283 protein-coding genes, 1 tRNA gene, 5 pseudogenes and 1 riboswitch are annotated in these 333,981 nt (G+C 67.5%); of the genes and pseudogenes, 169 read left to right on the forward strand and 120 right to left on the reverse strand.

The window, feature by feature from the left end:
• Positions 1 to 424: 424 nt before the first annotated feature.
• From C1922_RS14760 to C1922_RS14770, 3 genes are all read left to right on the forward strand, one after another.
• On the forward strand, positions 425 to 1,345 hold the full coding sequence (locus tag C1922_RS14760) for a TnsA endonuclease N-terminal domain-containing protein (protein WP_108750442.1): 921 nt from the start codon (positions 425 to 427) through the stop codon (positions 1,343 to 1,345).
• Positions 1,335 to 3,539 (forward strand): hypothetical protein, encoded by a 2,205-nt coding sequence (locus C1922_RS14765; protein WP_159091999.1) that lies wholly within the window; start codon positions 1,335 to 1,337, stop codon positions 3,537 to 3,539. The genes C1922_RS14760 and C1922_RS14765 overlap by 11 nt, the downstream gene beginning before the upstream one ends.
• Before the next feature lie 76 nt (positions 3,540 to 3,615).
• Complete coding sequence (locus C1922_RS14770) at positions 3,616 to 4,923, forward strand: ATP-binding protein (protein WP_159092001.1); 1,308 nt, start codon at positions 3,616 to 3,618, stop codon at positions 4,921 to 4,923.
• An 8-nt stretch (positions 4,924 to 4,931) separates the two neighbouring features.
• Here the strand turns inward: C1922_RS14770 and C1922_RS14775 are convergent, their stop codons facing one another.
• From C1922_RS14775 to C1922_RS14795, 4 genes are all read right to left on the reverse strand, one after another.
• A complete protein-coding gene (locus C1922_RS14775; RefSeq protein ID WP_108750445.1) occupies positions 4,932 to 6,206 on the reverse strand; it encodes a TniQ family protein in 1,275 nt (424 codons plus the stop codon).
• Between the two features lie 1,839 nt (positions 6,207 to 8,045).
• Positions 8,046 to 8,447 carry a hypothetical protein gene (locus C1922_RS14785; protein WP_108751616.1) on the reverse strand — a complete coding sequence of 134 codons (402 nt, stop codon included), beginning with the start codon at positions 8,445 to 8,447 and terminating at the stop codon, positions 8,046 to 8,048.
• 428 nt (positions 8,448 to 8,875) lie between these two features.
• Positions 8,876 to 9,322: a 3-dehydroquinate dehydratase gene (locus tag C1922_RS14790; RefSeq protein WP_108750447.1), complete on the reverse strand. Its 447-nt coding sequence runs from the start codon at positions 9,320 to 9,322 to the stop codon at positions 8,876 to 8,878.
• A gap of 3 nt (positions 9,323 to 9,325) precedes the next feature.
• Positions 9,326 to 9,727, reverse strand: a complete 402-nt coding sequence (locus C1922_RS14795) for a hypothetical protein (protein WP_108750448.1) — start codon at positions 9,725 to 9,727, stop codon at positions 9,326 to 9,328.
• 255 nt (positions 9,728 to 9,982) lie between these two features.
• Here C1922_RS14795 and C1922_RS14800 point away from each other — a divergent pair, with 255 nt between their 5' ends.
• The 6 genes from C1922_RS14800 (at position 9,983) to C1922_RS14825 (ending at position 18,660) form a co-directional block, all read left to right on the forward strand.
• Positions 9,983 to 10,711 carry a TorF family putative porin gene (locus C1922_RS14800; protein ID WP_108750449.1) on the forward strand — a complete coding sequence of 243 codons (729 nt, stop codon included), beginning with the start codon at positions 9,983 to 9,985 and terminating at the stop codon, positions 10,709 to 10,711.
• Between the two features lie 71 nt (positions 10,712 to 10,782).
• Complete coding sequence (kdpA, locus tag C1922_RS14805; RefSeq protein ID WP_108750450.1) at positions 10,783 to 12,516, forward strand: potassium-transporting ATPase subunit KdpA; 1,734 nt, start codon at positions 10,783 to 10,785, stop codon at positions 12,514 to 12,516.
• 25 nt (positions 12,517 to 12,541) lie between these two features.
• Entirely contained in the window at positions 12,542 to 14,590 is a 2,049-nt protein-coding gene (gene kdpB / locus C1922_RS14810) for a potassium-transporting ATPase subunit KdpB (protein WP_234413521.1), read from the forward strand.
• Positions 14,591 to 14,599: 9 nt separating this feature from the next.
• Positions 14,600 to 15,226 (forward strand): potassium-transporting ATPase subunit KdpC, encoded by a 627-nt coding sequence (gene kdpC, locus C1922_RS14815; RefSeq protein WP_108750452.1) that lies wholly within the window; start codon positions 14,600 to 14,602, stop codon positions 15,224 to 15,226.
• A gap of 70 nt (positions 15,227 to 15,296) precedes the next feature.
• Entirely contained in the window at positions 15,297 to 17,939 is a 2,643-nt protein-coding gene (locus C1922_RS14820; RefSeq protein WP_108750453.1) for a sensor histidine kinase KdpD, read from the forward strand.
• Positions 17,940 to 17,949: 10 nt separating this feature from the next.
• Positions 17,950 to 18,660 carry a response regulator transcription factor gene (locus tag C1922_RS14825; protein WP_234413331.1) on the forward strand — a complete coding sequence of 237 codons (711 nt, stop codon included), beginning with the start codon at positions 17,950 to 17,952 and terminating at the stop codon, positions 18,658 to 18,660.
• Between the two features lie 22 nt (positions 18,661 to 18,682).
• On the opposite strand, the gene C1922_RS14830 is transcribed toward C1922_RS14825, so the two are convergent.
• Complete coding sequence (locus C1922_RS14830; protein ID WP_108750455.1) at positions 18,683 to 19,798, reverse strand: NADH:flavin oxidoreductase/NADH oxidase; 1,116 nt, start codon at positions 19,796 to 19,798, stop codon at positions 18,683 to 18,685.
• Between the two features lie 48 nt (positions 19,799 to 19,846).
• Positions 19,847 to 20,371, reverse strand: a complete 525-nt coding sequence (locus C1922_RS14835) for an SRPBCC domain-containing protein (protein ID WP_199912190.1) — start codon at positions 20,369 to 20,371, stop codon at positions 19,847 to 19,849.
• Positions 20,372 to 20,474: 103 nt separating this feature from the next.
• On the opposite strand from C1922_RS14835, the gene C1922_RS14840 reads away from it, so the two are divergent.
• From C1922_RS14840 to C1922_RS14860, 5 genes are all read left to right on the forward strand, one after another.
• Positions 20,475 to 21,365: a LysR family transcriptional regulator gene (locus tag C1922_RS14840; RefSeq protein ID WP_108750457.1), complete on the forward strand. Its 891-nt coding sequence runs from the start codon at positions 20,475 to 20,477 to the stop codon at positions 21,363 to 21,365.
• 212 nt (positions 21,366 to 21,577) lie between these two features.
• Positions 21,578 to 22,570, forward strand: a complete 993-nt coding sequence (gene yddG / locus C1922_RS14845; protein WP_199912191.1) for an aromatic amino acid DMT transporter YddG — start codon at positions 21,578 to 21,580, stop codon at positions 22,568 to 22,570.
• A gap of 138 nt (positions 22,571 to 22,708) precedes the next feature.
• The gene (locus C1922_RS14850; RefSeq protein WP_108750459.1) at positions 22,709 to 25,450 is read left to right on the forward strand and encodes a TonB-dependent receptor; all 2,742 of its coding nucleotides are present in this window, start codon (positions 22,709 to 22,711) and stop codon (positions 25,448 to 25,450) included.
• A gap of 27 nt (positions 25,451 to 25,477) precedes the next feature.
• Positions 25,478 to 26,437, forward strand: coding sequence for a pectinesterase family protein (locus C1922_RS14855; protein WP_108750460.1), 960 nt, complete (start codon positions 25,478 to 25,480; stop codon positions 26,435 to 26,437).
• Positions 26,438 to 26,804: 367 nt separating this feature from the next.
• Positions 26,805 to 27,236, forward strand: a complete 432-nt coding sequence (locus C1922_RS14860; RefSeq protein WP_108750461.1) for a CBS domain-containing protein — start codon at positions 26,805 to 26,807, stop codon at positions 27,234 to 27,236.
• Between the two features lie 43 nt (positions 27,237 to 27,279).
• Here C1922_RS14860 and C1922_RS14865 read toward each other — a convergent pair whose 3' ends face one another.
• The 3 genes from C1922_RS14865 to gloA form a co-directional block, all read right to left on the reverse strand.
• A complete protein-coding gene (locus C1922_RS14865; protein ID WP_108750462.1) occupies positions 27,280 to 28,110 on the reverse strand; it encodes a prolyl oligopeptidase family serine peptidase in 831 nt (276 codons plus the stop codon).
• Between the two features lie 88 nt (positions 28,111 to 28,198).
• Positions 28,199 to 28,627: a VOC family protein gene (locus C1922_RS14870; RefSeq protein WP_108750463.1), complete on the reverse strand. Its 429-nt coding sequence runs from the start codon at positions 28,625 to 28,627 to the stop codon at positions 28,199 to 28,201.
• A gap of 93 nt (positions 28,628 to 28,720) precedes the next feature.
• A complete protein-coding gene (gene gloA, locus C1922_RS14875; RefSeq protein ID WP_108750464.1) occupies positions 28,721 to 29,239 on the reverse strand; it encodes a lactoylglutathione lyase in 519 nt (172 codons plus the stop codon).
• Between the two features lie 124 nt (positions 29,240 to 29,363).
• On the opposite strand from gloA, the gene C1922_RS14880 reads away from it, so the two are divergent.
• Positions 29,364 to 30,476, forward strand: coding sequence for a PLP-dependent cysteine synthase family protein (locus C1922_RS14880; RefSeq protein ID WP_108750465.1), 1,113 nt, complete (start codon positions 29,364 to 29,366; stop codon positions 30,474 to 30,476).
• Between the two features lie 89 nt (positions 30,477 to 30,565).
• Here C1922_RS14880 and C1922_RS14885 read toward each other — a convergent pair whose 3' ends face one another.
• Positions 30,566 to 30,925 (reverse strand): hypothetical protein, encoded by a 360-nt coding sequence (locus tag C1922_RS14885; RefSeq protein ID WP_234413333.1) that lies wholly within the window; start codon positions 30,923 to 30,925, stop codon positions 30,566 to 30,568.
• A 217-nt stretch (positions 30,926 to 31,142) separates the two neighbouring features.
• On the opposite strand from C1922_RS14885, the gene C1922_RS14890 reads away from it, so the two are divergent.
• Entirely contained in the window at positions 31,143 to 33,173 is a 2,031-nt protein-coding gene (locus C1922_RS14890) for a M3 family metallopeptidase (RefSeq protein ID WP_108750467.1), read from the forward strand.
• 138 nt (positions 33,174 to 33,311) lie between these two features.
• Here C1922_RS14890 and C1922_RS14895 read toward each other — a convergent pair whose 3' ends face one another.
• A complete protein-coding gene (locus tag C1922_RS14895) occupies positions 33,312 to 34,115 on the reverse strand; it encodes an SDR family oxidoreductase (protein ID WP_108750468.1) in 804 nt (267 codons plus the stop codon).
• The gene (locus tag C1922_RS14900) at positions 34,112 to 34,678 is read right to left on the reverse strand and encodes a DUF1415 domain-containing protein (protein WP_079223466.1); all 567 of its coding nucleotides are present in this window, start codon (positions 34,676 to 34,678) and stop codon (positions 34,112 to 34,114) included. The genes C1922_RS14895 and C1922_RS14900 overlap by 4 nt, the downstream gene beginning before the upstream one ends.
• 195 nt (positions 34,679 to 34,873) lie before the next feature.
• Here C1922_RS14900 and C1922_RS14905 point away from each other — a divergent pair, with 195 nt between their 5' ends.
• The 3 genes from C1922_RS14905 to C1922_RS14920 all read left to right on the forward strand — a co-directional run bounded on the left by C1922_RS14905 (position 34,874) and on the right by C1922_RS14920 (position 38,909).
• Positions 34,874 to 36,340, forward strand: a complete 1,467-nt coding sequence (locus tag C1922_RS14905; protein ID WP_108750469.1) for a benzaldehyde dehydrogenase — start codon at positions 34,874 to 34,876, stop codon at positions 36,338 to 36,340.
• An 18-nt stretch (positions 36,341 to 36,358) separates the two neighbouring features.
• A complete protein-coding gene (locus C1922_RS14910; RefSeq protein WP_108750470.1) occupies positions 36,359 to 37,486 on the forward strand; it encodes an NAD(P)-dependent alcohol dehydrogenase in 1,128 nt (375 codons plus the stop codon).
• 337 nt (positions 37,487 to 37,823) lie between these two features.
• Positions 37,824 to 38,909 (forward strand): helix-turn-helix domain-containing protein, encoded by a 1,086-nt coding sequence (locus C1922_RS14920; RefSeq protein ID WP_234413335.1) that lies wholly within the window; start codon positions 37,824 to 37,826, stop codon positions 38,907 to 38,909.
• A 28-nt stretch (positions 38,910 to 38,937) separates the two neighbouring features.
• On the opposite strand, the gene C1922_RS14925 is transcribed toward C1922_RS14920, so the two are convergent.
• Positions 38,938 to 39,420 carry a YajQ family cyclic di-GMP-binding protein gene (locus tag C1922_RS14925; protein WP_010481366.1) on the reverse strand — a complete coding sequence of 161 codons (483 nt, stop codon included), beginning with the start codon at positions 39,418 to 39,420 and terminating at the stop codon, positions 38,938 to 38,940.
• 190 nt (positions 39,421 to 39,610) lie between these two features.
• On the opposite strand from C1922_RS14925, the gene C1922_RS14930 reads away from it, so the two are divergent.
• From C1922_RS14930 to C1922_RS14940, 3 genes are all read left to right on the forward strand, one after another.
• Entirely contained in the window at positions 39,611 to 40,507 is an 897-nt protein-coding gene (locus C1922_RS14930) for a DMT family transporter (RefSeq protein WP_108750472.1), read from the forward strand.
• A 204-nt stretch (positions 40,508 to 40,711) separates the two neighbouring features.
• Positions 40,712 to 41,719, forward strand: a complete 1,008-nt coding sequence (locus C1922_RS14935) for a methionine ABC transporter ATP-binding protein (protein ID WP_108750473.1) — start codon at positions 40,712 to 40,714, stop codon at positions 41,717 to 41,719.
• Entirely contained in the window at positions 41,716 to 42,405 is a 690-nt protein-coding gene (locus C1922_RS14940) for a methionine ABC transporter permease (RefSeq protein ID WP_108750474.1), read from the forward strand. Before C1922_RS14935 ends, C1922_RS14940 begins: the two co-directional genes overlap by 4 nt.
• Positions 42,406 to 42,443: 38 nt before the next feature.
• On the opposite strand, the gene C1922_RS14945 is transcribed toward C1922_RS14940, so the two are convergent.
• Complete coding sequence (locus C1922_RS14945) at positions 42,444 to 43,052, reverse strand: lipocalin family protein (protein WP_108750475.1); 609 nt, start codon at positions 43,050 to 43,052, stop codon at positions 42,444 to 42,446.
• Between the two features lie 126 nt (positions 43,053 to 43,178).
• On the opposite strand from C1922_RS14945, the gene C1922_RS14950 reads away from it, so the two are divergent.
• Both C1922_RS14950 and C1922_RS14955 read left to right on the forward strand, forming a co-directional pair.
• Positions 43,179 to 43,502: a hypothetical protein gene (locus tag C1922_RS14950; RefSeq protein ID WP_108750476.1), complete on the forward strand. Its 324-nt coding sequence runs from the start codon at positions 43,179 to 43,181 to the stop codon at positions 43,500 to 43,502.
• 69 nt (positions 43,503 to 43,571) lie between these two features.
• Positions 43,572 to 45,668 carry a prolyl oligopeptidase family serine peptidase gene (locus tag C1922_RS14955; RefSeq protein WP_108750477.1) on the forward strand — a complete coding sequence of 699 codons (2,097 nt, stop codon included), beginning with the start codon at positions 43,572 to 43,574 and terminating at the stop codon, positions 45,666 to 45,668.
• Between the two features lie 77 nt (positions 45,669 to 45,745).
• Here the strand turns inward: C1922_RS14955 and C1922_RS14960 are convergent, their stop codons facing one another.
• Positions 45,746 to 46,930: a pyridoxal phosphate-dependent aminotransferase gene (locus C1922_RS14960; RefSeq protein WP_108750478.1), complete on the reverse strand. Its 1,185-nt coding sequence runs from the start codon at positions 46,928 to 46,930 to the stop codon at positions 45,746 to 45,748.
• Positions 46,931 to 47,109: 179 nt separating this feature from the next.
• Here C1922_RS14960 and C1922_RS14965 point away from each other — a divergent pair, with 179 nt between their 5' ends.
• From C1922_RS14965 to hslU, 8 genes are all read left to right on the forward strand, one after another.
• Complete coding sequence (locus C1922_RS14965) at positions 47,110 to 49,221, forward strand: S9 family peptidase (protein WP_108750479.1); 2,112 nt, start codon at positions 47,110 to 47,112, stop codon at positions 49,219 to 49,221.
• Between the two features lie 54 nt (positions 49,222 to 49,275).
• Entirely contained in the window at positions 49,276 to 49,698 is a 423-nt protein-coding gene (locus tag C1922_RS14970; RefSeq protein ID WP_108750480.1) for a YbaN family protein, read from the forward strand.
• Positions 49,699 to 49,789: 91 nt separating this feature from the next.
• Entirely contained in the window at positions 49,790 to 50,029 is a 240-nt protein-coding gene (locus C1922_RS14975; RefSeq protein ID WP_108750481.1) for a lipoprotein, read from the forward strand.
• Positions 50,022 to 50,873, forward strand: coding sequence for a diaminopimelate epimerase (gene dapF, locus C1922_RS14980; RefSeq protein ID WP_108750482.1), 852 nt, complete (start codon positions 50,022 to 50,024; stop codon positions 50,871 to 50,873). The genes C1922_RS14975 and dapF overlap by 8 nt, the downstream gene beginning before the upstream one ends.
• Positions 50,870 to 51,544, forward strand: a complete 675-nt coding sequence (locus tag C1922_RS14985) for a DUF484 family protein (RefSeq protein ID WP_108750483.1) — start codon at positions 50,870 to 50,872, stop codon at positions 51,542 to 51,544. The genes dapF and C1922_RS14985 overlap by 4 nt, the downstream gene beginning before the upstream one ends.
• A gap of 16 nt (positions 51,545 to 51,560) precedes the next feature.
• Entirely contained in the window at positions 51,561 to 52,433 is an 873-nt protein-coding gene (gene xerC, locus C1922_RS14990; protein ID WP_108750484.1) for a tyrosine recombinase XerC, read from the forward strand.
• Between the two features lie 74 nt (positions 52,434 to 52,507).
• Complete coding sequence (gene hslV / locus C1922_RS14995) at positions 52,508 to 53,059, forward strand: ATP-dependent protease subunit HslV (protein WP_005411093.1); 552 nt, start codon at positions 52,508 to 52,510, stop codon at positions 53,057 to 53,059.
• A gap of 89 nt (positions 53,060 to 53,148) precedes the next feature.
• Positions 53,149 to 54,522 (forward strand): ATP-dependent protease ATPase subunit HslU, encoded by a 1,374-nt coding sequence (gene hslU, locus C1922_RS15000; RefSeq protein ID WP_108750485.1) that lies wholly within the window; start codon positions 53,149 to 53,151, stop codon positions 54,520 to 54,522.
• Between the two features lie 152 nt (positions 54,523 to 54,674).
• Here hslU and C1922_RS15005 read toward each other — a convergent pair whose 3' ends face one another.
• Positions 54,675 to 55,328: a TetR family transcriptional regulator gene (locus C1922_RS15005; RefSeq protein WP_108750486.1), complete on the reverse strand. Its 654-nt coding sequence runs from the start codon at positions 55,326 to 55,328 to the stop codon at positions 54,675 to 54,677.
• A gap of 227 nt (positions 55,329 to 55,555) precedes the next feature.
• Between C1922_RS15005 and smeD the strand changes: the two genes are divergently transcribed.
• The 3 genes from smeD to smeF are packed head-to-tail and all read left to right on the forward strand — an operon-like array spanning position 55,556 to position 61,322.
• Complete coding sequence (gene smeD / locus C1922_RS15010) at positions 55,556 to 56,743, forward strand: multidrug efflux RND transporter periplasmic adaptor subunit SmeD (RefSeq protein ID WP_108750487.1); 1,188 nt, start codon at positions 55,556 to 55,558, stop codon at positions 56,741 to 56,743.
• Positions 56,744 to 56,755: 12 nt separating this feature from the next.
• The gene (gene smeE / locus C1922_RS15015) at positions 56,756 to 59,878 is read left to right on the forward strand and encodes a multidrug efflux RND transporter permease subunit SmeE (protein WP_108750488.1); all 3,123 of its coding nucleotides are present in this window, start codon (positions 56,756 to 56,758) and stop codon (positions 59,876 to 59,878) included.
• Between the two features lie 58 nt (positions 59,879 to 59,936).
• Entirely contained in the window at positions 59,937 to 61,322 is a 1,386-nt protein-coding gene (gene smeF, locus C1922_RS15020) for a multidrug efflux RND transporter outer membrane subunit SmeF (protein ID WP_108750489.1), read from the forward strand.
• A gap of 475 nt (positions 61,323 to 61,797) precedes the next feature.
• On the opposite strand, the gene C1922_RS15025 is transcribed toward smeF, so the two are convergent.
• From C1922_RS15025 to C1922_RS15040, 4 genes are all read right to left on the reverse strand, one after another.
• Positions 61,798 to 62,220 (reverse strand): low affinity iron permease family protein, encoded by a 423-nt coding sequence (locus tag C1922_RS15025; RefSeq protein WP_108750490.1) that lies wholly within the window; start codon positions 62,218 to 62,220, stop codon positions 61,798 to 61,800.
• Between the two features lie 70 nt (positions 62,221 to 62,290).
• The gene (locus C1922_RS15030) at positions 62,291 to 62,617 is read right to left on the reverse strand and encodes a hypothetical protein (RefSeq protein ID WP_108750491.1); all 327 of its coding nucleotides are present in this window, start codon (positions 62,615 to 62,617) and stop codon (positions 62,291 to 62,293) included.
• A gap of 75 nt (positions 62,618 to 62,692) precedes the next feature.
• Entirely contained in the window at positions 62,693 to 62,953 is a 261-nt protein-coding gene (locus tag C1922_RS15035) for a hypothetical protein (protein ID WP_108750492.1), read from the reverse strand.
• 200 nt (positions 62,954 to 63,153) lie between these two features.
• The gene (locus tag C1922_RS15040) at positions 63,154 to 63,606 is read right to left on the reverse strand and encodes a nucleoside deaminase (RefSeq protein ID WP_108750493.1); all 453 of its coding nucleotides are present in this window, start codon (positions 63,604 to 63,606) and stop codon (positions 63,154 to 63,156) included.
• An 81-nt stretch (positions 63,607 to 63,687) separates the two neighbouring features.
• On the opposite strand from C1922_RS15040, the gene ubiE reads away from it, so the two are divergent.
• The 4 genes from ubiE to C1922_RS15060 all read left to right on the forward strand — a co-directional run bounded on the left by ubiE (position 63,688) and on the right by C1922_RS15060 (position 68,105).
• Entirely contained in the window at positions 63,688 to 64,449 is a 762-nt protein-coding gene (gene ubiE / locus C1922_RS15045; RefSeq protein ID WP_108750494.1) for a bifunctional demethylmenaquinone methyltransferase/2-methoxy-6-polyprenyl-1,4-benzoquinol methylase UbiE, read from the forward strand.
• Between the two features lie 259 nt (positions 64,450 to 64,708).
• Positions 64,709 to 66,637 (forward strand): M1 family metallopeptidase, encoded by a 1,929-nt coding sequence (locus C1922_RS15050; protein ID WP_108750495.1) that lies wholly within the window; start codon positions 64,709 to 64,711, stop codon positions 66,635 to 66,637.
• 122 nt (positions 66,638 to 66,759) lie between these two features.
• Positions 66,760 to 67,491, forward strand: a complete 732-nt coding sequence (locus tag C1922_RS15055) for a hypothetical protein (protein WP_108750496.1) — start codon at positions 66,760 to 66,762, stop codon at positions 67,489 to 67,491.
• On the forward strand, positions 67,482 to 68,105 hold the full coding sequence (locus tag C1922_RS15060) for an HAD-IA family hydrolase (RefSeq protein WP_267896401.1): 624 nt from the start codon (positions 67,482 to 67,484) through the stop codon (positions 68,103 to 68,105). Before C1922_RS15055 ends, C1922_RS15060 begins: the two co-directional genes overlap by 10 nt.
• Before the next feature lie 112 nt (positions 68,106 to 68,217).
• Here the strand turns inward: C1922_RS15060 and C1922_RS15065 are convergent, their stop codons facing one another.
• Positions 68,218 to 69,156 (reverse strand): carbohydrate kinase family protein, encoded by a 939-nt coding sequence (locus C1922_RS15065; protein ID WP_108750497.1) that lies wholly within the window; start codon positions 69,154 to 69,156, stop codon positions 68,218 to 68,220.
• Positions 69,157 to 69,439: 283 nt separating this feature from the next.
• Between C1922_RS15065 and C1922_RS15070 the strand changes: the two genes are divergently transcribed.
• From C1922_RS15070 to C1922_RS15105, 8 genes are all read left to right on the forward strand, one after another.
• A complete protein-coding gene (locus C1922_RS15070) occupies positions 69,440 to 70,486 on the forward strand; it encodes a rod shape-determining protein (protein ID WP_005419402.1) in 1,047 nt (348 codons plus the stop codon).
• A 122-nt stretch (positions 70,487 to 70,608) separates the two neighbouring features.
• Positions 70,609 to 71,673, forward strand: coding sequence for a rod shape-determining protein MreC (mreC, locus tag C1922_RS15075; protein WP_108750498.1), 1,065 nt, complete (start codon positions 70,609 to 70,611; stop codon positions 71,671 to 71,673).
• Entirely contained in the window at positions 71,670 to 72,155 is a 486-nt protein-coding gene (mreD, locus tag C1922_RS15080; RefSeq protein ID WP_005419400.1) for a rod shape-determining protein MreD, read from the forward strand. Before mreC ends, mreD begins: the two co-directional genes overlap by 4 nt.
• Positions 72,156 to 72,158: 3 nt before the next feature.
• Positions 72,159 to 74,249, forward strand: a complete 2,091-nt coding sequence (mrdA, locus tag C1922_RS15085) for a penicillin-binding protein 2 (protein WP_108750499.1) — start codon at positions 72,159 to 72,161, stop codon at positions 74,247 to 74,249.
• On the forward strand, positions 74,246 to 75,358 hold the full coding sequence (rodA, locus tag C1922_RS15090; RefSeq protein ID WP_108750500.1) for a rod shape-determining protein RodA: 1,113 nt from the start codon (positions 74,246 to 74,248) through the stop codon (positions 75,356 to 75,358). The genes mrdA and rodA overlap by 4 nt, the downstream gene beginning before the upstream one ends.
• A gap of 780 nt (positions 75,359 to 76,138) precedes the next feature.
• Entirely contained in the window at positions 76,139 to 77,284 is a 1,146-nt protein-coding gene (gene mltB, locus C1922_RS15095; RefSeq protein ID WP_108750501.1) for a lytic murein transglycosylase B, read from the forward strand.
• On the forward strand, positions 77,281 to 78,534 hold the full coding sequence (locus C1922_RS15100; RefSeq protein ID WP_108750502.1) for a septal ring lytic transglycosylase RlpA family protein: 1,254 nt from the start codon (positions 77,281 to 77,283) through the stop codon (positions 78,532 to 78,534). The genes mltB and C1922_RS15100 overlap by 4 nt, the downstream gene beginning before the upstream one ends.
• A 99-nt stretch (positions 78,535 to 78,633) precedes the next feature.
• Positions 78,634 to 79,851 (forward strand): D-alanyl-D-alanine carboxypeptidase family protein, encoded by a 1,218-nt coding sequence (locus tag C1922_RS15105; protein ID WP_108750503.1) that lies wholly within the window; start codon positions 78,634 to 78,636, stop codon positions 79,849 to 79,851.
• 121 nt (positions 79,852 to 79,972) lie between these two features.
• On the opposite strand, the gene C1922_RS15110 is transcribed toward C1922_RS15105, so the two are convergent.
• Positions 79,973 to 81,046: a lipid A deacylase LpxR family protein gene (locus C1922_RS15110; RefSeq protein WP_108750504.1), complete on the reverse strand. Its 1,074-nt coding sequence runs from the start codon at positions 81,044 to 81,046 to the stop codon at positions 79,973 to 79,975.
• Positions 81,047 to 81,387: 341 nt separating this feature from the next.
• Here C1922_RS15110 and C1922_RS15115 point away from each other — a divergent pair, with 341 nt between their 5' ends.
• The 8 genes from C1922_RS15115 (at position 81,388) to gnd (ending at position 89,974) form a co-directional block, all read left to right on the forward strand.
• On the forward strand, positions 81,388 to 82,380 hold the full coding sequence (locus tag C1922_RS15115; RefSeq protein ID WP_108750505.1) for a CsgG/HfaB family protein: 993 nt from the start codon (positions 81,388 to 81,390) through the stop codon (positions 82,378 to 82,380).
• 169 nt (positions 82,381 to 82,549) lie between these two features.
• Positions 82,550 to 82,828, forward strand: coding sequence for a DUF493 family protein (locus tag C1922_RS15120; protein WP_108750506.1), 279 nt, complete (start codon positions 82,550 to 82,552; stop codon positions 82,826 to 82,828).
• The gene (gene lipB, locus C1922_RS15125) at positions 82,816 to 83,526 is read left to right on the forward strand and encodes a lipoyl(octanoyl) transferase LipB (RefSeq protein WP_108750507.1); all 711 of its coding nucleotides are present in this window, start codon (positions 82,816 to 82,818) and stop codon (positions 83,524 to 83,526) included. Before C1922_RS15120 ends, lipB begins: the two co-directional genes overlap by 13 nt.
• Positions 83,527 to 83,544: 18 nt before the next feature.
• Positions 83,545 to 84,555 carry a lipoyl synthase gene (lipA, locus tag C1922_RS15130; RefSeq protein ID WP_108750508.1) on the forward strand — a complete coding sequence of 337 codons (1,011 nt, stop codon included), beginning with the start codon at positions 83,545 to 83,547 and terminating at the stop codon, positions 84,553 to 84,555.
• Positions 84,556 to 84,783: 228 nt separating this feature from the next.
• Complete coding sequence (locus C1922_RS15135) at positions 84,784 to 86,961, forward strand: carboxy terminal-processing peptidase (RefSeq protein ID WP_108750509.1); 2,178 nt, start codon at positions 84,784 to 84,786, stop codon at positions 86,959 to 86,961.
• A 178-nt stretch (positions 86,962 to 87,139) separates the two neighbouring features.
• Positions 87,140 to 87,799, forward strand: coding sequence for a DUF2242 domain-containing protein (locus tag C1922_RS15140; RefSeq protein ID WP_108750510.1), 660 nt, complete (start codon positions 87,140 to 87,142; stop codon positions 87,797 to 87,799).
• 2 nt (positions 87,800 to 87,801) lie between these two features.
• Entirely contained in the window at positions 87,802 to 89,058 is a 1,257-nt protein-coding gene (locus tag C1922_RS15145) for a hypothetical protein (protein WP_234413337.1), read from the forward strand.
• A gap of 10 nt (positions 89,059 to 89,068) precedes the next feature.
• Positions 89,069 to 89,974, forward strand: coding sequence for a phosphogluconate dehydrogenase (NAD(+)-dependent, decarboxylating) (gnd, locus tag C1922_RS15150; RefSeq protein ID WP_108750511.1), 906 nt, complete (start codon positions 89,069 to 89,071; stop codon positions 89,972 to 89,974).
• 365 nt (positions 89,975 to 90,339) lie between these two features.
• Here the strand turns inward: gnd and C1922_RS15155 are convergent, their stop codons facing one another.
• Positions 90,340 to 91,383 carry an oxidoreductase gene (locus C1922_RS15155; protein WP_108750512.1) on the reverse strand — a complete coding sequence of 348 codons (1,044 nt, stop codon included), beginning with the start codon at positions 91,381 to 91,383 and terminating at the stop codon, positions 90,340 to 90,342.
• A gap of 170 nt (positions 91,384 to 91,553) precedes the next feature.
• Here C1922_RS15155 and C1922_RS15160 point away from each other — a divergent pair, with 170 nt between their 5' ends.
• From C1922_RS15160 to C1922_RS15175, 4 genes are all read left to right on the forward strand, one after another.
• Positions 91,554 to 91,940, forward strand: coding sequence for a BON domain-containing protein (locus C1922_RS15160; protein ID WP_108750513.1), 387 nt, complete (start codon positions 91,554 to 91,556; stop codon positions 91,938 to 91,940).
• Between the two features lie 127 nt (positions 91,941 to 92,067).
• Positions 92,068 to 93,885: an ATP-binding protein gene (locus C1922_RS15165; RefSeq protein ID WP_108750514.1), complete on the forward strand. Its 1,818-nt coding sequence runs from the start codon at positions 92,068 to 92,070 to the stop codon at positions 93,883 to 93,885.
• Positions 93,882 to 94,322, forward strand: coding sequence for a response regulator (locus tag C1922_RS15170; RefSeq protein WP_108750515.1), 441 nt, complete (start codon positions 93,882 to 93,884; stop codon positions 94,320 to 94,322). The genes C1922_RS15165 and C1922_RS15170 overlap by 4 nt, the downstream gene beginning before the upstream one ends.
• A 4-nt stretch (positions 94,323 to 94,326) precedes the next feature.
• Positions 94,327 to 95,838 carry an ATP-binding protein gene (locus C1922_RS15175; protein WP_108750516.1) on the forward strand — a complete coding sequence of 504 codons (1,512 nt, stop codon included), beginning with the start codon at positions 94,327 to 94,329 and terminating at the stop codon, positions 95,836 to 95,838.
• 27 nt (positions 95,839 to 95,865) lie between these two features.
• Here C1922_RS15175 and C1922_RS15180 read toward each other — a convergent pair whose 3' ends face one another.
• Positions 95,866 to 96,618 carry a 20S proteasome subunit A/B gene (locus C1922_RS15180; protein WP_108750517.1) on the reverse strand — a complete coding sequence of 251 codons (753 nt, stop codon included), beginning with the start codon at positions 96,616 to 96,618 and terminating at the stop codon, positions 95,866 to 95,868.
• A 93-nt stretch (positions 96,619 to 96,711) separates the two neighbouring features.
• Between C1922_RS15180 and folK the strand changes: the two genes are divergently transcribed.
• A complete protein-coding gene (gene folK, locus C1922_RS15185; RefSeq protein ID WP_108750518.1) occupies positions 96,712 to 97,212 on the forward strand; it encodes a 2-amino-4-hydroxy-6-hydroxymethyldihydropteridine diphosphokinase in 501 nt (166 codons plus the stop codon).
• A gap of 33 nt (positions 97,213 to 97,245) precedes the next feature.
• On the opposite strand, the gene C1922_RS15190 is transcribed toward folK, so the two are convergent.
• Positions 97,246 to 97,983 (reverse strand): pteridine reductase, encoded by a 738-nt coding sequence (locus tag C1922_RS15190; RefSeq protein WP_108750519.1) that lies wholly within the window; start codon positions 97,981 to 97,983, stop codon positions 97,246 to 97,248.
• 58 nt (positions 97,984 to 98,041) lie between these two features.
• On the opposite strand from C1922_RS15190, the gene C1922_RS15195 reads away from it, so the two are divergent.
• Together C1922_RS15195 and C1922_RS15200 are read left to right on the forward strand one after the other, a co-directional pair.
• Complete coding sequence (locus tag C1922_RS15195) at positions 98,042 to 99,226, forward strand: SAM-dependent methyltransferase (RefSeq protein WP_108750520.1); 1,185 nt, start codon at positions 98,042 to 98,044, stop codon at positions 99,224 to 99,226.
• Complete coding sequence (locus tag C1922_RS15200) at positions 99,223 to 99,615, forward strand: VanZ family protein (RefSeq protein WP_108750521.1); 393 nt, start codon at positions 99,223 to 99,225, stop codon at positions 99,613 to 99,615. The genes C1922_RS15195 and C1922_RS15200 overlap by 4 nt, the downstream gene beginning before the upstream one ends.
• A 66-nt stretch (positions 99,616 to 99,681) precedes the next feature.
• Here the strand turns inward: C1922_RS15200 and C1922_RS15205 are convergent, their stop codons facing one another.
• The 3 genes from C1922_RS15205 to C1922_RS15215 form a co-directional block, all read right to left on the reverse strand.
• The gene (locus tag C1922_RS15205; RefSeq protein WP_108750522.1) at positions 99,682 to 102,015 is read right to left on the reverse strand and encodes a family 20 glycosylhydrolase; all 2,334 of its coding nucleotides are present in this window, start codon (positions 102,013 to 102,015) and stop codon (positions 99,682 to 99,684) included.
• 128 nt (positions 102,016 to 102,143) lie between these two features.
• On the reverse strand, positions 102,144 to 104,768 hold the full coding sequence (locus tag C1922_RS15210; RefSeq protein ID WP_108750523.1) for a TonB-dependent receptor: 2,625 nt from the start codon (positions 104,766 to 104,768) through the stop codon (positions 102,144 to 102,146).
• A gap of 135 nt (positions 104,769 to 104,903) precedes the next feature.
• Positions 104,904 to 105,920 carry a glucokinase family protein gene (locus C1922_RS15215; RefSeq protein ID WP_108750524.1) on the reverse strand — a complete coding sequence of 339 codons (1,017 nt, stop codon included), beginning with the start codon at positions 105,918 to 105,920 and terminating at the stop codon, positions 104,904 to 104,906.
• Between the two features lie 375 nt (positions 105,921 to 106,295).
• Here C1922_RS15215 and C1922_RS15220 point away from each other — a divergent pair, with 375 nt between their 5' ends.
• The 6 genes from C1922_RS15220 (at position 106,296) to C1922_RS15245 (ending at position 115,196) form a co-directional block, all read left to right on the forward strand.
• Complete coding sequence (locus C1922_RS15220) at positions 106,296 to 107,585, forward strand: sugar MFS transporter (RefSeq protein WP_108750525.1); 1,290 nt, start codon at positions 106,296 to 106,298, stop codon at positions 107,583 to 107,585.
• A 39-nt stretch (positions 107,586 to 107,624) separates the two neighbouring features.
• Entirely contained in the window at positions 107,625 to 108,692 is a 1,068-nt protein-coding gene (locus C1922_RS15225; RefSeq protein WP_108750526.1) for a LacI family DNA-binding transcriptional regulator, read from the forward strand.
• A 7-nt stretch (positions 108,693 to 108,699) separates the two neighbouring features.
• Complete coding sequence (locus tag C1922_RS15230; protein WP_108750527.1) at positions 108,700 to 109,728, forward strand: SIS domain-containing protein; 1,029 nt, start codon at positions 108,700 to 108,702, stop codon at positions 109,726 to 109,728.
• Positions 109,728 to 110,891, forward strand: a complete 1,164-nt coding sequence (nagA, locus tag C1922_RS15235; RefSeq protein WP_108750528.1) for an N-acetylglucosamine-6-phosphate deacetylase — start codon at positions 109,728 to 109,730, stop codon at positions 110,889 to 110,891. The genes C1922_RS15230 and nagA overlap by 1 nt, the downstream gene beginning before the upstream one ends.
• Positions 110,891 to 111,958: a heparan-alpha-glucosaminide N-acetyltransferase domain-containing protein gene (locus C1922_RS15240; protein WP_108750529.1), complete on the forward strand. Its 1,068-nt coding sequence runs from the start codon at positions 110,891 to 110,893 to the stop codon at positions 111,956 to 111,958. Before nagA ends, C1922_RS15240 begins: the two co-directional genes overlap by 1 nt.
• Positions 111,959 to 112,175: 217 nt before the next feature.
• Positions 112,176 to 115,196, forward strand: coding sequence for an autotransporter outer membrane beta-barrel domain-containing protein (locus C1922_RS15245; RefSeq protein WP_108750530.1), 3,021 nt, complete (start codon positions 112,176 to 112,178; stop codon positions 115,194 to 115,196).
• A 431-nt stretch (positions 115,197 to 115,627) separates the two neighbouring features.
• On the opposite strand, the gene C1922_RS15250 is transcribed toward C1922_RS15245, so the two are convergent.
• Complete coding sequence (locus C1922_RS15250) at positions 115,628 to 116,023, reverse strand: hypothetical protein (protein WP_108750531.1); 396 nt, start codon at positions 116,021 to 116,023, stop codon at positions 115,628 to 115,630.
• A 380-nt stretch (positions 116,024 to 116,403) separates the two neighbouring features.
• Here C1922_RS15250 and C1922_RS15255 point away from each other — a divergent pair, with 380 nt between their 5' ends.
• From C1922_RS15255 to C1922_RS15265, 3 genes are read left to right on the forward strand one after another with little or no spacing between them, the layout of a single operon-like run.
• Entirely contained in the window at positions 116,404 to 117,432 is a 1,029-nt protein-coding gene (locus tag C1922_RS15255; RefSeq protein WP_234413339.1) for a S41 family peptidase, read from the forward strand.
• Positions 117,433 to 117,435: 3 nt separating this feature from the next.
• On the forward strand, positions 117,436 to 117,771 hold the full coding sequence (locus C1922_RS15260; RefSeq protein ID WP_108750533.1) for a hypothetical protein: 336 nt from the start codon (positions 117,436 to 117,438) through the stop codon (positions 117,769 to 117,771).
• A 50-nt stretch (positions 117,772 to 117,821) separates the two neighbouring features.
• Positions 117,822 to 118,256: an SseB family protein gene (locus C1922_RS15265; RefSeq protein ID WP_108750534.1), complete on the forward strand. Its 435-nt coding sequence runs from the start codon at positions 117,822 to 117,824 to the stop codon at positions 118,254 to 118,256.
• Between the two features lie 6 nt (positions 118,257 to 118,262).
• On the opposite strand, the gene C1922_RS15270 is transcribed toward C1922_RS15265, so the two are convergent.
• Both C1922_RS15270 and C1922_RS15275 read right to left on the reverse strand, forming a co-directional pair.
• Complete coding sequence (locus C1922_RS15270) at positions 118,263 to 119,483, reverse strand: multifunctional CCA addition/repair protein (RefSeq protein ID WP_108751619.1); 1,221 nt, start codon at positions 119,481 to 119,483, stop codon at positions 118,263 to 118,265.
• Between the two features lie 78 nt (positions 119,484 to 119,561).
• A complete protein-coding gene (locus C1922_RS15275) occupies positions 119,562 to 121,535 on the reverse strand; it encodes a transglycosylase SLT domain-containing protein (RefSeq protein ID WP_108750535.1) in 1,974 nt (657 codons plus the stop codon).
• A gap of 164 nt (positions 121,536 to 121,699) precedes the next feature.
• On the opposite strand from C1922_RS15275, the gene C1922_RS15280 reads away from it, so the two are divergent.
• Positions 121,700 to 122,107 carry a biopolymer transporter ExbD gene (locus C1922_RS15280; RefSeq protein WP_108750536.1) on the forward strand — a complete coding sequence of 136 codons (408 nt, stop codon included), beginning with the start codon at positions 121,700 to 121,702 and terminating at the stop codon, positions 122,105 to 122,107.
• A 701-nt stretch (positions 122,108 to 122,808) separates the two neighbouring features.
• The gene (locus tag C1922_RS15290) at positions 122,809 to 125,667 is read left to right on the forward strand and encodes a TonB-dependent receptor (RefSeq protein ID WP_108750538.1); all 2,859 of its coding nucleotides are present in this window, start codon (positions 122,809 to 122,811) and stop codon (positions 125,665 to 125,667) included.
• Positions 125,668 to 125,879: 212 nt separating this feature from the next.
• On the opposite strand, the gene fhuE is transcribed toward C1922_RS15290, so the two are convergent.
• The 3 genes from fhuE to C1922_RS15305 all read right to left on the reverse strand — a co-directional run bounded on the left by fhuE (position 125,880) and on the right by C1922_RS15305 (position 129,459).
• Entirely contained in the window at positions 125,880 to 128,048 is a 2,169-nt protein-coding gene (gene fhuE / locus C1922_RS15295; RefSeq protein ID WP_108750539.1) for a ferric-rhodotorulic acid/ferric-coprogen receptor FhuE, read from the reverse strand.
• Positions 128,049 to 128,220: 172 nt separating this feature from the next.
• Positions 128,221 to 128,772: a M23 family metallopeptidase gene (locus C1922_RS15300; protein ID WP_108750540.1), complete on the reverse strand. Its 552-nt coding sequence runs from the start codon at positions 128,770 to 128,772 to the stop codon at positions 128,221 to 128,223.
• Positions 128,773 to 128,976: 204 nt separating this feature from the next.
• A complete protein-coding gene (locus C1922_RS15305; RefSeq protein WP_108750541.1) occupies positions 128,977 to 129,459 on the reverse strand; it encodes an Lrp/AsnC family transcriptional regulator in 483 nt (160 codons plus the stop codon).
• Positions 129,460 to 129,531: 72 nt separating this feature from the next.
• Here C1922_RS15305 and C1922_RS15310 point away from each other — a divergent pair, with 72 nt between their 5' ends.
• Positions 129,532 to 130,407 carry an EamA family transporter gene (locus C1922_RS15310; protein WP_108750542.1) on the forward strand — a complete coding sequence of 292 codons (876 nt, stop codon included), beginning with the start codon at positions 129,532 to 129,534 and terminating at the stop codon, positions 130,405 to 130,407.
• A gap of 26 nt (positions 130,408 to 130,433) precedes the next feature.
• Here the strand turns inward: C1922_RS15310 and C1922_RS15315 are convergent, their stop codons facing one another.
• The 4 genes from C1922_RS15315 to C1922_RS15330 form a co-directional block, all read right to left on the reverse strand.
• Positions 130,434 to 131,171, reverse strand: coding sequence for an endonuclease/exonuclease/phosphatase family protein (locus C1922_RS15315; protein ID WP_234413341.1), 738 nt, complete (start codon positions 131,169 to 131,171; stop codon positions 130,434 to 130,436).
• Positions 131,172 to 131,223: 52 nt separating this feature from the next.
• Positions 131,224 to 132,063, reverse strand: coding sequence for a thiol:disulfide interchange protein DsbA/DsbL (locus tag C1922_RS15320; RefSeq protein WP_108750544.1), 840 nt, complete (start codon positions 132,061 to 132,063; stop codon positions 131,224 to 131,226).
• Between the two features lie 107 nt (positions 132,064 to 132,170).
• Positions 132,171 to 132,821, reverse strand: coding sequence for a thiol:disulfide interchange protein DsbA/DsbL (locus C1922_RS15325; RefSeq protein WP_108750545.1), 651 nt, complete (start codon positions 132,819 to 132,821; stop codon positions 132,171 to 132,173).
• A 106-nt stretch (positions 132,822 to 132,927) separates the two neighbouring features.
• Entirely contained in the window at positions 132,928 to 133,728 is an 801-nt protein-coding gene (locus tag C1922_RS15330) for a c-type cytochrome (RefSeq protein WP_108750546.1), read from the reverse strand.
• Positions 133,729 to 133,885: 157 nt separating this feature from the next.
• Between C1922_RS15330 and yihA the strand changes: the two genes are divergently transcribed.
• A complete protein-coding gene (gene yihA, locus C1922_RS15335) occupies positions 133,886 to 134,488 on the forward strand; it encodes a ribosome biogenesis GTP-binding protein YihA/YsxC (protein WP_108750547.1) in 603 nt (200 codons plus the stop codon).
• A gap of 82 nt (positions 134,489 to 134,570) precedes the next feature.
• Here yihA and C1922_RS15340 read toward each other — a convergent pair whose 3' ends face one another.
• From C1922_RS15340 to C1922_RS20830, 3 genes and pseudogenes are all read right to left on the reverse strand, one after another.
• Positions 134,571 to 135,542: an MBL fold metallo-hydrolase gene (locus C1922_RS15340; RefSeq protein ID WP_108750548.1), complete on the reverse strand. Its 972-nt coding sequence runs from the start codon at positions 135,540 to 135,542 to the stop codon at positions 134,571 to 134,573.
• A 614-nt stretch (positions 135,543 to 136,156) separates the two neighbouring features.
• Positions 136,157 to 136,981, reverse strand: coding sequence for an AraC family transcriptional regulator (locus tag C1922_RS15345; RefSeq protein ID WP_108750549.1), 825 nt, complete (start codon positions 136,979 to 136,981; stop codon positions 136,157 to 136,159).
• Positions 136,982 to 137,016: 35 nt separating this feature from the next.
• Positions 137,017 to 137,091 (reverse strand): annotated as a pseudogene (locus C1922_RS20830) (VIT family protein); the annotation flags it as partial.
• A 153-nt stretch (positions 137,092 to 137,244) separates the two neighbouring features.
• On the opposite strand from C1922_RS20830, the gene C1922_RS15355 reads away from it, so the two are divergent.
• Positions 137,245 to 138,609 carry a glutamate--cysteine ligase gene (locus tag C1922_RS15355; RefSeq protein WP_108750550.1) on the forward strand — a complete coding sequence of 455 codons (1,365 nt, stop codon included), beginning with the start codon at positions 137,245 to 137,247 and terminating at the stop codon, positions 138,607 to 138,609.
• A gap of 93 nt (positions 138,610 to 138,702) precedes the next feature.
• On the opposite strand, the gene C1922_RS15360 is transcribed toward C1922_RS15355, so the two are convergent.
• Positions 138,703 to 139,755 (reverse strand): NAD(P)-dependent alcohol dehydrogenase, encoded by a 1,053-nt coding sequence (locus C1922_RS15360; protein WP_108750551.1) that lies wholly within the window; start codon positions 139,753 to 139,755, stop codon positions 138,703 to 138,705.
• A gap of 107 nt (positions 139,756 to 139,862) precedes the next feature.
• Here C1922_RS15360 and C1922_RS15365 point away from each other — a divergent pair, with 107 nt between their 5' ends.
• Entirely contained in the window at positions 139,863 to 140,747 is an 885-nt protein-coding gene (locus tag C1922_RS15365) for a LysR family transcriptional regulator (protein WP_108750552.1), read from the forward strand.
• Between the two features lie 66 nt (positions 140,748 to 140,813).
• Here C1922_RS15365 and C1922_RS15370 read toward each other — a convergent pair whose 3' ends face one another.
• Together C1922_RS15370 and C1922_RS15375 are read right to left on the reverse strand one after the other, a co-directional pair.
• Positions 140,814 to 141,851, reverse strand: a complete 1,038-nt coding sequence (locus C1922_RS15370) for a hypothetical protein (protein ID WP_108750553.1) — start codon at positions 141,849 to 141,851, stop codon at positions 140,814 to 140,816.
• Positions 141,852 to 142,026: 175 nt separating this feature from the next.
• Positions 142,027 to 142,443, reverse strand: a complete 417-nt coding sequence (locus C1922_RS15375; RefSeq protein WP_108750554.1) for a VOC family protein — start codon at positions 142,441 to 142,443, stop codon at positions 142,027 to 142,029.
• Between the two features lie 124 nt (positions 142,444 to 142,567).
• Between C1922_RS15375 and C1922_RS15380 the strand changes: the two genes are divergently transcribed.
• Complete coding sequence (locus C1922_RS15380) at positions 142,568 to 143,245, forward strand: SMI1/KNR4 family protein (protein ID WP_108750555.1); 678 nt, start codon at positions 142,568 to 142,570, stop codon at positions 143,243 to 143,245.
• A 115-nt stretch (positions 143,246 to 143,360) separates the two neighbouring features.
• On the opposite strand, the gene C1922_RS15385 is transcribed toward C1922_RS15380, so the two are convergent.
• Positions 143,361 to 144,464 carry an alkene reductase gene (locus C1922_RS15385; protein WP_108751620.1) on the reverse strand — a complete coding sequence of 368 codons (1,104 nt, stop codon included), beginning with the start codon at positions 144,462 to 144,464 and terminating at the stop codon, positions 143,361 to 143,363.
• Positions 144,465 to 144,592: 128 nt separating this feature from the next.
• Here C1922_RS15385 and C1922_RS15390 point away from each other — a divergent pair, with 128 nt between their 5' ends.
• Positions 144,593 to 145,501: a LysR family transcriptional regulator gene (locus C1922_RS15390; RefSeq protein ID WP_108750556.1), complete on the forward strand. Its 909-nt coding sequence runs from the start codon at positions 144,593 to 144,595 to the stop codon at positions 145,499 to 145,501.
• Between the two features lie 18 nt (positions 145,502 to 145,519).
• On the opposite strand, the gene C1922_RS15395 is transcribed toward C1922_RS15390, so the two are convergent.
• Positions 145,520 to 145,939, reverse strand: a complete 420-nt coding sequence (locus C1922_RS15395; protein WP_108750557.1) for an Imm70 family immunity protein — start codon at positions 145,937 to 145,939, stop codon at positions 145,520 to 145,522.
• A 188-nt stretch (positions 145,940 to 146,127) separates the two neighbouring features.
• Here C1922_RS15395 and frmR point away from each other — a divergent pair, with 188 nt between their 5' ends.
• The 4 genes from frmR to C1922_RS15415 all read left to right on the forward strand — a co-directional run bounded on the left by frmR (position 146,128) and on the right by C1922_RS15415 (position 149,990).
• Positions 146,128 to 146,403 carry a formaldehyde-responsive transcriptional repressor FrmR gene (gene frmR / locus C1922_RS15400; protein WP_108750558.1) on the forward strand — a complete coding sequence of 92 codons (276 nt, stop codon included), beginning with the start codon at positions 146,128 to 146,130 and terminating at the stop codon, positions 146,401 to 146,403.
• A gap of 59 nt (positions 146,404 to 146,462) precedes the next feature.
• Positions 146,463 to 147,572, forward strand: coding sequence for an S-(hydroxymethyl)glutathione dehydrogenase/class III alcohol dehydrogenase (locus tag C1922_RS15405; protein WP_108750559.1), 1,110 nt, complete (start codon positions 146,463 to 146,465; stop codon positions 147,570 to 147,572).
• Positions 147,573 to 147,620: 48 nt separating this feature from the next.
• Positions 147,621 to 148,451: an S-formylglutathione hydrolase gene (fghA, locus tag C1922_RS15410; protein ID WP_108750560.1), complete on the forward strand. Its 831-nt coding sequence runs from the start codon at positions 147,621 to 147,623 to the stop codon at positions 148,449 to 148,451.
• A gap of 108 nt (positions 148,452 to 148,559) precedes the next feature.
• A complete protein-coding gene (locus C1922_RS15415) occupies positions 148,560 to 149,990 on the forward strand; it encodes a GGDEF domain-containing protein (RefSeq protein WP_108750561.1) in 1,431 nt (476 codons plus the stop codon).
• 118 nt (positions 149,991 to 150,108) lie between these two features.
• Here the strand turns inward: C1922_RS15415 and C1922_RS15420 are convergent, their stop codons facing one another.
• The 5 genes from C1922_RS15420 to C1922_RS15440 form a co-directional block, all read right to left on the reverse strand.
• Complete coding sequence (locus tag C1922_RS15420; RefSeq protein ID WP_108750562.1) at positions 150,109 to 150,447, reverse strand: hypothetical protein; 339 nt, start codon at positions 150,445 to 150,447, stop codon at positions 150,109 to 150,111.
• Positions 150,448 to 150,515: 68 nt separating this feature from the next.
• Entirely contained in the window at positions 150,516 to 151,457 is a 942-nt protein-coding gene (locus C1922_RS15425; RefSeq protein ID WP_108750563.1) for a DegV family protein, read from the reverse strand.
• A gap of 93 nt (positions 151,458 to 151,550) precedes the next feature.
• Positions 151,551 to 152,183 (reverse strand): 2-hydroxychromene-2-carboxylate isomerase, encoded by a 633-nt coding sequence (locus C1922_RS15430; RefSeq protein ID WP_108750564.1) that lies wholly within the window; start codon positions 152,181 to 152,183, stop codon positions 151,551 to 151,553.
• A gap of 18 nt (positions 152,184 to 152,201) precedes the next feature.
• On the reverse strand, positions 152,202 to 153,473 hold the full coding sequence (locus C1922_RS15435) for an amidohydrolase family protein (RefSeq protein WP_108750565.1): 1,272 nt from the start codon (positions 153,471 to 153,473) through the stop codon (positions 152,202 to 152,204).
• Positions 153,473 to 154,882 (reverse strand): amidohydrolase, encoded by a 1,410-nt coding sequence (locus C1922_RS15440; RefSeq protein WP_108750566.1) that lies wholly within the window; start codon positions 154,880 to 154,882, stop codon positions 153,473 to 153,475. Before C1922_RS15440 ends, C1922_RS15435 begins: the two co-directional genes overlap by 1 nt.
• A 265-nt stretch (positions 154,883 to 155,147) precedes the next feature.
• Here C1922_RS15440 and C1922_RS15445 point away from each other — a divergent pair, with 265 nt between their 5' ends.
• The 3 genes from C1922_RS15445 (at position 155,148) to C1922_RS15455 (ending at position 160,014) form a co-directional block, all read left to right on the forward strand.
• Positions 155,148 to 158,534, forward strand: a complete 3,387-nt coding sequence (locus C1922_RS15445) for an autotransporter serine protease (protein ID WP_108750567.1) — start codon at positions 155,148 to 155,150, stop codon at positions 158,532 to 158,534.
• A gap of 119 nt (positions 158,535 to 158,653) precedes the next feature.
• Positions 158,654 to 159,430, forward strand: coding sequence for an AMP nucleosidase (locus C1922_RS15450; protein WP_108750568.1), 777 nt, complete (start codon positions 158,654 to 158,656; stop codon positions 159,428 to 159,430).
• Between the two features lie 44 nt (positions 159,431 to 159,474).
• Complete coding sequence (locus C1922_RS15455) at positions 159,475 to 160,014, forward strand: DUF924 family protein (RefSeq protein WP_108750569.1); 540 nt, start codon at positions 159,475 to 159,477, stop codon at positions 160,012 to 160,014.
• Between the two features lie 74 nt (positions 160,015 to 160,088).
• Here C1922_RS15455 and grxD read toward each other — a convergent pair whose 3' ends face one another.
• Positions 160,089 to 161,015 (reverse strand): Grx4 family monothiol glutaredoxin, encoded by a 927-nt coding sequence (grxD, locus tag C1922_RS15460; RefSeq protein WP_108750570.1) that lies wholly within the window; start codon positions 161,013 to 161,015, stop codon positions 160,089 to 160,091.
• 59 nt (positions 161,016 to 161,074) lie between these two features.
• Between grxD and C1922_RS15465 the strand changes: the two genes are divergently transcribed.
• Positions 161,075 to 161,854, forward strand: a complete 780-nt coding sequence (locus C1922_RS15465; RefSeq protein WP_108750571.1) for a polysaccharide deacetylase family protein — start codon at positions 161,075 to 161,077, stop codon at positions 161,852 to 161,854.
• Positions 161,855 to 161,922: 68 nt separating this feature from the next.
• On the opposite strand, the gene C1922_RS15470 is transcribed toward C1922_RS15465, so the two are convergent.
• Genes C1922_RS15470 through C1922_RS15480 form a run of 3 tightly spaced genes read right to left on the reverse strand, consistent with a single transcriptional unit; the run spans position 161,923 to position 164,533 of the window.
• Positions 161,923 to 162,633 (reverse strand): methyltransferase domain-containing protein, encoded by a 711-nt coding sequence (locus C1922_RS15470; RefSeq protein WP_108750572.1) that lies wholly within the window; start codon positions 162,631 to 162,633, stop codon positions 161,923 to 161,925.
• Between the two features lie 4 nt (positions 162,634 to 162,637).
• A complete protein-coding gene (locus tag C1922_RS15475; RefSeq protein WP_108750573.1) occupies positions 162,638 to 163,255 on the reverse strand; it encodes an SGNH/GDSL hydrolase family protein in 618 nt (205 codons plus the stop codon).
• Between the two features lie 3 nt (positions 163,256 to 163,258).
• Positions 163,259 to 164,533 carry a pyridoxal phosphate-dependent aminotransferase gene (locus tag C1922_RS15480; protein ID WP_108750574.1) on the reverse strand — a complete coding sequence of 425 codons (1,275 nt, stop codon included), beginning with the start codon at positions 164,531 to 164,533 and terminating at the stop codon, positions 163,259 to 163,261.
• Positions 164,534 to 164,644: 111 nt separating this feature from the next.
• Between C1922_RS15480 and rsgA the strand changes: the two genes are divergently transcribed.
• The 4 genes from rsgA (at position 164,645) to C1922_RS15500 (ending at position 171,259) form a co-directional block, all read left to right on the forward strand.
• A complete protein-coding gene (rsgA, locus tag C1922_RS15485; RefSeq protein WP_199912192.1) occupies positions 164,645 to 165,745 on the forward strand; it encodes a ribosome small subunit-dependent GTPase A in 1,101 nt (366 codons plus the stop codon).
• A gap of 273 nt (positions 165,746 to 166,018) precedes the next feature.
• On the forward strand, positions 166,019 to 167,272 hold the full coding sequence (locus tag C1922_RS15490) for a flavohemoglobin expression-modulating QEGLA motif protein (RefSeq protein ID WP_108750576.1): 1,254 nt from the start codon (positions 166,019 to 166,021) through the stop codon (positions 167,270 to 167,272).
• A 548-nt stretch (positions 167,273 to 167,820) separates the two neighbouring features.
• Positions 167,821 to 170,112: a TonB-dependent receptor gene (locus tag C1922_RS15495; protein WP_108750577.1), complete on the forward strand. Its 2,292-nt coding sequence runs from the start codon at positions 167,821 to 167,823 to the stop codon at positions 170,110 to 170,112.
• 151 nt (positions 170,113 to 170,263) lie between these two features.
• Positions 170,264 to 171,259: a DUF4274 domain-containing protein gene (locus tag C1922_RS15500; RefSeq protein WP_108750578.1), complete on the forward strand. Its 996-nt coding sequence runs from the start codon at positions 170,264 to 170,266 to the stop codon at positions 171,257 to 171,259.
• Positions 171,260 to 171,366: 107 nt separating this feature from the next.
• Here C1922_RS15500 and phbB read toward each other — a convergent pair whose 3' ends face one another.
• The 3 genes from phbB to C1922_RS15515 all read right to left on the reverse strand — a co-directional run bounded on the left by phbB (position 171,367) and on the right by C1922_RS15515 (position 174,659).
• On the reverse strand, positions 171,367 to 172,107 hold the full coding sequence (gene phbB, locus C1922_RS15505) for an acetoacetyl-CoA reductase (RefSeq protein ID WP_021204361.1): 741 nt from the start codon (positions 172,105 to 172,107) through the stop codon (positions 171,367 to 171,369).
• 25 nt (positions 172,108 to 172,132) lie between these two features.
• Positions 172,133 to 173,461 (reverse strand): CitMHS family transporter, encoded by a 1,329-nt coding sequence (locus tag C1922_RS15510; protein ID WP_108751621.1) that lies wholly within the window; start codon positions 173,459 to 173,461, stop codon positions 172,133 to 172,135.
• Positions 173,462 to 173,522: 61 nt separating this feature from the next.
• A complete protein-coding gene (locus tag C1922_RS15515; RefSeq protein ID WP_108751622.1) occupies positions 173,523 to 174,659 on the reverse strand; it encodes a porin in 1,137 nt (378 codons plus the stop codon).
• A gap of 272 nt (positions 174,660 to 174,931) precedes the next feature.
• Here C1922_RS15515 and C1922_RS15520 point away from each other — a divergent pair, with 272 nt between their 5' ends.
• Genes C1922_RS15520 through C1922_RS15535 form a run of 4 tightly spaced genes read left to right on the forward strand, consistent with a single transcriptional unit; the run spans position 174,932 to position 178,759 of the window.
• Positions 174,932 to 175,621, forward strand: a complete 690-nt coding sequence (locus C1922_RS15520) for a response regulator transcription factor (RefSeq protein WP_108751623.1) — start codon at positions 174,932 to 174,934, stop codon at positions 175,619 to 175,621.
• A complete protein-coding gene (locus C1922_RS15525; RefSeq protein WP_108750579.1) occupies positions 175,596 to 176,999 on the forward strand; it encodes a sensor histidine kinase in 1,404 nt (467 codons plus the stop codon). The genes C1922_RS15520 and C1922_RS15525 overlap by 26 nt, the downstream gene beginning before the upstream one ends.
• Positions 176,996 to 178,051 carry an ABC transporter substrate-binding protein gene (locus tag C1922_RS15530; protein WP_108750580.1) on the forward strand — a complete coding sequence of 352 codons (1,056 nt, stop codon included), beginning with the start codon at positions 176,996 to 176,998 and terminating at the stop codon, positions 178,049 to 178,051. Before C1922_RS15525 ends, C1922_RS15530 begins: the two co-directional genes overlap by 4 nt.
• A gap of 60 nt (positions 178,052 to 178,111) precedes the next feature.
• Positions 178,112 to 178,759, forward strand: a complete 648-nt coding sequence (locus C1922_RS15535) for a response regulator transcription factor (RefSeq protein ID WP_108750581.1) — start codon at positions 178,112 to 178,114, stop codon at positions 178,757 to 178,759.
• A gap of 111 nt (positions 178,760 to 178,870) precedes the next feature.
• Here the strand turns inward: C1922_RS15535 and C1922_RS15540 are convergent, their stop codons facing one another.
• The 3 genes from C1922_RS15540 to C1922_RS15550 form a co-directional block, all read right to left on the reverse strand.
• Positions 178,871 to 179,707 (reverse strand): ankyrin repeat domain-containing protein, encoded by an 837-nt coding sequence (locus C1922_RS15540; RefSeq protein WP_108750582.1) that lies wholly within the window; start codon positions 179,705 to 179,707, stop codon positions 178,871 to 178,873.
• Between the two features lie 64 nt (positions 179,708 to 179,771).
• The gene (locus tag C1922_RS15545) at positions 179,772 to 182,420 is read right to left on the reverse strand and encodes a PAS-domain containing protein (protein WP_108750583.1); all 2,649 of its coding nucleotides are present in this window, start codon (positions 182,418 to 182,420) and stop codon (positions 179,772 to 179,774) included.
• Positions 182,421 to 182,500: 80 nt separating this feature from the next.
• Positions 182,501 to 183,667, reverse strand: coding sequence for a porin (locus C1922_RS15550; protein ID WP_108750584.1), 1,167 nt, complete (start codon positions 183,665 to 183,667; stop codon positions 182,501 to 182,503).
• Positions 183,668 to 183,988: 321 nt separating this feature from the next.
• Between C1922_RS15550 and C1922_RS15555 the strand changes: the two genes are divergently transcribed.
• Together C1922_RS15555 and C1922_RS15560 are read left to right on the forward strand one after the other, a co-directional pair.
• Positions 183,989 to 185,344 (forward strand): dicarboxylate/amino acid:cation symporter, encoded by a 1,356-nt coding sequence (locus tag C1922_RS15555; protein WP_108750585.1) that lies wholly within the window; start codon positions 183,989 to 183,991, stop codon positions 185,342 to 185,344.
• 228 nt (positions 185,345 to 185,572) lie between these two features.
• Positions 185,573 to 187,864: an NADP-dependent malic enzyme gene (locus C1922_RS15560; RefSeq protein WP_108750586.1), complete on the forward strand. Its 2,292-nt coding sequence runs from the start codon at positions 185,573 to 185,575 to the stop codon at positions 187,862 to 187,864.
• A gap of 158 nt (positions 187,865 to 188,022) precedes the next feature.
• Here C1922_RS15560 and C1922_RS15565 read toward each other — a convergent pair whose 3' ends face one another.
• Together C1922_RS15565 and C1922_RS15570 are read right to left on the reverse strand one after the other, a co-directional pair.
• Entirely contained in the window at positions 188,023 to 188,760 is a 738-nt protein-coding gene (locus tag C1922_RS15565) for a basic secretory protein-like protein (protein ID WP_108750587.1), read from the reverse strand.
• A 4-nt stretch (positions 188,761 to 188,764) separates the two neighbouring features.
• The gene (locus C1922_RS15570) at positions 188,765 to 192,109 is read right to left on the reverse strand and encodes a GH92 family glycosyl hydrolase (RefSeq protein WP_108750588.1); all 3,345 of its coding nucleotides are present in this window, start codon (positions 192,107 to 192,109) and stop codon (positions 188,765 to 188,767) included.
• Between the two features lie 394 nt (positions 192,110 to 192,503).
• Between C1922_RS15570 and C1922_RS15575 the strand changes: the two genes are divergently transcribed.
• The 3 genes from C1922_RS15575 to C1922_RS15585 are packed head-to-tail and all read left to right on the forward strand — an operon-like array spanning position 192,504 to position 195,144.
• Positions 192,504 to 192,701, forward strand: a complete 198-nt coding sequence (locus tag C1922_RS15575; protein ID WP_108750589.1) for a zinc-finger domain-containing protein — start codon at positions 192,504 to 192,506, stop codon at positions 192,699 to 192,701.
• 15 nt (positions 192,702 to 192,716) lie between these two features.
• The gene (locus tag C1922_RS15580; protein ID WP_108750590.1) at positions 192,717 to 193,832 is read left to right on the forward strand and encodes a glycosyltransferase; all 1,116 of its coding nucleotides are present in this window, start codon (positions 192,717 to 192,719) and stop codon (positions 193,830 to 193,832) included.
• Positions 193,813 to 195,144: an O-antigen ligase family protein gene (locus C1922_RS15585; RefSeq protein WP_108750591.1), complete on the forward strand. Its 1,332-nt coding sequence runs from the start codon at positions 193,813 to 193,815 to the stop codon at positions 195,142 to 195,144. Before C1922_RS15580 ends, C1922_RS15585 begins: the two co-directional genes overlap by 20 nt.
• A 39-nt stretch (positions 195,145 to 195,183) precedes the next feature.
• Here the strand turns inward: C1922_RS15585 and C1922_RS15590 are convergent, their stop codons facing one another.
• Positions 195,184 to 196,101 (reverse strand): LpxL/LpxP family Kdo(2)-lipid IV(A) lauroyl/palmitoleoyl acyltransferase, encoded by a 918-nt coding sequence (locus tag C1922_RS15590; RefSeq protein ID WP_108750592.1) that lies wholly within the window; start codon positions 196,099 to 196,101, stop codon positions 195,184 to 195,186.
• Positions 196,102 to 196,161: 60 nt separating this feature from the next.
• Here C1922_RS15590 and waaA point away from each other — a divergent pair, with 60 nt between their 5' ends.
• Both waaA and C1922_RS15600 read left to right on the forward strand, forming a co-directional pair.
• Positions 196,162 to 197,460, forward strand: coding sequence for a lipid IV(A) 3-deoxy-D-manno-octulosonic acid transferase (gene waaA / locus C1922_RS15595; protein WP_108750593.1), 1,299 nt, complete (start codon positions 196,162 to 196,164; stop codon positions 197,458 to 197,460).
• 204 nt (positions 197,461 to 197,664) lie between these two features.
• The gene (locus C1922_RS15600; RefSeq protein WP_108750594.1) at positions 197,665 to 198,876 is read left to right on the forward strand and encodes an amino acid transporter; all 1,212 of its coding nucleotides are present in this window, start codon (positions 197,665 to 197,667) and stop codon (positions 198,874 to 198,876) included.
• A 76-nt stretch (positions 198,877 to 198,952) separates the two neighbouring features.
• On the opposite strand, the gene C1922_RS15605 is transcribed toward C1922_RS15600, so the two are convergent.
• The 3 genes from C1922_RS15605 to C1922_RS15615 all read right to left on the reverse strand — a co-directional run bounded on the left by C1922_RS15605 (position 198,953) and on the right by C1922_RS15615 (position 201,794).
• A complete protein-coding gene (locus tag C1922_RS15605; RefSeq protein ID WP_108750595.1) occupies positions 198,953 to 200,311 on the reverse strand; it encodes a TolC family outer membrane protein in 1,359 nt (452 codons plus the stop codon).
• 16 nt (positions 200,312 to 200,327) lie between these two features.
• Positions 200,328 to 200,975 carry a protein-L-isoaspartate O-methyltransferase gene (locus tag C1922_RS15610; RefSeq protein ID WP_108750596.1) on the reverse strand — a complete coding sequence of 216 codons (648 nt, stop codon included), beginning with the start codon at positions 200,973 to 200,975 and terminating at the stop codon, positions 200,328 to 200,330.
• Positions 200,976 to 201,116: 141 nt separating this feature from the next.
• Complete coding sequence (locus tag C1922_RS15615; protein WP_108750597.1) at positions 201,117 to 201,794, reverse strand: TetR/AcrR family transcriptional regulator; 678 nt, start codon at positions 201,792 to 201,794, stop codon at positions 201,117 to 201,119.
• A 121-nt stretch (positions 201,795 to 201,915) separates the two neighbouring features.
• Between C1922_RS15615 and C1922_RS15620 the strand changes: the two genes are divergently transcribed.
• Positions 201,916 to 203,037 carry an efflux RND transporter periplasmic adaptor subunit gene (locus C1922_RS15620; protein ID WP_108750598.1) on the forward strand — a complete coding sequence of 374 codons (1,122 nt, stop codon included), beginning with the start codon at positions 201,916 to 201,918 and terminating at the stop codon, positions 203,035 to 203,037.
• Positions 203,038 to 203,040: 3 nt separating this feature from the next.
• Entirely contained in the window at positions 203,041 to 206,202 is a 3,162-nt protein-coding gene (locus C1922_RS15625) for an efflux RND transporter permease subunit (protein ID WP_108750599.1), read from the forward strand.
• 211 nt (positions 206,203 to 206,413) lie between these two features.
• Here C1922_RS15625 and leuB read toward each other — a convergent pair whose 3' ends face one another.
• From leuB to ilvC, 9 genes are all read right to left on the reverse strand, one after another.
• A complete protein-coding gene (gene leuB, locus C1922_RS15630) occupies positions 206,414 to 207,475 on the reverse strand; it encodes a 3-isopropylmalate dehydrogenase (protein WP_108750600.1) in 1,062 nt (353 codons plus the stop codon).
• A complete protein-coding gene (gene leuD / locus C1922_RS15635; RefSeq protein WP_108750601.1) occupies positions 207,465 to 208,043 on the reverse strand; it encodes a 3-isopropylmalate dehydratase small subunit in 579 nt (192 codons plus the stop codon). The genes leuB and leuD overlap by 11 nt, the downstream gene beginning before the upstream one ends.
• Complete coding sequence (gene leuC / locus C1922_RS15640; RefSeq protein ID WP_108750602.1) at positions 208,043 to 209,461, reverse strand: 3-isopropylmalate dehydratase large subunit; 1,419 nt, start codon at positions 209,459 to 209,461, stop codon at positions 208,043 to 208,045. The genes leuD and leuC overlap by 1 nt, the downstream gene beginning before the upstream one ends.
• Positions 209,462 to 209,521: 60 nt before the next feature.
• Complete coding sequence (locus C1922_RS15645) at positions 209,522 to 210,295, reverse strand: class I SAM-dependent methyltransferase (protein WP_108750603.1); 774 nt, start codon at positions 210,293 to 210,295, stop codon at positions 209,522 to 209,524.
• 10 nt (positions 210,296 to 210,305) lie between these two features.
• Complete coding sequence (locus tag C1922_RS15650; protein ID WP_108750604.1) at positions 210,306 to 211,889, reverse strand: 2-isopropylmalate synthase; 1,584 nt, start codon at positions 211,887 to 211,889, stop codon at positions 210,306 to 210,308.
• On the reverse strand, positions 211,886 to 212,986 hold the full coding sequence (locus C1922_RS15655; RefSeq protein ID WP_108750605.1) for a threonine dehydratase: 1,101 nt from the start codon (positions 212,984 to 212,986) through the stop codon (positions 211,886 to 211,888). The genes C1922_RS15650 and C1922_RS15655 overlap by 4 nt, the downstream gene beginning before the upstream one ends.
• A 96-nt stretch (positions 212,987 to 213,082) precedes the next feature.
• Positions 213,083 to 213,334: an ACT domain-containing protein gene (locus tag C1922_RS15660; RefSeq protein ID WP_108750606.1), complete on the reverse strand. Its 252-nt coding sequence runs from the start codon at positions 213,332 to 213,334 to the stop codon at positions 213,083 to 213,085.
• Entirely contained in the window at positions 213,318 to 215,054 is a 1,737-nt protein-coding gene (gene ilvG / locus C1922_RS15665) for an acetolactate synthase 2 catalytic subunit (protein WP_108750607.1), read from the reverse strand. The genes C1922_RS15660 and ilvG overlap by 17 nt, the downstream gene beginning before the upstream one ends.
• Before the next feature lie 39 nt (positions 215,055 to 215,093).
• Entirely contained in the window at positions 215,094 to 216,068 is a 975-nt protein-coding gene (ilvC, locus tag C1922_RS15670; protein ID WP_108750608.1) for a ketol-acid reductoisomerase, read from the reverse strand.
• Positions 216,069 to 217,193: 1,125 nt separating this feature from the next.
• On the opposite strand from ilvC, the gene ggt reads away from it, so the two are divergent.
• The 6 genes from ggt (at position 217,194) to C1922_RS15700 (ending at position 228,300) form a co-directional block, all read left to right on the forward strand.
• Positions 217,194 to 218,912 carry a gamma-glutamyltransferase gene (gene ggt, locus C1922_RS15675; RefSeq protein WP_108750609.1) on the forward strand — a complete coding sequence of 573 codons (1,719 nt, stop codon included), beginning with the start codon at positions 217,194 to 217,196 and terminating at the stop codon, positions 218,910 to 218,912.
• Between the two features lie 22 nt (positions 218,913 to 218,934).
• Positions 218,935 to 219,035, forward strand: a riboswitch (TPP riboswitch).
• Positions 219,036 to 219,118: 83 nt separating this feature from the next.
• A complete protein-coding gene (gene thiC / locus C1922_RS15680; RefSeq protein ID WP_108750610.1) occupies positions 219,119 to 220,963 on the forward strand; it encodes a phosphomethylpyrimidine synthase ThiC in 1,845 nt (614 codons plus the stop codon).
• Positions 220,964 to 221,067: 104 nt separating this feature from the next.
• Entirely contained in the window at positions 221,068 to 221,739 is a 672-nt protein-coding gene (locus tag C1922_RS15685; RefSeq protein ID WP_108751624.1) for an ion channel, read from the forward strand.
• Positions 221,740 to 221,998: 259 nt separating this feature from the next.
• On the forward strand, positions 221,999 to 224,302 hold the full coding sequence (locus C1922_RS15690; RefSeq protein ID WP_108750611.1) for a winged helix-turn-helix domain-containing protein: 2,304 nt from the start codon (positions 221,999 to 222,001) through the stop codon (positions 224,300 to 224,302).
• 115 nt (positions 224,303 to 224,417) lie between these two features.
• Positions 224,418 to 225,317, forward strand: coding sequence for a helix-turn-helix transcriptional regulator (locus tag C1922_RS15695; RefSeq protein WP_108750612.1), 900 nt, complete (start codon positions 224,418 to 224,420; stop codon positions 225,315 to 225,317).
• A gap of 49 nt (positions 225,318 to 225,366) precedes the next feature.
• Positions 225,367 to 228,300 carry a TonB-dependent receptor gene (locus C1922_RS15700; RefSeq protein WP_108750613.1) on the forward strand — a complete coding sequence of 978 codons (2,934 nt, stop codon included), beginning with the start codon at positions 225,367 to 225,369 and terminating at the stop codon, positions 228,298 to 228,300.
• 144 nt (positions 228,301 to 228,444) lie between these two features.
• Here the strand turns inward: C1922_RS15700 and C1922_RS15705 are convergent, their stop codons facing one another.
• Together C1922_RS15705 and ppa are read right to left on the reverse strand one after the other, a co-directional pair.
• Positions 228,445 to 229,566, reverse strand: coding sequence for an HDOD domain-containing protein (locus C1922_RS15705; protein ID WP_108750614.1), 1,122 nt, complete (start codon positions 229,564 to 229,566; stop codon positions 228,445 to 228,447).
• 151 nt (positions 229,567 to 229,717) lie between these two features.
• A complete protein-coding gene (gene ppa / locus C1922_RS15710) occupies positions 229,718 to 230,254 on the reverse strand; it encodes an inorganic diphosphatase (RefSeq protein WP_005410935.1) in 537 nt (178 codons plus the stop codon).
• A 184-nt stretch (positions 230,255 to 230,438) separates the two neighbouring features.
• On the opposite strand from ppa, the gene C1922_RS15715 reads away from it, so the two are divergent.
• From C1922_RS15715 to C1922_RS15735, 5 genes are all read left to right on the forward strand, one after another.
• Entirely contained in the window at positions 230,439 to 230,930 is a 492-nt protein-coding gene (locus tag C1922_RS15715) for a hypothetical protein (RefSeq protein ID WP_108750615.1), read from the forward strand.
• A gap of 5 nt (positions 230,931 to 230,935) precedes the next feature.
• Entirely contained in the window at positions 230,936 to 231,406 is a 471-nt protein-coding gene (locus C1922_RS15720; RefSeq protein ID WP_234413343.1) for a hypothetical protein, read from the forward strand.
• 82 nt (positions 231,407 to 231,488) lie between these two features.
• Positions 231,489 to 231,989, forward strand: a complete 501-nt coding sequence (locus tag C1922_RS15725) for an RNA polymerase sigma factor (RefSeq protein WP_108750617.1) — start codon at positions 231,489 to 231,491, stop codon at positions 231,987 to 231,989.
• 103 nt (positions 231,990 to 232,092) lie between these two features.
• Positions 232,093 to 233,034 (forward strand): FecR domain-containing protein, encoded by a 942-nt coding sequence (locus C1922_RS15730; RefSeq protein ID WP_108751625.1) that lies wholly within the window; start codon positions 232,093 to 232,095, stop codon positions 233,032 to 233,034.
• Between the two features lie 155 nt (positions 233,035 to 233,189).
• Positions 233,190 to 236,111, forward strand: a complete 2,922-nt coding sequence (locus tag C1922_RS15735; protein ID WP_108750618.1) for a TonB-dependent receptor — start codon at positions 233,190 to 233,192, stop codon at positions 236,109 to 236,111.
• A gap of 66 nt (positions 236,112 to 236,177) precedes the next feature.
• Here C1922_RS15735 and C1922_RS15740 read toward each other — a convergent pair whose 3' ends face one another.
• Entirely contained in the window at positions 236,178 to 236,435 is a 258-nt protein-coding gene (locus tag C1922_RS15740) for a DUF2789 domain-containing protein (RefSeq protein ID WP_108750619.1), read from the reverse strand.
• A 104-nt stretch (positions 236,436 to 236,539) separates the two neighbouring features.
• On the opposite strand from C1922_RS15740, the gene C1922_RS15745 reads away from it, so the two are divergent.
• Genes C1922_RS15745 through C1922_RS15765 form a run of 5 tightly spaced genes read left to right on the forward strand, consistent with a single transcriptional unit; the run spans position 236,540 to position 239,483 of the window.
• Entirely contained in the window at positions 236,540 to 237,127 is a 588-nt protein-coding gene (locus tag C1922_RS15745; RefSeq protein WP_108750620.1) for a biliverdin-producing heme oxygenase, read from the forward strand.
• 31 nt (positions 237,128 to 237,158) lie between these two features.
• Complete coding sequence (locus tag C1922_RS15750) at positions 237,159 to 237,626, forward strand: YbaN family protein (RefSeq protein ID WP_108750621.1); 468 nt, start codon at positions 237,159 to 237,161, stop codon at positions 237,624 to 237,626.
• On the forward strand, positions 237,613 to 238,341 hold the full coding sequence (gene exbB, locus C1922_RS15755; protein ID WP_234413347.1) for a tonB-system energizer ExbB: 729 nt from the start codon (positions 237,613 to 237,615) through the stop codon (positions 238,339 to 238,341). The genes C1922_RS15750 and exbB overlap by 14 nt, the downstream gene beginning before the upstream one ends.
• Positions 238,342 to 238,767 carry a TonB system transport protein ExbD gene (exbD, locus tag C1922_RS15760; protein WP_108750623.1) on the forward strand — a complete coding sequence of 142 codons (426 nt, stop codon included), beginning with the start codon at positions 238,342 to 238,344 and terminating at the stop codon, positions 238,765 to 238,767.
• Entirely contained in the window at positions 238,764 to 239,483 is a 720-nt protein-coding gene (locus C1922_RS15765; RefSeq protein ID WP_108750624.1) for an energy transducer TonB, read from the forward strand. Before exbD ends, C1922_RS15765 begins: the two co-directional genes overlap by 4 nt.
• Before the next feature lie 61 nt (positions 239,484 to 239,544).
• Here the strand turns inward: C1922_RS15765 and C1922_RS15770 are convergent, their stop codons facing one another.
• On the reverse strand, positions 239,545 to 241,572 hold the full coding sequence (locus C1922_RS15770) for a sodium-translocating pyrophosphatase (protein WP_108750625.1): 2,028 nt from the start codon (positions 241,570 to 241,572) through the stop codon (positions 239,545 to 239,547).
• A gap of 277 nt (positions 241,573 to 241,849) precedes the next feature.
• Here C1922_RS15770 and C1922_RS15775 point away from each other — a divergent pair, with 277 nt between their 5' ends.
• Positions 241,850 to 242,353, forward strand: coding sequence for a hypothetical protein (locus C1922_RS15775; RefSeq protein ID WP_108750626.1), 504 nt, complete (start codon positions 241,850 to 241,852; stop codon positions 242,351 to 242,353).
• A gap of 59 nt (positions 242,354 to 242,412) precedes the next feature.
• Here the strand turns inward: C1922_RS15775 and C1922_RS15780 are convergent, their stop codons facing one another.
• Entirely contained in the window at positions 242,413 to 243,669 is a 1,257-nt protein-coding gene (locus C1922_RS15780; RefSeq protein WP_108750627.1) for a 6-phosphofructokinase, read from the reverse strand.
• A 136-nt stretch (positions 243,670 to 243,805) separates the two neighbouring features.
• On the opposite strand from C1922_RS15780, the gene C1922_RS15785 reads away from it, so the two are divergent.
• From C1922_RS15785 to C1922_RS15820, 7 genes are all read left to right on the forward strand, one after another.
• Positions 243,806 to 244,369 (forward strand): adenylate kinase, encoded by a 564-nt coding sequence (locus C1922_RS15785; protein WP_108750628.1) that lies wholly within the window; start codon positions 243,806 to 243,808, stop codon positions 244,367 to 244,369.
• Positions 244,370 to 244,698: 329 nt separating this feature from the next.
• A complete protein-coding gene (gene mpl, locus C1922_RS15790; RefSeq protein WP_108750629.1) occupies positions 244,699 to 246,063 on the forward strand; it encodes a UDP-N-acetylmuramate:L-alanyl-gamma-D-glutamyl-meso-diaminopimelate ligase in 1,365 nt (454 codons plus the stop codon).
• Complete coding sequence (locus tag C1922_RS15795; protein ID WP_108750630.1) at positions 246,060 to 246,638, forward strand: LON peptidase substrate-binding domain-containing protein; 579 nt, start codon at positions 246,060 to 246,062, stop codon at positions 246,636 to 246,638. Before mpl ends, C1922_RS15795 begins: the two co-directional genes overlap by 4 nt.
• 277 nt (positions 246,639 to 246,915) lie before the next feature.
• A complete protein-coding gene (locus tag C1922_RS15800; protein WP_108750631.1) occupies positions 246,916 to 247,830 on the forward strand; it encodes an IS110 family transposase in 915 nt (304 codons plus the stop codon).
• Between the two features lie 642 nt (positions 247,831 to 248,472).
• Positions 248,473 to 249,759: a tRNA lysidine(34) synthetase TilS gene (tilS, locus tag C1922_RS15810; protein ID WP_108750633.1), complete on the forward strand. Its 1,287-nt coding sequence runs from the start codon at positions 248,473 to 248,475 to the stop codon at positions 249,757 to 249,759.
• Between the two features lie 36 nt (positions 249,760 to 249,795).
• Positions 249,796 to 250,056: an exodeoxyribonuclease VII small subunit gene (locus C1922_RS15815; protein WP_108750634.1), complete on the forward strand. Its 261-nt coding sequence runs from the start codon at positions 249,796 to 249,798 to the stop codon at positions 250,054 to 250,056.
• Complete coding sequence (locus tag C1922_RS15820) at positions 250,046 to 250,924, forward strand: farnesyl diphosphate synthase (protein WP_108750635.1); 879 nt, start codon at positions 250,046 to 250,048, stop codon at positions 250,922 to 250,924. Before C1922_RS15815 ends, C1922_RS15820 begins: the two co-directional genes overlap by 11 nt.
• A 94-nt stretch (positions 250,925 to 251,018) precedes the next feature.
• Here the strand turns inward: C1922_RS15820 and C1922_RS15825 are convergent, their stop codons facing one another.
• Both C1922_RS15825 and pmbA read right to left on the reverse strand, forming a co-directional pair.
• Positions 251,019 to 251,381 carry a DUF4870 domain-containing protein gene (locus tag C1922_RS15825; RefSeq protein WP_108750636.1) on the reverse strand — a complete coding sequence of 121 codons (363 nt, stop codon included), beginning with the start codon at positions 251,379 to 251,381 and terminating at the stop codon, positions 251,019 to 251,021.
• Between the two features lie 87 nt (positions 251,382 to 251,468).
• Entirely contained in the window at positions 251,469 to 252,836 is a 1,368-nt protein-coding gene (gene pmbA / locus C1922_RS15830) for a metalloprotease PmbA (RefSeq protein WP_108750637.1), read from the reverse strand.
• A gap of 68 nt (positions 252,837 to 252,904) precedes the next feature.
• Here pmbA and yjgA point away from each other — a divergent pair, with 68 nt between their 5' ends.
• Positions 252,905 to 253,492, forward strand: a complete 588-nt coding sequence (gene yjgA, locus C1922_RS15835; protein WP_108750638.1) for a ribosome biogenesis factor YjgA — start codon at positions 252,905 to 252,907, stop codon at positions 253,490 to 253,492.
• Positions 253,493 to 253,533: 41 nt separating this feature from the next.
• On the opposite strand, the gene tldD is transcribed toward yjgA, so the two are convergent.
• The 4 genes from tldD to C1922_RS15855 form a co-directional block, all read right to left on the reverse strand.
• Positions 253,534 to 254,979 (reverse strand): metalloprotease TldD, encoded by a 1,446-nt coding sequence (gene tldD / locus C1922_RS15840; RefSeq protein WP_108750639.1) that lies wholly within the window; start codon positions 254,977 to 254,979, stop codon positions 253,534 to 253,536.
• A 61-nt stretch (positions 254,980 to 255,040) separates the two neighbouring features.
• Complete coding sequence (locus tag C1922_RS15845) at positions 255,041 to 258,901, reverse strand: YhdP family protein (protein WP_108750640.1); 3,861 nt, start codon at positions 258,899 to 258,901, stop codon at positions 255,041 to 255,043.
• Between the two features lie 30 nt (positions 258,902 to 258,931).
• Complete coding sequence (gene rng / locus C1922_RS15850) at positions 258,932 to 260,419, reverse strand: ribonuclease G (RefSeq protein WP_108750641.1); 1,488 nt, start codon at positions 260,417 to 260,419, stop codon at positions 258,932 to 258,934.
• Entirely contained in the window at positions 260,412 to 261,020 is a 609-nt protein-coding gene (locus C1922_RS15855) for a Maf family nucleotide pyrophosphatase (protein ID WP_108750642.1), read from the reverse strand. The genes rng and C1922_RS15855 overlap by 8 nt, the downstream gene beginning before the upstream one ends.
• A gap of 130 nt (positions 261,021 to 261,150) precedes the next feature.
• Here C1922_RS15855 and C1922_RS15860 point away from each other — a divergent pair, with 130 nt between their 5' ends.
• The 4 genes from C1922_RS15860 to C1922_RS15875 all read left to right on the forward strand — a co-directional run bounded on the left by C1922_RS15860 (position 261,151) and on the right by C1922_RS15875 (position 267,374).
• On the forward strand, positions 261,151 to 261,888 hold the full coding sequence (locus C1922_RS15860; RefSeq protein WP_108750643.1) for an SIMPL domain-containing protein: 738 nt from the start codon (positions 261,151 to 261,153) through the stop codon (positions 261,886 to 261,888).
• A gap of 268 nt (positions 261,889 to 262,156) precedes the next feature.
• Complete coding sequence (locus C1922_RS15865) at positions 262,157 to 262,816, forward strand: energy transducer TonB (RefSeq protein WP_108750644.1); 660 nt, start codon at positions 262,157 to 262,159, stop codon at positions 262,814 to 262,816.
• A 217-nt stretch (positions 262,817 to 263,033) separates the two neighbouring features.
• Complete coding sequence (locus C1922_RS15870) at positions 263,034 to 265,844, forward strand: TonB-dependent receptor (protein WP_108750645.1); 2,811 nt, start codon at positions 263,034 to 263,036, stop codon at positions 265,842 to 265,844.
• Between the two features lie 108 nt (positions 265,845 to 265,952).
• Positions 265,953 to 267,374: a basic amino acid/polyamine antiporter gene (locus C1922_RS15875; RefSeq protein ID WP_108751626.1), complete on the forward strand. Its 1,422-nt coding sequence runs from the start codon at positions 265,953 to 265,955 to the stop codon at positions 267,372 to 267,374.
• Positions 267,375 to 267,488: 114 nt separating this feature from the next.
• Here the strand turns inward: C1922_RS15875 and C1922_RS15880 are convergent.
• From C1922_RS15880 to C1922_RS15915, 8 genes are all read right to left on the reverse strand, one after another.
• A tRNA-Asn gene (locus C1922_RS15880) sits at positions 267,489 to 267,565 on the reverse strand.
• Positions 267,566 to 267,587: 22 nt separating this feature from the next.
• On the reverse strand, positions 267,588 to 268,058 hold the full coding sequence (rlmH, locus tag C1922_RS15885; RefSeq protein WP_079222687.1) for a 23S rRNA (pseudouridine(1915)-N(3))-methyltransferase RlmH: 471 nt from the start codon (positions 268,056 to 268,058) through the stop codon (positions 267,588 to 267,590).
• A gap of 66 nt (positions 268,059 to 268,124) precedes the next feature.
• On the reverse strand, positions 268,125 to 268,535 hold the full coding sequence (rsfS, locus tag C1922_RS15890; RefSeq protein ID WP_108750646.1) for a ribosome silencing factor: 411 nt from the start codon (positions 268,533 to 268,535) through the stop codon (positions 268,125 to 268,127).
• A gap of 58 nt (positions 268,536 to 268,593) precedes the next feature.
• Entirely contained in the window at positions 268,594 to 269,259 is a 666-nt protein-coding gene (gene nadD, locus C1922_RS15895) for a nicotinate-nucleotide adenylyltransferase (RefSeq protein ID WP_108750647.1), read from the reverse strand.
• 3 nt (positions 269,260 to 269,262) lie between these two features.
• Positions 269,263 to 270,300, reverse strand: a complete 1,038-nt coding sequence (gene holA / locus C1922_RS15900) for a DNA polymerase III subunit delta (RefSeq protein WP_108750648.1) — start codon at positions 270,298 to 270,300, stop codon at positions 269,263 to 269,265.
• A gap of 12 nt (positions 270,301 to 270,312) precedes the next feature.
• Positions 270,313 to 270,894 carry an LPS assembly lipoprotein LptE gene (lptE, locus tag C1922_RS15905; protein ID WP_108750649.1) on the reverse strand — a complete coding sequence of 194 codons (582 nt, stop codon included), beginning with the start codon at positions 270,892 to 270,894 and terminating at the stop codon, positions 270,313 to 270,315.
• 138 nt (positions 270,895 to 271,032) lie between these two features.
• On the reverse strand, positions 271,033 to 273,675 hold the full coding sequence (gene leuS / locus C1922_RS15910) for a leucine--tRNA ligase (RefSeq protein WP_108750650.1): 2,643 nt from the start codon (positions 273,673 to 273,675) through the stop codon (positions 271,033 to 271,035).
• 82 nt (positions 273,676 to 273,757) lie between these two features.
• On the reverse strand, positions 273,758 to 274,357 hold the full coding sequence (locus tag C1922_RS15915) for a DUF998 domain-containing protein (protein ID WP_108750651.1): 600 nt from the start codon (positions 274,355 to 274,357) through the stop codon (positions 273,758 to 273,760).
• 140 nt (positions 274,358 to 274,497) lie between these two features.
• On the opposite strand from C1922_RS15915, the gene trxA reads away from it, so the two are divergent.
• From trxA to C1922_RS15930, 3 genes are all read left to right on the forward strand, one after another.
• A complete protein-coding gene (gene trxA / locus C1922_RS15920) occupies positions 274,498 to 275,355 on the forward strand; it encodes a thioredoxin (RefSeq protein WP_108750652.1) in 858 nt (285 codons plus the stop codon).
• 151 nt (positions 275,356 to 275,506) lie between these two features.
• Positions 275,507 to 277,159: a FecR domain-containing protein gene (locus tag C1922_RS15925; RefSeq protein ID WP_234413348.1), complete on the forward strand. Its 1,653-nt coding sequence runs from the start codon at positions 275,507 to 275,509 to the stop codon at positions 277,157 to 277,159.
• Positions 277,156 to 278,778 (forward strand): CHASE2 domain-containing protein, encoded by a 1,623-nt coding sequence (locus C1922_RS15930; protein WP_108750654.1) that lies wholly within the window; start codon positions 277,156 to 277,158, stop codon positions 278,776 to 278,778. The genes C1922_RS15925 and C1922_RS15930 overlap by 4 nt, the downstream gene beginning before the upstream one ends.
• 181 nt (positions 278,779 to 278,959) lie before the next feature.
• On the opposite strand, the gene C1922_RS15935 is transcribed toward C1922_RS15930, so the two are convergent.
• The gene (locus C1922_RS15935; protein WP_108750655.1) at positions 278,960 to 279,415 is read right to left on the reverse strand and encodes a transposase; all 456 of its coding nucleotides are present in this window, start codon (positions 279,413 to 279,415) and stop codon (positions 278,960 to 278,962) included.
• 312 nt (positions 279,416 to 279,727) lie between these two features.
• Here C1922_RS15935 and C1922_RS15940 point away from each other — a divergent pair, with 312 nt between their 5' ends.
• On the forward strand, positions 279,728 to 280,186 hold the full coding sequence (locus tag C1922_RS15940; protein ID WP_108750656.1) for a DUF4442 domain-containing protein: 459 nt from the start codon (positions 279,728 to 279,730) through the stop codon (positions 280,184 to 280,186).
• A gap of 22 nt (positions 280,187 to 280,208) precedes the next feature.
• Here the strand turns inward: C1922_RS15940 and C1922_RS15945 are convergent, their stop codons facing one another.
• Positions 280,209 to 281,486 carry a hypothetical protein gene (locus C1922_RS15945; protein ID WP_108750657.1) on the reverse strand — a complete coding sequence of 426 codons (1,278 nt, stop codon included), beginning with the start codon at positions 281,484 to 281,486 and terminating at the stop codon, positions 280,209 to 280,211.
• A 74-nt stretch (positions 281,487 to 281,560) separates the two neighbouring features.
• Here C1922_RS15945 and C1922_RS15950 point away from each other — a divergent pair, with 74 nt between their 5' ends.
• The 9 genes and pseudogenes from C1922_RS15950 to C1922_RS15990 all read left to right on the forward strand — a co-directional run.
• The gene (locus tag C1922_RS15950; protein ID WP_108750658.1) at positions 281,561 to 282,244 is read left to right on the forward strand and encodes a DUF502 domain-containing protein; all 684 of its coding nucleotides are present in this window, start codon (positions 281,561 to 281,563) and stop codon (positions 282,242 to 282,244) included.
• Entirely contained in the window at positions 282,241 to 283,038 is a 798-nt protein-coding gene (locus C1922_RS15955; protein WP_108750659.1) for a queuosine precursor transporter, read from the forward strand. The genes C1922_RS15950 and C1922_RS15955 overlap by 4 nt, the downstream gene beginning before the upstream one ends.
• Positions 283,039 to 283,132: 94 nt before the next feature.
• Positions 283,133 to 285,040, forward strand: coding sequence for a DUF885 family protein (locus C1922_RS15960; protein ID WP_108750660.1), 1,908 nt, complete (start codon positions 283,133 to 283,135; stop codon positions 285,038 to 285,040).
• Positions 285,037 to 285,438 carry a VOC family protein gene (locus C1922_RS15965; RefSeq protein ID WP_108750661.1) on the forward strand — a complete coding sequence of 134 codons (402 nt, stop codon included), beginning with the start codon at positions 285,037 to 285,039 and terminating at the stop codon, positions 285,436 to 285,438. The genes C1922_RS15960 and C1922_RS15965 overlap by 4 nt, the downstream gene beginning before the upstream one ends.
• A gap of 526 nt (positions 285,439 to 285,964) precedes the next feature.
• Positions 285,965 to 286,414, forward strand: a complete 450-nt coding sequence (locus tag C1922_RS15970) for a DUF2147 domain-containing protein (RefSeq protein ID WP_108750662.1) — start codon at positions 285,965 to 285,967, stop codon at positions 286,412 to 286,414.
• 102 nt (positions 286,415 to 286,516) lie between these two features.
• Positions 286,517 to 288,598 carry a methionine--tRNA ligase gene (gene metG / locus C1922_RS15975; RefSeq protein WP_108750663.1) on the forward strand — a complete coding sequence of 694 codons (2,082 nt, stop codon included), beginning with the start codon at positions 286,517 to 286,519 and terminating at the stop codon, positions 288,596 to 288,598.
• Positions 288,599 to 288,673: 75 nt separating this feature from the next.
• Entirely contained in the window at positions 288,674 to 289,264 is a 591-nt protein-coding gene (locus C1922_RS15980) for an HAD family hydrolase (protein WP_108750664.1), read from the forward strand.
• Between the two features lie 23 nt (positions 289,265 to 289,287).
• Positions 289,288 to 289,701: an Rnf electron transport complex subunit RnfB gene (rnfB, locus tag C1922_RS15985; protein WP_108750665.1), complete on the forward strand. Its 414-nt coding sequence runs from the start codon at positions 289,288 to 289,290 to the stop codon at positions 289,699 to 289,701.
• A 500-nt stretch (positions 289,702 to 290,201) separates the two neighbouring features.
• Positions 290,202 to 290,453, forward strand: a pseudogene (locus C1922_RS15990) (hypothetical protein); the annotation flags it as partial.
• A gap of 51 nt (positions 290,454 to 290,504) precedes the next feature.
• Here the strand turns inward: C1922_RS15990 and C1922_RS15995 are convergent.
• Entirely contained in the window at positions 290,505 to 290,852 is a 348-nt protein-coding gene (locus tag C1922_RS15995) for a RidA family protein (protein WP_108750666.1), read from the reverse strand.
• 190 nt (positions 290,853 to 291,042) lie between these two features.
• Between C1922_RS15995 and mprF the strand changes: the two genes are divergently transcribed.
• On the forward strand, positions 291,043 to 293,604 hold the full coding sequence (gene mprF, locus C1922_RS16000; RefSeq protein WP_108750667.1) for a bifunctional lysylphosphatidylglycerol flippase/synthetase MprF: 2,562 nt from the start codon (positions 291,043 to 291,045) through the stop codon (positions 293,602 to 293,604).
• A gap of 46 nt (positions 293,605 to 293,650) precedes the next feature.
• On the opposite strand, the gene C1922_RS16005 is transcribed toward mprF, so the two are convergent.
• The 4 genes from C1922_RS16005 to C1922_RS16020 all read right to left on the reverse strand — a co-directional run bounded on the left by C1922_RS16005 (position 293,651) and on the right by C1922_RS16020 (position 296,505).
• The gene (locus C1922_RS16005; protein WP_234413350.1) at positions 293,651 to 294,988 is read right to left on the reverse strand and encodes an AcvB/VirJ family lysyl-phosphatidylglycerol hydrolase; all 1,338 of its coding nucleotides are present in this window, start codon (positions 294,986 to 294,988) and stop codon (positions 293,651 to 293,653) included.
• Positions 294,989 to 295,059: 71 nt separating this feature from the next.
• Positions 295,060 to 295,677: a DUF998 domain-containing protein gene (locus C1922_RS16010; RefSeq protein ID WP_108750669.1), complete on the reverse strand. Its 618-nt coding sequence runs from the start codon at positions 295,675 to 295,677 to the stop codon at positions 295,060 to 295,062.
• The gene (locus C1922_RS16015; RefSeq protein ID WP_108750670.1) at positions 295,674 to 295,853 is read right to left on the reverse strand and encodes an oxidoreductase-like domain-containing protein; all 180 of its coding nucleotides are present in this window, start codon (positions 295,851 to 295,853) and stop codon (positions 295,674 to 295,676) included. The genes C1922_RS16010 and C1922_RS16015 overlap by 4 nt, the downstream gene beginning before the upstream one ends.
• A gap of 49 nt (positions 295,854 to 295,902) precedes the next feature.
• Entirely contained in the window at positions 295,903 to 296,505 is a 603-nt protein-coding gene (locus C1922_RS16020) for a hypothetical protein (protein ID WP_108750671.1), read from the reverse strand.
• A 231-nt stretch (positions 296,506 to 296,736) separates the two neighbouring features.
• On the opposite strand from C1922_RS16020, the gene C1922_RS16025 reads away from it, so the two are divergent.
• Complete coding sequence (locus C1922_RS16025) at positions 296,737 to 297,897, forward strand: transglutaminase-like domain-containing protein (protein ID WP_108750672.1); 1,161 nt, start codon at positions 296,737 to 296,739, stop codon at positions 297,895 to 297,897.
• A 6-nt stretch (positions 297,898 to 297,903) separates the two neighbouring features.
• On the opposite strand, the gene C1922_RS16030 is transcribed toward C1922_RS16025, so the two are convergent.
• Positions 297,904 to 298,239 carry a zinc ribbon domain-containing protein YjdM gene (locus C1922_RS16030; protein ID WP_108751627.1) on the reverse strand — a complete coding sequence of 112 codons (336 nt, stop codon included), beginning with the start codon at positions 298,237 to 298,239 and terminating at the stop codon, positions 297,904 to 297,906.
• Between the two features lie 482 nt (positions 298,240 to 298,721).
• Between C1922_RS16030 and C1922_RS16035 the strand changes: the two are divergent.
• The 4 genes and pseudogenes from C1922_RS16035 to C1922_RS16055 form a co-directional block, all read left to right on the forward strand.
• Positions 298,722 to 298,850: pseudogene (locus C1922_RS16035) on the forward strand (transposase); the annotation flags it as partial.
• 271 nt (positions 298,851 to 299,121) lie between these two features.
• Positions 299,122 to 300,483: an Hsp70 family protein gene (locus tag C1922_RS16045; RefSeq protein ID WP_108750673.1), complete on the forward strand. Its 1,362-nt coding sequence runs from the start codon at positions 299,122 to 299,124 to the stop codon at positions 300,481 to 300,483.
• Between the two features lie 228 nt (positions 300,484 to 300,711).
• A complete protein-coding gene (locus C1922_RS16050) occupies positions 300,712 to 301,005 on the forward strand; it encodes a YkgJ family cysteine cluster protein (protein WP_108751629.1) in 294 nt (97 codons plus the stop codon).
• Between the two features lie 11 nt (positions 301,006 to 301,016).
• Positions 301,017 to 301,199 (forward strand): hypothetical protein, encoded by a 183-nt coding sequence (locus C1922_RS16055; RefSeq protein WP_108750674.1) that lies wholly within the window; start codon positions 301,017 to 301,019, stop codon positions 301,197 to 301,199.
• Positions 301,200 to 301,246: 47 nt separating this feature from the next.
• Here C1922_RS16055 and C1922_RS16060 read toward each other — a convergent pair whose 3' ends face one another.
• From C1922_RS16060 to C1922_RS16070, 3 genes are read right to left on the reverse strand one after another with little or no spacing between them, the layout of a single operon-like run.
• Positions 301,247 to 302,125, reverse strand: coding sequence for a DUF4097 family beta strand repeat-containing protein (locus C1922_RS16060; RefSeq protein ID WP_108750675.1), 879 nt, complete (start codon positions 302,123 to 302,125; stop codon positions 301,247 to 301,249).
• Between the two features lie 11 nt (positions 302,126 to 302,136).
• Positions 302,137 to 302,661 (reverse strand): hypothetical protein, encoded by a 525-nt coding sequence (locus tag C1922_RS16065; protein ID WP_108750676.1) that lies wholly within the window; start codon positions 302,659 to 302,661, stop codon positions 302,137 to 302,139.
• Positions 302,658 to 303,236, reverse strand: a complete 579-nt coding sequence (locus tag C1922_RS16070; protein ID WP_108750677.1) for a sigma-70 family RNA polymerase sigma factor — start codon at positions 303,234 to 303,236, stop codon at positions 302,658 to 302,660. The genes C1922_RS16065 and C1922_RS16070 overlap by 4 nt, the downstream gene beginning before the upstream one ends.
• 126 nt (positions 303,237 to 303,362) lie before the next feature.
• Between C1922_RS16070 and C1922_RS16075 the strand changes: the two genes are divergently transcribed.
• The 4 genes and pseudogenes from C1922_RS16075 to C1922_RS16090 form a co-directional block, all read left to right on the forward strand.
• Entirely contained in the window at positions 303,363 to 303,542 is a 180-nt protein-coding gene (locus tag C1922_RS16075) for a hypothetical protein (RefSeq protein ID WP_108750678.1), read from the forward strand.
• Positions 303,543 to 303,578: 36 nt separating this feature from the next.
• Entirely contained in the window at positions 303,579 to 304,172 is a 594-nt protein-coding gene (locus tag C1922_RS16080) for a mechanosensitive ion channel family protein (RefSeq protein WP_108750679.1), read from the forward strand.
• A gap of 190 nt (positions 304,173 to 304,362) precedes the next feature.
• A pseudogene (locus C1922_RS16085) lies at positions 304,363 to 304,491 on the forward strand (transposase); the annotation flags it as partial.
• Between the two features lie 20 nt (positions 304,492 to 304,511).
• Positions 304,512 to 304,613, forward strand: a pseudogene (locus C1922_RS16090) (IS3 family transposase); the annotation flags it as partial.
• Positions 304,614 to 305,144: 531 nt separating this feature from the next.
• Here the strand turns inward: C1922_RS16090 and C1922_RS16095 are convergent.
• Positions 305,145 to 305,411 carry a DksA/TraR family C4-type zinc finger protein gene (locus tag C1922_RS16095; RefSeq protein WP_108750680.1) on the reverse strand — a complete coding sequence of 89 codons (267 nt, stop codon included), beginning with the start codon at positions 305,409 to 305,411 and terminating at the stop codon, positions 305,145 to 305,147.
• 111 nt (positions 305,412 to 305,522) lie between these two features.
• Positions 305,523 to 306,080, reverse strand: a complete 558-nt coding sequence (locus tag C1922_RS16100; protein ID WP_108750681.1) for a DUF2058 domain-containing protein — start codon at positions 306,078 to 306,080, stop codon at positions 305,523 to 305,525.
• Positions 306,081 to 306,142: 62 nt separating this feature from the next.
• Between C1922_RS16100 and C1922_RS16105 the strand changes: the two genes are divergently transcribed.
• The 3 genes from C1922_RS16105 (at position 306,143) to C1922_RS16115 (ending at position 309,093) form a co-directional block, all read left to right on the forward strand.
• Positions 306,143 to 306,643, forward strand: coding sequence for a M48 family metallopeptidase (locus C1922_RS16105; RefSeq protein ID WP_108750682.1), 501 nt, complete (start codon positions 306,143 to 306,145; stop codon positions 306,641 to 306,643).
• A gap of 47 nt (positions 306,644 to 306,690) precedes the next feature.
• The gene (locus C1922_RS16110) at positions 306,691 to 307,389 is read left to right on the forward strand and encodes an RNA pseudouridine synthase (RefSeq protein ID WP_108750683.1); all 699 of its coding nucleotides are present in this window, start codon (positions 306,691 to 306,693) and stop codon (positions 307,387 to 307,389) included.
• 159 nt (positions 307,390 to 307,548) lie between these two features.
• A complete protein-coding gene (locus tag C1922_RS16115) occupies positions 307,549 to 309,093 on the forward strand; it encodes a phospholipase D family protein (protein WP_108750684.1) in 1,545 nt (514 codons plus the stop codon).
• Between the two features lie 3 nt (positions 309,094 to 309,096).
• On the opposite strand, the gene C1922_RS16120 is transcribed toward C1922_RS16115, so the two are convergent.
• On the reverse strand, positions 309,097 to 310,167 hold the full coding sequence (locus C1922_RS16120) for an HDOD domain-containing protein (RefSeq protein ID WP_108750685.1): 1,071 nt from the start codon (positions 310,165 to 310,167) through the stop codon (positions 309,097 to 309,099).
• Positions 310,168 to 310,442: 275 nt separating this feature from the next.
• On the opposite strand from C1922_RS16120, the gene C1922_RS16125 reads away from it, so the two are divergent.
• Positions 310,443 to 311,540 (forward strand): Glu/Leu/Phe/Val dehydrogenase dimerization domain-containing protein, encoded by a 1,098-nt coding sequence (locus tag C1922_RS16125; RefSeq protein WP_108750686.1) that lies wholly within the window; start codon positions 310,443 to 310,445, stop codon positions 311,538 to 311,540.
• 52 nt (positions 311,541 to 311,592) lie between these two features.
• Here C1922_RS16125 and C1922_RS16130 read toward each other — a convergent pair whose 3' ends face one another.
• The gene (locus tag C1922_RS16130; protein ID WP_108750687.1) at positions 311,593 to 314,433 is read right to left on the reverse strand and encodes an autotransporter serine protease; all 2,841 of its coding nucleotides are present in this window, start codon (positions 314,431 to 314,433) and stop codon (positions 311,593 to 311,595) included.
• 181 nt (positions 314,434 to 314,614) lie between these two features.
• Between C1922_RS16130 and C1922_RS16135 the strand changes: the two genes are divergently transcribed.
• From C1922_RS16135 to C1922_RS16145, 3 genes are all read left to right on the forward strand, one after another.
• Positions 314,615 to 315,790, forward strand: coding sequence for a thiolase family protein (locus C1922_RS16135; protein ID WP_108750688.1), 1,176 nt, complete (start codon positions 314,615 to 314,617; stop codon positions 315,788 to 315,790).
• Positions 315,791 to 315,912: 122 nt separating this feature from the next.
• Complete coding sequence (locus tag C1922_RS16140; protein WP_108750689.1) at positions 315,913 to 316,254, forward strand: hypothetical protein; 342 nt, start codon at positions 315,913 to 315,915, stop codon at positions 316,252 to 316,254.
• Positions 316,255 to 316,403: 149 nt separating this feature from the next.
• A complete protein-coding gene (locus C1922_RS16145; RefSeq protein ID WP_108750690.1) occupies positions 316,404 to 316,814 on the forward strand; it encodes a hypothetical protein in 411 nt (136 codons plus the stop codon).
• Between the two features lie 39 nt (positions 316,815 to 316,853).
• On the opposite strand, the gene C1922_RS16150 is transcribed toward C1922_RS16145, so the two are convergent.
• Positions 316,854 to 318,491 carry an acyl-CoA dehydrogenase family protein gene (locus tag C1922_RS16150; RefSeq protein ID WP_108750691.1) on the reverse strand — a complete coding sequence of 546 codons (1,638 nt, stop codon included), beginning with the start codon at positions 318,489 to 318,491 and terminating at the stop codon, positions 316,854 to 316,856.
• Positions 318,492 to 318,603: 112 nt separating this feature from the next.
• On the opposite strand from C1922_RS16150, the gene C1922_RS16155 reads away from it, so the two are divergent.
• Genes C1922_RS16155 through pdeM form a run of 4 tightly spaced genes read left to right on the forward strand, consistent with a single transcriptional unit; the run spans position 318,604 to position 324,299 of the window.
• Positions 318,604 to 319,602 carry a ligase-associated DNA damage response exonuclease gene (locus C1922_RS16155; RefSeq protein WP_108750692.1) on the forward strand — a complete coding sequence of 333 codons (999 nt, stop codon included), beginning with the start codon at positions 318,604 to 318,606 and terminating at the stop codon, positions 319,600 to 319,602.
• Positions 319,599 to 321,206 carry an ATP-dependent DNA ligase gene (locus C1922_RS16160; protein ID WP_108750693.1) on the forward strand — a complete coding sequence of 536 codons (1,608 nt, stop codon included), beginning with the start codon at positions 319,599 to 319,601 and terminating at the stop codon, positions 321,204 to 321,206. Before C1922_RS16155 ends, C1922_RS16160 begins: the two co-directional genes overlap by 4 nt.
• Complete coding sequence (locus C1922_RS16165) at positions 321,203 to 323,662, forward strand: ligase-associated DNA damage response DEXH box helicase (RefSeq protein WP_108750694.1); 2,460 nt, start codon at positions 321,203 to 321,205, stop codon at positions 323,660 to 323,662. The genes C1922_RS16160 and C1922_RS16165 overlap by 4 nt, the downstream gene beginning before the upstream one ends.
• Positions 323,652 to 324,299 carry a ligase-associated DNA damage response endonuclease PdeM gene (pdeM, locus tag C1922_RS16170; protein ID WP_108750695.1) on the forward strand — a complete coding sequence of 216 codons (648 nt, stop codon included), beginning with the start codon at positions 323,652 to 323,654 and terminating at the stop codon, positions 324,297 to 324,299. The genes C1922_RS16165 and pdeM overlap by 11 nt, the downstream gene beginning before the upstream one ends.
• On the opposite strand, the gene C1922_RS16175 is transcribed toward pdeM, so the two are convergent.
• The 8 genes from C1922_RS16175 to C1922_RS16210 form a co-directional block, all read right to left on the reverse strand.
• Positions 324,296 to 324,565, reverse strand: coding sequence for a hypothetical protein (locus C1922_RS16175; protein ID WP_108750696.1), 270 nt, complete (start codon positions 324,563 to 324,565; stop codon positions 324,296 to 324,298). The genes pdeM and C1922_RS16175 overlap by 4 nt on opposite strands.
• 176 nt (positions 324,566 to 324,741) lie before the next feature.
• Positions 324,742 to 326,025, reverse strand: a complete 1,284-nt coding sequence (locus C1922_RS16180; RefSeq protein ID WP_108750697.1) for an NAD(P)/FAD-dependent oxidoreductase — start codon at positions 326,023 to 326,025, stop codon at positions 324,742 to 324,744.
• A gap of 213 nt (positions 326,026 to 326,238) precedes the next feature.
• Positions 326,239 to 326,445, reverse strand: coding sequence for a cold-shock protein (locus tag C1922_RS16185; RefSeq protein ID WP_005410590.1), 207 nt, complete (start codon positions 326,443 to 326,445; stop codon positions 326,239 to 326,241).
• Between the two features lie 87 nt (positions 326,446 to 326,532).
• Positions 326,533 to 327,279: an S-methyl-5'-thioinosine phosphorylase gene (locus C1922_RS16190; protein WP_108750698.1), complete on the reverse strand. Its 747-nt coding sequence runs from the start codon at positions 327,277 to 327,279 to the stop codon at positions 326,533 to 326,535.
• An 82-nt stretch (positions 327,280 to 327,361) separates the two neighbouring features.
• A complete protein-coding gene (locus tag C1922_RS16195; protein ID WP_108750699.1) occupies positions 327,362 to 327,916 on the reverse strand; it encodes a hypoxanthine-guanine phosphoribosyltransferase in 555 nt (184 codons plus the stop codon).
• Complete coding sequence (gene nagZ / locus C1922_RS16200) at positions 327,916 to 328,923, reverse strand: beta-N-acetylhexosaminidase (RefSeq protein ID WP_108750700.1); 1,008 nt, start codon at positions 328,921 to 328,923, stop codon at positions 327,916 to 327,918. Before nagZ ends, C1922_RS16195 begins: the two co-directional genes overlap by 1 nt.
• A gap of 173 nt (positions 328,924 to 329,096) precedes the next feature.
• On the reverse strand, positions 329,097 to 329,789 hold the full coding sequence (locus tag C1922_RS16205; protein WP_108750701.1) for a DsbA family oxidoreductase: 693 nt from the start codon (positions 329,787 to 329,789) through the stop codon (positions 329,097 to 329,099).
• A 60-nt stretch (positions 329,790 to 329,849) separates the two neighbouring features.
• Entirely contained in the window at positions 329,850 to 330,335 is a 486-nt protein-coding gene (locus C1922_RS16210; RefSeq protein ID WP_108750702.1) for a CYTH domain-containing protein, read from the reverse strand.
• A gap of 90 nt (positions 330,336 to 330,425) precedes the next feature.
• Between C1922_RS16210 and C1922_RS16215 the strand changes: the two genes are divergently transcribed.
• On the forward strand, positions 330,426 to 331,046 hold the full coding sequence (locus C1922_RS16215) for a hypothetical protein (protein ID WP_108750703.1): 621 nt from the start codon (positions 330,426 to 330,428) through the stop codon (positions 331,044 to 331,046).
• Between the two features lie 51 nt (positions 331,047 to 331,097).
• Here C1922_RS16215 and rlmD read toward each other — a convergent pair whose 3' ends face one another.
• Positions 331,098 to 332,432 (reverse strand): 23S rRNA (uracil(1939)-C(5))-methyltransferase RlmD, encoded by a 1,335-nt coding sequence (rlmD, locus tag C1922_RS16220; protein WP_108750704.1) that lies wholly within the window; start codon positions 332,430 to 332,432, stop codon positions 331,098 to 331,100.
• A gap of 127 nt (positions 332,433 to 332,559) precedes the next feature.
• Here rlmD and C1922_RS16225 point away from each other — a divergent pair, with 127 nt between their 5' ends.
• The gene (locus C1922_RS16225; RefSeq protein WP_108750705.1) at positions 332,560 to 333,282 is read left to right on the forward strand and encodes a response regulator; all 723 of its coding nucleotides are present in this window, start codon (positions 332,560 to 332,562) and stop codon (positions 333,280 to 333,282) included.
• The last annotated feature ends 699 nt before the right edge of the window (positions 333,283 to 333,981 follow it).

Below are 333,981 nucleotides of genomic sequence, written 5' to 3' on the forward strand. Positions count from 1 at the left end.
GGGTGAGAACAGGCCCGGATACCTTTTGCGGAGGGACATCTAAGTGAGCTAGGACCCTTGCTCTGGGGCTAGAAAAAACGAACCCGGCCTGGCAGCCGGGGGCGTTTTGAAGCTTAGCGTTAGTCTCCGCTGAGCCCAATCTACCCCCTCTTTCCCCTTTCAATCAAGCCCTAGGCATCGCGGGAGGCTGGCTCACGCCCGGCTCACCCCGCGCCTGTACGGATTGAGGTGTGAAGATGGTGGACACCATGTGCGTCGCCGCTGCGCGCGCGGGCAGCTGTACCTTGCTGAATAGGCCCCGAGTGCTGTGGATCCGAGATCTGCTGCCGCGAGCCGGTGGGAGCGAGACTTTCGCGAAAGTGGCTGAGGTCCTCTTGCCCAGAACACGGCTCCGAACCCCGCAGCCTGAGAGGCAGCTGGCGGTATGAGCCGTAAATTCTCACTGCCGCAGCTCGAACTTGCCTTCAAGCAGGGGCGAGGCATTGGCGTTGGCGAAGACTATCGGCCCTGGATCCAAATCACCCGCAACCGTTCGTCTCCCCTGTCGAATCTGAGGGTGACGCAGATTCCTTACATGAGGCGAAGCCTGCACTGCCTGTCCAGAGGCGAAGCCCACATGGTCCACTATCTGAGATGGCTGGGCGCTAGTGACATACGGGAGCAGTACCCGATGTGGAACTGGCCCCACGCCCATCCCCTGGCCCAGCTGAGGGAGGACTTGGGATGTGGGGAGATGCACCCGGGGATGGCGGCGGTCGCCGAGAAGGCGCAATTCGTTCTACGGACCTACCCGGGTACAGACATCCGAACTGTCTTGACGATGGACCTCATGGTTACTGTGCCGGCCGAGATAAATAAGGCGCGACTTGTAGCCATCAGCTGCAAGCCTCTCCAGCGTGTGCTTGAGGGTCGTGAGGACGATCGGGAGATTCAGCGCCTGGAGCTCGATCGTCTCTACTGCGAAGCGGGGAAAATCCCTTTTGTACTAGCACACCCCGAGCAGCTGCCGCGCACGCTGATAGTTCAACTGGAGGCGTACGGGCCTGTGGGAGATCCCGATCGATACAGGGTTCTGGCCTCCTCGTCTGAATACGCTGACTTCGTGGATCGCCTTGATAGTTTGGTCTATACGCGTCCTGCCATGCAGGCTGCACGGCGCGCCGCCAAAGGGCTGCCCTGGGATCACGACACAATGGTGTCCGCCCTTCGCACGTCGATCTGGCACCAGCACATAGACGTCGATCTCGCGACGCAGATCTCCCTGGCAAGGCCTCTTCGGCCTGGCGGCAAGGCCTTCCGAGCGGCACAGGCAGCGAAATGGCTTGGGGGACGTCATGAAGCTTGAGGAAGGGATGGTCTTGGGGCCAGGGGTTGGTGACAGCCCGCTGGTAGAGAGCTGCAGGCTGCTGGCGATAGACAAAGACAGCGACTCAGCGATCTTGATCCCACTCCCAGGAACCGTGAACGGGCGGAAAGCTAATGGGTATGTCCTCGGTCCCTTCGTTCTGTCGCTGGAGGTTCTGGAGCAGGGATTTGAGTCGGCCGCAGTCGCCGAGGTGCATTGGAAAAATCCGCCCCATTGGGCGCTCTCTGATACCGACCTTCTCGGGGTGCCGGTCAATGAGAAGGACAGAAACAAGACGGTCAGTCAGATTTCACGGCGGAACGATGCGTGGGCGAGCATTGAAGGACTGATAGGAAAGCTGCCCCTTAGGAAGATCGCCCTTGGCATGAAATCCCTCAGCGCGCTGATCGCTGGTCACGCGCTAGAGCACGGTGTCGATGTGGCGACGATCTATCGCCGGCTGCACCTCTATCTTGCCAGTGGCGGCTACATCAACAGCTTGCTGCCAAGGACTGAAATGCAAGGGGGGAGGGGTCAAGTACGGAACCAAAGAAAGAAAATCGGCCGCACGTCTCGGCTTGAGAAGGCAAAAGATAGGCGAGGCGAGCCGCTCTCTGAGCTCGATAAGACTCGATTAGCCGCGGGCTACCTCTTGATCGGTCCCCGCAAGACAGAGAGGGATGCGTACCTCCTCTGCTGCAGTCGCTTCTGGGCGGACGTGGAATCTGATGGAAAGCCGAAGCTGTGGCCGTCAGAGCTTCGGCCCACGCAGAAGCAGTTTAGATATTGGGGGATAAAGCTAAATTCCGTCGGGGCACGGCAGCAGCGCTTGGGTATCCCCGCATCGCGCATGTCTCCGATACCAGGAACCTCGCAAGACCAGGTGCACGAGTTCGGGCATCTGGCAGAGGTGGACTCCACATCTACGGACGTCTATCTGGTCTCCATGATGTCCCGTACTCACGTGCTCCCTCCAATGACGCGAACGCTCATCAAGGAAGTCCGAACTGGGCTGATCCTTGGCTTCTACGTCGGTTGGGAGTCTCCGAGCAGCTTCACTGCGCTGAATGCTTTGCTGTGCTCGGTCGAGAGTAAGCAGGAAATATGCGATCGCTTCGGTATCGAATATGACGCCGCCTGCTGGCCGGCCATCATGTGCCGAGTCTACTTGGTGGACAACGGTGAGATGAAAACCAAGATGACCATCGACGGTACGGAGCACTTCAACTACTCAGTTGAGTATGCGAGTGCGTATAGCGGGGTTAGCAAGCCGAACGTCGAGACCCAGCACCATCGTGATCACAAGGCGATTGACCACAAACTTCCCGGAACCACGTTTGGCAAGAGACGAGGGCGAGGCGACAAGCACCCAGGAGCAGAAGCGCTATACAACTATGAAGAGTACATGCATGAGCTGATCCTGATGATCATCGAGTGGAACAATCAAGAAGTGCGACACCTCGCACCTACGGCAATGATTCAGCAGGGCATCAGGCCGACGCGAATCAATGTTGCTAATTGGCTGATGGAGCATGGCATGCGCGCCGACGTTCCGCCGAAGCTTGATAGCTTGCGGGCGCAGCTGTTGCCCCGCCGTCAGGCGGTGATCACGGAACGTGGCATCTACCTGTTACGCAACGATACCGGCAAAAAGATTCGGTGGTTCCGGTACATCTCAAAGGACGTTGTCGAGTCTGAGGGCTACAGGGCCGCAGTGAAGACCGGGCGGGAACAGAGAATCGAAGTCCGCTGCAATGATGAGGATCTCACGCGGATCTGGTTCGCGACCCGTATGGGTCTGAACCCGGTGCCTGAAGTGGATGCGATCGATCAGGAGCTGCGGCTGGGCATGACCTATTTCGATCTCCAGCATTACGACGAGCGTGAGGCAACTCAAAGAGTGTTGGCGTCGCATGATCGGGATCAGCAGGCGCTGGATACGGCTGAACGCCGCAGCCGTGTGGAGAAAGCAGCGAAGAAGGAGCGCGGCGATGAGCTAGAGAAGAAGGGGATTCGGAGGTCAAAGAAGCCTAACCCAGAGCACCTCAGAGCCAACAGAAGAGCAGAGATGTCGGCAACCAGAGGCGGGCATGGCCAGCATTTCTCAAGTGAATCCCAGCGGCAGCTCGAACTGACCGCGGCACCAATGGATGGCGCATTCTCCGACGCGATTCAACGACTCTTTGAGGACTGACATGAACAAAGGTAGGTCACCCACAAAGCAACGCGCCAACGTTGCGAATCCGCTAACAGAGCATCTGGTGCCCTACATGGATCCTGCTCAGTTAGCTGCTTCGATGAGATACGAGCCTCTCAGGCAGCCTGGCTTCGTGCTAGGAAGTGGGTTTGAAAGAAAGATTGAGCTTGAACTGAGAGATCAGCACTACTGGCCTACTTCGGTACACCAAGAGCTTGCTGACTCAATCCAGATCATGCTCAGGCACGGTCTAGATAAGCGTAATCCACTTAATCAAGCTGAGAGGGTGCGCATCAACACGATTGCAGGTGCTGGCAACCTCGATCCTGAGTCAAATCAAAGTCTTCGGTGCGAGGTGTCGGGGTGTGTGGTAAGCGGAATAACTGGGGTCGGAAAGAGTGCGACCATCAAACGGATGCTGTCGGTGATGGGTCCCCAAATTGTTATGCATACGCGCAGCGAAGTTGCCGGATGGTCGAGGCTATTGCAGGTAACGTACCTGTTCATTGACTTTCCCGCGCAGCCCACTCGCGGAGGACTGTACGCAGCCATCCTTGGCGAACTGGATAGAGTGCTCGGAACATCCTACGTCAACGAATTGAGACGCCAGCGAGATCTGGAGGCAAAGTCAGCCTTGGTGACTCGGCTGCTGTCGATGCACCGTGTGGGGCTGCTTGTCGTTGATGAGAATCAACAGTCAACACTGGACGCTGCGACTTGGGGTGACGTCTTCGTCAACTACTTCATTCGGCTTATGAACATTGGAATACCTGTTCTCCTGTCAGGTAACCCCTTGGCGTTTACTAACCTTGCGGCAAGCGCTCAGCTTGCTAGGCGATTTGCCAAGGCAGGATGGTACGAGCTTGTCCCGGCTGCAAGCGCGAATGTGTCGTGGTGGTGCTCGGAGTACGTTCCTGGCGCAATGAGATTCTCAGTCTTCAAGGATGTACCCAAAGTGGCTGAAGTTGTTGATGCTACTTTTGGTGGTTGCGCCGGCGTGCCTGCATTCTTTATGGAGTGGTGGGCAGAGGCTCAATCGAGGGCTCTCAAGAGAAGCCCCAATGGCAACCGACTGACAGTCGCGGACATCGTCGATGCCTCAAAGTCCCCTAGGATCAAGCCGCTTCTGAAGATCGCGCAGGCGATCAGTTCGGGCAACTTCGCCGCAGAATATGGGGACTTGCCGCGTGCCCCCAGCCCTGGACGGGGCGATCCAGGGTCGGGTGCGAAGCGGGGACGTCTACATGGGCGATCTGCCGAGTACGAGAAGGAGGCTATGAAGCATAGCAAGCAAGAGTCGCGCGCGAGCCGGGTGAGTGAGCGGTCTGTGCAAAGGATGGTCGAAGAGGCTACGCGCGAAAAGATCATCTCCCGGCCATAAGCGCTAACTCAAGCCTCGATGCCTCCCTCAGCCTCATCCGCCTCCTCGTGAGCATTGCTGGCGAGCGCCCTGAGGAGGCTGCGTTGGGATGTGTACACTCTCCTACGAACAAGCTCTCGTCTCACGCAGGAAGTTCTGGGTGGCGGGAAGTGACGAAGCAGTTGCATGAGTGTTTGGTCAGGCAGCTCATTGATAAATCGCGATACATGATGGCGCGGAATTTTGCATGCATTTCCAATTGCTTGTGCTGTCCCTTGCTGGAGCAATAGTGGAACAAGTAGGCCCGGAAGTCCTCTGCTATAGGCCATTTCCGTAAGAGCATCGACGAACTCACTCTTGGCGTCGTCGCGCTTGTGAAATCTAAAAATCTGCTGGGGTTCTGACGTGCGCATCGCGCCGAGTTCTTCTAGTGCGCCCAGCAGGGCAATTCGCTCCGGCGTGACGAAGTAGCTGGACTGAAGCTGCAGCTGTCTGGAGACAAAGTCTGGGGTGATGTTTGGCGAAATAAGTCGGCCAAAATTCTTTGGGTGGACTCCCCATAGGTCTTTCAATGTGTTGGTAACAGTGGAAATGGCCGCCTTGCTTGAGCCCATTCTCTGAGTGAAGCTTGTTACAAGCCTCGTCCACTCAGCTTCTCTAATCTGAGGGCATTCATTTCTCATCGCAGATGACCAATGGTCTAGATATGTCTTGTACCCAGTGCTGTCCTGGCCCGCGCGACTCTCGCAGCTTGTTCCTTTGCCGGTTGGAAGTCTGTTCGCACGGACTACTCGCAACTGTTCTCTAACGAGCTTGGAGCCATGGTATGGGCAGTGGTCGAAGTAGGGCAGGTAGTGAAGTACCCACCATGAAGGAAACCCCTGATCGGCTATGTCTAGCTCCATGCATGTGGGGCAAGATCTCCGGTGATTTCTTGTGACGCGAGTTCCAGCGTTCTGAATGACAACAATTCTTGGTGTGGATCGGCTCTCGGGTGCAGATCGGAGGTTGTCTGCAAGAACCTTTGTTCGCGATACTTCCAGGTGTCGGGTGTAAATTCCAAAAAGCGTATGGTGCTCAAGCACCTCTTCGGCTCTTGATGGATCGCCAAATACTGTAGAGGCAACTGCGTCGCTTCCTGCTCCGAAGAGGATCGACTGAAACGCTCGACTTGTCCCTCGTAGATCAAGCGTTATCCCGAATCCCCCATCTTTGACCGCGCCTGTGTCCCGACGCTGGATGTTCCATCCACTGATGGTGTCGATATGTGCGCCGTGCTTGAGTAGAGGTAGGTAGCCGATCAATCTAGTGCTTCCTTTGGCTGTAGGTAGTAATGTTTGAACGGCTCGCTATGATTTTTGTTAGCCAGTTTCGATCATTTCTATAAAGCCATGTGTACGGGGAGTTTGGCTTAGAGCGAAATTCTCTGACGGGAGCTGATGGGCTCTTGCGAAGTGAATCAACAAAATCGCGTCTGCAGTCGCTACGCTTTTTCGAGAAGATCGCGACCTTCCTCGCGAGTTTGGTTTCCTTGTTCGCTGCAAGAATTCGACTAATGCTTGCCCGCGATGCGCCGGTCAGAGCACCTATGTCATGAACGGTGTCCCCCCGGCCGAGGCGATCTTCGATGACCCGCCTGGTCGAGGCGCCCAGCCACTTGGGCCTGGTATTGAAAGCAACGCATTGCTGGCGAGCCCATTGAGTGACAGTTGTAGTGGATACGCCCAGGTGAATTGCCGCAGCCGTAAGAGACATGCCCTTCTCCAAAAGCTCTTTGACTGATGGGGTGGGTGGCAGCGAGGCTTCTACTTGCAGTGGAGCCGCTGGTTCAGGCCCGATTGATAGGTCCGAGGTAGAGCACATCGGGCCCTGGAGTAGGCGGCTGAAGTCCTCCCATCGATCCGTCAGGCACTCTACAAGGAGGAGGAACTTGAGAGGGTGCACTCCAATCGAGCACCACCTGCCCAGGTTGACCATGCTCTCGACCATTGCTTGATCCAATCTTGGCCAGAGCAATGGTGCTGAGATCGATTCGATCGGCTTCAGGCGAGCTGCAACGAGGTTAAAGGCTGATCTTTGCCGAACATGACCGCCCAGGCTAAGTAGTCCGTTGCTCTTCAGTGTGCTTCGAAGAGCGGCTACGCAAACGTCTCGCCTCAGACTTCCCATCGGCAAGTTCATGAGGCGTATCGTGTCATCTGCCACTCTTGTCAGAAAAGGCATTGCTTCGGAAGTTCTCGCGCACACGATCCGACAGTCACTCTTTGATGGCTCAAGCCAGTAGTGCAGGGCGGTAGGTGAGCGCGTATTGCTGCAGACATCCAGCAATAAGTGGTGGCGAGGGCAGATCAAAACGCTCGGCAGCTGGTGCTCCCAGTGCCAGTACGATCGACCATAGTCTGATTGGTCAGACTTTCGACACTCGGCGCACGATTTAAGCGGATGGAATGCGCTGATCTTGCTCGCAGGCAGGCCAAATTCCAGCTTCAGGTGGGGGCGTACGTCAGATCGTACAGAGTGGACAATGGCGTCGACTTCGCTCTTCTCGGCCGTTCTAAGAAAGAATCCAAGCAGGGTGCGCCTATCGATGATTTCAGCTGCCGTTCCTAGCCCACCTGCGGTGCGCTCAGTCAGAGTGTCGAGATATGCTGGGAAGTCATGGCGAAACCCGGCTCGGGGCTTCCCGAACAGGTTGCTCGAGGTCAGGGTGCAGCCCAAACCAGAGCTGCGTTGCACCGCATGACACCAACTGTAGAGCGTCTCGTCTGGTAAGGGCAGGGGGAGGTTCGGAAGCATCCGTTGTCCCAGCTTCAACTGGCGTGCTGTCCATTCTTACGGGATTGCTTGTTCTGTTCCACTAGAACGGATTTAGTAAACAATTGTCGGTTTCAATTACATATACGCCTCTCATGGCATACCGTTTTGAGCAAACTTATGTATGCTCGTGACCGGCTGGCTAAGTTGAATCGCTGGCTGCGTGCGGGTGTCAATTGGCCGAACAATTGTCAACAACCAGCCGGGCATGGCCCGGCGCTACCAAGGGCCGGGCATGGCCCGGCGCTACCAAGGGCCGGGCAACACCGGCGCCGCGGGGCACGGCTCGGCCACCACCGGTAGCGCCGGGCCATGCCCGGCGGCGAGCCTCAAGCCGCGTGCACCTGCACATCCACATACTCAGCCAGGCCACGGCAGGCCAGCAGCAGGCCTTCGCGCACATCGTTGCCGACCTGCTGCGCTTCGTCGCCATCCACGCGCACGCGCTCGCTGGCGTGCAGCAGTTCCAGCAGCAGCGTCAGACCTGCGTTGGCGCGGTTGATGCGCGCCAGCGCCATGCACTGGCCGGTGCTGCGCCCCTTGCGCTGCAGCGGCTGGCCATCGGCCGCATCTACGTTACGAATGCGCTGCAGGCTGCCCAGCAGGGTGATGCCCGCATCGGTCTGCTGGGCGGCAAGCGTGGTTTCCAGCGGTTGGGCAAGTTCATCGGGCAGCGTGTTGGCGGCCTCGCCCAGGGTGGCGAACAGGTAGGGGTATCGCGAGGTGCTCATGGCGGCATCCTTCTGCATGCGGCAAAGAAGCCACCCCGCTTAACAGCAAGGGTGGCGGACGGTGCGTGGTTGCAATACCGGTGGCAATCGTGCAAAACGCCGGCGGGCACAGGGCCCCCACGTACCGCCCGCCATAGGTGCGCGGACAGAGTGCCTGCCGACGCCACCCACAGGGAATGAGCGACGCCGACAGGCAAGCGTAACCAACACGACTACCAAACGGGATTGCAAGCCCGTGCCACCCGTTTTCGGTGGCCACATATGTTTCGCATGGGTGGCCTTGGCCGCCAATGAGGAAAGTTGGAAAGATCGAAAAGGTTGCAATACGCCGATACGCTGCAGGCGCGCCATGCGGCGCGCCGATTGCGACACCGATTGCCGACGGTTCGTCGAGCATGGCTCGACGCTACAAATCCGCCGGGTGCGGCTCAGGTCCCCACGTGGAAGCGGTTGCTGTCTTCGGCCAGCCCCAGGTGTTCCAGCGCGATCTCCAGCCCCAACGCATAGCTCTGCGCACCGTAGCCACTGGCCACCGCCAGCCGGCGCCCCGCACCGGCGGGAATGCAGGTCTCGCGCTGTGCGCCATCGTCGTGCACTTCCACATAGGCGTTATGCAGATGCGGCAGCAGGCGCTGCAGGCGGGCGCTGTCGGCGCACGCACCGGGGTCAAGCAGGGTGATCTCGCCGCGGCTGTGGTCGGCCACGCGCAGTGCGTCCAGCAGTTCCTGTTCGGAACCGCACGCGCGGATGGCGATGGTGGTGCCGGCATCGATGGCGCGTTCCACCAGCGCCTTCAATACTGGGCTGGGCAGCGGTGCGGCCGTGCGGATAAGACGGCCACTGGCTTCCGGGCCGCGAATGATGAAGATCGACATGGCTCAGGCCTCCATGGCCAGACGGTGGCGGATGATGCCCAGCGAGAGCGGATAGCCGCCCTGCGCGTTGCGATGGTCGACCACCACGGCGGCCGGCGCGTGCTGCAGGCGCAGCCGCGATTGCAGGTCCAGTTCGCAGGTAGCCTGGACTTCGATGTACTGCGCCGGCAGCTGGTCCAGCGCATGGCCCAGCGCGGCGGCCTGTTCGCACCATTGCTGCTCGTCCACGGCACCCAGTTCCAGCACCACCCAGTCGCGGGGCTGGGCGTCGATCTGGCACAGACACTGGCGAATCTCTTCCACGCCACTGCAGTCTCTGCAGACCACGGGATGGTTGCCCAAGTGCGCAGGCAGGCTCGGCGGCGCACTGCTGGGGGTTGCGTGGCGAATCACGATCACGGTCATGGCGGTTCTGGTTTCACACCCTGCGGTGCGGTAATGCCATGGTCGCGGTGGGCTGCGTAAAATCGCCAGCCGTGTTCTGCCTGCCCGGCATAAAATCAACGTAACGGCGGGCGCGGTGCGCTGCATCGTCGCCAGCGGGGCGTGAAATTTTATGAAGATTTTACGCGGCGTATCAACGCGGGAATGGGCTTTTTACAGGTATCGATTCGACAATTTTCGCATCGGCTGAACAGCCATCCTGTGAGTTGTCATTCCATGTCTCTGCACCTCTTCCCGGGCCAGCGCGTCAGCGCCCAGGTCATTGCCATCCGTAGCCTGGCCGGCCTTGTCCTGTTCGCCGGCGCCGCGCTCAGCAGCCATGCGGCCACCGTGTCCGGCTCGGCCGCCATTGCCAATGATTATGTGTGGCGCGGTTCCAGCCAGACCCAGGGCGATGCGGCCGTGCAGGCCGGCTTCAAGGCCGGCGCCGAATCGGGCTGGTATGCGTCGGTCTGGGGATCCAATGTCGAGTTTGCGCCGGGTACCCATGCCAGCAGCGAGCTGGATTTCATCGCCGGCTGGTCCGGCGGCCTGTCCGATGATTGGGCGCTGGACGTCAACCTGACCCATTACCGGTACCCGTCCACTACGGTGGATCTGAACTGGACCGAGTTGAACAGCACCGTGACCTGGAAGCAGAACTACTGGCTGCAGGTGGCGTATTCGCCCGATGCCCTGGCCACCGATGAGCGCGGCGTGTACGCGCAGCTGGGCGCACGACTGCCGGTCAGCGACAGCGTCCGCTTCGAGGCTGCCGTGGGCCATTACTGGCTGGAAGATGCCTACAACGACAGCTACACGCACGGTCAACTGAGCGGCATCTGGGCCTTCAAGGCGCCGTTCGAACTGCGCGTGACCGCGCACGCCACCGATTCGGCGGCCAAGCGCATCTTCCCCGATCTGGCGGGTTCGCGCGTCGAAGCCGCGCTGCAGGCGTCGTTCTGAACTGAGTCCGGCATCGCTGGCAGGCGCGCCCGCGCGCACGGCGATCCAACCACAACAAGGTGGGACATCCCATGTTCGAGTTCCTTTCCGTAATTGCGCTGGCCCTGTTGCTGGGCTGGCCCATTGGCCGTTATCTGGCGGCGGTGATGCGTGGCCAACCCATGTGGGGTGACCGCGTGTTTGGCCTGATCGAACGGCCGCTGTATCGCATCCTGGGCGTTGCGCCTGGCCAGGGTATGGGCTGGAAGCAGTACGTCAAAGCGTTCCTGGTCAGCAACCTGGTGCTGGCCGTGCTGACCCTGGCCATCTTCATGACCCAGGCCTGGTTGCCGCTGAACCCCAACAATGCGCCGAACATGCGCTGGGACCTGGCGCTGCACACCATGGTCTCGTTCCTGACCAACACCAACCAGCAGCATTATTCCGGCCAGGCGCAGTTGTCCTACTTCGCGCAGATGACCGGCATCGTTGGCCTGCAGGTGATCACCCCGATGATGGGCCTGGCCCTGGTGGTGGCGACGCTGCGCGGCCTGTTCGGCGGGCGCAGGCGCGATGTGCTGGCCGCTACGGGCAACGATCGCGCGCCGTCGGTCGTTGCAACCGATGGCGAACCCGACCTGGGCAACTACTGGGCCGATGTCATCCGCCCGGCCGTGCGCCTGATGCTGCCGCTGTGCCTGCTGTGGTCGCTGCTGCTGACCTGGCAGGGCGTGCCGTCCACGTTCGATGGCGGCCCGGTGGCCACGCCCATCGACGCGTCTGCGGGCATGGCCGAGCAGAAGATTCCGTTGGGGCCGGTGGCCTCGATGGTGGCGGCCAAGCAGCTGGGTACCAATGGCGGTGGCTGGTATGGCCCCAACAGTGCCGTGCCGCTGGAAAACCCGACCGCGCTTTCCAACCTGCTGGAAACCCTGGCCCTGATCCTGATTCCGGTCAGCATCGCCTTCATGGTCAGCGCCTTCACCGGGCGCCGCCGATTCACCGCGCTGGTGGTCGGCACCATGCTGGCCATGTCGCTGGTTTCCACCGGTGTGGCCCTGTGGTCTGAATCGCTGTCGTCCACCAGTACGGACATTGCACTGATGGAGGGCAAGGAAGTGCGCTTCGGCGCCGACGCTTCCGCGCTGTGGGCGGCGTTGACCACGCAGACCTCCAACGGCTCGGTCAACGCGATGCACGATTCGCTGGCGCCGCTTACCGGCCTGGTCACGATCAGCAACATGCTGGTCAATTCCATCTGGGGTGGCATCGGTTGCGGCCTGCAGCAGTTCCTGGTCTACCTGTTGCTGAGCGTGTTCCTGGCCGGCCTGATGACCGGCCGCACCCCGGAACTGTTCGGCCGCAAGATCGAAGCGCCGGAAGTGAAACTGCTGGCCGTGCTGGTGCTGCTGCAGCCGCTGGTGCTGCTGTCCCTTACCGCCATCACCCTGGCCGTGCCCAGCCTGACCGGCAATTCCAATCCGTCCTTCCACGGCATCAGCCAGGTGTTCTATGAATTCACTTCGGCCTTTGCCAACAACGGCTCCGGCTTCGAAGGTCTGGGCGATGCCACCTACTGGTGGAATCTGACCTGTGCGGTGGTGCTGGCGCTGGGTCGCTACCCGGCACTGATCATCCCGCTGGTCATTTCGGCGATGTTGGCGCGCAAGCGTGCCGTTCCGGAAAGCCCGGGCACGCTGCACGTGGAAACGCCCACCTTCGCACTCACCCTGATCGCGGTGGTCGTCATCCTGACCCTGCTTCAGTTCATGCCGGTTCTGGTGCTGGGCCCCATCGCCGATCACCTGGCGCTCAAGGCCTTCTGAGGATTTCCCAATGACTGATACTTCCATGCACACCGGGCATCGCCCCGGTCGCCCGGCGCTGCTGGATGCCGCCGGGTTCAAGGCCGCTGTCATTGCGTCCTTCGCCAAGCTGTCGCCTGGCCATGCCTTCCGCAACCCGGTGATGGCCGTGGTGTGGCTGGGTACCCTGCTCACGGCGGGCCTGACCATCGCCGGCAAGGCCGCCACTGGCCCTGGCTGGGCGGTTACCGCATTGCTGCTGGTCACGGTGCTGTTCGCCAACTTCGCCGAGGCCGTGGCCGAAGCGCGCGGTCGCGGCCAGGCCGCCTCGCTGCGCCGCGCGCGCAAGGACCTGGTGGCGCGCAGGATCAGTGATGCGGCCACGCTGGCCAACGCGGTATCGGTGCCGGCCGCCGAACTGCGCCCGGGCGATCTGGTGGTGGTGTCGGCGGGCGAGATCGTGCCCGCCGACGGCGAGATCATCCGTGGCCTGGCCACCATCAACGAATCGGCGGTGACCGGCGAATCGGCACCGGTGCTGCGTGAGGCCGGCACCGACCGCTCCGGCGTGATCGGTGGCACCAAGGTGCTGTCCGACGAGATCGTGGTGCGGGTGACCGCCGAACCTGGCAACAGTTTCCTGGACCGCATGATCTCGCTGGTGGAAGGTGCCAACCGGCAGAAGACGCCCAACGAGATCGCGCTGGGCCTGCTGCTGGTCACCATGACGCTGACCTTCCTGATCGTGGTGCTGACCCTGCCGTCCATCGCCGGTTTCGTGGGCATTTCGCTGGACCCGCTGCTGCTGGTCGCGTTGCTGGTCTGCCTGATCCCGACCACCATCGGTGGCCTGCTGCCGGCCATCGGCATCGCCGGGATGAACCGCGCGCTGTCGTCCAACGTGCTGGCCAAATCGGGCAAGGCGGTGGAAGTGGCCGGTGACGTGGACGTGCTGTTGCTGGACAAGACCGGCACCATCACCCACGGCGATCGCCAGGCCACGGCGTTCCATCCGCTGGCGGGCGTGGATATGGAGCGCCTGCGCGAAGCGGCCCTGCTGTCCTCGCTGGCAGACCCGACCCCGGAAGGCAAGTCGATCGTCAAGCTGGCCCGCCAGCCGAACACGCCCATCGAGGAACCGGCCAACGCGCACTTCGTGCCGTTCAGTGCGCACACCCGCATGTCCGGAGTCGACCTGAACCTGGCCGATGGCCAGGTGCGTGCCATCCGCAAGGGCGCCATCGACGCCATGGTGAAGTACGCGCAGTCGCTGGGCTCGGAGCCGTCGCCGGAACTGTCGGCGCGCGTGGAGCAGGTGGCCCGTAATGGTGCGACGCCGCTGGTGGTGGCCGATGGTCGCCACCTGCTGGGCGTGATCGAACTGTCCGACGTGGTCAAGCACGGCATCAAGGAGAAGTTCGCGCAGCTGCGTGCGATGGGCATCAAGACGGTGATGATCACCGGCGATAATCCGCTGACCGCCGCGGCCATCGCCGCCGAAGCCGGCGTGGACGACTACATCGCCGAGGCGCGCCCGGAAGACAAGCTGGCCCGCATCCGCCAGGAACAGGCCGCGGGGCGACTGGTGGCGATGGTCGGCGATGGTACCAACGATGCACCGGCGCTGGCGCAGGCCGACGTTGGCCTGGCGATGAATTCGGGTACGCAGGCTGCCAAGGAGGCCGGCAACATGGTCGACCTGGATTCGGACCCGGCCAAGCTGCTGCAGGTGGTGGAAGTGGGCAAGCAGCAGTTGATCACCCGCGGCGCGCTGACCACGTTCTCGCTGGCCAACGACGTGTCCAAGTACTTCGCCATCCTGCCGGCGATGTTCGCCGCTGTTCCCTCGATGGCCGCGCTGAACGTGATGCACCTGTCCAGCCCGACCCATGCGGTGGTGGCCGCGCTGATCTTCAACGCGATCATCATTCCGATCCTGATTCCGCTGGCCCTGCGCGGTGTGCGCTTCCGTGCTGCCAGCGCCACCGCGCTGCTGCGCCGCAATGTGCTGGTGTACGGCCTGGGCGGCGTGCTGCTGCCGTTCCCGGCCATCAAATTGATCGACACGGCGCTGGCCGCCGTGTTCGGTGCCTGAGGACCTGCCATGAACAACATCATTGAACACGCTTCGTCGCACTCCGCTCCCCGTCGCAGCGGCGTCTGGCGCGCTTCCATCGGCCTGGCGATCACCTCGCTGCTGGGCTTTGGTTTCGTCTACTCGTTGGCCGCCACAAACCTGGGAAAACTGATGTTCCCCGCCGCCGCCAGTGGCAGCCTGATCGAGCGCGACGGCAAGGTGGTCGGCTCGTCGCTGGTGGCACAGCCGTTTGCCGATGACCGCTACTTCCAGTCGCGCCCGTCGGCGGCGTCCTACGACGTGATGGCGCTGGCCGGCAGCAACCAGGCCCGCACCAACCCGGAACTGCGCAAGCGGGTGGACGAGGCCCGCGCGGCCGTGGCGGCGCGCGACGGCGTGGCGCCGGAAGCGGTGCCCAGCGATCTGGTCACCCAGTCCGGTGGCGGCATCGATCCGCATATCTCGCCGCAGGCCGCGCAGATCCAGGTGCAGCGGGTGGCCAAAGCGCGCGGCATGCAGGCTGCCGATGTGCAGGCCTTGCTGGCCAGGCACACCGAAGGGATGCGCTTCGGCCTCTATGGTGCGCCGCACGTGAACGTGCTGGAGCTCAACCTGGCGCTGGACCAGGTGGCACCGGCCCCGACCCGGAACTGAGCGCGGCACGCTCGGATCGAGCCGCCCCTGTGCACGCACAGGGGCCTGCGCAGCCTGATGGAACCTGCTCATGAACGATGACCGCAACGCCAAGGCCGATGCGCTGGCGGGCGAACTGCGCCGGCAGAACAGCGGCCACCTGACTGTCTTCCTGGGCGCCGCGCCCGGCGTGGGCAAGACCTACGCCATGCTGTCGCGCGCACGCGAGTTGCGCCGCCAGGGCATCGACCTGGTGGTGGGGATCGTCGAAACCCACGGCCGGTCCGAGACGGCCGCGCTGGTGGACGGGCTGGAGCTGATTCCGCGCAGGCGCATCGAATACCAGAGCCGCAAGCTGCAGGAACTGGATGTCGATGCGATCCTGGCGCGCCGTCCGCAGGTGGCGTTGATCGATGAACTGGCCCATCGCAACGTTCCGGGCAGCCGCCATGAACGGCGCTGGCAGGATGTGATCGATCTGCTGGACGCGGGCATCGATGTCTACACCACGATCAACATCCAGCACCTGGAAAGCCTGAACGACGTCGTCCATCGCATCACCGGCATCCGCGTCAGCGAAACCGTGCCCGATGCGGTGTTCGACCGCCTGCGCGACATCCGCCTGGTCGATCTTCCCGCCCGCGAACTGATCGAACGCCTGAACCAGGGCAAGGTCTATCTGCCCGAGCAGGCGACCCACGCATTGCAGGCGTTCTTTTCGCCGTCCAACCTGGCCGCGCTGCGCGAACTGGCCATGCAGACCGCGGCCGACCACGTGGAAGAAGACCTGCGCGAATCGCAGATCGCACGCGGCCTGCCCGGCATTGCGCTGCGCAACCGGGTGCTGATCGCCATCGATGGCATGGGTGCATCGGAATACATGGTGCGCGCCGGGCGCAGGATCGCCCAGCGCCGTGACGCGCCCTGGACGGTGGTGACCGTGCAGTCCGGCAAGCCGGTGGAGGCCGTGCGGCAGGCCGAGCTGGACCGCGCCTTTGCGCTGGCACGCAGCCTGGGGGCGGACGCCGAGGTGGTGCACGGCACCCACGTGGCCGATGCGTTGCTGGACCACGCCGAACGCTGTGGTGCATCCACGCTGATCGTGGGCCGCACCCGCGAGCGGCCACTGGCCCGCATGATCAACCGCACGCTGACCCAGCAACTGCTGCAGCGCGGAGCGCATTACGAACTGGTCATCATCAGCTCGCCCGAAGCACGTGCGCGCGCGCGCCGCCGCCTGCGCATCCCCGACCGCTCCCTGCTGCGGCACGATCTGACCGCCGCCGTGCTGGCCACGCTGGGCGCGATCGTCGCTTCGTGGATGGCACAGCGATGGCTCGGTATCGACGACATGTCGATGGTCTTCATCGTGGCGGTGATCCTGGTGGCCACCCGCACCAGCATGCTGGGCGTGGTCGGCACTGCGGCGCTGTGCTTCTTCAGCTACAACTTCTTCTTCATCGAACCCACCTTCACCTTCAGCATCGGCGCCAACCGCGGCGTGGCCACGGTGGTGATCTTCCTGGTGGCGGCACTGGTGTGTGGCAGCCTGGCCACGCGGCTGCGCGCGCAGATCCTGGCGCTGCGCGCGGTCAATGCACAGGCCACGATGATGGAACGGCTGGGGCGCGGCCTGAGCAGCGCCGCCGATCTGGGCCAGGTGCTGCATGTGGGGCGCATTGCCATGGAACGCAGCCTGGGGGTGTCGGTATGGATCCAGTCCGCCGATCGCACCGAGCAGTCGCCCGGCACGCTGCTGCACGGCACCGATCGGGCGGCGGCGGACTGGTCATTGGCGCACCGCCAGCAGGCCGGGCGCTTCACCGATACGCTGGCCGCTTCGCCGTGGTGGTTCGTTCCGCTGCTGGCCAACCGCACCGTGGTGGGCGTGATGGGATTGCGCTGGGGCGAGGACACCGCGCGCCTGGCGCCCGAGCAGCGCCGCCTTGCCGAGGCGATGATCGATGATGTGACCCAGGCCATCATGCGCACCCGGCTGGTGGCCGATCTGGAGGGCGCGCGGGTCAGCAATGAAACCGAGCGCCTGCGTTCGGCGCTGCTGTCGTCTGTGTCGCACGACCTGCGCTCGCCGCTGGCGTCGATGATTGGTTCGGCCAGCAGCCTGGTCAGCTATCCCGATGCACTGTCGGCCGAGGACAAGGCCAACCTGCTCGACACCATTCTGGAGGAAGGCGATCGGCTGGACCGTTACATACAGAATCTTCTGGACATGACCCGGCTGGGCCACGACGGGCTGACCCTGAACCGCGATTGGGTAGGCGTGGATGAGTTGATCGGGTCGGCGTCGGGGCGTCTGCGCCGGTACCAGCCGGGGGTCAAGCTCGACGTGGCCATCGCTGCGGACGTGCCGCCGATCTGGGTGCATCCCGCGCTGGTCGAACAGGGGCTGTTCAACGTGCTGGAAAACGCCGCCAGGTTCTCACCGCCGGGCGCGGCGGTGGATGTGTCCGCTCGCCTGCTCGGCGGCAACCTGCAGATCGACGTGCGCGATCGTGGCCCCGGCATTCCCGAGGACGAGCGCAAGCGCATCTTCGACATGTTCTACAGCGTCGAGCGTGGCGACCGGAACCGCAAGGGCACCGGGCTGGGCCTGACCATCGCGCAGGGCATGATCGGCGCGCACGGCGGATCGGTTGAAGCGTTTGCCGGGCCGGATGGCGTGGGCACCGTCATCCGCATCACCCTGCCGATGCTGCGGCCCACGGCGGCGTGAGGAACCGGATGTGACGCAGATTGCCGCCGTGGAATCGGGCATCAACGTGCTGGTCATCGATGATGAGCCGCATATCCGTCGCTTCCTGCAGATCAGCCTGCGTGCGCAGGGCTATACGGTGTTGCTGGCCGAGAACGGGCAGGGCGGGCTGGACGTGGCGCGCAGCTGCCGCGTGGATATCGTGGTGCTGGATGTCGGCCTGCCCGACATGGACGGGCACGCGGTGCTGGCCCAGCTGCGGGCGTTTTCGCCGGCGCCGGTGATCATGCTGACGGCCCGCGCCGGTGAGCGCGAGAAAGTGGCCGCGCTCGATGGCGGTGCACACGACTACGTCATCAAGCCGTTCGGCATCGATGAGCTGATGGCGCGCATCCGGGTGCTGCTGCGCTCGGCCAGCCGCAGCGGCGATGAGCCGTTCCGCTTCGATGACGGCTGCCTGTGCATCGACGAACAGACCCACGCGGTCAGCTTCGAGGGCGCCCCCCTGGCACTGTCGCGCAAGGAGTACGCCCTGCTTCTGCTGCTGGCGCGCAACGCGGGGCGACTGGTGACCCAGCCGGTCATCCTGACCGAGATATGGGGCCCCACCCACAACCGCGATGCGCACTACATCCGCATCCTGCTGGCGCGCCTTCGGCCCAAGATCGGTGACAGTGCCGCGGCACCGCGTTACATCCAGACGCTGCCCGGGGTGGGGCTGCAGTTTCACGGCAGCGGCTGACAACCGCGCCGGTGCTGCGCTGTTACTGCGCGGCGCCCTTGCCGGGGCCGCGGTAGCGCGACAGCCAGTACGCGTAAGGCGGCGGCAGCACGCCGGCCGGGTTCTGTTCGCCCAGTGCCAGCGCCAGCTGGTAGGGGTAGTGCGGGTTGGCCAGGTGCGCACGGGCGATCAACACCAGATCCATGCTGCCCTCGGCTACCGCCTTTTCGGCCATGTGCGGATCGTCGATGCACCAGCTCGCGGCCACCGGCATCTGCACATCGCGCTTCAGGCGTGCGGCCACCGGAACGAAGAAGCCCGGGCCCCACGGCGCGCGACTGGTGGCGGTGGAAAAGCCGATGCTGGCGTCGATCAGGTCCAGCCCGCCATCGCGCATATCCCGCACCAGCTGCGCGGCTTCGTCGTAGAAGCTTTCGTCGTTGCCGTCGTATTCCACGACGCCGAAGCGCGCGGTCAGCGGCAGGTGTTCGGGCCACACGCGGCGCACGGCGGCCAGGGTTTCGCGCAGGAAGCGGCCGCGGTTTTCAGCGCTGCCGCCGTAGGCATCGGTCCGCTGGTTGGCCACAGGTGAGAAGAAGCTCTGCGCCAGGTAGCCATGGGCGAAGTGCAGTTCCAGCCACTGGAAGCCGGCGGCAAGCGCGCGTTGGGCGGCGGCCACGAAATCGGCCTGCACGCGCGCGATGTCGTCCAGCGTCATCGCCTGCGGCACCTTGCCCAGCCCGCCACCGAAGGCCAGCGCGGACGGCGCCAGCGTCGGCCAGCCACGGCGGTCGCCCTCGGCAATGTGGTCGTCGCCTTCCCACGGCAGGTTGGCGCTGGCCTTGCGCCCGGCGTGGCCGATCTGGATGCCCGGCACGGCGCCGGCGGCCTTGATCGCCGCGGCAACCTGCGCCATGCCTTCGATCTGGCCGCCTTCCCACAGCCCGGCACAGCCGGGGGTGATGCGGCCTTCAGCGGAAACGGCGGTGGCTTCGACGATGACCAGACCGGCGCCACCCCGCGCCATGCCGGCGTAATGGGTGGTGTGCCACGGGCTGAGGTAGCCCTCGTGCGCCGAGTACTGGCACATGGGCGGAATGGCGATGCGGTTGCGGAGCGTGATGTCCTTCAGGGTGAAGGGACTGAACAGAGCGGTCATGAAGATCTCGGTAGCGGGGGTGCAGCGAACGGGCGGGCAGGGATGGGATCAGCGCGGCGGAAGGGCGCGGGCAGCGCCGACCAGGCCGTCCAGCCAGTCCTGGTGGCCGTTGATCATCGGGTTGGGCTTGGCCGCCTGCAGCGCCTTGGCCGGTGCGCCGTTCTGGGTTTCCTGGGTGAGGATGCGCACGCGGCCAGCGTCCAGGTCTTCCACCAGCCAGGCATGGTGGACATCCAGACGATCGGCGGCGCCTTCCTCGCCGGCCCAGCCGTGCCACGCCACCCGGCCCGGCGTGTGGGCGGTCGGCGCAACGTATTCGGTGCAGCGGGCTTCGACCGGGAAGCCGAAGGTTTCGAACTGGAAGCGGTCGCCGGCTGCCAGCACCGGGCCACGGCCATCGTGGAAGCGCACGTTGGCCGAGTTGGCGTAGTAGGTCGGCCAGTGCGCCGGGGTGGCCAGCAGCGGCCAGAGGTCGGCAGCGGTCAGGCCGGCGACGATCACTTCATTGGAGACAAAGTTGTCGGTCAGGCCCGGCAGGTAGCCGTCGGGCCAGTGGATGGCGTTCATTTTCATGGGGGAGTCGCGCAGGGGAGGGGGAAAGAGGGCCTTACCAGCGTAGGTCGCCCGTGCCTATAGGTGGTCTAATGGCGACTTATCCCATGGATAAAATCTGGTTATGCATAACCCGCAGTGGCTGCGCTCGTTCGCCGCCATCGTTGCCCAAGGCAGCTTCACCCGTGCGGCCCAGCAGCTCGGCCTGACCCAGGCTGCGGTGAGCCAGCACGTGCGCCACCTGGAAGACGAACTGGGGCCGCTGTTGATCCGCCGGCCGCGGCAGATCGAACTGACCCCGGCGGGCACCGCCTTGCTGGCCTTCATCCAGGACATGGAGCGCGCGCAGGGGCGCTTGCGGGCGAGCCTGTCGCAGACGGTTTCAGACCAGGGTGAGGTCAGCCTGATCAGCCCCGGCAGCGTGGGTCTGGCGCTGTATCCCATCCTGCTGGACTACCAGCGCAATCACCCGGCGCTGGTGATCCGCCACCGTTTCGCGCCCGACCCGGAAGCGCTGCAGGCGGTGGTGAACAAACAGTACGAACTGGGTCTGGTGACGCTGAAACCCGACGACCCACGCGTGGCCGCCTCGGCCTTCACCGAGGAAGTGCTGGAACTGGTGGTGCCTGCCGGCGCGCAGGCCGAAGACTGGGCAGATCTGCAGCGGCTGGGCTTCATCGACCACCCCGATGGGCGGGCAATGGCTACCCGCCTGCTGTCGCGGCGCTTCCCGGGCAACCCCGGGGTGGGCACGCTGCCGGTGCACGGCTTCACCAACCAGGTCGCGCTGATCCTGGAGCCAGTGTCACGCGGCCTGGGCTTCACCGTCATTCCGCGCCATGCACGCGAATCGTTCGCGCAGCCGGCGTTGATCGACACGGTGGAATGTGGCGATCCGGTACGCGATACGCTGTGGCTGATCCATCGCGCGGAGTGGCCGTTGTCGGGCGCGGCGCAGTGGCTGGTGGAGCGCCTGCGCGGGCTGCCACGCTTCCGCCGCGACCGCGCCACGTAGCGCCTGAACAGGGCTCTATTGCGGCGCAACATCGAAGGCGTACAATCCGCTTCGGCCAGTCGGCTGCTGTAACCCGCCTCCCGCCGTATCCCCCTGCAACGCACAGTGCCGGGGCATTCCGGGGACGTCGCTACGGACCAGCGTACTTCCCAGGACTCACCTGTCCCTCTGTTCTGCCTGTCCCGTTGTCGGGGCCGGGCGCAGGCGGGCGCGTGCCTTTCAACCGAACTGCCCTTGTTGTCGTCGCCCCCATGTACGGCTTCCGCGCGCTGCGCGCTTCTGCGTCCCCCCATCTTCCTACCCTGATCGGCGCCAGTGCCGTGCTGCTGTGGAGCCCCACGCTGGGCATGCTGCGCACGATCAGCGAGATCTTCGGTGCCACCGGTGGCGCCGCACTGATCTTTACCGCTGCCGCGTTCTTTTCCGCGTTGATGCTGGGCATGCCGCGGCCTTCGCAGCTGCCGCGCCGCTACCTGCTGCTGGGCGGTGCGTTGTTCATCGGTACCGAGGTGTCGCTGTCGCTGTCCATCGGCCTGGCCCACCACCGTGGGCAGGCGCTGGAACTGGTGATGATCAATTACCTGTGGCCGTGCCTGACCGTGCTGCTGACGGTGCTGACCCGCATGCAGCGCGGCAACTGGCTGCTGCTGCCGGCCACGGTGCTGTGCCTGCTGGGCGTGGTGATGGTGGTGACCGGCGAGGGCGCCTGGTCGCCGGCGGTGCTGTGGGGCAACCTGCGCAGCAACCCGTTGGCCTATGCGCTGGCGCTGGGCGCGGCCTGCATGTGGGCCACCTATTCGCTGGTGACCAAGCGCATCGGCGGCACCCGCAATGCGGTGCCGCTGTTCATGGCCGCCACCGCCGTGGTGCTGTGGCTGAAGTACCTGCTGGGCGATGCGCCGCCGCTGCACCTGCACTGGGGTGGGCTGGCCCAGGTGGCGGTGTTCGGCCTGCTGACCGCCACCGCCTATGGCTGCTGGAACCACGGCCTGCAGCACGGCAACGTCACGTCGATGGCGATCTTTTCCTACTTCGCGCCGGTGCTGTCGGTGCTGTGGAGCAGCCTGTGGCTGTCGCTGCAGCCGGGCATGGGCTTCGTGCGCGGTGTGGCCTGCGTGACCGCCGGTTCCCTGCTGTGCTGGTGGGCCACGCGCCCAGCGCGCGCGTTGCCACCGCCAGCGCCGCCGGCTACCCATACCGCCTGATATCCCCCGGCTGGGTGCGGCGCCGTGCTGCGCCGCACGATGTTTCAGCCGGATGACACTGTTACGTTGCCTGTCCCCCGGTGTCATCGACTGATGCGCACCTACGACCGCCAGTAGCAGTGATTGCAAGGGATTTTCATGACGCACAGGCTGAATTGCAAAAAGACACCGGTTACCTTCGTTGCCAGCGCGCTGGCCAGCGCCGTGCTGCTGGCCCTGGCTGGCCCGGCCGCCGCGCAGGACAGCGGCGCCAACCCCACCGACCTGGATGCGGTGACCGTGACCGGCTATCGGGCCAGCGTGGAAAAAGCGCTGGACATCAAGCGCTCTGAAAAGGGCATGGTCGACGCGATCGTGGCCGAGGACATCGCCAACTTCCCCGACCTGAACCTGGCCGAATCGCTGCAGCGCATTCCTGGGGTGACCATCACCCGAGACGCCGGCGAGGGCCGCAACATTTCCGTGCGCGGCCTGGGCCCGGATTTCACCCGCGTGCGCATCAACGGCCTGGAAGCACTGACCACCGTCGGTGGCTCGGACCAGTCCGGCGGCACCAACCGCAGCCGTGGCTTCGACTTCAACGTGTTCGCCTCGGACCTGTTCTCGCAGCTGATCGTGCGCAAGACCGCCTCGGCCGACGTGGAAGAGGGTTCGCTGGGCGCCACGGTGGACCTGCGCACCGCGCGCCCGTTCGACTACGACGGCTTTACCTTTGCCGCCAGCGGGCAGGGCAGCTTCAACGATCTGTCGAACAAGGCCAGCCCGCGCGCGGCCGCGCTGATTGCCGATACCTGGGCCGATGGCCGCTTCGGTGGCCTGCTGTCGGTGGCCTATTCCGAGCGCCAGGTGCGCGAGGAAGGCAGCAACACCGGGCGCTGGTACAGCGCCAGCAGCAACGGTGGCTTCAATCCGGCGTCGCCGTTCACTGCCGGCCTGGCCGATGGCGTGTGGCACCCGTACTTCCCGCGCTACACCCTGCTGGAGCACGACCAGAAGCGCCTGGGCGTGACCGCCGCGCTGCAGTGGAAGCCGACCGACAACACCGAATTCGCGCTGGATGCGCTGTATTCGAAGATCGATACCGTGCGCAGCGAGAAGTACATCGAGGCCATCTCGTTCGCCTATTCGGCGCAGAAGCAGAACATGCTGCTGCGCGATGGCTACATTGATCCGACCTCCGGCGCGCTGCTGTACGGCGTGTTCGATGGCGCCGGCGTGCGTTCCGAACAGCGCCGCGACGAATGGAGCACCGAGTTCAAGCAGGTCTCGCTCAGTGGAGAACACCGCTTCAGCGATGCGTTCAAGATCAACCTGCTGGCCGGACATTCCAGCTCGAAGCACGCCAACCCGGTGCAGACCACGCTGATCATGGACAAGGCCAACGTGGCCGGCTACAGCTACGATTTCCGCGACAGCGTCACCCACCCGACCTTCAACTACGGCATCGATCCCACCGACGCCACGGGCTGGACCCTGGCCGAAGTGCGCCTGCGCCCGCAGTACGCCACCAATACGTTCGACACCGCCGCGCTGGATTTCAGCTGGAACTTCGGGCCGTCGTTCACCCTGAAGGGCGGTCTGCTGGCCAAGGACTACCAGTTCGACACCAGCGAATACCGCCGGCAGAGCGAGACGGTGGTGCCGACCTTCGCCGATGGCAGCTACACCGTGCCGGCGGCGATGGTGGACATCGCGCGCCTGGGTGGCGTGGCCGGTGCGCCCGACGCCTGGGCCGTGCCGGACCTTGCGGCGCTGTCGCAGCTGCTGGGCATCTACAGCGGGCAGGGCATCTACCAGCTGTACGAACGCAACGCCACGCGGCGCAGCGTGGAAGAGCGCGACCGCGGTGCCTGGCTGATGGGTGAGTTCGGCTTCGATATCGGCAGCGTGCCGGTGTCGGGCAACGTGGGCGTGCGCCGGGTGAAGACCACCCAGTCGTCCACCGGCTATTCCACCGTGGACGGTGCGATGGTGCTGACCCATGTCTCGCGCGACTACACCGACACGCTGCCCTCGCTGAACCTGGTGGCCGAGCTGGGCCCCGACGTGATGCTGCGCTTCGGTGCGGCCAAGGTGATGGCGCGGCCGGGGCTGTCATCGCTCACGCCGGGCACCACGCTGAGCCTGTCCAGCGGCCACCGCTACGTGAACGGTGGCAACCCCAATCTGGACCCGATCCGTGCCCGCACGCTGGACCTGGGCGTGGAGTGGTACTTCCAGGAAGGCGGCCTGCTGGGGCTGGCGCTGTTCCACAAGGACATCGAAAGCTTCGTGCAGGGCACCAGCACGGTGATGCCGTTCACCGCCAGCGGCCTGCCGTCCAGTCTGCTTGATGGCACCGGCGTGTCGCCCAACGAGGACTTCACCTTCACCCGCCCGCTGAACACGCCCGGCGGTGACCTGAAGGGCGCCGAGTTCAACTACGTGCAGCCCTTCAGCTTCCTGCCCGGGCGCTGGAGCAACCTGGGCCTGCAGTTGAACTACACCTGGGTGGATTCGCAGATCCAGTACCTCACCTCCACCGGTGCGGCATCGCTGAAGACCGACCTGACCGGGCTGTCGAAGAATTCGTACAACAGCACGCTGTTCTACGAAGGCGAGAAGCTGGGCGCGCGCGTGTCCTATACCCATCGCGATGGCTACTACACGCAGGTGCCGGCCAGCGTGCAGGGCTTCAGCTTCCACGGCATGGATGCGGTGGACACGGTGGATGCCTCGATCAGCTGGAAGATCGATGACCAGCTGGAAATCAGCCTGGAAGCGATCAACCTGACCAACGAAACCAGCAACGAATGGGTGGGTACGACGGCCTGGAAGCTGCCGCTGACCTACACCCAGACCGGGCGCGAATACCTGGTCGGCCTGCGCTACAAGTTCTGACCGTTGCCACGTCCAGCAGGAGCCAACATGCGTAAACCACGCCGTCGTTTCCTTCCCCTGGCGGTACTGCTGCTGTGTGCCAGCCTGCCGGCCACTGCCCGTGACTGGGTGGTGGCCGCCGATGGCAGCGGCGACTACCGCAGCGTGCAGGCCGCCATTGATGCGGTGCCCGATGGCAACCGCACGCGCCAGGTGATCGTACTGCGCGAAGGCCTGTATCGCGGCGTAGTGAAGGTGCCCAAGGAAAAAAGCCGGGTAACGCTGCGCGGCGCGGGGGCCGGCGCCTCGATCATCAGCTGGAACAACTACGCCGATCTGGTTGACCCGGCCACCGGCAAGGCGATGCGCACCAGTGGCTCGGCCACGGTCTATGTATACGGCGATGAGTTCATCGCCGAAGACCTGACCATCGAGAATACGGCCGGCAACGTCGGCCAAGCCTTGGCACTTTATGCGGCGCCGCCGCGCGGTGGCTTCCGCAACGTGCGCCTGCTCGGCAACCAGGACACGTTGTACACCCACGAAGGCAGCGTGCTGCATTTCAAGGACTGCTATATCGAAGGCACGGTGGACTTCATCTTCGGCGCGGCCACCGCGTTGTTCGATGACTGCACGATCGTGTCCAAGGGCCGGCTGGGCTGGGTGACTGCCGCGTCCACGCCGGAAGGCCAGCGCTTCGGTTACGTGTTCCGGCGTGCGCTGCTGCGTGGCGAAGGTGCCGGCACCACCTACCTGGGCCGGCCGTGGCGGCCGTTCGCGCGCACGGTGTTCCTGCAGTCCAACCTGGGCCCGCACATCGTGCAGGCCGGCTGGCATAACTGGGACAAGCCCGATGCCGAACGTACCACTTACTACGGCGAGTTCGGCAGCACCGGGCCCGGTGCCTCGCCGGAGGAACGTGTGCCGTGGTCGCACCATCTGTCAGGCGATGAAGCGGCGCAGTACAGCACCGAGGCGGTGCTGGGCAGCTGGCGCCCGTTCCCCTGACTTTGCAGGGTCGGGCGGCTGTGCGTGCGTCGGCCGGCGCGGCGGCAACTTTAGCGTTGGCTGGCGTTTGTATTCAGCGCCGGTTTCAGCGCGGGTGCGATTCTCGGAATCGTCGACAGGTTCCACGACGAACTGTCCCACCGGTGCCGGTAGTGGCCGCACAGGGCAGTCGTAGAATCGAATCGACCGGGCCCTTCGCTGCTTCTGCAGCATTCGGTTTCGATCGCGTTGCAGCACGCCCCCTGCCCGTTGATTCCACCGGCAGGGGGCATGCGCCAGACGTGCGCTGAAAGGTCTGTTCCCGGGGAGGGGGCGATTCGGAAGAGCACACTTTTTTGACTTCAGTGACCTGCACCAGGAAACAAGAATGAACGTCCGCGAACTCCTGCAATCGAAGAAAGAAGCTGTCATCACCATCGACGCCGAAGACACGATCGGTGCCGCCGCGCACAAGATGAGCGCGAACCGTATCGCCGCGTTGGTCGTGGTCAAGGACGGTGCCCCGGTGGGCATCATTTCCGAAAAGGACATCGTGCGCGTGCTGGCCGACGACGGCCCGCAGGCCGGCCGCCGGGTCATTTCCACGCTGCCGTCCACCGGCCTGGAAGGCATTGCGCCGGACGCCACGCTGAAGCAGGCCATGTCGCTGATGACGTACTCGCGTCGCCGCCACCTGATGGTGACCGAGGGCAATACGCTGGTCGGCATCCTCAGCCTGGGCGATATCGTGAAGAACCTGCTGGGCGAGCTGGAGCTGGAAAAGGCCGTGCTGCAGGACATCTACATGGCGGCACACTGAGTGCCGCGTGCGCGCCGGGCAGGCCCCGGCGCGCACGGTTGCATTACGGGTGCGCGTCGAACCAGGCCAGCACGCGCGCCGGTGAACTGGCGAACCATTCATGCCCGCCCAGCGGTTCGGTGTACAGCGCCGTTTCCAGGCCCTGGTCCTGCAGGCGGCTGAAGTAGCGGTTGGTGGTCCACCACGGCACCACCGTGTCGACGAAGCCCTGCAGGAACAAGGTGGGCGGATGGTCGGACGGCAGCACCGCCGGCACATCGCACAGCGGCCCGCTGCAGGTGGCGTACGAGCCGGACTGGATGGCCAGCGCACGGAATTCACCCGGGAACGAAACCGCCATGCGGCTGGTGTTGTAGCCGCCACTGGAAATGCCGGTGGCATAGCGCCGCAGCGGGTCGAGCGGGCCGAACTGGCCGGCGGCAATCGCATCGAAGACGTTGCTGAGGAAATCGTAATCGGTGCCCAGCTCGTAGGCCGCACTCAGGCCCGGCACATTGGTCTGCCAGAACAGATCGGCCGGCGCGGCCGGTGCCACCACCGCATAGCCGTGGTCGAGCAGGGTCTGGATCAGCTTGCCTTCGTAATACCCGCCAAACGGCTGGTTGCTGCGGTAGTCGAAACTCTGCAGCGGGAAGAACGAGCCCTGGTAGACCAGCACCACCGGCCAGCCGTGTGCCGGCGGTGTGCCCAGTGGCAGCTGGTAGGTCACCCGGCGCTGGCCGACCACGCCCGAATCGATCCACGCAGTCTGGTGCGTGCAGGTCACCCGCGCGGGGGTCAGCAGAGCGCGTGGTGTATCGGTGCAGCGCGATTGCGCAGCGGCGTTCTGGCCCAGCAGGGCCCACAGCAACAGGCAGGACAACCACATCCTCATTGCACGCTCCTTGCAGACAGGGACGGCGGGGATCCGCTCGCTTCCGTCCCACTGAGGTAGAGCGACGCGATCCCCTTCGTCGCTGGGTTCAGAAGGTGACTTTCACCGAGTCGGCGCTGTAGCGGGCAGGGCCGTGGTAGACCACTTCGATGTTGTTGCCATCGGGGTCGAGCACGAAGGCGCCGTAGTAGCCGGGGTGGTAGGGGCGCTCGCCGGGGGCGCCGTTGTCGGTGCCGCCTGCGGCCAGGGCGGCGCGGTGGAACGCATCGACGGTGGCCGCATCACGGGCCTGGAACGCCAGATGGTGGCGGCCGGTCAGCTGGCCGGCGGCGGCACTGCTGCTGGCGGTGGAAATGAACAGTTCGTCGGCCCAGAAATAGTCCGGGCCTTCGCCGGCCACCGGAATGCCGATCGTATCGAACACCGCCTGGTAGAAGCGGCGGCTGGCGGCCAGGTCGCGTACCACCAGTTGCAGGTGGTCGATCAGGCGGCCGCGGTGCAGCTCCATCGTTTCCATACGCACCTCATCACGGGGGAACGGAGGGGATCAAGACGCTTGCGGCCCGATAGTGCCAGACCGTCCCCTCCGCTTCCGTGATCGGGTTGTGGATCAGGTATTGGCGATGATCTCGACCCAGTAGCCGTCCGGGTCCTTGATGAATGCGATGTTCTTCATGCGGCCGTCGGTCAGGCGCTTCTGGAACGGCACGCCCAGGTCCTCGAAGCGCTGGCAGGCCGCTTCCAGGGCCGGCACCGACACGCACAGGTGGCCGAAGCCGCGCGGGTCGCTGTTGCCGTCGTGGTAGACCGGGCCGTCCTGGGTTTCAGTGCCGTGGTTGTGGGTCAGTTCCAGCACGCCCGGCAGGCCGGCCATCCACACCCGGCGGGTGGCATCGTCTTCGGGCACGGTCACGCCGGCCGGCACGTAGGCCAGGAAGTACAGGCTGAACTGGGCTTCGGCGAAATCGCGCTTGTCGATCAGCTGGTAGCCCAGCACGCGGGTGTAGAAGTCCAGCGAGGCGGTGATGTCCTTCACCCGCAGCATGGTGTGGTTGAACACGAAGCCGTGGGTTTCGGCCGGGGCCTGGGCAGCCACGCCGGGAACGTCGCGCAGGGCGGGAAGGGTCATGGGGGAAGTCCTTCAGACAGGGCCGGGAACGGCCGGATGGACCATTCTAACGGGCGCCCACCGTGCTGATTGCGACATACAATGCACGGATCGCACCGTTCCGTCCTGACAACGACTCTCCGCCATGTCGCAGCGTGAATGGGTGGCCGCCGCCATCCGCAAGATCGAAGCCGATTTCAATCGCTCCGCCGATACCCATCTGATCCCGCTGGCGCTGCCCGGGTTTGCCGGGATCGATGTCTATCTGAAGGACGAGTCGAGCCATCCCACCGGCAGCCTGAAGCACCGGCTGGCGCGCTCGCTGTTCCTGTATGCGCTGGCCAACGGCTGGTTGCGTGAAGGGCGGCCGGTGATCGAGGCCTCCAGCGGCTCCACCGCGGTGTCCGAAGCGTATTTCGCACGCCTGCTGGGGCTGCCGTTCGTGGCGGTCATTCCGGCCAGCACCTCGCCGGAAAAGATCGCGGCCATCGAATTCCATGGCGGGCGCTGTCACCTGGTGGAGCGTGCGTGCGACCTGAACTGCGAATCCGAACGCCTGGCCCGCGAAACCGGCGGCCACTTCATGGACCAGTTCACCTACGCCGAGCGCGCCACCGATTGGCGTGCGAACAACAACATCGCTGAATCCATCTTCAAGCAGATGGCCGAAGAGCCCAGCCCGGTGCCGGACTGGATCGTGTGCAGCCCGGGTACCGGCGGCACCGCCGCCACCCTGGGCCGTTATGTCAGCTACCGCCGCCACGACACGCGCATCCTGTGCGCCGATCCGGAAGTGTCGGTGTTCTACGCCGGCTACCAGGCGGCGGTGGCCGGTGAACAGGACTGGCGCGGGCTGACCTGCAGCGGTGGTTCGCGGGTGGAAGGCATTGGCCGGCCGCGGGTGGAACCGAGCTTCATTCCCACCAGCGTGGATGCCATGGTGAAGGTGCCCGACGCGCTGAGCCTGGCCGCCATGCGCCATGTCAGCCGCCAGCTGGGGCGTCGCGTGGGCGGTTCCACCGGCACCAATTTCATCGGCGTGCTGCAGGCCGCGCAGTGGATGCGCGCAGCCGGGCGCAGCGGCAGCATCGTCAGCATCCTGTGCGATGCCGGCGAGCGCTACGCGCACAGCTATTACAACCCCGAGTGGTACCAGAAGCAGGGCATCGACGTGGACGGCGCCGATGCACAGCTGGCCGCCGCCGTGGCGGGGCAGGGGTTGCCCGAGCTGGCGTGCTGCAGCCTGGAAGCGCTGTAACGCAGCGACCTCATCCGCCGGGCCATGCCTGGCGAGCGAAGCGGTGGTCAAGATAGCGCCCGGCCATGCCCGGCGGTCGCGATGGCGTATCAATACCCCGCCGCCATGAACGCATCCAGCACCGCATCCCGCAGTGCATCGGGCAGCGCCTCGATATCCATCGCGCGGTCCTCCAGGTGCAGGTGCGGGTCCAAGCTGCTGGCCCGGCCCTGGGCCAGTGCCTGCAGCCACAGCAGCACGCAGATCACGAACTCGCGCTCGTGCCCGGGATGCAGGTGGCTGGCGCCGCGTTCGATCACCTCGAACGGGTACCACTCCTGGGTCTCGTTCAGTCGTCCGCCCTGCTGTTGCACGGCCTGCAACTGGGCAAGATGGCGCGGCGCATCGTCGCCGGCGTCGCACAACGCGGCGATCCAGGCCAGTTCGTTTGCGCTGGCCGTCAGGGCCATCGACCGGCCCGGTGCTGCGGTTGGGGCTGTAGCCAGACCTTCCATGTGGGGCCTCGTCGGTACGTACCGCTGCGGTTTCCCCCGCGCGGCCAGCTTCGGCGCGGTGCCGTAAGGCCGGTGTGAATGCCCGGTGCGCCGCCCCCTTGTCTGCCGGCCCTGCCAGCGCCATATCGGGGCTGATGCCCGCGCGCCGGGCCTGTTCCCTTGGAGATCTGCCGTGACCGATGCCAACCCCCTGCTCGATTTTTCCGGCCTGCCACGCTTCGAGGCGATCCGCCCCGAGCACGTGGCACCGGCGCTGGATGTGCTGCTGGCCCAGGCCGAGGCGGCGGTCAGCGCGGCCGAGCAGGTGCAGCCGGTCACCTGGCAGACCTTCGTAACCCCGTTGGACGATGCCACCGAGCGCCTGTGGCGCGCCTGGGGCCTGGTCAGCCATCTGCAGGGCGTGGTGAACACCCCCGAGCTGCGCGAGGCCTACAACAGCAACCTGCCGCGTGTGACCCGCTTCGCCAGCGCGCTGGGCCAGAACCTGGCGCTGTTCCGCCAGTACCAGGCCCTGGCCGCCAGCGCCGAAGCGGCGCACTTCGATGCGGCCCAGCGCAAGGTGCTGGACAACACCCTGCGTGATTTCCGCCTGGGCGGTGCCGAACTGGAGCCGGCCGCGCAGCAGCGCTTCGCCGCCATCAAGGAGGAGCTGTCGGCCCTGTCGGCGAAGTTCTCGCAGAACGTGCTCGATGCCACCGACGCCTGGTCGCTGGTGGTGGACGACGAAGCGCGCCTGGCCGGTGTGCCCGACGACGTGAAGGCCGCTGCGCGTGCGGCCGCGCAGAAGGACGGCCACGATGGCTGGAAGCTGACCCTGCAGATGCCGTGCTACCTGCCGGTGCAGACCTGGGGCGAAGACCGCGACCTGCGCGAGATCCTGTACCGCGCCAGCGCGCAGCGCGCCTCGGAATTCGGCGACGACGCGCTGGACAACAGCGGCAACATCGACCGCATCCTGGCCCTGCGTGGCGAGCTGGCGGCGCTGCTGGGCTTCGCCTCATACGGCGACTATTCGGTGGCCACCAAGATGGCGCAGGACCCGGCCGAAGTGCTGGGCTTCCTGCGTGACCTGGCCGTGCGTGCCAAGCCGTTCGCCGCGCAGGACCGCGCAGAGCTGGAACAGTTCGCCAGCGAACAGCTGGGCATTGCACCGCTGCAGGCCTGGGACCTGGCGTTCGCCGCCGACCGCCTGAAGCAGGCGCGCTACAGCTATTCGGAGCAGCAGGTGAAGCAGTACTTCACCGAACCGAAGGTACTGGCCGGCCTGTTCGCGGTGATCGAGCAGCTGTACGGCCTGCGTGTGCAGGAAGACAGCGCGCCGGTGTGGCACGAGGACGTGCGCTTCTTCCGCCTGGTCGATGCGCAGGGTGCGTTGGTCGGCCAGTTCTACCTGGACCTGTATGCGCGCGAGGGCAAGCGCGGTGGCGCGTGGATGGATGATTGCCGCAACCGTCGCGTGCGCGCCGATGGCAGCGTGCAGACGCCGCTGGTCTACCTGGTGTGCAACTTCGGCCGTGGTGCAGACGGCAAGCCGGCCACCTTCAGCCACAACGAAGTGACCACGCTGTTCCATGAAATGGGCCACGGCCTGCACCAGCTGCTGACCCGCATCGGCGAACTGGGCGTGGCAGGTATCAACGGTGTGGAATGGGACGCGGTGGAGCTGCCCAGCCAGTTCATGGAGAACTTCTGCTGGGAATGGGACCACCTGCAGGCGATGACCGCGCACGTGGACAGTGGCGAGCCGCTGCCGCGCGCGCTGTACGAGCGCATGCTGGCCGCGCGTAACTTCCATAGCGGCATGGCGACCGTGCGCCAGCTTGAATTCGGCCTGTTCGACATGCTGCTGCACAGCCAGTTCGAACCGGCGCAGGACAGTGTGCTGGCGTTGCTGGATCGCGTGCGCGCGGAAGTGGCGGTGAACCATCCCCCGGTGTGGAATCGCTTCCCGCACCAGTTCAGCCATATCTTCGCCGGTGGCTATGCGGCCGGTTACTACAGCTACAAGTGGGCTGAAGTACTGAGTGCCGATGCGTATGCGGCTTTCGAAGAAGCGCCCCAGGCACTGGCCGAAACCGGTGCGCGTTTCCGCGACGAGATTCTGTCGCGGGGCGGCAGCCGTGCCGCAGCGGAAAACTTCAAGGCCTTCCGCGGCCGCGCACCGCAGATTGACGCGCTGCTGCGGCATTCGGGCATGGCGTAACGCGGTGGTGTTGTGGTGGGTGCCAACCTTGGTTGGCACTGTCTGGCATTTGTGCGGACCAAGGTCCGCACCTACCGAGCCGCGGTGCCGCCTGGCATTTGTGCGGACCAAGGTCCGCACCTACCGGGCAGCGGTACTCTACTCGGCGTAGATCATCTTTCGGGTCATGCCGCCGTCGACGATGAAATCCTGGCCGGTGCTGAAGCCGGACAGCGAGGAGAGCAGGTACACCGCCAGGGCACCGATATCTTCGGGCTCGCCGACGCGGCCGACCGGGTGTTGGGCGTGGTCGCTGGGCGAATAGTCTGGCGCGTGGCGGCGCGAAGGCGCCTGCCAGGCACTGGTGCCGATCCAGCCCGGGCTGATGCTGTTGACCCGCACCGCCGGGCCGGCACTGATGGCCAGCGCGTGGGTGAAGGCCACCAGCCCGCCCTTGGCCGCGGCATAGGCCTCGCTGTTGGCTTCCGACTGCCACGCGCGGGTGGAGGCGACGTTGATGATCGAACCGGCCGCGCTGGCCTTCAGCGCCGGCAGCGCATGCTTGCTGCACAGGAACGCGCCATGCAGCGAGGACAGCCGCCGCTGCCACTCGTCCCATTCCATGTTTTCCAGCGTGGTGCCATGCGGGCCGGCAATGCCGGCGTTGTTGACCAGGCCATCGATGCGGCCGAAGCGCTGCTGCGCCACGGCCATGAACTCGCGCACGCTGCCTTCGTCGGCAATGTCCAGGCGCTGGAACGCGGCATCATCGCCGCGCTGCCATTCGTCCAGGCAGGCCTGGCCTGCCTCGCGATCCAGATCGCCGATCAGCACGCGGCCACCGGCGCCCAGCACGGCCTGCGCTACGCCGCGGCCAATGCCGTTTGCCCCGCCGGTCACCAGCACCACCTTGCCCTGCAGCGGTGCTGCCGGCCACGCGGCGATGGGCGGAACCGCGCTCACGACAGGTCTTCCCCGCGCAGGCGGCGGTGCCAGCCGGCCACGCCGATGCGGTCCAGGGTCTGGATGTTGCGCTCGACGATCACGTCCGGGTCCGGGAAGGCGTCCACCGCGCGTTCCACGCTTTCCTCGCGCAGCAGGTGCAGGGTGGGGAAGGGCGCGCGGTTGGTGTAGTTGCTGGCATCGTCGGCGGCCACGCCATCGAACTGGTAATCCGGGTGGAAGCTGGCCACCTGCAGGATGCCCTGCAGGTCCAGTGCCTCGATGGCGGCGTCGGCGTTGTCGAGGAAATCGTTGTAGTCGAGGAAATCGGTCAGCACCTGCGGGTGCACGATCAGGGTGGTGTCGATCTGCTCGGCCGGGGTGTCGCGCAGCAGCACCAGCTCTTCGGCCAGCTGTTCCACCAGCGCTTCGGGCGTGGTGGCATCGCTCAGCACGAAACGCACCTGGTCCTTCACGTACACGGCCTTGGCGAACGGGCACAGGTTCAGACCGATCACGATGCGCTCCAGCCACAGGCGGGTGGCGGCGATCGGGTCGTCGGTGGGCAGGGCGGTATCGGTCATGGCGGGCACATCGGCTGGCGGGGCCGCCATTGTAGGCGCGCGGTCACCGCCGCGCTGTTCACTGTCCACGAACTGGACAGCGGCGATGCTGGAAAGCCGTGTGCATTCAATCACCTGGCCACGAACAGCCAATGGCCGATTGCCGCCCCGGCAGTGAAAGGCGTGCAATGGCCCCACGTAACTGGAGGACCCAACATGACTGCATCTTCCCCGTGGCTGCCGGCCGATCTCTGGTCCGGTGCTTTCTTCGATGGCCAGTGGCGCGCCGCCGCGCAGCAGCAGCCGGTGCTCGAACCGGCCACCGGCCAGACGCTGGGCCAGGTGGGCCTGGCCGATGCCGCGCAGGTGGCACGTTCGGCAGCGGCCGCCGCGCAGGCGCAGCGCGACTGGGCCGCCGCGCCCTACGAACAGCGTGCGCAGGTGCTGCGCCAGGCCGCACGCCTGGCCGAAGACAACATCGACACCCTGGTGGACTGGCTGGTGCGCGAAAGCGGCTCGACCCGCCTGAAGGCCGGCTTCGAGGCCAAGGTGACCATCAAGACGCTGCACGAAGCGGCCGCGCTGCCCTCGCGCAGCACCGGCGAAATCCTGCCGTCTGAACCGGGTCGTCTGAGCCTGGCGCGGCGCCGCCCGCTGGGCGTGGTCGGGGTCATTTCGCCGTTCAATTTCCCGCTGTACCTGGCCATGCGCGCGGTGGCGCCGGCCATCGCGCTGGGCAACGCGGTGGTGCTCAAGCCCGATCCGCGCACGGCAGTCTGCGGTGGCGCGGTCATCGCACGCCTGTTCGAACAGGCCGGGCTGCCCGCCGGCGTGCTGCACATGCTGCCCGGTGATGGTGCCGCCGGTGCCGCGCTGACCAGCGACCCGCACGTGGCGATGATCCAGTTCACCGGTTCCACCGCGGCCGGCCGCAAGGTGGGCGAAGCCGCCGGCAAGCACCTGAAGAAGGTCTCGCTGGAACTGGGTGGCAAGAATTCGCTGATCATCCTCGACGATGCCGATCTGGATCTGGCCGTGGCCAACACCGCCTGGGGCGTCTACCTGCACCAGGGGCAGATCTGCATGGCCACCGGCCGCGTGCTGGTGCATCGGAAGATCCACGCTGCCTTCCTGGAAAAGCTGGTGGCCAAGGCGGAGTCGCTGAAGGTAGGCGACCCGGCACGCGAAGACGTGGCCATCGGGCCGCTGATCAACGCCACCCAGCGCGACCATGCCGCGCGCGTGGTGGCCGATGCGGTGCAGGCCGGTGCCACGCTGGAAGCCGGTGGCACCCATCGGGACCTGTTCTTCGCTCCCACCGTGCTGGGCAACGTGGCCGCCGACAACCCGGCGTTCAATGAAGAAATCTTCGCGCCGGTGGCGGTGGTGGTGCCGTTCGACGATGACGACCATGCAGTGCAGCTGGCCAACGACAGCGAATACGGTCTGTCGATGGCCATCGTGTCCAGCAACGTCGGCCGCGCGCTGAAGCTGGGCGAGCGCCTGCGCACCGGCCTGCTGCACATCAACGACCAGACGGTGAATGACGAAGTCATCAATCCCTTCGGCGGCGTGGGTGCGTCCGGCAACGGCACCAGCATCGGCGGCCCGGCGAACTGGGAAGAGTTCACCCAGTGGCAGTGGATGACCGTCAAGGGCGAAGCGCCCGCCTACCCGATCTGATCCAGGAGGAACATCGCGATGAGCAACACTACTGCAGGCCGTGACATCACCGCGGCCGTCGTGCGCGGCAAGGAACAACCCTTCGTGATCGAGCAGGCGCGCCTGCGCGGTCCGCAGGACGACGAAGTGCTGGTGAAGGTGGTGGCTACCGGCCTGTGCCACACCGACCTGATCGTGCGCGACCAGTACTACCCTGTGCCGTTGCCGGCGGTGCTGGGCCATGAAGGCGCGGGCATCGTCGAAGCCGTGGGCCCGAACGTGCGTGACCTGAAGGTGGGCGACCACGTGGTGCTGACCTACGGTGCCTGCGGCCACTGCAACCCGTGCCGCGGCGGCCATGGCGCCTACTGCAAGGATTTCTTCGGGCTCAACTTCGGTGGCGACGATGGCCACGGCCATACCGCCATCACCGATGCGCAGGGGCAGCCACTGCACGATCACTTCTTCGCGCAGTCCTCGTTCGCCACCTTCGCCATCGCGCGCGAGATCAATGCGATCAAGGTGCCCGACGATGCGCCGCTGGAACTGCTGGGCCCGCTGGGCTGCGGTATCCAGACCGGTGCCGGTGCGGTGCTCAATTCGCTGCAGGTGCGTTCGGGCAGCAGCTTCGCCAGCTATGGTGCCGGCGCGGTCGGCCTGAGTGCGGTGATGGCGGCCAAGGTGGCCGGCGCCACCACCATCATCGCCATCGATGTGGTGCCGTCGCGGTTGGAACTGGCACTGGAACTGGGCGCCACCCACGTGGTGAACAGCCGCGAGACCGATGTGATCGAGGCGGTGCGTGCGATCACCGGCGGCGGTGCGGATTACGCGCTGGAATCCACCGGTCGCCCGGACGTGCTGTCGGCCGGCATCGAGGCGCTGGGTGGGCTGGGCATGATGGGGGTGGTGGGCGCGCCGAAGCTGGGTACCACGGCCAGCTTCGATGTGAACAACCTGCTGCTGGGCGGGCGCAGCATCCGCGGCATCGTGGAAGGTGACAGCGTGCCGCAGGTATTCATTCCGCAACTGGTGACGCTGTACCAGCAGGGCCGGTTCCCATTCGACAAGCTGGTGAAGTTCTATCCGCTTGAGCAGATCAACCAGGCGGCCGAGGACAGCACCAAGGGCATTACGTTGAAGCCGATCCTGCGCATCGCAGCGTAGGGGTGGGGTGGGTTGCAGGGCTGCGCCCTGCACCTGCTGTAGAGTCGAGCCATGCTCGACTGAAGCAACGTCAAAAGCTGGCTACCTGAAGGTTGGCGGGGTAGGTCCGGTTGCGGGGGACGGCGCAAGTACGTCCATGTAGCCTCGGTCGCGCCATCCATGGCGCTCACGCCCCCGCAACCGGACCCACCCCACCTCCGACAGGTTCGTGTGGTCTGTTGGAACACCATGGGGAGGAGCGTGGGGTCGGATCCGTTTTCCAGAGGAAAACGGCTCTGACCCCGCAAACGACCACATAACGCGGGCATGGCACGGGTGGGTGTACCCTGCTTCGATGATGGCCACGACAGTCGGGCAACAACAGTTGGTGGCGGCGCGCGATGCGTTCGTCGAGGGTGATTTGGCGTCGCTGGCCGGGCTGCCGTTGCCCCTGCAGCAGTCGTGGCAGCGTTCGCGGGCGGCCGGGGTGCTGCCCGGGCAGGAGCCGTATTACCCGCCGCTGCAGGGCGATGGCCGGCGCCTGCGCGATGCCGGCGATCGTCGCCTGGCGCGCTGCGTGCAGCCGGAACTGGAACAGCTGTGGGCGGCTTTCGGTGGGCGTGGCTGGACGATGTTCTGTGCCAACCGCCACGGCATGGTGATCGCGCAGCAGGCCCATGGCCTGGAAGATGCTGCCCTGCTGCGGCCGATCCAGGTCGGGCGGCAACTGGGCGAAGCCGAGATCGGCACCACGGCGCCAGCGGTCAGCCTGGCCGATGACGTGCCCGCGCTGGTGCGTGGCAACGAACACTACCTGCAGCGTTTCGCACCGGTGTTCTGCCTGAGCGAGCCGTTGCACGATCTGCAGGGTCAGGTCTGCGGGGCGATCGACATCACCGGGCTGGGCGAGCGTGATCCGGCGCTGCTGCAGGGCTATTTCCGGCAGGCCGCGCTGGCCAGTGAGAACCGCCTGTTCCAGACCCTGGCCGATGTGCATCTGCTGGTCGTGCAGCATGATCCGCGCTGGCTGGCCACGCCGCTGCAGGGGCTGCTGGCGGTGCAGGAGGACGGACAATTGCGTGCGGCCAACCGCGTGGCGCGGCGCCTGCTGGGCCTGCCGCGGCGCGGGGCTTTGCCGCTGCTGTCGATGGAAACCGTGTTTGCTGGCGCCAGCGCGGCGCAGCGTCGCCATCTGCTGCAGCCTGGCCCCGCGCACCGGGTGCGGCTGGGCGAGGGCAGTGCGGTCTATCTGCAGCACCTGCGGGCACCGCGGGCACCGCGCACACGTGCGCCGGCGCCTGCATCGGTGGCTGCCGCGCCACTGCGCGAGCAGCAGCGCGAAGCGGCGCGTCGTGCGGCACACGCCGCCGATGGCAACCTGAGCCTGGCCGCACGCCAGTTGGGCGTCTCGCGCACCACGCTGTACAAGCTGCTGCGCGAGTGACGCCGCCGGGGCATGCCCGGCGAAAGTATCAATCGCGGAAGTTGTTGAACTGCAGCGGCAGTTCGAACTTGCCGGCCTTCAGCACCGCGATCGCATCCTGCAGGTCGTCGCGCTTCTTGCCCTGCACGCGCAGCTTGTCGCCGTTGATCTGGCTTTCCACCTTCAGCTTGGCTTCCTTCAGCGCCGCGGCGATCTTCTTGGCGATCTTCTGCTCGATGCCCTGCTTGACGGTGATCTTCTGCCGGGCCTGGGCCAGGTTGGTTTCGATATCGCCAAATTCCAGGCTCAGCACGTCGATGCCGCGCGCGGCCAGGCGCGCGCGCAGGATGTCGTTCATCTGCTTGAGCTGGAATTCGGTCGGTGCGGTCTGGTTGATCACATCGCCATCGCGCTCGAACTTCGCGTCCACGCCCTTGAAATCGAAGCGGGTGGCGAGTTCGCGGTTGGCCTGGTCGATGGCGTTGGTCAGTTCGTGGGTGTCGACTTCAGACACGACGTCGAAGGAAGGCATGGGCGTGGCTCCGCGGAATTCAGTAGCGGCCATTCTATCGCGTGGGCCGCAGGGTGTTTGTAGAGTGAAAGCCAGTCGAGCATGGCTCGACTCTACCGGGGATGCCAGTCGAGCATGGCTCGACTCTACCGGGGATGCCAGTCGAGCAAGCCCGACTCTACAGACGGCGGTTGCCGGGCGATAATGGGCCATGAACCTGCAACGCTCCCCTTCGCGCGCGGTGGCCTGGATGGTCGCGGCGGTGGCCTGTTTCTCGCTGATGGACGCCGGCATGAAGCAGCTGTCGGCCAGTTACCCCTCGCTGGAAGTCACTTTCCTGCGCGGTGCGGCCTCGCTGCCGTTCGTGCTGGTCTGGGTGCTGGCCAGCGCCGGTCCGCGCTCGCTCATTCCGCGCCGCTGGGGCCTGCATCTGCTGCGTGGCGGCCTGGGCATGGCGATGATCGGCTGCTTCGTGTTCGCCCTGCGCGACCTGCCGCTGTCCACCGCCTACAGCATCTACTTCGTCGCCCCGCTGCTGATTGCCGCGCTGTCGGTGCCGTTGCTGGGCGAGCGGGTGGGCCCGCGCCGCTGGGTGGCCATCGGCGTCGGCCTGCTGGGGGTGATCGTGGTGCTGCGGCCGGGCGTGGACGGCTTCATTTCCATCCCCGGCCTGATGGTGCTGGCTGCGGCCACGGCCTACGCAATCGCCGCCATCACCGTCAGCCTGCTCACCCGCACCGACACATCGCAGTCGATGGTGGTCTGGTTCCTGGTCATCATGGCCATCGGCGCGGGCCTGCTGGCGCTGCCCGACTGGGTGCCGCTGCAGCTGGCCCACGCGCCGTTGATCGCCGGCATGGGCCTGGCCGGCGCACTGGGCCAGATTGCCCTGACCCGCGCCTTCCAGCTGGGCGAGGCGTCGATGATCGCGCCGCTGGAGTACAGCGGCCTGGTCTGGGTGATCGGCTGGGACCTGGCGTTCTGGGGCCAGCTGCCGGACGCCTACACGTGGGTGGGCGCGGCGATCATCGTGGCCTCGGGCCTGTACCTGCTGCACCGGGAACGCCTGAACCGGGTGCAGCCGCCGAAGCCGCTGGACCACCCGTGATCGTGGCGGGTCGGGGGTCGGAGCCCCTTCGGGGATCCGACCCCGGGGTCAGACCCCCGCAGGGGCTCTGACCCCCACCATCATCCCCGGTACACGCGACTTAGAACCAAAAGGAATAACATTCTGGCCCAAGGCGCAGGCGCGGAACCGCCGGCGCTGGTAGGCTGCACGCCCCTTCTTCCGCCCCGCCGGTGAGCCACGCCCGTGATCGAGTTCCAGCGCCTGCACAAATCCTATGCCGTTGCCGGCCGCCAAGTGAGCGCGCTGCAACCGCTGGACCTGACCATCGAGGCCGGCGAAGTGTTCGGCATCATCGGCCATTCCGGCGCGGGCAAGTCGACCCTGATCCGCATGATCAACCGCCTGGAAGAACCCAGCGGTGGCAAGCTGCTGATCGGTGGTGAAGACATCACGGCGCTGGATGCCGACGGCCTGCGCGCGCTGCGCCGTCGCATCGGCATGATCTTCCAGCACTTCAACCTGCTGTCTTCGCGCACGGTGGCCGGCAACGTGGCGTTCCCGCTGGAACTGGCCGGTACCCCGAAGGCCGAGATCGACGCGCGCGTGGCCGAGCTGTTGCTGACCGTTGGCCTGCAGGACCACGCGACGAAGTACCCGGCGCAGCTGTCCGGCGGCCAGAAACAGCGCGTGGGCATTGCGCGCGCACTGGCTACCCGCCCGCAGATCCTGCTGTGCGACGAAGCCACCAGCGCGCTGGATCCGCAGACCACTGCGTCGGTGCTGGCGCTGCTGTCGAAGATCAACCGCGAGCTGGGCCTGACCATCGTGCTGATCACCCACGAAATGGATGTGATCCGCCGCGTCTGCGATCGCGTGGCCGTGCTCGATGGCGGCCACCTGGTGGAAACCGGTCCGGTCACCCAGGTCTTCCTGCACCCGCAGCATGCCACCACGCGGCGCTTCGTCAGCGAATCCGAGCACGTGGACGAAGGCGTGCTGCATCGCGATTTCGACGTGGTGGGCGGGCGCATCGTGCGCCTGACCTTCCTCGGCGGTGACACCTATGAGCCGTTGCTGGGCCGCGTGGCCCGCGAGACCGGCATCGACTACAACATCCTGTCCGGCCGCATCGACCGGATCAAGGACACCCCGTATGGCCAGCTGGTGGTCGCCCTGGTGGGCGGCGACCAGTCCGCCGCGCAGGCCGCGTTCGTGGCTGCCGGCGTGCACGTTGAGGAACTGCGCCGATGATCGTCGCCACTGCTGAAGGTTTCTTCCGCCACCTGGATGCCAACAAATGGGTGGATATCGGCAAGGCCACCATCGAGACGCTGCTGATGATGGCCGGCTCGCTGCCGCTCACCCTGGCCATTGGCCTGCCGATGGGCGTGCTGCTGTATGTGTTCGGTGCGCCGCAGATGAAGCGCCGACCGCTGGCTTACGGCGTGCTGGCGATCGTGGTGAACCTGCTGCGCTCGGTGCCCTTCATCATCCTGATGGTGGTGCTGATTCCGGTGTCGCTGTGGCTGATGGGCCAGTCGATCGGTGTGCTCGGCACGCTGCCGGCGCTGGTGATCGGCGCGGCGCCGTTCTATGCGCGCCTGGTCGAAACCGCCCTGCGTGAAGTGGACCGTGGCGTGGTCGAGGCGGCGCAGTCGATGGGCGCCACCACCTGGCAGCTGGTCACCCGGGTGCTGCTGCCTGAAGCCCGGCCGGGCCTGATCGCGGCCGCCACGGTCACTACGGTCGCCCTGGTCGGCTTCACCGCCATGGGCGGTGCGATCGGCTCCGGTGGCCTGGGCGACCTGGCGCTGCGCGAAGGCTACCAGCGCAACCGCACCGACGTGGCCCTGGTCACCGTAGTGGTGCTGCTGATCCTGGTACAGCTGCTGCAGATGCTGGGCGACCGCCTGGTCGCGCACTACACCCGCAAGTAACTGATGTATCCGCCGGGCCATGCCCGGCGAACGCTCTCTCAGCGCACGTTCGGCACTTCGTAACCCAGCTTGCCCACCTGTTCGGGGTGCTGCGGCACGCGCTTGAGCTTGTCGGTGTTCACGCCATACTCGTCACGCAGGCGCTCGGCCAGCTCCTTGTACAGCGCCTTGTCCATGTCCGGCTGGCGGGCAAAGATCCAGGCCATTTCGCGGCCGGGATAGCCGATCAGCGCCCACGAATAGTCCGGCGCCACTTCCAGCACGCGCGAATGGGTCGGTACCACCCGGTAGAACCAGGTGCGCCACGCGTGGTTGCCACTGTCCGCATCGACGCTGGCGCGCGCCCGCACTTCCTGCAGCGGCTGGCCGAAGCCATCGCGGTAACGGTAGGTGATGGCGACCTTGTGGTCGTCGCGCAGCTCGTACTGGTTGACGCTGGCCACGTGGCCACGTTCGATGAAATTCGGCACGCGGCCGATCACATACCAGGTGCCCATGAAGCGCTGCAGGTCGACCGGGGCATCCGGATCGATGGCCGCACGGTCAGGCAGCGCGCTGCGCGATGCCGGCGGATCTTCGGCAGCCAGCGCGGCGCCTCCCAGTGACAGGGCCAACACCATGGCGCACAACGGGCGGATCGGGGACATGCGGGAGCGGGCTCCAAAAGGCTTGCCCGCGCATGGTCACTGGGTGCAGCCGATCCGTCAATGGTGTCGCAGCCAGTGAGAAGCGTTGCCGCCACGCTGTGCACCATCGACCACGGGAGAACGACCATGAACGCACGCACTACACATCGCCCCTCAGCTGAACGCCTCAGGCAACGCCCGGATCCGCGCGTGCTGCGTCTGGTGCAGCAGTTGGCCCTGGCGGGCATGGCGCTGGTGCTGGTGTGGCCGGCCGCGCGTGGCCACCACGCCTGGCTGGGCTGGTTGCCGCTGTGGCTGGTGGGCATGCCGCTGGCGGCGTGGTGGGCCCTGCTGGGCTGCCCGTTGCCCGTACAGGCCGCCCTGCGGCGGCTGCGCGGCCCGCAGCAGCAGGCACGGCGGCGTCCGCCGCGCAGGCAGCGGCGCGCACGTGGACAGGCGGCCACAGCCTGACCTTCGACACGGGGGCGGCCCGTCCGAACCGTGCTAGCGTTCCACGGCTAATGACTGCCTGGAGCTGCAATGTCGCGATTCGCTTCCGCCTGCCTGTTGGCCGGCATGATGACCGGCGCCTCGGTGGGGACCGCCGTGGCCGCTGAAGACACCGACCGTCACGCCTGGCTGGAGGACGTGACCGGCGACAAGCCGCTGTCCTGGGTGAAGGAGCAGAACGCCAAGTCCGAGGCGCGCCTGGCGCAGACGCCGGCGTTCAAGCAGATGGAAACGAGCATCCGCGAGGTGCTCGATTCGGACGCCAAGATTCCCGGCGTGCAGAAAATCGGCGAGTACTACTACAACTTCTGGAAGGACAAGCAGCACGAGCGCGGCCTGTGGCGCCGCACCACGCTGGCCGAGTACCGCAAGGCCTCGCCGCAGTGGGAAACCGTGCTCGATCTGGACGCGCTGAACAAGGCCGAGGGTGAGAACTGGGTCTGGCACGGCGCCGACTGCCTGCGCCCGGACTACAGCCGCTGCCTGATCGCGCTGTCACGCGGCGGCGCCGACGCCGATGTCACCCGCGAATTCGACCTGGCCAGCAAGACCTGGATCAAGGACGGCTTCTTCCGCCCCGAATCGAAGGGCGGGCTGAACTGGATCGACCGCGACACGGTGTTCGTCTACACCGATTTCGGTGCCGGTTCGATGACCACCTCCGGCTACCCGCGCATTGCCAAGCTGTGGAAGCGTGGCACCCCGATGGCCTCGGCCAGCGTGGTCTACGAAGGCAAGCCGGAAGACATGTACATCGCGGCCATGCACGATGACACCCCCGGTTTCGAGCGCAACCTGGTCAGCCGCACGCTGGCCTTCTACAACAACGAACTGTACCTGCGCGCCGACGATGGCACGCTGAGCAAGATCGATGCGCCGAATTCGGCAGAGAAGGGCCTGCACAAGCAGTGGCTGACCCTGGAACTGCGCGATGCCTGGACCGTGGGTGGCAAGACCTACGCCTCCGGTTCACTGCTGGCGACCAAGCTGGATGATTTCCAGGCCGGTAAGCGCGATTTCGACGTGCTGTTCACGCCCACCGCCACCACCTCGCTGGCCGGCACCGCCTGGACCCGCAACCATCTGGTGCTGAATGTACTGGATGATGTGAAGAATCGTCTGTCGGTGCTGACCCCGGGCGCCAAGGGCTGGCAGAAGAGCGAGTTCGTCGGCGCGCCGTCGTTCGGCACGCTGGCCGTGGGCGCGGTCGACAGCAATGACAGCGACGCGGTCTGGCTGACCGCCACCGATTACCTGACTCCGACCACCCTGGCCCTGGCCGAGATCGGCAAGGCACCGGAAACGCTGAAGACCATGCCGGCCTTCTTCGATGCCGACGGCAAGGTGATCGAACAGCACTTCGCCACCAGCAAGGACGGCACCCGCGTGCCGTACTTCGTGGTGCACGACAAGGCGATGAAGCTGGATGGCTCCAACCCGACCCTGCTGTACGGCTACGGCGGTTTCGAGATCTCGCTCACCCCGAACTATTCCGGCGGCATGGGCCGCGCGTGGCTGGAAAAGGGCGGCGTGTACGTGGTCGCCAACATCCGTGGCGGTGGCGAGTACGGCCCGCGCTGGCACCAGGCGGCGCTGAAGCAGAACCGTCACAAGGCCTATGAAGACATGGCCGCGGTCGCCCAGGATCTGGTCACCCGCAAGATCACCAGTGCCAAGCACCTGGGCGTGCAGGGCGGCAGCAACGGTGGCCTGCTGACCGGCAACATGCTCACCCAGTACCCGGAGCTGTTCGGTGCGGTGGTGGTGCAGGTGCCGCTGCTGGACATGAAGCGCTACAGCCACCTGCTGGCCGGTGCGTCGTGGATGGCCGAGTACGGCAACCCGGACACCAGCGACTGGGAGTTCATCAAGACCTTCTCGCCGTACCACCTGTTCGACGCGAAGAAGAACTACCCGCCGGTGCTGTTCACCACCTCCACCCGCGATGATCGCGTGCACCCGGGCCACGCCCGCAAGATGGCGGCCAAGATGATCGATGCCGGCAAGGACGTGACCTACTACGAGAACATCGAAGGCGGTCACGGCGGTGCAGCCAACAACGCGCAGGCCGCGCATATGTCCGCGCTGGCCTACAGCTTCCTGTGGGAGCGCTTGGGCGGAAAGTGATGGAATGAAAAACGCCGCCTTCGGGCGGCGTTTTTCGTTGGGTATCCGGTTCCTGTAGCGCCGGGCATGGCCCGGCGCTACCGGAACCGCTGCAACCCGCGCGCGATGCGCGCGACCGCTTCCTGCAGCCGCGGCACTTCCTGCGTGTACGCCAACCGCACGTGCTGGTTGGCGCGGTGGAAGCCGAAGTCCAGGCCAGGCGTAAACGCCACGTGCTCGGTTTCCAGGAAGTGCGCGCAGAACGCCTGCGCATCGTCGGTGAACGCGCTGACATCGGCGTACAGATAGAACGCGCCCTGCGGTTCCACCTCGATGCGGAAGCCCAGTTCGCGCAGCGCGGGCAGCAGGAAGTCACGGCGCTGGCGGAACGCCTCGCGGCGCTGCTCGAAGATCGCCATCGATTCCTCGCTGAAACAGGCCAGCGCGGCATGCTGGGCAATGCTCGAGGCGCTGATGTACAGGTTCTGGGCCAGCTTCTCCAGCTCGGGCACCGCGGCCGGCGGTGCCACCAGCCAGCCCAGCCGCCAGCCGGTCATGCCGAAGTACTTGGAGAAGCTGTTCAGCACGAACGCGCTGTCATCCACCTGCAGCACGCTGGGCGCATCCAGGCCGTAGGTGAGGCCGTGGTAGATCTCATCCACCACCAGGTGGCCGCCGCGCGCATGCAGCGATGTCGACAGGGCGGCCAGTTCATCGGCCGACAGCACCGTGCCGGTCGGGTTGGCCGGCGAGGCCACCAGCGCACCGACGCTGTCGCTGTTCCAGTGCTGTTCCACCAGTGCAGGGGTCAACTGGTAGGCGGTGTCCGGGCCGACTGGCACCAGCTGCGCGCCGCCTTCCACCAGGCGCAGGAAGTGGCGGTTGCACGGATAGCCCGGATCGGCCAGCAGCCAGTGCCGGCCCGGATCGACCAGCAGGCTGCTGGCCAGCAACAGCGCGCCCGAACCGCCAGGGGTGACCAGGATGCGCTCGGGATCGATGTCCAGCCCGTAGTGGCGGGCATAGAAACCGCTGATCGCCTGGCGCAGCGCCGGCAGCCCGCGCGCGGCGGTATAGCGGGTATGACCGGCGGCCAGCGCAGCCTGGCCTGCGCGCACGATGGGGTCGGCGGTGGTGAAGTCCGGCTCGCCGATCTCCAGGTGGATCACATCGTGGCCGGCCTGTTCCAGCGCCTGCGCGCGGGCCAGCAGGGACATCACGTGGAACGGGGCGATTTCATGGCTGCGCCGGCTGTAGCCCGGCGTGTGGGGCAGGGTGCTCATGCGCCCATGGTACGCCGCACGCCGCACGCTGGGGTCGGATCCCTTTTGCCCGCAAAAGGGCTCCGACCCCGGCAATGGTAGAGTCGGGCCTGCTCGACTGCTGTTGCGGTCAGCCGAGCAAGCCCGACCCGACCTACGCCACGGACGCCATTGCGTAACCGCACCAGGACCCTTATTTCATGAAACCCACCCTTTGCCTGTTGCTTGCCAGCCTGATGACCAGCACCGCTACCGCCGCCACCCCGCCCGTTCCGCCGGATGCCCAGAAGCGTCCGCACGAGGTCAAGGCGCCGTTCGGCGCGACCCGCAGCGATGACTATTACTGGCTGCGCGACGACACGCGCGAGAACAAGGACATGCTGGCCTACCTGCAGGCCGAGAATGCCTACGCCGACCAGCTGCTGGCGCCGCTGAAGCCGCTGGAAGACACCCTCTACAAGGAAATCGTCGGCCGCATCAAGCAGGACGACGCCAGCGTGCCGGCGCGCGAGCGCGGCTACTGGTACTACAGCCGCTTCGAGACCGGCCAGGACTATCCCATCCATGCGCGCCGCAAGGGCAGCATGGAAGCACCGGAAGAAGTGCTGCTGGATGTGAACACGATGGCCGCCGGCAAGGGCTACTTCAACGTCGGCTCGATGGAAGTGAGCCAGGACAACCAACTGCTGGCCTGGGCCGACGACGATGTGGGCCGCCGCCAGTACACCATCCGCTTCAAGGACCTGCGCACCGGCAAGGTGCTGCCCGATGTGATCACCGGCAGTTCCGGCGACCTGGTCTGGGCCGATGACAACCGCACCGTGCTGTATGTGGAAAACGACCCGGAAACCCTGCTGACCGTGCGGGTGAAGAAGCACGTGCTGGGCACCCCGGCCAGCGCCGATACCGTGGTCTACGAAGAAGAGGACGACAGCTTCTACATGGGCATCGGCCGCACCCGCGACGATCGCTTCATCACCATCGGCGTGCACAGCACGGTGTCGTCGGAAGAGCGCTACGCCCCGGCCAGCGACCCGACGACCTTCACCGTGTTGGCCCCTCGCCAGCGCGACGTGGAATACGACGCCGACCATTACGATGGCCGCTGGGTGATCCGCACCAACGACGGTGCGAAGAACTTCAAGCTGGTCACCGCGCCCACCGATGCCACCTCGCGCGCGCAGTGGAAGGACTGGGTCGCCCACGACGATGCAGTGTTCATCGAAGGCTTCGAGCTGTTCGACAGCTACACCGCCATTGCCGAGCGTTCCGAGGGCCTGGAGCGCGTGCGCCTGCTGTTCAAGGACGGCCGCACCGATTACGTGAAGGCCGACGAGCCGGCGTACTCGATGGGCCTGGGCGACAACACCGAGGCCGACACGCCGTGGCTGCGCTACGTCTATACCTCGATGACCACCCCGACCACGGTGTTCGAACTGAATACCGCCACCGGTGAGCGCCGCCAGCTGAAGGTACAGCCGGTGATCGGCTACGACGCCAGCAAGTATGAAACCGACCGTGTGTGGGTGACCGCGCGCGACGGGGTGAAGGTGCCGGTGTCGCTGGTCTACCGCAAGGGCTACCAGAAAGATGGCAAGGGCGCGCTGTTCCAGTACGCCTACGGCAGCTATGGCATGTCGATGGACCCGTACTTCAACCAGACCGCGGTCAGCCTGCTCGACCGGGGCGTGGTGTATGCCATCGCGCACATCCGCGGTGGCCAGGAAATGGGCCGCGACTGGTACGAGAACGGCAAGCTGCTGCACAAGCAGAACACCTTCAACGACTTCATCGACGTGACCCGCGCGCTGGTGGCGCAGGGCTGGGCGGCCAAGGACCGGGTGGCCGCCTCCGGCGGCAGCGCCGGTGGCCTGCTGATGGGCGCGGTGGCCAACCAGGCGCCGCAGGATTACCGGGTGATGGTGGCGCAGGTGCCGTTCGTGGACGTGGTCACCACCATGCTCGACCCGACCATTCCGCTGACCACCAACGAGTACGACGAGTGGGGCAACCCGGAACAGAAGCCGTACTACGACTACATGCTGTCCTACTCGCCCTACGACAACGTGAAGCGCCAGGCCTACCCGGCGCTGTTCGTGGGTACCGGCCTGTGGGATTCGCAGGTGCAGTACTGGGAGCCGGCCAAGTGGGTGGCCAAGCTGCGCGATGACAACACCGGATCGTTGCCGATCCTGTTCCGCACCAACATGGAAGCCGGCCACGGCGGCAAGTCCGGGCGTTTCCAGCGCTACCGCGAACTGTCCGAGTCGTATGCGTTCGTGCTGCAGCAGCTGGGTATCGCCCAGCCGTAAGCGGGGTGGGGTGCCGGGCACTGCCTGGCACCCTGAACCGGTATTCTTGCTGCCATGACCCTGCCCGAACCGCCCCCGGCCCGCGATCCCGCTCCGCCCCCGCGCGTGGTGCGTTTCCGCTGGGCCTGGTGGCTGCTGGCGTACGTCAGCCTGGGCACCGGCATCGTCGGCATCTTCGTGCCGGGCCTGCCCACCACCGTATTCATCCTGATTTCGGCCTGGGCGGCCTCGCGTGGTTCCGAGCGCCTGCACACCTGGCTGCTGCAGCACCCGCGCTTCGGCCCGGCCATCGCCAACTGGCAGGCCCACGGCGCGGTCAGCCGCTATGGCAAGTGGATGGCCACGATCACCATGGCCGCGTGCGCCGGCATCATGCTCTGGTGCGTGCCCATTGCCTGGGTGAAGTGGTTCTCGATCGGCAGCATGACCGTGGTGGCGATCTGGCTGTGGACGCGGCCGCTGCCGCCGGACGCTTGACGGGCGCCGGTGAAAACCCGCGCTGCGCGCGATGGTCGACCAACGGTCGACTCTACCTACCGCTCAGCCACCAATGGCTATACTCGGGGCCATGAAGATCCCCCATCGCAATGCCATTCTGATTCCGTTGGCAGCGGCCTCGCTGCTGTTCCTGTCCGCCTGCGGCAACAAGGGCCCGCTGGTACTGCCGCAGAAGCCGGTGCCGGTGGAAGAAGTGGTTGAGCCGGCCGCCGATGCCGAGGCCACGCCGCCGGCCACCCAGCCGACCAGCGACGGCAGTCCGTCCACCACCCCCGACCCGATCAAGCCGGTGGACGACGGGAATGAGTAAGGCCGGCAACAACGCGCTGCGCTTCAGCAAGATGCACGGCGCAGGCAACGATTTCGTGGTGATCGACCTGCGCGACGGCACCCCGCCGCCGTCGCCGGAACTGGCCGCGCGCCTGGCCGACCGCCATACCGGCGTAGGCTGCGACCAGATCCTGACCATCGAGCCGCCGCGTGCGGAAGGCTCGGTGGCCTCATACCGCATCTGGAACGCCGACGGTTCCAATTCCGAACAGTGTGGCAATGGCGCGCGCTGCATCGCCGCTTGGCTGGTGCGCGAGGGCAGTGCGCAGGGCGCGCAGTTCGTCATCGACAGCCCGCTGGCCAGCCATGCCGTGCAGGTACTGGGCGATGGCCGTTTCTCGGTGGCCATGGGCGTGCCGGCGTTCGAACCGGCGCAGGTGCCGCTGGTGGGCTTTGCCCACCCGCGTGAGGAATACCTGCTGCCGCTGCAGGGGGAGAGCGTGCGTTTCGCCGCCGTGTCGATGGGCAACCCGCACGCGGTGATCGAAGTGGGCCTGGTCGATGCCGCGCCGGTGGAACGCGTGGGCGGCCTGCTGCAGCAGCACGCCTCGTTCCCCAATTCGGTGAACGTGGGCTTTGCCCAGGTGATGGCGCCGGACCATGCGCGCCTGCGCGTGTTCGAACGCGGCGTGGGCGAAACCCTGGCCTGCGGCAGCGGTGCCTGTGCCGCGGCGGTCACCCTGATGCAGCGCGGCCGCCTGCAGCGCGATGCCCGCATCAGCCTGCCCGGCGGTGAACTGCGTATCCAGTGGCCCGGTGAAGGCCAGCCGGTGGTGATGGCCGGCCCGACCGCATTCGTCTTCGAAGGGGAGTGGAGTGCATGACTGAGACCGCCGACAAGCTCGGGGCCCACGAAGTCGCCAGCTGGCTGCGGCGGCATCCGGGCTTCCTCAAGCAGTTTCCCGACCTGGCCCTGTCCCTGGTGGTGCCGCGCGACGACGGCCCCACCGCGTCGCTGGCCAGCTACCAGCTGGAAGTGCTGCGCGAGAAGAACCGCGAGCTGGCGCGGCGGCTGGCCGACCTGGGCGCCACCGCCCAGGTGAACGAGCGCTTGGCGGTGCGTACCCACCAGCTGACGCTGGCCCTGATGAAGCAGGACAACGCCGCCGATACCCTGCGCGCGATGGCCGCCTCCCTGCAGGAAGACTTCGCCGGCGATCTGGTGCGGTTGGTGGTGCATGCGCCGGTGGCCGGGCTGGAGCAGGCCGACTGGCTGCAGGTGATCGCCGCCGATGACCCGCAGCTGGGCCCGTTCCGCGACTGCCTGAAGGATGGCGAGCCGATCTGCGGCCGCCTGCAGGCCGACAAGAACGCCGTGCTGTACGGCGTGCGCAGCGAGGAAGTGCAGACCACCGCCCTGCTGCCGCTGCCGGGCGTCGGCCTGATTGCCGTGGGCAGCCACGACCCGAATCGTTTCTACCCGGGCATGGGCACGCTGTTCCTGCGCATGATGGGCGATGCCCTTGCCACCGGCCTGAAGCGATTCCACGACTGAACGGAGCGCTGCCTCGATGAGCGCGGTACAGCAGTTCCTGCAGCACCTGCAGGTGGAACGGCGGATGTCTGCGCACACGCTCGACGCCTACCGCCGCGACCTGGATGCGCTGTCGGTCTGGGCCGAACCGCGCGGTGTGGCGGTGGAGGCGCTGGACGTGGATGCCGTGCGCCAGTTCGTGGCCGACGAACACCGACGCGGGCTGTCAGCCAAGAGCCTGCAGCGCCGCCTGTCAGCCTGCCGCAGTTTCTATGCCTGGCTGCTGCGCCATGGCCGCATCGAGGCCAGCCCGGCGGCCACCTTGAGGGCACCGCGTGCACCACGGCGGCTGCCGCAGGTGCTCGACGCCGATGAAGCGGTGCAGCTGGTCGAGCTGGAGCCGGAAGGCGAGCTGGGCCGCCGTGACCGCGCGCTGCTGGAACTGTTCTATTCGTCGGGCCTGCGCCTGAGCGAAGTCTGCGCGCTGACCTGGCGCGACCTGGATTTCGCCAGCGGCCTGGTGAACGTGATGGGCAAGGGCAACCGCCAGCGCCGGGTACCGTTCGGACGGCCGGCGCGCGAGGCGTTGCTGGCCTGGCGCAGTGAAAGTGGCGGACTGCCGGCCCAGCCGGTGTTTCCCGGCCGTAACGGGCCGATCAGCCAGCGCGCGGTGCAGGTGCGCATCCGCCAGCTGGCGCAGCGCCAGGGGCTGTTCAAGCACGTGCATCCGCACATGCTGCGGCACAGTTTCGCCAGCCACATCCTGGAATCGTCGGGCGATCTGCGCGGCGTGCAGGAGCTGCTGGGCCACGCCGACATCGCCACCACTCAGATCTACACCCATCTGGATTTCCAGCACCTGGCCAAGGTCTACGACGCGTCCCACCCGCGCGCCAAGCGGCGCCGCTGAACGGCAGCCATCCACGCAGGCTTGATCACCCCCGCCGCTGTCCCCATGTCCGGTGAACAGCTATCGGAGGCCGCATGGACCCCAGTCAGAATCCCAACGTTTTCCACGCCACCACCATCGTCTGCGTCCGCCGCGGCGAGCACGTGGCCATTGCCGGTGATGGCCAGGTCACGCTGGGCCACACGGTAATGAAGGGCAATGCACGCAAGGTCCGCCGGCTCGGCCGCGACGGCCAGGTGCTGGCCGGTTTCGCCGGCGCCGCCGCCGATGCCTTCACCCTGTTCGAACTGTTCGAAGCCAAGCTGGAAAAGCACGGTCAGTTGCAGCGTGCGGCCGTCGAGCTGGCCAAGGATTGGCGCACCGAGCGCCGCCTGGGCAAGCTGGAAGCCCTGCTGGCCGTGGCCGACAAGGAAACCTCGCTGATCATCAGCGGCACCGGCGATGTGATCGAGCCGGAGGACGGCATCATCGCCATCGGTTCCGGCGGTTCCTACGCCCTGTCGGCCGCACGCGCGCTGATGGCGCACACCGAACTGGATGCACGCACGATTGCCAGCGAAGCCATCGGCATTGCCGGCGACATCTGCATCTACACCAACCGCAACGTGGTGGTCGAGGAGCTGTAAGGCTCCCCGATCCGCCGGGCAGGGCCCGGCGCTACCGGCCGGAGCCGTTCGGTTCCGGCGTCATCGACAACGCATTCGTGAGCACATCCATGTCGAAGATCGAAGTTTCCTCTGCCACCATGACACCGCGCGAAATCGTGCAGGAACTGGACCGGCACATCGTGGGCCAGCACGACGCCAAGCGCGCGGTGGCCATCGCCCTGCGCAACCGCTGGCGCCGCATGCAGCTGCCTGCCGAGCTGCGCAATGAAGTGATGCCGAAGAACATCCTGATGATCGGCCCAACCGGTGTCGGCAAGACCGAGATCGCGCGCCGCCTGGCCACCCTGGCCAACGCGCCGTTCGTGAAGGTCGAAGCGACCCGCTTCACCGAAGTGGGCTACGTCGGCAAGGACGTGGAGCAGATCATCCGCGACCTGGCCGATACCGCGGTCAAGCTTTATCGCGAGCAGGCCAAGGTGCGCGTGCGTACCCAGGCCGAAGAGCGCGCCGAAGACCGCATCCTCGACGCACTGCTGCCGCGCCGCAGCGGCGGCATCGGTTTCGATCCGGAAGCCGCACGCAACGAACCGTCGGCGCAGGACAACGAAACCCGCATCAAGTTCCGCAAGATGCTGCGCAGCGGCGAGCTGGACGAGCGCGAGATCGAACTGGACCTGGCCGCCAACGTCAGCATGGACATCATGACCCCGCCGGGCATGGAGGAAATGGGCCAGCAGCTGAAGTCGATGTTCGCCAACCTGGGCGGTGGCGCCAAGGCACACAAGCGCACGCTGACCATCAAGGCCGCGCGCCCGCTGCTGGTGGAAGAAGAGGCCGGCAAGCTGGTCAACGAAGACGATATCCGCACCGCGGCGATCGAAGCCTGCGAACAGCACGGCATCGTTTTCATCGACGAGATCGACAAGGTCGCCAAGCGCGGAGACAACGTGGGCGGCGGCGATGTGTCGCGCGAGGGCGTGCAGCGCGACCTGCTGCCGCTGGTGGAAGGTTCCAACGTGTCCACCAAGTACGGCACGATCAAGACCGACCACATCCTGTTCATTGCCTCCGGCGCGTTCCACCTGGCCAAGCCCAGCGATCTGATTCCGGAACTGCAGGGTCGTTTCCCGATCCGCGTGGAACTGGGCGCGCTCAGCAAGAACGATTTCGTGCGCATCCTGACCGAGCCCAAGGCCGCGCTGACCAAGCAGTACGAAGCGCTGCTGGCCACCGAAGGCGTCAAGGTCAGTTTCACCGCCGATGCCATCGACCGCCTGGCCGAGATCGCCTTCCAGGTGAACGAGCGCCAGGAGAACATCGGTGCCCGTCGCCTGCACACCGTGCTGGAGCGCCTGCTGGATTCGCTCAGCTACGAAGCGCCGGACCGTGATGGCGAAACCCTGGCCATCGACAGTGCCTACGTCGATGCACATCTGGGTGAGCTGGTGCAGGACCCGGACCTGAGCCGCTACATCCTGTAACGCCAGGCGGGGTCGGATCCCTCGCGCCGCGTGGGCTCCGACCCCGACCCCCGTAACGCATGAGGCCGCCGAAAGGCGGCCTTTTCCATGGGGTCGGATCCCATGCGCGTGCCCATCCACGCATGGCGTGGATCTACCAGGTAGCGCCGACCCTACGGCAGCGGCTCGGGAATCGACCCCGGCACGAACACGCCGTCCTTCACGTAAGCGGCCAAGGTCATGTCCAGCGCCAGCATGCCGTCGCGCTTGAGGTCCATCAGCTCCGGTTCCACCATCGCCCCGTGCAGCACGCCCAGCACGGTGGCGTGCAGCATGCGCGCGGCAATCTTCGGGTCGGCACCGTCGCGCAGCTGGCCCAGGTCCTGCGCCCGGCGCAGCGCACGTTCCATCCGGTCCAGCGCATCGCGGAAACCGGACTGCTGCAGTTCGGCCAGCGCCCGGCTTTCCGACGAGGCATCGCTGCGCAGCATGATCTCCATGGTCTTGCGCAGGCGCTCGTCCTCAGACAGTTCGATGAACGAATAGATCATCACCGCACGCAGGTCGTGGATCGGCGTCTGCCGCTCGTCGCTGGACGTGCGCTCAAGTTCCTGCATGAAGGGCAGGTGCACCCGCTGGATGATCGCGGCCAGCACCTCGGTCTTGTTCTTGAAGTGCCAGTACACCGCGCCGCGGGTATAGCCGGCGCGCGCGCCGATCATCTCCAGCGTGGTCCGGGCCACCCCGTGTTCATGGAAACAGGCCTCGGCCGCATCAAGGATGCCTTCGCGGGTGGCCTGGGTGTCCTCTTTGGTCTTGCGCGCCATGGGTCGGTGAGTGGGTACGAATGCCGGTGAAACCTGGCTGAATTGTACCGCTTTACAAACAAACAAGCATGTATGTATATTTCGCACCCATGCTCCCCGCCATGTATGCGCGCCTGCCCATGCCCCGGGGAGGGCAGCCCCCTCGCGACCACCCAGCCCGTTTCTGGCGCCCGGCAGTCGTATCAGGGCGCCCTGAGAATTTCCTCTACCCGCGAGCCCCCAGCCCCATGCACCTGAACCGAATCCGTCCCTTCCTGCTGTCGCTGGCCATCGCCGCGACCGTGGCCGCCTGCGGTGGCCAACCCGAACAGCCCCAGCAAGGCCCCGGCCAGGTGACCGTGGTGACCCTGAAGTCGGAAAGCGTGGGCCTGACCCGCGAACTACCCGGCCGCACCAACGCCTTCCTGGTCGCCGAAGTACGCCCGCAGGTCAGCGGCATCGTCGCCAAGCGCCTGTTCACCGAAGGCGGCCTGGTGAAGGAAGGGCAGCCGCTGTACCAGATTGAAGACGCCAGCTACCGCGCCCAGGCCAACAGCGCCCGCGCCCAGCTGGCCCGCGCCGAAGCCACCGCCAACGCCGCACGCCTGAGCGCCAAGCGCATTACCGAACTGGCCAAGGTCGATGCGGTCAGCCAGCAGGACCTGGAAAACGCCGTGGCCGCGCAGAAGCAGGCCGAGGCCGATGTCGGTGCCGCCAAGGCTGCGCTGGATGCGGCCAATGTCACCTTGGGCTACGCGCGCATCACCGCGCCGATCAGCGGCCGCATCGGCAAGTCCAGCGTCACCCAGGGCGCGCTGGTCAGCGCCGGCCAGGCCGACGCGCTGGCCACCGTGCAGCAGCTCAGCCCGATCTACGTCGACCTGACCCAGTCCTCGGCCGAACTGCTGCAGCTGCGCCGCGAACTGGCCGCCGGGCGCCTGCAGGACAACCAGACCCTGCCGGTCACCATCCTGCTGGAAGACGGCAGCGAGTTCCCGCACAAGGGCGCGCTGGAGTTCTCCGAAGTCAGCGTGGACCCGACCACCGGCAGCTACGCGCTGCGGGTAAAGGTGGACAACCCCGACGGCCTGCTGATGCCGGGCATGTACGTGCGCGCGGTGATCGGCGGCGGCGTGCGCGCCGATGCTGTGCTGGTGCCGATGCAGGGCATCGCCCGCGACGCCAAGGGCGATACCAGCGCCATGGTGGTGGGCAAGGACAACAAGGTGGAAGTGCGTCCGGTGAAGGTCAGCCGCGCGATCGCCGACAAGTGGCTGGTCGAGGACGGCCTGCAGCCGGGTGACAAGGTCATCGTCGAAGGCCTGCAGAAGATCGGCCCCGGCATGCCCGTGCAGGCCACCGAGAAGGGCGCTGCCCCGGCACAGCCGGACGCCGCCCCGCAGCCTGCCGCGCAGCCGGCCGGCGACGCGAAGTAAGCGGAGAATTCCATGGCACGTTTCTTTATTGATCGACCCATCTTTGCGTGGGTGATCGCGATCATCATCATGCTGGCCGGTGCGCTGGCCGTGCTGAAGCTGCCGGTGTCGATGTACCCCGAAGTGGCCCCGCCGGCCGTCGAGATCAGCGCCACCTACCCGGGTGCATCGGCCAAGGTGGTCGAGGACTCGGTCACGCAGATCATCGAGCAGAACATGAAGGGCCTGGATGGCCTGATCTACTTCTCGTCCAACAGCTCGGCCAACGGCCAGGCCACCATCACCCTCACCTTCGAAGCCGGCACCAACCCGGACATTGCCCAGGTGCAGGTGCAGAACAAGCTGCAGCTGGCCATGCCGCTGCTGCCGCAGGAAGTACAGCGGCAGGGCATCAACGTGGCCAAGTCCAGCAGCGGCTTCCTGCAGGTGCTGGGCTTTGTGTCCAACGATGGCAGCATGGATGCCAACGACATCGCCGACTACGTGGGTTCGAATGTCGTCGACACCCTCAGCCGCGTGCCGGGCGTGGGCAACATCCAGGTGTTCGGCGGCAAGTACGCCATGCGCATCTGGCTGGACCCGAACAAGCTGCACACCTACAAGCTGTCGGTCGATGAAGTGACCGCGGCGATCACCGCGCAGAACGCACAGGTGGCCATCGGCCAGCTGGGCGGTGCGCCGTCGGTGAAGGGGCAGCAGCTCAACGCCACCATCAACGCGCAGGACCGACTGCAGACCCCGGAACAGTTCCGCAACATCCTGGTGCGCGGTGGCACCGATGGCAGCGAACTGCGCCTGGGCGACGTCGCCCGCGTGGAACTGGGCGCGGAAAGCTACGACTTCGTCACCCGCTACAACGGCAAGCCGTCCACCGGTATCGCCATCACCCTGGCCACCGGCGCCAACGCACTGGATACCGCCGAAGGCGTGCGCGCCGCACTGGATGACATGAAGGCCAGCTTCCCGGCCGGCCTGGAAACGGTCATTCCGTACGACACCACCCCGTTCGTGAAGGTGTCGATCAAGGGCGTCATCAAGACCCTGATCGAAGCGATCGTGCTGGTGTTCGTGGTGATGTACCTGTTCCTGCAGAACTTCCGCGCCACCCTCATTCCCACCATCGCGGTGCCGGTGGTGCTGCTGGGTACCTTCGGCGTGCTGGCCGCGCTGGGCTTCTCGGTGAACATGCTGACCATGTTCGCCATGGTGCTGGCCATCGGCCTGCTGGTGGACGATGCCATCGTGGTGGTGGAGAACGTCGAACGCATCATGTCCGAAGAGGGCCTGTCGCCGCTGGAAGCCACCCGCAAGTCGATGAGCCAGATCACCGGCGCGCTGGTGGGCATCGGCCTGGTGCTGTCGGCGGTGTTCGTGCCGATGGCCTTCATGAGCGGCTCCACCGGCATCATCTATCGCCAGTTCTCGGCCACCATTGTTTCGGCCATGGCGCTGTCGGTGCTGGTGGCGATCGTGCTGACCCCGGCGCTGTGCGCCACCATGCTCAAGCCGCTGAAGAAGGGCGAGCACCATGTGGCCCACCGTGGTCTGGTCGGCAGGTTCTTCAACGGCTTCAACCGCGGCTTCGACCGTTCCAGCGAGACCTACCAGCGCGGCGTGAAGGGCATCATCCATCGCCCGTGGCGCTTCATGGGCATCTTCCTGGCGCTGGCCGTGGTGATGGGCGTGCTGTTCGCGCGCCTGCCCAGCTCGTTCCTGCCCAACGAAGACCAGGGCATCATGATGGCGCTGGTGCAGACCCCGGTCGGTGCCACCCAGGAACGTACCCTGGAAGCGATGGCCAAGCTGGAAGACCACTTCCTGAAGAACGAAGCCGACGCCGTCGAGTCGATCTTCGCGGTGCAGGGCTTCAGCTTCGCCGGCATGGGCCAGAACGCGGGCATGGCGTTCGTGAAGCTGAAGGACTGGAGCGAACGTGATGCCGACCAGAGCGTGGGTGCGATCACCGGGCGTGCGATGGGCGCGCTGGGCCAGATCAAGGACGCCTTCATCTTCGCCTTCCCGCCGCCGGCCATGCCGGAGCTGGGCATCGGTTCGGGCTATACGTTCTTCCTGAAGGACACCAGCGGCAAGGGCCATGATGCCCTGCTGGCCGCGCGCAACCAGCTGCTGGGTGCGGCCGGGCAGAGCAAGCTGCTGGCCAACGTGCGCCCCAACGGCCAGGAAGATACGCCGCAGCTGCGCATCGACGTGGACGTGGAAAAGGCCAACGCGCTGGGCCTGTCGATCAGCTCGATCAACAACACCCTGGCCGCGGCCTGGGGCAGCAGCTACATCGATGACTTCATCGACCGTGGCCGCGTCAAGCGCGTGTACGTGATGGCCGATGCACCGTTCCGCATGAACCCGGACGACTTCAACGTCTGGTCGGTGAAGAACGGGCAGGGCGAGATGGTGCCGTTCAGTGCCTTTGCCACCAAGCGCTGGGATTACGGTTCGCCGCGCCTGGAACGCTACAACGGCGTGTCGGCGATGGAAATCCAGGGTGAACCGGCCACCGGCGTTGCCTCGGGTGATGCCATGGCCGAGATCGAGCGCATCGCCAAGGATCTGCCGGCGGGCTTCGAGATCGAATGGACCGCGCTGTCCTACCAGGAACGCCAGGCCGGTTCGCAGACCCCCCTGCTGTACACGCTGTCGCTGCTGATCGTGTTCCTGTGCCTGGCCGCGCTGTATGAAAGCTGGAGCGTGCCGACCTCGGTGCTGCTGGTGGCGCCGCTGGGCATCCTGGGTGCCGTGCTGGCCAACACCTTCCGTGGCATGGAACGCGACATCTACTTCCAGGTGGCGATGCTGACCACGGTGGGCCTGACCAGCAAGAACGCGATCCTGATCGTGGAGTTCGCCAAGGAAAACCTGGAGAAGGGCGTTGGCCTGATCGAAGCGACGATGCACGCCGTGCGTGACCGTCTGCGCCCGATCATCATGACCTCGCTGGCCTTCGGCCTGGGCGTGCTGCCGCTGGCCATCGCCTCCGGCGCAGGCTCCGGTGCGCAGCGTGCCATCGGCACCGGCGTGCTGGGCGGCATGCTGGTCGGCACCGTGCTGGGCGTGTTCTTCATTCCGTTGTTCTTCGTGGTCGTGCAGCGCGTGTTCAAGCGCAAGACCGCGGCGTAACCCTGCCGGCGGCGCCGGGCCCTGTCCGGCGCCGCCATCGTGACCCCAAGGTGTCGCCATGAAATTCCATACCCTTGTTCTTTCTGCCGCCGTGGCCCTTGTGCTGGGCGGCTGTTCCACCCTGGTGCCGAAGAACACCGCCGTCGCCCCGGGCATTCCCGCGCAGTGGCCGGCGGAAGCCACCGAAGGTGAAGTGGCCGATGCGGCCACCGTCGGCTGGCGCGATTTCTTCACCGATGTGCGCCTGCAGGAAGTGATCGGCCAGGCCCTGGCCAACAACCGCGACCTGCGCGTGGCCGTGCTGAACGTGGAAAAGGCGCGCGGCCAGTACCGCGTGCAGCGCGCCGACCGCGTGCCCGCGCTGGCCGCGCAGGGGCAGATGCAGCGCAGCGGCGGTGATGTGCCGGTCAGCGAGCAGTTCAGCGCCAACCTGGGCGTGGCCGAGTTCGAGCTGGATCTGTTCGGCCGCGTGCGCAACCTGAGCGAAGCAGCGCTGCAGCAGTACTTCGCCGTGGCAGCCAACCGCCGCAACGCGCAGCTGAGCCTGGTGGCCGAGACCGCCACCGCATGGCTGACCTACGGCGCCGACCAGCAGCAGCTGAAGATTGCCGAAGCGACCCTGAAGACCTACGAGGATTCGCTGCGCCTGGCCGAAGCACGCCACGAGCGCGGTGGCAGTTCGGGCCTGGAACTGAGCCAGACCCGCACGCTGGTGGAAACCGCGCGCACTGACGCGGCGCGTCTGCGCGGCCAGCTGGCGCAGGACCGCAATGCACTGGCGCTGCTGGCTGGCGGCCAGATCGATCCGGCGCTGCTGCCCGACAGCATCGCACCGCAGGTACTGGCGCTGGCGCCGCCGCCGGCGGGCCTGCCCAGCGACGTGCTGCTGCAGCGCCCGGACATCATGGCCGCCGAACACCAGCTGCTGGCCGCCAATGCCAACATCGGAGCCGCGCGCGCCGCGTTCTTCCCCAGCATCCAGCTGACCGGCAGCGTAGGCAGCAGCTCGGGCGAACTGTCCGGGCTGTTCGACAGTGGCACGCGGGTGTGGAGCTTCCTGCCGACCATCACCCTGCCGATCTTCCAGGGCGGCAAGCTGCGCGCGAACCTGGCCGTGGCCAATGCCGAGCGCGATATCGCACTGGCCGAGTATGAAAAGTCGATCCAGACCGGCTTCCGCGAAACCGCCGACGCGCTGGCGCTGAACGTCAGCCTGGACGAGCAGGTCGCCTCGCAGCAGCGTCTGGTGGAAGCGGCCGAGCTGGCCAATCGCCTGTCGCAGGCACGCTATGACGCCGGCCTGGATAGCTTCGTCACGCTGCTCGACGCGCGCCGTACTGCATACAGCGCACAGCAGACCCAGCTGCAGGCGCAGCTGGCCCAGCAGGCCAACCGCATCACCCTGTACAAAGTGCTGGGCGGCGGCTGGCGCGAGCGCAGCTGAGCCGCGCCCCCGGCACGGCTCAGCGCTCTGGTAGGTGCCAACCTTGGTTGGCACAACGGCGGCACGCGCGGGATGGCCTTGGCTCTGGTAGGTGCCAACCTTGGTTGGCACAACGTTGGCGCGTGCGCTGAAGAGCATGCCAACCAAGGTTGGCATCTACCGAAGCGGGGTTCCAGGCGCGTGCGCTGAAGAGCATGCCAACCAAGGTTGGCATCTACCGAAGCGGGGTTCCAGGCGCGTGCGCTGAAGAGCATGGCGACCAAGGTTGGCATCTACCGAAGCGGGGTTCCAGGCGCGTGCGCTGAAGAGCATGCCGACCAAGGTTGGCATCTACCGAAGCGGGGTTCCAGGCGCGTGCGCTGAAGAGCATGCCGACCAAGGTTGGCATCTACCGAAGCGGGGTTCCAGGCGCGTGCGCTGAAGAGCATGCCAACCAAGGTTGGCATCTACCAAAGCGGGATTGCAGGCGTGGGCATTACACCGCTTCATCATCGCGCGGGGGAACGCGGCATGCGCGTACCCGCGCCAATGCGTCACCCGCCTCGCGGGCCATGCGCTCGTACTCGGCGCGGATTTCCTCCAGGCGCTCCTCGTCCATCTCTTCCAGATCCAGCAATTCGTTGTTGGCATCGGCCGTGGCGCGGATCAGCTCGTCCAGCTTGATCTGCATCGCCGCGGTATCAGCGTTCTGCGTGTGCTGGATCAGGAACACCATCAGGAAGGTGATGATGGTGGTGCCGGTGTTGATGACCAGCTGCCAGGTGTCGTTGAAGCCGAACACCGGGCCGCTGATGCCCCACAGCACCACAATGCTGATCGCCGCCAGGAAGGTCCACGGCGAACCGGCCGCGGCGGAGGCCTTCTTGGCCAGGGTGTTGAACAGGTTGCGTGCGCTCATCGGGGTCGTTCCAGGGGAATGACGCGGATGATCGGCGGCGGCCCGTGCACGGGCCGTGCAGCAGCGCCTGTCAGGCGCGCAGGCGCGGCGCCTGCTGGCTGCGCACCGGGCTGCTCTGGTAGACGTGCTGCCAGCAGCGTTCGACGAACTCGCGGGCCTGCGCCTCGGTCAGGCGCGGCATGATCTGCAGGGCGTACTGGGTCTGGAACATCTCGTCGCGCTGCGCATCGCTGGCACGCGGCTGGGTGATCAGCGAATCGCAGGCGAACTTGACCCACGGCACGTACGAACCGAACGAGTTGTGCGCAAGCGCGCCATCGGCATGCTGGCGGCGCCAGTGGTCCAGTTCGGCGTCGACATTGATGACCGGGGGGATGGTGGGGACTTCAGCGTGCATGACGATCCAATGGGCAGAAGGTGAAAGGGAGTGGGGGGTGATGCCGAGTGTCGTCGGTTGCCGGTGCATGCAGTGTCAGTGCGGCGTGCATCCGGTGTGCGCATCCAGCAATTGCGCATGCTCCACCGCGCCCAGTGCTTCGGCCATGTCGGCCATGGCATTGCACAGCTGCACCTGGTCGCGCGGGTGCGCGTGCATCACTTCCAGCTGCAGTCCCTGGTAGGCAGACCAGAACGGCGCGCCACGGCGGTGCAGCGCGAACTGCTGGCGCAAGCGTTCGCGGATGCCGGCAAGGGCCGGGTGGTCGGGCAGGGAAGGTGCGGCGTGCGCGCTCATCGGCTGGCTCCGCCGGAGCAACGGGCCCCGGTGCATTCCACCGTAGGCCCCTTGCGTGCACGCGATGTTAGTGGCGTGTGTGCGACTGACGTGGCTGACTGTGCGCCAGTGCGCACGCAACGCCGCAGACGCAACCGGCACAAGGCTGCGCCGGCGCTGAAGAATTCATAAAGCGTGCAGCGTCTTCACGGTGCTTCGGCTTATTCGCCGATGTCTTCGTTCCAGATGTCCGGGTGCTGCGCAATGAAACCGCCCAGCAGGTCCACGCACTCCTGGCTGTCCAGATCGATCACGTTCACGCCGTTCTCGCGCAGCCAGTCGATGCCGCCCTGGAAGGTGCGCGACTCGCCCACCACCACGGTGCCGATGTTGAACTGGCGCACCAGCCCGGAGCAGTACCAGCACGGTGCCAGGGTGGTCACCATGATGGTGTCCTGGTAACGGCGCTGGCGGCCGGCCTTGCGGAAGGCATCGGTTTCGCCGTGCACCGACGGGTCGCCTTCCTGCACGCGGCGGTTATGGCCGCAGCCCAGCAGGCGGCCATCGTTGTGGTACAGCGCCGCGCCGATCGGCACGCCGCCTTCGGCCAGGCCCTGGCGGGCTTCGGCAATGGCGGTCTGCAGCAGGGCCTGGTAGTCGGGCGTGGTGATCATGCGGGGCTCCGGTGGGTCATGGCCGGCCATGATACGGCGCCGTTGCCCCGCAGCGGCCCCAGCGGTGCGATAATCGGGGTCATGAGCGAATCCCCCTACAAATCCGGTACCACCCACTTCGGGTTCCGCGACGTCGACGCCAAGGACAAGCAGAAGCTGGTCGGGCAGGTGTTCACTTCGGTTGCGCGCAACTACGACCTGATGAACGACCTGATGAGCCTGGGCGTTCACCGGGCGTGGAAGCGCTACTACGTAGCCACCGCGCAGGTGAAGCCGGGTGACCGCGTGCTCGACCTGGCCGGTGGCACTGGCGATATCGCCGCCCTGCTGAAGGAGCGCGTCGGCGCCGAGGGCTCGGTGGTGCTGGGCGACATCAACGCCGGCATGCTGTCGGTCGGCCGTGACCGCCTGACCAACCGCGGCCTGGTGCTGGGCCTGGACTACGTGCAGTGCAACGCCGAAGCCCTGCCGTTCCCGGACAACAGCTTCGATCTGGTCACCATCGCCTTCGGTCTGCGCAACGTGACCGACAAGGATGCCGGCCTGCGCGAGATGTACCGCGTGCTGAAGGTGGGCGGCCAGGCCCGGGTGCTGGAGTTCTCCGAAGTCACCGCCGACTGGTTCAAGCCGATCTACGACTTCCATTCGTTCAGGATCCTGCCGAAGCTGGGCAAGCTGTTCGCCAACGATTCGGACAGCTACCAGTACCTGGCCGAGAGCATCCGCAAGCACCCGCCGCAGGAAGAGCTGAAGGCGATGATGGGGCAGGCCGGTTTCGAGCGCTGCCACTACAAGAACCTGACCGGCGGCATCGTGTCGATCCATTCCGGTTACAAGCTGTAATTCCTGCTCTGGTAGGTGCCGACCTTGGTCGGCACGGGGCCCGCAGCGGTCATCCGCTCTGGTAGGTGCCGACCTTGGTCGGCACGGGCCCCGCAGCGGCCATCCGCTCTGGTAGGTGCCGACCTTGGTCGGCACGGGCCTGCCGCACGCGTGGATGGATTCGTGCCAACCAAGGTTGGCACCTACCGGGCGCGGGTGGCACCCTCCGGGCCGGGGGAGAGGTACCATTGGGGTTTGATCCCCGTAACGGTCCCGATTCATGCGTAATCCGCTGATGCTCCTTCCGCTGGCCGTGGCCCTGGCCGCCGGCTGCTCCCAGGAGGCGGCCGCGCCCGCCGCCGCCCCGACTGCCGAAAAGGCCCCCGCCGCCCCCGTGAACGCCGAAAACCGCAGCCACGACGAAAGCTCCTATGCCGAGCCGGACAAGGTCGTCATCAAGGACATCGCGCTGGATCTGAAGCTGGATTTCGACCAGAAGCAGATCGGCGGCACCGCCACCTACACCCTGGAATGGAAGCAGAAGGACGCCCAGCAGCTGGTGCTGGACACCCGCGAGCTGAGCGTTTCCAAGGTCGAGGCCATCGCCGCCGACGGCGCGCGCAGCCCGCTGAAGTTCGAACTGGCCCCGGTCGACAAGGTGTTCGGCAGCAAGCTGACCATCGAAGCCCCGGCCCAGCCGGCCAAGGTGGAAGTGAGCTACCACACCGCCCCGACCGCCTCGGGCCTGCAGTGGCTGGAGCCGTCGATGACCGAGGGCAAGAAGCTGCCCTTCATGTTCAGCCAGTCGCAGGCCATCCACGCCCGATCCTGGGTGCCGCTGCAGGACACCCCCAGCGTGCGCTTCACCTACAGCGCGCACGTGGTCTCGCGCCCGGACGTGATGGTGCTGATGAGCGCCGACAACGATCCCAAGGCCGCGCGTGACGGTGACTACACCTTCAAGATGCCGCAGCCGATTCCGTCCTACCTGCTGGCCATCGCCGCCGGTGACCTGGTGTTCGAGCCGATTTCCGGCCGCTCCGGCGTCTGGGCCGAGCCGACCATGGTGAACAAGGCCGCCAAGGAATTCGAAGACACCGAGAAGATGATCGGTGCCGCCGAGAAGCTGTACGGCGAATACCGCTGGGGCCGCTACGACATGCTGGTGCTGCCGCCGTCGTTCCCGTTCGGCGGCATGGAAAACCCGCGCCTGACCTTCGCCACCCCGACCGTGATCGTCGGCGACAAGTCGCTGGTTTCGCTGGTCGCCCACGAACTGGCGCACAGCTGGTCGGGCAACCTGGTCACCAACGCCAGCTGGAAGGACATCTGGTTGAACGAAGGCTTCACCACCTACGTGCAGGGGCGCATTACCGAAGCCCTGTACGGCAAGGAAATGGCCGAAATGGAAAAGCAGATCGACCAGACCGATCTGCTGGCCGAAGTGAAGGACATGAGCCCGGCCGACCAGGCCCTGGCGCTGCCGCCGCTGAACGAGCGTGACCCCGACGAAGCCCTGAGCCAGGTTGCCTACGTGAAGGGTTCCTGGTTCCTGGAGTTCCTGGAACAGCGCTTCGGCCGCGAAACCTTCGATCCGTTCCTGCGTGGCTGGTTCGATGACCATGCCTTCCAGAGCGCCAACACCGACCAGTTCGTCGAGTACCTGAAGAAGAACCTGCTGCCGAAGAACCCGACGGCGGTGAGCGAAGCCGAACTGAAGGCATGGCTGGACGAGCCGGGCATCCCGGCGTTCGCGGCCAAGGCGCAGTCGCGCAACTTCAGCAGCGTCGATGCCGCGCGCATCGCCTTCTCCGGCGCCGGCAGCCTGCCGGGCAGCCAGGTCACCGCTGAATGGGGTACCCAGGAATGGGTGCGCTTCATTGACGGCCTGGGCACCACCCTGCCGCTGGACAAGCTGGCGGCGCTGGACAAGGCCTATCACTTCACCGGTACCCCGAACGGTGAAATCGCCATGCGCTGGTACCCGCTGACCATCCGCAGCGGCTACACCCAGGCCAACGAAGCGGCCGGTGCGTTCATCGAGCGCGTGGGCCGTCGCAAGCTGATCATGCCGATCTACGCCGAACTTGTGAAGACGCCGGAAGGACTGGCGTTCGCCAAGCAGGCCTTCGAGAAGGCCAAGCCGGGTTACCACCCGATCACCACCGCCTCGGTGCAGGACATGCTGGCCAAGGCCGAAGCCAAGTAAGAAAAACGCGCCGGGCATCCCCCGGCGCTTTTTTTGTAGAGTCGAGCCATGCTCGACTGCTGTTGGACGGTCAGTCGAGCATGGCTCGACTCTACAGAAAGGCACCCGCAAAGGATTTCCGCATGAAACGACTGATCCTGCTCACCGCCTGCACCTTGGCGCTGGCCGCCTGCAGCAACCCTGAAGAAGAACGCAAGGCGCAGGAAGCGGCGGCCGCGGCCGCCCAGGCGCAGAAGGAAGCGAAGGCCGACGACGTGGCCAAGCAGTACGACACCGCCGTGGCCGCGCAGGACTGGGAACGCGCGCGCATCCACGGCGGCTCGCTGCTGGACCAGTACAAGGACACCGCCGCCGCCGAGCGCATTGCCGCCGGCTTCGATGAGGTGAAGGCCAAGGCCGATGCCGCGCGCAACCTGCGCCGCATGCAGGCGCTGTGGCAATACAACGAGATTCCGGTCGGCAGCAAGGGCGTGCAGCGTTCGGCGTCGATCTACAGCAAGGAACGCGTGGACGTGGATGGCAGCGGCGCCAAGCCGGTGCAGCTGGTGTTCCGCGACCACCCCGAATGGAAGCGGCACGCCTACCTGGTGCTGCAGGCCGGCGATTTCCGCTGCCCGCAGTGCACGGTGAAGGTGACCGTGGACGACGGCAAGCCGGTATCGATGGCTGCGTGGCGGCCGAAGACCGACGAGGCCATCGCGATGTTCATCACCGACCAGAAGGCACTGTGGAAGCTGGCGCAGAAGGGCCAGTCGATCAGCATCGAGTTCCCGGTGAAGGCCGGCGGCACCCGCACCGCGGTGTTCGAGACCGGCGGCGTGGACAGCAGCCGCATGCCGTCGTGGTGGAAGTAACGCCCCGCGCGACGGCGGCACCGCCCCTGTCGGCCGTGCGCCACTGGGTGTTCGACATGGATGGCACGCTGACCGTGGCCATGCATGATTTCGGCGGCATCAAGCGCGCGCTGGGCATCCCGCCCAGTGCGGACATCCTGGCGCACCTGGCCGGTCTGCCGGCGGCGGAGGCGGCGCAGAAGCACGCCTGGCTGCTGGACCATGAGCGGGCGCTGGCCGCAGACGCACTGCCGGCGCCGGGGGCGGTAGCGCTGCTGCGTGCGCTGGCCGCGGCCGGCTGCCAGGTCGGCATCCTGACCCGCAACGACCATGCACTGGCCAAGCTGACGCTGGATTCGATCAGGGTAGGGGATCTGTTTGACGATGGCGCCATCATCGGCCGCGATGAAGCGGTGCCCAAGCCCTCGCCCGATGGCGTGCAGCAGCATCTGCGGCGCTGGGGTGCCAGTGCCGGCGGGGCGGTGATGGTGGGCGACCACGCCTACGATCTGGACTGTGGCCGCGCCGCCGGTGCGCGCACCGTGCTGGTCAACCTGCCGGACAATCCGTGGCCGGGCCGCGCGGATTGGCATTTCGCCGATTGCCGCGCGTTGCACGCGGCGTGGCAGGGCTGAAACCGGCGTGTCGACCAAGGTCGACACCTACCAAGCGCGTGTCGACCAAGGTCGACACCTACCAAGCGCGTGTCGACCAAGGTCGACACCTACCCAGGGCATTGCCCTTCGGTTACGCGTTCAGCGCGTAGCCGAACTGCTGTTTGAACTGCTCATTGAACTCGTCGAAGGTGAAGCGCTGGTTCTGGGTGCCCGGGTGCTCGACCTTCAGCGCGCCCATCAGGTTGCCCATGCGGCCGATGGTCAGCCAGTCGTAGCCCTTCTGGATGCCGTAGATCAGGCCGGCGCGGAAGGCGTCGCCGCAGCCGGTCGGGTCGACCACGCGGCGCTCGTGCGCCGGCGGAATGTCGTAGCTCTTTTCCGGGGTGTGGATCACCGCGCCCTTCGGGCCGCGGGTAGTGATGTAGGCCTTCACCCGGCTCACGATCTCCTTCTCGTCCCAGCCGGTGCGCTCCTGCAGCAGGTTCGACTCATAGTCGTTCACCACCACGTAGTCGGCCTGCTCGATGAACGCGCGCAGTTCCGGGCCGTTGAACAGCGGCATGGCCTGGCCCGGATCGAAGATGAACGGAATGCCGTCTTCATGGAATTCCTGCGCGTTCTGGATCATGCCCTCGCGGCCGTCCGGGCCGACCAGGCCCAGGGTCACGCCCGGCACGCCGCGCACGTGGTTTTCGTACGAACGCATCATCGCGCCCGGGTGGAAGGCGGTGATCTGGTTGTTGTCGTGGTCGGTGGTGATGAACGCCTGCGGGGTGAACAGCTCATCGATCACGCGCACGCGCGACAGGTCGATGCCCAGGCCTTCGAAGTATTCGCGGTAGGGGCCGAAATCCGAACCCACGGTGCCCATCGGGATCGGCTCGCCGCCCAGCAGGTGCAGGTTGTAGGCGATGTTGCCGGCGCAGCCGCCGAACTCGCGGCGCATGCGCGGCACCAGGAAGGACACGTTCAGGATGTGCACCTTGTCCGGCAGGATGTGATTCTTGAACTGGTCCGGGAACACCATGATGGTGTCGAAGGCAAGAGAACCACAGATCAGAGCGGACATCGATGTAAGCCTATGCGGTGAATTTTGGGGTGGGCCGGCCCGCTTCGGCGGGCAAGCAAACGGCGCCCATGGGCGCCCGACGGCGCAAAGGTTACCCGCTGGTGCCGCTCAGGGCCAGAACCGGGTGATGCCCGATCAGGCCGAAAGCCTGTGAAGACGCGGGTTCAGCTAGTTTTTTCCTTGCTCGGCGGCAGGCGGGTTGCTAGGCTTGTCGGCCTCGATTTCTGCCCATTTTTTCGCCATCCCGCGGCGGGCACGACACCCCTCAGGACTCCTTCCTCAGATGTTCAAGAAACTCCGTGGCATGTTCTCCAACGACCTGTCCATCGACCTGGGCACGGCCAACACCCTCATCTACGTGCGCGGGCAGGGGATCGTGCTGAACGAGCCGTCGGTCGTGGCCGTGCGCCAGGACCGTGCCATTGGTGGCACCCGCTCGGTGGCAGCCGTAGGCGCCGAAGCCAAGCAGATGCTGGGCCGTACCCCGGGCCACATCACCACCATCCGCCCGATGAAGGACGGCGTCATCGCCGACTTCACCTACACCGAGGCGATGCTCAAGCACTTCATCAAGAAAGTGCACAAGTCCCGCGTGCTGCGCCCCAGCCCGCGCGTGCTGGTCTGCGTGCCGGCCGGTTCCACCCAGGTCGAGCGCCGCGCCATCAAGGAATCGGCCGAGGAAGCCGGTGCCCGTGATGTGTTCCTGATCGAAGAGCCGATGGCCGCCGCGATCGGCGCCGGCATGCCGGTCACCGAAGCCCGCGGTTCGATGGTCATCGACATCGGCGGCGGCACCACCGAAGTGGCGGTGATCTCGCTGAACGGCATCGTCTATTCGGCCTCGGTGCGCATCGGTGGCGACCGCTTCGACGAGTCGATCACCAACTACGTGCGCCGCAACCACGGCATGCTGATCGGTGAAGCCACCGCCGAACGCATCAAGGTGGAGCTGGGCTGCGCCTATCCGCAGGCGGAAGTGATCGAGATGGAAATTTCCGGTCGCAACCTGGCCGAGGGCGTGCCGAAGATGATCAAAATCAGCTCCAACGAGGTGCTGGAAGCCCTGCACGAGCCGCTGTCGGGCATCGTCAGCGCGGTCAAGCTGGCGCTGGAACAGACCCCGCCGGAACTGTGCGCCGACGTGGCCGAGCGCGGCATCGTGTTGACCGGTGGTGGTGCCCTGCTGCGCGACCTGGACCGCCTGATTTCCGAGGAAACCGGCCTGCACGTACAGGTGGCCGACGATCCGCTGACCTGCGTGGCCCGCGGTGGCGGTCGTGCGCTGGAGCTGGTGGACATGCACGGCAACGAGTTCTTTGCGCCGGAATAAGCCGACCCGGCTGCTCCCGCCCGCAGCGCCCCTCCGGGGTGCGGTCTGCCCGCATGGGCCGACCCGCACCGGCGGGGCGCCCGCATGTTTCCCTTCCGCCTTCTGCCAGTTGAATCGTTGACGTGCCGCCCTACGCCGGACCCCCCGTCGCTTCCCGTTCCGGTGATGCCGCCAGCCCGCTGCGGCTGCTGGCCTACCTGGCGCTGGCCATCACCCTGATCGTGCTGGATGACCAGGCCGGTTGGCTGGCGCGCCTGCGCGAACAGGCCAACAGCCTGGTGCAGCCGGTGTGGTCGCTGGCCGGCCTGCCCGGCAAGCTGGGCAGCCAGGTGAAGGACAGCGCGGCCAGCCATGGCCAGCTGGTGGCCGACAACCGCGAACTGCGCAACCAGCTGCTGCTGGCCAACGCGCGCCTGACCCGCCTGCAGACCGCCGCGCTGGACAATGCCCAGCTGCGCGAACTGCTGAACGTGGCCGAGCGCAGCGGGCTGGACGTGCAGCTGGCGCCGATCCTGGATATCGACCTGGACCCAGTGAAGCAGCGCCTGGTGCTTGATGCCGGCAGCCGCGAAGGCGTGCACGTGGGCCAGGCGGTGATCGACGCCGGTGGCCTGATGGGGCAGGTGATCAGCACCACCGGTGGCACCTCCACCGTGCTGCTGCTGACCGACCCCGACCATGCCGTGCCGGTCACCGTGGCCCGCAACGGCGTGCGGCTGATCGTCTATGGCCGTGGCGATACCCTGGAACTGCGTGACATTCCGCTCAGCGCGGGCGTGGAAGTGGGCGATGAGATCGTCACCTCCGGCCTGGGCGGGCGTTTCCCGGCCGGCTTCCCGGTCGGCACCATCACCGGCCTGCGCCCGGACGATACCCACGCCTTCCTGGTGGGCGAACTGAAGCCGGCAGCGCAGCTGGATCGCGGTCGCGACGTACTGCTCCTGCGCCCGGGTGCGGCGATCCGGATTCCGCAGGCGCTGCGGCAGAGCCTTCAGATGGGGGCTGCCGACGCTCCCGCCGGCAGCGAACCGCAGCCGGCAGGCAGCGCGCCGGCCGCGGCCACATCGGCCGCCCCGGGCGCCTCCGCTCCGGCACCTGCTCCGTCTTCGGCATCGTCTGCACCGCCGCCGACGGCTTCGCCTGCAGCAACGCCCACCGCGCCCACCACGCAGGAGCCCGCACGATGAGCCGCCTGCGCGACAACCCGTGGGTGCTGCCGGCCAGCCTGGTGGTGGCACTGCTGCTGGGCCTGCTGCCGTTGCCGGCGCTGCTGCAGCCGCTGCGCCCGTACTGGCTGGCGCTGGTGCTGGCGTACTGGGTGATCGAAGCCCCCGAACGCGTGGGCCTGGGCATCGCCTTCGCCAGCGGCGTGGTGGCCGACCTGCTGTACGGCGGGGTGCTGGGCGAACAGGCCCTGCGCCTGGTCATGCTGGCCTTCATCCTGCAGCGCTTCCGCGCCCGCATCCGCTTCTTCCCGATGTCGCAGCAGATGCTGGCCATCGGCGGCCTGCTGTTCAACGACCGCATCGTCAGCGCGCTGGTGCACATCGTGGTGGACGAGCCGACCCTGCCGTGGTCGTACTGGTGGGCACCGCTGCTGGGCATGGGCCTGTGGCCGCTGGTGTTCGTGCTGCTGGATGCGGTGCGCTTCGGCAAGCGTGGGCGCTGAGCCATGATTCCGCGCCGGCAGGTGAAGAACCCGCACGCTGAAGCCGAACAGTTCCGCCGCCGCGCGGCGCTGGGCTTCCTGGGCGTGCTGGTCTGTCTGCTCGGACTGGGCGGCTGGTACTTCAAGCTGCAGGTGCTGGACCACGACATCTACGCCACGCGTTCGGAAGCCAACCGCATCAAACCGCGGCCGGTGGTGCCCGGGCGCGGCATGATCTACGACCGCAATGGCCGCCTGCTGGCCGAGAACGTGCCGGCCTTCCGCCTGGACGTGACCCCGGACAAGGTGAAGGACATGGACGCCACTCTGGAAGGGCTGGCAAAGATCATCAGCATCAGCCCGGAAGAGCTGGAAGCGTTCAACAAATCGCGCAAGGCGCGCCGCAAGTTCCTGCCGGTCACCCTGAAGCTGCGCATGACCGACGAGGAAATGGCCCGGTTCGCAGTGGACCGCTGGCGCTTCCCCGGCGTGGAGCTGGAACCCTACCTGACCCGCCGCTACCCCTATGGCGACCTGTTCGCACACATCATCGGCTACGTCGGCCGGGTGGACGACAAGGATCTGGAAATGCTGGGCGAGGGCAATGCGGCCCTGACCCACATCGGCAAGTCCGGCCTGGAGCGCTATTACGAGCACGAGCTGCGCGGCAAGGTCGGCTACGAGCAGGTGGAAACCAACGTGCAGGGGCGGGCCATCCGCACCATCGGTCGGGTGGCCGCGCAGTCCGGTGCCGATCTGCGCCTGTCCATCGATGCCGACCTGCAGCGCGCCATGGTCGCCGCCTTCGGCGAGCAGGAAGGCTCGGCCGTGGCGATGGACCCGCGTACCGGCGAAGTGCTGGCGATGGTCAGCCTGCCGTCCTACGACCCGAACCTGTTCGTCAACGGCATTTCCCATGCCGACTTCAAGGCGCTGAACGAGAACCCGTCGCGGCCGCAGTTCAACCGCCTGGTGCTGGGCGGCGTGGCCCCCGGTTCCACCCTGAAGCCGTTGATCGGCCTGGCCGGCCTGGATTCGGGCGTGCGCCGTCCTGAAGACAAGGTGCTGTCCACCGGCATGTTCTACCTGCCTGGCACCAGCCGCGGCTGGGGCGATTCGCATCGCGGCGGACATGGCTGGACCGACCTGCGCAAGTCGATCGCGCAGTCGGTGAACACCTACTACTACAAGCTGGCGCTGGACCTGGGCATCGAGCGCTTCGACCATTACATGGAGTACTACGGCTTCGGCGCGCCGACCGGCATCGACCTGACCGGCGAGATCGGCGGCATCCTGCCGTCGCCGGCCTACAAGGCCAAGAGCCGCAAGGAGCGCTGGTACCCCGGCGATACGGTGAACATTAGCATCGGCCAGGGCGACTGGAAGGTCACCCCGCTGCAGCTGGCGCGCGGCGTCAGCGCGTTGGCCGACGGCCAGCTGCGCACCCCGCACCTGGTCATGCAGCAGCGCGCCGGCTTCGATCACGACTGGGTGACCACCGAAGCCGGGCCGAGCAAGCCGGTCAGCCCCAACCCGAACAACGTGCAGGCCGTGCGCGAAGGCATGATGGCCACCATGCAGCCCGGCGGCAGCGCCGCGCGCATGGCCGTCGGCGCGCCGTACAGCATGGCCGGCAAGACCGGTACCGCGCAGGTGATCAGCCGCAAGGGCACCGCGGCGGTGAACCCCAAGAGCCTGCCCATGCACCTGCGCCACCGCGCGCTGTTCGTGGGTTTCGCGCCGGCCGAACAGCCGGTGATCGCCTTGGCCATTGCTGTGGAAGGCGGCGGCTACGGTGGTTCGGCCGCGGCGCCGATCGCGCGCAAGATCTTCGATGCCTGGCTGCTGGGCAAGATGCCCGAAGGCATGCAGCCGCTGGACAGCGAGCGTGGCACCACCGCCATCGGCACCACCGCCTTCGACAACGAAGACGTGAACGCGCGCCCGGCCGGCGATGCTGCCGCCGCGCTGCTGGCCGAACGGCCGGTGCTGGTGGGCGTGCCTGCTCCCGCGCCTGCACCCGAGCCTGCGCCTGCGCCTGCACCGCTGCCACCTGCAGCGGCGGCCGCCGCCCCCAGCGCGCCGCGCCCCCCTGCCGCCGAGGCTTCGCGATGAGAGTGTTCCTGCGCTGGGCCGGCGACATGCTGCGCCGCTTCTTCAGCACCCTGGACTGGGTGCTGTGCCTGGCCCTGGGCGCCTTGATGGCCATTGGCCTGGCCACGTTGAAGAGCGCCGGTGGCGACACCCTGGTGATGGCGCAGGGCGCGCGCTTCGTGGTCGGCCTGGCCGCCCTGTGGGGAATTTCGCGCGTGCCGATCCTGCGCATCCGCTCGGCCACGCCGATGATCTATGCCATCTCGATGATTCCGCTGCTGGCGGTGTTCGTGCTGGGCACCGGCAAGTACGGGCGGCAGTGGCTGGACCTGAAGTTCTTCTACTTGCAGCCGGCCGAACTGCTGAAGGTCAGCCTGCCGATGATGGTGGCCTGGTACCTGCACAAGATGCCGTTGCCGCCGCGCTTCAACACGGTGTTGATGGCGCTGGTGATCATCGGCGTGCCTACCGGCCTGGTGATGCTGCAGCCCGACTTCGGCACCGGCGTGCTGATCGCGGCCAGTGGCGTGTTCGTGCTGCTGCTGGCCGGCCTGCCGTGGTGGTGGGTGGGGCTGGGCGTGGGCGGCGTGGCCGCGGTGGCGCCGGTGGCCTGGTTCTGGCTGCTGCGGCCGTACCAGAAGGACCGCATCATGATGTTTCTGGACCCGGAAATGGACGCCCTGGGCGCCGGCTGGAACATCATCCAGTCGAAGATCGCGATCGGTTCCGGCGGCTTCGATGGCAAGGGCTGGGGCGAAGGCTCGCAGTCGCACCTGAACTTCATTCCCGAGCAGACCACCGACTTCGCGTTCTCGGTACTGAGCGAGGAATTCGGCTGGATCGGCGTGGCCACCGTGCTGGCGCTGTACCTGGTGGTGATCGGGCGCTGCCTGTGGATCGCCAGCCAGTCGCGCGATTCCTATTCGCGCCTGCTGGCCGGGGCTACTGGCCTGGCGTTCTTCGTGTACGTGCTGGTGAACGGCGGCATGATCTCCGGCCTGCTGCCGGTGGTGGGCGTACCGATGCCGCTGATCAGCTACGGCGGCACCTCCGCCGTATCGCTGCTGGCCGGCTTCGGCCTGGTCATGGCCGTGCGCAGCCACAACCCCGTGCACGGCGGCTACGGCTGACAACCCTGGGGTCGGATCCCTCTCCCCGGGAAATGGGATCTGACGCTGATGCATGATGCCGGCGCTCGACTGCGCTTTTGCCCTTGTAGAGTCGGGCTTGCTCGACTCTACGAACAGCCAAACGCGTTGGTCTTACGGGATTGCAAGCCCGTGCCCCCCGTTGTCGGTGGCCCCCGCATGTTTGGCACGCCGCGTCCGCCGCACCAATGAGGAAAGATTGAAGTCGAGTTCGTCAGACGTTCGTAGAGCGATCCGTCCGGAGAGGCAATAGCGACGCGGCGCGCCGCCCGAAACCGCCGCCATTCCCCGGCGTTCGCCACCTGAATCTGCGCAAACCCATTTCTGTAAGCGTTTGCGTAACCCCACGTGAACGCTCAGTCACTGACCAAGTGCCAATAAAAGTGCGGGGAAAGTCACACTTTGACGCGATGTTGATCTTGATCAATAGACTTGTCGCATTCGGCCTGCACAATGGCGGCCCGTTCGGCACGGCGCGCCATCACTGACGCAGCGCGAGGGGCGCCGGGCGGGAAAGCAGTACTGGTCCAACGGGTACAGGGAGCGCGGAGCACTGCCACTGGGGAGCGGCAGCCGCGCAGGTACCGACCGGATCCGGTCGCCGGTTGCGTCTGCGGGGATGGGGACGCAACCGGCCACCTCTGTTTCTGAATGCGGCAGGTCACTCACATCATTTTCACAAAAGCGTCTGCCTGCAGGCAAATCGTTGTGATTCATGGTGTTAGGGGTTTTAATTCATCCATGACCTGCTAACCTGCGGTGATGATTCGACGCACTCTGGCCTGCATGCTCACCCTCGGCCTGGTCGCCTGCGCGACCCAGCCGACGTCCCCACCGTCGTCTCCGCAGGCCAGCAGTTCGCCGCGCCACCCGGCCAGCAAGCCGCAGGGCCCGGCCGAAGCCGCGCCGGAAGTTGCCGCCAGCACCGCGCCGCCGGTGGATCTGACCCCAGTGCCGTTCGAAACCGCGCGCGCCAACTTCATTGCCGATACCGCCAAGCGTTACGGTTTGGCACCGCAGCAGATCAGCGCCGTGCTGGACCAGGCGCAGGTGCGCCAGCCCATCATTGCCGCCATGGCCCGCCCGGCCGAACGGGTGAAGCCGTGGAACGAATACCGGCCGATGTTCATCAGCAAGGCGCGCATCGACGGCGGCCGTGCGTTCCTGGCCGAACACCGAGCCGAACTGGACCGCGTGCAGCAGCGCACCGGCGTGCCGGCCGAAGTGATCGTGGCGATCATCGGCGTGGAAACCAGCTACGGCAAGAACGCCGGCAACCATCGCGTGCTGGATGCGCTGTACACCCTGGCCTTCTATTACCCGCGCAGCGGCGACCCGGCCAAGCTGGAACGCGAAGTGCGCCGCGAACTGTTCTTCCGCGACGAACTGGCCAAGCTGTTCGAGCTGGGCCGCGAAGAAAAGCTGGACATCACCACGCTCAAGGGCAGCTACGCCGGGGCGATGGGCATGGGCCAGTTCATGCCGTCCAGCTATCTGGACTACGCGGTGGACGGCAACGGCGATGGCCGCCGTGATCTGTTCACCAGCTACGACGATGTGTTCTCGTCCATCGCCAATTACTTCGTGAAGAAGGGCGGCTGGGTGCGCGGCGGCCCCGTCGTGGTGCCGGCCACGCTGGCGCCGGGCCGCGAGGAGTTCAATCCCACCGAGTGGATGCCCACCTGGTCGCTGGCCGACCTGGCGCAGCGTGGCTACCAGCCCAGCGCGCCGGTCCCGGCGGGCGCCACCGCAACGCCCATCACTCTGGAAGGCAGCACCGGCAAGCAGTACTGGCTGGGCTTCCAGAACTACTACGCCATTACCCGCTACAACCTTTCGAAGATGTACGCGATGGCCGTGCACCAGTTGTCGCAGGCCATTGCCGGACAGGAGCTGCCCCCGGCATGAACATCAGATGGCTGGTTCCCGCACTGGCAGTACTCGCACTTGCCGCGTGCAGCAGCGCGCCGAACAAGCCCAGCGCCGGCCACGGCGGCAAGGTGCCGGGCACGGTGGTGCAGGGCAAGGGCGGGCGTCCGGCGCACTGCCCGGACGGTTCGCCCTATGCGGCGGCCACCGAAGACCTGAGCACGCGCGGCAACTACACCGCCGGCGGCTTGTACAAGCCCGGTGTGAAAGACAGCACGCCCAGCTACGTGCCCAACGTGGCCTGCATTCCCGAGCCGGAAGTGACCGCGGTCGAACGCTCGACCATCGGCAACAAATCGCCGTATGTGGTGCTGGGCAAGTCGTACAAGGTGCTGGACGACACCCATGACTACGTCGAGCGCGGTACCGCGTCGTACTACGGCGCCAAGTTCCATGGCCGCCTGACCTCCAACCGCGAGGTCTACGACATGTACCAGTTCACCGCCGCACACAAGACGCTGCCGCTGCCCAGCTTCGCCCGCGTGACCAACCTGGACAACGGCGAATCGGTGATCGTGCGCGTCAACGATCGTGGCCCGTTCCATGATGGTCGCGTGGTGGACCTGAGCTATGCCGCCGCCGTGCGCCTGGGCATCACCCAGCGTGGCACCGGCAATGTGGAAGTGCGTGCGCTGCAGCCCGGCGAAGGCAACCTGTTGGCGCAGAAGCCGTCGCGCCGTGAGCGCCGTGCCGCCGAAGCCGCTGCCGCCACGGCGGTGGCCTCGGCACGCCCTACAGCCGTGGCGCGCAGCACGCCGGCCAGCGATATCGACCGCCTGGTGCAGCGCCTGCCTGCCGATGCCATGCCCGCACGTGGCCAGCCGGCCACCACCCAGGCCGCCAGCAGCACCCTGCCGGACGTGGCAGTGAGCGCGCTGCCGCCCAGCGCCCCGGCGCCGCGTGCGCCGGTGGCCGTGGCTGCCGTCGCCCCGCGCGCAGCTGCCGCCCCGGCACGCAGCACGCCGGCCCCCACGCCCACGCTGTCGCAGCAGGTGGTGGGTGCGGTGATGGTGCAGGTGGCCAGCTTTTCCAGCCGCGACAACGCCACCCGTGCCATGGGCCAGCTGAACGCGGCCGGCATCGTCGGCGCCACCATCAGCGACATCGCCGCCGGCGGCCGCACCCTGTTCCGCCTGCGCGTACCCGCCACCGACCATGCCAGCGCCGCGGAACTTGTCGGCCGCATCGCCGGTCTGGGCCTGGGCGCACCGCAGATCGTCAAAGACTGATTCGACCGGGGCCGGTGCTGCCGGCCTCCGCCCCGTCGGCCTTACAATGGCCGCTTCGTACCACCCTCCATCCTGGCCGTCCCTGGAGCCTGCTGTCCCATGAATTTCCGTTCCGCCGCCACTGCCCTGGCCGCCACCCTGGTGGTCGGTCTGGCTTCCGCCCAGACCCCCCTGCCGACCCCGGCCGCCCCGGCACCTGCCGCCGCCGCTGCGCCGGCCACCGTGGCCACGCCGCCGGCCCCGGTGCCGACTGTTTCCAAGGCGTGGGTCCTGATGGATTACGCCACCGGCCAGGTGCTGGCCGGCGAGAACGTGCACGAAGAACTGGCCCCGGCCAGCATCACCAAGGTCATGACCTCCTATGTCATCGCCGCCGAGGTCAAGAACGGCAAGGTGCGTGCGGATGACCAGGTGATGATGAGCGAGCGCGCCTGGCGCGAAGGCGGCGCGGGCACCGACGGCAGCTACAGCGGCTTCCCGGTGAACCAGACCGCGCGCCTGGAAGACATGGAAAAGGGCATGGCGATCCAGTCGGGCAACGACGCCGCCATCGCCCTGGCCGAACACGTGGCCGGCAGCGAGGAAGCCTTTGCTTCGCTGATGAACAGCTACGCCGCCAAGATCGGCATGAAGAACTCGCACTTCGTGAACGCCCACGGCCTGACCGCCGAAGGCCACCACAGCACCGCCTACGACCTGGCCCTGCTGGGCCGGGCGATGGTGCGCGACTACCCGGAAACCTACGCTTACAACAAGATCAAGGAATTCCAGGTCGGCAACATCAAGCAGCCCAACCGCAACCTGCTGTTGTGGCGCGATGGCAGCGTGGACGGCATCAAGACCGGCCACACCTCCGAAGCCGGCTACTGCCTGATGAGCTCGGCGCAGCGCGGCGACCAGCGCCTGATCGCGGTGGTGCTGGGTGGTTCGTCGGAAAAGCAGCGCGCCGATGACAGCCTGGCCCTGCTGAACTGGGGCTTCCGCTTCTTCGAAACCCACCGCCTGTACGAGCCGGGCAAGGCCGTGGCCGAGCACAAGGTCTGGAAGGGCACCACCGACAAGGTGCAGCTGGGCGTGGCCCAGCCGATGCTGGTGAGCGTGCCGCGCGGCCGCTACAACGACCTGAAGCCGAGCATCGACGTGCCCAAGACCCTGGAAGCACCGTTCACCGCTGGCCAGCAGATCGGCACCGTGAAGGTCACCCTGGACGGCAAGGTGGTGGCGGAAGCCCCGCTGGTGGCCGTGGCGGCTGTTGAACAGGCCGGCTTCTTCAAGCGCCTGTGGGACAGCTTCTGGATGTGGTGGGAATCGGAGTGATCCACGCACCTGCGTGGTGAATGAAAAGGCCGGCGAAAGCCGGCCTTTTCATTCTGTAGAGTCGAGCCATGCTCGACTGATGGTGAAGGCAGTCGAGCATGGCTCGACTCTACAACCGCAGTTACAGCGAGCGGCTGATGGTGAAGCTGCCGAACACCGGCGCTTCGCGCTGGCCGTCGAACTCGCGGGTGCTGTGGTAACGGGCCAGGGCGAACTTCCAGCGCCCCTTCATCACCGCCAGGCCGTAGCCGCCCAGCGCCACGAAGTTGCGCTTGTCTACGCTGTGGCTGTTGCGGAAGGTGTTGCCGTCCAGGGTGATATCGCGGATCACCCATGAGGCATCGGTGGTGGCGAACAGGTGCCACGACCAGCCGGCCGGGCGGCCGCCGCGGGTCGGTGCGGTGTTTTCGCCGGCCGGGCGCAGCGGGGTGCTGCCGAAGTCGTCGGGCAGCTTCCAACCAAAGCGCACTTCGGCGCCGGCATTGGCGTGGGTGGCCAGGTTGCCGATCGCACCGCCGTAGTGGGTGATCGCATCCCAGCCCCAGCCGCCGGCATTTTCAGTGGCATCGCCCGGCCAGCGGCGCATGCGCTCGTGGGTCAGCATGAACACCGGTTCGTTGTGCAGCTGGTTGTCCCAGCCCTGGAATTTCTCGTCTCCCAGCAGCTCGTGCACGGCGTTCTGCACCTGCTTGCCCTGTGCCCACGGGCCGACCACGCCCAGCGCCAGCTGGGTGGTCTGCAGACGGTCGCCGCGGCGCGCGTTGTAGCCGAAGCTGGCGATCAGCACGCCGGCATAGGGGCGATCGTCCTCGATCAGGTCCTTCCGGGTGAAATCGGTGGGGGTGAAGATGCCCTGGGCCAGGCTGAAGATCATGTTCTGCTGCTCGAACTCACCGGGGTGCAGCCGTTCCAGGTGCCGGTTTACCCAGCGCGCCAGCTTCGGCAGGCAGGGGTCGTCGGTGTAGTCCACCAGGTTGGGCGAGACCAGGGTGAGCTGGGCGCCGTTGGTGTAGCCCTGGTCCTGGTCCTTGCCACCGAACAGGTCGTTGTCCACGCGGAAGTTCACCTGCGGCGGGTGATCGCGCATGGCATCCGGGCCGCACTGTTCAGCGGCCTGGGCGGCAAGGGGGAGGGTGGCAGCGAGCAGACCCGACAGCCCGAGGGCTGCGAGGCGGTGTTGGGAAGGGGAGCTCATCGGGTGCGGGTTCTTTTGTCGTTTTATGCCGCGACACGGTACATCCAGGCAGCGGCCAACACGACCACATGACGCTCACATGTCTGTTCCGAAAACAACGTTGTCCCACTGGCACAGCCAGGCGTGGCGGGGGCGCGGCGCCGGCGGCGTGCTGGCAGGGGGCGTGGGCCACGTGTGTCGTCATCGGCATTGGCAGTCAGCTGCGGTTGTGGCGTGCGGCGGAGGCATGCCATACCTCCTGCGCCGGCGCCTGAGGGGGGCGTCGCAACGGATCGGGGTCCTGGACCCTTTCTCAACCCATGGAGTGTGCTTCGCCCTCGGCGAGGTGCTGGATGACTCAAATGAAAAAATCGAATTCGCTCCCCCCGGCGTTGGCCTGCGCGCTGCTGGGCGCTGTGCTGGTGGCGGTCAGTGCTCCGGCGTCGGCCGGCCTGCGCGACAGTTTCAAGAACAGCCGTACCTCTGCCCAGCAGCAGAGCAAGAAGGGCCAGGCCGAGATTCCGGTCTGCACCAAGCCGCTCGGTTCCATCTCGGTGATCGAATCGGAATACGCGGTGAACTGGTGGACCGGCCAGCAGCTGCCGGCGCCTTCGAAGCTGATCAAGGTGTTCGTCAACAAGTCCAAGTGCTTCACCCTGGTCGACCGTGGCGCCGGCATGGCCGCGGCCCAGGCCGAGCGCGCGCTGGCCAGCCAAGGCCAGCTGCGCGGGCGCTCCAACATCGGCAAAGGCCAGATCCGTGCCGCCGACTACGTTCTGGTGCCGGACCTGATCTCGCAGAACAGCAACGCTGGCGGCAGTGCCATCGGTGGCCTGGTGGGCGGCCTGATCGGCGGCAAGGCCGGCTCGGTCGTCAGTGGCCTGAACTTCCGCAGGAAGACCGCCGATGTGACCCTGACCCTGACCGATGTGCGTTCCTCCGAGCAGGTCGCCGTCGTTGAAGGGAACTCCAGGAAAACCGACCTGGGCTGGGGCGCCGGTGGCGGCCTGTTCGGCGGTGGCGGCATCGGCGCGATGGGCGTCGGCGGCTATGCCAACACCGAAATCGGCCAGGTGATCACCCTGGCCTACCTGCAGGCCTACAGCGCCATGGTGACCGAGCTGGGCGGGGTGCCGGCCAATGCCTCGGCTGCCAATGCCGGCCAGGCCGTGACCATGCTGAAGCCTGGCCGCCTGCTGGCCAACGCCAGGGGCACCGGTGCGGCGGTGCGCGCGCTGGAGCCGGGCATGCTGCTGTATCCCACCGGTGTGAAGGAAGGCACCATGTGGGAAGTGGAAGACGAAATGGGCAACAGGGGCTGGGTCAATTCCACCCTGATGGAAACCGCCAAATAAGCCACCGGCGTGCCGGCGTCGTGCCGGCACGCGTCGCCTGACGGGGCAGGCCAGGCAGGCTGGCCCCGGCAGGCATATGCGCCCCCTGCAACGCAGCGGCTCGCCGGTGCCGCTTTCGACTTTGATGAATACTCTTGGGTTTGTTGCCTTCCGGCCCGATAATGGGCCCATGGAAATCAAGTCCGACAACCCCGACCACGGCTTCCAGTTCCCCGGTCAGTTCGAGCTCAGTGCCATGGGCGCCGCCAACCGCGGCCTCGAGCACGAGCTTCCGCGCCTGTTGCAGGCCGCGGGCATCACCGTGGTGAACGAGCGCATCAGCTGGAAGCATTCGACCAACGGCAAGTATGTTTCGGTCCGCCTGGTGTTCCAGGCCGAGAACCGCGAACAGTACGACGTGGCCCATGAGGCGCTGCGTGGCCACCCGGAAGTGAAGTGGACGGTGTAGCCGCCAGCTGCCCGGCCGACGCCGCCCCCGAAAACCGCCCGGCGCGCCCGGCGGTGGTCCGTGACCTGGGCCGCCAGGCCTATGAACCGGTCTGGCGCGCCATGCAGCGCTTCACCGACCAGCGTACGGACGACGACGCCGACGAACTGTGGGTGGTCGAACACGATCCGGTGTTCACCCTGGGCCAGGCCGGCAAGGACGAACACGTGCTGGCCCCGGGCGATATTCCGGTGCTGCACGTGGACCGTGGCGGCCAGGTGACCTACCACGGCCCCGGCCAGATCGTGGTCTACCCGCTGCTGCGCCTGCCGCGGCTGGGCATCGGCGTGCGCGACTACGTGTGCCGTATCGAACAGGCCATCATCGACACCCTGGCCGACTGGAACATCGGCGCCGAGCGCCGTGAAGGTGCCCCCGGCGTGTACGTGGGTGCGGCCAAGATCGCCGCGCTGGGCATCCGCGTGCGCCGCGGCTGTACCTTCCACGGCCTGGCCTTCAACGTCTCCATGGATCTGGAACCCTTCCACCGCATCAACCCCTGCGGTTACCAGGGGCTGCAGGTGACCTCGGTGGTAGACTTGGGCGGCCCGTCCGGGATGGACGCCGTCAAGCCGGTGCTGCTGGACCATCTGGCCCGCCAGTTTGGCCTGCTGCTGCAGCCCACGCCCGAACTGCCCGATCTTTCTGCGGCCGCCTGACCGCCCCCCGGAACTGCCATGACTGAGACCACCGCCCGCACCATTCCCCTGCAGATCGTGCAGGCCGACCTGCCGACCGCCGCACCGTTGCAGGTGGGCGTGAAGCAGATGGGCGGGGACAAGATCAACCGTTCGCCGGTGCAGTTCGCCGATGCCCCGGTGCTGCGCAAGCCGTCGTGGATCCGCGTGCGCATTCCTTCGGGCAATGCCGTGCAGAACCTGAAGGCCAAGCTGCGCGAGAACCGTCTGGTGACGGTGTGCGAAGAAGCCAGCTGCCCGAACATCCATGAATGTTTCGGCCACGGCACCGCCACCTTCATGATCCTGGGCGAAGTCTGCACCCGCCGCTGCTCGTTCTGCGACGTGGCCCATGGCCGCCCCAAGCCGCCCGATGCCAACGAACCGGCCAGCCTGGGCCAGACCGTGGCCGACATGGGCCTGAAGTACGTGGTGGTGACCAGCGTCGACCGCGATGACCTGCGCGACGGCGGTGCCCAGCACTTCGTCGACTGCATCACCGCCATCCGCGAGAAGTCGCCGGGCACCCGCATCGAGGTGCTGACCCCGGACTTCCGCGGCAAGGGCCGCATGGAGCGCGCGCTGGAGATCCTGGCGCAGAACCCGCCGGACGTGTTCAACCACAACATCGAAACCGTGCCGGACCTGTACCGCAACGTGCGCCCCGGTGCCGATTACCAGTGGTCGCTGAACCTGCTGAAGAACTTCAAGGCGCAGCACCCGTCGGTGCCGACCAAGAGCGGCATCATGCTGGGCCTGGGCGAGGAATTCGAGCAGATCAAGGCCACCATGCGTGACCTGCGTGCCCACGACGTGGACATGATCACCATCGGCCAGTACCTGCAGCCGACCGCGCACCACCACCCGGTGCTGAAGTACTGGACCCCGGAAGACTACAAGGCGCTGGAAGACTACGGCTACGAACTGGGCTTCAGCCACGTGGCCTCCGGCCCGATGGTGCGCTCGTCGTACCACGCCGACGTGCAGGCCAAGGGCGCCGGCATTTCCTGAGGGTAGGTGCGAACCTTGGTTCGCACGCCTTTGACCCATCTGTCTTCTGCTGCACTCGCCGGGCCCGGCCCGGCGCAACCCCCTGCATTCACAATTTGCTACACCGGCCCGGCTAGGCTGGTTTTCCACCGATCGTGGGCGGATGACAAATCCGGCAACTTTCGGCACTGTCGTGGTGTCTGAACACCGCGCAGTCTCCCCCTTGGCAAGCCGCCCTTGAGCACGTTCATGAAATTCAAAGCCCCTGCATTCCTGATGGCCCTGGCGCTGGTAGCGCCGCTGGCGCTGGCGGCCAAGACCGATTCGCCGGCCTTGCCGGCTGCGGCCACCGCCGACCAGGTGACCACCTCCAAGCTGGTCTACGGCCTGCTGTCCGACAGCCGCTACGCCTACCGCCCGCGCGCGCTGGACGAAGCCACCGCCAAGGACGTGTTCAAGCGGTATCTGGACACCCTGGACGGCGGCAAGCAGTACTTCACCCAGGCCGACGTGACCCGCTTCGCGCCGTTCGAGGCCAATATCGCCAATGCCATCCGTGGCGGCGAGATGGAACCGGCGTTCCAGGTGTTTGCCGTCTACAAGCAGCGCGTGGGCGAGCGCGTGGCCTACGCGCGCAAGCTGCTGAAGCAGGAACCGGATTTCACCACTGACGAGCGCTTCGAGTACGACCGCAAGGACGTGCCGTGGGCCGCCAGCAGCGCTGAACTGGACGAGCTGTGGCGCAAGTCGGTGAAGAATGACTGGCTGCGCCTGAAGCTGGCCGGCAAGAAGTCCGACGACATCCGCAAGACGCTGGACAAGCGCTACGCCACGATGGAAAAGTCGGTGAACGAGCTGAAGGGCGAAGACGTCTTCCAGTTCTTCATGAACGCCTATACCAGCGCGGTCGATCCGCACACCGATTACTTCACCCCACGCACGGCCGAGAACTTCAACCAGGCCATGTCGCTGTCGCTGGAAGGCATTGGCGCGCAGCTGCAGCGCCAGGATGACGTGGTGGTGATCCGCGAGATCATCGCCGGCGGCCCGGCCGCCGTGGACGGCACCCTGAAGCCGGGCGACCGCATCGTGGGCGTGGGCCAGGGCAAGTCGGGCACCATCGAAGATGTGATCGGCTGGCGCATCGACGACGTGGTGGCCAAGATCCGTGGCGCCAAGGACACCCAGGTCAAGCTGGAATTCATTCCGGCCGAAGAGGGCGCCGACGGCAAGCACCACACCCTGGTGCTGACCCGGCAGAAGGTGCGCCTGGCCGAACAGGCCGCCAAGGGCGAAACCATGACCATTCCGGGCAAGGACGGCGAGCCCGATCGCAAGGTGGGCGTGATCAAGCTGCCGACCTTCTACCAGGACTTCGAAGGCCGCCGCCGCAACGCGACCGATTACGCCTCGGCCACCCGCGACGTGGCCAAGCTGCTGGCCGGTTTCAAGAACGACAAGCTGGACGGCGTGGTGCTGGACCTGCGCAACAACGGTGGCGGTTCGCTGGACGAAGCCATTGAACTGACCGGCCTGTTCATCGAACAGGGCCCTGTGGTGCAGGTGCGCGAATCCGGCGGCCGGGTGACCGTGAACAACGACCGCAACCAGGGCGTGGCCTGGGACGGCCCGCTGGCCGTGCTGATCAACCGCGGTTCGGCCTCGGCCTCGGAAATCTTCGCCGGCGCCATCCAGGATTACGGCCGGGGTCTGGTCATTGGTGAAACCACCTTTGGCAAGGGCACGGTGCAGAACATCGTCGACCTGGACCGTTGGCCGAGCGGCGAAACCCAGCGCTTCGGCCAGGTGAAGCTGACCATCGCCCAGTTCTTCCGCATCAGCGGCAGCAGCACCCAGCACAAGGGCGTGGTGCCCGACCTGGCCTTCCCGGCCAGCGTGGATGCCACTGAATTCGGCGAAAGCACCTACGACAATGCCTTGCCGTGGACCCGCATCGCCGCCGTGCCGCACACCCAGTACGGCAATTTCGCGCCGCTGCTGCCGAAGCTGGAAACCCGCCACGACACCCGTATCGCCACCGACAAGGAATTCCAGTGGTGGAACGAGGACGTGCAGCAGTTCCGCACCGAGGCAGAGAAGAAGTATGTGTCGCTGAACGAGGCTACCCGCCGTGCCGAGCGCGAGCGCCAGGACACCCAGCGCAAGGAGCGCCAGGTGATCCGCAAGGAACTGGGTCTGGCCCTGGACCCGCTGGCCGACGACAGCAGCGACGACGGCCTGACCGGCAACGAGCGCGACATCGTTAAGGATGCCGCCCGCGAAAAGGCCGCCGAGAAGCGCCCGGACCCGCTGCTGCGTGAATCGGCCGCGATCCTGGCCGATGCGGTGAACCTGCTGGAAACCGACCGCCCGCTGTCGGCGCAGGTGCTGCCGCAGTCCACCGGCGTGGGCCGCTGGGCCGACTGATCGCACCGCAACGTGATACCCGACGGGGCCGGCAATGCCGGCCCCGTTCTGTTTGGCGGCTGCACCGGGCCACGCCCGGCGGACGTCGATGAACCGGCAGCAACGGGCCGCCCGCCCTCGACCCGCCGCACACGGCCCCGGGTCTACCCTTGGGACTTCCGTTCTCGCAGGAGCACCCATGCGGGCCCCGCGCTTCCGTTTCCCCCTGCTGGCCATGGCTGGCACTCTGGCTCTGGCCGGCTGTGGCGGCCGCGCCGCCGACAATGCGCTGCTGCGCGAATCCTTCGATTCGGGCGATACCTTCTCGCGCACCGTCGATGGTCGCCCCGCCGAGGCCTGTGAAGCCGCCCGCCGAACCCTGCTCAGCCAGGGCTACGCGATTGCCCGCGCCGACGACGGCCAGGTGGAGGGCAACAAGAACTTCCAGCCGCGCGAAGACGACCACGAGCAACTGGTGCTGCGCATTTCCTGTGCCCCGCGTGGTGCCGACCAGGCGCTGGTGTTTGTCAGTGCCGTGCAGGACCGCTATGCGCTGAAGAAGAGCCCGACCTCGGCCAGCGTGGGCGTGGGCGCGCTGGGTTCGGTGTCGCTGCCGTTCGGCAGCAACGACGATTCCCTGGTGAAGGTCGCCAGCAGCACCATAACCGATGCCGATTTCTACCGGCGCTTCTTCCAGCGCCTGCAGCAGTACCTGCCGGCGGCTGCCGCCAAGCCCGCGCCCCCGGCGGCCAGCGCGCCGCAGCCGGCACCCTTGCCAGCCCCGCCGCTGCCCACCGAGCCTGCGCCCCCCGAACCCACTCCGGCCGACGTGCCGGCGCCGGCGGCGGCGCAGGGCTGAACGTGCGAGGGCGGGCGCTGGTGCTGGGCCTGCTGCTGGCCGGTCCGTTGGGCAGCCACGCGGCGCCCGCGGTGGACTGCACGCAGGGGCTGCTGCAACGACTGGGCTGGCGCTTTGAAACCAGTGCACTGCCGGCGCCCGACATCCACCGTGGCCCGGTGTGCCAGCGAGCCTCGCTGGCCGATGCGCAGGCCGCCGGTGATCTGCGCGTGCGCTGGCCGGCGGATCTGCCCGACAGCGCGCGGCAGGCGCTGCTGCAGCAGCTGCTGGACGACCCCACCACGGTCTGCGCGTACAGCTTCCTGCTGGGCGCGGCCACGCGCAGCGCCACCCAGGCGCTGCAGGACAACCCCGGCTTCCGGTTTTCCGGCCTGCAACTGGGCTGGATCGGCTTCGGCGCACGCGGGGCCGCGGCCCAGGGCTGGGTGCGCACGCGCAGCTTCGGTCGCGGATACGTGCCTCAGGGCAGTAACAGTGCGGCGCTGCAGGCGTTCCAGAGCGGCCGCGTGCGCGCCGAATGCGGGGTCGGCCGGCAGGTGGCGCAGCTGGCCAGCCAGCGCGCGCTGTATGGCGATGCGGCCTTCGATGCGGAGTTCAGCCCGGCCGAGCTGTCCATCGGCACCTTCCTCGGCCTGCACGCCACCGACAGCATCCTGCTGGGCGCACACGCCGGCGACTTCGTGGCCGACGGCAAGGCGGTGCGCGCGCCGGCACTGGGGCGGCAGGCGTTCGTCGGCCTGCCTGGCTTCATTGAACACGTGGGCGACAAGGCGCTGCTGGACGATCTGAACAACCAGGCCGAGAACTTCGTGGTGGTGGATGTGGGCGCCGACGCCGCGCAGGCGTTGGCCGCGCACGCCGGGTTTGCCTGGTACGACCAGCGCAACGCGCAGCTGTGGCAGTTGGCGCAGGGCATTCCGCGGGTCGGCCGACGCTACTTCGAGCGGCTGCTGTACGAACGCGATCCCGAGCTGCGGGCGCAGCTGGCGCCACGCTACCGTGCCACCCTGGAACGCATGGACCAGTTGCTGGACGATCCGTTCTACCAGCAGTTCGTGATCTATGTGCACCCACGCGGTATACGTCCCATCGGCTACCACATCGTGCGCCTGCTCGACCGGAACCCGCGTACCGCGTTTTCCATCGACCTGGCGTTGCACAATCTGCATACCACGCTCTACCGGCGTTGGCGCCAGGCGCAACTGCGTGCCTGCGCGACGACCGGCCGGCCAGGCAGCCTGACTTCCGACAACAACTGAAGGTGAAACAATGGATATTGCAATGATCGGCCTGGGCCGCATGGGCGCCAACATGGCCCAGCGCCTGCATCGCGGCGGCCACCGCGTGGTGGGTTACGACCCCGGCGAAGGTGCGCGCCAGCGTGCGGCCGAGGCCGGCCTGCAGGTGGTTGATTCGCTGGCCGCCGCGGTGGCTGCACTGCCGGTGCCACGCGTGGTGTGGCTGATGGTGCCGGCCGGTGAGACCGTGGACCAGACGCTGGGCCAGCTGACCCCGCACCTGGCCGAAGGGGACATCGTGATCGACGGTGGCAATTCCAACTACCAGGACTCGATGCGCCGCGCCAAGGCGCTGGCCGAAGATGACCTGGGCTACGTGGACTGCGGCACCAGCGGTGGCGTGTGGGGCCTGCAGGAAGGCTACAGCCTGATGGTCGGTGGCGAAGAAGCGGTGGTCGAGCAGATCGCGCCGCTGCTGCGCACGCTGGCGCCGGCCGAAGACCGTGGCTGGGGCCGTGTCGGTCCGTCCGGTGCCGGCCACTTCACCAAGATGGTCCACAACGGCATCGAATACGGAATGATGCAGGCCTATGCCGAAGGCTTCGCGCTGATGGAGCGCAAGGACGAGCTGCAGCTGGACCTGGCCCAGGTGGCCGAAGTGTGGCGCCACGGCAGCGTGGTGCGTTCGTGGCTGCTGGACCTGAGCACCGAAGCGCTGAAGCGCAACCCGTCGCTGGATGGCATCGCCCCGTACGTGGAAGATTCCGGCGAAGGCCGCTGGACGGTCGCCGAAGCCATTGCCCTGGATGTGCCGGCGCCGGTAATCACCCTGTCGCTGCTGGAACGCCTGCGCTCGCGCGAATCCAACTCGTTCACCGACCGCCTGCTGTCGGCCATGCGCAACGAGTTCGGCGGCCACGCCATCAAGAAGTCGTAAGCAATCGGGGTGGGATCCCTTTCCGCAGGAAAGGGCTCCGACCCCGCCGATTCCGATTGTTTCCACGTCATCCACGCATGGCGTGGATCTACTGGCAGATCGCGGGAAAGTGTCGAAGGCGGGGTGGGTCCGGTTGAGGGGGTGTCCGCGGCATGGGCCCGAGGCATGCCTCGGGCGGGTTGGGCAGGACGCCCAACCCCGGTCTTGCCGTGTGCGCAGGAAAGCGCACACGAGCAAGCCGCGGCCAAGCCCCCATGGACGGGTTAACGGCGTCCCCCTCAACCGGACCCACCCCGCCATACCACGGATAGCAGGCTTTTGAAGTTGCCGTTGCATTAAGCAGGTGCAGGGCGCAGCCCTGCCGGTCACCCCAGTTCGATCCGCCGCCCTTGCTGGGCGCTGTCCATGCCTGCCTGCAGCAACTGCATCACCTGCAGCGCCTGCGCCAGGCTGACCGTCGGCTCGCCGTCGCCATGCAGCGCGGCGGCGAACTGCGCGTACAGCTGCCGATAGTCGCCTGGCACGTTGTCCACCGTGCTGCGCTGCACGCTGTCGTCGGCATCGCAGCGCAGCAGTTCGCCATGCCGTGGGTCGATGCCCCAGCCCGGCGCGCCCGGCGCCACGCCACGGCGCAACTGCGCTTCCTGCACGTCCAGGCCGTACTTCACCCAGCTCGCCAATTCACCGTGCACGGCGAAACGCGGCGTCGGTGCGGCCACCAGCGAACCGGCATGCACGATGGCGCGATGGCGCGGGTAGTGCAGCACCGCGTGGAAATAATCCACGCCGCTGCCGCCGCTGCGTTGTACGGCCAGATCGGCATCGATCGCCTGCGGCCAGCCGAACAGCACCAGCATCTGGTCCAGCAGGTGTGGCCCCAGGTCGTACCACAGGCCGCTGCCGGGCCCGTCCTGCTCGCGCCAGCGATCGCGTACCTGCGGCCGGTAGCGGTCGAAGTGCGCATGGCATTCGGCCACATCGCCCAGCACGCCTTGCGCCAGCAGTGCCTGCAGAGTGAGGAAGTCAGCATCGAAGCGCCGGTTCTGGAACACGCTGACGATGCGCCCGGCATCGCGGGCCGCGGCTGCCACGGCGTTGGCTTCGGCCATGTCCAGCGCGAAGGGCTTGTCCACCAGCACGTGCTTGCCTGCGGCCAGCGCGGCCAGCGCCAGCGGCGCATGCTGCGCATTCGGGGTAGCGATCACCACCGCATCCACCGCGGGGTCATCGAACACCTGTTGCGGCGTCTCGCGCACATGCACATCGCTGAAGCTGCGCAGCAGCGTGTCGCGCTGTGAACTGACGATGCTGTGCAGGGCCAGGCCGGGTGTGTGCTGGATCAGCGGTGCATGGAACACACGTCCGGCCAGGCCGTAGCCGATCAGGGCCATTTGCAGATCGGGGCGCATGGCAGGTCTCCGGGGGGCGGGAAGGGCAGGGTAAACGAGCACGCGCGCTGCGCAAAACTGAACGGTTTGCCGTGCAATGGCGCTGATTCACGGCGGCATGACCGTGGCGCCACGCCTGCCACACATGCCGGTGCGCACACTGGCGGCACACACAGAAGGAGCACCGCACGATGAGCACCCTGACCCGCACGATGATTGCTTCGGCCCTCACCCTGGGCCTGGCCCTGTCCTCCTCTGCTGCATTCGCCAAGGACCCGGCCGCCAAGAGCCCGCCGAAGGCCGACCATTCGGCCATGACCCATGCCGATCGCCACGATTCCAACGAGCCGGTGACCGACAGCTGGATCACCACCAAGGTGAAGGCCGACCTGCTGGCCAGCAGCAATGTGCCGGGCACCGAAGTGAAGGTGGAAACGGTGAACGGCGTGGTCAGCCTGAGCGGCACGGTGGCCACCCAGGCCGAGCATGACAAGGCAGTGACCACGGCAAAGGGCATCAAGGGCGTGACCCGAGTCGACGCGGCCGCGCTGAAGGTGAACGCCGCCGCCAAGCGCTGAGGCCAGCGCCACACGCGGCAACACGACGGGGGCGTCCAACGGGCGCCCCCGTTTTTTGCAGCGCGCGGAAAACCCGGTGACCGTCTGCGCTATATTGCCGATTCCGCTGCGGTGCTGACGAGGGACTATGGCGCTGGTGTTCAGTGATGATGTCTGGGACCGCTGGCGATTGCCGGCCCTGGCCCTGGCGGCGGCTGCGATCATCGTGGTGCCGTGGCTGACCCTGCGCAAACTGCAGCAGGACAACGAGGCGGCGATGGCCTGGGTGACCCATACCCAGGCCGTAGGCGTGGCCCTGCAGCAGCTGCAGGCCGATGTGCGCGACGTGGAATCGGCCGCGCTGACCCTGTCCAAGGGCGTGGACGCGCCCGGCCTGCGCGAGCGCATGGCCAAGGCGCAGGACATTCCCGGCCGGCTGGCCGAACTGGGGCGCCTGACCCGCGACAACCCCGAACAGCTGATCCGCATCGGTCGCATCGAATCGATGCTGGATGGGCGCATGGCGCTGGCCCGCGAACTGGCCCGTGCCGAACCCAACACCGACCAGCGCGAGCTGGTGCAGGACCTGAGCACCCGCTATCCGATCCGTGGCTTGGTGGAGGAACTGCAGGCCAGCGAGCAGAAGCTGCTGGCCCAACGTGCCGAGCAGGCCAGCCGCCAGCGCCGCCAGACCGAGTTCATTTCGTGGAGTTCGCTGGCCGTGCAGTTGGCTCTGCTGGGCGTGGTGCTGTGGCTGCTGCAACGGCAGATCGGCCGCCGCCTGCAGGCCGAGCGGCAGTCGCTGCGCGCAGCCGGTCGCGCCGCGTCAGTGCTGCAGACCGTGCGCGAACCCATCGTGCTGCTGGACCGTGAACTGCGCGTGCAGCTGCACAACCCGGCATTTTCCGAGCTGTACGACCTGCAGGATGAGCGTGCCGACGGCATGCTGCTGGGCGATGTCGGCGACGGTGCGTGGAAGGATCCGGTGGTGCGCCAACGCCTGGCCGACGTGCTGCTGCGCGGCCGAGAACTGTGGGATTTCGAACACGAACAGCGCACCGCCGATGGCATGGTGCGCTACATGTTGTTGAACGCACGGCGCATGCCGCTGCCCGACAGTGACGATGAAGTGGTGCTGCTGACCATCAGTGACGTGACCGTGCAGCGGGCGGTGCAGTGGCGCGTGGAAGAACTGAACCGCCAGCTGGAAGGCAAAGTCGCGCAGGTGTCCGAGGTCAACCGCGAACTGGAAGCCTTCAGCTATTCGGTGTCGCACGATCTGCGCGCACCGCTGCGCCACGTGGCTGGCTTCTCCGACAAACTCACGCGCCACCTGGGCGACGACGCGGACGAGAAGAGCCGCCACTACCTGGACGTCATTTCCAGTTCGGCGCGGCGCATGGCCGCACTGATCGATGACCTGCTGGTCTATTCGCGGCTGGGCCGCGCGGCCATGCGCCAGCAGGCCGTGGACATGCAGTCGCTGGTGGCCGACACCCGCGCCATGCTCGATGCCAACCTGAAGACCGATGCCGAAGCCGGCGCGCCCGCGCACAGCGTCGAATGGTCCATCGCTCCGCTGCCGATCGTGGTGGCCGATGAAAACATGATGCGCCAGGTGTGGCTGAACCTGCTGGGCAACGCGGTGAAGTATTCAGGCAACCGAAACCCAGCGAAGATCCGCGTGGACTACCAGACCCAGCCCGATGGCGGTCATCAGTTCACAGTCAGCGACAATGGTGCAGGCTTCGACATGGCCTACGCGGCCAAGCTGTTCGGGGTGTTCCAGCGCCTGCACAAGGCCAGCGACTACCCCGGTACCGGTATCGGCCTGGCCAGCGTGCGCCGCGTGCTGACCCGCCACGGTGGCCGCATCTGGGCCGAAGCCGAGCCCGATGCCGGCGCCACCTTCCACTTCTACCTGCCTCCCGCGCTGGACGCGGTCAACCAAGGTCCTTCCGCATGACGACTCTGCGTACCATCCTGCTGGCCGAAGACAGCCCGGCCGACGCTGAAATGGCCATCGACGCGCTGCAGGAAGCACGCCTGGCCAACCCCATCGTTCACGTGGAAGATGGCGTGGAAGTGATGGATTACCTGCTGCGCCGCGGCGCCTTCGCCGACCGCGAGGAAGGCCTGCCGGCGGTGCTGCTGCTGGACATCAAAATGCCGCGCATGGATGGCCTGGAGGTACTGCGGCAGATCCGCGAACACGAAGAACTCAAGCGCCTGCCGGTGGTCATCCTGTCCTCCTCGCGCGAGGAAAGCGATCTGGCGCGCAGCTGGGACATGGGCGTGAATGCCTACGTGGTCAAGCCTGTGGACGTGGACCAGTTCTTCGGTGCGGTGCAGACCCTGGGCAAGTTCTGGGCGCTGATCAACCAGGCGCCGGAGCGCGAGTAAGCCCATGGTCCTGACCGCCCACGCGCTCGGCCCGCTGCGCATCCTGCTGGTGGAAGATTCGCCGGAAGATGCCGAGCTGATGTCCGAGCAGATTCTGGACGCAGGCCTGGAGGCCCGTTTCGAACGCGTGGAAAGCGCGGGCGAGCTGCGCCAGGCGCTGGCCGGATTCCTGCCCGACATCGTGCTGTCAGACCTGAGCATGCCAGGCTTTTCCGGCGATGAAGCGCTGCGCATCGTGCGCGAGAGCGCGCCGGATGTTCCCTTCATCTTCGTCTCCGGCACGATGGGCGAGGAAAATGCGGTGGAGGCGCTGCAGAAGGGCGCCAACGATTACATCATCAAGCACCAGCCGGCGCGCCTGCCGTCAGCGGTGGCGCGCGCGGTGCGCGAAGCACGCAGCGCGGTGGAACGCATGCGCGTGGAAACCGAGCTGATGCGCGCGCAGCGTCTGGAAAGCCTGTCGCTGCTGGCGGCCGGTCTGAGCCATGACCTGCGCAACATCCTGCAGCCGCTGCTGATCATGCCGGACCTGTTGAAGGCGCGTACCCAGGACCCGCAGCTGCACCACCTGGCCGATGTGATTGCCGAATGCGGACGCCGCGGCCATGAGATGGCCGAATCGATGCTGTCGTTCGTGCGCGGCTCGCGCAAACCCAGCGAACACATCCGCATCGATGATCTGTTCCAGGCGGTGGCGCTGCTGTTGCGCAGCAGCGTGCCCGACGCGGTCACCCTGGATGTCCAGGTGCTGGACGAAGGCCTGGCCGTGGACGCCAACTCCACCGAGCTGCAGCAGGTGCTGTTGAACCTGGCGTTGAATGCGATCCAGGCGATGCCCGACGGCGGCCGCCTGAGCCTGGTCGCGCGCCATGATGGCCAGCGCGAGGGCGTGGACTGGATGCGCATTGCCGTGGCCGACGAAGGCATCGGCATGGACGCAGATACGCTGTCGCATCTGTTCAATCCCTTCTTCACCACCAAGGCCGAGGGCACCGGGCTGGGCCTGATGTCGTGCAAGCGCATCGTCGAAGGCGCCGGCGGCAGCATCCAGGTCAGCAGCCAGTCGGGGCAGGGCAGCTGTTTCGAGCTGCACCTGCCCATGCACGATCGTGCCGACCGCAGCGAACCGGTGGAACAGCTGGTGGCGCTGGGCAGTGGCCAATCGATCCTGGTGGTGGATGGCGAAGCCACGCGGCTGTCGCTGCTGGGCAATGCGCTGTCCAGCCAGGGCTACCAGTTGCAGCTGGCCTCGGACGGCCCGGCGGCATTGCGCTGGATGCAGCAGGAGGCGATGCCGGCGCTGGTGATTGCCGATGCGGGATCGCGGTTGTTGCCGGCCAGCCAGTTGCTGGGCGAAATGGCGGCCTTGGGCTATCGCGGCCCGGCGCTGGTGCTGGAAGAGGCGCAGGTGGAAATACCCGCCGACGACATTCCGGAAGGCATCCAGGTGCACGTGCTGCGCAAGCCGCTGCAGATGCAGCAGGTGTTCCGCGCCGTGGCCGAAGCACTGGCCTGAGCGCAGATTGCCGGGCGTGGCCCGGCGCTACCCTCCATCGCGCTGCGACGTTTCCCACGGGAACCTGGGCAGGCTTTCCACCGCCTGTTCCAGCCGCCGCGACCAGTTCTGGTGGATGTCGGTGTACAGCGCTGAATCGGCCCCCAGCCGCAACTGCTGGCCGACGCGCAGCTCGCCATCGCGGATCAGTGCAAGGTCGATCGGCAGGCCTACCGACAGGTTCGAACGGATGGTGGAATCGAGCGACACGATGGCCGTGCGCGCCGCATCGCCCAGGCGCGTGGCCGGGCTGAGGATGCGGTCCAGGATCGGCTTGCCGTACTTGGATTCGCCGATCTGCAGGTACGGCGTTTCCGGTGAAGCGGCAATGGCGTTGCCCAGCGGATACACCATGTACAGGCCCGGCCTTTCGCCGGCCACCTGGCCGCCGAAGATCAGCGTGGCCTGGGTGTTGACCCCGTCATGGCCGTGTTCGCTGTGCTGGCACTTCACTTGGCTGTCCACCAGCAGCTGGCCCACGTAGGCCGCGGCCTCGAACAGGTGGGGCATGTCGCGCAGGTTCGGCGTGCGCCGTTCGGCGGCATCGCGGGCCAGGCGCGAGACCAGCAGCTGGGTGGTGGCCAGGTTGCCGGCGGCCATCAGCACGAACGCGGCCTGGCCGGGGTAGTCGAACACGTGCAGCTTGCGGTGCACGCGCACGTCGTCCAGCGAGGCATTGGTGCGGGTGTCGGCGGCGAAGACCAGGCCTTCATCCACCTCGATTCCAACGCAATAGGTCATGTCGGTGCCCTATCATGTGCGTCCCGGAGTGTAGGCAGGCCGCCGTGATGACGGCATGCCCACGTCCCCCCAGAACGCCGCCACCGGAATCGCATGACCACCGTGCTCCTGAGCCTGGGCAGCAACGTCCAGCCCCGCCGCTACCTCCACGCCGCGGTGGCGGCCCTGCGCGAGCGTTTCGGCGCCGTGCGGGTGTCGCCGGCCTACCAGACCGCCGCCGTCGGCTTCGAAGGCCCGGCCTTCCTCAACAACGCCGTGGCGATCGAGACCGAGCTGCCGCTGCAGGAACTGGACGACTGGCTGCACGCGCTGGAAGACGCGCATGGGCGCGATCGCAGCGGGCCGCGCTTTTCCGACCGTACGCTGGACATCGACGTGGTGTTCTACGGCGATCTGATCGTGGAAGGACCCGGCCACCTGCGCATTCCGCGCCCGGAACTGAAACATGCCTTCGTGCTGAAGCCGTTGGCCGACATCGCCCCGGATTTCATCGACCCGGTCACTGGCCAGGACCTGGCCACGCTGTGGCGGGCGCACCGGCAGCATGGCGAGGCGTTCGAGGTGGTGGAGTTGGTTCCCGGCGCGGTGGATTGACCCGACACAGCCACCCCATGGGTGGCTGAACGATCAACTCACGGTGCGCCCGCCATCCACCCGCAGGGTGTGGCCGGTCACGAACTGCGCATCGGCCGCCAGCCAGTAGACCGCCTCGGCAATCTCTTCCACGGTGCCGATCCGCGCCAGCGGCGTGCGCGCCAGCAACGCTTCGCGGGCGAAATCGTCCTTGCCCTGTTCCGGCCACAGGATCGCGCCGGGGGCGACCGCGTTCACCCGAACCTTCGGCGCCAGCTCCAGCGCCAGCGAACGGGTGGCCATTTCCAGCGCGGCTTTGGCCATCGTGTAGGCCACGTGGTCGCGCATCGGGTCGGTGCCGTGCAGATCGGTCAGGTTCACGATGCTGCCGTGCTGGCGGCGCAGGTGCGGGGCGGCGGCCTGGGCCAGCAGCAGCGGGGCACGCGCGTTAACCGCATACAGTTCGTCCATCGCCTCGGCGGTGACCTGGCCCAGCGGGGTGGCGAAGAAGTTGGAGGCGTTGTTGACCAGCGCATCCAGGCGGCCGAAGTGGGCCACCGCCTGGTCCACCAGGTCGGGCAGGGCGGCGGCGTCACGCAGGTCGGCCTGCAGGGCCAGCACGCTGCCGGGGCGGACGTTTTCCAGATCGAAGGCGGCCTGCTGCAGCTCGGCGCTGGATGTATGCGCGTGCAGCACCACCGACCAGCCACAGGCGTGGAACTGGCGGGCAATGGCCGCGCCGATCCGGCGTGCGCTGCCGGTGATCAGGGCCACGGGGGCGGTGTCGCTCATGAGGGTCCTCCAAGGCTCGGCTATCCTGTGCACCATTGTCACCGCATTCGAAGACGCCATGCAGCCCACCTTCCCCCTGCCCGAAGCCGATGCCCTGGCCCACAGCGACCAGCTGGCCGCCGCCCTGCGTGCTGAAATCCTTGCGCAGGGTGGGGCGATGCCGTTCTCCCGCTTCATGGAACTGTGCCTGTATGCGCCGGGCTGGGGCTATTACAGCGCCGGTGCCAGCAAGTTCGGCGGCAGTGGCGATTTCACCACCGCGCCGGAAATGGGCGCGCTGTTCGCCGGCAGCGTGGCCAACGCGCTGGCGCCGGTGTTCGGCCAGTTGGGCGCGCACGCCCGCCTGCTGGAACTGGGCGGTGGCACCGGTGCGTTCGCCGAAGCCGTGCTGCTGCGCCTGGCCGAGCTGGACGCGCTGCCGGCGCGCTACGCGATCCTGGAACCCAGTGCCGACCTGCGCCAGCGCCAGCAGCAGCGCCTGCAGCAGAACCTGCCGGCCGAGCTGGCCGCCCGCGTGGAGTGGGTGGACCGCCCGTTCGACGATGACTGGGAAGGCGTGGTGTTCGCCAACGAAGTGATCGACGCGCTGCCCACGCCGCGCTTCCTGGTGAAGGACGGTGAAGTCTACGAAGAAACCGTGGAACTGGATGGCCAGGGTAACTTCATGCGCGGCGCGCAGCCGGCCGATGTGCTGCTGAACGGCGCGGTGCGCCATATCGAGCGCTATCTGGAAAAGCCGTTCGCCGAGGGCTATCGCTCCGAAGTGCTGCCGCAGCTGCCGTACTGGCTGCAGGCGGTGGCCGGTGGCCTGCAGCGCGGTGCGATGCTGTTCGTCGATTACGGCTACAGCCGCGCCGAGTTCTACCAGCACGACCGCGACGACGGCACGGTACGCGCGTTCTATCGGCATCACGTGCACAACGAGGTGTACCGCTGGCCGGGCCTGCAGGACATCACCGCGTCGGTGGATTTCACCGCGATGGCCGAGGCCGGCCTGCACGCGGGATTCGATCTGGCCGGTTACTGCAGCCAGGCCAGCTTCCTGCTGGGCAATGGCCTGGACCAGGTGCTGGTGCTGGCCGAAGAGCGCACCGATGAGGTGGGCCGCATCCAGCTGCGTGACCAGGTGAAGAAGCTGACCCTGCCGACCGAGATGGGCGAGCGCTTCCAGGTGATCGGCCTGCAGCGCGAGGTGGATTTCGAGCCGGCCTTCGAACTGGGTGACCTGAGCTGGCGCCTGTGAGTGCGGCGCTGCCGCTGATCAAGCCGCTGCGCCGGCCGTGGCTGTGGGCGGCGCTGTGGGCGCTGGCGGTGCTGGTGGTGATCGTGGTCTGCCTGATCCCACCGCCGCCGATGGACCTGCCGAAGAACAGCGACAAGGTCGAACACTTCCTGGCCTATTTCATCCTGGCCGGCAGCGCCGTGCAGTTGTTCCGGCGGGGCCGCCCACTGCTGTGGGCGGGCGTGGGCCTGGTGCTGATGGGCGTGTGCATCGAGTTCGCACAGGGCGCGCTGACCAGCAACCGCAGTGCCGACGCGATGGATGCCATGGCCAACACGATCGGCGTGCTGGCGGGCATGGCCACCGCCTTTACGCCGCTGCGCGACCTGCTGCTGCGCTGGCGGGGGTGAGGGATCCTGGCTCGGGGTCAGAGCCCTTTCCTGCGGAAAGGGATCCGACCCCAGGACCGGGGGCGCTTACCGCAGCGTGGCCTCGTCCAGCACCCACATCGCCGGGCGCGTATCGCCGGTGAAGTTGATGCACAGATCGTCGGTACCGGTGATGCCGGCCGGCAGCGCGGCGTGCAGGGTCACGAAGCCATCGGCATCGGGCTTTTCCGGCAGCGGCACTTCGGCCAGCACCGGGCCGCTGCAGTCGCCGCGGCGGATGCGCATCTCACCGTTCGCGCGCGTGGCCTTTTCGAACTTGCGCGCCGGTTCGTCGTGGGCCAGCTGGAAGTAGTACGGAATGCGCCCGGCACGCACGTCGAAGCCGCTGATACCGGCCAGCTGTGCATCGGCCCAGCGCCAGCACGGCTGGAAGATATCCACGTTGAACACGGCACGCTCGCCTTCGCGCGGGCCGTCGTCTTCCAGGCGCAGCACCAGGCCCTTTTCGCCCACGCAGCTCAGCAGCTGCTGGCTGCGGCGGCTGAGCAGCGACTGCGCGCTGTAGTCCACCACGGTGGGGGCGGCGGCCAGCATCTGGCCCTGGTAGAACGCCGCCGCCTGCACGGTGGCCGGCAGCGTTTCGGTCAGCGGCGTGGTGTACAGCGGCGACTGCGCGGTCACCGGCTTGCCATCGGTGCGATAACGCACCTCGTAGCCCAGCGGGTTGGACAGCGACACCGTTACCGTGTTGGCGGCGCGGTTGTCGGTCTGGCCCACGGCTACCTGGAACGGCGTCTGTGCGTAGGCCAGGCCCCAGGCGCGGTAGCGCTGCAGCTGTGCCGGCAGGCGGGCCAGGAAGTCGCGGAAATCGCGCTGCGCGACCGGGCTCCAGCCGGTTTCGGCCACCGCTGCCAGGCGCGGGAACAGGTTGTGCTGCAGGCGCGCGTAGCTGCGCGTGTGCTCGGTGAACATGTTCGCCTGCAGGCCCAGGATATGCCCGCGCTTGTCGGCGGCCAGTTCGGCCGGCACCGGCTCGAAGGCGTACAGCTTGGCCAGGTTCACCTGCGCCGGGCGACCCGGCGGTTCGTTCGGCGAGGCAGTCTGCAGGTAATCCAGGTACAGGTGGGTGACCGGCGACATGATCACGTCGTGGCCGGCGCTGGCCGCGGCCAGGCCGCCTTCGGTACCGCGCCAGGACATCACCGTGGCCTGCGGCGGCAGCCCGCCTTCCAGGATCTCGTCCCAGCCGATCAGGCGGCGGTCGTGTTCTTCCAGGAAGGTTTCCAGGCGCTTGATGATGTGGCTCTGCATGGCCATCTCATCCTTGATGCCCAGTTGGCGCATGCGCTGCTGCACGCGCGCCGAGGCGATCCACTGGTCCTTCACCGCTTCGTCGCCACCCACGTGCACGTAGCGCGCGGGGAACAGCGCGATCACTTCTTCCAGCACGTTTTCCAGGAACTGCACCGTGCTGTCTTCGGTGTTGAACAGGTTGGGGAACACACCCCATTCGCTGATCGGCTGCAGCGGCGTGCTGATCGAGCCCAGCTCGGGATAGGCCGCAATGGCGGCGGTGGCGTGGCCGGGCACGTCGATTTCCGGAATCACCTGTATATGCAGCTTGGCCGCATAGGCAATCACCTCGCGGATCTGGTCCTGGGTGTAGTAGCCGCAGTACGGGTACTGCTTGCCGCTGACCGGATCGATGCCGCCATCGCCGGCGGGCAGGCGGCAGCTGCCGACGCTGGTCAGCTTCGGGTAGCGCTTGATCTCCATGCGCCAGCCCTGATCGTCGGTCAGGTGCCAATGGAAGGTGTTGAGCTTGTGCGCGGCCATCGCATCGAGCACGCGCTTGATCTCGTCCAGGCTCTGGAAATGACGCGCCGAATCGAGCATGAAACCGCGCCAACTGAAGCGCGGTTCGTCGGAAATCTGCACGGCCGGCAGTACGCCGTTGCTGCCGCCGGTGGCCAGCTGGGCCAGGGTGGTGGCGCCGTAGAACAGGCCGGTTTCGTTGCCGGCCTGCACCCGCACGCCCTGTGCGTCGCTTTCCAGCGTGTAGCTTTCGCCGCTGTCGCGGAAGGTTGGCACGATCTGGAAGTGGATGCTGCCCTTGTTCGCCGCGGCGCCCTCACGCGCTGCGGCCAGGCGCGGGCCACCGCTGCGCGCCAGCAGGTCGGCAAACTGCGCAGCCACGCGCTGTGCGGCTTCGCCGTCGGCCAGCAGCGGGGTGTCGGCACGCACGGTGATGCCCGCACCGGTGCCACGCTGTACCCGCGCCGGCGCGGGTACCAGCATCAGGCTGCCATCGCGCAGCTGCGGGCCGGGGCCCGAATCCAGGGCCGGCGCATCGGCGGCCAGCGCCGGCAGGGCCGCGAACAGGGTGCCCAGCAGCAGCGGGGCAAGCGGGGAAAATCGCATCGTGTCACTCCTGTGGTGGGCGGCCTGCAGTGGCCGCCGCGCAGGCGCCTGTGCGGGCGCCCACCGGTATCCCATCGTACGACGGGCCCGGAAGACCGGGCCCGTCGCGCGTGTTGCACTGCGCTGGCTTAGAACTTGAAGTGCACGGTGGCCATGTAGCGGCGGCCACTCTTGTACTTGCCGGCCAGGTGTTCCTTATCGCCCAGGTACTGGAAGTAGGTCTCGTCCAGCAGGTTCTGCGCGTCGATGTTCAACGACCAGTTGTCGTTGAAGGTGTAGCCGAAGCTGGCACCCAGTTCAGCGTAGTCATCCACGCTGGCCGGGGCCGCACCGGCCACGTAGCCACCGGCCAGGTAGCTGTCGCGCCAGTTGTAGGTCAGGCGGGCATTCACCGGGCCCTTTTCGAAGTACGGGCTGAGCGCGATGGCGTTGCGCGACTGGTAGGGCAGCGGATCGCCGGTGTTGTTCTCACCGTTGGCATAGGTGTAGTTGGCGGTCAGGCCGAAGCCGCTTTCACCGAAGGGCTGCTGCAGGCTGATGTTGAAGCCCTTCACGTGGCCACTGCCGGCATTGCGCGGGCGCTGGATGCTGTAGTCGCAGTAACCGTCGGCGGTGCAGCCGTTGGTGCCGACGATGTTCGCCCAGGTGGCCGGCGAGGTATCGCGGATCGAGTTGTACTGGCGCTCGATGGTGGCCGAGGTGTCGATGTAGTTGTCGATCTTCTTGTAGAACACCGACCAGGCCACCACCGACTGCGGTGCGTAGTAGTACTCGGCCGATGCGTTGAAGTTCCACGACTCGTACGGCGACAGATCGGCGTTGCCGCCCGAGCCGGTCAGGGTGGTGTCGTTCAGGAAGGTGTTGTTGACCATCTGGTTGTACGGCGCCCAGGCGATCACCTTCGCCGCGGCGAAGCGGAACACCCAGTCATTGTCGGTGTCCCAGGCCAGGCTGAGCGAGGGCAGCACGAAGTCTTCCTTCTTGGTGCGGGTCTGCCACTTGCTGTCCAGGTCGGTCAGGGTGGGGGTGCCACCGTAGACGAAGCCGCTGCCTTCGGTCTTGGAATCGACGTAGCGCACGCCCAGGTTGCCGCGCAGCGGACCGTTGGAGAAGTTCAACTGCGCGTAGGCGGCGTTGTTGGTCTGGGTGAGCGCCCAGCTGTTGTTGAGGTAGCTGGCCGGATCGGGGTTGCTGTAGTCGATCGGGCTGTTGCGCACCCAGTTCAGCACGTTGTCACGGCCGGCCTGCACGTGGCGGCCCTGGTCAACGGTGAAGCCCTGGATGTCGGTCAGGCCGATGGTGCCCACGTCGGCCAGGGTGCCCGGGGTCACGCCGCCGTACACGTTCAGGGTAAAGGCTTCTTCGTGCTTGCCGTGGCGCACGCCGAACTGCAGCTGGTTGAAGATGCTGTCGAACTGCACGTTGAAGTCGAGCTGGGCGTAGGTGTCCTTGCTCTCGGTGGAGAACACGCCGTTGTTGCCGAACCAGCCACCGGCCGAACCCCAGTTGGCCGGATCGCGGGCACCGGCCGGGTCATCGAAGGTGATGCCCTTGTCCATGTTCCAGCTGTAGCCACCGTTGTAGAACGGCTCGATGAAGTACTGCGCCAGGTCCTTGTTTTCCGACTTGCTCTGGCCGACCTGGCCGCTGACGCCCCACGATTCGCTCTTCCACGCGCCGCGCAGGTCCACGCCCTTGGTGGTCACCTCGGACAGGCGCACGTTGTTGTCATAGATCAGCGTGCCGCTGTTGGCGGTGGCGCTGGCATCGGAATGGCCGCTGGTGGCCACGCCGTTGCGCACGGTGCCCAGCTGGTCCACCGCGTTCACCGTGCCCGGGTTCCAGGTCAGGAAGGAATAGAGCGACTGGTTGTAGTTGTCGAACTTTTCCTTGATGTACAGGCCGCTCAGGTTGAACTCGAGTTCGTCGGTTGGCTTGAACTGCAGGTTGACCACGGCGCTGTCGCGCTTGCGTTCCTGCTGGAACCAGGCAGCGTTGAACGAGTTCGGCACGTCCACGTCGGCGGCCACGCCGGTGGCGTTGGCGAAAGTGCTGGCCTTCACGTAGCCGAACACTTCCTTGCCCTGGCGGTCCACGGCTTCTTCATAGTGCTGGGCCGACACGGCCACGCCGAAGGTCTCGGCATCGTTCTTCCAGCTGTACAGCACGGCCGCGTTCGGCTTGCCTTCGCTGGCCTGCTGGCTGTAGCTGTAGCCCACCGAGGCGGCCACTTCGTTCTGCTTCATGTCCAGCGGCTGGCGGGTGTGCATCAGCACGGTGCCGCCCAAGCTGCCTTCGGTCAGGCGCGCTTCGGAGGACTTGATGATTTCAGCGCGGCCCAGGATCTGCGGCGCCAGCAGGGTGTAGTCGAAGCCGCGGTTGGGCTGTTCGCCGTACAGCCAGATGGCCTGCGCCACCGGGTGGTTGTCCAGGAAAGACAGGTTGAGGCTGGGATCGGTGCCGTCGATGCTGACACGCTCGCCCTGGCCGAAGCGGCGGTCCAGGGTGACGCCCGGAATCTGCGACAGCGCTTCGGCCACGTTGGTGCTGGGGAACTTGCCGATGTCTTCGGCGGTGATCGCTTCAGACACACCCACGTTGTTGCGCTTGGTGTCCAGCGACTTTTCAAGGCTGGCGCGGATACCCACCACCTGCACGGTGTCCAGGTCCTGCGGGGTCGTTTGCTGTGCATGCGCCGAGAAGGCGAGGCAGCCGACGATGGCTGCCGAAAGCAGAGTCTTGCGGGTGTTCATGATGTCTCTCCTCATCACTGGGTTGCGGTGTCGGCGGCGTGCGGTAGGTAGGAACGCGCACGGCTGCCTCTGCAGCAACCTGCGCGGTGGTGCGGATACAGCGCGTACAGCGTGTTGCGTACTGCGTATTGCCGATCAGGCGGGGTGGTGCAGCAGGAACCAGCTGGCGGCGCCGATCACGCCCAGCTGCCCATGCTCGACCACCTTCACCGGGATGCGTGCCAGCGCTTCGCCCATCGGCCCCTTCTGCAGGTAGCGTTCGACGAAGGTGCTGGCGCGCAGGTATTCGCGGATCTGCGGCAGGATGCCGCCGGCCAGGTAGACGCCACCGTGGGCGCCGTAGAACAGCGCCATGTCACCGATGGTGCTGCCCAGCAGGCCACAGAACACATCCAGCGCCTGCCGTGCGTGCGCATCGCTGCCGGACATGGCCGCCGCAGTGACTGCATCAGGGCTGCCCAGCTGCGGGGCATCGCCCTGCAGGGCGCAGACGGCGCGGTACAGGTTCATCAGGCCGGGGCCGGACAGGGCGTGTTCGATCGACACATGCGCACGCTCGCGCTGCATGTGGCGCACGATGTCCATTTCCAGCGCGGTGCTGGCCGCCAGCGTGGGCTGGCCAGCTTCGGTGGCCAGGACCACCGGACCATTCGCGGTGGGAATCCACAGCGCCGCGCCCAGGCCGGTGCCGGGGCCGACCACCAGGGTCGGGCCGCGCGCTGCGCTTTCGGGCCCGCACAGGTGCAGCACGCCGCTGGCGTCCACCTGCGCGGCGGCATAGGCCACCGCTTCGAAGTCGTTGACGATGTGCACGCGCTGCACGCCCACCTCGGCTTCGATCTGCCGCGCCGACAACGGCCAAGGAACGTTGGCGGTGATTACCGTGCCGTCTTCGCGGGCGTAGCCAGCGGCGGCCACCACGCAGTGCGCGGGGCGGGCGTCGTCGCCCAGGAAGTCGGAAAGGATGGCGGCCAGGCCGGCATGGTCGGCGTTGCGGTACTTGCGGTAGTCCAGCACCTGCACCGGATGGGCGGCATCGCCGCTGGCCTGCACCCGGGCCACGCGCACATGGGTGCCACCGACGTCAGCGGCCAGGAACGAGGGCGCGTGACGGGAAAGCACATGGGCCGGGGCGGGATGGCTGGCGGTCACGCGGGCTCCTGCTGCAGGTGGGTGCCGGGCCCACGAAAGACCCGGCGATGGGGCGGAGTCTGTAACTGCGCTGACAACGATGTCAACGAGTTCGTGACACTTTCGTTGCTGCGACGCAACGAATCAAGTACGGCGAAAACGTTTACATCGCGTGATGATCCGTTCACCCCGCGCGCCCTTGCGCCACAAGCGTCAAGGCCTGCCGCCCATTCAGCGGTATCGCCCCGCTTGTCCTTGCGCAGTGCAGCACCCGCGCGAACCGGTGCAGATTGGAAGTTGACAAACCGCCGCTGTCCATCGAAAGAATGTGACAACGTTGTTCCCAGCCACTCTCCGACGCCGCGTTCTGCGGCCGTCGCCGCAGGAGCCCTCCTGATGTCCGCCGTCCCCGCTGCAAGCGCGCGCCCGAACGTGGCCACCTCCATCGCCATCGTCGGCGTGTTGTTCTTCCTGATCGGCTTCTTCACCTGGCTCAACGGCCCGTTGATCACCTTCGTCAAGCTCGCCTTCGAGCTCAGCGAGGTCGGCGCCTTCCTGGTGCTGATGGTGTTCTACCTGTCCTACTTCTTCCTGGCGCTGCCCTCGTCGTGGATCCTGCGCCGCACCGGCATGAAGAAGGGCCTGAGCCTGAGCCTGCTGGTGATGGCCGGTGGCGCGGCACTGTTCGGCGAATTCGCCACCCAGCGCTGGTACCCCGGCGCACTGGGCGGCCTGTTCGTGATCGGCAGCGGACTGGCGTTGCTGCAGACGGCCATCAACCCGTACATCTCCATCCTGGGGCCGATTGAAACGGCGGCGCGGCGCATCGCGTTGATGGGCATCTGCAACAAGATCGCCGGCATCCTGGCGCCGATCCTGATCGGCACGGTGGTGCTGCATGGCATTGGCGATCTGGATGCGCAGGTGCAGGCGGCCGATGCCGCGACCAAGGCCGTGCTGCTGAACCAGTTCGCCGCCAAGATCCACGCCCCGTACCTGGCCATGGCCGGTTTGCTGGTGGTGCTGGCGGTAGCGGTGCTGTTCTCGCCGCTGCCGGAAATCAAATCCTCCGAGGCCAATGCCACGCCGGTGGCGGCCGGTGCGGTCGAGCGCCGCAGCATCTTCCAGTTCCCGCACCTGTGGCTGGGCGTGCTGTGCCTGTTCGTGTACGTGGGCGTGGAAGTGATGGCCGGTGATGCCATCGGCACCTACGGCCATGGCTTCAACCTGCCGCTGGACGAGACCAAGATGTTCACCGCCTTCACCCTGGGCGCGATGCTGGTCGGTTACGTGGTCGGCCTGCTGGTGATTCCGCGGGTGGTGTCGCAGTCGCGCTACCTGACCCTGTCGGCGGTGCTGGGGGTGGTGTTCTGCCTGGGCGCCTGGGCAACGCACGGCTACGTGTCGGTGGCCTTCGTGGCCCTGCTTGGCTTTGCCAACGCGATGATGTGGCCGGCCATCTTCCCGCTGGCCATCCGCGGCCTGGGGCGCTTCACCGAAACCGGTTCGGCGCTGCTGGTGATGGGTATTGCCGGTGGCGCGATCATTCCGCAGCTGTTCGCCCTGCTCAAGCAGCACATCGATTTCCAGCTTACCTTCGTGCTGCTGATGGTGCCCTGCTACCTGTACATCCTGTTCTATTCGGTGGTGGGCCACCGCGTGGGCCTGCCGCAGGACCGGGGCTGATCGGCGATGATGGACGGCAGCCAACCCCAGGAAAAACCGATGCGCAGAGCGACCATCAAGGACGTTGCCGAAAAGGCCAAGGTCTCGCTGAAGACGGTGTCGCGGGTGATCAACAACGAGCCCTCGGTGATGCAGGCCACCCGCGCGCGGGTGCTGCGTGCCATCGCCGAACTGGACTACGAACCCGATCCGTCCGCGCGCAACCTGCGCAGCGGCACCACCTTCGTGATCGGGCTGGTGTATGACAACCCCAACCCGTACCACATCATCGGCGTGCAGAACGGCGTGCTGGCGGCCTGCCGAGAAACCGGCTTCGGCCTGCAGATCCATCCCTGCGATTCCAGCTCGCCACTGCTGGCCGACGAGCTGGCCGACTGGGTGCAGCGCTCGCGCCTGGCCGGGCTGGTGCTCACCGCGCCGATGTCCGAGCGCCGGGACCTGATCCAGGCATTGACCGCGCGCGGCATCAAGCTGGTGCGCATCATTGCCGCTACCGAAGATCCGGCCGATGGCGCCTGCGTGTTCGTGGACGACCGCGAGGCCGCCTACGAGATCACTGAACACCTGATCCAGCTCGGCCACCAGCGCATCGGCTTCCTCTGGGGCGGCACCTCGCACCGTTCCTCCGGCGAACGTTACGCCGGTTACGAGGCGGCGCTGAAGGACTACGGCATGACCGTGGACAAGCATCTGGTGGTGCAGGGCGATTACACCTTCGACGACGGCTTCCGCGGCGCGCGCCGCCTGCTGGCGCTGCGCGAACCGCCCACCGCCATCTTCGGTTCCAACGATGAAATCGCCGCCGGCGTGCTGGCCGCGGCCAAGTCGGCCGGCATGAGCGTGCCCTACGACCTGTCCATCGCCGGCTTCGAGGACAGCCCGTTCTCGCGCCAGTCGTGGCCGCCGCTGACCACCGCCAAGCAGGCCACCGAAGATATCGCCCGCCACGCCGCGCGCCTGCTGATCGGCCAGCTGCGCAGCGATGCCTACGATGAGGCGCCCGCGTCGCTGCACAACCAGGGCTTCGTGCCGCAGCTGGTGGTGCGCGGTTCCACTGCGCCGATGCGCCCGACCGGCGCCCGTTCCCTTCCTTCCGAACCTGCCTGAGCCCGCCATGTCGCTGTCAGACCCCACCGCCACCCTGATGTTTGCCGAAGCCGCCGAAGCGGCCGATGTGGTCGCACGCCAGTTCGCCCGCAACCACGCCACCATGGAAACCCTGGCCGCCAGCCTGCGCGCGGCGCCGCCGCCGTTCGTGGTGACCTGCGCGCGTGGCAGTTCCGATCATGCCGCCACCTACGGCAAATACCTGCTGGAAACCCAGCTGGGCCTGGTGGTGGCGTCGGCCTCGCCGTCGGTGGGTTCGGTCTATGCCGCGCCGCTGCAGTTGCGCGGCGCGCTGTTCATCGTCATTTCGCAGTCGGGCAAGAGCCCGGACCTGCTGCGCAATGCCGAGGCTGCCAAGGCCGCCGGCGCACGCGTGGTGGCGCTGGTGAACGTGGAAGATTCGCCGCTCGCGCAGTTGGCCGACACGGTCATTCCGCTGCACGCCGGTGCTGAAAAGAGCGTAGCCGCGACCAAGAGCTACCTGGCCTCGCTGGCCGCCCTGCTGCAGTTGGCCGCGTACTGGAAGCAGGACAGCGCCCTGCGCAATGCCCTGGACCTGCTGCCCGATGCACTGCGCGAAGCGTGGCAGTGTGACTGGACGGTGCTGACCGAGGGTCTGGTCGATGCGCGCAACCTGTTCGTGCTGGGCCGTGGCCTGGGCTTGGGCGCAGCACAGGAAGCGGCGCTGAAGTTCAAGGAAACCTGCAGCCTGCACGCCGAAGCCTACAGTTCGGCCGAAGTGAAACATGGCCCGATGGCGCTGGTGGATCGCGGCTTCCCGGTGCTGGCCTTCGCCCAGCCCGATGAAACCGGCGCCGGTACCCGTGCGGTGGTGGATGAGTTCAGTGCACGCGGCGCCCAGGTGTGGCTGGCAGGTGCTGGCGGCAACCTGCCGGTGGCGGCAGCACCGCACCCGCTGTGCGCGCCGCTGCTGACCGTGCAGAGCTTCTACCGCGCGATCAATGCGCTGGCCCTGCGCCGCGGCTTCAACCCGGATCTGCCGCCGCATCTGAACAAGGTTACGGAGACGGTGTGATGGCCGCTGCCCCGCGCAAACAGGTGCTGCGCAACGCGCGCATCCTGACCGGCGATGATTTCCGCGACGATCTGGCGGTCGTGGTCGAAGACGGTCGCATCGCTGCGCTGCTGCCCGATGCCGCCCCGCAGCTGGGCGCAGCCGGTGAGCAGGTGGACCTGGGCGGTGGCTGGCTGCTGCCCGGCTTCATCGACGTGCAGGTGAATGGTGGCGGCGGTGCGCTGTTCAACAACACGCCCGACGTGGCCGCGCTGCGCACCATCGCGCAGGCGCATCGGCGCTTCGGTACCACCGCGATGCTGCCGACGCTGATCAGTGACGACGTGGGCGTGATGCGCGAGGCCATCGCGGCAATGCGCGATGCCATCGCGCAGGGCGTGCCGGGCGTGATCGGCATCCATCTGGAAGGCCCGTACATCGCCCCGGCGCGCAAGGGCACCCACGATGCCAGCAAGTTCCGCGTGCCCGATGCCGACGAGATCGCGCTGGCCGCGTCGCTGGACAACGGCGTGACCCTGCTGACCCTGGCACCGGAACGCGTGCCGCTGGAGACGATCCGCGCGCTGGTCGAGCGCGGGGTGATCGTGGCTGCCGGGCATACCGCCGGCACCTATGAAGAGATCCGCGACGGCCTGGATGCGGGCGTGCGCGGCTTCACCCATCTGTACAACGCGATGTCGCCGCTGCAGGGGCGCGAGCCTGGTGCGGTCGGCGCCGCGCTGGAAGACCGTGACAGCTGGATCGGCATCATCGTCGATGGCGTGCACGTGCACCCGGCCAGCCTGCGCGTGGCGCTGGCAGCCAAGCCGCGCGGGCGCCTGCTGCTGGTGACCGACGCCATGCCGCCGGTCGGTGCCGATGACCCCAGCTACGTGCTGTACGGCGAGACCATCACCGCCGTGGAGGGCGTGGTGCGCAACGCGGCCGGTGCGCTGGCCGGTTCGGCGCTGGACATGGCCACGGCCGTGCGCAACACCGTGCAGTTGCTCGGCCAGCCGCTGGCCGAGGCCGCGCGCATGGCCTCGACCTATCCGGCGCAGTTCCTCAACGTGGATGACCGCCTGGGCCACATCGCGGAGGGCTACCAGGCCGACCTGGTGCTGCTGGATGATGCATTGCAGGTGCGCGGCACCTGGATTGCCGGACAATACGAGGCGGCCTGATGGATGCAGCGCCGCCACGCCGGCTGGGCTCGATCGACGCCCTGCGCGGCCTCACCGTGGCGGCGATGCTGCTGGTCAACAATCCCGGTGACTGGAGCGCGGTGTTCGCGCCGCTGCGCCATGCGGACTGGCATGGCTGCACGCCCACCGACCTGGTGTTTCCCTTCTTCCTGTTCCTGGTCGGCGTGTCGATGGCCTTCAGCGTAGCGCCGCGCGCGCACGACGCCGCCGCGCGCCCGGCACTGGCCCGTAGCGTGCTGCAACGTGCGCTGCGCATCGCCCTCGCCGGTGTGCTGCTGCACCTGCTGGTGTGGTGGGCGCTGCACACGCATCACTTCCGCATCTGGGGGGTGCTGCAGCGCATCGCCCTGTGTGCGGCGCTGGTGGGCGTGGTGGCGGTGTACCTGCGGCCACGCACCCAGCTGGCGCTGCTGGTTGCACTGCTGGTGGGCTACACGGTGCTGCTGCTGGGCATCGGCGATCTGGCGCAGTGGACCAATCCGGCCAGCCGCCTGGATACCAGCCTGTTCGCGCCCTTCATCTACCAGTGGCAGGCCGACACCGGCCTCGGCCACGATCCGGAAGGCCTGTTGAGCAGCCTCGGCGCGCTCGCCAGCACCGTGCTGGGCCTGCTGGCCGGTGGCCTGCTGCGCAACGGGCGCGCGTCCGCGCTGGCCGGTCTGGGCGTGGCGACCGCCGTGCTGGGTCTGCTGCTGGCCACTGTGCTGCCGCTCAACAAGCAGCTGTGGACGCCGAGCTACGTGCTGTGGACCGGCGGCCTGGCGGCGCTGGCGCTGTGGCTCGGGCACCTGCTGATCGACCGCAGGGGCTGGCCCGCGCTGGGCCGTCGCTTCGGCGTCAATGCCATCACCGCCTACCTGGGCGCTTCGGTGATGTCGGTGGTGCTGCTGGCCACCGGTGCATGGGGTTGGGTGTGGCAGCAGCTGGCCACGGCGATGCCGGGCGCACTGGAACTGGCCTCGATGCTGCAGGCGATCGCCTTCGTTGCGCTGTGGTGGGGCGTGGTCTGGTGGCTGGACCGGCGTCGCATCTACCTGAAGATCTGACCCGGGCCGGAGCCCTTTGTGCCAACCAAGGTTGGCACCTACCTTGGGTTGGCCTGAACACATTCATGCACATGCACGCCACGTGATGCATGCGTTACTTCACACCCCACGGTTGATGCATCCGGCATAACGTCACACCTGAATGCTTCACGGCGCCCCTGCGGCGCCAGCAGTGTCCATATCCGCAATTCCTGACTTCCCGATCCAGGAGTGCCGTATGTCCGTTGCCGCACCGCGTCCGCGCCGCTTGACCCGCTGCCTGCTGCAGGCCCTCGCCATCCCCGCTGCACTGGCTGCCACCGTGCCCATCGCGTGGGCGGGCTGTGACAACGTCACCCCGCTGGCCGGGCAGACCGTCACCTGCAGTGCCGCAGCGCCCAACCCGCAGACCGTGCCGGTCAGCGCCAACGGCGAGGCCGGCATCACCCTCAACGTCGCCAGCGGCGCACAGCTGCAGCAGAGTGGTGGCGGCAGCGCCATCAGCCTGGTCGGCGCCGGAGGCCACCAGCTCGGCAACCAGGGGGCGATCAGTTCGGTCGGTGGCATTGCCGTGCAGCTGGGTGGCGGCAGCCGCGTCGACAACCTCGGCAGCATCAGCACCGGCAACAACACCGCACTGCAGTTCGTCGGTGCCGGCGACAGCGTGCTGGTCAACCGCGGCACCATCAGCGGGCGCACCGGCGTGCAGTTCGGTGCCGGCAACGACCGCCTGGAGATGCTGGACGGCAGCATCAGCGGCGGCGTGCTGCAGGGCGATGGCAACGACGTGCTGCTGCTCAGCGATGGCACCCTGGACAGCGTTGACCAGGGCAACGGCAATGACCAGATGACCGTGCGCGGCGGCAGCATCAGCGGGCTGGTCACGCAGGGCAGTGGCGCCGACGATTTCGTCATGAGCGGCGGCAGCATCGGCGCCCTGCAGCAGGGCGACAACATCGATACCTTCCGCATGAGCGGTGGCCGCATCGTCGGTGCATTCGAAGATGGCGACCAGGCCTGGATGACCGGCGGTCGCATCGGCCGGGTCAACATGAAGCTGGACAAGAACCTCTGGGACCAGTCCGGCGGTACGGTGGATGGCAACGTGGTGACCGGTTTCGATACCGATACCATCATCATTTCCGGCACCGCCTATATCGGCGGCAACATCAGCGTGAGCGGTGGCGCCGACAGCGTGACCATCACCGATGGCACCGTGCGCGGGCAGATACTGCTCAGTACCGGCAACGACACCTTCAACTGGAACGGCGGTGGCATCGTCTATGGCGCCATCGATGCCGGTCCCGACGATGATGTGGCCACGTTGGCCAACCTCAACCAGGCCAACCTGGGCGCGGTGCCGCTGTTCGACGGCGGCAGTGGCAACGACCGGCTTGCGCTCAGCAACGTCAAGATGACCGGCGTGGGCCGCCTGCAGAACTGGGAAACCATCAGCCTGGCCAGCAGCACTGAACTGACCTTCGATGGCGATCTGCGGCTGGGCGACAGTGCAACCGGCACCGGCACGCTTACTTTGGATGACACCAGCACGTTGTACGCGGGCAGCGGTTCCAATGGGGTGCGTCCGCTCAGCGACAGCGCACTGGTGAACGTGGTCAACGCCGGGCGCATCGACCTGACCGGCGTGGGTGCCGGCGATGTATTCACGATCCGCGGCAACTACCGTGGTGACGGCGGTGGTCTGTACCTGCGTACCGTGCTGGGCGCGGACGATTCCGTTACGGACCGCCTGGTGATCGATGGCGGAGCGGCAACCGGGAGCACCGGTATCGGCATCCTCAATGCCGGCGGTGGCGGCGCGGCCACGCTGGCCGACGGCATCCTGGTAGTGCAGGCGCTGAACGGTGCGACCACCGCAGCCGGTGCGTTCTCGCTGTTCGCCCCGGTGTCGGCCGGTGCCTACGAGTACTTCCTGTTCAAGGGCGGGGTAAGCGCGGGCAGTGGAGAGAACTGGTACCTGCGCTCGACCCTGGTGTCCGGCCCGACCCCGGCGCCCAGTGGAACCGGCAGCACCGCCGAGCCACCGCCGCCCACGCCGCCGGTGGCGCCGCCGCCCGCGATCGCCCCGGCCCCGCCGCCGCCGCCCGAAGGGGCGCTGGACCCGGACCTGACCGCTGCCGAGACCGCGCCCCCGGCGCCACCGCCGCAGCCGGCCGACGTTGCCCCACCCAGCGACCCGCCGGTGCCCGACGTGCCGTTGGCCGGTGGCGCACTACCGGGCCTGGGCCCAGCGCCCAGTGCCGGCGCGCGACCCGCGCAGGGTGACGTGGTGCCGTTGTACCGCCTGGAAACCGCTACCTATGCGGTGGTGCCGCCGCTGCTGCGCGAGGCGTCGCTGGCCAGCCTGGGCGCCTTCCACGAACGCCAGGGCGAGCAGCGCCTGCTGTACAACACCGGCGCCCTGCGCACCGCTTGGGGCCGGCTGGTAGGGCAGAGCAGTGAGATCCATTGGAAGGGCGACGCCCAGCCGGGCTTCGACGGCGATCTGACGGGCGTGCAGGCCGGTGTGGACGTCTGGGCCGCCGCCGCCGATGCACACCGCAACCAGATCGGTGTGTTCGTCGGCCGCACCCGCGCCGATGGCCGGGTGACCGGCCTGGCCCTGGGCTGGGAGAACGTGCAGGTCGGCCAGAGCCGCCTGGACGACAAACACGTGGGCCTGTACTGGACGCTGACCGGAAGCGAAGGCGGCTACTTGGACGCGGTGGCGATGCAGAGCCGCTATGACGGCCGTGTGCGTTCCTCGCGCGGGCTCGGCATCGACGTGCAGGGAGATGGCACCACGCTGTCGCTGGAGGCGGGCAAGCCGCTGCTGCAGTTCGGGCAATCCTCATGGTGGCTGGAACCGCAGGTGCAGGTGATCTGGCAGCGCAGTTCGCTGGATGACCGGCGCGATGACGTGTCTGCGGTGCGCTTCGACAGTGACAACGCCTGGACCGGCCGCGTCGGCCTGCGCCTGGCCGGTGATTACCAGCTGGCCGACAACGGCTGGCAGCCGTACTTCAAGCTGAACTACTGGCACGGCCGCTCCGGCGAGGACCGCGTGCAGTTCGACACCGACGTGATAACCAGCGCGCAACGCTCGCGGGCGCTGGAAGCCGGCGTAGGGGTGGTCGGTCGCTTCAACCGCACCATCAGCGCGTATGCCGTGGCCGACTATACTCGCGAAGTGGGCGGCAGCCGCACAGAAGAACGGCGCGTGATCGAAGGCAACATCGGCCTGCGCGCAGACTGGTAGCGCCGGGCCACGCCCGGCGGGCAACTCCCTTGGTAGGTGTCGACCATGGTCGACACGCCAGGACCCGCTCGAAAACCCGCCCGACGTTGTGATCCGCTCTGGTAGGTGTCGGCCCTGGTCCACACGCCATGACCCGCCGGAAATCCGCCCGACGTCATGACCCGCTCTGGTAGGTGTCGACCTTGGTCGACACGCCATGACCCGCCGGAAATCCGCCCGACGTCAGGACCCGCTCTGGTAGGTGTCGACCTTGGTCGACACGCCATGACCCGCAGGAAATCCGCCCGACGTCATGACCCGCTCTGGTAGGTGTCGACCTTGGTCGACACGCCATGACCCGCTGGAAAATCCACCCGACGTCGTGACCCGCTCTGGTAGGTGTCGACCTTGGTCGACACACCATGACCCCGTAGCGTCGAGCAAGCTCGACGCTACCGGCGGCTGCCGACAACGTCATGAACCAGCGCGCCGGCATGCTCGGCCAGCACCACCACTGCCTGCAGCAAGCCTTCTTCCACCTGCGCCGGGCACTGCGCGGTCACATCATCCAGCTCCCGCGCCGACTGCGCCGCCAGCAGCACACCACCGCAGGCCGAAAGCGCCGCCAGGCAGCGCGCAGCGTCGGCCAGACCGCGCCCGCGTGCATCGCCAACCGCCTGCGTCATGCCGCGTAGCCGGGCGAAGAACGCCGATGGCGGCACAGCCTCTGCGGCTTCCATCAACGCATCTTCCAGGGCCTCGGCCACGGCATTGGGCACCGCCAGGCCGGGCAGGGCATCGCCCAGCAGGGCATGCAGACGGGGATAGGTGGGGTAGAGCGTGGTCATGGCGGCAACCTCACATGGCAAGGCCACCTGCGTCGTGCAAGGTGGCGGGCGGTGCGGGTTGGCGTGCCGGTCAAAATCCAAGCGAAAAAGCCGACGGATCGCGAGGATCCCCACGCACCGCCCACCATGGGCGAGCCGATGCATTGTCGTAATTGCCGCTGAGTCGGCAAGTCGATCGCTTGAATGTTTGATTCAGGACGCCAATCCCGGCCAGCGCAGCGTGCGTTGGCAAAGCCACCTTCGCGGTTTCACTGCAGCGCAGCCATGAGCAAAGTTGCAAATCCTGCCGCGGCCCAGGAGTGCGAAACACGACACGTCGCGCGACGTCCAACGGCGTATCCTCGTTCCTCCACCTTCCGGCGAAGGAACGTCGAATGCCCATGGGTATCCGCACCACGATTCTGGCACTGACCGCCGCAATGGCGGCACCTGCCCACGCCATCGAACTGCCCACGCGGCAGGCCCAGATCGAACTGGTGGACCTGCTGGAGCGCGAGGCGCTCTACCGTGATCGCGTGGACTGGCCAGAGATCCGTGCACGCATGAGTGCAGCGCAGGGCAACCCGGAAAAAATACGCGACGTACTGAAGGAAGCCATTGGCCGCAGCTCGGGCGGGCACGGCGCGTGGCTCAGCCCGAAGCGGATGCGCGCGGAAGCGCAGCGGCCAGGACGGGCCAACACCGCCGGCGCCGCCAACGCCACCGGTACAGGCATGGCGGCCACGTCGACCGATACACCGCCTGTTGACCCACGCATCGGCTGGGTCGAGATCGGCGCGTTCTCCATCGTTCCCGGCCCGGAGCTGCAGCAGAAGATGCAGCAACGCGCCGCGCGCTGGCAGGCGACCATCGGTGAGCAGGACAACGGCGCCCGCTGCGGCTGGATCGTGGATCTGCGCGGCAACACCGGCGGCAACATGTGGCCCATGCTGCTGGGCGTCGCCCCGTTGCTGCGCATGACCGCCGGCGATGACGAGACCGTGGGCGCGTTTGTCACCGCCGACGGCCCTTCCGCTTGGCACTCCACGCCGTCTGGCCTGCGTCTGGGCGCGCGCGCCATTGTTGACCAGGGTAAGCCGGGTTATCAGCTGAAGCATGCCGCCGCACCCGTGGCCGTGTTGACCGGGCCGCACACCGCCAGTGCCGGCGAAGCGACGGCGCTGGCGTTCCGTGGCCGTCCGCAGACGCGCAGTTTCGGCGAACCCACCCGCGGTGTGTCCACCGCCAACGTGGTGCGGCCGCTGGTCGATGGCAGTTCCCTGGTGTTGACCACCAGCGTCATGCAGGACCGCCACGGCCGCGGCGATGGGCGGAAGATCATGCCCGACGAGCACACACGCGGCGCTGCAGCCACCGTCGCCGCCGCCCAAGCGTGGCTGCTGGCGCAGCCTGCCTGCAGGGGTGGCTGAAGGATGCTGCTGATCGGCCAGCAGGAACGGGTGGTGGTGGTCGGCCCGACCGAGGCACACCACTGCCTGCGCTGCCAGACAGAAACCGACTTCGCCCCACAGCTGCGTTACCGCATGGCGCGCATCGACCTGCTGTTCGGCTTCGTCTACCAGCGCCGCTACGAACTGGCCTGCACCGGCTGCGGCCATGGCTGGGTGCTGGACACCGAGACCCTGGACCAGCAGCTGGGCGGGGTGCCGATTCCGTTCCGGCACCGCTTTGGCCTGCCGCTGATGCTGGTGGTGGTTGCTGGGCTGGCGGTGGCGGGGTGGATGTGGCGGCAAGGCTATCTGGCCTGAGCTCCCGGCCTGCTAAAGTGGTGCCCAGCAATCACGTACCGGAAGCGACCATGGACCACGACACGCCGTTTGAACCCACCAACGACCTGGAGGTCCGCCTGCTGCAGGCACAGGACGGCACGCTGACCGCCGCGCAGTTTCTGGACGGCCTGCTGACAGCGCCGGTGTTCGTGCTGCTGGACAAGGCCATTGGCGAAGATGGCGCCTGGGACGAGAGCATTTCACCGCTGGTGCTGACCAGCGAAAGCGGCGAGCCGATGTTTGCGGTGTTCACCGCGCCGGAACGTGCCGAGCTGTGGCACGAACAGCTGCCGCAGTTCGCCCATGCCATGCCGATTGCCGTGCACGCGCTGCTGTCGGGCATTGGCGAGGGCGTTGGCCTGGTCCTGAACCCCGGCCTGGACGTGGGCATGGAGATGATTCCCGATGCCGTGGCCCAGCTGAAGGAGCGCGCCGCGGCGATTACCCGCGGCATGGCGCACTGACCGCGCTCAGCGCGCCGCCGCGATCGCCTTCACCCGCGCCTTGGCCAGCGCTTCGCCAATGGCCGGGCCTTTCAGGTGGGTGGTATCCAGATCTCGTGCCTGCACTGAAAGCGCGGCCTGGTGCAGGCGCTTGAGCGTTTCGCCCTGCGGGTAGTCGCTGTCTTCGAAACCCAGCCGGCCGCGCTTGTCGGCCTCGCAGCACAGCGCGATGCGGGCCACGCGCTCGGGCCGGCGCAGGGCATCGCAGCGGCCCAGCAGTTCCAGCACGGTGGCATCGCGCAGTTCGTCGATGCGGTGCACGTTCAAGTGTTCGCGGCAGACCGCCTCCGCCAGCTGCTGGTGCTCGGTGGGAATCTTCAGGCGCGCACACAGCTCCTTGAGCGGCTCCAGGCCACGCTGCTCGTGCATGATGTGGCGCGGCCATTCGTCCTGCGGGGTCAGGCCCTTGCCGAGGTCGTGGGTGAGGGCGGCGAAGCCCACAAGATCGTCGCCCGGCGCCAGGCGTGCGGCCATGTCGCTGACCATTTCCTGGTGGATGCCAGTGTCGACTTCCGGATGGAATTCGGCACGCTGCGGCACGCCGTACAGTGCTTCCAGTTCCGGCAGGATCGGCCCCAGCGCGTGCGCGTCATGCAGCGTGCGCAGGAAGGCGGACGGGCGTTCGCAGACCAGCGCCTTGCGCAGTTCCTGCCAGACGCGTTCGGGCACCAGCGCGTCCAGTTCGCCACTGGCGGCGACCTCGCGCATCAGCGCCATGGTTTCGTCGGCGACGGTAAAGCCCAGCGGCGCGAAGCGCGCCATGAAGCGTGCCGCGCGCAGCACGCGCAGCGGGTCTTCCACGAATGCCGGGCCGACGTGGCGCAGCACGCGCTGCTGCAGATCGCGCGCACCGCCGCAGGGGTCGACCAGTGTGCCGGTGTCTTCGTCGCAGGCAATGGCGTTGATGGTGAAATCGCGGCGCTGCAGATCCTCTTCCAGGGTGACCGCCGGATCGGCATCGACCACGAAGCCGCGATAGCCGCGGCCGGATTTGCGCTCGGTGCGCGCCAGTGCGTATTCCTCACCCGTTTTGGGATGCAGGAACACCGGGAAATCGCGGCCCACGGCGGTGTAGCCCTGCGCTTCCATCTGCGCGGGCGTGGCACCGACCACCACCCAGTCACGGTCACCGGCGGGGCGCTGCAGCAGGCGGTCGCGCACGGCGCCGCCGACAAGATAGATCTTCATGACCGGGATGATCGCACGGGCGTGTGTCGCCGCGCTGCGCGATCGCCGGGCCACGCCCGGCGGCACTGCCCGCGTCGATCAATCCCCGCCCTGCTCGGCATTGGTGGCGCAGGTGAAGGCCTTGCGCTTGTCCACCAGGCGACCCATCAGGCGGTCGCTGAGCGGCAGGGCATTGCCGTTGAGGCGCCAGTCGTAGATCACGCTGAAGGCCAGCACGCGGGCCACGTATTCGCGCGTTTCCTTGTAGCTGATGGTCTCGATCCACAGGTCCGGGTCGAAGCCCGGGCGCTGGGTCTGCCAGCGTGCGGTCGGGGTCGGCCCGGCGTTGTAGGCGGCGATGGTCACGTACGGCAGGCCGTCGTACTTGTTCATCAGCTGGCGCAGGTACGCGGTGCCAATGGCGATGTTGGTATCCGGGTCGTACAGGCTGTCCGCGCCGCCGTACCCGGTCAGGCCGATCGACTTGGCCACGCTGGCACCGGTGGTGGGGAGCACCTGCATCAGGCCCATGGCGTTGGCAGGCGAGCGCGCGCGCGGGGTGAAGGTGCTCTCGGCGCGGATCTCGGCGGCCACCCAGGCCGGGTCGATGGCATTGCGCGCCGATTCGCGGCGGATGGTGCTGTCGTGGTGCAGCGGGAAGCGCAGGTCGTACAGGCGCTGTTCTTGCGGTTGCTTGCCCAGCGCGAACACGGCGCGGTCGAACCAGCCGTTGTCCTGCGCCACGCGTACGGCCAGGCGGCGCTGGGTATCATCGAAGCGCGACAGCGCGCTGTTCCATTCGGCCACGGCCCAGCCGGTGCGGTCGATCTGGTACAGCGCCATGGCGCGCTGGATGGCCGGGTCACGCGCTACCGCGGCCTGCGCCTGGGCACTGTCGTTGGGCTTCCACGGGCACAGCGTGTACGCCTGCTGCAGCTTGTCGGCGGCCAGGAAGCCGTGGAAGGTGGGCGCGCGCGCGGCATCGCGGAACAGCGGCTGCGCCTGCTGCACCTGCCCAGTCTTTTCCAGCATGCGCCCTTCGAAATACGCCCAGCGCGAATCGCTGCGCTGCTTGCTGCCCATCTTGCGGATCGCGGCCAGCGCGGCCGGCCAATCGCCGCGCGACATCGCCTCACGCACGCGCCATTCGTGCAGGCGCTCGTCGTAGGCCGATTCGGGCACGGCATTGAGGCGGCGCGCCGAATCGGGCAGGTACGAGGCCACGGTCCACAGCGCGATCTGGTAGCGCACCTGGCCTTGCTGCTCGGCGCTCAGGCCCAGCGCCTGCGCGTACTGCGGCAGTTGCTGTTCGGTGGCGCCAGGGTCGGCCTTGGCCAGTTTTTCCAGGCCGTCGGTGGCGATGCGCCGGCTGCGCTCGGTGCGCGGCCAGTTCAGGGCGCTGGCATTGGGGCGGTCGACGAAGGCGGCGTAGCTGTTGGCCTGGGCCAGCTCGGCGGCCGGCAGGCCACGCGCGGCGCTGCGCATCACCGCCGGCTGCTGGGCATCGGCGGCCGCATCGATGCGTTCCCAGCGCAGGGCATCGCTCATGCCGCCCTGGGCCTGCAGCACGGCGAACACCGCGTCGCAGGCATCGGGCAGCGACTTGCCATTCTTGCGCCACAGGTCCTGCGCGTCGCTGGTCCACTGCGCGTCCACCTTGCCGGTGGCCTGGCGGGCGGTCAGCTGCGCGCAACGCAGGCCCAGGTTCTCGGTCGGCGCCCAGTTGGCCAGCAGGGTGGGCCAATCCTGGCGGCGGGCCACCGAGGGCAGCCACACGCTGCGGAAGCTGTTGGCCACGGCCTGGCCGTCATAGCGTTTCAGGAAGGCCTGGGCCTGGCCGTTGTCCACGCTGTCGATGTTGCGCCGCAGTTGGGCGAACTCGACCCAGCCATAGGCCGGGTGGCGGCTGAGCGCGGCGGCCTGGGCGGGCGCCAGCTGGCCACGCTCGGCGGCGTCCAGCGCGGCCTTCAACTGGCCGCTCTGGGCATCAAGGGACTGGGCACTGGCGCAGCCGATCAGCAGCGTGGTGGCCAGCGGGAACAGGGACAGGGCGGTCGAAGAGCGTCGGGTCATGGCCCCAGCATAGCGGGCCGTGGCTGAATTCAGTTTCGCGCAGCGTGCACGTTTGGTGCTGGCAAACGGCGGCTGAACGACTGCGTGCGCAGCACTGCCAGTGTGGGCAATGGGCCGGGTAAGTTCGGCCACAGGGCAAGCGGCCCTGCTGCAGGGAGCGGCACATGGCATTCAGTAGCGCAGGACGAAGCGGACCACTGGCTGAGATCAACGTGACGCCACTGGTGGATGTGATGCTGGTGTTGTTGATCATCTTCATCGTGACTGCACCGATCGTGGCGCGGCCGATCACGGTGGATCTGCCGCAGGCCACCGACCGGGTGGTACAGCGGCCGGACCCGCCGCCGCCCATCGAGCTGCGCCTGGATGCGGCCAGCCAGTTGAGCTGGAACGGGCAGCCGATGGCCATCGGTGATCTGCAGCAGCGCCTGCGTGCGCAGGCGGGCGAGCACGCCGGCAACCTACCGGAGCTGCGCATCAGCAGCGACCCTTCGGCCGAGTACGAAGGCATGGCGCGCATCCTGGCCGCGGCCGAGGCTACGGGCATGCAGCGGATCGCGTTCGTGCGTTGACACGGTGCAACCGGCGTTGAGTGGCTCTGCCTACTCAACGCCGGTCTGGCGCTCAGTACTGGCGGCAGTACACCGTCCGGCCGTCCCAGCTACAGGACATGCGGCTGCTGTCGCCACGCTGCACGGTCAGCCCCTTGATCCAGAGTTGTGGAAGTGCCGTCGACGATGCGCAGGAACGCCATCTGGATCTGATTGGGCACCGGGGTGGGAAGGGCCCGCCATTTTCTGAACTCGCGATCGTATTCGACGTGGAATGCAGTAAGTCGTGCTCGCTCGAAGTCCATGACCACCGTCAGGCCAGCGCCCGATGGCAGCGCTGCATCCCGGGGGACGCACAGTTGTTGCATTCGACCAGCCCGCCCGCGCGGGCGTTGGTGGGCAATGACAGCAGGGCAATTGCAAGGAGCGCTGCGGGCAGCAGCACGGCACTGAGTGCTTTCACGATGAGACCTCGCGTTTAGCGTCGGAAGCCTCAGTCTGTGATGAAGCTGCACGCAAGTTCGCTGGGACACTTGAATTTCAAACAATTCCTAATCGTTCGCCACCGCTGCGGATACGGTTGGTTCATTCGTCAAAAACGCGTGAAAGAGTGTTCTTCATCACGTCGTCATTTTTACAGGTTGTTTACAAAGGAGACGCTGCCGCCATGCAGGAGGGAGCGCGGCAGTCACTGTCCCGACATTCCTTTGGAGAGAGAGCGAATGAAGTACCTGCATCACCGCCCCTTGGCGGTTGCCGTCGCCCTGTGCGTGACGGCTCTGGCACCGATGAGTGCCGCCGCCCAATCCACCACCGATCTGGACCGCGTTGAAGTAACCGGCACGCGCATCAAGCGCGCCGAAGTGGAAGGCCAGGTGCCGATCCAGACTCTGACCCGCAGCGAGATTGAACGCACCGGCCTGAACTCCATCGGCGAGGTGCTGCAGCAGTTGACCGGTTCCGGTTCGGCGCTCAATGCCAAGTTCAATTCTTCCGGCAACTTCGGCTTCCCACCCGACGGCAGCGGCGTGGGCGCCGGTTCGGCGCAGGTCGATCTGCGCCACCTGGGCGCCAAGCGCGTGCTGGTGCTGGTCGATGGCATCCGCTGGGTGAATGAATCGTCCGCGTCCGGCGTGGGCGCGGCGACCGATCTGAACACCATTCCGCTGGCGATTGTTGAACGCATCGAAGTGCTGGAAGACGGTGCCTCGTCGCTGTACGGCTCCGATGCGATTGCCGGCGTGGTCAACATCATCACCCGTCGCGATTTCGATGGTGGCCAGGTCACCCTGAACTACGGCGAGTACAGCAAGGGCGATGGTACGCAGAAGGGCGTGGACCTGGCCTGGGGCACGCGCGGTGACCGCTACAGCCTGTTCGTGGGCGGCAGCTGGACCAAGCAGGACGCGGTGTATGCGCGCGACCGCGAGCAGTCGCGTTTCCCGGTACCGGGCACCGGCCTGGCGCTGGGCAGTTCGGCCACGCCCGACGGCCGCTTCATCTTCACCGACCCCAACACCGGCACCACCCACGACCTGACCCCGAACGCCGGCGCGCGGCCCACCTACAACGGTGGCGATGGCTGCGACCGTACCGATGGCTACCACTGCTTCGGCACGGCCGATCGCTTCAACTTCGCCGAGTACAACATGGTGCTGACGCCGTCGGAGCGCAAAGGCATCTTCGGCCAGTTCCGTTTCGACCTCAGCGACAACGTGCAGTGGTACGTGAAGGCACTGGGCAACCGCCGCGAATCGACCAACCAGGCCGCGCCGGAGCCGCTGTTCTTCGGCCCCGAAGCCGGCACCGGCAATCCGCTGGCCGACAACATCGTCATTTCCGCGCTGAACCCCTACAACCCGTTCGGCTTCACCCTGGATTCGTCGGACAACCTGATCATGATCGGCCGGCGCCCGCTGGAAGGCGGCGCGCGCGTGTTCGAGCAGAAGGTGGATACGCAGTACTTCGCCACCGGTCTGGAAGGCAATTTCCAGGCCGCCGACCGCCAGTGGTACTGGGACGTGAACGGCATGTACAGCAAGAACAAGGCCACCCAGACCAACTACGGCAGCTACAACATCTACAACATCAACCTGGCGCTGGGTGATCCGGCCATCTGCGCGGCCACGCCGGGCTGCGTGCCGCTGGATATCTTCGGCGGTCTGGGGTCGATCACCCCGGAGATGCTGCAGTGGATCCAGCCGGTGGTGCGCGACCGCAGCCAGAACGAACTGACCCTGTTCACCGCCAACCTGTCCAGCGAACTGTTCAATCTGCCGGCTGGTGCGGTTTCCTTCGCTACTGGCCTGGAACACCGCAAGTACGAAGGCTGGTACCAGCCTGATCCGCTGACGGTGATCGGCCATTACAACGGCGTGCCGTCGCAGCCGACGTCCGGTTCGTATGATGTGAATGAAGCGTACCTGGAATTGAACGTGCCGCTGTTCGCCGCGCCGTCCTATGGCGGCAAGCTGGACCTGAGCGTGGCCGGCCGCTATTCGGACTACTCCACCTTTGGCGGCGAGTTCACGCCCAAGTACGGCCTGCGCTGGCAGGTGACCAACGACTTCGTGCTGCGCACCACCTATGCCGAAGGCTTCCGTGCGCCGTCGATCGGTGAACTGTACGGTTCGGCCGCGCGTGCCGACCTGCAGATCTTCGACCCGTGCTCGATCGGCCTGGGTGGCACCGCGCCGCGTGGTAGCGCGGCCAACTGCGCCGCGCTGGGCGTGCCGACCGGTTTCCAGCAGGCCAATTCGCAGATCTCGGTAACCACCGGCGGCAACCGCGAGCTGGACCCGGAACGTTCGCGCAGCTTCAGCGCCGGCTTCGTGTGGAGCCCGTGGTTCGGCAACAACACCAGCTGGTCGGAGCGTTTCGACGTGGACGTGACCTTCTACCGGCACACCATCGACGGCGCGATCCAGGCCATCAACGCACAGACCCAGCTGGACCTGTGCGTGGATACCCTGGACCCGCTGTACTGCGATGGCATCACCCGCGCCAGCACCGGCGGCATCAACGGCTTCAACAACCGCCTGACCAACCTGGGCTCGATCAAGACCGATGGCTGGGACGTGGACCTGCACTGGACGCTGCCGCAGAGCGCGGCCGGCCAGTTCAAGATCGGCTGGCAGAACACCTTCGTGGGCCGTTACGAGGCCACCGGCGCGGCCGGTCAGAAGCAGCCGCAGGGGCCGGGCATCGAAGTGGCCGACAGCTCCATTCCCGAATGGACCAGCAACCTGTCGCTGGGCTGGACGCTGGGCAACTGGAGCGCGAACTGGACGGTGCGCCACATCTCCGAACTGACCGAAGACTGCGGCGACGCGGTGGCATTCGCGGTGTGCAGCGACCAGGCGGCGGGCACCAACAAGCTGGCGGCCACCACCTTCCATGATGCGCAGGTGGGCTACCGGATTGAATGGATGAAGGGGCTGCAGTTGACCGCGGGTCTGAACAACGTGTTCGACAAGGATCCGCCGATCTGCCTGTCATGCTCGTTGAACGGCTACGACGCCTCGACGTATGACATTCCGCGTGGTCGCTACTGGTACCTGCGCGCGGATCTGCGGTTCTAAGGCCTGGATGCCGCGCCGGGATCATCCCGGCGCGGCGCGTGCTGCGCTGGGATCGGGCGGGGTGCTTGCCGTGCTTGGGTAGAGTCGAGCCATGCTCGACTGCTTTTTGCGGTTCAGTCGAGCATGGCTCGACTCTACAAGAGCAAGGCGGTCGAGCATGGCCCGACGCTACGCAATGGCGGCGCCGGGGTTGCCCCGGCGCCGCGTCTGCATCAGAACGACCAGGTGAAGGTGATCGAGCCGTTGCGGCCGTCGCCGTACGCACCGTAGCCGTTGATCTGCGAGTAGTACTTCTTGTCCAGCAGGTTGTTGAGGTTGGCCTGCACGCTGAACTCCGGCGAGATGCGGTAGCGCACGAAGGCGCTGACGAGCGCGTAGCCGTCCTGTTCGATGCGACCGTAGGCCGGCACCGCGTAGTAGATGCGGTTCTGCCAGTTGGCACCACCGCCGACGGTCAGTTCCTGCAGCGACTGCGGGGTGTAGCTGGTGAACAGCTTCAGCGCGGTCTGCGGCAGGTTGGTGTTGATGTCGGCGTCGTTGATGTCCTTGGCCACGTAGCGCGAGGCACCGAAGGTGGCATTCCAGCCCGGGGCCAGTTCGCCGTTCAGTTCGAACTCGAAGCCACGGCTGACGGTGCCGCGTGCAGCCACGTAGGCCGTTTCGCCGCCGGTGCCGCCGATCACCGGCTCACCGGTGGACTGGCCGACGTTGTCCTGCTCGATGCGGAACACGGCCACCGAAGCATTCAGTCGGTTGTCGAACCAGGCACCCTTCACGCCCACTTCGTAGCTCTTGCCGTCCACCGGGTCCAGGTAGCTGCCGTTGCGGTCCTTCAGCATCTGCGGCTGGAAGATCTCGGTGTACGAGGCATAGGTGGAGTAGGTGTCGTTGATGTCGAACACCAGGCCGGCATACGGGGTGGTGACCTTGTGCGAACGGTCGGCGCCTTCGCCTTCGCTCTTCCAGTCGGTGTAGCGCGCACCGATGATCAGCTTCAGCGGATCGGCCAGCGACAGGCGCGTGGCGGCATAGGCGGCCTTCTGGGTGATGGTGCCTTCGCTGGCCAGCGCCAGCGGATTCCAGTTCGGTTCGCTGATGTTGCCGTTCCAGTTCAGGTAGCTGGAGAAGGGATCCCAGGCGAGGCCGGCACCGCCGACCTGGTAGTCGCCGTAGTTGGCGTACTCGCGCTTGTTGTAGCTCAGGCCCCCCATCACTTCGTGCTTCAGGCCAAACAGCTCGAACGCGCCACTGAAGTAGCCGTCCACCGCATTGACCTTGCGTTCGGTGTTGTAGAAGCCGGCCGACGGCGAGATGCCGGCACCGGTGTTCTTGTCGAAGTACGAAGCGCCGGTGACCCAGTCGTTGTAGGCCGGGTAGAACAGCTTGTCGTCGGCCTTGGTCTCGTCATGGGTCGCGCCGATGCGGACTTTCCAGTCGTCGTTGAAGGCGTGCTCCAACGTGGCGAAGGCGCGCTTGCTGGTGGTGTCCCAGTAGGTCCAGTTCGGGCTGGCGTTGAATGATTCGTCGTAGCCGGTGCTGGTGCCATCGGAGAACAGCATCGGGAAACCACCCCAGGTGGCGCCGTTGGCGCGCTTCTGCTGGTAGTCGTAGCCCACGCTCAGCTGGGTGTCCGGGGTCAGGTCGGCGTCGATGACGGCGTAGCCTAGCGTCTTGTGCTGGTTGTAGCGGTCCATCTGCGCGTCGGTGTCCAGGTAGCTGCCGATCACGCGGGCGCGCACCGAACCGCTCTTGTTCAGCGGAGTGGTCACGTCGACGGTGCTGCGGGTGCGGCCCCAGCTGCCCACGTTCACCGACACGCTGCCGGTCAGTTCGGCGCTGTCGGCGTGCTTGCGCACCAGGTTCACCGACGCCGACGGGTTGCCGGCACCGGTCAGCAGGCCGGTGGCGCCGCGCACCACTTCCACGCGGTCGTACAGGGCCAGGTCCAGGCCGGAATCGCCGTAGCTCCAGTTCTGCACCATCTGCGTGGGCAGGCCGTCGAACTGGTAGCTGTCGATGTAGAAGCCGCGCGAGTAGAACTCGGTGCGCTCGGTATCGGACTGGGTGCTGCTGACGCCGGTGGTGTTGGCCAGCACGTCGATGATGTCATCCAGGTTCTGATCTTCGATGCGCTGGTGGCTGATGATGCTGACCGACTGCGGAATCTCGCGCGGCGCCAGGTCGAAGCGGGTACCGGCCGAGGTGCGGCGCACGGAATAGCCTTCGGCGCGCTCGCCCTTCACCACGATCTTGTCCAGCGTGGTGGGGTCGGCAGCGGCGGTCTGGGCGAAGGCGGCCGGGGCGGCGGCCAGGCACAGGGCGGAAAGCACGGCGGCCGACAGCCGGCGCGGCTGCGGAAGGCGGAGGGTATGACGGGACATGGGGGTTCCTGGACGAGCACGTGCGTTCGGCCGGCCGGCATCCGCGCGGGCGTGGCGCAACGATAGAGTGAGGATGGCCGGCCGTCCTGGCCCAACCGTAAACGGCCGGAATAATAATGCGAACTATTCCTGTTTACAAATCCTGAACATTCATACCCGGCGGGCCGCCCGCTCAGCGCAGCAGGGGCAGCGGGTCGCGTGCGCCGTCGGCGCCGTAGATGCCCCAGTGCAGGTGGGGCGGGGTACCCTGGGCGTTGCCGCTGTCGCCCACGTGGCCCAGCAGGTCGCCAGCGTGCACGATCTGTCCCTGCGCCAGGCCCTCGGCCCAACTGTCCAGGTGGGCGTAGTAGTAGCGCTCGCGGGCCGGGCCGATCACCCAGACCTGGCGCCCGCCCAGCCCCCCTTCGCGCACGTCGGCGATCACCCCGGCGGTGACGCTGCGCACCGGTGTGCCGCGCTTGGCGAAGATGTCGATGCCGGCGTGGGTACGGTCGCGCCCGCGCGGGGCGCCGAAGGTATCGGCAATCTGCCGGGGGCGTACGCCGTCCACGGGCACGGGCAGCTCGGTGGCCGGTGGCATGCGTCCCAGCGCCCACAGCATCTTGGGTGCCGCCGCCCACGGGCTGTTCCACAGCGAGAGCACGGCGATGCCGGCGGCCAGCAGCAGGGCGCCGGACAGCAGCCAGCGGCGCAGGCGTCGGGCGGGGGAGGGCGGTGTAGTCATGGCTTCCAGATGTAGAGTCGAGCCATGCTCGGCTGGCCGTAATGTAGCGTCGAGCCATGCTTGACTGAATGAAAAACCAGTCGAGCATGGCTCGACTCTACAAACAGCCGCAGTCGAGCATGGCTCGACTCTACAAACAGCCGCAGTCGAGCATGGCTCGACTCTACAACGGCAGAGGCAGCCGCAGTCGAGCATGGCCCGACTCTACACAACCGGCTGCAGCGGCACCGACAAGCTGCGCTTCAACGTGCCCAGCGCCACCGAGGTGCGGAAGCGCTCGATGTTGTCATCGCCGCCGAACAGGCGCTCGGTGATCGCTTCGTATTCTTCCATCGAGGCCGCTGAGAGCAGCAGCAGGAAATCGCCGTCGCCGGTGATCGAATAGCACTGCTGCACGGCCGGATCGTCCCGCACGCGGCGGCGGAACGGAGCGACCTTCTCGCGCTGCTCGCTGACCACCCGCACCTCGACGATGATGGTCAGCGGACGCCCGACCTTGGCCGCGTCGAGCACGGCCACGTTGGCGGCGATAACGCCGCTGTCCTGCAGGCGCTTGATGCGCCGCTGCACGGCAGGCGTGGACAGGTGCACGGCCTCGGCAATCTGCCGCTGCGGCAGGGCGTTGTCCTGCTGCAGCAGGTCGAGGATGGCGTGGTCGAAGCTGTCCAGCACGGGGGAGGTGGCCATGGCGAGCAGAAATTTCGCGGACGGGCTGTCAATTGAGCCAAGTGCTCGCTGCCAGCGCAATAGACTGTGCGCATGCAGATTTCCCGATTCGCGCCGATGTTGCCGGCGCTGGCGGTGCTCGGCTCGGTTACCGCGCTGGCCATCGGCACCTCCTACGCAAAACACCTGTTTCCGCTGGTCGGCGCGCAGGGCACCAGTGCCCTGCGCGTGGGCTTCTCGGCGCTGTTGCTGCTGCTGTTCTGGCGGCCGTGGCGCTGGAAGACCAGCCGCGTGGATGCGATGACCATCCTGCGCTACGGGCTGACCCTGGGCCTGATGAACCTGCTGTTCTACATGGCCATCCGCACCATTCCCTTCGGCATCGCCGTGGCCATCGAGTTCACCGGCCCGCTGACGGTGGCGATGCTGTCCTCGCGGCGGCCGATCGACTTCCTCTGGGTGGGCTGCGCGCTGCTTGGCCTGTTGCTGCTGCTGCCGCTGGGCGGCGGCCCGGCGCTGGACCCGGCCGGCGTGCTCTATGCGATGGGGGCGGCCGCGTGCTGGGGCCTGTACATCGTGTTCGGCAAGCGCGCCGGCCACCTGCATGCCGGCCACACGGTTTCACTGGGTCTGCTGGCGGCGTCGCTGGTGGTGGTGCCGGTGGGCGTGGCCCATGCCGGCATGGCGCTGCTGCAGCCGAAGATCCTGCTGGCCGGCCTGCTGGTGGCGCTGGTGTCCAGTGCGATCCCGATGTCACTGGAGATGATGGCGCTCAAGCGCCTGCCGAAAGAGACCTTCGGCATCCTGATCAGCATGGAACCGGCAGTGGCCGCACTGTGGGCGATGCTGCTGCTGCACGAGCACCTGGAGGGCGTGCAGTGGCTGGCGATCGGCTGCACGGTGGTGGCCTCGGTAGGCAGCACGATGACCGCACGGCGGCTGAGGACCCCGGTGGTGCAGGCAGAGTAGCGCCGGGCCCTGCCCGGCGCTGCCGGTCAGCGCAGGGCGTTGGCCGGCACGTCGATCGCCATGGCCAGGGCCAGGTGATCGGAAAACGCGGCGGGCACGGCTTCCACGCTGCGGGTCTGCAGGTTGCTGCTGACCAGAATGTGGTCGATCGCCCGGTCCGGGCGCCAGCTGGGGAAGGTGGGCACCGCACAGCCGGGCGGTTGCAGCTGGGTCTTCTGGTACAGCACCTGCATTTCCGGGCGTTCGGCCAGGCAGTTGAAGTCGCCCATCAGCACCGCGTTGGGGTGGTCGGACAGCAGTTCGGCGATGAAGCCCAGCTGCGACATGCGTGAGCCGGCGCCCAGCGACAGATGGGCCACCGCCACGGCCAGGCCGTCGGCGCCATCGCCGAACTTGGCCAGCAGCACGCCGCGCCCGCCGATGCGGCCGGGCAGGGCGTGGTCCTGTACTTCCACCGGTTCCAGCTTGCTCAGCAGGCCGTTGGCGCTGGAGGCCACACCGCCCATGCGCCGGTTCGGCTGGTGGCTCCAGTAATTGAAGCCGGCGCGCTGGGCCAGGTAGTGGGTCTGGTTGGTGAAGCCCGAGCGCAGGCTGCCCGGGTCAGCCTCCTGCAGGCCGACGATGTCATGGTTGCGGGCCAGGGTGGCGATCGCATCCAGGCTGCTGCGCTTGCGCCCCGCCGGCAGCGCATGTGACCAGCTGCGGGTCACATAGTCGCTGTAGCGGCGGGTGCTTGAGCCGGCCTGGATATTGGCCGTCAGCAAGCGCAGGGTCCGTGTGTGGGGGGAAGTCACGGCCGGGGAAACGTCTCTGGAATCAATGCGCCTGGGCGGCCGCGCGCTCGCGGGCGATCAGGTGGTCGGCAATACGCAGCATGTCCGGGAAGCCCTTGCCCTTCACCAGGTACTTGCCGTTGACGATGATCGACGGGGTGCCGGAGATCTGGCTGCGCTGAGCGAACTGCTTGGCCGAATTGGTCTTGGCGTTCACTGCGAAGCTGCCCATGGTGGCGGCGAACTGCTTGGGGTCCACGCCGTAGGCGCCGTAGAACTTGGCGATGTCGTCCACCGAGTCGGCACCGCGCTCGCCCTTCAGGGTCTTCTGCACGTGGATGGCCTGGTACAGCGCTTCGTGCGACTTTTCCTGCACGCCCAGGGTCTGCGCGGCGTAGAAGGCGCGGCCGTAGTTATCCCAGGTGCCGCCGAACATGGCCGGTACATAGACGAAGTTCACGTCGCTGGGCAGGCCAGCCTTCCACGGGCCCACCAGCGGCTGGAAGGCGGCACAGGCCGGGCAGACGTAGCCGAAGATTTCCACCACTTCCACCTTGCCGGCGGCCGGCTGGAACGGCTGGCCGTTCGGGATCAGCTGGTAGTCGGCGCCTTCCACCGGAGCCGGGCCGGTCAGCGCGGTGGTGGTCGGGGTGGGGGCGGCCGCCGGTGCGGCGTCGGCCGGGGCGGTGCTGCCTTCGGCGGCGGGGGCGGCGCCTTCGCTGCCTGCGGCCGGCTCGGCGGCCGGGGCCGGGGTCTCGGTGGCGGCCGGGGTCGCTGCCGGTTCAGCCGGCGCGGTGGTGTTGGCGGTGCCGTCGTCGGCCTTGCAGGCGGCCAGGATCGGCAGCAGCGCTGCAAGTGCGAGGGCGGCGTAACGGGTCTTCATGGAAACGTCTCCAGCATCTGGAATGGGGGGGCCGGCGGGTGAGCGCCGGCCAGGGGGAAATGATGACACGCGGCGGCGGATGCGCCGTGTGCAGGGTCGGGATTGGTTCAGCGGCCGCGGCTGGCGCGGGCCTGGGCGATCAGCGCCGAGGCAATGCGCAGCTGGTCGTCGAAGCTGTTGCCGCGCACCAGATACTGGCCATTGATGATGATGGCCGGGGTGCCCGGCACCTGGGTGCGCTTGGCGAAGGCGCGGGCGGCGGCGACCTTCTGTTGCACAGCTTCACCGCGCAGGGCCTGCTTGTAACGGTCCGGGGCCACGCCGTAGGCCTTGTAGAAGGTGGCCAGTTCATCGGCCGACACGTTCTGCATGGGCAGCGTGCCGTCCTCGTGCAGGGCCTTGAACACCGCTGCATGGCTGCGTTTGGCGACGCCTACTTCATCGGCGGCGTAATAAGCCAGGGCCCAGGCGTCCCACGGACCCCCAAAGGCGGCCGGGACCGGGGTGAAGCGCACGTCGGCCGGCAGCTTGGCGGCCCACGCGGCCAGCTGCGGCTCGAAGTGGGCGCAGTGCGGGCAGGTGTAGCCGAACACTTCCACCACTTCGATCTTGCCAGCCAGCGGCTGGAACGGGCCGGGCTGGGCGATGCGCTCGTAATCTTTGCCTTCCACCAGCGGGGCGTTGGCAGGGGTGGCGGCGCAGGCCGCCAGCGGCAGCAGCACCAGCAGGGACAGCAACAGGCGGGACATCAACCTCATCGACGTGCATCTCCATTGAAAATAACAACGCCGGCGCAGCCGCCGGCGTGAAGGAAACATACCGCAGCAGCGGGCCGCCGTGGCGACCCGCGCCGACCAATGGCCGTCAGGGGGCGGCGGCCGGTGGCATGGCGGTGGTCTGCGCGGCCACGTCGTCGGCGCGGTTGTGCAGGCCCTGCAGGTAGCTGGACAAGGCCTGGACTTCCTGTTCTGTCAGCTTCTGGGCGATGGCCGCCATGATCTGGAAGTGCGCCTTGTCGGTTTCGTGGGTCTGCCCGGCCTGGTATTCCTGCAGGCGACGAGCGACATAGCTGGCGTGCTGCCCCCCGATATGCGGGTAGGCCGGGCCCGGGTTGCCGGCGCCGCTGGGGCCGTGGCAGGCCATGCAGGCCGGCAGGCCGCGCTGGGCATCGCCGCCGCGGTAGAGCTGCTGGCCGATCTCGTAGAACTTCATGCCCTTGTAGGGGCCGTCGGCCACCGGCGTGTCGTCGGCAATGCCGGCGGTGGCCTTCTGGGTGGCGAAGAACGCGCCGATGTCGCGCATGTCCTGCGGGCTGAGGTTCTGCACGAACGGCACCATGGCCACGGCAGCGCCGGAACTGCGCTGGCCGTTGGCGATCAGTGCCATCTGCTGGGCCACGTAGCGTTCGCTCTGGCCGGCGATGGACGGGTACATCTCGACCGTGGAATTGCCATCGGCGCCATGGCAGGCCGCGCAGGCGGCCGCCTTGCCCTGGCCTTCCTTGGCGTTGCCCCAGGTGGTCTTGCTGAAATCCACCTCGAGCGAGGCGGTCTGGATCGGGCCATTGTCGGGCAGCGGGACCAGGGTGGTCTGCGCAAAGGCAGCGGCGGCAACCACCACGGCCATGGCAAGGGCGGATACGGCAAGAACGCGAGCGTGGCGCATGCTGAAGCTCCGTTTGGACCGGGCCGGGCGGCAGCGACCGGCATCGCCCGGATTATCAACGCCGTTTCCGCGCACGGTCAACGAAGCAGCGCAGCATTTTCCGGACCCACGGTGCCCCGGGCGGGCGCGCGGCGCCGCAACATGCGATCCTACGCACATGTCATTGCTCATCGAACGCGCCCGCTACCACCTCTCGGCCCACAACGCGCGGCAGCTGCCGCCCGATGAAGGGGCCGAAGTGGCCTTCGCCGGCCGCTCCAACGCTGGCAAGTCCAGTGCCCTCAACGCGCTGACCCGGCAGAACGCGCTGGCCCGCGTGTCCAAGACGCCGGGCCGCACCCAGCAGCTGGTGTTCTTCCAGATCACCCCGGAAGCCAGCCTGGTCGATCTGCCCGGTTACGGCTATGCCAAGGTGCCGCTGGAACTGCAGGCACACTGGCAGGCCTTCATCGACAAGTACTTCCGCACCCGCGAAGCACTGCGTGGCCTGGTGGTGGTGATGGATATCCGCCACCCGCTGAAGGACTACGATCGGCAGATGCTGGCCTATGCCGTGCAGCGTGGCCTGCCGGCGCATGCGCTGCTGACCAAGGCCGACAAGCTCAGCCGCAGCCAGCAGATGCAGACCCTGCAGAAGGTGCGCAAGGAACTGCATTCGGCCTATGGCGATACGGTGAGCGTGCAGGTGTTTTCCGGCGAAGACCGTACCGGCGTGGAAGAAGCGCGCGGGGTGATCGGCGGCTGGCTGGGGCTGGAATAAGCGGCTGTCGCTGCGTTCGCCGGGCATGGCCCGGCGCTACCCGTTCGGGTCTGATGGGTGCCGACCTTCGTCGGCACATCCCTTACAGCGGCGAATATTCCGCCGGCACCCAGGCATAGGCCTGGCCTTCGCTGCGCACGTGGCCCAGGCCGGGGAACGGCAGGTGCGCGCCGGCCACCCACCAGCCCTTGGCGGTGGCCTGCTGCAGCACGTTGCGCCGGCTGGCGGTGGCCGCCGGGCGATCGGCATCGGCTTCGAACGCTGCTTCCGGGTGCGCGAACTGCACCGCGTGGAAGTGCAGCACATCGCCCCACACCAGCAGTGACTGGCCCTGGCTGTCGAACCGGTAGGAGACATGGCCGGGGGTATGGCCGTGGGTGTCCATGGCCACCGCGCCACCGGGCAGCGCGTCGCCGGGCTGGAAGGTGCGCAGGCGCCCAGCGGCCTGGTACGGCGCCACGGCGTTGCGGGCCAGCGGGAAGGCGAAGCGCACGCCTTCGGGTGCGCTGGCCGCGCTGGCCGGGTCCAGCCAGTAATCGGCATCGGCCTGGGTGAGCCACACGGTGGCATTGGGGTAGGCCGGCTGGCCCTGCGCATCGAGCACGCCGCACATGTGGTCGGGGTGGGCGTGGGTGAGCAGGATGTCATCCACCTGCGCCGGGTCGACGCCGGCGGCGCGCAGGTTGGCCAACACCTGGCCCAGGCCGGGGCCGAAGCACTGCGCGGTGCCGGTATCGACCAGGATGAGGTGGTTGCCCTGGCGTACCAGATAGGCGTTCACCGCGGTCTGCAGGCCTTTGCTGTCTTCGGGCACGTAGCGGCCTTCCAGCAGGCGGCTGACCAGGGTGGGCGGCACGTCCACCACTTCCTGCCGGCCCAGCGCCACCACGCCGTCGAACAACGCGGTGACCTGCAGGTTGCCGATGCGCTGGTGGTAGACGCCGGGCACCTGCTGGGTGGGGGCGGGGGTGGTGGCTTCGGCATGTGCGGCGGAGGGCAGGCCGGCAATGGCCAGCAGCAGGGCGCCGCACAGCGGCAGGTGACGCGGGGTCATGGGGTGTCCTGGGTGAGGCGGAGGATTCCGTCGCTGTGCAGCGTGCCGTGCGGGCGGCGCGCGATGCGCTCAAAGCAGTGCGCGCAATGCTCACGGTGGGGGGAGTGTGTTTGCAGGGCTTGCAGCCCTGCACCTGCTCAATACAGCGGCAACGGCAAAAGCGTGCATTCCGTGGGATGGCGGGGTGGGTCCGGTTGCGGGGGACGGCGCAAGTACGTCCATGTAGCCTCGGTCGCGCCATCCATGGCGCTCACGCCCCCGCAACCGGACCCACCCCGCCTTCGACAGTTGGCCGGTGGCCAGTAGGTCCACGCCATGCGTGAGTGAATCTCAATCGGAATCGAAATGAATCCGGGGTCAGAGCCCGTTGCTGCGCAACGGGATCCGACCCCGTGCCGGTCCAGCAGGTCGCGTGAAACTGTCGAAGACGGGGCGGTGTCGGATTGCGGGGTGTCAGCCGCATGGATGCGCTGCCAAGCCTACAAGGACGTACTTGCGGCGTCCCCGCAATCCGACACCGCCCCGCCATCCCACGCCATGCAGCTGTTGCTGTTGCTTTGGCCGTTGCCGTTGCTCCGGGTAGGTGCAGGGCGCAGCCCTGCCGATACCCCCCCCTAGATCGCGCTGGGGGACAGACCGTACTGCTCGGCGAAGCGTTTGCTGAAGCTGGCGGCGGAGCGATAGCCCGCGCGGGCGGCCACGGTCTTCAGCGGCAGGTCGGTGGTGTACAGCAGGTTCATGCCATGGGCCAGGCGCGCTTCGGTCAGCAGTTGGCGCAGGCTGGTCTGTTCGGCCGCCAGGCGGCGGCGCAGGGTGGCGCCGCTCAGCGCGAACTGCGCTTCCACATCGCGTGACTGCCAGTCGCGCGCGGGGTCCGTGGCGATGCGGTCGCGGATCTGCTCGCCCAGCGAAGGCGCCTGCGGCAGCAGCAGGTTGCCGTGGCCCTTGCGGCACCACGCCAGCACCAGGCTGGCCAGGGCCAGTCGTGCTTCGCTGTAGTGGCCGTCCTGCAGGTGCTGGCGCCACTGCCGCAGCAGCGCGCCGTGGTCGTGCAGTGCGAGCCGCGCCACGGCGGCACCCGGTGCCGGCAGCGGTTCGTTCCACAGCGTGCGGGCTGCAGCCAGGGCTTCGGTACACAACGGCACGATGGCGCTCAGGTAGCGCCCGGTGCGTGGGTCGGGTGTGTTCACCACATCGATGCGGCAGCGCTGGGTGACCAGCAGGATGTCGCCCGGTGTGTACTCCAGCGATTGGTGCGCAGTGCGTACCTGCTTGCGGCCTTCCAGCAGGATGGCGAACTGTGGCTGCGGTATTTCCACCGAACTGGCCCCGTGTTCGCGTCGCGCGGTGATGCAGGCGTAGCCTTCGGCGCGCCCGCAATGGGCCAGGCTGGCCAGTTCGGCCAGCAGCGCGGTGGCGGGGGGCGGTTGGCCGGTCATATCGCGTGTGCGCCCAGTGCGTCGGTCATGCACACACCCCGCACGGCCGCCCGCAACCAGCCGACGCGGTCGGTCCGGTGCAGCTCGGGGTGTCGTGAATGGCGACTCATGCGCGCCAGTGTACGGGGGTCAAGGGGCCGTCGGTAGGATGCTGAAACCCGTCACAGTGGCATGACGCGGTGAACCGCCACGCTATAGTGCGCCCTTGCGATGGAAGGCCCTTGGCCCCACATCCCCAGCCCCCTGCACAGCGAGCCACCCCCTTGTCGAGCCCCAGCCACGTCGCCGATACGCCCATTACCGACCGCACGCAGCTGGTCGAGGTGCTTGCCTCCGGTGAAAAGCCCCGCGCGCAGTGGCGCATCGGTACCGAGCACGAGAAGTTCGGCTTCCGCCTGGACGATCTGCGCCCGCCCACCTACGACGGTGATCGCGGCATCGAGGCGCTGCTCAACGGCCTGGTGCGTTTCGGCTGGGAACCGGTGCAGGAAAACGGCAACACCATCGCCCTGCTGCGCGACGGCGCCTCGGTGACGCTGGAGCCGGCCGGGCAGCTGGAACTGTCGGGTGCGGCGCTGGAAACCATCCACCAGACCTGCGTGGAAACCGGTACGCATCTGAATGAAGTGGCACAGGTGGCCGGCGAACTGCAGCTGGGCTTCCTGGGCATGGGCTTCCAGCCCAAGTGGACGCGCGATGAGATGCCGTGGATGCCGAAGGGCCGCTACAAGATCATGCGCAACTACATGCCCAAGGTCGGTTCGCTGGGCCTGGACATGATGACCCGCACCTGCACCGTGCAGGTGAACCTGGACTACGCCACCGAAGCGGACATGGTGAAGAAGTTCCGTGTGTCGCTGGCGCTGCAGCCGATCGCCACCGCGCTGTTTGCCGATTCGCCGTTCACCGAAGGCAAGCCGAACGGCTACCTGAGCTACCGCTCGCACATCTGGACCGACACCGACGCCGACCGCACTGGCATGCTCGACTTCGTGTTCGAGGATGGCTTCGGCTACGAGCGCTACGTCGACTACCTGCTGGACGTGCCGATGTACTTCTCTTACCGCGATGGCATCTACCACGATGCCAGCGGGCAGAGCTTCCGCGATTTCATGCAGGGCAAACTGCCGGTGCTGCCGGGTGCGCTGCCGACCCTGCGCGACTGGTCGGACCACATGACCACCGCGTTCCCGGAAGTGCGACTCAAGAAGTACCTGGAAATGCGCGGCGCCGACGGTGGCCCGTGGAGCCGCCTGTGCGCGCTGCCGGCGTTCTGGGTGGGCCTGCTGTACGACGATGCCTCGCTGGATGCCGCTTGGGACCTGGTGCGTGACTTCACCCTGGCCGAGCGCCACGCGCTGCGCGATGGCGTGCCGAAGTACGCGATGGGCCTGCCGTTCCGCAACGGCACCGTGCGCGACCTGGCCCGCGAAGCGGTGAAGATTTCCGTGGAAGGGCTGAAGCGCCGTGCCGCGCGCAACGCCGATGGCCAGGACGAAAGCAAGTTCCTGGACGTGCTGCAGGAAATCGTCGAATCGGGCCTGACCCCGGCCGAACGCAAGCTGGCGCTGTTCCATGGCCGCTGGCACGGCGACGTCGATCCGGTGTTCCGCGAGTTTGCGTATTGATCGCGTTGCGGTAGCGCCGGGCCATGCCCGGCGGTTCGGACCATGAAAAAACCCCGGCAGTGCCGGGGTTTTTTCGTTCCATCACCGTGGCGATCAGGCCTTGATGGTGGCCATGTCGATCACGAAGCGGTAGCGCACATCGTTCTTCGCCATGCGCTCCCAGGCGTCATTGACGTTCTTGATGTCGATCACTTCGACGTCGGCCACGATGCCGTGCTCGGCGCAGAAGTCCATCATTTCCTGGGTTTCGGCCATGCCGCCGATGGCCGAGCCGGTCACGTGCTTGCGGCCGAAGATCACGCTGGCACCCATCAGCGCCGGGTCCAGTTCGGTGATTACGCCGACCAGGCACATGGTGCTGTCGCGCTTGAGCAGGCTCATGTACGGGTTGGTGTCATGGCTGACCGGCACCGTGTTGAGCAGGAAGTCGAAGCTGTTGGCGTGTGCCTTCATCTGCGCCGGATCGCGCGAGACCAGCACTTCGTCGGCGCCCAGGCGCTTGGCGTCGGCACCCTTTTCCGGGGTGGTGGTGATCATCACCACGTGCGCGCCCAGCGCCTTGGCGAACTTCACGCCCATGTGGCCCAGGCCACCCAGACCGATCACGCCGACCTTCTGGCCGGGGCCGACCTTCCAGTGGCGCAGCGGCGACCAGGTGGTGATGCCGGCGCACAGCAGCGGCGCGGCGGCCTTCAGGTCCAGCTTTTCAGAGACCTTCACCACGAAGCGCTGTTCCACCACGATGTGGTCGGAGTAGCCGCCCTGGGTCAGTTCGCCGGTCACGCGGTCGCGGCTGTTGTAGGTGTAGGTCGGGCCCTTTTCGCAGTACTGCTCCAGGTCGTGGTCGCAGGCATCGCAGTGGCGGCAGGAATCGACCATGCAGCCAACGCCCGCGAAGTCACCGACCTTCAGGGTCGTGACGGACGGGCCGACTTCGACCACGCGGCCGATGATCTCGTGGCCCGGCACCATCGGGTATTCGGCGCCGCCCCAATCGTCGCGGGCCTGGTGCAGGTCGGAATGGCAGATGCCGCTGTACAGCACTTCGATGCGCACATCGTTGGCGCCGACCGCGCGGCGTTCAAAGCTGATGGGTGCGAGCGGGGCGGTGTTGCTGCGCACCGCATAGCCGAGGGCGAGGGACATGGGGAATCCTTGGCGGGGTTTGTCGAAAGGCGTTTTACAATACGCCCCTCGCGCGGGGCTAAGAACCCCGGATATCGGCATGATTCATCAAGTGGGACTGCACAATCATGGCCACTGACAACCTGACCCACCTGGCCGCGTTCGCCGCCGTGGCCCGCCACCGCAGCTTCCGCCGCGCCGGGGCCGAGCTGGCCCTGTCCACCTCGGCGGTGAGCTACGCGATCCGCGCGCTGGAAGAACGGCTGGGCGTGGGCCTGTTCCACCGCACCACCCGCAGCGTGGCCCTGACCGAGGCCGGCCAGCGGCTGTTGCAGCGGCTGCAGCCGGCGCTGGGCCAGGTGCACGAGGCGCTGGAGGAAATGAACCAGTTCCGGGCCAGCCCCACCGGCCTGCTGCGCATCAACGCCGCGCGCGCGGCCGTGCCGACCCAGCTCGGCCCGCGCCTGACCCGCTTCCTGCATGCGCACCCCGATGTGCGCCTGGAGCTGACCGAGAACGACGGCCTGGTGGATATCGTCGGCGAAGGCTACGACGCCGGCGTGCGCCTGCACGAGTTCGTGCCCGAGGACATGGTGGCGGTGCCTCTGGGGCCTGCGCTGCGCGGCATGATCGTCGCCTCGCCGGACTACCTGCGGCGGCACCCGGCACCGCAACACCCGCGTGACCTGCTGGAGCACGAGTGCATCCGCTTCCGCTTCGCCAGCGGGCATCTGTACAAGTGGCAGTTCGACCGCGGCGGTGAATCGCTGGAAATCGACGTGCGCGGGCGGCTGACGCTGAGCGAGCAGACCACCATCATCCGCGCGGTGATCGATGGCTTTGGTCTGGCGTACGTGCTGGAAGATGCCGCCCGCCCGCATATCGAGGCCGGGCGCATGGTGGCGGTGCTGCAGGACTGGAGCGAGCCGTTCGCAGGCTTCGTGCTGTATTACCCCAAACAGCGGCAGATGGCCTCGGCGCTGCGCGCGTTCGTGGATATGTTGCGGGAGTGATGGAAAGGCATCCACGCAGGGCGTGGATCGACAGGAGCAAGGTAGTGCTGATGCGCTGGTGATTCGCTACCGGGGAGCCGGGATGCTGCGAAGCTGGTCCGCGACTGACCGATAGAGAATGGTGAGCTGCATTGCTGTCCGCCGACTGACCTCCGTCTCCAGGCCGGTCATGTGATAGTCCGTCCAGCGAGCATCCAGCAGCAGTGAGAACCGTTCGAACAGTGACCATTGGTCCTGTGTGCCGAGCCCACCGTGATCAGACAGGAAGATCACGACTGCATCCAGATCATCATCCGGGTGGCAGCGGTCGGCTCTGCCGAGGCGAGGGTGTGCGGAATTCCGGTGACATAGAGCCTTGAAGTAGTCGAAGGCAAAGTCGCGTACTTTTTCGTCAACATCCCAGCTCCACAGCTCGCCGGCGAAGCAGGTCGCGTAGGCATAGTCCATGATCGACATTCGGCGATGGCGCAGGTCATCGAGCAGCGATCGCTGGTGGTCGTGGTGACGTGCTCCCACCAGGTTACGGAAGATGCACCACGCAAGGAAAAAGCCGGAGGCCAGGTCGGCCCGTTCTACAGGCCGCTTGGCGTCATAGTGCCACCCAGGTCGGCTGTTTCCCGTGCTGTCGCGGCTCAGTGTTGCGTAGCGCTGCATCTGTATCAGTTCTAGGCGCCACGGGCCAGGCGCGCGTGGGACCGTGAGGGTCAGCTGGGGCTGATCCATCAGTCGGGCAGTACAGTATTTCGGCGTGTCCTCATCGATGCGTTCCGGAACCGCGCTGAGAAGATCTTCGGGGCTGGCCGACGGACGCAGATTGAACGGCAGCCCATCAACGAAGGCGGGATCAAACCAGACTGCGTATACCCAGCAGATGAAATGGCGGCCTGATTTTCTCGGGGGGTAGTGCTGCGGCGCGAGGATTTCGTGTGTCCAGCCGATCTCAAGGCCCGTCGCATCATGCGACATGCAACCCTCGGAGTTCGAGAACGAAAATGAAGTGGGTCGGGGGGCTTCTGCGCCGATGCGCTCTGACAGGGCGAGCACCGGGGCACTGTCGATTCGCTGCCCAAGAAGATTGCAGAGATCGGAGAAGAGGAATCGCATATGACCGCGCCGTGGTGACCAACCACGAATAGTCTTTCCGCATCGTAGGGCAAGCCATACAAGAAGTTGCAAATTTCCTGAGCAAGCCATCTCTCAGAAAGGCAAAGCGCGCATGAGGGTCATGGGCTGAGGGAGATGCAGTAGATCCACGCCATGCGTGGATGGCAGGGCCCGATCACTCCACCAACGCGTCATACCCCTTGCCGACGAACTGCAACAGGCAGAAGCCATGCCCGAACGGGTCGGCCAGCACGGCCAAGCGGCCCCACGCGCGCTCGCTGACCGGGCGTTCGATCAGCGCACCGGCGGCGACGGCGCGTGACAGTGCGGCGTTGATATCGTCCACCACCCAGTCCAGGTGGATGGGCGTCCAATGGCGCTCGTAGTCGCGCACATCGCCATCGTCGGCGGCGGCACTGCCGTCGGCGTTCTGCAGCAGGTACAGGGGCGTGGGTCCGCCCAGCAGTTCGGTGGCGCCCGTGCCGAGGCGGCGGCCGATGCGCAGACCGAAGGCCTGTGTGTAGAACGCCTCGGCCGTGGCCAGGTCGGGCACGTCCAGGTTGACGATGAAGGAGGGGGCGGGGGAGTCCATGGCGGGGCAACGTACGGCGGGGCAGTGCAGTCTAGGGCCGTGGCGTGACGGTGCCGGTTCATCTTGCTGGCCGCGCGCGCAGGGTTCAGGCAAGGTAGTCGGCTGGGTTCCAACAAGGATACGTATGAACACGCTTGCCGACGTCGAACAGGCCACCGGCCAGGTCTTTCCGCCGCTGTACCACCAGTTGTCCGCCAGCGGGCAGCTGCAGTGGGGCGCGCTGGGCTGGGAGGGCTTCCAGCAGCAATCCGCGCAACTGCGCGCGCAGCCGCCGCTGCTGCTGTTTGCCGATGAGTTCGAGCCGATCGGCCGCGACGAACTGCAGGAGGCGTGGGAAGACCTGACCGCCGAGGACCACTACAACCCGCTGCGCGACGACCTGCAGCTGCTGCCGTTCGCGCGCAGCGGCGCGGGCGACGTGTACTGCTTCTGGACCAATGCGCCGGGCTTCAGCGAGCCGCCGGTCGTGTTGGTGTGGCACGACGATGATCGCGCCGACATCCTGGCTGCCAACCTTCAGGACTTCGTGTTCCGCAAGATGGTGGAGGCGGTGGTGGAACTGGAGACGCAGTACTCAATGCTGGGCAAGGACTCGCTGGCCGATGATCTGCAGGCGTGGCTGGGCACACACCGTGCGTGGCTGCGGGACGACCAGGTCGCGGTGCTGGAACGCCTGTACGCGCGCACCGATGAGATCGTTGCAGGGCGGATCAGCGAGGGCGAGGGACAGGCGCTGCTGACGCAGGTGATTGGATTCGCGCGGCTGGATGAATCGTTCGCGTACGTGCGCGAAGGTGCGTGAGTGATGGGGTCGGATCCGCGCGCAGCGCGGCTCTGACCCCGTCTTCGCCGAACCGGGGTCAGAGCCCTTTCCGCTGGAAAGGGATCCGACCCCATGCCAGATCGCCGAACCGGGGTCAGCTGGCGACCGGGTAATCCAGATAGCCCTCGCGGCCACCACCGTAGTAGGTGGCGCGATCCGGCGTGGCCAGCGCCACGTCGGCCTGCAGGCGCTCGACCAGATCCGGGTTGGCGATGAACGGCTGGCCGAAGGCGGCGATGTCGATCGTGCCTTCGTCGACCAGGCGCAGGGCGTACTCACGGGTCATGCCGCCGGCCAGCAGCACGGTGCCGCCGTACGCCTGCTTGAAGGCCATCAGGAAGTCTTCGCCGATGGCGCGCTCGCCGCGCAGGTAGTTGTCATTCAGATGCACGTAGGCCAGCCCGCGCTTGCCCAGTTCTTCGGCCAGATACAGGTAGCTGGCTTCGTTCTCGTCATACGCCGGCATGTCGAAGACCTGGCTGTTCGGTGCCAGGCGCACGCCGACGCGGTGCGCGCCGATGCTCGCGGCCAGCGCATCCACGGTGTCCAGGATCAGTCGTGCGCGGTTGCGCAGCGAACCGCCGTAGAGGTCCTGCCGATCGTTGGTGTGCGGGTTGAGGAACTGCTCGAACAGGTAGCCGTTGGCGGCGTGCAGTTCGATGCCATCGAAGCCGGCGGCGATGGCATTTTCTGCGCCACGCACGAAGTCGCTGACGATGCCCGGTACTTCCTCGGTGCGCAGGGCGCGCGGCGGGGTCGGATCGACGCGGCCGCGGCTGCCGTCATCCAGGTACACGAAGGCGAAGTTGCGCGGGTCGCTGCCCACCGCACGCGTACCGGCGCTGACCGGCTGCCCGCCGTCGGGCTGCAGCGAGCTGTGCGACATGCGTCCGACGTGCCACAGCTGGGCGAAGATCGTGCCCTGTTCGGCGTGCACGGCATCGGTCACAAGCTTCCAGCCCGTCACCTGTTCGGCCGACCAGATGCCCGGCACGTCGATGTAGCCCTGGCCCTGCGGCGACACCGGGGTGCCCTCGCTGACGATCAGGCCGGCGCTGGCGCGTTGGCGGTAGTACTGTGCGGTCAGTTCATTGGCCACGCAGCCGGGGTTGCGGGCACGGGTCATCGGCGCCATGGCGATGCGGTTGCGCAGCGGGGTGCCCGCCAGGTCGAAGGGGCGGAACAGCAGGTCGGTCATCTCGGTCATCTCGGTGTGGGGGAGGGCGCCCGTGGCGCCATGCACACAGGATGGAGTTGACATCGAGGCACATAAAGAGCTTCGATTTCCCTCTTGGTGGGACATCGTGTCCCTAATGGAGGCTGCAGATGCTGCCCGTGGAATCCTTGAATGGCCTGGTGACCTTCGTCACCACGGCGCGCGCCGGCACCTTCACCGAGGCCGCCGAAGCGCTGGGCATCTCGCGCTCGGCGGTGGGCAAGGCGATCGCCCGGCTGGAGGCGCGGCTGGGTGTGCGCCTGTTCCACCGCACCACCCGGCGCATCTCGCTGACTACCGACGGCGAGGCCTACTACGCCTCGTGCGCGGCCGCGCTGGATGAGATCTCCGCCGCCGAGGCCTGCCTGGGCTCGGCGGCGCACCTGCCCAGCGGACGCCTGCGCATCGACATGCCCTCGTCTTTCGGCCGCCTGGTGGTGATGCCGGTGCTGCTGAAGCTCTGCCAGCAGTACCCCGACCTGCAGCTGACGGTGACCTTCACCGACCACTTCGTCGACCCGATCGAGGAAGGCATCGATCTGCTGATCCGCTTCGGTGGCCTGCAGCAGGCCGAGCATCTGGTGGCGCGCCGGCTGGGCAGCCAGCGCCTGGTCACCTGCGCCGCGCCGTCCTACCTGCAGGCGCACGGCGTGCCGCGCAGCGTGGACGAGCTGCGCCAGCACCGCAGCATCGTCGGCTACCGCCACGGCCAGCCGATGGCATGGCGGATCGGCCCGGATGGCGAGGGTGGCACCTTCATTCCACAGGCTACCCACCAGCTCAACGACGGCGATGCGGTGATTGACGGGGCCATCGCCGGGCTCGGCATCTGCCAGATGCCGGTCTCGCTGGTCCGTCGGCACCTGCAGTCCGGTGCCCTGCAGTCGGTGCTGGACGAGTGCATGCAGCGGCACATCGAGATCCACGCACTGTGGCCGCCGACCCGCCACCTGCGGCCGAAAGTGCGCTTCGTGGTGGATGAACTGACCCGGCTGGCCGCGGCGGGCGCGTTCGACTGAACCACGTTGCGGTGCAGGCTAGTAGCTGACGATCCTCGCGCAGCCTTCGCCCCCGCCAGCCAGTTCCTCGAGGACCTCAATCAGAAGCATGATGAGATCCCGACCGTGCGCAGTGACAAAGTAATCCGCAAGATTGTTGATGTCGGTCGAGATGTTGCTTGACCACGGCGGTTGCAGAGTCCGGTTTTCAAGCGACCAGATGACCCTGTCGGGAGGCAGATGGGCGAGCTCGTTCCGGATGATCCGGATCTCGGCAAGTGCGCCAGCTCCATCCTTCTGCGGCAGCGTTCCACCGTAGAGAGTATGCATGATGATCGGGAAGCGGGTTCCCCAGCCGGCAGGCTCCAGGTTGCCGGTTATCGTCGAGAAAAAGGCATACAGGAACGCGTCGCTGCCGATCTCATCAGTGATGCTTCCCAGTTCAATCCCGACGCCCATTCGATGCTCCGAGTTGTATGGAGGGTGAGAGATTGGCAGCTGCGTCAGCAGTGCATTCGGGATTTCTCATAAGTCATTGATATTTAAAGGTGCGCGAACGGGTCCCCACAGGCGAGCAGTCAGCCAATAGCGTCAGGTGCGCGCGCTCTGTATACTATCCCCCAGTATAGTTCCGCAGGGGGCCGTCCATGCCGCATTCACCCGAAGAGAAAAAGAAGGTCCTGGCCCGCGTGCGCCGCATCCGCGGCCAGTGCGATGCGCTGGACCGCGCGCTGGAGGCAGGCGCCGACTGCGGGCCGGTACTGCAGCAGATCGCGGCCATCCGTGGCGCGGTCAATGGGCTGATGTCCGAAGTGATGGAAGCCCACCTGCGCGAGGAATTCGACCAGCCGGCCACCTCCGATGAACAACGCGCCGAACGCGTGCGCGAGATGAGCGGGCTGATCCGCTCGTACCTGAAATAAACAACGGCGCAACATAGCGCCGCCCATCCTGTTACTGCCTGTCTTTTGGAGAGTCCGCCATGAAATCCCGTGCCGCCGTCGCCTTTGGTCCCGGCCAGCCGCTGCAGATCGTCGAGATCGACGTCGCCCCGCCGAAGGCCGGCGAAGTGCTGGTGAAGATCACCCACACCGGTGTCTGCCACACCGATGCGTTCACCCTGTCCGGCGATGACCCGGAAGGCCTGTTCCCGGTGGTGCTGGGCCATGAAGGCGCCGGCATCGTGGTGGAAGTGGGCGAGGGCGTGACCAGCGTGAAGCCGGGCGACCACGTGATTCCGCTGTACACCGCCGAGTGCGGCGAATGCCTGTTCTGCAAGAGCGGCAAGACCAACCTGTGCGTGTCGGTGCGCGCCACCCAGGGCAAGGGCGTGATGCCCGACGGCACCAGCCGCTTCAGCTACAACGGCGAACCGATCTACCACTACATGGGCTGCTCGACCTTCAGCGAGTACACCGTGGTGGCCGAAGTGTCGCTGGCCAAGATCAACCCGGAAGCGAACCCGGAACATGTCTGCCTGCTGGGCTGCGGCGTGACCACCGGCATCGGCGCGGTGCACAACACCGCCAAGGTGCAGGAAGGTGACAGCGTGGCCGTGTTCGGCCTGGGCGGCATCGGTCTGGCGGTCATCCAGGGCGCGCGCCAGGCCAAGGCCGGCCGCATCATCGCGGTGGATACCAACCCGTCCAAGTTCGAGCTGGCCCGCGAATTCGGTGCCACCGACTGCATCAACCCGAAGGACTTCGACAAGCCGATCCAGCAGGTCATCGTGGACATGACCACCTGGGGCGTGGACCACAGCTTCGAGTGCATCGGCAACACCAGCGTGATGCGTGCGGCGCTGGAATGCGCGCACCGTGGCTGGGGCCAGAGCGTGGTGATCGGCGTGGCCGGTGCGGGCCAGGAAATCTCCACCCGTCCGTTCCAGCTGGTGACCGGCCGCAAGTGGATGGGCACCGCCTTCGGCGGCGTGAAGGGCCGCAGCCAGCTGCCGGGCATGGTGGAAGACGCGATGAAGGGCGATATCGAACTGGCCCCGTTCGTCACCCACACCATGGACCTGGACAAGATCAATGAAGCCTTCGATCTGATGCATGAAGGCAAGTCGATCCGCTCGGTCGTCCACTTCTGAATCACGCCAGGCGGCAGGCCGCGTGCCTGCCGCCGCTGGGAGCACTCCATGGAACGCATCGAACAGCGCGCCTGTTTCGGCGGCTGGCAGGACGTTTACCGCCATCACTCCACCACGCTGGGCTGCGACATGCAGTTCGCCGTGTACCTGCCGCCGCAGGCGGCCACGCAGAGGCTGCCGGTGCTGTACTGGCTGAGCGGCCTGACCTGCACCGAGCAGAACGTCATCACCAAGGCCGGCGCGCAGCGCTACGCCGCCGAGCATGGCGTGATCCTGGTGGCGCCGGACACCAGCCCGCGCGGCGATGACGTGGCCGATGCCGAAGGCTACGACTTGGGCAAGGGCGCAGGCTTCTACCTCAATGCCACCGAACAGCCGTGGGCGAAGCACTACCGCATGCACGACTACGTGGTGCACGAACTGCCGACGCTGATCGAAGCGAACTTCCCGGCCAGCGATGCGCGGGCGATCAGTGGCCATTCGATGGGTGGGCACGGCGCGCTGGTGCTGGCGCTGCGCAACCCGGGCCGCTACCGCAGCGTGTCGGCGTTCTCGCCGATCGTGGCACCCAGCCAGGTGCCGTGGGGCGAAAAGGCCTTCACCGCGTACCTGGGCGATGACCGTGCGGCCTGGGCGCAGTGGGATGCCACCGCGCTGATCGCCGGTGCCGGCGAGCGCCTGCCGTTGCTGGTGGACCAGGGCGAAGCCGATGAATTCCTGCAGACCCAGTTGCAGCCGCAGCGCCTGCAGCAGGCGTGCGAAGCGGTGGGCCACCCGCTGACCCTGCGCCTGCAGCCGGGCTACGACCACAGCTATTACTTCATCGCCAGCTTCATTGGCGAACACATCGCGCACCACGCCACGGCGCTGCGGGGCTGAGGCGTAGCGTCGAGCTTGCTCGACTCCACGCATTTCTGCATTCGATCACGCCCCGCTGGCGGGGCAACGCGCTATGGTTGGCACAGACGGCTTGCCGATGGGGGATCCATGCCGGTAGTGCTCGCGCTGTTGTTCGTGCTCAGCCACGGGGTGATCGTGGCGTTCTGGCCGGGGGCGGCCGGTGAAGGATCGTTCGTGTTCCTGACCGCCGCGCCGGTGCTGGCGGCGATGGCGTGCCTGTGGCGCGCGCGGCGTGACCGTGCTGCCTTGGGCTGGCGGGCCACCGCGCTGGCCCTGCTGCTGTGGGCCGGCGGCATGGCGGTGAACATGGCCGATGCGATCGGCGCCGGGCGCGCCGATCTGACCCCACGGGTCAGCCTGCTGCTGTATGTGCTCTATGGCGTGCCGCTGGTGTTCATCCTGGCCCGCGCCCGCCGTGAGCGCTGGACCATCAGCACCATTGACGGCCTGATGGCGGCGCTGCTGGGCGTGCTGTTCTTCGTGCATACGCTGTCCTTCGCCGACCGCATCGACATTGACGACACCGCGATGGCCAACATGCGCCGCATGTTCGACATCCAGAACCTGTGCATTGCCGCGTTCGCCTGCGTGCGCTGGCTGGCCGGCGACGTGCCCGAGCGGCGCAGCTTCTTCCGCGCGCTGGCGCTGTATGCGCTGCTCTATCTGGGCGTGGCGTACTACATCAACCATTTCACGGCCGAACAGTCCTTTGGTGCCTTCAACGATCTGCTGATCGACGTGCCGTTCCTGCTGCTGGCGGTGCTGGCCCTGCGCCAGTCGCCGGCCCCCGGCGGCGTGCTGCACGCGCGCTTGTCGCGGCTGGTCCAGGCCGGTGGACCGATGATCCTGCCGCTGCTGCTGCTGGTGGTCGGGGCGTTGGTGGTGGACCACGCGCGCCCGCTGGCGCTGGCCGGCTTCGTGGTCGCTACGCTGGGTTTCAGCCTGCGCAGCACCCTGCTGCAGATCGATCTGCTGGAAGCGCAGGCACGGCTGGACCAGCTGGCGCGGCAGGATGGCCTGACCGGTGTGGCCAACCGCCGCCAGTTCGATGCGGCGCTGGCCAGCGAGTGGAACCGGGCCCGTCGCAGCGGCACCGAAGTAGGCCTGCTGCTGGTGGACATCGACCACTTCAAAACCTTCAACGACCAGCACGGGCACCCGGCCGGCGACCGCTGTCTGCAGGCCGTGGCCGCGGTACTGCAGGCCACCGCCAACCGTGCGGCCGACACCGTGGCGCGCTATGGCGGCGAGGAATTCGCGGTGATCGTGCCCGGCACCAGCGTGGAGGGCGTGCTGGCGCTGGCCGAGCGCCTGCGCGTGGCAGTGCAGGCGCTGCAGCTGCCGGAAGGGCGGGTCAGCATCAGCGTGGGGGTGGGGTTCGCCCATCCGCCGGTGATGGCCACGGCCGAACAACTGCTGGCCCATGCCGATGCGGGCCTGTACGCGGCCAAGCGCGGTGGCCGCAACCAAGTGGCGGCGCTGCCGTCCGGGCCGATGGGCTTCAGCTTCGCCCGGTAGTGGCCAACCCTGGTTGGCGCCCACCAGAGCGGGGCATGAACCCGGTAGTGGCCAACCTTGGTTGGCCGCCTTTCCCATGAGTGCCAACCAAGGTTGGCACCTGCCAGAGCGACACGCCTTACCGCACGTCGCGCAGTTCCCAATGGTGGCCAGCCAGCAGGCGCAGGCGCTGCTTGAACACATCGCTGTCGATACGGGTGGTGGCCACCAGGTTGATGCGCAGGTCCTTCTGTTCGCCGCTCACCGTGGCGTCCGGGTCGGTCACGCCCCACTGCGGTTCCACCGCATCGGGATCCGGCTGCTTGGCCTTCCAGCGTTCGAACAGGGCGCCCGTGCGCAGCGCGTCCTGCAGTTCTTCGGCGAAACCGCCGGCACTCTGCGAATGGAAGGACAGGTCGGGGTCGTTGCCGCGGGCCTTGGACGGGTCGGGCAAGCTGATGTGGTACTGCGCAGGCATGAGGGTTCTCCTTCAGAGGTGGCAAGGCTGGCACAGCGGCGGTGCAATGCGCGTGTAGGCGCGCGCCGTCAATCGAAGGCGTGCGGGCCGTCGGCGAAACCCACCGTCACCGCGCCCTTGCCCACGTTCACCATGCCGGTCAGGCTCATCACCGCTTCGTACACGGCCACGCCGTGCGCGGCACAGGTTTCCTTCAGCGCCGCATAGCCGGGCAGGGCGCGTAGTTCGTCCAGCTCACCGCCGTAGCTCACGCACACCGTGGGGGTCATCAGGCCGGCACGCACGCGCTTGCCGACCACGCCGAACAGCTTCTGCACCGCGTTGTCGAAGCCCTTGATCTTGGCCACCGGGCCGGTTTCGCCGCGGTACCCGTGCAGCACCGGCTTGATGTCCAGTGCGCTGCCCAGTGCGGCGCTGATCAGGCCCACGCTGCGGTCGCCCTTGTGCCGGGCACGCGCGCGCATGTAGTACAGATCGCGGGTGACCATGTAGCCATGCACGTTGCCGGCCAGCGCCTCCAGCCGTTCGCGGATCTGCTGCACGCTGGCGCCGCTGTCGCGCAGGCGCACCGCTTCGATGGCGGTGACCGCCTGCGCGGCGAACAGGTTCTGGGTGTCCAGCACGCGCAGCGCGAAGGGCGAATTGAAGCCCGCCGCCTGCCGCACCGGTTTGTAGTCGTTGAGGATGGCGAAGCTGGCCTGCAGCGCGTTGTCGTGGATCGGGCTGCGGGTCTTGGTGATGGTCATGCAGAACACGTGGTCGTAATCGATCACCAGCTGCTGCAGGAACAGATCGCGGATCTGGTTCACGCTGAAGGGAATGGTTTCCGCTTCGGCACCGTGCTCGGCCACGTGCGCGTGCAGGAAGCTGAGCGTGGCCTGCTCATCACGGTGGTCGGCCAGCACCGCTTCGCCAATGCGCACGGTGATCGGCAGCAGCACGATGTTGTGCGCGGCAATGAAGTCCTGCGGCAGATCGCAGGCCGAATCGACGACGATTCCGATGCGCATCCGGCTCCCCCTCCAGGGCGGTTGTAGGTTCGGAAAGTGTGAAAACTATCTCAAAACCAAGCCGGGCGCGCGAGGGAATTACGCCATGCCTGTTCAGCGATTGCGCTGTACCGCCACTGGAAGCGTTATCACGTGCTGCCATTCCGGTTGCTGCAGCAGGCCGGGGTCGGCCAGCACCGCGGCCATCATCGGGTGGGCGTCGTTGCCCCAGAACAGTTCGCCGTCGATGGACAGGGTGGGTACGCCGAACACGCCGGCGTCGATGGCCGCGTCGGTGTTGCGGCGCAGCTGTTCCTTGATGGCCGGGTCGGCCAGGGCGGCTTCCACGTCATCCACGCCCAGCCGCAGCGCCGGTTCGCGCAGGGCCTGTGCACTGTCGGCGCTGTTGCCGTCGCGCCAGATCCAGTCGAACAGCACATCCACTGCCTGCGCGCTGCCGCCAGCTGCCAGGCACAGGCGCAGCACGGCCAACGGGTTGAACGGATGCCCCGGCGGAAAGCGCAGGACCGTGCCTTCGGCCTGCGCGGTCCACAGCAGCTGGCGGTAGATGAAACGGCGCTTGGCCGGAATCTCGGCCGGCCCCAGGTTGCCCAGGTGGTGCAGGATCGCACCGAAGGCGATCGGCACCGGCTGGATGCGGGTGAACTGCGGCAACTGCTTCAGCTTCTGCCAATGCAGGTAGGAATAGGGCGAAACGAAGTCGAAGTACCAGCGCAGGGTGGCCATCGGCGTTATCTCGGTCGGTCAGGGCGGGGTGGTGCGCTGCAGGTAGCGGTCACGCAGTTCGGTCTGGCGCGAGCGCATGGGCATGGTGCGGCCGCCCAGCCAGACCTGTTCGGCATAGTGGCCCACATCCAGCGGGTCGCCTTCCCACAGCACCAGATCGGCGCGCTTGCCCGGTTCGATGCCGCCGATCTGGTCGGCCACGCCCAGTGCCTGCGCCGGTACCCGGGTCAGGCCGGCCAGGCCATCGGCCCAGGGCAGGCCGTTGGCCACCGCATTGCCGGCCAGCTGGCGCATCTTGCGCGCGTTGTGCGAAGCGTCTTCGCGCTGGGCGAAGGCCACCGGCACGCCGGCACGCTGCAGGCGCGCGGCGTTTTCCAGGCTGGCGCCGATCTGGTCGAAGGTGCTGGGCAGGTTGCCCAGCGCATCCACGAACACCGGCACCTGCGCAGCGGCCAGGTCCGGCGCCAGCTGCCAGGCTTCGGCGCCGCCAGCAATGGCGACCTTCACCTTCTCGCGCGCGGCCCAGCGCAGCAGCTGGCGGATGTCGGCGGCGCGGTCCACCTCCACCACGATGCGGCCCTGGCCACCCAGGTAGCGGGCCAGCGTGCGACGCCCGGCCGGGGTCAGCAGCGCATGCGGTGAATCGGCCGGAACCTGGCCACGGGCCTCGTCCACCATCTGCTGCAGCAGCATCCACTGCGCGGCACGCGACTGCCCGGTCAGTTCCGCAGCCGCCGCCCCCAGGCGCAGGTACAAGGCACGTGGGCCGATCGGATCGGCACTGCCGTCCAGCCGCACCACGCCGCCCTGGCCGGCCACGAAGCCACCGCCGGTATGCGCGCCCAGCGCGGTGAAGCCGATGCCATCCAGGCGTGCCACCGGCACCAGCACCGAGGCCGGGTTGTAGGCCAGGGTGACGTCGAATTCCGGGCGCAGCGGCTGCTCGCCGATCTTCAGCGTGCTGTCCACCGTGCTCGATTCACCGGACACTTCTTCAATGCCGATCTCGGTGATGCCACCGAACAGGGCCGGGGTCAGCGGGCGGCCATTGGCCTCCACCACCGTTACCCCGGCCGGTGCAACCAGACCCGGCCCGACTGCGCGGATCAGCCCGCCCTGCACCAGCACGTCGCTGTTCTGCAGGCTGCCGCGCGCGCCGGCGGTATGCACCGTGGCATTGCGCACCAGCAGGTCCTGCGCCGATGCCGTACCGGCCAGCAGCACCAGCAGCACCAGCAGCGCGGCGGTAGCGCCGGGCCATGCCCGGCGGCGCGTGTTCAACATGCCCATCAGCGCACCTCCTGGCCAAGCTGGAAATCGGAGCGTGGCGTGGCCTCGGGCGCGCTGCGGTCATACAAGCGCCGCCCGTCGATGAACACCTGCTCTGCCAGGGCATAGGAACTGAACGGGTTGCCGTTCCACACCACCACGTCGGCCATCTTGCCGGCCTCCAGGGTACCGGTCTGGCCCTCGATGCCCAGTGCCTTGGCCGCATTGGCGGTCATCCAGGTGATCGCCCGTTCGGGTGCGATCGCCGGCATCCGCGCGCGCCGCGCGGCGGCGATGACTTTGGCTGCTTCCTGGTTCAAGCGCTGGATGCCTTCGGGGGAATCGGAATGGACGATCGCGCAGCTGTTCTGCGGCCGGTCCACCAGTGCGATGTTCTCGGCAATGCCATCGAAGGCTTCCATCTTGAAGCCCCACCAGTCGGCCCACAGGGCGCCGCAGACGCCGTCGGCGGCCAGGCGGTCGGCCAGCTTGTAGGCTTCCACGCCGTGGTGGAAGGCCGCGACCTTGAAACCGAATTCCTTGGCCAGGTCGAGCATGGTGGCCATTTCGTCGGCGCGGTAGCAGTGGATGTGCACGCGGATATCGCCCTGGATCGCCCCGGCCAGGGTGTCCAGTTTCAGGTCGCGCTTGCCGCCGGCATCACCGGCGCTGTCGCCCTTGTCGCTGCCGAACCAGCCCTTGCGCTTGGCCGGCTTCGGGCTGTTCCTGGCGATGTAGTCGGCCGCATCGATGAAGGCGGCGCGGTAGCCGGCCACGTTGCCCATGCGGGTGCCCGGGGCAACGCCCTTGCCGCCGCCATAGACGCGCTTGGGGTTTTCGCCGCAGGCCATCTTCAGGCCCCACGGCGCACCGGGGAATTTCATCGCCTGGTAGGTAGTGGCGGGCACGTTCTTCAGCACCACGCCGCGCCCGCCCACCAGATTGGCCGAGCCGGGCAGCACCTGCATGCTGGTCACGCCACCGGCCAGCGCGGCCTGGAAGCCGGGATCCTGCGGCCACACCGAATGCTCGGCCCAGACGTTGGCGGTGACCGGTGCGGTCATCTCGTTGCCATCGCTGTGCGCGCCCACGCCGGGACTGGGATACACGCCCAGGTGCGAATGCACGTCGATCAGGCCGGGGGTGACCCACTTGCCCTGCGCATCGATGCGGGTGACACCCGCATCGGCCTGCAGCTGCGGGCCAACCGCCACGATGCGGCCATCGCGCAGCAGCACGTCGGCATTGTCCAGGCGCTGGCCGGTGCCGGTCAGCACGGTGGCGTTGTGGATCAGCACCGGCGTGCCCGGCTGGGCCTGGTAGGTGCTGGGGTAGGGGTCGGCCACGAAGCGCGACGCGCCCACGGCCGGCGCCGCACTCAACGAAACCAGCGCCAGCCCAAGCGCGGCGCGCAACACCCTCGATGCCATGCAGATTCCCCAAACCCCCATCTGAATCCAGCGACGCTATCTGCCGCCGGTGCTACTTGCCAAGTGACGTTGGACAGGGGCCAAAAAGAGCGGGGTAGGAATTTCCCTATACAGAAATTGTGAATCAAGCATTAATTTTTTGTGATACCTGCCGCTACCACCCGGTGGGTTAGCGCGCGCTGATCCGCCGCGAGGGTGTTCTTTCCACTGCTCCATGACGGAGCCGCACCTGAAACATTCCATGGAATCAAGGACGTAACTGCAGATGACTGTCTCCCCGTCGTACCGCTCCACCGCTTCCCGCCGCTCCATCCTGCCCTCACCCCTGGCCTCGGCCATTATTGGCTCGCTGTTGATGGCCGCCGCCCTGCCGGCCCTGGCCCAGGACAGCAGCGCAGACGCGCTGTCGCGTTATCAGGCCCAGCGCAGCCTGCAGGCCGCGTTCGCCGCGCCGGTCCTCACCGCTTCGCCGTCGCTGAAAATCACTGCCGCCGATGTGGAAGTCGATCCGGAACCCATCATGGGCAAGCCGGGTGATGCCGCCAGCTGGCGCACCACCGAATTCAACAGCGACTGGGGCCTGCAGGCGATCAACGCTGACGTGGCCTACGCACGCGGCCTGACCGGCGCCGGCATCCGCTTGGGCGTGTTCGACAGCGGCACCGGCCTGGACCACGACGAGTTCGCCGGCAAGGACCACCGCAGCATCCACCTGGCCGACGTGCTGGCCGATGGCAGCCTGTGCGCACGCGAAGTGCTGGACGGTCCGGATGCCTGCTTCGCCAGCGACGGTGACCAGGTGGCCGTGTCCTACCGGGTGCTGGATCCGGACTACGCCGATCTGCTGGAATTCAACGGCCTCTACGAAGGTCTGAGCTACAACGTGCACGGTACCCACGTGTCGGGCACCATCGCCGCCAACCGCGATGGCAACGGCACCCACGGTGTTGCCTTCGGCGCCGACCTGAGCGTGGCCCGCCTGTTCTCCAACAGCGCCACCTATCTGTCGGTGGTGAACATCGGCGGTGACCTGTACCTGGACGAACAGACCGTCGCCGCCATCCAGGCCGACGATTCGATCTACCCGCAGCTGTACGCGCAGATGAACGAACAGGGCGTGCGCGCGATCAACCACAGCTGGGGCCTGGCCAACGAGCCGACCACCGCTGAAGATCTGGACCTGTACCAGTCGCACCCGGTGTTCGCCGCCAGTCTGGCCGCGATGGCCGAAGGTTCGCGCAGCAGCGGCCTGATCCAGGTCTGGGCCGCCGGCAACACCGATGCGCCCAACACCTCGCCGGAAGAAGCGCCGATCGCCGGCATGTATGCCTCGCTGCCGCGCGCCATCGCCGACATCGAGCCGTACTGGCTGGCCGTGGTCAACGTCAATGAAGACCTGGAGCTGAGCAACCGCTCGATGCGCTGCGGTCTGGCGGCGAACTGGTGCCTTGCCGCACCGGGTTCGAACATCAACTCGACCGTGTACGGTCCGGATTCGGTGATCGAAGGTGACTTCTACGACGACAACGGCAACCTGGTGGTGGACATCATCAGCCAGACCCCGTCGTCCGATTACCAGGAACTGAGCGGCACCTCCATGGCCGCCCCGCACGTCACCGGCGCGCTGGGCCTGCTGTTCGAGCGCTTCCCGTACCTGGACAGCGCGCAGGTGCGCGACGTGCTGCTGACCACCGCCACCGACCTGGGCGCCGAAGGCGTGGACGATGTCTACGGCTGGGGCCTGATGAACCTGGCCGCGGCCGTCGAAGGCTACGGCTCGCTGCGCGTGGACACCAACGTGGTGATGAACCAGAAGGCCGGCGGCCTGAAGGTGTGGGAAGGCGATGCATGGGACGACTGGACCAATGACATCGGCGGCCCGGGCAAGCTGACCAAGAGCGGCATCGGCTGGCTGCGCCTGAGCGGCGACAACAGCTTCAATGGCGCGGTGGTGCGCGAAGGCGTGCTGGAACTGGATGGCGTGAACGCGCTGACCAGCGCCGTGGACGTGATCGGCGGCACCTTCCTGCTCAACGGCACCCTGCAGAACACCGCGCTGAACAGCCTGGGCGGCAGCAGCCGCATCACCACCACCGGCGTGCTGGACGGCTCGGACCTGACCGTCACCGGCGGCGTGGTGTCGTTCAACGGCGTACAGACCGGCGGCAGCACCTTCGTGGGTGAAAAGGGCACGCTGAAGGGCGTGGGCCAGCTGGGTGACACCACCGTGGCCGGCATCATCGCCCCGGGCAACTCCATCGGTACGCTCACCATCAACGGTGACTACGTGCAGACCGCCACCGGCGTGTACCAGGCCGAAGTGGCCCCGGGCAGCCGCAGCGACCAGCTGCACGTGACCGGTACCGCCACCCTGGGCGGCACCCTGGTGGCGCTGCCGGAACCGGGCATCTACTACCTGGGCGAGCAGTTCAACTTCATCCAGGCCGACGGCGGCGTGAACGGTCAGTTCGCCACCACCGATTTCAGCGCCTTCTCGCCCTTCATGCAGTTCAGCCTGGCCTACACCGCCGCCGGCGCGCGCATTGAAGTGACCCGCGGCAACGCGCTGGCCACCTCGGCCACCACCGCCAACCAGCTGGCCGTGGCCACCGTGGCCGACGGCCTGGCGGTCAGCCAGGGCCTGCCGCGCCCGCTGACCATGCTGTTCCCGGAACAGGTGGGCAGCGCACTGGACAGCCTGAGCGGCGAACTGCACGCCGCCACCAGCGTGGCCCTGCTGGAAAGCAGCCGCTACGTGCGTGATGCCGCGCTGGCCCGCCGTGCCGGTGCTGCTGCACCGGGTGCCGAAGGCGGCGACGCCACCGGCGTGTGGGTGCAGGCCCTGGCCGGCAGCACCACCCTGGATGGCAACACCAACACCGCCCGCACCGAAGCCAACAGCAACGGCCTGCTGGTCGGTGCCGACCGCGAGTTCGGCGGCTGGCAGGTGGGCGTGCTGGCCGGTACCGGCCGCACCGACGTGAAGCAGGGCGAAGGCCGCCGTGCCAAGTCGAAGGTGGACAACACCCACTTCGGCGCCTACGCCAGCCACAACTGGGGCGGTTTCGGCCTGCGTGGCGGCCTGGCTTGGAGCGAACACGAGGTGGACAGCACCCGTGAGCTGGCGTTCGCCGGTTACAGCGACACCCTGAGCGCCCGTTACGACGCGCGTACCCGCCAGGCCTTCATCGAAGCGGCCTACCGCTTCGGCGGCCGCGAGGCCGGCCTGGAGCCGTACCTGCAGGTGGCCCGCGTGGAAGTGGACACCAAGCACGTGAACGAGCGTGGCGGTGCCGCGGCCCTGCAGGGTTCGGTGGATGACGTGCGCACCACCCTGGCCACGGCCGGCGTGCGCTTCGACAAGGGCCTGAAGGCCTCGTTCCAGCAGGACAGCTGGCTGCACGTGCGCGGCGCGGTGGCCTACCGCCACGCCAGCGGCGACCGCAACCCGGCGGCCCGCCTGGGCTTTGCCAGCGGCGGCGACAGCTTCGTGGTCAACGGTGCGCCCATCGCCGACAGCGCAGTGGTGGCCGAACTGGGCCTGTCGGCCTGGCTGACCGCCAAGCAGCAGCTGGAACTGGGCTACAGCGGCCAGTTCGGCGACGAAAGCCGCGACCACGGTGCCAACCTGCGCTGGTCGGTGCGCTTCTAAGCCACCGGTTCCCGCAGGGAAACCAGAGGAGGGCGGCCGCAGGGCCGCCCTCTTTCTTTGTGTGGCAGGGCAGGTGCAGCGTTGCCTACAATGGCCCCCCCTGCAGCACCGGACCGGGCATGAAGAGCAAACAGGAAATCGTCGACAACTGGCTGCCACGCTACACCGGCGTGCCGCTGGACCAGTTTGGCGAGCACATCCTGCTGACCAACTTCGGTGGCTACCTGCACACCTTTTCCGAACTGACCGGCGCGCCCATCGTCGGCCTGGACCGGCCCATGGCCAGTGCCACCATCGATGGCATCACCCTGATCAACTTCGGCATGGGCAGCCCCAACGCGGCCATCATCATGGACCTGCTGTCGGCGGTGATGCCCAAGGCGGTGCTGTTCCTGGGCAAGTGCGGCGGCCTGAAGCGCAAGAATGCGCTGGGCGACCTGGTGCTGCCGATCGCCGCCATCCGTGGCGAAGGCACCTCGGGCGACTACCTGCCGCCGGAAGTGCCGGCATTGCCGGCCTTTGCCCTGCAGCGTGCGGTGTCCACCATGATCCGCGACCGGGGCCACGATTACTGGACCGGCACGGTGTACACCACCAACCGCCGGGTGTGGGAACACGACGAGGCCTTCAAGGAACGGCTGCGGGCCATGCGCTGCATGGCCATCGACATGGAAACGGCCACCGTGTTCGCCGCCGGCTTTGCCAACCACATTCCCAGCGGCGCCCTGCTGCTGGTGTCCGACCAGCCGATGATCCCGGACGGGGTGAAGACCGAGGCCTCCGATGCCAAGGTCAGCTCCCAGTTCGTGGAAAACCATATCCAGATCGGTATCGAGGCGCTTAAGCTTATCCGGCGCAACGGCAAGTCGGTCCGCCACCTGCGCTTTGACGAATGATTGATGACGGCCTGGCGCGGCGCGCGGGGCCCTGGGAGTAGGTGATGGACGTTGCCGCGCAAGTGGTGGAATTCTGGAGCGAGGCCGGCCCGGCCAAGTGGTTCGCGCGCGACGATGCGTTCGACGCGCGTTTCCGCGAACGCTTCCTGGACGAGCATTACGCTGCCGCGGCGCGTGGCCGCGAACACTGGCTGGGCAGTGCCGAAGGTGCGCTGGCGCTGATGCTGCTGCTGGACCAGTTCCCGCGCAACTGCTTCCGCGGTACCGCCCATTCCTACGCCACCGATGGCCTGGCCCGGCACTACGCCATGCGTGCCATCGAAGAAGGCCTGGATTTGCAGCTGGTGCCCAAGCTGCGCGCCTTCATCTACCTGCCGTTCGAGCATTCCGAAGATCCGTTCGACCAGGATCGTTCGGTGGCCATGTTCGATGTGCTGGGCGACAAGGAATACCTGCAGTACGCCGAACTGCACCGCGACATCATCCGCCGCTTCGGCCGGTTTCCGCACCGCAACGCCGTACTGGGGCGCATTCCCAGCCCGGAAGAGCTGGATTACCTGGCCGAAGGTGGGTTTGCAGGGTAGATCCACGCCATGCGTGGATGCAGAAAAAACGCCGGCGTTCGCCGGCGTTTTTCGTAGGCTCCAACCGCAGCCGATCAGTACTTCGGCACGCCGTTGTCCACTTCGTCCGACCAGGCATCGATGCCGCCGGTCACGTTGAACACCTTGGTGAAGCCCAGGGTGCGGAACTGTTCGGCGGCCTGCGCGCTGCGGCCACCGTGGTGGCACAGGAAGGCCAGCGCGGTGTCCTTGGGCAGGGCTTCCAGCTCGGCACGGCCGTTGCCGTCGAAGCTCTTGAACGGCACGCCCACCGCGGCGATCGCGCGTTCCTCAGCCGGGCGCACGTCGACCAGGGTCACGTTGCCGGCGCGCACCAGATCGTCGGCATCGCGCACGCTGATTTCCTGCACCGGCTTGGGCGCGTTCGGGTTGTCGATGGCCAGGCCCTTGCCGCGGATGTCATCGACCCAGTCGATGGTGATGCCGTCGGCGCGGCGCGCGCTGGACAGGTCGAACTGCACGCGCAGGCCGTTGGATTCGGCGGCGATGGCGCTCTCGTCATGCGGGGCCAGCTGGAAGTTCGGCTGGAAGCGCGCATCGATGGTCAGCTGCAGCGAAGCGCCCGGGGCATCGGCCAGCGCGCCCTTCAGCATTTCCACGGCGGCCGGAGTGACAGTGATGCGCGGCGGCGTGCGGTCCGGTGCGGCCAGGCCGAGCACGGTGCTCAATTCGCCGCTGGCGGCCATCTGCAGCACGATGTCGCTGCCGCCGACCAGTTCGCCGTCGATGTACAGCTGGGGGATGGTCGGCCAGTCGCCGTAGGCCTTGATGCCTTCACGGATCTCCTGGTCGGCCAGCACGTTCACGTGGGCGAAATCCACGCCCAGATCCTGCAGGGCGCCCACGGCCTTGGCCGAGAAACCGCACTGCGGCATGGACGGCTGGCCCTTCATGAACAGCACGACGCGGTTGGCGTTGAGGAGGGATTCGATGCGCGAACGCAGGGCGGGATCGAGGGACATGGCAGTCGTGGTCCGGGAAATTCGAATCGCTCATTCTACGCCCCATGGCATCATGGGGCATGACCAACGCAGGAACATTGCATCGCATCCCGTCCCGGCCCTGGCGCTGGCTGCCCTGGCTGGTGGCGTCGCAGCTGGCCGTGATCCTGCTCTGGTGGTGGGCCGGCTGGGTGTGGGGGTTGCCGTTGATGGTGGCCAGCCACGCGCTGTTCCTGGTGCCGGTGTTCCTTCCCAACAGCCGCTTCTACGCGCCGGTGCTCGACCGCCTGCCGGCCACCGGCAACAGCGTCTGGTTGACCATCGATGACGGCCCCAGCGCCGAGACCCCGGCCGTGCTGGACCTGCTGGATCGCCACCAGGCCAAGGCCACGTTTTTCCTGGTGGGCGAACGCGCATTGGCGCATCCGGCCCTGGTGGCCGAGATCCTGCGCCGCGGCCATGACCTGGGCAATCACAGCCACACCCATCCGCAGACCCGTTTCTGGCGGCTGGGCCCGGCGGCGATGCGGGCCGAGATCGAGGCCTGTCACCATGCCCTGCAGGCGGTCGCCGGCCGACCCGTGCGCTGGTACCGCTCGGTGGTCGGCATGACCAACCCCTTCGTCGCCCCCGCGCTGAAGGCGCTGGGCCTGATGCGGGTGGGCTGGAGCGCGCGCGGCTTCGACGGCGTGGGCTGCACCCCCGACGGTGTGCTGGCGCGCCTGCTGCCTGATCTGCAGCCCGGTGCCATCGTGCTGCTGCATGAAGGCGCGGCACACGGGCACAACCTGGCCATCATCGAACGGGTGCTGCAGGTGTTGGACGCGCGTGGCCTGAAGGCTGAACTGCCGGCCGGGTAACCGGTAGCGCCCGGCCATGCCCGGCGAGCGCAGCGGCCGGCAGGAAATCCGCCAGGTAGGGCCCGGCGCTAGCGCTGGGCCACCAGCAGCCAGCTGTTGAACGGTGTGCGCCCATGCAGCGGGCGCACTTGGCCGACCTGCAGGCCGCAGTCGGCCAGGGTGGCGCGCAACTGCGCCGGGTCCGGGTAGTGGCGCGGGCGCGTGCCCATCCAGCCCACCAGCCAGGCCAGCCGGTCGGCCACCCGGGTGGTGCGGTCGCGGCGGTCGCCGGTAGCCAGTGGCGTGCGCAGCAGCAATCGCGCACCGGGGGCCACGCGCGCGCTGGCGGCCTTCAGCAGCTCCAACTGCGGCTGCGCATCCAGATACTGCAGCACGTCCAGCAGCAGCACGTGGCCCTGTTGTGCCGGCAAGGGCGCCTGCACATCCAGGCAATCGAACTGCGCGTCGGTCAGGCCGGCGCCGGCGCGCTGCGCCCGGGCGATCTTGGCGGCGTCTACGTCTACGCCCAGATACGGTGCGCGGCGGCCGCGCTGGCGCAGCACATGGGCGAACAGGCCCAGCCCGCAGCCCAGGTCCAGCAGCGGCTGGCCATCATCGGGCAGGTGCTGCAGCACGCCGTCATACAGCGGATCGCTGCCCAGCTTGCCGCGGGTGTAGTAGTAATCGCGGCGGTTGCCCAAGGCCTGCGCAGGCCGGAAGGCCTCCGCAATCGCCCGCGCCTGCGCGGCATCGAGCGGTGAACAGTGCAGCGGTGTGCCGTTCCGTGGCGTGCCGTCCATGCGCTCAGCCGGCTCCGGCCAGCAGGCGCGTGACCACCGGCAGCGCCCGCGCGCTCCACAGCGCATACATCGCCGCCGAAGGGTGCAGCCCGTCATCGGCAATCATCGCCGGGTCGTGGCCCTGCGTGCGGCTGATGTCGGTGATATCAACGAACGCCACGCCGTGGGCTTCGCAGATCGCCGCAGCGGCCGCATTGAAGGCATCGGTCTGCTCGGCAACCTGCACCAGATCACGACCACTGCCGGCGCCGAACGGGGTCACGCCCCAATCCGGGAAGGACAGCACCAGCACGCGCTCGGCGTGCCCGCCGGCAAAGCCGATCGCGCGCTGCAGAAGGGCCTGGAACTGCGCGCGGTACTCGTCCAGCGCACGGCCCCGGTACTGGTTGTTCACGCCGATCAGCAGGCTGACGAAATCAAACGGGCCCTGCGGCGCGGCCGCATCGATGCCCGCATCCAGTTCGTCCGTGGTCCAGCCCGTGGTCGCGATGGTCTGCGGTTCGGCCAGCGCCACGCCCTGTGCACGCAGCGCGGCGGCCAGCTGGTGGGGCCAGCGGCCGTCAACGTCTACCGCTTCGCCGATCGTGTACGAATCGCCCAGCGCCAGGTAAGCCAACGCCACGGCTCAGGCCACCGAACGGCGCGGCTTCAGCGGCACCACCTTTGTGGCGTCCTCGGCGCGACGCGCCAGCACCCGGTCGATGCGTGCGAACACATCGCGCATCACCGAAGCTTCCGGCAGCAGGGTCACGCGGAAGTGGTGGCGGTAGGGCACGTTGAAGCTGGAGCCCGGTACCACCAGCACGCCTTCGTTGTTCATCAGGTCCAGGGCGAAGGTGTGGTCGTCAAAGCCCTTGGCGGCGGCACCGACCACCGCCGGGAACGCATACAGTGCGCCGGCCGGGGCAACCAGCGACAGGTGTTCGCTGGCGTCGCAGGCCTCGATCACCGCACGCCGGGTTTCATACAGACGACCGCCGGGGGCGCACAGCCCGGAAATGGTGTCCGGGCCGTTCACCGCCGCGTCGATGGCGTACTGGCCCGGCACGTTGGCACACAGGCGCAGCGCGCTGAGCAGGTCCAGCGCGGCGCGGAATTCGCCCAGGCGCGCATCGTCGCCACTCAGGTGCGCCCAGCCCACGCGCCAGCCGCAGGCGCGGTGCACCTTGCTCAGGCCGCTGAAGGTCAGGCACGGGTGGTCGCCGGCCAGCGGCGCGACCGGCTGGAACACCGCATCGTCGTAGAGGATCTGGTCGTAGATTTCATCGACCAGCAGCAGCAGGTTGTGGCGGCGCGCGATCTCGACCACGCGCTCCAGCAGTTCGCGCGGGTAGCTGGCGCCGCTGGGGTTGTTCGGGTTGATCAGCACGATGGCGCGGGTACGCGAAGACACCAGCGTCTCGATTTCGGTCGGGTCGGGCTGGAAGCCGTTTTCCGGTGCGCAGCGGTAGTACACCGGGCGGCCGTCGTTGAGGATGGCCGCGGCCGACCACAGCGGGTAGTCCGGCGAGGGAACCAGCACTTCATCGCCCGGGTTCAACAGTGCCCGCAGCGACAGGTCGATCAGTTCGCTCACGCCGTTGCCGACGAACACGCGGTCCGGATGCGCGTCGGGCGCACCGCGGCGTGCATAGGCGGCGGCAATGGCTTCGCGTGCGACCGGCAGACCCTGCTGGTGGGTGTAAGGGTCGGTACGGCCCATGTCATCGGCAATCGCGCGCTGCAGGTGCTCGGGCGCACGGAAACCAAAGTTGCCGGGGTTGCCGATGTTCAGCTTGATCAGCTTGCGGCCCTGCGCTTCCAGCTCCCGCGCTCGCCGGGCCAGTTCTCCGCGGATTTCGTAGCGCACTTCGGAAAGGCGCTCGCGGATGGCCAGGGGCTTGGGCGAGGGGGTGGACATGGGGGCTGGGCCGTCGTAAGGCATGGGGCTTCCATCCTACCGGAATTGGTGCAGCGCATGGCAAGGGTGCAGGCCCCGCCGTTGCTGGGCTGGCCGGGTAGAATGGCGGCGATGACCCAGACCCCCGATTTCACCGCACTGCAGACCATCGGCTGGCCTTGGCCGGGCCCGCCGCAGCAGGCCGACTGGCAGGCCGCCATGGCCGCGCACCCGCAGGCCCGCCCGGCGCGGGTGATCGAACAGCACCGCACCCACTATGTGGTGGCCGATGGCCCGGACGCGTCGATCAAGGCCGAATCGCTGCCGGAATGGCAGCGCCCGCGATTCCCCAGCCATGAACGACCGGCGGTCGGTGACTGGGTGCTGCTGGACGGCATCCGCATCGTCGCCTTGCTGCCGCGGCGTACCGCGATCAAGCGTGGTGCCGCCGGTGAGCATTACCACCAGCAGGTGATCGCGGCCAACATCGATACGGTGTTCATCGTCTGTGGGCTGGATGCCGACTTCAATCCGCGCCGTATCGAGCGTTACCTGCTGCTGGTCGGGGGCGGTGGTGCCGAACCGGTGGTGGTGCTGACCAAGGCCGACCAGACCGAATACAGCGAAGACGCGCTGGCGGTGCTGGAAGAACTGGAAATGCAGGGCATTGCCCTGCATGCGATCAATGGTCTGGATGCCGACAGCGTGGCCGTGCTGCAGCCGTGGCTGGGGCCGGGCCGCACCGTGGTGCTGGTCGGTTCGTCGGGGGCGGGCAAGTCCACCCTGACCAACACCCTGCTGGGCGAGCAGCGCATGAAGACCAATGCGGTGCGCGCCAACGATTCGCGCGGCCGCCATACCACCACCCATCGCGCGCTGATGCCGCTGCCGACCGGCGCCTGCCTGATCGATACGCCCGGCATGCGCGAACTGAAGCCGACCGGCGAAGAGACGCTGTCCGAGGGGGGCTTTGCCGATATCGAAGCGCTGGCCGAACAGTGCCGCTTCAACGACTGCAAGCACCAGCAGGAACCTGGCTGTGCAGTGCGCGCGGCGATCGATGCCGGCGAAATTGAAGAAAGCCGCCTGCTGAACTATTTCAAGCTGAAGGAAGAAGTCGCCGCGGCCGCTGCGAAGCTCGCCGTACGCCAGGCCGAGACCGCGCAGGAACGCGGCGGCAGGAAGGGCAAGGGCCAGCAGTTCCGCCCGGCCAGCAAACCGCGCCGGCGCTGATCGCTGTCGCGGGGCCGGATTCCATTGCGCCGCAATGGGCTCTGACCCCTGCAATGACCCCGCCGCTGCCTGCTTCGCGTGGGTGCCAATGGCCTGCTCCTGGTGGATGCTAACGGACCGCTGTTGGTAGGTGCCAACCTTGGTTGGCACGATTCTGTCCGAAGCCCACCGTCGGCGCGTGCCAACCAAGGTTGGCACCTACCGGGCTTCGGCTGGCACCTGCCGGGGCGGTTGGCACCTACCAAAGCAAGGGCAGGGCGCTATAGTCCGCCCATGGAACACACCACAACGCTGGACCCCGATGTGGCCCACCATGCCGCGCTCGATGCGCGCCTGGTCGAGGCTGTCGGCGGCATCCGCCTGCTGGGCCTCACCAGTTGGCCGGCCACCGCGCAGGCGCCGTTCCTGGCCAGCGTGGCACGCGGCCAACCGGTGCTGCCGCAGGTCGATTACCCACGGCTGGATTTCAGCGAAGAACGCCGCGCCCTGGAAGCCATCGCCAGTGCATGCGACGAAAGCCACCCGTTGGGGCATTACGTGCGCCAGTCCGCGCAGAGCTGGGACCTGGCCGCGCAGCTGCTGGAAGGATTGGGCACCGCCACCGTTGACCGCTGTTCGGTGCAGTTGTTCGGCGCACCCGAGCAGCCGTTGCCGGGCAACGGCCCCAGCACGCGCGATGCAGCGCGGCACTTCATCCAGATCGCCGCGGAACTGGACCACGAACTGCTGGCCCCGGAAGAACAGGTGCCCGTGTCGGCCATCGCGCTGCAGCTGCAGTTGCAGAACGATCTGGACGCCTTCTTCGAATCACGCATCATCCAGGTGCAGCTGGACCCGGATCTGGTGTCGAAGGCCGCGGCTGGTCCGACCCGCATCCGCCTGCGCACCACCGCGCGCTTCAGTGCCTACGACCGCGCGCAGCTGTTCCACCACGAAGCGCTGGTGCATTCGCTCACCGCCTTGAACGGGCGCGAGCAGCCGGTGCTGCCCAGCCTGGGCCTATCGTCGCCACGGGTGACCGCCACCCAGGAAGGCCTGGCCACGTTCGCCGAACAGATCACCGGCAGCATCGATATCGAGCGGTTGAAGCGCATCAGTCTTCGCACCGAGGCCATTGCGATGGCGCGCGAGGGCGCCGATTTCATCGAGGTCTACCGCTACTTCTGCGATGCCGGGCAGAACCCGGAAGAAAGTTTCGCCTCGGCCCAGCGCGTGTTCCGCGGCGTACCGCCCAGCGGCGGTCTGGCCTTCACCAAGGACACCGTGTATCTGCGCGGCCTGGTGTCCGTGCACACCTTCTTCCGCCACATGCTGGCTCAGGATCGCCTGCAGGTCTGCCGCTGGTTGTTCGCCGGCAAGATGAGCCTGACCGACGCCATCGCCTTCGCACCACTGTTTGAAGCCGGCGTACTGAAGCCCCCGCGCTGGCTGCCGCACTGGGTCAGCCGCGCCAACGGCCTGGCCGGCATGCTGGCGTTCTCGCTGTTCGCCAACCGCATCCGCATGGACCAGCTGGCCCCAGAGTAATAGCGTTCAGAACCGGGATCGGATCCCCGCGAAATGTATCCACGCCATGCGTGGATGAAACCTGTCAGATATCGATAAACAACATGGGGTCGGAGCCCGTTGCCACGCAACGGGATCCGACCCCGTGCCCTCCCGGCAGATCGCGGAAATCTGTCGAAGGCGGGGTGGGTCCGGTTGCGGGGGCGTGAGCCGCATGGATGCGGCGACCGAGCCTACATGGGTGAGGGCGCTTTGCTTGCGAAGCACCGCTTCGCAAGCGCCCGAACGCACAGCCGCCAGCGGCTGGGCCGGGCCCCGAAGGGGTACTTGCGGCGTCCCCCGCAACCGGACCCACCCCGCCTCCCACGGAATGCACGCTTTTGACGTTGCAGTGAGCAGGTGCAGGGCGGCAGCCCTGCCGACACACCCACACCCACACCCACAAACGAGACGCTCGTCACCGCCCGCAGCACGCGCGCCGCTTCGTAAACAACCTTTCATCTTCCATTCGCATAGTGGCGGCGCGCCGCGCGCAGACGCGCCGGTCTTCCCCCATGCAATGGACTCACATGCAGACCCGACACCTGACGATTGCCGTGGCGATCGCCCTTTCCGCCGCCGCCAGCACCCATGCCGCCGAAACCACCGACGCCAGCACCGATGCCGCGCTGAGCGCGCAGACGCTGGACACGGTCTCCGTGATCGGCCAGGGCGAAACCCGCCAGGTGCAGCGCATCACCGCCGTCGACAAGCAGGTGCTGCCGCCGGGCACCAGCGGCCAGAAGATCCTCGACCGCCTGCCCGGCGTGTCGGTGCAGTCCAACGATGCGTTCGGCGCCAACGAAGAATCGCAGACCATCAGCCTGCGCGGGTTCGACAAGAGCCGCCTGGGCTACACGCTCGACGGCATCCCGCTGGGCGACAACAGCTACGGCAACTACAACGGCCTGAGCATCGCCCGCGCGCTGATCGCCGAGAACCTCGCCGGCGCCGAGCTGTCGCAGGGCATCGGTTCGCTGGGCGTGGCCTCCACCAGCAACCTCGGCGGCACCATCCAGTACTTCTCGATGGACCCGTCCACCGAATTCGGTGGGCGCGCCAGCATCACCGTGGGTGATGACAACCAGCGCCGCGGCTACCTGCGCGTGGATACCGGCGATATCAACGGCTTCTCGGCCTACGTCTCCGGCGTGCACCAGGACCAGGACATGTGGGCCGCGCCGTACCAGAACCAGACCACCCGCCAGTTCAATGCCAAGGCCGTGTGGAACGTGGGCGACCACCGCTTCGGTGCGTTCGTGGCGACCTCGCGCGCCAGCCAGGCCAACTATGCCTACCTGTCCAAGGACATGCTGGCGCGTGGACTGGGCTGGGACTGGAACATCTACGCACCGGACTGGGACCGCGCGGTCGCCGCGGCCTACTGCGCGCCGGGCACCCGTGATCCGGCCAAGTGTGCCTTCAGTGGCGGCGTCAACAGCATCGACGATGCCTACTACCAGAGCCGCGCGCTGCGCGATGACAATCTGTACTCGGTCGATGCCGACCTGCGCCTGGGCGAGCAGGGCCGCCTGAAGCTGATGGCCTACCACCACGACAACCGTGGCCAGGGCCACTGGTGGGCGCCGGGCCAGCCGTCGTACCCGGGCACCGACCGCATGCTGCCGATCTCGATCCGCAGCACCAACTACACCATCAACCGCGACGGCCTGACCGCCGCGCTGTCGTGGACGGTAGGCATCCACGAGCTGGAAGCCGGCCTGTGGTACGAGCAGAACGACCATAACGTGTCGCGCAATTTCTACTACATCAGCGGGCCGTTCCTGGACGATCTGTACCTGCAGAACCCCGACCGCCTTCTGTTCAACCAGGACTTCGATATCCGCACGCAGCAGTTCTACGTGCAGGACCGCATGCGCTTCCTCGACCAACGCCTGACCGTGGACGTGGGCCTGAAGAGCCCGAACACCCGCATGCGCGCCACCGCGAAGGGTGGCGTGGAAACCAGCATCGCCTCGGGTACGCTCACCGCCAAGGAATCGGTGCTGCCGCAGCTGGGCGTGGGCTTCAAGCTCAACGCCAACAACGAGCTGTTCGCTTCGTACGCGGAAAACATCGCCGCGTTCGTGGGCGGTGGCAGCGGCGGCCCGCTGCAGGTGTCGCCGGAATCGTTCGCGGCCAGTGCTGGCCTGGAGCCGGAAAAGTCCAAGAGTCTGGAAGCCGGCTTCCGTACGTTCGGTGAGAAGTACCAGGCCTCCATCGCCGCCTACAACGTGAAGTTCGACAACCGCCTGCTGTCGCTGAACCCGTGCTCGAGCATCGAAGTCGGCACGCGCCCCGAGTGCGTGACGCGCTTCATCAACGTCGGTTCGGTGAAGAGCCATGGTGCCGAGCTGACCTTCATCCTCAAGCCCATCGACGGCCTGCAGTGGTACAACGCGCTGTCCTGGAACAAGACCACCTACGAGGATGACTACACCTCCGGCGGTGCGATCGTGCCGGTGGCCGGCAAGATCACCGTGGACACGCCGCAGCGCATGGCGTCCAGCGAGATCAGCTGGAGCCGTGATGGCTTCTTCGCCAGCCTGCGCGCCAAGTACACCGGCAAGCGCTACTACACCTACACCAACGACCAGTCGGTGCCGGGCGTGACCACCTTCGATGCCGGCGCCGGCTATGACTTCGGCCCGGGGCTGGGCCTGCGCAACGTGCGTGTTTCCTTGAACGCTACCAACCTGACCAACAAGCGCTACGCCGGCCAGTTGAGTTCGTTCGCACCCACCGACCCGAACGGCACGCGCTACGCGATCCACGCCAGCGCACCGCGCCAGGTGTTCATGACCGTCGCCGCCGAGTTCTGATGCGATGGGGTCAGCGCCCTTTCGCGCGCGAAAGGGATCTGACCCCGATTCGGCGCATGGCCGGGGTCGGATCCCTTTCGCATGCGAAAGGCTCTGACCCCGGTGCAAGGCGCCGCTAGACTGCACGGGCACTGAGCAACGGACACCCGACGTGACCCCCGACGAGTACCGCACGGCCTGCAGCCGCCTGCTGCAGGACTACCTGCACACCGCTTCGCCCGAACAACGCCACATCTACGTTGCACGGCGCAACTACGACGACAGCCCCGACGTGCTGGCCTGGCTGGCAGAGCACCGCGATCTGGACCGCGCCACGGCACTGCTGATGCACGCATCGCTGGGCGCCGGCCGGTTCACCCTGTACGCGGACGCCAGCGAGGTGCCTGGCCACGAGCAGGAGACGTACGCGCTGGTCCGTCGCATCGAGCAGCGATGTCTCGATGGCTTCTACGCCGACCATGGGCTGGACTTCGATCCGTTTGCCGAGGCGGTCGATGATGCGTACGACGATGGCCTGCCGTTCGCGGTCGCGCAGCAGCTGCACGATCTGGCTGCGGCGTTTGAACCCGAACGCGGCCCGGCATTCGGTGATGCCACCGCAGGTGATGTCGATATCTGGGCGGAGGTCGTGCCTCCAACATTGTCACCCGTAGCAACCGGGTCGGATCCGGGCTGGCCGTTGCTCGCATCGTTCCTGCAGCAGGCCACGCCGCAGCAGCGCCACCAGCTGATGCTGTTCGCCGACACCCACACGCTGTCCGATGCGCTGCAATGGTTGCTTGAACAGCCGTCGTTGGCCGCATCCAGCGCACTGGCGCTGTACTGGAACCTGGGGGCGTCCTGGTACGTGCCGTTCGCCACGGTCGACGATGTGCCTGCATCGCACCGGCACACCGCTGCGGTGCTGCGCTGCATCGAACAACGGCTGGCCGAGGGCGGCTACGCCGACCAGGGGCTGGGATTCGACCTGGCGCAGAACCGACCGCGTTTCCCGGCACGTTGGCCCGGCCGGCCGGTGCTGCGCGCGGTTCCCGAGGCGATGTGGTTGCCGCGCGACGGCCAGACCGTGCAGGAGTCGGACGAGGTGGATTTCATCTCCGGCCTGCCGGAGGAGGTGGCTGGCGCACTCGCGCAGGCGCGCGGGTAGACCGCAGAACGCATCGGGGTCAGATCCCTTTCGCGCGCGAAAGGGCTCTGACCCCAGGGGCGGCCGAGCATCCACGCATGGCGTGGATCTACTGCAACGCGTGGGGGTCACCCCATGTACAACCCACCATTGACCGCGTAATCGGCGCCGGTCACGTACGAAGCCTCGTCCGATGCCAGCCAGCCCACCAGCCCGGCCACTTCCTCCGGCCGGCCCAGGCGGCGTACCGGTACCGAGGCGGCCAGCCGGTCCAGCACATCCGGCGGGAAGCTGCTGATCGCCTGACTGGCGATGTAGCCGGGCGACAAGGTGTTCACGGTCACCCCGCGCGATGCCACTTCGGCAGCCAACGCCCGGCTGAAACCGTGCATGGCGGCCTTGGCCGTGGCGTAGTTCACCTGGCCGATCTGCCCCTTGTGGGCGCTGACCGAACCGATGTTGATGATGCGGCCCCAGCCGCGCGTGGCCATGCCATCGACCACCTGCTTGGTCAGGTTGAACAGTGCGTTGAGGTTGGAGGCGATCACTGCATTCCAATCCTCCACCGTCATCTGCCGGAACAGCAGGTCACGGCTGCCGCCGGAGTTGTTGACCAGCACGTCCACCTCGCCCACCTCGGCACGCACCTTGGCGAACGCCGCGGAGGTCGAGGCCCAGTCCGTGGCGTTGCCTTCGGAGGCGATGAAGTCGAAGCCCTGTTCGCGCTGTTCGCGCAGCCAGTTGGCCTTGCGTGGCGAGTTCGGTGCGCAGCCGGCGACCACGGTGTGGCCGGAACGGGCCAGGCTCTGGCAGATGGCAGTGCCGACACTGCCCATGCCGCTGGTGACGTAAGCGATTCGAAGCGTCATTGCAGAAGGCTCCTTGGTGTCCGGATCAGGATGCGAAGGGATACAGGCCGAACAGCAGGCCACCGGCCATCAACAGCAGCGAGATGGCGATCGCCCACTTCAGCGTGAACTTCTGGTGGTCGGCGAATTCGACCTTGGCCAGGCCCACCAGCAGGTAGGTGGACGGCACCAGCGGGCTGAGCAGGTGCACCGGCTGCCCGGCCAGCGATGCGCGGGCCATTTCCACCGGGGTGATGCCGTAGTTGCCGGCGGCTTCGGACAGGATCGGCAGCACGCCGAAGTAGAAGGCGTCGTTGGACATGAAGAAGGTGAACGGCATCGACGCGATGGCGGTGATGACGGCCAGGTACGGGCCCCACGATTCCGGGATGATCGCCAGGAAGCTGTGCGACATCGCCTCGACCATGCCCGTGTTGTTGAGGATGCCGGTGAAAATGCCCGCGGCGAAGATCAACGCGACCACCGACAGCACGTTGCCGGCGTGGTTGACCACGCGGCGGCGCTGCTCGGCCAGGTTCGGGTAGTTGATGACCAGGGCGATGGCGAAGCCGACCATGAACAGCACCGGCATCGGCAGCACGCCGGCGATCAGTGCACCCATCAGGGCCAGGGTCAGTGCCAGGTTCACCCACAGCAGCTTCGGCCGCTTGATGTCCTCCGCGTCTTCCACCGACGGCAGCGCGTTGTTGTCATCGGACACGCTGTTGTCCATCCAGCTGCCACCCTGCGGCAGGGTGACCACGCCCAGGCGACGGCGTTCCTTCAGGCCCAGGTACCAGGCCAGCAGCAGCACGCCGGCACAGGCGATCACCATCGACGGGATCAGCGGCACGAACACATCGGCCGGGTCCACGTGCAGCGCGGTGGCTGCGCGTGCAGTCGGGCCGCCCCACGGGGTCAGGTTCATCACGCCGCCGGCGAGGATGGTCACGCAGGTCATGTTCAGCGCGTTCATGCCCAGGCGCTGGTACAGCGGCAGCATCGCCGAGACGGTGATCATGTAGGTGGTCGAACCATCGCCATCGAGGGAGATCAGCATGGCCAGCACCGCGGTGCCGAGCACGATCTTCATCGGATCGCCCTTCACGAAGCGCAGGATCACCCGCACCAGCGGATCGAACAGGCCCGCATCGATCATCACCCCGAAGTAGAGGATGGCGAACATCAGCATCACGCCGGTCGGCGCGATCTTCTTGATGCCTTCCAGCATCATTTCGTCGATGTTGGCGCCGAAGCCACCCAGCAGGGCGAAGATGATCGGAATGGTGATCAGGGCGACCAGCGGCGACAGTCGTTTGCTCATGATCAAGTACATGAACGTAATGACCATGCCAAAGCCGAGGATGCTCAGCATCATCTGCGGACTCCTTGCGTATTGCGGTTGACGAGGGGGGAGGGGGGAAGGAGTGCGTGGTTCAGAAGTCGAACTGCAGGCGCCCGGTGACCGCGCGCGTGCGGTCCACCGTGATGCCGGCCAGGCGGTCGCGGTTGCGGCTCTCGATCACGTTCAACATCAAGCGCAGGTTGTCGCGCAGGTACCAGTTACCGCCCAGCGTCCAGGCTTCGGTGCTGCCGCGGCGCAGGTCTGGCGCGCCATCCAGGTGCTGTGCGCCCCACATCTGGTCGTAACGCAGCGCCACTTCGAAGGCGCCGGCCTTGTGGCGGATGTCCTTGACCCGGGCGAAGCGGCCGGTCTTGCGGTCGTAGGCGCGGCTCTCGCCGGTCACGAACCAGCTCAGCATGCCGTAGGCCGCCATCACATCGCCGCGCTGCGCACCATCATCGAACGTGGCGCCACTGAATTCGCCCTGCCAGGACAGCGGGCCGCGCACCTGCGCGTATTCCAGCGACCACTTGTTGACGTCGGTATCGCGGCCGGCGGAGAAATCGACCAGGGTCAGGCGGCTTTCATCGGACAGGTGGCCGGCCGGGCGCGGGCGGATCTTCAGCCCCGGTGCACCGCTTGCGCCAGGGTTGTCGTAGGCCTCGCGGGCCAGCGACAGGCCCAGGTGCAGCACGTCACCATCGCGGGGCGCAGGGGCCCAGGTCACGCGGCCACCGGCGGCGCGCCCCTTCACCTGCCAGGCGTCGATGCTTTCCAGGCTGTAGACGCTGGCCGCCCAGGTGAAATCGCCCGGATTGGCCTGCCAGGACGCGCCCAGGCGATACAGCGGCGCCAGCGTGGTGCCGGCGTTGCCGCGCTCCAGGAAGCTGCCGTAGTTGGAACCGGTGCGGTCATCCAGCGAGAAATACTGCTTGAACTGGCCCACCGTCAGGCGCCCGGCGCTGCCGAAGCCGCGGCTCAGGTAGACGTCCTTGGCCTCCACGCGGTCGCCGGAAAAGTCGGCTTCCATCTTGTAATCGACCACGAAGAACTTGCCCGATACATCCAGCCAGGCGCGGCGGACTTCGGTGTCGTCCTTGTTCGGGGTGCCACGGTCGTCGTTGTCGAACGTAGCGAAATCCAGGTGCAGGCGGCCGCCGACGGTGGCGGTGACCGGCCGGTCGTCTTCAGCAAAGGCCGGCGCGGCCAGCGCAGCCAAGGCCATCATGGCGGCGGGGCGCTGCCAGGCAAACTTCAGTTCCACAAACCCTCCCAGGTACGCGCCAGGCGCGCGGCAATCGTGGGCACCGGATGGTGCGCGGCCGCAGTCTGGGTTGCGGTAGCTGTCATCGTCCTGTCAGCGGTTTGTGCGGTGCAGCGTAAACGCGGCCGCCGCGCCCCCGGTAGCGCCGGGCCATGCCCGGCGGAATGCATCCGCCACACGCCATCGCGCCGCACGCGGTAGCATTCGCTTCCCCCCGCGTCCCTCTGTTCCCGCCGATGCGTCTGCTGCTGGTCGAAGACAACCCGGACCTGGCCGATGCCATCATCCGCCGCATGCGCCGCAGCGGGCATGCCGTGGACTGGCAGGCCGACGGCCTGGCCGCCGCCAGCGTGCTGCGCTACCAGAGCTTCGATCTGGTGGTGCTGGATATCGGCCTGCCCAAGCTGGATGGCCTGCGCGTGCTGGCTGGCATGCGCGAACGCGGCGACAGCACCCCGGTGCTGATGCTGACCGCGCGCGATGGCATCGAAGACCGCGTACAGGCGCTCGACGTGGGCGCCGACGACTACCTGGGCAAACCGTTCGATTTCCGCGAATTCGAAGCGCGTTGCCGCGTGCTGCTGCGCCGTGCGCGCGGCCAGGCAAGCGAAGTGGTGCAGGTGGGCGGCTTCCAGTTCGACAACGCCGCCCATCGCGTCACCCTGGACGGCGAACCGATCGAACTGCCCAATCGCGAGTACCGCCTGCTGGAAATCCTGGTGGGCCGCATGGGCCAGGTAGTGGGCAAGGACGAAATCGGCAACGGCCTGTTCGGCTTCGACGATGAGGCCGGCCCGAACGCCATCGAACTCTACGTGGGGCGCCTGCGCAGGAAGCTGGCCGACGCACCGGTGCGCATCACCACCGTGCGCGGCGTGGGCTATCTGCTGGAACCCACCGATGGCGGCAATGACGGCGATGGCTGAGCGGCGCGCCACGGCGCCAGGTTCACTGCGGCGTACGCTGCTGCTGTATCTGGGCGGATTGCTGGCGGTGTTCGCGGTGGCGCTGTTGTTCGCCGCGCGTGATTACGGCCAGCGCGCCGCCAACCGGTCCTACGACCACCTGCTGGTGTCATCGGCGCTGTCGATTGCCGATTCGGTGGCGCTGGTCGATGGCCAATGGCAGGTGGACCTGCCCTATGCCGCACTGGACCTGCTGTCGATGGCGGCAGAAGACCGGGTGTTCTACCGGCTGACCGACAGCCGCGGCAACCTGATCACCGGCTACGGTGACCTGCCCGTGCCGCCGCGCCGCCCGGGGCTGCAGCCGCAGTTGTTCGATGCCGCATACAGCGGCGAAACCGTGCGCTTCGTGGTGGTCAGCCGCAGTTTCGCGGCGGCGTCTGCGCAGGGCGACGTGCAGGTGCAGGTGGGCCAGACCCGGCGTGCGCGCGAAGCGCTGGCGCAGGACATGGTCAACCGCGCCCTGCTGGCTATTGGCGTGTTGTCCGGGCTGCTGCTGGCCTTGGTGGCGTTCGGCGTGCATCGTGCGTTCCGTCCGCTGGTACGTGTGGAACGTGAGTTGTCGCGGCGCGAGCCGTCCGACCTGAAACCGCTCGATGCGCGCGTACCGCGCGAAATGGACCAGATGGTCGCGGCCTTGAACCGTTTCATGGAGCGCCTGTCCAGCAGCAACGAGACACTGCGCGCGTTCATGGCCGAGGCCGCACACCAGATGCGCACTCCGCTGGCGGCGCTGCGCGCGCAGGCGCAGTTGGCGCTGGACGATGATGATCCGCAGGACATGCGCCGCAGCCTGCTTGCGATCGAGCGCAATGCTACGCACATGAGCCGCCTGCTGAACCAGTTGCTGAGCGATGCCAGCGTGATCCATCGCTCGCACTTGCAGCGTTTCGCCGCAGTGGACCTGGCCGAGACCGTGCACCAGGCCTTGCATGAAGCGCTGCCGCAGGCGGGGCCGGCGCCACGCGTGCAGTTGGCCATGACGGCCGAACCGGTGCAGGTGCAAGGCGATGCGCTGCTGCTGCGCGAGGCCATCAAGAACCTGGTCGACAACGCCTTGAAGTACGGTGGCGACGGCGCGCTGCAGATCGCCCTGACCGTGGAAGGCGGACAGGCGGTATTGACCATTGCCGACCACGGCGCCGGCATTGCCGCGGCCGATGCCGGCCGCGTGTTCGAGCGCTTCGCCCGTGGCGAGGGCGCCCCTGCCGGTGGCGCCGGCCTGGGCCTGGCCATCGTCAAGCGCGTGGTCGACAGCCACGGCGGCCACATCGACCTGAGCAACCGTCCGCAGGGCGGCCTGGTCGCCACCATCCGCCTGCCCCGGAGCAGTCCATGATCCGCCTGTTCGCCACCGCCTTCGCCCTGCTGCTGGCGCTGCCGGTGCTGGCCGCGCCCGGCGATGTGCGCCGCTTCGCCGCGCAGGGCCCGGCCACCGCGCAACTGCGCATCCACGGCAGCACCGACATCGAGGTGTTCGCGGTGGTCATCGCCGATTACCAGCGCCTGCATCCCGGCACCGAAGTGGTGTACGAGGACATCATCACCCAGGATCTGTACGCGCGGTACCTGCACGACCGCAGTGGCCCGGATTCGCCCGACCTGCTGATTTCCAGCGGCATGGACCTGCAGACCAAGCTGGTGAACGATGGCCACGCGGTGCCGCACCGTTCGGCGCAGACGGCCGCGCTGCCGGCGTGGGCGCAGTGGCGCAGCGAGGCTTTCGGCATCAGCTACGAGCCGGTGGTGATGGTCTACAACACGCGGTCGCTGCCGGCGGCCAAGGCGCCGCGCACGCGCAGGCAACTGCTGGACCTGCTGCGTGCCGAGGGCCTGCCGCTGCGTGGCAAGGTTGGCACCTATGACATTGAGCGCAGCAGCGTGGGTTACCTGCTGGCCACCCAGGATGCGCAGCGTGGCAGCATCGCCGGCGCGCTGCTGGGTGCGCTCGGCGACAACGCGGTGGTGCGTGAAGAACGCACCGGCGTGCTGCTGGACCAGGTGGCCAGTGGCCAGTTGTCGCTGGTCTACAACGTGCTGGGCTCGTATGCGCAGGCGCGCATCGATGCCGGCGCGCCGCTGGCCATCGTCGAGCCCGAGGACTACACCCTGGTGGTGCTGCGCACGGCGGTGATTCCGCGCACCGGCGCGCACCCGGAAGAGGCCGGGCGCTTCCTCGATTACCTGCTCTCGCCGCGTGGCCAGCAGGTGCTGTCACGCGAGGCGCCGCTGATGCCGATCGTCACCGGCAACGCGCGCAGCGACGATGCGCCGGGCCGCAGCCGCCGCCCGATCCAGCTCGGCCCCGGGCTGCTGGTCTACCTGGATGCGCTGAAACGCCGCCAGTTCCTGGATGCCTGGCGCAGCAGCGTGGAACCGGCCGGGCGCTGAGCCTACGGGCGCGCCGGGACACGCCCGGCGGATGCGCGGCAGTGCCCGTACAATGGGCCCATGAGCGAATACACCATCCTGATCGCCGATGACCATCCGCTGCTGCGTTCGGCGGTGGTGCAGTCGTTGCGGCAGAGCCTGCCGCTGGCCCAGGTGCGCGAAGTGGCCAGTGCCGATGCGCTGGCACAGGCACTGGACGCCCAGCCGGATGTGGACCTGGTGCTGCTGGACCTGACCATGCCCGGCGCGCATGGCTTTTCCGCGCTGCTGCACGTGCGCGGCTCGCACCCGGACATTCCGGTGGTCATCCTGTCTTCCAACGACCACCCGCGGGTGATCCGCCGCGCCCAGCAGTTCGGCGCCGCCGGTTTCATTCCCAAGTCCGCCCCGGCCGAAACCATCGGCGAAGCGGTGCAGTCGGTACTGGACGGCAGCCTGTGGTTCCCGGCGATGGCGCCGGAGCGCAGCGAATCCGACGCACTGCTGGCCGCGCGCCTGGCCCAGCTCACCCCGCAGCAGTTCCGCGTGCTGCTGTGCCTGGCCGATGGCCTGCTCAACAAGCAGATCGCCTACGAACTGGGCCTGGCCGAGAACACGGTGAAGGTGCACGTGACCGCCATCCTGAAGAAGCTCGAATGCCACAGCCGCACCCAGGCGGCGGTGCTGGTGAAGGCGCTGGAACCGGAAGGCGACGCGGGCGGCATCTGACCCTTCCCGGTTGGCAAAGATGATTGAACAGCTGCTTTTGTAGAGTCGAGCTTGCTCGACTGGCTCTTGCATCGTACGCACAGCAGTCGAGCAAGCTCGACTCTACGCCCGTCAGGCGCTGAGCGAACGCAGATCGATGCAAGGACGCATGCGCTCGGTGCCATCCCATTCGGCAGGCAGGCCGACGCTGGCGAAGGCATCGACGATGGCCTGGCCGATGCGTTCCATCGCCGCGCTGTCGGGCGGGCCCCAGAAACCAATGGCCAGATCACTGGTGCGCTTGGCGCGCTTCATGTCATCGCCGGAGTAGAAGCAGAACCCTTTGAGGCCTGCATCTGTGCCGCCGCGCTGCCAGAAAAGTTCATTGGTGTCATCGGCAGCGTCGTCTGGCGTATCGCCGCACCCAGCAGTGGCGACGATGCCTGCGGCTTCCAGTACTGCAAATGCCGCATCGATCCTGGCCCGTGCCAGTTTCCACGCCGCAGCGGACATCTTCCGGTCCGGCTTGCGCACGACCACCGGGGGAATGGCGTGGCCGGTCAGGGCGGACAGCAGGGATTTCACCTGCGGCGACCAGGCGTTCTCCACGATGTGGTTGCCATGCGCGTCGCAGACATCCGGCTGTGCACCGGCGTCCACCAGCAGTTGTACCGCTTCGGGGCCGTCCGGCGAAAACTCTGCCGCCAGGAACAACGCGGTGCGTCCACCCGCGCCGACATGCTCCAGCGGACTGCCGGCATCGATCAGCAGGCGCAGCGTGGCGAGCGTGTGTTCCATCGGCGCGCGATCCTGGCTGGATGCGGCCCGCTCCAGCGCGGTAAAGCCAAAGGCATCCACCGCGTGTACATCCGCGCCTGCGGCGAGAAAGGCCGCCGTGGCCTGCGCATCGGCAGCCCATGCGGCGGCAAACAGATCCGCGGGGCGCTCCGCCTTGGGGGATTTCGGCACGATCCAGTCTTCCTGCGTTGGAATGACCGCCGATTGTAGGCAATACAGTCGAGCACGCTCGACGCTACCCCCGATGCCGCAACAACACCTGCGTCATCAGCGCGCGCAGCGCGGGTGGGCGTACCGGCTTGGGCAGGAAGCCCCAGCCCTGTTCGGCGGCATGTGCCTTCAGGGCTTCATCGCGTTCGGCGGTCACCAGAATCACCGGTGGCCGCGCCTGCCACAGCGTGCACAGCGCTTCGTACAGGTCCGGGCCGTGCCACTGGCCCATGCGCACGTCCAGCAACAGCAGCTGCGGCACGTTCAGCGCGCTGGCGATTTCCAGCGCACCCTGCGGGCCGTCGGCCAGTTCCACGTTGCAGCCCCAGCGTTCCAGCAGGGCGCGGGTGGCGGCGCATACGCGCGGGTCGTCGTCGATGCTCCACACCCGGCACTGCCGTAGCGGGCTGTCGTCGGTCAGCTCGGCGGCCACCACCGGCGCGGGGGCCGGCACCGCCACGTCTTCGGCCTGCCCCAGCGGCACGCTTACCGCGAACACGCTGCCCTTGCCCAGGGTGGAGCGCAGGCTGATGCGGTGGCCCAGCAGGCGGCCGATGCGTTCAACGATGGCCAGGCCCAGGCCGGCGCCGCGTTCCTGTTCCACGCCGTCGTTCAAGCGGCGGAATTCCTCGAAGATCTCACCCTGCAGGCTTTCCGGAATGCCCGGCCCCTGGTCGTGCACTTCGATGCGCAGATGGTCGCCCACGCGCCGGCAGCCGATCAGCACGCGCCCGCGCGGGGTGTAGCGCAGCGCGTTGGACAGGAAGTTCTGCAGGATGCGGCGCAGCAGTGCTTCATCGCTCACCACGATGGCGCGCGTATCCACCCAGTCCAGGTGCAGGCCACGGCTCTGCGCGGCCATGCCGAATTCACGGGCCAGGGTTTCCAGCAGCGGCGACAGCGCGAACGCGCGTACCCGCGTCTGCAGCGCACGCGACTCCAGCCGCGAAATGTCCAGCAGGCTGTTGAGGATGGCGTCCTGTGCGGCCAGGGCCGCATCCACATGTTCGCTCAGTTCGCGCGCATCACCGCTCAAGCGGCCGCGCAGCACCGACACGAACATGCGCGCGGCATTCAACGGCTGCAGCAGGTCATGCACGGCCGAAGCAACGAACCGGGTCTTGTAGCGGTTGGCCTGCTCGGCCTCGCGGCGCGCTTCGTCCAGGTCGTGGGTGCGTTCGGCCACGCGGTGTTCCAGCGCGTCGGCCAGCGAGCGCAGCTCGCGCGCAGCGTTCTTGTAGCTGGTGATGTCCGCGTAGCTGGTGACGAAGCCGCCGTCGGGCAGGGGATTGCCGCGGATTTCAAGCACGGTGCCGTCGTCCTTCTCGCTTTCGCGCATGTGCGGGCGGCCACTGCGCAGGTGGTTCAGGCGGCGCTCGATGGCTTCGTCGATCGGCCCCGGGCCGAGCAGGCCGCGGCGCGCATTGAAGCGGAACAGTTCTTCGATCGGCCGGCCCACCCGCACCAGCCCCGCCGGGAAGCGGAACAGTTCGACGTAGCGCGAATTCCAGGCCACCAGGCGCTGGTCGCGGTCGATCACCACCACGCCCTGCGGCAGGTGTTCCAGGCTGCGGCTGAGCCCGCTGTCGGCATCGGTGGCGGCCTGCAGCAGGCCATCCTGGGCGGTGCGCAGCTCCTGCGCGTGCTGCTTCAGCAGCGTTTCCAGTTCGCGGCGGCTGCGCTGGCGGTGCTTGGACAAACGCCGGCGCTGCTGCACGAACAGCACCAGGAAGCCCAGCGCCAGCCAGGCGGCGGCACCGGCGATGGCGGCACCGCGTCCGGCGCTGCCGGCGGCACTGGCATCGTGCAGCAGGTGCAGGCTCCAGTCTTCGTCCTCCAGTGCCAGGCTCTGCCACAGCATGGGCGTGGCCAGCGCCGGGTCCAGCAGGCGCACCATGCGCCCGCCGTCAGCCAGCACGTCTTCGGTACGCACCCGCAGCGGCTGCAGGGAACGGTCGGCGTACTGGCGCGCGGCCAGCATTTCGCGGCGCTCGCTGGCACCCAGCGGGCGCAGCAGGCGGTAGCGCCAGGCATCGCGGTTGGCCAGGAACACCACATCATGGTTGTCGCTGGCCAGCACCACGTCGGGGCTGCTCAGCCATTCCTGTTCCAGCGCCGACAGCTCGATCTTGATCACGATCACGCCGATGCGCTGGCCCTGGGCATCCACGATCGCTTCGGACATGAAATAGCCCGGCACGTTGGTGGTCATGCCGATGCCGTAGAAGCGGCCGCGGCCGTGGGCCATGGCCTGTTGGTAGTAGGGCCGGTAGCTGTAGTCCTCGCCCACGTTGCTGGCCGGTTCGCTCCAGTTGCTGGCGGCCACGGCCACGCCATCGCGGCCGACCAGGGTCAGCGTGGAAGTACGGGTGACCTGGTTGGCGCGCTGCAGCTTCAGGTTCAAGCGCTGCCGCTCGGCGGCCGACAGCGGCGACTGCAGGGCCTGCAGCAGGTCCGGGTCCAGCGCCATCACCTGCGGCAATGTGCCGAAGCGGTCGATGCGCTGTTGCAGGCCCTGCCCATACAACTGCAGCTGGCGCTGCACCTGGGCGCTTTCGGTGGCCAGCGCGCGGCGCCAGGCGTAGTGGCCGGCCGCGACCGCGCACAGCACGGTACCGCCGATCATCACCAGCAGGGTCAGCAACAGCAGGCGGTGGCGGCTGAGCCAGTACATGGCGGCAGTCTACGCAGGGGCGGCGGGCGTGGGGAGCACGCCCGCCGCAGGCACTGTGGAAGGACGTGCCGGGGAACGGATCAGAAATGCATCTGCGCGCGCAGTTCGAAGATTTCCGGGGTGCTGTGCACGCCGCGACGGCTGGCGTCGACCTTCACGTAGTTGGCCTGGAACTTGAAGTGGCTGGTCAGGTACCAGTTCGCACCAATGGTCAGGTCGTGCTGGCGACCGCCCAGGATGCTGCCATCGTCCAGGTCCAGACGGCTGTAGCGGGCCAGCAGTTCCACCGCGCCGTAGTCGTGGGCGGGCTTGATGTTGGCCACCGCACCCGCGTTGTACGGGCGCGATTCGCCGGTCAGCACCCAGCTGGCCATCGCGTACTGGCCATTGCCGGTGTAGTCGGGCAGGCCCTTGCGGGTCACCGTGGCCTGCAGGGCTTCGGCCTGCAGCGAGAACGGACCACGGATCCAGATGCCTTCCAGGCCGGTGCGGCGGATCTGGTCGGCAGTGACCAGCGCACCCGAATCGACCAGGCGGATATCGGTCAGGCCGGCTTCCGGGCGGGCACGCAGGCGCGCGCTGGCTTCGTGGTGCACGTCGCGGCCGTCGTGGTAGCCGCGCGGGTTTTCCTGCGAATAGGCCAAGCCCAGGTGGACCACGTCGCCCGGTGCCTTCACCGGGGTCCACACGGCGCGCACGGCCTGGGTGGTGCCCGGGTTGTCACCCTGCAGGTCCTTGCCGCCGTAGGCGCCGGCCTGCAGCAGGTACTGCGGGCGCTCCAGCACCCATTCCACACCGGTGCGGCGGCCGGCGTAGAACGCCTGCACCGGCAACGCGGTTTCCAGGAAGCTGCCGGCGCGCGAGGAGGTGTTGGCATCCAGGCCGACCGGGGTCTTCATGTAGCCGAAGCGGAAACGACCCACGTCGCGGCCTAAGAACGCCTTGCTTTCAAAGCGCACGAACACGTCCAGCCAGGTGTCGGCCTGGAAGTCGTAGTAGACCATCGCGTCGTACACGCCCTTCTTCTTCAGGGTCGCGCCGAACTCCTTGCGGCGCACCGCATCGTCATCCTCGATGCCGCTGGCCGAGGAAAAATCGTTGTAGTCGTAGGCGATGTTGGCCGTGGCGGCCAGTTCGGTGCCGTCGCCGAAGGCGTACTTGGTCGGCCAGTTGTCGAAATCGGCGGCGGAGGCGAAGGCGGGCAGTGCGGCCAGCGACAGGGCCAGCAAGGTGGGAATCGGGCGCATGGGTGGTGCGGCTCTCTCAGATTGCGTGTGGACAGGACAACAACGGCCGCGATGGCCGGAACTTGCGCGGGAACGTGCCCGGCCGTTCAGCTCGGGCCACCGGCGTCCCCGGGGGCGTCGGTACGGCGCCAGTGTAGGCACCGCAGCCACCTGAACCGGGGGGCTAGTACCAATAGGTTATCTGCGCCGGCGTGCCCGGCGCGTACAAAGGCGTCCATTGGTCGCGCCGGCGCTCGCAGCCGGGTCGCGCCCAGATCCACGGAGACGGTCCCGCCACGGCGGGAACCGTATGCGCCAGAACCGCCCCTTCCGGAGTCCGCCATGCACATCCCCACCACCGTACCGGTGCCCAGCAAGCCGTTGCCGCTCTACCGCCAGCTGTATTTCCAGGTGATCGTGGCGATCGTCCTGGGCGCCGTCCTGGGCCATTACGAGCCGCTGATCGGCGAGAAAATGAAGCCGCTGGGCGATGCCTTCATCAATCTGGTGAAGATGATCATCGCGCCGGTCATCTTCCTGACCATCGTCACCGGCATCGCCGGCATGACCCACCTGCGCACGGTGGGCCGCGTGTTCGCCAAGGCGATGGCGTATTTCCTGTTCTTCTCCACCCTGGCCCTGATCGTCGGCATGATCGTGGCGCACGTGGTGCAGCCCGGCGCGGGCATGAACATCAACCCGGCCGAGCTGGACCAGACCGCGGTGCACAGCTACGTCGAGAAGTCGCATGACCTGACCCTGGTCGGCTTCCTGATGGACATCATTCCGAAGACGCTGATCAGCGCCTTCGTCGATGGCAACATCCTGCAGGTGCTGTTCGTGGCCGTGCTGTTCGGCATCGCGCTGGCCTCGGTGGGCGAGAAGGGCAAGCCGATCGTGAACTTCCTGGAAGCGCTGGTCGCCCCGGTGTTCAAGCTGGTGCACATCCTGATGAAGGCCGCCCCGATCGGTGCCTTCGGTGCCATCGCCTTCACCATCGGCAAGTACGGCGTCGGTTCGCTGGTCAACCTGGCCTGGCTGGTGGGTTCGTTCTATCTCACCGCCTTCCTGTTCGTGGCCGTCATCCTGGGCGTGGTCTGCCGCCTGTGCGGGTTCTCGGTGTTCAAGCTGGCCCGCTACCTGAAGGCCGAGCTGCTGCTGGTGCTGGGCACGTCCTCGTCCGAATCGGCGCTGCCGTCGCTGATGGAAAAGATGGAACGCGCCGGCTGCAGCAAGTCGGTGGTCGGCCTGGTGGTGCCCACCGGCTATTCGTTCAACCTGGACGGCACCAACATCTACATGACCCTGGCCGCGCTGTTCATCGCCCAGGCCACCAACACCGAACTGACCCTGGGCCACCAGATCGCCCTGCTGCTGGTCGCCATGCTCAGCTCCAAGGGCGCGGCCGGCGTCACCGGTGCCGGCTTCATCACCCTGGCCGCCACCCTGGCCGTGGTGCCGGAAGTGCCGGTGGCCGGCATGGCACTGATCCTGGGCGTGGACCGCTTCATGAGCGAATGCCGCTCGCTGACCAACTTCATCGGCAATGCGGTGGCCACCGTGGTGGTGTCGCGCTGGGAAGGCGCGCTGGACCGTGATCGCCTGAAGCTGGCGCTGGACGGTCGCGAAAGCGAGCTGCCGCCGCCGGTCGATGCGGTGGCCCCGGTGCTGACCGAGGCCCTGCCGGCCAAGGGCTGACGCCAAGTGTGTGGTACTGCGGGGCCGGTCACGACAGTGGCACGGCCCCGCAGCGTTTCAGGGCGTCGCTTGGCTGTCATCAAGGGCGCCCACGCTGGACCCGGATCGTTGCATACGGCACGGAATTGTGCGGTCGCAGCATGGTTGCGACAGGATAGCGACAGGTCCAGCCACTCCAACGGGGGTATCATCCCCTGTCCCTCTTGCCCATTCATGTAACCCACATCGATGTCCAACGAAGATTTCAAACAGGCCGCCCTCGATTACCACCGCATGTCGCCGCCGGGCAAGATCCGCGTCGCTGCGACCAAGCCGATGCTGACCCAGCGTGATCTGTCGTTGGCCTATTCCCCGGGCGTGGCCTATGCCTGCGAAGCCATCAAGGCCGACCCGCAGCAGGCCAGCGAACTCACCGCCCGCGGCAACCTGGTCGCGGTCATTTCCAACGGCACCGCCGTGCTGGGCCTGGGCAACATCGGCCCGCTGGCCGGCAAGCCGGTGATGGAAGGCAAGGGCGTGCTGTTCCAGAAGTTCGCCGGCATCGATGTGTTCGACATCGAAGTGGACGAAACCGATCCGGACAAGCTGGTCGACATCATTGCCTCGCTGGAACCGACCTTCGGCGGCATCAACCTGGAAGACATCAAGGCGCCGGAATGCTTCGTGGTCGAGCGCAAGCTGCGCGAGCGCATGAAGATTCCGGTGTTCCATGACGACCAGCACGGCACCGCGATCATCGTCGGCGCCGCTGTGCTCAACGCCATGGCCATCACCGGCAAGAAGATCGAGGAAGTGAAGCTGGCGACCACGGGCATGGGCGCGGCCGGCATTTCCTGCGTGAACATGCTGGTGCAGCTGGGCCTGAAGCCGGAAAACATCCTGGCCTTCGACCGCGAGGGCGTGATCCACACCGGCCGTACCGATCTGGACCCGGAAAAGCAGCGCTATGCGCGCGACACCGACAAGCGCACCCTGGCCGAGATCGTCAACGGCGCCGATATCTTCCTGGGCCTGTCGGCCCCGGGCATCCTGACCGCCGAGATGGTCAAGACCATGGCGCCGGACCCGGTCATCTTCGCGCTGGCCAACCCGACCCCGGAAATCATGCCGGAAGAAGCGCGTGCCGCCCGCCCGGACGCGATCATCGGCACCGGCCGTTCGGACTATCCGAACCAGGTCAACAACGTGCTGTGCTTCCCGTACCTGTTCCGCGGCGCGCTGGACGTGGGTGCTACCGCGATCAACGAAGAAATGAAGATCGCCTGCGTGCGCGCCATTGCCGCGCTGGCCCGCCGTGCCGCCACCGACATGGGTTCGGCCTACGGCGGCGATGCACCGAGCTTCGGCCGTGAATACCTGATCCCGCGCCCCTTCGACCGCCGCCTGCTGGTGGAACTGTCCGCCGCCGTGGCCCAGGCCGCGATGGATTCGGGCGTGGCCGCTCGCCCGATCGCCGACATGGATGCCTACCGGCAGAAGCTGTCGCAGTTCGTCTACCGCACCAGCCTGATGATGAAGCCGGTCTATGACCGCGCCCGCGCCGACAAGCAGCGCGTGGTGTACGCCGAAGGCGAAGAGGAAGTGGTGCTGCAGGCGGTGCAGAACGTGGTCGACGAAGGCCTGGCGCACCCGATCCTGATCGGCCGGCCGGACGTGATCGAAGCGCGCATCGAACGCCTGGGCCTGCGCCTGAAGGTGGGCGAGAACATCGAGATCACCAACATCAACGATGATCCGCGCTTCAACGAATACTGGCAGTACTACCACGGCCTGACCGGCCGTCGCGGCGTGACCGTGGCCGCGGCGAAGAACCTGATGCGTTCGCGCCCGACCCTGATCGCCGCGGTGATGGTTGCCCGTGGTGAAGCCGATGCCATGCTGACCGGCATCGTCGGCCGCTTCCACAAGAAGCTGGGTTACGTGCGCAGCGTGCTGCCGCTGGAATCGAAGGTCACCTCGACCTCGGCCATGACCGGCGTGATCAACCAGCAGGGCGTGTTCTTCTTCGTGGACACCCACGTGCAGGAAGACCCGACCGCCGAGCAGATCACCGAAGCCACGCTGCAGGCGGCCTACCGCATGAAGCTGTTCGGCATCGAGCCGAAGGTGGCGCTGCTGTCGCACTCCAACTTCGGCAGCCACGATTCCAAGGACGCACTGAAGATGCGCCAGGTCCGCGAGATGCTGCTCAAGCGCAACCCGCGCCTGAACGTGGACGGCGAAATGCAGGGCGACACCGCGTGGGACGAAGCGCTGCGCCAGAAGCTGCTGCCGGGCTCGACCCTGCAGGGCCGTGCCAACCTGTTCGTGCTGCCGAACCTGGAAGCGGCCAACATCGCCTACAACCTGGTGCGCGTGTTCACCGATGGCGTGGCGATCGGTCCGATCCTGATGGGCGTGAACAAGCCGGTGCACATCCTGACCACCAGCGCGACCTCGCGCCGGATCCTGAACATGTCCGCCATCGCCGCGGTCGATGCGCAGATCCGCAAGCAGCTGGAAGCGGAAAAGAAGGCGTAAGCCTTCCTTTCAGCGGCAGCTGCAGAAACGCGCCCCACGGGGCGCGTTTCTGTTTGCGCGAAGCGCAGACCCGGATCGGGTAGCGCCGGGCCATGCCCGGCGAGCGCGCAGCGCGGTGTGCCGTGTATTCCGCCAGGCATGGCCTGGCGCTACCGCCCTCAGCGTCGGCCGCGGCGCGCCGGGGCCGGTGGCGGGGCGTCGCTGCGTGGCTTGGCGTACTGCGCCCAAAGCACCGGCAGGGTCTTGCCGGTTTCCTTCTGCCACAGAGTGGGCACGTAGCGTCCGTCGCGCAGCGCCTTGTCCAGCGCCAGCACCAGGCCGGGGTGCTCGCCCTCGGCCCATTTCAGGAACGCACCGGTCACCCGGTAGCCGCTTTCCACGGTCTGGCCCTTTTCCACCTTCACCGGCAGTGCCCAGCCGGCGGCGGTGTTGTTCATGCCGTAGCGGTCGCGCGCGTAATCGGCAATGCCTTCCACCAGCCAGCCCGGCACGCGCTTGTCGCCGTAGCTGGGGTAGCCCTGCACGATGTGCATCGCCTCGTGGGTCACCAGGTCGATGTCATCGGGGTGCTTCAGCAGCCAGCCCGGATTGATGGTGATCGTGCTGGCCTTGTCCTTGTCACCCACGTAGGCCACGCCGTTGTAGGCCGGATCGATCACGATGCGCACTTCGTTCGGCGCCGCCGGGCGGAAGTCCGCCCGCTCGCGCAGGTAAGCAAAGTAGAACGTGTCGATGATGCGCTTGCGCACCGGTGCCGCCAGGGCACCGCTGGCATCCTGGTAATACAGGGTCACGCCATCGCGGCTGACCTGGCCATCGAAGGCCTGGGTCTGGGCCTGGCCGACACCGGGGAAGGCCAGGGCAAGAAAGAGCAGGGGAATCAGGCGAAGGCGCATGGCGTCATTGTACGGTGGCCGGTGCCAGCAGTTCGATCTCGGCCAGCTGCAGTCGGCCCGGACCGATCACGCGCAGACGGTACTCGCTGTAGCGTGCCGGCGTGGCAATGCGGAAGGGACGGGTCTGCCGCGGTGAGGTGAAGTCTTCGCCGTCGCGCTGGTCCAGCGTGCGCCAGCTTCCGTTGCCGCTGCGCGCTTCCAGCACCCACTGGCCGCCACGGATCGCGCCACCGCCACTGGTCAGCGTGTACAGGGTCGGCACGCCATCGGCGCCGCCGCTCAGGCTGATGGTCGCACCCGCGCCAAGCGCCACTGCGGTGTCCGCATCGTCATCGGTCAGGGCGGGCAGGGCGCGGCCATCGGCCAGTGCCGCGCGCGCGCTGCTGCCCAGCAGATCGTGCAGCAGCTGCGGGCGCTTGCCGACCGCGGTCAGCGAAGGCGGTACATCGTCGGCACCGCTGCCCCAGCGCGACGGCTGCGGGCCCATGGTGAAGTCCAGGGTGGCGCCCTGGGCGATCAGCGTGTGCGGCACCCAGGTCTTCGTCCACGGCTTGCCGTTGATCTTCAGCGACTGCACGTACACGTTTTCCGGCGAATTGTTCTCGGCGTTGACGGTCAGCACCGCGCCGCCCTGCAGTTCCACCCGTGCATGGGCGAACGCCGGCGAACCGATCACGTACTCCGGCGCACCCATGCGCAGCGGGTACAGGCCCAGCGAGGCGAACAGGTACCAGGCCGAGGTCTCGCCGTTGTCCTCGTCACCGGGGTAGCCCTGGCCGATCTCGCTGCCCACGTACAGCCGCGACAGGATCTCGCGCACGTGCTGCTGGGTCTTCCACGGCTGCCCGGCGTACAGGTACATCCACGGAATGTGGTGCGCCGGCTGGTTGCTGTGTGCATACATGCCCATGCGCACGTCGCGCGCTTCGGTCATCTCGTGGATGATGCCGCCGTAGGAACCGGCGAATTCCTTCGCGGCGGTTTCCGGGGTGGCGAAGAAGGTGTCCAGCTTGGCCGCCAGCTTTTCGCGGCCGCCGTACAGCGCGGCCAGGCCTTCGCCGTCGTGGGCAGCGGTGAAGGCGAAGGTCCAGCCATTGGATTCGGTGTAGTCGTGGCCCCACACGCGCGGGTCATAGTCCTTGGCGTCCACGCGCCAGCTGCCATCGGCCTGGCGGCCCTGGAAGAAGCCCACTGCCGGGTCGAACACGGTGGCGTAGCCCGCGGCGCGGTAGCGGAAGTACTCGGCCTCGGTGCGGTAGCGCTCGCGCGCGGCCGGCGTGGTTGCCTTCGTCGCCAGTGCCTGCGCCATGTTGGCAAGACCGAAGTCATTCAACGCGCCTTCCATCGTCCACGACATGCCTTCGTGCACGTCGGCGCTGGCGTAGCCGCGGAAGGTGGAACGGTCCATGCCCTTGCGGCCGACGTGGCGGTCCGGCGGTACCACGGTCGCGTTCTTCAACGCGGCCGCATAGGCTTCGGCCGGATCGAAACCACCAATGCCCTTCAGCCAGGCATCGGCGAACGCCACGTCGGAACTGGTGCCGACCATCAGGTCCGCATAGCCCGGCGACGACCAGCGCGCGATCCAGCCGCCGGCGCGGTACTGCTCGATGAAGCCCTGCACCAGCTGCCCGGCATCCTGTGGGGTGAACAGCGCATAGGCCGGCCAGGTGGTGCGGAAGGTGTCCCAGAAGCCGTTGTTCACGTACACCTTGCCGTCGCGTACCGGCGCGAAGCTGCGGCTGGCGCTGCCATCGGTGTTGTTGTCTTCCGCACTGGCCTGGCTGGCATAGCGCCAGTCCGGTGCGGCGGCGGTGCCGGCATTCTCGTGGCCCGAATTGGGGTACAGGTACAGGCGGTACAGGTTCGAATACAGCGTGGTCTTGGCGTCGTCGCTGGCCTGGCCGATATCGAAGCGCGACAGGCGCGCATCCCAGGCGTCCTGCGCGCGTCCGGCCACGCTGGCCAGGGTGTCGGCGTCGGCGATTTCCAGCGCCAGGTTGTGCCGTGCCTGTTCCAGCGAGATCAGCGAGGTGGCGATGCGCATCGTCACCGTGCGGCCCTGCGCGGTATCGAACTTGATGTAGCCGGTGGGGCGGCCGGTATCGATGCGGCCGCTGCTGCGCCACGGCCGGTCGAAGCGGGCCACCACGTACATGCGGGTGGCGCCGTTGGACAGGCCGCTGCGCGTGTCTGTGTAGCCGCTCAGGGTCTGCGTGGCCGCATCCAGGGTCAGCCCGCCGCGCGCATCCACGTTGTCGAACAGCAGGTTGGCATCGCTGCCCTGCGGGAATTCAAACTGGAACAGCGCGGCATGGTCGGTGGGTGCGATCGACGCTGCGATGCCGTTGTCGAAGCGCACGTCGTAGCGGTACGGGCGCGCCGATTCCTGGCGGCGGTCGAAGGACAGGGCGCGCTTGCTGCGGTCGGCCTCGGGCACGCCGCGGCTGGCCGAGGGCATCACCTGGAAGGTCTGGCGGTCGCCCATCCACGGGCTGGGCTGGTGGCTGAGCGCCAGCGCCTGCAGCTGCGGCCGGTTCTTCGCATCGTTCTGCTCGCTCCAGCGGTACAGCCAGTTCAGCGCGCCGGCGTCGGTCACCGGGGTCCAGAAGTTGAAGCCGTGCGGCAACGCGGTGGCCGGAACGTTGTTGCCGCGCGAGAAAGTGCCGTTGGCCTGCGTGCCGCGGGTGGTCAGCACCCAGTCCGAGACGCGCTGCGGCACGTTGCGGGGCTGCGCATCCAGGCGCACATCGTCGATCCAGCCCGACACCGGCGCGCCATCGGCGCTGGCCACGGCCAGTTCAATGGCCACGACCCGGCGCCCCAGCAGGCCCGGGACATCGCCCAGGCGCACCGCCTTGCGCGCCCACTGCTGCGGGTACAGCGTCTTCGAATCGCCCTGCGCGCTCGCGCCCAGCGCGATCCCATGCTGGTCGCGCGCGGCGCTGGCCGACACCCGGCTGCCATCGTCCAGGCGCAGGTCCAGCGACACATAGGTCGAGGCCACGGTATCGCTGCCGACGATCTCCGGCAGCACCAGCCACGACAGCGTGGTGTCGGCGGCAATGGTCAGATCGGTGGTGAACAGTTCGCGTGATGCAGGGCCGCCATCACCGCGGTAGTGCAGGGCATGCAGGCCGGTGTAGCCGGCATTGCGCTTGGCGGCATACGGGGCGGCCGGGCCGTTGCCGATCTGCACCTGCAGCGCGCCAGCAGCCTTCAACGGTGCCGGTTCACCCGGCTCGAACGAGGTCTGCAGGCCCTGCGCCAGTGCCGGCGTCGCAGTGGTCGCGCAGGCCAGGGCCAGGGCGAGGGGAAGCAGGGCGCGGCGCGGATCGGTCAGGGTCATGCAGGGTCTCCCGGGTAAGGCAGGCGGCTGGCAGGACCCGCATCGGCGAACACCCAGGACAGCACCGCCCGCGCCGCCCAGGGGCAGCGCGGAAGCGATGCAGGTCCGGTGGGGGGCGGGCCGTGCGATCGGGTCGGGTTGTGAGGGTCCCGATGCTGCAACAGGCAGCTGCACCCTGACAAGTGCCATTTAGTTCGATCCAAATGCGGCAAATCCTCACCAGCGCGAGGCGATGCCCGGAACTGCTTGGATCGATTGAAGAAATCCGCCCGGGTGGGTGTCTGTGCGTCGGGATGGAAGGTGTGCAGACGCCAACCCGCCTGTTGCGGCGCAATGCTGGCCCGGCCCAGATGCTAGAATCCGAGCCCTCGCAATCCGTTCATCGACACCCGCCATGAGCCATACCGCCACTGCGCCCGCCAACGCCGAAAAGCGCTACACCGTGCACCGCGCCGACCTGCCGCTGAGCTGCCCGACCCCGGAAATGGCGCTGTGGAACTCGCACCCGCGCGTGTACCTGCCGATCGAAGACGAGCCCAATGGTGAAGCGCAGTGCCCGTACTGCGGCTCCACCTTCGTGCTGGCCGACTGATCGGGCGGCCGTTCGATGCGCCGATTGACCGTGGTGCAGTTGCTGCCGGCGCTGCACTCCGGCGGCGTCGAGCGTTCCACCCTTGAAATCGCCGCCGCCCTGGTGGCGGCCGGCCACCGTGCTTTGGTGGTGTCCGCCGGCGGTCGCCTGGTGCAGCCGCTGCTGGACAGCGGTGCCGAGCATCTCACGCTGGATATCGGCCGCAAATCGCTGCTGACTCTGCGCCACATGCCGACCTTGCGCCGCCTGTTTGCCGAAGTGGGCGCGGACATCGTGCATGCGCGCTCGCGCCTGCCGGCGTGGCTGGGCCTGTACGCGATCCGTGCATTGCCGGCCGCGCAGCGCCCGCGCTGGGTCACCACCGTGCATGGCCTGAATTCGCCCAGCCGCTACAGCGCGGTGATGACCAGCGGCGAACGCGTGATCTGCGTGTCCAATACCGTGCGCGAGTATGTGCATACCCATTACCCGACGGTTCCCGACGCGCGCCTGCAGGTGATTCCGCGTGGCGTGGACGTGGGCCAGTTCCCGCGCGTGGCACGCGCCGATCGTCGCCCGCGTCTGGCCCTGGCGGCTGATTACCCGTGGCTGGCGCAGGTGGACGGCCCGCTGCTGCTGCTGCCCGGGCGCGGTACGCGGCTGAAGGGCCATGCGCACGCGCTGCAGTTGCTGGCCGACCTGCGTGCGGCCGGCGTGCCGGCGCAGCTGTGGATGCTGGGCACCGATGAGCCCGGCCGGGAAACCTATGTCGCCGGCCTGCGCGCGCAGGCGGCCGCACTGGGCATTGCCGAGGCGGTGCATATCAGCGTGCCTACCGCGCGCATCGCCCAGGCCTACGCCGCCAGCGACCTGGTGCTGCAGTTGTCGGACAAGCCCGAAGCCTTCGGCCGCACCGTGGTCGAGGCGCTGTCGGTCGGCCGCCCGGTACTGGGCTGGAACCACGGTGGCGTGGGCGAACTGCTGCAGCAGCTGCAGCCGTCGGGCGCGGTGCCTCTGGGCGATGCGCAGGCCCTGCGTGAACGCGCGCTGGACCTGCTGGCACAGCCGCCGTCGTTGCCGGGGCGGATCCCGTTTACCCTGCAGGCCATGCAGCGTGACACCCTTCGCATCTATGCCGACCTTGCCGGCTGACCCCATCCCGGCCCTGCGCGATGATCGCGCCGGGCGCTGGGCGCCGTGGTGGGTGCTGGCCTACGTGGCGCTGTGGCCGCTGCCGGGCATCGCCGAAACCGTGCTCGGCCTGGGCGCGCTGTACGCCGCCGCGCGCATGGTGCTGCGCCGGCTGCAGCACCGGCCGCATCTGCTCAGCCCCGCCGCGTGGGCACTGACTTCCATCCTGTTCCTGGGCTACTGGCTGCCGCAGGCGTTCTCGGCGCTGGATGCCATCGATCCGTCGGCGGCCTGGACCAAGACCGCCGCTGGACTGCGCTATCTGCCCTTCATGTGGCTGGTGGCCATTGCCGTGGCCACACCGCAGCGGCGCCGGCTGACGCTGGGCGGGCTGGCGCTCATCACCGGGCTGTGGACCGTGGACGCGCTGGTGCAGGCGCTGGCCGGCAGCAGTCCGTGGTTCTGGTCGTTGGACCAGTTGAAGCATGTGGTCAGCGGGCACGGCCTGTGTCCGGCCGATGAGGTCGTGCTGGCCGACCGTCTCAGCGGTGCGCTGGGGCCGTGCAACCTGAAGTTCGGCCAGGTACTGGCCAGCCTGTCACCGTTCCTGCTGCTGCCACTGGCCCGTCGTTTCGGCCATGCCGGCTGGCTGCTGGGCGCGGCCGCGCTGGGCATCGTGCTGCTGCTGGCGGGCTCGCGCGCGTCCTGGGTCACCTTTGGCCTGGTGCTGGTGTACAGCGGCCTGCGCCAGTTCGGCTGGAAGCGCCTGCTGCTGTTGTCGCTGGCCGGCCTGCTGGGCGCGGCTGTGTTGACCTCCAGCGTGCCGCAGCTGCGCGAGCGCGTGGCGCGCACCGCCATGGCCTGGGACGGCGCCGACGATGGCGTGGACCAGGCGCTGTCTGGCCGCGCGCGTATCTGGTCGGCGGCAGCGTGCATGATCGAAGAACACCCGATCAACGGCGTGGGTGCGCGCGGTTTCCGCGATGCCTATCCCGCGTGCGTGCGCGAGCAGGCACCCGCCGTATGGGGCGCCGAGCCGGCCCTGCACGCCCATCAGATCGTGCTGGAAATCCTCGCCGAAACCGGGGTGCTGGGCCTGCTGCTGTGGCTGGCGGCCGTGGCCCAGGCGTGGCGCGCCTGGCGCTTCGCCCCGGCCGCCGCGCGTGAGCGCGCACGCCCGGCCATGCTGGCGCTGGCCGTCACCGTGTTTCCCTTGAACACCCACCTGGCGTTCTATTCCACCTTCTGGGGCGGGGTTACCGTGCTGCTGGCGGCGCTGTTCGTCGGCACGCTGCTGGCGCGTGAGCCCGACGATCCGCCCAACGCGATGTAATCGCCCACCCACGCCCTGCGTGGATGGCGCATTCCCCGGTTATCTATAAAAATCGCTGCGGCCGCCGGGCTGGCGCTTGAACCGGCGGTGGATCCACAGGTACTGGTCGGGGGCTTCGCGCACCATCTGTTCGATGGCCTGGTTCACCCGCGTGGTATCGGCTTCCACGTCTTCACTGGGGAAGTTCTCCAGCGGCGCACCGATCTTCAGGAAGTACTTTCCGCCTTCGCGACGGTGGAAGTAGGGGATGACCGCGCAGCCGGTCATGCGCGCAAACTGGTGGGTGGCGGTGATGGTGGCCGCGGTATGGCCGAAGAACGGCACGAACACGGTGTCCTTGCCGCGCATGTCCTGGTCGGGGGCATACCACAGGAAACCGCCCTTCTTCAGATGACGCACGGTGGCACGGATGTCCTCGTTGGCATACATCGCCTTGGCATAGCGCAGGCGGCCGAACTTCACCGCCCATTCGTACACCGGGTTCTTGTGCTTGCGGTACATGCCCGACAGGTCCACGTGGTCGCACAGCAGGCGCCCACACATTTCCAGGGTCATGAAGTGGCCCGACACCAGCAGCACGCCGCGACCTTCGGCCTGCATCTGCTTCAGGTGTTCCAGGCCTTCGATCTGCACCTGCGGGCGGATGCTGTCGATGCTGCCCCACCAGGAGCGCGCACATTCGAAGATGCCCACGCCCAGCGCGTCGAAGCTGTCGCGTACCAGGCGGTTGCGCCAGGCTTCGTCCTTTTCCGGGAAGCACAGCTTCAGGTTCACCTCGGCGGCACGGCGGCGGCTGCCGAGCAGGCGCCAGGTGATCCAGCCCACCCCGCGCCCCAGCGCGCGCTGCAGGAACCACGGCAGGCGGGCGATGCCGAACGCAGCGAACATCGCCGCGAACATCGGCCAGTTGCGGGGATCGGCCAGGGACGGGCGGACGGCGGTAGAGGCATCGGACATGCCGCCATTCTACCAACCCCGCCGCGTGTCTTTACCGGGGGCGTCCCGTATCCTTGCCGCATGCGCAAAGACCCTGTCGAATGGATCCTGCGCGGCCTGTATTCGGCCGTGCTCTACATCCTGCTGCCGATCACCGTGTACCACCTGGTGTGGCGGGGCTTCCGGGTCCGCGAGTATTTTCGGCGCTGGGATGAACGCTACGCCTCCTACCCGCAGCCGACCGGCCAGCCCCGGGTCTGGTTGCACGCGGTATCGGTGGGCGAGGTCAACGCCGCCGCGCCGCTGGTGAACACGCTGCGCAAGCAGCGCCCGGACATCCGCTGGGTCATCACCACGATCACGCCTACGGGCTCCGAGCGCGTGCGCGCGCTGTGGGGCGACGCGCTGGATCACGTCTACCTGCCGTATGACGTGCCCGGCAGCGTCAACCGCTTCCTCGGCCACTTCCAGCCCAGCCTGGCGCTGATCCTGGAAACCGAGCTGTGGCCGAACATGCTGTTCGGTTGCCGTGACCGCCGCATTCCCGTGTACATCCTCAACGCACGCCTGTCGGCGCGCTCGCTGCGTGGCTACCGCGTGCTGGCCGCGCTGATCCGCCGTGCCCTGCGTACCGTGACCTGCGTGGCCGCGCAGTCGCAGGATGATGCCGCGCGCTTCGTGCAGCTGGGCGCCGCGCCGGAACAGGTGCAGGCACTGGGCAACCTGAAGTTCGACATCGCCACCCCGGAAGTACAGCCCTTCATCGCCCAGTTCCACCAGCAGGTTCCGGCCCAGCGGCCGGTGTGGATCGCGGCCAGCACCCATGAGGGCGAGGAACAGGCGGTGGTCGACCTGCACCGGCGGCTGCGCCAGCAGCATCCGGATCTGCTGTTGCTGTGGGCGCCGCGCCACCCCGAGCGCTTCCCGAAGGTGGAGGCGCTGGCACGCGAGCAGGGCTGGCGCGTGGCCACCCGGCGCGCGCAGCAGTGGCCGCAGGCCGATACGGATGTGTTCGTGATCGACACCCTGGGTGAGCTGATGCCGTTCTACGGCTGCGCCCAGGTGGCCTTCGTGGGCGGCAGCCTGCAGGCCATCGGCGGCCACAATCTGCTGGAGCCGGCGGCACTGGGCACGGCCGCCGTTACCGGCCCGCACCTGCACAACTTCGCGGAAATCTCGCGGCGCATGCGCGAGGCCGGCGCACTGCTGATCGGCGACGACGTGCAGGCCGTGGGCGATCACCTGCAGCACCTGCTGCAGGATCCGCAGGCCCGCGAGGACATGGCCCACGCCGGCTGCACGCTGGTCAGCAACGGTCGCGGCGCGCTGCAGCGCACCGTGGCGCTGGTGGAACCGCACCTGCCGCCGCCGCGCGACTGACCCCGCACCGCGGCGTGCTGACGCAAACAGCCGCATAAAGTCTGCTTGATGGCCGAGGCGGTGTCGTAGCTGGCCTGCCAGTGCGGCCGTGCGCGTGCCTTCCATCACAGCGCGGTGCTTGCGCGCCGTTTCCCGATACCGTTGCGTCGTCGCCGCTGCCAGCCTGCTGTCGACCACGCTTGGTCGGCATCAAGGAAGCTTTCAATGAACGTCGATGGCGGCAGCACCGCGCGGGGCGGGGTGCGAACCGGCGGTGTACTGGGCACGGATCATGTACTGGTGCTTGCGCTGGCGCTTCTGGCGGGCGGCAGCGTGGTGGCGCTGGTGGGCCAGCACACCGCAGCGCAGGCCGGCCCGGCAATCGTGCTCAGCCTGCTGCTGGCAGCGCTGGGCGCGTGGCTGGTGCTGTGCAGCCTGCGTGATGCGCTGCGTGCGCAACCCGAAGGCAGCGGCCTGCACGATCTGCTGCGGGCGGCCTGGGGCCAGCGCGTGGCCGATCTACTGCTGTTGGCCCTGGTGCTGGAATTGACCGTCACCGTGGCCGGTGCTGCGCAGTCCGGTGCGCGCCATCTCTACGCGGTCGCCGCCACGCTGGGCGTGGAGCCGCGACAGTGGCTGCCCTTGCAGGTGGTCGCGGCCGTGCTGGTGCTGGCCACCGCGGCGATGGCGCTGCTGCGGCCGCGCCGCGCGGTGCTGCTGGCCTGTGCGTTGTTGACCCTCAAGTTCGGTATTGGCGCGCTGCTGCTGGTGCTGGCCGCGCGCCATGTGCATTACGCCCACTGGATTCCGTGGCTGCCCAGTGCAGTGGCGCCGTACCGCTTCGGTGTGGGTGGGGTGGTCGCCGCCAGTGTGCCGCTGCTGGCGGTCTTTGCCAGCACGGGTCTGCTGCTGGTTCTGGCTCCGCTGGTCGCCCGGCCGCGGCGGCAACTGGTCCTGGCGGTTGGCGTGGCGGTGCCGGCGGGCATGCTGTGGCTGATGGTGCTGGCGGCGCTGCAGTCGGGGCTGGTGGCGTTCCCGGCATTGGCCAGCACGCGGCCGCTGTCGGTGGCCCTGCAGGGGGTCACGCAGCTGCAATGGATGCTGCCGCTGCTGCCGGCCGCCGGTGCAGCCGGCCTGGCCGCGCTGCAGGTGGTACTGGTGCTGCTGGCCACGACGCTGTACCTGCAGCGCTGGCCGGGCGGCGGTGACCGCCAGCGGGTGCAGCGCGCCGCGGTCATCGCGTGGCTGGGGACAGGGGCGGCGCTGCTGGCGGTGTGGTTGCCCGAAGGGCGGCTACCCAGCCTGCCGGGACCGATGGCGCTGATCGCGCTGGCGGCGGTCTGTGCGGGCCAGGTGAAGCAGTCCGGCGCGACCCGGGTGCGTGCGCCGCTGGCCACCGCGCTGTGCATGCTGCCGCTTCTGCAGCGGCTGCTCTAAGGATGAGCAGCGTCGCGCGGGCACAAAAAAACCACCCCTGCGGGTGGTTCTTCTGTGCGGCCAGCAACGCCTGCAATCAGCGCGTGGTGGTCGACGGATTGCCCGCGTCCTGGGTCAGCAGGCGGTTGATGTCCTGCAGCTCGGCCACGTCCAGCGAACCCAGCGACTGGCTCAGCAGCAGGCGGTTCTGCAGGAAGGTGTAGCGGGCCTGGGCGTAATCCAGCTGCGCCGAGAACAGGATGCGCTGGTTCTGGATCACGTCCAGCACCGTGCGGGTACCCACTTCCAGGCCAACCTGCGAAGCGTCGTATGCGCTCTGTGCCGAAACCACGGCCAGGCGGCGCGCTTCCACTTCGCTGATGCCCTGCACCAGGGTCTGGTAGGCATTGCGGGTGTTGCGGTCCAGCGCACGCTTCTGCTGTTCGTAGGTGTCCTGGGCGATATCACGCTGGGCCAGGGCCTGGCGCACGCCCGACTGGGTGGCACCGCCGGAGAAGATCGGCACGCTCAGGGTCAGGCCGATGCTGTTGGTGCGGGCATCGGGGGACAGCGAGCCGGCGCCGGTGCTGTCGCCCCAGGTCGCGCTCTTGCCCCAGCTGCCGCCCAGCGACAGCGTCGGGTAGTGACCGCCGCGGGCCGCCTGCACGCCGGCTTCGGCGGCACTGACCTTCAGCTCCTGTGCCTTCAGCGCCGGGTTCTGGCTGCTGGCCTGGGTCACCAGTTCATCGATGTTGCCGCGGTTGGCCGGCACTTCCGGGCGGAAGTCGGCCGGCAGGCCGCGCAGGTTCACCACCGGCTGGCCGGTCAGTTCGGTCAGCGCCTGGTAGTTATCGGCCAGGGTGTTCTGCGCAACGATGGTGTTGGCGCGCGCCTGGTCGTACTGGGCGCGCGCTTCGTGCACGTCGGTGATCGGCGCCAGGCCCACTTCCAGGCGCTTGTCGGCGAAGTCGAACTGCTTCTTCGCGGCTGCTTCATTGGTCTGTGCGGCGGTCAGCGATTCGATCGCCACCAGCACGTTGAAGTAGGCCGCCGAGGTGCGCACGATCAGGCTGTCGTTGGCCGAATCGAGGGTGAAATCCGCCGCCTTGCTCAGCTCGCGCTGCGAACGCAGGTTGCTGATCTGGGTCCAGTTGAACAGCGTCTGGCTGCCATCGACCGTATAGCTGCGGCGCTTGCTCATCACCGAACCGGAATTGGCATCGGCATTGGCTTCGCTGCGCGTGCGGTTCAGCGCGGCGGTGCCGTTGATCTGCGGCAGCAGGGCAGCGCGTGCCTGCACGGCGCCTTCCTTGTCATACAGCCGGGTCGATTCGGCAGCGGCCAGCTGCGGGTCGCCGTTGCGCGCCATTTCGTAGACCTGCAGCAGGTCGGCGGCATGGGCAGACAACGGCAGCAGGGCAGTGGCCAGCGCAACAGCGAGGGATCGGCGGATCATTGCGGCTTCCTTGGACTCAGAGGTGGAACTGGGGTGCCGGGGCGGCACCGCGCAGGTAATCGATATCGGTCTCGAACAGCGATTCGGTGCTGCCGTCGGCCTTCACCAGCAGCGCTTCCATGGCCGGCGAACGACCGTGGATCACGAACAGGCGACCGCCCGGACGCAGCCACGAGGCGAACTGTGACGGCACCACGTCCACTGCGCCAGTGACACAGATCACGTCGAAGCGGCGATCGGTCTGCCAGGTCAGGGCATCGGCCACTTCCACCCGCACGTTCGTGCCCAGGCCGGAAGCGTCCAGGCGCGCGCGCGCAGCGGCGGCCAGTTCCGGGTCGATTTCCAGGCTCAGCACGTCGCGCGCCAGCGCGCCGATGCAGGCCGACAGGAAACCACTGCCGGTACCAATCTCCAGCACTTCATCACCCGGCTGCAGATCCAGCGCCTGCAGGGTGCGGCCTTCGATCACCGGCTTCATCATCTTCTGGCCGTTGCCGATGGGCAGTTCGACATCGGTGTAGGCCAGCGCACGGCGCGCGTCGGCGACGAAGGCTTCGCGCGGCAGGCGGGCCAGGACGTCGAGCACCTTGATGTCCAGCACGTCCCAGGGACGGATCTGCTGTTCCACCATCAGTTCGCGGGCGTGGGCGTAATCAATCGTCATGAGGTTCAAATCCAGCGCAGTGGGCCGGCCATTTTACCGGTGCCGGAGGCCGGCGGCGCGCCCAGAGCATCAGCTGCCGGGTGGCCGGGGTCGCAGTGCCGGAAGTCATCGCGACCTCCGGTTCGTTCAGGTTGGTGCGTTTCAGTCGTTTCCGGCCCCTCGCGGGGCATAGGCGCGCAGGAAGAAATCGACGCTGGCGGCCACGTGGGTCGTGGCGTCGGTCTCGGCCGGGGACAATGGCATGCCGCACATCATATGCATGTGCACCTCGCCCTTCACCAGGGTCAGGAACTGTTGCCCGGCCTGGGCAAAGTCGTCGATCTGCAGTTCGCCGCGTGCCGTGCGCGAGCGCAGGAACTCGGCCAGCGCCTCGCAGGTGCGCAGCGGGCCGGCCTGCCAGAACAGTTCGCGCAGGCGCGCGTCGGTTTCCGGCGCCATCATTACCCGCTGGATCGACAGCGCCGCATCCGAAGTGATCAGCTCGAAGAACGCGTGGCCAATGCCCAGCAGCTGGTCGCGCAGCGGGCCCTCGGCGTCGGCCACGAACAGCGCATCGGGCAGCATCTCGATGCACTTGGACTGCACCGCCTGCGAGAACAGGGTCTCTTTGTCGCCGAAATGGCTGTAAACGGTCAGCTTCGACACGCCAGCCTGGGCGGCGATGCTGTCCATGCTCACACCGCTGTAGCCCTGTTCGATGAACAGCACTTTGGCGGCTTCCAGGATGGCAGCGCGCTTGCCCAGGTCCTTCGGACGCCCGGGCCCGGCGGCCTTGGCAGTGGCCTTGGCCGACGGCTTGCGGGAAGTGGGGGAACTCATTGCCGTAATACTAGACCACGCGGTTCGATATTTATACTATACCGGCTGGTTCAATAATGTCCGTGGCGTAACAGAGTGTTGCCGCCGTGGTCCTCCGGATTTCCTTTCAGGTCGTATAGCCATGAAGAACATGCGTTGGGTGGGCGTGGGTGCGCTGGCGGTGGTGCTGGCAGCATGTGGCAGGCAGGCCGCCGAGCCGGCGCCGGCCCTGCCGGTGCTGGTGGTCCACCCGGTCACCCAGGACGGACAGGCGCCGGCGGCGTATCCCGGTGAGGTGCGTGCGCGCCAGGAAAGCCCGCTGTCGTTCCGGGTGGGCGGCAACCTGGTCAAGCGCCACGTCGATGCCGGTGAACGGGTGAAGAAGGGCCAGCTGCTGGCCGAACTGGACGTGGCCGACTACGCCTCGCAGGCCGCGGCATCGCAGGCCCAGTTGGCGGCGGCCGAAGCCGATCTGGTGCGCGCCCGCGATGACCAGAAGCGCTACGCGAAGCTGGCCGAAGACCAGTTGGTGAGCCGATCGGCGCTGGACCAGCAGACCGCCGCCTTCAAGGCGGCCCAGGGCCAGGCCAATGCCGCCCGGGCCAACCTGGCCGTGGCCCGCAACCAGGCCGAGTATGCGCAGCTGCGGGCACCGGCCGATGGTGTGATCGCCAGCCGCCAGGCCGAGGCCGGGCAGGTGGTCAGTGCCGGGCAGACGGTGTTCACCCTGGCCGCCGACGGAGGCCGCGAGGTGCTGATCGCGCTGCCGGAAAGTTCGATCCGCGACTACCAGGTCGGCCAGGCCGTGCAGGTGGAACTGTGGAACCGCCCGGGCCAGATGCTGCCCGGCACCCTGCGCGAAATCGCCCCGGCGGCCGATGCGCAGGCCCGCACCTATGCCACCCGCGTGAGCCTGGCGCCGGAAGCACTGAGCGAAGTGGAACTGGGCCAGAGCGCACGGGTGTTCGCCACGGCGGGCCGCCACGGCACGCTGCAGTTGCCGCTGGCCGCCGTGCAGCGCGGTGCCGACGGCCAGGCCAGCGTGTGGGTGGTCAATCCTGCCACCGGCGCGCTGAAGGCGACGCAGGTCACGGTCGGCGCCTATGGTGCGCAGGCCGTACCGGTGCTGTCCGGCGTAGCGGCCAGCGATTGGGTGGTAGCCGCCGGCGGTCATCTGCTGCGCGAAGGCCAGGTGGTGGCGCCCGTGGACCGGCAGAACCGCCCGGTGCTGGCACCGACTGCGCCCGCCGCCAAGGAACACTGAGCCATGCGCCGCTTCAATCTTTCCGAGTGGGCCCTGGGCAACCGCCCGCTGGTGCTGTTCGCCATGCTCGCCTTCGCCGTCATCGGCGCATGGTCGTACAAGCATCTGGGCCAGTCCGAAGATCCGCCGTTCACCTTCAAGGCGATGGTGGTGCGCACGATGTGGCCCGGCGCCACCGCCGAGCAGGTCTCGCGGCAGGTGACCGAGCCGATCGAGAAAGCGCTGATGAACACCGGCGAATATGAGTTCATCCGCTCGTACTCGCGCCCGGGCGAATCGCAGGTGATCTTCATGGCCCGCGACAGCCTGCGCTCCAAGCAGATTCCCGACCTGTGGTACCAGGTGCGCAAGCGCGTGGGCGACATCCGCGCCACCTTGCCGCGCGAGATCGTTGGCCCGTTCTACAACGATGAGTTCGGCGATACCTTCGGCAACATCTACGCGTTGACCGGAGAAGGCTTCGATTACGCAGTGATGCGTGACTATGCCGACCGCATCCAGCTGGAACTGCAGCGCGTGCCCGACGTGGGCAAGATCGATCTGGTCGGCCTGCAGGACGAGAAGGTCTGGATCGAGCTGTCCAACACCAAGCTGGCCACGCTGGGCGTATCGCTGCAGCAGGTGCAGCAGGCCCTGGCGGACCAGAATGCGGTGACCGCCAGCAGCTTCTTCGAAACCCCGACCGACCGCGTGCAGTTGCGCGTGACCGGTCAGTTCGATTCCATCGAGGACATCCGCCGCTTCCCGATCCAGGCCGGCGAGCGCACCGTGCACCTGGGCGACATCGCAGAGATCAAGCGTGGCTTCGCCGATCCCGCCTCGCCGAAGATGCGCTTCATGGGCCAGGATGCGATCGGCCTGGCCGTGGCGATGAAGGACGGCGGTGACATCCTGAAGCTGGGTGCCACCCTGGATGCCGAGTTCGAGCGCCTGCAGAAGACCCTGCCGGCGGGCATGCAGCTGCGCAAGGTCTCTGACCAGCCGCATGCAGTGGAAGAGTCGGTGGGCGAGTTCGTGCAGGTGCTGACCGAAGCGGTGGTGATCGTGCTGCTGGTCAGCTTCTTCTCGCTGGGCCTGCGCACCGGCCTGGTGGTGGGCGTGACCATCCCGCTGGTGCTGGCGATGACTTTCTTCGTCATGCACTACTTCGATATCGGCCTGCACAAGATCTCGCTGGGCGCGCTGGTGCTGGCGCTCGGCCTGCTGGTGGACGATGCGATCATCGCGGTGGAAATGATGGCCACCAAGATGGAGCAGGGCTACGACCGCCTGCGCGCGGCCAGCTTCGCCTGGGAATCGACCGCCTTCCCGATGCTGACCGGCACCCTGATCACCGCGGCCGGTTTCCTGCCGATCGCCACCGCTGCGTCCAGCACCGGCGAATACACCCGCTCGCTGTTCCAGGTGGTGACCATCGCCCTGGTGGTGTCGTGGATCGCGGCAGTGCTGTTCATTCCCTACCTGGGCGACAAGATGCTGCCGGACCTGTTCAATCCGCAGCCGCCCAAGCCCGGCAGCCTGGCCGCGCGCTGGCATGCGCGCCGCCTGCAGTGGGCCGACCGCCATCCGGCGCTGGCGCGCTGGATCGTGCCCAAGCAGCACGACCACGATCACGATCCGTACCAGCGGCCGTTCTACACCCGCTTCCGTGCCTTCCTGGACCGTTGCCTGCGCCACCGCTGGTGGGTGATCGCCGCGACCATCGCGCTGTTCGTCGGGTCGCTGCTGCTGTTCCGCTTCGTGCCGCAGCAGTTCTTCCCCGATTCCACCCGCCCCGAGCTGATGGTGGACATCGAACTGGCCGAAGGGGCGTCGCTGGCCGCCACCCAGGCCCAGGCCGACAAGCTGGAAAAACTGTTGAAGGGGCGCGCAGGCATCAGCAACTACGTGGCCTACGTCGGCACCGGTTCGCCGCGCTTCTACCTGCCGCTGGACCAGCAGTTGCCGGCCACCAACTTCGCCCAGTTCGTGGTGCTTACCGACGATGCCAAGGCACGCGAAAGCACCCGCGACTGGATGCTGAAGGATGTGATCAAGCAGTTCCCGGACGTGCAGATGCGCGTGACGCGCCTGGAGAACGGTCCGCCGGTGGGCTATCCGGTGCAGATGCGCGTATCGGGTGAACACATCGCCCAGGTGCAGGCCATCGCGCGCCAGGTTGAGGCGAAGGTGCGCGAGAACCCGCACGTGATGAACGTCAACCTGGACTGGAGCGAGCCGAGCAAGGTGGTGCGGCTGGTGATCGACCAGGACCGTGCGCGCGCGCTGGGGGTGAGCAGTGCCCAGGTCAGCCAGTTCCTCAGCAGTTCGCTGTCGGGCATGAGCGTGAGCACCTATCGCGAAGGCAACCGCCAGATCGAGATGCTGCTGCGTGGGCCGGACAACGAACGCGCGCAGCTGGACCTGCTGGGCAGCCTGGCGATTCCGACCAGCGGCGGCACCGCCGTGACCCTGTCGCAGGTCGCCCGGCTGGAGTACGCCTTCGAGGATGGCATCATCTGGCACCGCAACCGCCTGCCGACGGTCACCGTGCGGGCGGACATCAGCGATGGCATGCAGGCGCTGGACGTGGTGCAGCAGATCGTGCCGACCCTGGATGGCATCCGTGCCGGGTTGCCCAGTGGTTACCTGCTGGAGACCGGCGGTTCGGTGGAGGACTCCACCCGTGGCCAGGATTCGATCAAGGCCGGCATGCCGCTGTTCCTGATCGTGGTGGCCACGCTGCTGATGCTGCAGCTGCGCAGCTTCTCGCGTGCGGCCATGGTGCTGGTGACCGCGCCGCTGGGCATCATCGGCGCCACGCTGTTCCTGCTGCTGTTCCGTGCACCATTCGGTTTCGTCGCCCTGCTGGGTACGATCGCGCTGGCCGGCATGATCATGCGCAACTCGGTGATCCTGATCGACCAGATCCAGCAGGACATCGACGCCGGGCATGACCGCTGGCACGCGATCATCGATGCGACGGTGCGCCGCTTCCGCCCGATCGTGCTGACCGCGCTGGCGGCGGTGCTGGCGATGATTCCACTGTCGCGCAGCGCGTTCTACGGCTCGATGGCGATCTCGATCATGGGTGGCCTGATCGTCGGCACCGTACTGACCCTGGTGTTCCTGCCGGCGCTGTACGCCGCCTGGTTCCGGGTGAAGCCGGACGAATCCGGGGCGTGATGCCCCGGGGTCTACGGCCACCGCCTCGGGGTAGGTGCCAACCTTGGTTGGCACTGCACTTTGCATCCACGCATGGCGGGGAGTGATCTGCTCGCGGGATATGCTTTCTGTAGAGCCGAGCCATGCTCGGCTGCTTTTCACGCGACGATGGGATGAGTCGAGCATGGCTCGACTCTACAGAAGCATCCACGCATGGCGTGGCGCTACCGGATCAGGCCAGCTTGGCCAGCACCGCGTCGGTGGCGGCCGCTGTGCTCACGGCCTGGCCCTTGGCGGCCAGGTCGGCAGTGAACACACCATCATCCAGCACGGCGTGCACCGCCGCTTCAACCGCGGCGGCTTCCGCTTCCAGCCCCAGCGAATGGCGCAGCAGCATCGCGGCGCTGAAGATCGTCGCGTAGGGGTTGGCGATGCCCTTGCCGGCGATGTCAGGTGCCGAACCGTGGATCGGTTCGTAGATGCCCACCGCGCCCGGTTCACCCAGCGATGCCGACGGCAGCAGCCCCAGCGAGCCGGCCAGCATCGAGGCCTCATCGGTGAGGATGTCGCCGAACATGTTCTCGGTCACGATCACGTCGTACTCGCGCGGCTTGGCCAACAGGTGCATGGCCATCGAGTCGACCAGCTGGTGCTCCAGCGCAACGTCCGGGAACTCCTCGCGGCCGATGCGCGCGGCCACGTCGCGCCACAGGCGCGAGGTTTCCAGCACGTTGGCCTTGTCCACCGAAGTGACCTTGCCGCGACGCTGCTGCGCCAGGCGGAAGGCGCTGCGCAGCACGCGCTCGATCTCGGCCACGGTGTAGCGGCACAGGTCGCTGGCGCTGTCCGCATCGCGGGTCTTGTCGCCGAAGTAGATGCCGCCGGTCAGTTCGCGCACCACCACGAAGTCCACGCCCTGCAGCAGCTCGGCTTTGATCGGCGAAGCGTGCAGCGCGGCTTCATGGGTGCGCACCGGGCGCAGGTTGGCGTACAGGCCCAGTGCCTTGCGGATCGCCAGCAGGCCCTGTTCCGGGCGCACCTTGGCATTCGGGTCGGACCACTTCGGGCCACCCACCGCGCCCAGCAGTATGGCGTTGGCGGACTGGCAGGCGGCCAGAGTCGTGGCCGGCAGCGGTTCACCGTGGCGGTCGATGGCGATGCCACCGATATCGTGCTCGCTGAAGGTGAAGGTGTGGTTGAAGCGTTCGGCGACGGCCTTCAGGACGGCAACCGCGGCGGCGGCCACTTCCGGGCCGATGCCATCACCGGGCAGGACAACAATTTCAGCGTGCATGCTCACTCTCGTAACGTTCGATTTCAGGGACACGGCCCAACAGATACCCCAACTGGTCCACGCCTTCCAGCAGGCAGGTCTGCGAGAAGCCATCCAGCGGGAAAGAATACACCCGGCCATCGGGCGTGCGCAGCTCGCGCGCGGCCACATCGATGGTCAGTTCATCGTCCGGGCGCTGCATCAGCGACTGCACGTCGGCCTCGTCCAGCACGATCGGCAGCAGGCCGTTCTTCAGCGAATTGCCGCGGAAGATGTCGGCGATCTCGCTGCTGACGATGGCGCGCAGGCCCAGGTCGGTCAGCGCCCACGGCGCATGTTCGCGCGAAGAACCGCAGCCGAAGTTGCGGCCCGCCAGCAGGATGCTGCGGCCGGCGTTGTGCGGCTGGTTGAAGGCGAAGTCGGCCACCGGCGAACCGTCGGCCTGCCAGCGCCAGTCATTGAACGCGTTGCGGCCCAGGCCGGCGCGTTCGGTGGTGGACAGGAACCGCGCCGGAATGATCTGGTCGGTATCGATGTTGGTCTGCGCCAGCACCACGCTGGACGAGGTCAGGGTACGGAAACCGGCCATCACGCCACCTCCTGTGCGAACAGTTCGCGGGTATCGGCCACCTGGCCCTTCACCGCGGCCCAGGCCGCGCTCATCGGCGAAGCCAGCAGGGTGCGCGAACCGGGGCCCTGGCGGCCCTCGAAGTTGCGGTTGCTGGTGCTCACGGCCAGCTGGCCGGGCGCGACCAGGTCACCGTTCATGGCGATGCACATCGAACAGCCCGGCTCGCGCCATTCGGCACCGGCGGCACGCACGATCTCGTGGATGCCTTCGGCCTCGGCCTGGCGCTTGACGATTTCCGAACCCGGCACCACCAGCATGCGCACGCCGTCGGCGACGTGGCGGCCACGCAGCACCTGCGCCACTTCGCGCATGTCGCTCAGGCGGCCGTTGGTGCAGGAGCCGACGAACACCACGTCCACCGGCGTACCGGCCAGGGCATGGCCGGGCTGGAAGTGCATGTAGTCCAGGCCCTTCTGCGCGGCGGCATCGTTGGCGGCCGGAATCGGCGCGTCCACCGCGATGGCGGTGCCCGGGTGGGTGCCCCAGGTCAGGGTGGGGCGGATGTCGGCGGCGTCGATGCGCACTTCGCTGTCGAAGCGTGCGCCTTCATCGCTGCGCAGCTGCTGCCAGCGCGCCACGGCGGCATCGAAGTCGGCGCCCTTGGGGCCGCGCGGGGTGTTGGCCACGAAGTCGAAGGTGACCTGGTCCGGGGCGACCATGCCGGCGCGCGCGCCAGCTTCGATGGACATGTTGCACAGGGTCATGCGCTGTTCCATGTCCATCGCTTCGATGGTGCTGCCACGGAACTCGATCACATGGCCAGTGCCGCCGTTGACGCCGATCACGCCGATGATGTGCAGGACCACGTCCTTGGCGCCGACGCCCGGCGCCAGCGCGCCGTCGACGGTGATCGCCAAGGTCCTGGCCTTGCGCTGCAGCAGGCACTGGGTGGCCAGCACGTGGCCCACTTCGCTGGTGCCGATGCCGAAGGCCAGCGAGCCGAACGCGCCGTGGGTGGAGGTGTGGCTGTCACCGCAGACGATGGTCATGCCCGGCTGGGTGAAGCCCTGTTCCGGCGCGATGACGTGGACGATGCCGCGGTTGTCGGAGGCCATGTCGAACAGTTCGATGCCGTACTCGGCGCAGTTGCGCGCCAGGGTGGCTACCTGCGCTTCGGAGGCGGCGCTGGCATAGGGCAGCTTGCCGTCGGCACCGGCCGGCAGGGTCGGGGTGGAATGGTCCATCGTCGCCTTGGTGCGGTCCGGGCGGCGCGGCGCCAGGCCGCGCGCGCGCAGCTCGGTGAAGGCCTGCGGCGAGGTGACCTCGTGGATCAGGTGCAGGTCGATGTACAGCACGGCGGGGGCGCTGTCGGATTCGGGAACCACCACGTGGGCGTCCCACAGTTTGTCGTACAGGGTGCGGGGTGCGGAAGTCATGCGTATGCCTGGCAGAAGTACGAGATGGCGAACATCAGTAAAGAGTATGAAACGGTCAAGTCAGCGACGGCGGGCGAGCACGCGCAGGCGCACGTAGTCGGCCAGCGGCTGGCCAGCGGCGTCACGCGGCAGGTCGTCCAGCAGGGCCGCCGCGGCGTCGCGCACGGTGGCGCGGGCGTGGTCCGGCAGGTCGTCCAGCAGCGGTGCGGCGAACACCCGCAGCCAGCCGGCAATGCCGGTCGGCAGTGCGGTGGGGCGTGGCGTGGTTTCGATCAGCTGCACCTGGAAGCCATGCTGGCGCAGGCGATCGGCGTAGCTGTCAGCGGTCGGGAAGTACCACTGGAACGCGCTGGCGCCGTGGCCATGGGCCACGCGTGCGGCCTGCACTGCGGCGATGATCGTGGCCACGTTGCCATGGCCGCCGAATTCAGCGACGAAGCGGCCGCCCGGGCGCAACGCCCGGCGCACGCCTTCCAACACGCGGTCGGGGTTGCCCATCCAATGCAGCGCAGCGTTGCTGAACACCGCATCGAATTCACTGTCGAAGGCCAGCGCGTGGCCGTCCATCACCTGCGCATCGACGCCGCGCGCGCGGGCGGCGATCACCAGCTCGGGCGAGGCATCCACGCCGTGCAGGCGAGCGCCGCTCAGGGCAAGTTCGGTGGTGAGCACGCCATCGCCACAGCCCAGGTCCAGGATGCGCTCGCCGGCGCGAGGGTCGAGCAGGCGCGCAACCGCACCGCCGAGCAGCGGCACGAAGCCGGCGTCGATCGCATAGTCCTGGGCATTCCACTGCTGGCCGGCGGCCGTGGTGGCGGTGTCGAAGGCGCTCATCTCACAGTCCTCAGGCGGTGGCGGGGGTGGCGGTTTCGGCGGTGCTGGCGGCGGCCTGGCGCTGGCGCAGCAGACGGTTGGCCACATCCAGCCAGGCCAGTGCCGAGGCTTCGATGATGTCCTTGCTGGTGCCGGTGCCGTCGTACTCGATGCCTTCGTGGCGCACGCTCAGGTTCGCCTCGCCGCGCGCATCGGCGCCGATGCCCACGCTGTGCACCTGGTAGCTGTCCAGCATCAGCTGCACGCCGGTGGCCGCCGACAGCGCGCCAAACAGCGCGTCGACCGGGCCATCGCCCTGCGCGGTCTCGGCCACGCGGTTGCCTTCCGGGTCGGACAGTTCCACCAGGGCGTTGGCGCGGCTGCCGACATCGCTGATGGTCATCGAGGCCAGGCGATAGCCCTGCGCGTTGGAACCGCCCTGCATCAGGGTCTGCAGATCGGCATCGGTCACTACGCGCTGCTGTTCGCACAGGCCCTTGAACTGCTCGAACACCAGCTTCAGCTCGTCCTCTTCCAGCCAGAAGCCCAGCGCACGCAGGCGCGACTCGACGGCCGCGCGGCCGCTGTGGCGGCCCAGCACCATCTGCGAATCTTCCCAGCCCACGTCTTCCGGACGCATGATTTCGTAGGTGCCGCGGTGGCGCAGCATGCCGTGCTGGTGGATGCCCGATTCATGGGCGAACGCATTGGCGCCCACGATGGCCTTGTTGCGCTGTACCGGCATGCCGACCAGGCGCTGCAGCAGCTGCGAAGTGCCGACGATGCGCGGGGTGTTGATGGCGGTGTCCTGCTCGTAGAACGCCTGGCGCACCTTCAGCGCCATGGTGATTTCTTCCAGCGAGCAGTTGCCGGCGCGCTCGCCGATGCCATTGATCGTGCACTCGACCTGGCGTGCACCGCCTTCGACGGCGGCCAGCGAGTTGGCTACGGCCAGGCCCAGGTCGTTATGGCAGTGCGCACTGAAGATCACGTTGGCCGCGTTCGGGACATCGGCCACGCCGGCGATCACCTGCTGGAACATCGCGCGGATTTCTTCCGGGGTGGTGAAGCCCACGGTGTCGGGCAGGTTGATGGTGGTGGCGCCGGCGGCGATGGCCACCCGCGAAACTTCGATCAGGTAGTCCAGCTCGGTACGGGTGGCATCCTCGGCGGAGAATTCCACGTCGTCGATGTACGAGCGCGCCAGGGTCACGTGCCTGCGTACCGATTCCAGCACCTGCTCGCGGGTCATGCGCAGCTTGTGTTCGCGGTGCAGCGGGCTGGTCGACAGGAACACGTGCAGGCGCGGGTTGGCCGCGGCTTCCAGGGCGCGCGCCGAGGTTTCGATGTCGGCCTGCAGGCAGCGCGACAGCACGGCCAGGGTCAGGCTGGGGCGGCGCAGCTCACGGCCGATCAGGGCCATCGCTTCGCGGTCGGACTGCGAGCTGGCCGGGAAGCCGGTCTCGATGATGTCCACGCCCAGTTCGTCCAGCGCACGCGCCATCACCAGCTTCTGCGGGGGGCTCATGCTGCAGCCGGGGGACTGCTCGCCGTCACGCAGGGTGGTATCGAAGATGCGGATGCGCGGGGTGGTAATTCGTTCGATGGTGGTCACAGGGAAATCTCCTCGACAGCGGGCGTTGCGGCTTGCAGGTGGGAAGGGGAAGGGGAAGCGGTGGGGACGCTGGCCTTGGCGGGCGAGCGCGGTGGCGTTCGGTTGGCGTCGGTGCGGCGCCTGCGCGGTTTGCGCGGCGGCCGCGGGCGGATGTCGGTGAGCAGGCCGGCCAGCACGCCGGCGTCGATGTTGCCGCCGGACACCACCGCACACTTGCGGCGGCCGGCCACGCGGCGCCCGGCGGCCAGCGCCAGCGCACCGGCGCCTTCGGCGATGATGTGCTCTTCCAGCGCCAGCCGCACCAGCGTCTCGCGCAGTTCGGCTTCGCGCACGATCACCACATCGTCCAGCAGCGAGGTGCACAGGCGGCGGGTCAGGAAGCCGGGAATCTTCACCCGCACGCCGTCGGCCAGCGACGGCACCGGTGCGATCTCGCGCACGTCACCGCTGATCGCGCGGGCCATGGAATCCACGCCCTCGACCTGCGCGCCGATCACGCGCACGCCCTGCGATTTCAGTGCCAGCGCTACGCCGGACGCCAGGCCACCGCCACCGATCGGCACGATCACCACGTCCATGGCATGGGCAGCCAGTTCGATGCCGACCGTGCCTTGGCCGGCAATCACGTCGGCATCGTCGAACGCCGACAGGAAACGGTAGCCGTGGCGCTGCGCCAGTTCCACGGCGAACGCGTAGGCCTCGTCATAGCTGTTGCCGTGCTGGCGCACGGTGGCGCCCCAGTGGGCGACGCCGGCGATCTTGGTGGCCGGTGCGCCGTGCGGCATCACGGTGATGGCCGGCACGTCCAGGCGGTAGGCGGCCCAGGCCACGCCCTGGGCGTGGTTGCCGGCCGAGGCGCAGATGACCGGCCGGGTATCACCGCGTTCGCGGCCGGCCAGCAGTGCGTTCAGCGCACCACGCACCTTGTACGAGCCAGTGCGCTGCAGGTTCTCCAGCTTCAGCCAGGTGCCGAAGCGTTCGGCATGGTGCAGCGGGGTAGGCGGCAGGAAGCGGCGCAGGCGGGCCTGCGCAGCCAGTACGTCGGCAACGCTTACGTCGCCGACATCGCTTTCGGTGCTGGCATCAGCGGCCGGCATGGGCCACCTGCGAGCGACGGCACTGCGCCGCATGCGCGCACGGGCGACGAAGAAGACGCCCCCGTACCGGCACCGTGGTCTCTACGGTACGGGTGTTCATGATGCGGCTCCTTCCAGTGCGGTGATCTGCACCGATACGCAGTCGTAGATCTTTTCGATCTGCCGGCACAGCGTTTCGGCCGGGCGCTGCCCGTCCACCACCAGCTGCAGGTGCCAGCGGCCTTCGTCGCTGTCCACCGGCGCGCCGCTGATCGCACGCGGGGCGAAGCCGCGGCGCTCGGCCATGCCGATCACGCGCAGCAGCGCGCCTTCGGCCGGGTGCAGCACCAGGTCAAGCCGGTATTGCATTGGGGGTCTCCTGGCGGGCGTGGGCGGGGTTGCTTTCCAGCATGGTGCTGTTGGCAGTGTTGGGCGGTACCAGCGGCCACACGTTGGCGCGGGCATCGATGGCCACGTGCAGCAGGGCCGGGCCCGGCTCGGCCAGCAGCGCGGCCAGGCCACCTTCCACGTCGTCGCGGGCGTCGATGCGGGTGGCGGCAATGCCGAACACCTTGGCCAGGGCCACGAAGTCCGGGTTGTCGGACAGGTCGATCTCGCTGTAGCGCTCGGCGAAGAACAGTTCCTGCCACTGCCGCACCATGCCCAGCGAACTGTTGTCCAGCAGCACGATCTTCACCGGCAGGCGGCAACGGGCGATGGTGGCCAGTTCCTGCACGTTCATCATGAAGCTGCCATCACCGGACACCAGCACCACGGTACGGTCGGGGCAGGCGAACTGCGCACCCATCGCCGCCGGCAGGCCGAAGCCCATGGTGCCCAGCGCGCCACTGGTCAGGTGGTTGCGCGGATGGTTGAAGCGGCAGTGCTGGGCCACCCACATCTGGTGCTGGCCGACATCGCAGGCGATCACCGCATCGGACGGGGCCAGTTCGCTCAGCCGCTTCAGCAGCGCCGGGGCGTAGATGTGCTGTCCCGGCGCGTCGTAGCGGGCAGCGAAGCGATCACGGTGCTGCGCACAGCGCTTGCGCCATGCGTCCTGGTGGGCCTTGGGGGAGGGGAAGGCCGCACGCAGGGCGCGGATGGCATGGCCCACATTGCCGGGCACGGCGACATCGGCGCTGCGCAGCTTGGAGATCTCGTAGGCGTCGGCGTCGATGTGGACAACGCGGGCGAACGGAGCGAACTCGGCCAGCTTGCCGGTGGCACGGTCATCGAAGCGTGCACCCAGCACCAGCAGCAGATCGCTCTCCTGCACGGCCATGTTCGCCGCACGGGTGCCGTGCATGCCCAGCATGCCCAGCGACTGCGGGTGCTGCGGGGGCAGCGCGCCCAGGCCACGCAGGGTCATCACGGTGGGGATGGCACTGGCCTCGACGAAGTCGCGCAGGTCCTGCACGGCCTCGCCCAGGGCAATACCACCGCCGGCGTAGACCACCGGCTTTTCGGCCGCGGCCAGCGCGGCGATGGCTTCGGCAATGGCGGCATCGGCGGCGGCGGCCGGCGGTTCCACGCTGGACGGCACATGCGCCGGCAGGTGGCTGGCATCGGCCAGCTGCACGTCCTTGGGCAGGTCGATCAGCACCGGGCCGGGGCGGCCTTCGCGGGCGATGCGGAAGGCATCGGCCACCACGCGCGGCAGGTCATCGACGCTGCGCACCAGCCAGCTGTGCTTGACGATGGGCATGGTCAGGCCAAACACATCCAGTTCCTGGAAGGCGTCGGTGCCCAGCAGCGGCGTGCCGACCTGGCCGGTGATGCAGACCATGGGCACCGAATCCAGCATCGCATCGGCGATGCCGGTCACCAGGTTCGACGCGCCCGGGCCGGAAGTGGCCACGCAGACGCCGACCTGGCCGCTGGCGCGGGCAAAGCCGTTGGCCGCCAGCGCCGCGCCCTGCTCATGGCGCACCAGGATGTGCTTCAGCGCCGAATCCACCAGCGCGTCGTAGAACGGCATGATGGTGCCGCCCGGATAGCCGAACAGCGTACGGACACCCTCGGCCTCCAGCGCCTGGGTCAGCCAGCGCGCGCCGTTGGGCGGCGCGCTGCGGTGTGTGGAAGAGTTCATGGGGGAACCTTGCAAAGCGGGTGGGGGAGGGCCGCGTGGTTACGCGGCCTGTCCTTGCAACCAGACCATCTTGGCGCGCAGTTCCTTGCCTACCTTTTCGATCGGGTGCTCCAGGTCGGCCTGCTTGAACTTGTTGTAGTTCGGCAGGCCCGCTTCGTACTCGGCCACCCAGTTCTTGGTGAACGTGCCGTCCTGGATGTCCTTCAGGACTTCCTTCATGCGCTCCTTGGTGCCGGCGTCGATCACCCGCGGGCCGCTCACGTAGTCACCGTACTGCGCGGTTTCAGAGATGAATTCCAGCATGCGCGAGATGCCGCCTTCGTAGAACAGGTCCACGATCAGCTTCAGTTCGTGCAGCACTTCGTAGTAGGCGATTTCCGGCTGGTAGCCGGCTTCCACCAGGGTTTCGAAACCGGCCTGCACCAGCGCCGAGGCACCGCCGCACAGCACCGCCTGTTCGCCGAACAGATCGGTTTCGGTTTCTTCCTTGAAGGTGGTCTGGATCAGGTTGGCGCGTGCGCCGCCCAGGCCGGCTGCATAGGCCTGCGCGTGCTGCGCGGCCTGGCCGCTGGTGTCCTGGTAGACCGCCCAGATGCACGGCACGCCGCGGCCGATCTCGTATTCGCGGCGCACCAGCGCGCCCGGGCCCTTCGGTGCGACCAGCACCACGTCCAGGTCGGCGCGCGGCTCGATCATGCCGTAGTGCACGTTCAGGCCGTGGGCGAACAACAGGCAGGCGCCCTGTTTCATGTTCGGCGCCAGCACCTCGTTGTAGAGCTTCTTCTGCACCATGTCCGGGGTCAGCACGGCCACCAGGTCGGCATCCTTCACCGCCTCAGCCGGGGCCACCACGGTGAAGCCATCGGCCTGGGCCTTGGCTTCGGTCGGGCCACCCGGGCGCAGGCCTACCACCACGTCGAAGCCGGATTCACGCAGGTTCAGCGCGTGGGCGCGGCCCTGGCTGCCGTAACCGATGACGGCGATCTTGGTCTGGGGCAGGGAGTTGGTGCTCATGGGGGAGGTTCCTTGGCTGGGAAGAAAAAAGACGGCCGGCAGTCGAAGCGACGTACCGGCCGGTCAGGGGAAAACGGGGGAGGAGGCGCCGCCCATCGCACGGGCACAGCCACCACGGCAGGGCGTGGTGGTGCAGGTCCGGGTTTTGCGGGAGGCGGTGTGCATGGTCGTGGCTGGATGGTTGAGTGGTTGCGTGTGAAACCAGGTCCTGAAATGAAAAAACCCGCACCTGGGTGGGTGCGGGTTTCTGATCGAGTTCCGGTGTGTGTTGTCTGCTTACACGCTGGCTCGTCCCGCACCTGTGGGCTGGCTAATAAGTACGAGCACGAGAAGCGAACGCAGCGATGCGGCGCCGGAATCGGCGGCTTCAGTGGCAGTTCGCAGGGGCGGGTGGCGTTGCAGCATGGGATCGAGAGAAACATAGCCATTTCGGCGGTGTCAACCCTGGCAACGGGTTTTTCATCGGTTTCGCCTGTATCTGGCGAAAAGGCTTGCGGCACAAGGATGGTTGCCGCTGAAAGTGTTTCGGTGAACCGGAATTCACTCTTTTCAGCGGGTTTTTTGCGCGGATTCGCGGGTGATTTCGCCACGCGCGTTGGTAGGTGCGGACCTTGGTCCGCACTGGATTCCCCGAAGCCGGCAGCGGTGCACGCATCCCGCCCTGGTAGGTGCGGACCTTGGTCCGCACAGGATTCCCCGAAGCCGGCAGCGGTGCATGCATCCCGCCGTGGTAGGTGCGGACCTTGGTCCGCACAGGATTCCCCGAAGGCAGCAGCCGTGCGGACCAAGGTCCGCACAGGATTCCCCGAAGGCAGCAGCCGTGCGGACCAAGGTCCGCACCTACCGAAGGCAGCAGCCGTGCGGACCAAGGTCCGCACCTACCGAAGGCAGCAGCCGTGCGGACCAAGGTCCGCACCTACCGAAGGCATCAGCCGTGCGGACCAAGGTCCGCACCTACCGAAGGCAGCAGCCGTGCGGACCAAGGTCCGCACCTACCGAAGGCAGCGGCCGTGCGGACCAAGGTCCGCACCTACCACGGCACCGCCGTCCATGACCTCTGCCCGATTCCGGCCGCCGCCCGAAGCGGCGAAGATCAGGGCACCACCCTTCCATCGGACCCCAACCGTGTCCCGACGCCTTGCCCGTTCCCTGCTTGCCGCTGCCGTGCTGGCCGCGGTCCCCACCGTGTCCAGTGCAGCCGACCGCATCACCGGCCAGCCCTTTGCTACTCGTTCCGAAGTGATTGCCCCGCATGCGATGGCCGCCACCTCGCAGCCGCTGGCCACCCAGATCGCGCTGGACGTGATGAAGGCCGGTGGTTCGGCCGTCGATGCCGCCATTGCCGCCAACGCCGCCCTGGGGCTGATGGAGCCGACCGGCAACGGCATCGGCGGCGACCTGTTCGCCATCGTCTGGGATCCGAAGACGAAGAAGCTGTACGGCTACAACGGCTCGGGGCGTTCGCCGAAGTCTCTTACCCTGGCCGAATTCCAGCGCCGTGGGCTGAAGGAGATCCCCGCCACCGGTCCGCTGCCGGTATCGGTGCCCGGCGCGGTCGACGGCTGGTTCGCCCTGCACGACCGCTTCGGCCGCAAGCCGATGGCCGACAACCTGGCCCCGGCCATCCGCTACGCGCGCGAAGGCCACCCGGTGGCGGAAGTGATTGCCTACTACTGGGATCGTTCGGTGCCACGCTTGTCCAAGTACCCCGGCTTCACCGAACAGTTCACCATCGACGGCCACGCCCCGCGCAAGGGCCAGATGTGGAAGAACCCGAACCTGGCCGACACCCTGCAGAAAATCGCCGACGGTGGCCGCGATGCGTTCTACAAGGGCGACGTGGCACGCACCATCGGTGATTACTTCAAGGCCAACGGCGGTTATCTCAGTTACCAGGACATGGCCGACCACCACGGTGAATGGGTCGAGCCGGTCAGCAGCAACTACCGCGGCTATGACGTGTGGGAACTGCCGCCCAACAGCCAGGGCATTGCCGCGCTGCAGATCCTCAACGTGCTGGAAGGCTACGACTTCTCGAAGATCCCGTTCGGCTCGCCCGAGCATGTGCACCTGTTCGTGGAAGCCAAGAAGCTGGCCTTCGCCGATCGCGCGCGCTTCTATGCCGACATGGCCTTCCAGCCGGCGCCGGTGCAGAAGCTCATTTCCAAGGATTACGCTGCGCAGCGCCGCGCGCTGATCTCGATGGACAAGGCGCTGAAGGAAGTGCAGCCGGGCACGCCGAAGCAGCTCGAGCAGGGCGACACGATCTACATGACCGTGGCCGACAGCGACGGCATGATGGTCTCGCTCATCCAGTCCAACTACCGTGGCATGGGCAGCGGCATGGCACCGCCGGGGCTGGGCTTCATCCTGCAGGACCGCGGCGAGATGTTCGTGCTGCAGAAGAACCACCCCAACGGCTACGCGCCGGGCAAGCGCCCGTTCCAGACCATCATTCCGGCCTTCATCACCAAGGACGGCAAGCCGTACGCCAGCTTCGGCGTGATGGGCGGAGCGATGCAGCCGCAGGGCCATGCGCAGATCGTGATGAACCTGGTGGACTTCGGCATGAACCTGCAGGAAGCCGGCGATGCGCCGCGCATCCAGCATGAAGGATCCACCGAGCCGACCGGCCAGGCCACGGCCATGAGCGATGGCGGCGAAGTGAACCTGGAAACCGGCTTCCCCTACGAAACCGTGCGCGCACTGATGCGCAAGGGCCACCGCGTGGTGTTCGCCGATGGCCCGTATGGCGGCTACCAGGCGATCCTGCGTGATCCGGAAACCGGTGTGTACTTCGGCGCCTCGGAAAGCCGCAAGGATGGCCAGGCGGCGGGCTACTGAGCCCGCCTGTGGTCTAATACGCAGCAAGAAGCGGGGGTACCGTGGCCAGTGGCCGCGGTTGAGACAGTCCCTTGGAACCTGATCCGGTTCATACCGGCGTAGGGAAGCTTTGCAGTGCAACCGTGCCCGGAGTCCGCCCAAGGACCGTCCGGGCGCGGTGCGCAGTGCGCCGCCGCTTCGTCCCTGACCCTCCTGGACGATGCCCGATGAACGCACAGCCTTCCGATCTGCAGCAGCAGGCCCAGCAACTTTCCGCCTCCGTGACCCGGCCCATTGCCGGCTCTCGGAAGATCCACGTGGCCGGTTCACGCCCGGACCTGCGCGTGCCCATGCGCGAGATCGCCCTGGCCCGCACGCCCACCCTGTTCGGTGGCGAAGAGAATCCACCGTTGACCGTGTATGACACGTCCGGTGCCTATACCGATCCGCACGCGCGCATCGACCTGACCACCGGCCTGCCGGCGCTGCGCCGTGCCTGGATCGAAGAACGGGGTGATACCGAGCAACTGGACGCGCTCAGTTCGCGCTTTGGTCGCGAACGCGAGCACGATCCGAAACTGGATGCAGTGCGCTTCCCGGCACGCAGCCTGCCGCGGCGCGCGCGGGCCGGCGCCAACGTCACCCAGATGCATTACGCACGGCGCGGCATCATCACCCCGGAAATGGAGTTCGTGGCGATCCGCGAAAACCAGCGGCTGCAGGACATCCGTGATGCCACGCTGCTGCAGCAGCACGCCGGTGAATCCTTCGGTGCATCCATCCCGAAGATCATCACGCCTGAGTTCGTGCGCGATGAAATCGCCCGCGGCCGCGCGGTGCTGCCCAACAACATCAACCACCCCGAAAGCGAGCCGATGATCATCGGTCGCAATTTCCTGACCAAGATCAACGCCAACATCGGCAACAGCGCGGTGTCCTCCGGCATCGCCGAAGAAGTGGAAAAGCTGGTGTGGGCGATCCGTTGGGGCGGCGACACGGTGATGGATCTGTCCACCGGCAAGCACATCCACGAAACGCGCGAGTGGATCATCCGCAATTCGCCGGTGGCCATCGGTACGGTGCCGATCTACCAGGCGCTGGAAAAAGTGGACGGGCGCGCCGAGGCACTCACCTGGGAAATCTTCCGCGACACCCTCATCGAGCAGGCCGAACAGGGCGTGGACTACTTCACCATCCACGCCGGCGTGCTGCTGCGCTACGTGCCACTCACCGCCAGGCGGGTGACTGGCATCGTCAGTCGTGGCGGTTCGATCATGGCCAAGTGGTGCCTTGCCCACCACAAGGAGAATTTCCTCTACACGCACTTCGAGGAGATCTGCGAAATCATGAAGGCCTACGACGTGACATTCTCGCTGGGCGATGGCCTGCGCCCGGGCTGCATTGCCGATGCCAACGATGCGGCGCAGTTCGGTGAACTGGAGACGCTGGGCGAGCTGACGAAGATCGCGTGGAAGCACGACGTGCAGACCATGATCGAAGGGCCCGGCCATGTGCCGATGCAGCTGATCAAGGAAAACATGGACAAGCAGCTGCGCGAGTGTGGCGAGGCGCCGTTCTACACGCTGGGTCCGCTGACCACCGATATCGCCCCCGGCTACGACCACATCACCAGCGCCATCGGCGCGGCCATGATCGGGTGGTTCGGCACCGCCATGCTCTGCTACGTCACGCCCAAGGAGCACCTGGGGTTGCCCAACCGCCAGGATGTGCGTGACGGCATCATGGCCTATCGCATCGCCGCCCACGCCGCCGATCTGGCCAAGGGACACCCGGGTGCACAGGTGCGTGACAACGCCCTCAGCAAGGCGCGTTTCGAGTTCCGCTGGGAAGACCAGTTCCATCTGGGCCTGGATCCGGAAAAGGCCAAGGAATTCCACGACGAGACATTGCCGAAGGACGCACACAAGCTCGCCCACTTCTGTTCGATGTGTGGCCCGCACTTCTGCTCGATGAAGATCACCCAGGACGTGCGCGAGTACGCCGAGGCCGGCATGCAGGAAAAGTCCAGGGAGTTCCGCGACGGCGGTGCCCGGGTCTACCAGCAGGGCTGACACGGTAGCGCCGGGCCCTGCCCGGCGAGCGCAGCGGTAAGCAGGAACCGCTGCGCTCACCCGGCACCGGCTATGCTCGCCGCATCACCCAGGGGATGCAGACCATGCCTGTTGCCGTGACCACCCGCTGGCTGGCCATTGCCCGCCGCCATCCTTCCGCCTGGTTGTTGGCTGCGCAGCTGCTGGCGGTGCTGCTGTACCCGGCGCTGGACGAAACCGCCGGCGGTCGCGCCGCGCTGGGGGTGTTCGGCATGGCGGTGCTGGGGCTGGCGTTGTGGGTGGTGCAGCGCAGCCCGCTGGGCACCTGGCTGGCGTTGGTGCTGGCCATTCCGTCGGTGGTGTTTTCCATTGCCGCCGCGCTGCTCGATCACCCCGGCCTGGGCAGTACCGCGCAGCTGCTTGAAAGCCTGTTGTACTTCTACACCGCCGGTGCGCTGACCGCGTACATGCTGCAGGACCACAAGGTGACCCGCGACGAGCTGTTCGCCGTTGGTGCTACGTTCACATTGCTCGCATGGGGATTCGCGTTCGCATTCGCGGTCTGCCAGCAGTGGTATCCGGGCAGTTTCCAGGGCACCGGCGGGGGGCTGCAGCGCACGTGGATGGAGCTGCTTTATCTGAGCTTCAGCTTGCTGTCCGGGGTCGGTCTGAGTGACGTGGTTCCCCTGCATCCGCAGGCACGCGCACTGGTCATGCTGGAGCAGTTTTCCGGCGTGATGTACGTGGCTTTGGTGGTTTCGCGACTGGTCGGACTGACCATGCTGCGACGTGCCTGAAAATGAACGCCAGATAAAAATTTCGCGCCCCGAAGGGCGCGAATGGTGAAGCTTATTATCTGAATGCGTCGGCGAGAGAGAGCCTGATGTCCACCACGCGATAGGCGAGGTAACCTGCATAGGCTAGTATTCGCGCGCTTCGTTTTTTTTGCGGTATGCGCCGATGGTTTGTGCGGAATCTGGCTTTTGGAGGTTGCAGGGACGGAAACACAACGCTGCCCAGTGGTATCTGCAACGTGTTTCAAGCGTCTAGCAATCAATGAACAGCAACGAGAGCCAGTCGCAGGAGTGTGACCGCGTTCGCGTGGGCGAATGCGTAGTGACCGTGTCGTCGCGCGAAGTGGACATGCCGGGTGCGCGTCGTCCGCGCCGTTTGACGCCCAAGGCGCTGGGCGTGCTGCGCGTACTGCTGCGCCAACCCGGCCGCGTGGTCACCCGCGATGAGCTGTTCGCCGAAGTGTGGCCCGATACGCTGCCTACCAACGATGTGCTGACCCAGGCGGTCACGCAGTTGCGCAAGGCCTTTGCCATCGGCGAAGACAGTGGCCAGTCGTACATCGAAACCATTGCCAAGACCGGCTATCGATTGCTGGTGCCGGTGCAGTGGCTGCACGACAGCGAACCGCAGCCGGAGGCGCAGGACAGTGCGCCGGTGGAGACCGCCGTCGACGCGCCAGTGGAGGATCCGCGGGATGCGCGCCGCCGCCGCTGGCGCCTGTGGCGCCGACGCCTGCTGCTGGCAGTGGGCGTGGCCATGCTGCTGGCCTTGTTGGTGCTGAGCGTGCTGCTGGCGCAACGTCCTGCGCCGTCCTCGCCGCTGGATGCCGTGGTGGAAGACGGCACGCGGGTCATCGGCAGCCCCGAACGTCCGTATCGGCTGATCACCGCCACCGCTGGTTTCGAGACCTATCCGACCCTGTCGCCTGATGGCTCGCAGGTGGCCTACGAAGGCGCCAACGATGACAGCCAGAACGGTGGCGCCATCCGCGTGCAGACCTCGGGCAACGCACCGGCGCGTCAGCTGGTGCAACCGCCGGCCGGTGCCAGCGACCGTTTTCCCAGCTGGTCGCCGGACGGGCGCGAGATCGCCTTCGCCCGCTTCGCTGCCGATGGCAGTTGCCAGGTGCTGATTGCCAGTGCCACCGGCGGCGCGTTGCGCCAGGCCACGCGCTGCGACGGCACCGAGCTGCTCAGCTTCGACTGGACCCCCGATGGCCGTGGCCTGGTGTTCGGCAGCATGGTGGGCCGCTATGCGCATCGCGGCATCCGCGTGCTGGACCTGCCCAGCGGGCAGTGGCGCGCGCTGCAGTACGGTGCCGGTGAAGATGATTTCGACTACGCGCCGCGCTATTCGCCCGATGGGCGCTGGCTGGTGTTCGTACGCAACCCGCAGCTGGGCGATCTGTGGCGCATGCCGGCCAACGGTGGCACCCCGGAACAGCTGACCAACGAGGCCGCCGAGCTGCGTGGCTGGGCCTGGCTGGGCGACGGCCGGCACATCGTGTTCGGCCGCCGCGTGGACAGCGAGGCGCGCCTTTACTACCTGGACGTGGAACGGCGCACGCTGCGCGATGCCGGCCTGGACGATGCACAGTGGCCGGCCGTTTCGCGGCGTGGCGACATGCTGGCCTTCGTCCATCGCCGCGCGCAGTTCGGCATGTTCCGCATGCCGGTGCAGGGCGGCAGCGCACAGCGCCTGTTCGCCTCCAGCGGGCGCGATGGACAGCCGATGGTGGCCCCGGACGGGCGGCAGCTGGTGTTCAGTTCAGACCGCTCGGGCAGTTTTGCGCTGTGGTGGGCCGACATGCAGCGCCCCGATTCGCTGCGGCCGATCGAAGGGCTGCGGCCGGAAGCGCGGCAGGCCCCTGACTGGTCCACCGACAGCCGCCAGTTGCTGGTGGTCGGGCGCGACGCGCACGGGCAGGCCGTGGTCTACGAAATCGCCCCGCGCGACGAGCGCCTGCAGGTGCTGCCTGTGCCGGTGCAGCAACCGCTGCAGGCGCTGTACGGGGCCACGCCGGATCAGGTGCTGGTACTGGAACGTGATGACCAGCAGCGGGTGCGGCTGAGCCTGTTTGATCGCACCACCCAGCCGTGGCGCCGCCTGGCCAGCCTGGACGGCGTGTCGCAGGCGCGCCTGGACCGCAGCAGTGGCCGGGTGCTGTACACCCGCCTGGCCGCCAGCGGGCTGTGGTCGATCAAACCCGACCTGGACGCGGGCAGCGTGCAGCAGGTCAGCGATGGCTGGCCCAGCCGCTGGCGCTATCGCACCTGGGCGGTGGCCGGCAACGGCCGCATCGATTACCTGGGCAGCACCGCCGACTGTTCCACCACGCTCACCCGCATGCAGGGCGGGGCGACCGAACCGGAGCGTTGCCTGGACGCGCAACGCCTGAGCGCAGGCAACGGGTTGAGCGCCAGTGCTGACGGAAGCGACCTGTATCTGGCCCTGGCAGTGTCCGACGGTGCCGACATTGGCGTGATGCACCTGCCGGCCGCAGCGCCGACGCTGTTCCCGGCGTTTTCCAAGCTGCTGATTTTCAACGACAAAGGGCCTTCGTAACTCTTTCGTGGCGAAGTCGTAGCGATTTCGTGGCGATCTCGGCGGTTCTTCCTGACCGGCATGCACCTGATTTGGCAAAACGGTGGCCTGTACTTGGCAAATCCGTGGTGCTCCCATGCGTCAACTCTCGCTGGCCGATCGTGGCCAAACCGTCTCGCTGGACAAGGCTGTCGATGACGTGGCCCCGACCTGCCTGGGCGTTGCCCGGCTGGGCAGCCTGCAGACGGCAGGCAGCAGCTTCACCGTCTGGATGCAGGTGCGTGGCACCTCGTGGGTGGAGGCCAAGGAAGGGCGCTTCCGCCTGCGCCAGGGCGAGTGGATCGCCTTCGAAAAGGAATCGCGCCCGCTGGTGCAGGCCGGTCGTAATGGTCTGTGCGTTGGCTTGAACCTGAACATCGAAGCGCTGCGCGCGCTGGCCGAGATGGCCGACTGCGGCCTGTATGCCGGTCGTGGCCAGATGAACCGCGGCGACGCCCGCGTGGCCCTGCGCCTGTGGCGCGACGCCCTGGCCAGCGGCCAGCCCGCGCAGTCGCTGCGTCCGCTGCTGCTGCACCTGGCGGGCCTGCAGCGTGGCCTGGCCGACAACGTGCAGCGGTGCCCGGGCCGCTCGCGCAGCCGCAAGCGCCAGGTGTTCGGCCGCATGCAGCGTGCGCGCCTGTACCTGGAAGGCAACAGCCACCGCGTGGTGCGCATTGGCGAACTGGCCGAGCTGACCAACTTCTCCAGCTGGTACCTGTCCAAGACGTTCCAGAGCCTGTATGAAGAAAGCCCGCAGTCGCTTTCGGCGCGCCTGCGTCTGGAACGTGCCGCCGACCTGCTGCGCGATACCGACATGATGGTGGGCGAAGTCGCCGCCGCCAGCGGTTTCGACAACTGCTGCAGCTTCGCGCGGGCCTTCCGCGCCCGCTATGGCACGTCTGCTTCGCGGTTCCGTGAAGAGGGTGCGAAGCTCCCGCCAAAATCAGCAAAGTCTCTCGTTGGTTCGCGCAAATACAGCGCTGCAACGCAATCGTAACGTGCTGGGGTGTTTTAACACGCTACTAACACGTACCTTGGAGAGATTGATGAACGTTCGCAACCCCGCCCTGCGGCTGGGCCTGCTGCCGGCCGGCATCGCGATTGCGCTGACCCCGGCCTTCGCTTCCGCCCAGGAAGCAACTGCTGCCACCACCCTCGATCGTCTGGAAGTCACCGGCTCGCGCATCCGCTCGGTGGACGTGGAGACCTCGCAGCCGGTTCTGACCCTGAGCCACGAGGAAATCCAGCGTTCGGGTCTGGTCAGCGTTGGCGACCTGCTGCAGAACCTGTCGGTTGCCGGCACCCAGACCTTCAGCAAGGCGGCCGTGCTGGCCTCCAACCCGGAGCAGGGCGGCCAGTACGTCAGCCTCTACAACCTGGGTGAGCAGCGCACGCTGGTGCTGGTCAACGGCAAGCGCTGGAGCACCAGCCTGGCCGGCTTCACCGACATGTCCACCATCCCGACCTCGCTGATCGATCGCGTGGAAGTGCTGAAGGACGGCGCCTCGGCCATCTACGGCTCCGACGCCATCTCCGGCGTGGTCAACATCATCCTGCGCAAGAACTTCGACGGCGCAGAAGCCAGCGTCTACTACGGCCAGAACAGCCGTGGCGACGGTGCCAAGACCCAGTACAGCCTGACCCTGGGCTCGACCGGCGAGCGTTCCTCGATCGTGTTCGGCGCCAACTACACCAAGGAAGATCCGGTGTGGGCCAAGGACCGTGGCCTGACCCGCTACAGCTACGGCCAGAACCACAAGGAAGACGGCCTGAGCCCTGCCGGCCCGTGGGGCCGCTTCACCGATCCGCGTGCCGCTGGCACCGAAGGTGCAGGCTCGTACAACTCCAAGGGTGTCTGGCAGCCCAACACCTGGGTGGTCAACCACACCGGTTCGTGGGACACCCCGGTTGGCGTCGGCGCTGATTCCAGCGACTGGAACAACTATCACCTGATCGGTGAAGACGACTACTACAACGCCTCCCAGCAGATGATGCTGAACCAGGGTGGCGAGCAGAAGTCGATGTTCACCTCGGCCAGCTACGACATCAACGACAACCTGCGTCTGAAGTCGACCGCGATGTACTCCGAGCGCGATTCTAAGCGCCAGATCGCCGGCTATCCGCTCACCGGCACCTCGCAGCCGACCTTCCCGGTCGTGATCAGCAAGGACAGCCTGTACAACCCGACCGGCCAGGACATCTCCGGCTGGGGCCGTCGTATCTTCGAACTGCCGCGCATCACTGAAAACAACGTCAAGTCGCTGCACTTCGACGCGGCGTTGGAAGGCAACTTCGACTTCAACAACCGTCCGTTCGACTGGGATGTGGGCATCAACTACAACCAGTACGATGTGACCCAGATCAGCTCGGGCAACATCAACCTGCTGGCCCTGCAGAAGGCCCTGGGCCCGTCGTTCATCAACGCCGCCGGCGTCGCCCAGTGCGGCACCGCTGCGAACCCGATCGCGCTGGGCACCGGCACCGGCCAGTGCACCCCGTTCAACGTGCTGGGCGGCGCTTCGGGTGCTACCCCGGACGCGCTGGCGTACATCAACACGATCCTGAACTCGACCGGCCAGAGCAAGAGCAAGCAGTACTTCGCCAACATCACCGGTTCGCTGTTCGACATGCCGGGTGACGCAGGCGAGTTCGCCTTCGCTGCTGGCTACGAGCACCGCGAAGTGTCCGGCTTCGACAACCCGGACGCGCTGTCCTCGGCCGGTTACACCACCGACCTGGCCGCACAGGCCACCAGCGGCCAGTACAAGACCAACGAAGTCTACCTGGAGCTGATGGTCCCGCTGCTGCGTGACATGCCGGGTGCCAAGGAACTGTCGCTGGATATCGCCAGCCGTTATTCGGATTACGACAAGTTCGGCAACACCGTCAACAGCAAGTTCAGCGTCACCTGGAAGCCGATCGAAGACCTGCTGGTGCGTGCCACCTACGGTGAAGGCTTCCGTGCACCGACCCTGGACGACACCTTCGGTGGCGGTTCGCAGACCTTCGACACCTTCACCGACCCGTGTGATGCCGTGTTCGGCCAGACCGCCAACGCCGGCGTTGCCGCACGTTGCGCCGGCCAGGGCCTGGCTTCGGACTTCCGCCAGACCGACGCCGCTGGCCGTCCGGTCACCGCACGTGACGTGCAGGGCAACGCGCCGTTCAACTCGGGCGTGGGCAACGAAACGCTGCAGCCGGAAACCAGCAAGACCCGCACCGCGGGCCTGGTCTACAGCCCGAGCTTCGTTGATGGCCTGAACGTTTCGCTGGATTGGTACAAGATCACCGTCGACAACGTGATCACCGCTGTGTCGGCCAACTACGTGCTGAACCAGTGCTACCAGAACAACAACGAAGCGTTCTGCAACCAGTTCAGCCGTGACGCCACCACCGGTCAGGTCACCAGCCTGAGCCGTGGCAACGCCAACCTGGGCTCGCTGGAAACCGAAGGCTACAACTTCGGCGTGCGTTACCGCCTGCCGGAATACGCCTTCGGCACCCTGTCGTTCAACCTGGACACCAACTACCTGGTCAGCTTCCGCCAGCAGGCCACCAAGGGTGCCGAGTGGGATGACTACGCAGGCTACTGGAACTACCCGCGCGTCCGCGGCACCCTGACCACCACCTGGACCAAGGGTGACCTGTCGGCTAACTGGAGCATGCGCTACTACGGTGGCTTCCGTGACTTCTGCTACGACCAGGAAGCCGGTATCGAGTGCAACCAGCCGAACTACCAGACCGACAACGGTGGTTGGGCCGGTGGCCTGGGTGCCAACAAGAAGGGCGCGATCGTCTATCACGACATCTCGGCCACCTGGCAGGCTCCGTGGAACGGCAGCGTGACCGTCGGTGCCCGCAACGTGTTCGGCAAGACCCCGCCGATCACCTACGCGGTGACCAACGCCAGCGCCGTGCAGCTCGATCCGATGCTGGACTACGATCGTTACCTGTTCGTGCAGTACAACCAGCGCTTCTGATCCATCGAAGCCTGGAACACGCAGTACAAGGAGGGCGGACCGCAAGGTCCGCCCTCTTTCTTTGCGCGATGCCCGGGTCTGCAGGCGGCATGAAAAAAGGGCAGGCCCTGCGGCCTGCCCCTGGTCTGCCTGCTTGTGCGGCGCTCAGGCCTCGCTGGGCACCAGCCCCATCAGGCTGTTGGCGTGCTCGCGCCACTGCGGCAGCTTGTTCAGCACGCCTGCGCGCTGCAGGTAGTCCTCGTCCACCGGGTCGCCGTTCACCAGTGCCAGCGCCACGTGCACCGCGCCGGTCACCCAGAAGCTGCGGGTGGTCGAACGCTGCGGCTGCAGATGGAAGGCCACGGCCTCGATGATCGGCATCGGCAGGCCCCACAGGCCCAGCAGGTAGGCGCCGGCCTCGGCATGGCCGGGCAGGGGATCGCCGCCCAGCGACGGGTCGGTGCGCTCGTTGCGCACCCCCGGCAGCAGCAGGCCGATATCGGCCAGCAGGGCAGCGGTGGCGCCAAGCTCGGCGCTGGATTCGGGCAGCAGGCGCGCGGCCAGGCGCGAGGCCATCAAGGCGCGCTGCTGCAGCGAATTACGCTCGGCCGCAGACAACGTGGGCGCGGAAAAGACCTCGCTGGCCAGCACCAGGTCGCGCAGCGTGGCCAGGCCCAGCCGCGTGACCGCGGTGCGCAGGTCGGCAATGGTGCGGCCCTGGCTGAAGAACGCCGAGTTGGACAGCTGCAGGACCTTGGCGGCAATGGCCGGGTCGGCGGCCACCAGCTTGGCGACATCGGCGCTGTCGGTCTCGTCGTCGTGTTCCAGCGCCTGGGTCAGGCTCAGGTACAGGTGCGGCGGCGACGGCAGCTTCTCGATGCGGCCGATGGCATCGCGCAGGCGCGGGCTGTCCAGCACTTCGCGCAGCTCTTCCAGGCTGGTAAGCGCTTCCAGCAGCACTTCCGGCGCCAGTGGCAGCGGCAGGAAGCGGTGGGCCACGCCGATCAGGCGCGCCGGCGGCGGCCGGTTGCCCTGCTGGGCATCGACCAGCGCGATACGGATGGTTTCCGGCCGCAGCGTACGGATCTGCCCCAGCAACGTGGTGGCATTGAGATCGGGCAGCAGCGGGCAGACGATCACCGCATCCACGCCCTGCGCGGCAACCACGCTCATCGCGCTGTGGCCATCGGTGGCGGTCAACGGTTGCCAGTCTTCCCCAAGATCGGCAATGAATTCGGACAGCTCAGCCGGCAGGCTGGCTGCATCCCCTACAAGCAGAATACGCACGACACATTCCCCTGGCTGTCTCGACGATGGGCGTCGAAGACGTGTGAAGTGACGCAATTTACCTAATACGGCGCCAACAGTGATGGACCGCCGTCATGAAACGTGACCAGGATCGCTCCTGCGGGCTTCGCCGGAGCGATCCTGTTCAGGATCAGGCCTTGCTGTCCAGGTGGCGCTGGTGCGCTTCGATCAGGATCTGCTTGGCCTCGGCCGCGCCACCCCAACCGTCCAGCTTCACCCACTTGCCCTTTTCCAGGTCCTTGTAGTGCTCGAAGAAGTGGCCGATGCGCTCCAGCCAGTGGCTGGACACCTGGGCGATGTCTTCCACGTGGGCGTAGCCACTGAAGATCTTCGACACCGGCACGGCCAGGATCTTTTCGTCGCTGCCCGCTTCATCGCTCATCTTCAGCACGCCCACCGGACGGCAGCGCACCACCGAACCCGGCACCAGCGGCAACGGCAGCACCACCAGCACGTCGGCCGGGTCGCCATCGCCGCACAGGGTGCTGGGCACGTAGCCGTAGTTGCACGGGTAGCGCATCGGGGTGGACAGGATGCGGTCGACGAAGATCGCGCCGGTTTCCTTGTCCACTTCGTACTTCACCGGCTCCGAGTCCTTCGGGATCTCGATGATGACGTTGATTTCTTCCGGCGGGTTCTTGCCGGGCGAGACGAGTTCCAGACCCATGGTGTGCTCCAGGTGGGGGGTGTAGACGGTTAGTCCCCCATTTTATGCCTTTGCCGGGCGCTGTGCAGGGGGGCGGTTCCCATCTGCCGCGGCGTGCATCGCCCACCGGCCGGTGCGGGCTTCCCCGATGGGCGGCCGTAACGGGCGGGCGCAGGCTGGAGCCTCGTTCACCTGGAGTGCTGACATGCGATGGATGATCGGGTGCTGCGGCGCCCTCCTGTTCTCTGCCTCGCTGCCCGGCCTGGCGCGCGGGCTGCATGTGGATCTGATCGACTACCCCCATCCCGAAGCCAACTGGAACCGCGCCTTTGATCTGGAAGCCGCCCTGGCCCGCGAGTTTTCCGCGCTGTGTGCCGATACTCTGTGCGAGGGCGACTACAGCAACTACCGGGTCATGCAGTTCCGCTGCGCGGTGCTGGCCGCGCGCGGCACCGTGCAACGCTGCGTCTGGGTGGTTGCCGCCAGCGAACTGACGGTGCAGGCCGATACCGGGCAGGTGCAGGTGGACAACGGGCGCTGGGCCTGCACGGTGCCGCTGCAGCCGGGCGTGCCCGTGGAAGCCTTCCATGCCGCGCTGGCTGCACCCGGAGGTCTGACCGCGCCGTTGCCCGGCGTTGGCCACGGCCTGTTCGAGGGCTTGGCTGCGTGCCTGCAGGGGCCGGGGAGGGTGGGCTGATGCGCATGCTCCTTGCCCTTGCGCTGTGCGCGGGTCTGCTGCTGGCTGGCGCTGTCCAGGCTGCCGGCCCCTACGTTGATGCGCGCCAGTACCCGACGCCTGCGGCCGGTCACGAGCGCTTTCTGGCCGCCGAACGCGCGCTGGTGCGCGGCTTCGATGACATCTGTGGCGATACCTTCTGCGAGGGGCAGTACTACAACCTCTGGGCCATGCGCCTGCGCTGTTCCGTGCATTCCGGCACTGGCGTGCTGGCCAGCTGCATCTGGACCTTTGCCGGTAGCGATACCCGCGTGCGCGGCGACGGCCGCTTCGACGTGGACCAGGGCGCATTTGCCTGCGCGTTGCCGATCGCCGCCGGTACGCGGCTTGAGGATGTGCTGCGCGCCTGGGAGGCGGCACCGGCCACAGAGGCGATTCATGTGCCGGTGCCGGGCATGCCCGGCAGCGTGTACGAGGCACTGACCGACTGCCTGTGATTGATGTGCTCGGCAATGCAAACGTGATTTATTCGCATCAACGGAGTAGCATGCGCGCCGCCCCTGTCTGCCCCCACCGCGCATGCCCTCCAATGCCGCCACGCTTACCGAACTGCTGATCCGCGAACGGCCGGCGCTGCTGCGCCGCGTGCAGCGCATCCTGGGCAGCGAAAGCAGCGCCGAGGACGTGATCCAGGCCGTGTGGTTCAAGGCCCGCGGCGTGGACAGCCAGCAGACCATCGACAACCCGCGCGCCTATCTGTACCGGCTGGCCATCAACCTGGCCACCGATCACGGCCGCGAGGCCACCCGTCGCAACCGTCTGCTGGCCGATCACTACCTGTGGCAGGACGAGGACACCGTGTCCACCGAATCGCAGGTGATGGCGCAGGACGAGTTGCAGCGTGTGCTGGAAGCGGCCGGCCATCTGCCCGAACCCACGCGTACCATCTTCCGCCTCAATCGCCTGCAGGGCCTGACCCAGGCCGACATCGCGCGGCGCCTGGGCGTGTCGGTCACCACCGTCGAGAACCACATGCGTTCCGCGTTGCAGCGGCTGGCCTGGGCTCGCGAGGGGCGATGATGGATCGGCTTGGGGCAGGCCCGCCCGCAGACGTCTTCCCTGCAGTGGCGTGCCTGCCACCCTGCACCCTGCCACGCGCGTGAACGCGTCCACCCGCCAGCCCATGAGCCCGCACCTGCCGACGTCCTCCGCCCACGATGCTGCCCTGGCCGAGCAGGCCCGCGACTGGATTGCCTGGTTGGCGGCCGGCGAGCTGAGTGATGCGCGCATGCAGGCCTTCGAGCACTGGCTGCAGCAGCCGGGCCATCGCCGTGCGTTCGAGCACGAGCGGCGGCTGTGGCGCAGCCTGGGACCGCCCCCTGCCTGCACGTCCGTCGCGCTTCCGCGTCGGCGCCCACGCCGTCTGCGTTGGGCGATGGCCGCCGCAGCCGCGGTGGCGCTGCTGGTGGTGTGGCCCGATGCCTGGCTGCGCCTGCAGGCCGACCACCGCAGCCAGCAGTTCGTGCAGGACGTGCGCCTGCCCGATGGCAGTCGCGCTGTACTCGACGCCGACAGCGCCATTGCCGTGCGCTTCGACGCGACGGCTCGGCAGATCGAACTGCTGCGTGGCCGTGCCTGGTTCGAGGTGGCGGCCGATGCCCAACGTCGTTTCAGCGTGTCGGCCGGCAACGGCGTAGTGGAGGACATCTCCACGGCATTCACCGTGGAACGGCAGGGCGATGGCGCGCAGACCGAAGTCGGGCAGGGGCAGGTACGCGTGGCCAGCCCGGCCGATGGCGGCTGGACCTACCTGCGCGCCGGGCAGCGGGCGTCATATGGGGGTCACAGCGGCGTACAGCGGCTGGCGGACGCCGGCACCGACAGCGTCGGCAGTTGGCGCCGCGGCGAACTGCTGCTGCAACAGACCCCGGTGACCGAGGCGATTGACCGCCTGGGCCGTTACCGCAGCGGCCCGACCTTCGTACGCGGCGATCTGTCATCGCTGCCGCCGATCAGCGCGGCCCTGCGCATTGATCGCCCCGAGCAGGCATTGGACACGCTGGCGGCCACCGCCGGCCTGCGGGTGACCCGCTGGCCGCTGGGCGTGGCCATCGTCCACCGGTAGATCCACGCCATGCGTCGCTGAATCCACCTTGGGGGTCCGCTCATCCCATCCGTCTTACTCCACGAACGTACCCGCCGCCGCCACGTACGTCGTTGTGTCCGCGCGCTGTGCGGATGACGCCGCGTCCGCGGTAACGCTCTCCTGACAGGTTTCCCATGTACGACTTCTCAAGCCGTGGCCGTCGGCCGCGTCCGTCCCGCCTGTGCATCGCGCTGCTGGCTGCCGGCCTGGCCGCCACCGCGCCTGCCGTCTTTGCCCAGTCCGCACCGCGCGGCGCCGACACCGCCGTGCAGCGCTTCGACATTCCTGCCCAATCGCTGGATGAAGCACTGCGCAGCTACATGCGCCAGTCCGGCGTGCAGGTGGCCTATGCCGCAGCGCTCACCGCCGGGCGCACCTCGCAGGCGGTCAGTGGCAACCTGCCGGCCAGCCAGGCGCTCTCGCAGCTGCTGCAGGGCACCGGTCTGCTGGCGCGCCCGGTGGGCCCCGATGCGATCATCCTGGAAGCCGGCGCGCCGCTGCAGGCGGGCGATGATGTGATCGTGACCGACACGCTGAGCGTGGCTGGCGACCCGGTGCAGGGCGGTGCGGTCAGTGATGAAGCCCGCCTGCTCGACAGCTACCGCACGGTGGGCTCGACCAGTACGATCAACCGCACCACGCTGGAACGCTTCCGCGGCACCTCCACCGGCGACATCGTCAAGGGCGTGGCCGGCGTGACCGCCGGTGATCCGCGCGTTGGCAACGGTTTCGACGTCAACATCCGCGGCATCCAGGGCCAGAGCCGGGTACCGGTCATCATCGACGGCGGCCAGTCCAGCATGGATACCTATCGTGGCTATGCCGGCCAGTCGCAGCGTACCTACCTCGATCCCGACCTGATCTCGCGGCTGACCATTACCAAGGGCCCCAGCCTGCAGGCCAACGCCTCCGGCGGCATCGGTGGCGTGGTGGAAATGGAAACGCTGAACGTGGACGACGTGCTGCGCGAAGGCCACGACGTGGGCGTGCGCGTGCGCGGCGGCCTGGCCAACGGCAGCGCCAACAACCTGCCGGGCTACGACGCCGCCCCGCGCAACGACCGCAGCGCCACCGGCAGCCAGTTCTTCAACGTGGCCGCGGCCGGCCACTGGGATCGCTTCGATCTGGTGGCCGCCTATGCCTATCGCGACAACGGCAATTACTTCTCCGGCAAGCACGGCTACGACGATTTCCCGCAGACTCGGCGCACGCTGGCGCCGCTGAACCCGCCGCGCACCGAAGTCTTCAACACCTCCTCGCGCTCGGAATCGGCGCTGCTGAGGGGCACCTGGCGCATCGATGATGCGCAGACCCTGGAACTGGGCTACCGCCGTTACGAGGGCACCGCCGGCGAGATCATGGCCTCGCAGATCATCCGCGTGGACCGCGATCGCGTGCCGCAGTGGGACCCGGGCCACGTCGACATGGACAGCTACAGCGCGCGCTACCGCTTCAACCCGGACAGCGACAAGGTCGATCTGCGCATCAACGCCTGGTACACCGACGCCGACAGCGTGATGTACAACAGCCTGACCGGCATCACCCCGTGGTACTTCGACCGCCACACCGAGTGGTACGACGCGCCCAGCTTCAGCGGCAACCCCGGCTACAAGGATGCCTACCGCAATCCGCTGCGGCAGAAGCGCTTCGGCCTGGACGCCAGCAACACCTCGATCTTCGAGACCGGCGCGGGCCGTTTCACCCTGGACTACGGCCTGTCCTACAGCGATGAAGACATCGCGCCGAGCAGCTCCGGCCCGATCATGCAGGACGACCTGGTCAACAACCGCTTTCTGCGCAATGCCTGGCGCAAGGAATACAGCGCCGTGGCCGCGCTGAAGTGGGAGCCCAACGAACACTGGGAACTGATGGCCGGCGGCCGCTGGAACCGCGTGGACGTGCACGACCGCAACCGCCTGGCCACCGTCGATGCCTATGAAGTGCAGGGCCAATACCGCTACACCGAGCTGCTGAACGGCAACCCGGCGCTGCCGTCATGGCGCGCCCAGCGCATCGCGCTGCTGAACTGGTACCCGGATGCTGACGGCAACTTCACCCAGGCCTCGCTGCTGGCCTCGCCGTACAAGAAGGGCACGGTGGCCGATCTGGGCGGCTGGAACTTCTACGATGCCGACGCTCCGGAGGACTACGAAGTGCCGGTCAGCTGGACCTGGTCGCAGCCGATCCACCGCCGTGACAGCGCGTTCTCGCCCACCGCCAGCGTGGCGTTCCGCTTCAGCGAAGACGCCATGATCTACCTGAAGTACGCCGAAGGCACCAAGCTGCCCAGCCTGTTCGAAACCACGCTGGGGCTGTTCACCGCCGCACGTCCGGTGGCGGAACTGAAGCCGGAAACCGCACACAGCTGGGAGCTGGGCGCCAGCACCATCCACCACGACCTGTTCACCGCCGGCGACCGCCTGGCGCTGAAGCTGGCCTACTTCGATACCCGCATCGACGACCTGATCACCCGCGACTACCGCACGCTGTCGGCCGGGCTGATCCGCAACATCGACCGCTTCAAGGTGTCGGGCCTGGAGTTCCAGTCCAGCTATGACAGTGGCACGCTGTTTGCCGATCTGTCGGCGCATTACTACTTCAAGGCCAAGACCTGCGCGCCGGACATTGCCGCCGAACGCCGCGCCTATGGCGTGCAGCGGAAGAACGCCGAACTGGCGGCCACCCCGGACTGCGTGGACGGCGGTTTCGAAGGGTCCTACACCAACACGCAGAACCCGCCGCGCTACATGGTCAACCTGACCCTGGGCTCGCGCCTGTTCGACGAGCGCCTGAGCTTCGGCACCCGCGTGGTGCACAACGCCGGCCCGATCAGCAAGCTGGACAAGGAATGGAACGTGGGCCTGTCGGCCATCCAGCAGCTCTACCGCCCCACCACGCTGGTGGACGTGTTCGCCAGCTGGACGTTCAACGACCAGCTGTCGGTGGAAGCCAACGTGGACAACCTGACTGATCGTTACTACCTGGACCCGCTTGCCCTGGGTGTGATGCCGGCCCCGGGCCGCACCGCACGCCTGGCAGTGACCTGGCGGTATTGACCGGCCGGGCAACATCGGGGTCGGATCCCTTTCCTGCGGAAAGGGCTCTGACCCCGGCCTGCGCGCTTACAGACCGCGCGCAGCCTTCACCGCATCTTCGTGCAGCGCCTCGTTCAGCTCGTCAACCACGGTGGTCCAGGCCGCGTCCGCTTCCAGCGATTCGGCCAGGAACTGGCGCTGCGCATCATTCCAGTACGGCGCGTCGACCACTTCCACTTCGGTGGCCAGCTGATGGCTGCGGATGAACTGGGCGATGCCTTCGGCGCTGGCCTCCAGGCCCAGCTGCAGGAACAGATTGGTCATGCGCGGTTCGGTGGTGATCATGGTCGTTACCTGGCGGGTTGGGAACCTGCATTATCGACGCTTGCGCGCTTGGGGAAATCCCCCGTTCAGACGTCTACTGCACGACGCTTCCCCGGGTTCCCTGCATGACCACCTCCGTGACTTCCGAAACCAGCCGCAGCGTGCGGCTCAAGACCGCCACCCGCGACAGCCACGGTGCGCTGGACAAACGCATCATGGCCGGCGATATCTTCGCCGACCGCAGCAACTTCGCCCGTTTCCTGCGCGTGCAGTACCGCTTCCACCGCAGCATCGACGCGCTGTATGCCAACCCCGCGCTGGATGCGCTGCTGCCGGACCTGCACGAACGCCGCCGCCTGCAGCAGGTGCGGCGCGACCTGCAGGATCTGGAACAGACGCTGCCCGGTGCCGATATCGCCGCGCTGGGCGATGACGTTTCCCTGCCGGCCGCGCTGGGCTGGCTGTACGTGGCCGAGGGCTCCAACCTGGGCGGCACGGTGCTGTACAAGATGGCCGCTGCGCTGGGGCTGGATCGCGACTTCGGCGCGCGCCACCTGGCCGCACACCCCGATGGCGCCGCGCGCCACTGGCGCGAATTCACCGCTGCGCTGGACGCGGTGGTGTTGACCGCCGAGCAGGAACAGCAGGTGATCGACGCCGCCGATACGGCGTTCCGCAGTGTGCATGGCCACGTCGAACGGGAGTTCTGCTGATGCCTGGGCGGCCGCTGCAGGCCGGCGCCTGATGCGCTGGCTGTGGTTCGCACTGGGCTGGCTGATGGTGAGCCTGGGGGTGATCGGCGCGCTGCTGCCGGTGATGCCCACCACCATCTTCCTGATCCTGGCGGTGGGCTGCTTCGCCCGCAGTTCGCCCAAGTTCGAGCAGCGCCTGCTGGCGCACCCGCGCTATGGCCCGTCGCTGCGCCTGTGGCGCGAACAGGGCGCGGTCTCGCGCAAAGGCAAGGCGTTCGCCAGCGCGGGCATGGCGGTGGGTTTCGCCCTGTTCTGCTGGGGCGCACACCCGTCCTGGCGCCTGCTGCTGGGCGTCGGCCTGTTCTTCGCGGTCAGCGCCGGCTACGTGCTCAGTCGCCCGGCACCGCGGCTGGAGCCCAATCCGGTCGTGGAAGTGGACGACGTCAATGATCCGCGCGCGGCCCGCCGTCGCGCAGCGACACCTGATGCTGATGGAAACCGAGACGATGCTGCCTGTTGACCTGGCCCCCGTGGCCGCCCCCGCATTGACCCCGTGGGGCATGTACCTTGCCGCCGACGTGGTGGTGAAGACGGTGATGATCGCGCTGGCACTGGCGTCGCTGGCCACCTGGACCGTGCTGCTGGCCAAGGGCTGGGAGCTGGCTCGCCAGGGCCGGCAGCTGCGCGCAGCGCGCGCGCTGTTGCTGCAGGCGCCGAGCCTGCCCGGCGAGAGCGCCGAGGCCAGTCTGCAGCAGGGCACCGCACTCGCCATGCTGGACGCTGCCCGCACCGAGCTGAGGCTGTCGCAGGAACTGGACAGCCGCGACGGCATCAAGGAACGGGTCGCGTCGCGCCTGGACCGCATTGAACTGGAAACCGCCCGCGTGCAGCGGCGTGGCATCGGCGTGCTCGCCAGCATCGGTGCGGTGGCGCCGTTCGTGGGCCTGTTCGGCACCGTGTGGGGCATCATGAACAGCTTCATCGGCATCGCCCACAGCAACACCACCAACCTGGCCGTGGTCGCACCCGGCATCGCCGAGGCGCTGCTGGCCACGGCGCTGGGCCTGGTCGCGGCGATTCCGGCCGTGCTGGTCTACAACCATTTCAGCCGTGTGCTGGCCGGCCTGCGTGGCCTGCTCGGCGATCTTTCGGCGGCCGTGCAGCAGCTGGTGTCGCGTGATCTGGACCGTGCCGCCACGCGTGCACCGGCCAGTGCCCTGCGTGCGGTGCACTGAATGGCGATCAGGACCGCCTCGGAGCGCGACGACACGCCTGAAGAGGCGTACGAGATCAACGTCACGCCCTTCATCGACGTGATGCTGGTGCTGTTGATCATCTTCATGGTGGCCGCACCGCTGGCCACCGTGTCGGTGCCGGTGCAGCTGCCGGCCAGCAGTGCCAGTGCCACGCCGCCGGAACAGGCGCCGGTGTACGTGACCGTCCAGGCCGATCTGTCGCTGCGCGTTGGTGAACAGGCCGTGGCGCGCGACAGCCTGGCGGCTGCATTGCAGGCGGCCACTCACAGTGACACCACGCAGCGCATCTTTCTGCGTGCCGATACCCACGTGCCCTATGGCGAGCTGATGGCCACGCTGGATGCGCTGCGAGCGGCCGGCTACCTGAAGGTGGCGCTGGTCGGCGTGGAGCAGGGCGCACGATGAGTGGACTGCGGCGCTGGGCGACCAGCCTGGCGATCGTGCTGCTGGTGCATGCGCTGTTGATCGGCGCGGCCTGCTGGTGGGCGGCCCGTGCGCCGGCGCTGACGGCTGCGGTTCCGCCTGCGGCGCTGATGCTGGAACTGGCGCCGATGGCGCAGGCACCGCCGGTGCCGCCGCGCGAGGTCGCCACAGGGCCGCTGCAGCAGCAACAGCAGCGGCAGGCGCCGAAGCCGGCCCTGCGCGAGCAGCCCAAGGCGCCGGTGCAGCCGCAGGGTGAGCTGCCACCGCCGCGTGCACCGGAGCCGACGCCGTCGCCGGACACCGCTGACGCCAACGTCGCGCAGACCAGCGCACCGCCGCAGGTGGCGGCTGACGCGGCCACACGCTACACCGCATCGCAGACAACGGCCGGCGAACGCAGTCGTGCCGAGGCAAGCTGGGAAGGGCGCCTGCTCGGGCATCTGCAGAAGCATCGACGCTATCCGCGCCAGGCCGAGCGGCTGCGCCAGCAGGGTGTGGTCTACGTGCGGTTTGCGGTTGCCCGCGATGGCGCGGTCTCGGGGGTGAAGCTGGGCCGCAGCAGTGGCTTCGCGCTGCTCGACCAAGAGACGCTGGACACCGTGCAGCGGGCCAGCCCGGTACCGGCGCCGCCGGCCGCAGTGGCCGACGACCCGGTGGAAGTGATGGTGCCGGTGTCGTTCTTCCTGCGAGGGCGGTGACCAGCCGTGGGGTCGGATCCCATTCCGCAGGAAAGGGCTCCGACCCCATGCGTTTGTGGCGTTACAGCAGCGGCACCAGCAGCAGCGCCACGATGTTGATGATTTTGATCAGCGGATTGATCGCCGGCCCGGCGGTGTCCTTGTACGGATCCCCCACCGTATCGCCGGTTACTGCCGCCTTGTGCGCGTCGCTGCCCTTGCCGCCGAAGTGGCCATCCTCGATGTACTTCTTGGCGTTGTCCCAGGCGCCGCCGCCGGTGGTCATGGAAATGGCCACGAACAGGCCGGTCACGATGGTGCCGATCAGCAGGCCGCCCAATGCGCGCGGCCCCAGCAGCAGGCCGACCACCACCGGTACCGCCACCGGCAGCAGCGAGGGCACGATCATTTCGCGGATCGCCGAACGGGTCAGCATGTCCACGGCCTTGTCGTACTGCGGTTTGCCGGTGCCCTGCATGATGCCGGGGATGTCGCGGAACTGCCGGCGCACTTCCTCCACCACCGCGCCGGCTGCGCGGCCGACCGCCTCCATCGCCATCGCGCCGAAAAGATAGGGAATCAGGCCGCCGATCAGCAGCCCGATGATCACCGTGTGGTCGCTCAGGTCGAAGCGGAATTCCTGACCGGGGTTGGCGGCCTGCAGGTTGTGGGTGTAGTCGGCGAACAGCACCAGCGCGGCAAGTGCCGCCGAACCGATCGCATAGCCCTTGGTCACCGCTTTGGTCGTATTGCCCACGGCGTCCAGCGGATCGGTAATGTCGCGGATATCAGAGGGCAGCTCGGCCATCTCGGCGATGCCACCGGCGTTGTCGGTGATCGGGCCGTACGCATCCAGGGCCACGATCATGCCGGCCATCGACAGCATCGCGGTGGCGGCGATGGCGATGCCGTACAGGCCGGCCAGCGCATACGCACCCCAGATCGCCGCACACACGGCCACCACCGGCAGGGCAGTGGACTTCATGGAAATACCCAGCCCGGCGATGATGTTGGTGCCGTGGCCGGTGGTCGAGGCCTGCGCCACATGCTGCACCGGCTTGTACTGGGTGCCGGTGTAGTACTCGGTGATCCACACGATCAGGCCGGTCAGCACCAGGCCGATCAGCGCGCAGCCGTACAGGGCAATCGGCCCGTGCACGTTGTCGCTCATCAGCCCGGTGGTGATCGGATAGAACGCGATGGCCGCCAGCACGCCGGAGACGATCACGCCCTTGTACAGCGCGCCCATGATCGAGCCGCCCGGCTTCACCTTCACGAACAACGCGCCGATGATCGAGGCGATGATCGACACGCCACCCAGCACCAGCGGGTACAGCACCGCGTTGGCGCCGGCTTCGCTCAGCATCAGGCTGCCCAGCAGCATGGTGGCGATCACCGTAACCGCATAGGTCTCGAACAGGTCGGCGGCCATGCCGGCGCAGTCGCCCACATTGTCGCCCACGTTGTCGGCGATCACCGCAGGGTTGCGCGGGTCATCCTCGGGAATGCCGGCTTCCACCTTGCCGACCAGATCGGCGCCGACGTCGGCGCCCTTGGTGAAGATGCCGCCGCCCAGCCGCGCGAAGATCGAGATGAGCGATGAGCCGAAGGCCAGGCCCACCAGCGCGTGCAGGGCCTGGTCCATCGGCAGCCCCAGCCGCAGCAGCAGCGCGTAGTACCCGGCCACGCCCAGCAGGCCCAGGCCGACCACCAGCATGCCGGTGATCGCGCCGCCACGGAACGCCACGTCCATCGCCGCGCTGATGCCGTGGCGCGCCGCTTCGGCCGTGCGCACGTTGGCCCGCACCGACACATTCATGCCGATGTAGCCGGCCGCACCGGACAGGACCGCACCGACGGCAAAGCCGATGGCCGTGTACCAGCTCAGGAACACGCCCACCAGCACGAACAGCACCACGCCGGCCACGCCGATGGTCAGGTACTGGCGGTTCAGATAGGCGCGTGCGCCTTCCTGGATCGCCGTTGCAATGGCGACCATGCGTTCGTTGCCGGTGGGTTGGCGCAGGATCCAGCGCGCCGAGACGATGCCAAACAGGATGGCGAGGACAGCGCAGCCCAGCGCCAGTGACAGCCCATGACGTTCCAGCATTAGACCCCTCCGCAGATTGGATGATGAGCATCCAGTGGCGATGAACTTCACCACGAAGGGGACGACGGGCTGCAGCCTGGAACCAACCCGTGCCGACCATGGCGGTCGTCCAACGTATGGCGGTGTTCAGCATTCCCTGGTGGACGCAGTATGCGTCCCACCTTCTGTAGAGTCGAGCCATGCTCGACTACCCCTTGCCACCAAGCGCGCCACCGCCCTTTGCACCCCGTTAAGCCACGCTCTGCAAGCCTGCGCACAGTCCCGTAGGAGAACTCCCATGCGCCTTCCCCTGTTGATGATCGCCGTGCTGGCCCCTGCATTGCCGGCGCTGGCGGCCGAAACCCCGGAACTGCAGCGCGCCGTGGGTGCACCGCAGGCCGTGGGCGCCACGCACACGCTGCGGCAGATTCCCGAAGCCTGCGCGCGCCTGGAAGGCGCCTTCACCGGGCAGGCGGCCGAGCCGTACCGCTTCGCCGCCGTGCGCACCAGCGAGCAGTGCCAGCCACGCGCGCGCTTCGTCGATTACGCCAAGGCCCAACCCAGTGCGGACAAGGGCTGGAAGCTCAATGATGTTATCCGCGTGCCCAATGCCGCCTGCCCGGCGCAGCAGGCCGTGGTGCGGGTGTGGCGCCTGCCGGTGAACAACACCCAGGCGCTGGATGGCCAGGGCCAGTCGCGCATCTATCTGGAAGAAGCGAAGAAGCAGGCCGCCGCCGGCAAGATCCCGCAGGTGACGATGTTCGCCGCGCAGCTGCAGATGGAAGGCAAGGCCTGCCCGTAGACCGCGGGGTCAGAGCCCGTTGCAGGCAACGGGATCCGACCCCGGTTCGGTATTGGCTTCTAGCCTTCGAACGCGGGCAGCTTCTTCTTCACCGCCACGTTCTTCAGCATTACGTATTTCGGCAGACCATCGCTGCCATAGGGCAGCGGCGCTTCGCCCTTGATCAGCGGCGACAGGTAGGCGCGCGCCTTGGCGGTGATGCCGAAGCCATCGCGGCGGATGAAGCCGGCCGGCATCTTCTTTTCATGGTTGGCGATCTTCGACAGCGGCGCCGCTTCGATCTTCCAGCGGTAGGGCGCATCGCTGCTGCGCACGATCACCGGCATCACCCCGTTCTGGCCCTTCAGCGCCAGCTGCACGGCCGCCTTGCCCACCGCCTGCGCCTGTTCCCAGTCGGTCTTGCTGGCCAGGTGGCGGGCCGAGCGTTGCAGGTAGTCGGGCAGCGCCCAGTGCACCTTCAGGCCCAGCTGGTCCTTCACCCGGCCCGCCAGATGCGCGGCCACGCCGCCCAGCTGTGAGTGCCCGAACGAATCCTTGCTGCCCCCGGCATCGGCCACGAAGCGACCGTCGGCGGTGGCGATGCCTTCGGAGGCCACCACCACGCAGTAGCCCACCCGTTCCACCACCGCCTTCACCTTGGCCAGGAACGCGGCCTCGTCGTAGGCGCGCTCGGGCAGCAGGATGATGTGCGGGGCTTCATCCTCGCCATTGCCGGCCAGACCGGCGGCGGCGGCCAGCCAACCGGCATGGCGGCCCATCGCCTCGTAGATGAACACCCGGGTGGAGGTCTCGGCCATGGCCGCCACGTCCAGCGCCGCCTCGCGCACCGACACGGCGGTGTACTTGGCCGCCGAACCGAAGCCCGGGCAGGTATCGGTCACCGCCAGGTCGTTGTCGATGGTCTTGGGCACGCCGATGCAGGTCAGGTCATAGCCCGACGCCTTGGCCAGCTGCGAAACCTTCAGCGCGGTGTCGGCCGAATCGTTGCCGCCGTTGTAGAGGAACCAGCGCACATCGTGGGCGCGCAGCACCTCCAGCAGGCGGTCGTAACGCGCGCGGTCGGCGTCAAGGGATTTCAGCTTGAAGCGGCACGAGCCGAAGGCACCGCCCGGGGTATGGGCCAGCGCGCGGATGGCCGCGGCACTTTCCTTGCTGGTGTCGATCAGCTCTTCGCGCAGGGCACCGAGGATGCCGTTGCGCGCCGCCAGGACCTTGATGCCCTTGGCCCGGGCCTGCTCGATCACCGCCGCCGCCGAGGCATTGATGACGGCGGTGACGCCGCCAGACTGGGCGTAGAGGAGGGTGCCGTTGCGCATGCTTCTACCTGCTGGTACGAGTGGAGATTGCAGGGACATTACCCGGATGCGGTAAAGTGGCGCTATTGCGGTGCAGCGATACCGGCCCGTCCGGTGCGCGAACCTTCTTTGTTTTCAACACGTTGGAGTCAGGTCAATGCGATTGGTTCTGTTGGGACCGCCCGGTTCGGGCAAGGGGACGCAGGCGACGCGCCTGAAGGAAAAGCTGGGCATCGCCCACATTTCGACCGGTGACATGCTGCGCGCGGAAATCGCCGCGGGCTCGGAACTGGGCAAGCAGGCCAAGGCGGTGATGGACGCCGGCAACCTGGTGTCGGACGACATCCTGCTGGGCATGCTCGAGTCGCGCCTGACCCAGGCCGATGTCGCCAAGGGCTTCATCCTGGACGGCTACCCGCGCAACGTGGCCCAGGCCAACGCGATGGACGGCCTGCTGGCCAAGATCGGCAAGCCGCTGGATGCGGTGGTGCAGCTGGACGTGGCCACCGAGCTTCTGGTCGAGCGCATTGCCGGCCGTGCCCAGGAGCAGGGCCGTGCCGACGACAACCCCGAATCGGTGCGCCAGCGCCTGCAGGTCTACAACGACCAGACCGCCCCGGTGGTCGACTTCTACGCCGGCCGTGGCACCCTGGCCCGCGTCGATGGCGTGGGCGAGCTGGACGAGATCGAAGCCCGCATCCTGGCAGCGATCCAGCACTGAATCCGTCGGGCCGGCCATGCCGCCGGCCCCTTCGGGTACAAAAACACAGGCCTGATCCTTGCGGATCAGGCCTGTGTCGTTTCATAGGCGCCAGCGGAAGGCTTGCTCAAGGCCCCGCAGCATGAGCTCCCTTGGGGATGGCCTCTTGGGGAGTAGGACCGGTTCGGGTACTGCGGCTGGCGTTCTGAATTGTGTACGGGTTCACATAACATCGCTATCAGGAATTCCCCGACAGACGATTGGACTTTTCTCATAGTGGATGTAGGACTTGTCTGACCCTGATGCTGACAATGGCCCGATACAGCCGTGATCGGTCACAATCCCCGCTCATGAGCAACGTACATATCCTTGCAATCGCCGGCACCTTCATGGGCGGCGTGGCCGCGCTGGCGCGGGAACTGGGCCATGCGGTCAGCGGCAGCGACCAGGCCATCTACCCGCCCATGTCCACCCAGCTGGAACAGCTGGGCATCACCCTGGACCAGGGCTATCGGGCCGACAGCGTGCCCGCGGGCACCGACCAGGTCGTGGTGGGCAACGCCCTGTCGCGCGGCAACCCGGCCGTGGAAGCGGTGCTGGACCGGGGCCAGCGCTACATCTCCGGCGCGCAGTGGCTGGCCGAACAGGTGCTGCCGGGCCGTGACACCCTGGCCGTGGCCGGCACCCACGGCAAGACCACCACCACCACCATCCTCACCTGGCTGCTGGAAAGCGCCGGGCGCGTGCCGGGCTTCCTGATCGGCGGTGTTGCCGAGGATTTCGGTGTATCGGCGCGGGTAGGCCAGGGCCGCGAGTTCGTGGTCGAGGCCGACGAGTACGACACCGCCTTCTTCGACAAGCGCAGTAAGTTCGTGCATTACCGGCCGCTGGTGGCGATCCTCAACAACCTTGAGTACGACCACGCCGACATCTTCCCCGACGTGGCCGCGATCCAGCGCCAGTTCCACCATCTGGTGCGCACCGTGCCCGCGCGCGGTCGCCTGATCGTGAACGGCGAGGACCGCTACCTGGCCGAAGTGCTGGCGATGGGCTGCTGGACCCCGGTCGAGCGCTTCGGCTTCGACCCGTCGCTGGAATGGCATGCCGAACTGCTGGCCGCCGATGGCAGTGTCTTCCGCGTGCACCATCGCGGCCAGGCACTGGGCGATGTGCAGTGGTCGCTGCTGGGCCGCCACAACGTGCTCAACGGCCTGGCCGCGCTGGCCGCCGCGCATGCCGTGGGCGTGGCCCCGGCCGAGGTCATTCCGGCCCTGGCGCGCTTCAGCAGCGTCAAGCGCCGCATGGAAGTGATCGGCAGCCACGACGGCATCACCATCTACGACGATTTCGCCCACCACCCGACCGCGATCGCCACCACTCTCGAAGGCCTGCGCGCCAAGGTCGGCGATGCACGCATCGTGGTGGCCATGGAACCGCGCAGCAATTCGATGCGGCTGGGTGCCCATGCGCTGGCGCTGGCGCCGTCGCTGGCGCTGGCCGACGAAGTGGTGTTCCTGCACCGCCCGGAACTGGCCTGGGACGCCGCCGCGGTGATCGCCGCGGTGCGCGGCACGGCGCACGCGGTGCCTGATACCGACGCGCTGCTCGCCCGCCTGCAGGCCGACGTGCGCAGCGGCGACCACGTGGTGTTCATGTCCAATGGCGGCTTCGACGCCGCGCCGCGCCGGCTGCTGGCCGCGCTGCAGGGCCGATGAGCGCCGATACCGCGCTGCCGCTGTTCCCGCTGCACACCGCGCTGGTGCCGGGCGCAGTGCTGGGCCTGCGTGTGTTCGAACGGCGCTACCTTGACCTTGTGCGTGACTGTGGGCGCAGCGGCGAAGGCTTCGGCGTGTGCCTGATCCTGGACGGTCAGGAAGTGGGTGAGCCGGCCACGCCGGCCGCTTACGGCGTGCAGGTGCGGATCGAGGATTTCGACGTGGGCGCCGACGGCGTGCTGCAGCTGCGGCTGCGTGGCACCCGCCGCTTCCACGTCGAGCGCACGCGGGTGCGTGACAACGGCCTGGTCGTGGCCGACGTACGCTGGTGCGACGAGGATCCAGACGACGAGCTGCGGCCGCAGCACGCGCTGCTGGCCACCGTGCTGGGGCACATCATCGAACAGGCCGGCGAGGCCTATGCCCCGGCCACGCCGGCTCTGCTGGACCAGGCCAGCTGGGTAGGCTGGCGTCTGGCCGAGCTGTTGCCGCTGGCCGAACAGCAGCGCCTGCAGCTGCTGCAGCTGGACGACCCGCACCAGCGCCTGCAGCAGTTGCTGGGCTGGATGCCGTAAAGCCCCGCATTTGGTGGGTGCGCACCTTGGTGCGCACGCTCGGCATGCCATCCACGCATGGCGTGGATCTTATCTCTTGCCGATCTGGCACTTTAGGTGCCGAGAGCCCGGCGTGGGCGACCGTGTGGATCCAGGTTTTGCGACCGTGAAGTAGCTTGGGTCCCCACGCCGGATTCTCCCTGAATCGCCCGAACAGTTGGTTGAGTTGGCGCTCGAACTGATAAGACTGGGCAAGCAGGGAGAGCTCTCGACCCTGTCAGCCTAGCGGAGTTCTGTCATGTTTGGGATCGGGATCGATGTGAGCAAAGGTACGCTGGATGTGGCCGTCCATGAGGACCAGTTCCGCCAATTCAGCAACGACAAGCGTGGCTTTTCCAGCTTGATCCGGTGGCTGAAGAAGTGGCCCATCAAGCAGATTGTTCTCGAGGCCAGCGGGGGTTACGAGCGGGCCGCGCTGGATGCCTTGCACGCTGCCGGCCTGCCCATGGTGCGCATCAATCCGGCGCGTTCCCGACGGTTTGCCCAAGGCACCGGTCAGGCTGCGAAAACCGATAGGCTCGATGCCAAGGTGTTGGCGGAGATGGCCCATCTGCTGAAACTGACCCGCTACGTCCCGCCGGCTCCCTGGCAACAACGGCTGGCTGAATTTTCACAGTGCCGCAGGCAACTGGTGCAGATGCGGGTCAGTGAGACGCAGCGCTTGCGGCGTTTGGCTGACCCGGATCTGATTGCGATGAAGCAACGCCATATAGCTCAGCTATCTGAAGACCTGAAAAAATTGGATAGAGCTATCGCCGAGCAGGTTGAAGGACAGCCTTCCTGGAAAGACATCGGCTCCCTCAAAGGGGTGGGTCCCGTCTTGGTCAGCACGCTGGCCTGTGAGCTCCCCGAGCTGGGCAGCCTCGGGAGCAAAGCCATTGCATCCCTGGTGGGCGTGGCGCCGATGAACCGCGAAAGTGGGACGTGGCACGGCCAGCGGCGCATAAGTGGTGGGCGCGCGGTGGTGCGTGAAGCCCTCTACATGGCGGCCCTTACAGCCATCCGGTACGAACCACGGCTGCGCGATTTTTACGCTGGCCTGAAGGCCAAAGGCAAAGTGAGCAAGGTCGCCTTGGTGGCTGTCATGCGCAAAATGCTTGTGATCCTCAATGCCCGCAAGCGGGACGCCGAGTTGGCCCTCGGCAGACCCTGACAAGACAGTTGCTACTGTGTCGACCAAGGTCGACACCCACCAGAGCAGAACGCCGTTCGACAGATGGCATGGGGTCGGATCCCGTTGCTGCGCAACGGGCTCTGATCCCGCATTCTTTTCGATATCTGACAGATTCATCCACGCATGGCGTGGATCTACTGTGTCGACCAAGGTCGACACCTACCAGAGCAGAACGCCGTTCGACAGATGGCATGGGGTCGGATCCCGTTGCTGCGCAACGGGCTCTGACCCCGCATTCTTTTCGATATCTGACAGATTCATCCACGCATGGCGTGGATCTACTGTGTCGACCAAGGTCGACACCCACCAGAGCAGAACGCTGTTCCGACAGATCGCGGGAAACTGTCGAAGGCGGGGTGGGTCCGGTTGAGGGGGTGTCCGCGGCATGGATGCCGCGGCCAAGCTTACAGGGACGTACTTGCAGCGTCCCCCTCAACCGGACCCACCCCGCCATCCCACGGAATGCTCGCTTCGGCTTCGGCTTCGGCTTCGGCTTCGGCTTCGGCTTCGGCTTTTGCCGTTGCCGTTGCCGTTGCCGTTGCCGTTGCCGTTGCCGTTGCCGTTGCATTGAGCGGGTGCAGGGCGCAGCCCTGCCAAGCCCCCCACCCTATACTTGCCGCCGTGAGTGACTTCCCTGCCCTTGTTCCGCTGGATACCCCGCTGCTGGTCGCCTACAGCGGCGGGCTGGATTCGACCGTGCTGCTGCACTGGCTGTGGCGCTGCGCGCAGGCCAGCGCCACGCCGCTGCGCGCGGTGCACGTCCACCACGGCCTGCAGCCCGATGCCGATGCCTGGGTGCGCCATTGCCAACAGCAGTGCGATGCCCTGGGCATCGCCCTGGCGGTGCATCGCGTACAGGTCGCTACGGCCGACGGCCTGGGGCTGGAAGGTGCCGCGCGCCAGGCCCGGCGCGCCGCCTTCGGCGCCGAACTGCGGCCGGGCGAAACCCTCGCCCTGGCCCACCATCAGGATGACCAGGCCGAAACGTTCCTGCTGCGCGCACTGCGCGGCTCCGGCATCGATGGCCTGGCGGCGATCGCGGCCGACAGCACTTTGCACGGCCACCGCCTGTGGCGGCCCCTGCTGCACACCGCGCGCAGCGCGCTGCACGACTACGCGCAGCAGCATGCCCTGCGCTGGATCGAAGACCCCAGCAACGACCACGACCACGCCGACCGTAATTTCCTGCGCCTGCAGGTGCTGCCGCTGCTGCGCCAACGCTGGCCGCACGCAGCCGCGGCCCTGGCCGGCAGCGCCGACCACTGCGCGCAGACCCGCGCGATGCTGGACGAGGAAGATGCCGAACTGATCGCGCACTTGGAAGTGGCACCGCGCGTGCTGTCACTGGAGCTGCTGCGCCAGGTGGCGCCTGCGCGCGGTGCGCGCGTGCTGCGCGCCTGGGTGCGCGCGCACGGCGCCGCACCGCTGCCGGCCACGGTGCTGCAGCAACTGCAGCAGGAACTGCTGGCAGCGCCCAGTGATCGGCAGGCGCAGGTGCGCTGGCAGGACCACGCGATCCAGCAATGGCGTGGACATGCCTACCTGCTGCCGGCCGTGCTGCCCACGTTGCCGACCGACTGGCAGGTCACCTGGGATGGCCGCGCGCCACTGCCGCTGCCAGATGGTGGGCAATTGCGCCTGCTGGGCGGCGCGGCTTTTTCCCGGCCCCTGCAGGTACGCGCGCGCCAGGGGGGCGAGCGCATTCTGCTGCCCGGCCGCACCCATTCACACGCGCTGAAGGACTGCCTGCAGCGCGAGCACCTGGCGCCCTGGCGGCGCGCGCAGCTGCCGTTGCTGTTCGACGGCGAGCAGTTGCTGGCCGCCGCCGACGTGGTGGTTTCCGCGCCCCTGCAGGCGTGGCTGCAGGCCCACGACGCGCAGTTGCAGTGGCGCCCTGGCGGCTGGTGAATTGACCCCCGCGCGGCTGCCGTCCACACTTGTCGCATGGCCAAGAAGTCCCCCGAAAACGTCTCCCCGGTCGCCCAGTTCGAGCAGTCGCTCGAATCGCTGGAACAGCTGGTGGAGCAGATGGAAACCGGCGAGCTCAGTCTGGAAGCGTCGCTCAGTGCTTACGAACGTGGCGTGGGTCTGTACCGCCAGTGCCAGCAGGCGCTGGAGCAGGCCGAACTGCGCGTACGCCTGCTCAGCGACCCGGCCCAGCCGGACAGCGCCGAACCGTTCGACCCGCCCAGCCATGACGGTTGAGGCGCTGTTCGCGCACTGGCGCGACCGTATTGAAAGCCAGCTTGACGCCGCCCTGCCCTCGCCGGCCGATGCGCCGCAGCGTCTGCACCAGGCCATGCGCTATTCGGTGCTGGGCGGCGGCAAGCGCATGCGCCCATTGCTGGTCTATGCCAGTGGCCGCTTGTTCGGCGTACCGCTGCAGCAACTGGATGCGGCCGCCATGGCCGTGGAGCTGATCCACGCCTATTCGCTGGTGCACGACGACCTGCCGGCGATGGACGATGACGCCCTGCGCCGTGGCAAGCCGACCACGCATGTTGCCTTTGATGAAGCCACCGCGATCCTGGCCGGCGATGCCCTGCAGACCCGCGCCTTCGGCCTGCTGGCCGATGCCGCGCTGCCGGCCAGCCTGCGCGTGGCCTGCCTGCAGACCCTGGCCCACGCCTCCGGCGCAGCCGGCATGTGCGGCGGCCAGGCACTGGATATCGACGCCACCGGCCAGCAGCAGTCGCTGGCCGCGCTCACCCGCATGCACGCACTGAAGACCGGTGCGCTGATCCGCTCGGCGGTACGCATGGGCGCGCTGTGCGGCCAGGCGCCGGCGCCGGTGCTGGCGCAGCTGGACGGTTTCGCCGATGCGCTCGGCCTGGCCTTCCAGGTGCGCGATGACATCCTCGATGTCGAGGCCAGTTCCGAGCAGCTGGGCAAGACCGCCGGCAAGGACCAGGCCCAGGACAAGAGCACCTTCCCGGCGCTGCTGGGCATGGACGGGGCCAAGGCGCACCTGCGCGACCTGGCCGCGCGCATGCAGGCGGCACTGGCCGGTTATCACGAAGAAGCCGATGCGCTGCGTGCGCTGGCCACGTTGGCGGTGGAACGCGATCATTGATCGCGCTCGCCGGGCGTGGCCTGGCGCTACCTTCGCGCCGCAAACAGAAACGCCCGGCATTGCCGGGCGTTCTGCTGTCCACGTGCCGCCAGGATTACTTGATCAGGCGCAGCGCGAACGGGTAGCGGTACAGCTCGCCGTTGTTGGCCTTGACCGCAGCGATGATGCTGAAGACCAGGCTGAGCAGGCCGACGATCGGGGCCAGGATGGCGCCGATGATCACGAAGGTCAGGATGATGCAGATGAACATCGCGATGGCGATGGTGATCTGGAAGTTCAGCGCTTCCTTGGCCTGGTCGGTGACGAAGGACTTGCCTGCGTCGTCCTTGTTGATCAGCCAGATGATCAGGGCACCGATGAAACCGGTGAAGATGCCCAGCAGGTGCGCGGCCAGTGCCATGGTGCGCTGGTCGGACGGCGCGTTGCCGGCCGCCGGGACGTTATCGAAATCGCTCACGACAAAACTCCTTTTTTTTGGGTGGTCATGCGCGACCAGCTGCGGGCCGGTCGCGTCAGGCGGGCATAGCTTACGCCATCAACGCCATCAATCATTACCGGCGATCGTCATCCGCCCCACCAGGATCGAGCCGGTGCGGATGTGCGAGCGCGGGTCGACATCGCTGCCCACCGCTTCAATGCTGGCGAACATGTCGCGCAGGTTGCCGGCAATGGTGATGCCATCGACCGGGTACTGGATCTCGCCGTTCTCGACCCGGAAGCCACCGGCACCGCGCGAGTAGTCTCCGGTCACCCCGTTTACGCCCTGCCCCATCAGTTCGGTCACCAGCAGGCCGTTGCCCATCTGCCGGGCAATCTCGTGCAGGGAGCCGGCATTGGCGGCCAGCTGCAGGTTGTGTACGCCGCCGGCATTGGCGGTGGTCTGCAGGCCCAGCTTGCGCGCCGAATAGCTGCCCAGCACGTAGCGCTGCAGCACGCCGTCGGTCACCAGGGCCGAGGCGCGGGTGGCCACGCCATCGCCATCGAAGGCGGCCGAACGCAGGCCGCGGCGCAGGTGCGGCAGCTCTTCGATCTGCATCCATTCGGGGAACAGGCGCTGGCCCACGCTGTCCAGCAGGAAGCTGGCTTGGCGGTACAGGGCGCCACCGGACACGGCCGACAGCAGATGGCCGACCAGGCTGCGCGCCACTTCCGGGGCAAACAGCACCGGCAGGCTGCCGGTGGGCAGCGAGCGCGGCTGCAGCCGGGCCACGGTGCGCTCGGCGGCGCGACGGCCCACGTGGGCCGGGTCTTCCAGATCTTCGCGGGCCAGCGCGCCGGTGTACCAGCCGTCCCGCTGCATGCCATCGCCGGTGCCGGCAATCAGTGCGCAGCCAATCGAATGGTGGGTGCCGCGTTCGCGACCGATGAAACCATGCGAGTTCGCGTACACCGATACGCTCTGCATGCTCGACACCGAGGCGCCGTCGGAATTGCGGATCTGCGCATCGGCCTGGCGGCCGGCGGCCTCGCAGGCCAGGGCCAGGTCCACCGCCTGGTCAGCCTGCAGCGCCCACGGGTGCCAGCTGTCCAGATCGGGGAAATCGCGGGCCATCAGCGCCGCGTCGGCCAAGCCGGCGGCCGGGTCGTCCTCGGTGTGGCGGGCAATCGCGCACGCCTGCTCCACCGTGGCCTGCAGGCTGGCCTCGTTCAGGTCGGCGGTGCTGGCACTGCCCTTGCGCTGGCCGAAGTAAACGGTCACGGCAATGCCGCGGTCGCGGGTGGACTGCACGGTCTCCACCTCGCCAAGGCGGACATTGACCTCCAGCCCGCGGTCCTCGCTGCAGCTCACCTCGGTCTGGCTGGCGCCCAGCGCGCGGGCGCGGTCGATCAGCTGCTGGGAAAGGTCGGCCAGCCGTTCCAGCCGGGCCAGGCTGTCGTCGCCGGTGGCGACTTCAGGGGCGATCACGTTCAATGCTTTATCCTGTACAGGTTGGGCCCGGCATCACGCCGGGCGACTTTTTTTGAGATCAGGTAGGAACGATGCGCGGACGCGACGAAGAAACCGGTGAATTCCACGACAAGAGCCGCAGCCAGAACCGGCGCGACGCGCTCGATGTCCTGGCCCTGGGCGAGAAGCTTGTCTCGCTGACCCCGGCCCAGCTGGCGCGCCTGCCGATCCCGGAAGACCTGCTGCCGCATATCGCCGAGTGCAAGCGCATTACCGCCCACATCGCCCACAAGCGGCAGCTGGCGTTCCTGGCCAAGCACATGCGCCGCGAGGACGAGGCCACGCTGGACGCGATCCGCGATGCGCTGGACGCCAACAGCGAAACCGGCCGCCGCGAAGTGGCGATGATGCACCGCGCCGAAGACTGGCGCGAGCGCCTGCTGGCCGAGGGCGACAAGGCGCTGGCCGCCCTGCTGGACGACTACCCGCAGGCCGACCGCCAGCAGCTGCGCACGCTGGTGCGCAACGCCCAGGCCGAAAAGGCCAGGAACAAGCCGCCGCGCGCCTATCGCGAGATCTTCCAGGTGCTGCGCGCGCTGATGCTGCCGGCGGCGCTGGGCCTGAAGGCCGCGACCGACGAGGCCGACGACGTCGGCACCGACGAAGCCGACGAGGACTGAGTCCGCGCCGCCCCGGGCATGTGCGCTGGCCATCGCCGCGCTCAGGCCTGGGTACCGCCCACGGTCAGGCCCTCGATCAGCAGCGAGGGCTGGCCGACACCGACCGGCACGCTCTGGCCATCCTTGCCACAGATGCCCACGCCCTCGTCCAGGGCCAGGTCGTTGCCGACCATGCGCACCTTCTGCATGGTTTCCGGGCCATTGCCGATCAGCGTGGCACCCTTCACCGGCGCAGTAATACGGCCGTCTTCGATCAGGTAGGCCTCGGTGGCCGAGAACACGTACTTGCCGCTGGTGATGTCCACCTGGCCGCCGCCGAAGTTGACCGCATACAGGCCCTTCTTCACCGAACGGATCATTTCCTGTGGGTCGTGCTGGCCGGCACGCATGTAGGTATTGGTCATGCGCGGCATGGTCAGGTGCGCGAACGATTCGCGGCGACCGTTGCCGGTCGGGGCCATGCCCATCAGGCGCGCGTTCAGCGCATCCTGCATGTAGCCCACCAGGATGCCGTCTTCGATCAGCGTGGTGCACTGGCTGGGATGGCCTTCGTCGTCGATGTTCAGCGAACCGCGGCGCCCGTCCAGGGTGCCATCGTCGACGATGGTCACGCCCCGGGCGGCCACGCGTTCGCCGATGCGGCCGGCGTACACGCTGGTGCCCTTGCGGTTGAAGTCACCTTCCAGGCCATGGCCCACCGCCTCGTGCAGCAGCACGCCGGGCCAGCCCGGGCCCAGCACGACCGGCATCACCCCGGCCGGGGCCGGCACCGCATCCAGGTTCACCAGCGCCTGGCGCAGCGCTTCGCGGGCGAACGCTTCGGGACGGCCATCGGCGAACAGTTCGGCGTAGCCGTAGCGGCCGCCGCCACCGGCATAACCCGACTCGCGGCGACCATTGTGTTCCACGATCACCTGCACGTTCAGGCGCACCAGCGGACGCACGTCGGCGCCCAGCACGCCGTCGGTGCGGGCCACCAGCACGGTGTCCACGCCGCCGGACAGGCTGACCATCACCTGCTTGACCCGCGGGTCGGCCGCGCGCAGGTAGCCATCCAGGCGCTTGAGCACGTCCACCTTGGCTTCATTGCCCAGGCTGTCGATCGGGTCCAGCGTGGGGTACAGCGCGCGGGCGTTGCCGCGCAGCAGCGAACGGCCCTGCTGCGCGCCGCCCTCGCGGGAAATCGCGCGCGCCGACTGCGCCGCGGCCAGCAGTGCATCGGCATGGATATCGTCGGAATAGGCGAAGCCGGTTTTTTCACCGGCAATGGCGCGCACGCCCACGCCCTGTTCGATGGAATGGGCGCCGTCCTTGACGATGCCGTCTTCCACGCTCCAGCTCTCGCGCCGGGCATGCTGGAAGTACAGGTCGCCGAAGTCCACGCCGGGGCCGAGCAGCTGGCCGAAGGCGCGCTCCAGGCCAGCGGTATCCAGGCCGCCGGGGCGCAGCAGGCGGTCGTGGGCAAGGGTCAGGGCAGTATCAGTCATGGTCTCGATCTGGGGGTGCTGGCGTGGCCAGGCAAGGCCACGCGATGAACGGGGGCCGCGCTCAGCGCGGGCGCGGCAGGTCGGTCACGGTCGGCGGCGGAACCGGTACGGGAACCGGGGCCGGCGCGGGGCTGCGGTCGCGGTTGCGCTCGATCACTTCCACCTTGGGCTCCTTCCAGGGCCCGGTCACCCGGTAGGTGCGTGCGCCGATCTCGCCCAGTGGCTTGGACAATACCGCATTGGTGGCCGCACCCAGGGCGGCGCCCACCGGGCCACCGGCCACCGCGCCGACCACGGTCAGCAGGTTGCCGGCGCGCGGATTCACATCGATGGTCTGGTCGAACTGCTGCTGGCGCAGGTCGGTCTGGCCGCGGATGGTGATGTTCGCCGCGGGGCCTTCGATCAGCATCTTGTCGGTGCGCGCCATGCCGTTGCCGAACTGCATGCCGCCCTCGATCTGGTTGAAGGCAAAGCCCTTGGAGAAGAAGTCGCGGAAGTCGAACATCAGCCGGCGCGGCAGCTGGGCCACGCTCAGCAGGCCCAGCACGCGGCCGGCCCCCGGGTCCAGTTCCAGCAGCTGGCCGTTGCGTGCATGGATATCCAGCTGCCCCTGCAGGTTGCCCAGTTGGAAGTCGGACGGGCCGCCGGCCCACGAGGCCTGCAGCCGGGCCTGGCCGGAGCCCCCCCGCAACTGGCCGGCGTAATCGAAGTTCTGCAGCAGGCCGCCCAGATCCTCGCTGCGCACCTGGGCGTTCAGTTCAGTACGCGCACCGGCGCTCTTGCCCAGCCAGCGGCCGGTGATGTCGATTTCCTGGTCCGGCGCGCGGAAGCGCAGCTCGTCCACGCTCAGGCCCTGCGCCAGCGGGCGGGTGCGCAGCACGGCCTGGCCCAGCACCACCTTGCCGAACTTCAGGTCGGCGATGTCCAGCGCGAACGGCGGCAGCTTGGCCGGGTCCATGTCGTCGGCACCGGCGTGCACGTTCGCGGCGGGCGGCGTTGCCGCGCCGGCGGCTGCAGGCGGGGATTGCCAGTACACACGGTCCAGCGTGCCGCTGATCGTGCCACCGTCGGCATTGGGCACGCTCAGGCGGCCGGCCAGCGATGGGCCGTCCATGCGCACGTCCAGCGCCTGCGGCCCGGGGTGCAGCTGCAGCCGGGTCTGCGCGAACACACCGCCGATCAGCATCAGCTGGCCCACCTGCACATCCACCGTGCGCAGCGGCATGGGGTCGCCATCGCCGCCCGCACCGCGGGCCAGGCCAATCCATTCCAGCGCGTCCAGGGTGGGGCTGCGGCCGTTGATGGTCAGCCCGCTGGGCGGCGGCTCGCGGTCCACCTGGCTGCTGCCCAGGGTGACCTGCACACCGGTCTGGTTGTTGTGGCTGCGCGCGGCCAGCGCCAGCCGATCACCAAAGGCCACATCGATGCGTCCGGCCCCCATCGGCAGCTGTGCGGCCACGGTGGTGGCCAGCGGCTCGGCGGCCGGCTTGTCCAACGGTGCCGGCAGATCCAGGCGGGTGCCCACCAGGTCCGAACGCAGGCGCAGCTCGCTGGGCGGCGCGGCACTGCCGGGGGCGACCTTGGGCAGGTTGACCGCGATCGTCCACGGCGAGGTACCGTTGATGTAAGGCTTCAGCCAGGCCATTTCCGGCGCGCGATCAATCAGCACGCCGGCATCCAGGCTGGCCGACAACTCGGATTCAAAGGCCAGCCGCGCATCGCGCACGAAGCCACCGGCGCGCAGGCTCAGCGAGCCGTCCTGGCCCAGGTGGCGCACCGCCAGCGATTCGGCGGCGAACCCGGCGTTGCTGTAGCGGGCCTGGCCGTGCATGCCATCGAACGCCACGTCGAAGCGCTTGTCCGCCAGCTTCACCCCGGCCAGGTCCACCGTGCCCTGCAGGTGGCCACCGCCTTCGTCGTGGTGCAGGGGCTGCAGCAGATCGAAATGCACGTTGGCCGGGCCGCTGGCGCTCAGGTTGTCCAGGGTGTCGCCATATTCCTTGTGCAGGCCGCCCTGGCGCAGCATGGTCAGCAGCGCGCCCGCTTCGCTGCGGCTGTCGGCGCGCACGTACAGCGGCTGCTGGCCGAAATCGGGAATGCCGGCTTCAAAGTGCTGCACCGCCACCCCGGCCAGGTCGCCACTGCCCTGGATATGGAAGCCCGGCCCGATGAAGGCGACATCGGCATCCACCTGGCCCATCAACGGCCAGTCGTGCTGGAAGCGGATCTGCCCGTTGCTGATGTGGCCAGTGGCCTCGAAACGGCCATCGTTGTTGTCGAACGGCCAGTCATCCAGGTCACCACTGACCAGACCGATACCGCCCCGCACCTGGCCGCCGGCCAGGGCCATGTCCAGCCAGTCGGTGGCGCCCTTGCTCATCTTGGAATGGATCCAGAAGCGCTTGGCGGCGGTCATCGGCACATCGTCCAGCTTGGCCGCCAACTGCATCCACGGCCGCGAGCCGTCGCCCTGGAACCACAGCCCGCCACGCACGTCGGCCGCGTAATCGGTGCCCTGCACGCGCAGGGCCGGGGTGCCGATGCGCCAGCCACCGGCTTCATCGCGCCAGCCCACCACCTGCCCGGCCAGGTGCAGGTCGTGGCGCACGCCGAAGCCGCTGGGCCAATCGAACTGCAATTGCCGCTGCGGCTGCAGCTGCAGGCTGAAGCCATCGGCATCACCTTCGAAACGCCCGCCCAGGCCACGCAGGCCCGGCGCGCCGGCAACGCTGGCGAAGCCCAGCGATTGCAGCTCGCCCTGCGCCCACAGCGGGCCATCGCGTTCACCCCGCAGCTGCAGCGCGACCAGGTCCAGCTGCGGCCGCGCCAAGTACAGCCAACGGCGCAGGCCCGGGTCCAGCCGGTCGCTCAGGGCCAGCGCGCGCATGGCCGTGCCGGCCTGCACCGCACCGCTGCTGATCTGCAGCTGCCGGCCCAGGCGCACCTGCAGGCCATCGAGTTGTTGTGCGCCATCGTCGCCCTGCAGCCTCAGCTTCGGCACCTGCAGCACCCAGCCATCGGCCTGGCGTTGCCAGCGCAGCCGTGCCTGCAGCCGCTGCAGCTGCACCTGCGGGTGCGCCACGCCCGGCATCGGTGCGCCTTCAATGCGCAGCCCCCGCAGGTCCGAATCGGTGGTCACCGCCACCGGTGCGAAATCGCGCAGGGTCAGCCACAGGTTCAACTCCCCCTTGCCTTCGCGCAGGCGCACGCCGGCCCCGGCCAGCAGCGGCGCCCAGGCCTGGAAGTCCACCGGGTCGGCACCCAGCCACGCCTGGCCGTTGCCCTTGCGCCGGTCCAGTTCCAGCACCGCCGTCAGCGGCAGGGCCTCGGCCTGGGCCCAGGCACGCACGCCCACCTGCAGCCGATCGCCCTGCACGCGCAGGCGCAGATCAATGCGCGGCAGCGTGGCGTCGATGCCCAGTGCGGGCGCATGCACGGCCAGTTGACCGCCGATCACCTGCAACTCGCCCAGCCGGCGCAGCGCATCCAGCGGATCGCCTGCACCGCTGGACTGCGGCAGGCCACGCACGCTCCAGCGGCCGTCAGCGGCCTGCTGCAGGTCCAGCGACAGCCCACGCAGGCGCAGCTCGGTCAGCGAGCGCCCCGGCAGCAACCCGCTGTACATCGATACCAATACTTCCGCTTCGCCAATGGCCAGCCCCTGCCCGGCGCCGATACGCAGCCCCTGCAACTGCAGCAGCGGGCCGCGCCGGGTCCAGGCGGTCTGCAGGCGCTCGAAACGCACCGGCTGGCCGGCCCGCGCACTCAGCCACGCGGCGATCTGCTGCGGGTGGCGCTCGGCCAGCGGCAACAGTTGGCTGAGCGTGCCCACCAGCAGGGCAAACACGACCAGGCCTACCGCGCACGCGGCAATCAGATGACGGCGGATCCTTCGCAGTCGCAGGCGCGGCGGCGCGCTCATCGGCCGGCGCCGGACCGCAGCCGGCGTGGATCAGAGCAGAACCACATCGAACTGCTCCTGCAGGTACTGCTCGTCCGCCTGGAAACGGATGCTCTTGCCGAGGAATTCCTCCAGCTCGGCCACGGCGGCCGATTCCTCTTCGGTGATGCGTGCCACCACCTTGGTCGAGGCGATCACCAGCAGGCGCGCGGCATCGAACTGGCGCACCGCGCGGGTGATCTCGCGGAAGATTTCGTAGGTCACCGTTTCGGTGGTCTTGATGCTGCCGCGACCACTGCACTGCGGGCAGGTTTCCGACAACTGGCGCTCCAGGCTTTCCACGGTGCGCTTGCGGGTCATCTCCACCAGGCCCAGCGGCGAAAAGTCATAGACGGTGGTCTTGGCATGGTCGCGGGCCAGCGCCTTTTCCAGCGTGCGCAGCACCTGGCGGCGATGCTCGGCATCGTCCATGTCGATGAAATCGATGATGATGATGCCGCCCAGGTTGCGCAGCCGCAGCTGCCTGGCCACCGCCTGCGCGGCCTCCAGGTTGGTGCGGAACACGGTTTCTTCCAGGTTGCGCTGGCCCAGGAACGAACCGGTGTTCACATCGATGGTGGTCATCGCCTCGGTCTGGTCGATCACCAGGTAGCCACCGGATTTCAGCGGTACCTGCTTGTCCAGCGCGCGGCCGATCTCGTCTTCCACGCCGAACATGTCGAAGATCGGGCGGTCACCGCTGTACAGCTCGATCTTCTCGGCCAGCACCGGCATGTACTTGGCCACGAACGCCTGCAGCTGGGCGAAGGTTTCCTTGGAATCGACCTTCACCTTGTCCACGTCCTTGCGGATCAGGTCGCGCACCGAGCGCAGCGGCAGGCTCAGGTCTTCATAGATGTTGCTGCACGAGGGCGCCTCGCGGCCGCGCCGCTCGACCACGTTCCAGACCCGCGACAGATAGGCGATGTCCTCGGCAATGGCTTCGGCCGGCTGGCCCTCGGCATTGGTGCGCACGATGTAGCCGTAGCCACCGTGCTGGGCCGACAGTTCGGTCACCAGCGCCTTCAGCCGCGCACGCTCGCCTTCGTCTTCGATGCGCGCCGAAACACCCACCACCTTCGACTGCGGCAGCAGCACCATGTAGCGCGAGGGAATGCTGATCTGCGTGGTCAGGCGCGCGCCCTTGGTGCCGATCGGGTCCTTCACCACCTGCACCACGATGTCCTGGCCGTCGCGCAGCAGTTCCACGATGGGCACGCTGGACGGCGGCGGCAGGGTGGTGTTCTCGGTATCGGCACTGGCCACCGGCGCCGGCCGCACCACGTCGTTGGCGTGCAGGAACGCGGCGCGCTCGAGCCCCACTTCGACGAACGCAGCCTGCATGCCGGGCATGACCCGCTGCACCTTGCCCTTGTAGATGTTGCCGACCACGCCCCGGCGCCAGCCGCGCTCGATGTGCAGTTCCTGCAGCATGCCATTTTCGATCACCGCGACCCGGGTTTCGCGCGGGGTCACATTGACCAGGATTTCCTCAGACATCGGCAGCCTCCCTGGCGGCATGGGCAGTGGGGGCCGGCACGCCGCAGCGGGCCAGCAGGCGATCAGTGTGCAGCAACGGCAGCCCCATCACGCCGGAATAGCTGCCTGACAGGTGTTCGACCCAGCGCTCGGCGCCGCCCTGGATGGCATAGGCCCCGGCCTTGTCCAGCGGTTCGCCGGTCGCCACGTAGGCGGCGATGTCGGCCGCGGCGATCGGCGCGAAGGTGACCTCGGAGACCACCAGTTCGGTCTCCAGGCCCTGCGCGTGCACGACCACCACTGCGGTCATCACCTGGTGGGTACGCCCGGCCAGGCGCGCCAGCATGGCGCAGGCCTCGGCCGCGTCGGCCGGCTTGCCGAACACCTGGCCGTCCAGCACCACCTCGGTGTCCGAGCCCAGCACCCGCGCCTGCGGGTCGGCGGCCAGCACCCGGGCCAGCCCGGCGCTCGCCTTGTCGGCCGCAACCCGGCATACATACTGTTCGGCACTTTCCTCCGGCGCACGCTGCTCGGGCACCTCCAGGTCCAGGGCCTGGAAGGGGCGTTCGAGTCGGGCCAGCAGTTGGTTGCGTCGGGGCGAGCGGGAAGCGAGATAGAGCATCGGCACAGCATAACCTGAGGCCGCCACCTGAATCGTCGGCAACCCTGGCTTGAACGCCTTCAACCCCGAACGGACTCACAGCGCGTTCATCGCTACGACACCACCCTCACCGGCACACCAAGGAGATCCCATGCGCCGCACCGCCACCCCGCTGCTGCTTGCCCTGTCCCTCGCTCTTGGAGCTTCGATGACCGCCCATGCTGCCCCGCCGCCGCCGCCCGCGGTCGCCGCCGCCGAAGGCACCCTGCTGAACATCTCGGCCAACGCCGAAGCCACCCGCGTGCCGGACGTGGCCACCCTGTCGGCCGGTGTGGTCACCCAGGCCGCCGACGGCAACAGCGCCATGCGCCAGAACGCCCAGCAGATGGACAAGGTGCTGGCCGCGATCAAGGCCGCCGGCATTGCCGAACGCGACGTGCAGACCAGCGGCGTCAGCCTGAACCCGCAGTACCGCTACGCCGACAACGAGGCGCCGAAGATCACCGGCTACCAGGCCAGCAACACGGTCAGCCTGAAGGTGCGTGACATCGCCAAGCTGGGCAAGGTGCTTGATGCCCTGGCCGCGCAGGGCGCCAACCAGATCAACGGCCCGCAGTTCGAGATCGACCAGCCCGAGCCGGTCTACGACGAAGCCCGCCTGGCCGCGCTGAAGAAGGCCCAGGCCCGTGCCCAGACCTATGCGAAGTCGCTGGGCCTGCAGGTGCGTCGCATCGTCAGCATTTCCGAAAACAGCAATGGCGGCGTCCGCCCGATGCCGATGATGCGGGCGATGGCCGCTGGCGCCGCCATGGACAAGGCCACCCCGGTGGCACCGGGCGAATCGACCGTGTCGGTGAACCTGGACGTCGTGTTCGAACTGGGGCGGTAACCGCCGCCGGGCATGGCCTGGCGCTACCTTGCCGAAACACTCGACCTGCCGGTAGCGCGGGGCCATGCCCCGCGAGCACAGCGGCGCCGTACCTGCCGCCGGGCATGGCCCGGCGCTACCGCTTCATGAAGCCCAGCCCAACGGCGTCGCACCTGACTCTAGGCAGTGGCCGGTGGCTGGCGCTAATGATGAACTGCCAGCCGCGTGCGGCAACCCCGGCGGCGGCCCTGGTGCGTTGAGGACTTCAACACTGGCATGGAGGTGGACCATGGTTCGTACGTATCCCGCTGCATCCCTGCACTTCGACCCCGCCCGCATTGCCGCCTGGAGCGCGGCCATTGCCCTGCACCTGCTCGCACTGTTGCTGCTGCTGATCCCGGCAACCTACCAGGCCATCAGCGCCCTGCCCCGCGACGACACCACGGTGCGTTTCATCCCCAAGGAAGATCCCAAGCCGCTTGAGCCCACGCCGCTGCCGCCCAAGCCGGAAGTGGTGAAGCGGGTGCCGAAATCGCAGTCGGTACCGACCGTGACCCCGCCCCTGCCTGCGCCCACTGCCACACTGGACGAGGCCCAGGGCATCATCCTGCCGGCGGCCGCCGAGGTGGCAGTGGAAGCGCCGCCCACGCTGCAGCCGGGTGCTCCGGTCACCGGCGCCCAGCTGCAGTACCGCAGCGCGCCGCCGCCGAGCTATCCGGTGCCGGCCCTGCGAAACCACGAACAGGGCACGGTGCTGCTGCGGGTGGAAGTGGATCCGAACGGGCAGCCGGTGAACGTCAGCATTGAACGCAGCAGCGGTTCGCGCAGCCTGGACCAGGCCGCCCGCCAGCAGGTGCTGCGCCACTGGCGCTTCGTCCCGGCCGAGCGTGATGGCCAGGCGGTGTCCGCCATCGGCATGGTGCCGGTGCAGTTCAGCCTGCCCGATTGACCCACGGACCGGCCCGGCGATCTGCCGGGCCGGCTCCAACGCGGGCTGCGCCACAACCCGGCCATGGCTCTCCAATTCTTCAGTCGCGATCACATTTCTGTTACGAATTCAGTAAAACTTCACAACGCCGTCACCTGACAGAAACCTAGATTGAGCCGTCCCGGGACACACCGGCGACAGCCCTCGATGCTCGAGTTTTCCAGTCAGGAGAGAAGCTGTGAAACACCCGATCCAACGGCCCGCCAGCCGCCGCCAAAACCACCTGGCATTTTCCATTACCCACATCCTCACCGGCGGCGCTCTGCTGCTGGCCGGCGCCGTGGTCTCCCCTGCCTTCGCACAGGACCAGGCCACCAACCTCGACCGGATCACCGTGACCGGTTCGAACATTCCCCGCACCAACACCGAAACGCCGTCGCCGGTGCAGGTGGTGACCCGCCAGGAAATCGACCGCAGTGGCAAGACCACCGTGGCCGAATACCTGCAGACGCTCACCTCCGACGGTGCAGGCTCCATTCCCAAGACCTTCGGTAACGGCTTTGCAGGCGGTGGCGCCGGCATCTCGCTGCGCGGCCTGGGCGCCGGCTCCACGCTGGTGCTGTTGAACGGCCGCCGCATGGCCACCTATGGCCTGGCCGATGACGGCCAGAAGGTGTTCACCGACCTCAGCACCATTCCGCTTGACGCCGTCGAGCGCGTGGAAGTGCTGAAGGACGGCGCCTCGGCCATTTACGGTTCCGATGCGATCGCCGGCGTGGTCAACATCATCCTGCGCAGCGACTTCCAGGGCGCGATCCTGCGCGGTTCGTACGGTGTATCCGGCGATGGCGACGGCGATGCCAAGAAGGCTACGCTGACCGCCGGTACCGGCGACCTGTCCAGCGATGGCTGGAACGCCTTCTTCAGCCTGGACGTCGGCAAGACCGACGCGATCAAGATCAGCGACCGCAAGAACCGCAAGTGGATCGGCACCGGTGACATCCGTCGCTGGGGCTATGACGCCGCCGATGCGCAGTTCCTGGGCGGCGCCTACCTGTCCGGCGGCACTGCCGGTGGCGTGGGCCCGAACGGTTCGGTGTTCGATGACCGCAACGTGGACGATGAAAACCCGGCCTTCCTGGTCGCACTTCCGGGCTGCGCCGATCTGACCACCATTCCCGGCCAGAGCGATGCCACCGCACAGGCACAGGGCTGCCTGTGGAATCCGGCCCAGCTGTACCGCGACCTGAGCCCGGAAGAGAAGTACGTGAACGTGTTCGGCCGCGCCAGCTTCGCCTTCGGCGAAGGCGGCGAGGTCTACACCGAGATCGGCTACTCGAAGAAGGAAACGATCTTCAGCAACACCCCGTCCGGTGTTTCCGGCGGCTGGGGCTACCCCGGCGGCCCGGTCAACGCCAGCAGCGGCGACGGCGCCGTGGTGCTCAGCCCGACCCATCCGGACAACCCGATTCCGGGCCAGGCCTCGCGCCTGCGCTATTCGGCCTGGGATGTCGGCCCGCGCGTGACCAACAACACCAACGAGTTCAACCGATTCCTGGTGGGCGTGAAGGGCAACTGGGGCGACTGGAGCTACGACACCGCCTACCTGCATTCGGGCACCGACCTGGTCAACAAGCGCACCGGCTTCCTGCGCTACAGCGCCGTGCAGTGCGCGCTGGGTGACCCGGCCTGCGCCGGCGGCGTGTGGCGCATCGGCGACAACGCCGGCCTGAATTCGCAGGCGCTGTACGACTACATCTCGCCCACCATCAGTGCCCGCGCCAAGTCCAGCCTGGACATGTTCGACTTCACCGTCTCGCGCAGCCTGATGGATCTGAAGGGCGGCCCGCTCGGCCTGGCCATGGGTACCGAATGGCGCAAGACCAGCAACAGCCTGACCCCGCAGACCTACACCGACCAGGGTGACATCATCGGCCTGGGCTATTCGGCCTATGACGGCACCCAGAATGTGTACGCCGGCTACGTCGAACTGTCCGCGCCGGTGCTGGAACAGTTGGAACTGTCGGCCGCGCTGCGTTATGACAAGTACGAAAGCGGTGAAGGCAAGGCCACCCCGAAGCTGGGCGTGAAGTTCACCCCGGCCGACTGGATCGCCCTGCGCGCCAGCTACGCCGAAGGCTTCCGCGCGCCGAACCCGGCCGAAAACGGTGACGGTGGCCTGGCCGCCTTCTCCAACGCCCGCGATCCGGTGCGCTGCGCCATCGATCCGGACAACGAATGCACCGCGCGTTCGGTGGCCATCATCACCCGCCCCAATTCCGGTCTGAAGCCGGAAGAATCGAAGAGCTATTCGGTGGGTATCGTGCTGCAGCCGACCTCCAGCACCTCGCTGACGGTTGATGCCTGGGAGATCAAGCGCACCAACGAAATTGCCCAGGGCAGCACCGCCGACGCCATCGCCGCCGGCAACGTCCTGCGCGACAGCAACAACATCGGCGGCGTGGCCAACAGCGGCACCATCCTGGCGGTCAACACGCAGTACGTGAACGCCAACTCGTCGCGTGTACGCGGTATCGATACCGATATCCGCCAGACCTTCGACCTGGGCCCGGGCCAGCTGGAAATGGACCTGCAGTGGAGCCACCTGCTGAAGTTCGAGCGCACCGAGGGTGACACCACCGTCGATTACGTAGGCACGCACGGCAACTGCGACGTGACCAACTGCATCGGCACCCCGCAGGACCGCATCAACTTCGGCACCACCTGGAAGCAGGGGCCGTGGAGCGTGAGCGGCGTGGTGAACTACATCGACAGCATGGAAAACAAGGATCGCCGCGGTGGCGACTACCTGGCCTTCTATGAAGACGGTACGCCGGTGGAGAAGATCTCTTCGTTCACCACCTTCGATCTGTCCGGTCGCTGGAACATCACCGATGCGTTCGAACTGAACGCCTCGGTGCAGAACGTGTTCGACCGCATCGCCCCGCTCGACCCGTCCACCTACGGCGCGGTCAACTACAACCCGCTGCACTTCAGCGGTGCCATTGGTCGTTACTTCACCGTCGGCGCCAAGTACACCTTCAACTGATCCACGAAGGTCAACCGCACTGCAAAGGCCCGGGCATGTCCCGGGCCTTTGCTTTTTCACCACATGCGCGCGGCCATGATGAAGGCCTACCGCGCGAGGCACGACCGCATGCCGTCTTCCACGCAACGCCTGGGCCTGGCCGCGCTGACCGCGCTTGTCGTCGGTTCGATGGTCGGCGCCGGCATTTTCTCGCTGCCACAGAACGTGGCCCGCAGTGCCGGGCCGGCCGCCGCGCTGATCGGCTGGGCCCTGAGCGGCGCCGGCATGTTGATGCTGGCCTTCGTGTTCCAGGCGCTGGCCAACCGCCGGCCCGACCTGGACACCGGCATCTACGCCTATGCGCGCGAGGGCTTCGGCAACTACATCGGCTTTTCCGCCGCGTGGGGCTACTGGGTCGCCTCGGTGCTGGGCAATGCCAGCTTCTTCGTGCTGATCTTCAGCGGCCTGGGCCACTTCCTGCCGGTGTTCGGCGAGGGCAATACGCCCGTGGCCTTCGCTGCCTCCTCGCTGCTGCTGTGGACGGTGCACCTGCTGGTGCTGCGGGGCCTGCGCACCGCCGCCATCATCAACGGCCTGGTGACCGTGGCCAAGCTGGTCCCGATCGCCTTGTTCCTGGTGCTGGCCGCCGGGGCATTCCGCATGGATGTGTTCCGCGCCGACTTCTTCGGCACACCCGCGCTGGGCGATCTGGGCACGCAGCTGCGCGGGATGATGCTGGTGACGGTGTGGGTATTCATCGGCATTGAAGGAGCCAGCATCTATTCGCGGCGTGCGGCCCGCCGCGCCGACGTCGGCCGCGCCACGGTGATCGGCTTCGTGGGGGTGTGGCTGCTGCTGGTGCTGGTCAGCCTGCTGTCGATGGGGGTGCTGTCGCAGGCCGAGCTGGCCGGCCTGCCCAACCCGTCGATGGCGTATGTGCTGCGCGCCATCGTCGGCGAATGGGGCGCTACCCTGATCATCATCGGCTCGATCATTTCCGTGCTGGGCGCATTGCTGGCCTGGGTGCTGCTGTGCGGTGAAGTGCTGTACGCAGCGGCCGGCGACGGCACCATGCCTGCCTTCCTGGGCCGCGAAAACGCGCGCGGCGTGCCAGCCAATGCGCTATGGATGAGCAACGGCCTGATCCAGCTGTTCCTGCTGCTGGTGCTGTTCAATTCAGGCAGCTATACCAGTCTGGTGCTGCTGGCCGCGTCGATGAGCCTGGTGCCGTATTTCCTGTCGGCGGCCTTCGCCGTGCAGCTGGCCTGGCGCGGCCAGGCCTATGCGGGCGAAACCGGCGTGCGCTGGCGCGACTTCAGTGTTGCGCTGCTGGCCAGCACTTACGCGTTGTGGCTGGTCTATGCCGGCGGTGTGGACAACCTGCTGCTGTCGGTGCTGTTGTACGTGCCCGGCGTGGTGTTGTTCGCGCTGACCCGGCGCCAGCGTGGGCAGGTCGTGTTCACCCGCTGGGAAGCGGCATTGTTCGGCGCGATCGTGTTGGTGGCGATCGCCACCCTGGTCGCATTCTGGCGCGGCGCACTGACCTTGTAGAGTCGAGCCATGCTCGACTGGCTCTTGCACCGTGCGCACAACAGTCGAGCAGGCCCGACGCCACGCATCACGCACAAAAAAAAACCTGCATCTCGCGATGCAGGTTTTCAAAGGTGGCGCCCGAAGTTGGACTCGAACCAACGACCCCCTGATTAACAGTCAAGTGCTCTAACCGGCTGAGCTATTCGGGCAGACGACTAGTATAACCACTCTTCACGCGCGATGGTAGGGGTGATTGGCAATCATTGCCGCAGCCCGATACAGCTGCTCGGCCACCACCAGCCGTACCAGCATGTGCGGCAGGGTCAGCGGGCCGATCGACCACTTCTCATCGGCCAACGCAGATACCTCTGGCGAATGCCCTTCCGGGCCGCCGATCAGGAAGGCCAGGTCCCTGCCCTGCCCACGCCAGTGCTCCAGGCGCTGTGCCAGCTGTTCGGAACTGAGCTGGCGACCGGGCACATCCAGTGCCACCACGTAGGCATTCTTCGGCAATGCAGCGATCACCCGCTTGCCTTCGTCTTCGGTTGCACGGCGCGCATCGCGGCCCTTGCCACGCAGGCCGGGTTCGATTTCCACCAGTTCAAACGGCAACCAGTGCGAGAGCCGCTTCTGGTACTCGGCAAACCCCTGCGCCACCCAGCTGGGGGCACGTTCGCCGGTAGCGATCAGACGGGCTTTCATCAAACAATCCTCCACAAACGTCGACGGCGCCATCGGCGCCGTCGAAGGGGTGCGTCAACGTGTGGCTCAGGCCACTTCGTCGTCGCTGGTCGGCGGCTGGTCGCCCACGGTCCACAGGCGCTCCAGCGCGTAGAACTCGCGCACGCGCGGCAGCATCACGTGCACGATCACGTCGCCCAGGTCCACCAGCACCCATTCGGCTTCGCGCTCGCCTTCCACGCCCAGCGGCATCACGTCGATCTTCTTGGCGAAGCGCACGACTTCATCGGCGATCGACTTCACGTGGCGGGTGGAGGTACCGGAGACGATGACCAGGTAGTCGGCGACGCTGGACTTGCCACGCACGTCGATCTCGACCGGGTCCTTGGCCTTCAGGTCTTCGGTGGCTTGGCGGACGCTGGCCAGCAGTTCCGGCACCGAAGGCGGCGGGCTGGGCAGTTCGACCTTGATGGTCTGGGGCTGGGTCTGGTTGCTCAAAACGGATCGACTCGATAAACGTGGGGGCGATTATACGGGCAAGGCGCGCCCGCGGCATTCACGGGGTGGCCGGCCGGTACAGGCCGTGGTCGACCACGTAATCGGCCACCGCCGGCGGCAGCAGGGCCCGCCACGGGCCGGTCGCGGCAATCTGCGCACGCACCGCGCTGGCCGATTCCGAGCGCAGCGGGTGGTGCAGGCGCAGCACCCGCCCGCTTGGGCTGGCGAACAGGGCCTGCTCGTTGTCGGCCCAGCGGCCATCCAGGGCCTGGCCCAGGGCGCCATCCACCGAATCCTGCAGCGGGCTGCCCGGGCGCTCGGCAACAATGAAGTGGGCCAGGTCGAACAGGGCCTGCCACTCGTGCCAGGCCGGCAGGGCCAGCAGGCTGTCGGCGCCGACCAGCCAGGCCAGCGGCCGGCTCGGGCCCAGCTCGGCGCGCAGTTCGCGCAGGGTGTCTACGGTGTAGGAAGGGCGACCCGGGAAGCGCTTGGCCCGTTCCAGCTCGCGCCGGTCCAGCAGCAGGCCGGGCTCGTCGCCGATGGCCAGCGAGAGCATGCGGCAGCGTTGCTCGGCGGTGGCCCCCGGCGGCGCCCGGTGCGGCGGGTCGGCCGCCGGCAGCAGCCGCACCGCCACCTGCAGTTCATCGCGGGCAGCGCGGGCGATCGCCAGATGCCCCAGGTGCACCGGATCGAAGGTGCCCCCGTAATAGATGCGCAGGCTCATGGCTCAGGCCCGGGCCAGCAGGCGCACGGCGCGGGCCTCGGCCACGGCCACCAGCAACCGCTCCAGGGCCAGCCAGGCATCGCCATCGGCGCGCCCCTTGGCAATACGATCGACCAGGCCGGCTTCGGCCACGAAACGTTCCCAGCGCTTGCCTTCCGGGTGGCGCTGCAACGCACGCTTGTAGGGCGCCTGGCGCGATTCCCAGATACCGCGCGACTTCATTTCCGCGGCCAGATTGCCGCCGCGCGCCTGCACCCGGGCCAGGCTGGCGCCGGCCAGCAGTTCGCGGATGACCATCGGCATCAGCGCGGCCACCGCCTCGCCTTCGCCGCGCAGCCCGGCCAGCATGCGCAACACCGCCTGCGGCTGCCCGGAGAACGTGGCCTCCAGCAGACGAAACACGTCGTAGCGGGCGGCGTCGGCCACCAGCGATTCCATCCGTTCCACGTCCAGCGGCTGGCCGTCGGCCAGCAATGCCAGCTTGTCGATCTCCTGCGCAGCCGCCAGCAGGTTGCCTTCCACGCGTTCGGCCAGGCGCTGCACCGCGGCGGGATCGGCGCGCAGGCCCTTGCCACGCAGGCGGCGCTCGATCCAGTCGGGCAGTTCGTGCGGCTTGATCGCCCAGGCCACCGACAGCACGCCGACGCGGTTCACCGCTTCGGCCCACTTGCCCTGGTGGGCCTTGCTCCATTCATTGGCGGTGATCAGCAGTACCACGTCCGGCGCCGGGTTGGCGCAGAACTGGCTGATCACTTCGGCGCCGTCCTTACCCGGCTTGCCGCTGGGCAGGCGTACTTCCACCAGCCGGCGGGCGCTGAACAGGCTGGGCGCATTGAAGCTGGCGTCAAGCTGGTTCCAGTCGAAGTCGCGGCCATCGGCATCGAACACTTCACGTTCGCCGATGCCAGCGGCGCGGGCGCGTGCGCGCACGGCATCGGCCGCTTCCAGCACACGCAGGGTTTCCGGCCCGGCGATCAGGTACACCGGCGCCAGCGCGGTATCACCGCCCTGGCTGGCCAACTGCTCCGGACGCAGTTCCATCGCTGCGCCGGCTCAGCGCTCGACCGGCGGTGCCGGCGTGGACTGCACGTCCTGGGCCGCGGCCGGCTTCGGCGCTGCCAGGCTGCCGCCACGTTCCAGTTCGGCGCGCACCACGCTGTCGATGCGGCGGATGATGGACGCCGACATTTCCCGGCGCAGTTCATCGGCCAGGATCTCGCGTTCGGTGGTGGTGCCGGTAGCGTCGGTCGGCGGCGACACGTAATCGCGCGACAGTTCGATCACCTGCTGCGGCACCAGTTCGCTGCCGTCTTCGCGGCGGAAGATGAAGATGACTGCATAGCGCAGGCTGTATTCCTGGGCACGGCCCTGCGCATCGATGGCGATGGGCAGATCGCCCCAGCGCTCGGACAACACCTGCAGCTGGGTGCTGGGCCCGGTGCTTTCGTCATCGGCCAGCTTGGCCCCGGAGGCCAGCAGGCTGCGGTTGAGCAGCTTGACCAGTTCGCTGTATGGCGCGGTGGACACCACCTTCACCGGTGCCGTATCGGTGGGCAGCATCAGCTTGTTGCGCAGATGGAAACCGCAGCCGGCAAGGCCGAGGGCAAGGACGAGGGCAAGCAGGATTCGGGTCATGGGAACAGTCTGGCGGAGCCGGGCGATCACGGCAACAGACAGCCTGCCCGATCACGCGTGAACGCAGGGCCATCGGGCGCTGACGCCGGCGTGGGGAACACGCACCGGCCGCCACACGGGCGGCCGGTGCTGGAGACATCAGGCCGCGACGATGTTCACGATCTTGCCGGGCACGATGATGATCTTGCGCACCGTCAGGCCTTCCATGAACTTGGCCGCGTTCGGCTCGGCCTGTGCCAGCGCTTCGATATGGTCGCGCGCGGCATCGGCGGCAACCTCGATGGTGCCGCGCAGCTTGCCGTTCACCTGCACCGCCAGGGTGACCGCATCGCGCACCAGCGCCGTGCTGTCGGCCTGCGGGAACGCCTGGTCTTCCAGCAGCGTTTCGCCGTGGCCCAGCACCTGCCACAGGGCATGGCTGGCGTGCGGGGTGATCGGGTTGAGCAGCAGCACCACGGCCTGCAGGGCCTCCTGGCGCACCGCACGGCCCTGCGCGCTGGCATCGTCGAACTTGGCCAGTGCGTTCATCAGTTCCATCACCGCCGCGATGGCGGTGTTGAAGCTGTGGCGGCGGCCGTAGTCGTCACCGACCTTGCCGATGGTTTCGTGGGTCTTGCGGCGCAGCGCCTTCTGGCTGGCATCCAGCGCAGCCACGTCCAGGGCCGGTGCCACGCCCTCTTCGGCGTGCTTGTGCACCTGGGTCCACAGGCGGCGCAGGAAGCGGGCCATGCCGTCCACGCCCGCCTCGTTCCATTCCAGCGACTGTTCCGGCGGTGCGGCGAACATCGAGAACAGGCGCACGGTATCGGCGCCGTACTTGCCGACCATGGCCTGCGGATCCACGCCGTTGTTCTTCGACTTGGACATCTTCTCGGTGCCACCCACCACCACCGGCTGGCCGTCGGCCACCAGGGTGGCGCCGGTGATGCGGCCGCGCTCGTCGCGCTGCACGTCCACGTCGGCCGGGTTGATCCAGTCCTTCGAGCCGTCCGGGTTCGGGCGGTAATAGGTTTCGGCGATCACCATGCCCTGGCACAGCAGATTGCGCGCCGGTTCGTTGCTGTCCACCATGCGCGCGTCACGCAGCAGCTTGTGGTAGAAGCGGAAATACATCAGGTGCAGGATCGCGTGCTCGATGCCGCCGATGTACTGGTCCACCGGCAGCCAGTAGTTGCCGCGCTTGTCGACGGCATCACGGGCACCCGGCGAGGTGTAACGGGCGTAGTACCAGCTCGACTCCATGAAGGTGTCGAAGGTGTCGGTCTCGCGCTCGGCCGCGCCGCCGCAATCCGGGCAGGTGGTCTTGCGCCATTCCGGGTCGGTCTTGATCGGCGAACCGGTGCCCGAGAACGCCACGTCTTCCGGCAGCACCACCGGCAGCTGCTCTTCCGGCACCGGCACCGCGCCACACTTGTCACAGTAGATGACAGGAATCGGGCAGCCCCAGTAACGCTGGCGGCTGACGCCCCAGTCGCGCAGGCGGTAGTTCACGCGACGCTGGCCCTGGGCCTTGCGCTCGAAGCGTTCGGCCAGGGCTTCAAAGGCGCCCTGGAAGTCCAGGCCGTCGAATTCGGCCGAGTTGACCAGTTCGGTCTGCCGGCTCTTGTCGCTGTACCAGTCCTGCCAGCGGGTGGCATCCCAGGTGCGCTCGTCGTCGTTGCGCGCATCCTTCAGCGCGATGACCTGCACGATCGGCAGGCCGTACTTGTTGGCCACCTCGTTGTCGCGCTGGTCGTGACCGGGAACGGCCATCACCGCGCCGGTGCCGTAGCCCATCAGCACGAAGTTGGCCACCCACACCGGCACCTGTTCGCCGGTGACCGGATGGACCGCGCGCAGGCCGGTGTCCATGCCGCGCTTTTCCTGGGTTTCCAGTTCGGCCTCGGTCACCCCACCCTGCTTCAGCTCAGCCAGCAGCGCGGCCAGCGCCGGGTTGCTCCTGGCCGCATGCAGGGCCAGCGGGTGTTCGGCGGCGATCGACACGAAGGTCACGCCCATCACGGTGTCCGGACGGGTGGTGAACACGCGCAGCGGGTCCAGCGCGCTGCCATCGGCATCGCGCACGTCGAACTGGATTTCCAGGCCTTCGGAACGGCCGATCCAGTTGCGCTGCATGGTCTTGACCGATTCCGGCCAGCCGTCCAGCTCATCCAGGCCGTCCAGCAGCTCCTGGGCGTAATCGGTGATGCGCAGGAACCACTGCGGGATCTCGCGCTTTTCCACCAGCGCACCGGAACGCCAGCCGCGGCCGTCGATCACCTGCTCGTTGGCCAGCACGGTCTGGTCCACCGGGTCCCAGTTCACCACCGAGTTGCGGCGGTAGGCCAGGCCCTTGCGCATCAAGCGGGTGAACATGCGCTGCTCGTGGACGTAATAATCCGGGCGGCAGGTGGCGAACTCGCGCGACCAGTCGATGGCATAGCCCAGCGATTTCAGCTGGCTGCGCATGTGGTCGATGTTCTTGTAGGTCCACGCCGCCGGCGCGGTCTTGTTCTTGATGGCCGCGTTTTCCGCCGGCAGGCCGAACGCGTCCCAGCCCATCGGCTGCAGCACGTTGTGGCCGGTCATGCGCTTGTAGCGGCTGATCACGTCGCCAATGGTGTAGTTGCGCACGTGGCCCATGTGCAGCGCACCGGACGGGTACGGAAGCATCGACAGGCAGTAGTACTTCGGCTTGTCCGAGGTCTCGCTGACCTCGAAGGCACGGGTGGCGTCCCAGTACTGCTGGGCGGCGGATTCAACCTGCTGCGGGTCGTAGGCGATGGGTTCAGCGCTGGTCATGGAACACGCGGATGCGGCGGCAAAGCGGTACAGCGTACCGCAGTGCGGCAAACGTCTCCAATCCCGCCCGTCGCGGGCAGTCTCAGCGCCCCCGCGACAGGGGCAGCGCCAGCGCCAGCCAGACCGCCCAGCAGGCAAACGCCAGGCGCTGCGCGAATTGCGCCGGCAGCACCCCCTGCAGGCCGAAGGCAGCTACCGCCGCGGCAATGCCGACCACCAGCGCCAGCACGCCTGGCGCCCGTGCCCCAGGGTCGCGCAGGCGGCTGGCCCCCAGCATGCAGGCGCCGGCCACGAATCCCAGCACCCAGACCATCCACGCGCTGGCGTGCAACTGGCTGGCGCCGCCATGCAGATCGTCCAGGTCCAGCGGCAACACGCCCATGGCCGCGAAGGCCAGACCGGCCAGCAGCAGCATCTGGCTGCCCACCCGGCCCGCCCAGCCTTCGGTGGCCGGCAGCCGCCGGCGCAGGCGCTCGGCCACCACCATTGCCAGCATGCCCGGCACCACGAAGCCCAGCAGGTTGAACGCCCAGGCATGCGGCACCCCGTGCGCGCCAAGCAGGGCGACCGGGTGCACCGCCTGCGCATAGCCGTCCAGGCCGGCGCCGAAGCCAACCACCGCGGCAATGAACAGCAGTGCGGCGTACAGCCCCAGCCAACGATCAATCCGGACCCACGACATGGTGCACACCCGTACGACAGAAGAAGCGCCCATTGTCGCGGCCGGCACACGGGGCGCCAAGCCGCGACGTGAGGAAAGGGTTGAGACCGTCATTGATCGACACCATAGAATCGGTCTCCTGTTGCCGAACGATGTGCCCCATGACCGAGACGACCTACGTATTCGACGCCACGACCGCGACCTTCGAGGCCGAAGTCCTGCAGAAGTCGCTGCAGACGCCGGTGCTGGTCGATTTCTGGGCCACCTGGTGCGGCCCGTGCAAGACCCTGGGGCCGATGCTGGAAAAGCTGGCCGCCGAGTACAACGGCGCCTTCGAGCTGGCCAAGGTGGACGTGGATGCCGAGCAGCAGATCGCTGCGGCCTTCCAGATCCGCTCGGTGCCCACCGTGTTCCTGGTCAAGGGTGGCCAGCTGGTGGACGGCTTCCCCGGTGCGATTCCGGAAGGCCAGCTGCGCGAATTCCTGGCCCAGCACGGCATCGTGCCGGCCGACGTTGGCGATACCAGCAGCGAAGCAGAGGCACCGCTAGACCCGCAGGGCCAGGTGGACGTGCTGCGTGCGCAGATCGCCGCCGAGCCGGACAAGGACGAACTGAAGCTGGACCTGGCGCTGGCCCTGCTGCAGATCGGCGGCGTGGACGAAGCAGGCAAGCTGATCGACGCCCTGCCGGCCAACCTGGCCACCGATGACCGCGCCGTGCGTGGCCGCGCCCGCCTGGCGTTCGCCACCGCACTGAAGGATGCGCCGGCCGCCGATGCGCTGGACGCGCGCATTGCTGCCGACAGCAAGGATCTGCAGGCGCGCCATCTGCGCGGCGTGCAGCTGCTGCTGGGCGGCCACGACGAAGCGGCGCTGGAACAGTTCCTGGAAATGCTGCGCATCGACCGCAGCTACGACGACAACCTGCCGCGCCGCACCCTGATCGACGCCTTCAACGTCATCGCCGACGAGGACCTGGTGGGCCGCTACCGTCGCAAGATGGCGTCGCTACTGTTCTGAGGCCGCTGTTTTCGTTCAGGATTCGAACTACGTACCGGGCAATAATGTGATGCCGGCCGCACTTTTGAGCAGCCGGCATCCATTCCGGGGGGAATAAGTCAGGGACCATGGGGTCTGCACGCTGGCCCCCGCATTGCCGGGACTGCATGCCGTGACCGTTGGGATCTCGTCTGTTGTTGTGCGCGTGTTCGCCGCGCTGCTTGCCGCCACCACCCTGCTGCCCGCCAGCGCAGCCGCGCAGGACTGGACCTACCGGGTGCGCCCCGGTGACACCCTGTGGGACCTGGGCGGCGTGTACCTCAAACCCAGCGTGCCCTGGCAGCAGTTGCAGCAGCACAACCGCATCGACAACCCCTACCGCCTGCCCCCGGGCCAGCCGCTGCGCTTCCCGATCGGCTGGCTGCGGGTGGAGCCGGCGCCGGCGCGGGTACTGGCGGTGCGCGGCCCGGTGCAGCTGGCCGCCGGCGATGGCGCCGCTACCCGCGCACTGCAGGCCGGTGAGAACCTGCATATCGGCGATGTGGTGCAGACCGGCGCCGACGCCAGCCTGACCCTGGAGTTCGCCGACGCCTCGCGCCTGCAGCTGCGCGAACACTCGCGGCTGCGGCTGGACCAGCTCAGCCGCTACGGCCGTACCGGCATGGTCGACACCCGCATGCGCCTGCAGCAGGGCCGTGCCAGCAACCGCGTCACCCCCGCGCGCGGCCCGGCCTCGCGCTACATCATCGATGCACCGACCGCGACCAGCAGCGTGCGCGGCACCGTGTTCCGGGTCAGCGCCGGCCAAGCCGGGCAGCCAGCGGCCACCGAAGTGCTGGAAGGCAAGGTGCAGGTCGGCAATCGACGCGGCCAGCAACTCGTACGCCCCGGCCAGGCCAGCATGGCGCCGGATCTGGATGCGGCGCCGAGGGCGGCTGCGGCACTGCTGCCCGCCCCGTCCTTGGCTGCCGATGCGTTGCAGCGCCAGGGCCTGCCGCTGCAGCTGCACTGGCAGCCGGTGGACGGCGCCGACCACTACCGCATTGAAGTGGTGCAGGCGGCGATGGCCGAGATTCTGCTGTTCGCCACGACCACGACCGACACGCGGTTGACCATTGCCGCGCTGCCGCCCGGCCAACACCGCCTGCTGCTGCGCGCGGTAGATGCGCAGGGCGTGGAAGGCCTGGATGCCAGCGCCGATTTCAGCCTGGACGACCAGCCGCCACCGCCGCTGACAGTCGCGCCGCTGCACGGGCAGACGGTCAACACGGACCGCCCCCGCTTCCGCTGGAGCCGCGCCCCCGGCGCCCAGACCAGCGTGCTGCAGATTGCCAGCGACGCGCAGTTCGCCGTGCCGTTGCGCGAGCAGACCACCACCGGCACCGATCTGCGCCTGGGCGACCCGCTGCCGCCCGGCCAGTATTTCTGGCGCATCGCCTCCCGCGACGGGCAGGGCCGGCAAGGGCCTTACGGGCACGCGCTGCCCCTGCAGCTGACCGACCTGCCGGTGGACCCGGCCCTGCAGCCGCCGAAAGCGGACGGCAAGGCGCTGACCCTGCGCTGGCAACCGGGCAGCATGGGCCAGACCTACCGCGTGCAGGTTTCCCGCAACGGTGCATTCGAGGCACCATGGCTGGACCAGACCGTCGAGCAGCCCCAGGTGAGTTTCAAGCGCCCTTGGCACGGCACCCTGCACGTGCGCGTGCAGTACATCGATGATGACGGCCACGCCGGCCCGTTCTCGCCCGCGCAGCAGGTCAGCCTGCCGTGCCGGCTGTGCTACGGCGCCGGCGGCGGTGCCGCCCTGCTCTGGCTGCTGCTGTGAGGCGCTCGCCGCTGCCCTGGCCGCGGCGGGTGATGCTGGCCGTGCTGGCCTTCGTGGCCACCGCCGTGGCCAGCCACGGGCAGTGGCTGTGGCGGCAGGATGAAGCGGCCTACGACCTGATGGTCGGCGACTGGACCTACCGCCCCGACCCCAGCGTGCTGGTGGTGGCCATCGACGAAGACAGTCTGGCGCGCATCGGCCAGTGGCCCTGGCCGCGTTCGGTGCACGCACGCCTGTTGGACCGCCTGACCGATGCCGGTGCCGAACGCGTGGCCCTGGACCTGATGCTGACCGAGCCCGACCGCCGCGACAGCCGCCAGGATGCCGAGCTGGCCGCCGCCATCCGCCGCAATGGACGCGTGGTGCTGCCGGTGCTGGCGGCGCCCGCCGCCGGCGACCGCATGGCCGAAGAACTGCTGCCCATTCCGCTGATTGCCGACAGCGCTGCGGCGCTGAGCCATAGTGACGTGGAAGTGGACGGTGACGGCGTGGCCCGCGGCGTGTACCTGCATGCGGGCATCGGCCAGCCGCATTGGCCGGCACTGGGGTTGGCCCTGGCCGACCTGCCGGTGCAGGCCGCGCGCGGGCTGCCCGACCCCGATCCGGCGCTGGAATCGCCTTACCAGTGGCGGCGCGATGACTACGTGCGGGTGCGCTATGCCGGCCCGCCGGAGCAGTTGCCGCAGGTGTCCTATGCCGATGTACTGGACGGCCAGGTGGATGCCGCCCTGCTGCGCGACCGCCGCATCGTGGTCGGCATGACCGCCAGTGGCATCGCCCCGCGGCTGTTGACCCCCACCACCCGCGAGTACTGGATGAGCGGCAGCGAATACCAGGCCAACATCGCCTCGATGCTGCTGCAGGGCAAGCAGATCCAGGTAGTTCCGCCACTGCTGCAGGACCTGCTGGCCGGTCTGCTGGCCGCGCTGTGCGTGCTGCTGCTGGGCCTGCGCCAGCCCTGGCTGGCCGCCCTGTGTTCGCTGCCGATGGGCGTGGCCACCAGCTGGCTGCTGCTGCGCACGGCCAGCCTGTGGTGGGCCCCGGCCGCGGCGACCTTCGGCATCCTGATGGTGCTGCTGGTCTGGGCGGTCTGGCGCATTTCCGCCTGGCACCGCCAGGCCAACCGTGATGCCCTGACCGGGCTGGGCAACCGCCTGCGCTTCGAACAGTCGCTTCAACAGGAATGCGACGCCGCGCGGCGCAGCGGCAAACCGCTGAGCCTGGTGCTGATCGACGTGGACCATTTCAAGCGGCACAACGACCGCCATGGCCACCAGCTGGGCGACCGCGTGCTGCGCGACGTGGCCGCGCTCATCGCCGCCCATGCGCGACGCCCGCGCGACATGGCCGCCCGTTACGGCGGCGACGAATTCGCGATGGTGCTGCCCGACACACCAACCAGCGGCGCGCGCCAGGTGATCGAAGACCTGATTGCCGACGTGCGCGCCCTGCCCGCGCCGGCAGCAGGCGACGACAGCCGCATCACCCTCACCATCGGCGTCTATACGCGGGTGCCGGACAGCCAGCTGCAGCCGCACCATTTCGTTGAAGGTGCCGACGCCGCCCTTTACCGCGCCAAGGCCAACGGCCGCGACGGCTACGCCATGGACGGCGCGTAACCCCGACCCCACCCGCCGGATTCGCACATGACGCCGCTACCATCGGGCACACACGACGACACTGCGCGAAATGCATGAAACGTCGGCGTGCCCGGCTGCTCCGCGCGCGATGCCCGTAGAGTCGAGCTTGCTCGACTGCTCTTCACGCACTGTCGGCAAAAACAGTCGAGCAAGCTCGACTCTACGAAAGCGGCCAGCGACACCACGCGTGGGGGTAATGCCCCAGCGCGCTTGCCAGCCCCGCCCGGAGCGGATTGCCCATGACATACATGGCCTGCTGGCGTACATCGCGCTCATTCCGGATCCAGTGCTCGTAGTAGCCACGCTGCCACACCGCTGCGCCGACCCCAGCAGTATGCGCATTGAGCGCAATCGCAGCGCGCGACTTCAGCGACTGCACACAACGCCCCAATGTCCCGCTCCGCAACTGGATGACCCAATGGAAGTGGTCAGGCATGACCACCCAGGCACAGGAGCGCGTGAGCCCCAGACGGTCGCTGTTTCGGAATGCCTCTTCCAGCAAGACCGCGCAGGCAGGATCTGCGAACAGGCGCCACCGCCCCGCCACTACGCTGGTGATGACATAGAACTGACCGATGGCGGAGCTGCGATGTCGCAGCAATGCTTGGCTGGGCATGACCCAGCTTGACCGGGGCGCCGAGCTGTTGATGTCGGGCGATCCTGATTCTGCCGTCCGTAGAGTCGAGCTCGCTCGACTGTCTTTTCCCGACAGGGGCCGTCGAGCAAGCTCGACGCTACCAATGCGGGATCAAAAGCCGTCGAGCAAGCTCGACGCTACCAAAGCGGGGTCAAAGGCAACGCCGCGGAGCGGGTGCGATGCCACGAAAGCAGGAGGACGCGCACCAGACGGCCATCCGGCAAGCTCCGGGGTTCAACATACGGTAGCGAATGGTTAGACTCGAGACCTCGCCCCCTGCCCCGCACCCGCATGAAAGCCAGCACCTTCCGTCTCGGCATCAACCTGTGGCCGCCGTTCCTGTTCACCGGCATCCATGTCACCCGCATCACTGCCGACTACCGGCAGATCGACGTCGAGCTGCGCATGCGCCCATGGAACCGCAATTACGTGGGCACCCACTTCGGCGGCAGCCTGTTTGCCATGACCGACCCGTTCTGGATGCTGGGCCTGCTGCATACGCTGGGCCGCGACTATTACGTCTGGGACCGCGCCGGCGCCATCGAATTCCTCAAGCCCGGTCGCGGCACCGTGCGCACCCACTTCTATATCGATGATGCGGTGCTGGACGAACTGCGCGCCGAGGCGGCCGGCGGCGAGAAAGTGCTGCGCTGGTTCAGCAACGACGTGGTCGATGCATCGGGCGAGGTCATCGCGCGCGTGCGCAAGCAGGTCTACGTGAGGCTGAAGCCGCAGGCACGCGGCGGCTGAAACAGCAACGCCACGCCCGCAACTACAACGGTACCGACAGCACCGTGGACAGCGGGTCGGTCGCATCGCGCTGGCGGCGCGCCACCTGCAGGTGGCGGCCATCGGCCGACAGCGTGGGCACCCGGCTGGGCGAACGCCATTGCGCCGGCAGCCGCGCCAGCGCCTGCGCCGGGGCATCGGGCTGCTGCCGCAGCCATCGCTGGGCCCCCAGCAGGCGCACCAGCGCCGCGCTGTCCTGGCTGCGCGCGGCGTAATCCTGGTACGCCGGGCCGCTGATGCTGGCCAGCGTGCATCCGATCCAATTGGCCACGCAGCGGACGTCCCACGGCTGTTCCCAACTGCGCTGCGCCGGCGCGTCCTCGGCCAGCCTGCGTTCGGCAGCAGCACCGCAGGCCCACGCGAAGTTCTGCGCAATGCGCGCGCGGGTCTGGCTGCGGTCCAGCATCAGCACGCTGGCGCCCTGCCGCAGCGACGCATCAATGGCCCGTTCGTTCAGTGCGAACTCGCCCTGCATTGCGCGGCACAGGCTCTGTTCGTCGCTGGCCAGGGGTTGCAGCGCCGTTTCGCAGACCGCTGGCAGCACGTGGTCGGCCGGCAGTTCCACCAGCATGTCGGCCAGCAACCGTGCGTTCACCTGCACGCTCGCGGCGCCGATCATGCTGTCCAGCAGCGTGCCACCACGGTGCATCAGCCGCCTGCCCAGCTGCAGCGAACGGCAACTGCCGGCCAGCGCTGCCGCCGTATCGCCCTGCACGAAGGCCAGCGCGTGCGCGCTGGTGCCCTCCATCAGCAGCTGGTAGCGCGGCACCGGCATCATCAGTGGGTCACCCAGCCCCTGGAACGGGGAATCGAAACGATCGAAGTCGGCCAGTTGTTGCTGCCGTGCATGCAGACCGCCGTGCCCGGCATGGCCGTCGATGAAGCGCTGCGGATCGGCGCGCACGCGCGCCAGGCAATCCGGTACGCGGGACCCACAAGTAACTCCCACCTGCGCCTTCACCTGCGGCTGGGTGCCTTCCAGCAGGGAATCGGTCATGCCCGGCACCGGCCCGGCCCGCCACCGCTGCACGTCCTTCAACAGGGCACGCTCGCGCTGCGCCGCATCCAGATCGTCGAACGGCAGCGTCCACAACAGGGCAAAGCCGTTGCGCCCGGGCAGGGGCTGCACATCCTCCAGCAGGCGCACCTGCGCGCGCTGCTCGGCCGACAGCGGCCAGAACCGCGCCGCCAGCCACACCGCCACCACCAGCCCCAGCAGGGCCAGCACGCTCCAACCGATTCCGCGCAGAATCCTCAACACAGCATCCCTGCCCTGCAGCCCGCCGTCGTGATCGGGCAGCGTAATCGACAGGCTGCGGCCGCTACAATGCGCGCATGTCGCTCGAAGCCCCCGCCCTGGTTCCCCGCCCCTCCCTGCAGCGCCTGTTCCTGACCGGCCTGCTGACCCTGTTGCCGATCTGGCTGACCTGGGTCGTGGTGAAGTTCGTGTTCGTGCTGCTGTCGGGCATTTCCAGCCCGCTGGTGGTGCCATTGTCCGAACAGATCGCCACCAACTTCCCGCACTACCTGGGCTGGGTACGCGCCGAATGGATCCAGAACACCATCGCCCTGCTGGCCACCCTGCTGGTGATCCTGGCGGTGGGCGTGGCCAGCCGCCGCGTGGTCGGCCAGCGCCTGCTGCGCTGGGTGGGCGCGGTGATCAAACGCATTCCGCTGGCCAGCATCATCTACGACAGCGCCAAGAAGCTGCTGGACATGCTGCAGACCGAACCGGGCAGCACCCAGCGCGTGGTGCTGATCGACTTCCCGCACCGTGACATGAAATCGGTCGGCCTGGTCACCCGGGTCATCAAGGAACAGGGCAGCGACCGCGAACTGGCCGCGGTATACGTGCCGACCACGCCGAACCCGACCTCGGGCTATCTGGAAATCGTGCCGGTGGAACTGCTGACCCCGACCGACTGGACCGTGGACCAGGCGATGAGCTTCATCATCTCCGGCGGTGCGGTGGCCCCGGCCAGCGTGCCGTTCACCCGCGCTGGCGAACGCGCCGAGTGAGCGGGCCAGCGCAACCCGCGCCGCATGCAAGGCCGCTGCAGGACCGCGCGGTCCTGCTGTTCATCGTGCTGGCCACGTTCTTCTGCGGCAACGCGGTGTTGGCCGAACTGATCGGGGTGAAGATCTTCGCGCTGGAAGACACCCTGGGCATCGAACCGCTGAACTGGAACCTGTTTGGCCAGACCGGCTCGCTCAGTTTCACCGCCGGTACGCTGCTGTGGCCGGTGGTGTTCATCATGACCGACACCATCAACGAGTTCTTCGGCAAGCGCGGCGTGCGCTTCATCTCGTGGCTGGCGGTGGTGCTGATCGCCTACGGCTTCCTGTTTGCCTTTGCCGCCATCTCGCTGGCCCCGGCCAGCTGGTGGGTCACCTCGATGAATGCCCACGGCGTGCCGGACTACCAGGCCGCCTTCGCGGCAGTATTCGGCCAGGGCATGTGGACCATTGCCGGCTCGCTGGTGGCCTTCCTGGTTGGCCAGCTGATCGACGTGGCCGTGTTCCACCGCATCCGCCGGGCCACCGGCGAACGCCATGTGTGGCTGCGCGCGACCGGCTCCACCGCGGTGTCTCAGCTGGTGGACAGCTTCGTGGTCATCTGGATCGCCTTCGTGCTGGGCCCGCAGCACTGGCCCACGTCGTTGTTCCTGGCGGTCAGCAGCGTCAACTACGTCTACAAGATGGGCTTTGCGATTGCCCTCATTCCCCTGCTGTACCTGATGCGCCGCGCCATCACCCGCTATCTGGGGCCGCAGCGCGCGGCCGATCTGCGTGCCGCCGCCGCGGCTGACTGAATACCCAGCGCCGGCAAGCTGACTGCGGCTTCACGCTGGCCGTACGCGCGCGGATCGTGCAAGCTCCACGGTCTGTGTTCCACGGAAGCTCCTGATGCCGTATTCCCCCCGCGTCCTGGCCGCCGCCATCGCTGCGTTGTTCCTGTTCAGTGCCGTACCGTCGGCCGAAGCAGCGAAGAAGAAGGCCAGCCGCCCCACCACCGCGCAGAGCCGCCAGGCCGCCAAACCCAAGGCCAAGCCGCGTGCCGCCCCACGCCGCGCCGCGCCGCGCCCCACCGCTCCGGCCCGCGCCGTACCGCGCGCCGTGCAGCTGGAGCGCCTGTACGACGAATACTGGGACGCCTCGATGCGGTTGAACCCGCTGCAGGCCACCTTCCAGGGTGAAACCCGCTACAACGACCAGCTGCCCAACATCCTGTCGGCCGCCTGGCGCCAGCAATCGCACGATTTCACCGTGGAATGGCTGGGCAAGGTCGAAAAGGTCGGCAGTGACGGCCTGCAGGGTCAGGACCTGCTGAGCTACCAGATCTTCGTGCGCGACGCGCGCGCCACGCTGGACGCCGAACGCTACCCCAGCTGGATGATGCCGATCAGCCAGTACTACAACATCGGCAGCATCATGGCGATCCTCGGTGCCGGTGCCGGCGCCCAGCCCTTCAACACCGTGCAGGACTATGACACCTGGTCGCGCCGTTCGCTGGGCATTGCGCCGCTGTTCGACCAGGCCATCGACAACATGCGCCAGGGCATGAAAGCCGGCGTGGTGCAGCCGCGCGACCTGATGGAAAAGGTGCTGCCGCAGCTGGATGCAGTGATCAAGCCGACCGCGGAGGAAAGCATCTTCTGGTCGCCCATCCGCACCATGCCCGACAGCATTGCCGCCGAAGACAGGGCGCGCATCAGCGCCGAGTACAAGCGCATGATCGAACTGCGCATCATGCCGGCCTACCGCGCACTGCGTGGCTTCATCGCCACCGAATACCTGCCGGCCACCCGCGAAAGCACCGGACTGGGCGCACTGCCCGATGGCCAGGCGTGGTACGCCAACCTGATCGTGCAGACCACCGCCAGCGACCAGACCGCCGCGCAGCTGCATGCCCTGGGCGAACAGCGTGTGCAGCAACTGCAGGCGCAGATCGCCGCGGTGATGAAGGAAAACAAACTGCGTGGTTCGCAGGCCAAGCTGCTGAAGAGCATGCGCAACGATCGCCAGTTCCAATACGTGAATGCCGACGACCTGCTGAACCGCTACCGCCAGGTGCAGCAGCAGGTGTCCACGCGCCTGCCGCAGGTGCTGGACACGCTGCCCAAGGCCGGGCTGGAGATCCGCCCGGTCGATCCAGAACGCGCCCTGGCTGCCGCCGCAGCCGCCTACCAGCCTTCGCCGGCCGGACAGCCGGGCGTGCTGTACGTGAACACCCGGGACCTGCCCAGCCGCAAGCGCTGGAGCGTGCCGGTGCAGTACCTGCATGAAGCCATTCCCGGCCACCACGTGCAGCTGGGCCTGCAGCAGGAACTGGCCAAGCTGCCGCGCTTCCGCCGCCAGGGCGGCGATGTGGCCTTCATTGAAGGCTGGGGCCTGTATGCGGAAACCCTGGGCGATGACCTGGGCGCCTACAACGATCCCTACGACCGTATCGGCTACCTGTACTCGCGCCTGCTGCGCGCCACCCGCGTGGTGGCCGACACCGGCGTGCACGCACAGGGCTGGAGCAAGCAGCAGGCGGTCAGCTACCTGCAGAAGAACGCGGACATGAGCGCCGACGATGCCAGCGCCGAAGTGGAGCGGATCATGGCCCAGCCCGGCCAGGCCCTGTCCAACGTGGCTGGCCTGACCACCATCGTCGCCCTGCGTGACAAGGCCCGCGCGCAGCAGGGCGCCGCGTTCGACCTGCGCCGCTTCCATGCCGAACTGCTGAAGGACGGCTCGATGCCGCTGGATGTACTGGCCCGCAAGATGGACCGCTGGATGGCCCAGCCCGCCGCAGCAGCTACGCCATGAGCGAGGCCGGCGCACTGCTGGGCATCCACCATGTGGCGCTGATCTGCAGCGACTACGCGCGCTCGAAGGAGTTCTACGTGCGCGTGCTGGGCCTGCGCGTGCTGGCGGAAAACCACCGCCCCGCACGCGATTCGTGGAAGCTGGACCTGGCCCTGCCCGACGGTGGGCAGCTGGAACTGTTCTCGTTCCCCGCACCACCGCCCCGGCCCAGCCGGCCCGAAGCACAGGGCCTGCGCCACCTGGCCTTCCGGGTGGCCGCACTGGAACCGTTCATGCAGCGCCTGGCCGAGCACGGCGTGGCCTGCGAACCGATCCGCGTGGACGAATACACCGGCGCCCGCTTCACCTTCTTCGCCGACCCCGACGGCCTGCCACTGGAACTGTACGAAGTCGTCTGAGCCGGGGTCGGATCCCTTTCCAATGGAAAGGGCTCTGACCCCATCCACGCGATCCCCAATGGGGTCAGAGCCCGTTGCACAGCAACGGGATCCGACCCCGTGCGACCCACAGCCGCGTGAACCTGTCGAAGGCGGGGCACTGTGGGTTTGCGGGGTGTGAGCCGCATGGATGCGGCGACCAAGGCTACATGGACGTACTTGCGCCGTCCCCGCAAACCCACAGTGCCCCGCCATCCCCCGGAATGCCGCTCTTGATCTTGCTTCGGCTTCGGCTTCGGCCTCGGCAGGTGCAGGGCGCAGCCCTGCTCTGAGCCCATGCATGCGATCCCCAAGGGGGTCAGAGCCCGTTGCGCAGCAACGGGATCCAACCCCGTGCCGACCAAGGTCGACACCTACCTTTCGGCTTTCGCCTCTGCGGGTGCAGGGCGCAGCCCTGCAAAGCCCTCCCTCTTCCCCATACCCACCCGAATGGGTATACAGTCGCCCTGTACCGGCATCGTGCCGGAATGAACCCTGGGAGGGGACCATGCGCAAGACCTTCAAGACCCTGCTGCTGGCACTGCCGCTGTGCCTGGCCGCGCTCTCGGCGCAGGCCGCCGACAGTGCCGCCGGCCGCTGGAAGACCATCGACGACAAGACCGGCAAGGTGAAGTCGATCGTCGAGATCACCCAGGCCGCCAACGGCACGCTGTCTGGCAAGGTGGTCGACATCCTGCATTCGGACAAGGGCCCGAACCCGGTCTGCGATGGCTGCGAAGGCGCCAACAAGAACAAGCCGGTGAAGGGCATGACCATCCTGTGGAACCTGTCGCAGGACAAGGGCAGCCACAGCAAGTGGTCCGGCGGCACCATCCTGGACCCGGCCAACGGCAAGACCTACAAGTCCAAGATCGAACTGCAGCCCGGCGGCGGCAAGCTGGACGTGTCCGGCTGCATCGCATTCATCTGCCGCGCGCAGACCTGGGTGCGCGAGTAACCCGCCCCACCCCGCGCAGCACCCCGTGACCCGGCCCCGGCCGGGTCACGACGTTGCGGGCGTGCGATAATCTGCGGTTCCCCTCGGCTGCACCCCGCGACCATGACCCGTACCGCGCTCGTCACCACCGCCCTGCCCTACGCCAACGGCCCGCTGCACCTGGGCCATCTGGTCGGCTACATCCAGGCTGACATCTGGGTACGCGCGCGGCGAATGAGCGGCGGTACCGCCTGGTTCGTCTGCGCCGACGACACCCATGGCACGCCGATCATGCTGGCGGCCGAAAAGGCCGGGGTCACCCCGGAAACCTTCATCGCCAACATCCAGGCCAGCCACGAACGTGACTTCGCCGCCTTCGGCGTGGCCTTCGACCACTACGATTCAACCAACTCGGCGGCCAACAAGGCGCTGACCGAACAGTTCTACCTGAAGCTGGAAGCGGCCGGCCACATCAGCCGCCGGTCGGTGGCGCAGTTCTACGACCCGGCCAAGGGCATGTTCCTGCCCGACCGCTACGTGAAGGGCATCTGCCCCAACTGCGGCAGCGCCGACCAGTACGGCGACAACTGCGAAGTGTGCGGCGCCACCTACGCGCCCACCGACCTGAAGGAACCGCGTTCGGTCATTTCCGGGGCCACCCCGGAGATGCGCGATTCGGAACACTTCTTCTTCGAGGTCGGCCACTTCGATGCGTTCCTGCGCGAATGGCTGGCCGGCGACGTCGCCCTGCCGGGCGTGAAGGCCAAGCTGGGTGAGTGGCTGAACGCCGAAGGCGGCCTGCGCGCGTGGGACATCTCGCGCGATGCGCCGTACTTCGGTTTCCAGATTCCCGGCCAGCCGGGCAAGTACTTCTACGTCTGGCTGGATGCGCCGATCGGCTACCTGTCCAGCTTCCAGACCCTGTGCGGCAAGCTGGGCGAAGACTTCGACGCGCACCTGCGCGCCGGCACCAGCACCGAACTGCACCACTTCATCGGCAAGGACATCGTCAACTTCCACGGCCTGTTCTGGCCGGCGGTGCTGCATGGCACCGGCCACCGCGCGCCCACCCGCCTGCACGTGAACGGCTACCTGACCGTGGACGGCGCCAAGATGAGCAAGTCGCGCGGCACCTTCGTGATGGCACGCACCTTCCTGGACGCCGGCCTGGAACCGGAAGCGCTGCGCTATTACTACGCGGCCAAGACCAGCGGCGGGGTGGACGACCTGGACCTGAACCTGGGCGACTTCATCGCCCGCGTGAACGCCGATCTGGTTGGCAAGTTCGTCAACCTGGCCAGCCGCTGTGCCGGCTTCATCAGCAAGCGCTTCGACGGCCTGCTGGCCACCCAGCTGCCCGACGCGGCGCAGTACCAGCGTTTCGTCGATGGCCTGGCGCCGATCCGCGAAGCCTACGAGCGCAACGACCCGGCCGCGGCCATCCGCCTGACCATGGCCCTGGCCGACGAAGCCAACCGCTACATCGACGACGTAAAGCCCTGGGTGATCGCCAAGCAGGAAGGCGCCGATGCGCAGCTGCAGGCGGTCTGCAGCCAGGGCCTGAACCTGTTCCGCGTGCTGGTGACCGCGCTGAAGCCGGTGCTGCCGACCACCGCCGCGCAGGCCGAAGCGTTCCTGGCCGCACCGGTCAACGACTGGACCGCGCTGGCACAGCCGCTGCTGGGCCACCGCATTGCCGATTACACCCCGCTGTTCACCCGTATCGACCCGAAGAAGATTGACGCCATGATCGACGCCTCCAAGGACACCCTGCAGCCGGCCGCCGCTGCCGCCCCCGCCGCCAAGCCCGACGCCGCCAAGCCGGCCGCCCCGGCCCCGGCCAAGGACGAAGCCAAGGGCGCCGACGCGCCGGCCTATATCGGCATCGACGATTTCGCCAAGCTCGACCTGCGCATCGGCAAGGTGCTGGTGTGCGAATTCGTGGAAGGCTCGGACAAGCTGCTGCGCTTCGAGCTGGACGCCGGCGACCTGGGCAAGCGCCAGATCTTCTCCGGCATCCGCGGCAGCTACGGCGAACCGGAAGCGCTGGTCGGCCGCAGCGTGGTGTTCATCGCCAACCTGGCCCCGCGCAAGATGCGCTTCGGCCTGAGCGAAGGCATGATCCTGTCGGCCGGTTTCGACGGCGGCGCGCTGGCACTGCTGGACGCCGACAGCGGCGCGCAGCCGGGCATGCCGGTCCGCTGATGCACCCCGGGCGCGGCCCACGCCGCGCCCGGCCCGCACACCGCCACGGAAGGCACCGCCATGGGAGAGAGCAGGATGGAGCTGGCGCTGTTCGATTTCGACCACACCATCACCACCTGCGATACCTATGGCCGCTTCGTGCGCCGCGTGGCCACGCCCGAACAGCTGGCGCGTGCGTGGTGGAAGGTGGGCCCGTGGTTGCTGGCCTACCGCCTGCGCATCATTTCCGCCGAACGCATCCGTGCGCGCGTAACCCGCCTGACCTTCAGCGAACGCCACGCCGATGACATCGCCACGCTGGCCGCCGGCTTCGCCCGCGAGGTGCTGCCCGAAGTGATGCGGCCGGAAATGCTGGAACAGATCCGCTGGCACAAGGAACAGCAGCACACTGTAGTGGTCGTGTCCGGATCGCTGGATCTTTACCTGCGGCCGTGGTGTGAACAGTGGGGCCTGCAGTTGATCTGCAACCGGCTGGAAAGCCAGGACGGCCGTTTGACCGGGCGCTACGCCGACGGCGACTGTGGCCCGCGCAAGGTCGACCACATCCGCCGCCGCTTCGACCTGTCGCGCTATGTGCGCATCCACGCCTACGGCGACAGCTACGAAGACCGCCCCATGCTGGCCCTCGCCCACGAGCGCTGGTATCGCGGCAAGCCCCTGAAATAACCAACGCGCAGCCTTCGCCACGCATGAGCCTGATCCCGCCCCTGACCGAACGCCTGGACCGCCTGTTGCCGCAGACCCAATGTGGGCAATGCGGCTTTGACGGCTGCCGCCCGTACGCGCAGGCCATGGCCCGTGGCGACGCCGGCGTGGACCGCTGCCCGCCCGGCGGCGATGCCGGGGCGCGCGCACTGGCGCAGGTGCTGGGCGTACCAGCCGTGCCGTTCGACCGCACGCGCGGCGCGCACAAGCCACCGCAGGTGGCGGTGATCGTGGAAGCGGACTGCATCGGCTGCACCAAATGCATCCAGGCCTGCCCGGTGGATGCCATCGTCGGCGGCGCCAAGTACATGCACACCGTCATTGCCGACCTGTGCACCGGCTGCGAGCTGTGCATTCCGCCGTGCCCGGTGGACTGCATCGATCTGCAGCTGCTGTAAGGGGTCAGATCCCTTTTCGCAGAAAAGGGCTCTGACCCCATTCCGCGAAGCTAGTCGCAATCGACCCACACCGCCGCGCCCCACGCCCGCGCAAGCACGACACTTGTCGCAGATTGCCCGCTCGGTCGAGGCGCTTGCGGCGCAGCGGCATGGCAGCCATCACCCCGATGCAACACTGTCGCAAGCGTCCTGCTGCGAAGTGGAATGCAACGATTCTGATGGGCATTCGGCAGCAGCACGGCTATAGATGGCGTGCCACTGAAAACGAGTGGCCGGGTCTCGAAAACCCGCGACGTAAGACGTTGTTTACGCTTGCCAGCCGGCGTCACCTTGCGTGGCGCCGGCTGGCAATCCGTCTGCCGGCTATGGCGGGCGGAGCGTGGGGGTCTTCGCGCCCACCGGTTTCGTCTTGCGTCCCGGTTTTCGAGCCACGTCTCCGTCCGCCACCCTCACGTGGCGGCTACCGAATGCCTTGCACGGAGCACTGCCATGAAGACACCGGACACGGCAGCGCCGCCGATGGCCAACCCTGGCCCGAGCACGCCCAACAACCGGGCCGGCAACGCGCTCTGGCCGACGCCGACTGCGCGCTGGCCGGGCTGCGCGTGGTGCAGGAAATCATGCTGGCCGCCGAACGCACCCGTCAGAACGGCGGCGTGCAGGAACACGTCGGCGACCGCGTAATGGAAGGCCTGATGCTGGCCTGTATCGGCCTGTGCGCGCAGGCCAGTGCGCAGCTGCAGCCACGCTAGTTGAAGGGGTCAGAGCCCTTTCCTGCGGAAAGGGATCTGACCCCAGCAGGATTACGGCACGGCCGCCGTGATCACGATCTCGACCTTCCACTCGGCGTGCGCCAGCTTGGCCTCGAACGTGGCGCGGGCCGGGGTTGCGCCTTCAACCACCCACTCGTCCCACGCCTTGTTCATGCCGTCGAAATCGGCGATGTCGGCCAGGAACACTTCCGCACGCAGCACGTGCTGGCGGTCGCTGGCCACCAGCGCCAGCAGCTTGTCGATCTCGGCCAGCACCTGCCGGGTCTGCCCGGTGATGTCCTGGCTGGTGTCTTCCGGAATCTGGCCGGAAAGGTAGGCGACCTTGTTGTGCACGGTCATTTCGGACATACGCGGTCCGACGTCGTAACGCTCCATCATGGGCGTGGCTCCTGCGGGTGGACAGACCTGCATTCTCACCCACCCGGCGTGCGAAGTGTGTGCCCGGCGCGGCCACTGCATCCGGCCAGCCTGCGCACAGTCCAGCGCTGGTCAAACGGCGGCGACAGGCGCACGATGCGCCACGCTGCGTTGACACCGCCCTCGCCCCCACTGACGCACCCTTGCGCCGATGACCGCCCCAGCCGACTCCACACCTTCCGCCGCATCCACCTGGAAGCGCGTCGCCACCATCGTCATCCCGCTGCTGGTCCTGGCCCTGGCCCTGCATGGGCTGGCCAACGAATTCGACGAGAACGGCTACCGCGCCATCCGCCACGCGTTCCAGAACCTCAGCGTCGGCCAGATCGCGCTGACGGTGCTGCTGGGCCTGGCCAGTTATGCCTGCCTGATCGGCTTCGACGCCATCGGCCTGCGCCGCAGCGGCATCCGCGTGCATCCGGCACGCATCGGCATCACCGCGTTCCTGGCCCATACGCTGGGCCAGACCGTCGGCTTTGCCGCGCTGACCGGCGGCGCGGTGCGCCTGCGCGGCTACCGCAGCGCCGGCCTTGGCCTGGCGCAGATCGGCCAGGTGGTGCTGATGAGCACGCTGGGCTTCATGTTCGGTGCGTGGCTGCTGATCGGCCTGGCCCTGTGCATGGAACCGGCCGCGGCAGCGCTTGCCCTGCCGCTGGACCCGACCGCCGTGCGCGTGGTCGGCATTGTCGCCTTGGCGGCGTACGTACTGACCCTGCTGCTGGTCGGCCGCCACGGCCGCACCTTCCAGATCTTCGGTCATGGCCTGTGGCTGCCCGATCGCCGCACCATGCTGGGCGTGACCGCACTCAGCGTGGTGGAACTGGTACTGGCCAGTGCCGCCTTTTACGTGCTGCTGCCCGATTCCACCCCCACCGGTTTGCCCGGCTTCGTCGGCCTGTACCTGGTGGCGGTGCTGGCCGGGCTGGTGTCCACGGTGCCGGCCGGATTGGGCGTGTTCGAATGGAGCCTGCTGAAACTGCTGCCGCAGGTGGCCCCGGCCGCCGTGCTGGCCGCCGCGCTGATCTACCGCGTGACCTACTACGTGCTGCCGCTGCTGCTGGCCACCCTGCTGGCCCTCGCGCCGGCCTTGCGCCAGCCATTCAAGGCCGGTGCCGGTGCCACCCGCGCCGGCTGGCATGCGCTGCGCCCGTGGCTGCCGCAGATCATCGCGCTGGCCGCCTTCAGCGTGGGCGCGGCGCTGGTGATCGACGGCACCCTGCCCACGCCGCGCCGGCACCTGCTGAACGCCTCGCTGCCGATCCTGGAAACCTCGCACCTGATCGGCAGCCTGACCGGCGTGGCTCTGCTGCTGATCGGCCAGGGCCTGGCCCGGCGCAGCCATGCGGCCTGGATGCTGGCCATGGCGATCTGCGTGATCACCCCGCTGCCGATCTGGCTGCGCGGTGGCCAGCCGCTGATCGCTCTCTCTGCCCTGCTGGTGGCGATGGCGCTGTGGGCGGCGCGCCGCGAGTTCTACCGCCAGGGCGCGCTGCTGGACGAGGCGTGGTCGTGGCCGTGGTTGCGCAACCTGGGCCTGGTGCTGGTGGCGGTCACCTGGCTGCTGTTCTTCACCTACAGCCACGTGGAATACCAGAACGAGCTGTGGTGGCAGTTCGCGCTGTCCGGCAATGCACCGCGCGCCCTGCGTGCGCTGCTGGTGGTGGCCATCGCGCTGGTGATCTTCGGCCTGGCGCGGCTGCTGCACAGCACCCGCACGCCGCTGCCGGCGGCCGACGATGGCACCCTGCAGGCACTGGCACCGGTGCTGGCCGGCGCCACCGACACCCAGGCCTGCCTGGTGCTGACCGCCGACAAGGCCGTGCTGCGCGACGAGGCGCAGCAGGGCTTCGTGATGATGCAGCGCTACGGCGGTTCGTTGATCGCGATGGGCGACCCGGTCGGCCCGCCCGAGGTGGCCCGCGCCCTGATCTGGCGCTTCCGCGAAGAAGCCGACCGGCTGGGCCTGCGCCCGGTGTTCTACCAGGTGGGCGAGGCCTACTGGCAGACCTACCTGGATCTGGGCCTGGGCCTGGTAAAACTGGGCGAAGAAGCGATGGTGCCGCTGCATGATTTCGGCCTGGAAGGACGCGAGCGTGCCGACCTGCGCCAGGCCTGGAACCGCGGCAAGCGCGGCGGCCTCAGTTTCCGGGTAGCGCCGGTGGAGGAAATCCCTGCGCTGCTGCCGCGCCTGCAGGCCATTTCCAACGCCTGGCTGGAGGACAAGGCGGGCGATGAGAAGGGCTTCTCGCTGGGCAGTTTCGACCCGGCCTATCTGGCGCGCTTCCCGATCGCCCTGGTCGAGGCCGAAGGTCAGATCGTGGCCTTCGCCAACCTGTGGCAGGCACCCGCTGGCGCCGAGCTGTCGGTCGACCTGATGCGCCATGTGAACGAGGCCCCGAAAGGCACCATGGATTTCCTGTTCATCGAGCTGTTCCTGTGGGGCCGTGCACAGGGCTATGCGCGCTTCTCGCTGGGCATGGCGCCGCTGTCCGGGCTGGCCCAGCACCGCCTGGCCGGGCGCTGGAACCGGCTGGCCGGGCTGCTGGCGCGGCACGGCGAACGCTTCTATGGGTTCAGCGGCCTGCGCCGCTTCAAGTCGAAGTTCGCCCCGCAGTGGCGGCCGCGTTATCTGGCCGCACCGGGTGGCATGCACCTGCCGGCGGCGCTGCTCGATGCCACCCGGTTGATTTCGCTGGACCCGCGGCGCGGGTGACGGGGCGCGATTTCCGCCGGGCCATGCCCGGCGAACGCCTGAGGTTTTACGCGCCGCCCTTCAGGATCACCTCGGCCACGCGATCGTAATCGCCGCCGAAATGGTGGTCGCCCGGCAGCTTCACTTTCTGCACGCCTTCGTTGGCCGGCAGGTCCGGGCACAGCGCATCGGCATCTTTTTCGCCGAACACGCACAGCGTCTTCGCTGCCGGCAGCCGTGCGATTTCAGGCGCGATCGGCAGGCCATCGCCACCGCCGCCCAGCCAGTTGCTCACGTGGAATTCGAAATCGGCCTTGCGCCCCACCGACAGCAACGCAATGCGCTGCACGCGCGCACGGGTTGCGGCGTCCAGCTGGTTGATGCTGGCCGGCAGCACGTCGGCGCCCTGCGAAAAACCGATCAGCATCACCTTATCGCGGTGCCACTGTTGGCGGTAGTGCTCGATGATCTTCTGCAGGTCCGCGGCGAACCCCTGCGGGGTGCGCGCGGTCCAGAAGTAGCGCAGCGAATCCAGGCCAACCACCGACACGCCGTGCTCGGCCAGCGACTCGGCCACGTTCTTGTCCAGGCCCGCCCAGCCGCCGTCGCCGGAGACGAACACCGCCAGGGTGTCACCGTCACCGCGCGCGGGCACTTCCACCACCGGCAGGCCCTTCAGCGCATCGGGCGGCGGCGCCAGGCTCACCCCGGCCTGCGCACCCATCACCCGTGCCGCCGCCACCAGCCCCGGCGTGGCATCGCCGGCGGCGGTGCGCTTGAAGCCACGGGCCATCGCGACCTGCTGCACGAAGGCATCGGCATGGCCGGCCTTGCAGCCGGCGCCGCCATCGGCGTTCAACCACGGCAGATTCAACTCGGCCGGTTGCAGGCGGCCGTGCTTCACCCCGTCGCCGCAGACCATGCGCTCGTGGCTGTGGTCGGGGCAGAAACCGCTGGTCAGCAGGCCGGCGAACACCTGGGTATCGGCCTGTGCGGCCAGGCTGTAGGCCAGCTCGGCGCCCTCACCATCGCCACCGACCAGCGGCAGGTGGTAGCCGGGAAGGTGCAGATAGGCCTGCACCCAGCGCGAGAAGTTCTCCACGTCGCCCGCGCCGAAGGCGCAGCTGCTGTTGCCCTCGCGCTTGAGCACACCGCGCAGGTGGTCCACGTCGACCGACGCCACCAGCGCACCATCGGCGCGCAGGGCCTCGATCGGCGCTATGGCGGCCTGCCCGGCAGAGGGTTGGTGGAACCAGATCACCACGCGTTTGGGCGCACCACCCGGTGAATGCACCGGCACCTGTTCAAAGCGGCCGTGGCTGACCTGCTGCACATCGGCGGCCGCCGATCCCGCCGCCAGCGCCAACACCAGCCCCATCGCCCTGCCCAGCCCTGCACGCGTCATGTCGCATCCCCGTTGGAATGCGCACACGATACGCTGCCGGCGCGTGCACGGCATGTACCGGCGTGGGCGGTTCAGCCGGCGCTGGCGATGCGCGTGCGGCGGTACAGGATCACCGCCAGGTGCAGCAGCCAACCGACGATGACCGCGATCACGATCTTCTGCCCCAGCCCGCGCGGTGGACCATCGCGCCACAGCACGTGCATCCACAGCAGCACGAACGCCAGCCACGCCCACGCCCATAGCAGCGCCGCGCTGCGCTGCCAGCCCGGTTCGCGGCGCAGGTACCAGGCCTGCAGCAGCATGGCCACGCTGGCACACAGGAACGCGGTGTTGGCGGCCAGCCCATGCACCAGCGGCGCGATCAGCGGCGCCAACTGCGGCAGCCAGCTGTCACCGATCGCCACGGTGGCCAGGCCCAGCGCCGCCACGGTGAACAGCAAGGGGGCGGCGGCGCTGCGGCGCGGCCCGCGGCTGCCGCGGTACACGGCAATGCCCAGCAGCGCGATGGCCAGCGCCAGCAGACAGTACGCGCTGCGCAGGGCCAGCCCCCAGGGGCCGTCCAGGTACAGGCTCAGCGTTGCCCTCACCCAGTCCAGGTCGGCGCGCGCGAACTGCGTCCACAGTGCGGTAGCCACGAACAGCAGCAGCGCCACCAAGGCCAACAGCGCTGCGGGGCGGGCCCGGCTCACGGCGTCTCCTGCGGGTGCCGCGCCTGCCATTCGGCCAGGGCCTTGCGGTAACGCTGCAGTTCTTCCGAATACAGGTCCAGCACGCACAACGGGCAACCGCTGCCGCAGCACTCGTTGGGGCCGGGTTCTTCCGGCGGCAGCGGGCGCGGGTCGGGATCGGGCACGGGATCGGTCACAGGCAGATCAGACAGGACAGGAAACACCGCGCCAGTGTAACGGCCCCGCTCAGCGTTCCAGGTGCCGGCGCAGGTTGGCGCGCGCCGCGGCGTCCAGACGCGCATGGAAGAAATCGCTCAAAAAGATGCGCGGCGCGCGCAGCAGGCCCTGCAGGAAGCGACGGCGACCTGCACGGTACAGGAAGCCCGGAACGACACCCCGGTACTCTTCGGCCACGCCGCGGTCGTAGGCATCGAACACCTCGGCCGGGGCGCCCAGGATGGCCATGTCGCAGTCCAGGAACAGCGCGGCCTCGGCGTCCACCCCATCGGGCCCCAGCGCACCGTGGCGTGCGGTCAGCAGGATCAGCTGTTCCACCCGCGCGGCATCCACCTGCGCAAAAGCAGGCACATCGCCAATGGCCCGCACGGCCAACTGCGCCGAACGGGCCTCGTTGTCCTTGCGCCCGGCCTGGTACACCGCATCGTGGTACAGCACGGCCAGGTAGACCTCGGCCGGCTGCTGCCAGCCCGGGCCCTCGGCCACCTGCTGGCAGTGCTGCAGCACCGCGCGCACGTGGCCGAAGTGGTGGTAGGCGCGCGGTGGCGTGGCATAGGCCGCTTCAAGCGCCTGCCACTGCGCCGGCGCCAGCGGAACGGGGGCGAAATCCATGTAACGATGATCCCGCCGACGCGCGGCCAGAGCAAGCTGGTCAGTTTTTCACCACGCACTCACAACGCTTGCCCGGCAAGCGCTGGCGGCGGTTGTCCACAGCTTTGTGAAGCGCTGGTCCACATTCTCTGTGGATCAACGCTTGTGCCGACGGACGGTGTGCGCCCGGTCGGGGCCCCCGATCTACACTGCCGGCAGGCGGAAGCGTCCGCCGTCGTGCAGGAACTGCTCATGCACCTGCTTGCCGCTTGCGGCCTGACAATGCTGTTGGGAATCGCGCCGTCCCTGGCGGCGCAGGGCCAAGCCGCGCCCACCGACCCCGCCCCGGCGCCCGCGCTGGCCACCCTGCAGACGACATCCGCGCCGGTGCCCACGCCCGAGCAGGTGCTGGCCATTCCAGCGCCGATGCGGCAGATGCTGCAGCAGCAGGTGATCAATCGTTCGCGCTCGCGCGACCAGCGCGCGCAGGCCCTGGTCGACATGATCTTTTCGCAGCGCGGCCTGGACCTGCAGTACGACGCCAACGCCACGTATACCCTTGCCGAAATCTGGCAGCAACGGCGGGCCAACTGCCTGGCCTTCACCCTGCTGTTCGTGACCCTGGCGCGCGAGGCCGGCATCCAGGCACGCGTGCAGCAGGTGGACCGGGTGGTGTCCTGGTACCAGGACCAGGACCAGGGCGTGGTCTACAGCGTGGGCCACGTGAACGCGTCCATCGTGGTGGACGGGCGCAGTGGCACGGTCGACCTGGACCGCAACGTGCTCTATGACCGCCGCGGCCCGCAACCGATCAGCACCGCGCGGGCGCTGGCCCACTTCTACAACAACCGCGGCGCCGAACGCATGGCCAGCAACGATGGCGCCGGCGCGCAGGCGTTCTTTGCGGCGGCGCTGCAGCAGGATCCGGGCTTCGCCTCCACCTGGAACAACGTCGGTGTGCTGGCCAGCCGCCGTGGCGACCTGGTCGCCGCGCGCATGGCACTGGAAACCGCGCTGCGGCTCAAGCCCCGGCATGACGCCGCGCTGGCCAACGCCAGCGCCCTGTACGAGCGCATGGGCATGACCGCGCAGGCGCACGCCCTGCAGCAGGTGCTGCACGAGGTGCAGCGCGAAGATCCGTTCGTGCAGTACATGCTGGGGGCGCAGGCCGAGCGCAGGGGCAACCTGGCCGACGCGATCCGTTACTACCGGCGTGCCGTGCGCCTGTACGACAGTGCGCACCAGTTCCATTTCGGGCTGGCCCGCGCCTATTTCCGCAGCGGGCAGGTACAGCGGGCCGACCGCGAACTGCTGCGTGCCCAGCAACTGGGCGGGGCGCCCGAGCAGGCGCGTTACCAGGCCAAGCTGGACAGCCTGGCCCGCTGGCGCGCGCAGCAGCAGGCGCGGCGCTGAAGCGCGTCAGGCCTTTTTCAGGAAGCAGGTCTTCAGCACCAGCCCCTTGATCTTGTCCGAATTACCTTCAATGTGTTCGGCATCGTCCTCGACCAGGCGGATGTTGCGGATAACCGTGCCCTGCTTCAACGGAATGGAAGACCCCTTCACCTTCAGGTCCTTGATCACGGTGACCGTATCGCCGCTCTGCAGCGTATTGCCGTTGCTGTCACGCACCACCAGCCCCGCGCCACTGGCCTCTTCGGCGGTCCACTCGAAGCCGCAGTCGGCGCAGATCCACAGCGCGCCATCGGCATAGGTGTTTTCCAGGGTGCACTGCGGGCAAGCGGGAGCGGACGACATCAGCAAGTACCTCAAAATGAATCAACAACCGCCATTGTAACCGGCACGCCTGTGCTCCGATTTTTCTCGCGCGCGCGGCGCTTTGATTGATCTCGCTGGGGCGGGACGGAGAGGGGCCGAGGGGACACGCGGTAAATACGTCCATGTAGCTCGTAGGCGCCATCCGTGGCGCCTGCGGTCCCGTCGGCCCCTCTCCGCCCCGCCTTGACAGTTTCCCGCGGCGGCGGCCGGGACAATCAAAAGCTTGGGCTGCTGCTTTGTTGTCTGTTGCCGCGCTCCGGGAACTGTCCAGAGCCGAGGGGGCGGCCGGAGCAGGACCGCAGGCGCCATGGGCCCGGGGCATGCCTCGGGCGGGTTGGGCAGGACGCCCAACCCCGGTCTTGCCGTGTGCGCAGGACAGCGCTCACGAGCAAGGCGCCTACGAGCCCCCATGGTGAAGTGACCCCCGGGAGTTGGACACCTGATCCGACCCCGAGGTTTGCATGAATAGATATGAGGTTTGTTTCAAATTGCAGGTCGCCAAGGAGGCCTGTAACACCTCCACATCGGTCAAGGCCGTTGCCCGCCGCCATGGCCTGGAGTTCTCCACGGTGAGGCGGTGGGCAGCGACCTAACTACAACGAGAATCGTATCCGCCTGAAATTAAAGGGCTTGAGCCCGGTAAAGTACCGGGAGCAGGCCGCGCTGGCCGCCTGATCCCCCACCTGTCCAACTTCAGGGGGTCACTTCATGGATGGGTTAACGGCGTGTCCTGCTCCGGCCGCCCCCTCGGCTGAGCACGGATCAGGCAGGCGCTGAAACCCAACCGAAGCCGACTGAAACTTGCAGGACGCGCCGAACTGCAGCAGAGTGCGCGGCCCCCGCCTGTCCCCCGGATTTCCCATGCGCCTCGGCATCGACTTTGGTACCAGCAACTCCGCCGCCGCGATCGTCCGCGATGGCCAGCTGCTGCCGATCCGCTTCGGCGACGCCGAACAGTTCCGCACCAGCGTCTACTTCCCCGGCGTGGTGCCCGACCCGGACGATTTCCAGCTCGATGCCGGGCAGGAACACCAGCTGCAGCAGATGATCGACAGCGCCGCCCGCGCGGCCCGTGCCGCCGGCCAGGAACGCACGCCGCAGGCCCTGCGCCGCGAAGCCCTGCGCGCCCTGCGCCGCGAATGGATGGAAGCCCGCGCCGGACAGGAACGCAGCGCCAGCGACCTGCTGCAGAACGCGGTCTACGGCGACGAGGCGCTGGAAGCCTATTTCGAGGAACACGAAGGCAACCTGGTGCAGAGCCCGAAGTCGATGCTGGGCTACAACCTGCACCCGCGCGCGAAGCAGACCATCACCGGTATCGCCGCGCACATCCTGGAACACATCCGCCTGACCGCCAGCGCCCAGCTGGGCCAGCCGCTGCGCGCCGCCCTGCTCGGCCGCCCGGTGCAGTTCCGCAGCTCCATCGGCGATGCCGGCAACGCACAGGCGCTGGACATCCTGCGCGAGGCCGCCAGCCAGGCCGGCTTCGACCAGATCGATTTCCTGGAAGAACCCGCTGCCGCCGCCATGCATTACCACGCCGAAAGCCGCGAGCGGCACCAGGCCGTGATCGTCGATATCGGCGGCGGCACCACCGACATCGCCCACGCCGAGGTGGGCGGCGACGCCGCACCGCGCATCCACCGCGCCTGGGGCATCGCCCGCGGCGGTACCGATATCGACCTGGCACTGAGCCTGTCCAGCTACATGCCGCTGTTCGGCCGCGGCATCACCCGCGTTCCCGCCCACCATTACGTGGAAGCGGCCACGGTGCAGGACATGACCCGCCAGCGCGAGTTCCGCCTGCACAAGTACGACCACGTGGACGCGCCCTGGGGCGACCGCCTGCAAACACTGCAGGACACCGGCAACACCGCCCGCCTGTACCGCGACGTGGAACGCGCCAAGATCGCCCTGAGCAGCAGCCCGCAACACCGCAGCGCGCTGGACTACATTGCCCGCGACCTGCATGCCGACACCAGCGCCGAAGGCCTGACCGCTGCCGCGCACGGCTACCTGGAACAGATCCGGGCCCTGCTGGCGCAGGTCCGTAGTGATATCGGCGGCGATCCGGACGCGGTGTTCCTGACCGGCGGCATGTCCCGCGCCGGCTACCTGCGCCAGGCCGCAGCCGAGGCCTTCCCCGGTGCCCGCATGGTGCATGGCGAGCCCTCGCTGGGCGTGGTGCAGGGCCTGGCGCTGGCGGCAGCCAGCCGGGATTAACAAAACGTTACGTGAACTTTGCTACCCTCGGTAGGCTTGATAGGGCTCTACCTTCCGCCGGCTGCGCCGGTGTGTGTTCCCGGGTAGGGCCCGGCCCGCGCAGCGGGCCTTGCGGCCATGCCTTCTGGCTCGTTCATGGTCCGCGTACTACCCGAGCCGCCATCGAGACCCGCTTTGGGCACCCGCCTGGCCCCTGTGGCCGCACAACCTGAAGAAGCACCTGCACCCATCGACTGCCGCCGTTGTGATGCGGTCTGCTGCCGGTTGCCCGTGCTGCTGCAGGCGGGCGACGAGGTGCCCCGCCAGTATACCTCGCGCGACAGGCACGGCCGTGCCGTGATGGCGCGCAATGATGAAGGCTGGTGCGCGGCGATCGATCCCTATCACCTGCGCTGCACGATCTATTCGCAGCGCCCGGCGATCTGCCGCCAGTTTGCGATGGGCGGCGATGACTGCCGCCGCGAGCGGCAGGACTACCTGCGCCAGGCCGATGCCTGGGCGCTTTCCTCCCCTTCCACCTGACAGGAGCAACCATGCCCCGCAAGGCAAAGACCCCCGCGAAGGCTAGCAACAGCATCCGCAGCGAACGCAAGGGCGCGGCCGCCAGCACCACGGTCAGCAGCGATTCGATTGCGTCCGATCTGGCCGCGTTCCGCAAGAGCGGTGGCAAGATCGAAGTACTGGGCACCACCTGGGCGCTGAAGAAAGCCAGCTGACCCACCCTGACCGCGGCGGCGCTGCCGCCGCGGCCTGCCGGGCCGGCTCAACGGTCCAGACGGACCTGCACACTGCCCGAGTGCGACTGCACGCGGATATCCCCATCACCACTGCCCAAGCGGGTGTCCAGGTGGCTGCCCGGGCCGTAGCGTGGGCGTTCCACGCTGCCCGCATCGCTGTTGATCGCACCACTGAAGCTGTTCACTGACAGCTGTGCCGACACCGTTCGCGGCAGCCGCAGGCTGACCGACGCACTTACCGATTCCACGCTGATACGGCCGCCCGGCGCCAGGGCAGACGCCGACAGATCGATGCCGCCGGACACCGTTTCCACGGCCAGGCGCTGGATGCGGCCGGCATCCACCCCGACCCTGCCCGATACGGTCTGCGCACCGATGTCGCCGGCCACGCCGCCACCGGCCTGGATCTGCCCGCTGACTGTGTTCACGTCCAGCCGCGGCGTCTGCAGCCGAGCAGTCACATTACCGCTGACCGAATTGAGCTTGCTGTCGGCACTGCGCCCAGCCGCACTCAGGTTGCCGCTCACCGTGTCGGCCTGCAGCCGGCGCACATCGATGCCACTGATGTCCTGGTCGGCACTGACCGTGCTGAGCAGCAGCTCGGACGAGCGCGGAACGTTCAACACCAGGGTGGCGCCGCCGTTATTGCTGCGCCGTGGGTATTCCACTTCCCAGCGCACGCGGTTGGCGCTTTTTTCCTGGCGCAGCTGCAGGCCGTCGCTGAGGCTGCCGGTCAGCTGCACATCGTTGCGGTCCCAGCCGCGCACCGTGACCTTGCCGGCCACGTTGCTCAGTTCAATACGCCCACCACTGGCCAGGGCGTGGCGCTCATCCACGCGGGTGTCGGCCAGCGCCAGCGAGGGCAACAGCAGCAGCGCAGCAGACAGGGGAAGCAAGGCTCGCATCGGGAATCTCCTCAGGTTGTCAGTCCGGCGGCGGCCTGTGCCGCCTGCCGGGTCAGTTCCAGCCGCAGCGCGTAGGTGCGCCGCAGTTGTGCCAATAGATGTGCAGCGCGCGGGTCCTGCGCCATGGCGGCGCGGATCTGCACCACGCTGCGGTCCAGTTCCTGCAGCGCCGGCTGCCATTCCGGCGCACGCGCTGCCGGCAGCGACGCCACCGCCTGCTGGTACTGCGCGGCCATGGCATTGGCCTGCAGCTGCAGGCCGCCGGGTGCCGGCGCCTGCACGGCGTCATTCCGCCACGGGGCCACCGCGAACAGCGCCAGGCCTGCGGCCAGCGCCGCGCCCAGCGGCAGCCAAGCGCGCCGCAGCGGGCGACGCGGCAGCGCCACCACCACGGTCGGCGCGGTGGTCGCCTGCACCGGCTCGCGTGGCGGCAACCGTGCCGACAGCCGCGCCCAGCCATCGGCAGGCGGGGTGCGCTGCTTCGGCAGGTCGCGCAGCCGCGCCAGCAGGTCGTGATCGGGGTCGGGTGTGGTCATGTCATGTCTCCCAGCCGCGCACGCAGCAGGCCGCGCGCGCGATGCAACTGTGCCTTGGAACTGCCGACGGCCATCTGCAGTTGTTCGGCGATTTCGTGGTGTTTCCAGCCTTCGATGTCGTGCAGCACCAGTACCGCACGGGCCCGCGGTGGCAGTGTTGCCAACGCCCGCTCCAGATCACGCTCGGTGCCGGCGCAGCGGTCATGCACGGCCAGCTCCTGCAGGCCGCCTTCCATGTCGTCCAGGCTGTGGTGGTCCTGTCCGCCGGCGCGCACGCGCAGTTCCATCAGCGCGGCGTTCACCCCCAGCCGGTGCAGCCAGGTCGCCAGGCTGCTTTCAAAGCGGAAACCCGGCAATGCCTTCCAGGCCTGCAGGAATGCTTCCTGCAACGCGTCTTCGGCCCGTGCCTGCTGCCCGCCGCACAGTCGCCACAGCACGGCGAACAGGCGCGGCGCATGACTGCGGTACAGGCATTCATAGGCCACGGTGTCGCCGGCCGCAGCCGCCCGTATCAACGCGGGCTCATCGGCCGCATCAGCGGCGGCAGGTGGCGGTGGCATGGTGGTGTCGAGCATAGCGCTTGGATGCAGCGCCCCAGCAAAAGGTTTAGACGGCCCGCGACCGCTTCGGCATGCAACCTTTTCGGCCGCCGCTGCATCCATGCCTGCATCCCCCCGCGTGGCCGCAGGCCCGGAGACCCCATGTCCGCCACCCACTGTGCTGCGCTGCTGGCCATCGCGATCTGCGTGGCGCAGCAGGGCCTGGGCCTGTCGCTGCAGTGGCACGGCGACGCCCACGGCGCGTGCCTGCGGCAGCACGGCCAGACTCTGGTCTGCCTGCAGTGGCCCCCGACAGTCGAAACGCCATCGCGCGCCGGGTAACATCGGGCGTTGTTTCCTGCTGCCCGTTGTCGCCCCATGATGTTGTCACTGAAGGATCACCTGCCGGCCTGGAGCCATCCGTGGCTGGACTATGCGGGCATTGCCCTGCAGATCGTGCTGGTGCTGGTGGTCGCCTGGCTGTTGCGGGTGCTGGCCCGTCGGCTGATACGGCGCTTTTCCGAGCACTACACGCTGCCGCAGGAAATGGCGATGGGCGCGCGGCGGATCAGCAGCTTCGTGGTCTATTTCAGTGCCCTGCTGTACATCCTCAGCCTGCTGGGCGCATCGCCTTCGGTGCTGTGGACCGCGTTCACTGGCTTTGCGGCAGTGGGTGCTGTGGCTTTCTTCGCGGCCTGGAGCGTGCTGTCCAACATCTTCTGCACGTTGCTGATCTTCACCACGCGCCCGTTCCGCCTGCACGATTACATCGAAGTCCTGGAGAACGGCGAGAAGCCCGGCCTGAAGGGGCGGGTGATCGATGTGAACCTGATCTACACCACGCTGCAGGAAACCGGCGACGGCCACCAGGGCACGGTGCTGCAGCTGCCCAACAACCTGTTCTTCCAGCGCACGGTGCGCCGCTGGCGCGACCCGTCGCAGGCCCCCGGCGGCATCCAGGGCGACGGCTGAGGGGGTTTTTCTCTGCAGGGCTTGCAGCCCTGCACCTGCTCAATGCAACGGCAACGGCAACGGCAACGGCAACGGCAAAAGCTTGCATTCCGTGGGTTGGCGGGGCGGTGCGGGCTTGCAGGACACGCCGTAAACCCGTCCATGAAGTGACCCCCGGGAGTTGGACACCTGATCCGACCCCGAGGTTTGCATGTATAGATATGAGGTTTGTTTCAAATTGCAGGTCGCCAAGGAGGCCTGTAACACCTCCACATCGGTCAAGGCCGTTGCCCGCCGCCATGGCCTGGAGTTCTCCACGGTGAGGCGGTGGGCAGCGACCTAGTTAGCCTGGAAGCTGGCCTGGTGGAGTACATCCGTTACTACAACGAGAATCGTATCCGCCTGAAATTAAAGGGCTTGAGCCCGGTAAAGTACCGGGAGCAGGCCGCGCTGGCCGCCTGATCCCCCAACTGTCCAACTTCAGGGGGTCACTTCACCATGGGGGCTCGTAGGCGCCATCCATGGCGCCTGCGGTCCTGCAAGCCCACACCACCCCGCCTTCGACAGTTTCCCGCGATCTGCCGGAACGGCGTTCCGCTCTGGTAGGTGTCGACCTTGGTCGACACAGATGAATTCATTCGATATCTGTGAGATGTGTCGACCAAGGTCGACACCTACCAACAGCCGCGCATGTGACGCGATGGCCAGTAGATCCACGCCATGCGTGGATGCGTTTCGAATTCAATCCGAAATTTTCGATTCCCACAGAGACCATCCAAGCCTGGCGTGGATCCACCCGATCGCGGGAATCTGTCGGAGGTGGGGCGGTGTCGGATTGCGGGGTGTCAGCCGCATGGATGCGGCTGCCAAGCCTACACGGACGTACTTGCGGCGTCCCCGCAATCCGACACCGCCCCGCCATCCCGCGGAATGCCGCTTTTGACGTTGACGTTGCATTGAGCAGGTGCAGGGCGCAGCCCTGCAAAAACCCCCTCACCGCAGCTGGCTGTCCTTGCTGCCGCGGCGGTTGTAGCCGGCGTGTGCCTGTTCTTCGTCGTCCAGCGCCTGCTGGCACGCCACGCACAGGCGAACACCGGGCACGGCCTGGCGCCGCGCCAGCGGAATCGGCGCGTCGCACTCTTCGCAGTGTTCCAGACCCGGCCCCTGGCGCAGCTGGCGCCGCGCACGGGCAATGGCATCGTCAACGGTGGCGTCGATCTGGTCCTGGACCGCGCCGTCACCCGCCCAACCGGTGGCCATCACTCACCTCCGCAACTGTCAGGTATATCCCTGATATGGGGACGCTACCCGCAACTGCAATCGGCAGCACCGGGCCCTGCCCGGCGTGCTGGCGGCCGGTTCAGCCGCGCCTTACCAGACCAGGTCGTCCGGCACCTGGAACTGGGCGTAGTAGGCGTCGTCCTCGGCATTGCCCGTGGAAATCTCGGCGGTCGAGCCCGGCTGGCCGTGGTCGACGATGATCGCCTCGGGAGCACGCTCGCGCACCTTCTCGGCGGCCGCACGCGGCAGCAGGGCGTAGCCCTCGCCGTGGGCGACGATGACCAGCACGCCCACCGACAGCGCCTTGCGCAGTTTGGGGTCGATCAGCAGCGTGCGGATGGCCGCGCCGTCGCTGAAGCGGTACTCGTCATCGCCCTTGTGCGGCACCGCATGGGCCGTGATGATCTGCTTCGCCTGCGCCTTCTGTTCAGCCTGGCGGGCCTGGGCATTGCGCTCGGCCGCCAGGGCACGGTCGCGCTCGACCTTCTCGGCGCGCGCGCGTTCAGCTTCGCGCTGCACCTCGGCCGAGGCCGATTCCGCCTTGCCCTGCCGCGCCTTGGCCTGTTCACGCGCGGCAGCACTGGCCTGCGACTTCTTGGCCAGGCCGGCCTTGAGCAATTGTTCCTGCAGCGCGTTGGGCTTTGCCATGGTGGGTCGGTACCGCGTGTAATCTTGGAAGCCCCATTCTACCGACGCCCCGCCGCCCCTGCATGGCCGTCCTGAAGTACCTCACCGGTTATCCGGAGCCCCTGGTGGCCCAGGTCAGCGAACTGCTGGCCCAGGGCAAGCTCGGCCCCTGGCTGCAGCAACGCTACCCCGATCCGCACGAAGTGCGCAGCGACCGCCAGTTGTACGACTACACCCAGGAACTGAAGGACCGCTACCTGCGCAAGTCGGTGCCGCTCAACAAGGTCTGCTACGACAACACCCTGGAAGTGATCAAGCACGCGCTGGGCACGCATACCGCCATTTCCCGCGTGCATGGCGGTCGCCTCAAGGCCAGCCGCGAGATCCGCATCGCCACCGTGTTCCGCCAGGCACCGGCCGCGTTCCTGCGCATGATCGTGGTGCATGAGCTGGCGCACCTGAAGGAAGCCGACCACAACAAGGCCTTCTACCAGCTGTGCCAGCACATGGAGCCGGAGTACCTGCAGCTGGAGTTCGACACCCGCCTGTACCTGACCGAGCTGGCCAACCGCAGCCAGCGCTGACCGGCCGCAGCAGCTACACTGCGCGCCCCCTGACCGACCTGCCCGCCATGGAACCGATCCGCCTCGACAAACGCCTGTCCGCCCTGCTCGGCATCCCGCGCGGGGAAGCGCGGCGCTATGTGGAAGGTGGCTGGGTGACCGTGAACGGCGAAGTGGTGGAACAGCCGCAGCGCCCGGTGGATGAGGACGCGGTGATCGTGGTGGCCGAGCAGGCCAGCGATGAAAAAGCCGAACGGGTCAGCATGCTGCTGCACAAGCCGGCGGGCATGGCGGCCGAGGCATTGTGCGCACTGGTCAGCAGCGCGACGCGCAGCGAACTGGATGCCAGCGGCACCCGCGCCCTGCAGCGCCACTTCCACGGCCTGCAACTGGCCGCCGCACTGCCTGCCGCCGACAGCGGCCTGGTGGTGGTCAGCCAGGATCCGGCCACGCTGGCCCACCTGCAGCGCAACCTGGGCCGCACCGAGCAGGAATACCTGGTGGACGTGGCCGAGGGCGGACCCGAACGTGGCCCGTGGCTGCTGGCGCGCCTGCAGCAGGAAGCCGGCGGGCCCAAGGTCAGCTGGCAGAGCGAGCAACGCCTGCGCTTTGCCGGCAAGGGCCTGACCGCGAAAGGCCTGCGCGTGGCGGTGACCGCTGCCGGGCTGCAGGTGACGGCGGTGCGCCGGCTGCGCATCGGCCGGGTGGCGCTGGGGCCGCTGGTGCCGGGGCAGTGGCGCTATCTGGGCAGCGACGAGCGGTTCTGAGCCTGCCACGGGGTCGGCCCCCTTGCCGCAGGCAAGGGCTCTGACCCCACAAAGCGCCATCCACGCATGGCGTGACCGTGCCCAGAACACCATCCACGCATGGCGTGACCGTGCCCAGAACACCATTCACGCATGGCGTGGATCCACTAGCATGGTGGCATGAGACTGCTGCGTATCGTCGCCATCATCGTTGCTGCGCTGGTGCTGCTGGTGTTATCGGGCCTGCTGCTGGCCGACCACCTCACCCCCAGCGCTCGCGGGCCCGCATCGCAGGTGCTGCCACTGCAGCCGGCGCAGACCGCGATCGATCGCCAGCTGGCGCCGCTGCTGGCCGCCCACCCCGGCCAGTCCGGCGTGGCCTTCCTCAGCGATGGCCTGGATGCCTTCGCCGCGCGCGCGGTCATCACCGAAAAGGCCGGCCGCAGCCTGGACCTGCAGTACTACATCTGGCACGACGACCGGGTGGGCCACCTGATGGCCAAGGCGCTGCATGACGCCGCCGTGCGCGGCGTGCGCGTGCGCCTGCTGCTGGATGACATGAATGCCAAGGACAAGGACGCGCTGATGCTGGCGCTCGATGCGCACCCGAACATCGAGATCCGCCTGTACAACCCGTTCCGCAACCGCAGCGGCATCGCCCGAACGCTGGAACTGGTGCAGCGCGCCTTCAGCGTGAACCACCGCATGCACAACAAGAGCTGGATCGCCGATGGCCGCGTGGCGATCGTCGGTGGCCGCAACATCGGCGAGGAATACTTCAACGCGCGCGACGATGTGAACTTCCAGGACCTGGACCTGGTCGTTGCCGGCCCCGCCGTGCAGCAGGCCAGCGCCATCTTCGACGCGTACTGGAACAGCGACGCCGCCGTTCCGATCAGTGCGCTGGCGCACTACAGCCAGGCGCAGCTGCAGGTGCTGCTGCGCCAGTCCGACCGCGATGCGCTGCATGACAGCAGCCGCCCTTACCTGCAGCGCGTGGCCAGCTCGCGTGCACTGCGCCAGCCCGGCCCCGAGCCCCTGCACTGGAGCGCCCAGGTGCGCATCCTGTCCGACCCGCCGATGAAACACCGCGACGATGTACGCGAGGATTGGCTGGTGACCGCGCTGGCCGCGCAGTTGCAGACCGCCCAGCACGGCGCGCTGCTGATCTCGCCCTACTTCGTGCCCGGTGCCGAAGGCCTGCAGGGTTTTTCGGCCATGGCCGCACGCGGTGTGCAGGTGGGCGTGGTGACCAACTCGCTGGCCGCCAACGATGTGGCTGCGGTGCACGGCGGCTACATGGGCTACCGGGTACCGCTGCTGCAGGCCGGCGTGCAGATCTACGAACTGAAGGCACACGGCGAACCGGGCGACAGCAGCCTGTTCGGCAGCAGCGGCGCCAGCCTGCATACCAAGGCCTTCGTCATCGACGACCGCCGCGGCTTTGTCGGCTCGTTCAATCTCGACCCGCGCTCGGCCTACCTCAACACGGAAATGGGCGTGCTGTTCGACGACCCGGTGCTGGGCGCGCGCCTGCGCCAGGAGTACCTGCGGCTGGCCGACCCGCAGCACAGCTGGTGGCTGGCGCTGGGCGCCGGCAACGAGCTGCGCTGGCTGGAACGGCAGCCACCGCCGCACTGGGTGGAGCGCGAGCCCGGCAGTTCGCTGGGCAAGCGCTGGACCGCGCGGGTGATCAGCTGGCTGCCGGTGGAATCGCAGCTGTAGCGCTTACGGCACGGGCGCCTGGCTGCCCTCCGCGCCGGCTTCATCCAACGTTTCCACGGCGCGCCCGTGCAGCCGTCGCCAGATCCAGCGCAGCGCGTGCGGCGGTGCCGAAGGCAGCTGTTCCAGCAAAGCCTGCATGCGTACCTGGCTGCCATGGCCATGCCGGCACAGCAGGCTGGCCGCGGCCGCCGCACTGCCCAGGCGCAGACTGTCGGCCAGCGGCCCCTGCGCGTCGGCGGCCAGCGCCTGGTGTACCGGTTCGGGCAGGTCCCAGGCGGCGGCCAGGCGTTGCGCAAGCGGCAAGGACCAGCGCTGCAGCAGGTCCAGTGCCAGCGCCGCGTCCACCGTGCTGCCGCGGCCCTGCGCCTCCTGCAGCACCTGCCGCATCACCAGCGCCGCGCCCAGCCCCTGCACCAGCCCCAGCCACTGCGCGGCGAACGCATCGCCGAAGGTGACGGTGCGGGCGTGGTCGGCCGCGGCGCGCGAGGCCAGCAGCGCGTGTTCCCAGATGATCGTGCTGAACTGCGGGAAGACATCGCACTGCTCCTGCATGACCGGCTGTACCAGCACCGCGCTGATGATCTGCCGCACCCCTTCGGTACCGACCAGGGTGACCGCGCGCTGCAGGCTTTCCACCGGCCGCTCGTGCACCTTGTAGGCCGGGCTGTTGGCAATGCGCAGCAGGTTGCCGGTCAGTACCGGGTCCTGGCCGATGATGGCGGCCATCACCCGCGCCGACGCGGCATCGTCGTTGACGGTCTGGATCAGCTGCGGCAGCAGTTGCGGGCGGCGCGGCAGCTGCCGGGTGGCCCAGTCGCGATCCTGCAGGGCGCGGTCCACCGCCTCGCCCAGCGGCGAGCTGCCTTCCCCCGCCGGTTCGCCCAGCAGATGCGGGGACAGCGCGAGCGCATGCAGGCTGCGCTGCAGGTGCGCGGCGACATCGCCGGCGGCCAGCGGCTCGCCCTGCTGGGGACCGGCGGCCGGACGGACATGCGATTCGGCCCGGCGCACCGGCCTGGTCGCGCGCCTGCCCGCCAGCCAGGCCGTCATGGCCTGCCACCAGACCGGCCTCACCGGCGCCCGCCGTGTTGTTGCACTGCTGCTGCCACTGCCTGCACCCGCGCCTTCTTCACATTCGGCGACCTGCCGTCGTCGCAGCATCGGCCGCGCTTTCATCTTCTTTAATGCAGCCGCCCCGGCCGTGCACGGCATCGGCCGGGCGAATGGACTAGAATGGCGCCGCGCGACCCGTCCCCCAGCCATGACGACGTCGCTTTTTTTGTTTTGGGACCCTACCGTTCATTGGCAGTTCGCTGCAGTTCGCCGCTGATCGCGCCATCGGAGACGCCATGCTATTCGAAACCCTCGCCACCACCGGTCATGAGCAGGTGGTGTTCTGCCACAGCCAGGATGCCGGCCTGAAGGCGATCATCGCCATTCACAACACCACCCTGGGCCCGGCCCTGGGCGGCGTGCGCATGCGCCCCTACGCCAGCACCGACGAGGCCTTGAACGACGTGCTGCGGCTCAGCCGCACCATGACCTACAAGAACGCCCTGGCCGGCCTGAACGTCGGCGGCGGCAAGGCGGTGATCATCGGCGACCCGAAGGTGGACAAGACCGAGGTGCTGTTCCGTGCGTTCGGCCGCTACGTCGACTCCCTGGGCGGCCGCTACATCACCGCCGAAGATGTCGGCACCGATGTGAACGACATGGAGAACATCTACCTGGAAAGCCAGTTCGTGACCGGCGTGCACCAGGTCCATGGCGGTTCCGGCGACCCGGCCCCGTTCACCGCCTATGGCGCGCTGCAGGCGCTGATGGCGGCGCTGCGCTTCAAGTTCGGGCACGAAGAAGTGGGCAAGACCAGCATTGCCGTGCAGGGCCTGGGCCACATCGGCATGGAACTGGTGAAGCTGCTGCGTGACCGCGGCGCCAAGCTCTACGTGACCGATCTGGACAGCGCGCTGGTGGATCGTGCGGTCAGCGATTTCGGCGCCGAAGCGGTCAAGCCCGACGAGATCCACGAAGTGAACGCCGACGTATTCGCCCCTTGCGCGCTGGAGGGGGCGATCAACGCCGACACCCTGCCGCGGATCAAGGCGAAGATCATCTGCGGCACCGCCAACAACCAGCTGTCCAGCCTGGACATCGGCGATGAGCTGCATGCCCGCGGCATCCTCTACGCACCGGATTACGCGGTGAATGCCGGCGGCGTGATGAATGTGTCGCTGGAGATCGACGGTTACAACCGCGAACGGGCGATGCGCCTGATCCGCAGCATCTACCACAACCTGACGCGCATCTTCGAACTGTCGAAGCGCGAGAACATCGCGCCGCAGCGCGCGGCCGACCGCATTGCCGAAGCGCGCATCCAGTCCATCGGCAAGCTGAAGATGCCGCTGGGCCGCAGTACCCCGCGACTGGGCAACCTGCGCGGCGGTTGATGGGCGCTGGCCACGCCCGGCAGGCTGCCGGGCGTGGTCACGCAAGGCCGCGTCAGAACGCGGCGCTGTAGCGCAGTGCGACCTGGCTCAGTTCGCCGCGCGGGCCGAAGCGCTGGTCGTAGCCGAAGCTGAGGCGGCTGTTGCGGCTCAGCCACGATTCCACCGACACACCCACCAGGCCACCGGAACGCATCGGCTGCAGCCCGGCCATCGGCGCCCAGGCATCGATGCCGACGAAGCTGGCCTGCGCATCCATGCCGTGGCTGGACAACTGCTGCTGGTATTCGGCGTAGCCGCGCAGCGCCCAGTTGCGCCACTGGCGCTCGGCACGCACGCCGGCCAGGGCCTGGATGCGGCTGCTGGTGTCACCTGCGCTGCGCAGGCCGAAGCCCAGGCCCCCCTGTTCGCTGAAGCGATCGCTGTCCACGCGGGTGTAGTCGGCGCCCAGGTACGGGGTCAGCGAGGCACCGGCCCAGCCGAAGCGATAACCGGCCTCCACGCTGGCCGTGCTGAAGGTGCCGCCGTAGCGGGCGTTGACGCCGTACTGGCCGGCACCCAGCAGCAGCTGGCGATCGATCTCGCGGTTGAACTGGCCGGCACCCACCTGGCCCAGCGCATACGCACCGCCGGCATTCCAGCCGGCGTACAGCTGCGCCTGCGACTGCCGGTCGCGGCCGCGATCGCTGCCCCAGGCGCGGTTGCCGAAGCTGCGCGTTTCACCGAAGGCAAAGCCGAGCACGCCGTTGCTGCCCAGTGCCGTGTCCTGGCCCATCATCCAGCCATGGGTGTCGGCGCCGCTGGCCGAGAAGCTGCCCTGGCCCGCTTCGCCCAGCGCGTTCTGCCAGGCACCGGCCAGGCGCGGTGCGCCCTGCACCTGGCCGAAGCGCGCGGACAGCGCGCGGCGGCCCAGATCGATGCTGTCGAAGGTGGCTGCGGTCGCCAGCGCATGCGCCTTGCCCGACAGGCTGTCCAGGCTCTGCTGCAGTGCCAGGTTGCCCTGCACGCCCTGCAGCGCGCCTGCGCCCTGGGCGAACACACCGGTGACGTCGGTGCCATTGTCGAGCGCTTCGAACGCGCGCTCCACGCGCGAGGCCGAGGCCTGCGTGCTGGCGCCCAGGCCGGCCGCCGATGCCGCGCTGACCACGTTGACCCGATTGATGTTCAGGGTGACGTCGTTGCTGCCATAGCTGAGTGACGCATCCAGCAGGCTGCCCGCATTGAGGCTGTTGCTGACCGCGTTGAACGTACCGGTTACGCCCTGCCAGGCCTGCAGCACGGTCTGGGTGCGGCCGTCAGCCGGTACGTAACCGCTGACGACACTGGACACATGCACGTCGCCGCCCTGCAGGGTGGCCGTGCCAGTGATGGCAAGGGGGTTGGAACCCAGCGAGATCATCAACCGTGCGCCGTTGCGGTGCAGGTAGTTGCCTTCGATGGTCGCGCTGCTGTTGGCATCGCGCACGATCACCATCGCCGCGTTGTCCACGTTGCCCTTGACCCGGGTGGTGCCGGTCATGAACTGCAGCGCGGCCGTGTTGGGGCTTGCCGCCTGCGCGGTGATCACCACGTTGGAAGTGATGGACGCGCCGTCGCGCAGCGCCAGCGTGCCGCGTTCGATGCGGGTGTCGCCGGTGTAGGTGTTGGTGCCGGACAGACCCAGCGAGCCTTCGCCCTGTTTGACCAGACCGCCGCTGCCGGTGATGTTGTTGCTCCAGACCGAATTCAGGCCCAGCTGCGAGACGTTGACGGTGGTGTTGCCCCAGTCGAAGCGGGCCGGGCCGTTCACAGCCTTGCCGACATTCAGAAGACCGTAGCCGTAGATGGCGTCCACGCCCGGCGCGCCGATGTCGGTGGCCGTGCCCAGCAGGGTCTGCCGCACCAGGTCGTTGTCGAAGTACGGGAAGCGTTCCCAGACCAGTGCAGCCGCGCCTGACACCAGGGGCGCAGCGAACGACGTGCCGTAATTCCACTGGTAGCCGTTGCCATTGCGCTCGGGGAACACCGCGCTGCCCGGTGCGGTCAGGCAGTAACGCGCCGCATCGCCACAGGCGTTGGCCCAGCTGGTGCGTTCGCCGGGCTTGTTGGGATCGATGGCGGTGGCCACCAGCCAGCCCTTTTCCAGATCGGCCGCCGGCAGCGAACCGCCCACGCCGCGCTGGCTGGGCAGTGCCGCCACGCTGCTGGGCTGGTCGCGACCCTCGTTGCCCGAGGCGAACACCACCAGGCCGCCGTTGCTCATGATGAAGGGGCGGTACTCGGCCGCCACCTGCACGGTGGTGGCCAGATCGGTCCAGTACAACCCGCCCCAGGAGTTGTTCATGACCTTTACGCCGTAGCTGATCAGGTCCTGGTGGATGCCGGCCACGCCCAGCGGCCCGCTGAATGAGTTGCCCTGGCCACTGCCGTCATCGGTGGGCGATGTGTCGGAAATGATCCGCGCCGAGACAATCTGCGCCCCCGGCGCGATGCCGCCGGGCCAGACGCCCACGGTTGCGCCGGCGGCCAGGCTGGCCACGGCGGTGCCGTGGCCGACCACGTCATCCACGTTCAGATTGTTGCGCGCCGGATCGACGTAGTTGAGGTTGGCCACAACGCGGCCATTGAGCGCGGCCGTGTCGCGCTTCACGCCGGAATCGACGATGCCGATACGCACGCCCTTGCCGGTCAGGCCAGCGGACTGCGCGGCCACGGCATTGGTCTGCACCAGGTGCGCGTTCACCGCCGGCTCGGTGGGTTTGGCCGGGGTGGGCGTGGTGGGCGGCGGGGTCACCGGCGGCGTGGTGGGCGGCGGGTCGATGCGTACATTGCTGCCGCCCCCGCCACCACCACATGCACTCAACGCGGCGACCAGCGCCGAAGCCAGGACCGACCTGCCCATCGTCTTACGTTCCATCGTTTCCTTCCCATGAACGTTGGCCTGCCGCAACCCCTTGCAGGCATCCAGTGCTGCCAGCGGCAGCAACCGCCGACCCTCTATACTGGGTCGACCCCCACGCAGTCTGCCGGGAAATGGCGCCGCTTCCAACGCCCGCCGTCTCCTTTCCGAACATTGCTCACGCATCAACGAGATTGCCATGTCCAACATCGTCATCGCCGCCGCCAAGCGCACCGCCATTGGCTCCTTCCTGGGCCAGTTCAACGGCGTGCCCACCCCGACCCTTGGCGCGGCCGCCATCGCCGCCGCCCTTGAGCAGTCCGGGGTACCGGCCAGCGACGTTTCCGAAGTCCTGATGGGCTGCGTGCTGTCGGCCAATCTGGGCCAGGCCCCGGCCCGCCAGGCCGCCATCGCCGCCGGCATTCCGCTGTCGGCCGGCGCGACCACCCTGAACAAGGTCTGCGGCTCGGGCATGAAGACCATCATGCTGGGCCACGACCTGATCAAGGCCGGTTCGGCCAAGGTGGTGGTGGCCGGCGGCATGGAGTCGATGTCCAACGCCCCGCACATGCTGCCCAATTCGCGCACCGGCAACCGCTTCGGCAACTTCCAGGCGGTGGACCACATGGCCCACGACGGCCTGGTCAATGCCTACGACGGCAAGGCCATGGGTGAATTCGCCGAATGCGCCGTGGACAAGTATCAGTTCAGCCGCGAGGAACAGGACGCCTATTCCATCGAATCGGTGCGCCGTGCACAGGCCGCGCAGGCCAATGGCGCATTCGCCGACGAAATCGTCGCGGTGAAGGTGACCACCCGCAAGGGTGAGGTCGAATTCGCCAGCGACGAGCAGCCCGGCCGTTCGGACATCGCCAAGATTCCGACCCTGCGCCCGGCGTTCAAGAAGGATGGCAGCGTGACCGCCGCCAGTTCCTCCAGCATTTCCGACGGCGCCGCTGCCGTGGTGCTTCTGGCCGAAGAGGATGCGGCCGCGCGCGGCATCACCCCGCTGGCACGCATCGTCGGCCACGCCACCCATTCGCAGGAGCCGGAGTGGTTCACCACCGCGCCGATCGGCGCGATCCACGCCCTGCTGGCGAAGACCGGCTGGACGCTGGACCAGGTCGACCTGTTCGAAGTGAACGAAGCCTTTGCCGTGGTGGCCATGGCACCCATGCGCGAACTGGGCATCAGCCACGACAAGCTCAACGTGAATGGCGGCGCCTGCGCACTGGGCCATCCGATCGGCGCCTCGGGCGCACGTCTGGTGGTCACTCTGGTCAACGCCTTGCGCACGCGCGGCGGCAAGCGCGGCATCGCTACCCTGTGCATCGGCGGCGGCGAAGCGACAGCAATTGCCATCGAGTTGATCTGAAAGGAATTAACGGCGATTTCGCAAAAATGAATGCGGGAGCGCTTGACACCCAATCTTGGCTTGTCATCATGTTGTCGGCGCGCAGTTGCGCGTTGCCTAATCTAACGACGAGGATTCACACAATGAGCATCAACAAGCTGCTGGTCGCTATGTCCCTGGCCCTGGCCCTGGCCGCCTGCTCGAAGCAGGAAGCTGCCCAGGACGCCGCTGCTTCGGCCAACGAAGCCGCCACCGAAGCCCAGGCTGCTGCCGACCAGGCCGCCGCTGCCGGCGCCCAGACCGCCGACGCTGCCCAGCAGGCCGCTGACACCGCCGCCACCGCTGCCGACGCTTCGACCGACGCTGCTGCCCAGGCTGGCGCTGCTGCCACCGACGCTGCTGCCGGCGCTGCTGCCGACGCTGCCAAGGCCGGTGAAGCCACCGCCGAGCAGGCCAAGGACGCTGCTGAAGAAGCCAAGAAGTAATCACTTCTTTCTTCACGCTGTTCTGGAAAAGCCGCTGGTTCGCCAGCGGCTTTTTCTTTGCCTGAATCCCGCTGTTGGCCTCGCGACCGGGCCTTCACAGGGGCCTGAATAGGCTGGCCTCCCCATCCATCGCTGTACCGGAGACCGCCATGAAGATCCGCACGCTGACCACTTCCCTGCTGGCCGCCTCGCTCGTGCTGGCCCTGGCCGCCTGCAAGGGCCCGGAAGCCGAACAGGCCCGCCAGGATGCCGCGCAGGCCGCCGACAGCGCCGGCGCCGCCGCGCGTGATGCAGTGGACCAGGCCGCCGCGGCCACCCGCGAGGCCGCTGACAAGACCGCTGCGGCGTCCGAGCAGGCCGCCGCCGATACCCAGCAGGCGCTGGACAAGGCCGCTGATGCGACCGCCACCGCCGCCGACCAGGCCAAGGCTGCGGCCACCGATGCTGCCGCTCACGCCAGCGATGCCACCGCCGATGCCGCACAGAAGGTGGCCGACAAGGCCCGTGATGTCGCAGATGACGCGAAGGCCAACGCCGCCCACGAAGAAGCCAAGCACTGACGTTGCCCCGGTCGCCGGGCCTGTTCCGGCCCGGCGACGTTACGGCAGGGCGCGCGCCAGCATCTCGCCCAGATCCAGCCCTGGCGGCAAGGTACCCAGCGCCAGGCCATGCTCGCCCTGCAACCGGCTGCGGATGAAGGCGTCGGCCATGGGGCTTTCCGCCCGCAACAGCACGGCGGCCTGCAGCAGCAGTGCCGTGCGCTCGCAGAAGGCGCGTGCCTGCCCCTCATCGAACCCGGGTGATTCCTCCCAGCGCTGCAGCGCCTGCGAGTAGCGCAGGTCGGCAGCGGCTGCCGCCTGCAGTTCCTGTACCAGGGCGGCCATTGTTTCCGGTTCACGCGCCAGCGCACGCAGCACGTCCAGGCACTGGATGTTGCCACTGCCTTCCCAGATCGAATTCAACGGCGCCTGCCGGTACAGGCGCGGCAGCATCGACTCTTCCACGTAGCCGGCGCCGCCCAGGCATTCCTGCGCCTCGTTGACGAAGGCCGGGGCGCGCTTGCACAGCCAGTACTTGCCCAACGCCGTGCCCACCCGCGCCAGCGCCGCTTCTGCAGGATCGATGGCGGCGCGATCCACCGCGCGCGCGATGCGCATGGCCAGCACCGTGGCCGCCTCCGATTCCAGCGCCAGATCAGCCAGCACGTTGGTCATCAGCGCATGGTCCACCAGCGGCTTGCCGAACGCGCGGCGGTGCCGTGCATGGTGCAGCGCCTGGGCCAGCGCCATGCGCATTTCCGCCGCCGCGCCCAGCATGCAGTCCAGCCGGGTCATCATCACCATGCCGATGATGTTGGCCACCCCGCGCCCTTCCTCGCCCACGCGCCAGGCCTGGGCACCACAGAACTCCACTTCGCTGGACGCGTTGGCCCAGTCGCCCAGCTTGTCCTTCAGGCGCATCAGCCGGAACGCATTGCGGTCGCCATCGGCCAGGCGGCGTGGCATCAGCAGGCAGGTCAGCCCACCGGGCGCCTGTGCCAGCACCAGGAAGCCATCGCTCATCGGCGCGGAAAAGAACCACTTATGTCCCGACAAGCGATAACGCTCGCCGTCGATCGGCTCGGCGTGGGTGCTGTTGGCACGCACGTCCGAACCGCCCTGCTTTTCGGTCATGCCCATGCCCAGGGTGATGCCGGCCTTGTCGGCCACCGGCACATCGCGCGAATCGTAGACCGGCGCGGCCGCCTTGCGTGCCCATTCGGCCAGATGCGGTTGCGAGCGCAGCACCGCCACCGCCGCGTGGGTCATGGTGAGCGGGCAACTGGTGCCCGCTTCGGCCTGGTGATGCAGGTAGCTCAGCGCCGCGCGCGCCACGTGTGCGCCCGGTTGCGGTTCGTGCCAGGACAGCCCGGCCACGCCTTGCTGCTTGGCCGTGCCCATCAGCTGGTGGTACGCCGGATGGAACTCCACCAGATCGATGCGGTGTCCCTGCGCATCGTGCGTGCGCAGGCGCGGCCGGTCGCGGTTGGCATCGAACCCCAGGCGGTACAGCTCATCGCCGGCCAGTGCGCCATACACCGCCAGGCGCGGCGCGAAGGCACCGCCGCCCTCCCGCTGCACTGCCTCGACCAGCGCGACATCGTCGGTCCATAACTGCCGCCCGGCGAACGGTGGTGGCTGGTTCAGCACCACGTGCGTTTCGTAGGGAACGTTGCTGCTGAAGCCCGGTCCGTTCATCCATTGCTTCCCGTTGCGGAAAAGGAGCCCATCGATTGTGCCCCATCGTCCGGCCAGCGCGCGTTCAGCGCGATTCTCACCGCCTGCACGAGCGCCGCGCCAGAGTGGCCACATGAGCGACAACGAAGATCTGGTGGTATTGCGGCCAGAAGGCCTGTACTGCGCCGCCGGCGATTTCCACATCGACCCGTGGCGCCCGGTGCCGCGCGCGGTCATTACCCATGGCCATGGCGACCACGCGCGCCCGGGCATGGGCGAATACCACTGCAGCACCGGCAGCGTGCCGATCCTGCGCTGGCGGCTGGGCGATGTGCCGCTGCACGCGCATGCCGAAGGCACGCCCTTTTTGCTGGGCCGGGTGCAGGTATCGCTGCACCCGGCGGGGCATGTGCTGGGGTCGACCCAGGTCCGCATCGACGATGGGCGCCAGGTCTGGGTGGCCTCGGGCGATTACAAGCGCCAGCACGATCCCACCTGCACGTCGTTCGAGGTCGTGCCCTGCGATACCTTCATCAGCGAAGCCACCTTCGCCCTGCCGATCTACCGCTGGCCGCACACCGCCGATGTGGCCGCCGACATCGTGGCCTGGCGCCGCGAATGCGCCGCGCGCGGGGAAGCAGCGGTGCTGCTGTGCTACGCACTGGGCAAGGCCCAGCGCGTGCTGGCCGAACTTCTGCCGCTGGACGACCAGCCGGCCTGGCTGCACGGCGCCATCGCCAATGGCGTGGCGGTCTACCGCCAGGCCGGGGTGGACATGCTGGACACGGTGACCGTGGCCGAACAGGGGCGTACCCCGGATGCGGCCGGGCGGCTGATCCTGGCCCCGCCGTCGGCGGCGGGCACGCCCTGGCTGCGCCGCTTTGGCCGTCACCAATTGGCGTTCGCGTCGGGCTGGATGCAGCTGCGCGGCAACCGGCGCCGGCGCAATGTTGACCGCGGCTTCGTCATTTCCGACCACGCCGACTGGCCGGCGCTGCTGCAGACCATCGAACAGACCGGCGCGCGCCGCATCATCGCCACCCACGGCAACACCGATGCGCTGATCCCCTTCCTGCGCGAGCGCGGCGTGGCGGCCGAGGCATTCCGCACCGATTTCGGGGCCGAGGAATGAAGGCCTTCGCCGCGCTCTACCAGCGCCTGGACCGCAGCACCGCAACGCTGGACAAGCGGGCCGCGCTGGTCGACTACTTCCGCGCGGCGCGCCCACGCGATGCGGCATGGGCGCTGTACCTGCTGAGCGGTGGCAAGGTAGGCGGCGCGCGCCGCAAGGTGGCCGCCAGCGGCGAGCTGCGCCGCTGGATTACCGAGGCGTCCGGGCTTCCGGCCTGGCTGGTGGAAGACAGTTATGCGCAGGTAGGCGACCTGGCCGAAACGCTGACCCTGTTGCTGGATGACCCGGCAACGCCGGCCCCCGAGCGGGCCCTGGCCGACTGGATCGAACAGCATCTGCTGGCGGTGGCCAACCAGGACGAGACGGTACGCCACGCCGCCGTGCTGCAGGGCTGGCAGCAACTGCCCGCCGCCGAACGCCTGGTCTTCAACAAGCTGCTGACCGGCGCCCTGCGCGTGGGCGTATCGCAGCGGTTGGTGCAACAGGCGCTGGCCGAATGGTCGGGGTTGGACATCGCCCGCATAGCCCAGCGCATGCTGGGTGAGTGGGTGCCCTCGCCCGCCGCGCTGGCGCAGCTGCTGTCGCCTGACGAGCTGCCGACCGACCGCCAGCAGCCCTACCCGTTCTTCCTGGCCTCGCCGCTGGAAGGCGCGCCGGCCGAACGGCTGGGCGCGCTGGATGACTGGTTGCTGGAATGGAAGTGGGACGGCATCCGCCTGCAGCTGCTGCGCCGGAATGGCGAGGTGGCCCTGTGGTCGCGCGGCGAAGAGCGGCTGGATGGTCGCTTCCCCGAAATCGAACAGGCCGCCGCCGGACTGCCCGATGGCTGCGTGATCGACGGCGAGCTGCTGGCCTGGGACAGCGCCGACGACCTGCCGCGCGCCTTCACCGCCCTGCAGACCCGCATCCAGCGCCGCAAACCCGGTGCCACTACCCTGCGCAACACGCCGGTGCGCGTGCTGGCCTACGACCTGCTGGAACGCGATGGCCAGGATCTTCGCGAGCTGCCGCTGCACGAACGCCGCACGCAGCTGGCGCAGCTGCTCGATGCACTGGCCGATCCTCGCCTGCAGCTCTCGCCACCGGTGCTCGCCGAGGACTGGGCCGAGGCCGCGCACCTGCGTGACGGTGCCCGCGAACGCGGCGTGGAAGGGCTGATGATCAAGCGCCGCGATTCGGTGTACCAGGCCGGGCGCCGCCGCGGCGACTGGTGGAAGTGGAAGATCGAGCCGCTCACCATCGATGCGGTACTGTTGTACGCGCAGGCCGGCCATGGGCGGCGCAGCACCCTGTACACCGACTACACCTTCGGGGTCTGGGACGGTGACGCGCTGGTACCGGTGGCCAAGGCCTATTCGGGCCTGGACGACAAGGAGATCCTGGCGCTGGACCGCTGGATCCGCGCGCACACCCGCGAGCGCTTCGGCCCGGTGCGCAGCGTCGACGCCGTACAGGTGTTCGAGCTGGGATTCGAAGCGGTGAACCGCAGCAGCCGGCACAAGTCGGGCATCGCGGTGCGCTTCCCGCGCATCCTGCGCTGGCGCCACGACAAGCCCGCCAGCGAGGCCGACCAGCTGCACACCCTGCAGGCACTGGCGCGATGACCCGTGCGCAGGCCCTGCAGCGCCTGCAGGCGTGGTTCGCCGCGCGCGGCTGGCGCCCGCTGCCGTTCCAGCGCGCGATGTGGCGGCACTACCTGGCGGGCGAATCGGGCCTGCTGCACACGCCCACCGGCAGCGGCAAGACCCTGGCGATGTTCGGCGGGCCCCTGCTGCAGGCCTTGATCGATCCGCCGCCGGCGCCGGCGCGGGCCAGCGCCGTGCGTCCGCTGCAGGTGCTGTGGGTCACCCCGCTGCGCGCACTGGCCAGCGATACCGCACGCGCGCTGCAGACGGTCATCGATGGCATTGGTCTGGGCTGGAAGGTCGGCCTGCGCAGTGGCGATGCCAGCAGCCGCGAGCGGCGCCAGGCGCGCGAGGGACGCGTGGATGTGCTGGTGACCACGCCCGAATCGTTGGCGCTGTTGTTGAGCTATCCCGATACGCTGCCGCGCATGCAGCACCTGCGCTGCGTGGTGGTGGATGAGTGGCATGAACTGCTGGGCAGCAAGCGTGGCGTGCTGCTTCAGCTGAACCTGGCGCGGCTGCGCGATGCCAGCCCCGGCCTGCAGCTGTGGGGTCTGTCGGCCACGCTGGGCAACCTGCAGCAGGCGCGGCAGGTGCTGCTGCCCGGCCAGCCCGACGCGCCGCTGGTGGAGGGCGCGCGGCAGCGACCGGTGCAGGTGCAGACCCTGCTGCCGCCGGCTGGCGAACGTTTTCCGTGGGCCGGCCACCTGGGCCTGGTGCAGTTGCCGCGGGTACTGCAGGCGATCCACGGCGCACGCAGCACCCTGCTGTTCACCAACACCCGCGCACAGGCCGAACTGTGGCACCAGGCGCTGGCCGCAGTGTGGCCGGAAGACGCCACCAGCCTGGCCCTGCACCACGGCTCGCTGGACCCGACCCTGCGCCAGCAGGTGGAAGACGGCCTGCGTGCAGGCAGCCTGCGCTGCGTGGTGGCCACCTCCAGCCTGGACCTGGGCGTGGATTTTCCGGAAGTGGACCAGGTCCTGCAGCTGGGCAGCCCCAAGGGCGTGGCGCGCCTGCGCCAGCGCGCCGGCCGCGCACGCCATCGTCCCGGTGCCAGCGGCCGCATCACCTGCATTCCCAGCCATGCGCTGGAGGTGGCCGAATTCGCGGCAGCACGCAACGCGCTGCGCGACGGCGTGGTGGAAGCACGCCGTCCGCTGGTCCTGTCGCTGGACGTGCTGGCCCAGCACGCGGTGAGCTGCGCGCTGGCCGGTGGCTTCCAGGCCGATGCGTTGCTGGCCCAGGTTCGACGCACCCATGCCTTTGCCGATCTGACCGATACACAGTGGCAGGCCGTGCTGGACTTCATCGTGCAGGGCGGCCGCGCGCTGTCGCAGTATCCGGATTTCCACAAGGTGCAGATCGATGACAGCGGCATCTACCGGGTGCCCGATCGCCGCCAGGCCCTGCGCCACCGCCTGTCGATCGGCACCATCAGCAGCGATGGCAGCGTACGCGTGCAGTTCCTGCGCGGCGGCAGCCTGGGTTCGGTGGAAGAACAGTTCGCCGGGCGCCTGCGCCCGGGCGACCGTTTCCAGTTCGCCGGGCGCCTGCTGGAGCTGGTGCAGCTGCGCGACATGACCGCCTATGTGCGGGTGGCGCGTGGGCGCGGCGACGGCAGCGTGCCGCGCTGGCAGGGCGGCCAGCTGCCCTTGTCGATGCCACTGGGGCAGGCGTTGCTGTCGGTGCTCTCCGGAAGTGATGACAGTGCCGAATCAACGTGGCTGGCGCCGCTGCTGGCGCTGCAGGCACGCGTGTCCGCGCGGCCCTCGCCGGCGCAGCTGCTGGTGGAGGACGTGCGCCGCCGCGAGGGCCAGTTCGTGTTCGTCTACCCGTTCGCCGGGCGCCACGTGCATGAAGCACTGGCCGCGCTGCTGTCACTGCGCTGCACGCGGCTACAGCGCAACAGCATCGGGTATGCAGTGAACGATCATGGCCTGGTGCTGGCACCGGCACAGCCGATCACCCTGGATGCGCAGGCGTGGCATGCGCTGTTCACCCGCGACGGACTGCTGGACGATCTGCGCGCGGCCGTGAACCTGGGCGAGCTGGCACGCCGCCAGTTCCGTGGCATCGCGCGAGTGGCCGGACTGTTGGTGCCCAGCCTGCCCGGCGGCATGCCGCGCTCGCTGCGCCAGCTGCAGGCCTCCGCGGGCCTGCTGCATGACGTACTGCGCCAGCACGACCCCGAGCACATGCTGCTGGCCCTGGCCGAGCAGGAAGTGCTGCAGGACGCATTGGATCTGCCCGGGCTGCAGCAGGTGCTGGCACGCATTGGCGGGCAGACGGTGTCGCTGCAGCAGCCAGCCTCACTCACGCCGCTGGGTTTTCCGCTGTGGGCCGAACGCCTGCGCGGCCAGTTCAGCAACGAAGACTGGCGTACCCGCGTACAGCGCGCGGCGCAGCAGCTGGAACGCCGCCATGGCGACTGAGCTGGCCATGCAGCTGGGAGGGCAGACGCTGCACCTGCTCGGCGCGCGTGCGTTGCTGTGGCCGGCCCGGCAGGCCCTGCTGATTGCCGACCTGCACCTGGGCAAGGCCGATGTGTTCCGCCGCGCCGGCATCGCCCTGCCCTCCGGCGGCACCCAGGGCGACCTGCAACGGCTGCAGGCGCTTGTGCAGCAGCACGGGTGCCGCGAGCTGTGGATCCTGGGCGATATGCTGCATGGCCCGCTGCACCGCACGGCGTGGCTGGCGCAATGGCTCGCCTGGCGCGAGCAGCAGGCGGGTCTGGACGTGCATGTGATCCGTGGCAACCACGACCGCCAGCTTGCCGCACCGGCGCTGCGCGTGCAGCTGCACGATCAGGTGCGACTGGGGGATATCGTGCTGCGCCACGAACCACAGCCCGAAGCCGGCGCCTGGGTGATCGCCGGCCACCTGCATCCGCAGATCGCCCTGCCGGCGCTGCGCCGCCGCTTTCCGGCGTTCTGGCTGCGCCCGGGAATCACCGTGCTGCCCGCGTTTTCTGCGTTCACCGCGGGCGTGGTGGTACCGCCCGCGCGCGACGAACAGCGCATTGCCTGCGTGGAAGACAGCCTGGTGCCAGTACCGCCCCGCCCGGCTTAGGCCGGGCGTGCCAGCATGTCGGGCATCAATCGAAACGTAGGCTCGCTGTTGCCGGCATGGCGCGGCAGCGCACGCACCGCCGCCAGCATTTCCTGCGCGCAGGTGCGGATGTAGCCATGGTGTTCGGCGCCCGCGTGGCTGATCAGACTGCCCACGTGGAATTCAAAGACATCCTCCAGCACGTCGGGCTGGTCCTCGTGCAGCATCTGCAGCAGACCGCGCAGTTTGCAGATTTCCGATTCCAGCTCGTGGACCGCGAACAACATGGCATCCTCCTTCGAACGTGCGGCGCATCCGGGCCGCAGCAGGCCGCGACGGCGCGGCCGCCCGGGCCATGCGCGAAGTTCGATCACGGAGTGTTCGATCACGGAAAGGAAAACGGGCGACGCGACGTGCGCGTGCACAGCTGTTCTCGCACAACCGGGGTGAGCTGTTCGTTAGTTCAGGTGACGGGCACGTTCACCGCAGCGCTGATCACACTGTTGCTGGCAGCTGCACGCGGCGCTTCGGCAAGTGCGGCAATGAAGCCGGGATCCAGCGGCAGTGCGCCGAACCAGCCGTGCTGGGTGCCGCTGAGCACGCGCAGCATGTGCCCGCGCCCGCCCGGCATGCGCCCCATCGGCCCAAGCAGGACGTCGCGCGCATGCGCCCATAGATCGCCATTGGACTGGAACAGCGGCGTCAGCCAGCGGCTCCAGCGCTGGTACACCGCCACATGCGCACGCCGTTGTGCCTGGTAGGCCTGCAGCGCCGCTTCGCCACGGTGACTGCGCAGTGCATCGCGCAGCGCCAGTGCATCGATCAGGGCCATGTTCACGCCCTGCCCCAGCTGCGGGCTCATCGAATGTGCAGCATCACCGGCCAGCACCAGGCGGCCATGGTGCCAACGCTTCATCACCGCATCGCGGTACACCGCGCGTGCCAACTGGCCGGCATCGCGCAGGTGCGTGAAGCGCGCGCTGGCCTGCGGCCACAGGGCATGCAGTTCCTGCAGCCAGGGCGCCATGCCGTCCTGCTGCCAGCGTTCGAAATCGTCACGCGGCAGGCTCCAGAAGAAGCTCAGGCGTGGCGTGGCGTCACCGGGGCGGGTGCCCACCGGCAGCAGGCCGATCATCTTGCGCGCCGCCACGTAGCGTTGCCGCAGCTCCTGCATGTGCGGCCAGTCTTCGGCCGGCAGCAGGCACCACAGCGCACCCCACGGGTACACCCGGTCCAGCGCGATGCCGCCCTCTACGCTGCCGCGCAGGGTGGATGCCGCACCATCGGCGGCCACCACCAGGTCGAACGGGCCGTGCCAGCGCCCCTGTGCATCGCGCACGCGCCCCTGTGCGCTGTCCACCGCCTCGATGGCAGTGCCCACGTGCAGGTGGCCGGCGCCTTCGCGCGCATCTTCCAGCAACGCGAACAGCGCACCGCGCTGCATGCCCAGCCCGTGCAGGCGCGCATCCAGACCGGCATAGCCCATGTCCATCACCGCGCGTTCGCAGGGCGTATCGCCGTACAGGCGGTGCACCGGCGCGGCATGTGCACGCACGGCGTCAAGCAGGCCCATCTGCCACAGCACCTGCAGGCCGCTGGGCTGCAGCAGGAAGCCGGCCCCTACCGGGCCCGGCTGGGGCACGCGCTCGAAGATCTCCACCTCGTGGCCATCACGGGTGAGCAGGATGGCCAATGCCTGGCCAGCGGTGCCGTAGCCGATCACGGCAATGCGCAGTCGTTCCGTCATGCCTGCATTGTGCCCGAGGCGGATTGCCGATGGCGAAGGAAACCGGCGACGGCACCCACGCATGGCGTGGATCTGCTGGCCGACTCCGGAGCGCCTGATGGCTGACGGAACGGCCGGCGCTCCGGGACCGTCCACGACATGGATGTCGTGCGCCATTCCCTGCGCAAAAAAAAACCCCGCCGTAGCGGGGTTTTCAACGCACTGTCGAGTGGATCACTCGGCCGGCGTAATGTTCGAAGCCTGGGCACCCTTCGGGCCCTGGGTCACGTCATAGGTGACACGCTGACCTTCCTGCAGGCTGCGGAAGCCCTTGGAGTTGATGGCGGAGAAGTGCGCGAACACGTCGGCGCTGCCATCCTCCGGCGAGATGAAGCCAAATCCCTTGGCGTCGTTGAACCACTTGACGGTACCGTTCGGCATGTTAATGCGAGACCTTTGCAATGAATGGGTGGTGTACGCTGAACCCGCGTACCGGCTGAGTATGCAAAGCTTGCCCGAGGATGACAATCACCCCCGCGCCAATTCGCCTACCAGTTCCGGAAGTCCGTTGCTGGCGGCCTGCACGTTTGCCAGCACTTCGGCCATGGTGATCTCCTCGCCGTCGCCACAGCCGGCGGCCCAGTTGGCCACGATCGCCAGGCAGGCGTAATCCAGCCCCAACTCCCGTGCCAGCGCGGCTTCAGGCATGCCGGTCATGCCCACCAGATCGCAGCCATCGCGCCGCATGCGGGCGATTTCGGCGATGGTTTCCAGGCGCGGGCCCTGGGTGGCGCCGTAGCAGCCGCCGTCGTGCACCTTCACGCCGGTCACTTTCGCCGCCGCCAGGATCTTGCTGCGCAGCATCGGCGTGTACGGGTGACCGAAATCGACGTGGACCACGTCGGTGCCGTCTTCTTCGCAGATCGTGCTGATACGACCCCACGTGTAATCGATTACCTGGTCCGGACAGGCCAGCACGCGCGGACCGAAATCGTCGCCGATGCCGCCCACCGTGTTCAGCGCCAGCACGCGCTGCGCGCCGATCTGCTGCAGCGCGGCCAGATTGGCGCGGTAGTTGATCTTGTGCGGCGGCAGCGAATGGCCCTCGCCATGGCGGGCCAGGAAGGCCACGCGGTGGCCCAGCAGGGTGCCAACGCGCACCGGGCCCGACGGACGGCCGAAGCGGGTCTCGACCTCATGGGTCTGCACATCGTCCAGCTTGGCCAGGTTGTAGACACCGGTACCGCCGATCACGGCCAGGGCAATCTGTTGCATGGGAATCACTCCAGAAAAAGACGAACGCCGGCACCCGAAGGCGCCGGCGGGAGGGTGGGACCGGCCGCGGGCGGCCGCGCCGTCACTCCTTCATGGCATAGATGGCCGGCACGCAGCGCAGGGTCTCGTTCACATCCATGCCGAAGCCGAACACGTAACGGTCCGGCAGCTCGATGCCGGCGTAATCGGCGGTGACGTCCGGCAGCGCGCGGTCGTGCTTCTTCACGGTCATGGCGGCGATGCGCACGTCGGTGGCGCCCTGTTCCAGGCACCAGGTGCGCACGCCCTGCAGGGTGTAGCCCTCGTCCAGGATGTCGTCCACCAGCAGCACGCGGCGGCCGAACAGCGAGGTGGCCGGCTTGTGCTTCCAGACCAGATCGCCGCCGGTGGTTTCACCGCGGTAGCGGGTGGCGTGCAGGTAATCGAACTGCACGTCCTGGCCGCGCGCGCCCAGCTCCAGCGCCAGCTGGCCGGCGAACGGCAGTGCGCCGTGCATGATGGACAGGAACAGCGGCACCTCGCCCTGGTAGTCGCGCGCGATGGCGTCGGCGATGCTGGCAATGGCCTTGTCGATGGTGGGGCGGTCGACCAGCAGGTCAGCCTGGGCCAGGGCCTGGGAAATGGTGAGGTTCGGCATCAGACGGTTCTTCCAAGGGTTTGCAGCAGATGGGATTGGGTGGTGCCATGGCGGGCATCGGCCAGCAGGCCGTCCCAGCCAAGTGCGCCGCGGCCAAGCAGGCCCAGCAGCGCGGCGGTATTCAGTGAACGGCCCTGCACGGCGTGCAGGGCTTCATCGACCAGCTCGGGGTGGCAGACCAGCACCACGTCGCAGCCGGCATCGAGGTGGGCATGCACGCGCGCCGGCACGCCACCGGCGCTGTGCGAAGCGGCCATGCCGATGTCATCGGAGAACACCACGCCGCGGAAGCCCAGTTCACCGCGCAGGATGTCCTGGATCCAGCGCGGCGAATAGCCGGCCGGCTCGGGCGCCACCTGCGGGTAGATCACGTGGGCCATCATCACCGCATCGGCACCGGCGGCAATGCCGGCGCCGAACGGCACCAGGTCCTGCGCGCGCAGTTCGTCCAGCGCGCGCGGATCGATGGCGGTATCGACGTGGGTGTCTTCCAGCACGGTGCCGTGGCCGGGGAAATGCTTGAGCGTGGCGGCCATGCCCACCGCATGCATGCCGCGCACATAGGCGGCAGTGAAAGCGGCGACCACCTGCGGGTCTTCGCTGAAGGCGCGGTTGCCGATGGCGCGGTTGCCACGGGCCAGATCCACCACCGGGGCAAAGCTGAGGTCCAGGCCGCTGGCGCGCACTTCACTGGCCATCAGCCAGGCGTGCTGCTCGGCCAGGGCCAGCGCCTGCTGCGGATCGCGCGCGTAAAGGGCACCGATGTCCTGCAGCGGCGGCAGTTCGCTGTAGCCCTCGCGGAAGCGCTGCACGCGGCCGCCTTCCTGGTCCACGCAGAGCAGCTGCGGGCGCGGTGCGGCGGCGCGGATGGCGGCGGTCAGATCGGTCACCTGCTGGCGCGAGGCGAAGTTGCGCTTGAACAGCACCACCCCGGCCACGGCATCATGCTGCAGCCAGTCGCGTTCCTGGGCGGTCAGTTCAGTGCCGGCAACGCCGATCAGCAGCATGGGTCGATCTCCACAACAGGCGCCCGCATGGCGCAGTGCCGCATTGTCGCAGAACCGGCCGATGGACGCAGTGTTCGGCTGAACACGGGAATGGGGTCGGGAATCGGGTCAGAACCCCTGCGGGAATCCGACCCCGGGGTCGGATCCCCGCAGGGGCTCTGACCCCGCGCGTACTACACCGCGCAGCCGTCCGGGCCGCAGGCTGCTTCACCCGCAGCGGCCGAGGGGGCGCCCTGCTCGGCGGCGATCTGGCGCAGGGCCTGGGCGAAGGCTTCGGGCGGTTGCGCACCGGAAATCGCCCAGCGCCCGTCGATCACGAAGGTGGGCACCGAGGAAATGCCCAGCGCCTGCGCGTCGGCCAGCTTGGCCTGCACCTGGGCCAGGCCGCGATCGGACGCCAACATCTGTTCGATCTCGGCCGCGGCCAGCCCGCCGGCGGCGCCGGCCTTCACCAGCACGGCGGGGTCGGCCAGGTTCTGGCCATGCTCGAAGTGGGCGCGGAACAGCGCTTCGCCCACCGCATCCTGCACGCCGTGTTCGCCGGCCAGCCACAGCAGGCGGTGCGCAGGCAGCGTGGTCACCCGCACCTGGCCCTGGCCGAAGTCCATCGGCAGGCCCTCGGCCTGCGCGGTGGACTGGGTCTGGCCCAGGATCTGTTCGGTGCGCTCGGCCCCGCCGAACTTGCGCGCATAGGCCTGTCGCAGCGGAACCGGCGTGGCGTCAGCGTCCGGGTCCAGCTGGAATGGCTGCCAGTGGATGTCCAGGGCGGGCGCATCGGCGCCCAGCAACTGCACGCCCTGCTGGAAACGATGCTTGCCGATCCAGCACCAGGGGCAGACCACGTCGGAATAGATATCGATTCTCATGCCCCCAAGATGGGGGCCGCCCGCCGCGGCAAAAGGGGGCGCTACCGGCCGATCAGCGCTTCACCACTGTGAATAGGGGTGACTGGCCAACGCAACATTGTAATAGCGCGCGTCGTCGGTCACTTCCGCGCCCACCCAGTCCGGCAGGTCGATGGCCTGGTCGGCGCTGTCCAGTTCCACCTCGGCCACGACCAGGCCGGCGTTGTCGCCCAGGAACTCGTCCACTTCCCAGGTCAGCCCGGCGTGTTCGACCAGATGGCGGCGCTTGTCAATCAACCCGCCCACGCACAGCGCCAGCAGGTCGCGGGCATCGTCCACGGGGATGGGGTAGTCGAACTCCTGGCGGGTGTGCCCCAGGGTGCGCGACTTCAGGTTCAGCGCCGCCTGTCCGCCTTCGATGCGCACGCGCACCGAGGCGTTCTGGGTGCCGCGATCCAGTGCGCCCATGTCGTTGATATAGCCCTGCGCCATCGGAATGACCCGATGCGCGGCAGTACGCCAACCGTCGCCGGTCACCAGAAACTTGCGTTCGATTTCAATGCCCATGCGCGAAGTATGCGGCCGCCGGCGGCAGCCTGCCTACCCGGCGCGCGGCCGCCGCACTACACTGCGCCGCCCTGCAAGGATCGCTGAACCATGACACTGTCCCTTTCCAAGCTGCGCCCGCTGGCGATGACCCTGCTGCTGCCCGCGGGCGCTTGCCTGGCCCAGGCCCCAGCACTGCCCACCCTGCAACAGGCACAGGACGCGATGGATCTGGCGATTGCCGAGCAGATCGCCGCGCGCCCGCGCAGTGACAGCAGCAGCCTGGTCGCGATGGCGTTCCGGCCCACGCTGGAATCGCTGAGCAGCTGCGCGATGGGCAGCACCGCGGACATCGCCACCTGCATCGTGGTGGGCAGTGCCGGCATGAAATCGGGTGCGCGTCTGCTGCACCTGGCCTGGGTGGATGGCCAGTGGACCCTGCCCGATCCGCGCCGCCTGCCGACGCCCGCGCCCAGTCGCGAGGAAGTACAACCGCTGCTGCGCGCGCACCTGGCGACCGTGGCGGCGCGTGAGAGCGATGCCGAGGAGCGCGCGCGCTTCGTGCTGGCCGCGCGCGACGCGCAGGTGCTGGAGGTTGCCGACTGCGAAGTGCCCGACGAGCGTGCCGTGTTCGAATGTGCGGTCACCGCCCAGGTAGGCGATGAGCGAGGCACCGAAACGCTGGCATTCATCCGCGAGGATGGCCAGTGGCGCAGCGCGCCGGCACCCTGATCCTCCACGTGCGGCGGCGGGCACCGGGGTATTGCCGGTGCCCGCGCGTTGTCAGCGCTTTTCGAAGACCGCGATGCTTTCCACGTGCGCGGTGTGCGGGAACATGTCCATGGCACCGGCGCTGACCAGGGTGAAGCCCTGTTCGTTGACCAGATAGCCGGCATCGCGCGCCAGCGAACCGGGGTGGCAGCTGACATAGACGATGCGCTTGAACTGCTTCAGCGGCAGCTGCTGCAGCACTTCGATCGCGCCCGAGCGCGGCGGGTCCAGCAGCAGCTTGTCGAAGCCCTGGCGCATCCACGGGGTGGCGCGCTGGTCCTGGGTCAGGTCGGCGCTGAAGAACTGTGCATTGGCCAGACCGTTGCGCTCGGCGTTTTCGCGCGCGCGCGCGACCAGGCCGGCATCGCCTTCCACGCCCACCACTTCACGCACCCTGCGGGCCAGCGGCAGAGTGAAATTGCCCAGGCCGCAGAACAGGTCGAGCACGCGCTCATCGGCGCCCGGCTCCAGCAGTTCCAGCGCACGGGCGATCATCGCCTCGTTCAGCTTGGCATTGACCTGGATGAAGTCCAGCGGGCGGAAGGCCAGTTCCACGTCCCACGGCGCGAGCCGGAACGACAGCGGCACGCCCTGCCCGTCCAGCGGGTGCACGGTGTCCAGGCCGCCCGGCTGCAGGTAGATGGCAAACCCGTGCTGCTGGCCGAACGCGGCCCAGGCGGCGCGGTCGGCGTCGCTGAGCGGCTGCAGGTGGCGCACGGTCAGGGCAATGGCGTTGTCGCCGCCGATGAACTCGATCTGCGGAATGTCGCGCTTGCCGTCGAGGCCTTCAATGAAGGTGGACAGGTCCTGGACCTTGGTGCCGATTTCCGGGATCACAGTCAGGCACTGGCTCAGGTCAGCCACGAAACGCGGATCCTGTTCGCGGAAACCGACCAGGGTCTTGTCCTTCTTTTCCACCCGGCGGACCGAGAAACGGCCCTTGCGGCGGTAGCCCCAGCTGTCCCCGACCAGCGGCGGCAGCACGCTGCCCGGGGTGACGTGGCCGATGCGCTCCAGGTTGTCCATCAGCACGCGCTGCTTGGCCACGATCTGCTGGCTTTCGTCCAGGTGCTGCAGCACGCAGCCGGCACAGGTGCCGAAGTGCGGGCACTTGGGGGTGACGCGCTGCGGCGAAGCCTGCAGCACTTCCACCGTGCGCGCCTCGTCGAAGTGACGGCTGCGGGCGGTCTGTTCGGCCATCACCACTTCGCCCGGCAGGGCGCCGCTGATGAAGGTGACCTTGCCGCCTTCGCCTTCACGGCGGGCGACGCCACGACCGTCATGGCTGAGGTCGAGGATTTCGGTCTGAAACGGGGTACGGTCGATGCGGGAACGGGATCGGGCCACGTGGCGACAGGCTGCGGGCAAAAAAGGGCGCACATTGTCGCAGATCCTGGCCGGGCGGGCCGATGGCCGCTTGCACACGCTGCCGCCGTGCATGATGATTGTCCACAGCTGACATGGAGGCAGCCCTATGCAGATGACCCCGCGGACCAACCGGCCCCGCTTCCTGCTTGTCGAGGACGACATCATCAGCCGCGGTTTTTTCAAAGCGGCGTTGGAAACGTTACCAGCCGATGTGGACACTGCTGACTCACTGGCCAGCGCGCTTGCCCGTGGCGAGCCGGGCACGCATGACCTGTGGCTGATCGACGTGAACCTGCCCGACGGCAATGGCGCCCAGTTGCTGCGGGCGCTGCGCCAGTCGCATCCGGACACCCCGGCCTTGGCGCATACCGCCGACGGCGATGCCTCCATTCATGCCAGCCTGCGCGAGGCCGGCTTCAGCGACACCCTGGTGAAGCCGCTGGGCCGTGATCAACTGCTGAAAGCGGTGCGCCGGGCGCTGGTGAACAGCCCGGGCGCTGCGCCGCTGCCGCCGGCCGCGGTTGAGCTGGCCGTGGAGGACTGGGATGAGACGGCCGCCCTGGCGGCGCTGAACGGCCAGCGCAACCACCTGATTGCCCTGCGTGAGCTGTTCCTGGCCGAACTGCCGGGGGTACGCGATGCGGTCGAACAGGCGGTGGACCAGCACGACGAGCGCCAGCTGCGCAGCCAGCTGCATCGGCTGCAGGCCAGTTGCGGCTTCGTGGGGGCGGCCCGGCTGGGCCGTGCCGTGCGCCAGCTGCATCACGCGCCCGACTCCGGGCAGGCCCAGGCGGGCTTCCGCGCCGCCGTGGCTTCCCTGCTGCACTGAGCGTGTGGGGGGCGGCAGGGCTTGCAGCCCTGCACCTGCCGAATCAACGTCAACGTCAACAGCGGGCATTCCGTGGGGTGGCGGGGCACTGTGGGTGTGCGGGGACGGCGCAAGTACGTCCATGTAGCCTTGGTCGCCGCATCCATGCGGCTCACACCCCGCACACCCACAGTGCCCCGCCTTCGACAGTTTTCCGCGATCTGACGGAACGGCACGGGGTCGGATCCCGTTGCCGCGCAACGGGCTCTGAGCCCAGAAACAATTCGGTATCTGACAGATTGTGTCGACCAAGGTCGACACCTACCAGAGCAAGATGCGGTTCCGAGAGGTCGCGGGGGACTGTCACGGGGTCCCGGCGGCCAGTAGATCCACGCCATGCGTGGATGAATCTCAATCGGAATCGAAAGTTTCGAAGTGCGTTCGAAAAGCATCCACGCATGGCGTGGATCTACCGTGTCGACCAAGGTCGACACCTACCAGAGCAAGATGCGGTTCCGACAGATCGCGGGGGACTGTCAGAGGCGGGGCGGTGTGGGTGGGCAGGACCGCAGGCGCCATGGATGGCGCCTACGAGCCTTATCTGATGGAAATCTGGCAGCGTAGGTGTCGAGAGCCGGCGTGGGCCGCCGTATGAGCCTGGATCTCGACGATCGCCGTGTAGCTTGGCGCCCACGCCGGATTCTCCCTTGATCCGCCCGA

The organism is Stenotrophomonas sp. ZAC14D2_NAIMI4_7 (assembly GCF_003086675.1).
Classification (GTDB): domain Bacteria; phylum Pseudomonadota; class Gammaproteobacteria; order Xanthomonadales; family Xanthomonadaceae; genus Stenotrophomonas.

What these genes read in the sequence shown, in the direction of transcription:
- C1922_RS14760 (WP_108750442.1), top strand. Translation starts at nt 425, where the DNA reads ATGAGCCGTAAATTCTCACTGCCGCAGCTCGAACTTGCCTTCAAGCAG.
- C1922_RS14765 (WP_159091999.1), top strand. Translation starts at nt 1,335, where the DNA reads ATGAAGCTTGAGGAAGGGATGGTCTTGGGGCCAGGGGTTGGTGACAGC.
- C1922_RS14770 (WP_159092001.1), top strand. Translation starts at nt 3,616, where the DNA reads ATGGATCCTGCTCAGTTAGCTGCTTCGATGAGATACGAGCCTCTCAGG.
- C1922_RS14785 (WP_108751616.1), bottom strand. Translation starts at nt 8,447, where the DNA reads ATGAGCACCTCGCGATACCCCTACCTGTTCGCCACCCTGGGCGAGGCC.
- C1922_RS14790 (WP_108750447.1), bottom strand. Translation starts at nt 9,322, where the DNA reads ATGTCGATCTTCATCATTCGCGGCCCGGAAGCCAGTGGCCGTCTTATC.
- C1922_RS14795 (WP_108750448.1), bottom strand. Translation starts at nt 9,727, where the DNA reads ATGACCGTGATCGTGATTCGCCACGCAACCCCCAGCAGTGCGCCGCCG.
- C1922_RS14800 (WP_108750449.1), top strand. Translation starts at nt 9,983, where the DNA reads ATGTCTCTGCACCTCTTCCCGGGCCAGCGCGTCAGCGCCCAGGTCATT.
- kdpA (WP_108750450.1), top strand. Translation starts at nt 10,783, where the DNA reads ATGTTCGAGTTCCTTTCCGTAATTGCGCTGGCCCTGTTGCTGGGCTGG.
- kdpB (WP_234413521.1), top strand. Translation starts at nt 12,542, where the DNA reads ATGCACACCGGGCATCGCCCCGGTCGCCCGGCGCTGCTGGATGCCGCC.
- kdpC (WP_108750452.1), top strand. Translation starts at nt 14,600, where the DNA reads ATGAACAACATCATTGAACACGCTTCGTCGCACTCCGCTCCCCGTCGC.
- C1922_RS14820 (WP_108750453.1), top strand. Translation starts at nt 15,297, where the DNA reads ATGAACGATGACCGCAACGCCAAGGCCGATGCGCTGGCGGGCGAACTG.
- C1922_RS14830 (WP_108750455.1), bottom strand. Translation starts at nt 19,798, where the DNA reads ATGACCGCTCTGTTCAGTCCCTTCACCCTGAAGGACATCACGCTCCGC.
- C1922_RS14835 (WP_199912190.1), bottom strand. Translation starts at nt 20,371, where the DNA reads ATGAAAATGAACGCCATCCACTGGCCCGACGGCTACCTGCCGGGCCTG.
- C1922_RS14840 (WP_108750457.1), top strand. Translation starts at nt 20,475, where the DNA reads ATGCATAACCCGCAGTGGCTGCGCTCGTTCGCCGCCATCGTTGCCCAA.
- C1922_RS14850 (WP_108750459.1), top strand. Translation starts at nt 22,709, where the DNA reads ATGACGCACAGGCTGAATTGCAAAAAGACACCGGTTACCTTCGTTGCC.
- C1922_RS14855 (WP_108750460.1), top strand. Translation starts at nt 25,478, where the DNA reads ATGCGTAAACCACGCCGTCGTTTCCTTCCCCTGGCGGTACTGCTGCTG.
- C1922_RS14860 (WP_108750461.1), top strand. Translation starts at nt 26,805, where the DNA reads ATGAACGTCCGCGAACTCCTGCAATCGAAGAAAGAAGCTGTCATCACC.
- C1922_RS14865 (WP_108750462.1), bottom strand. Translation starts at nt 28,110, where the DNA reads ATGAGGATGTGGTTGTCCTGCCTGTTGCTGTGGGCCCTGCTGGGCCAG.
- C1922_RS14870 (WP_108750463.1), bottom strand. Translation starts at nt 28,627, where the DNA reads ATGGAAACGATGGAGCTGCACCGCGGCCGCCTGATCGACCACCTGCAA.
- gloA (WP_108750464.1), bottom strand. Translation starts at nt 29,239, where the DNA reads ATGACCCTTCCCGCCCTGCGCGACGTTCCCGGCGTGGCTGCCCAGGCC.
- C1922_RS14880 (WP_108750465.1), top strand. Translation starts at nt 29,364, where the DNA reads ATGTCGCAGCGTGAATGGGTGGCCGCCGCCATCCGCAAGATCGAAGCC.
- C1922_RS14885 (WP_234413333.1), bottom strand. Translation starts at nt 30,925, where the DNA reads ATGGCCCTGACGGCCAGCGCAAACGAACTGGCCTGGATCGCCGCGTTG.
- C1922_RS14900 (WP_079223466.1), bottom strand. Translation starts at nt 34,678, where the DNA reads ATGACCGATACCGCCCTGCCCACCGACGACCCGATCGCCGCCACCCGC.
- C1922_RS14905 (WP_108750469.1), top strand. Translation starts at nt 34,874, where the DNA reads ATGACTGCATCTTCCCCGTGGCTGCCGGCCGATCTCTGGTCCGGTGCT.
- C1922_RS14910 (WP_108750470.1), top strand. Translation starts at nt 36,359, where the DNA reads ATGAGCAACACTACTGCAGGCCGTGACATCACCGCGGCCGTCGTGCGC.
- C1922_RS14920 (WP_234413335.1), top strand. Translation starts at nt 37,824, where the DNA reads ATGGCCACGACAGTCGGGCAACAACAGTTGGTGGCGGCGCGCGATGCG.
- C1922_RS14925 (WP_010481366.1), bottom strand. Translation starts at nt 39,420, where the DNA reads ATGCCTTCCTTCGACGTCGTGTCTGAAGTCGACACCCACGAACTGACC.
- C1922_RS14930 (WP_108750472.1), top strand. Translation starts at nt 39,611, where the DNA reads ATGAACCTGCAACGCTCCCCTTCGCGCGCGGTGGCCTGGATGGTCGCG.
- C1922_RS14940 (WP_108750474.1), top strand. Translation starts at nt 41,716, where the DNA reads ATGATCGTCGCCACTGCTGAAGGTTTCTTCCGCCACCTGGATGCCAAC.
- C1922_RS14945 (WP_108750475.1), bottom strand. Translation starts at nt 43,052, where the DNA reads ATGTCCCCGATCCGCCCGTTGTGCGCCATGGTGTTGGCCCTGTCACTG.
- C1922_RS14950 (WP_108750476.1), top strand. Translation starts at nt 43,179, where the DNA reads ATGAACGCACGCACTACACATCGCCCCTCAGCTGAACGCCTCAGGCAA.
- C1922_RS14955 (WP_108750477.1), top strand. Translation starts at nt 43,572, where the DNA reads ATGTCGCGATTCGCTTCCGCCTGCCTGTTGGCCGGCATGATGACCGGC.
- C1922_RS14960 (WP_108750478.1), bottom strand. Translation starts at nt 46,930, where the DNA reads ATGAGCACCCTGCCCCACACGCCGGGCTACAGCCGGCGCAGCCATGAA.
- C1922_RS14965 (WP_108750479.1), top strand. Translation starts at nt 47,110, where the DNA reads ATGAAACCCACCCTTTGCCTGTTGCTTGCCAGCCTGATGACCAGCACC.
- C1922_RS14970 (WP_108750480.1), top strand. Translation starts at nt 49,276, where the DNA reads ATGACCCTGCCCGAACCGCCCCCGGCCCGCGATCCCGCTCCGCCCCCG.
- C1922_RS14975 (WP_108750481.1), top strand. Translation starts at nt 49,790, where the DNA reads ATGAAGATCCCCCATCGCAATGCCATTCTGATTCCGTTGGCAGCGGCC.
- dapF (WP_108750482.1), top strand. Translation starts at nt 50,022, where the DNA reads ATGAGTAAGGCCGGCAACAACGCGCTGCGCTTCAGCAAGATGCACGGC.
- C1922_RS14985 (WP_108750483.1), top strand. Translation starts at nt 50,870, where the DNA reads ATGACTGAGACCGCCGACAAGCTCGGGGCCCACGAAGTCGCCAGCTGG.
- xerC (WP_108750484.1), top strand. Translation starts at nt 51,561, where the DNA reads ATGAGCGCGGTACAGCAGTTCCTGCAGCACCTGCAGGTGGAACGGCGG.
- hslV (WP_005411093.1), top strand. Translation starts at nt 52,508, where the DNA reads ATGGACCCCAGTCAGAATCCCAACGTTTTCCACGCCACCACCATCGTC.
- hslU (WP_108750485.1), top strand. Translation starts at nt 53,149, where the DNA reads ATGTCGAAGATCGAAGTTTCCTCTGCCACCATGACACCGCGCGAAATC.
- C1922_RS15005 (WP_108750486.1), bottom strand. Translation starts at nt 55,328, where the DNA reads ATGGCGCGCAAGACCAAAGAGGACACCCAGGCCACCCGCGAAGGCATC.
- smeD (WP_108750487.1), top strand. Translation starts at nt 55,556, where the DNA reads ATGCACCTGAACCGAATCCGTCCCTTCCTGCTGTCGCTGGCCATCGCC.
- smeE (WP_108750488.1), top strand. Translation starts at nt 56,756, where the DNA reads ATGGCACGTTTCTTTATTGATCGACCCATCTTTGCGTGGGTGATCGCG.
- smeF (WP_108750489.1), top strand. Translation starts at nt 59,937, where the DNA reads ATGAAATTCCATACCCTTGTTCTTTCTGCCGCCGTGGCCCTTGTGCTG.
- C1922_RS15025 (WP_108750490.1), bottom strand. Translation starts at nt 62,220, where the DNA reads ATGAGCGCACGCAACCTGTTCAACACCCTGGCCAAGAAGGCCTCCGCC.
- C1922_RS15030 (WP_108750491.1), bottom strand. Translation starts at nt 62,617, where the DNA reads ATGCACGCTGAAGTCCCCACCATCCCCCCGGTCATCAATGTCGACGCC.
- C1922_RS15035 (WP_108750492.1), bottom strand. Translation starts at nt 62,953, where the DNA reads ATGAGCGCGCACGCCGCACCTTCCCTGCCCGACCACCCGGCCCTTGCC.
- C1922_RS15040 (WP_108750493.1), bottom strand. Translation starts at nt 63,606, where the DNA reads ATGATCACCACGCCCGACTACCAGGCCCTGCTGCAGACCGCCATTGCC.
- ubiE (WP_108750494.1), top strand. Translation starts at nt 63,688, where the DNA reads ATGAGCGAATCCCCCTACAAATCCGGTACCACCCACTTCGGGTTCCGC.
- C1922_RS15050 (WP_108750495.1), top strand. Translation starts at nt 64,709, where the DNA reads ATGCGTAATCCGCTGATGCTCCTTCCGCTGGCCGTGGCCCTGGCCGCC.
- C1922_RS15055 (WP_108750496.1), top strand. Translation starts at nt 66,760, where the DNA reads ATGAAACGACTGATCCTGCTCACCGCCTGCACCTTGGCGCTGGCCGCC.
- C1922_RS15065 (WP_108750497.1), bottom strand. Translation starts at nt 69,156, where the DNA reads ATGTCCGCTCTGATCTGTGGTTCTCTTGCCTTCGACACCATCATGGTG.
- C1922_RS15070 (WP_005419402.1), top strand. Translation starts at nt 69,440, where the DNA reads ATGTTCAAGAAACTCCGTGGCATGTTCTCCAACGACCTGTCCATCGAC.
- mreD (WP_005419400.1), top strand. Translation starts at nt 71,670, where the DNA reads ATGAGCCGCCTGCGCGACAACCCGTGGGTGCTGCCGGCCAGCCTGGTG.
- mrdA (WP_108750499.1), top strand. Translation starts at nt 72,159, where the DNA reads ATGATTCCGCGCCGGCAGGTGAAGAACCCGCACGCTGAAGCCGAACAG.
- rodA (WP_108750500.1), top strand. Translation starts at nt 74,246, where the DNA reads ATGAGAGTGTTCCTGCGCTGGGCCGGCGACATGCTGCGCCGCTTCTTC.
- mltB (WP_108750501.1), top strand. Translation starts at nt 76,139, where the DNA reads ATGATTCGACGCACTCTGGCCTGCATGCTCACCCTCGGCCTGGTCGCC.
- C1922_RS15100 (WP_108750502.1), top strand. Translation starts at nt 77,281, where the DNA reads ATGAACATCAGATGGCTGGTTCCCGCACTGGCAGTACTCGCACTTGCC.
- C1922_RS15105 (WP_108750503.1), top strand. Translation starts at nt 78,634, where the DNA reads ATGAATTTCCGTTCCGCCGCCACTGCCCTGGCCGCCACCCTGGTGGTC.
- C1922_RS15110 (WP_108750504.1), bottom strand. Translation starts at nt 81,046, where the DNA reads ATGAGCTCCCCTTCCCAACACCGCCTCGCAGCCCTCGGGCTGTCGGGT.
- C1922_RS15115 (WP_108750505.1), top strand. Translation starts at nt 81,388, where the DNA reads ATGAAAAAATCGAATTCGCTCCCCCCGGCGTTGGCCTGCGCGCTGCTG.
- C1922_RS15120 (WP_108750506.1), top strand. Translation starts at nt 82,550, where the DNA reads ATGGAAATCAAGTCCGACAACCCCGACCACGGCTTCCAGTTCCCCGGT.
- lipA (WP_108750508.1), top strand. Translation starts at nt 83,545, where the DNA reads ATGACTGAGACCACCGCCCGCACCATTCCCCTGCAGATCGTGCAGGCC.
- C1922_RS15135 (WP_108750509.1), top strand. Translation starts at nt 84,784, where the DNA reads ATGAAATTCAAAGCCCCTGCATTCCTGATGGCCCTGGCGCTGGTAGCG.
- C1922_RS15140 (WP_108750510.1), top strand. Translation starts at nt 87,140, where the DNA reads ATGCGGGCCCCGCGCTTCCGTTTCCCCCTGCTGGCCATGGCTGGCACT.
- gnd (WP_108750511.1), top strand. Translation starts at nt 89,069, where the DNA reads ATGGATATTGCAATGATCGGCCTGGGCCGCATGGGCGCCAACATGGCC.
- C1922_RS15155 (WP_108750512.1), bottom strand. Translation starts at nt 91,383, where the DNA reads ATGCGCCCCGATCTGCAAATGGCCCTGATCGGCTACGGCCTGGCCGGA.
- C1922_RS15160 (WP_108750513.1), top strand. Translation starts at nt 91,554, where the DNA reads ATGAGCACCCTGACCCGCACGATGATTGCTTCGGCCCTCACCCTGGGC.
- C1922_RS15165 (WP_108750514.1), top strand. Translation starts at nt 92,068, where the DNA reads ATGGCGCTGGTGTTCAGTGATGATGTCTGGGACCGCTGGCGATTGCCG.
- C1922_RS15170 (WP_108750515.1), top strand. Translation starts at nt 93,882, where the DNA reads ATGACGACTCTGCGTACCATCCTGCTGGCCGAAGACAGCCCGGCCGAC.
- C1922_RS15175 (WP_108750516.1), top strand. Translation starts at nt 94,327, where the DNA reads ATGGTCCTGACCGCCCACGCGCTCGGCCCGCTGCGCATCCTGCTGGTG.
- C1922_RS15180 (WP_108750517.1), bottom strand. Translation starts at nt 96,618, where the DNA reads ATGACCTATTGCGTTGGAATCGAGGTGGATGAAGGCCTGGTCTTCGCC.
- folK (WP_108750518.1), top strand. Translation starts at nt 96,712, where the DNA reads ATGACCACCGTGCTCCTGAGCCTGGGCAGCAACGTCCAGCCCCGCCGC.
- C1922_RS15190 (WP_108750519.1), bottom strand. Translation starts at nt 97,983, where the DNA reads ATGAGCGACACCGCCCCCGTGGCCCTGATCACCGGCAGCGCACGCCGG.
- C1922_RS15195 (WP_108750520.1), top strand. Translation starts at nt 98,042, where the DNA reads ATGCAGCCCACCTTCCCCCTGCCCGAAGCCGATGCCCTGGCCCACAGC.
- C1922_RS15205 (WP_108750522.1), bottom strand. Translation starts at nt 102,015, where the DNA reads ATGCGATTTTCCCCGCTTGCCCCGCTGCTGCTGGGCACCCTGTTCGCG.
- C1922_RS15210 (WP_108750523.1), bottom strand. Translation starts at nt 104,768, where the DNA reads ATGAACACCCGCAAGACTCTGCTTTCGGCAGCCATCGTCGGCTGCCTC.
- C1922_RS15220 (WP_108750525.1), top strand. Translation starts at nt 106,296, where the DNA reads ATGTCCGCCGTCCCCGCTGCAAGCGCGCGCCCGAACGTGGCCACCTCC.
- C1922_RS15225 (WP_108750526.1), top strand. Translation starts at nt 107,625, where the DNA reads ATGCGCAGAGCGACCATCAAGGACGTTGCCGAAAAGGCCAAGGTCTCG.
- C1922_RS15230 (WP_108750527.1), top strand. Translation starts at nt 108,700, where the DNA reads ATGTCGCTGTCAGACCCCACCGCCACCCTGATGTTTGCCGAAGCCGCC.
- nagA (WP_108750528.1), top strand. Translation starts at nt 109,728, where the DNA reads ATGGCCGCTGCCCCGCGCAAACAGGTGCTGCGCAACGCGCGCATCCTG.
- C1922_RS15240 (WP_108750529.1), top strand. Translation starts at nt 110,891, where the DNA reads ATGGATGCAGCGCCGCCACGCCGGCTGGGCTCGATCGACGCCCTGCGC.
- C1922_RS15245 (WP_108750530.1), top strand. Translation starts at nt 112,176, where the DNA reads ATGTCCGTTGCCGCACCGCGTCCGCGCCGCTTGACCCGCTGCCTGCTG.
- C1922_RS15250 (WP_108750531.1), bottom strand. Translation starts at nt 116,023, where the DNA reads ATGACCACGCTCTACCCCACCTATCCCCGTCTGCATGCCCTGCTGGGC.
- C1922_RS15255 (WP_234413339.1), top strand. Translation starts at nt 116,404, where the DNA reads ATGGGTATCCGCACCACGATTCTGGCACTGACCGCCGCAATGGCGGCA.
- C1922_RS15260 (WP_108750533.1), top strand. Translation starts at nt 117,436, where the DNA reads ATGCTGCTGATCGGCCAGCAGGAACGGGTGGTGGTGGTCGGCCCGACC.
- C1922_RS15265 (WP_108750534.1), top strand. Translation starts at nt 117,822, where the DNA reads ATGGACCACGACACGCCGTTTGAACCCACCAACGACCTGGAGGTCCGC.
- C1922_RS15270 (WP_108751619.1), bottom strand. Translation starts at nt 119,483, where the DNA reads ATGAAGATCTATCTTGTCGGCGGCGCCGTGCGCGACCGCCTGCTGCAG.
- C1922_RS15275 (WP_108750535.1), bottom strand. Translation starts at nt 121,535, where the DNA reads ATGACCCGACGCTCTTCGACCGCCCTGTCCCTGTTCCCGCTGGCCACC.
- C1922_RS15280 (WP_108750536.1), top strand. Translation starts at nt 121,700, where the DNA reads ATGGCATTCAGTAGCGCAGGACGAAGCGGACCACTGGCTGAGATCAAC.
- C1922_RS15290 (WP_108750538.1), top strand. Translation starts at nt 122,809, where the DNA reads ATGAAGTACCTGCATCACCGCCCCTTGGCGGTTGCCGTCGCCCTGTGC.
- fhuE (WP_108750539.1), bottom strand. Translation starts at nt 128,048, where the DNA reads ATGTCCCGTCATACCCTCCGCCTTCCGCAGCCGCGCCGGCTGTCGGCC.
- C1922_RS15300 (WP_108750540.1), bottom strand. Translation starts at nt 128,772, where the DNA reads ATGACTACACCGCCCTCCCCCGCCCGACGCCTGCGCCGCTGGCTGCTG.
- C1922_RS15305 (WP_108750541.1), bottom strand. Translation starts at nt 129,459, where the DNA reads ATGGCCACCTCCCCCGTGCTGGACAGCTTCGACCACGCCATCCTCGAC.
- C1922_RS15310 (WP_108750542.1), top strand. Translation starts at nt 129,532, where the DNA reads ATGCAGATTTCCCGATTCGCGCCGATGTTGCCGGCGCTGGCGGTGCTC.
- C1922_RS15320 (WP_108750544.1), bottom strand. Translation starts at nt 132,063, where the DNA reads ATGAAGACCCGTTACGCCGCCCTCGCACTTGCAGCGCTGCTGCCGATC.
- C1922_RS15325 (WP_108750545.1), bottom strand. Translation starts at nt 132,821, where the DNA reads ATGAGGTTGATGTCCCGCCTGTTGCTGTCCCTGCTGGTGCTGCTGCCG.
- C1922_RS15330 (WP_108750546.1), bottom strand. Translation starts at nt 133,728, where the DNA reads ATGCGCCACGCTCGCGTTCTTGCCGTATCCGCCCTTGCCATGGCCGTG.
- yihA (WP_108750547.1), top strand. Translation starts at nt 133,886, where the DNA reads ATGTCATTGCTCATCGAACGCGCCCGCTACCACCTCTCGGCCCACAAC.
- C1922_RS15340 (WP_108750548.1), bottom strand. Translation starts at nt 135,542, where the DNA reads ATGACCCCGCGTCACCTGCCGCTGTGCGGCGCCCTGCTGCTGGCCATT.
- C1922_RS15345 (WP_108750549.1), bottom strand. Translation starts at nt 136,981, where the DNA reads ATGACCGGCCAACCGCCCCCCGCCACCGCGCTGCTGGCCGAACTGGCC.
- C1922_RS15360 (WP_108750551.1), bottom strand. Translation starts at nt 139,755, where the DNA reads ATGTCCCTCGCCCTCGGCTATGCGGTGCGCAGCAACACCGCCCCGCTC.
- C1922_RS15365 (WP_108750552.1), top strand. Translation starts at nt 139,863, where the DNA reads ATGGCCACTGACAACCTGACCCACCTGGCCGCGTTCGCCGCCGTGGCC.
- C1922_RS15370 (WP_108750553.1), bottom strand. Translation starts at nt 141,851, where the DNA reads ATGCGATTCCTCTTCTCCGATCTCTGCAATCTTCTTGGGCAGCGAATC.
- C1922_RS15375 (WP_108750554.1), bottom strand. Translation starts at nt 142,443, where the DNA reads ATGGACTCCCCCGCCCCCTCCTTCATCGTCAACCTGGACGTGCCCGAC.
- C1922_RS15380 (WP_108750555.1), top strand. Translation starts at nt 142,568, where the DNA reads ATGAACACGCTTGCCGACGTCGAACAGGCCACCGGCCAGGTCTTTCCG.
- C1922_RS15385 (WP_108751620.1), bottom strand. Translation starts at nt 144,464, where the DNA reads ATGACCGACCTGCTGTTCCGCCCCTTCGACCTGGCGGGCACCCCGCTG.
- C1922_RS15390 (WP_108750556.1), top strand. Translation starts at nt 144,593, where the DNA reads ATGCTGCCCGTGGAATCCTTGAATGGCCTGGTGACCTTCGTCACCACG.
- C1922_RS15395 (WP_108750557.1), bottom strand. Translation starts at nt 145,939, where the DNA reads ATGGGCGTCGGGATTGAACTGGGAAGCATCACTGATGAGATCGGCAGC.
- frmR (WP_108750558.1), top strand. Translation starts at nt 146,128, where the DNA reads ATGCCGCATTCACCCGAAGAGAAAAAGAAGGTCCTGGCCCGCGTGCGC.
- C1922_RS15405 (WP_108750559.1), top strand. Translation starts at nt 146,463, where the DNA reads ATGAAATCCCGTGCCGCCGTCGCCTTTGGTCCCGGCCAGCCGCTGCAG.
- fghA (WP_108750560.1), top strand. Translation starts at nt 147,621, where the DNA reads ATGGAACGCATCGAACAGCGCGCCTGTTTCGGCGGCTGGCAGGACGTT.
- C1922_RS15415 (WP_108750561.1), top strand. Translation starts at nt 148,560, where the DNA reads ATGCCGGTAGTGCTCGCGCTGTTGTTCGTGCTCAGCCACGGGGTGATC.
- C1922_RS15420 (WP_108750562.1), bottom strand. Translation starts at nt 150,447, where the DNA reads ATGCCTGCGCAGTACCACATCAGCTTGCCCGACCCGTCCAAGGCCCGC.
- C1922_RS15425 (WP_108750563.1), bottom strand. Translation starts at nt 151,457, where the DNA reads ATGCGCATCGGAATCGTCGTCGATTCGGCCTGCGATCTGCCGCAGGAC.
- C1922_RS15430 (WP_108750564.1), bottom strand. Translation starts at nt 152,183, where the DNA reads ATGGCCACCCTGCGCTGGTACTTCGACTTCGTTTCGCCCTATTCCTAC.
- C1922_RS15435 (WP_108750565.1), bottom strand. Translation starts at nt 153,473, where the DNA reads ATGGGCATGTTGAACACGCGCCGCCGGGCATGGCCCGGCGCTACCGCC.
- C1922_RS15440 (WP_108750566.1), bottom strand. Translation starts at nt 154,882, where the DNA reads ATGGCATCGAGGGTGTTGCGCGCCGCGCTTGGGCTGGCGCTGGTTTCG.
- C1922_RS15445 (WP_108750567.1), top strand. Translation starts at nt 155,148, where the DNA reads ATGACTGTCTCCCCGTCGTACCGCTCCACCGCTTCCCGCCGCTCCATC.
- C1922_RS15450 (WP_108750568.1), top strand. Translation starts at nt 158,654, where the DNA reads ATGAAGAGCAAACAGGAAATCGTCGACAACTGGCTGCCACGCTACACC.
- C1922_RS15455 (WP_108750569.1), top strand. Translation starts at nt 159,475, where the DNA reads ATGGACGTTGCCGCGCAAGTGGTGGAATTCTGGAGCGAGGCCGGCCCG.
- grxD (WP_108750570.1), bottom strand. Translation starts at nt 161,015, where the DNA reads ATGTCCCTCGATCCCGCCCTGCGTTCGCGCATCGAATCCCTCCTCAAC.
- C1922_RS15465 (WP_108750571.1), top strand. Translation starts at nt 161,075, where the DNA reads ATGACCAACGCAGGAACATTGCATCGCATCCCGTCCCGGCCCTGGCGC.
- C1922_RS15470 (WP_108750572.1), bottom strand. Translation starts at nt 162,633, where the DNA reads ATGGACGGCACGCCACGGAACGGCACACCGCTGCACTGTTCACCGCTC.
- C1922_RS15480 (WP_108750574.1), bottom strand. Translation starts at nt 164,533, where the DNA reads ATGTCCACCCCCTCGCCCAAGCCCCTGGCCATCCGCGAGCGCCTTTCC.
- rsgA (WP_199912192.1), top strand. Translation starts at nt 164,645, where the DNA reads ATGACCCAGACCCCCGATTTCACCGCACTGCAGACCATCGGCTGGCCT.
- C1922_RS15490 (WP_108750576.1), top strand. Translation starts at nt 166,019, where the DNA reads ATGGAACACACCACAACGCTGGACCCCGATGTGGCCCACCATGCCGCG.
- C1922_RS15495 (WP_108750577.1), top strand. Translation starts at nt 167,821, where the DNA reads ATGCAGACCCGACACCTGACGATTGCCGTGGCGATCGCCCTTTCCGCC.
- phbB (WP_021204361.1), bottom strand. Translation starts at nt 172,107, where the DNA reads ATGACGCTTCGAATCGCTTACGTCACCAGCGGCATGGGCAGTGTCGGC.
- C1922_RS15510 (WP_108751621.1), bottom strand. Translation starts at nt 173,461, where the DNA reads ATGCTGAGCATCCTCGGCTTTGGCATGGTCATTACGTTCATGTACTTG.
- C1922_RS15515 (WP_108751622.1), bottom strand. Translation starts at nt 174,659, where the DNA reads ATGATGGCCTTGGCTGCGCTGGCCGCGCCGGCCTTTGCTGAAGACGAC.
- C1922_RS15520 (WP_108751623.1), top strand. Translation starts at nt 174,932, where the DNA reads ATGCGTCTGCTGCTGGTCGAAGACAACCCGGACCTGGCCGATGCCATC.
- C1922_RS15525 (WP_108750579.1), top strand. Translation starts at nt 175,596, where the DNA reads ATGGCGGCAATGACGGCGATGGCTGAGCGGCGCGCCACGGCGCCAGGT.
- C1922_RS15530 (WP_108750580.1), top strand. Translation starts at nt 176,996, where the DNA reads ATGATCCGCCTGTTCGCCACCGCCTTCGCCCTGCTGCTGGCGCTGCCG.
- C1922_RS15535 (WP_108750581.1), top strand. Translation starts at nt 178,112, where the DNA reads ATGAGCGAATACACCATCCTGATCGCCGATGACCATCCGCTGCTGCGT.
- C1922_RS15545 (WP_108750583.1), bottom strand. Translation starts at nt 182,420, where the DNA reads ATGTACTGGCTCAGCCGCCACCGCCTGCTGTTGCTGACCCTGCTGGTG.
- C1922_RS15550 (WP_108750584.1), bottom strand. Translation starts at nt 183,667, where the DNA reads ATGCGCCCGATTCCCACCTTGCTGGCCCTGTCGCTGGCCGCACTGCCC.
- C1922_RS15555 (WP_108750585.1), top strand. Translation starts at nt 183,989, where the DNA reads ATGCACATCCCCACCACCGTACCGGTGCCCAGCAAGCCGTTGCCGCTC.
- C1922_RS15560 (WP_108750586.1), top strand. Translation starts at nt 185,573, where the DNA reads ATGTCCAACGAAGATTTCAAACAGGCCGCCCTCGATTACCACCGCATG.
- C1922_RS15565 (WP_108750587.1), bottom strand. Translation starts at nt 188,760, where the DNA reads ATGCGCCTTCGCCTGATTCCCCTGCTCTTTCTTGCCCTGGCCTTCCCC.
- C1922_RS15570 (WP_108750588.1), bottom strand. Translation starts at nt 192,109, where the DNA reads ATGACCCTGACCGATCCGCGCCGCGCCCTGCTTCCCCTCGCCCTGGCC.
- C1922_RS15575 (WP_108750589.1), top strand. Translation starts at nt 192,504, where the DNA reads ATGAGCCATACCGCCACTGCGCCCGCCAACGCCGAAAAGCGCTACACC.
- C1922_RS15580 (WP_108750590.1), top strand. Translation starts at nt 192,717, where the DNA reads ATGCGCCGATTGACCGTGGTGCAGTTGCTGCCGGCGCTGCACTCCGGC.
- C1922_RS15585 (WP_108750591.1), top strand. Translation starts at nt 193,813, where the DNA reads ATGCCGACCTTGCCGGCTGACCCCATCCCGGCCCTGCGCGATGATCGC.
- C1922_RS15590 (WP_108750592.1), bottom strand. Translation starts at nt 196,101, where the DNA reads ATGTCCGATGCCTCTACCGCCGTCCGCCCGTCCCTGGCCGATCCCCGC.
- waaA (WP_108750593.1), top strand. Translation starts at nt 196,162, where the DNA reads ATGCGCAAAGACCCTGTCGAATGGATCCTGCGCGGCCTGTATTCGGCC.
- C1922_RS15600 (WP_108750594.1), top strand. Translation starts at nt 197,665, where the DNA reads ATGAACGTCGATGGCGGCAGCACCGCGCGGGGCGGGGTGCGAACCGGC.
- C1922_RS15605 (WP_108750595.1), bottom strand. Translation starts at nt 200,311, where the DNA reads ATGATCCGCCGATCCCTCGCTGTTGCGCTGGCCACTGCCCTGCTGCCG.
- C1922_RS15610 (WP_108750596.1), bottom strand. Translation starts at nt 200,975, where the DNA reads ATGACGATTGATTACGCCCACGCCCGCGAACTGATGGTGGAACAGCAG.
- C1922_RS15615 (WP_108750597.1), bottom strand. Translation starts at nt 201,794, where the DNA reads ATGAGTTCCCCCACTTCCCGCAAGCCGTCGGCCAAGGCCACTGCCAAG.
- C1922_RS15620 (WP_108750598.1), top strand. Translation starts at nt 201,916, where the DNA reads ATGAAGAACATGCGTTGGGTGGGCGTGGGTGCGCTGGCGGTGGTGCTG.
- C1922_RS15625 (WP_108750599.1), top strand. Translation starts at nt 203,041, where the DNA reads ATGCGCCGCTTCAATCTTTCCGAGTGGGCCCTGGGCAACCGCCCGCTG.
- leuB (WP_108750600.1), bottom strand. Translation starts at nt 207,475, where the DNA reads ATGCACGCTGAAATTGTTGTCCTGCCCGGTGATGGCATCGGCCCGGAA.
- leuD (WP_108750601.1), bottom strand. Translation starts at nt 208,043, where the DNA reads ATGGCCGGTTTCCGTACCCTGACCTCGTCCAGCGTGGTGCTGGCGCAG.
- leuC (WP_108750602.1), bottom strand. Translation starts at nt 209,461, where the DNA reads ATGACTTCCGCACCCCGCACCCTGTACGACAAACTGTGGGACGCCCAC.
- C1922_RS15645 (WP_108750603.1), bottom strand. Translation starts at nt 210,295, where the DNA reads ATGAGCGCCTTCGACACCGCCACCACGGCCGCCGGCCAGCAGTGGAAT.
- C1922_RS15655 (WP_108750605.1), bottom strand. Translation starts at nt 212,986, where the DNA reads ATGCCGGCCGCTGATGCCAGCACCGAAAGCGATGTCGGCGACGTAAGC.
- C1922_RS15660 (WP_108750606.1), bottom strand. Translation starts at nt 213,334, where the DNA reads ATGCAATACCGGCTTGACCTGGTGCTGCACCCGGCCGAAGGCGCGCTG.
- ilvG (WP_108750607.1), bottom strand. Translation starts at nt 215,054, where the DNA reads ATGAACTCTTCCACACACCGCAGCGCGCCGCCCAACGGCGCGCGCTGG.
- ilvC (WP_108750608.1), bottom strand. Translation starts at nt 216,068, where the DNA reads ATGAGCACCAACTCCCTGCCCCAGACCAAGATCGCCGTCATCGGTTAC.
- thiC (WP_108750610.1), top strand. Translation starts at nt 219,119, where the DNA reads ATGAACGCACAGCCTTCCGATCTGCAGCAGCAGGCCCAGCAACTTTCC.
- C1922_RS15685 (WP_108751624.1), top strand. Translation starts at nt 221,068, where the DNA reads ATGCCTGTTGCCGTGACCACCCGCTGGCTGGCCATTGCCCGCCGCCAT.
- C1922_RS15690 (WP_108750611.1), top strand. Translation starts at nt 221,999, where the DNA reads ATGAACAGCAACGAGAGCCAGTCGCAGGAGTGTGACCGCGTTCGCGTG.
- C1922_RS15695 (WP_108750612.1), top strand. Translation starts at nt 224,418, where the DNA reads ATGCGTCAACTCTCGCTGGCCGATCGTGGCCAAACCGTCTCGCTGGAC.
- C1922_RS15700 (WP_108750613.1), top strand. Translation starts at nt 225,367, where the DNA reads ATGAACGTTCGCAACCCCGCCCTGCGGCTGGGCCTGCTGCCGGCCGGC.
- ppa (WP_005410935.1), bottom strand. Translation starts at nt 230,254, where the DNA reads ATGGGTCTGGAACTCGTCTCGCCCGGCAAGAACCCGCCGGAAGAAATC.
- C1922_RS15715 (WP_108750615.1), top strand. Translation starts at nt 230,439, where the DNA reads ATGCGATGGATGATCGGGTGCTGCGGCGCCCTCCTGTTCTCTGCCTCG.
- C1922_RS15720 (WP_234413343.1), top strand. Translation starts at nt 230,936, where the DNA reads ATGCTCCTTGCCCTTGCGCTGTGCGCGGGTCTGCTGCTGGCTGGCGCT.
- C1922_RS15725 (WP_108750617.1), top strand. Translation starts at nt 231,489, where the DNA reads ATGCCCTCCAATGCCGCCACGCTTACCGAACTGCTGATCCGCGAACGG.
- C1922_RS15730 (WP_108751625.1), top strand. Translation starts at nt 232,093, where the DNA reads ATGAGCCCGCACCTGCCGACGTCCTCCGCCCACGATGCTGCCCTGGCC.
- C1922_RS15735 (WP_108750618.1), top strand. Translation starts at nt 233,190, where the DNA reads ATGTACGACTTCTCAAGCCGTGGCCGTCGGCCGCGTCCGTCCCGCCTG.
- C1922_RS15740 (WP_108750619.1), bottom strand. Translation starts at nt 236,435, where the DNA reads ATGATCACCACCGAACCGCGCATGACCAATCTGTTCCTGCAGCTGGGC.
- C1922_RS15745 (WP_108750620.1), top strand. Translation starts at nt 236,540, where the DNA reads ATGACCACCTCCGTGACTTCCGAAACCAGCCGCAGCGTGCGGCTCAAG.
- C1922_RS15750 (WP_108750621.1), top strand. Translation starts at nt 237,159, where the DNA reads ATGCGCTGGCTGTGGTTCGCACTGGGCTGGCTGATGGTGAGCCTGGGG.
- exbB (WP_234413347.1), top strand. Translation starts at nt 237,613, where the DNA reads ATGCTGCCTGTTGACCTGGCCCCCGTGGCCGCCCCCGCATTGACCCCG.
- exbD (WP_108750623.1), top strand. Translation starts at nt 238,342, where the DNA reads ATGGCGATCAGGACCGCCTCGGAGCGCGACGACACGCCTGAAGAGGCG.
- C1922_RS15765 (WP_108750624.1), top strand. Translation starts at nt 238,764, where the DNA reads ATGAGTGGACTGCGGCGCTGGGCGACCAGCCTGGCGATCGTGCTGCTG.
- C1922_RS15770 (WP_108750625.1), bottom strand. Translation starts at nt 241,572, where the DNA reads ATGCTGGAACGTCATGGGCTGTCACTGGCGCTGGGCTGCGCTGTCCTC.
- C1922_RS15775 (WP_108750626.1), top strand. Translation starts at nt 241,850, where the DNA reads ATGCGCCTTCCCCTGTTGATGATCGCCGTGCTGGCCCCTGCATTGCCG.
- C1922_RS15780 (WP_108750627.1), bottom strand. Translation starts at nt 243,669, where the DNA reads ATGCGCAACGGCACCCTCCTCTACGCCCAGTCTGGCGGCGTCACCGCC.
- C1922_RS15785 (WP_108750628.1), top strand. Translation starts at nt 243,806, where the DNA reads ATGCGATTGGTTCTGTTGGGACCGCCCGGTTCGGGCAAGGGGACGCAG.
- mpl (WP_108750629.1), top strand. Translation starts at nt 244,699, where the DNA reads ATGAGCAACGTACATATCCTTGCAATCGCCGGCACCTTCATGGGCGGC.
- C1922_RS15795 (WP_108750630.1), top strand. Translation starts at nt 246,060, where the DNA reads ATGAGCGCCGATACCGCGCTGCCGCTGTTCCCGCTGCACACCGCGCTG.
- C1922_RS15800 (WP_108750631.1), top strand. Translation starts at nt 246,916, where the DNA reads ATGTTTGGGATCGGGATCGATGTGAGCAAAGGTACGCTGGATGTGGCC.
- C1922_RS15815 (WP_108750634.1), top strand. Translation starts at nt 249,796, where the DNA reads ATGGCCAAGAAGTCCCCCGAAAACGTCTCCCCGGTCGCCCAGTTCGAG.
- C1922_RS15820 (WP_108750635.1), top strand. Translation starts at nt 250,046, where the DNA reads ATGACGGTTGAGGCGCTGTTCGCGCACTGGCGCGACCGTATTGAAAGC.
- yjgA (WP_108750638.1), top strand. Translation starts at nt 252,905, where the DNA reads ATGCGCGGACGCGACGAAGAAACCGGTGAATTCCACGACAAGAGCCGC.
- tldD (WP_108750639.1), bottom strand. Translation starts at nt 254,979, where the DNA reads ATGACTGATACTGCCCTGACCCTTGCCCACGACCGCCTGCTGCGCCCC.
- C1922_RS15845 (WP_108750640.1), bottom strand. Translation starts at nt 258,901, where the DNA reads ATGAGCGCGCCGCCGCGCCTGCGACTGCGAAGGATCCGCCGTCATCTG.
- rng (WP_108750641.1), bottom strand. Translation starts at nt 260,419, where the DNA reads ATGTCTGAGGAAATCCTGGTCAATGTGACCCCGCGCGAAACCCGGGTC.
- C1922_RS15855 (WP_108750642.1), bottom strand. Translation starts at nt 261,020, where the DNA reads ATGCTCTATCTCGCTTCCCGCTCGCCCCGACGCAACCAACTGCTGGCC.
- C1922_RS15860 (WP_108750643.1), top strand. Translation starts at nt 261,151, where the DNA reads ATGCGCCGCACCGCCACCCCGCTGCTGCTTGCCCTGTCCCTCGCTCTT.
- C1922_RS15865 (WP_108750644.1), top strand. Translation starts at nt 262,157, where the DNA reads ATGGTTCGTACGTATCCCGCTGCATCCCTGCACTTCGACCCCGCCCGC.
- C1922_RS15875 (WP_108751626.1), top strand. Translation starts at nt 265,953, where the DNA reads ATGCCGTCTTCCACGCAACGCCTGGGCCTGGCCGCGCTGACCGCGCTT.
- rlmH (WP_079222687.1), bottom strand. Translation starts at nt 268,058, where the DNA reads ATGAAAGCCCGTCTGATCGCTACCGGCGAACGTGCCCCCAGCTGGGTG.
- nadD (WP_108750647.1), bottom strand. Translation starts at nt 269,259, where the DNA reads ATGAGCCTGCGCATCTATTACGGGGGCACCTTCGATCCGGTGCACCTG.
- holA (WP_108750648.1), bottom strand. Translation starts at nt 270,300, where the DNA reads ATGGAACTGCGTCCGGAGCAGTTGGCCAGCCAGGGCGGTGATACCGCG.
- lptE (WP_108750649.1), bottom strand. Translation starts at nt 270,894, where the DNA reads ATGACCCGAATCCTGCTTGCCCTCGTCCTTGCCCTCGGCCTTGCCGGC.
- leuS (WP_108750650.1), bottom strand. Translation starts at nt 273,675, where the DNA reads ATGACCAGCGCTGAACCCATCGCCTACGACCCGCAGCAGGTTGAATCC.
- C1922_RS15915 (WP_108750651.1), bottom strand. Translation starts at nt 274,357, where the DNA reads ATGTCGTGGGTCCGGATTGATCGTTGGCTGGGGCTGTACGCCGCACTG.
- trxA (WP_108750652.1), top strand. Translation starts at nt 274,498, where the DNA reads ATGACCGAGACGACCTACGTATTCGACGCCACGACCGCGACCTTCGAG.
- C1922_RS15935 (WP_108750655.1), bottom strand. Translation starts at nt 279,415, where the DNA reads ATGCCCAGCCAAGCATTGCTGCGACATCGCAGCTCCGCCATCGGTCAG.
- C1922_RS15940 (WP_108750656.1), top strand. Translation starts at nt 279,728, where the DNA reads ATGAAAGCCAGCACCTTCCGTCTCGGCATCAACCTGTGGCCGCCGTTC.
- C1922_RS15950 (WP_108750658.1), top strand. Translation starts at nt 281,561, where the DNA reads ATGTCGCTCGAAGCCCCCGCCCTGGTTCCCCGCCCCTCCCTGCAGCGC.
- C1922_RS15960 (WP_108750660.1), top strand. Translation starts at nt 283,133, where the DNA reads ATGCCGTATTCCCCCCGCGTCCTGGCCGCCGCCATCGCTGCGTTGTTC.
- C1922_RS15965 (WP_108750661.1), top strand. Translation starts at nt 285,037, where the DNA reads ATGAGCGAGGCCGGCGCACTGCTGGGCATCCACCATGTGGCGCTGATC.
- C1922_RS15970 (WP_108750662.1), top strand. Translation starts at nt 285,965, where the DNA reads ATGCGCAAGACCTTCAAGACCCTGCTGCTGGCACTGCCGCTGTGCCTG.
- metG (WP_108750663.1), top strand. Translation starts at nt 286,517, where the DNA reads ATGACCCGTACCGCGCTCGTCACCACCGCCCTGCCCTACGCCAACGGC.
- C1922_RS15980 (WP_108750664.1), top strand. Translation starts at nt 288,674, where the DNA reads ATGGAGCTGGCGCTGTTCGATTTCGACCACACCATCACCACCTGCGAT.
- rnfB (WP_108750665.1), top strand. Translation starts at nt 289,288, where the DNA reads ATGAGCCTGATCCCGCCCCTGACCGAACGCCTGGACCGCCTGTTGCCG.
- C1922_RS15995 (WP_108750666.1), bottom strand. Translation starts at nt 290,852, where the DNA reads ATGATGGAGCGTTACGACGTCGGACCGCGTATGTCCGAAATGACCGTG.
- mprF (WP_108750667.1), top strand. Translation starts at nt 291,043, where the DNA reads ATGACCGCCCCAGCCGACTCCACACCTTCCGCCGCATCCACCTGGAAG.
- C1922_RS16005 (WP_234413350.1), bottom strand. Translation starts at nt 294,988, where the DNA reads ATGACGCGTGCAGGGCTGGGCAGGGCGATGGGGCTGGTGTTGGCGCTG.
- C1922_RS16020 (WP_108750671.1), bottom strand. Translation starts at nt 296,505, where the DNA reads ATGGATTTCGCCCCCGTTCCGCTGGCGCCGGCGCAGTGGCAGGCGCTT.
- C1922_RS16025 (WP_108750672.1), top strand. Translation starts at nt 296,737, where the DNA reads ATGCACCTGCTTGCCGCTTGCGGCCTGACAATGCTGTTGGGAATCGCG.
- C1922_RS16030 (WP_108751627.1), bottom strand. Translation starts at nt 298,239, where the DNA reads ATGTCGTCCGCTCCCGCTTGCCCGCAGTGCACCCTGGAAAACACCTAT.
- C1922_RS16045 (WP_108750673.1), top strand. Translation starts at nt 299,122, where the DNA reads ATGCGCCTCGGCATCGACTTTGGTACCAGCAACTCCGCCGCCGCGATC.
- C1922_RS16055 (WP_108750674.1), top strand. Translation starts at nt 301,017, where the DNA reads ATGCCCCGCAAGGCAAAGACCCCCGCGAAGGCTAGCAACAGCATCCGC.
- C1922_RS16060 (WP_108750675.1), bottom strand. Translation starts at nt 302,125, where the DNA reads ATGCGAGCCTTGCTTCCCCTGTCTGCTGCGCTGCTGCTGTTGCCCTCG.
- C1922_RS16065 (WP_108750676.1), bottom strand. Translation starts at nt 302,661, where the DNA reads ATGACCACACCCGACCCCGATCACGACCTGCTGGCGCGGCTGCGCGAC.
- C1922_RS16070 (WP_108750677.1), bottom strand. Translation starts at nt 303,236, where the DNA reads ATGCTCGACACCACCATGCCACCGCCACCTGCCGCCGCTGATGCGGCC.
- C1922_RS16075 (WP_108750678.1), top strand. Translation starts at nt 303,363, where the DNA reads ATGTCCGCCACCCACTGTGCTGCGCTGCTGGCCATCGCGATCTGCGTG.
- C1922_RS16080 (WP_108750679.1), top strand. Translation starts at nt 303,579, where the DNA reads ATGATGTTGTCACTGAAGGATCACCTGCCGGCCTGGAGCCATCCGTGG.
- C1922_RS16095 (WP_108750680.1), bottom strand. Translation starts at nt 305,411, where the DNA reads ATGGCCACCGGTTGGGCGGGTGACGGCGCGGTCCAGGACCAGATCGAC.
- C1922_RS16100 (WP_108750681.1), bottom strand. Translation starts at nt 306,080, where the DNA reads ATGGCAAAGCCCAACGCGCTGCAGGAACAATTGCTCAAGGCCGGCCTG.
- C1922_RS16105 (WP_108750682.1), top strand. Translation starts at nt 306,143, where the DNA reads ATGGCCGTCCTGAAGTACCTCACCGGTTATCCGGAGCCCCTGGTGGCC.
- C1922_RS16110 (WP_108750683.1), top strand. Translation starts at nt 306,691, where the DNA reads ATGGAACCGATCCGCCTCGACAAACGCCTGTCCGCCCTGCTCGGCATC.
- C1922_RS16115 (WP_108750684.1), top strand. Translation starts at nt 307,549, where the DNA reads ATGAGACTGCTGCGTATCGTCGCCATCATCGTTGCTGCGCTGGTGCTG.
- C1922_RS16125 (WP_108750686.1), top strand. Translation starts at nt 310,443, where the DNA reads ATGCTATTCGAAACCCTCGCCACCACCGGTCATGAGCAGGTGGTGTTC.
- C1922_RS16130 (WP_108750687.1), bottom strand. Translation starts at nt 314,433, where the DNA reads ATGGAACGTAAGACGATGGGCAGGTCGGTCCTGGCTTCGGCGCTGGTC.
- C1922_RS16135 (WP_108750688.1), top strand. Translation starts at nt 314,615, where the DNA reads ATGTCCAACATCGTCATCGCCGCCGCCAAGCGCACCGCCATTGGCTCC.
- C1922_RS16140 (WP_108750689.1), top strand. Translation starts at nt 315,913, where the DNA reads ATGAGCATCAACAAGCTGCTGGTCGCTATGTCCCTGGCCCTGGCCCTG.
- C1922_RS16145 (WP_108750690.1), top strand. Translation starts at nt 316,404, where the DNA reads ATGAAGATCCGCACGCTGACCACTTCCCTGCTGGCCGCCTCGCTCGTG.
- C1922_RS16150 (WP_108750691.1), bottom strand. Translation starts at nt 318,491, where the DNA reads ATGAACGGACCGGGCTTCAGCAGCAACGTTCCCTACGAAACGCACGTG.
- C1922_RS16155 (WP_108750692.1), top strand. Translation starts at nt 318,604, where the DNA reads ATGAGCGACAACGAAGATCTGGTGGTATTGCGGCCAGAAGGCCTGTAC.
- C1922_RS16160 (WP_108750693.1), top strand. Translation starts at nt 319,599, where the DNA reads ATGAAGGCCTTCGCCGCGCTCTACCAGCGCCTGGACCGCAGCACCGCA.
- C1922_RS16165 (WP_108750694.1), top strand. Translation starts at nt 321,203, where the DNA reads ATGACCCGTGCGCAGGCCCTGCAGCGCCTGCAGGCGTGGTTCGCCGCG.
- pdeM (WP_108750695.1), top strand. Translation starts at nt 323,652, where the DNA reads ATGGCGACTGAGCTGGCCATGCAGCTGGGAGGGCAGACGCTGCACCTG.
- C1922_RS16175 (WP_108750696.1), bottom strand. Translation starts at nt 324,565, where the DNA reads ATGTTGTTCGCGGTCCACGAGCTGGAATCGGAAATCTGCAAACTGCGC.
- C1922_RS16180 (WP_108750697.1), bottom strand. Translation starts at nt 326,025, where the DNA reads ATGACGGAACGACTGCGCATTGCCGTGATCGGCTACGGCACCGCTGGC.
- C1922_RS16185 (WP_005410590.1), bottom strand. Translation starts at nt 326,445, where the DNA reads ATGCCGAACGGTACCGTCAAGTGGTTCAACGACGCCAAGGGATTTGGC.
- C1922_RS16190 (WP_108750698.1), bottom strand. Translation starts at nt 327,279, where the DNA reads ATGCAACAGATTGCCCTGGCCGTGATCGGCGGTACCGGTGTCTACAAC.
- C1922_RS16195 (WP_108750699.1), bottom strand. Translation starts at nt 327,916, where the DNA reads ATGCCGAACCTCACCATTTCCCAGGCCCTGGCCCAGGCTGACCTGCTG.
- nagZ (WP_108750700.1), bottom strand. Translation starts at nt 328,923, where the DNA reads ATGCTGCTGATCGGCGTTGCCGGCACTGAACTGACCGCCCAGGAACGC.
- C1922_RS16205 (WP_108750701.1), bottom strand. Translation starts at nt 329,789, where the DNA reads ATGAGAATCGATATCTATTCCGACGTGGTCTGCCCCTGGTGCTGGATC.
- C1922_RS16210 (WP_108750702.1), bottom strand. Translation starts at nt 330,335, where the DNA reads ATGGGCATTGAAATCGAACGCAAGTTTCTGGTGACCGGCGACGGTTGG.
- C1922_RS16215 (WP_108750703.1), top strand. Translation starts at nt 330,426, where the DNA reads ATGACACTGTCCCTTTCCAAGCTGCGCCCGCTGGCGATGACCCTGCTG.
- C1922_RS16225 (WP_108750705.1), top strand. Translation starts at nt 332,560, where the DNA reads ATGCAGATGACCCCGCGGACCAACCGGCCCCGCTTCCTGCTTGTCGAG.